Here is a 451,971-nt window from a genome sequence, read left to right on the forward strand (position 1 = left end):
TGCAGCTACAGCGAGGTTTAATTGTACTGGTCCAGTTTTGGCCTTTCAGCAACTGTTATGCAGTGAGGTCGGGTAACTGTATCGCAGTGGCTCAATGGCACTGCCCTGAAACGACAAGACCCGCCGACGCTGAGCGTGGGCGGGTCTTGTCTGCGAGCGCGGTCGGCTTCACGCCGCGGCGCTTAACGCCAGAACGGCTTGCGCAGTTCGGCCTGGCGCTGGCTTTCGCTGATGCCGGCGTCAGCCAGCAGGCGAGCATCCAGGCGGGCCAGCTGGCGGCGGCTGACGATGCGGCGCTGCCAAAGCATTGCAGCGGCGAGCAGGCGCAGCGGAAGGGAACCGTTGTTGGAGGTGCTGTTGTCGTAGAACAGGTCGGAACTGAGTGTACGTTCCATGGTGACATCCTTCCGCTTGTGGCGGGACTAGAGAGTGTTTTGACTGGAGCCCATTTTCCTCGCCTGGCCAAGGATTCAGTAGTCACAGCTGAGGCTAATTGCGGAGCTATTAGATAGTTTGCTTTGTAACTGTGTTGCCGATTTTAGTGAGAACTGTACCTGCCATCAGTGAGGTCTCGTGCAAATTGAATATTTCCAGTAAAAAATCCTGTCTTATGTATTCAGACCAGCAATTAGCTATAGGTACAGTTTCAAATTGACTGGTCAGGGTGCTTGACCTGGCGTTCAGCTTATTCACGAAGCTGCGCACCGATTTCGCTGCGTCTGTACCTCTGGCGGCCGGCCTCAAAACACTCGGGCAGAAAAAAGCCCGGCGCAGGGCCGGGCTTCTTATCGAGGGCTCAGGGCGGTCAGTCGACGGCCTTGACCATGTCCTCGATCACCTTCTTGGCGTCGCCGAAGACCATCATGGTCTTGTCCAGATAGAACAGTTCGTTGTCCAGGCCGGCATAGCCGCTGGCCATCGAGCGCTTGTTGACGATTACCGTCTTGGCCTTGTAGGCCTCGAGGATCGGCATGCCGGCGATCGGCGACTTCGGATCGTTCTTCGCCGCCGGGTTGACCACGTCGTTGGCGCCGAGCACCAGCACCACGTCGGCCTGGCCGAACTCGGAGTTGATGTCTTCCATCTCGAACACCTGCTCGTAAGGCACCTCGGCCTCGGCCAGCAGTACGTTCATGTGCCCGGGCATACGACCGGCAACGGGGTGGATGGCGTACTTCACGTTGACCCCGCGATGGGTCAGCTTCTCGGCCAGCTCCATCAGTGCGTGCTGGGCGCGGGCCACCGCCAGGCCGTAGCCGGGAACGATGATCACGCTGTCGGCGTTGGTCAGCAGGAAGGCCGCGTCGTCGCTCGAGCCGGATTTCACCGGACGCTGCTCGCCGCTGCCCGCTGCCGGACCGGCATCCGTCGCGCCGCCGAAGCCGCCGAGGATGACGTTGAAGAACGAGCGGTTCATCGCCTTGCACATGATGTACGAGAGGATCGCACCGGAGGAGCCGACCAGGGAGCCGGCGATGATCAGCATCGAGTTGTTCAGCGAGAAGCCGATACCGGCCGCTGCCCAGCCCGAGTAGCTGTTGAGCATCGACACCACCACCGGCATGTCGGCGCCACCGATCGGGATGATGATCAGCACGCCAATGACGAAGGCCAGGGCCACCAGAATGGCGAACGAGGTGATGTCGCCGGTGAAGGTGTACACCAGGCCCAGGCCGATGATCGCCAGGCCGACCGCCAGGTTGAGCATGTGCTGGCCGGCGAACTGTACCGGTGCGCCCTGGAACAGGCGGAACTTGTACTTGCCCGACAGCTTGCCGAAGGCGATCACCGAACCGGAGAAGGTGATGGCGCCGATGGCTGCGCCGAGGAACAGCTCCAGACGGTTGCCGGACGGAATCGCGTCACCCAGGGATGCAACGATGCCCAGGGACTGGGGCTCGACCACCGCGGCGATGGCGATGAACACCGCGGCCAGACCGATCATGCTGTGCATGAAGGCTACCAGCTCGGGCATCTTGGTCATCTCGACGCGCTTGGCCATGACGGTGCCGACGCTGCCGCCGACCAGCAGGCCGACGATCACGTAGCCGATGCCGGCGGTGGCCATCTCGGCGCCCAGCTTGTAGATCAGGCCGACGGTGGTGACGATGGCGATGGCCATGCCGATCATGCCGAACAGGTTGCCGCGCCGCGAGCTGGTCGGGTGCGACAGGCCCTTGAGCGCCTGGATAAAGCAGATCGAGGCGACGAGGTAGAGAACAGTGATCAGGTTCATGCTCATGGTCAGTGCTTCTCCGCAGCCGCTTTCGGCGCTTTCTTCTTGAACATTTCCAGCATGCGTCGGGTGACCAGGAAGCCACCGAACACGTTGACCGCGGCCAGGGCCACGGCCAGGGTGCCCATGGTCTTGCCCAGCGGGGTGACGGTCAGTGCGGCAGCCAGCATGGCGCCGACGATGACGATCGCCGAGATCGCGTTGGTCACCGCCATCAGCGGGGTGTGCAGGGCCGGGGTGACGTTCCACACCACGTGGTAGCCGACGTAGATCGCCAGGGCGAAGATGATCAGGTTGTAGATGCCATCGGAAATCATATCCATGTGCGCGTCTCCCCTTAGCCGTTGTTGCGGACGACTTGGCCGTCGCGGCACATCAGGCACGCGGCGACGATGTCGTCTTCGAGGTTGAGGTGGAACTGGCCGTCCTTGTCGATGACCAGCTTGAGGAAGTCCAGCAGGTTGCGCGCATACAGCGCCGAGGCATCGGCCGGCACCATGGCGGCCAGGTTGCTGTGGCCGACGATGGTCACGCCGTGCTGGATGACCACCTGCTCGGCGACGGTCAGCGGGCAGTTGCCGCCCTGGGCAGCTGCCAGGTCGATGACCACCGAGCCGGGCTTCATCTGCTCAACGGTTTCTTGCTTGAGCAGCACCGGGGCTTTGCGGCCCGGGATCAGTGCGGTGGTGATGACGATGTCGGCCTGCTTGGCGCGCTCGTGCACCGCCTTGGCCTGGCGCTCCATCCACGACTGCGGCATCGGCCGCGCGTAGCCGCCGACGCCCTGGGCGCACTCGCGCTCCTCATCGGTCTCGAAGGGCACGTCGACGAACTTGGCGCCGAGGGACTCGATCTGCTCCTTCACTGCCGGGCGTACGTCCGAGGCTTCGATCACCGCACCCAGGCGCTTGGCCGTGGCGATGGCCTGCAGGCCGGCGACACCGGCACCGAGGACCAGCACGCGGGCGGCCTTCACGGTACCGGCGGCGGTCATCAGCATCGGCATGAAGCGCGGGTAGTGGTTGGCGGCGAGCATCACGGCCTTGTAGCCGGCGATGTTGGCTTGCGACGAAAGCACATCCAGGCTCTGCGCGCGGGATGTGCGCGGCGCCGCTTCCAGGGCGAAGGCGGTGATGCCGCGGGCGTTCATGCGGGCGATGGTTTCGTTGCTGAACGGATTGAGCATGCCGACCAGCACCGCGCCGACCTTCATGTGTGCCAGCTCGCCGTCGCTCGGCGCCACCACCTTCAGCACCAGGTCGGCGCCGAAGGCCGCTGCGTCGCTGCCGATGGAGGCGCCAACCGCCGCGTAGGCGCTGTCCGGAATGCTGGCGCTGACCCCCGCGCCGCTCTGTACGGTTACCTGATGGCCTTGGCCGATCAGCTTCTTGATGGTCTCCGGCGTCGCGGCCACCCGCGTTTCACCAGCCTGGGTTTCGAGAGGAACACCGATGTGCACTTCTTTTCTCCTGCGTGATCTTTTTAGTGGACCGGCGCACTGCGGGTGGCACGCTGGCGAGGGGGTGATCAGCACAAATCCGCCCGAGCAGTCGCTTCTCAAGGGGCGGGCGCGGCATTTTGCAGGCGAAGCTCCAGGCCTTCAAGAAGTTCTGGAGCAAAACCTTGCGATAACTACAGGTCACGCCGTGACTGTGTGTTCTGCATTTTCGAGCCCGCGCTGCTAGGGCGGGGCTTTCAGGCTTTACAGAAGGTTTATTTCAAATAATGGCGACATTGTTATGGGCGCAGCTGCCTGAGCGCGACATTTTCCTGTCCGTTTATCGTCAACCCAGCACTGCCGGGCCCTGGCCGAGCCTGACTGTGCAAGAAATCAAACATCGGCAGGGGCTGTAACGGGGTGAAGTGTAGCGCCGCCAGTTATTGACTACGGGGTCAGCTATGCCACAGGTCCGATCCTAGCGCCCCTGCGTCATCGGCGATGGCGCGATTGGCAAAAGCGATGTCGCCAGGCGAGGCCCCGACTACATGCCAGGCCCGGGCGCAACGCCCTGCTGAAGGCCGCTGGCCGCGGCATAATGCCGCGCCTCGACCACCAGCCAGTCGCGAAAGCTCTGCAGCGCGGCGGACTCCACCTTGCGCTCGGGGATCATCAGGTAGTAGGCCTTGTCGCTGCGGCAGGCATGCTCAAGGGCCAGCACCAGACGGCCCTCGGCCAGCTCGCGCTGGATCAGGAAGGGCGGGATCAGGGCCACGCCCATCTCGTGCATGGCCGCCTGGGCCAGCATGGAGAACAGCTCGTAGCGCGGTCCGCTGAGGTCGCGCGGCACGTTCATCCCCAGCGAGTCGAACCACTGGCGCCAGGCGTAAGGGCGGGTGGTCTGCTGCAGCAGCGGCAGCGCGGCGATCTGTTCGGCGCTGAGCTGTTGATGGCCATCCAGCAGGCCTGGGCTGCACACCGGCATGGGGTTTTCCCGCATGAGCAGGTGCGAGGCGGTGCCGGACCAGTCGGCGTCGCCGAAGTAGATGGCCGCGTCGAAGTCGGTATCGGCGAACAGGAAGGGTCGGGTGCGATTGGTCAGGTTGACCGTGACCTGGGGGTGCAGGCGCTGGAACTCCTTCAGCCGTGGCAGCAGCCACTGGGTGCCGAAGGTCGGCACCACTGCCAGCTCGATGGTCATGGCGCCCTGCTGGCCCATCACCGCCAGGGTGTCGCGCTCCACTGCATCCAGCTGGGCGGCGACGCGGCGGGCGTAGGACAGCCCGGCCTCGGTCAGCTTGACCCCGCGCCGCGAGCGGCGGAACAGCTCGACGTTGAGGAACTCCTCGAGGCTGGCGACCTGGCGGCAGATGGCGCTCTGGGTCAGCGCCAGCTCACCGGCGGCCTTGGTGAAGCTCTGGTGGCGGGCGGCCGACTCGAAGGCGACCAATGCCGCGGTGCTGGGAATCTTTCGGCGCATCTGTGCGGCACTCTCACAGTATTTCGGCAATATTAACGACTAAAGCCGGATCGAAGTGAGTAAAACGCACAATAGCGTGCGGATAACTCGTTTGCCCGACGCGCTCAGGACGCCTAGGATCAAGCCAATCCCCGCTGTGGGGGTGCCCTCTTGCGCGTGTGCCCCACAGCCTTCTCCGTTCGACTCGAGGTGCTCACCATGGCCAAGGCAAGCTTCAACTGGATCGACCCGCTGCTGCTCGATCAGCAACTGACCGAAGAAGAGCGCATGGTGCGCGACAGCGCTCAGCAGTTCGCCGCCGACAAGCTGGCCCCGCGAGTGCTGGAGGCCTTCCGCAACGAGCAGACCGACCCGGCGATCTTCCGCGAGATGGGCGACACCGGCCTGCTCGGCGCCACCATTCCCGAGGCCTACGGCGGCAGCGGCCTGAACTACGTGAGCTACGGTCTGATCGCCCGTGAAGTGGAGCGGGTCGATTCCGGTTACCGCTCGATGATGAGCGTGCAGTCGTCCCTGGTGATGGTGCCGATCTACGAGTTCGGCAACGAGGCCACCCGGCAGAAGTACCTGCCCAAGCTGGCCAGCGGCGAGTACATCGGCTGCTTCGGCCTGACCGAGCCTAACCACGGCTCCGACCCGGGCGCGATGGTCACCCGGGCGAAGAAGGTCGACGGCGGCTATCGCCTGTCCGGCAGCAAGATGTGGATCACCAACAGCCCGATCGCCGATGTCTTCGTGGTCTGGGCCAAGGACGACGCCGGCGAGATCCGTGGCTTCGTCCTGGAGAAGGGCTGGCAGGGCCTCTCGGCGCCGGTGATCCACGGCAAGGTCGGCCTGCGCGCCTCGATCACCGGCGAGATCGTCATGGACAACGTGTTCTGCCCGGAAGAGAACGCCTTCCCCGACGTGCGCGGCCTCAAGGGTCCCTTCACCTGCCTCAACTCCGCCCGCTACGGCATCAGCTGGGGCGCCCTGGGCGCCGCCGAGTTCTGCTGGCACACCGCGCGCCAGTACTGCCTGGATCGCCAGCAGTTCGGCCGCCCGCTGGCCGCCAACCAGCTGATCCAGAAGAAGCTGGCCGACATGCAGACCGAGATCACCCTGGCCCTGCAGGGCTGCCTGCGCCTGGGGCAGATGAAGGACCAGGGCACCGCCGCGGTGGAGATCACCTCGATCATGAAGCGCAACAGCTGCGGCAAGGCCCTGGACATCGCCCGCATGGCCCGCGACATGCTCGGCGGCAACGGCATCAGCGACGAGTTCGGCGTGGCCCGGCACCTGGTCAACCTGGAGGTGGTCAACACCTACGAGGGCACCCACGACGTCCATGCGCTGATCCTCGGCCGTGCGCAGACCGGCATCCAGGCGTTCTTCTGAGTCCGGGTGGGGCGGCGAACCTCTCGGGCGCCGCCTCTGCCCCGGCCGATCCAGGGTGCGCCGCGCGCACCACCACCCGCCAACGGTGCGCATGGCGCACCCTACGGAGAGCCAGATGACCGGCGCCCTGTCCCATATTCGTGTGCTCGACCTGTCCCGCGTGCTCGCCGGACCCTGGGCCGGGCAGATCCTCGCCGACCTCGGCGCCGAGGTAATCAAGGTCGAGCGCCCCGGCACCGGTGACGACACCCGCCATTGGGGGCCGCCCTTCGTCAAGGACGCCGAGGGCGAGGATTCGCGCGAGGCGGCCTACTTCCAGAGTGCCAACCGCAACAAGCAGTCGCTCACCCTGGACTTCACCCAGCCCGAGGGGCAGCGCCTGGTTCGCGAGCTGGTGAGCCAGTGCGACGTGCTGCTGGAGAACTTCAAGGTCGGTGGCCTGGCCGCCTACGGCCTGGATTACGCCTCACTGAAGACGATCAATCCGCGCCTGGTCTATTGCTCGATCACCGGCTTCGGCCAGACCGGACCTTACGCCAAGCGCGCCGGCTACGACTTCCTGGTTCAGGGCCTCGGCGGCCTGATGAGCCTGACCGGGCGCCCCGAAGGCGAGGAGGGCGCCGGGCCGGTGAAGGTGGGCGTCGCCTTGACCGACATTCTCACCGGTCTGTACGCCACGGTCGGCGTGCTCGCCGCGCTGAACCAGCGCGAACAGTCGGGCATCGGCCAGCATATCGATGTGGCCCTGCTCGACGTGCAGATCGCCTGCCTGGCCAACCAGGCGATGAACTACCTGAACACCGGTGTTGCGCCCAAGCGCCTGGGCAATGCCCACCCGAATATCGTGCCCTACCAGGACTTTCCTTCGGCCGATGGCGATTTCATCATCGCCGTGGGCAACGACGGGCAGTTCCGCAAGCTCTGCGAGGTCGCCGGGCTGCCGCAGCTGGCCGACGACCCACGCTTCGCCAGCAACAAGGCGCGGGTCGCCCACCGTGGCGAACTCATCCCGTTGTTGCGTCAGGCCACCGTGTTCAAGACCACCGCCGAGTGGATCGCCCTTCTGGAGCGGGCCGGGGTGCCCTGCGGGCCGATCAACGACCTGGCCCAGGTCTTCGCCGACCCCCAGGTACAGGCCCGTGGCCTGCGCATCGAGCTGGCCAACGGCCTGGGCAGTCGCACGCCGCTGGTGGCCAGCCCGTTGCGCCTGTCGGAGACGCCGGTGCAGTACCGCAATGCCCCGCCGCTGCTCGGTGAGCACAGCGAGCAGGTATTGCAGCAGCATCTGGGCCTGAGTGCCGAGCAGATCGCCGCGTTGCGCCAGGCCGGTGTGGTCTGAGGCTTCAGTCCGGCTGACCATCGCCCCGCGGCTGGCAGAACGGGCCGGCGAGGTGGCGCAGGAACAGGGCGCCGAACAGCCCGGCCAGCAGCAGCGCCAGTCCGCCGCCGAGCAGGTGGTTGGCCAGGCGCAGCGCCCGCTCGGGGCAGTCGAACAGAAGCATCATGCTTGCCTCCCGGGCCCAGGGCCCCTTGGGTTAACTGTCCAGCGCACTGGCCGGGCCGAAGAACTCGTAGCGGCTCTGGCTCGCCGGCACGCCCAGCTCGCTCAGGTGGCGCTTGACCATCGCCATGAACGGCTTGGGCCCGAGGAAGTAGGCGTCCAGGTCGCGTTCGGCCGGCAGCCACTGGTCCAGCTGCTCGCGGCTGAGCAGGCCCTGGGCGTCTGCCGCGTCGCCCTCGCGCGGCTCGCTGTAGCACACGTAATGACGCAGCTGCGGGTGCTCGATGGCCTGGCCGGCGACCCAGTCGCGGAAGGCATGCACCCCACCATGACGGGCGCAGTGGATAAAGTGGATCGGCCGGCCGCTGCCGCGCGCGGCCTCGAGCATGCTCAGCGCCGGGGTGATGCCGACGCCGGCGCTGATCAGCACCAGCGGCTTGCTCGACGGCCGCAGGACAAAGTCGCCGGCCGGGGCGAACAGCTCCAGGCGCTCGCCAACCTGCAACTGGTCGTGCAGGTAGTTGGACACCCGCCCGTCGACCTCGCGCTTGACGCTGATGCGGTACTCGCGGCCGTTGCCCAGGGCCGACAGCGAATAGTTGCGGCGCAGTTCCTCGCCGTCCAGCAGCAGGCGCAGGCCGATGTACTGCCCCGGCTGGAAGTCCAGCAGCGTGCCGCCGTCCTCGGGGGCCAGGTACAGCGAGACGATCTCCTCGCTCTCCACCACCCTGCGCGCCAGGCGGAAGCCGCGGGCGCCGCGCCAGCCGCCGGGCGCCTCGGCATTGGCGGCGTAGGCCTGCTCCTCGGCGCCGATCAGCAGCTCGGCCAGCTGGCCGTAGGCGGCGGCCCAGGCGTCGATCACCGCGTCGGTGGCGATCTCGGCGCCGAGCACCTCGCGGATCGCCCGCAGCAGGCAGCTGCCGACAATCGGGTAGTGCTCGGGGAGGATCTGCAGCGACACGTGCTTGTTGACGATCTGCCCGACCAGCGGGCCGAGGGCCTCGAGCTTGTCGATATGCCGGGCGTACATCAGCACCGCGTTGGCCAGGGCCCGCTGCTGCTGGCCGCTGGCCTGGTGGGCCTGGTTGAACAGCGCGCGCACCTGCGGGTAGTCGGTGAACATCAGCTGGTAGAAGTGCCGGGTCAGTGCCTCGCCGCCGCTTTCCAGCAGCGGTACCGTGGCTTTGATCAGGGTGCGGTGGTGGGTGGTGAGCATCGGTGGTTTTCCTCTGGGTTGGGGCGGCGCCTGGCGCAGTGGGCCGGGGCGTGTGCTGCGTGATAACGTGATTGCACCCTGGCTATCGCAGAACGCGTGCCAGTTTTAATTTCCTTATATTTCAATTACTTAATTATTTGGCTGTCATAATGACAGCGAGTCGTTGCGAGTCTTAATGACTCGATGTGGTCCTTATGACAGCAAACTCCCTGCTCACCGCGCTGATCCCACTGGTCGCCGACCTGTCCCGCGAGCTGCCCGAGGCCGAGCGCTACCGGCGCCTGCTCGAGGCCCTGCGCCAGTTGTTGCCCTGCGACGCGGTGGCCCTGCTCAAGCTCGACGGCGAGGTACTGGTGCCGCTGGCGGTCGAGGGCCTCAGCGCCGACACCCTCGGTCGGCGCTTCAAACTGGCCGAGCATCCGCGCCTCAAAGCCCTGCTGGAACGCCGCGGGCCGACCCGTTTCGCCGCCGACTGCGGCCTGCCCGACCCCTACGACGGCCTGGTGGAAGGCCACCGCGGGCACCTGGAAGTGCACGATTGCCTGGGTTGTCCGCTGTACCTGCAGGATCGCCCTTGGGGCCTGCTGACCCTCGATGCCCTGGACCCGGCGCGTTTCGGCAGCGCCGACCTCGACACCCTGGAGGCCTTTGCCGGGCTGGCCGCCGCCACCGTGATGGCGGGCGAGCGGATCAGCCTGCTGCTGCGTCGGGTCGAGGACGAGCATCAACTGGCGGAGGTCTATAAGCAGGCCGCCGGGCGTCAGCGGGCACGCGAGCTGATCGGCCAGAGCGCCAGTCACAAGCGCCTGCTGGACGAGATCGCCCTGGTCGGCGGCAGCGAACTGACGGTGCTCATCAGTGGCGAGACGGGGGTTGGCAAGGAGTTGGTCGCCGAGGCGCTGCACGCGGCGTCGCCGCGGGCCACGCGGCCGCTGATCAGCATCAACTGCGCCGCCCTGCCGGAAAACCTGGTGGAGAGCGAGTTGTTCGGCCATGTACGCGGGGCCTTCTCCGGTGCGCTCAGCGGGCGCAGTGGCAAGTTCGAACTGGCCGATGGCGGCACCCTGTTTCTCGACGAGGTCGGCGAGCTGCCGCTGACGGTGCAGGCCAAGCTGCTGCGCGTGCTGCAGAGCGGGCAGCTGCAGCGGCTCGGCTCGGACCGCGAGCACCGGGTCAATGTGCGGGTGCTGGCTGCCAGCAACCGCGACCTGGCCGAGGAGGTGCGCGCCGGGCGCTTTCGCGCCGACCTCTACCATCGTCTGAGCGTCTACCCGCTGCGGGTGCCGGCGTTGCGCGAGCGCGGCCGTGACGTGCTGCTGCTGGCCGGCTATTTCCTCGAGGAAAACCGCGCGCGCCTGGGCCTGCGTAGCTTGCGCCTGAGCGGCGACGCGCAGAAGGCCCTGCTGGGCCACGACTGGCCGGGCAATGTGCGCGAGCTGGAGCACCTGATCGGCCGCGCCGCGCTCAAGGCCCTGTCGGCCTGCGCCGAGCGTCCGCGCCTGCTCAGCATCGACGCCGCGGCGCTGGACCTGGCGGACGCCCAGTGCCCCGCCGAAGCCAGCCCGCCGCCGCCCGCACAGGCGCCTGCCGGGCTGCCGCTGCGTACGGCGCTGGACGCCTATCAAAAACAGCTGATCGAGGCGGCACTGAGCCGCCATCAGCACAGCTGGGCCGCCGCCGCCCGCGAGCTGGGGCTGGACCGCGCCAACCTGATGCGCCTGGCCAAGCGTCTGGGGCTGAAATAGGCGGCTGCGGCTCTACCTGGGCTGCCCGATGCGCCGCAGTGGCTAGCGCGCCGAGGTGCCTGTCGGCAGCCGGCAGCTGAGCAAGAGGCTCAAGGTCGCCAGGCCGCACAGCAGCAGCAGAAGCGTCTGCGCGCCGAAGCGGGTCAGCAGGGTGGCGGCGGCCACGGGCCCCAGGGCCTGGGCGATGAGCATGGGCCTGGCCAGCAGCCCCATGCGCGCGCCGAATCCGTCGGCCCCGAACAGCTCCAGGGGGAGTGCGCCCCGGGCGATGGTGAGGATTCCGTTTCCCGCGCCATAGAGCGCCATGGCCGCGAATGCCAGCCATGGCTGGGCTGGAATCAGAAACGCGACGCCCAGCCCGCACAGGAGTACGCCGAGCCGGGTCGACCAGGCCGGATGCAGGCGGCCGGCCGCGGTGAAGTTCGCGAGGCGCGCCGCCACCTGTGAGGGGCCGATGAGCATGCCGATCGCCAGGGCCGTCGCCGTAGCGATGCCGAGCTGCTTGAGCAGGGTCAGCAGGTGCACCGAGATGGTCGAAAGCACGAGTGACTGGACGGTGAGCAGGGCGGCGACCGTCAGGAACAACCGGTTCAGGGCCGCCGACTGCTGCACGGGGCCTGCAAGCTTGGCGGCGCCCGCGCCGGTGCCGGGCAAAACTTCGGCTTCACGGGGGACGAGCAAGGCATGGATCGGCAGGCCGATCATCAGGTGGCCGGCGGCCAGCGTGAAGCAGGCGTGGCGCCATCCCATCTCGTGTTCCAGGCCGGCGATCAGCGGCCAGCCGAGGGTGCTGGCGAAGCCGCCGAGCAGGGTCAGTCCGGTCATCGACGCGCGGGCGTTGTCCCCGAGCAGGCGGCCGAGCGTCGCGAAGGCGGCGTCGTACAAGCCCGCCGCCATGGCCATCCCGATGCAGACCCAGGCCAGGTAGTAGATGGCCAGGTGTTCGGCCAGGCCCATGCACGACAGCCCCACAGCCATCAGCACGGAACTGCCTGCCAGGATGGGGCGCCCACCGCGACGGTCGATCTGTCGGCCGACCAGCGGCGAACAGACGCCCGCCACCAGCAAGCCACAGGAGAGGCCGGCGACCACGCCAGCCACCGACCAGCCGGTGTCGCGGGCGATTGGTCTGGCCAGCACGGCGGGCAGGTAATAGGTTGTGCTCCACGCCAGGATCTGCCCGATCCCCATGGCCCCGATCAGCTTGCAGCGGTCGATGGGCGAGGCGTACCTATCCTGTCGGTGCACTGCGGTTCTGGCCTTCTCTGGCTGTTGGTGGGGGATGGGACGGTTGACCGTCCGCATTGCCTGGGCGTATTGTTGCACATGACAACTAATTAGCAGTGACCATGGCCAATAGCAAGAAAGATCAGCTCACGCAGGATTCCGAGGACCTCTACGAGGCGTTGAACCAGCTCGTACGGGTCTACCAGTTCCGCGACCGCGATCGCATCTGCTGCCACGACGTGTCCGTCTCGCAGTGCTATGCGCTGGAAACCCTGGTGAAGCGCGGCGCCGTGCGGCTGCAGGCGCTGGCCGAGGAGATGTTCATCGACAAGAGCACCGCGAGCCGGGTGGTGGATACCCTGGAGCGCAAGGGCTATGTCTCGCGGATCGAGGATGCCGAGGATCGGCGCGCGGTGCAGGTCCAGGCCACGCCAGCCGGTCATGCGCTGTACCAGAAGATCCGCGCCGACCTGATCGCCGAGGAGCGGGCGATGATCGAGGCCCTCTCGCCCGAAGCGAGGCAGGGGGCGCTGAGCCTGCTGCGGCAGATCACCCGGGCGACGGAAATTCGCTGTGGCCTGGCGAGCGCCTGCTGCCCGGCGGCGCCGGCCGGCGGTTGAGGGAAAAAATTTTGGACAAATTGTTGGTACTAACAACCTAATGGGTGCCGCTATGTACATTCGAATGGCAGAGCCGAAGGACGCCGACGCGATCGCCAGGATCTACAACCAGGGGATCGAGGGGCGCAGCGCGACGTTCGAGACGACCCTGCGCGCGGCGGACGACATGCGCGGGCGTATCGAGGCGGCCGAGCGCTACCCCTTGCTGGTCATGCTCGACGACGCCGACCAGGTGGTGGCCTGGGCCGGGCTGAGCAGCTATCGCCCACGTGCCTGTTACGACGGCGTCGCCGATTTCTCGATCTACCTGGAACGGAGCGCGCGCGGCCGCGGACTCGGCAGGCCGCTGCTCAATGCGCTGCTGGCCGAGGCCGAGGCGCGCGGCTTCTGGAAGGTGCTGTCGCGCATTTTCACCTTCAACGAGGCCAGCCTGGCGCTGTGCCGCGCGTGTGGCTTTCGCCAGGTGGGCGTGTACGAGAAGCACGCCTGCCTCGAGGGGCAATGGCTCGACTGCGCCATCGTCGAACGCCTGTTCCCCAGCAATCAACCGACCTGAAACAAGGAGTCAGCCATGGACACCAAGCTCCCTATTGCCGTGATCGGTGCGGGCCCCGTTGGCCTGGCCGCCGCCGCCCACCTGCTCGCCAGAGGGCTGAGACCTCTGGTCCTGGAGGCCGGAGCCGGGCCGGGCGCCAGCATCGAGCGCCGGGCCCACGTGCGCATGTTCTCGCCCTGGCAGTTCAACGTGGACAGCGAGGCGGTCAGGTTGTTGGCCGCCGAGGGTTGGCGCTTGCCGCCTGCAGAGGCCTATCCGAGCGGCCGTGAGCTGCTGGATCACTATCTGCGTCCACTCGCCGAAGTGCCTGGGCTCAAGCCCCATGTGCATTTCAATACGCGGGTCGTCGCGGTGAGTCGCGCCGGTCGCGACGTGATGAAGACCCAGGGGCGCGAAGCCGCGCCGTTCCTGCTGCGCGTGGTCGGGCCGGAAGGCGAGCGGGACGTGCTGGCCAGTGCGCTGATCGATGCATCCGGCACCTACCGAACGCCGAACTGCCTGGGTGGCCACGGCATTCCCGCCCTGGGTGAGAACGCGCTGGCCGAGCGAATTGCCTACGGCATCCCCGCGGTGCTGCACGAGGCCAGGCAGCGCTACGCCAATCGACGCGTGCTGGTGGTGGGCAGCGGCCATTCCGCGTTCAATGTCCTGCAGGACCTGGTGCAGCTGGCGCAGCAGGCGCCATCCACGCGGATCTTCTGGGCCATTCGCGGGACATCGCTGGCGCGCATCCTCGGCGGCGGCGCGAACGACCAGCTGCAGGCACGCGGACAGCTGGGGCAGCGGATCGGCGAGTTGCTGCGCGAGGGGGCCATCGAACTGCTGCAGAACGTGGCCGTCGATCGCATTGTCGAATCCGCTGAGGGCCTGCGGCTCGGCTCGGGGGAGCAGGTTCTGCCGAGCGTGGACGAGGTCATCGTGGCGACCGGTTTCCGGCCCGACCTCTCCCTGCTGGGCGAATTGCGCCTGGCGCTCGACCCCGCGACCCAGAGCCCCGTGCAACTGGCGCCCCTGATCGATCCCAACGAGCACAGCTGCGGCACCGTCCGCCCCCACGGTGCGCTGCAGCTCGCACATCCCGAAGGCAATGTGTACGTGGTGGGCATGAAGAGCTATGGCCGCGCACCGACCTTCCTGCTGATGACCGGCTACGAGCAGGTGCGCTCCGTGGCGGCGGCCCTGGCCGGCGACTGGGAGGCCGCTGGCCGGGTCGAGCTGGTCCTGCCGGAGACCGGCGTATGCAGCACCCAGCTGCGCGAGGCCGACTGCTGCGACCGCGTCGCCAACCCTCGGTGTTGCGCGCCGAGCTGTTGCACTGAGCCGGCTACGACAGCTGACGCGGGGGCGGAGGTCCGGCGCTCAGGCTGCCAGTGAGCCATGGAGCGTGGCGACGGGACGGCTAGGTAGCCCCCGTTGCCGGCAAGGCCGGCCGCGGTTATATGCCGAATTCCATATATTCGGAAAATCATATATGCTGCCGCTTAACTTACGCCCGACCCGTGCGAGCCCGCCATGGCCGAACCGCTGACCCCGACCGCCGTATTCAAAAGCCTGGCCGACGACACCCGCGTCCGCCTGATGCTGCTGATCGCCCGCGAGCAGGAGCTGTGCGTCTGCGAGCTGACCTGCGCCCTGGACGAGAGCCAGCCGAAGATCTCCCGTCACCTGGCGCAGCTGCGCACCGGCGGGCTGCTGGCCGACCGACGCCAGGGCCAGTGGGTGTACTACCGGCTGCACCCTGACCTGCCGGACTGGGTGCTGACCGTGCTGCGCAGCACCCTGGCGTCCAGCCAGCAGTGGCTGGACGCCCCCACGCAACGCCTTGCATGTATGGGTGAGCGTCCTCAGCGCCTCGCCGCATGCTGCTAGATCCCTAGGCATACCATTCAGGAGCACCCCCATGAGCATCAAAGTAGGCATCAACGGCTTCGGCCGCATCGGCCGTTTGGCCCTGCGCGCCGCCTGGGACTGGCCGGAGCTGGAGTTCGTGCAGATCAACGACCCGGCCGGCGACGCCGCCACCCATGCGCACCTGCTGAACTTCGACTCGGTGCATGGCCGCTGGCAGCACGAGGCGAGCAGCGACGGCGACGCCATCCTGATCGGCGGCAAGCGCATCGCGGTCAGCGCCAACAAGGCCATCGCCGACACCGACTGGTCGGGCTGCGACCTGGTGATCGAGGCCAGCGGCAAGATGAAGACGGTCGCCGTACTCCAGGCCTACCTGGATCAAGGCGTAAAGCGCGTGGTGGTCAGCGCGCCGGTGAAGGAAGCCGGCGCGCTGAACGTGGTCATGGGGGTCAACCAGGACCTGTTCGACCCGGCCGTGCACCGCATCGTCACCGCCGCCTCCTGCACCACCAACTGCCTGGCCCCGGTGGTCAAGGTGATCCACCAGCACCTGGGCATCCGCCACGGCTCGATCACCACCATCCACGACCTGACCAATACCCAGAGCATCCTCGATCAGCCGCACAAGGACCTGCGCCGCGCCCGCGCCAGCGGCATGAGCCTGATCCCCACCAGCACCGGTTCGGCCACCGCCATCGCCGAGATCTTCCCGGAGCTGCGCGGCAAGCTCAACGGCCACGCCGTGCGCGTGCCCCTGGCCAACGCCTCGCTGACCGACTGCGTGTTCGAGGTCGAGCGCGCCACCACGGTGGAGGAGGTCAACCAGCTGCTCAAGGCGGCTGCCGACAACGAGATGAAGGGCATCCTCGGTTATGAGGAGCGGCCCCTGGTGTCCATCGACTACCGCACCGATCCGCGCTCCTCGATCATCGACGCCCTGTCGACCCTGGTGGTCAACGGCACCCAGGTGAAGCTCTACGCCTGGTACGACAACGAGTGGGGCTACGCCAACCGCACCGCCGAGCTGGCGCGGCTGGTCGGCCTGGCCGGTTGACCCCTCGGGGCGGGAAATGGCCCCGGGCCTTTCCCGCCCTGACTCGCGTGGAAAGTCGTTGCGCGAGTTCCCCCACTACCTCTGATTCCTGGGTTCATCCATGCATGCCTTGTCCCGCCTGGCCCCCGAGCTTCGCCAGTACCTGCTGGTGACCGGTAACTACTGGGCCTTCACCCTCACCGACGGCGCCCTGCGCATGCTGGTGGTGCTGCACTTCCATGCCTTGGGCTACACGCCGCTGCAGATCGCCGCGCTGTTCCTGTTCTACGAGATCTTCGGCGTCGTCACCAATCTGGTGGGCGGATACCTGGGCGCGCGCCTGGGCCTGAATCGCACCATGAACATCGGCCTCGGGATACAGGTTGTCGCGCTGCTCATGCTCACCGTGCCGGCCGCCTGGCTGACCCTTCCCTGGGTGATGGGCGCCCAGGCGCTGTCGGGCATCGCCAAGGACCTCAACAAGATGAGCGCCAAGAGTTCGATCAAACTCCTGGTGCCCGACAGCCAGCAGGGCACCCTGTACCGCTGGGTGGCGATCCTCACCGGCTCGAAGAATGCGCTGAAGGGCGTGGGCTTCTTTCTCGGCGGCGCCTTGCTGGCCCTATTGGGCTTCACCGGCGCGGTGCTCGCCATGGCGGCGATGCTGGCCGTGATCTGGCTCGGCAGTCTCATGCTGCTGAAGAAGGACCTGGGCAAGGCCAAGGCCAAGCCGAAATTCCGCGACATCCTCTCCAAGAGTCGGGCGATCAACAGCCTCTCGGCGGCGCGGCTGTTCCTCTTTGGCGCCCGCGACGTGTGGTTCGTGGTGGCCCTGCCGGTGTACCTGGCGACCACCTTCGGTTGGGACTTCTGGCAGGTCGGCGGTTTTCTCGCCCTGTGGATCATCGGCTATGGGCTGATCCAGTCGCTGGCCCCGGCCATCACCGGCAAGCGCCGCGGGCAGGTTCCGGACGGCCGCGCTGCCTTCTCCTGGGCCCTGGCCCTGGCCGGGCTGCCGGCCGCCATCGCCTTGGGCCTGGGCAGCGGCTGGCCGGCGCAGACGGTCCTGCTCGGCGGCCTGCTGCTGTTCGGCGCGCTGTTCGCGGTCAACTCCTCGCTGCACAGCTACCTGATCGTCTGCTACGCGCGCGAGGACGGGGTGTCGCTGGACGTCGGCTTCTACTACATGTCCAACGCCCTCGGCCGCCTGCTCGGCACCCTGCTCTCCGGCTGGGTCTACCAGGCCCATGGCCTGCCGGCCTGCCTGTGGGTCTCTTCTGCCTTCGTACTGTTGGCGGCACTGATCTCCATAGGGTTGCCACGTCACGCCGCGGATGCCTAGGGCGCTCCGCTGACCCTGCCGCTGAATGAGCAAAGGCCCAGGTTTTTACCTGGGCCTTTTGCTTTATGACGCCCTCGGCGATGGACCGCCTGCGCCTCTGGACTCCGGCGCGAGTAAGCCGGCCAGCCTCCGCCAGGAACAGGATTTTCCTATCTCCCGCGTTTGTTTTTATTAGTTGGACGCGCCAAGTCCTCGGCACAAGAATGCACAAAAGCCAGCTGCACGGGCATCTCCGAGCAGCGAGATGGGCAGGTGTCGTCCCAGGCCGACCCACTAACCCGGGTAAGCCAGAGCAAGGTTCGAACGACATCGGCGCAGGGCTTTTTATAGACAGCGATGCCGCTGCAAGCCTGAACCTGCGGATGCTCGAAGTATTCGCCAGGCACTGCAGAGGGTTTATCCGGATTCAGACTCAGAGCATGCCGTTGTTATCGAGAAGGTTTGATTACCACCAGAGCTAAACAGATGGGCGCTTCGAGGGAGGTGGGACTCGCTGCGCTGGCCTGACCCCTACTCACCGGATAGGACTGAATATGAAAACAATAATTGCTGCACTCGTCAGTACAATGATCATCGGTTCTGCAAGTGCAGAGGACCTTCCCAAAACCAAGTTGCAGGTGGTCGGCGGCGTGAGCAGCCTCACCGCCTACGCCGACTTCGAGAAGCCGTTCTGGAGCAACGAAATTCCAGCGGTCTCCAATGGCCAGATCAGCGCCGACATCAAGGGCTATAACGAGATGGGCCTGAAAGGTCCGGAAATGATGCGCCTGATGTCGCAAGGCGTGATCGAGTTCGGTACGGCCACGCTCGCCTACTTCGCCAGTGACAACCCGATCAACGAAGCCATCGACCTGGCTGGCTTGTCACCGGATGCCGATACCGCTCGCGCCGTGACGGATGCCTTTGCCCCCGTCTACGCCAAGCACTACAGCGGCGATTCCGGCATCAAGTTGCTGGGCATCTCGACCTACCCGGGCCAGGTGCTGTTCTGTAATGCCGATATTCAGGGACTGGCCGATATCAAGGGCAAGCGGGTGCGCACCAGCAGTCGCACTCAGGCGGACTTCATCGAGGCGCTGGGTGGCACCAGCGTAACCATGTCCTTTGGTGAAGTGGTGCCGGCCCTGCAGAACAACCTTGTCGATTGCGCCATCACCGGTTCGCTGTCGGGCTACTCGGCGAAGTGGTACGAAGTATCCACCCACCTGTATGCCCTGCCGATCAACTGGAACCAGCAGATCCACGCGGTCAACCAGAAGGCCTGGGACAAGCTCGATCCAAAGGTTCAAACCTTCCTGGAAGGCCGCATCACCAACCTGGTCGACAACATCTGGAGTGCCGCCGCACGTCAGACTCAAGAAGGCTACGACTGCAATACCGGCGCCGCGAGCTGCCCGTACCCGGACAAGGGCACCATGACCCTGGTACAGCCAAGCGAGGCGGACCGCCAGTTGCTGCTGGATATTCGTGAAGGTGTATTGAGCAAGTGGGCAGCGCGCTGCTCTGACCAGTGCGTGGCCGACTTCAATGCCACCGTGGGTAAGACGCTGAATCTCGCTGCCAACAAGTAAGTCCCAGTAAAGCCGTGCCGCGAGGCTTCCTCAGTGAAGCCTCGCTCAACTAAATACGGGGCGTTCAGCCCTCGGATACTGCCATGCTCTCCCGTAATTTAGCCTTTATCTCGCTCCTGATATCGAAGGCAACCATGCTGTCGCGTGCCGCCGTGTACTTTGGCGGCGGCTTGACGATCGCCAGCGTATTTCTGATTACCTACGATGTCAGTCTGCGCCGACTGTTCAGTATTACCGTCGGTGGCGCCGACGAATTGTCAGGCTATGCGTTCGCCATCAGCAGCAGCTGGGCCCTGGCGTTTACCGCATTGGAGCGTGCCAACGTTCGCGTGGACGTGCTCTATCAATACTTGCCGGTGCGTATCAGCGCACTGGTGGACTGGCTGGCGCTGGTCGCGCTCGGCGTATTTTCCGTCTTCCTCACCTACTACGCCTACGACGTCGTCATGAGTTCCTGGGTGCAGAGCTCCGCGGCCAATACCCCGTTGGCGACGCCGTTGTGGCTGCCCCAGGGTCTCTGGTTGGCGGGCCTGGTCTGGTTTTCGGTGGTCCTGGCCCTGATGCTCTTGCGGGCATCGATTGCACTGATCACCGGTGACGTCGAAGCCGTCAAACAGTTGTGCGGAGTCAAGTCGGCGAAGGAAGAGGCGGCGACTGAAGTTGCCATGGGCGAGCGCAATGTTCGGGGAGTAACCGTATGATTTCTGTCGCACTGATTGTTCTGCTCACGCTGATCGGTCTGAGCATTCCCATTGCCGCCGCCCTGGGCGTGCTGGGCCTGATTCTCGACCCGCTCTACTCCATGCTGCCGCTCACTCGGGCCATCGGCGAGCTGACCTGGAGTTCCAGCACCGAATTTCTGCTGGTGGCCATTCCACTGTTCATCATGCTCGGCGAAATCCTGTTGCGTGCCGGCTTTGCCGAGCGCATGTACAGCGCCATGAGCCTGTGGCTGTCCTGGCTGCCGGGTGGCTTGATGCACGCCAATATCGGCGCCTCGACGCTGTTTTCCGCCACGTCCGGTTCCAGCGTGGCGACGGCCGCCACCGTGGGCACGGTCGCGTTGCCGCAGATCAAGCGCTATGGCTACAACGAGCCGCTGTTTCTCGGCAGCATCGCCGCCGGCGGCACCCTGGGCATTCTGATTCCGCCGTCCATCAATCTGGTGATCTATGGCGTGCTGACCAACACCTCGGTGCCCAAACTGTATCTGGCGGGCATCGTGCCGGGCCTGTTGATGGCCGCAATGTTCATGCTGATGATCATCGTGTGCTGCATCGTCAAACCGAAATGGGGCGGGCAACGGATCCAGGCGAGCTGGTCGGAGCGCCTCGCCAAGTTGGTTGATCTGGCGCCGCCGCTGGGTATCTTCCTGCTGGTCGTGGGCTCGATCTACGCCGGCATCGCCACGCCAACCGAAGCCGCCGCCCTGGGCGTGGTCGGCGCCCTGGTACTGGCCGCCTGCTTCCGGACCCTGAGCATCAAGATGCTGCGTGAGGTGGTGGAGGGCACGATGCGGGCCAGTGCGATGATCATGATCATCGTCATCGGCGCGGCGTTTCTGAACTTCGTCATGTCGGCGACCGGGCTGACCAATGCCATAACCGATAGTATCGTCGGGCTCAACCTGTCGCCCATGCTGATGTTGCTGGTGGTGGTGGTCTTCTATGTCGTCCTGGGCTGCTTCATGGAAACCCTGTCGATGATGATCACCACCATTCCGATCGTCGCGCCGATCATGATCGCACTTGGCTTCGACCCGATCTGGCTGGGTGTGGTGATCATCGTCCTGGTCGAAACCGCACTGATCACCCCGCCGGTGGGGCTCAACTTGTTCGTCGTGCAAAGTCTGCGCAAAAGCGGCTCGATGCAGGCGGTATTTCTCGGCGGCATGCCCTTTGTCGTCGCGCTCTTCCTGATGGTGGCCTTGCTCGCGGCATTCCCGGGCCTGGCCCTGTGGATGCCATCGGCATTTTCCAACTAGCGCGCCTTGGGTGCCGAGCGGTGGCCCGTGTGCCACTGCTCGGCCAAGTGTCGGCAGGCGGTGCGCTGTGCGTGAGAACAGAGGGCGGCGATGGCGGGCAGGTGCCGGATAAGGACGGCACGGGTGGCGATCACCGAGGGTGGGTCATACAGGCGTTGTTGGCTGGATCGTCAGCGCGCGAGTAGGTGGCTATTGGCACTACTTGACCTTACCGCGGTGGCAAGCTTTATCGTGATGCGGTGCACAGTCCATGAGGAGTTGCGATGCTCGAGCTGACAACTCCAGCGAAAACCGGCAGCCACTTTGTCAGCGCTGCCTTATCGCCTGCAACGTTATCCGATCAACCTAGCCAGCAGCCGAAGAGTCGGTGGCGCGTGGCGTTACTGGCTCCATATAGCTCAGCTTCTATTGTCGATGCGGAGGGTCTAGCGGCCTTGGCGCCGTTCGGGAACTTATTGTTGCCATGACGAAGTTGCCATGTTCATGGAGCGTTCTGTCCGCTTTATTCCCTTGCCGGAACAGTGAATCGGCTGCTTGTGCGGGAGGGGCAAGCCCCTGTTCGACAGGGGCTGTTCTAACCCGGGTTAATGGGTTAATAGGGAGAAGGAAATATGGGTGCGCCCGAATATCTCCAGCCTCTCGCTGATACGGGCTTTTATCTGCGCCATCAGTTAATCCTGACGCGCGACGGCCAGCCGTTCGGCAGCGAGATCAGGATCGTCATGGAGCCTGGCGTTGGTCGGCTGTCCCCGAGCAAGTTAGCCTGCATCTATAGCGAGATGCAGATGCATATCCAGTTGACGGCCTTCTTGCGAAACGACCCTGTGCTGCAGTCACAGAGTGACGTCACGCGGCGATTCGTCTGTATTGCCCAGGCCGATTTGGCGGACCAGGCGTTGCACGAAGAGTTGATTCAGGGGGGCGAAACCCTGAGTCAGTATGGGCAGAGGCTGGTGGTCACCATGGATGACCCGCCGGATCCAGACGCCAGCCCGGAATGCAGAATTAAGATAATCAAGCATATCTATGCAATGAAAGAGCATGGAGTCGAACTGGCGCTGGATAACTACAATCCGCTCCAGGGTGGCGTTGACATCAATATAGATCCGGATTTATTTGATTATATAAGGGTGCCTGTTTGCCGGCTTGAACGGCTCTATGGTCTAAGTCGCCAGGTGGAACTATTGGCCCTGGTTCATGAGCGGATAACTGTGCTCAAGCAGTGTGGTCAGACTTCGATTATTGCCGACAATATAACGCATGCTGAAAACCAACTACTGGCCCGCTCCCTGCCCTTTGATTACTTTCAAGGCGACGGTCTTGTGCCCGGCGGAAATGGTTAACGCCGTGCTATTTAAAGGTGACTACGGTGGATGTTGCTGACCCTTGGTGGTTTGTGGCTGGCCAAGGTAAACATGGCCTCCACGACACCGTCCGACTCACAGAACAGATGACAGTATCGAAAGCGGAGTGATCGTGATAAATCTAAGTGTGCATACAGTGCTGCATGTTCTCCTGGCCCTGTTTCTCGCTGTCGTCACTCAGGTCTCGATCGCCCGGGACAATATCGTGCTGACGGTAACCGACCCCGGCGGAACCTCGGTCGACTACGACCTGGCCGCGCTCGAGGCCATGGACAGTAGGTATCTGCTCACCCACACCTCCTGGACCGACGGGCTGCAGCGCTTCACCGGCGTGCGCGCCAGTCAGTTGCTGGCGGCGCTCGAGAAGTCGGGTTCGACCGTGCGGGCGCGGGCGCTCAACGATTACGAAGTCCGCATGAGCGTGAAGGACCTGACCGACTATCCGGTAATCATCGCCTACAAACGCAATGGCGAGTACATGACCATCCGCGACAAGGGACCGCTGTGGATCATCTTCCCCCAGGATGACCACCCCGAGCTGATAGGCCTGGAAACCGACCAGAAGATGGTCTGGCAACTGCGCCGGTTGGTCGTCGAATAGTGGCCGGCGAACGGCGCCCCATGCTCAGGCACTGGTGGCAGCAAAGCGGGATGTGGCGTCTGGTGCTGGCCCTGGTGGTCTTCCTGACGTCGCTCTACCTCTCCTATCGCGACCTGGGCCAGGCCAACAACCTCGCCGGCTTGCGCATTGCTCACCATACGCACACCCTGTTCAAGACCTACGAGGACGTCGAGCGGCTGATGCGCAGCCTGCGCCACTACGCGATGGATGATCCGATCTATGGGGTCAACCTGGAGAGCGTGCAGTTGGACTATGAACTGCTGGTCAGCCGCCTGCCGGTGTTCTATGACGGCGAGGCGAATCGCGAGTTGTCGGAGTCTGCCGAGGTGCGGGCAGCGGTCGACAGTCTCGCGGTCATGCTCGACTCGATCGAGCCGCTGATCGCCAACCTCAAGCCCGACCGGTATGACCCCGCCTATGCCTACGTCCAGTCATTGCTGCGCACGCCGCGGGTCCGGTTCCTGGAGTTGACCAAGCAGTACATGATGAACGCGCAATTGCGCAACGAGCAGATTATCAAGCACCTTGACCACACCCGAAACGACTGGGTGATCGCCGCGCCGGCGGTCAGCGGCGTGATCCTGCTGCTGATGTTCTTCCTGCAGTTGCGACGGTCGAGGATCCTCGCCAAGACCCTCGAGGCGGAGTCGCACAAGCTCGCACACCTGGCCGCCCATGACCCTCTGACCGCATTGCCCAACCGGGCGCTGCTGCAGGACCGGCTGTCCCAGGCTATCCGCCGTGCCCGTCGCGCAGGCGGGCGTTTCGCCGTGATGTTCCTCGACCTGGACCGCTTCAAGGCGGTGAACGACAGCCTCGGTCATGCTGCCGGCGACGAACTGCTGAAAACGTTGGCCGAGCGACTCGGCGCCTGCGTGCGGGAGGACGACACCGTGGCGCGCATCAGCGGTGACGAGTTCGTCCTGTTGATCGAGAACATCGGCGACGACAACGATGTGCTCGACGGCGTCGCCAACCGGGTCGCGACGCAACTGCGCACGCCTTTCCTGCTCGCCGGGCAGGAGCTGCTGGTCACCGGCAGTATCGGCATCAGCCTGTATCCCGAGCATGGCGAGGAGGCGGAACTGCTGCTGCTCAATGCCGATGCCGCCATGTACAGCTCCAAGGCGAATGGGCGCAACAGCATCCACGCCTACCAGGCAGAGATGAACGTTGGCAGCGTGGCGCGGCTGGAGTTGAGCCGCGACCTGCACTTTGCCCTCGAGCGCGGGCAGCTGGTCCTGCATTACCAGCCCCTGGTTCGCCTCGCCACGGGCCAGATCTTCGGCGTCGAAGCCCTGCTGCGCTGGCAGCACCCGACCCGTGGCCTGCTGGGCCCCGACGAGTTCATTCCCCTGGCCGAAGAGAGCGGGCTGATCCTGCCTATCGGCGAGTGGGTGATCCGGGCCGCGTGCGCCCAGGCTATCGCCTGGCACCAGCAGGGCCTGCCGCTGCTGAAGATGGCGGTGAACCTGTCCGCGCTGCAGTTCCAGCAAGCGGACCTCGCCCAGCGGGTCGGCGCGACGCTGGAGGCCTCAGGCTTTCCGGCCGAGCTGCTGGAGCTGGAGCTGACCGAAACCCAGCTGATGCGCAACGTGGACCTGGCGATTGCCGCGACCCAGGCATTGCGCGAACTGGGTGTCGGCCTGGCGGTCGACGACTTCGGCACGGGCTATTGCTCGCTGATCTACCTGCAGCGCTTCCCGGTCAGCAAGCTCAAGCTCGATCGCAGTTTCGTCCAGGATGCGCTCAGCAAGCCGCGCTCCGCGGCCATTGCCCGCAGTGTCATCAGCCTGGGCCGGAGTCTGGGTCTCGAGGTGCTGGCCGAGGGCATAGAAACGCCGGAGCAGCTGGTGTTCCTGCGCGCTCATGGCTGTGGCTACGGCCAGGGCTATCTTTTCAGTCGACCGCTGGCGACCGACCAGATCGCCCAGTTGATCCAGGCAAACCTAGCCGCCGAGGCTGAGGTCGGTGAGATGCGCCGCTTCGCTCCCGGGGCGCTGTTACTGGGCGGCTGACCTAAGACTTCTTTGCTTGTCCAGGTGCTAGGAGGGGGAGGCGTTCGACTGGCATCTAGCGGGCTGGTAGATCACCGCGAAGCGATGCCGATTGCCCGGCTTGCGCCAAAGGGTGGTCTGAAAAAGCCCGTCCTTGAAGAGTGCAGTACAGGTCGGTGATTCTGTGGAGAACAGAGGTTTCAGCGTTCTCCCAAGGCCTGACTCGCCGCGCGGTACGGCAAGTCAGGTCTTGGGCAGAAGCTACTGTTTGGCGGGGAGGCGTTGCCCGGCTCTGGGGCGAACGATGCAGGCGCCGTACCTACGGCTGAGGCGCTCAGAGGCCGATGCCATGAGCGCCGGCTGAGCTCAGACGATGCGGAATTGCCGCGCGCTGCGGCTCAAGGCTTCCACCTGTGCCGACAGGCCCTGGGTGTGCTGGTCCAGTGTCAGGCGCAGGTCCTTGGTCCCACCTACGTGCATGTTGATTTCCTCCATCTTGTCGGCAATCTCCTCGGTGGTGCAGGAGATTTCCTCGATGGCGACCACCACCTGGTTCATTTCGGCGGTGAGCTGTTCCATCGAGCCGGAGATCTCCCCTATGGACTCGGCGACCTGGCCGGCGTGCTGTTCACTCTCCGCCGCCAGGGCCAGACCATCGGTCATCAGCTCGTCCATGCTCCTGGTCTGCTGTTTGAAGTCGGCGACGATACGAGCGATATCGGTGGTGGCCGAAACGGTCTTCTGGGCAAGCGTGCGCACCTCGTCGGCCACCACCGAGAAGCCGCGGCCGGCGTCCCCCGCGCGGGCCGCCTCGATCGCCGCATTCAGCGCGAGCAGGTTGGTCTGGTCGGCCAGGCTGTTGATCACATCGATGATGCCCGCCACCTTGCCACTGGAGTGATTGAGCTGTTCGACCTGTGCGTGGGTCGCCTGGATCAGCTTCGACAGACGGCCCATGTTTTCGACGCTGGCGCCGATGATCGCGGTGCCCTTGCGCGCGGAATCGTAAGCCGAATGAGTGGCCGTGCCGACGTCCGAGGTGCGCTGCGCCATCTCATTGATGGTCGCCGAGATTTGCTGGGACGCCGAGGCGGTCTGCTCGGTCTGCATTTCCACCTGGGTACTGTTCTCGCCGAGATGGCGCATGGCGTCGTTCAGGTAGCTGTGCAATTGACCCAGTTGCTGATTGGTGTCGACGACGTGGCCGACGATCTGGCCAATGCCGTGGATCATCCGGTTGGTCGCCTCGCCCAGCTGGTTGAACTCATCCTTCGGGTTGCGGCCTACCGGCATGCGACCGGTGAGGTCGCCGGAGGCGACCCGGGTAAGCAGCTGGGTCACCGTGCTCAGCTGGCTCAGCAGGGTCCGCGAGGCCTGGCTCAGGGTGATCAGCAGGAACAGGGCTACGCCGGTGAAGGTGATGCCCATCATCAGGCTGGAAGAGCTGCGCGCTTCCTGTGCCTGTCTTGCCGTACTGGCCAGCAGTCCATCCTTGAGCATGCTGTTCTGCTCATCGATATGCTGTTCAATCTGCTGTCCCAGCTGGTCGAGCTGCGCTTCGAGTTCGCCAATCTGCTGGATGAGGCTGCGGGCCTGGGCAAACGTCTGGGCGAATCGGCTGACCGCCTGACCGATCTGGTTGTCCTGCCAGTTCAGCTCCTGGATCTTGGCCTGCATTTTTTCAATGGCCGCCTCGGTCTTGCCTGCGTAGGTGCGGTCCGATGTCGCGAGGTAGTTGCGCTGGCCGCTCGAGGCTGAAGCGACGAAGGACTGGATCAGACCGATGCTGACCTCCTCCAGCGTCTCGGTGCTGGCTGACAGCTCCTGACGCAGACCGTCCGCAGGACTCAGTCCCAGTTGCTGGCGCAACGCCAACCAGTTTTTGTGCAGGCCGGTTTCCCTGTTGATGAGCTCCCGGACTTCCTGGGCGCTCCGGGTAATGCTGGTCTGCCCCAGGCCTTGGGCCTGAACCAGCAGCTGCTCCGCCAGTTGCTCCAGGCCGGCCAGTCGCTGCTCGAAGTCGGTGGCGCTGTCAGCCGTAAGCGCTTTGCGCATGGCGCTCTGCCTGAGCCAGCTGTTCATCAGGGCGAAAGAAGCACTGGCATAGCTGGTGGCCGTTTCTCGAGCGCGAAACGAGTCGCTCAATTGCTGGCTGGCCCAGAATGACGAGGCGGCCATCAGGGCCAGGCTCGCCAGGGCGATGGCGATCAGGATGTGGAACTTCTGTTTCCAGGATAGGAAGAGGTGCATGCTAACTCCTCACCGCACGAGTACGGGCGCCTGGGGCTGAAGAGTCGGCGGGCTTTAGGGGAGAGCGAGCGCCGAATCTTCAGTTCCATTGGCTGTCGGCAGAATGATTGGAAGGACCGGCGGCGCAGTCGCCGCCGGTCGTGGTGTGCCTTACCAGAGCGGCAGGGTGTAGCTCATGATCAAACGGGCTTCGTTGATGTCATCGCCAAAGGTGGTGCGCAAGGTCGAGTTGCGCAGCTTGATACCGAGGTTCTTCAGCGGGCCGTCCTGAATCACATAGCCGATGTCGGTGTTGCGCTCCCATTCCTTGCCGCTGTTGCTTGCGCCGACTCGAATATTGTCACCGGACAGGTAGCGGCTCATGAAGGTCAGGCCGGGGATGCCGATCGCGGCGAAGTTGTAGTCATAGCGTGCCTGCCAGGAGCGCTCGTTGGTGTTGCCGAAGTCGCTGATCTGCACGGAGTTGACGAGATAGGCATCGGTGCCGGCGATAGACGGGTAGGGGTCATCACCGTTCATGCGCTGGTAGCCTGCCCCGAAGGAGTGGCCGCCCAGGGTGTAGGTGAACATGGCGCCGAAGGCCCGGTTGTCGAGGTCGCGGAAGTTGCCGTCGTCCTGGCTCTTGGCGTAACGCAAGTCGGCCTTTAAGGATTGCCCTTCACCCAGGGGGCGTAGGTAGGTCAGGCCTGCGACGTACTGCGAATAGATATCTTCCAGTTGCCCGTAGTGGAGGCTGGCGGTGAGTTCAGGGGTCAGCTTGTAATCCGCGCCGGCGAAGGTGAAGGATTCACTGCTGCCGCCAATGCGCCTTACGCTCATCTCCGTGTAGTCGCTGGAGTTGAGTGCCTTGATACGGTTGAGTTGGCCGCCCTGCAGGGACAGATTCTCGATTTCCTGGACATTCAGCAGGCCGCCCTGGAACAAGCCTGGCAGCAGCCGCGCATCGGAGGCCTGGACTACCGGGTTGCGTACATGCAGGTCACCCAGCTTCAGCGTGCTGTTGGAGTACTTGATCTTGCCGGTCAGGCCCAGCTTTGAATATTCATCCTGCGAGCCGCCTGAGCCATCGGCCGGCAGCAGTCCGCTGCCGGCGGTGCCATCGCCGGAATCGAGCTTAAGCCCGAGCATGCCGATGGCATCGATACCGAAACCAACCGTGCCTTCGGTATAGCCGGACTCCATGCGCAGGATAAAACCTTGCGCCCATTCCTCGGCCTTGTCGCGGGAGTTGTCCTGGCGGAAGTCGCGATTGAAATAGAAATTGCGCAGCTCGAGGCTGCCTTTGCTGTCGCTGATGAAGTCGGCGTTGGCCAGTCCGGGAAGGCCGCTGCTGAGGATCAGCAGTGCAGCCATGCGATTGCGAGGTGTCATGCGGGGTACTCCTGGAAGCAAAAACGCGCGGCGGTGGTTCACCACTGTTTGGCAAGGCGCATTTTCTATGCCTGTTGTTTTTGTGGGCTTGCCCGTTCCCTCGCGCATTCTTGGAAGGGGACGGCGCGATCGTCTAACGATAAAAAACAGCCCCCCCCGATAAGAAAACGCTATGGCCCACGCCCCGGCACAGGCGCGTAGGTCTGTCTACTTCCCCGGTGTATGATCGGCTAGCCCTGCATTTTCGACTGGCCTGAATCACTGAGAGGTTCGATACGGCTGTGAACCTGAAATTTCTCGAAACCCTGGTGTGGGTGGCTCGCCTGAAGAGCTTTCGCCTGACCGCAGAAAAGATGTTCACCACCCAGGCATCTGTTTCCAGTCGAATCGCCGCGCTGGAAGACGAGCTGGGTACCCGGTTGTTTCTGCGGGATTCCAAGGGCGTATCGCTGACGCCGGCCGGACAGAAGGTGCTCGAATACGCCGAACACATGATCAACACCACGCAGGAGCTCAAGCAGTCGATCGGCGACAGTGGCAACGTCCAGCGCAGCATCCGCATCGGCGCCATCGATGTGGTCATCAACAGCTGGCTGAGTTCGTTTATCGCCAAGGTCATGGAGCGCTATCCGACACTGGAGATCGAACTGACGGTCGACACCACGCGCAACCTCAGCGATCAGCTGCAGAAGGGCTATCTGGATGTCAGCTTCCAGATCGACATGGTCCGCAGCGACAGCGTGCGCAACCTGGAGCTGGCGAACTTTCCCGTGCACTGGATAGTGCCGGCCGATTCGCTGTATCACCGCGGCTATGCATCGATCGCCGAACTGAGCAAGGAGCGCATCATCACCTTCTCGAAGAACTCCCGGCCGCACCTCGATACGCTCAGCCTGCTGCATGCGGCGAACGTCAGCGCGCCGCGGGTCAGTTGCGTGAGTTCCGTGGCGGCCATCACCCACCTGATTCGCACCGGCTTCGGCGTCGGCCTGCTGCCGGGTGCGGTGGTCTGCGAGGATTTGCGCCGCGGCGTGCTGGCGACCCTCGACGACCTGCCGCAGCCGCCGCCGCTTGGCCTGGTGGCGACCTGGCACACCGGGCCGGGCCTCGAGCTGAACGAGGACATGGTCGCGCTCGCCTGTGAGGCGCTCTGCGAATACGGTGCGCAGATGGGCGAAGGGATGATTTCCATCCTGGTGCCAGACCCGGATCAGGAGACCCCCTGAGTTCCGGCCTGCTCCAGGCCCTGTCGCGCGTACCCCTCTGACACCGGCGCAAGGCCGGTGCGTCCTGCTCCCGCTGGCGTCGCCCCTTGCGACCTGAGGCCCCGGGCAGCGACGCCTTCCCCCGTGCAACCTGAACCCTCACCCGCGCTTCTTCCCATGCCTCGAGAGTCGGAAGTCGGTCCATCGCCTGGGCCGCCAGCGGTGCCCAGCGCCTGTCGTCCGCATAGCCCTTTCCGCTGCGCCAGGCCCGTGGCGACGCGGCCTGGCGTCGGGGCCACAGGATTTTTCTATCTCCGGCGTACGCATTTATTAGTTGGACGGGCTCGCCGAGGCCACACAAAAATGTTGCCAAGTTAAGGGCATAGGCTTGATCGGCGCGGTGCGCACGACAGCCTGCACATCAGCATGTGATCGGAACCTAACGCCATGAGTGACCCCGCTTTCTCCGCCTGGATCGGCCGCGCCGAAGAGGCCCACGATCAACTCAGCCTCAACCTGGTCAAGCGCCTCGCCGCGACCCTCAGCGAGCCGGCGCCCGCGCTTGGCGAACCGCTGCCGCCGCTGTGGCACTGGGCGTTCTTTCAGGAGCCGGTCGAAGAGGCCGGCCTCGGCGAGGATGGCCATCCGGCACGTGGTGGCTTCCTGCCGCCGGCGGACAACCGCAATCGCATGTGGGCCGGCAGCCGGGTCGAGTTCATCGCCCCGCTCAGGGTCGGCCTCGAGGCGAGAAAAGTCTCGACCATCATCCACATCGACGAGAAGCGCGGGCGCACCGGCGCCCTGCTGTTCGTCACGCTGCGCCACGACTACCTGCAGGACGGCCATCTGGCGATTCGCGAGGAGCAGGATATCGTCTACCGCGAGCCGACGCCGCCGAAGCGCGGCAGCGGCGAGCCGCTGATGCCAGGTGACTGGCAGGAGGCGGTGACGCCCAGTGCGACCCTGCTGTTCCGCTACTCCGCGGTCACCTTCAACGCTCATCGCATCCACTACGACTGGCCCTACGCCACCGAGGCCGAAGGTTACCCCGGGCTGGTGGTTCAGGGGCCGCTGACCGCCACCCTGAACCTGCGTGCCTTCTGTCGCGCCAATCCCGAGGCGCGCCTGCGTCGCTTCGCCTTTCGCGGTCTGCGGCCTCTGATTGCGCCGCAGCCGTTCGAGGTCGGCGGACGCCGGGTGGACACCAACAGTGCCGAACTGTGGGCCGGCGACCAGGACGGCCTGGCCCAGCGCGGCGAGGTGCACTTCGACTGATTTCCGGTAGGCGCGGCATCCGTCCGCGCAACATCCATCGCAGGCAGGAGCCACTCCTGCACCGACTTGAGAGCCACGTGATGAACCCCAACCAAAACGAAGAACTGAATGCGATCCGCGAGGGCGTGCGTGCCCTCTGTGCCGAATTCGATGCGGCCTACTGGCGCAAGGTCGACGAGGAGAAGGGCTTTCCCGAAGCCTTCGTCGACGCGCTGACCCAGGCGGGCTGGCTGGCGGCGATGATTCCTACCGAGTACGGCGGCTCGGGCCTGGGCCTGGCGGAGGCTTCGGTGATTCTCGAGGAGGTCAACCGCTGCGGCGGCAACTCCGGCACCGTGCACGGGCAGATGTACAACATGTTCACCCTGCTGCGTCACGGCAGTGAAGCGCAGAAGCGTTACTACCTGCCGAAGATCGCCGCCGGCGAGTTGCGCCTGCAGTCCATGGGCGTGACGGAGCCGACCACCGGCACCGACACCACCAAGATCAAGACCACCGCGGTGAAGCGCGGCGACAAGTACGTGATCAACGGGCAGAAGGTGTGGATCTCGCGCATCCAGCATTCCGACCTGATGATCCTGCTGGCGCGTACCACGCCGCTGGCCGAGGTGAAGCGCAAGTCCGAGGGCATGTCGATCTTTCTGGTCGACCTGCGCGAGGCCATCGGCAACGGCATGACCGTGCAGCCGATTGCCAACATGGTCAACCACGAGACCAACGAGCTGTTCTTCGACAACCTGGAACTGCCGGCCGACAGCCTGATCGGCGAGGAGGGCAAGGGTTTCCGCTACATCCTCGACGGCCTCAATGCCGAGCGCACTTTGATCGCCGCCGAATGCATCGGCGATGGCCGCTGGTTCATCGACAAGGCCAGCCAGTATGCCCGCGACCGGGTGGTGTTCGGTCGGCCGATCGGTCAGAACCAGGGCGTGCAGTTTCCCATCGCCGAGGCGCATATCGAGATCGAGGCGGCCGACCTGATGCGCTGGCGTGCCTGCGAGGAATACGACGCCGGGCTTAACGCGGGGGCCAGTGCCAACATGGCCAAGTACCTAGCGGCCAAGGCCTCCTGGGAGGCCGCCAATGCCTGCCTGCAGACCCACGGTGGCTTCGGCTTTGCCTGCGAATACGATGTCGAGCGCAAGTTCCGCGAGACCCGCCTGTACCAGGTGGCGCCGATCTCCACCAACCTGATCCTGTCCTACGTGGCCGAGCACCTGCTCGAGCTGCCGCGTTCGTTCTGAGGCGCCGGGCATGAGCCACAACACCCGTACCCTGGCCGGCTTCCTCTCGGCCCTGCGTTACGACGACCTGCCTGAAGCGGTGATCTCGCGCTGCGAGGCGTTGTTCCTCGATTGGCTCGGTTGCGCCCTGGCCAGCAAGGGCATGCACCCGATTCCGCTGTTCGAGCGCTATGCCCGGCTCATGGGGCCAGCCGATGGGCGAAGCCAGATCCTGGCCAACGGCGAGCGCAGTTCGGCGTACTTCGCGGCCCTGGTCAACGGCGCCAGTTCGCACATGCTCGAGCAGGACGATGTGCACAACGGCGCGGTGCTGCATGCCGGTGCTGTGGTGTTTCCGGCCGTGGTCGCGGCGGCGCAGGACCTCGGCAAGTCGGGCAAGGAGCTGATTCTCGCCGCGGTCGCCGGCTACGAAGCGGGCATCCGTATTGGCGAGTTCCTCGGCCGTTCGCACTACCGCATCTACAACACCACGGCCACCGTCGGTACCCTGGCCGCCGCGGTGGCGGTCGGCAAGCTGCTGGGGTTCAACCAGGGGCAGTTCATTCACCTGCTCGGTAGCGCCGGCACTCAGGCCTCCGGTCTCTGGCAGTTCCTGCGTGACGCCGCCGACACCAAGCAGTTGCACATTGCCAAGGCGGCTGCCGATGGTCTGCTCGCCGCCTACCTGACCGCAGAAGGCCTGACGGCTGCGCAGAATATTCTCGAGGGCGAGCAGGGCATGGCCGTCGCCATGTCCCGGGACGCCGACCCGGATTGCCTGGTCGATGGTCTGGGCAGTCGCTGGACCCTGGCCGAGACCTCGTTCAAGTTCCACGCCTCCTGCCGGCATACCCATCCGGCGGCCGACGCCCTGCTGAGCCTGATGCAGCGCGAGGGGCTGAGCCATGAGCAGATAGCCGCCGTCACAGCCCGCGTCCATCAAGGCGCTATCGACCTGCTCAAGTGGGAGGCGCCGCAGAACCCCTACCAGGCCAAGTTCTCCATGGGCGCGGTGCTGGGACTCGTCGCCGTGCACGGTCAGGCCGGCGTCGCCGAGTTCGCGCAGCAGGCCTACAGCGACCCGCGGGTGGTGGACTTCGGGCGCAAGGTGCGCATGCGGCTGGATGCCGAGGTGGACGGCGCCTATCCCAAGCGCTGGCTGGGCAGGGTCGAGGTCGTCACGGTCGACGGTCGCCACTTGCTGGGCGCTATCGACGACGCCAAGGGCGACCCGGGAAACAGCCTCAGTCGCCAAGAGCTGGAGGACAAGTTCCGCCGCCTGGTGGCGTTCTCCGGGGCCGTCGGCGCCGACCAGGCCGGTGCGCTGATCGAGCGCGCCTGGCGACTGCGGGAGGCGCTCGCGGTCGACCCGTTGGTCTAAGCGGCTGGGCGGGTTGGTCGGCTATTGCGGTTGATCCCCCGAGGCGCTTGTGCACCACGTTTTCCGCGACAGCCCTGCCCCGCTCCAGGGGCGCTCCCGGAGCGGGGCGCCAAACCGAGCGGCCTGCCCTGTGTGGCCCCTAGGCAACGGGCGCTGAACGGTTAGGTCGCTGTTCAAGAGTTTGGTCGAGTGGATGGGTTGTTCTCTGCAACGCGTGTTCGACGGTGCCACGCCGCCGCCACGCGCAGGGACCGCCCACTCGACCATCAACCCACGGGCTTCGCGGTGGCTGCGAGCCTCGATCGGACGCAGGCGTTCGGCGAGTCACGGCGGTGGTGCGGCGCCCAACCCGCGCCTGACGGCAAATTCGCGAACCGACTCGCGCCCTTTTAACCGAACACATTGCTGCGGCAACGGGATCACACCATGGATATGCATAAATCAATGATTCGCTCCGCCCTGTTCGTACCGGCCACCCGGCCGGAGCGAATTCCCAAGGCGCTGGCCAGCGGCGCCGACGTGGTCATCGTCGACCTCGAAGATGCGGTACACGAAAGCTTGAAGTCCGAGGCGCGCGCGAGCCTCGATGCCTTTCTGGCGAGCCGTCCGGATGCCCGGCTGCTGGTGCGTATCAATGCCCCCGGCCATGCCGAGCAGGCGGCGGACATCGCCCTGTGCAAGCGCCATCCGGGGGTGATCGGCCTGTTGCTGCCCAAGGTGGAAAACGCCGAGCAGGTCGCCCAGGCCGCGGCCAGCGACAAGTCGATCTGGCCGATCATCGAGAGCGCCGAGGGTCTGCTGCAGTTGGCCGAGATCGCGCGCGCCGCGCGTGTCGAACGCTTGTCGTTCGGCGCCCTGGACCTGGGCCTCGACCTGGGGCTGGCCAGCGGCACGGCCGCTGCCGAGCGAATCCTCGACCAGGCACGCTATTCGATCCTGCTGCATTCGCGTACAGCCAACCTGGCCCCACCGCTGGACAGCGTATTCCCGGCGATCCAGGATCAGGCCGGGCTCGAGCGGGCGACACGAGATGCCCGCGACATGGGCTTCGGCGGCCTGCTGTGCATTCACCCGAGCCAGGTTGCGGTCGTCCACCAGGCGCTGATGCCCAGCAACGAGGAGCTGGACTGGGCGCAGCGCGTGATGGCGGCGGACAGCGGCGGCGAGGGGGTGTTCGTGGTCGACGGCCAGATGGTCGATGCGCCGGTCCTGGGGCGTGCCCGCAGGGTGTTGCAGCGGGCAGGCGGCAAGGCGTCGTGAGGGCGAGGTGAACGCGCCCTTCGATGGTCGAGGTGCCGGCCGTCCGGATGACGCTTCGAGGCCATTAGGGTTCTCGGCAAGCGACTGGGGCCGCAGTTGCGCCGGATCAGATTCGCCGGTCGCGGCGGCGATGGCGGGGCATGACAGTCAGGGATACTGTGGTATATATAAAGGCTATGTAAATATACGTAGCTGTATTGATCTCTTGAATAAATAGTTCCGAGGCTGCCAATGAGCGCAATAACCGAGCTGCTGGACCATGTGAGTGAGACTGGCTATGACGACCTGCCAGAAGCCGCGATCGCGGCGGCCAAGGTGTTCATCTTGGACAGCATCGCCGTGGGCATTTCGGGCTCCCGTCATCCTTGCAACCCGATGGTCAAGCAAGTGGCCATGGCCTGGGGCGGTGCGGCCGATGCCCGGGTGTTCGGCACAGGGGAGCGACTGCCGGTTCCTTCTGCCGTCATGCTCAATGCCTATCAGATCCACAATCAGGAGTTCGATTGCGTTCATGACCGCGCCGTGGTGCATACCCTGGCGTCGATCCTGCCCGCGCTGCTGGCTGAAGCCGAGCGCAGGGGTGGGGCGAGCGGCAAGGAGCTGATCCTGGCCTTGGTGCTGGGGGTGGATGTCGCGGCCTCTATCGGCATGGCCCAGGGGGCGCCGATGCGCTTCTTCCGACCGGCGATGTGCGGCGCACTGGGCGCGACTGCGGCCCTGAGCAAGCTGGCCAACTTCGACCGGGCCACCCTCCACAATGCCCTGGGCATCATGTACAGCCATCTTTCCGGAACCATGCAAGCCCATATCGAAGGCACGCCCACCGTCGCCTTGCAGGTCGGGTTGAATGCCCGCGCGGCGGCTACCGCATTCGATCTCGCCCGGGCAGGCTTCGTCGGGCCGAAGGATATTCTCGAAGGGCCATACGGCTACTTTGCCCTGTTCGACGGCCAGCCGAACTGGGCCAGGGTGAGTGGGAGTCTGGGGCGTGAGTTTCAGATCGCCCGAATGAGTCACAAGCCGTTTCCAACCGGGCGTGCCTGTCATGGCGGCATCGACGGGGTCATGACGCTGCTGGCGCAGCATCGCTTCAGCGCGGCGGATGTCGAAAGGGTTCGGGTGCTGGTACCGCCTCTGGTCGTGCGTTTGGTCGGGCGCCCGGCGGTTCAGGGGATGAATGTCGGCTATGCGAAGCTCTGCATGGGCTACAGCGTTGCCACGGCCTTGATCACCGGCCACGTGGGGATCGAAGACTTCGACGCGGACAACCTTGCCGACCCCGCGCGATTGGCCCTGGCCCAGCGCGTCGAGGTTCTGGACAACGGCATACCCGACGAGAACGCGTTGGGCCCGCAGTCCGTCGAGGTCGATCTGAGGGATGGTCGTACCCTGCGAATCGAGGTTCCGGCTGTCCTCGGGCATCCGGATCGCCCGTTCGTTCGTGAGCGACAGGTTGAAAAGTTCGACGCCTGCCTGCGTTCGGCGCCGTTTCACATCGGGGCGGCGCAACGGGACGAGCTTCTGGCGACGCTCGATGATCTTGAAAACGTCCCTGACGTCCGGCGCATTCTCGATCTGACCACGGCGCAGGTCTAACTGGTTCAGCTGCTGCCGTTGTTGGTATATTTATAAGCCGACCAGATATCCTTGGTCCGCCACGAGTCCAGGAGAGACACCCAAGTGAAGGCAGCTGAACGCATCAGGCTCGCGATCGAAGATGGCATTCGTACCGGAGATCTGCCTCCGGGAACGGCCATCGATGAGGCCGAGTTCATGCGCAGGTACAAGATCTCGCGGACGCCGCTGCGCGAGGCCATGCTTCAGCTGCAGGCGCAGGGGCTGCTCACCAGTCAGCCGCGTGGCGGAATGATAGTGACCAAGATGAACCTGCAGCAGTTGCTGGCCCTTTGGGAGCTGCTGGCGGAGCTGGAAGGCTTGAGCGCTCGGCTCGCCTGTGAACGCATGACCGAGGATGAACGGATCAAGCTTTCCGAAGTGCTGGACGCCGCTATACCGGTGGTGGAAGCCAGCGATGTCGAGGCCTGGAAGGCGGCGAACCAGGAGTTTCACGAGCTTATCTACCGCGGCTCTCGAAACCCCTACCTGCGCGAGCACATCTTCCAGATTCGCGCGCGTACCGGCGCCTATCGACAGCATGCCTTTGGCGCCATCGGTCACCTTCAGGCCTCCTGGGCGCAGCACATGGACGTCGTCAAGGCGATCTTGAACCATGATGGCCCCGCCGCCTATGCCGCCATGGCCCGCCACCTGAGCCCCGGTCTGGGCGTGCAGGGATTCGCTTCGTTCGTCGCTACGCTTCCCCAGGAGCTGCTGGCCTGACGGGCCTGTGCCGGACCTCGCAGCTGCTGGGATCGACACATAGCGGCTTGGCAGCAATTCATGTGCGTTTGTGCAGACCTGGGGCGCGCCCCTGGCCGACGCCTGCCGGTGAGATTGCGCCGCTCTTGGCGGAGCCGGCCTCCCGCTCAGTCGGCTCCGCCATTCTTCTCCAGCTTTCTGGATTCGCTCGCGGGTGGGCAACGGCAGCCTCGGCGCCGCTCCGACATTAGATTGCGCGCCTGTCGATCGACGTGACTAAGCGTTACGCCGAATCGCTGCGCGCGTTCTCCCGGCGTGCGTTGCCTTGTGCGGCCTCCCCCTCCGTGTTGGCTTCTTGCTTTCGATTCGACCTCCCGGAGCGCTGGGCGAACGTGCAGGCGCGTGATCGCGGATCCATGCTGAGGAGGGGCGAGCTACAGAAGCGATGCTCGGCGAGGCAAAAAAGCTAGTAAATGTAAAATAAGAGTTTATAAATATATTTATAGGTGTATTCTTATCCCACTCCATGACCGCCGGCGACGCCTCAGGTTCATGGTTTGATGCATTCCGCTACAGGAGGCAGCCATGGCTATGGCGACTACCATGGGTTCAGATCCGTCCGCGAGTACCGTCGAACCAGCCGTTTCGATGGAGGCGACCTACCGCAAGATTGCCCTGCGGCTCATTCCATTCCTGGCGCTCTTGTTCCTGCTTGCGTGGATCGACCGCGTAAACGTCGGTTTCGCCAAACTGCAGATGCTCGATGACCTGCAGTTCAGCGAAGCGGTCTACGGCCTTGGGGCGGGTATCTTCTTTATCGGTTATTTCCTCTTCGAGGTGCCCAGCAACCTGCTGCTGGAGAAGATCGGCGCACGCCGGACCCTGGCGCGCATCGCCATTCTCTGGGGGCTCACCTCCATGGCGATGGCCTATGTGACAACGCCCGGGCAGTTTTACCTGGCGCGGTTCTTTCTGGGCGTATTCGAGGCCGGTTTCTTCCCCGGCGTGATCCTCTACCTCACCTACTGGTTCCCGGCGCGTCGGCGGGCCTCGATCAATGGCCTGTTCATGACGTCCTTTGCCGTGGCCGGGGTGATCGGCGGGCCCCTGGCCGGGCTGATCATGAGTGGCATGGAGGGGGTGGGGCGCTTCACCAGTTGGCAGTGGCTGTTCCTGATCGAGGGAGCCCCCTCGGTTCTTGCCGGCATTGCCGCCCTGTACTACCTGCCGGAAAAGCCTGCGAACGCCAAATGGCTGAGCGAGGCGCAGAAGCGCGCGGTGGCGGCTGCCCTCGAGGAGGAAAACCAGGCGGCGGGCAAGCATTCGTCGCTGAAGGCGGCCTTTGCCAACCCGCGGGTGTGGCTGTGCGCGGCCATCTATTTCTGCATCGTCAGCGGCAATGCCACCATCGCATTCTGGTCAACCTCGATCATCAAGGAGTTCGGGATCGACAGTACGCTGCAAATCGGCCTGCTGTCCTCGATCCCGTTCATTCTCGGTACCGGCGCGATGCTCTGGAGTGGCTTTCACTCCGACAGAACCGGTGAGCGCCGAATGCATTGCGCGTGCGCGACTGCTCTTGCGGGTCTCGGTCTGTTTCTTACGGGTGTCTGCTTGGGCAGCTCGCTGGCCGCGCTGTGTGCGCTGTCGCTTTCAGCCATCGGCATTCTTGCGGCGTTTCCGGTGTTCTGGTCGTTGCCCGCGGCATTCCTGACCGGTACCGCCGCGGCCGGCGGGATCGCCCTGGTCAACTCCGTCGGCAACCTGGCGGGGTTTGCCGCGCCCTATCTGATGGGTTCTCTCAAGACTGCCAGCGGCAGCTTTGCCTCCGGACTGTATGCGGTGGCGACGCTTCAGATCATCGCGACCGTGCTGGTCCTGGTTTTCGTACGGAGGGAAAAATGAAAGCGCCCATAACCGCAGACGTACCGATGACCGAACAGGAGCGGACTTTCCTCGGCCAGCACTTCAAGAGCCTGTCACGGGCGCTGGCGGACGGCGTTGAGCAGCTGCAGGAGGCCGCCAGCAGGGCCGATCGGCTGGTTCCCGCGGAGCCCCCTGTCGAGCGGGCGTTCGCCACCTTGGATGTGCCCCTGTCTCCCCAGGAGCTGGAGGTGGTCGGCAAGGTCATCGCCAGGCTGTCGCGGATATTCGACTCCGGCGGCTCGCCGGGCGCGGATGAGCTGATCGGCCATGCGAGTTCAGGGCGGGCGGGCTTATGAGCAGCGACGTACTGCCGGTGACCCTGACCGGCCTGCGCAAGGCGCTGGCGGCCGGGCAGTTCACCGTGGACGAAGCGCTGCAGGCGCAGGTGGCGCACCTGCGCCTGAATGCAGCGAAGTTCAGGTGTGTCACCACCATTCATGACCGACCCGACCCGGGGCGTAGGCGAGCCACCGACTCTGCCGGTCATGGCGCCGGGCCCCAGCGGCTTCTGGAGGGCGTCGGCCTGGCTCACAAGGACATCTTCCACCGCGTCGACAGACCGGCAACCTGTGGCCACAAGCAGCCTCCGCCGGTGAGCCGGCGTGCCTTGAGCGCAGCGGCCTTGACCCGACTGGATGCCGCCGGCGCCAGCGAACTGGCCTCCCTGTGCATGGCGGAGTACGCCTGTGGTGCCACGGGGCAGAGCGAGCAGGCCGATGAACCGGTCAATCCGCTCGACCAGGCCGCCGCGGTCGGCGGCTCGTCCAGCGGCTCTGCGGTCGCCGTCGCGGCGGGGCTGTGTTACGCCTCGCTCGGCACCGATACCGCCGGCTCGGTGCGTATCCCCGCGGCGACCTGCGGTGTGCTGGGGCTCAAGCCCACTCGGGGACTGATTCCGAGCAGTGGCGTCTTTCCCCTGGCGCCCAGCCTGGATACGGTCGGGGTGATTGCGCGCTCGGCCGCGGATGCTGCCCACCTGCTCGCCGTCACCGCGACGCGGGGGCTGCGGGGGCTGCGCGATGCGCTGGGCAGCCCCGAGCGGCTCGAGGACGCCTTGCTGGCGAGTCCATCCCCGCGGCTTCGCTACTGCTTCGATGCCACACCGGTGCGCGAGGATGTGCTGGGGGTGCTCCACGAGTTCATCCAGCACCTGCCCGCGACGTGGCAGGCCACCCCGCGTGCCGCGCCGTGGCTCAAGGAGCTGACCGGGTACGCCGAGACCCTGCTGCATGTGGAGGCCGCACAGGTGCACCTGCCACGGCTGAAACAGCCGCCGGCAGATCTTGGCCCCATGGTGCGCGCGATTGCCCTGCCCGGCATCGCGATGCCGGCGGTCTGGTATGCCGAAGCGCTGGCGAGCCGCGCGCAGTGGGCGAAGCGGCTTGTGGCCGAGTACTTCCAGGCGGCCGACATCCTGCTCATGCCGGCACTGCCCGACGGCGTGCCCAACTGGGACGAGGTGCACACCCAGTCGCCGCGCTTCAACGGCCGCGCGCTGGCTTCGCTGTACCGCCTGATGCCATTCGTCAACTACCTCGGCTTCCCCTCAATCGTGTTTCCGGTCGGTACCGATGCGTTCGGCCGGCCAGTTTCGGTGCAAGCGATCGGTCGTCCGTTTAGCGAGACCAGCCTGCTGGCATTTGCCTATCGGGTCGAACGAGACCTGTTCGGTGCAAATGGATTTGCCCCGCTGCCGCTGACCCACGACGGCAGTTCCACTCGGATAAGTATCAAGAGGTAATCATGGCCAAGATCAGCTCTTCCAACGCCCTCTCCAGGTTTCGTGTCCTCGATCTTTCGCGCGTCAGAGCCGGCCCGACCTGCGTGCGCATGCTGGCGGACTTCGGCGCGGATGTGATCCGCATCGAGCCGCCCAAGGGGGTCGACCCGAACGAGGGCATGTTCGCGGCCGATCGACTCGGCGGCGACTTCCAGAACCTCAACCGCAACAAGCGCTCGCTGACGCTGAACCTGAAGAAGCCGGAAGGCCTCGAGGTATTCCGGCGTCTGGTGAAGGACGCGGATGTCGTGGTGGAAAACTGGCGCCCGGACGTGAAGGCGCGCCTCGGTGTCGACTACGAGTCGCTGCGTGCGATCAACCCACGGATCATCCTGGCGAGCATTTCCGGCTTTGGCCAGAGTGGCCCGTATGCGCGGCGCCCGGGGTTCGACCAGATCGTCCAGGGCATGGGCGGGATCATGTCCGTCACCGGCTTCCCCGAGCAGGGGCCGGTCCGCGCCGGCCTGGCCGTGGCCGATTCCGCCGCCGGTCTCTACTCGGCGCTGGGCATCTTCATCGCGCTGCTCGAGCGGGAAGTCTCCGGCGAGGGGCAGTGGGTCCATACCTCCCTGCTGCACACCATGATTGCGATGATGGACTTCCAGGCGGCGCGCTTCTTGAACGAGGGCGACATCCCCCGGCAGGTCGGCAACGATCACCCGACGAGCAGTCCCATGGGGCTGTTCGCGGCCACCGACGGCTCCTTCAACCTGGGCGCTTCGGGGGAGGGTAGCTGGCAACGGCTGTGCGCTGCGCTGTCCCTGCCGGGCTGGTTGGAAGACCCGGACTATGCCAATGAAAAGCTCAGGGTCAAGAACCGCGCGAAGCTCAATGGGCAGCTCCAGCAGGTGTTCGCCGAACACTCGGTAGCGCACTGGGTCGACCTGCTGAACAAGGCGGGTGTGCCGGCCGGGCCGGTTTATACGGTTCCGGAGATGTTCGAAGATCCTCAGGTTCAACACCTGGGCGTGGTCAAAGAGGTGATCGCGGAAACCGGGGAGCCGCGCCGCGTGGTGACTCAGCCGGTTCGTCTGGAGCGCACGGAAAGTGCGATCGCCTCTGCGGCGCCGGGCTGGGGCGAGCATACCGACGAGATTCTGACCGAGCTCGGCTACGGCCATGAGCATCGGCTTGAGCTGCGCGAGCTGGGAGTCGTATAGATGGAACCGGGAACGATCAACCTGAACCTGGACGGCAGGATCGCGCGGGTCGACATCTGCAATCCGCTGCGGCACAACGCCATGTCGTTGGCGATGTGGCGCAGACTCGGCGATATCGTCACGGAGCTGAACGAGCGAACCGATGTCCACCTGATCGTCTTGCGCGGGGAGGGCGGCCGGGCCTTCGTCTCCGGCGCTGACATCAGCGAGTTCGCGACGCTGCGCTCCAGCGACGAGGCGGTAAAGGCCTATGACGAGGCGGTCGATCGTGCGCAGACCGCCCTGCAGGACTGTGTGCATCCGGTCATCGCCGTGATCGAGGGGTACTGCTTCGGCGGCGGTATCGGTCTGGCGCTGTCATGTGACCTGCGCTACGCGACGACGACCGCGAAATTCCGCATGCCGGCTGCGCGCCTGGGGCTCGGCTACGCACTGCGCGGCATGCAGCGTGCCGTCAGCATTCTCGGTCCGGCGCAGGCCACGGAGCTGTTCTTCTCCGCCCGGGATTACAGCGCGGCAGAGGCCCAAGAGAGTGGTCTGGTGCATCGGGCCCTGGACACCGAGGGGTTCGATGAGGCCGTCGAGGCCCTGATTGGCCGGGTCGCGGCCAACGCGCCCCTGTCCTTGCGCGCGGCGAAACTGGCGATTCGCAGTGCCGCGCATGTCGAGGTGCCAGCCGTTGCCGCGGACGCCATTGCCCGGCAGGTGGAGCTGTGCTTTCGCAGCGAGGACTACGCTGAAGGGCGCCAGGCCTTTGCCGAGCGCCGGGAACCCAGATTTGCAGGGCGCTGAAGGCTGCCCTAACGCTAACCGGGACCGTCACGGTCCAGCATTCTAGAGACTTAAGCTCGTGGCCAATCCAAGAGTTCCCTACGCAATGCCCCTCGACCGGCCAGCGCTCTGCGCGCCGGCCTCGGGCTCCATCATGGTGCACGTTGTGGTCAACGTTGAGCACTGGTGCTTCGACCAGGCCATGCCGCGCACACTCCTCACCCCGCCCCATGGGCGGCAGTCGGTTCCGGACATTCCGAACTTCTCCTGGGTCGAGTACGGCATGCGTTGTGGGCTTCCACGCATGATCGAGGCCCTTCAGAGCCGAGGGATTCGGGCCTCGACCAGCTTCAATGCCAGCGTCATAGACGCCTATCCCCGGGCGGCGGAAGCCTTGCTGAACGCGGGTTGGGAGTTTATCGGGCATGGTATTCATCAGCGTGGGGTTCAGGACGAACAGAACGAGGCGGGGATCATCCAGGGCGCGCTGGACAAGATCGAGGCCTTTACCGGCACCCGTCCGCGTGGCTGGCTGAGCCCCGGCCTGCGTGAAACGGAGGAGACGCCGGAGCTGCTGAAGCAGGCCGGCATCGATCACGTCTTCGATTGGGTGCTCGATGACCTGCCGGCATGGATGTCCACTCGCCAGGGACCGTTGCTCTCGGTTCCGTACAACCTCGAGTTGAACGACTCGGTTATCTACGCCGTGGAGAAGCACTCGTCGCCGGAGTTTTTCGAGCGTCTCGCCACTACCCTGGCGCTGTTTGAGCACGAGTCGCTGACCCAGCCCCGTGTCCTCGCCCTGGGGCTGCATCCGCATCTGATGGGGGTGCCCCACCGCTTCGCCTACTTCGAACGGATGCTCGACCTGCTGCAGCGGTCCCCGCAAGTCTGTTTCATGACCGGGACCCAAATCGCCGACTGGTATACCGCGCAGGTGCCTGCCGAGCCGCTCCAGGGAAAGTAGAGCGTGTTGCCGTCTCGTCGCCCTTACCGGGGCAATCGCATGAACCAAGCTGGTGTCGGGCAGCGCATTGGCCCGTCGGACGCCCAAGTGCCTGTCGCCGGGAGGGCGACATCTAGAGACGACGAAAAGAACCGGTCTATCGCGCGGGGTACCAATGGCGCCCCGGCGATTCGGCGGGTGATAGCGTACAGAGGTAAAGCCCATGCAACAGTTAGATCGAGTGTCCTCCGCGAGCCTCAGTTATCAACCGGTATCGTCGGTTACACCCGCCAGTGAACAGCTGCGCTTGATAGCCCTGGAGCTTTTTGTAACTCAGGGCTTTAGCGGCGTCAGCGTGCGCAAGTTGGCGAGCGCGATCGGCCTGCAGGCCGGCTCACTTTATAACCATATAGACAGTAAACAAGCCCTGCTCTATGAGTTGATCGAAGACCATGAGGAGGAGTTGCTGTATGTGCTGCGCAGGCGCACGGGGCAGGGCGACGACCCGCGCCAGGCTGTGCGCGATTACGTCGAGTGCTACATCCGCTTTCTCCTGGCCAACCGTTTGGGCGCGGCGCTAAGCCAGTTTGAGTTTCGCAGTCTGAGTCTTGCCCAGCAGCAACATATCAGTGCCGTGCGTGAGCGATATCACGACTTGCTGGCTGAAATGATCCGCGAGGGTATGCGCCGAAGGCTGTTCGCCGTGTGCAATGAATTGGCCGTGGTTCATGCACTGATTGCCATGCTCGATGGTGCGCCGGACTGCCCGCCGTCAAATGGACCGTCATCTGTCGAGTGGTTGATTGAGCACTTCCAGTCGCTGGTGTTGCGGGCTTTGACAGCCGAGGGCCTCGCACCGTCTTGAGTCCCGATCTTTTCGTAAGAACTGGCGCGAATGCATTCATCCGTACCCGGATGCGTCTGGCATCGACCTGGGTCGAGCGCGCCTGCCCCTTTTAGCGAAACCTCAAAGTAATCCGCTGAAATGCCAGCCCAAGGCGTATGGCGTCGAGGGCTGTGTGCTCGGCAATCCGCCGCGGAAATCGGCGTGCTTTCGGTGGTACTCATTTATTGGCTGAAGCCAAGCACATAAGGGCGTTACAGATGAGGCAAGGAAACATTTTCAACCGGTCGTTAGGCTTGTGTCAGGCCGCGGCTATTACCCGCGCGGAATCCGCTCCATGTTGAACGCCCATCTCAGCATGTTGCTCTGGGCGTTGCTGGTGGCGTTGTCATTCTTCGCGGTCGCCGAGCTCGGATCGGATCTGGATGCACTGCCCCTGATTGCCTTGCGTCTTTTACTGTCGGGCCTGCTGTTCCTGCCCCTGCTGTGGCGGCGACGGCGCCGAATAGGCGCGCGGGCCTTGGCGGTTCACGCATTGCTCGGCGGATTGCTGGCGGCCCATTTCGCCAGCATGTTTGAAGCGCTCAAACATACCGGGACACTGGATATCGCCATGCTGTTTGTCACGGTGCCGCTGCTCACGCTTGGCTGCGAGCGCCTTCTGCTGGGCATCCCGGTGCTGGGGCGACTCTGGCCAAACCTGCTGGCCGCAAGCGGCGCGCTGGCGCTGTTGGCGCTCGACCAGGCCCGCTTCGACGCCTACGCCTACGGCCTTTATGGGCTCGGTTGCCTGGCGCTGGCGCTTTACGCGCCGCTTACCCTGCGTCTGAAACCCTGGTTGGGCGAGCAGCGCAGCGCCGCCTCGCTTGCCTGCGGCAACCTGCTGGGCGGCGGTGTGCTGCTGGCGCTGCTGAGCCTGCCTGGACAACGCTGGCAGAGCCTGCAATGGATGACTGCGGCCGATCTCGGCTGGATCGTCTATCTGGCGATCAGCGCCACCCTGGTGACGTTCTGGCTGTTGCATCGCGCCATCCACAGCCTGCCACCTGCCACGGTAGTCGCCTACAGCTACATGGGCAGCTTGTTCGCCTTGCTGCTGCAAGCACTGTGGTTTCAGCAGGCGCCATCTGCCATGGCCTGCGCCGGGGCCGCGCTGATACTGCTTGGCATGGCCTGGCAGGCCTACCCCGCTAGTGGGGTGCCGGTTCAGGAGCAAGGCTGAGCGGGCGCGCGCGCCGCCCAGGCCACCGCCGGCAGTCCGTTCGCAACCAGCGCGCGGGCCTGGCGTCGTTCTTCCCGGCATGCGGGGCTGCCCAATGCTCAAGCGCCCGGGATCTGCTTGGCAGGCCACGCCCTAGGGCTGCGCATTCGGCGGGGCGTGTTCCTGGCAGCGATACGCCGCCATTATCTGAAGGCAAAAAAAGGGCCCAGGTTTTCACCTGAGCCCTTGTTTTATATGGCGCACCCGGCGGGATTCGAACCCACGACCCCTGCCTTCGGAGGGCAGTACTCTATCCAGCTGAGCTACGGATGCAATGCGGGCGCAATCATACGCATCTCGCCGGCGGGCGTCCATGCCGGCGCGATGTTCGCGATTCTGCACGAGCGTCCTGGACTGAAGCTGGCCTCAGGAGCCGTTGCCAGCTGGTGCTATGCCTCGTTAATTTTTTCGAACAGGCTATTGCCCTTTACCCCTGACCTGCCTAGGATTCGTTTGAGATTTCAAACGCCGAGATCGAAACTGTGCGGAACTCTGCGCACCGCCTGTCGTTCGAACTCTGCATGGGCCGCTGGTGCCGACAGCACGCGGCCGCGCGAGCACTTAATCATTCGACGGGCACTGCCCCGTGACGCCTGCAACGACCGTCCGACGCCCGGGTGTCGGGACTTGAAGGAGACTGCCATGCAACTGAAAGACACCCAACTGTTCCGCCAGCAAGCCTATATCGATGGCCAGTGGCTCGACGCGGACAGCGGCCAGACCATCAAGGTCAACAACCCCGCCACCGGCGAGATACTCGGCAGCGTGCCGAAGATGGGCGCCGCCGAAACCCGCCGCGCCATCGAGGCCGCCGACCGTGCGCTGCCGGCCTGGCGCGCGCTGACTGCCAAGGAGCGGGCCAACAAGCTGCGCCGCTGGTTCGAGCTGCTGATGGAGAACCAGGACGACCTCGGCCGCCTGATGACCCTGGAGCAGGGCAAGCCGCTGGCCGAGGCCAAGGGCGAGATCGCCTATGCCGCCTCCTTTATCGAGTGGTTCGCCGAGGAGGCCAAGCGCGTCTACGGCGACGTGATTCCCGGCCACCAGCCGGACAAGCGCCTGATCGTGCTCAAGCAGCCGATCGGCGTCACTGCCGCCATCACCCCGTGGAACTTCCCGGCGGCGATGATCACCCGCAAGGCCGGCCCGGCCCTGGCCGCCGGCTGCACCATGGTCATCAAGCCGGCCTCGCAGACCCCGTTCTCCGCCCTGGCCCTGGTCGCCCTGGCCGAGCGCGCCGGCATCCCCAAGGGTGTGCTCAGTGTTGTCACCGGCAGCGCCGGCGAAGTCGGCGGCGAGCTGACCAGCAACCCCATCGTGCGCAAGCTGAGCTTCACCGGCTCTACCGAGATCGGCCGCCAGCTGATGGCCGAGTGCGCCAAGGACATCAAGAAGGTGTCGCTGGAGCTGGGCGGCAACGCGCCCTTCATCGTCTTCGACGATGCCGACCTGGATAAAGCAGTGGAAGGCGCGCTGATCTCCAAGTACCGCAACAACGGCCAGACCTGCGTCTGCGCCAACCGCATCTATGTGCAGGACGCGGTCTACGATGCCTTCGCCGAGAAACTGGCCGCCGCGGTGGCCAAGCTGCAGATCGGCAACGGCCTGGAAGAGGGCGTCACCACCGGCCCGCTGATCGACGACAAGGCCGTGGCCAAGGTCCAGGAGCACATCGCCGATGCCCTGGGCAAGGGCGCCAAGCTGCTCACCGGCGGCAAGCCGCACAGCCTGGGCGGCAGCTTCTTCGAGCCGACCATCCTCACCGACGTGCCGATGAATGCCGCGGTGGCCAAGGAGGAGACCTTCGGTCCGCTGGCGCCGCTGTTCCGCTTCAAGGACGAGGCCGATGTGATCGCCATGTCCAACGACACCGAGTTCGGCCTGGCCTCCTACTTCTACGCCCGCGACCTGGGTCGGGTGTTCCGCGTGGCCGAGGCCCTGGAGTACGGCATGGTCGGCATCAACACCGGGCTGATCTCCAACGAGGTGGCGCCGTTCGGCGGGGTCAAGGCCTCCGGCCTGGGCCGCGAAGGCTCGAAGTACGGCATCGAGGACTACCTGGAGATCAAGTACCTCTGCCTGGGTATCTGATCGCCGAAACGCGGGCGGCACCCGAGGCGCTGCACAGCGGCCACGGCCGACTATGCTGTTCCCCGGCCCGCCCGCGGGCCGCCGTGCGGCAGGTGCCCACGTTGGCGTTGCCGGTACCCGGCCCCTGACGGGGTCAGGTGCCGGTCTGGTAAACCACTAACCCCGGTGGCCGAGAGCGCCGCGGCAGTCGATCATCGTATGCTGCCGCGCCTGTAACCCGGCTGCCCCATCCTTGGACCACGCCGCACGATGAGCGGTGAATGAGGACCTTATGAGCAAGACCAACGAATCGCTGATGCAACGCCGTACTGCCGCCGTTCCCCGGGGCGTGGGCCAGATCCACCCGATCTTCGCCGACCGCGCGGAGAACGCCACGGTCACCGACGTCGAGGGCCGCGAGTTCATCGACTTCGCCGGCGGCATCGCGGTGCTCAACACCGGCCACCTGCATCCGAAGATCATCGCCGCGGTGCAGGAGCAGCTGACCAAGCTCAGCCACACCTGCTTCCAGGTGCTGGCCTACGAGCCCTACGTCGAGGTCTGCGAGCAGGTCGCCGCGCGGGTGCCGGGCGATTTCGCCAAGAAGACCCTGCTGGTCACCACCGGCTCCGAGGCGGTGGAGAACGCGGTGAAGATCGCCCGCGCCGCCACCGGCCGCGCCGGGGTGATCGCCTTCACCGGCGGCTACCACGGCCGCACCATGATGACCCTGTCGCTGACCGGCAAGGTGGCACCCTACTCGGCCGGCATGGGCCTGATGCCCGGCGGCGTGTACCGCGCCCAGTACCCCTGCGCGCTGCACGGGGTCAGCAGCGATGACGCCATGGCCAGCATCGAGCGCATCTTCAAGAACGACGCCGAGCCCCGCGACATCGCCGCCATCATCATCGAGCCGGTGCAGGGCGAGGGCGGTTTCTACGTCGCACCCAAGGATTTCATGCAGCGCCTGCGCGCGCTGTGCGAGCAGCACGGCATCCTGCTGATCGCCGACGAGGTGCAGACCGGCGCCGGGCGTACCGGTACCTTCTTCGCCATGGAGCAGATGGGCGTGGCCGCCGACCTGACCACCTTCGCCAAGTCCATCGCCGGCGGCTTCCCCCTGGCCGGGGTGTGCGGCAAGGCCGAGTACATGGATGCCATCGCCCCGGGCGGCCTGGGCGGCACCTATGCCGGCAGCCCGATCGCCTGCGCCGCGGCCCTGGCGGTGATGCAGGTGTTCGACGAGGAACACCTGCTGGAGCGCTCCAAGGCGGTCGGCGAGCGCCTGGTCGGCGGCCTGAAGGCCATCCAGGCCAAGCACAAGTCGATCGGCGACGTGCGCGCCCTGGGCTCGATGATCGCCGTGGAGGTGTTCGAGGACGGCGACCTGCACAAGCCCAATGCCGCCCTGGTCGGACAGGTCGTCGCCAAGGCGCGGGACAAGGGCCTGATCCTGCTGTCCTGCGGCACCTACGGCAACGTGCTGCGCGTGCTGGTACCGGTCACCGCGCCGGATGCCCAGCTGGACAAGGGGCTGGCGATCATCAAGGAGTGCTTCGACGAACTGGCCTGAACCCGCCGGTGAGTAAAGACCCGCTGCGGCGGGTCTTTTTTTGTCCGCCGTTCGCCTAGCGCAGCAGGCTGCGGGCGAACACCGGGGTGCCCAGGCCCCAGGCGCCGTTGAGCAGGAAGCCGATGAAGAAGCGCCCTGGCAGCTGGCGCAGGTCGAAGCCCAGGCCCTTGAGCGGAAACACCAGCGCCAGGGCCACTGTGGTCAGGGCGATGCCGCCGAACAGCAGTGCCTTGAGCCAGGGCTGCGGCTGGTCGCTGCGCCAGCCCAGCAGGGCCAGCATCAGCGTGCCCCAGAGCCCGCCCCAGAAGGCCGCGGACAGCCACGCCGGCAGGCCGAGCGGCCAGGTGGGCGCGCGGTTGAAGGGTGCGAACGGCACGACCTCGTAGCTGTGCAGCAGGCCGAGCAGCGGCTGGTGAAAGCAGATGACGGCCAGAAATCCGGCGAGAAAGAACAGGCTCAGGCGTGCCATGGAGGGCCTCACGGGTGGGTTGGCTGGTGCATCCTGGCATGCGTGTTGAAGATTCGTATAACAAAGCTCAACAGAACCCGGCCAATCTGTAACAAATCCGCGGGCTGCTCCTCTATATTCCACATTTGCCTTGGAGTTTCCCGTGCGCGCCATGCTCCCTTTGCTCGACCAGCTGGCCTTTCCGGCGATCCGCCGCGGCCATCTGGAAGCCCTGCAGATCAACCTGACCTACCGCTGCAACCAGCGCTGCCTGCACTGCCACGTCAACGCCGGGCCGACCCGCACCGAGGCCATGACCGACGAGAGCCTGGCCCTGCTGCATCGGGTCATCGACGCCCATCCGGTGCACACCCTCGACCTCACCGGCGGCGCCCCGGAGATGCATCCGCGCTTTCGCGAGATCGTCGTCCATGCGCGCCGCGAAGGCCTGCGGGTGATCGACCGCTGCAACCTGACCATCCTCGGCGAGCCCGGCTACGAGGACCTGGCCGAGTTTCTCGCCGAGCAGGGCGTCGAAGTCACCGCCTCCTTGCCGTGCTACTCGCGAGACAACGTCGACAAGCAGCGTGGCGACGGCGTGTTCGACGCCAGCATCAAGGGCCTGCAGCGGCTCAATGCCCTGGGCTATGGCCAGGATGGCAGCGAGTTGATCCTCAACCTGGTGTACAACCCCCAGGGACCGCGGCTACCGCCACCCCAGGCGGCGCTGGAGGCCGACTACAAGCGTCACCTGCTCGAGGATTTCGGCATCCACTTCAACCACCTGCTGACCATCACCAACCAGCCGATCGCCCGCTTCGGCAGCACCCTGGTCAGCAAGGGGCAATTCAACGACTACATGCAGCTGCTGCGCGACAGCTATCGCCCCGAGAACCTCGAGGGCCTGATGTGCCGCAGCCTGGTCAGCGTCGACTGGCAGGGCTACCTGTACGACTGCGACTTCAACCAGATGCTCGAGTTGCCGCTGCAGTTGCAGGGCCAGCTGATCGGCCGCGAGCGGGCGCACCTGCGTGACCTGCTCGACGGCCAGCTGGACGGCAACCCGATCGTCACCCGCGACCACTGTTTCGCCTGCACCGCCGGCCAGGGCTCGAGCTGCGGCGGTGCCCTCAATGATTAGCCCCGTTCGAGCAGGGTGCGTCGTGGGCACCCGTACAGGTCACGGTAGATGGGCACAGCGCACCCTAGGGTCTAAGGAGTAAGCAATGGAAGGAAGCAGCGTGATCGGGCTGTTTTTCTGGGGATTTCTGCTGGTCTATGGTGCGCTGATGGTGGCCCTGTCGCCCCGCGCGGTGACCCTCGGCGGCTTCTTCAATGGCGAGGACAGCCAGGGCCGCAGCGCCGCGCCCTGGCTGCTGACCTCGAGCATCTTCATCAGCTGGATCTTCGCCAAGTCGGTGACCAACGCCGCCAACCTGGGGGCCAGCTACGGCCTGGTCGGCGGCCTGGCGTACGCCACCTACTGGCTGTCGATTCCCCTCACCGGCCTGGTCATCTACCGCCTGCGCCGGCGCTTCGCGGCCACCAGCCTGGTCGGCTTCTTGCGCAGTCACTACGGCCGCGGCGCGGCCCTGGCGTTCTCGGCAGCGATCCTGATCCGACTGTTCAACGAGGTGTGGAGCAACACCGCGGTGGTCGGCGGCTACTACGGCGACTCGGGCAGCGCCGAGTTCATCGGCGCCGCCCTGCTGTTCACCGCCGTGACCCTGGCCTACAGCCTGCGCGGCGGCCTGCGCAGCTCCATCCTCACCGACGCGGCCCAGGCGGCGATCTTCGTCGTGGCCCTGGTCTGGGTGCTCGGCCTGGTGCTGCCGCAGCATTCCCCGGCGGAACTGGCCAGTACCAGTCACTGGGCCCTGGACGCCGGGGTCGATCTGCTGCTGGTCGCCGGCCTGCAGATCTTCAGCTACGGCTTCCACGACCCGGTGCTGACCGATCGCGGCTTCATCAGCGAAGAACGCACCATGCGCCGTTCGTTCATCCTCGCCGGGGTGCTGGGCTTCGTCGCCATCCTCGCCTTCAGCCTGATCGGCGTGCACGCCCAGCTGAGCGGCCTGGCCGCCTCGGACAACGTGCCGGCGGCGCTGGCCAAGAGCCTGGGCATCGGCGCCCTGCTGGTGATGACCGTGGTGATGGTCTCGGCCGCCGGCTCGACCCTCGACTCGACCTTTTCCAGCCTGGCCAAGCTGGCCGGGCGCGAGCTGCCGCTGCTGGCCGGCCGCGACCTGGGACAGAAGGCCATCGGCGTGGGCATGGCGGTGATGGTGCTGTTCGCCCTGCTCGGCAACCTGCCGATGATCGCCGGCACCGACATACTCAAGGCCACCACCATCAGCGGCACCATGGTCATCGGCATGGCCCCGGTGTTCATCCTGCACGGCCTGGTGCGCCCGACCCGGCTCGGTTTTCACCTGAGCTTCTGGTGCGGCATCGCCCTGGGCCTGGCCCTGACCCTCGGCTGGATTCCCCAGGCCTGGGCAATAGGCGAGGGCAAGTACGCCCTGTTGCTGGGCACCAACCTCTACGGCCTGGGGCTGTGCGTGCTGGGCTATCTGCTGCCCGGCTGGTGGCGGGGGCGCGGTTGATGCGCGCCGGGCGCGACTGCCCGCTGGACTACCGCCTGCCGCGCGATGCCTTCGCCGGCGAGGCGCTGTTCGACTGCGACAGCCTCTACGTGGTCGGCGGCCTGTACGGCAACCGCCAGGCCCTGGCTGCCGTGCAGCGCCTGCTGCGCGCCGAGCCGCAGGCCCGGCTGGCGTTCAACGGCGACGCCCACTGGTTCGACCGCGATCCGGCGGTTTTCCAGGCGGTCGAGCAGGGCCTGCAGGGGCACCTGGTGCTGCGCGGCAACGTCGAGACCGAGCTGGGGCGCGGCGCCGACAGCGGTGCCGGTTGCGGCTGCGCCTACCCGATGAGCGTCGACGACGCCGTGGTCGAGCGCTCCAACGCCATCCAGGCCGAACTCGGTCGCACCGTGCAGCGCCTGCCCGGCCTGGCTGCGCAACTGGCCGCGCGGCCAGCCTGCGCGCTGGTGAGTGTCGGCGGCCGGCGCGTGGCGATCAGCCATGGCGACGAGCGTTCCCTGGCCGGTTGGGACTGCGCCCGCGAGGCCCTGGCCGAGCCTGCGCGGCAACGCCAGCTGGACGACTGGTTCGCCGCCACCGGGGTGCAGGCGCTGGCCACCAGTCACACCTGCGCCGCCGCCGCGTTGAACCTGGGCAGCGGCGCGCTGATCAACAACGGCGCGGCCGGCCTGTCGAACTTCGCCGGTGGTCGCTACGGCCTGCTCAGCCGCATCGCCACTACCCCCCATCCCGACGCCCTGTACCGCTGTGAGCGCGCGGGCCTGTATATCGAGGCGCTGGCGCTGCACTACGACCACCACGCCTTTCTCGCCGAGTTCGACCGCCAGTGGCCCGCGGGCAGCCCGGCGGCCTCGTCCTATCGTTCACGCATACTGGCGGCCGGCCTGGAGCCGCCGCAGGCGGCCCTGCTGGGCGGCTTCACCCTCAACCCGCACAGTGGCTGTGCACCGGAGACACGCATCGGATGAACCTTCGCAAACTGCTGCTGGTGGCGCTGATCGGCGCCCTGATCGCCGCCTTCTTCTTCTTCGATCTCGGCCAGTACCTCAACCTGGAGGCAATCAAGGCCCAGCAGGCGGTCCTCAACGCTCAGGTCGCGGCCCACCCCTGGCAGGCCGCGGGGCTCTACTTCCTCGCCTATGTGGCGGTGACCGCCTTGTCGCTGCCGGGCGCGGCGCTGATGACCCTGCTGGCCGGTGCGCTGTTCGGCCTGCTCGAGGGCTTCGTCCTGGTGTCCTTCGCCTCCACCCTGGGCGCCAGCCTGGCCATGCTCAGCAGCCGCTTCGTGCTGCGCGACTGGGTGCAGAGCCGCTTCGGCAAGCGCCTGGCGAGCATCGACGCGGGCATCGAGCGCGAGGGCGCCTTCTACCTGTTCGCCCTGCGCCTGGTGCCGATCTTTCCGTTCTTCGTGATCAACCTGGCCATGGGCCTGACCCGCCTGCCGCTGCGCACCTTCTGGTGGGTCAGCCAGGTCGGCATGCTGCCCGGCACCCTGGTCTACGTGAACGCCGGCCGCGAGCTGGGCCAGCTCGAGGGCCTGGGCGGCATCCTCTCGCCGGGCCTGCTCGGCGCCTTCGTCCTGCTCGGCCTGTTCCCGCTGCTGGCGCGCAAGCTGCTGGACCTGCTCAAGGCGCGCCGGGTCTACGCCGGCTGGCACAAGCCCAAGCATTTTGAGCGCAACCTGCTGGTGATCGGCGCCGGCGCCGGTGGCCTGGTCAGCGCCTATATCGCCGCGGCGGTGAAGGCCAGGGTCAGCCTGGTGGAGAAGCACCAGATGGGCGGCGACTGCCTGAATACCGGCTGCGTGCCGTCCAAGGCGCTGTTGCGCTCGGCCAAGCTGGCCCACGAGCTGCGCAAGGGCGAGGCCCTGGGCCTGCGCGGGGTGAGCGGGGAGGTGGACTTCGCCGCGGTGATGCAGCGCGTGCAGCGGGTCATCGGCGACATCGCCCCCCACGACTCGGTGGAGCGCTACACCGAACTGGGCGTCGAGGTGATCCAGGGCGCGGCGCGCATCACCTCGCCCTGGACGGTCGAGGTGGGCGGCGAAACCCTGAGCAGCCGAAACCTGATCATCGCCGCCGGCGCCCGTCCCCTGGTGCCGAAGATTCCCGGCATGGAGCAGGTGCAGGCCTACACCTCGGACAATATCTGGACCCTGCGCGAACAGCCGCGCTGGCTGCTGGTGCTGGGCGGCGGGCCGATCGGCTGCGAGCTGGCCCAGGCCTTCCAGCGCCTGGGCAGCCAGGTGATCCAGGTGGAAATGGCCGAGCGCCTGCTGCCGCGCGAGGACAGCGACGCCAGCGCTGCGCTGCTGGCCAGCCTGCGGGCCGACGGCGTCGACGTGCGCCTGCAGCACCAGGCCGAGCGCTTCGAGCTGGTCGACGGCGAGCAGCGCATGGTCGCCCGTCGCCTCGACACCGGCGAGCAGGTGACCATCGCCTTCGACTGCCTGCTGCTGGCCCTCGGCCGGGTGGCCAACGTCAGCGGCTACGGGGTCGAGGAACTGGACCTCAGGCTGCGCGCCAACGGCACCCTGGAAACCGACGAGTACCTGGCCACGCGCTTCCCCAACATCTACGCGGTGGGCGACGTCACCGGCCCCTATCAGTTCACCCATGTCGCCGCGCACCAGGCCTGGTACGCCGCGGTCAACGCGTTGTTCGCTCCCTTCAAGCGCTTCAAGGCCGACTACCGGGTGATTCCCTACTGCACCTTCACCGCGCCGGAAGTGGCGCGGGTCGGCCTGTCGGAGGGCGAGGCGCGGCAGCAGGGGGTGGCCTACGAGGTCACCCGCTACGGCATCGACGACCTCGACCGGGCCATCGCCGACGAGGCCGCCCATGGCTTCGTCAAGGTGCTCACCGAGCCGGGCAAGGACCGCATCCTCGGCGTCAGCATCGTCGGCGAGCAGGCCGGCGAGCTGCTGGCCGAATACGTGCTGGCGATGAAGCACAACCTCGGCCTGAACAAGATCCTCGGCACCATCCACAGCTACCCGACCCTTGCCGAGGCCAACAAGTACGCCGCCGGCGAGTGGAAGCGCGCCCACGCGCCCCAGGCCCTGCTGCGCTGGGTCGAGCGTTTCCACGGCTGGCGGCGCGGATGAGCCGGGCGCTGCTGGCCCTGGCCCTGCTGCCGGCCCTGGCCGTTGCCGACGCAGCGGACAACCGCCTGACCCCCTGGACGGCCGGGCCGCCCGGCGGCGAGTGGTCGGCGCCCTGGCGGGTGGCCGACATTCCCAAGCTCGAGGCGCCGCAGCGCAGCCTGGTCGAGCGGGACGGCCGCCTGGCGCTGCACATCCGGGCCGACGCCGCGGCCGGCGGCCTGCTGCACCCTTTGGACCTGCCCGGCGACCGCCCCTGGCAGCTGAGCTGGCAGTGGCGCAGCGAGGGGCGCCTGGAGCAGGCGCGCTTCGCCACCCGCGAGGGCGACGACTACGCCGCGCGGGTCTACGTGCTGCTCGACTACCCGCTGGACGAGCTGCCGTTCCTGACCCGGCAGAAGCTGCGCCTGGCCCGCACCTTCTACGACCCCAGCCTGCCGGCGGCGACCCTGAGCTACGTCTGGGACAACCGCCGGGCGCCGGGCAGTCATGCCCGCAGCGCCTACACCGAACAGGTCGAGATGCGCGTGCTGCGCGGCCCCGAGGCGCCGCTGGGGCAGTGGCTGGAGGAGCGCCGCGACCTGCGCGCCGATGCCATCGCCGCCTTCGGCAGTGCGCCTTCGCGCATCCTCGGCGTGGTCTTCGCCGCCGACAGCGACAACACCGGCGAGCGGGTGGAGAGCTTCTTCGCCGCGCCCCACCTGCAACCCGCCGCCCCCTGAATACGCCTTGCACGACGGCCGCTGCTGCCGCCATCCTCTGCGTCTGCCCCGCCGTGAAGAGCCGTTAGCCGATGAACCACTACGACCTGATCCTGCTTGGCGCCGGCCACGCCCACCTCGGCGTGCTGCGCCGCTGGGCCCTGGTCGAGCGGCCGCCGGGACGCATCGCCCTGCTCAGCGCCGGCCCCCAGGCCTGGTACTCGGGCATGCTGCCGGGCCTGCTGGCGCAGCGCTTCGGCCCGGAGGAGTGCCGCATCGAGCTGGACCCGCTGTGCCGCGCGGCCAAGGTCGAGCTGATCGTCGCTCAGGCCGAGGGCCTGGACCCACAGCAGCGCCAGGTTCGCCTCGACGATGGCCGGCACCTGGCGACCCGCTGGCTGTCGCTGAACGTTGGCGCCGAGGTGGCTGCCCCGCCACAGCGCGGCGCGGCCATGCAGGCCCTGGCGGTCAAGCCCTTCGCCGACTTTCTCGCCGGCTGGCGCGCCTGGCAGGCCGATCCGCAGCCGTTGGCGATCCTCGGGGGCGGCGCGGCCGGGGTGGAACTGGCCCTGGCCCTGGCCGGCCAGGTGCCCGAGCTGTCGCTGTTCTGCTCCGCTCAGTTGCTCGAGGGCCACAACCCCGGCCTGCACATGCGCGCCTGGGGACACCTGCGCCAGCGCGGGGTGCGGGTGCGCGAGCATTGCCCGATCGACCTGATCGACGGCGACCGCCTGGTCAGCGGCGAGGATCCGGTCTGGCGCGGCGGCCGCCTGCTCCTGGCCAGCGGCGCCCGGGCGCTGCCCTGGCTGGGGCACAGCGATCTGGCCTGCGACGCGGGCGGCTTCGTGCAGATCGGCGCCACCCTGCAGAGCCACTCCCACCCCTGGGTCTTCGCCGTCGGCGACTGCGCCAGCCTGCCGGGGGCGCGCAAGAGCGGGGTCTACTCGGTGCGCCAGGGCCCGGTGCTGGCGGCCAACCTCGCCGCCGTGCTGCGCGGTCAGCCACTGCGCCGCTACCGGCCGCAGCGCCACAGCCTGGCGCTGCTGGCCACCGGTGACGGCGGCGCGCTGATGGGCTGGCAGCAGTGGAGCGCCGGCGGCCAGCTGTTCGGGCGCTGGAAGGACCATCTGGACCAGGGCTTTATCCGCCGACACAGCATCTCCGGTTAGCCTCGTTCGACCAAAGTGCGATGGCCGGGGCGCCCCCGGCATGCTCGAATCGACCGCACGCGAGGCCCGCCGGGAAGAGTCCCGAGGCGCCCCACGAGGCCGGTCGATTCGGCCTGGCATCGCCAGAACAACAACAACGAGGTCTGCCATGAATTCTGCCGCCACCCGCCATCCGCGGGCCTGCCTGCTGCATGCCCTGGGCCTGGTCACGCTGCTGCTGGTCGTACAGCACCTGCAGTTGTCGCCCTACGTCGCCGTGCCGCTGCTCCTGTTGCTCGGCCTGTGGCCCTGGCTCGGCGCCTGGCGCGGCGGGGCGCAGGCCGCGCCAGGGGAGGCTGTTGCCGCCGGCGGCTTCTTCGCGCTGAGCCAGAACCTGTCCCGCCACACCTGTCACAACGCCCTGTCCGCCGCCCAGGTGGCCCACGCCGTGCAGCAACTGGCGGGCAAGCTGCAGTCCCAGCTCGGCGCCATCGACCAGGTGAGCCAGGGCGCCGAAGCCATCACCGGCACCGAGCAGGACAGCGCCCAGCGTGCCCAGCAGACCCTGGCGGCCGCGCAGACCGTGCGCCAGAGCAGCGCCAGCGGTCAGCAGGAGGTGCAGCAGGCGATAGCGCGCATGCAGCAGCTCAGCGCCCAGACCGCCGCCAGCCGCGAGTTGATCGACGGCCTCGGCCGGCGCACCGAGCAGATCGAGCAGGTCACCCAGGTGATCCAGTCGATCGCCAGCCAGACCAACCTGCTGGCGCTCAACGCGGCCATCGAGGCGGCCCGCGCCGGTGAGCAGGGCCGCGGCTTCGCAGTGGTCGCCGACGAGGTGCGCAACCTCGCCGCCCGCACCGCCAGCGCCACCGAGGAGGTCGGCCAGATGGTCGCCGATATCCGCCAGCAGAGCGCCGCGGTGGTCAGCCATATCCAGCGTCAGGCCGATGAGCTGGAGCAGGCCGCGCGCCAGGTGGAACAGACCGGCGCGCAGCTGCACGGCATCGCCGAGCTGGCGGTGGACGTCGAGCGCCAGGTGGAGCAGATCAGCGCCGGCACGGCGAACAACCACGAACGCCTGGCCAGCCTGTTCGTCGCGGTGGAGCAGCTGCGCGGCGACGTGCGCGCCAGCGAGGGCCAGACCCGTCAGCTCGGCGGCGCCGCCGAGCAGCTGGTCGGCCAGGCCGAGGCGGTCAGCGAGCAACTCGCCGAGGTCGGCCTGGACGCCTACCACCAGCGCATCTACGACCTCGCCCGCGAGGGCGCGGCGGCCATCGCCGCGCGCTTCGAGGCGGACGTCCAGGCCGGACGCATCGCCCTGGCCGACCTGTTCGACCGCCAGTACCAGGCGATCGCCGGCAGTTTTCCGGCCAAGTTCAAGACCCGTTTCGACGGCTACGCCGACCAGGTCCTGCCGGCCATCCAGGAGCCCCTGCTGGCCCGCCATGAAGGCCTGGTGTTCGCCATCGCCAGTACCCCGGAAGGCTACGTGCCGACCCACAACAACGCCTTCAATCATCCGCCGACCGGCGACCGCGCCGTGGACACCGCGCGCAGTCGCAGCAAGCGCCTGTTCAACGACCGCACCGGCATCCGCTGTGGCAGTCACCAGCAGGCGCTGCTGCTGCAGACCTACATGCGTGACACCGGCGAGCTGATGCACGACCTGTCGGTGCCGATCCGCGTCCAGGGCCGCCACTGGGGCGGTCTGCGCCTGGGCTACAAACCGGAACCCTAGGATCTGCTGGCGGCGGGTCAATGTTTAGTGCGAACGAAACCGAGCATGCGAACAATCGAATTTAACCGGCGCTGAGCGCCGTGCGAGCCTTTGGTCATGTCTTCGCCAGCCCGTCGCTCCGCCCCGTCCGCCCATTGCCCGCGCCAGCGGGTAGGCGGCGTGCTCGGGGTAGACGGCAGCAACTCCCGCCTGCCTGAAATCCTCGCCTTCTGGGCGCTGTGGCATTGCCGCCACGCGCGCCCACCGGATGCACCTCTCGGCTATATCTGAATAGACCAGTCGCAACCCCTTGCGACCCTTTCCATCAGTGTCGTGCCGCCTGCTGCCGCGTCCGCGCCGCAGCTTCGCCGGCACAGTGCGCCGAGTCGGCGCTAACGAGAGCCCCATGTCATTCGCATCCGTGCAGGACGCCCAGGATTTCCTGGCGCACAACCCCGATATCGAACTGTTCGAACTGTTCATCCTCGACGCCAACGGCGTGCCGCGCGGCAAGCTGTTGCACCGCGACGAGCTGCTCGCCGTGTACCAGAGCGGCCGGCCGCTGCCCAGCACCATCCTCGGCCTGAGCATCAATGGCGACGATGTGGAGGACACCGGGCTGGTCTGGGAGGTCGGCGACATCGACTGCCGCGCCTACCCGCTGCCCGGCAGCCTGGTGCGCCTGCCTTGGCGGCGCATCCCCACCGCCGCGCTGCAGGTCAGCATGCACCCGCAGCAGGGCCTGCCGGCCACCGTCGCCGACCCCCGGCATGTGCTGGTGCGGATGATCGAGGGCCTCAAGGCCGAGGGCTTTCACCCGGTGATGGCCTGCGAGCTGGAGTTCTACCTGCTCGACCAGCGCCGCGATGGCGAGGGCCGGCCACAGCCGGCGCGGGATGCCGACGGCGGCCGCCCGCGCAGCACCCAGGTCTACGGCCTGCGCGAGCTGGAGCAGCTCGAACCCTTCCTCAAGGACCTCTACGCCGCCTGCAAGGCCCAGGGCATCCCGGCCCGCACGGCGATTTCCGAGTACGCCCCGGGCCAGGTGGAAATCACCCTGGAGCACGGCGACGCGCTGGCGGCCATGGACCAGGCCGTGCGCTACAAGCGCCTGGTCAAGGGCGTGGCCAACAGCCATGGGATGCAGGCCTGCTTCATGGCCAAGCCCTTCGACCACCTGGCCGGCACCGGCATGCACATGCATGTCAGCCTGGCCGACGCGGCCGGACGCAACCTGCTGGCCGGTGAGCCGAATGACCTCGACGGGCCGGCCGGCAGCCTGCTCAAGCAGGCCCTGGGCGGCATGCTCGCCAGCCTGCTCGATTCCCTGCTGCTGTTCTGCCCCAACGCCAACTCCTACCGGCGCTTCCAGGCCAACAGCTACGCGCCGCTGGCGCCGACCTGGGGCGTCGACAACCGCACCGTCAGCCTGCGCGTGCCGGGAGGGCCGGCCGTCAGCCGGCATATCGAGCACCGCATCTGTGGCGCCGACGCCAACCCCTACCTGGCCGCGGCGGCCATCCTCGCCGCCATCCACCGCGGCATTCGCGAGCGCCTCGACCCGGGCGCGCCCATCGAGGGCAATGGCTATGCCCAGGCCAAGACGCTGCTGCCGACCGAGTGGCTGACCTCGATCCAGGCCCTGCAAGGCTCCGCCTGGGCCCGCGAGGCCCTGGGCGCGGACTTCCTCAAGGTCTACCTGGCGGTCAAGCGCGCCGAGTACCGCCAGTTCATGGCCGAGGTTGGCGAACAGGACTGGCGCTGGTACCTGACCCAGGCCTGAGCCCGGTATCTATGGGTAGGGTGCGCGGGGGCGCCCAGCCTGTGCGCACCGATATATCTGTGTGCGCAGGGGCCAGGCGTCTCCGCGCGCCCTAAGACCTGCGGTGCGCACGGCGCACCCTACGCTAACGAGGATTACTCCATGAATGCTGTCACCCAGGCCGCACTTCCGGCCGCCGAGCGCTGTCCGTCCTACTACAGCGCCACCCTCAATGAGGAAACCCGCTACCCGACCCTGAAGGGCCACCACAGCGTCGACGTGGTGATCATCGGTGGTGGCTTCACCGGCGTGGCCAGCGCCGTGGAGCTGGCCGAGCGCGGCCTCAAGGTGGCCGTGTTCGAGGCGAAGAAGATCGGCTGGGGCGCCACCGGGCGCAACGGTGGCCAGGTCACCGGCAGCCTGTCGGGCGACGCCGCCATGCGCAAACAGATGGGCAAGCGCCTGGGCCGCGAGGTGGACGACTTCATCTGGCAGCTGCGCTGGCGTGGCCACGACATCATCGAGCAGCGGGTGGCCAGGTACGGCATCGCCTGCGACCTCAAGCACGGCCACCTGCACGCGGCGATGAAGCCCAGCCACATGGCCGAACTCGAGGCCGCCTATGAAGAGGCCGTGCGCCGCGGCATGGGCGCGGACGTCAGCCTGCTCGATGGCGCCGGGGTGCGCGAGCAGCTGGGCAGCGAGCTGTACTGCGGGGCGATCAAGAACAACCGCAACCTTCACCTGCACCCGCTCAACCTGTGCCTCGGCGAGGCCCGCGCGGCCGAGGGCCTCGGCGCGCTGATCTTCGAGCATTCCGAGGTGCTGCAGATCGTCCATGGCGCCAGGCCGGCGGTGATCACCGCCGAGGGGCGGATCGACGCCCGCCAGGTGCTGCTGGCCGGCGACGTCTACCACAAGCTGGAACCCAAGCAGCTCAAGGGCATGATCTTCCCGGCCATGGGCGGCATCGTCACCACCGCGCCGCTGGGCGAGCTGGCGCAGCAGATCAACCCCCAGGACCTGGCCGTCTACGACTGCCGCTTCGTCCTCGACTACCATCGCCTGACCGCCGACGGCCGCCTGCTGTTCGGCGGCGGCGCCAACTACTCCGGGCGCGATTCGCGGGACATCGCCGCCGAGCTGCGCCCGGCCATCGAGCGCACCTTCCCCCAGCTCAAGGGTGTGGCCATCGATTTTCAGTGGAGCTGCGCCATGGGCATCGTGATGAACCGCATTCCCCAGCTCGGCAAGCTGTCGGACCACGTCTGGTACTGCCAGGGCTACTCCGGCCACGGCATCGCCACCAGCCACATCATGGGCGAGATCATGGCCGAGGCGCTGACCGGCAGCCTGGGGCGCTTCGACACCTTCGCCGCCTGCAAGCACATCAAGGTGCCCCTGGGCGAGCAGCTGGGCAACCCGATGCTGGCGGTCGGCATGTGGTACTACCAGTTGCTGGAGAAGCTGCGCTGAGTGCGGGTAGCGCGCTACATGGTGCTGGCGCGGAGAAGGGGTCGTTTAGATTGGGCCGGTTTCAGCACATAAATAGGATGGGTTGAGTGAAACGCTACCCATCAGATACCCAGACAAACCAAAGTGCTGAGCCGGCGGCAGCATGGGTATCGCTGTGCTTAACCCATCCTACGAACTCTCAGGAGTGATGCTTGAATCCGGGCTGGCTTCAGCGGCCAGTTTTAACCGATCGGCTTTGCTTATGTACGTGGATTTTTTCTTGGGTGCCTTTTTGGCATTGGCCTTTTTGGCGTGCGCCTCGAGTAGCTGTTTGATTTTCTTGCGGCGATTCATGGGTTTAAGCCGTGTTAGTTAATAAGGGCATGCAAATAAAACGGGTTGCGTGAGTTGTCTAGCGGCTCGATGTCTCTGAGCTGATCATAAGTAGATCACTCCGCCCCTCCCTTTAGTTGATCATGGTTTGCTCCGGCTAGGACGGTAGTCGCTTGGAAGCGAATGGCGACTATCGGCCAATAGCGGTCATCGTTAGCCTACGTATACTGGCCAGATTGAAGGTACCGCTGTCGTGATCTAGGAGCAGCTGCCAAGAAAGCTCCAGCAGCAACCCCATTTACACAGGACTTAGTACACCCTTTTACACGATAATGCCAATCGCTCAGTGTGTAACCAGAGCTGTCTTGTTCGCCTCTAACGTATAACCGAGCGCAGTAGCTTTCACCCAGTCTGCAGAGCAATAGAGGAGAGACCACAGATATCAGCCTACCCAATCGAACAAAACTAAAATTAATCGTGGTCTGTCCCTTGTTATCACGTGGCCTGCCCCCTGTTATCATATTCGCTGCATCTTAATTAGAGGTATTACTATGCCAAAAGGCAAGAAACCAAACTGCCGCCGTGCTCCTGTGATGGTCGGCACTTTGCTTGTCGCACTCAGCTCGTCAGTGTTTGCGGCTGAATTAACGACCACATTCGCTGGTGGAAACGGCCAAAATGGGAATATGTTCGATATTTCGGCCACTGGCAGTAGCGGTTTCACTATTACTGGCATTGCTCAAAACTTTGATAGCGCACAACCGATTTCGGGGTACCAAATATGGGTCGCTACAGGAGGGGTTACAGGTAATACGCAAAATGCGTCTGCTTGGACTTTGCTCGCCAGCACGGGAAGTTTTGTTAGTAACGCGTTCGGGACCCCCACCTTATTGCCTTTTACGACTCCGCTTTCGATTGCCTTGACCCCGGGGCAAACAATCGGTCTTTACTTGACAAATACGGATGGCTCGTCGGTTGCGTATACGAACGGGTCAGGGGTTGGGAGCGTCGCAGCAAGCGATGAGCTGCTCACCATCTATGAAGGCTACGGGAAAGCGTATTCTGTTGATTTCCTCGGAAGTACCTTTTCTCCAAGAATTTGGAACGGGACGCTTTACTATTTCTCGGGCCCAGATGCTGCCAGTACTCTAGCTTCAATGCAGCAAAACGCTTCGGGTTTACGTAATATTTTCTCGTTACAAAGCTCTTACGTAAACCCTGGGTTAAGTTACGACTGCTCGATTTTTGATAAGAATGGTATCTGTGTTGCCGTCTCAGGTCGGAACACTGACACCAGCGGCGATGGCCCCGAGGCTACCTCGGGAGTTCTGACGGTTGCCTATGAACTCAATCCGAATATCAGGATTGGTGGCTTCCTTGAGCAATATGTTTCCGACTATTCAAGCGGTGGAGTCAACGTTAAAAACAACAACCCCGACTTCGGTATCTTTGGGGTCTGGTCTCAAACGGGTACTGACGAAGGGATCAAGGTTCGTGCCGCGTATCGATATGGCAAGCGAGACCTTAGCATCACGCGCGATGCGATAGATACCGCCGAGGCCGGTAGCGGGAGCTCCAAACTTGTTACTGAAGGTACGCAACTCACTACCAGTTATGGGTACACCCTCAGCAGCACCGTGCTGGCCAGCCCGTACCTAGGTGTTCGTTACACGAACATTGCCCGTAACGGCTACACGGAATCCGCTTCCGACACCGTGTCTGCACCGCTGCACTTCGATACCTTGCGTCAAGAATCGACGTCGTTGCTGGCTGGTGTGGATCTGTCGGCATTGGTTGCCCCTTCCGTGACGATCAATGGTTCTGTCGGCGTTGAAACTGATACGCAGCGTAGGGTTGGCGAATACTCTGCGACTGGCGTGGCCGATCTTGCCGCGATTGAATTCAACGGTGATACCCGCAAAACTCGCATGGTTGGCTCGGCAGGTGTGACTTACAAGATCGACCGCGCCCAGCAAATTAGTGCCCAGACCTGGTACCGCGAAGAGGCTTACGGCTCGACGGCAACGACAACCGGAATGGTCACTTATACTGTTGGTTTCTGAAACTCTGAACCGCCACGAAGAACCCGTCGGGAAATCTGCGGGTTTTTTATTTCTTCAACTGGCACATGGTGGAGTCAAACAATAACAAAGGGGTCGGGGTGATTTATTCTTATTCACTCCGGCCCCTTTATCATGTCATTCGAATTTGGTTGTTTTTTAGATTCTCAATATCCCAGCATGACCCGAACTCGTTATACCTACCGAGCCGATATTTATAGATTGATTTAGGCATGACCCTTTGCTTTAACTGCTGTGCGGCTTTTACGTTTACCGACCCCAAATCATCTACCGTGACAATTAACTTCACAAGCTCATCGTAAATGCTCTCAGCATCCATTGCGACTCTCCTAGTAACGGCGTTGCGCCATGAGTAAATCAGAGATTAATCACTCCAGTATATTTTTTGTGGACCGCTAACTGCCTGAGCCTGAGCATCCACCACCGGACGAAAGCCGGGGGCTATGGCTGCAACATCTGGCACAGGAGTCGGCGCTCATACAGGCACGTTGAGTGGGTCGCCGTCGCCATTGCGCATTGGAATGGGAGGGCTAACCTAAGCTAGATGCTTGGTAGCTGAACATGGGGATTGAAATGGACCTATTCCTTGCAGGGCTGAAGGAGATCGCCGGCGCTTCGTCGCAGCTCACTACATGGGCGCTGGCCATGCTCGGCGGCTCGGTAGCCGTCGTTATTGGATCTTCGCATTACAGTCCTGCTGGCCGGAGATGGCGTAGCTTCTATTTTCTCCTAGCTCCAGTCTGGATCTTTCTGCTGGTATCCGTTCGGGCGGGCAATGAGCTCTCGCGTAGCTACCTAGCTGCGTTGTTTACCAAGGGTGCCGCCCAGGATGAGGCGTTCAATCAGATCAACGCCGACTTCCAGGCCCAACTGGATTACCTATTCTACGGAGTCATCGCGTTTGCAGTTTGGCTCACAGCCTATCTTCTTTGGTGGGTGCTATTGCGCGACGTTGACTGTGGGGAGGGCGACGCATGAAGCCGAACTTCGGTGTCGGAATGCTGATCTGGATGGTTGCGACGAACGTTTCGGCGGACGTCACATGCAAGTGCGAGTCCTTCCCATTTTTGCCTTCGCCTCCTTGTCCAAAGGTATGCAGGGCTCTTTTGATAGAGAAAGCCGACATTGGCGCGCTTACGACAAGCCTAAAACTGTCGAACGACGAAGCCCTAGCAGTTGAGCGATATCGCCAGCGCTTTGGCTTCGCCAATACGCCAAACCCGCCGACTCATTGGGATGTAGAGCTTACGCCTGAAGAAATTGCCGATGTTGCGAAGGTAAAGCAGAAGGTTGTCGACCTCGAAAGCCAGCAGATCAAGCCTCTGATCAGGACAATCAAATCACCTGATCGGACAGTTCCCTACTCTGAGTGGGTCGAGCACAGGCAGGAATTTCAGCTACCGATTGAGCTAAAGGATAGTCTTCAATAGTCCGATGTTTTTGACTTACCAGTTCTGGCTGCGGCTGCCGAACCTGACAGGCAGCTTCTGGCCGGTTTCTGCCGGTTGCCACAGGCCGCTTCGGGTCGATCTCTGCCTTGCACTTCTTGGGCGCGCTAAATTCCATGCCCCTCAAGAGGCGTGCCACTTCGCACCTGTAAATAGGTGGGCTAGCGCGCGGACTTGTCGCCGGCCGCCAGGGCGCGGCCGGCCGGTGCCTGCTGCGCCGCGCGCTGGGCGGCCTCGCGGTCTTCGACGAAGCTGACGGCGGCCGAGCCGTCGGCGTTGTGCTGGAGGATCTCGCGCGGTTGGCCCTGCTCGTCGAAGAACACCTGGCCGAGACCGGCGCCGTTCCACAACCGTTCGCCGGCCTGGCTGCGGCTGGGGATGCGCGGCACCACCTGCAGGCGTCGGCGCTTGGTCAGCCAGTTGAGCGGCGAGCGCGGCGAGTAGAGCCAGCGGTTGAGGCGGTCGAACCAGTCGAGCAGGCGCCTCGGGAACTCGTTCTTCAGGCCGCTGCTGGTGATCTGCCAGATATGCGGGGCGCTCTTGCGATGGCGGATCAGCACCTGGTAGACGAAGGAGTAGTGCACGTCGCCGGACAGCACCACGTAGCAGCCCGGGGTGCGCGAGTGGCGGAAGATGTTGAGAATCACCTGGGCGGCGCCGCGATGGGCCATCCAGTTTTCCGCATCGACCATCAGCGGGTGGCCGATCCAGGTGAACAGCCGCTGCACCGCCTCGATCAGCTTGACCCCGAAGATCGGCGCCGGCGAGACGACGATCGCCGCCCGGTGGTCGAGCAGCGCCTGCTGCAGCTCGCACAGGCCTTCCCAGTCGAGCAGGCCGGACGGCCGCTGCGGATTGCGCTCGCTGCGCCAGCGCCGGGTGCGGGTGTCGAGCACCAGCAGCGCCGGCTCGGTCGGCAGCACGTAGTGCCAGTGGTGGAAGTGCAGCAGCCGATCGATCAGGGCGTCCTGGGCGCCGCTGTCCAGGTGGTTGCGCCCGTCGCGCCCGGCGTTCATGGCCTGCAGCTGCTCCACGGCCTCGCCGAACACCTCCGGGTCGTTGCCCCAGCCCTGGCACAGCAGGTAGGCGATCAGCGCATTGCCGATGATGCGCTTGGAGAAGGGGTGACCGTAGGCCGTTTCCTCCCACTGCGCCGACAGGTTCCAGTCGTCGGTGACGTCGTGGTCGTCGAAGATCATCAGGCTCGGCAGGTGGGCCAGGGCGCGGGCGACCCGGTCGAGACCGTCGCGGAAGTCGTCGATGTGCTGGCGTTCGCGCTCGTAGCGCTCGGCCCGTTCGGTATTCAGGGGCGGGCGCCGGGTACCGAGCAGGGTCCAGGGCGTCGGTGACCACACCAGCAGGTACATGGCCAGCATCTCGGCCAGGGTGACCAGGTGGTTGTCGGCGCTGCTTGTGGTGAAGATCGGTTTCTTCACCCCGCCGAAGAAGCGCTCGCGCAGGCTGTCGTTGTCGTCGTCCAGCGCCGGCAGCAGGTCGGCGCGCTGGTAGTAGCCGACCTCGTGGGCATAGAGGGCGTCGCTGTCCTCGACCAGGGCGCCCTCGAGGCGTTCGCCGAACAGGCCGAGGCGCTCGATCAGCTGGTGGATCGCCCGCAGCATGGGCCCGGCGACGTCGTCGGCGTACACCTGGTCGCCACTCATCAGCAGCAGCGCCGGGCGCTCTTGAGGCCCATGGGCTTCGCCCAGCAGGCGGTCGGCGCAGAGCAGGCCGTCGGCGGCGGGGTGGTGCGGCTTGCGGCAGGAGCCGTGGAGCAGCTGTTCGAGGCGCGCGCGCAGGACGAAATTCGGCCGCTCGGCACCGTCGTACAGCAGGTGCGGCGCCCAGTCGGCGATACCCTGGGTCTGACCGTCGTCGCCGGCGATCAGCAGGTCGTAGTCGATCTGCAGGTCGCTGGGCAGCGGCGTATCCAGATGCAGGTCGATCAGGTGGATGAAGGCGTGTTCGCCCACCTGCAGCACCTGGCAGTGCGCCTCGTCCAGCGGGTAGTCGCGCGGGCCAGTCGGCTCGCTGTCGAGGCGCAGGGTCAGCGACAGCGCCCGCGAGCCGACCAGCCAGAGCACCAGACGGTCCGGCTGCAGGCGCCGCAGCAGGGGGCCGGCGAGGACGGCTGGCAGGGCATCGGTGGCGGGCTGCTGCTGGGTCATCGGCACATCGGGCTCCGGCTGGCAGGTGGGCGGCGCACCGGGGGAGGATACACCCTCATGCCGCTGTCGGCCGCCAGGCTGGCCGCTACTGAGCCGCCTGGCGCAGGCGCGGCAGGTCGAGCAGCTCGATCTCGCCGTAGCTCAGGCGCACGATGCCCCGGGTCTCCAGCTCCTTGAGGATCTGGTTGGTGGTCTGGCGGGACAGGGCCAGCATCAGCGCCAGTTGCTCCTGGGCCAGGTGCAGCACCCGGCGCGGTTCGCCCTCGCCGTAGTTCTCGGCGATCAGCAGCAGGCGCCGGGCCAGGCGCGGCGCCGCCGGCAGCAGGCTCATCTCCTCCAGGGCGGTGAAGGTCAGGCGCAGCTTCTGGCTCATCAGCAGGGCGAAGTCGCGCCAGTGCCGGGGTTCGTCCCGCAGCAGCGCCAGCAGCTCGGCCTGGGGCACCAGCAGCAGGGTGCTGGCGCCCTCGGCGACGGCGTCGTGGGTGCGTGGCTGGCCGTCGAACAGGGCGATTTCGCCGAACCAGGCCGGCGCCTCGACCAGGCTCAGCAAGGCCTCCTTGCCGGCGCGGTTGACCGCGCCGATGCGCACGGCGCCCTCGAGGACCGCATACAGTCCGCTGGGCGCGTCGCCGCGGCGGAACAGGCGCTGGCCGGGCTCCAGCCGCTGCACCCGGGCCAGCGCCAGCAGGCTGTCCTGCAGGGCGGCCGGCAAGGCGGCGAACCAGTGGCCTTCGAGCAGGCGCGCGCGCTGGGCATCGTTCATCGGGCGTCTCCGGGGTTTGTCGGCTGGCTGACAGAGTGGCGCGGCGCGCCGGGCGCAAGATGGGCCGGACTGTCCAGCCCGAGGATCACCCGAATGAAAGGCCTAGTCGAGCACCTGGCGCAATACGCCGCCTACCACCGCGACCGGCGCAACATCGCCAGCCACTTCATCGGCATCCCGATGATCGTCCTCTCCGTGGCCGTGTTGCTGTCGCGCCCGGGCCTGGAGCTGGCCGGCCTGTGGCTGTCGCCGGCAACCCTGGCGGTGCTGGCGGCGGGGCTGTTCTACCTGCGCCTGGACCTGCGCTTCGGCCTGCTGATGGCGGTGCTGCTGGGGCTGTGCCTGTGGCTCGGTGCGGCGCTGGCGGTTCGGAGCACCGGCCTGTGGCTGGGCAGCGGGCTGGCGCTGTTCGTCATCGGCTGGGCCATCCAGTTCGTCGGCCACCATTACGAGGGGCGCAAGCCGGCCTTCGTCGACGACATCATGGGGCTGCTGATCGGCCCGCTGTTCGTCGCCGCCGAGGCCGCCTTCCTGCTCGGCCTGCGCCGCGAGGTGGAGCGGGCGGTGGTCGAGCGGGCCGGGCCGACCCGCATCCGCGGTGCCTGACCCGGCGCCGCCGAGCCGACTCAGGGGTTGAGGGCCATCCACTGCTGGGTCAGGGCGCGGCTGTGGCGATCCACGGTGATGGGGGCGAAGGGCCGGCCGGAGATGCTTTCCAGGGTATTGCTCTGGCTGTTCATGTCGCTCAGGGCGGCCTTCAGGTATTCCCAGCGCACCTTGAGCTTGTCGGCCTTGCCGCCCTGCGCCGCCAGTTCCTGGTCGATGGCCGGCATCAGCAGGCGCTCGTCCTGGCCCAGGTAGGTGTCGGGCTGTTCGCGGGCGATCTCGAAGCTGCCCATGTAGGCGCGGCTGAGGTACTGCACGGCGAGGTACTCGATCTTCGCGGACAGCTCGCTGGCGCCGCTGGCGGGCAATTGCCGGGCGGCATGCAGGAAGTCCCGCAGGGCCTTGCTCAGCTCCTTGGGGTAGCCCCAGGGCAGGTTGTCTTCGCCGGGGCCGAAGGACACCCCGCGGCGCAGCTGGGTGACCAGCTCCAGGTGGCTGGCGCTCAGCGTATCGCTGGACTGCGGCAGGCTCTGCACCGCGGCGGCGAGGGTCTGGATATCGCTTTCCAGGCGCTGCAGGTGGGCCTTCTGGAAACCTTCGCCGCGCACCAGCAGCAGGCTGCTGGTGGCGCGGCTGGCGTGCATCTGCACCTGCACCTGGGGGCTGGTGAACTCGGCAAAGACCAGTGGCGGGAGGCTGGCGAGGACGCCAAGCGTCCAGAGGAGTAACGGTCGAAACAACGACTGAATGCGCATCCGGGGTGCTCCTTGTTGTTTTTGTGAGCAGTGCGGAACAAGAGTGGCGCAGCGGGGCGCCGCACGGAAGAGTACTGCGAGTGCCGGCCCGAGGCATGCCCCAAAAGAGTGATTTCGTCGGAAACAGTCGGCCTGCCCTCGAGCACTCGGACGTCGCCGGGGAGCACAGGGCTGGTCGGTTTTTTCGCACAAGTGAATAAGCAAAGAAGTTTTTATTCTTTTTTATCTATGGGCGCTGCTGCCTACACTCGCCGCCGGAGCACGCCGCCGGAGGCCTTCTGCATGAGCAATGAACACATCCGCTACCTGATAGTACCGGGCTGGCAGGGTTCGCCCGCCGGGCACTGGCAGAGCCACTGGCAGCGCAGCCTGGCGGGCAGCGCCCGGGTGGAGCAGGCCGACTGGCTGGCGCCGCGTCGCGAGGATTGGGTCGCCGAGTTGCAGCGCTGCATCGCCGCCGATCCGCGGCCGACCCTGCTGATCGCCCACAGCCTGGGCTGCATCACCGTGGCGCACTGGGCGGCGCAGGCGCCGGCCGCGCTGCTGCAGCGGGTGAGGGGTGCGCTGCTGGTGGCGCCGGCGGACGTCGAACGGGACAACTGCCCGGCGGCCCTGCGCAACTTCGCGGCCATTCCGCGTCGGCCCCTGCCGTTCGCCAGCCTGCTGGTCGGCTCGGACAGCGACGCCGCCGCCAGTGCCGCGCGGGCCCTGGAGATGGCGGCTCACTGGGGCAGCGAGGCCCACGTGCTGGCCGGTGTCGGGCACATCAACGTGGCCTCCGGGCACCGGCGCTGGGAGCAGGGCTTCGAGTACCTCTATCGGCTGCAGGGAATGGTGGCCGCGCGGGACCGTCTGCGCGCCTAGTCGGAGGCCAGCAGCGACACCGACTTGATCTGCAGCCAGAGGGCCTGCTGCGGGTGGATGCCCAGCTTGTCGAAGGAGAAGCGGGTGATGCGGGCGATCAGCCGCTCGTCGCCGACCCGCAGGTTGACCAGCATCTGCCCCTGATCCTCCAGCGCCAGCCAGTGTTCGACCCGCGCCGGCAGCAGGTTGAGCAGGCTGGTGCCCTCGGCCCGGTGCAGGCTCAGGCTGACATCCCGCGCCTTGACCTTGATGCGCACCGCCTTGCCGGTCGGCAGCGGGCCGTGGGTCAGCTGCAGGCGGGCGTCGCCGCCACCGAGGCGGATGCTCAGCAGCTGGTAGGCCGGGTCATAGTCGCTGACCCGCCCCTCGACCACCGCCTCGGCATCGTCTTCCAGGATGAACGGCAGGTCGTGGCGCAGCAGGGTCTCCTTCAGCGGCCCGCTGGCCAGCACCCGACCCTGCTCCAGCACCACCAGGTGATCGGCCAGGCGCGCGACTTCGTCCGGGGCGTGGCTGACGTAGAGGATCGGGATCTCCAGTTCCTGGTGCAGGCGCTCCAGGTAGGGCAGCACCTCCTGCTTGCGCTTGTGGTCCAGGGAGGCAAGCGGCTCGTCCATCAGCAGCAGGCGCGGGCTGGTCAGCAGGGCGCGGGCGATGCCGACGCGCTGGCGTTCACCGCCGGACAGCCGCTCGGGCATGCGCTGCAGCAGCGCGGCGATGCCGAGCAGCTCGGCGGCCTGCTCCAGTTGCACCCGGCGCTGCGCGGCGGGAATGCGCTTGAGGCCGAACTCCAGGTTGCCGCGCACCGACAGGTGGGGAAACAGGTTGGCGTCCTGGAACACGTAGCCCAGGGCCCGCCGATGCGGGGCGAGGAAGTGCCCGCGGGCGCTGTCCTGCCACAGCTCGCCATTGACCCGCAGGTAGCCTTCGCGCGGCTGCTCCAGGCCGGCGAAGCAACGCAGGCAGCTGGTCTTGCCCGAGCCGGAGGGGCCGAACAGGGCGGTGATGCCGCGTCCCGGCAGACGCAGGTCGAGGTCCAGGGCGAAGTCGGGGTGTTCGATGCGAAAGCGCGCCTCGATCAGCCGCTCGGCGTCTGCGCTGGCGGCGTCGTGGCGTCCGCTCATCGCCAGGCCTGCCGGGCATGGCCGCTGGAGTAGAGCGCCAGCAGCACGATGAAGGAGAAGGCCAGCATGCCGCCGGCCAGCCAGTGGGCCTGGGCGTACTCCAGGGCCTCGACATGGTTGTAGATCTGCACCGAGGCCACCTGGGTCTTGCCGGGGATATTGCCGCCGATCATCAGCACCACGCCGAACTCGCCGACCGTGTGGGCGAAGCCGAGGATGGCGGCCGTGACGAAGCCGGGCCTGGCCAGCGGCAGGGCCACGCTGAAGAAGCTGTCCCAGGGCCCGGCGCGCAGCGTCGCGGCCGCCTCCAGCGGCGCCCGGCCGATGGCCTCGAAGGCGTTCTGCAGCGGCTGCACGACGAAGGGCAGCGAGTAGATCACCGAGCCGATCAGCAACCCGCTGAAGCTGAAGGTCAGGGTGCCGAGGCCCAGGCTCTGGGTCAGCTGGCCGATGAACCCGTGGGGGCCCATGCTCACCAGCAGGTAGAAGCCGATCACCGTGGGGGGCAGCACCAGCGGCAGGGCGACGATGGCGCCGACCGGGCGCTTCAGCCAGGAGCCGGTGCGCGCCAGCCACCAGGCGATGGGCGTGCCGAGCAGCAGCAACAGCACGGTGGTCAGCGACGCCAGCTGCAGGGTCAGGAGGATGGCGTCGAGGTCGGCTTGGCTCAGGGGCATCTGGGGGGCAGGACTCAGTGCTGGTAACCGTAACGGCGAATGATAGCGGTTGCCGCCGGACTCTTCAGATATGCCAGCAGCGCGGCGGCCACCGGGTTGTCCGCGCCGCGGCTGAGCAGCACCGCATCCTGGTGCAGCGGCTCATGCAGCGCGGCAGGCACCACCCAGGCCGAGCCCTCGGCGATCTCGCCGTCCCGGTAGACCTGGGACAGGGCGACGAAGCCCAGCTCGGCATTGCCGCTGGCGACGAACTGCAGGGTCTGGCTGATGCTCTGGCCCTCGACCCGCTTGCCCGCCACGGCTTGGCTGAGGCCGAGCTTGTCCAGCACCTGGCTCGCCGCCAGGCCATAGGGCGCGGCTTTCGGATTGGCCATGGCCAGGTGCCGGTACTGACCGGTCTTCAGCACCTGTCCCTCGGCATCGACGAAGCCCGGCTGCGCCGACCACAGCACCAGGGCGCCGGTGGCGTAGGTGAAGGCTGAGCCGGCGACGGCCAGGCCGTCGCGCTCCAGCCGCGCCGGCGTGGTCTGGTCGGCGGCCAGCAGCAGCTCGAAGGGCGCGCCGTTGCTGATCTGCGCATAGAGCTGGCCGGTCGCGCCATAGGCGACAAGTACCCGGTGGCCGCTGTCCTGTTCGAACTGGCGGGCGATGGCCTGCATCGGCGCGGTGAAGTTGGCGGCCACGGCCACCTGCACCTCGGCGGCCAGGACACTGCCGATGCACAAGGCGCTGGCGCAGAGGGCAAGCAGGGGACGGGCGAAATGTCGCATCGGTGAGCTCCTGGGGCGGCGAGGCGGGTAATGCCTACTCGCTGTTTGCTTCTGTACGGAGCGCTGGCGCCGTTGTCGCCGCAGAAGGCTGTGTGGCGGTTCAAGGGGCGTGATCGGCGGTTCCCGATGCCTGGTGCCAGGACCGATCGGCGGCCAGGCATCAGGGCAGACGGCATCTTGGAAATATCTGACTGCAAAATCAAGTGACGTTGGCAGCCGTTGCGGCACGCGTCGAATGCCCTGCGCTGCGCCCAGGTGGCCGCAGCGCAGGGCTTTTTCAGGCCGCCCGCTGCTCCGCTGCGCGCTCGGTCAGGCGGCGACTCAGCGGGCTCTCGGGGCGCACCGCCAGCCGCTCGTGGCACAGCGCCGTGGCCAGGCACTGCTGCCCGGCGCGGAAGGCCGCCTCGATCAGGGTCAGGTCGAGCAGGTCGCGCTGTGCGTGGCTGCCGCCGAAGCGCTGGGCGATGGCCCGCACCGGCCGCAGCAGGCGCACGGCCTGGGCATAGTGGCCGTCGCCGAAGGCCAAGATGGCCTGGGCCACCGGCTCGCCGACCTCGGCGGTGAAGCGCGCATTGTCGGTGTTGCCGCGCAGCATTTGCTGCTGCGCCTCGAGCAGTGCGCAGGCGGCCTCCGCTCGACCGGCGCCGACGAACGCGAGAATCGCGTGGACATCGTTGAAGGCGTAGTGGCCGGCTACGGCCAGGGACTGCCAGCGCTCGGCGAGGTCCTGCCAGCGCTGGCCGAGCTCCACGCCCAGCAGCTGCAGGCGCCAGAGCAGCGCCGAGGCGTCGACCAGGTCCAGCACTGCGCTGGAACCGGCGCCGTTGATCGGGCCGTCGAACAGCGCCAGCACCTCGTCGATCTCGCCCAGCTCCAGGTGGAACAGCGCCAGGTGCCACCAGTTGTGCACCTGAAAGAAGCTGTCCTGCGCCCAGGCCTGCGGGCCGGTGCGCATCCAGGCGATGCCTTCGCGCTGCCGGCACTGCATCTCCAGCACGTGGGCCACCGCATGCTGCGCCCAGCCATCGCGGGGCTCGAGCTCCACGGCGCGGCGCCCGGCGGCCTCGGCGGCGGCATAGTCGCCGGTTTCCTCGAGGCCGAAGGCATGCATGCCGAGCACCGCGTGATAAGCGGGCATGCCTGGCTGCCAGGCCGGCAGCGCGCGAGCGATGCGGTCGCGGAGCATGCGCGAGCGGCCGGTGAAGAAGTCCACCTGGTGCCCGGCCTGCAGGGCCAGGATATCGCGGGGTTGTTCGATCGACAGGTCCTCCAGGGTCTGCCCCGCCAGATGCCAATGGCCCGCGAGCAGCCGGCCGACGACCGCGACGTGACCGTGCTCCTGTGGGGTGGCCGGCAAGCGTGCGGCGCTGGCGTAGCAGGCCCGGGCGACCGCCAGGCCCGCGGGCTCGGTACCGAGCAGGTGCAGGTAGGCCTTGAGCACATGGGCCATGACGAACGCGGGACTGGCCGCCAGGGCCGCGTCGACGGCGGCCAGCGGGTCGCCGCGGTAGCACTGGAACTGGCGCAGGGCGTTCTCGTAGTGCGCCAAGCTGGTCGAGTCGGCCCCGGACAGTGTCAGGCCGAGCATGTCTCTGGTGGTCATCCGCATTACTCCTCTGCTGACGGCGAGGTGCCCCGGTGGGAGCCGCGAGGCGCCGGCTGGCACGTCGTGCGTGCCTGGCCAGTGCTAAGGTAAAGAGGTGGGTGCCCGGCGACTATGTCCAAGCCGCCTGCTCTGTTGACGCAGCCGCCGCCCGCGCTGCGAGGCGAAGCCTGATGGATACCCTGTCCGATGTGCTTGCCGCCGTGCGCCTGTGTGCGGTGTCCTTCCTGCATGCCGAGTTCACCGCCCCCTGGTGCATCGCCGCCCAGGTCGTTCCGGAGGACTGCCGCCCGCTCGGCGCCGTGCCGGCCCATATCATCGCCTACCACTACGTGGTTGACGGCCAGCTGTACCTGGAATTGCCCGGCGAGCCGGCTCTGCCCCTGCAGGCAGGCGACATGGTGCTGTTGCCGCGCAACGATGCGCACCGCCTGACGAGCGCCCTGGGCCTGCGCGCGGCGCCAGTGGACGAACTGATCCAGACGGTCGACAGCCCCGGCCTGGCCCGCCTGCGCTACGGTGGCGGCGGGGCCGCGACCCATGTCATCTGCGGTTTTCTCGGTTGCGAGGTGGCGGACAATCCGCTGCTGGCGACGTTGCCGGCGATGCTGCGCGTGCGGGTCGACGACGGCCCGACCGGGGTTTGGGTCGAGCAGTCGTTCCACCTGGCGGCGGCGGAGTTCGCCGCCGCCAGCCTGGGCTCGAGCACCGTGCTCAACAAGCTCGCCGAGCTGCTGTTCGTCGAGGCGGTCCGCCATCACCTGGCCAGCCTGCCGGCGGAGCAGACCGGCTGGCTGGCCGGGCTGCGCGACCCTTTCGTCGGCAAGGGCCTGGCCCTGCTGCACGGCCGTCTGGCCGCGCCCTGGACCACCGCGGCGCTGGCCCGCGAGGTCGGCCTGTCACGCTCGGCCTTCGCCGAGCGCTTCAGCAAGCTGATCGGCCAGCCGCCGATGAGCTACCTGGCGCACTGGCGTTTGCAACTGGCCGCCGCGCGCCTGCGCGACAGCGGCGACTCGCTGGCGCAGATCGCCTATGGCATCGGCTACGAGTCGGAGGCCGCGTTCAACCGTGCCTTCAAGCGCGAGTTCGGCCTGCCACCGGCCACCTGGCGCAAGCGCCACGCGACCGCCGGCCGGGCCTAGCCGGCCGCGCCTAGCCGGCTAAGCGCGGCGCCACACGCTGGCCAGCCAGGGTTGCTGGGCGCGCGGCAGGCCGGCGGGCCGGTAGTAGTGCTCGAGCTCGACGAAACCGGCGGCGCCGAGCAGCCTGCGCCAGTTGGCCAGGTCATGGTAGGCGCCATAGCGATCGCCGTTGAAGCCTTCCTGATTGTCGCCGCGCGGGTTGGAGCTCAGCAGCACGCCGCCGGGCTTGAGGGTGGCGTGCAGCTGGCGCAGCACCCGCGGCAGCTCCTGGCTGGGGATATGGAACAGCACGGCGTTGGCGAAGATGCCGTCGAAGTGGCCGCTCGGCAGCTCGAGGGCGAGGAAGTCCTGCAGCCAGACCTCGCAGCCGCTATCGGCGCGGGCCATCTCGACGAAGCGCGGGCAACCGTCCAGGCCGATGGCGGTGTGACCCAGGGCCTTGAAGGTGCGCAGGTCGCGCCCCGGGCCGCAGCCGAAATCGAGAATCCGCCAGGGCGCCGGCGCCTCGATGTGCTGCAGCAGGGCGGCGACGTTCTGGCTGACGTCGTGGTCGCGGGTGCCGTCGCGAAAATCCTCGGCGTGGTCCTGGTAGTGGCCCAGGGTCAGGGCGCTGATCTGCTGCAGTTGCTCGGGTGTCAGGGGCATGGGGCGGGTCTGCTGGTCGGGGTGGGCGGCGCGGGAGTGCCTATTTAACCCTATCGCGCGGCGCAGGTTATAGTGCGGCCGCCCTCCCGCCACAGTGGACGTACTGGTCATGGCCGCGCCCCAGCCCGAACTCGATTCCCCGCAACCGGTCAGCCTGCTGCAGGCCCTGGCCTTCTGGCTCAAGCTGGGCCTGATCAGTTTCGGCGGCCCGGCCGGGCAGATTTCCATCATGCACCAGGAGCTGGTCGAGCGGCGCCGCTGGATCTCCGAGCGGCGCTTCCTGCATGCCCTGAATTACTGCATGTTGCTGCCGGGGCCGGAGGCCCAGCAGCTGGCCACCTACCTTGGCTGGCTGATGCACCGCACCTGGGGCGGTCTGATCGCCGGGGCGCTGTTCGTGCTGCCCTCGCTGCTGCTGCTGATCGGCCTGTCCTGGGTCTATATCGCCTTCGGTGATGTGGCGCTGGTGGCCGGAGTCTTCTACGGCATCAAGCCGGCGGTCACCGCCATCGTCGTCCAGGCGGCCCAGCGCATCGGCTCGCGGGCGCTGAAGAACAACTGGCTGTGGGCGATCGCCGCGGCGGCCTTCGTCGCCATCTTCGCCCTCAACCTGCCGTTCCCGTTGATCGTCCTCGGCGCCGCGCTGCTGGGCTACCTGGGCGGGCGCCTGCTGCCGGATCAGTTCAGCGTCGGCGGTGGCCATGCTGCGGCGAACAAGTCCTACGGCCCGGCGCTGATCGACGACGACACGCCGACCCCGGCCCATGCACGTTTCCGCGCCTCGCGTCTGGCGCTGATCGTTCTGGTCGGCGCGCTGCTGTGGTTGTTGCCGATGGCCCTGCTCTGCGCGCTGTACGGCTGGCAGGGCACCCTGACCCAGATGGCCTGGTTCTTCACCAAGGCCGCGCTCTTGACCTTCGGCGGCGCCTACGCGGTGCTGCCCTACGTCTACCAGGGCGCCATCGGCCACTACGGCTGGCTGAGTCCGACGCAGATGATCGACGGCCTGGCCCTGGGCGAGACCACGCCGGGGCCACTGATCATGGTGGTGGCCTTCGTCGCCTTCGTCGGCGCCTACCTGCAGCCGATGCTGGCCGGCGACTCGGCCTTCGTCAGCGGCGCCGTGGCGGCCTGCCTGGTCACCTGGTTCACCTTCCTGCCGTCGTTCCTGTTCATCCTCGCCGGCGGCCCGCTGGTGGAGTCGACCCACAACCAGCTGCGCTTCACCGCGCCGCTGACCGGGATCACCGCCGCGGTGGTCGGGGTGATCCTCAACCTGGCGCTGTTCTTCGCCTACCACGTGCTCTGGCCCGAGGGCTTCGCCGGCCGCTTCGACTGGATATCGGCACTGATTGCCCTGGCCGCGGCCGTGGCGCTGCTGCGCTACAAGCGCGGGGTCATGGAGGTGCTGGGCGCCTGCGCCCTGGCCGGGCTGCTGATCCAGCTGGCGCAGGGCTGAACCGCCCACCGCCAGCCGGCAGGGTCCGTCGCCGCCTCAGAGAAACCAGCGGTACTCCCGCGCGCTCAGGTGGTGCATGAAGTCCAGGTGGTCGTGGCGCTTGTTCTCGCAGTAGACCATGACGAACTCGCTGCCCAGGCCCTGCTTGACCAGTGGGTGATCCTGCATGGCCGCCACCGCGCCGAGCATGTCCTGGGGGAAGTCGATGCCGCTGGCGCGGTCCTGGTTGAGCGGGGCGATCGGCTCCTTGGCCGCGTCCAGGCCGTGCTCCATGCCCACCAGGATGGCCGCCAGGACCAGGTAGGGGTTGGCGTCGGCACCCGCCAGGCGGTGCTCGATACGCAGGTTGCGGCCGTCCGACTCGGGGATGCGGATGCACGCATCGCGATCCTCGAAGCCCCAGCTGGCGCGACTGGCGGCATTGACCATGGCGCCGTAGCGGCGGAAGGCATTGTGGTTGGCGGCGAAGATCGGCATGCAGTGCGGCAGCAGCTCCAGGCAGCCGGCCACCGCGTGGCGCAGCGGCCGCTGGCCGTCCTGGTCGAGCAGGTTGCGGCCCTGCTCGTCATACAGGCTGACGTGCACGTGCATGCCGCTGCCCGGCGCCTGCAGGTAGGGCTTGCTCATGAAGCTGGCGCGGTAGCCGTGCTTGAGCGCCACGCCGCGGCTGCTGCGGCAGAACAGCGCGGCCCAGTCGGCGGCGCGCAGGCCGTCGTCGCAGTGGCCGAAGTTGATCTCGAACTGGCCGGGGCCGAGCTCGGCGGTGATCACGTTGGCGTCGACGCCCTGCTCGTTGGCCGCCTCGACCATCTCCAGGAGCACGTCGGAGAAGCGCGACAGGCGCTCGATGTGCATGTTCGGCTGGTCGTCGGTGTCGCCGGTCAGCACGTCGCGGGGAAACTGCGGCAGGCCGTCCTTGAGGGCGCGGTCGAACAGGTAGAACTCCAGCTCGAAGGCCACCACCGGACGGATGCCGCGCGCGGCCAGGCGCGCCAGTACCCGCGCAAGCACCTCGCGCGGCTCGAACTCGATGGGCGCCTCGGTGCCGTCCGAGCTGATCAGCATCTGCGCCAGCGGCTGTTTCTCCCAGCGCACCGGCTTGAGGGTGCCGGGGATCAGGCGGCGCGGTGCGTCCGGATCGCCGTCGTTGAAGCAGTAGTCGCCGATCGGGTGCAGGCCGCCCTGGGCGCCGAGCAGCACGCAGTTCTGCGGCAGCTTCAGCGGGCTGCCGGCGGCGACCTTCTCGAGCATGTCGATGGGGTAGCGCTTGCCGTAGAAGTGGCCGGGGATGTCCAGGCAGATCAGGTCGACGTAGCGCACCTCGGGGTGCCGGGTGCGGAAGGCGCGTACTTCGTCGAGCAGGTCGGTGCAGGCTTTTGCGGTTGTCATGTTGGGCTGTCCTGTGGGCCGGGTTCAGCGAAACACCCAGAGCACCCGGGTCGGCTGGTCGGAGAGGTTGGCGTAGCGGAACTGGCTGTGGGGCGGCAGCTGGAAGGCATCGTTGGGGCCGAGGATCACCGGCTCCGGGGCGTCGCCCAGCCAGATCGCCAGCTCGCCCTCGAGGACGAAAGCGCCCTGCTCGTCGCTGTCGTTGAGGTGGCCCTCGCCGCTGCTGGCGCCGGGCTCCAGGTAACTGTCGAGCATGGAGAAGCCGGCCGCCATGTTCGGCGACAGCAGCACGTCGGTGATGCCGCCGCCGTAGTACAGGGTGCGGCGCTCGCCGGGGCGGGTCACCCAGGGCAGCGCGCGGGGTTTGCTCAGGCTGTAGAAGTAGGTGGTCGGTACGCCCAGGGTTTCGCTGATCGCGGTCAGGTCGGCCACCGTCGGCCGCGACAGGCCGCGTTCGACCTGGGACAGGAAGCCCACCGAGCGACCGATGCGCTCGGCCAGTTCACCGAGGGTCAGGTTCTTGTGCTTGCGCAGGTCGCGAATCAGGATCGCCAGGCCTTCGACTTCTTCTTGCATGTCCATGGTGGGGTCCTCTGTCTCAGATCAGGTCGCGCAGCCGGTACCAGGCCTTGCCGGCGGCCTCCAGGGGCGCGGCGAGCCAGGCCCCGCCGGGGAAGCGCGGGTTGTGCAGGCCCTGGTACAGCGCCAGCAGTTCGGCGTCGCCGAGGATGGCGTCGGCTACCGCGCGGGCGCCGGCCAGGGTCGGCAGCACGCCGTGGCCGGAGAAGCCCTGCAGCCAGTAGCGCTGGCCCTGGCGGCCGATGTCCGGGGTGCGCTTCAGGCTCACGTCGATGTGCCCGCCCCAGGCGAACTCCAGCTCGACCCCGCGCAGTTGCGGAAAGGCACGCTCCAGGTAGGGGCGGGTGGCCGCCGCGACGTCCTCGGGGATGCCGCCCAGGTAGGTGCAGCCGCCGCCGAACAGCAGGCGCTGGTCCGGGGTCAGGCGGAAGTAGTCGGGAACGAACTGGTTGTCGATCACGCAGCTATTGCGCGGCAGCAGCGAGCGGGCCAGTTCGGGCGCCAGCGGCGCGGTGGCCACCTGGTAGGAGCCGACCGGCAGCAGGCGCCTGGCCAGGTCGCGATCGAGGCGGTCGATATAGGCGTTGCAGGCCAGCACCAGCACATCGCCGCGCACTTCGCCCTGGGCGGTGCGCGCCACAAAACCATCGGGGCCTTCCCGGTAGTCGAGCACCTGGCTCTGCTCGAAGATGCATCCGCCGGCCTGCTCGATGGCGGCGGACAGGCCCAGGGCCAGCTTGAGCGGGTTGAGGTGGGCGCCTTCGGGGTCGTACAGGGCGGCGAGGTAGCGGGGGCTGTCGATCCATTCGCCCAGCTCGCCGGCGCCGATCAGGCGCAGCGCGTCATAGCCCCACTTGCTTGCCGCCTCCTCCTGGGCCTGCTGCAACTGGCCGACGCGGCGTTGCTGCACCGCGGTCCACAGGCTGCCGCGGCGATAGTCCATGTCGAAGCCGTGGCGCTCGGGCAGCGCGCGCAGCTCGGCGGCGGCCCAGCGCATGCTGTCCCACAGCCGGCGGGCACGCTCCAGGCCCAGGGCCTTCTCCAGGGGCGCCATGTCGCAGGACCAGCCGAGCAACGCCTGGCCGCCATTGCGCCCGGAGGCCGCCCAGGCCACCCGGCTGGCCTCCAACAGGCACACCCGCTTGCCGGCCAGGGTCAGGCGCAGGGCGGTGTGCAGGCCGCTGAAGCCCGCGCCGATGATCAGCACCTCGCAGTCCTGGCGGCCCTCCAGGGTCGGGCGCAGCGGGATGGCGGCGGGGAAGGTGCCGGCGTAGTAGCTGGCTACATGCTGGGCGGAGTGCTTGAACACGGCGGGCTCATGAAATAACTAGTAGTTAATTTCATGAAAATATACGCCTATAAATTCATAAGGCCAAGCCGGCCATCGCTCGATGGCGCCGAGGCGGGTACGGTCTCGGGGTCCGCCGGCACGCCGGCGGATCCTTCAGTCGGCCAGGCGCACCAGGTTGCGGCCGTCGTGCTTGGCCGCGTACAGGGCCCGGTCGGCGCGCTCCAGCAGTTCGCCGGGACCGCTGTTGACGTCGGTGCTGGCGATGCCGGCGCTGAGGGTCACGGAGAACTCGGCGCCGTCGGCCATGAAACACAGGTCGGCGAAACGCTCGCGGATCTCATCGACAATCCGTCGGGCCTGTTCCGGCTGGCAATCCGGCAGCACCGCGAGGAACTCCTCGCCGCCATAGCGGCCGAGGCTGTCGATGCGCCGCAGGCGCTGGCGCAGCAGGTTGGCCAGGGCGCGGATGACGCTGTCGCCGGCGCTGTGGCCATGGTTGTCGTTGACCTTCTTGAAGTGGTCGATGTCCAGCATCACCACGCTGGCGCGGCTGCCGCTGCGCAGTGCGCGCTCCAGCTCGAGGGCGACCTGCTCCTTGATGTCGGCATGCTTGAGCAGCCCGGTCAGGCTGTCGCGCGCCAGGGCGTTGCTCAGCAGGCGAGCGCGCTGGGCGCGGGCGAACACCGTGGAAACCAGGGCGTTGTCGGACAGCGGCTTGCTGACGAAATCGTCGCCGGCCATGGTCAGCGCGCTCATCTGCCGGGCGACGTCGGTCTCCGCCGACAGGTAGATGATCGGCACTCGCAGCCAGTCGTCGTTGAAGCGGATGATCTGCGCCAGTTCGGGGCCGGTGCAGCCGGGCATGTTGACATCGAGCAGCACCACTTCCGGGTTGAACGCCTCCATGCGCCGGAAGATATCCGCCGGCTCGTGGATGATTTCCACCAGCATGTTGGCGGCGCGCAGCACCAGGCTGTAGCGGGCGGCCAGCTCCTGGTCATCGTCGATGATCAGCACCCGGTAGGGTTCGCCCTGCTGCTGGGCGAAGCAGCGCTCCAGGCGGTTCTCCAGCTGCGGGATGTCCACCGGCTTGGTGAAGAAGCCCTGGGCGCCTACGCGTACCGCCTCCAGCTGGGTGGCGAAGTCGTCGCAGGTGCTGATCACCAGCAGGGGCAGGGGCGCCTCGAGGCGCTGTTGCAGGGCCGCCGCGTAGTTCAGTCCGCTCTGTTGCGGGTCCTGCAGGTTGACATCGACGATCAGCGCATCGGGCAAGCGCCGGCCGATGGCGGCGTCGAGCGCCTCGCAGTGGGTGAAGTGCTCGGCGTGGTAGCCGAAGTTGCTCAGGGTCAGGCGCATGTTCTCGCCAACGCTGGCCTCGTCCTCGAGGATATAGATGCAGTACTCCTCGCGATCGGCCTTGGTGCTTCTGAGCGTCGAAGCCTGGCTTTCAGGTGCCGGCTCGGGCCGATGCTGCTGGCGGGCCAGCTGTTGCAGGCTGTCGATATAGGCCTGCAAGCCTTGTTGTTCCTGCTGCAGGGTGGCCAGCCACTGCTCGGCCTGCAGCTCCAGCTGGCGAGCGCGCTCGCCGAGGCTGACGAAGCCGAAGGTGCCGGCGGTTCCCGCCAACCGGTGCAGGCGGTTGCGCAGGCTGTTCAGGCAGCGCTGCTGTTCGGCCGGGGTGCAGGCGCGCAACAACTGCTGGGCGAGGTCGTCCAGTTGCTGCAGCTCCTCCTGCAGGCGCTCGGCGAACTGCTCGCCGAGCTGCTGCAGGTGGCGCTGCAAGTTGTCGCTCAGTGGGGTCTCTTCAGCCATCGGCCTGGTTCCAGATCTGTCGCACCTGGGCGGCCAGCTGCATCGGGTCGAAGGGTTTGATGATCACGTCGCGCGCCCCCAGGCTGCGGTAATGCTGGATCTCCGCCGGCTGCACCTTGGCGGTCATGAAGGCCACCGGGATCTGCCCGATATCCACCAGCTGGCGCAGTTTCTTCAGGGTCTGCGGGCCGTCCATGCCGGGCATCATCACGTCCAGCAGGATGAAGTCCGGGGCGAAGCCGAGGATCTGGTCCAGCGCCTCCTGGCCGGACGAGCAGCTGAGCACCTTGAAGCCCCCCACGGCCTCCAGGGCGACCTTGGCCACGGCCTGGATCGAGGGGTCGTCTTCCACATGCAGGATGCGGGTCAGTTCAGGCATGCCGATTCTCCTTGGCGGGTAGCAGGCGGCCGAGCAGTTGCAGGAAGTGTTGCCCATTGGTGCGCGATTTGGCTAGGACGGCCGCGACCCGATCGCGCTGATCGGCGGGCAGCTCTTGGGCCGAAAGTACCACGACCGGCAGGCCGGGGTGGTGCCGATTCAGCTCTTCGAGTAGCTCCAGGCCGCTGCCATCGGGCAGGCCAAGGTCGAGCAGGACCAGGTCGTAGTGGCCCTCGGCGAGGCGCTGGCGGGCCTGAACGAGGCTGCCGGCTGAAATGAACTCGGCCAGGGCTCGCGCCTGTTCGGCGATCACCTGGCGCAGGTCGGCATCGTCCTCGACATGCAGCACGCGCGAGCGGGCGGGCAGGCCCTGCAACAGCGGGGCGACCTGCGCCCGATCCTCGACCAGCAGCATCCAGGGGCCCTCATCCGCTCCGGCGGGCGCGGGCAGCGCCAGCTCGAACCAGAAGGTCGCGCCCTGGCCTGCGGTCGAGTCGAAACCAATGCGCCCACCCATGCGCTCGATCAGCTCCTTGCTGATCGCCAGGCCCAGGCCGGTGCCGCCCTTCTGCCGGCTGTCGGCGGCGTCGGCCTGGGCGAACTTCTGGAAGATCCGCTCGCGGAACGCCTCCGGGACGCCGGCGCCCTGATCCGCCACGCTGACCCGGATGCGCGCGCCATGCAGGGCGGCGGTCAGCTGTACCACGGCGCCCCGGGGGGAAAACTTGATGGCATTGGACAGGAAGTTGGCCAGCACCTGCTGCAGGCGCATGGCGTCGGCGCGCACCTCGATCGGCGGGCAGGGCCCTGCTGCCAGGAGCACCCCGTGCTGGTCGGCGAAGGCCTGGTTGCTGACCAGGCTGTCGGCGAGCAGGGCGGGCAGGTCGAGGCATTGCAGGTCCAGGGTCATCTTGCCGGCGACCAGCTTGTCCATGTCCAGCAGGTCATTGATCAGCTGGGTCAGACGCAGGCTGTTGTGGTGGGCGATCTCGAGCATCTGCTGCATTTCCGCCGGCAGTTCGCCCAGTGCGCCGCCCTGGATCAGTCCGAGGGAGCCGGCGATCGAGGTCAGCGGGGTGCGCAGCTCGTGGCTGACCGCGGAGACGAATTCGCGTTGCAGGCGCTCGATGCGCTTGTGCTCGGTGATGTCGTGCATCACCGCGACTGCGCCCAGCTGGCGGCCATCCGGGGCATACAGCGGATCGGCGTTGACGCTGACCAGGCGCGGTGCCTGACCCTTGGCGACAATGCTGATCGGCGCCGCACGCACCCGCTCGCCGCGCAAGGCGCACAGCAGGGGGATGTTGTCGCTCGACAACGGGGTCTGGCCGTCGGCCTGGAACAGGTCGTAGTGCTCGCTCCACTGCTCGGACGGCAACTGACTGATATCGGTGCCGTGCCATTGCCGCGCGGTGTCGTTGAACAGGGTCAGGCGCCCCTGGGCGTCGCAGGCGACCACCCCCACGGCGAGCGCCTCGAGCAGGCGCCGGTTCATTTCCTGCTGCTGCTCCAGCTCCGCCTGCTGCTGCTTGCGCGCGCTGATGTCGCTGATCACCCCGTGCCAGATCACCGAGCCATCGGCCTGGCGCTGCGGGGTGGCGGTGCCCTCGACCCAGATCAGGCCCTTGCGCGGATGGCGCACCCGGTACTCCTGGTGCCACTGGTGCAACTGCCGGGCCGAGTCGAGTACGGAGGCGCTGACCGCGGCGCGGTCGTCCTCGTGGATCACCGCGAATACCGCCTTGCTCTGCTCGAGCACATCGGCGGGGCTCAGCCCGTAGATATCGGCGATGCCCTCGCTGGCGTAGGGAAAGCGCACCGTTCCCTGCGCCGGCAGCTGCGCCTGGAACACCATGCCGGGCAGTTGTGCGGCGATCTGCTGCAGGCGCTGTTGGGCCTGCACGCGCTGGCTCAGGTCCTGGGCGATGGTGACATGGCCCAGCAGCGCGCCGGCCTCGTCACGGATCGCCGAGACCGTCAGCAGCACCGGCAGACGGCTGCCGTCGCGCCGCAGGTAGGTCCACTCGCCCGGTGCGCCACCGTGTTCTTCGGCCTCGCTGATCAGCAGGGAAAAGTCGGCCGGGCCGCCCCGGCCCAGTCTCTGACCCAGGGCCTGGGCGCGGCTGGCCAGTTCCTGCGGATCGAGCAGGGTGGCGGCCAGGGAGCGGTCGAGTAACTGCTGGCGGTTGTAGCCGAGCAGCTGCTCGGCCGCTGGGTTGATGCTGGTGATGCGCCCGGCCGGGCAGGTGGTGATCATGGCGCTGCCGGCGCTGTCGAGGATGGCCCGCTGCAGGGCCGCCTGCTCGGCATGCTGGCGCGCGCTCAGGCGCAACTCGAACTGGCGCTGGACCTGACGGGCCAGGCGTTGCAGGCCTTCGCGCTGCCCTGGGTTGAGCTGCCGGGGCCGCTGGTCGATCACGCAGAGCGTGCCGAGCCGGTGTCCGCTGCGGGTGGTCAGCGGCATGCCGGCGTAGAAGCGGATATGGGGTGGCCCGGTGACCAGTGGGTTGTCGCGAAAGCGTGGGTCCGCCAGGGCGTCGGGGACCTCCATCAGTGTCGGGGAGAGGATGGCATGGGCGCAGAAGGCGGATTCGCGGGGCGTCTCGCAGGCGTCCAGGCCGACCCGGCTCTTGAACCACTGGCGCTCGGCATCGACCAGCGAGATCAGCGCGATGGGCACTTCGCAAAGTTGCGCGGCGAGCAGGGTAAGGTCGTCGAACGCCTCCTCCGCCGGGCTATCGAGCAGGGCATAGCGTTCCAGTTCGGCGAGTCGTGCGGCCTCGTCGAGCGGCAAGGGGGCGCCGGGAAGGAATGGGCTCATGCCGGCTGCTCCTGTAAGGCGGGTTCGGCCAGCGGCAACTCGACCCAGAAGGTCGCGCCCAGGCCTTCTATCGAGTCGAAGCCGATCTGTCCGCCCATGCGTTCGATGAGTTCCTTGCTGATGGCCAGGCCCAGGCCGGTGCCACCTTTTTTGCGGGTGTCGGAGGCGTCGGCCTGGGCGAACTTCTGGAAGATGCGCGGGTGAAAGGCCAGGGCGATCCCGGGGCCTCGATCGCGCACGCTGACGCGCATGTATTGTCCGCGGCGTTCGCCGCGCAGCTCCACGTCCTGGTCCGGCGGCGAGAACTTGGCGGCGTTGGCCAGCAGGTTGCTCAGCACCTGATGCAGGCGCTGGCCGTCGACCCTGACCCAGTCCGCGCAGACGCCGATCTGCCGCAGGCGCACCCCGTGTCCCGCGGCGTAGGCCTCATTGCTCTGCAGCACCTGGTCGAGCAACGGCTGCAGGGCCATGGGCTCGCAGGCGATGGGCATGCGCTCGGCCTCGAGCTTGCCGATGTCCAGCAGGTCGTTGATCAGCAGACCCAGGCGCCGGCTGTTGTGCCGGGCTATCTGCAGCATTTGCCGCAGGTGTTCCGGGACTTCGCCGAGGGCGCCGGAGTCGATCAGCTCCAGCGGCCCGCTGATGGCGGTCAGCGGGGTGCGCAGCTCATGGCTGACGGTGGAGACGAACTCGTTCTGCAGACGCTGCAGGCGCTTGCTTTCGCGGATGTCCTGAACGTGCAGGATCCAGCCGTCGCCGCCGCTCGTGCGGCTGTTCAGGCGGGCGGCGCTGAGCGCTGCATCGATGGACTCGCCATGGGCGTCGATCAGGCACGCGTGCCCGCTGCCTGCGGAGCGCCCGTCGCGGGCGCCCAGCAGGCCGTCCAGATAGGCGCTCAGCGTCGGATCGCCGAAGCGCGCCAGGGGCTGGTCGAGCAGGTCCTCCGGCGCGCGCTGCAAGAGCTCGCACAGCGCCTGGTTGACGCTCAGCAGCCGCCCCTGGGGGTCGAGCAGGGCGAGGCCCTGGGGGGCCATCTCGAAGGCCAGGCGGAATTGCCGCTGGCTGTGATTGAGGGCCAGCAGCAGCGCGGCCTGGCGGTGCTGGCCGTGCAGGGTCAGGCCGATCAGGCTGCTGATCGCCAGGGCCAGGCTCCAGCCGAGCAGACGCAGCCAGCCGAGCGGCGGTGTCTCGGCGTGGGCCTCGCGGGCTTCGAGCCGCCAGTGGGCCCCGGCCAGTTGCACCTGCAGCGCCACCGTCGGGCTGCCGTCCGCGTCGTGGCCCTTGACCAGGCTGGCCGCGGCGCCATCGAGGCGTTCGAGGTGGATGGCCAGGTTGAGTTCGTCGGCTACCCGCTCGACCTCGGCATACAGCGGGTCGAAGTCGATCACCGTGCTGATCAGGCCCCAGTAGCCCTGGTCGTCGAGAAACACCGGCACCCTGTAGATCAGCCCGCTGCCGCCCTGGACCAGCTGCAGCGGGCCGACCAGGCCGGGTTTGCCGTCGGCGATGATGCGCTGCACGGCCGGCCACTGTTCTGGTCGATCCGGAAAGTAGAGGCCGAGCGCGGCTTCGTTGCCGGCCAGTGGGTAGATGAAGCTGATGCGGTTATCCGGCGCCAGGCCGATGTTGCGGATGTAGGGGCTGCGGCGTAGCAGGCCATCCAGCCAGGGTTGCAGCTCGGGCGAGTGCACCTGGCCATGGCGGGCGCTGATATAGGAGGCCAGGCCGGTTGCCAGGTGCAGGGTGGCGTTGAGCTCGCTGAGCAGCATCGCGCGCACCTCGCCGGCACGGGCGGTGAGGCGCTGTTGGGCCGCTTCGAACTGGCGCAGGGCGTACTGCTGCAGCAGCAGCTCGACGCCCAGGCCGAGCACCAGCAGCAGGGCCAGGCTGATCGTCCAGTTCAGGCGCCTACGGCGCCGCGAGCGGGCCTGCTGACGGGTCAATGAGGTCATGCCGGTGTCGCCTCGCTTAGCTCGATCCAGAAAGTGGCGCCCTGGCCTTCGGCCGAGTCGAAGCCGATGTTGCCGCCCATCTGTTCGATGAATTCCTTGCTGATGGCCAGGCCGAGGCCGGTGCCGCCCTTGTTGCGGGTATCGCTGGCGTCGGCCTGGGAGAATTTGGCGAAAATGTGCTCGCGGAAGCGCTCCGGCACCCCGGGGCCGTAGTCGCGCACGCTGACCCGCAGCAGCCCTGCGCGCTGCTGCACGCGCAGCTCCACGGCCTGGCCGGGGGGGGAGAACTTCGCCGCATTGGACAGCAGATTGGCCAGCACCTGCAGCAGGCGCTGCGGGTCGACCCGCACCCGGGCCGCGTCCGCGCGTTCGAGCAGCTCGAGGCGCACGTCGAACCGCTGGGCATAGGGTTGATTCTGTTCCAGGGCTTGCCCGATCAGCGGCATCAGTGGCTGTTCGCTCAGCTCGAGGTGCATCTTGCCGGCCACCAGCTTTTCCATGTCGAGCAGGTCGTTGATCAACTCGCTGAGGCGCTGGCTGTTGCCTTCTGCGATCTTCAACATCTGGCCCATGGCAGCGGGCACCTCGCCGAGCACGCCGCCGTTGATCAGGCCGAGGGAGCCGGCGATGGCGGTCAGCGGGGTGCGCAGCTCGTGGCTGACGGTGGAGACGAAGTCGTTCTTCAGCTTTTCGATGCGCTTGCGTTCGCTGATGTCGCGAATCACCGCGATGAAACGCGGCTCGCCCTGGTGGCTGATCTGCGAGACGGCCAGCTCGATGGCGAACTGTTCGCCATTGCTACGCAGGCCGGTCAGCTCGCGCACGCTGCCGACCAGCCGTGCCTCGCCGTTGTGGCGAGAACGCGTCAGGTAACCATCATCGGCCGCGTGGTCGGCCTCCGGCATCAGCAGCTTGACGTCGCGTCCGGCCACCTGCTCCAGGCTGTAGCCGAACAGCTGCTCGGCGGCGCGGTTGAAGGTCTCGATCCGGCCGAACTGGTCGATGGTGACGATGGCGTCGAGGACGTTCTCCAGCAGGGTGCGCAGGTAGTCCTCGCGCTCGCGCAGCGCCCGCTCGGCGGCGATCCGTTCGCTGAAATCCTGGATCTGCGAGACGAAGTGCACCGGCCGGCCCTGAGCGTCGCGCACCAGCGAGACGCTCAGCAAGGCCCAGACCGTGCCGCCGCGCTTGTTCAGGTAGCGCTTCTCCATCTGGTAGGCGTTGATCCGTCCGAGCAGCAGGTCCTCGACATTCTGCAGGTCCAGTTGCAGGTCGTCGGGGTGGGTGATGTGCTGGAAGTCGGTGCGCAGCAGTTCCTCTCGGCTGTAGCCGAGCATGTGGCAGAGCTGGTCGTTGACCTCCAGCCAGTGGCCCTGCGGGGAAACCAGGGCCATGCCCTGGGGCGCGGTGCTGAAGGCGCTGCTGAAACGCTGTTGGCTCAGTTTCAGCTGGTCCTCGACCGCCTTGCGCTCGCTGATGTCCCAGATGAACCCGGAGATCCACAGCAGCTTGCCCTGGCTGTCGTACTCGCCGCGGCCCTTCTCGCGCACCCAGACGCTGTGGCCGTCGGCATGCAGCAGGCGGTAGGTGCGCTCGAAGGCTTCCTGGCGGGTCACTGCCTCGATGATGCGGTAGGTGCTCGGCAGGTCGTCTGGGTGAATCACGCTGGTGTAGCTGCGCAGATGGTTGTCGACGAAGTCGCTGGCCGGATAGCCGCACAGGGCGACCACTTCCTCGCTCATGTAGCGCATGGTCCACTCGGCGTCCGTGTCGCAGCGGTAGACCACCCCCGGCAGGCTGCTGACCAGGCCGCGGAAACGGCTCTCGCTCTTTTGCAGGGCGCGGGTAACCTGCTGCAGGTCGCTGATGTCGCTGGCGATGCCGAGAAACCCGCTGATCCCCCCGCGGCCATCGCGGATGGCGCTGACGGTGAGATTGACCGTGCGGGTCTGACCGTCCTTGCGCACATAGGTCCATTGGCGGGTCTCGGCGGCACCCCGGCGGGGATTGTGGACGAAGACTTCGAAGCCCTCGACCGGCTGGCCGGCGATTTTGCTGAGCGTCTCGCCGCGCTGGCGCACCTCGTCGGCCCGGTGGAACACCGTCGGGCTGCTGCGTCCGATCATCTCGGCGGCGCGGTAGCCCAGCAGGCGCTCGGCGCCGGAGTTGAACAGGGTGATCAGGCCGTCGGGGTCGGTGGCGATGACGGAGACCCCGGTGGCCGAGTCAAGCAGCGCCTGGAGAAAGCTGCGCGCCTGGTGGATTTCCAGGTCGCGCTGTTTGCTGTCGCTGATGTCCTGCACGGTGCCGACCAGGCGCAGCAGCTGACCCTGCTCGTTCGGCTGCAGACGGCCCAGCTCATGGACCCAGCGGATCTCGCCGTCGGGGCGGATGACGCGGTGCACCACGTCATGGGCGCCGCCGGCCTCAGCCGCACGCTGGCTGGCTTCGACCAAGGCCCGATCTTCGGGGTGCACGCTCTGGTAGAAGGCCGCCAGGCTGGGCGTGAAGTGCCGCGGGTCGCGGCCGAAGATGTCGAAGATGACCCCGGACCAGCGCAGTTCGCTGTTGCGCAGGTCGAGTTCCCAATGGCCCAGGCGGGCGATCTGCTGGGACTCGTCCAGGCGCTCCAGCAGGGCTTGGCGCGCCTGCTCCTGCTGCTGGCGCTCCAGGGTGGTGTCGACCCAGCGGGCGAACAGCCGGAGGAATTCCAGGTCGGCCTCGTCGAAGGGCTGTTCGCGCGGCTCGGCGGCGGAAAAGTTCAGGGTGCCGAAGCGTCGGCCGCCGACCCAGATGGCGATGCCGATGTAGGTTTCCAGGGCAAATTGCCGATAGCAGGGGTGGCTGGCATGAGTCGACCGCGCCATGTGCTCGATGGCGAGCACCTCGTCGCTGGCCAGGGTGATGCTGCAGTAGGTATCGCCGAGCGGGAAGCATTGGCCGTCGGACAGGCTGCCCGGCGGCGAGACCTGGACCAGTACGCGGTAGTCCTCGCCCTCGACCTGGCTGATGATCGCCAGCGGCAGCTGGTAGAAACTCGCCCCCAGTCGCAGGGCCTCGCGCAATTGCTCCTGGCTGCTGCGTTCAGGCAGGGCGGCGATCTCGTTGAGCGCCCGCAGGGCGTCTTGCTGGCGTTGCAGGCGCTCCTGCTGGTATTCGCGCTGGTTATCGCGGCGCAGGGCATCGAACAGTTGGCCGAGGGTGGCGAGCAGAGGGTGCAGCTGTTCGATCAGTTCACGCGGATAGCCGCCGCCGCGGTTGACCAGGCCGAGCAGGCCGACCAGTTGCCCGCGGCTGAAAATCGGCAGGGCGGCGCAGGCGCGCACCGGCGGATGCGCCAGCGGCAGGCCACTGGGCGCTGAGCCGGGCGGCGCCTGATCGACGATCAATGGCTGGGCACTGCCCAGGACCTGGCCGAACAGGCTGTGCCGGTCGCGAATCTCCAGGCCCTGGCTCGGCTGGCGCTGCGAATCCGGCTCGCCGGCAAGGCCGCTGATGGCGCAGGTGCGCAGGTAGGGCGCGCCGTCGTCATCACCCAGGACTTCGCCGATGAAGGCGAACTGGCTGGCGCTCAGCTCAAGAATCCGTTGCAGCAAGGAGTCGAACACCTGGTACTGGTTCTGCGCATCGATATAGGCGGCCTGGGCCTGGCTGACGATGGTCAGCAGCTGCCGCGACTGCTCGCTCTGCTGGTGCCTTTGCTGCAGCGCCAGCTGGTGGCTGCGCATCAGCGACTGGGTGCTGTTGCGGGTGGCCAGCAGCAATACCAGCAGCAGCGCCTCGGCGCCCAGCCAGGCCAGCAGCCATTTGCCGAACAGCCAGTGTTGTTCGCGCTGGTGCGCGGCGAGCTGCTCGCTGACATCGCGCCAGACCAGGGCCATCGCCAGTGCGGGTGCGTTCGCTCGGTGCTGGTAGCCGGGCAGGACGATCTGGTTGAGCAGGTAGGTACGGCCCTGGTCGCTGATCAGCTTGAGGGTGGTGCCTGCCGCTGGATCCGGTAGCAGCAGGCGCTCCTGCCAGTGCCGCACTTGCGGACGGGAGGTTTCCAGCAGGTGCCAGTGTGCTGTCGGCGGCGTCAGCCCGCGCAGCTGTTCACCGCTGTCCGGCGCCTGCAGCAGACTGCGGTGCGCCAGCAGGGCGACGCCGGCCTGCAGTTCCTGGTCAAGGCGTTGTGGGTCGTCGAGCAGTCCGAGGTTCACCTCGATCGCCCCGACCGTCAGGGGGGCGCCACGGCCTTCCACCTGCAGGGGGGCGACCGCGGCCATGCCGAGCTCTCCGGGCATCAGTAGCAGACCGGCGCGGCTGCGGCCATCGACCAGGGCGTCACGCAGCATCGTCCACGCGGGGGGCTGGCTCTCGCCGAACCGCTCGGGCTCATGGACCCGCAGCAGCACTTCGGCCGCGGGCGCCAGATGGACGGAGAGGCGGAACGGGTGGCCGGCCTGCAGGCGGCGCCAGCGTGGCGCCAGGCGGCTGAACAGCTGGCCGCGGATATAGCCGCGGGCCTCGCCATCGCCAGGCCCCTCCGCCAAGGCGTGGGCCTGGCGGACCAACTCGACCACCCAGGCGTCGGCGGCCATGGCTTCGGCGAGCATCTGCGCCTGCTTGCGCAGGCTGTCCTGGCTGTTCAGCTGCGCCAGGCGCTGCATTTCGCCTTGCCGGGCCATTTGCCGCTGCCACAGGGCGTCGCGTGCCTGCTGCGCCTGCCAGCCGAAGGCGCTGAACAGCAGGGCGAGGATCAGGCTGCCGATGCCGACTATCCAGTAGAGCGCGCGGGCCTTTGGGGCAGGGCTCATTGGCGACATCCGGGTGCGGGCGTTGCACTCACCGTCAGGTCAGTCCGGCCAGGCGCCGCAGGCGTGCCAGGTCGTTGTGGTCCGGTTCGGGGTGCTGCTCGCAGATGGCCAGGCGCATGAGGATGGTTTCTCGTTTGACATTATTGCTGGCCAGACCATAGCAGGCACCGATCAGTTCGCGCAGCGGCGTCGGCAGGCGCCAGTGCGCTTTCAGGCGATAGGCCAGGACGTTGCTCGCCTGGTCCAACCCCTGTTGCAGCTGTTCGCTATCCAGAGGCTGACCGGCATTCTTCCACAGCTGCGCCTGGTGCAGCACGCACAGTTCGCCGATGCGGTGCAGCACCGCGGCGCTGTGCAGCGGCGCGGGGTCGAGATGGCACTGCTCGGCGAGCTGGGCGACCCGTTCGCTCAGGGATTCGGCCTGCTCGATATAGGCCAGGGCCTGCAGCTTCAACTCGCCGTCCTCGAGCTCGGCCGCCGGACGCAGGCCCAGGCCCAGGCCAATGTTCAGGGCGGTGGCCGGCCCCAGGGTATGCAGCGCCTCGGACAGGCTCAGGCAGGCCTGGTTGGCGCGATTGTATTGGCTGCTGTTGGCCGCGGCGATCAGGCGCGCGGTCAACGCCGGATCGCCTTGCCAGCGCTGGTTGAGCAGTTGCGCGCTCGGCGGCTGGTCGGCCGCCTGCTCCAGGCCGTCGAGCATGCCGGCCTGCAGCGGCAGGTCGAGGGCGCCGGCCGGCAGACCGGCCAGGTGATCGACGAAGCTGTCGCCGGCGATGGCGGCGGCGGACGATTCGGCCTCGTCCGGCGGCAGCAACTGTTGCAGGCACTCGAGCACCTTGGGCACCTGGAACGGCTTGGCAATGAAGGCGCTGACCCCCAGGGCCTTGACCTCGAGCACGCTGCTACGATCGGAGCGGCCGGTGACCATCACCAGGGGCACCTGGCTGTTGTCGCGGTGCACCTGCTCGAGCAGTTGGGTGCCCGAGTCATCGGGCAGGTTCCAGTCGGCGATCACCAGGTCGGCGGCGTGCTGCTGCCAGTCCAGCAGCGCCGCTGCCACGCTGTCCAGGCATTTGACCTGGGCGGCCGGCCGCAGGCTGAGGACGATCTGCTTGAGCAGGTCGGCGATCCAGGGGTCGTCTTCAAGAATCATCACGCGCATGACGTTTCCTTCGTATCGGTTGCTCGCCGTTCGTCGCTCGAACAAGGCCACTGGTTGGCCCGTGGGGCTCGGGAGGGCTGTGGCCATTCCAGCGGGGTGCGCAGGCGTCCAGGCGGCAGGTTCAGTTCCATTTGCATGCCCGGCAGTATAGATATCGGCACACTCGCAACATTCTTATCCAAAAGACCGACTGGTTTTCTGTCAGTCTCGGGGGATAATGCCGTGCAGCCTGATACTTTTGGGCAGGCTGCGTCATCCTTTTTCAGAGGCACTCGACTCCATGTGGTACAACGGATTTCTCGACCTGTCGGTCTGGCAACTGATCGCGGTCACCCTGCTGATGACCCACGTGACCATCGTCAGCGTCACCGTCTACCTGCATCGCTACTCGGCGCACCGCGCCCTGGAGCTGCACCCGGCACTGAAACACTTCTTCCGCTTCTGGCTGTGGCTGACCACCGGGCAGAACACCCGCGAGTGGACCGCCATTCACCGCAAGCATCACGCCAAATGCGAAACCGTCGACGACCCGCACAGCCCGGTGGTCAAGGGCCTGGGCACGGTGCTGCGCAAGGGCGCCGAGCTGTACCAGGAAGAGGCGAAGAACCAGGAGACCCTGCGCATCTACGGCAAGAACTGCCCGGATGACTGGATCGAGCGCCACCTCTATTCGCGCTACCCGATCGGCGGCGTGACCCTGATGGCGATCATCGACCTGGCCCTGTTCGGCGTGCTGGGCATGACCGTGTGGGCGATCCAGATGATGTGGATCCCGGTCTGGGCCGCCGGGGTGATCAACGGCCTCGGCCATGCCGTGGGCTACCGCAACTTCGAGTGCCGCGACGCGGCCACCAACCTGCTGCCCTGGGGCATCCTGATCGGCGGTGAGGAACTGCACAACAACCACCACACCTACCCGAACTCGGCCAAGCTGTCGGTGCGCAAGTGGGAGTTCGACATGGGCTGGGCCTGGATCAAGCTGTTCAGCCTGCTGGGCATGGCCAAGGTGCAGCGCGTGGCGCCCATCGCCCACCGGGTCGAGGGCAAGCGCCAGCTGGACATGGACACCGCCATGGCGATCCTCAACAACCGTTTCCAGATCATGGCCCAGTACCGCAAGCTGGTGATCGCACCGCTGGTCAAGCAGGAGCTGCTCAAGGCCGACGCCTCGGTGCGCCACCAGTTCCGCCGCGCCAAGCGCCTGCTGGCCCGCGAGCCGAGCCTGCTGCAGGACACTCAGCAGCTGCATATCGACGCCATGCTGGCGCACAGCCAGGCGCTCAAGGTGATCTACGAAAAGCGCCTGGCGCTGCAGCAGATCTGGGCCAGGACCAGCTCCAACGGCCACGAGATGCTGGAAGCGATCAAGCAGTGGGTGCACGAGGCCGAGGCCAGTGGCATCCAGTCGCTGCGCGACTTCGCCGAACAGCTGCAGAGCTACTCGCTGCGCCCGGCCGGCGCGCACTGACCGCGCCTGCAGTGCCGCCCAAGGCCCGCCGTTCGGCGGGCTTTTTCGTTGCGTGCCGTGGCGAGCCTCTATGCTGAGGGTATCGCCCAGGCATTCATCGGTACGGCGGTTTTATGGACGAGCGCAACCCCACCTCGACCGAGGTGGAAGAACTGACGCTGGCGCTGCTCCACTGTCGTGGTGAGGTAGCCCGGCTGCGTGAGCGGGAGCACCTGTTCAGTACGCTGGTGGACAGTCTCAACGCCGTGCTCTGGGCACTCGACTGGTACAACCATCGGGTGATCTACGTCAGCCCGGCCTACGAGCGGATCTTCGGCCGCTCGGCCGCGCTGCTGCTGGCCGACTACCAGGAGTGGCGCAACAGCATCTACCCGGACGACCTCGACTACGCCGCCGACAGCCTGGCCAAGGTGCTGGAAACCGGCGCCGTGGAGACCCGCGAGTACCGCATCATCCGTGGCGACGGCCAGCTGCGCTGGCTCAACGACAAGTGCTTCATCGGCCGTGAGGGCGAGGCCGGCGATCCGCACATCATCGTCGGCATCGCCGAGGACATCACCGAGAAGAAGCAGCTGGAGGGCGAGCTGCATCGTCTGGCCACCACCGATGTGTTGACCCAGAGCAGCAACCGCCGGCACTTCTTCGAGTGTGCCTTGCGCGAGTTCGAGCACGCCCGCCAGTTCGCCACGCCGCTGGCCTTCCTGCTGCTGGACATCGACGACTTCAAGCAGATCAACGACCGCTACGGTCACCAGATGGGCGACCAGGTGCTGCAGCGCCTGGCCCAGTGCGGGGCCTCCATCCTGCGCCGTGGCGACCTGTTCGGGCGTATCGGCGGGGAAGAGTTCGCCGCGCTGTTCCCCGGCTGCGAGCCGACCCTGGCTCAGCAGATTGCCGAGCGCCTGCAGCGCGAGGTCAAACGTCTGGGCTTCAGTCACCAGGGCAAGGCGTTCGCCATCACCGTCAGCCAGGGGCTGACCAGCCTGGAGCCTGATGACCAGAGCCTGGATGCGCTGTTTGCCCGCGCCGACGCGGCCATGTATGTGGCCAAGCGCCAGGGCAAGAACCAGATAGTCCGCGGCTAGGCTGCGGACGCCCGACCGCTTGTGGCGAAAATCCGCCGATGCCGGATTAAGGCTGGGCGGAAATCCGCCCAGCTGCCGCGGCTCATCGACCCCGCAGGCGCCATGCGGGCCCGCCCGATCCGCGCCCCAGAGCTCCCCCCGGTCACAGTTTCGAAATTGGCACAGTACCTGCGTAGGGCTCTTCAGACCCACGCCGGCCCCTTGGGCAGGCGCAGAATAACAACGAAGAGATCCGCGCCGATGAACCTCACCTGCCGCCGCTCCGTCGCTCCCTGGCCCGCCCCTCAGGCCCAGGCTCCGCGCTTCGTCGTCCGTCCCTGATAGCTACGCGCCCCGCCCCCCTTCGGCGCCCCGGGTAGCCCTGCGGCTGCCGGTCCGGACGGGGGCGGTGGCGACCGAATTCGACCGGCGCCTGTCTCTTCGCCCTGAAGCCTGCGCCGGCCGGTGCGTCACCCCTACCACACTGGAGTAAACCATAATGAATAAGACCTCCCTGGCGCTGGCCATAGCCGCCGGCACCCTGTCCCTGAGCCCCCTGGCCCAGGCCGAGTTCATCAAGGACAGCAAGGCCAGCCTGGAAGCGCGTAACTTCTACTTCAACCGCGACTTCCGCCAGGATTCTCGGCCGACCCCCAGCCAGGCCAAGCAGGAAGAGTGGGCGCAAGGTTTCATCCTGCGCCTGGACTCCGGCTATACCGAAGGCACCGTGGGCTTCGGCCTCGACGCCATCGGCATGCTCGGCTTCAAGCTGGACTCCGGTGACGGCACCGCGGGCAGTGGCCTGCTGGTTCCGGACCGCTCGGGCGGATCCCAGGACTACTCCTCCGACCTGGCCGTCGCCGGCAAGGTCAAGGCGTCCAAGAGCACCCTGCGCGTCGGCAGCATGCAGTTCAAGAACATGGCCATCGCCTCCAGCGACAGCCGCCTGACCCCGCAGGTGTTCCAGGGCGGCCATCTGCTGTCCCAGGAAATCGATGGGCTGACCCTGGACGGCGGCTACCTGCGCGAAGTCAACCATCGCAACTCCGGCGACTTCGAGGACATCGCCATCACCAGCGGCGGCCGGCGCGGCATCACCACCAGCGGTGGCACCACCACCGATTCCTTCCAGTTCCTCGGCGGCAGCTACAAGCTCAGCCAGGACCTGACCGCGGCCTACTACCACTCCGAGCTGGAGGACCTGTACAAGCAGAACTCCTTCAACCTGGTGCACGTGCTGCCGATCGCCGACAAGCAGAGCCTGAAGACCGACCTGCGCTACACCCGCTCCACCGACGACGGATCGCGCAGCAACGTCGACAACAAGGCGCTGAATGCGATGGTCACCTACAGCCTGGCAGGCCACAGCTTCGGCCTGGGCTACCAGAAGATGAGCGGCGACACCGGCTATGCCTACGTCAACGGCACCGACCCGTACCTGGTCAACTATGTGCAGATCAGCGACTTCGCCAACAAGGACGAGAAGTCCTGGCAGGCGCGCTACGACTTCAACTTCGCCTCCATCGGCGTTCCCGGCCTGACCTTCATGACCCGCTACCTGACCGGTGACAACGTCGAGCTGGGTGCCAATCGCTCCGAGGGCAAGGAGTGGGAGCGCGATACCGAGCTGATGTACGTGTTCCAGGCAGGTGCGCTGAAGAACCTCGGCGTGCGCTGGCGCAACGCCGCGGTGCGCTCCAACTTCGCCAACGACATCGACGAGAATCGCCTGATCGTCAGCTACACGCTGCCCTTGCTGTAAGGCTTGTTCCGTGCGTGACGGGATAGAAACATGACCGGTTAGTTGCAGACTGCTCGGTCGTGACGAGGTACGCAGAAGCCCGCCAATTGGCGGGCTTCTGCGTTTCGGCTTGCTTGGTGGGCAGAGTCGCGGACGGATGCTCTGAAGGGGAAGAGTGTTGCTCTTCAATATATAAAAAAATATATTGTTATTGTCTTAAGTGAGAGCGGCCAATGAATCCGTCCGAAACGTCCCTGGATATCCAGCAGCTGCGCGCCAACGCCGATGCCGCCGGACAGCTGCTCAAGGCCCTGGCCAATCCCGATCGCCTGCTGCTGCTCTGTCAGCTTGCCCAGGGCGAGCGCAACGTCAGCGAGCTCGAGGCCCAGCTGGGCATCCAGCAGCCGACCCTGTCGCAACAGTTGGCGGTGCTGCGCCGCGAGGGCCTGGTGGCCACCCGCCGCGAGGGCAAGCAAATCCACTACCGAATCAGCAGCCCGGAGGCCCTGGCGGTGATCGACACCCTGTACCGCCTGTTCTGCGCGGAGCAGCCAACATGAGTCTCGATTGGGCGCACTTCACCCCCTGGACGGCCTTGGCCGGCGGCGCGTTGATAGGCCTGGCGGCCGGTCTGTTCATGCTGCTCAATGGGCGCATCGCCGGCATCAGCGGCATGCTCGGCGCTGCCCTGGAGGGCGGCGAGGGGCGCTCGGAGAAGCTGCTGTTTCTCGCCGGGCTGCTGGCGGCGCCGCTGCTCTGGGGACTGTTCACGACGCTGCCCAGATTGCAGTTCCCCAGCGATGGCCTGGGGCTGGCAATCGCTGGCCTGCTGGTCGGCCTCGGCACTCGCTACGGCTCCGGCTGCACCAGCGGTCATGGCGTGTGCGGCCTGTCCAGACTGTCGCCGCGCTCGCTGGTGGCGACCCTGGCCTTCATGGCCAGCGGCTTCGCCACCGTGTATGTCATCCGTCATCTGCTGGGAGCTTGAGCATGCGCAAACTGACGGCGCTCCTGGCGGGCCTGTTGTTCGGTTTCGGTCTGTTGCTTTCGGGCATGGCCAACCCGGCCAAGGTGCTCGCGTTTCTCGACCTCGCCGGGGCCTGGGACCCGTCCCTGGCCTTGGTCATGGCCGGCGCCATCGGCGTCGCGTATCCGGCTTTTTCCTGGGCCAGGGGGCACCGTGAGTCGCTGCTTGGCGCGGCCATGCAGCTGCCAGGCAAGCGTGAGCTGGATCGCCAGCTGATCGGCGGCAGCCTGCTGTTCGGGGTCGGCTGGGGCATCGCCGGCATTTGCCCGGGGCCGGCGCTGGTCGGCCTGGCGGCTGGCTACTGGCAGATGGCGCTGTTCGTATTTGCCATGCTCGTTGGCATGGCGCTGTTCGCCGTCCTGCAACGCAGCCGCGGCGCCTGATCAGGCCCTGCAGCATGACGCTCGGCCGGTTATGCTGGCCGTCGCCCAAGGAGTGTTTATGTCACCCGAAATAGCCGCCTTCTTCGACCCGGCCACTTCCAGCTACAGCTATGTAGTCAGCGACCCGGCCAGCAAGCGCTGCGCCCTCATCGACGCCGTATGGGACTACGACGCCGCGGCCGGGCGTACCTCCCAGCAGGGCGCCGAGCGCCTGGTCGAACATGTGCGCGAGCAGGGCCTGCGGGTCGAGTGGGTGCTGGAAACCCATGTGCACGCCGATCACCTGAGCGCGGCGGCTGTCCTCAAATCCGAGCTGGGCGGACAGCTCGCCATCGGCGCGCGTATCACCGAGGTGCAGGCGACCTTCGCCAAGCTGTTCAACACCGGCAGCGACTTCGCCGCCGATGGCCGTCAGTTCGACCGGCTGTTCGAGGATGGCGAGCGTTTCAGCGTCGGCACCATTGCCGCGCAGGCGCTGCACACGCCGGGGCATACCCCGGCGTGCATGACCTACCTGATCGGCGATGCCGCCTTCGTCGGCGATACCCTGTTCATGCCGGACTACGGCACCGCCCGCTGTGACTTTCCCGGCGGCGATGCGCGCAGCCTGTACCGTTCGATTCACCGGCTGTTCGCGCTGCCCGACGACACCCGTCTGTTCCTGTGCCACGACTACAAGGCCCCGGGCCGCGACGAGTACCAGTACCAGACGAGCGTGGCCGAGCAGCGCCGGCACAACGTGCATGTGCGCGAAGGCATCGACGAGGACAGCTTCGTCGCCATGCGCCAAGGCCGCGATGCCGAGCTGGCCACGCCCAGGCTGATGTTGCCGGCGGTGCAGGTCAACATGCGCGGCGGCGAGTTGCCACCGGCCGAGGGCAACGGCGTCCGCTACCTGAAAATCCCGCTGAATCTGCTGTCATGAGGTGGCGTCCGGACTGGCTGCGCGGCTACGACCGCCGGGTGGCGGGCCAGGATGGCCTGGCCGCGTTGATCGTCACCCTGATGCTGATCCCCCAGGGCCTGGCCTACGCCATGCTGGCGGGGCTGCCGCCGCAGACCGGGCTCTACGCCAGCATCCTGCCGCTGCTGGCCTACGCCGCCTTTGGCTCCAGTCGCACCCTGGCCGTGGGCCCGGTGGCGGTGGTGTCCTTGATGACCGCCGCGGCCCTTGCCCCGCTGTATGCCCCGGGCAGCGCCGAGTACCTGGGCGCGGCCATGCTGCTGGCCCTGTTGTCGGCTTTGCTGTTGTTCGGCATGGCGCTGCTGCGCCTGGGCTTTCTCGCCAACTTCCTCAGCCACCCGGTGATTTCCGGCTTCATCAGCGCCTCGGGCCTGCTCATCGCGGTGGGCCAGCTCAAGCATATCCTCGGCGTTCCGGCGACGGGCCAGGCCCTGCCCGAGCTGCTTGCGGCGCTGTTCGAGGGTCTGCCGGCGACGCACCTGCCGACCCTGCTGATCGGCGCCGGCAGCCTGCTGTTTCTCTGGTGGGTGCGTGCTCACCTGAAAAGTAGCCTGACCGGCCTCGGCGTCGCGCCGGCGCTGGCGGGTAATCTGGCCAAGGCCGGTCCGGCGCTGGCCATACTGGTTGCGGTGCTGCTGGTGGGTGCCCTGCAGCTGGAGCAGGCCGGCGTTGCCGTGGTCGGCACGATCCCCCAGGGCTTGCCGACGCTGGCGCTGCCGCCCCTGGATTTCACGCTGATGCAGCAACTGCTGCCGGCCGCGGCGTTGATCAGCCTGATCGGCTTCGTCGAGTCGGTCTCGGTGGCGCAGACCCTGGCGGCCAAGCGGCGCCAGCGCATCGCACCGGATCGCGAGCTGCTCGGCCTCGGCGCGGCCAACCTGGCGGCGGCGGTCAGCGCCGGCATGCCGGTGACCGGCGGTTTCGCCCGCTCGGTGGTCAATTTCGAGGCGGGGGCGCAGACGCCCATGGCCGGTGCACTGACCGCCGTGGGCATTGCCCTCGGCGCGCTGCTGCTGACGCCCTGGCTGCATGACTTGCCCCAGGCGGTGCTGGCGGCGGCGATCATCGTGGCGGTGCTGGGCCTGGTCGACCTCGGCGCGCTGCGGCAGACCTGGCGCTACTCCCGCCAGGACGGTGCGGCGCAGGCGGTGACCCTGGCGGGAGTGCTGCTGCTCGGGGTCGAGGTCGGCATTCTGCTTGGCGTCGGCCTGTCGCTGCTGCTGTTCCTCTGGCGCACCAGCCGGCCCCATATGGCGGTGGTCGGTCAGCTGCCGGGCAGCGAGCACTTTCGCAACATCTTGCGGTTCAGCGTGGTACAGAGCGCCAGCGTGCTGTCATTGCGGGTGGATGAGAGCCTGTACTTCCCCAACGCGCGCTTTCTGGAGGAGCGGGTCGGCGAGCTGATCGTTGCGCGACCCGAGGTGCGGCACCTGGTGCTGATGTGTTCGGGGGTCAACCTGATCGATGCGAGCGCTCTGGAGAGCCTGGAGGCCATCGCCGAGCGCCTGCACAGCGCCGGGGTGCAGCTGCACCTGTCGGAAGTGAAGGGGCCGGTGATGGACCAGCTCAAGCGCTCGGATTTTCTCCAGCGCTTCGGCGGCGAAGTGTTCACCAGCCAGTATGAAGCGCTCTGCGCCCTGGACCCGGACAGCACCCGCCGGGCCCTGCAGCAGACGGCCTAGCTCGGGCGGCGGGCTGCCGCCCGACCCGGCGGGGTTCAGAGGGTTTGCGGCGCGGGCTGCTGCTGGGTGATGCAGTGGATATTGCCGCCACCCAGGAGGATTTCCCGACCCGGCACCATCACCACCCGGTGTTCGGGGAACAGCGCCTGCAGGATGGTGCGGGCCTGTTCGTCCAGTGGGTCGTCGAAGCTCGGCGCGATGATGCCGCCATTGACGATCAGGAAGTTGACGTAGGAGCCGGCCAGGCGCACGTCGGGGCTGCGCTCCTGGCTGCCGGCGACCAGGTCGACCCCGGCGCACTCCTCCTCGGTGGCATGCAGCGGCCCGGGAATAGGCATCTTGTGCACGATCAACTGGCGGCCCCTGGCGTCGCGCGCGGCTTCCAGCACCTTCATGGCCGCCTGGCAGCGCGGGTAGTTGGGGTTCTGCGGGTCGTCGGTCCAGGCCAGCAGCACCTCGCCCGGACGCACGTAGCAGCAGAAATTGTCGACGTGGCCGTCGGTTTCGTCGTTGAACAGGCCGTCGGGCAGCCAGATCACGGTGTCGATGGCCAGGTGCTCGCGCAGCACCTGCTCGATCGCCTCGCGGCCCAGGTGCGGGTTGCGGTTGCGGTTGAGCAGGCATTCCTCGGTGGTGATCAGGGTGCCTTCACCGTCGACATGGAAGGAGCCACCCTCGAGGACGAAGCCCTCGGTGCGGTAGCGCGCGCAGCGCTCGATCTCGAGGATCTTGCTGGCCACCTGGTCGTCGCGCACCCAGCTGGCGTACAGGCCGCCGTCCAGGCCGCCCCAGGCATTGAAGGTCCAGTCCACGCCGCGCACCTCGCCCAGGCCGTTGCAGACGAAGGTCGGCCCGGTGTCGCGCACCCAGGCGTCGTCCGTGCTGATCTCGACCACACGGATATTCCCGTGGTCCAGGCGGGCGCGGGCGTTCTCGTACTGCTCGGCGCTGACGCAGACGGTCACCGGCTCGAACTCGGCGATGGCCTTGGCCACCGCGGTGAAGGCAGCCTGGGCCGGCTTGCCGCCCAGGCGCCAGTTGTCCGGACGCTGCGGCCAGACCATCCAGGTCTGGCTGTGGGGTTCCCACTCGGCCGGCATGCGGAAACCGTCGGCGCGTGGGGTGCTGTTCAGGTTGGTCATCGGGGTTACCTGCTCAAGTGCGGCTGGGTTGTGCGTTACGGAAGCCTACCTGCCCCGGCGCCGCTGTGACAGCCGGGGCGTTCGTTTGGCGAGGCGCGATATCAGGACTCCAGCACGCCGTCGAGGGTCTTCACCGGGCCGTAGAGGTTCGGCCGGCGATCGCGGAAGCTGCCCCAGGCGCTGCGGATGTGCTCCAGCTGGTCGAGGTCGAACTGGTGCACCAGCACGCCTTCCTCGGTCTCGTTCAGTTCCTCGACCTTCTGCCCGAACGGGTCGGCGATGAAGGAGGAGCCGTAGAAGGTGATGTGGTAGCCGTCCTGGTCCTCGCGGCCGATGCGGTTGCTCGCCACCAGCGGCATCAGGTTGGCGCCGGCGTGGCCCTGCTGCACGCGCTGCCAGTGGTCGCGCGAGCTGATGCTCGGGTCATGGGGTTCGCTGCCGATGGCGGTCGGGTAGAACAGGACCTCGGCACCGAGCAGGGCCATGCTGCGTGCGCACTCGGGGAACCACTGGTCCCAGCAGATACCCACGCCGATCTTGGCGTAGCGGGTGTTCCACACCTTGAAGCCGGTGTCGCCCGGGTTGAAGTAGTACTTCTCGTGGTAGCCAGGGCCGTCCGGGATATGGCTCTTGCGATAGACGCCGAGGTTCTCGCCGTCGGCGTCGATGATCGCGATGCTGTTGTAGCGGGCGCGCCCGGCCAGCTCGAAGAAGCTGATCGGCAGCACCACCTGCAGTTCCTTGGCGACTTTCTGGAAGTGCGCGATGGCTGCGTTGGCCTCGACCGTGGTGGCCAGCTGCAGGTAGTCCGGGTTGGGCTTCTGGCAGAAGTACGGGGTCTCGAACAATTCCTGGATCAGGATGATCTGCGCGCCCTGGGCGGCGGCCTGGCGCACCAGCTTCTCGGCGTTGGCGATATTGGCGGCGCGATCCCAGGAACAGGCCATCTGGGTGGCGGCGACGGTGACGATGCGGGACATGGAACACCTCTTCAAAACGATAAGCGGCGAACAAACGAATGCGGAGGCCCCTCGGCGGGTCGATGGCGGCCGAGCGGCTGTCGACTTTATAGTCGATAAAAATCGGCTTTAGAAGCTTTTTTTATCTTAATGGAGATATTTATCGACGAAAATGCCGATAGTTATCTGTCTTTATGCGTCGAGAGGCGGGCACCGCTGTGGCTGGAAACCGGGTCGGGCAGGGCGGCCGTCACTCGGGCGACAGCGGCGCGTCCCGTTTCGGCAGGCAGGGCGGCAGGTACAGGCCCAGGTAGGCGTCGAACACGCGCATGCCTTCCTCGGCCAGGCGCGGGCTGATGTGGCCGTGCAGCTGCACCGAGCGGGCATAGACGCGATCGCCCAGCTCCATGGCCAGGGCGAAGACATCGATATCCGTCGGCAATGGCGGCAGGCGGAAGTGCCGGGCGAACAGTGCCTGCATCAGCTGGCCCAGTTCGATGTCGTGCTGGCGGTCGGCCTGGGTCACCTCGGCCAGGCCGTGCTGGGCGAGGATCAGCTGGCGGGCGGCGGCGTCGTTGGCATAGATCGCCAGCATGCGCAGTTCGACGGTGCGCGAGAGGTCGCGCCAGTCGCGCAGCTCGGCGTGCGCCACCGGCTGTTGCAGGCTGGCGCGGAAGGCGGCGTGAATGTCCGCGGTCAGGGCTTCGAGCAACGACGGCACGCTGGCGAAGAAGTGGTACACCGAGGACGGCGGAATCGCCGCGCGCTCGGCCACGCTGTAGATCGACAGGCTGGCCACGCCCTGCTCGGCGAGCAGTTCGCGGGCCGCGGTGAGGATCACGGCGATGCGGGCCTGGCTGCTGGCGCGGGGTTTGCGGGCGGTGCTGGGGCGCGGCATGACGGTCATCTCGGCAGGGGATGGCCTATTGGACGTCAGCCGTCGTCCCGGACGCAAGCCAACCGGGACTTGCGCCCGGCCGGCGAGTCAGTCGCCGCCGCGGAACTGGGCCCAGACCCGGTCGCGGACCACACCGTGCTTCTGCGGCATGGTTTCCAGGGCATACAGGCGACGTTTGGTGTCCCGGTCCGGGTACAGGCCGGGGTGGTTGCGCAGGCTTTCGTCGAGGAACGCCTGCGCGTCGGCGTTGCCGTTGGGGTAGAGGACCTCTTCGGTGATCAGCGCGGCGACCTCGGGACGCATCAGGTAATCGATGAAGCGGTGCGCCAGATCGGGGCGGAGGGCGCTGCGCGGGATCGCCAGGTTGTCGATAAACAGCACCGAGCCTTCGTCGGGCACCAGGAAGCGCACCGGCTGGCCGGCATCGGCGGCGGCGAGGGCGTCGCCCACCCAGGCCATGGCGACGCACAGGTGGCCCTGGTTGAGGTCGTCGATGTAGCGTTCGCTGTCGACGTAGCGCAGGTTGGGGCGCAGGCCATCGAGCACGCTGGCGGCGCGCTCGATGCGGCTCGGTGCGCTGCGGGCCAGGTTGCGGCCCTGGTAATTGAGCAGCAGCGACAGGGTCTCGTCCGGTGCATCCAGCACGCTGATGCCGCAGGTTGCCAGGCGCGCGCTCTGTTCGGCATCGAACAGCAGGCTCCAGCTGTCCGGCAGGGGGCCGCCGAACGCCGCCTCGGCCTGCGGCGTGTTGATCGCCAGGCCGACCGCGCCCCATAGGTAGGGCAGCGCATGGCGGTTGCCGGGATCGACCGCCGCCAGCTTGCTCAGCAGTTCCTTGTCCAGGTGCGTGCGGTTGGGCAGGCGCTGAAAGTCCAAAGGTTGCAGCAGGTTCTGGGCGATCAGCTGGGGCAGGTCGCTGTGGGTCGGCACCAGGACGTCAATGGCTTCGTTGCCAGCGAGGGCCGCGTGCATCTCCTCGGCGGTGCTGAAGGTGCGGTACTCGACGCGGATGCCGGTGTCGGCGCTGAACCGTTCCAGCACCTGGGGGGCGATGTAGTCGTTCCAGTTGTAGACGCGGATGACGTCCTCGGCGCAGGCCAGCAGGGGTGTCAGGCTGAGCAGCAGCGAAGCGAGCAAGCGGGGCATGGGAGTCTCCCTGTCGGCATGGTGGAGCGCGCCATCCGGCGCGGCCGTCGAGTGCTGCAGGCGCAAGTCTGGTGCGCGCTGCCGGTGTTGCGCGCGTACGGCCAGGCTTGGCTGAATAGAGCGACGCCGGCTCAAGGCCGGCGTCGGGGGTGTTGCTTACACGGTGTGCAGGTACCAGTTGTACTCGAGGTCGGAGATGGTGGTCTCGAACTCCTCCAGCTCGGCTTCCTTGCAGGCGACGAAGATGTCGATGTAGTCGGGGCTGATGTACTGGTTGAGCACTTCGCTGTCGTCCAGCTCGCGCAACGCATCGCGCAGGTTGTTCGGCAGGCTCTGTTCCAGCTGCTCGTAGGAGTTGCCCTCGATCGGCTCGCCCGGCTCGATCTTGTTGGTCATGCCGTGGTGAATGCCGGAGAGGATCGCCGCCATCATCAGGTAGGGGTTGGCATCGGCACCGGCGACCCGGTGTTCGATGCGCACCGCATCGGCGCTGCCGGTCGGCACGCGCACCGCCACGGTGCGGTTGTCCAGGCCCCAGCTCGGCGCGTTCGGCACGTAGAACTGCGCGCCGAAGCGGCGGTAGGAGTTGACGTTCGGGCAGAGGAAGGCCATCGACGCCGGCATGGTGTCGAGGATGCCGCCGATGGCGTGACGCAGCACGTCGCTCTGCAGCGGGTCCTCGGAGGTGAAGATGTTCTGGCCGGTCTTCTTGTCGAGGAGCGAGATGTGCACGTGCAGACCGTTGCCGGCCTGGCCCGGGTAGGGCTTGGCCATGAAGGTCGAGTCCATCTCGTGGTCGTAGGCGATGTTCTTGATCAGGCGCTTGAGCAGCAGCGCATAGTCGCAGGCCTTGAGTGCATCGTTGGTGTGATGCAGGTTGACCTCGAACTGCGCCGGGGCGCTTTCCTTGACGATGGCGTCTGCCGGCAGGGCCTGCTCCTTGGCTGCTTCGAGCATGTCCTGCAGACAGTCGACGTATTCGTCGAGGTCGTCGATCAGGTAGACCTGGGTGGAATGCGGGCGCTTGCCGGAGATCGGCGAGCGTGGCGGCTGCGGACGGCCGTTCACGTTCTCCTGATCGATCAGGTAGAACTCCAGTTCGAAGGCGGCGCAGATGGTCAGGCCTAGTTCGTCGAACTTCTGCACCACCTGGCGCAATACCTCCCGCGGGTCGGCGAAGAAGGGGGCGCCGTCCAGCTCGTGCATGGTCATCAGCAGTTGCGCGGTGGGTCGCTTCTGCCAAGGCTCGTTGCACAGGGTATTGGGGATGGGGAAACAGATACGGTCGGCGTCGCCGATATCCAGGCCCAGGCCGGTGCTTTCCACCGTGGAGCCGTTGATATCCAGGGCGAACAGGGAGGCCGGCAGGTTGATGCCTTTCTCGTACACCTTGTGGAGGCTGGCACGTTCGATGCGCTTGCCGCGCACCACGCCATTCATATCTGCAATGAGAAGGTCGACGAACTGGACCTCAGGATGTTCCTTAAGGAACGCGTTCGCTTCATTAAGCTGAACGGCACGCGGGGGTACCGACATGATGCAACACCTTTTTTGTTAAAAATATCAATCATGCGACTGCACGACCGTGAGTCAATCCTAAACACCATTCTCTGTCAAGAGAGGCGCAACGTGCCCCGCAAAAGGGCTCTGTGGCCATTTTCAGGGCGTTTCAGGGCAGCCTGAGCCGGGGCGCGGCCAGCGCAGGCGTGGTGCTCAGCCAGGTGTGTTCAATTTTTTACATGACTATTGTGTAAAAAAATGAACAAGGCTAAGCTCCGCTCAAACCCATAACAGCAATAAGACGGGTGTTCTATGTCGCGCCTGCCGTTGATCGGCGTAACCGCCTGTACCAAGCAGATCGGTCCGCATCCCTACCATATAACCGGCGATAAATATGTTCGCGCCGTGGTTGTCGGAGCCGGTGGTCTGCCACTGATCATTCCGGCGCTGGGCGAGCTGATCGACCAGCCGACCCTGCTCGATAATCTGCACGGTCTGCTGTTCACCGGCTCGCCGTCGAATGTCGAGCCCCATCATTATAGTGGCCCGCCGAGCAGTGTCGGCACTCAGCACGATCCGGCCCGGGATCAGACCACGTTGCCGCTGATCCGCCGGGCCATCGATGCCGGTATTCCGCTGCTGGGCATCTGCCGCGGCTTCCAGGAAATGAACGTGGCCTTTGGCGGCAGCCTGCACCAGAAGGTGCATGAGGTCGCCGGCATGCTGGACCACCGCGAGCCGCAGGAGCAGCCGCTCGAGGTGCAGTATGCGCCAAGCCATGCGCTGCAGGTGCAGCCGGGCGGCGTGCTCGCCGGCCTCGGCTTGCCGCGCGAGATCCAGGTCAACTCCATTCATGGCCAGGGCGTTGAACGTCTGGCGCCCGGCCTTCGCGTAGAGGCACTGGCGCCCGACGGGTTGGTCGAAGCCTTCTCCGTCGAAGGTGCGCCGAGCTTCGCCCTCGGGGTGCAATGGCACCCCGAGTGGCAGGTAGGATCCAACCCGAATTATCTCGCCATCTTCCAGGCCTTTGGTGAGGCTTGCAGGAAGAGGGCGGGGCAACGCTGAGCCGGCTATAAAGGAATCGGCTCTTTTCAACCCTGAGGTCTCTATGAGCACCAAATTGGACCAGCTTTCGAGCTGGCTGAAAGAACGCAAAATCACCGAAGTCGAATGCCTGGTCAGCGATCTTACCGGGATTGCCCGCGGCAAGATCTCGCCGACCAACAAGTTTCTCGACGAGAAGGGCATGCGCTTGCCCGAGAGCGTGTTGCTGCAGACTGTCACCGGCGACTATGTCGAGGACGACGTCTACTACGAGTTGCTCGATCCGGCCGACATCGACATGGTCTGCCGGCCGGACGAGAACGCGGTATTCCTGGTGCCCTGGGCCATCGAGCCGACCGCCCAGGTGATCCACGACACCTACGACAAGCAGGGCAACCCGATCGAGCTGTCGCCGCGCAACCTGCTGAAGAAGGTCCTGAAACTCTACGCCGACCGGGGCTGGAAGCCGATTGTCGCGCCGGAGATGGAGTTCTACCTGACCAAGCGCTGCGAAGACCCGGACTTCCCGCTGCAGGCACCGCTGGGCCGCTCGGGCCGCCCGGAAACCGGGCGCCAGTCGTTCTCCATTGACGCCGCCAACGAATTCGATCCGCTGTTCGAAGACATGTACGACTGGTGCGAGCTGCAGGGCCTGGACCTGGACACCCTGATCCATGAGGAAGGCCCGGCGCAGATGGAGATCAACTTCCGTCACGGCGACGCCCTGCAGCTGGCCGACCAGATCCTGGTGTTCAAGCGCACCATGCGCGAGGCGGCGCTCAAGCACGACGTGGCGGCGACCTTTATGGCCAAGCCGATCACCGATGAGCCCGGCAGCGCCATGCACCTGCACCAGAGCATCGTCGACCTGGAGACCGGGCGGAACATCTTCTCCAACGACGACGGCTCGATGAGTGAACTGTTCCTCCATCACATCGGCGGCCTGCAGAAGTTCATCCCCGAGGTGCTGCCGCTGTTCGCGCCGAACGTCAACTCGTTCCGCCGCTTCCTGCCGGACACCTCGGCGCCGGTGAACGTCGAGTGGGGCGAGGAGAATCGCACCGTCGGCCTGCGCGTGCCGGACTCCAGCCCGCAGAACCGCCGGGTGGAAAACCGCCTGGCCGGCGCCGACGCCAATCCCTATCTGGCCCTGGCCGCCAGTTTGCTGTGCGGCTACATCGGCATGGTCGAGCGCATCGAGCCAAGCGCGCCGGTGGTGGGGCGGGGCTACGAGCGGCGCAACCTGCGCCTGCCGTTGACCCTGGAGGCGGCGCTGGAGCGCATGGAGGTCTGCGAGACCGTGAAGGAGTACCTGGGCGACAAGTTCATCAGCGGCTACGTCGCGGTCAAGCGCGCCGAGCACGAGAACTTCAAGCGGGTGATCAGCTCCTGGGAGCGCGAGTTCCTGCTGCTGTCGGTCTGAGTGAGCGGGGGCCGGCTTCGGCCGGCCCCCAATCAATGCATGCAATTTGAGGTAGCTATGAGCAATCCCGTCAACAACCCGAAAACCCGTGAATGGCAGGCCATGAGCCGCGATCATCACCTGGCCCCCTTCAGCGACTTCAAGCAGCTGGCGGAGGTCGGCCCGCGCATCATCACCAGGGCCGCGGGCGTGTACCTGTGGGACAGCGAGGGCAACAAGATCCTCGACGGCATGGCCGGCCTGTGGTGCGTGGCGGTTGGATACGGGCGCGAGGAGCTGGTCCAGGCGGCGGCTGCGCAAATGCGCGAGCTGCCGTTCTACAACACCTTCTTCATGACGGCCCACCCGCCGGTGCTGGAGCTGGCCAAGGCCATCGCCGAGATCGCCCCCGCAGGCATGAACCATGTGTTCTTCACCGGTTCCGGCTCCGAGGGCAACGACACCATGCTGCGCATGGTCCGCCATTACTGGGCGGTCAAGGGCAAGCCGAGCAAGAAGGTCATCATCGGCCGCATCAACGGCTACCACGGTTCCACCGTCGCCGGCGCCAGCCTGGGCGGCATGAAGTTCATGCACGAGCAGGGCGACCTGCCGATCCCGGGCATCGAGCACATCCCCCAGCCATACTGGTTCGGCGAGGGCGGCGACATGAGCCCTGACGAATTCGGTATCTGGGCCGCCGAGCAGCTGGAGCAGAAAATCCTGGAGGTCGGCGAGGACAACGTCGGCGCCTTCATTGCCGAGCCGATCCAGGGCGCCGGTGGGGTGATCGTGCCGCCGGACAGCTACTGGCCGAAGATTCGCGAGATCCTCGCCAAGTACGACATTCTGTTCGTCGCCGACGAGGTCATCTGCGGTTTCGGTCGCACCGGCGAATGGTTCGGCAGCGACTACTACGGCAACGCCCCGGACATGATGACCATCGCCAAGGGCCTGACCTCCGGCTATGTGCCCATGGGCGGGCTGATCGTGCGCGACGAGATCGTCGAGGTGCTCAACCAGGGCGGCGACTTCAACCACGGCTTCACCTACTCCGGGCATCCGGTGGGCGCCGCGGTGGCCCTGGAGAATATCCGCATCCTGCGCGAGGAGAAGATCGTCGAGCGGGTCAAGGAGGAGACGGCACCCTATTTGCAGAAACGCCTGCGTGAGCTGGCCGACCACCCGCTGGTGGGCGAAGTACGCGGCGTCGGCCTGCTGGGGGCCATCGAACTGGTGCAGGACAAGGCGACCCGCGCGCGCTTCCCGGGCGAGGTGGGCGTGGGCATGATCTGCCGCGGCCATTGCTTCAACAACGGGCTGATCATGCGCGCCGTCGGCGACACCATGATCATTTCGCCGCCCCTGGTGATCAGCAAGGCGGAGATCGACGAGTTGGTGGAGAAGGCCCGTCTGTGCCTCGATTTGACGGCCAAGGCGGTACTGAACTGAGCAGGACGCTGTCAGCGCTTTCGGAGCCTTAGGCCTGAAAGTTGTAAAAAGTGCCAGGACCTTGCCAGACTGCATCCGTGCGTTGGCCAGGCTCACCGGGAGGTGGTGCAGTGAGGCTGCGCCACCTTCCGGAATACTTCTACGACAACAGGAGCTGTACGCATGAAAAGATTCGGCAAAACCCTTCTCGCCCTGTCCCTGGCGGGCGCCGTAGCCGGTGCCGCCCAGGCCGAGGACAAAGTGCTGCACGTCTACAACTGGTCGGACTACATCGCCGAAGACACGCTGGCCAACTTCGAGAAGGAAACCGGCATCAAGGTGGTCTACGACGTTTTCGACAGCAACGAGACCCTGGAAGCCAAGCTGCTTTCCGGCGGTTCGGGCTACGACGTGGTGGTGCCGTCCAACCAGTTCCTCGCCAAGCAGATCAAGGCCGGCGTGTTCCAGCCGCTGGACAGGTCCAAGCTGCCGAACTGGAAGAACCTCAATGGCGACCTGATGAAAGCCCTGGAAGCCGCCGACCCGGGCAACCAGTACGCCTTCCCCTACCTGTGGGGCACTACCGGCATCGGCTACAACCCGGCCAAGGTCAAGGCTGCGCTGGGCGTGGACAAGCTCGATTCCTGGGGCACGGTGTTCAACCCGGAGAACATGGAGAAGCTGCAGTCCTGCGGCGTCGCCATGCTCGATGCGCCGGAAGAGATCTACGCCGCGGCGCTGCACTACCTGGGCAAGGACCCGATCGCCAAGAGCCCGGCCGACGTCAAGGCCGCTGAAGAGTTGCTGCTGAAGGTGCGTCCTTACATCACCTACTTCCACTCCTCCAAGTACATCTCCGACCTGGCCAACGGCAACATCTGCGTGGCCGTCGGCTGGTCCGGCGACGTGTTCCAGGCCCAGGCCCGCGCCGAGGAGGCGAAGAACGACGTGCCGGTCGCCTACGCCATCCCCAAGGAAGGCGCCGCCACCTTCTTCGACATGATGGCCATCCCGGCCGACGCCAAGAACACCGAGCAGGCCTATACCTTCCTCAACTACATCCTCACCCCGGAAGTGATCGCGCCGATCTCCGACTACGTGGCCTACCCGAACGGCAACGCCGCCGCCACGGCGCTGGTCTCCGAGGAGATCCGCAACAACCCGGGCATCTACCCGACCGAGGAAGCCTCGAAGAAGCTCTACACCTTCACCGAACTGAGCCCGAAGGTGCAGCGCGCCATGACCCGCAGCTGGACCAAGGTCAAGTCGGGCCGTTAAGTCACACCAAGCCAACCGGCTACCGGCGGGGCAGCCCGCCGGTGGCACGAACAATAAGAAGGGAGCTTGTATGCGTATTTCCACGCTTCTGGTCGGAGTTCCGGCCGGGCTGATCGTCGGTGCGTGTTCGCGCGTCGAACTGTCTATCGCCTGGCTCCGCCGGCGCTTCAGCGTTGCCTGGTGCTAGGCCGCTCAACAGCCGCGAATTTTTCCGATAGAGTGCCGGCCCTTTTGCGGGCCGGCCGATGAAGAAAGAGGACACACGCATGCGAATTTCCTTCGGCAAGACCCTCGCCGCCGGCGCCCTGATCCTCGGGCTGACGCCCCTGGCCCAGGCCGCCGGAACGGTGCATATCTACAACTGGAGCGACTACATCGGCGAAACCACCCTCGCCGACTTCGAGAAGGCCAGCGGGATCAAACCGGTCTACGACGTCTTCGACTCCAACGAAACCCTCGAAGGCAAGCTGCTGGCCGGTCGCTCCGGTTACGACCTGGTGGTACCGTCCAACCACTTTCTCGGCAAGCAGATCAAGGCCGGCGCCTTCCAGAAGCTCGACCGCAGTCAGCTGCCCAACTGGGACAACCTCGATCCAGCGCTGCTCAAGCAGCTGCAGCACAACGATCCGGGCAACCAGTACTCTGTGCCTTATCTCTGGGGCACCAACGGCATCGGCTACAACGTCGAGAAGGTCAAGGCGGCGCTCGGCGTCGAGCGCATCGACTCCTGGGCGGTGCTGTTCGAGCCGCAGAACATGCAGAAGCTCGCCAAGTGCGGGGTGAGCTTTCTCGACTCGGCCGACGAGATGATTCCGGCGGTGCTCAACTACCTGGGCCTCGACCCCAACAGCACCAACCGCGACGACTATGCCAAGGCCGAGGCCAAGCTGCTGGAAGTGCGCCCCTACATCACCTATTTCCACTCCTCCAAGTACATCGGCGACCTGGCCAACGGCAACATCTGCGTGGCCGCCGGTTTCTCCGGCGACATGCTGCAGGCCGCCGCGCGCGCCGAAGAGGCGGGCAAGGGCGTGCAGATCCGCTACGCGATCCCCAAGGAGGGAGCCAACCTGTGGTTCGACATGCTGGCCATCCCTGCCGATGCGAGCAATGTGCGGGAGGCCCATGCCTTCATCAATTTCCTGCTGGAGCCGGCGGTGATCGCCGGGGTCAGCGACTACGTCGGCTACGCCAACCCCAATCCCAAGGCCGCTGAGCTGATGGATCCGGCGGTGCGCGACGACGAGCGGGTGTACCCGCCGCAAGCGGTTTTGGACAGGTTGTTTATCTCGGCGGAGTTGCCGACCAAGGTGCAAAGGCTGATGACCCGTAGCTGGACCAAGGTCAAATCGGGCCAATAATTTCAAACGTCCGGCCGCAGGGGTTGGACGCTTCTTTCCGGGAGTTTTGGTAATGGCAGTCGCTTCTAGTGCCTACAAGAAGATCCTCGAGGGCGATCAGCAGCCCAAAGAGGTGCTGGTCAAGATCGATCGGGTGACCAAGAAGTTCGACGAGACGGTCGCCGTCGACGACGTCTCGCTGACCATCAACAAGGGCGAGATCTTCGCCCTGCTCGGCGGCTCCGGCTCGGGCAAGTCCACCCTGCTGCGCATGCTCGCCGGCTTCGAGCGGCCCAGCGACGGGCGCATCTTCCTCGACGGCCAGGACATCACCGACATGCCGCCCTACGAGCGGCCGATCAACATGATGTTCCAGTCCTACGCCCTGTTTCCGCACATGAGCGTGGCCGACAACATCGCCTTCGGTCTCAAGCAGGACCGCATGGGCAGGGCCGAGATCGAGGCCCGCGTCGACGAGATGCTCAAGCTGGTGCAGATGACCCAGTACGCCAGGCGCAAGCCGCACCAGCTGTCCGGTGGCCAGCGCCAGCGCGTGGCCCTGGCCCGTTCCCTGGCCAAGAGCCCCAAGGTGCTGTTGCTCGACGAGCCGATGGGCGCCCTCGACAAGAAGCTGCGTTCGCAGATGCAGCTGGAGCTGGTGGAGATCATCGAGCGGGTCGGCGTGACCTGCGTGATGGTCACCCATGACCAGGAAGAAGCCATGACCATGGCCCAGCGCATCGCCATCATGCACCTGGGCTGCATCGAGCAGGTCGGCAGCCCGGTGGATGTCTACGAGACGCCGATCAGCCGCCAGGTCTGCGAGTTCATCGGCAACGTCAACCTGTTCGACGGCCAGGTGGTCGAGGACATGGAGGGGCACGCGCTGATCGACAGCCCGGACCTGGATCGCAACATCTTCGTCGGCCACGGGGTCAGCACCTCGGTGCAGGACAAGAGCATCACCTACGCCATTCGTCCGGAGAAGCTGCTGGTCACCACCGAGCGACCCGAGGGCGAGTACAACTGGTCCCACGGCAGCGTGCACGACATCGCCTACCTGGGCGGTCACTCGGTGTTCCACGTCAAGCTGCCCAGCGGCAAGATCGTCCAGTCCTTCGTCGCCAACGCCGAGCGCCGTAACGCGCGGCCGACCTGGGACGACGAGGTCTTCGTCTGGTGGGAGGACGACAGCGGGGTGGTGTTGCGCTCATGAACATTTCCCGAAGCATCGGTCGCCGGCTGCCCAAGGGCCGGCACTTCGTCATCGGCGTGCCCTTCGTCTGGCTGTTCCTGTTCTTCCTGCTGCCCTTCATCATCGTGCTGAAGATCAGCTTTGCCGAAGCCGACCTGGCCATCCCGCCGTACACGGAGATCTACACCTGGGCCGACGGCCAGCTGTCGCTGGTGCTCAACCTGGGCAACTACATCTTCCTCAGCGAGGACGACCTGTACCTGTCGGCCTACCTCGGTTCGCTGCAGATCGCCTTCTTCAGCACCCTGCTGTGCCTGCTGATCGGCTATCCGATGGCCTACGCCATTGCCCGGGCGCCCAAGGAGATGCAGACGGTTTTCCTGCTGCTGATCATGATGCCGACCTGGACGGCGATCCTGATCCGCGTCTATGCCTGGATGGGCATCCTCAGCAGCAACGGTCTGCTCAACAGCTTCCTGCTGACCCTGGGGGTGATCGACTCGCCGGTGCGCATCCTCAACACCAACGTCGCGGTGTACATCGGTATCGTCTACTCCTACCTGCCGTTCATGATCCTGCCGCTCTACGCCAACCTGGTGAAGCACGACCAGAGCCTGCTGGAGGCGGCGGCCGACCTCGGTTCGAGCAACTTCAACAGCTTCTGGAAGATCACCGTGCCGCTGTCGAAGAACGGCATCATCGCCGGCTGCATGCTGGTGTTCATCCCCTCGGTCGGTGAGTTCGTCATCCCCGAGCTGCTCGGCGGACCGGAGACCCTGATGATCGGCAAGGTGCTGTGGCAGGAGTTCTTCAACAACCGCGACTGGCCGGTGGCAGCCTCCCTGGCGGTGGTGATGCTGGCGGTGCTGATCATTCCGATCATCCTGTTCAACCGTAACCAAGCCAAGGAAATGGAGGGCAGAGCATGACGATCCCTCGCATTGCGCCAAGCAGCCTGTTCAACCGGCTCTCCCGTCAGGGCCGAGCCAAGGAAATGGAGGGTCGCGTATGAAGCGCCTGAGTTTCTCCACCCTCATGCTGTGGGGCGGGCTGCTGTTCATCTACCTGCCGATGCTGATCCTGGTGATCTACTCGTTCAACGCCTCGCGCCTGGTCACGGTGTGGGGCGGCTGGTCGGTGAAGTGGTATGTCGGCCTGCTCGACAACACCCAGCTGATGAACGCCGTGGGGCGTTCCCTGGAGATCGCCTGCTACACGGCGATCGCCGCGGTGGCGCTGGGCACCCTGGCGGCCTTCGTGCTGACCCGGGTGACCCGCTTCAAGGGGCGCACCATGTTCGGTGGCCTGGTCACCGCGCCGCTGGTGATGCCCGAGGTGATCACCGGTCTGTCGCTGCTGCTGCTGTTCGTGGCCATGGCCCAGCTGATCGGCTGGCCGGCCGAGCGCGGCCTGCTGACCATCTGGATCGCCCACACCACCTTCTGCACCGCCTATGTGTCGGTGGTGGTGTCCTCGCGCCTGCGCGAGCTGGACCTGTCCATCGAGGAAGCAGCGATGGACCTGGGCGCGCGGCCGTGGAAGGTGTTCTTCCTGATCACCATCCCGATGATCGCGCCGTCCCTGGCGGCCGGCGGCATGATGTCCTTCGCCCTGTCGCTGGACGACCTGGTGCTGGCCAGCTTCGTCTCCGGCCCCGGTTCCACCACCCTGCCGATGGAGATCTTCTCCGCCGTGCGCCTGGGTGTGAAGCCGGAGATCAACGCCATCGCCAGCCTGATCCTGCTGGCCGTGTCGCTGGTGACCTTCCTGGTCTGGTACTTCGCCCGGCGTGCCGAGGAGCGGCGCAAGAAGGCCATCCAGCAGGCCATGGACGAAACCACCGGCGCCAGCCAGAGGCCCGGCAGCCGCCGCGATTCGTCGCAGCAGGCGGCGGTGGCCTGATCGGTCAGGCGTGCGGGTGAAATGAATAGGGGTCACTTCGGTGGCCCCTTTTTCTTTAGAGCGAACCCCGGGACAGGGTCGCAGCTGCTTCGCTACGATCAGGGCGCCGCGGTTTCGGACCACTCGCAGAAGCAGCCCACCGCCAGGGTGTTGCTGGCATCGACCGCCCGCCCGGCCGCCAGGGCCTCGAGGATCGGCTCGATGAAGCTGTTGCTGGCATTGCAGGTCAGGCCTTCGCTGTAGGGGCCGAAGTAGGCCAGTCGGCCGTTCTTGTCCCAGATGGCCACCGCCGGGCTCGCCGGTATCCGCTCGGCGCCGGGCAGGGTCGGCAGCGCCTGCAGGTCGCCCAGGTTGGCTGGCAGGCGGCCCTGGCTGCCGGGCTTCTGCACGGCGTAGAAGGCCACGCCGCGAGGCCCGAACGCCTCCATCAGCTCGCTCAGGTGTTGCTGGTTGCCGACGTTGCAGGGGCAGGCGGGGTCCCAGAAGTGCACCAGGCGAATGGGCCCCGGGCCGGCCAGGTCCTCGGGCAGGCGCAGCTCGGCGCCGGAGAACAGCGCGGCGCGCTCGTCGAAGGGGCGCAGGTAGCGGCCCTCGAACCAGCGGACGGCGAGGACAAGGGCGGCGATCAGCAGCAGCGTCAACAGGGCGGCGAGCAGGGTCTTGCGGCGGGGCATGGCATGGCGGTCGCGGAAAGGGCGCCTAGCTTGCCACGTTGCACGTTGCGACTGAACATCTGCGCGCGGCTGCGGCACAATGGCGCCCAGCGCGACGTCCTCCCCGCCTATGGAAAGCCTTATGCCAGAGCGTTTCAATCCCGAGCACCTGCGTCCTCTGCTGCGACCCTTGGCCGCGGCGACGCTGGAGCTGCCGGCGGTGCAGGCATACCGGGCCTTCTATGGTCTCGACCTGGCGCAGCAGCACGCCCGCCTGGATTGCCGCCTGGGCGGCTTTCAGGTGGCCGGCTACCAGATCGCCGCGCACCTCTGGGCACCCCCCGAGCCGCGGGCGACCCTGCTGCTGGTGCATGGTTACTACGACCATATGGGGCTGTACCGCCATGTGATCGACTGGGCGCTGCGCATGAACTTCGCGGTGCTGGCCTGCGACCTGCCCGGGCACGGCCTGTCCAGTGGGGCCCGGGCCAGCATCGACGACTTCGCCGAATATCAGCAGGTGCTGACCGCGTTGCTCGACGAGGCGGCGCTGCTGGCGCTGCCGCAGCCCTGGCACCTGTTCGGCCAGAGCACCGGTGGCGCGATCCTGCTGGACTACTTGCTCAATGGCGCGCCACGGCCGGAAGTCGGCCAGAGCATCCTCCTGGCGCCGCTGGTGCGGCCGCGGGCCTGGGCCTGGTCGCAGCTCAGCTATCGGTTGCTCAGTCCGTTCGTCAAGGCGATACCCCGGCGCTTCAGCGAGAACTCCCACGACCCCGAGTTCATCGACTTCGTGCAGAATCGCGACCCCCTGCAGCCGCGCAATCTGCCGACGGCCTGGTTCGCCGCGCTGCGTGACTGGGTGCCGCGCATCGAGGCGGCGCCGCGCAGCGCCGCAAGCCCCTTGGTCGTCCAGGGCGAGGCGGACCTGACGGTGGACTGGCCGCACAACCTCGAGGTATTGCAGGACAAGTTCGCCGCGCCGCAGATCCTGCGCCTGGCGGAGGCGCGCCATCACCTGGCCAACGAGGTGCCGGCGTTGCGTCAACGCTACTTCGATTTCCTCAGCGAGCGCCTGGCCTGAGGCTCAGATCCCCTGGGGCGCGGGCTCCAGCTCGGCGCTGCTCTGGCCCACCGCCAGGCCGGCGCGGATCGCCGCCAGGGCCGCGCGGTAGTAAGCCTGGCCGTCGGCGGACTGGGCGAAGCTGACGAACTCCTCCAGCTCCGGATCGGACAGCTCGCGGTAGACGTGCAGCAGGGTGTTGTCCAGGTCGGCGCCGATCTGCTCGATCAGGTGCTGGCGCTGGGAGTTGAGCAGGGTCTGGGCAGCGCCGCCCCCGAGCAGCCCGGGCAGCATCTGGCTCAGGCTGTCGGCGGCGACCCCGGCCAGCGCCAGGCTGATCTCGGCGCCGGCCTCTTCGGCCGGCAGCGCCTGGGCCAGGTGGCGAATCAGCAGGCGCCGGGTGGCGCTGGCCTCGCCGCGCGGCAGGCCGTTGGCGTGCAGTGCCAGTTGCTCGCGGCTGGTGGCCAGCAGTTCGGCGGCGACTATCTTGCGGCCCAGCGGCGACTGGAAGAACTGCAGTGCTGGCGTCGCGTCGGTCAGCAGCTCGCGCAGGCTGTACTGGGCGCGCTGGTCCATTGCCCGTGGGTCGAAGCGGCGGTTGCTGTTCTCCACCAGGGCCTGGTACACCGCCGGCGGCAAAGTGGGCCGGTAGCGCTCCTGGGCGGCGCGCAGGGCGTCGTTGAAGTTCGCCCGCTGTTGCGGCCAGCCGGCGGCCTGGTACAGCTGGAGGTGGCCGTCGGCCAGGCTCGGCAGGCTGAAGATCAACAACAAGACAACGCAAAGGGCGCGCATACAGACTCCTGTGTAGCGGGCGGCTATTTTCAATGGCCAGTCGCTGCTTGTCGAGGCGCGGCGCCTTGCCACGCGGTAGAATCGCCGGCATGCCTACCGACGCCCCTGACCTGCCGCTTTCGAACATCGTCGACGACCTAGCCGAACACGGCTGGTCGCTGCAGCCGCTGTTCGCGCCTATTGCTCTGACCCTCGAACTGGCCGATGAGTGCCGCAGGCGTGCGGCCCGGGGTGCCCTGACCCCCGCCGGGGTCGGCAAGGCCCAGGAGGTGCGCGAAGGTATCCGCGGTGATCGCATCGAATGGCTGGATGCCGGCCAGTCGGTGGCCTGCGACCACTACCTGGCGCTGCTCGACGAGTTGCGCCTGACGCTCAATCGCGGGCTGTTCCTGGGCCTGGAGGACTACGAGAGTCACTTCGCCCTGTACCTGCCCGGCGCCTTCTACCAGAAGCACCTGGATCGCTTTCGCGATGATGACCGCCGCGCGGTGTCGGTGGTGCTCTACCTCAACCAGGATTGGCAGCCTGAGCACGGCGGCGCCTTGCGGCTTTACCTGGAGGATGGCTCGACCCGCGACATCGCCCCCCAGGCCGGGACGCTGGTGGCCTTTCTCTCGGCCGAGATGCTCCACGAGGTGTTGCCGGCAAACCGCGAGCGCCTGTCGCTCACTGGCTGGTTCCGTCGGCGGGGCGCCGGGCCGCTTTAGTCGCGCGCGGGCGTGACGTCGCAGAGGAGGAATTATGCAGAAGGTGCTGGTCAGTCGCTGTCTACTGGGCCACCCGGTGCGCTACGACGGGGGCGCCCACGGTCCCTACGGGCTACTGGAACGCTGGCAAGCCGAGGGTCGGGTGGTGGCCCTGTGTCCCGAGGTGGCCGGCGGCTTGCCGACGCCGCGGCCGCCTGCGGAAATCCCTGGCGGCCAGGGCGCCCAGGTGCTCGACGGTCTGCTACCGGTGCTCAGCGTGGACGGCGACGACCTCAGCGCCGCCTTCCTCGCCGGAGCACGGCAGGCGCTGGCCCTGGTCGAGCGCCAGCAGATCCGCCTGGCGGTGCTCAAGGCGCGCAGCCCGTCGTGCGGCAACCGCGAGAACTACGACGGTAGCTTCAGCGGGCGCAGGGTTGCCGGTGAGGGCGTCACCGCGGCGTTGCTGCGCCGGGCCGGGGTGCAGGTGTTCAGCGAGGAGCAACTGGCCGAGGCGGAGGCGGCGCTTCAGGCCCTGGAGCGCCGCTGAGGCCTTTCGCAGGCATGAAAAAAGGGAGGCCATCGGCCTCCCTTCCTCATGACGCGACGTGGCTTAGAACAGCACGCGGCTGCGAATGGTGCCGTGCACGTGCTGGAGCTTCTCCAGGGCCAGGTCGGAGTACTCGGCGTCGACGTCGATCACCACGTAGCCGACCTTGTCGTTGGTCTGCAGGAACTGACCGGAGATGTTGATGCCGTTGTCGGCGAACACCTTGTTGATCTCGCTCATCACGCCCGGCACGTTGGCGTGGATGTGCAGCAGACGGTGCTTGCCCGGGTGCGACGGCAGGGCCACCTCGGGGAAGTTGACCGAGGATACCGAGGTGCCGTTGTCGCTGTATTTGACCAGCTTCTCGGCCACTTCCAGGCCGATGTTGGCCTGGGCCTCGGCGGTGGAACCACCGATGTGCGGGGTCAGGATCACCCGGTCCAGGCCGCGCAGCGGGCTCTCGAATTCCTCGTCGTTGGACTTGGGCTCGACCGGGAACACGTCGATGGCGGCGCCGATCAGGTGTTCGTCCTTGATCGCCTCGGCCAGCTTGTCCAGCTCGACCACGGTGCCGCGGGCGGCGTTGATCAGGATGCCGCCCTTCTTCATGGCGCGGATTTCCTTCTCGCCGATCATCCACTGGGTGGAGGCCAGCTCCGGCACATGCAGCGAGACGATGTCGCACATGCCCAGCAGCTCGTAGAGATTGCCGATCTGGGTGGCGTTGCCCAGGGGCAGCTTGGTCACCACGTCGTAGAAGTACACCTGCATGCCCATGGCTTCGGCCAGCACCGAGAGCTGGGTGCCGATCGAGCCGTAGCCGATGATGCCGAGCTTCTTGCCGCGGATCTCGAAGGAGTTGGCCGCGCTCTTGATCCAGCCGCCGCGGTGGCAGGAGGCGTTCTTCTCGGGGATGCCGCGCAGCAGCAGGATGGCTTGCGCCAGCACCAGTTCGGCCACCGAGCGGGTGTTGGAGTAGGGCGCGTTGAACACCGCGATACCGCGCTCGCGGGCGGCGTCCAGGTCGACCTGGTTGGTGCCGATGCAGAAACAGCCGACGGCCACCAGCTTGTTGGCGCAGTCGAAGACCTCGGCGGTCAGCTGGGTGCGCGAGCGGATGCCGATGAAGTGGGCTTCGGCGATCTTCTCTTTCAGCTCGTCGCCTGACAGGGCGCCCTTGAGGTACTCGATGTTGGTGTAGCCGGCTGCCTTGAGGGTGTCCACGGCATTCTGGTGGACGCCTTCGAGGAGAAGGAACTTGATCTTGCTCTTGTCGAGAGAGGTCTTGCTCATCGGAGTACCTGTTGTCCCACAAAATAGTGTCAGGAAAAGCGTCAGCAGCGTTGCTGATCGCGCCCGCGCAGCGGCCCAGGGGGGGCGATTCACGGGGTGCGTATGCTAGCATGATCTCCTTTTTCCATGCTTGGTTGCGACCTGAATGGTTCTCAGGGCGACCATGAATTGTTTGAGAGTTCACTTGATGACCACAGCTGCCCTGATCGAAGAACTGAAGACCCTGGTCGAGCCCGGCAAAGTGCTCACCGATGCCGATTCCCTCGCCACCTACGGCAAGGACTGGACCAAGCACTTCGCCCCGGCGCCCTGCGCCATCGTCTTCCCCAAGAGCACCGAGCAGGTCCAGGCCATCGTGCGCTGGGCCAATCAGCACAGGGTCGCCCTGGTGCCCTCGGGCGGCCGTACCGGCCTGTCCGCCGCCGCGGTGGCGGCCAACGGTGAAGTGGTGGTGTCTTTCGACTACATGAACCAGATTCTCGAGTTCAACGAGTTCGACCGTACCGCGGTCTGCCAGCCGGGGGTGATCACCCAGCAGTTGCAGGATTTCGCCGAAGACAAGGGCCTGTACTACCCGGTGGACTTCGCGTCCGCCGGTTCCAGCCAGATCGGCGGCAATATCGGCACCAATGCCGGCGGCATCAAGGTGATTCGCTACGGCATGACCCGTAACTGGGTGGCCGGTCTGAAGGTGGTCACCGGCACCGGCGAGCTGCTCGAGCTGAACAAGGACCTGATCAAGAACGCCACCGGCTACGACCTGCGCCAGCTGTTTATCGGCGCCGAAGGCACCCTCGGGTTCGTCGTCGAGGCCACCATGCGCCTGGACCGCGCGCCGCGCAACCTCACCGCCATGGTCCTCGGCACTCCGGATTTCGACTCGATCATGCCGGTGCTGCATGCCTTCCAGGGCAAGCTCGACCTGACCGCCTTCGAATTCTTCTCCGACCGCTGCCTGGACAAGATCCTCGACCGCGGCGACGTGCCGGCGCCCTTCGAGACCCGCACGCCCTTCTATGCGTTGCTGGAGTTCGAGGCGACCACCGAGGAAGTGGCCGAGGCCGCCCTGGCCACCTTCGAGCATTGCGTCGAGCAGGGCTGGGTGCTGGACGGGGTGATGAGCCAGAGCGAACAGCAGCTGCAGAACCTGTGGAAGCTGCGCGAGTACATCTCCGAGACCATCTCGCATTTCACCCCGTACAAGAACGACATCTCGGTCACCGTCTCCAAGGTGCCGGCCTTCCTCGCCGATATCGACAGCCTGGTCAACAGCAACTACCCGGACTTCGAGGTGCTCTGGTACGGCCATATCGGCGACGGCAACCTGCACCTGAACATCCTCAAGCCAGACGCGCTGAGCAAGGACGAGTTCTTCGCCAAGTGCGCGACGGTGAACAAGTGGGTGTTCGAGGTGGTGCAGAAGTACAACGGCTCGATCTCCGCCGAGCACGGCGTCGGCATGACCAAGCGCGATTACCTGGGCTACAGCCGCTCCGCGGCGGAAATCGGCTACATGAAGGCGATCAAGGCGGTGTTCGACCCGGCCGGCATCATGAACCCCGGGAAGATCTTTCCGCTTTGATCGGCACCCCTAAGCCTTTGGTAGCAGCGACAGCCCGTGCTGGCTCGGCCAGCATGGGCGATTGAGCAGAGAACAGATCCAGGAGTCGGTGATGAGTTACCAGCACCAGTATGTCGATGGCACCCATATCCATTTTCCCCTGGGCAAGGTCGTGTGCATCGGCCGCAACTATGCCGAGCACGCCAAGGAGCTTAACAATCCGGTGCCCAGCGAGCCGCTGCTGTTCATCAAGCCGGGCAGCTGCGTGGTGCCGCTGGACGACGGCTTCAGCATTCCCGAGGGGCGCGGCGCGGTGCATTACGAGGCGGAAATCGCCGTGCTGATCGGCAAGCCGCTGTCGCGCAGTCCCGATGCCGAGGAGGTGCGCGACGCCATTTCCGGTTTCGCCCCGGCGCTGGACCTGACCCTGCGCGAGGTGCAGGCCCAGCTCAAGGAAAAGGGTTACCCCTGGGAGATCGCCAAGTCCTTCGACGGTGCCTGCGTGCTGGCCCCCTTCGTCCCGGGCGATGCCATCGAGGCGTTGCAGGACATCGGTATCCGCCTGAGCATCAACGGCGAAGTCCGCCAGGACGGCAACAGCTGCGACATGCTTAACCCCATCCTGCCGCTGATCCAGCATATCTGCGGGCACTTCAGCCTGCAGCCGGGCGATGTCATTCTGACCGGCACGCCAGTGGGTGTCGGCCCCCTGTACAAGGGCGACGAACTGGTGCTGGAATTGGTGGGCCACTCGAGTTTCACCAGCCGCACGCTATAAGGCGCACGGCTACCTCGGGCGCCCGTTGGGCGCCTTTCGTCGAGGTAATCGAACCTTAACGACAGGACGTTAGTCTGACTTGGGTCTTCTTTCCGAGTAGTACCCCGATGCCTGCAATCCTGTCCCGCCTGCCACGCCCAGGTGTTTTAGCGCTGCTGGCGCTGGTCGCGCTGGCGGCCCTGTCGATCGACTACCTGCAATGGCACAAGCGCGCCTATTTCTGGTTCAAGGAGCAGGGCCTGAGCCTGGTCGAGCAGCAGGCAAGCATCTGGCTGCCGGGCTACCGGGCGGTGTTGCGGGGCAAACCGCTGGCAGGCCTGGAGGGTGACGAGACTTCCGGTCTGACCTATCACCCCGGCCGCGACACCCTGTTCACCGTCACCGGCAAGCACCCGCAACTGGTCGAGCTGTCGCTCGATGGCGAGGTGTTGCGGCGTATTCGTCTCGAGGGCTTTGCCGATCCAGAGGGCGTCGAGCTGGTGGGTGATGGGCGCCTGGCGATCATCGACGAGCGCCGCCGCACCCTGACCAGCTTCCACCTGGCCGATGATGCCCGGAGCATCGATGCGCGCGATTACCCGGCCTTCGACCTGGGTTTCGCCGATGCCGGCAACAAGGGTTTCGAGGGCATTGCCTGGGATGCGCGCCGCCAGCGTGTGCTGCTCGCCAAGGAGCGCGGCCCGCTGGGGTTGTTCAGCCTGCCGTTTCCCGGTGAGGAGGGAGCGGCCGGCACCCTGCAGGCCATGCCGCATAACCTGTTCGTGCGTGACATTTCCTCCCTGACCCACGACGCGCGTACCGACCACTCCCTGGTGCTCTCCGACGAGTCGAGTCTGCTGCTGGAGCTGGACGAGCGCGGCGAGCCGGTCAGCTTCATCAGCCTGACCAGCGGCCGCAACGGCCTGCTGGAGGGTATCGAGCAGGCGGAGGGGGTGACCATGGACGCGGCCGGCAATATCTACATAGTCGGCGAGCCCAACCTGCTGTACGTGTTCAAGCGTCGGGTGGAAACCTAGTCCGCCGCGCCGCTTGGCTCAACGGGTGAGGCGCTTGACGCCCTCGGCGGTGCCGAGCAATAGCAGGTCGGCCGGGCGCGCGGCGAACAGGCCGTTGGTGACCACGCCGACGATGTTGTTGATCTGCGCTTCCAGTTCGCTCGGGTTGACGATCGACAGGTTGTGCACGTCGAGGATCTGATTGCCGTTGTCGGTGACCACGCCTTCGCGGTACACCGGGTCGCCACCCAGCTTGACCAGTTCGCGGGCCACATGGCTGCGGGCCATGGGGATCACTTCCACCGGCAGCGGGAAGGCGCCGAGCACCGGCACCAGCTTGCTGGCGTCGGCGATGCAGATGAAGGTCTTGGCCACCGCCGCGACGATCTTCTCGCGGGTCAGGGCGGCGCCGCCGCCCTTGATCAGGTTCAGGTGCTCGTCGCTCTCGTCGGCGCCGTCGACATAGAACTCCAGGTCGCTGACGGCGTTCAGTTCGTAGACCGGAATGCCATGGCCCTTGAGGCGGGCGGCGGTGGCTTCGGAGCTGGCCACGGCGCCGTCGAATTCCATCCGGTGCTGGGCCAGGGCATCGATGAAGCAGTTGGCGGTGGAGCCGGTGCCGACGCCGACGACGCTCTTGGCGTCGAGCTTGGGGAGGATGAAGTCGACGGCGGCCTGGGCGACTGCCTGTTTCAGTTGATCCTGGGTCATCGCGGTTTTTGCGCCTGATTGAAGTCGGAAGGCGCGAATTATAGCCCGATGCGCCGGCAAAACCCCGCCGTTCGTATGGTCGCTCGGCGCAGGCCTGGGGTAGACTCCGGGGTTCCCTAGCGCAACCGCCTGCGATATCGCCATGCTCGAACAGTACGTCAAGAAGATCCTCACCTCGCGCGTCTACGACGTCGCGGTGGAAACCCCCCTGCAAGCCGCCAATCAGCTCTCCGAGCGCCTGGGCAACCAGATTCTGCTCAAGCGCGAAGACCTGCAGCCGGTGTTCTCCTTCAAGATTCGCGGCGCCTACAACAAGCTGGCCCAGTTGAGCAGTGAGGAACAGGCGCGTGGGGTGGTGACCGCCTCGGCCGGCAACCACGCCCAGGGCCTGGCCCTGGCGGCCAAGGTGCTGGGGGTCAAGGCGACCATCGTGATGCCCAAGACCACCCCGGAGATCAAGGTCAATGGCGTGCGCTCGCGCGGCGGCAAGGTGGTGCTGCACGGCGACAGCTTCCCCGAGGCCCTGGCCTACTCGCTGAAGCTGGTGGAGGAGAAGGGCTACATCTATATCCACCCCTACGATGACCCGCACACCATCGCCGGCCAGGGCACGGTGGCGATGGAGATCCTCCGCCAGCATCCCGGCCAGCTGGACGCCATCTTCGTCCCGGTGGGCGGCGGCGGGCTGATCGCCGGCATCGCCGCCTACGTCAAGTACCTGCGCCCCGAGGTCAGGATCATCGGCGTCGAGCCGGACGATTCCAACTGCCTGCAGGCCGCCATGGCCGCGGGTGAGCGGGTGGTGCTGCCGAGCGTCGGTCTGTTCGCCGACGGCGTGGCGGTGGCGCAGATCGGCCAGCACACCTTCGACATCTGCAAGGACCACGTCGACGAAGTGATCACCGTCAGCACCGACGAGATCTGCGCGGCGATCAAGGACATCTACGACGACACCCGCTCGATCACCGAGCCGGCCGGCGCCCTGGCGGTGGCCGGGATCAAGCGCTATGTCGAGCGCGAGGGCTGCAGCGCGCAGGTGCTGGTGGGCATCGACTCGGGCGCCAACGTCAACTTCGACCGCCTGCGCCACGTCGCCGAGCGCGCCGAGCTGGGCGAGAAGCGCGAGGCGATCATCGCCGTGACCATTCCCGAGCAGCCGGGCAGCTTCAAGGCCTTCTGCGAGGCGATCGGCAAACGCCAGATCACCGAGTTCAATTACCGCTATCACACCGACAAGGAAGCGCACATCTTCGTCGGCGTGCAGACCCACCCGGAGACCGACCCGCGTGCGGCGCTGGTGGCGAGCCTGGCGGAGCAGGGGTTCCCGGTGGTCGACCTGACCGACAACGAGCTGGCCAAGCTGCATATCCGCCATATGGTCGGTGGCCACGCCGCGCGGGTCAGCGACGAGGTGGTGCTGCGCTTCGAGTTTCCCGAGCGTCCCGGCGCCCTGTTCAACTTCCTGCAGCGCCTGGGCGGGCGCTGGAACATCTCCATGTTCCACTACCGCAACCACGGCGCGGCCGACGGCCGGGTGGTCGCCGGCCTGCAGGTGCCGCCGGCCGAACGTCATCTGGTGCCGGCGGCGCTCGACGAAATCGGTTACCCCTATTGGGACGAGAGCGACAATCCGGCCTACAAGCTGTTTCTGGGATGAGCCGGCTCGCCGGCGAGGTGCATGAATGGAACACTATCAGTTGCTGAAAATTGCCCACAGCCTGCCTGCCGTCCTGCTCGTGCTCGGCGTGCTGGCCCATGTGCTGATGCTCTGGAAGGCGGCGCGTAGCGGCGACGCGGCGGTGCTGCAGCGCAAGCTCGCGCGCACCCGCTCGATCAGCCTGCCGGTGCTGGGCCTGCTGGCGCTGAGTCTGCCGGTGAGTGGCTGGTTGCTGGTGGATGGGGCGGGCTGGTCGCTGGGGCAGACCTGGCTGCTGGCCAGCAGCGTGCTGTTTGGCCTTTTGGTGGTCTGCGGTCTGTTGCTGGGTGGACGCCTGAAGGCCTGGCAGGCGCTGGGTGAGGCGCCGGCTTCGAGCGGGCTGCTGCGGGTTACCGCCGCCTATGCCGGGCTGAGCCTGCTGTTGCTGCTGGTGATTCTGGGGCTGATGGGGGCCAAGCCGGCCTGAGCGCCGAGCCGCCATGCAAAACGCCGCCCATCGAGGCGGCGTTTTGCTGTGCAGCGGGGCGTTCAGCGTAGCGAAATGATCGGCCAGCCGCGCTGCTGCGCTTCGGCGCGCAGCTTCGGGTCGGGGTCGACCGCCACCGGCCGGGTCACCTGTTCCAGCAGCGGCAGGTCGTTCAGCGAGTCGCTGTAGAAGCAGCTGTCGTCCAGGCTCAGACCGGTTTCCGCGAGCCAGCGATTGAGGCGGGTGACCTTGCCTTCCTTGAAGCAGGGCACGTCGGTGGTGCGGCCGGTGTAGCGCCCGCCCGCCATCTCGCACTCGGTGGCCAGCAGGGTGTCGACCCCCAGGCGCGCGGCGATCGGCGCGGTGACGAAGCGGTTGGTGGCGGTGATGATCAGCAGCTTGTCGCCGGCGGCGCGGTGCTCGTCCAGCAGGGCCTCGCCCTTGGCCAGGATGATCGGTTCGATGCAGTCGCGCATGAACTCGCGGTGCCACTGTTCGAGCTGGGCCATTTCGCTGCGTCCGAGGATCTCCAGGCTGAAGTTCAGGTAGTCGCGGATATCCAGGCGGCCGGCCAGGTAATCCTCGTAGAAGGCATCGTTGCGCGCCTTGTAGGCCACGCCGTCGAGGATGCCGCGCTCGCACAGGTAATCGCCCCAGGCGTGGTCGCTGTCGCCGCCGAGCAGGGTGTTATCGAGGTCGAAGAGGGCCAAGCGCACGCGGGTCACCTTTTTATCGCAGAAACCGAGGGGCGCCAGAATAGCGGCTTTTCCAGGCCATTCCTACTTGCCGGACGGCCGCGTTGCCGCTGCCGCGGGCTTTGTGGAACAATGCCGAAACATGCGTTTACGAGGTTGTGCGCCGTGATCGACCCTGATGGTTTTCGCCCGAATGTCGGCATCATCCTGACCAATGATGCCGGTCAGGTGCTCTGGGCGCGTCGGATTAACCAGGACGCCTGGCAGTTCCCGCAAGGCGGGATCAACGACCATGAGTCGCCGGAAGAAGCGCTGTTTCGCGAATTGAACGAGGAGGTCGGCCTGGAGCAGCAGGACGTGAAAATTCTCGCCTGCACCCGTGGCTGGTTGAGGTATCGTCTGCCTCAACGCCTGGTCCGTACCCACAGCCAGCCGCTGTGCATCGGCCAGAAACAGAAGTGGTTCCTGCTGCGTTTGCAGTCGGATGAGAACAAGGTGCGTATGGACCTGACCGGCAAGCCGGAGTTCGATGGCTGGCGCTGGGTCAGTTATTGGTATCCGCTGGGCCAGGTGGTCACATTCAAGCGCGAGGTATACCGTCGCGCCCTCAAGGAACTCGCTCCGCGCCTGTTGGCTCGGGACTGACACTGACTAGAGCCGAGCCATGCTCAATACGCTGCGCAAGATTGTCCAGGAAGTTAATGCCGCCAAGGACCTCAAGGCGGCGTTGGGCATCATCGTACAGCGCGTCAGGGAGGCCATGGGCAGCCAGGTCTGTTCGGTCTACCTGCTCGACCCGGAGACCAACCGTTTCGTCCTGATGGCCACCGAGGGCCTCAACAAACGCTCCATCGGCAAGGTCAGCATGGCCCCCAGCGAAGGTCTGGTCGGCCTGGTCGGCACCCGCGAGGAGCCGCTGAACCTCGAGGACGCCGCCGCCCACCCGCGCTACCGCTACTTCGCCGAGACCGGCGAGGAGCGCTTCGCCTCCTTCCTCGGCTCACCGATCATTCACCACCGGCGGGTGATGGGCGTGCTGGTCGTCCAGCAAAAGGAGCGCCGCCAGTTCGACGAGGGCGAAGAGGCCTTCCTGGTGACCATGAGCGCGCAGCTCGCCGGGGTGATCGCCCATGCCGAGGCGACCGGCTCGATTCGCGGCCTGGGTCGCCAGGGCAAGGGCATCCAGGAAGCCAAGTTCATCGGCGTGCCCGGTTCGCCCGGCGCCGCGGTCGGCACCGCGGTGGTGGTGTTGCCGCCGGCCGACCTGGAAGTGGTGCCCGACAAGGCCATCAACGACATCGACGCCGAGCTGGCGCTGTTCAATACCGCCCTGGAAGGGGTGCGTGCGGACATGCGCAACCTTTCGGCGAAGATGGCCAGCCAGTTGCGCCCGGAAGAGCGCGCGCTGTTCGACGTGTACCTGATGATGCTGGAAGACGCCGCCCTGGGTAACGAGGTGGTCAACGTCATCCGCACCGGCCAGTGGGCCCAGGGCGCCCTGCGCCAGGTGGTCGGTGAGCACGTCAACCGCTTCGAGCTGATGGACGACGCCTACCTGCGTGAGCGCGCCTCCGACGTCAAGGACCTCGGTCGCCGTCTGCTCGCCTATCTGCAGCAGGCGCGCCAGCAGACCCTGGAGTACCCGGACAACTGCATCCTGGTCAGCGAGGAGCTGTCGCCGACCATGCTCGGCGAGGTACCCGAGGGCAAGCTCGCCGCTCTGGTCTCGGTGCTTGGCTCGGGCAACTCCCACGTGGCGATCTTCGCCCGCGCCATGGGTATTCCCACGGTGATGGGCGTGGTGGACCTGCCCTATTCGAAGATCGACGGCATTCAGCTGATCGTCGACGGCTACCACGGCGAGGTGTTCACCAACCCCAGCGAGCTGCTGCGCAAGCAGTACGCGGATGTGGTCGAAGAGGAACGCCAGCTGACCCAGGGCCTCGATGCCCTGCGCGGTTTGCCCTGCGAGACCCTGGATGGTCACCGCATGCCGCTGTGGGTCAACACCGGCCTGCTCGCCGACGTGGCCAGGGCCCAGGAGCGTGGCGCCGAGGGCGTTGGCCTGTACCGCACCGAGGTGCCGTTCATGATGAACGAGCGCTTTCCCAGCGAGAAGGAGCAGTTGATCATCTACCGTGAGCAGCTGGCCGCCTTCCATCCGCTGCCGGTGACCATGCGCAGCCTGGATATCGGCGGTGACAAGGCGCTGTCCTACTTCCCGATCAAGGAAGAGAACCCCTTCCTCGGCTGGCGCGGTATCCGCGTCACCCTCGACCACCCGGAAATCTTCCTGGTGCAGACCCGCGCCATGCTCAAGGCCAGCGAGGGCCTGAATAACCTGCGCATCCTGTTACCGATGATTTCCGGCACCCAGGAGCTGGAAGAGGCGCTGCACCTGATCCACCGCGCCTGGGGCGAGGTGCGCGACGAGGGCACCGATGTGCCGCTGCCGCCGATCGGGGTGATGATCGAGATTCCCGCCGCGGTCTACCAGACCCGCGAACTGGCGCGCCAGGTCGACTTCCTCTCGGTGGGCTCCAACGACCTGACCCAGTACCTGCTGGCGGTGGACCGCAACAACCCGCGGGTCGCCGACCTCTACGACTTCCTCCACCCGGCCGTGTTGCAGGCGCTGCGCAAGGTCATCAGCGACGCCCACGCCGAGGGCAAGCCGGTAAGCATCTGCGGCGAGATGGCCGGCGATCCGGCGGCGGCGGTGCTGCTGATGGCCATGGGTTTCGACAGCCTGTCGATGAACGCCACCAACCTGCCTAAGGTCAAGTGGCTGCTGCGCCAGATCAGCCTGGGCAAGGCTCAGGAGCTGCTGGCGCAGGTGATGAATATCGACAACCCGCACCTGGTCCACAGCACCCTGCAGCTGGCGCTGCGTAACCTCGGCCTGGGGCGCATGATCAATCCGGCGTCGGACATCCAGGCCTGATCGGTCGCGCGGCGCTTCGCCTTGCGGCGAGGGCGCCAGCGCGTTTCGCTCTGCTCAGACCTCCAGCTCGATTTCGCCCAGTGGCTCGCCAAAGGGGCCGTAGCGTCGCTCGACCAGCTGCCGGGTGCCGTCGGCGCGCATCAGCAACGCCGTGCTGGCGAGGGTGCCGTAGCTGCGGGTGGCGATGAATATCCCAGAGAGCAGACGTTCGGTGTTCAGGCCGACGCCGGTGTCGGGCAGCGCCTCATCCGCGGGCTGCTGGGCGTCGTGCAGCAGGTCCAGCAGGGCTGGCGCCTGGGGGGTGATCAGGCACTCGCTGAGCAGCGCCCTGCCCTTTTCCACCTTGGGCCAAGGGGTGTTCAGGGCGGCATTGGACAGGCCATAGATGCCTTCCGACAGTTGCTGGGGGGCGTTCTCGCGGGAGTTCAGCAGCCACAGCTGGCGGGCGTCGCCGGCCAGCAGATTGAAGGCCGAATACTCTCCGGCACGGCCGGCCAGCTCCGCGAGGAACGCCTCCGGGCCCAGCTCGCCGCTGAGGAACTGCACGGGCAGCTCGCCGCGGGAGCGGCCGAACGGCGGCTGGCGCGGGTCGCGGATATTGGTCAGCGCGGCGAAGCGCCCCTCGGGGCCCACCGCGAGCCAGGTGCCGCCGGCCTGCAGGTCGCGACCACCATAGATGCCTGGAAAGTCCTCCCAGGCCGCCAGTGGCTGGCTCGGGCGGTCATAGAACTCATCGCGGTTCGCGGCCAGCACCAGCGGCAGGGGGTGGGAGGGGCGCCAGGCGAATACGATCAGGCACATAGAAACTCCTTGAGTGGCGGACTCCAAAGATGCGTCTCGGCGGCCGACCGTGACCTCACCACGGCCCAGGCAGGCCAGAGTCCAGTTCCAGCAGATGTGTTTTCTTGTTGTGACAGTTCGCTGTTGAAGCGCCCAACATTTGCCCGACAGCTTAGGCGTTTGCGACCTGCGAGGGAAAGGGGCAATCGGCAAATTGGGATGCTGTAGCGGAACGCCCCCACGGCAATCGGTGCGCTGCCGTCTGGGTGGCACCGAAGGGACGTGCCCGCGGTCGTCGGCGGTGGAGTGCGCAGGCCCGCATCCGGTACCATGCCGCTTTGGTATCGGGGGCGTCGATGGAGCTGGGGCTGTATTTGCTGCTGGGAGCGGCGGCGGGGGTGCTGGCGGGCCTGTTCGGGGTCGGTGGCGGGATGATCATCGTCCCGGTGCTGGTGCTGAGCTTCACCGCCCAGGGGTTCGATCCGCTGGTGCTGACCCACCTGGCGGTAGGCACCTCGCTGGCCACGATCATCTTCACCTCGATCAACTCGGTCGTCGAGCATCACCACCGCGGGGCGGTGCGCTGGCCGGTATTCGCCTGGATGACCCTTGGCATCATCTTCGGCGCCGGACTGGGTTCGCTGACCGCCGCGGCGATTCAGGGGCCGTTGCTGCTGAGGATCATCGGCGTGTTCGCGATCCTGGTCTCGCTGCAGATGGCCCTGGATATCAGGCCCAAGGCCTCCAGCGCGGTGCCGGGGCGGCTCGGTCTGGGCGCCGCCGGCGGGCTGATCGGCTGGGCCTCGGCGATCTTCGGCATTGGTGGCGGTTCGCTCAGCGTGCCCTTCCTGGTCTGGCGCAGCCTGTCGATGCAGCAGGCGGTGGCCACCTCGGCGGCCTGTGGCCTGCCGATCGCCGCAGCCGGCGCCCTGAGCTTCATCTGGCTGGGCTGGGACAACCCCCAGCTGCCGGAGTGGAGTCTGGGGTTCGTGTATTTGCCGGCGCTGGCCGGGGTGGCCTGCACCAGCATGTTTTTCGCGCGCCTCGGCGCGCGCCTGGCCCACCGCTTGTCGCCATTGTTGCTCAAGCGCCTGTTCGCCCTGCTGTTGTTCGGTGTGGGCCTGAATTTTCTGATTTGAGGAGTGTTGCATGCTGCCTTTCCCGCAGATTGACCCGGTGGCCATCGCCCTGGGGCCGCTGAAGATCCACTGGTACGGGTTGATGTACCTGATCGGCATCGGCGGCGCCTGGTGGCTGGCTTCGCGCCGCCTGCACGCGTTTGAGCCGAACTGGAACAAGGAGAAGCTCTCCGACCTGGTGTTCTGGGTGGCCATGGGGGTGATCCTCGGCGGCCGCCTGGGCTATGTGCTGTTCTATGACCTGGCCGCCTACCTCGAGCAACCGAGCCTGATCCTCCAGGTGTGGAAGGGCGGCATGTCGTTCCACGGCGGCTTTATCGGGGTGCTGCTGGCCACCTGGTGGTTCGGCAGTCGCAACGACAAGGGCTTCTTCCAGCTGATGGACTTCATCGCCCCCCTGGTGCCGATAGGCCTGGGCGCAGGGCGCATCGGCAACTTCATCAACGCCGAGTTGTGGGGCAAGGCCACCGACCTGCCCTGGGCCATGGTCTTTCCCACCGACCCGCAGCAGCTGGCGCGCCATCCCTCGCAGCTGTACCAGTTCGCCCTGGAGGGGGTGGCGCTGTTCGCCATCCTCTGGTTCTACTCGCGCAAGCCGCGACCGACCATGGCGGTGTCGGGCATGTTCGCCCTGTGCTACGGCCTCTTCCGCTTCATCGTCGAGTTCGTCCGGGTGCCGGACGCCCAGCTCGGCTACCTGGCCTGGGGCTGGCTGACCATGGGCCAGGTGCTGAGCCTGCCGATGATCCTAGGCGGCCTCGGCCTGATCGCCTTCGCCTACCACCGTCAGGGAGCCTCCCGATGAAACAGTACCTCGAGCTGATGCGCCGGGTGCGCGAGACCGGCACCTTCAAGAGCGACCGTACCGGCACCGGCACCTACAGCTTGTTCGCCCAGCAGATGCGCTTCGACCTGGCCGAGGGCTTTCCCCTGGTCACCACCAAGAAATGCCACGTCAAATCCATCATCCACGAGCTGTTGTGGTTCCTTCAGGGCGACACCAACATCAAGTACCTGAAGGACCACGGCGTCAGCATCTGGGACGAGTGGGCCGACGAGAACGGCGACCTGGGCCCGGTGTACGGCTACCAGTGGCGCAACTGGCCGGCGCCGAACGGTGAGTCGATCGACCAGATCAGCCAGCTGATCGCCACCCTCAAGAGCAACCCGGACTCGCGCCGGCTGATCGTCTCGGCCTGGAACCCGGCGCTGGTCGAGCAGATGGCCCTGCCGCCCTGTCACGCCCTGTTCCAGTTCTATGTCGCCGAAGGCCGACTCAGCTGTCAGCTGTACCAGCGCTCGGCGGACATCTTCCTCGGCGTGCCCTTCAACATCGCCAGCTACGCCCTGCTGACCCTGATGGTCGCCCAGGTCTGCGACCTGCAGCCCGGCGAGTTCATCTGGACCGGTGGCGACTGCCACCTGTACGCAAACCATCTGGAGCAGGCCGACCTGCAGCTGACCCGCGAGCCGCTGCCGTTGCCGACCATGCGCCTGAACCCCGCGGTGAAGGACCTGCTCGCCTTCCGCTACGAGGATTTCGAGCTGATCGGCTACCAGGCCCACCCGCATATCAAGGCGCCGGTGGCCGTATGACCGCGCAGGCGGCCTGAGGCCCTCGGTAGGCGGCCGCTCAGCCCAGGGACTGGGCATGCTTTGCTGGGAAGCCGCCGCGCATTTGTTACCCTGACCGCTTTCGTGTGTTGGGGAGGAACCTGTTTATGCCGAGGATTCTGAGCGTCGTACTGCTGCTCTTGCTGGCCCTGCCGGGGTGGGCTGCCGAACCGTCGGGGCCGTTGTTGCGCGTTGGCATCAGCGAAGTGCCGCCTTTCGTCATTCGGGAGGAGAGCGGCGAGTGGCGCGGCATCAGCATCGACCTGTGGAAGGACATCGCCACCCAGGCGGGCTACCGCTTCGAGTTGCAGCCGATGCCGTTCAAGGAGCTGCTGCCCAGTCTCGAGGCCGACAAGCTGGACGTGGTGGTCGGCGCCCTGACCATGACCGCCGAGCGCGAGGCGCGCTTCGACTTCACCCACCCCTTCTACCAGACCGGCCTGGCCATCGCCGTGCCGCGCGAGGGCGAGGGCGGCGGCTGGCATGCGCTGCGGGCGCTGCTGTCCTGGCAGTTCCTCAGCCTGGTGCTAGGGCTGGCGGCCTTGCTGCTGCTGGTCGGCGCGCTGGTCTGGCTGTTCGAGCGGCGGCGCAACCAGGAGCAGTTCGGCGGCAGTCCGGCCCAGGGCCTGGGCTCCAGTTTCTGGTGGGCGGCCGTGACCATGACCACGGTCGGCTATGGCGACAAGGCCCCGGTCACCCTGGGCGGGCGCCTGATCGGCCTGGTCTGGATGTTCGCCGGCCTGATCATGGTGTCGACCTTCACCGCGGCGGTGACCAGCACCCTGACCGTGGGCAACCTGCAGGGCGGCATCCAGGGCACCGAGGACCTGCGCCGGGCCCATGTCGCCACCATCGACAAGACCGTCAGCGCCCGCTACCTGGAGAACCAGCGCATTCGCCACAGCGACTACCCGAACCTGCTCGGCGCCATGGCCGCAGTGCAGCAGGGCGAGGCGGATGCGGTGGTGTATGACCTGCCGATCCTGCAGTACCGCAATGGTGAGCTCGGCCAGGGCGGCCTGCGGGTGCTGCCCGGCACCTTCGAGAACCAGTCCTATGCCTTCGCCCTGGCCAGCGGCAGCCCCTACCGTGAACAGCTCAGCCAGGCGATCCTGCGGGTCACCGGCAGCGACGACTGGCGCAAGCTGAAGGAACTCTACCTGGGCGCGCCCTGAGGCCGGGCCAGGCGCGCCAGCAGCTGGCTGGCCAATTGCTCCAGCGCGTCCTGGCGCTCGGCGCCGTCGCGAAAGCTGCCCTGTGCCAGGCTCGACCACTGCGGGTGGGCACGGGCCTTGCGCAGGGGCTCGGGCAGCGGCTCATCGCGCCATTGGGCGTCGCTGGGCGCGTCCAGGCGCAGCGTGGCGGTCGCCGCGTGGCCGCGGGAGGCCAGGGCGTCGAGCAGTTGGCCCTGGCGCAGGGCGAGCAGGCGCAGCACGGCGTCGTCCACCGTCAGTTCATGCTCGCCGCGGAATTTGCCGAGCAGGCGCGTGCCGTAGTTGCGCGCGGTCTGCAGGCCGCCGCCGGCCAGGGCGCCGATCAGCGCAGCGGCGCCGAGGGTGATGCCGCCCACCAGCAGGTCAATGCCGGCGCCGGTGGCCGCCCCCGCGGCCATGCCGCCGCCAACCTTGACGCCGAGCTGCTTGAGGGTCTCCGGATTGAACAGGTCGTCGCCCCAGCGGCCGTCGAGCAGCGGCAGATCGCCGGCCTGGGCGTCTTCCGGGCCAAAGGCATGCAGGCGCAGCAGGGCCTCGACACAGCGCTGCTCGCGCTGGCGGATGGCCGCGCGCAGCTGCTGGATCGCCTCCTGCTCAATTGATGGCTGGGCCGCGACGCTGCGGCGGCAGGCGGCGCAGTCGAGCAGCAGCTCGGCGATCAGCCGGGCGCCGGCCTGGCGGCGCTTCTGCCGCTGCGCCTCGTGGTCGTCGATCAGCCGCTGCAGCGGCGCCTGGGCCTTGTCCAGCAGCAGCGCCAGGCTCTGGTACAGGCGCCGCTCGCCATCCAGTGGCGGCGCCACGCTGTCGAAGGCAACCCGCGCATGCAGGCCGAGGCGTGACAGGGCGGTGTTCCAGTCGTCTTCGCGGTGCTGGCGACCGGCGACGAAGTTGAGCACCGGCAACAGGGGGCGGCCGCTCAGGCTCAGCACCGCCAGTTCGTCACGGTACTTGGCCAGCACAGGTTCGCGGGCGTCGATCACATAGAGTCCGGCGTCCGAGGCCAGCAGCTGGCGCAGCACCTTGGCCTCCTGCTCGAAGCGCTGGCGCGCCTCGCTGCCGTCGAGGAAGCGGCTCAGGCGGGCCGGGCCGTCGAGGCGCTCGCCGGGCCGTTCCTGGCGTTCCAGGTAGTCGAGCAGGGCGATGGCGTCTTCCAGCCCCGGGGTGTCGTACAGCTCCAGCAGCGCCTCGCCGTCCACCGACAGCCGCGCGCCTTCGACGTGGCGGGTGGTGCTGGCCCGTGGCGACACTTCGCCGAAGCCGACATCGCGGGTCAGGGTGCGCAGCAGCGAGGTCTTGCCGACATTGGTGTGGCCAACCACGGCCAGCTTCAGGGGGCTAGTCATGGCCCGTCTCCAGCCAGGTCAACGGCGCGCCCGCGCCATGGGGCAGTTGCAGTTGCTCCAGGGCACAGTGCCAGTCGGCCAGGCGCGCGTCGTCCAGGGCCTCGCCGGGCGGCGCCGGCAGCAGCCAGATGCGCGTGCTGGCGGCGCTGCGCGCCAGTTCGCCGAGCAGCGCCAGGCTGCCCCGATCCGGCGAGCGGCGTGGGTCGCAGGCCACCAGCAGGCGCGCCGGCGGAAAGCGGCTGAGTTGTTCCAGCAGGCGCTGGCGCTGTTCGCGGCTGTCGACCACGCCGGCATCACTGATGCCCTTGGGCAGGGCGGGCGGCCAGGGGCGGCGCTCGTCCAGTTCGATCGCCACCAGCAGCGCGCCCTGGCTGTCCTGGGCGGTGGGTGCAGTCGGCAGGTGGGGCAAGGGGGGCGGCGCCGCATCGCAGACACCGAGGCGCTCGCTGCCCGGCATTAATCGCTCGCGCAGCAGGTCGTAATCGGGAAGCCTGGTGTCCAGTTCCAGTCGTGCGCAGCCGCGGCGCCAGCGCCACAGGCACAGCAGCATCAGCAGCAGGCGCGGCAGCAGGCCGTAGACCAGCAGCACGCCGAGCAGCCAGGCGGCCCAGGCCTGTCGGGCCGCCTCGCTGGTCAGGGCGCTGGCGCCGCTGGCGCGGATCTGCTCGGCATCCGGCTGGGCGAAGCCGAGCAGCGCCGGCAAGGCGCCGAGGGCCTGGGTCAGGGCGATAAATATGTCACCGCCGAGAATGGTGCTTTCCCAGACGAAGCCGTAGCGGCGAGTCGAGAGCAGGGCCAGCAGGCCGAGCAACGCGGCGAGCAGGGCCAGCAGCCACAGGCCGTGGACCAGCACGCCCAGGCCCCAGCGGCCAAGTCGCGCGCGCTGCAGCAGCAGGAGCAGGGCCGGGGCCAGTTGCGCGGCCCGGGCATCGCGGGCCAGCCGATCGCTGAGCCACAGCCACAGGCGACCCAGGGCGCTGGCGTCACCGCCACTCAGCAGCAGGCCCAGGGCCCAGCCGAGCAGCAGCAACAGGTTGAGGCCGAGCAGGCTGCCCAGGGCCCAGAACACGTTGACCGGGCGCTGGCCATCGCCCAGGGCGGCCAGCGCCAGGCCGGCGCCGCTGAGCAGGGCCAGCAGCAGCAGGGCGGCCAGGGCCAGGCGAGCCCCCTGCAACCAATGCTCCAGGGCCTGCAGCTGACCATCGCGTTCGGCGAGCAGCCGGGCACGGGTCTGGATGCGCGTCGCCAGGTCGCCGCCGGCGGCCCGGGCCCGGCGGTTGGCCTCGGCGTCTTCCAGGGGGCCGGCCTGTTCCTCGCGCAGGCGAATCGCTTCGCTCAGCCACAGGCGCTGCAGGCGATCGAGGGTCGGTCGTTCGGATGGGCTCACGCGGCGTTCCAATGGCGGGTGGAAGACAGAGCATAACCGCAGCGTCACGGCCATGGCACAGCCGCGCGGGTATACTCAGCCGCTCCGGTTGGCGCGCCCGGTTGCGCGTGCCAGCGGATCAGCCCGGGCCGACCGCTCAAGTGAAGGACACGAATGCGAGTGCCGTCTTGAAGTTTCCGCACCTGGACTGGGTCAATCAGGATTCACCCTACCTGCGCCAGCATCATCAGGGCTTCAGCGCCCTGAGTTTCGACGCCGAGTTGGAGGCGGCGTTCCGGCGCTATCACGCCGATGTCTTTCTGCGGCGCATGCGCTGGGCGTTGCTGGTGGCCATGTTGCTGGCGCTGCTGTTCGTCGTGCTGGATTTCATCAACCTGCCGGAGCCGTTGCGCGGGCAGATCCTCAGCCTGCGCCTGGGGGTGATCCAGCCGGCGCTGATCCTCGCCTGGCTGGCGACCTATCGCCGTGGGCTGCGCGATTACCTGCAGTTGATCGGCGGCGCCGTGGCCTTGCTGTGCGGGCTGGCGGTGGCGGGGGTCATCGGCATCGCCCGTTACCATGCATTCCCCTTGCCCTACGAGGGCATCATCCTGGTCACGGTGTTCTTCTACTTCCTCGCCGGTCTGCGCTTCGCCACCGCCGTGCTGTGCGGTTGGCTGACCCTTGTCGCCTACCTGGCGGTGGAAATGAGCATCGGCTCGGCGGGCGAAGCGCTGATCAGCAACGCCCTGTTTCTGGCGTTGGCCAATGTCATTGGCTCGGTGGGCTGCTACTCCCAGGAGTACGCCACCCGGCTGAATTTCCTCGCCCATGGGCTGCTGCAGGATCTGGCCGACAAGGACTTTCTAACCGGTCTGCTGAACCGTCGTGCCTTCACCGAGCGGGCTGCGCGCAGCTGGCGCCAGGCCCAGCGCGAACAGCGCGCCCTGGGGGTGGTGATGATGGATGTGGATTTTTTCAAGCGCTACAACGACCACTATGGCCACGCCGCCGGTGACGAGGCGCTGCGCCAGGTGGCCAGGGTGATAGGCGAACACGCCAGGCGTCCGCTGGACTGCACGGCCCGTTATGGCGGCGAAGAGTTCGTCGGCTGCTGGTACGACCTGAATGAAGGGCAGATGCTGGCGATTCTGCAGGACATCCGCAGCCGCATCGAGGCCCTGGGCCTGGCCCATGTGCAGTCGGATGCGGCCGCCGTGGTGACGCTCAGCATCGGCCTCGCCTACCTGACGCCGCAACCGCACCAGAGCCTGGAAGACGCCCTGCGTCTGGCCGATGTGGCCCTGTACCTGGCCAAGGAGCAGGGGCGCAACCGGGTGGTGAGCAAGAAACCCTGACGGCGCGAGGCTTCAATCATCGGCGCCGAGTGGTTATCCTCGCGCCATGAAAACGACCCTACCGCTCTGCCTGATCGCCGCCCTCGCCGACAACCGCGTGATCGGCCGCGACAACCAACTGCCCTGGCACCTGCCGGCCGACCTCAAGCACTTCAAGGCGCTGACCCTGGGCAAGCCGATCATCATGGGCCGCAAGACCTGGGACTCCCTGGGGCGGCCGCTGCCCGGCCGCCTCAACCTGGTGGTCAGCCGCCAGCCGGGGCTGCAGCTCGATGGCGCGGAAGTCTTCCCCTCCCTCGACGCCGCGCTGCAGCGGGCCGAGGCCTGGGCGCGGGAGACCGGCGCCGAGGAGCTGATGCTGATCGGCGGTGCGCAGCTCTATGCCCAGGGCCTGGAGCGGGCCGATCGCCTGTACCTGACCCGCGTGCGCCTCAGCCCCGAGGGCGACGCCCATTTCCCCGAGTTCGGCGGCGCCGATTGGCAGCTGAGCGAGCGCCGGGAGCAGGCGGCGCTGGACGGGGCGCCGGCCCACGCCTTCGAGACCTGGGAGCGGCGCGCCTGAGCGGTGGGCCCTGCGCCCGATGAATGCGGGCTAGAGCGTCAGTTCGATCAGCTCGCCGCGCACCCCCTTGGCGTCGATATGCAGCAGGCCCAGGCTCACCGGTAGCTTGAAGCGCCGCGGCCCGGCGCTGCCGGGGTTGAGGTAGAGCACGCCCTGGCGCGTCTCCAGCAGCGGTTTGTGCGAATGGCCGGCGATCACCACGCCGATCCCCTCGGCGCCTGGGTCGATGTCCAGTTGCTTGAGGTCATGCAGCAGGTAGACGCCGATTTCGCCGAACCTGAGGCGCAGCCGCTCCGGCAACTGCTGGGCCCAGTCGGCCCGGTCGTTGTTGCCGCGCACCACCGTCAGCGGCGCGATGGCTTCGAGGCGGGCGAGAATCTCCGGGTTGCCGATGTCGCCGGCATGGATCAGCCGGTCGCAACCCTGCAGCTGGGCCAGCGCCTCTTCGCGGAGCAGGCCGTGGGTGTCGGCGATGACGCCGATGCGCAGGCCTGGCGTTGACGATTGCGGCATTTTCCCTCCTCCTGAAACGGCGAAGCCCGGCCAGGGCCGGGCTTCGCGCGACTGCGGCTTGGCTCAGTCCTCGAGCAGGCTCTTGTCGCGCACGGCGCCCTTGTCGGCGCTGGTGGCGAGCAGGGCGTAGGCCTTGAGCGCGGTGGTCACCTTGCGTGCGCGTGGGAGCGCCGGTTTCCAGCCCTTCTTGTCCTGGGCGATGCGGCGGTGGGCCAGTTCTTCATCGCTGACCAGCAGCCTGATGCTGCGGTTGGGGATGTCGATCAGCACCTTGTCGCCATCCTGCACCAGGCCGATGGCGCCGCCGGCGGCGGCCTCGGGCGAGGCGTGGCCGATCGACAGGCCGGAGGTGCCGCCGGAGAAGCGGCCGTCGGTGAGCAGGGCGCAGGCCTTGCCCAGGCCCTTGGACTTCAGGTAGCTGGTGGGGTAGAGCATTTCCTGCATGCCCGGGCCACCCTTCGGCCCTTCGTAGCGGATGATCACGATGTCGCCGGCCTTGACCTCGTCGTTGAGGATGCCCTTCACGGCGCTGTCCTGGCTCTCGAAGATCTTCGCGTTGCCCTCGAACACCAGGATCGACTCGTCGACCCCGGCGGTCTTCACCACGCAGCCGCCCTCGGCGATGTTGCCGTAGAGCACGGCCAGGCCGCCCTCCTGGGAATAGGCATGCTCGACCGAGCGGATGCAGCCGTTTTCGCGGTCGTCATCCAGGCTGTCCCAGCGGGTGCTCTGGCTGAACGCGGTCTGGGTCGGGATGCCGGCGGGGCCAGCCTTGAAGAAGGTGTGCACGGCCTCGTCCCGGGTCTGGGTGATGTCCCACTCGGCGATGGCGTCGGCCATGCTCGGGCTGTGCACGGTGGCCACGTCGGTGTGCAGCAGGCCGCCGCGGGCCAGCTCGCCGAGGATGCTGAAGACGCCGCCGGCGCGGTGCACGTCTTCCATGTGGTACTTCTGGATGTTCGGCGCCACCTTGCACAGTTGCGGGACCTGGCGCGACAGGCGATCGATGTCGCGCAGGTCGAATTCCACCTCGCCTTCCTGGGCGGCGGCCAGCAGGTGCAGGATGGTGTTGGTCGAGCCGCCCATGGCGATGTCCAGCATCATGGCGTTCTCGAACGCCTTGAAGTTGGCGACGTTGCGCGGCAGTACCGATTCATCGTTCTCGCCGTAGTAGCGCTGGCACAGTTCGACGATCAGGCGGCCGGCGCGCAGGAACAGCTGCTCGCGGTCGGCGTGGGTGGCCAGGGTCGAGCCGTTGCCCGGCAGGGACAGGCCCAGGGCTTCGGTCAGGCAGTTCATCGAGTTGGCGGTGAACATGCCGGAGCAGCTGCCGCAGGTCGGGCAGGCGCTGCGCTCGTACTCGGCGACCTTCTCGTCGCTGGCGCTTTCATCGGCGGCCACCACCATGGCGTCGACCAGGTCGAGGCCGTGGCTGGCCAGCTTGGTCTTGCCGGCTTCCATCGGCCCGCCGGAGACGAATACCACCGGGATGTTCAGGCGCAGAGCGGCCATCAGCATGCCGGGGGTGATCTTGTCGCAGTTGGAGATGCAGACGATGGCGTCGGCGCAGTGGGCGTTGACCATGTATTCCACGGAGTCGGCGATGATCTCGCGGCTCGGCAGGGAATAGAGCATGCCGTCGTGGCCCATGGCGATGCCGTCGTCGACGGCGATGGTGTTGAATTCCTTGGCCACGCCACCGGCCCGCTCGATCTCGCGGGCAACCAGCTGGCCCATGTCCTTGAGGTGCACGTGGCCGGGCACGAACTGGGTGAAGGAGTTGGCGACGGCGATGATGGGCTTCTTGAAGTCGTCGTCCTTCATCCCGGTGGCGCGCCACAGGGCGCGGGCGCCGGCCATGTTGCGGCCGTGGGTGGAGGTTTTCGAGCGGTAATCGGGCATGGCGGTCAATCCTGCGAAGGCTGGTCAGGTCACGGGTACGGGGCCCGCTGATAGTACGTATGTTGAGCGCGATGCGCGCCGCTGGCAAACGCCAGTGAGCGTCTGCCAGTGAGCGGGGCCGAATGGCAGGGCGGGATCACCGCTCGCTCGGCCTGGGCTCAGGAGTCCGCCTGGGTTGGGGCAGGGAATGGGGGATTCTAATCCCAGGCGGCGCGTGGGCGAAAGCGTGGGCCGACGTCGGGCGCCCTATTCGATCAGCTCGATGCCGCGCAGGCGTTCGGCGCGGCGGCGCAGCAGCTCGATGGTCACCAGCAGGGCGATGGACACCAGGATCAGCAGGGTGGCAATGGCCAGGATGCTCGGGTTGATCTGCTCGCGCAGGCCCGAGAACATCTGCCGGGGAATGGTGCGCTGCTGGGGACCGGCCATGAACAGGATCACCACCACCTCGTCGAAGGAGGTGATGAAGGCGAACAGCGCGCCGGAGATCACCCCCGGACGGATCAGCGGCATGATGATGTCGAAGAACACCCGCAGCGGCGTGGCGCCCAGATTGATCGCCGCGCGCACCAGGGAGTAGTCGAAGCCGGTGAGGGTCGCGGTCACGGTGATGATCACGAAGGGTGTGCCCAGCGCCGCGTGGGCCAGGATCACCCCCAGGTAGCTGCCGGCCAGGCCCAGGTCGGCGTAGAAGAAGAACATCCCGGCGGCGGTGATGATCAGCGGCACGATCATCGGTGACAGCAGCAGGGCGGTGATCAGCCGGCGCTGGGGCATGTCGTCGCGCGATAGCCCGACCGCCGCGCAGGTGCCCAGGGCGGTGGCGATCAGGGTGGCGAAGAAGCCGATGAAGAAGCTGTTCTGGATCGCCAGGATCCACTTCGGGTCGTCGAATATCTGCGCATACCAGCGCAGCGAGTAGGCCTCGGGGTCCAGGCGCAGCATGCCCTCGGTGAAGCTGAAGAAGGGTTCGACGTTGAACGACAGCGGCACTATCACCAGGATCGGCAGGATCAGGAACAGCAGCACCAGCCAGGAGCTGGTCTGCAGCAGCCAGGCGCCGAAGCGGTGCCAGAAGCCGAAGTAGGCGGGAATCTTGCTCATCGGTTTTCTGCTCCTAGCCCAGCTTGATATTGCTGGCGCCGACGAATCGGTCGTACAGCCAGTACAGCACCAGGATCAGCCCCAGCAGCAGCGAGCCGAGGGCGGCGGCCAGCTCCCAGTTGTTCGAGCGCTGCATGTGGAAGGCGATGATGTTGCTGATCATCTGGCCATCGGTACCGCCGACCAGGGCCGGGGTGATGTAGTAACCGACCGAGATGATGAACACCAGCAGCGCCCCGGCGCTCAGGCCCGGCAGGGTCATCGGGAAGTAGATGCGCAGGAAGGCCGGAATCGGCCGGGCACCGAGCGACATGGCCGCGCGCAGGTAGCTGGGGTCGATGCCGCGCATCACGCTGTACAGCGGCAGGATCATGAACGGCAGGAGAATATGGGTCATGGCCACCACGGTGGCGAACGAGGTGTAGAGCATCTCGAAGGGCGTGCCGATCAGGCCCGTGCCGAGCAGGAAGGAGTTGATCACCCCGTTGGTCTGCAGCAGCGCGATCCAGGCCGTGGTGCGCACCAGCAGCGAGGTCCAGAACGGCAGCAGCACCAGCACCAGCAGCAGGTTGGCGCGGTTCTCCGGCAGGCCGGCCAGGTAGTAGGCCAGCGGGTAGCCGAGCACGGCGCAGAGCAGGGTGATGACCAGCGCCATGTTCAGGGTCTTGGTGTACAACTGCAGGTAGATCTGCGTGTCCTCGCGCACCTGGATGCCCTGCTCCTGGTCGATCTCCAGGTCCATGGCGGTCAGGTAGTAGTCGTAGGTGTAGGGCTGGCCGGCGCGCTGGATGGCGAACCACAGCTCCGGTTTCTCCCAGTTGCGGTGGGCCTTGAGCACCGTCCCGGCGCCCTGGCTTTGCAGCTGTTCGGCATCGAGCCGGCGAACCTTGCGGGCGGTGGACTTGACCACGCTGGACATGCCGGCATAGGCGCGGTTGATCTCCTCGGCCAGCTTGCCGGACAGGCGCTGCTTGGCCAGCCCGTGCAGTTCGGTGGCGAACACGCCGAAGGTCTGTTGATCGGGGGTGGTCTTGCCGTCCCAGCGCTCGAGTTCGGCCAGGGTCAGCGGAATCAGTTCGGCCACGGTCGGGTGGTGCACGCTGCGCCACAGCATGGTGCCGATCGGGGCGACGAAGGTCAGCAGGATGAAGGCCAGCAGCGGCACGACGAAGAGGAAGGCGGTGATGCGCTTCTTGCGACGGGCGCTGGCGGCTTGGCCGGCTTCTGTATGGGTCAGGGAAGACAAGCGGCGACTCCTAAACGACGCGGTGGCGGCGCTCATCCCGCAACGCAGGATGAGCGCCTGGGGGCGTTACTTAAGCAGCCATTCGTTGAATTTTTCGCCGAGGGACTCGCCATAGTCGGCCCAGAACTCCGAACCGGCCTGGAGACCGACGTCCAGGTGCGCAGTCGGCAGGTGCGGGGCGGCGGCCGGGTCCATCATCGGCGCGGAGGACTTGCGGGTCGGGCCGTAGGCCACGTCCGACATGCCCGCCAGCGGCTTGGACTGGGTCGCATAGGCGATGAACTTGAAGGCCAGGTCCTTCTTCGGCGAGCCCTTGAGCACCGACCAGGCGTCGAGGTCATAGACGTGGCCGTCCCAGACGATCTCGAAGGGCTTGCCTTCCTGACGGATGGCGTCGTAGAAGCGCCCGTTGGCCGACTGCACCAGCACCGCGCCGCCGTCGTTGAGCAGTTGCGGGGCCTGCGACCAGGAGTCGAACCAGACGATGTCGTTCTTGATGGTGGCCAGCTTGTCCAGGGCGCGCTGCTGGCCTTCCGGGGTGGCCAGCACCTCGTAGACTTCTTTCGGATCTACGCCATCGGCGAGCAGGGCCCACTCCATGTTGACCTGGGGACGCTTGCGCATGGCGCGCTTGCCGGGAATCTTCTTGGTGTCGAAGAAGTCTTCGATGGAGGCGGCGGGGGTGCCACCGATGGTGTCCTTGTTGTAGGCGAAGACCACCGACCAGACGATGTTGCCGATGGCGCACTCACTGGCCAGGGCCTCGGGAATGAAGTCCTTCTCCGCCGGGGTGCCGTCGGCGCCGGCCGGCAGGATGTCCCGTGGAATGGTTTCAAGCAGGCCTTCGGAGCAGGCGCGCTCGAGGTCGATCACCTCGACGTCGACCACGTCCCACTGGATGTTGCCGGACTCGACCTGGGCCTTCATTTCCGCCACGCCGCCGGAGTAATCCTCGAACAGCACCTTGATCCCGGTGTCCTTCTGGAACGGATCGATCATGTGGTTCTTCTGCGCCGCGCCGTAGGCGCCACCCCAGGACACCACGGTCAGGCTGTCCTCGGCGCTGGCGGCGAAGGACGCCGTGCCCAACGCCGCAGCCAGGGCGAATACGGAAAAGCTGGTAGTCAGTGATCTAGCCATTGCTGTGCTCCATTGCCTGTTGTTGTGTTTTCAAGACGCCGCCGGAACGGCGGGGCGATCCAGGGCCTGGCTGTCCTGGGGCAGCCAGGCCAGGGCGACCTCGTCCTTGGCGCTGAGTTGCGGGGCTGAACTGTCGTTCAGGTTTTTCACCACCAGCTCGGTGCCGTCGGCGGTCTCGAAGTGGTAGCGGATGTATTCGCCGACGTAGTGGCGGGTGACGAAGCGCGCCTTGACCTGATTGCCGGCTGTGCCGAGGCGGTCGGTGAAGGTGAGCTTTTCCGGGCGCACCGATACGGTGGTCGGCAGGCCGACCTCGGTGCAGTTGGCCTTCAGCGTGTCGACCTTGGAGCCGTCCTCCAGGCGCACGCCGACGGTGTCGTCACCGACGTTTTCGATCACGCCCTTGAGCTTGTTGCTCTCGCCGATGAAGTCGGCGACGAACAGGTTGGCCGGGCGCTCGTAGAGCACGTCAGGGCGCGCGCACTGCTGGACGATGCCGTTGTTGAACACGGCGATGCGGTCGCTCATGGTCAGGGCTTCGGTCTGGTCGTGGGTGACGTAGATCACGGTGAAACCGAGCTGCTCGTGCAGGCGCTTGATCTCGAACTGCATCTGCTCGCGCAGCTTCTTGTCCAGAGCGCCGAGGGGCTCGTCCATCAGCACGATGTCGGGGGCGAAGATCAGCGCCCGGGCCAGGGCCACCCGCTGGCGCTGGCCGCCGGACAACTGGCCCGGGTAACGGCCGCCGAAGTCCAGCAGCTCGACCAGGGACAGGTACTCGTCGACCTTGGCGCGGATCTCCTCCTTGGGGCGCTTGCGGATCTTCAGCGGGTAGGCGAGGTTTTCCCGCAGGGTCATGTGCGGGAACAGCGCGTACTGCTGAAAGACCATGCCGATATTGCGTTGGTAGGGCGCGATGCTGGTGACCGAGCGGCCGTTGATCAGGATCTCGCCGCTGGTCACGTCCTCGAAGCCGGCGAGCATCATCAGGCAGGTGGTCTTGCCCGAGCCGGAGGGGCCGAGCAGGGTGATGAATTCGCCCTTGGCCACATCCAGGTTGAAGTCCTTGACCACCAAGGTCTTGTGGTCATAGGTCTTCTTCACATTGGTGAATTGCAGGAACGGTTTGCCCCCAGCCTGATCCGCCATATCCCTCCCCAGCCTCCGATCTAAACAGGCACCGGCTCGTGGCCTTCGCCTGACTGCGTGAGTCGACCTTTGCGTTCGCCAATGTTACGAACGGTCGTTATATCCATAACTAAAAGCAATAAGCACGCCAGTCTCAAGTGAGCCCTGGCGACCCGCGAGTTGCTGCAGCTAAGGCTAGTTCAGCTTTGCGTTTGCGCGAGGCGGATGTGCAAAGCGGTAACAGTACGGAGGGGGAAGGCACCTGCCGACACGCACTCGGCAGGTGCGGCGTGCTCAACTGTTGGGCAGCAGGCGGCAGGTCAGGCTCTTGATGTAGCGGGTCTCGGCGATGGCCGGGTGCACCGGGTGGTCCGGGCCCTGGGCGCCGCGTTCGAGCAGCTGGATGTTGCGGTCCAGGTGGCGGGCGCTGGTCAGCAGGATGTTCTGCAGGTCGTCTTCGGGCAGGTGCATGGAGCAGGAGGCGCTGACCAGGATGCCGTCCTTGCCCAGCAGGCGCATGGCCTGTTCGTTGAGGCGGCGATAGGCGGCTTCGCCGTTCTTCAGGTCCTTCTTGCGCTTGATGAAGGCGGGTGGGTCGGCGATCACCACGTCGAAGCGTTCCTCGGCAGCCTTCAGCTCCTTGAGCGCGGCGAACACGTCGCCTTCCACGCAGGTGACCCGTTCGGCGGCGCCGTTGAGCGTGGCATTGCGCTCCACGCCGTCCAGGGCGAAGCCGGAGGCGTCGACGCAGAACACTTCAGTGGCGCCGAAGGCCGCGGCCTGCACGCCCCAGCCGCCGATGTAGCTGAACAGGTCGAGCACTCGCTTGCCCTTGACATAGGGGGCCAGGCGCGCGCGGTTCATGCGGTGGTCGTAGAACCAGCCGGTCTTCTGTCCCTCGATCACCGGCGCCTCGAACTTGACCCCGTTCTCCTCCAGGGCGACCCACTCCGGCACCACGCCAAAGGCGGTGTCGACGTAACGCTCCAGGCCTTCGGCGTCGCGCGCCGAGGAGTCGTTCTTGAGCAGGATGCCGCTGGGCTTGAGCACCTGGACCAGGGCCGCGAGCACCTCGTCCTTGTGCTGCTCCATGGTTGCCGAGGCCAGCTGCACCACCAGGATGTCGAAGAAACGGTCGACCACCAGGCCCGGCAGCAGGTCGGAGTCGCCATACACCAGGCGGTAGCAGGGCGTGTCGAACAGCCGCTCGCGCAGGCTCAGGGCGACATTGAGGCGGTGCACCAGCAGGGACTTGTCCAGCACATGCTTGACGTCGCGCGACAGCAGGCGCGCGCAGATCAGGTTGTTCGGGCTGAGCGCGACGATGCCCAGGGGCTTGCCGCCGGCGGCCTCGAGCACCGCCTGGGCGCCGGGGCCGAAGCCGTTGAGCGGGGTGGCGGCGACGTCGATCTCGTTGCTATACACCCACAGGTGGCCGGCGCGCAGGCGTCGATCGGCGTTGGCTTTCAGGCGCAGGCTGGGCAGGGTCATGGGGTGCTCTCCGGAAAAAAGAGCGGAATTATAACCCAGGCCAAGGGGGCAACGGTGCTGCCCGGGGACGGCTGCACAGCACCCGCGACTATCGCTAAACTGTGCGCCCCTCACCGTCCAGTAGTCGCCCGCATGGCCCACGAAATCAGCGCAGAACAGATCCAGAAGGCCCTGCAGGGCATCAGTGTGCCGCCGCAGCCGCAGATCATGGTCGACCTGCAGATGGAGCAGGTCATGCCCCACCCGGATCTGCGCGTGATCGCCCGCCTCATCAGTCAGGACCCAGGCCTGTCCGGCGCCCTGCTGAAGATCGTCAATTCGCCCTTCTTCGGCCTGGCCAATCGCATCGCCTCGATCCAGCAGGCGGTCAACCTGCTCGGCTGCGACTCGGTGATCAACCTGATCAATGCCCAGTCGATCAAGGGCGAACTGACCGACGAGGCGATCGTCACCCTCAACCGCTTCTGGGACACTGCCCAGGACGTGGCCATGACCTGCCTGACCCTGGCCAAGCGCATCGGCTATCAGGCGCCCGACGAGGCCTATACCCTGGGGCTGTTCCACAATTGCGGCATTCCGCTGATGGTCAAACGCTTCCCCGACTACATGACGGTGCTGGAGGAGGCCTATTACAGCGCCGGCGGCGAGCGCCGCGTGGTGGATACCGAGAACCGCCTGCTCAACACCAACCATGCGGTGGTCGGCTACTTCACCGCCAAGTCCTGGAACCTGCCGCTGCACCTGTGCGAGGCCATCGCCAGTCACCACAACGCGCTGTCGATCTTCAGCGACGATTCCGGGCGCGACGCCCAGTTGAAGACCCTGCTGGCGATCCTGAAGATGGCCGAGCACATCTGCCAGACCCACTGGATCCTCGGCAACCAGAGCGAGGACCACGAATGGCAGAGCATCGAGCAGCTGGTATTGGAATACGTCGGCCTGTCCGAATACGACTTCGAGAACCTGCGCGAGAGCATCCGCGAGCTGGGTACCGTCTGACGCCCGCGTGGGTCGTGACTTGAACCGCCTGATAAGCTAAGGGCCCTTTTCCCGCCACTGTGTCGACCGATAGCCCATGCCCGAATTGCCCGAAGTCGAAACCACCCGCCGCGGCATCGCGCCCTACCTGGAAGGGCAGCGCGTCAGTCGGGTGATCGTGCGCGAGCGCCGCCTGCGCTGGCCGATCCCGGAGGACCTGGATGTGCGCCTGTCCGGCCAGCGCATCGAATGCGTCGAGCGGCGCGCCAAGTACCTGTTGATCAAGGCCGAGAGTGGCAGCCTTATCAGTCACCTGGGCATGTCCGGCAGCCTGCGCCTGGTCGAGTGCGGCCTGCCGGCGGCCAAGCACGAGCATGTGGACATCGAACTGGAGTCCGGGCTGGCGTTGCGCTACACCGACCCGCGGCGCTTCGGCGCACTGCTCTGGAGCAGCGACCCGCTGCAGCATGAATTGCTCAGCAAGCTCGGCCCCGAACCGCTGACCGAACTGTTCGATGGCGAGCGCCTGTATCAGCAGTCCCGCGGTCGGGCGATGGCGGTCAAGCCCTTCATCATGGACAACGCGGTGGTGGTCGGGGTCGGCAATATCTACGCGGCCGAGGCGCTGTTCGCCGCCGGTATCGATCCGCGCCGTGAGGCCGGTACGATCTCGCGGGCGCGCTACCTGAAGCTGGCAGAGGCGATAAAGCGCATCCTCGCCCACGCCATCGAGCGTGGTGGCACCACCCTGCGTGACTTCGTCGGCGGCGACGGCCAGCCGGGCTACTTCCAGCAGGAGCTGTTCGTCTACGGCCGCGGCGGCGAGTTCTGCAAGCAATGCGGCGGCACCCTGCGCGAGGTGAAGCTGGGTCAGCGTGCCAGTGTGTTCTGCCCGCGCTGCCAGCGGTAGGCGAGACGCAGGGCGCTGGGAGTGGCCTGATCGGCCCCTCGTTGGAAAGCCCAGGTAACGGCTTTTGCGGCGATTGACGGCCGTCACGCTGACAATTGCCGGCGCGCTGTTATAGTTACTGCCACTGCCTCCTAATAGCTGAAGGATCGCCCCATGAATCTGTTTCGCTCGACCGCTGTTGTCCTGGCGCTGACCACTGGCCTGCTGGCGCTGCCGGCCCAGGCGGAAGTGATGCAGCAGAATACCAGTGGAGACCCGATCTATACCGCGGAGGCCCCCAGGGCGTTCTCCATGATCGGCGACCTGGTGATTGCCCGTCCGTTGCTGATCGGCGCCACCGCCATCGGCGCGGTGGCCTTCGTTGTCAGCCTGCCGTTCACGGCGTTGGGTGGCAATGTCGCCGAGGCGGGGGAGGCCCTGGTGCTCGAGCCGGGCCGGTCGGCTTTCGTGCGCTGCCTGGGCTGTACCACCACGGGCTACAAGCGCGACTGATCCAGCGTTCGAACAAGAAAAGCCGGCTGAGAGGCCGGCTTTTTTGTGCGTGAAGGATCCAGAAACGAACGCTACTCGGCTAATACCACCGCGGTGCCGATGCCGCGTGGATCGCTGGCCGCCTCGACACGGGCCCCCGGCTTGTCCCAGAGCAGCACCTGCTGATTGCCGTACTTCCGATTCACGCTCTTGAGCTGATGGCCGCGGGCCTCGAGCGCGGCCATCTGCGCGGGGCTGAAGGCGTCGGGCTCGTGTTCGATCAGGTCCGGCAGGAACTGGTGATGATAGCGGGGCACGCTTGGCCAGCGCGCGATCGGCTGGCCGTCCAGGTATTCGAGGATGGCCAGCAGCACCATGCTCGGGATGCGGCTGCCGCCGGGCGTGCCGAAGCTGGCGAATGCCTGCGGGCTCTCGATGAAGGTCGGGCTCATGCTCGACAGGGGCCGCTTGCCGGCGGCGATGGCGTTGGCCTGGCTGCCGGCCAGGCCATAGGCATTGGCGCCGCCCACATCCGCGGCGAAGTCGTCCATCTCGTCGTTGAGCAATACCCCGGTGCCCGGCACGGTGAAGGCGGCGCCGAACGGCAAGTTGATCGACAGAGTGGCGGCCACCGCATTGCCCTCGGCGTCCAGCACCGAGAAGTGGGTGGTGTGGTTGCCCTCGTGCCAGCCACCGGCCGGCGGCAGGCTGGCACTGGGCGTGGCGCGCTGGGGGTCGATGCTGGCGCTCAGGCGGTCCAGGTAATCGTCGGCCAGCAGTTGGTGCGTCGGGTTGGCGACGAAGTCCGGATCGCCCAGCAGGCCGCGGTCGCGGTAGGCGCGGCGCAGGGCTTCGACGACATAGTGGACGCGCTGCTCTGGCTCGGCCTGGCGCCAGGGCAGGTCCTGCAGCATGAGCAGGCTCTGTCCCAGGGCCAGGCCGCCGGCCGAAGGGGGCGGTGCGCTGATCAGCTCGCGCCCCTCGGCGAGTTTCACGCGCAGGGGCTGACGCTCCACCGTGCGGTACTCGCGCAGGTCCTCTAGCGACCAGATGCCGCCGGCCGCGCGTACGCCGGCGACCAGGCGCTCGGCCGTCTCGCCGGCGTAGAAGCCGTCGCGGCCGTCACGGGCCAGGCGCTCCAGGGTGCGGGCCAGCTCGGGCTGGCGCAGCAGGCTCAGCTCTACGGGAATTTCACCATCGGCGAGAAAGATTCGCGCGCTCTCGGGGTCGTCGCGCAGGGCTGCCAGGCGCCAGGCGGCACGCTCGCGGTAGACCCGGTCGATGCCCACGCCGTCGCGGGCCAGGCGAATGGCCGGCGCCAGGCTGTCGCGCAGCGGCAGTCGGCCGAAGCGCTGCGCCAGCTCCACCAGGGCTGCCGGCAGGCCGGGGATCGCGGCCGCCAACGGACCGTTCAGGGACAGCGCCGGCTGGACTTCGCCGTCGCGGCGGTAGAGGTCGGCATGGGCGGCCAATGGTGCCCGCTCGCGGGCGTCGAGAAAGCGATAGGTCGGGCTCTCGCTCGCTTCGCGCAGCAGGAAGAAGCCGCCGCCGCCGAGGCCCGAGCTGTAGGGCTCGACCACCGCCAGGGCGGCGCTGATGGCCACGGCCGCATCGAAGGCGTTACCGCCCAGGGCCAGGGTCTCCTGGCCGGCAACGGTGGCGGCGGGGTGGGCGCTGGCGATGGCCGCGCGCCCAGGGGACTCGGTCGCTTGCGCGGCCAATGCGAGCAGCAGGAACAGGGCGCTGGCGAGCGCTCGCCAGCCGAGGTGACCGCGGTTCGGGCGGCGCACCGGTCAGGCCTTGCCGGTGATGATCAGGTACTTTTCCATCAGCTCGTCCTTGCTTTCGACATGGTTCTCATCGAGGGGAATGCAGTCCACCGGGCAGACCTGCTGGCACTGCGGTTCGTCGTAGTGGCCGACGCACTCGGTGCACAGGTTGGGGTCGATCACGTAGATCTCCTCACCCTGGGAGATCGCGCCATTCGGGCACTCGGGCTCGCAGACGTCGCAGTTGATGCAGTCGTCGGTGATGATCAGGGACATTGGATAAGCGCTCCAGCCGGGGCCTGCGGCCGCGGCACTGTCAGACAACGATGGGCGAATTGTGCCGGATTGTCGGGACAGGCGCCATGTGTCGACGGATTCGGCCGACGACACATGGATGCGCGGGGCTCAGCGCTTGAAGCGTTGGGCCAGGGCGTCGGCGACGGCCGGGTGAACGAACTTGGAGATGTCGCCCCCCAGGGCGGCGATTTCCCGCACCAGGGTCGAGGAAATGTAGGAGTACTTCTCCGACGGGGTGAGGAACAGGCTCTCGACGTTCGGTGCCAGTTGACGGTTCATGTTGGCCAGCTGGAATTCGTACTCGAAGTCGGAGACCGCGCGCAGGCCGCGCAGGAAGACGTTGGCACCCTGTTCCCCGGCGAAGTTCGCCAGCAAGCCGGAAAAGCCCATGACTTCGACGTTCGGCAGGTGCTGGGTGACTTCGCGGGCCAGCTCCACGCGCTGGTCCAGGGGAAACAGCGGGTTCTTCTTCGGGCTGGCCGCCACGGCGATGATCACGGTGTCGAACAATCGCGATGCACGCTCGACCAGGTCACCATGACCCTTGGTGATGGGGTCGAAGGTGCCTGGGTATAACACTCGATTCATCGTGACATCCTGGCGCGATCCGTTCGGGACTCGGATGGTAGCGCAGCAGTCGGTGACGGCCAAGTCACGCTGGCCGGGCGCCAGCAGGGCGCGACACGCTTGAGCCTAGCCGAGAGGCCTAGGCGCGCCTGGGCCGGCAGTCGGCATCAGGCGCTCTTCAGGCGCTCGGCCAGGCCCGTCGCCAGCTTGGCTGTCAGGCCGAAGATCGACAGCTGGGGGTTCGCGCCGATGCTGGTGGGGAACAGCGAACCGTCATGGATCGACAGATTGGCCAGCTGGTGATGGCGGCCGAGGCTGTCGGTGACCGCCTGGCGCGGGTCTTCGCCCATGGCGCAGCCGCCCATCACGTGGGCGCTGCTCAGGCGCGTGCGGTACAGCTCCAGAGCCAGTTGGTCGATCAGCCGGCGGGCTTCGTCCAGGGTGGTGGCGTAGCCGGCATCGGCATGCAGGGGCAGCACGGCCTTGGCTCCGGCGGCGAACTGGATTTCCGCCATGCTGTGGAAGGCGCGGCGCACGCCGTCCCAGCTGTAGTCGGTCATCCGGTAGTCGAGCACCGGGCTGCCGTCGCCGCGCAGCTCCACCCGGCCCTCGGCACTGTCGGGGTGGAAGCCGTCACGCATCAGCGCGAGCATCACGTTGGTGTGGGGCAGTTGCGCCATGCGCAGGGCGTTGTCGATGCCGAAGCGGCCGAGCAGGGTGGCGGACAGCGCGGGGTGCAGGGGCGGCACTTCCAGTTTGTAGGAGAGGCGCCCGGTGGGGCCGTCCTGCCATTGGAAATGGTCGGAATAGATCGACTGCGGAGCCCCATAGAAGGGGTTGATCACCTGCTCGAACTGGGCGGCGGAGAAGTTGACCAGATGCAGGAAGGTGCGCCTGCCGGCGCGCTGGTGCGGGTCGGGGGCGCCCGAGCGCAGCAGCAGGCCCGGGGTGTTGATGCCGCCGCCGGCGAGAATGTAGTGCTTGGCCTTGACCCGGATCCTGCGACCCGTCGGCTCTACGCCGCGGGCGTCCAGGCCCAGACACTCGATGCCGGTGACCCGCTCGCCGTCGATCAGCAGGCGTTCGGCGCGGGCCAGGTAGAGCAGCTCGCCGCCCTGCTCCAGGGTGGCCGGAATGGTGGTGACCAGCATGGATTGTTTGGCGTTGGTCGGGCAGCCCATGCCGCAGTAGCCCAGGTTCCAGCAGCCGCGCACGTTGCGCGGAATCACCTGCCAGCTGTAGCCGAGTCGTTCGCAGCCGCTGCGGATGACCTGGTTGTTGGCGTTCGGCGGCACGGCCCAGGGGGCGACGCCCAGGCGCTGCTCCATGCGTTCGAACCAGGGCGCCATCGCCTCGGGGTCGTGACCTTTGACGTCGTGCTCGCGGGCCCAGTGTTGCAGGGTCTGTTCCGGGGTGCGAAAGCTCGAGGTCCAGTTGACCAGGGTGGTTCCACCGACGGCGCGGCCCTGGAGGATGGTGATGGCGCCGTCCTTGCTCATCCGCCCGATGCCTTCCTGGTAGAGGCTGGCGTAGGCCTCGGCCTCCTGCATCTTGAAGTCGCCGCTGGTCTTCAGCGGGCCTTCCTCGATCAGCAGTACCTTGAACCCGGCGGCGCTGAGGATTTCCGCGCTGGTGCCGCCGCCGGCGCCGCTGCCGACGATGGCGACATCGGCCTCCAGGGTCAGGTCCTGCTCCAGGCGTGAGCCATTGTGGGTTTTCCAGCCGCGGGCCAGGCCTTCGGCGAACAGATCGGGTACGGGCATGTCGGCAACTCTCGGAAAATTCTGTGGGATCAGGCCTGTATCAGGGCAGGGATCAAACCGTTGGCGGCCCGGGGTAGCCGCACTGGCTCCAGGACTCGGCGCGGCTGTACCAGGCCATCAGCACCAGTTGCAGCAGGGAGGCGTGGCCCATGCGCAGCAGGTCAAACGAGCTGTTCTGCCAGCGCTCGAGAAAGGTGCGTAACTGGGCCGTCGAGGCGCCTTGCCAGCCACCCCAGACCCCGGTCAGCGGGCCGCGGGTGATGGGCAGGGCGAGTACATCGAAGAGCTGCAGGGTGAGCCCGCGCATCTCCGGCGACAGGTGGGCGAGGCTGTAGTCGAGGCTTTCCAGGGTGCCGTCGACCGCCTGGGGCATCTGCGCCGGCTTCACCGCACCCTCCAGCAACACCGGAATCAGCGCCCGCAGAAAGGGCAGGTCGGCGGCGCGGAGCACCGCGAAGCCGTTCGGCGGGGTGCTGCGCGAACAACCGCCGAGCGTGGCGGTCAGGCCAGCGCCGGCCAGCAACATCGAGCCTGCCAGGCCGACCTTCAGCAGACTGCGACGTGACAGCTCTGGTGCTTCGGTAGGGGGCGCGATCATGGGTGTCCTCATCCGTGGGGGCTCCAAGGCGGCGCGGTCAGCGCACGAACAGGCGGTAGACGAGTTTCTGCAACGCCTTGCCATAGGGCGGATAGATCAGCCGGGCGGCGTTGAAGCGCTGTTTGATCAGCACCCCCTTGGCCTTGCTGAAGGTCAGGAAGCCCTCGTGGCCGTGGTAGTGGCCCATGCCGGACGGGCCGATGCCGCCGAAGGGCAGGTCGTCCTGGGCGACGTGCAGCAAGGTGTCGTTGAGGCAAACGCCGCCGGAGTGGGTCTCGTGCAGCACCCGCTGCTGCTCGCCTTTGTCGTAACCGAAGTAGTAGAGCGCCAGCGGACGGTCGCGCTGGTTGACGTAGGCGAGGGCATCGTCCAGGCGCTCATAGGGGATCACCGGTAGCAGGGGGCCGAAGATTTCCTCCTGCATCACCCGCATCTCGTCGGTTACGTTCAGCAGCAGGCAATGGGGCATGCGCCGCCCCTGAGGCTCGGGGTGCAGGGGAATGACCGTGGCGCCCTGGCTTCGGGCATCCTCGAGGTAGCCGTTCAGGCGCTGCTGCTGACGCTCGTTGACGATCGCGGTGTAGTCCGGGTTGTCCTTCAGCTGCGGGTAGAAACCGGTGACAGCGCTGCGGTAGGCCTCGACGAAGCCCTCGACGCGATCCCTGGGCACCAGCACGTAGTCCGGCGCCACGCAGGTCTGCCCGGCGTTCAGGGTCTTGCCGAAGGCGATGCGCTCGGCGGCGTCGCGCAGCGGCACGTCGGCCGAGACGATGGCGGGCGATTTTCCGCCCAGCTCCAGGGTCACCGGGGTCAGGTTGTCGGCGGCGGCGCGCATCACGTGGCGGCCGACGCTGGTGGCGCCGGTGAACAGCAGGTGATCGAACGGCAGCCTGGAGAAGGCCATGCCGACCTCCGCCTCACCCAGGACTACGCTGACCAGATCCTCGGGGAAGACTTCGGCCAGCAGCTCCTTGAGCAGTTGCGAGGTGCTCGGGGTCGACTCGCTCATCTTGATCATCACCCGGTTGCCGGCGGCAAGCGCGCCGACCAAGGGACCGATGGCGAGAAACAGCGGGTAGTTCCACGGCGCTATGACCCCCACCACGCCCAGCGGCTGGTAGACCACCTGGGCCGAGGCCGGCATGAACTGCAGGCCGACGCGGCGCCGCGAGGGCTTCATCCATTTCTTGAGGCGTTTGGCTGCGTAGTGGATGCCGTGCAGGCTGGGCATCAGTTCGGCGAGCAAGGTTTCATCGGCGGAGCGATTGCCGAAATCTTCGGAGATCGCCTGGATCAGCGCGTCCTGGTGAGCGACCAGCGCTTCGCGCAGGGCCTTCAGCCACTGGGTGCGCTGTTCGGCGGAAGGCATAGGGTGCTCCTGGAACGCCTGGCGCTGGCGGGCGAAGGTCGTCTGCAGGGCGCTGATCTGCTGTTGGCTTTTCTCGAGGTAGGCGACGTCGGCGACCATGTGCGGCTCCTGGGTGATCCAGCGGTAAATCCCGGGCGCGACCGCGCAGCTGCTGGGCGCTCCCGTCAGGGTGAACTGGATTTTTAGAGCAATTACTCTAAAGTGTCAAATGGCGGGTCGCGGTTAGTTGCGATCGGACGCTAGACCGTGCGGAGCGTCGCTGTGCCACGCGCCCCGCTGTACCCTTGCTGTATCGAGTGAGCCCAAGTCGAGTTGTCCATGCCACCTGCCCTGAAGACCCGCGAGCGCATCGTCCTAGCCAGCCTGGAGCTGTTCAACGACCAGGGTGAGCGGGCTGTCACCACCAACCATATCGCCGCCCACCTGGGGATTTCACCGGGCAACCTCTACTACCACTTCCGCAACAAGCAGGCGATCATCGCCGAGCTGTTCGAGCAGTACGAACGCCAGGTGGACGCCTTCCTGCGCTTGCCGGAAGGCCGGGCGCTGACCCTCGCCGACAAGCCCCGCTACCTGGAGGCGCTGCTGGCGGCGATGTGGCAGTTCCGCTTCCTGCATCGCGACCTGGAGCACCTGCTCGACAGCGACGCTGGCCTGGCCGTGCGCTACCGGTCGTTCGCCCAGCGCTGCCTGCACAACGCCCAGGCCATCTACCAGGGCTTCGTCGACGCCGGCATCCTGTTGATGGGCCCGGCGCAGATCGAGGCCCTGGCACTCAACGCCTGGATCATCATGAGCTCCTGGGTGCGCTTTCTCGGTACCGCCGGCAACCCTGCCGGCGACCTCAGCGAAGACATGTTGCGCCGCGGCATCTACCAGGTGCTGGCTTTGGAGGACGGCTATATTGCCCCTTCGGCCCGGTCGGCCGTCGAGGAGTTGCACCGCAAGCTGTTCGTGCCCTTGGTACAGGTGTTCTAATAGCCGCCGCATGCCGACCCGGGGTCGTGCATGGGGGCGCCGGACCGCGACGATTGTGGCCGGGATGCGGGCTGGTCGAGGATGGCTGGCGCAGAAGCAGGTTCAAGGTCGGGAGTTTTCGGCCGATATGCCCTGACTGAATGGCAGCAACTTGGGTCATGAGCGACTGTCGGCGCTCATGCTGCCGTATGTCGGATGGGCACAGACTGTCATTGGGGGCAGCTTGGTGGCGAGTGATGGCCCCGCGCTAGCATTCGCCGTTCGTTGCGTTGACTAACCAAAAATTACCTGCGGGTGCCCATCGAGGCGCCTCGAGCAATCTATGCCTCTCTTCACTGGCTATGGAAGCGGCCTAAGCACTCTCGTCACTACAAGTTGGCTGGCCTGGCGCTCGCGGGTGTCGCTCGCCGGCAAGCTGGTGGTGTTATGTGCTCTGTCGCCGCTGGGCCTGTCCGAGGCGCTGGCCGCTGCGCCGGCAACACCCAGCAGTCCGCAGAGCGTGGCGCTCTGGTACGCCGACAACCCGCCGCTGGCGGAACTCAGCCAGTTTCACTGGAGCGTGCTCGAGCCGGCCCATGTGGATCGCAAGGCCGTGGCGTTCCTTCGCGCTCAGGGCAGTCAGCCCTTTGCCTACCTGTCGGTCGGGGAATTCGCTGGCGATACCGCAGCCTTGGAGCAAGGTGCGCTCGATGGCGCCGCCAGCCCGGTGCGCAACCAGGCCTGGAACAGCCAGGTCATGCGCCTCACTTCGCCGCTCTGGCGTCAGCACCTGCTGCGCCGCGCCGCCGAGTTGCGCGAGCAGGGCTTCAGCGGCCTGTTTCTCGACACGCTGGACAGCTTTCAGTTGCTCCCCGGGCCCGAGCGGGAGGCTGAACGCATTGCGCTGCGGGACTTTCTCGCCGAGTTGAAACGCAAGGAATCTGGGCTACAGCTGTTCTTCAACCGGGGCTTCGAGGTCCTGCCGGAGTTGCCTGGGGTTGCGGCTGCGGTGGCCGTCGAGTCGATCCATGCCGGCTGGGATGCCGCCAATCGAGCCTATCGCTCAGTGCCTCAAGGCGACCGGGACTGGCTGGAGGCCCATCTGGCGCCCTTGCGTGCCCAGGGCGTGCCGCTGGTGGCCATCGACTACTTGCCTCCCGAGCGCCGTGAAGAAGCGCGAAAGCTGGCCACTCGCCTGCGCGCTGAGGGCTTCGTGCCATTCGTCACGGTGCCTGATCTGGATTACCTCGGGGTCAGCAGCATCGAGGTGCAGCCGCGGCGCATTGCCCTGATCCATGACCCGCGTGAAGGTCCTTTCGAACAGGGGGGTGGGCACCGATATCTGGGCGGTCTGCTCGAGTACCTCGGCTTTCGCGTGGACTACCTGGCAGTCGATCAGTTGCCTGCCCGTCCGGCCAGCGGCCTCTATGCCGGCGCCGTCCTCTGGATGACCGGCGGCCCTCCGGCGAATTCGGCGGCGTTCAATCAGTGGTTGACGGCGCGACTGGACGAGCAGGTGCCCCTGGCGATATTCGCCGGACTACCGATCGACAACGACGGCCTGCTCAAGCGCATGGGCCTGCGCCGAGTGGCGCAACCCATGCGCGGCAAAGCCGAACTGGTGGGCTACGACGCCGAAACCCTGGGGCATTTCGAGGCGCCGCTGCGCCTGCGCACGCGGGCCCTTCCGGCGTTGACCGTCCTGGAGGAGGGCGCCGAGGCGCTGCTGACCCTCGCCGATGGCGAGGGCCGTCAGTACGTGCCGGTGGCGGTCGGCGCCTGGGGGGGCATGGCGCTGTCGCCCTACCTGCTCGAGGACGGACTGGAGCGTAGTCGCTGGATTCTCGATCCCTTCGCCTTCCTTCAGCGCGCCTTGCGCCTGCCGGTGTTCCCGCGCCCGGATGGCACCACCGAGAACGGCCGGCGCATTGCCACTGTGCACATCGACGGCGACGGTTTCGTCTCGCGGGCGGAGGTGGTGGGAACCCCCTACGCGGGCACGCAGGTGCTGGATGACTTCATCAAGCCCTACCCGTACCTGACTTCGGTGTCGGTAATCGAGGGCGAGGTCGGGCCCCGGGGCATGTACCCTCACCTGGCCCGGGAGCTGGAACCGATCGCCCGGGAGATATTCGCCGAGCCCAAGGTGGAGGTGGCCACCCACACCTACAGTCACCCATTCTTCTGGCAGCCGAAGCGGGCCGCGCAGCGCGAGGGGCTCGAGGCGCAGTACGGTTTCAAGATGGCCATTCCCGGCTACGACAAGATCGACTTCGCGCGCGAGGTCGCCGGCTCCGCGGCCTATATCAACGAGCGCCTGACCACGCCGGACAAGCCGGTGAAAATGATCTTCTGGTCGGGCGATGCGATGCCGGACGAGGCGACCATCAAGCTGGCCTACGCCAACGGCCTGGCCAACGTCAATGGCGGTAATACCATTCTGACCAAGGCCTACCCCTCGGTGAGCGGTCTCTATCCCTTGTTTCGCCCGACCGCCGGCGGATTGCATTACTACGCGCCGGTGATCAACGAAAACCTCTACACCAATCTGTGGGAGGGCCCCTATTACGGCTTTCGCGATGTCATCGACACCTTCGAGCTGACCGATGCGCCGCGACGTTTGCGCGGCCTGCACCTCTATTACCACTTCTATTCAGGCACCAAGCAGGCTTCGATTCGGGTGATGCACCAGATCTACAGCTTTCTGGACCAGCAGCAGCCGCTGTCGCTCTGGATGAGCGACTACATCACCCGCCTGCACGGCCTCTATCAGGCCAGCCTGGCCCGCCGCAGCGATGGCAGCTGGCAGGTTCGCGGACTCGATGGCTTGCGCACGCTGCGCCTGGACCCTGCCCAGGGCTGGCCGGACCTGTTGCGTTCCAGCGGCGTGGCCGGGGTGCGCGACCTGCCCCAGGGACGCTACCTGCACCTGAGCGACGACCGGGCTCATCTGGTCCTGCGCGATAGCCGTGATCCGCGCCCGGCGCTGGAGGAGGCGAACACGCCGCTGACCGCCTGGCGCTATGACAGCGCTGAGCGGGTGCGTTTTTCCTTCGCCGGACAGCTACCCCTGGACTTCAGCGTTCGCGCAACCGGCAGCTGCCGGGTCGAGATCGGCGGCAAGGTTTTCCCGGGGACTCGGCAGCAACAGCTCTGGCGCTTCAAGCTGCCAATGACTCGGGTGCGGGATGCGCAACTCGTCTGCCGCTAAACCCACCCGCCTGCTCAGTCCCTGGGCCTTGCTGCTGCTGGCGCTGGTGGTGGGGGGGCTGCTGTACCTGACCCATAGGAGTGAGGAGGTCTTCCTGCCGGCGGGCAAGCAGCCCGACGCCGTGTGGGTCAGCTACGCCGAGCTGCTGCTGGAGGCCCACCCCGAGAACCATGAGCTGCGCCTGAACCTGATCGAGCAGTTGGTCAAACTCGGCGACTATCCCCGAGCGCGCCGCCACTTGAGCGAGCTGCGGGTGGATGAAACGGACAGCTTGCGCTTCTACCGGGTCGAGCTGGATGTGCTCGAGGCCCTGGCCAATCGCAAGGGCATCGAGCGTCCCGAGCGCCTGGAGCTGGTCGAGCGCCTGAGCCGCCTCAGTCGTGCGCAGCTGCCGACCGAGCTGCTGCTGCGTCAGGCTCGCTACGCCCTGTCGTTGTCGGCGCCGGGCCTGGCCGCCGAGGTCTATGCCGATCTGGCCGGGCGCGAACCGCAAAAGTCGGCCGAGTGGCTGGGGGAAGCGGCCAGGTGGTTTGTCGCCGGCGGTCAGCCACAGCGTGCGGCGCAGCTCTATATCGATCTGCTGGAGCAGGCCGACTCTGCCGAGATGCGATCACAATGGTTGGCCCAGGCATTCGCCGCCCTGCGTGCGGGCGACCGGGGCGAAGCGGCGGTGGAGTTGATGAGTCGCCACCTGGCCGAACTGCGCGACGCCGACCCGAGCCTTTTGGCCGGGGCCGTCGACGCGGCTATCGGCAGTCGTCGCCTGGACCTGGCCACAGTGTTCCTCCGCAGCTGGCGTGCCTGGCGTCCCGATGACCTGCAGGCGATGGCCCTGGAGTTGCGCGTGCGCCTGGCCGAGGGTGATCTGGAGCAGGCCTGGGCGGTGGGTCGGGTACTAGTCGAGTCGCGCAGCGATGACCCTGACCTGCTGCGGCAGATGGCCCTGCTGGGCGAGTGGGTCGGTGATCCGCAAGCCGCCCTGGGCTACTGGATCCGCCTGCTGCAGGTGCGTGAGGATGAAGAGACCCGTGAGCATGCCTGGCGTCTGGCGGCCCAGATGTTCGATTTCGCGCGGGCCATTCCGCTGCTGGAGGCCCTCAGCGAGCGGCGCCGGCTGAGCGACGTCGAGCTCGATGCCCTGGTCTACAGCCAGCGTTCGCGCGGTACGCCGGAAGCCCTGGAGCGTTGGTTGCGTGCCTACCTGCAGCATCACCCGGAGCACCGTAGGGCCTGGTCCGCCTTGCAGCTGCTGCTCGATCACAATCAGCGGTTCGAGGCCGAGACCGAGGTCTGGGCGGCGATGGACAAGCGCTTCAACCTGACTGTCGCCGAGCGCCTGAATTGGGCCGAGGCGCATTGGCGCCGGTTCGATGCGGCCGCCGCCTGGCGGGTGCTCGACGCCATCGACTCTGCTGCTATCGATCACAAGGGCTACTGGCGCTTGCGCGCGGCCCTGGCCTGGGAACTTGAGCAGGATGCCGATGCGCGTCAGGCCTACGAGCGCCTGCTGGCGCTGCAGGTGACCTTGGACAATGGCGATGAGCAGCAACTGATCACCCTGTACCGTGAATCGGCGCCGGAGAAGGCGCTGGCGCTGTTGATCCAGCGCTGGCAGCGTACCCGAGACCCGTCCAGCCTGACCGAAGCCTTGCAGCTGGCCGAGGAACTGGCGGCCTGGGCGCAGCTGCAGGCCCTGGTCGATGAGGCCATGGTGATGCCAAGCAGTCGCCAGGTGCCGGCGCTCTGGCAGGCCCGTGCGCGCCTGGCCGAGCGGGGCGGGCGCGCTCAGGAGGCCGAGCGCCTGTATCGCCAGGCCTTGAGCTTGTTCCCCGGACAGAGCCTGTTCCGCGAGCGACTGCTCTGGCTCTATATCGACCAGGGGCGCCGCGCCGAGCTACCGGCCTTGCTCCAGCAGTGGCGCGGCCTGGCGCGGCAAGACAGCGTGCTGTGGCTGCCGTTCGCCAGCGCCAGCCTGCTGCTCAATCGCACCGAGCAGGCTCTGGCCTGGTACCGGCTCTACCTGCGGACCAATCCCGACGATTGGTTGGTGCAGGCGGCCTACGCCGATGCCCTGGACAGCGGCGGGTACGCCGATGCCGCCCAGCGCGTGCGCCGGGGTCTGCTGGTAAAGGTCGATCAGCGCCAGCTCGCCGGCGCCATCGCGCCTTACCGGGTCTACCTGCGCCTGGTCAGCAGCAGCCGTTCCGCGCGCAGCGCCCTGAACCAGGCCTGGCGCTGGCAGGACGGCACCCAGATGATGCTGCAGCTGTGGTTCGAGCAGTTCATGGCGCGCCTCGACGGTACCAGGCAGGAGTCCCTGAAGGACGAGTGGCTGGCCTGGGCCCGCAGTCAAGGCCTGGAGGTCGACCGCTACGAGCTGTTCCAGGAGGCCATGCGTGGCCAGGATCGTGATGCGCTGGTCCGGCTGCTGGCCGGCGGCGGCCTGGATCAGGCCCAGCGGGTCGAGGCCCTGACGCGCCTGGGTCGCGGTGGCGAGGCCCTGGGCGAAGGCCTGAGCGGTCTGTCGGACGAGCAGCCTGGCAGCATCCGTGGCCAGTTGTTGCGTCAGACCGTCGAGCTGCATCAACGCACCCCCCAGGGCGCGCAACTGGGCTGGCAGAATCGCGATTTTGGCGAGCTCGACCTGCGCGGGCCGAGTGCCACGCTGGCCCGCCATCTGGGTAATGACTGGTATGGCGAGCTGCGGCTCGACCAGGGCAGCTACGATGCATCGACCCTGGATGAGCGGGTCTTGGGCGACGAGCGCAACGCGCGGCTGAGTCTGCAGCGTGAACTCAGTGATGGCGTGCTCGACCTGGTAGTCGATGGCAGCTGGCGCAACGATGAGGATCGCCTGGGATTGGGCGTGGCACGACGGCTGCTGCTGTCGTCTCGCGACGAGCTGGAAGTCAGCCTGGACTGGCAGCGCGAGGCCGACGAGAGTGGCCTGCTGCGCGCCCTGGGCATGCGCGATGGTCTCGGCATCGCCGGTCGACACAGTTTGAGCGCCCGCGACCAGCTGAGCTGGTCGCTGGCCCATCAGCGTTACAGCACCCGTCAGGGCGACGCCCTGGGCAGTGGTCAGCAGTTCAATCTCGAAGCCACTCACGCGCTGTTCTTCGAGGGGCCGACCTGGTTGTTGCGCAGCGGTATCAGCTATCAGCGCAACGCGCTGGAGAGCGAGCTGCCGGACAGTCTGTTTGCTTCGATCGAGGTCGATGGTCTGCCACAGCCCCAGGGCGGCGCTCTGATCCTGGATGGCGCGACCCCGGAAGATCTGCTGCAGGAACGCTTCGGTCAGCTGTATCTGGGCAGCACCTGGCGCCGCGGCTTTCCCGGCACGCTCAACCGCGAGCGGGCGCAGTACACCTGGCTGGTCGATGTGCTGGCCGGCTGGCAGTGGACCGAGCAGGAATTCAGTTACGCCATCAACACCGGGGTCGGCCTGGAGCTGCTCGGCGATGACGAATTGGCCTTCACCTTCGGCTACCAGTCCGCACCGCGCAGCGGTGGCGGCGAGCCGGGTGGAACCATGGGTATCAGCTACAGCGCCCGCTTCGGGCGCTGAGCACGGATTCAACAGGAGGATCGAATCATGCAATCCATACGCAGTCTGGCCCTGGTGGCCATCGCCCTGCTTGTCGCGGGCTGTTCCAGCTTCACGCGGGAAAGCGGTCCCGCTTTCCCGCAAGGCGCGCAGTGGGGCCTGCTGCCACTGGTCAACTTCTCCCAAACGCCCCAGGCGGGTGAGCGCGCCGAGCAGATCCTGCTCAGCGTGCTGGCCGAGGAAGGCCTGCGCCCGCGCCTCTACCCGGCGGTCAGTCAGGCCGACCTGCCACTGCTGGACGATCGCGAGCGCCTGACCCAGGCCCTGGCCTGGGCGCGCCAGCAAGGCCTGGCCTACGTGGTCAGCGGCAGCGTCGAGGAGTGGCAGTACAAGAGCGGCCTGGACGGCGAGCCCGCCGTGGGCATCAGCCTGCAGGTGATCGAGCCCGCCAGTGGCCGCGTACTGTGGAGCAACAGCGGCGCCCGCGCCGGCTGGTCGCGGGAAAGCCTGGCGGGTACCGCGCAGAAGGTGCTGCGCGAGCTGGTTGGCGACCTGCAGTTCGAGTAATGGCGATGGAATCCGCGCACAAGGACTTCACCCTGGCGCCACGGGCCAGCAGCAAGGTGTCCTGGCTGGAGACGCTGCTGCTCAGCGCGCTGGCCATCGGCCTGGGTTTCTGGCTGTCGCCGGCCGACCCGCTGATGGTCGAGGCGGCCTTTCCCTGGGTGATCATGGCGCCGTTGTTGCTGGGCATGCGCTACGGCTTCATGAACGGCCTGGCCAGCGCCGCCATGCTGGTGCTGGCGCTGTTCCTCTGCCGTGCCTACGGCGATGGGCTGTACCAGGAGATGCCGGCCTCCTTCATCGTCGGCGTGTTGATCAGCGGCATGCTGGTCGGCGAGTTTCGCGACATCTGGGAGCGCCGTCTGGAGCGCCTGGACCTGGCCAACGACTACCGTCAGTTGCGTCTGGATGAGTTCACCCGGGCCCACTACATCCTGCGCATTTCCCATGACCGTCTGGAGCAACGGGTGGCCAGCACCGACCAGAGTCTGCGCAGTTCGTTGCTGGGGTTGCGCAGCCAGTTGCGCGCGCTGCCGCGCGGCGATGACGCCCTGGCTACGCTCGCGGCGTCCATTCTGAATCTGCTGGCGATGTACGGCTCGTTCCGCGTCGCCGGCCTCTATCGCGTCGACGCCCAGGGGCGGATCGACGCCGAGGCGCTGAGCCGCATCGGCGAGGTTTCGCCGCTGCGCACAGATGACCTGCTGGTGCGTCAGTGCCTCAAGCGCGGCGAGCTGGTCAGCGTGCGCGAGGCCCTGCTGGAGAGCGGCGAGCATCGCCAGCACTCGATCTATCAGGTGTGCGTCCCGCTGGTGGACACCGAGGGGCGAGTGTTGGCGATGCTCGCCGTCGAGCAGATGCCCTTCTTCGCGTTCAACGAGCGCACCCTGAGCCTGCTGATGATTCTCGCCGGACACATCGCCGACCTGCTGCTCAGCGACCCTTTGGCCCTGCAGCTGCCCGACAGCGACGCCCAGGGGTTCAGCCAGAACCTCAAACGTTCGCTGATCGATGCGCAGACGCATGCGCTGGAGGCCTATCTTTATGCTTTCGAACTCGAGCCCAGGGCGCACAGTGACGAGCTGCTGCGCCTGATCGAGGGCAGTCAACGCGGCCTCGACCTGCAGCTCAGGTTGTCCAATCAGCGGGGCCATGCCTGTGTTCTGGTGCTGTTGCCATTGACCTCGGCAGAGGGCGCCCAGGGCTATCTCCTGCGCCTGAGCAAGCTGCTGCACGAGCGCTTCGGCCTCGACCAGGGACTCGACAGCCTGGGCGTCATAACCCATGCCTACGACCTGGACGCGCGCAACGAGCGCGAGGCGCTGCGACATTTTCTTTATAACGAGTGCGCCTTCAGTGACCAGCAAGTGGCTATTTAGCGGCGCCTTCCTGTTCGAACTGAGCAGCTGGGCGGCCCTGTCCGCGCAGCTGCCGGTCGGCCAGGCGGCCCTGCTCTACGCATCGGCCCACGCGCTGGGCAGCCTGCTGCTCAGCGCCGGGATCTGGCTGCTGCTGCCGCGGCGCTACAAGTTCCCCTTGCCCTGGAGTCCGCTGTTCATCTTCGCCCTGGCGTTCTTCGTGCCGTTGCTCGGCGCCGTCGGTGTCATCCTGGCGGTCTTTCCCGCCCTCTACTTGCCCCGCAAGCAGCAGGAACAGGCGTGGGATTCGATGAGTGTGCCGGAGCTGCCGTTTCGCCCCCAGGATCAGCGCCGCGACCTGATGTTCAGCGATGGTGGTCTGCGCGACGTGGTGCGGCATGCGCCCAGTACCGAAAAGCGCCTGAACGCGCTGTTCGCGACCCGGCGCATGGAGGGACGCGACTCGATCCCTATCCTCAAGCTGGCGCTGCGCGATCCGGCGGACGATGTGCGCCTGCTCGCCTATTCCATGCTCGACCAGCAGGAAAGCGGGATCAACCAGCGTATCGAGACGGCGCTCGGCCAGCTGGCCGCGGCGGCCGAGGAGCAGCGGCCGGCGCTGCATGCCACCCTGGCGCGCTGGTACTGGGAACTGGCCTACCTGGGCCTGGCCCAGGGCAGCGTGCTCGAGCACGTGCTCAATCAGGCCCGCGAGCACGTCGAGCAGTCCCTGGCCGGGGTGAGCAACGGCGAGTCGCACCTGCTCGCCGGCCGTATCGCCCTGCAGCAGGGGTTGCTGGAGCAGGCCGAAACGCATTTCCAGCAAGCCGAACTGGCGGGCGTCAGCCCGCAGAAGCTGGTGCCGTTTCGCGCCGAAATGGCCTTCATTCAGCGCCGCTACGAGGAGATTCCCGCGCAGCTGGCGACCTTGCCCGAGCCCTTGTTGCAGCGGCCACCCTTCGCAGAGTTGGCGAGATACTGGTTATGAAGAAGTCCACCGAACCGCTGCCGAGCGCCGACATCTGCCTGCTGCTGGAGGGCACTTGGCCCTACGTCCGCGGCGGCGTCTCGAGCTGGGTCAACCAGTTGATCCTGGGCCTGCCGGAGTTGACCTTCTCGGTGTTCTTCATCGGTGGCCAGCGCGAAGCCTACGGCAAGCGCCAGTACGCGATTCCGACCAACGTCCTGCACATCGAGGAGCACTTCCTCGAGAGCGCCTGGCAGCCCGGCGCCGCAGTGACGGCGGCGCGCCGCGAAGGGCCGCGAGAGGTGCTGGGCGACCTGCATCATTTCCTCCACCATCCCGACGAGCCGACCCCTGAGCAGGGGCAGGCGGTCCTGGCAATGCTCGCCAAGGGTTCCCTGAGCCTGGACGACGTGCTGCACAGCAAGGCCAGCTGGGAGGCCATCACCGATGGCTACGCGCGGCACTGCAGCGATCCTTCGTTCGTCAACTACTTCTGGACCCTGCGCACCATGCAGGCGCCCCTGCTGATGCTCGCCGAGGCGGCGCAGCGTCTGCCGCCGGCCCGGGTCTTGCACTCGATCTCCACCGGCTATGCCGGCCTGCTCGGCAGCATCCTGCAGCAGCGCTGGCAGTGCAGCTACCTGCTCAGCGAGCACGGGATCTACACCAAGGAGCGCAAGATCGACCTGGCCCAGGCCAGCTGGATCTCGGAAAACCCCGACGAAGCACTGAGCACCGGCCTGGATACCGAGGTCAGCTATATCCGCCGCCTGTGGATTCGCTTCTTCGAGCGCATCGGCCTGCTGGCCTACCACTCGGCCGAACCGATCATTGCCCTCTACGAAGGCAATCGCCAGCGGCAGATCGCCGATGGCGCCGAAGCGGCGCGCACCAAAGTCATCCCCAACGGCATCGCCATGGGCGGCTGGGACGGCGTCCTGGCGCGACGGCCGGAAGGCATTCCGCCGGTGGTGGGGCTGATCGGCCGGGTGGTGCCGATCAAGGACCTGAAGACCTTTATCCGGGCGATGCGTTCGGTGGTCAGCGCCATCCCCGAGGCCGAGGGCTGGATAGTCGGGCCGCAGGAGGAGGACCCCGACTATGCCCAGGAGTGCCATAGCCTGGTGACCAGCCTGGGCCTGGAAGGCAAGGTCAAATTCCTCGGCTTCCAGAAGATCCATGAGGTGATGCCCAAGCTCGGCCTGATGGTGCTGACCTCGATCAGCGAGGCGCAGCCGCTGGTGATTCTCGAAGCCTGGGCCGCGGGCACGCCTGTGGTCAGCACCGATGTGGGTTCCTGCCGCGAGCTGATCGAGGGCGCCGACGAAGAGGACCGCGCCCTCGGCAGTGCGGGTGAGGTGGTGGCCATTGCCGATCCACAGGCGACCGCGCGGGCGATCCTCGACCTGCTGAGCAACCCACAGCGCTGGCAGGCCGCCCAGGCCGTCGGCCTGACCCGGGTCAACCGCTACTACACCGAGGACCTCATGCTCGAGCGCTATCGCAACCTCTACCAACAGGCCATGGGGGCCGTCTGAAATGGCCGGTATCGGTTTCGAACTGCGCAAGATCCTCGCCCGCGACTCCTACTCGGCAACCCTGCGGGCCTACGTTTACGCCGGCCTGATCAGTTCGGGTCCCTGGGTGCTGTCGATCATCAGCGTGATGCTGATCGGCGTGCTGAGCCTGGGCGTGGTGGTGCCGGAGCTGCTGATTCGCCAGTTCCTGGTCACCGTGACCTACCTGATGGCCGGCTCGCTGATCTTCACCGGTGGCGCCCAGCTGTTCTTCACCCGTTTCATTTCCGACCGTTTGTTCGAGAAGCGCAGCGACCTGATCCTGCCCAATCTGGTCGGCATCCTGCTGCTGGTGACCCTGTCGTCGGGCGTGCTGGCGGTGCTTACGCTGGCGCTGCTGTTCGACCAGCCGTTGCTCTACCGCCTGCTGGTACTGGCCAACTTCGTGGTGCTGTGCAACCTGTGGCTGGTGATCATCTTCCTATCCGGGATGAAGGCCTATAACCGCATCCTGCTGGTGATGCTGGCCGGCTATACCCTGATGGTGATCTGCGCCCTGCTGCTGCGTTTCATGAAGATGGAGGGCCTGTTGCTGGCGCTGCTGATCGGGCATGCCAGCCTGCTGTTCATGTACCTCTACGACATCCTGCGCGAGTACCCGGCGCCGCGCCTGGTGGCCTTCGACTTCCTCGACCGGCGCCAGGTGTTTGTCAGCCTGGTGGTCACGGGCCTGTGCTACAACCTCGGCATCTGGATCGACAAATTCATCTTCTGGTTCAACCCCAACACCTCGGACCAGGTCATCGGCCCGCTGCGCGCGTCGATTCTCTACGACTTGCCGATCTTTCTCGCCTACCTGGCGATCATTCCCGGCATGGCGGTGTTCCTGGTGCGCATCGAAACCGACTTCGCGGAATGGTACGAGCGGGTCTATGCGGCGATTCGCGGCGGCGAAACCCTGCAGCACATCGGCCAGTTGAAGGAGCAGATGATCCTCGCCATCCGTCAGGGGCTGCTGGAAATCTGCAAGGTCCAGGGGCTGACCGTGGTCCTGCTGTTCCTGCTCGGGCCGCAACTGCTGGAGTGGCTGGGGATTTCCTCCTACTACCTGCCGCTGTTCTACGTCGACCTGATAGGGGTGAGCGTGCAGGTGGTGTTCATGGCCCTGCTCAACGTGTTCTTCTACCTCGACAAGCGCGTCATCGTCATGCAGTTGTGCCTGCTGTTCGTGGGGCTCAATGGTGTCTTGACCCTGCTCAGCCAGTATCTGGGGCCGAGCTTCTTCGGTTACGGCTTCACACTGTCGCTGCTGATCTGCGTGCTGATCGGCCTGGCGCGCCTGACCCGCTCCCTGGACGATCTCGAGTACGAGACCTTCATGCTCAGTCGCTAGGGCGCGCGCTATTGGCCGGCGGCTCTGGCCGCCAGCCACTGCGGGATGCGCCGCTCCAGGTAATAGCCCGGGCGCCGTGGCGAACCGTCGACGAAGCCGACGTGACCGCCGTGGGCGTGCAGTTCGAACTGGATGCTCGGCGCCAGCTCCCCCGGCTCCGGCAGGCTGTGGCGGAACACGAAGGGGTCGTCGGCGGCCTGGATGATCAGCGTCGGGGTGTGGATGCGGCCGAGGAAGTAGCGGCTCGAGGCGCGCCTGTAATAGTCCTGGGCATCGCTGAATCCGTGCAGCGGCGCGGTGATTCGCCCGTCGAAGTCCCAGAAGGTGCGCATGCCGTCCAGTGGGCCGAGGCGTTCCAGGGTCGACAGGCGATCGGCCTGGCCCAGGTCGGCGAACAGCCGCTGCTTGCTGCGCACGTAGGCGACCATCTCGCGCATGAAGTGCGCCTGGTAGACCCGGGAGAAGCCCTGGCCGATGCGGTCGGCACACTGGTCCAGGCGAAACGGCACGGACACCGCCACCGCGCCGCGCAACTGACTGGCGTTGCCGGCTTCGCCGAGGTGTTTGAGCAACACGTTGCCGCCCAGGGAGTAGCCGACCGCGTACAGCGGCGCCAGGGGCCGTTGCGCGCAGAGGTGGGCGATGGTTTCCGCCAGGTCCTCGCTGGCGCCGGAGTGGTAGCCGCGCGCCAGCAGGTTGGGCTCCCCGGAGCAGCCGCGCCAGTTCAATGCCACGCTCGCCCAGCCCCGGGCGGCCAGGGCCAGTTGCAGCCCCACCACATAGCGCGAGTCGGACGAGCCGGTCAGTCCGTGCAACACCAGCACCAGGGGCGCGGTGGCACTGTGCGGGCCATGCCAGTCGAGGTCGAGGAAATCGCCGTCCGCCAGCCACAGGCGCTCGCGCCGGCGCCTCAGCGCCGCCGGCTTGCGGCACAGCGGGTTCCACAGCGTCTGCAGGTGCGGGCCGGGCAGCCACCAGGCGGGTTTGAAGGTTATGGGCATGGACCGTGTCTGCATGCTGAAATCAGGCCGCTGCTTGATCCGAGGCGAGTGTGTCCGGATTGTCCGCGCCGCTTCGGGCTTGCGGCAATGCCGGCTTTTTCAGTGCCGACGCTTGCGCAGTATGCGCCAGGCACACCAGGCAAGTACCAGCAGGGCGGCAATGCGCTGGTTGGCCAGGCCGATGGTGATACCGAGGTTCGGGTTGTGCGGTATCGAACGTGCCAGGTGGAGCGCAATTTCCTGCTGACTGAACAGCACCGGCAACGCCAGTGCGATCAGCAGCAGGTAGGGCAGGTGGGTGTAGATGAAATCCTTCATCCGCGCTGCCACAAGGCGTAGTACACCTGACCGGCCTGTTTCTCCCGGTGCAGCCGCCAGTTGCCGGGCAGGCCCAGGTTAGAGGGCGGCGTTTCGCTCTCGCTGTAGATCCAGGCGTGGGGGCTGAGCCAGCCGCGACTTTCCAGCAGGTTGCAGATCGGCGGCAGCAGGCCCTGGTGGAACGGCGGATCGAGGAACACCAGGTCGAAGGCCGTGGTCGGCTGCTGCTGCAGGTAGGCGAGGGCGTCGGCCTGCAGCAGCTGGCCGTGCTCGCAGCGCAGGGTCTGCAGGTGGCCGCGCAGGGCGGCCACCGAGTCCGGGTTGAGGTCCAGGGCCAGGGCGCTGCTGGCGCCACGGGACAGCGCCTCCAGATAGAGGGCGCCGCTGCCGGCGAAGGGGTCGAGCACCCGTGCGCCCTCGACATAGGGCGCCAGCCAGTTGAACAGGGTCTCACGCACGCGGTCGGGCGTGGGGCGCAGACTCGGGCCATCGGGGAAGGCGAAGCGGCGCGAGCGCCACTCGCCGCCGATGATCCGTAACTGGCCCTGGCCGCCATGGGCCTTGGCGGGTTTGACGGGGGATCTGGGCATCAGTGCTCCGGAACGCCGGTGGGTTGCTCGGCGGGCTTGTCGCTCGGTGGTGGCAGCGGTTGCTGCGCCACGTCCGGACCGGCGGTGACGATCACCAGGGAATCGGGGTCGAGGTGCCTGGCCATCGCCGCCTTGACCTGCTCGACGTCGAGGGCCTGGACCTGGGCCATGAAGGTCTCCAGGTAGTCCAGCGGCAGGTCGTAGAAGCCGATGGTGCCGAGCTGGCCGACGATCGCCGCGTTGCTCGCGGTGGAAAGCGGAAAGCTGCCCGCCAGCTCGCGCTTGGTGTCGTCCAGTTCCTTCTGTGTCGGGCCTTCTTCCAGGTAGTCGCGCAGCAGGTCCTTGACCAGCTGCAGGGTGCCAGCGCTGAGTTCGGCGCGGGTCTGCAGGTTGATCATGAAGGGGCCGCGCGCCTGCATGGCGCTGAAGCCGGAGTAGACGCCGTAGGTCAGACCGCGTTTCTCCCGCACCTCCTCCATCAGCCGGGTGCCGAAGCCGCCGCCGCCGAAGATCTGGTTGCCCAGGTAGAGGGCGGCGTAGTCCGGATCGCGGCGGTCGATGCCGAGCTGGGCGAGCATCAGGTGGGTCTGCTCGGACGGGAAGTCGATGTGACTGGCGCCGGCCTGCGGAGGCTCCGGCTGGGCGATGCGTGGCAATGCCGGGCCTTTCGGCAGGGCCGCCGATACCTGGGCGACGAGGGCCTCGGCCTCGCTGCGCGAGAGGTCGCCGACCAGGGCGATCACCGCATTGCCGGCGGCGTAGGCTTTGGCGTGAAAGGCCTGCAGCTGCTCGCGACCGATCGCCGGGATCGACGTTTCGTTGCCGTCGCTGGGATGGGCGTAGGGATGCTCGCCGTACAGGCGCTGGAACAGCTCCAGGCTGGCCAACTTGCCGGGGTCCTGCTTCTGGTACTCGAAGCCGGCCATCACCTGGTTCTTGATCCGCCCCAGGGCGTCCTCGGGGAAGGTCGGCTGGCCGACCACCGTGGCGAACAGCTTCAGCGCCGGCTCGCGGATCTCGGGCGCGCTGAGGGCGCGCAGGCTGGCCACCGCCATGTCGCGATAGGCGCCGTTGCTGAACTGGGCGCCGAGGTTCTCGAAGCCGGCGGCGATGGCGCCGACGTCCTTGCCCGGCACGCCCTCGTTGAGCATGGCGTTGGTCAGCATGGCCAGGCCCGGCACGCCGTCATCCTGGCTGCTGCCGGCGGCGAAGGTCAGGCGCAGGTCGAACATCGGCAGCTGGGGGGCGGCGACGAACAGCACCTTGGCGCCCTCGGCGGTTTGCCAGGTCTGAATCTGCAGGTCGCGGCGCGTCGGTGCCTGGCCGTTCAGTTCGGTGAGGGATTCCAGCTTGCCGGCCTCGGCCGGCTTGGCGGGCGGCGCGGCGGCGTCCTCGCGGGTGACCGTCAGCAGCACCAACAGCGCCAGGCCCAGGAGGCCATAGCGCAGAGCGTTGCGTTCATTCATCACGCGCCTCCTCGGGCAGGACATGGGCGACGCTGAGGCGGTCGCGGGTGAAGAAGGTGCGGGCGGCGCTCTGGATGTCGGCCGGGGTGACCGCTTCCAGCTCGGCCAGCTCCTGATCGATCAGTTGCCAGGACAGGCCGACGGTTTCCAGCTGGCCGATGGTGGTGGCCTGGCTGGTGATCGAGTCGCGGTCGTAGACCAGCTCGGCGATGACCTGGGCGCGCACCCGCGCCAGCTCCTCGGCCGAAGGCGGGCTCTGCTGCAGGTCCTGCAGCTCGCGCCACAGGCCGGCTTCCGCCTGTTCCAGGCTCTTGCCGGTCTGCACGTTGGGGGTGGCGGACAGCACGAACAGGCTGTCGCCGCGGGCGTAGGCGTTGTACCAGGCGGATGCGCCGGAAACCAGTTCCTGGCCGCGCTCCAGACGAGACGGCAGGCGCGCGCTGTAGCCGCCGTCGAGCAGGGTGGCGATCAGGCGCAGGGCATGCACCTGGCGCGGCTGCTCGGCGGTGGCCAGGCCGGGCACGTTGAAACCCATCAGCAGGCTGGGCAGCTGGGTCTTCAGGTGCAGGGTGAGGCGCCGCTCTCCAGGGGCCGGCAGTTCGCGCGGGGGCTTGGCGCTCGGCACGGGGCGACGGGGAATGGGGCCGAAGTAGCGCTCGGCGAGCTTATGCACCTCGTCGGCCGTTACGTCGCCGACCACCACCAGGGTGGCGTTGTTCGGCGCATACCAGGCCTGATACCAGGCGCGCAGCTCCTCGACGCTCATGCGTTCGAGGTCGGCCATCCAGCCGATGGTCGGGGTGTGGTAGCCGCTGGCCGGGTAAGCCATGGCCTTGAAGCGTTCGTAGGCCTTGCCCGAGGGTTTGTCTTCGGTGCGCAGGCGGCGCTCTTCCTTGATCACTTCGATTTCGCGCTGGAACTCGTCGGCCGGCAGGCGCAGGCTGGCCAGGCGGTCGGCTTCCAGCTCCAGGGCCACCGCCAGGCGGTCGCGGGCCAGCACCTGGTAGTAGGCGGTGTAGTCGTCGCTGGTGAAGGCGTTCTCCTCGGCGCCCAGCTCGCGCAGGATGCGCGAGGCCTCGCCGGGGGCGATCTTGTCGCTGCCCTTGAACATCATGTGCTCCAGGGCGTGGGACAAACCGGTCTGGCCGGGCGTCTCGTAGCTGGAGCCGACCTTGTACCAGATCTGCGACACCACCACGGGGGCGCGATGGTCCTCGCGGACGATGACCTTGAGGCCATTGTCCAGGCTGAATTCGTGGGTCGGTTGGGGGGCGGCGGCGAGCGCCATCAGCGGCATGCAGAGTGCGCCGAGGACTGCGGCGACGGCGCGGCGGGCAATCATATTCATTAACTGTCGACCTGTCGGGCGGCCCGCTTGGACTTAGCGTCGGCGGGCGCGGAGGTGCTAGGATACTCATCCGTTTTACCGGCGGCCATGCCTGTTAAGCCAGCTGAAAACTGTTGCGCAACTTCTCTCGAGGTTATCTGCGCGGCTTTTGCGATGTTTTCAGACCAGCCTAGCGGCGCGTCGCTCCTTTGAGATAGCCGTCCTCCATGTTTGGTTCCAACGACGACAAGAAGACTCCCGCCACACCTGCGGCCGAGCAACCTGCCGAGAAAGGCGCGGACAAGACTGCGGAAAAGAAGGGCCTGTTCGGCTGGCTGCGCAAGAAGCCGCAGGCGCCTGCCGACAACGCCGCGCCTAACGCTCCCGAGCCATCTCCTGCTGCCGACGTGGCGCAGGTGCCGGCAGCAGAGCAACCGGTACCTGCGCCGCTTGCTCCGCCTGCCGATAGCGCCGTGTCCGCGGCCGCTGAACCGTCTCCCCAGGCCGCTTCCGCAGAGGCACCGCCAGCCACCGAACCGCCTGCGGCGCCGTCCGCCGGCTACCTGCCAGAGGCGCCGGCCGCCCCGCAATCTGCGCCGGGGTCGACGCCAGCCGCAGCGCCCAGCGCCTCGCGCTTTCGCATCAACGCCGGTAGCGAGGTGCTGCACACGCCGCTGCCGACCCCTGCGCCCGAGCCCGCCGAGCCGCCTCCGCCAGTGGTCGTGGCGCCGGTCGAGCAGGCCAAGCCCGGCGACAACCAGGGCGGCTGGTTCGCCCGTCTCAAGCAGGGCCTGTCGAAGACCAGCGCCAGCCTCGGCGAGGGCATGGCCAGCCTGTTTCTCGGCAAGAAGGCGATCGACGACGACCTGCTCGACGAGATCGAGACCCGCCTGTTGATGGCCGACGTCGGCGTCGAGGCCACGACGGCGATCATCCAGAGCCTGACCCAGAAGGTCGCGCGCAAGCAGCTGACCGACAGCGGCGCGCTCTACCAGGCGCTGCAGGGGGAGCTGACCGCGCTGCTCAAGCCGGTCGAACAGCCGTTGCGCATCGACCACGCCAAGCGTCCCTACGTGATCCTGGTGGTCGGGGTGAATGGCGTCGGCAAGACCACCACCATCGGCAAGCTGGCGAAGAAGCTGCAACTGGAAGGCAACAAGGTGATGCTGGCCGCCGGCGACACCTTCCGCGCCGCGGCGGTGGAGCAGCTGCAGGTGTGGGGCGAGCGCAACCAGATCGCGGTGATCGCCCAGCACACCGGCGCCGACTCCGCCTCGGTGATCTTCGATGCGGTGCAGGCCGCCAAGGCCCGCGGCATGGACGTGCTGATCGCCGATACGGCCGGGCGCCTGCACACCAAAGACAACCTGATGGAAGAGCTGAAGAAGGTGCGCCGGGTGATCGGTAAGCTGGACGACAGCGCGCCCCATGAAGTGCTGCTGGTGCTGGATGCCGGCACCGGGCAGAACGCCATCAACCAGACCAAGCAGTTCAATCAGACGGTCAGCCTCAGCGGTCTGGTGCTGACCAAGCTGGACGGCACCGCCAAGGGCGGGGTGATTTTCGCCCTGGCCAAGCAGTTCGGTTTGCCGATCCGCTATATCGGCGTCGGTGAAGGCATCGACGACCTGCGCACCTTCGAGGCCGAAGCCTTCGTCCAGGCGCTGTTCGCGGAGAAATAGGGATGATTCGATTCGAGCAGGTCGGCAAGCGTTACCCCAACGGTCACGTCGGGCTGCACGAGCTGAGTTTCCGCGTGCGCCGCGGCGAGTTCCTGTTCGTCACCGGCCACTCCGGTGCCGGCAAGAGCACCCTGCTGCGGCTGATCCTGGCGATGGAGCGGCCGACCAGCGGCAAGCTGCTGCTGGCCGGGCAGGACCTGGCGCAGATCACCAGCGCGCAGATTCCCTACCTGCGGCGGCAGATCGGCGTGGTGTTCCAGAATCACCAGCTGCTGTTCGACCGCAGCGTGTTCGACAACGTCGCCCTGCCCTTGCAGATTCTCGGACTGGGCAAGGCCGAGATCGGCCAGCGGGTCGGCGCCGCGCTCGAGCGGGTGGCCCTGTCGGACAAGGTCGAGCTGTTTCCCGGCGACCTATCCACCGGTCAGCAGCAGCGCGTCGGCATCGCCCGCGCCATCGTCCATCGTCCCGCCCTGCTGCTGGCCGACGAGCCGACCGGCAACCTCGATCCGCGCCTGGCGGCGGAGATCATGGGCGTGTTCGAGGACATCAACCGTCTGGGCACCAGCGTGTTGATCGCCAGCCACGACCTGGCGCTGATCGCGCGCATGCGCCACCGCATGCTGACCCTGCAGCGCGGCCGCCTGATCGGCGACGGGGAGGCGGTCTGATGAGCGCCACCCGCATTCCGCCACCGCAGCCGGCCCAGCGCGTCGGCGCCGCGCCGAAGAAGGCCGAGCAGAAGACCCCGGACGACGGCCCGGACTTTCGCAGCCAGTTGCACGCCTGGCTGGAAAGCCACCGCGCCAGCCTGGTCGACAGCCTGCGCCGGCTGGCCAAGCAGCCGGTCGGCAGCTTCTTCACCTGCCTGGTGATGGCGGTCGCCCTGAGCCTGCCCATGGGCCTGGCCCTGCTGCTGGATAACGTCGAGCGCCTCGGCGGCTCCTGGCAGCGCGCGGCGCAGATCTCCCTGTTCCTGCAGATCGACGCCAGCGATGCCGAGGGTGAGGGGCTGCGCGAGCTGATCGCGGCGATGGAGGATGTCGCCGAGGCCGAGTGGATCAGTCGCGAACGGGCGCTGGACGAGTTCCAGCAGCAGTCCGGCCTGGGCGAGGCGCTCAAGGAGCTGCCGGAAAACCCCCTGCCCGGCGTGGTGCTGGTCACCCCCAGGGAAATCGACAAGGCCACCCTGGAGGCCCTGCGCCTGCGCCTGGCCGAGCTGCCCAAGGTGCAGCAGGCCCAGCTCGATCTGCTCTGGGTCGAGCGCCTGACGGCGATCCTCAATCTGGGCGACCGCTTCGTCTTCGGCCTGACCCTGCTGCTGGTGCTGGCCCTGCTGCTGGTGATCGGCAACACCATTCGCCTGCACATCGAGAACCGCCGCACCGAGATCGAGGTGATCAAGCTGGTCGGCGGCACCGACAGCTACGTGCGTCGGCCCTTCCTCTATATGGGCGCGCTGTACGGCTTCGGTGCCGGCCTGCTGGCCTGGTTGGTGCTGGCCTATGGCCTGGGCTGGCTCAATGGCGCGGTGGTGCGCCTGGCCGGTCTGTACGGCAGCAACTTCGCCCTGGCCGGGGTGCCGGTGGCCGACGGTCTGTCGCTGCTGCTCGGTGCGGTGCTGCTGGGTTACATTGGCGCCTGGCTGGCCGTCGCGCGCCATTTGAGCGAGCTGGCGCCCAGGTAGTAACTGATTGATTTGCTTAATATTGACTATCTGTAACGGAACTTGTATACGCTTATTCAGTCGTATTCGGCAGTGCTAAACTGCACGCGTTTTGTGAGTCGGAGGGTTCGAATGTCAACGTCCTTGCAACCTGTTCATGCCCTAGTCCCAGGCGCCAACCTGGAGGCTTACGTGCACGCGGTCAACAGCATCCCGCTGCTGAGCCCGGAGCAGGAGCGCGAGCTGGCCGAGAGTCTGTACTACAAGCAGGATCTCGAGGCCGCGCGGCAAATGGTCCTGGCCCACCTGCGCTTCGTCGTGCACATCGCCCGCAGCTATTCCGGTTACGGGCTGGCCCAGGCCGATCTGATCCAGGAAGGCAACGTCGGCCTGATGAAGGCGGTCAAGCGCTTCAACCCGGAAATGGGTGTGCGCCTGGTATCCTTCGCCGTGCACTGGATCCGTGCCGAGATTCACGAGTTCATCCTGCGCAACTGGCGCATCGTCAAGGTCGCCACCACCAAGGCCCAGCGCAAGCTGTTCTTCAACCTGCGCAGCCAGAAGAAGCGCCTGGCCTGGTTGAACAACGACGAAGTGCATGCGGTGGCGGAAAGCCTGGGCGTCGAGCCCCACGAAGTGCGCGAGATGGAGAGCCGTCTGACCGGTCACGACATGGCCTTCGACCCGGCCAGTGACGCCGACGACGACAGCGCCTTCCAGTCGCCGGCCCAGTACCTGGAAGACCACCGTTACGACCCGGCCCGCCAGCTGGAGGATGCCGACTGGAGCGACAGCGCCACGGCCAACCTGCATGAAGCCCTGGAAGGGCTCGACGAGCGCAGTCGCGACATCCTCTACCAGCGCTGGCTGGCCGAAGAGAAGGCCACGCTGCACGACCTGGCCGCCAAGTACAATGTCTCCGCCGAGCGCATCCGCCAGCTGGAGAAGAACGCGATGAACAAGCTCAAGGGCTCGATCGCCGCGTAAGCCGCCCAATCGAACAAGCCGCACCCGGGTGCGGCTTTTTTCTGCCTGGAGATCACCCGTGAAGCTGCCTCCCCTGGGTCCCTGGCACTGGCTGGTATTCGTCGCCGTCGCCTCGTTGTTCTTCGCCTGGGGCGCCTGGCTGGTGCGCGCGGCCCAGCCGGCTGCGCCGCTGCCTTGGCTGGCCGAGTGGCAAACCGAGGTACTGGCACCGCTGGCCGACGAGCGCCTGCGTCTGGCGGAGCTGGGCGCCCAGGTTGGGGGCGAGCTGTGGCTGCAGCCACGTCCGGATGGGGCGCGCCTGCTCTATCGCGGCGACTGGCGGACCGACGGCGAGACATGGCGGCTGGAGGCCGAGATCGCCTTGACTGAGGCTGAGCGCGAAAGCCTGATGGCGGCGGCCGGACTGGGGGGCGACGACGCCGAGCAGCCGTTGGCCGCGGCCTTGCTGGCGCAGCTGGGCCATCACGGGATCATCAGTCTGACGCTCGAACCAGTGGCCGATGTGCCCGTCGAGCGCGTGGGGGCCAGTCTCGGCCAGCCGCGCCTGCGCCTGCAGCTGGCCGAGGGCGAGGCCTGGGTCTACCCGGACCTAGGGCTGACCGCCCACGCCGCAGGCGAGCAGCTGCGGCTGCTGCAGGTCGTGCCGCGCCGGGCCTTGAGAGCGCGCTGAGTCGACTGGCAACGTGCGGCGGCCGCTACAGCCAGTCCGGCCACCATTGCGGGCGAGCGCCCCGCAGCCGGTTCAGGTAGTGGCTGCCGCCCAGCTGCCACATCTGCTGGCGAATCCAGGCCGCGCGGCGACCGACATGGCTGTTCGGCCGGCTGGCGCTCCAGTTCCGCGGGTTCGGCAGCACGGCTGCCAGCAGGCTGGCGCGCTGGCGCGACAGGTAAGGTGCTGCGGTGCCGAAATGATGACGCGCGGCGGCCTCCGCGCCGAACACCCCTTCACCCCACTCGGCGCTGTTGAGGTAGACCTCGAGAATCCGTTGCTTCGGCCAGAGCAGCTCGATCAGCGCGGTGAACCAGACCTCCACGCCCTTGCGCAGCCAGCTGCGGCCGGACCAGAGGAACAGGTTCTTGGCCACCTGCTGGCTCAGCGTGCTGGCGCCGCGCACCGAGCCGCCCTGGCGGTTGTGGCTGAGTGCCGCGCGGATCGCCGCGATATCGAAGCCCCAGTGTTCGGCGAACTTCTGGTCCTCGGCGGCGATCACCGCCAGCTTGAGGTCGTCGGGCAATTCGCTCCAGGGGCGCCAGCTCCGTTGCAGGTCGATCGGCTGGCCATCGATCCAGGATTCAACCTTGCGCTCGACCATCAGCGCCGTACCGGGCGGTGGCACCCAGCGCAGCAGCAATACCAGCAGGGCCGTGGCGGCCATGAAGTAGAGCAGCAGTTTCAACAGTTGGCGGCGGATGGAGCGGAACATGCGAGCTTGGCCGGCGGGGGAATGGCGGCCATTATACTGGTCGCCTTCGAATTGTCTGGAGTGACCCATGGCTCGTCTGTGGTTGTTGTTGGCCGCCTTGGCCGGATTCACCGGGGTCGCCTTCGGCGCCTTCGCCGCCCATGGTCTGAAGAGCCGGCTCAGCGTCGACCATCTGGCGGTATTCCAGACCGCCAGCCACTATCAGCTGATTCACGGCCTTGCCCTGTTCGGCGTCGCCCTGCTGGCGCGCCAGGTCCCCGGGCGTCTGATGAACCTGGCCGGGGCGCTGTTCGCCCTGGGCATCCTGCTGTTCTCCGGCAGCCTGTACCTGCTGGCGCTGAGCGGCTACAGCAGATTCGGTATCATCACCCCGTTCGGTGGTCTGGCCTTTCTCGGCGGCTGGCTGTGCCTGGGGTTGGCGGCCTGGCGACGGACCTGACCCGTGCGTCAGGAAGGCTGGACGAATGGCGCCCTTTAGCCTTGGTCGGCGCCGATGATCGGGCTAGAATGCCGTCCCCCTCTCAAGATGTGACCGCTCCGTCATGCACATTCAGTTGAACGGTGAAGCATTCGAGCTGCCCGATGGCCAGACCGTCGCCGACCTGCTCGGCCGCCTGGACCTGGCCGGCCGGCGCATTGCGGTGGAACTCAATCTGGACATAGTGCCACGCAGCCTGCACGCCAGCACCGCGCTTCGCGACGGTGACCGGGTCGAAGTGGTGCATGCCATCGGCGGCGGCTGAGGCCGCCGCCAACCACGTCCCCGTCATCAGCCCCGAGGAGTCTTTCATGAGCCACGTTCGCAGCGACAAGCCCTTCACCCTGGCCGGCCGTACCTACCAGTCCCGCCTGCTGGTCGGCACCGGCAAGTATAAGGACCTCGAGGAGACCCGCGCGGCCATCGAGGCCTCGGGTGCGGAGATCGTCACGGTCGCGGTGCGCCGCACCAATATCGGTCAGAACCCCGGCGAGCCGAACCTGCTCGAGGTGATCTCGCCGGAGCGCTACACCATCCTGCCGAACACCGCCGGTTGCTACGACGCCGAGGAAGCCGTGCGCACCTGCCGCCTGGCCCGCGAGCTGCTGGACGGGCACAAGCTGGTCAAGCTGGAGGTGCTGGCCGACCAGAAGACCCTGTTCCCCAACGTGATCGAGACCCTCAAGGCCGCCGAAGTGCTGGTCAAGGACGGCTTCGACGTGATGGTCTACACCAGCGACGACCCGATCATCGCCCGCCAGCTGGCCGAGATGGGCTGCATCGCGGTGATGCCGCTGGCCGGCCTGATCGGCACCGGCCTGGGCATCTGCAACCCCTACAACCTGCGCATCATCCTCGAAGAGGCGACGGTGCCGGTGCTGGTCGATGCCGGGGTCGGTACGGCCTCCGACGCCACCATCGCCATGGAGCTGGGCTGCGAGGCGGTGCTGATGAACAGCGCCATCGCCCATGCACAGAACCCGGTGCTGATGGCCGAGGCGATGAAGTACGCCATCGAGGCCGGACGCCTGGCCTACCTGGCCGGGCGCATGCCGAAGAAGCTCTACGCCAGCGCGTCCTCGCCGCTGGACGGCCTGATCCGCTGAGTGCTGGCCGACTCTCGACCTATCGATTCCAAGAGTGCCCCATGACTGAATCCCACGACCCCTCGGCTGAGGCCGAGGCCACGCGCCCATTGCGCACCATCAAGAGCTTCGTCATGCGCGCCGGGCGCATGACCGAAGGCCAGCAGCGCGGCCTCGACCAGGGCTGGCCGCGATTCGGTCTGCGCCTGGAGGACGCTGCCCAGGACTTCGACCAGGTGTTCGGCCGCAGTGCGCCGCGCACCTTCGAGATCGGCTTCGGCATGGGCCACTCCCTGCTGGAAATGGCGGCGGCCGCTCCGGAGCAGGACTTTATCGGCGTCGAGGTGCACCGACCGGGCGTCGGCGCGCTGCTCAACGGCCTGATGACGCAGAATCTGAGCAACGTGCGCGTCTACAGCTGCGATGCCCTGGAGGTGCTGCGCCAGTGCGTGGCCGACGCCAGCCTCGACCGCCTGCTGCTGTTCTTCCCGGACCCCTGGCACAAGGCCCGTCACCACAAGCGGCGGATCGTCCAGCCGGCCTTCGCCGAGCTGGTGCGGCAGAAGCTCAAGATCGGTGGCGTGCTGCATATGGCGACCGACTGGCAGCCCTACGCCGAGCATATGCTCGAAGTGCTGAGCGCGGCGCCGGGCTACAGCAACCAGGCGGTGGACGGGCAGTACGTGCCGCGCCCGGCGGAACGGCCGATCACCAAGTTCGAGCGCCGCGGCGAACGCCTCGGCCATGGCGTGTGGGACCTCAAATTCCAGCGCACTACCTGAGCCGAACCCGTAGACTCCCGGCGCTGCTCGAGCAGCGCCGCCATCGGGATGATGGCAGAAGATCGGGACCACCCGACGCCAGGACGGCACCCCACCTCGACGACTCCGATAAAGCGCGGTCACTAACGCGCGAAATAAGAAAAGGCGGCGCACGCTCGGCTGCGCCGTGAGGAGAATGCTGTGTTGCGAACACTTCCACTGCTGTTGTTGGCGGCCCTGGCGCTGCCCGCGCAGGCCAAGATCGACGCCGTCCAGGCTGCGCGCCTGGGCCAGGACCTGACGCCCCTGGGCGGTGAGCGGGCCGCCAGTGCCGACGGCACCATCCCCAGCTGGCAGGGTGGCCTGGCCCAGCCGCCGGCCGGCTACCGGGCGGGTGCGCACCATCCCGATCCCTATGCCGCCGACACCCCGCTGCACCAGGTCGACGCCGGCAATCTCGAGCAGTTCCGTTCCCGCCTGTCGGCCGGTCACCAGGCACTGCTGGCGCGGCACCCCGACTACTTCCTGCGCGTCTACCCGACCCGGCGCAGCGCCGCGGCGCCGCAGCGGATCTACGACGCCACCCGCTTCAACGCCCTCAACGCCGAGCTGATCTCCGGCGGTAACGGCGTCGCCGGAGTCGCCGCGGGGGTGCCCTTCCCGGTGCCGGAGAACGGTCAGCAGGCGATCTGGAACCACATCATGCGCTACCGGGGCGAGCAGATTCGCATGGTCACCAACCAGGCGGCGGTGCTGGCCAATGGCGCCTATACCCTGCTCAAGCTGGAGCGCGACATCTACTTCCGCTATGGCCGCGAAGACGTCAGCCCGCAGGACCTGGACAACACCCTGTTCCATTACCGCTACAAGGTGGTCGCCCCGGCCAAGCTTGCCGGCTCGGCGCTGCTGGTGCAGGAGACCCTCGATCAGGTGCTGGCGATCCGCAAGGCCTGGCGCTTCAGTCGCGGCGAACGCCGGGTGCGGCGCCTGCCGATGCTGGCCTACGACAGCCCCCAGCCGGACACCAACGGCATGGCCACCGCCGACATGGTCGACACCTACAACGGCGCCCCGGATCGCTATACCTGGCAGCTGCTGGGCAAGCAGGCGCTGCTGGTGCCCTATAACAGCTACGCGGTGCACCAGCGCGGCATCCCCTACGACAGCATCCTGCAACGCAACACGGTCAACCCGGGGCTGCTGCGCTATGAACTGCACCGTGTCTGGCTGGTCGAGGCCGAGCTGCGCAAGGGCTTCCGCCATCCCTATGCCAAGCGCCGCTTCTACCTGGACGAGGACAGCTGGCAGATCCTCGCGGTGGACCTGTACGACGACGAGGGGGAGCTGGTCGGCCTGCAGGAGAGCCACCCGATCAGCTACTACGAGGTGCCGATGTTCGGCAGCACCCTGGAGACGCTCTACGACTTGAAGGGGGGACGCTACTTCGTCGACGGCCTGGACAACAACGAGCCGATGTACGATTTCGCCGCCGACCTTGGCCCGCGTGACTTCACCCCGCAGGCGCTGCGCCGCGTCGGCAACTGAGAACGGGCTAGTTATCGTGGAAAAGCCGCCGCATCAGGCGGCTTTTTCGTGTCTGGGGCTGGCGCTAGCCGCGATCGGCCAGCACGCCGATGAGGAAGAACACCAGCAGCAGCACCGGGGCCAGGGTGTAGTTGTTGAAGTGCCCCAGACCCTGGGACAGCCAGGGGGTCAGGAAGACGATCGCCAGGCCGTAGCCCAGGGCGCAGACCAGCACGAAGATCAGGGTGCGCAGGAAGAAGTTGAGGCTGCCGATGCTGCGCTGCACCCAGGCGTTGATCCCCGGGCCGAACAGCACGAACAGGGTGGCCATGATCGCCAGGGAGATGTCGTACAGGTGGCCGCGGCTCCAGCGCGACAGGGTGGCGATCAGCTCGAGTAGCAGGTCCATGCGGGGTCCTTAGCGCCGCGGGCGCACGAAGAGTCGGTCAGGGTAGGAAGTGTTGCAGCAGGTCGTTGAGAAACAGCTGACCCTCGCGGGTCGCGCTCAGCCGTGCCGGATCGCGGTGCAGCAGGCCGCGGCGCTCGGCCTCGGCGCGGGCGCCGGCGAGCAGCGCCAGCGGCAGGCCGGTGCGCTCGCTGAACAGCTCGCTGGCCACGCCGTCGGTGAGGCGCAGCACGTTCATCAGGAATTCGAAGGGCAGTTCGTCCGTGCCCAGCAGGCGTTCGCCGGCGCTGAAGCGCTTGTCGGGGTCCAGGTAATCCTTGGGCAGGCGGGTCTTCCAGTTGCGCTTGATCACGCCCTGCGGGCTGCTCAGCTTGGCGTGGGCGCCGGCGCCGATCCCGAGGAAGTCGCCGAAGGTCCAGTAGTTGAGGTTGTGCCGCGCCGCCTTGCCCGCTTGGGCGTAGGCCGACACCTCGTACTGGGCGTAGCCGTGCTCGGCGAGCAGGGCCTGGCCGGCCTCCTGGATGTCCCAGAGGATGTCGTCTTCCGGCAGCGTCGGCGGCTGGCTCCAGAACACCGTGTTCGGCTCCAGGGTCAGCTGGTACCAGGACAGGTGCGTCGGCGCCTGGCTGATGGCGATGCGCAGATCGCCCAGGGCGTCGTCGAGCGACTGGTCCGGCAGGCCGTGCATCAGGTCCAGGTTGAAGTTGTCGAAGCCGGCGGCGCGCGCCATGTCGGCGGCGCGGATCGCCTCGTCGCCGTCGTGGATGCGTCCCAGGGCCTGGAGTTTCTGCGCCTGGAAGCTCTGCACGCCGATCGACAGGCGGTTGATGCCGAGGGTCCGGTAGGCGGCGAACTTGGCCTGCTCGAAGGTGCCGGGGTTGGCTTCCAGGGTGATCTCGATGTCGGCGGCGAACGGCACGCGGTGCTCGACGCCTTCCAGCAGTCGGCCGAGGGCCTGGGCGGAGAACAGGCTGGGGGTGCCGCCGCCGAAGAAGATCGAGGTCAGCGGGCGGCCATGGACCTGGGGCAGCTCTTCATCGAGATCGGCCAGCAGGGCGTCGACGTACTCCTGTTCCGGCAGCGTCGGGCCGGCGGCGTGGGAGTTGAAGTCGCAGTAGGGGCACTTCTTCACGCACCAGGGAATGTGGATATAGAGCGCCAGCGGCGGCAGCTGGAAGCCTGCGCCCGCAGAGTGGCTCATGGGAGCCCCAGGCGCTGCTTGAGCAGGGCCATGGCGCGGGCGCGGTGGCTCAGCTGGTTCTTCTCCGCCGGTGCCAGTTCGGCACTGGCGCACTGGCGCTCCTCGACCCAGAACAGCGGGTCGTAGCCGAAGCCCTGGTCGCCGCGCGCCTGGTGCAGGATGCGTCCGTGCCACAGGCCTTCGCAGAGGATCGGCAGCGGGTCTTCGGCGTGTCGCAGCAGGGCCAGGGCGCAGACGAACTGGGCGCCGCGCTGTTCATCGGGGACGTCCTTCAGCGCTTCGAGCAGCTTGGCGTTGTTGGCGGCATCGCCCTGGCGGTCAGCGAAGCGTGCCGAGTAGATGCCCGGGGCACCGCCGAGGGCATCGACCGCCAGGCCGGAATCGTCGGCCAGGGCCGGTAGTCCCGACACCCGGGCGGCGTGGCGCGCCTTGAGTATGGCGTTTTCGACGAAGCTCAGGCCGGTCTCTTCCGGTTCGACGCTGCTGAACTCGCCGACCGAGCGCACCCGCACGGCATCGCCGAGCATGGCCTGGAGTTCCTTGAGTTTGCCGGCGTTGTGGCTGGCGAGTACGAGTTCGGTGATGGGCATCATTCGTCGGGGAAGAATTCCTGGCTGAAGTCGAAGCTGTGGGCGACGGCGTCGCCGGCCTTGACGTTGATGGTGAAACGCAGCACCTCGCGGCTCTCGAAGGGGAACTGCGCCAGGTAGTAGATCGCCGTGCCCTCGTTGACCTGCTTGAACTGAAGGGGATAGTTCTGCCCGAGCAGGTTCTTCACCGTGCCCTCGACACTGGCGGTCATGGGTTTGCCGGCCTTGAGCACGGAGATGTTGACCACGCCCTGGGTCTTGCTGCGCACCAGGCCGGCGGCTGCGGCGACATCCGGCTGGAGAAACCCGGAGTTGAAGGCGATGTAGTGCACGTCCAGCTCGCCGAAGCTCTGCTTGCGCTCGGCAAGCGCCGGCAGGCTCAGGCACAGGGCGATAAAGAATAAGGCGATGCGGCGCATGGTGGCTCTCCTGCAAGGTTGGGCCTGGAGGGGCGGACGGCTCAGCTGGCGGTCTGCGTGTCCAGGGCGGTGGGCCCGCTGATTCGGTAGATGCCGATCTCACCTAACAGATTAGGCCAAATACGACTGGCCCAGCCGTGGCGGTGGTCGCGGTCGACCGCCAGGCGCTCCTGGATGCTGGCCTGCTGCGCGTGGCACAGACGCTCGAAGTCCTCGAAGGTGCAGAAGTGGATGTTCGGCGTGTTGTACCAGGTGTAAGGCAGGAAGTCGGAGACCGGCATGCGCCCCTTGCTGGTCAGGTACCAGCGGCAACGCCAGTGGCCGAAGTTGGGGAAGGTGATGATGCAGGTGCGACCGACCCGCAGCATTTCCGCCAGGACCTTGTCGGGGAAGTGCAGGGCTTGCAGCGACTGGGTCATCACCACCACGTCGAAGCTGGCGCTGGCGAAGTTGCCGAGGCCCTGGTCGAGGTTCTGCTCCACCACATTGACGCCGCGCTCGATGCAGCGGGCGATCTTGTCCGGGTCGATTTCCAGGCCGTAGCCACTGACCGCCTTGTGCTCGGCCAGCCAGGCCAGCAGTTCACCGTCGCCGCAGCCGAGGTCGAGCACGCGGCTGCCGGCGGGAATCCATTCCTGGATGATGTCGAGATCTGCACGCATGGCGGGGTTACACCTGGATTCGGTTCATGTAGCTGGAAAAGGCCTGCAGGTAGCGCGGGATCGGCATGAGGAAGGCGTCGTGGCCCTGGGGCGCGTCGATCTCCAGGTAGCAGACGTTCTTGCGGGCGGCCATCAGCGCGTCGACGATTTCCCGCGAGCGCAGCGGGGAGAAGCGCCAGTCGGTGGTGAAGGACATCACGCAGAAGTCGGCGCTGGCCGTGGCCAGGGTCTTGGCCAGGTTGCCATCGTGGTCGGCGGCCGGGTCGAAGTAGTCCAGGGCCTTGGTCATCAGCAGGTAGGTGTTGGCGTCGAAGCGCCCGGAAAACTCCTCGCCCTGGTAGCGCAGGTAGCTCTCGACCTGGAACTCGACGCTGTGAAAGTCGTAGTTGAGCTTCTCGCTCTTCAGGCCGCGGCCGAACTTCTCGCCCATGGCGTCATCCGACAGGTAGGTGATATGCCCGACCATGCGCGCCAGCATCAGCCCGCGCTTGGGAATCACCCCCTGTTCCTGGAAGTGCCCGCCGTGGAACTCCGGGTCGGTGAGGATGGCCTGGCGCGCCACCTCGTTGAAGGCGATGTTCTGCGCTGACAGCTTGGGCGCCGAGGCGATGGCCAGGCAGTGACGCACGCGCTCGGGGTAGCTGATGGTCCATTGCATGGCCTGCATGCCGCCGAGGCTGCCGCCGACCACCGCGGCCCATTGCGCGATGCCCAGGGCATCGGCCAGGCGCGCCTGGCTGTGCACCCAGTCTTCCACGGTCATCACCGGAAAGTCCGCGCCATAGGGCTTGCCCGTGGACGGGTTGAGGCTTGAGGGGCCGGTCGAACCGTTGCAACCGCCGAGGTTGTTCAGGCTGACGACGAAGAACTTGTCGGTGTCGATCGGCTTGCCCGGGCCGATGCAGCTGTCCCACCAGCCCGGCTTGCGATCCTCCGGGCTGTGATAGCCGGCGGCATGGTGGTGGCCGGAGAGGGCATGGCAGATCAGCACCGCGTTGCTGCGCGCCTCGTTCAGCCGGCCATAGGTCTCGAAGATCAACTGGTAGTCGGCCAGGCTGCGCCCGCAGGCCAGCGCCAGGGGCGCGGCAAACTGCAACACCTCGGGCGTTACCAGGCCAACGGAATCGGGGGGGAAGGCAGTCGGCATCGACCCTGCTCGCGAAAAAGGAAGGAAAAACGAAGTGCAGCAGTCTAAAGAGCGCTGCCCCCCGCGGCAAGCGCAGGGGGCGCGGCACCTGGCGTCGTCTTGCGGCTATTCGGCGGCGCTGAGCAGGCGGTTGGCGCCCGGCAGGCTGACCACCTTGCCCTGGCGCTGAATCGGCGCCGGTCGACGCAGGGTGCGCAGCATCTCGCCGGCCTGGGCCAGTTGCTGCTCGAGCTCGCTGCAGTAGCGCGCCAGTTGCTGGCTGCGCTGGCGGCTCTGCTGGGTTTCCTGGGCCAGGGCCTTGAGTCGCAGCATGTGGGTTTCCAGCAGCTGCTTGTGTTCCAGGGTGTGCTGCATCAGCGGCATCAGGGCGTCGGCGGCCCACTGTTCGGCCTCCTGGCGCAGGCGCTGGTGCAGGCCGATGACTTCCTGCACCAGGGTGGCGAAAAAGCGCCGGGTCAGGCTGCGTTGTTCGGTGAGCAAGGTCTTGAGGTGCAGGCGGAACTGATCGGCCTTGGCCTGCTGCTGGTTGAGCTCGGTCAGGTAACGGGTGACGTCGAACTGCGGCGCGTCGACGCCGTGCAGCGGGTTCTCCTCGTTGTGCCGGCGGTAGATGGCGGCCACCATCTTGTTGGCCATCTCGGCCTCGTGGGCCAGGCTGTGCAGGTCGTTTTCCACCGAGTGGAAGAAGTGCAGGATGGCCTGGTTGATGCCCAGGGTGGTCCAGCTGCCGGTGAGGTTGCGGCGCACCTTGTTCAGGTGCTCGTCGAGGCGTTCCGCTCGGGCCGCGGCGCAGAGCAACTCGCCCTGGCGCTTGAGCAGGCGCTGATTGGTCTTGAGTCCGAGCAGGCGGCGATGGTGGCGGCCATGGTCCTCCTTGGTCTTGGCCGTCAATTCGAACAGCAGCTGACCGTTGTCCTGCTGGTGGTTGCTGAGCAGGGCCTGCTGCTCGTTGACCTTCTCCAGGCGCAGGTTGAGCACATGCTGGCTGTTCTGCAGCAGTGCCAGCACCTGGCTGACCACGCGGTTCTCGATCAGGCGTTCCTTCTGGCTGACGATGCGCTCGCACAGCAGGGTTTCCAGGCCGCCCATCTGGCTGCGGGCGAGCAGCGCCTGATCCTTGCGCACCTTGGCCAGCAGGGCCTGTTTGGCCGAGAGTGGCAGCACGTCCTCGGTCTTGATGCCGAGCTGCTTGGCGGTGGTGGTCTGGATGCGGGCGATGGCGTTCTGCACGAAGGCCTCGCCGGCCAGGTCGTCCCACAGCACGTCGATCTTGTTGAGCACGGCGAACAGGCTGGTCTGGGTGTCGTCGTCGAGCTGGCGGATGTGCTGCTGCCAGATGTCCATGTCGCTGGCGGTGACGCCGCTGTCGGCCGAAAGCAGGAAGAGGATCGCCTGTGCGTTGGGCAGCATCGACAGGGTCAGTTCCGGTTCGCTGCCCAGCGCGTTGAGGCCCGGCGTGTCGAGGATGCGCAGGCCCTGGCGCAGCAGGGGGTGGTCGAAATTGACCAGGGCGTGGCGCCAGGCCGGCACCAGCACCTGGCCGGGCTTGCCGGTGCGCTCCAGCATGTCCGGGTGGAAGCCCAGCTGGATCGCCTGTTCCACCGGCATCGGTTTGGTTCGCGCGACCTGGGTGAAGGCCTGGATCATGTTGTTCGGATCGCTGGGGTCCAGCGGAATGTTCACCCAGTGCCCTGGAATGCGCTTGAACTGCGACACGTTGGCTTCGGACAGGCGCGTCTCGATCGGTAGCAGGCGAATATAGGAGCGTTCCGAGCGGGGGTCGAAGAACAGCTCGGTGGGGCACATGGTGGTGCGACCGGCCTGGGAAGGCAGCATGCGCTGGCCGTATTCGGAGAAGAACAGGCTGTTGATCAGCTCGGTCTTGCCGCGGGAGAACTCGCCGACAAAGGCCAGGGTGATGTGGTCGGTGCGCAGCAGGCGCAAGGCGCGCTCGAGTTTGGCTTCCACTGCGTCGGAGGTCAGGCGATTGGTCGCCAGCCAGCTGCGATAGCGGGTGATTTCGCGCATCAGCTCGCGCTTCCAGGCGACGAAGGCATCGACCTGTTGACTGAGACGTTCCATGCTCATCCGGGCGTTCCTCTCGGTAGCGCATCCGTGGGACGCGGCCGCGGTGCAGGTCTCATCCGGGCCAGCGGGGTATCCGCTGCGGCGCCCCGCCTGTGCCGCAAGCGACTGCGCGTGACGCCTGCCGAGGCGCCCCGCGACCCGCACCTTCGCGTGCGAGCCTGGCAGGCATTATGCGCAGCGGGCCCCGTGCGTCAATTGGACAGCGTCACAGTCCCGCCTTGTGGTCGCCCGGGCGGAGCGAACGGTCAGCGCCGCTGGTCGGGCGCGCGCCGCGGCGCCTGGTCTGGACTCACCAGGGCCGCCGCGGCGAACCCTTTAGATCGCCAGGCTGAGCCCGCGAAACATGCCGGTCATCATCGCCAGGTTGCGAATCACCAGCATGTCGACCAGGTTGAGCGCCAGAAAGGCGACGATAGGCGAGAGGTCCAGGCCGCCCAGGTTGGGCATGAAGCGGCGGATCGGCGCCAGCAGCGGCTCGCACATCTGGTTGATCAGCTCCACCGCCGGGTTGTGGCTGCCCTGGGCGACCCAGGAGAGGATCACGCTGATGATCAGGGCGAAGAAGAACACCTTGAGGAACAGGGCGGTGACGCCGATGATCGACCAGACCAGCAGTTGCAACGGGTTGCCGACGCCGTAGCCCATCAACATCATGGTCAGGGTCATCAGCAGCAGCTGCACCAGAATGGCCAGCACCAGCGAGGCCAGGTCGAGGCCGGCAAAGCCGGGGATGACCTTGCGCAGCGGCTTGAGCAGCGGCTGGGTGGCGCGCACGATGAACTGGCTGAGCGGGTTGTAGAAGTCCGCGCGTACCAGTTGCAGGATGAAGCGCAGCAGCACCACCAGCAGGTACAGGCTGCCGAGGGTTTGCAGGATATACACGGCAGCGGTATCGAGTCCGATCATCATTAGCTCCTTATTGACCCAGCTGTTCGGCCAGTTCCGCCGAGCGGCGGGCGGCGGCGTTGAGCGCCTGTTCGACCAGGGCTTCGAAACCGCCGGCCTGGAAAGTCTTGATCGCCGCCTCGGTGGTGCCGGCGGGCGAGGTCACCCGGCGGCGCAGTTCCGCGGCGTCGACATCACTGGCCACGGCCATCTGCGCCGCACCGAGGGCGGTGTACTGGGTCAGCTGGGCGGCGGTCTCGCGCGGCAGGCCGAGTTTTTCGCCGGCGGCGGTCATCGCCTCGATCAGCAGGAAGAAGTACGCCGGACCGCTGCCGGATACCGCGGTGACCGCATCGATCAGCCGCTCCTCGTCCAGCCACAGGGCCAGACCGACGGCGCCGAGCAGTTGCTCGGCCTGCTGACGCTGGGTGGCCGACACCCGGGCGTTGGCGTACAGGCCGCTGACGCCCTGGCGCAGCAGGGCCGGGGTATTGGGCATGCAGCGCACGATGGCGCGCGGGCCCAGCCAGCCTTCCAGGCTGGCGCTGGTGATGCCGGCGGCGACCGAGACGATCAGCTGACCCTCGCCCAGGTGCGCGGCCAGGTCCAGGCAGACGTCCTTCATCACCTGCGGCTTCACCGCCAAGACGATGACCTCGGCGCCGGCGACCGCCTCGGCGTTGGCGGCGAAGGTCTCGATGCCATGTTCGGCGGTGATCTTGGCGCGCTGCTCGGCGCCGTGGTCGCTGGCGCGAATCGCGCCGGCCTCGACGCCTTGGGCGCGCAGGCCGCCGATCAGGCTGGCGGCCATGTTGCCGGCGCCGATGAAGGCAATGCGGGGAGTGGTCATATCGAGTTTCCTATAGTAGTCGGTGGGGGCAGCGGCTAAGGCTGCCCATAGTCGCGGGCGCCGAACAGGGCGGTGCCGATGCGCACCCAGGTCGCGCCCTCGGTGATGGCCGCCTCCAGATCATGGCTCATGCCCATGGACAGGGTGTCGAGATCGAGCCCCAGGCCTTCCTGCAGCTGGCGCACGCGGGCGAACGCCGCGCGCTGGGCGGTCGGGTCGTCGGTGGGTTCGGGGATGCACATCAAGCCGCGCAAGCGCAGATGGGGCAGCCGTGCGACCGCCTCGGCCAGGGCCGGCAGCTGCTCGGGGGCGCAGCCGGATTTGCTGGCCTCGCCGCTGACGTTGACCTGCAGGCAGACGTTCAGGGGCGGCAGCTGGGGCGGGCGCTGGGCCGAGAGGCGCTCGGCGATCTTCAGGCGATCGACCGAGTGGACCCAGGCGAAATGCTCGGCGATGGCGCGGGTCTTGTTCGACTGGATGGGGCCGATGAAGTGCCAGGTCAGCTCCAGATCGCCGAGCTCGGCCTGCTTCTCCAGGGCCTCCTGCAGGTAGTTCTCGCCGAAGTCGCGCAGCCCGGCGGCATGGGCCTGGCGCAGCGCGCCGGCGGGCTTGGTCTTGCTCACCGCGAGCAGGCCGATCGACGCACAATCGCGCTGCGAGGCTTGCGCCGCCTCACGGATGCGCGCTCCGACCTTTGCAATATTCTCTGCTATCGTGGACATTACTCGCGCTCTGCAGCCCCGGTCGTTAAGCGTTCGCGGCATTCTACCTGCTTGCTTGTCATTAGGGAGTCCCATGGATATCACTGAGCTGCTTGCCTTCAGCGCCAAGCAAGGCGCGTCGGACCTGCATCTCTCTGCTGGTCTGCCGCCGATGATTCGGGTCGACGGCGATGTGCGCCGGATCAACCTGCCGGCCCTGGATCACAAGCAGGTGCACGCGCTGATGTACGACATCATGAACGACAAGCAGCGCAAGGACTTCGAAGAATTCCTCGAGACCGACTTCTCGTTCGAGGTGCCCGGGGTCGCGCGTTTCCGGGTCAACGCCTTCAACCAGAACCGCGGTGCCGGCGCGGTGTTCCGGACCATTCCGTCCAAAGTGCTGACCATGGAAGACCTCGGCATGGGCGATGTGTTCCGCAAGATCACCGACGTGCCGCGCGGCCTGGTGCTGGTCACCGGACCCACCGGTTCGGGCAAGTCGACCACCCTGGCGGCGATGCTCGACTACCTCAACAGCACCAAGTACCACCATATCCTGACCATCGAGGACCCGATCGAATTCGTCCACGAGTCGAAGAAGTGCCTGGTCAACCAGCGCGAGGTGCACCGCGACACCCTGGGCTTCTCCGAGGCCCTGCGCTCTGCGCTGCGGGAAGACCCGGACATCATTCTGGTCGGCGAAATGCGGGACCTGGAGACCATCCGCCTGGCGCTGACCGCCGCGGAAACCGGTCACCTGGTGTTCGGCACCCTGCACACCACCTCGGCGGCCAAGACCATCGACCGGGTGGTCGACGTGTTCCCCGCCGAAGAGAAATCCATGGTCCGCTCGATGCTCTCCGAGTCCCTGCAGGCGGTGATTTCCCAGACCCTGCTGAAGAAGATCGGCGGCGGTCGGGTGGCGGCCCACGAGATCATGATCGGCACCCCGGCGATCCGTAACCTGATCCGCGAGGACAAGGTGGCGCAGATGTATTCGGCGATCCAGACCGGCGGCTCGCTCGGCATGCAGACCCTGGACGCCTGCCTCAAGGGGCTGGTGGCCAAGGGGCTGGTCAGTCGCGAGAGCGCCCGGGAGAAGTCGAAGAACCCGGAAAACTTCTGATTCAGCATTTCCCGTGCGCCATCGGGGTGTGCGGGGTTCGGGCCAGTGGCGAGTCACGCGCCTCGGCAGCTGGTCCTCGTGTAGGCGCGTGATGCAGATGGGCGAGACAACGCATGGAATTCGATAAACTGCTGCGCCTGATGGTGGAAAAAGGCGGCTCGGACCTGTTCATCACCGCCGGCGTGCCGCCTTCGATGAAGGTCAACGGCAGGATCATGCCGGTCACCAAGAATCCGATGTCGCCGGAGCAGACCCGGGAAACCGTGTATGCGGTGATGAACGAGCAGCAGCGTCGGGAGTTCGCCGAGAACCACGAGTGCAACTTCGCCATCAGCGCCCGTGGCGTCGGCCGCTTCCGTGTCAGCGCCTTCTACCAGCGCAACCTGGCGGGCATGGTGCTGCGCCGCATCGAGACCAACATCCCGACCCTGGATGACCTCAAGCTGCCGGAAATCCTCAAGAAGCTGGCGCTGACCAAGCGTGGCCTGGTGCTGTTCGTCGGCGCCACCGGTACCGGCAAGTCGACCTCGCTGGCGGCGATGATCGGCTTTCGCAACAAGAACAGCAGCGGCCACATCATCTCCATCGAGGACCCGATCGAGTACATCCACCAGCACCAGAACTGCATCGTCACCCAGCGTGAGGTGGGCATCGACACCGAGTCTTACGAGGTGGCGCTGAAGAACACCCTGCGCCAGGCGCCGGACGTGATCCTCATCGGTGAGGTGCGCACCCGCGAGACCATGGACCACGCGGTGGCCTTCGCCGAGACCGGCCACCTGTGCCTGGCCACCTTGCACGCCAACAACGCCAACCAGGCCCTCGACCGGATTATCAACTTCTTCCCGGCCGATCGGCAGAACCAGGTGTGGATGGACCTGTCGCTCAACCTCAAGGCCATCGTCGCCCAGCAGCTGGTGCCGACGCCGGATGGCAAGGGACGCCGCGCGGTGATCGAGGTGCTGATCAACACCCCTCTGGCCGCCGACCTGATCCGCAAGGGCGAGGTACATGAGCTCAAGAGCCTGATGAAGCGCTCCACCGAACTGGGCATGCAGACCTTCGACCAGGCGCTGTACAACCTATACAGCCAGGGCGAGATCACCTACGAGGATGCGCTGTTGTATGCCGACTCGGCCAACGACCTGCGCCTGATGATCAAACTCGGCTCTGAGACCGATGGCGATCACCTGTCCCAAATGAGTGAAGGCCTGTCCCTGGAGACCGCATCGGAGGATCCGGGGCGGCGCTACCGCTGAGCCTGAGCGCTTCTATCAGCCCGCGTTCGCGGGCTTTTTTATCGGCTGGCGAGGCTCCGCGCCCAGCCAGCCTTTCCGTCGCAGTCTGCAGTGCAGGAGCAAGATATGGATGCGAAGCAGGACACCCACAGCAAGCTCATCGGCTATCTCTTGTGGATATTCGGCTTCCTCGGTGCTCACCGCTTCTACTACGGCAAGCCGGTGACGGGGACGATCTGGTTCTTCACCCTCGGCCTGCTGTTCATCGGCTGGATCATCGACCTGTTCCTGATCCCCGCCATGGACCGCGAGGCCGACCTGCGTTTCACCGCCGGCGAGACCGACTACAACGTCGCCTGGATCCTGCTGACCTTCCTTGGCGTCTTCGGCGTGCATCGCATGTATCAGGGCAAGTGGCTCACCGGGATCATATACCTGTGCACCGGCGGCCTGTTCCTGGTCGGTGTGCTCTACGACTTCTGGACCCTGAATACCCAGGTTTCGCTGAAGAACGCCGAGGGTGGCTGAAGCGACTGGATAGAAAAGCCCGCCATTTGGCGGGCTTCTTTATGGCTATGTACCAATAGCGTGTTGCAGGGTTCTGCCTACCGCCTCCTGAATGCAGTGAGCCGGCCGAATATTCCGCTGATAGCGCTCTAGCATGCGGCGCCAGCCCAGGTAATTCGGGAGGTAGCGGGTGGCCACGCCATGAAAGCGGGTCATCCAGCTCTTCAAGCGGCTGTGGTAGGCGTTGACGTTCTGAATATGGAAAGCGCCTTGGCGCACGCGCTGGCCGGGGCGGGCATGCACGACCTGATGGGTGATGCCCTGTGTCCGGGCAAAGCTGGCGTAGACCGCTGCCCCGTCACTGCAGAGCACGGCCTCCCGGTCGATCAGCGGCATCAACGCCTCTCGCACATGATTGGCATCGAGCTTGGCCAACTTGAAGTCAGCGGTGTGGCCCTCCCGGTCGCGCACCACCATCACCGGGATCTGGTCTTTACCCGTGCCGCGGGTCACGCTCACCCCACCTCGTTTACGGGGCGGCCGAGGCAACTGCCTCTGGCCCTTGAAGGACTCCAGAAAGAACGTCTCATCCACTTCGACAATCCCTGCCTCATGCGTGGCGTGATGCTCAGCCGCTGCAGCCAGGAAGCGGTGCCTCCAGAGGAAAGCGGTGTTTTTGCTGATGCCGCATGCCTGGGCCGCCTTGCGCACGCTAAGCCCGTCAATCAGTGCCTGGGCGTAGTCTTTCCAGCGTTCGGGGTAGTGCAGGCGGGCAAGGCCTGTTGCTGAGCGCGCGGTGCAAGTCCGTCGACAACTACGGCAACGATAGCGGCGCAGACTGCGCGACCAACCCCAGGGCGCAAGCTGATTCGCATTGGTCTGGCAATGCGGGCAACGCTGCAGCGCCGGCAGGCAATCGAGCACTTCTGTCGCCGGCGGGTTCTGCAGTGCTCGGTGAAGGGTGGAATGCTGCTGGGTGCTGAGCTGGCTCAATTGAGCCAGCCAGTGGTGAAAGGCTTGAGTATCCATGATCGACGGACCTCCTGACTGGATGCCTGCCGTTTAGATTAGTACTCGCAACACATCGTTGGTACATAGCCTTCTTTATGGGGCGATCATCCGGCCTGGTAGCTGAGGTGGCCGTCGACCAGGGTGTAGCGCACCGTGCCCGGCAGGCAGTGGCCGATGAAGGGGCAGTTGCTGCCTTTCGAATACCAGGTCTCGCCCGCCAGGGTCGAGCCGTTCGGGTCGAACAGCAGCAGGTCGGCCGGGGCGCCCACGCTGAGGCGGCCGGCCGGCAGGCGCAGGGCGTCGGCCGGGCCGGCGCCGAGGCGGGCGAGCAGCTGCGGCAAGTCCAGCAGGCCGTCCTGGACCAGGGTCAGGGCCAGGGGCAGCAGCAGTTGCGCGCTGCTGATGCCGGGCTCGGTGGCGCCGAAGGGGGCCAGCTTGGCATCCCGTTCGTGGGGCTGGTGATGGCTGGCGATCGCCTGGATCACCCCGGCCTTGACCGCCTCGCGCAGACCATCGCGGTCGCTGCGGGTGCGCAGCGGCGGCTGCACGTGGTAGAGGCTGGAGAAACCGGTCAGGGCCTCGTCGGTGAGGATCAGCTGGTACAGGGCGACGTCGGCGCTCACCGGCAGGCCGCGGGCCTGGGCATTGGCGATCAGCTCGGCGCCGCGGGCGCTGGTCAGTTGGCTGAAGTGGGCGCGCACGCCGGTCTGCTCGACCAGCAGCAGGTCGCGGGCCAGGGCCACGGTCTCGGCCGTCTCGGGAATGCCGGGCAGGCCGAGGAAACTGGCGGTGGGGCCTTCGTGGGCCAGGCCGCCCTCGGCCAGGTCGTGGTCCTGGGAGTGGAAGATCACCGTCAGGTCGAAGGTCGCCGCGTATTCCAGAGCGCGGCGCAGGGTGCGGCTGTTGCGAAAGTTGTCCAGGCCGTTGCCGAACGCCACGCAGCCGGCGTCGCGCAGGGCCACCAGCTCGGCCAGCTGCTCGCCGGCCAGGTTCTTGCTCAGGGCGCCGATGGGGAAGACCTTGGTGTGGCCGGCCTCGCGGGCGCGGTCGAGCACCAGTTCGGCCACCGCCGGGGTGTCCAGGATCGGCTTGGTCAGCGGCGGGCAGCACAGGCTGGTGACGCCGCCGGCGGCGGCCGCCAGGGTCTCGCTGGCGATGCTGCCCTTGCGGCTGTAGCCCGGCTCGCGCAGGGCGACGGACAGGTCGACCAGGCCGGGGGCGGCCACCAGGCCCTGGGCGTCGAGGGTCTGGTCGGCGTCGAAGGCGGCCGGCGCCTGGCCGATGGCGGCCAGCTTGCCGTCGGCGATGTACAGGTCGGCGAGCTGGTCGAGGCCACTGCTGGGGTCGATGACGCGGGCGCCGAGGATACGGGTGCGCATCAGTTCTGCTCCTCGGAGTTGAGTTGACGTTGGGCGGTCTGGCCGCTCATGGCCATCGACAGCACGGCCATGCGCACGGCGATGCCGTAGGTGACCTGGTTGAGGATCACCGACTGGGGGCCGTCGGCCACCGCCGACTCGATCTCGACGCCGCGGTTGATCGGGCCGGGGTGCATCACCAGGGCATCCGGCTTGGCCAGTTTGAGACGCTGCTCGGTGAGGCCGAAGAGGCGGTAGAACTCGCCCTCGCTTGGCAGCAGGCCGCCCTGCATGCGCTCGCGTTGCAGGCGCAGCATGATCACCACGTCGACATCCTTGAGGCCGGCGGTCATGTCGCTATGAACGCTGACGCCGTACTGCTCGATGCCGACCGGCAGCAGGGTCTTCGGCGCGATCACGCGGATGTCCTGGCAGCCCAGGGTCCGCAGCGCGAGCATGTTGGAGCGCGCTACCCGCGAGTGCAGGATGTCGCCGACTATGGCCACCGAGAGGTTCTCGAAACCGCCCTTGTGCCGGCGGATGGTCAGCATGTCGAGCATGCCCTGGGTGGGGTGGGCATGGCGGCCATCGCCACCGTTGATGATCGCCACATCCGGGCAGACGTGCTCGGCAATGAAGTGGGCGGCGCCGGAGTCGCCGTGCCTGACCACGAACATGTCGGCGGCCATGGCCTCGAGGTTGCGCAAGGTGTCGAACAGGGTCTCGCCCTTGCTGGTCGAGGAGGTCGACACATTCAGGGTGATCACGTCGGCCGACAGGCGCTGGGCGGCCAGCTCGAAGGTGGTGCGGGTGCGCGTGGAGTTCTCGAAGAACACATTGCACACGGTCTTGCCGCGCAGCAGCGGGACCTTCTTCACCGCCCGCGCGCCGACTTCGAGAAAGGAGTCGGCGGTGTCGAGCAGCTCCGTCAGCAGCTCGCGGGGCAGGCCGTCGAGCGAGAGAAAATGGCGCAGCTGGCCTTGGTCGTTCAGCTGCAGCGGGCGCTGGGCGTCAATCGGCGTCATCGCGAGGGTCTCAGTTGGCGAGCGTCTGGAGTTCGAGGGTGAGGGGCGTGGGGCCGGACAATTTTATCCGCTGATTCGCCGGCAGCGACAGGGTGGCGCCCACCACATCGGGGCGGATCGGCAGGTCGCGGGCGTTGAGGTCGAACAGGCAGACCAGGGTCACGCTGGCGGGCCGGCCGTAGTCGAACAGTTCGTTGAGGGCGGCGCGGATGGTTCTGCCGCTCATCAGCACGTCATCGATCAGCACCAGGTGCTGGCCCTCGATCTCGAACGGCAGCTCGGAGGGCTGCACCTGGGGGTGCAGGCCGCTCTGGGTGAAGTCGTCGCGGTAGAACGAGACGTCCAGCACGCCCAGTGGCGCCGCGTTGCCGAGGGCTTCCAACAGGGCCTGGGCCACCCACACGCCGCCGGTGCGAATGCCGATGAAGCGCGGCTCGGCGATCTGTCGCTGGTTGAGGTGGCCGATCAACGCGCCGGCCATTTTGGGCAGCAGTTCGGCGGGGGACGGTAAGGTCATCGAAAACTCCTTGTGGGCCAGGCCCGGGCTCAGCTCGGGGCGTGTTCGGCCAGCCAGCCTTCGAGCAGCAACGCGGCGGCCAGGGCGTCGACCGGGCGCTCGCGGTAACCGCCGTTCTGCCCCTGCTGCAGGCGCTCGCCCTTGGCGGCATAGGTGGTCAGGCGTTCATCGTGGGTGTGCACGGGCAGGTTGAAGCGGCCGTTGAGGCGTCGGGCGAACTTCTCCGCGCGGGCGCTCATCTCGCTGGGCGTGCCGTCCATGTTCAGCGGCAGGCCGACCACGATGGCGTCCGGTTGCCACTCGCGCAGCAGGGCCTCGACCTTCTGCCAGTCCGGTACGCCGTTCTGCGCCTTGAGCACGCACAGCTCGCGGGCCTGGCCCGTGATCGCCTGGCCGACGGCCACACCGATCTGTTTGCTGCCGTAGTCGAAGCCGAGCAGCAGGCGCAGCGGTTTGGCGCTGGCGTCGGCCATCAGGCGTGACCGGCTTGCGAGGTGAGCAGGCTGAGGTCGACGCCCAGGCGCGCCGCCGCCGCATTCAGGCGCTGGTCGAAGGGCAGGTCGAAGAGGATGGCGGTGTCGGCCGGACAGGTCAGCCAGGCGTTGTCGGTCAGCTCGGTCTCCAGCTGCCCGGCCTCCCAGCCGGCGTAGCCGAGGGCGATCAGGTACTTGTCCGGGCCGCTGCCGTCGGCGATCGCGAACAGCACGTCCTGGGAGGTGGACAGGCCCAGCTCGCCGAGTTCGAGGGTGGCCTGGAACTGCAGGCCGGCCGGGTGCAGGACGAAGCCGCGGTCGGTCTGCACCGGGCCGCCGGAGAAGATCGGCAGCGCCTGGCAGACGGCCGGCGCCTCGTCGTCCGGGCGCAGCTGCTCGAGGACGTCGGCCAGGTTGAGGCCATTCGGGCGGTTGATCACCAGGCCCATCGCGCCCTGCTCGTTGTGCTCGATCAGGTAGATAAGCGTGTGCGCGAAATGCGGATCGGCCATGTGCGGCATGGCGATCAGGAAGTGGTGCTTGAGGAAGCTTGGGCTGGCGTCTTTCATGCGCGTTAGCTTAAAGCCTGCGGCCGGAGCCTGGAAGCTAAAACGCGAATCCGGAGTGTCGCGCCGGTTCAGTTGCTCGACAGTCGGTCGCCGCGCTCGAAGCGCCAGGTGCGGATGATCTCCAGGCGATCGACATCGGCCAGGTCGCCGGTGAAGGGCGCGAAGGGCGCGGCCAGGCGGACGATGCGCAGGGCGGCCTGGTCCAGTAGGCGCTGGCCGGAGGACTCCAGCACCTGCACTTCGTAGAGGGTGCCGTCGCGGTTGATCGACACCAGCAGGCGCAGGCTGCCGTAGATCCGCTGGCGACGCGCGTCGTCCGGGTAGTTGAGGTTGCCGATGCGCTCGACCTTCTTGCGCCATTCGTCCTTGTACCAGGCACCCTTGTCGCGCATGGTCGAGGCGGCGTTGAGGCGGTGGATCTTCGGGCGCTTGGCGTACTGCTGGATGTCCTGGGCCAGCTCGGCTTCCAGGCTGGCGATCTCCGCCGACAGCTGCGCGCTGTCGAACACCGGCGCCGGCTGGACCTGGGGCGCGGGTTTGCTCTCTTCGCGTTTGACCGGGGCCTTCTGCGGCTGCGGCGTGCGGGTGGCGATCGCGGCTTTCGGCGCCTCCTGACGGGCCACCGGCGGTTGCGGTGCGGCCGGCGGCGTCACGCGCTTGACCTGGGTGTCCTGAAACAGCGCCTGCTCGGTGGTCTTGGGCTTGGCCTTGTGCTCCAGGGTGCCGCTGCCCTGCTGGTTGTCCTGGGCGAGGAAGTCGGCCTCCTTGGGCTTTTCCTCGCTCTTGAAGGTCGACAGGGTGATTTCCAGGGTCTTGCTGATCTGACTCGGCTCGGCCAGGGAGAAGCCCAGGCCGAGGATCAGCGCGGCATGCAGCGCGGCGGCGAGGAACAGGGTAAACCCCAGGCGGTCCGCCGGGCGGACGCCGGCGGACGGGGGTGCAGTGGGCTTGGCGGCGGCGGTCATCGCGATACGGGTCGGTTCAGGTTGCCGCGCAGTCTGCCGAGGGCTCGGGCAAAAGTCTATGAAGCACTGCGCGCATTGAGCTTCTCGGCGATCTTGTCCATCAGGCGCTCGCCGATGCGGGTGTCGAAGGCCGCGTCGATCTCGCGGATGCAGGTGGGGCTGGTCACGTTGATCTCGGTCAGGTAGTCGCCGATCACGTCCAGGCCGACGAACAGCAGGCCTTTCTCGCGCAGGGTCGGGCCGACACCGGCGGCGATCTCGCGGTCGCGTTCGCTCAGCGGCCGCGCCTCGCCGCGACCGCCGGCGGCCAGGTTGCCACGGGTCTCGCCGGCGGACGGGATGCGTGCCAGGCAGTAGGGCACGGCTTCGCCGTCGATCATCAGGATGCGCTTGTCGCCCTCGCTGATGGCCGGCAGGTAGCGCTGCGCCATGATCTGTTGCTGGCCGTGGGCGGTGAGGGTCTCGAGTATCACCGAGAGGTTGGGGTCGCCTTCGCGGTGGCGAAAGATCGAAGTTCCGCCCATGCCATCGAGGGGTTTGAGAATGATGTCACGCTGCTCTTTGGCAAACTCGCGCAGAATGTCGGGTCTGCGGCTGACCAGGGTCGGTGGCGTGTATTGGGGGAACAGGGTGGCGAACAGCTTCTCGTTGCAGTCGCGCAGGCTCTGCGGGCGGTTGACCACCAGCGCGCCTTCCCGTTCGGCCTGCTCCAGCAGGTGGGTGGAGTAGAGGAACTCGTTGTCGAAGGGTGGATCCTTGCGCATCAGGATCACGTCCAGCTCGCTCAGCGCCAGGTCCTGCTCATCGCCCAGTTCGAACCAGCGCTGGGGGTCGTTGAACACCTTGAGCGCGCGAGTGCGGGTGCGGGCCTGGCCCTTGGCCTGGTAGAGGTCGCGCTGCTCCATATAGAAGAGAGACCAGCCGCGTGTTTGCGCGGCCAGCAGCATGGCCAGCGAGCTGTCCTTTTTGAAGGCGATTTGCGTGATAGGGTCCATGACTATGCCGAGGCGAACGCTCATGGGGGGTCTCCGTGAAGGGCGGTAGCTGAGAGGCGCGTAGACTTGCGTGTGGCGCCAGGGTGGCGCCGACTGGACGGGCGGTCAAGGGGAAAACCCCGGCCTTCCGTGGCTTGTGGCTTGCATTGGGAGAGTGTGCTAAAAAGGCCCGACGATCGGGTTGCGGCCCGTCGGCGGCAGGGCCTCAGGCGCACTGGTTCAACGCGAAAATAACGACTCACCGAGGCGATGGTAGGGCAAACATGGAACAGCATTCCGAGGGTTTGAGGGTGATGGTGATCGACGATTCGAAGACGATTCGTCGTACCGCGGAAACCCTGCTGAAGAAGGTGGGTTGCGAGGTGATCACCGCAGTAGACGGCTTCGATGCCCTGGCAAAGATCGCCGACAGTCATCCGAATATCATTTTTGTCGACATCATGATGCCGCGGCTCGATGGCTATCAGACCTGTGCCCTGATCAAGAACAACAGTGCGTTCAAGGCCACGCCGGTGATCATGCTGTCCTCCAAGGATGGCCTGTTCGACAAAGCCAAGGGACGTATCGTCGGTTCCGATCAGTACCTGACCAAGCCTTTCAGCAAGGAAGAGTTGCTCGGCGCGATCAAGGCCCACGTACCCGACTTCACTCCTGTGGACCAGGCCTCCTGACGTCCAGTCGCAAAGTCCTAGACGCCTATTCATGTATTGGGAAACACCATGGCTCGAATTCTGATTGTTGATGACTCGCCGACCGAGATGTACAAGCTGACCACCATGCTGGAGAAGCACGGGCATCAGGTGCTCAAGGCGGAAAATGGCGCCGATGGCGTCGCCCTGGCGCGCCAGGAGAAGCCGGATGCGGTGCTGATGGATATCGTCATGCCGGGCCTCAATGGCTTCCAGGCGACTCGCCAGCTGACCAAGGACGCCGATACCAGTCACATTCCGGTGATCATCGTCACCACCAAGGATCAGGAGACCGACAAGGTCTGGGGCAAGCGCCAGGGCGCCAAGGACTACCTGACCAAGCCGATCGATGAAGACACCTTGCTCAAAACCATTAATGCCGTATTGGCCGGCTGATGCCGGGCCAGTCCGCAATTAGATAAGAAGAAGGCCAAGGTTGGCATGTCGGACGCGCAGACACCGTTTCAACTCCTACTCGAAATCGACCAGCGTTGTCGGCAGCTGGCGGCTGGCCTGCCGTTGCAGCAGACTGCCGTGCAGACCTGGAGCGGTATCGGCTTTCGCATGGGCGAGCGGTTCTTCGTGGCGCCCATGGGCGAGGTCGGTGAGGTTTTGCACGAGCCGCGCTACACCCTGCTGCCCGGGGTCAAGAGCTGGGTAAAGGGAGTTGCCAACGTGCGCGGCCGACTGCTTCCGGTGATGGACCTGTGCGGTTTCTTCGGCAACGAGCTGTCGCCGCTGCGCAAACAGCGGCGGGTGTTGGTGGTCGATCATCAAGACGTGTTCGCCGGCCTGACGGTCGATGAAGTGTTCGGCATGCAGCATTTTCCGGTGGATGCCTTCTCCGAGCAGCTGCCGCCGCTCGAGGCGTCCATCAAACCCTTTATTCACGGTGTTTTTCAACGCGAGCAACCCTGGTTGGTGTTTAGCCCTCATGCGCTGGCCCAGCATCAGGGGTTTCTCGACGTGGCGTATTAACAGCTTTTCGGTGGGGTCGGCGTTGCCGGCCTTTTGGCGTTACATGGGAACCGTAGTGCGGTCGGTCCAGGCGGGGGCCAGATAATGAAAAAACTCAACACAGGCAACTTATTCGCGGGTACGCGCAGCAGCACGCTGATCGCCGGACTGTTCATCGTCCTGATCGTCTCCATCGTGCTGTTGTTCGCGAACTTCGCCTACCTCAACACCCAGTCCAACTACGATACGGAATACATCAGCCACTCCGGTGAGCTGCGCGTATTGTCCCAGCGTATCGCCAAGAACGCCTCCGAAGCGGCGGCGGGTACCGCCGAGGCGTTCGGCCTGTTGCGCGAGGCGCGCAACGACTTCCAGACCCGCTGGGGGTATCTGACCGACGGCAACAGCGCCAGCGGCGTGCCCGCGGCGCCGAGCGCCGTGCAGGCGCAGATGGCGGCCGTGCAGCAGGACTGGGACAGCCTGCGGCAGAACACCGACGCCATTCTGGCCAGCGAGCAGACGGTACTTTCCCTGCATGAGGTAGCCGCCACCCTGGCCGAGACCATTCCGCAGCTGCAGGTCGAGTACGAGGAAGTGGTCGACATCCTGCTGGAGAGCGATGCGCCGGCAGCCCAGGTGTCGGTAGCCCAGCGCCAGTCGCTGCTGGCCGAACGTATTCTCGGCTCGGTGAACAAGGTGCTGGCCGGTGACGAGGACTCGGTGCAGGCTGCCGACATGTTCGGCCGTGACGCCAGTCTGTTCGGCCGTGTCCTGAGTGCGATGCTCGAAGGCAACGCGGCGATGGAAATCTCCAAGGTGACCGACGAAGAGGCCCTCGAGCGTCTGGCGGAGATTTCCGAGCTGTTCGAGTTTGTTTCCGGCTCGGTGGACGAGATTCTCGAGACTTCGCCTGAGCTGTTTCAGGTGCGTGAGTCGGCCAACACCATCTTCAGCGTGTCGCAGACCCTGCTGGACAAGGCCTCCGAACTGGCCGCCGGCTTCGAGCAACTGGCCAACGGCCGGGCCCTGAACACCCTCGCCGGATATGTGCTGGGCGGGTTGGCCTTGGCTTCGATCATCCTCATTGGCCTGGTCATGGTGCGCGAAACCAACCGCCAGCTGCACGAGACCGCGGAAAAGAACGAACGCAACCAGACCGCGATTTTGCGTCTGCTCGATGAGATCGCCGACCTCGCCGACGGTGACCTGACCGTGGCCGCAACCGTAACCGAAGACTTCACCGGCGCCATCGCCGACTCGATCAACTACTCCATCGACCAGCTGCGCGACCTGGTAGCGACCATCAACCTGACCGCCGTACAGGTTGCCGGCGCCGCCCAGGAAACCCAGGCCACGGCGATGCACCTGGCCGAGGCCTCGGAGCATCAGGCCCAGGAGATTGCCGGTGCGTCCGCGGCGATCAACGAAATGGCGGTGTCAATCGACCAGGTATCGGCCAACGCCTCGGAGTCCTCCGCGGTAGCGGAGCGCTCCGTAGCCATCGCCAACAAGGGCAACGAAGTCGTACACAACACCATCACCGGCATGGATAACATCCGTGAGCAGATCCAGGACACCTCGAAGCGGATCAAGCGCCTCGGCGAATCGTCCCAGGAGATCGGTGACATCGTCAGCCTGATTAACGACATTGCCGACCAGACCAACATCCTCGCCCTGAACGCCGCGATCCAGGCCTCCATGGCCGGTGACGCGGGCCGTGGCTTCGCCGTGGTAGCGGACGAAGTACAGCGTCTGGCGGAACGGTCCTCGGCGGCGACCAAGCAGATCGAGGCGCTGGTCAAGACCATTCAGACCGACACCAACGAGGCGGTGATCTCGATGGAACAGACCACCTCCGAGGTGGTGCGTGGGGCCCGTCTGGCGCAGGACGCCGGGGTGGCCCTGGAGGAGATCGAAAAGGTATCCAAGACCCTCGCGGCCTTGATCCAGAACATCTCCAACGCGGCGCGCCAGCAGGCCTCTTCGGCCGGTCACATCTCCAACACCATGAACGTGATCCAGGAGATCACCTCGCAGACCTCATCGGGCACCACGGCCACGGCGAAGAGCATCGGCACCCTGGCCAAGATGGCCAGTGAGATGCGCAAGTCGGTGTCCGGCTTTACCCTGCCGGAAGCCGGGGAGCAGGCATAAGCGAATGCGCGGCGGCGACCGGAGGCGGTCGCCGTACCCGGCCGATGGCCATGAGCGAGGGGCACGACATGCAGTCAGGCGTCTGGGCCTTGCAACCCGTGGTGGACATGTCCGCCGCGGAGTTTCGTGATTGGCAGACCCTGCTGGAAGAGCGTACCGGCGTGGTGATCAGCGAACAGCGTCGGGCATTTCTGCAGACCAACCTGAGTGCGCGGATGCGTGAGTTGGGCGTGCCGGACTACGCCAGCTACTACCGCCAGGTCACGGATGGACCACGCGGCGCGGTGGAGTGGTCGACCCTGCTGGATCGTCTGACCGTGCAGGAAACCCGCTTCTTCCGTCATCCCGCGTCATTCGAGGTGCTCGAGCGGCATCTGGCCGCGCGGTTGCAACAAGGCCTCGCACGTCCCTGGGAACTCTGGAGCGTGGGCTGCTCCAGCGGCGAGGAACCCTATTCGTTGGCCATCAGCGCCGCCCAGGTTCTGCGCGACAGCGAATGGCCCGAGCACTTCGGCGTGACCGGTACGGACATCAGCCTGAACGCCCTGAGCAAGGCGCGGGAGGCCGTGTACGGGCCACGCCGGCTCGAACAGATGGCAGAAGACCTGCGTCAGCGCTATTTCGCGACCCAGGCCGATGGCCGCTTCAAGGTAATACCGGGTCTGGCGGCGCGCGTCTGCTGCGCCAGGCTCAATGTGCTGGAACTGGCGAAGGCGCCAATGTCCGGTATGGACGTCATTTTTTGTCAGAACTTGCTGATCTATTTTCGCCGCTGGCGTCGCCGTGAAATCCTCAATCGCCTGGCTGAGCGCCTGGCACCAGGAGGGCTGCTGGTGGTGGGGGTGGGTGAAGTGGTCGGTTGGCAGCATCCGGAGCTGATACCGGTGGCCGACGAGCGAGTACTGGCGTTTACCCGCAAGGGATAGAGCTTTATGAGTGGAGTGACTATGGGTGATCGGCACGACTATGTCGCCCTGGAGTGGGTCAAGGGCGAAATCGCGGAAACGCTGAAGCAGGCCCGTCAGGCCCTGGAGGCGTTCGTCGAGAATCCCCAGGACTCGACGCGCATGCGTTTCTGCCTGACCTATGTGCACCAGGTGCATGGCACCCTGCAGATGGTCGAATTCTACGGTGCGGCCCTGCTCGCCGAGGAAATGGAGCACCTGGCCCAGGCCCTGATGGAGGGCCGCGTGGCCAACCAGGGGGAGGCGCTGGAGGTGCTGATGCAGGCGATCCTGCAGCTGCCGGTGTACCTCGACCGGATCCAGACCGCCCGCCGCGACCTGCCGATGGTCGTGCTGCCACTGCTCAACGACCTGCGCGCCGCGCGCGGCGAGAAACTGCTCTCGGAAACCAGCCTGTTTTCCCCGGACATGTCCGCGCGGGCGCCGATCCTGTCGGTCGAGTCCCTGGCCCGCTTGCGCACCGCCGAATTGCCGGTGCTGCTGCGCAAGTTGCGGCAGATGTTGCAGATGGCCCTGGTCGGGGTGATCCGCAACCAGGACATGGGCACCAACCTGGGCTACATGGCACGGGTCTTCGCCCGCCTGGAAACCCTGTGCAAGGACGCCCCGCTCGGTCCGCTTTGGCAGATCGCCTCGGGCCTGGTCGAAGGCCTGGCCAACGGCGGGGTGGTCAACGGCACCTCGGTACGCACCCTGCTGCGCCAGGTGGACAAGGAACTCAAGCGCCTGCTGGAACAGGGCGCCGAGGGCATCAACCAGCCGGCCTCCGATGAGCTGACCAAGAACCTGTTGTTCTACATCGCCAAGGCGCCGGCGCAGTCGCCGCGTATCAGCCGCCTCAAGGAGCAGTACCGTCTCGACGACGCGCTGCCCAACAGCGAGGTGGTGGACGAGGAACGGGCCCGCCTGGCCGGGCCGGATCGCGACGCCATGCGTTCGGTGGTCGCAGCCCTGTGCGAGGAGTTGGTGCGGGTCAAGGACAGCCTCGATCTGTTCGTGCGCGGCGATCGCCGCCAGGTCGCCGAGCTCGACGCCCTGCTGGCCCCGCTCAAGCAGATCGCCGATACCCTGGCGGTGTTGGGCTTTGCCCAGCCGCGCAAGGTCATAGTCGACCAGATCGACGTGGTCCACGGTCTGTCCCTGGGCCAGCGTGCGCCCGACGACGCGGTGTTGATGGATGTCGCCGGAGCCTTGCTGTACGTCGAGGCGACGCTGGCCGGCATGGTCGGTCCGGTGGAAGAGTCCGGCCGCGAGGAGAGCCATCTGCCGACCACCGACGTGGCGCAGATCCATCAGCTGGTGATCAAGGAAGCGCGCAACGGCCTGGAGCAGGCGAAGGACGCGATCATCGAGTTCATCGCCTCGCAATGGAACCACGAACACCTGGCCCGAGTGCCCGAGCTGCTCACCCAGGTGCGCGGCGGCCTCGGCATGATCCCGCTGACCCGTGCGGCGGAGCTGCTGAAGGCGTGCAATCGCTACATCCAGGAGCAGCTGCTGGCGCGCAAGGCCGTGCCCAACTGGCAGCATCTGGACACCCTGGCCGACGCGATTACCAGCGTCGAGTACTACCTGGAACGCCTGGCCGAAGACCACGCCACCCAGGGCGACCTGATTCTCGATGTGGCCGAAGAAAGCCTCGAGAGCCTCGGCTACCCGCTGAAGGAGAAACCCTCGATTCTCGACCGCGTCGAGCCGCCAGAGGCGCCAACCGCCCCCTTGGCCGATCCGCTGGATGAAATCGAAGTGCTCGCCGAAGAACCGGCTCCGACCTTAGATCTCGACCTCGCGGAGCCCGCGCCCGATGGCGCGACTGCTGCACTCGAGTCGGCCGACGACGAGTTGAGTGCGGAGTTTGCCGAGCTTGATGTCCAGACCGACCTGGGCGAGTCGCCGCTGGACGAGGCGGGCCCGGTCGTCGAGCCGGTCGAGGCAGAACCGGCAGATTTCCTCGACTCAGCGCTCGAGGGCTGGGCAGATGGCGAATCGGCTGCGGACAGCGAGACCACAGCCGACGACGCGACCTTGCAGCTGGAAGAGCTGAGCCTCGACGAACCGGCCAGTCCTTTGCAGTGGGATGAAGCCGAACTGGCCGCCCTGGATATTCCTGAGGTCGAGCTGCCTGGCGCGGCACTGCCGGCCGAGGGCGCCGACGAGCAGCAGGCGGCTGAGGACAAGCCGTTGTCGCTGGCCGATGTCATGGCCGCGCCGCAGCAGGCGATCAATCCGCCGGCCAGCGACGTGCCGCCAAGCCTGCTGCCGCCACCGGCGGACGAGGAGCCGATCGACGAGGAGCTGGCGGAGGTCTTTATCGAAGAGGCCGGCGAAGTGCTCGAGACCATCGGCCAGTACCTGCCGCAGTGGTGCGCCGATACGGGCAACAAGGACGCGTTGATCGAGGTGCGCCGCGCCTTCCACACCCTAAAGGGCAGCGGCCGCATGGTCCGCGCCCTGGTCATCGGCGAGCTGGGCTGGTCGATCGAGAACCTGCTCAATCGTGTGCTCGACCGCAGCATTCAGCCCGATGCGGATGTCCAGCGGGTGGTTGGCGATGTGGTGGCCCTGATGCCGGAGCTGGTCGAGGAGTTCGCCGCCAAGGCCCAGCGCCAGCGTGACGATGTCGACCTGCTCGCCGCCAGCGCCCACGCCTTGGCGAAGGGCGAAAGCCTCCCAAAGTCTGACGCCCCGGTTGCACAGGTAGCCGCGCCAGAGGGCGAAAGCGAGGCTGCCGCCGCGGTAGACGAGCACCACGAAGCGCTCGATCCGCAGCTGTTGGATATCTTCCGCAACGAAGCGGAAACCCACCTGGATACCCTGGTCAGCTTCCTCGGCGATTGCGCCCAGGAGCTGCCGCAGCCGGTCACCGACGACCTGCAGCGTGCCCTGCACACCCTCAAGGGCAGTGCCTACATGGCGGGCATTCTGCCGGTGGCGGAGATCGCCGCACCGTTGGAAAAGATGGTCAAGGAGTTCAAGGCCAACCTCATCCCCATGGACATGGCCGAGGCGGAACTGCTCGGCGCCGCGGAAAAGTTGTTCCGTGCGGGCCTGGAGCAACTGGAAAGCCAGCCCCTGGCGCCGTTGCCTGGTGCCGTCGAATTCCTCGAGCGCACCCATAAACTGCACCAGGAGCGCCTGGCTGCTGCCGAAGATGGGCGCAAGAGCGAGCAGGGCGAGACGCGGGATCCGCAGCTGATCAGCATCTTCCTCGCCGAGGGCATGGATATCCTGCTGGACGCCGAAGACCTGCTGCGCCGCTGGCACGAGCATCCGTCCGAGCGCCAGGAACTCAGCGCCCTGCTGGAGGAGTTGACCACCCTGGGGCGCGGTGCCGATATGGCCGAGTTGCCGCAGATCGAGGAGCTCTGTGAAGCCCTGCTCGATCTCTATGGCGCGGTGGAAGAGGGCAGCCTGGCGGTCAGTGAACGGTTCTTCAGCGAAGCCGAACTGGCCCACGAAGCCCTGATCGGCATGATGGATCAGGTTGCCGCGGGCCTGCAGGTCAGCGCCCAGCCGGCGCGCGTGGAGGCCTTGCGCAGTCTGCTGGCCGAGGCCCTGGACCCGAGTGCCTTGGCGCTGCTGTCCGGCGATGGTCACGCCGGCCTGGAGATCGTCGAGCTGGACGAGGCCACCGCGACTGCCCAGCGTGAACGCTGGGGAAGCGATGGCGATGACGAGGTCGCCACGGAAGTCGAACTGGAGCTGGAGCAGGCAGCGGAGCCCGAGGCTGCACCGTCCGAACCGGCCGTCGCCTACGATGTGCTGGACGAGGAAATGGTGGCGATCTTCCTCGAAGAAGCGGTCGACATCCTGGAAAGCGCCGGCAAGGCCCTCGAGCGCTGGCTGGCCGATCCAGAGCAGAAGGCGGCACTGTCTGCCCTGCAGCGCGACCTGCACACCCTCAAGGGTGGCGCGCGGATGGCACAGATCGATCCGATTGGCGACCTCGCCCATGAGCTGGAGTCACTTTACGAAGGGCTGCTGGATCGGCGCTACAGTCACGGCACGCCGTTGGCCGGCCTGTTGCAGCAAAGCCATGACCGCTTGGCGGTGCTGCTCGAGCAGCTGCTGCGGCGCGCCGAACTGCCGGAGCCCACTGATTTGATCGAGGCGATTCGGGCGTTTCGTCAGGGGCGCATCGCGGACTTGACCCCGGCGCCACGCAGCGACGAGGCTCCTTGCGAAGCCGAAGCCGAAGCCGAAGCCGAAGCCGAAGCCGAAGCCGAAGCCGAAGCCGAAGCCGAAGCCGAAGTGCCGGAGTTGGACGAAATCCTCGCGTCCGAGTCCGAGTCCGAGTCCGAGTCCGCGCCGTGGTCGCCGCAGGCCGCCGCGGAGCCGGACGTCTTGGACGGTCAGGAGGCGGTGGAGCATCAGCTGCCCCCGGTGGCCGCATCCAGCGAAGGCAGTTCGGCCGGCGAGGTCGAGCGCGATTCGGAGCTGGTGGAAATCTTCCTCGAGGAAGGCTTCGATATCATCGACAGCGCCGGCTCGGCCTTGCAGCGCTGGATCGAAGACGTCGACAACAGTCTCGAGCTGGAGGCCCTGCAGCGTGATCTGCACACCCTCAAGGGTGGGGCGCGAATGGCGGAGATCCGTGAAATCGGCGACCTCGCCCATGAACTGGAGTTTCTCTACGAAGGCCTGTGCGGCGGCCGCCTGCGTGCCAGCCCGGCGCTCTTCGTGCTGCTGCAGACCTGTCACGACAACCTTGCCGAAATGCTCGACGCGGTGCGCGAGCAGCGGGCCGTGCCCAATGGCCAGGCGCTGATCGAGACCATCAAGGGTTTCCGCGCCAATCCAGACGAACAATTGAGCATGCCGTCGGCGGTGCAGCTCAAGGCCGTGGACAGCGTAGATGACGAACCCGCAGCCGAGTCGGACATCCTCGACATCTTCATGGAAGAGGCCGATGACCTGCTGGAGTCCATGGAGCTGGCCATCGGTCGCTGGGACGAGCGCCGTGACGATGGCGCCGCTATCGACGACATGCTGCGCGTGTTGCACACCCTCAAGGGCGGCGCCCGACTGGCCGGTCAGAAACGGCTGGGCGACCTGACCCACGACCTCGAGCAACACCTGACCGAGGCTCAGCAGCAGGGCGCGCCCTGGCCGGAAAGCCTGTTCCTCGACGTCCAGTCGGGTTTCGAGGGGCTGCAGGCCGAGCTCGATCAGCTGCGCCAGCACTTGCACGACAGCCTTCCGGCTGACTCAGTGCCGGTCAGGGAGGCCCAGCCTTCGGCGGAAGCCGCGCCGTCGCGCCTGCCGGCGCTGGCGACGCCGATCGTCGCGGCCAGTGAGCTGCCGGCCGAGGAGCTGGTGGCCAAGGTGTTGCCGTTCATGCAACGCGCCGAACAGGCCGCCCAGGACGCGGCCGCCCGTCGCGCGCCGCAGGAACTGGTGAAGGTGCCGGCGGAACTGCTCGAGGGACTGGTCAACCTGGCCGGTGAAACCTCGATCTTCCGCGGCCGGGTCGAGCAGCAGGTCAGCGACTTCGGCTTCACCCTGAGCGAGATGGAAGCGACCATCGACCGGGTCCGTGATCAGCTGCGGCGCCTGGATACCGAGACCCAGGCGCAGATCCTCAGCCGCTATCAGGCCGAGGCCGAGCGCGCCGGCTATGAAGACTTCGACCCGCTGGAGATGGACCGCCACTCCCAGTTGCAGCAGCTTTCGCGCGCATTGTTCGAGTCGGCGTCCGACCTGCTCGACCTGAAGGAGACCCTGGCAGCGCGCAACCGCGATGCGGAAACCCTGCTGTTGCAACAGGCACGGGTCAACACCGAACTGCAGGAAGGGCTGATGCGCACCCGCATGGTGCCGTTCGATCGCCTGGTGCCGCGCCTGCGGCGGATCGTCCGTCAGGTCGCCGGTGAGCTGGGCAAGCAGGTCGAGTTCGTCGTCGGCAACGCCGACGGGGAAATGGACCGCACCGTGCTGGAGCGCATCGTCGCGCCGCTGGAGCACATGCTGCGCAACGCGGTCGACCACGGCATCGAGCCGGCCGAGGTGCGCCGCGCCGCCGGCAAGCCGGAGCAGGGCAATATCCGCCTGAGCCTGGGCCGCGAGGGCGGCGACATCGTCCTGACCCTGGCCGACGACGGTGGCGGCATCCGCCTCGAAGCGGTGCGCCGTAAGGCCATCGAGCGCGGCCTGATGGACGAGGATTCGGATCTTACCGATCACGAGATCCTGCAGTTCATTCTCGAAGCCGGCTTCTCCACCGCGGAGAAGGTCACGCAGATTTCCGGGCGTGGCGTTGGCATGGACGTGGTGCATTCGGAGGTCAAGCAGCTCGGTGGCTCGATGAGCATCGACTCGACGCCCGGCGAAGGTACCCGCTTCAGCATTCGCCTGCCGTTCACCGTGTCGGTCAACCGCGCGCTGATGGTGCTGTCCGGCGAGGATCTATACGCCATCCCGCTGAACACCATCGAGGGTATCGTGCGGGTTTCGCCCTACGAGCTGGAGGCCTACTACCAGCCCGATGCCCCGCGTTTCGAGTATGCCGGTCAGGCCTACGAGCTGCGTTACCTGGGCGACCTGCTGAACAACGGACAGCAGCCGAAGCTGGTCGGCCAGAGCCTGCCGCTGCCGGTGATCCTGGTGCGCTCCAGCGAGCACGCCGTGGCGGTCCAGGTCGACAGCCTGGCGGGCTCTCGCGAAATCGTGGTGAAGAGCCTCGGCCCGCAGTTCGCCGGGGTGCATGGCATCTCCGGGGCGACCATCCTCGGTGATGGCCGGGTGGTGGTGATTCTCGACCTGCTGGCGACCATCCGGGTGCTCCATGCCCATCTGGTCAGCCAGGCCCAGCCGCGACTGGCGGCCAGGGTCGCGAGCGCCGAAGAGGTCGAGGCCGATCGGCCGACCCTGGTCATGGTGGTGGACGACTCGGTGACCGTGCGCAAGGTCACCAGCCGCCTGCTCGAGCGCAACGGCATGAACGTGCTGACGGCCAAGGACGGGGTGGACGCCATCGCCCAGCTGCAGGAACGCCGTCCCGACATCATGTTGCTGGATATCGAGATGCCGCGCATGGACGGTTTCGAGGTGGCGACCCTGGTGCGCCACGACGAGCGCCTGCAGGATCTGCCGATCATCATGATCACCTCGCGCACCGGCGAGAAGCACCGCGAGCGAGCCATGGCCATCGGCGTTAACGAGTACCTCGGTAAGCCCTACCAAGAGTCCCTGCTGCTCGACAGCATCCTACAACTGGTCAAACGGAAATGACTGAGAAAAGCGCGGCACGTATTGCGGTCATCGCCGACACCTCGCTGCAGCGCCATGTGCTGCAGCAGGCTCTTAGCGGCAGCGGCTACCAGGTGGTGCTCAACAGCGACCCGGCGCGTCTCGATGAAGAAGCCCTGGGCGCCTGCGAGACCGATCTGTGGCTGGTCGATCTGGCTCAGTCGGAGGACTCGCCACTGGTCGACAGCCTGCTCGAGCGTGTTACCGCACCGGTGCTGTTCGGTGAGGGCCATGCCCCGGAGCGCCATTCGGAAAACTATCCACGCTGGGAGCGGCGCCTGTTCGGCAAGCTGAAGAAGCTGGTCGGCGATCCGTCCCAGGCCGTCGGCCCGAGCCTGGCGGCGCTGCTCGCCGAGGCGCAGCGGCCAACGCGCCTGGAGCTGCCGCACTCCTTGGCGGCCACGCCGCTGGCCGCCGGCGCGCCGGCGCGCCAAGTCTGGTTGTTGGCCGCCTCGCTGGGTGGTCCGGCGGCCGTCAAGGCCTTTCTCGATGCCCTGCCCGGCGGATTGCCGGTGGGCTTCGTCTATGCCCAGCATATCGATCCGAGTTTCGAGGCGGCGCTGCCCCAGGCCGTCGGCCGCCACAGCCAGTGGCACGTCACCGCGGCACGCCACGGCGAGCCGATTCGCTGCGGCGAAGTGGTGGTGGCGCCCATCAGTCGCGAGCTGGGATTCAGCGACGAGCGCCTCATGCAGGTCGCCGAGCGGGGTTGGCCGGAGCCCTACAGCCCGTCGATCGACCAGATGATGCTCAACCTCGCCCAGCATTTCGGTGCCCAGTGCGGGGTCATCAGCTTCAGCGGCATGGGTAGCGACGGCAGCGCCGCGGCGGCCTACGTGCGCCGCCAGGGCGGGGCGATCTGGACCCAGCGGGGCGACAGCTGCGTCTGCCCCAGCATGCCGGACAGCCTGCGCGAGGGCGGCTACAGCAGTTTCAGCGGCGACCCGCGTGAGCTTGCAACGGCACTGGTCAGCCAGCTGGCCGAGCAATGCACTTAACCCGGGCAGCCGCCCAGCACAGGACCTATCCATGAGCCAAGCCCTTGCCACCCAGAACAGTGTCAGCAGCCTGACCGCCTTGCAGGTGCCGTTGGCCGACCGCACCCTGTTGCTGCCCAACGTGGCGGTCGCCGAGCTGATTCCCTACCGGGCGCCGCAGGTCAGCGCCAGCATGCCGGCCTGGTTTCTCGGCCAGATCGCCTGGCGCGACCTGCGCCTGCCGCTGCTGTCGTTCGAGGCGGCCTCGGATGGTCAGGCGCAGGTCGGCCCCGGCTCACGGGTGGCGGTGATCAACGCCCTCGGCGGACGGCCCAGGGTCAAGTTCATCGCGCTGCTGGTGCAGGGGATCCCCCGTTCGATCAAGGTCGATGGCGAGCTGCCGCGCGCCGACGAGCCTCTGGCGCCGCTGGAGCTCGATGCCGTGACTTGGGGCGAAGACACGTTGAAGATTCCTGACTTGGTCGGTCTGGAGCAGAAGCTGGCCGACGCGGGTCTAATCTAGTGCTCACTGGCCTTCGGGCCGTCATGCCGCTCTAACTCCCCCCAGATTGCGCGGTCGTGTTCCACGGCCAGCGAGCCTGCTTGGCGCTGTGCGCTCGTCGTCTTGCGCCGGCCTATGCCGCGCTGCGGCGCAGTGCGCAGTGCGCAGTGCATAAGGCGCTGGACACGCAGCCACAAAAAAGCCCCGCGGGCCAGGCTCCAGATCTGTGGAGCATGGCGCGCGGGGCCTTTCAGTCGCCGTTAGCGGGCGCTTTCGGGGCTCGGCACTGCGGCGGGCTCTTCGGCGTCGTCAGTGGCGGCGGAGCCTTTCTTGCCGGTCCAGTAGTCGGCGTTCTTGATGCCGAGCTTCTCCGGGTCGAAGACCGGGTCGAGGCCCTGCTTCTTCTGCGCTTCATAGTCCTTCAGGCAGGTGTAGGCGACCTTGTGCATCAGCAGGATGGCGCCGATGTTCAGCCAGGCCATCAGGCCTACGCCCAGATCACCCAGGCCCCAGGCCAGGTCGGCGGTCTTCACGGTGCCGTAGACGGTGGCCGCGATGATGCCGAACTTCAGCGCCAGGGTCAGCCAGGGGCGGTGAATCTTGCGGTTGATGAAGGCGATGTTGGTTTCAGCGATGTAGTAGTAGGCGATGATGGTGGTGAAGGCGAAGAAGAACAGGGCGATGGCCACGAAGTAGGAGCCGAAGCCCGGCAGGATGTTCTCCATGGCGGTCTGCACGTAGCCCGGGCCGGCCGCGATGCCGGCGATGCCGGTGTGCAACGCCTCGCCGTCAGGGCCCTGGACGTTGTACTGGCCGGTGATCAGCAGCATGAAGGCGGTGGCCGAGCAGACGAACAGGGTGTCGACGTACACGGAGAAGGCCTGCACCAGGCCCTGCTTGGCCGGGTGGGTGACCGCCGCGGCGCTGGACGCGTGCGGGCCGGTGCCCTGGCCAGCCTCGTTGGAGTACACGCCGCGCTTCACGCCCCACATGATGGCTAGACCGAGGATGGCGCCGAAGCCGGCTTCCATGCCGAAGGCACTCTTCAGGATCAGCGCGACCACGCCGGGCAGCTGGTCGATGTTCAGGCCGATGATCACGCAGGCGACGATGATGTAGCTCAGCGCCATGAACGGCACCACGACTTCGGCGAAGGTGGCGATGCGCTTGATGCCGCCGAAGATGATCAGGCCCAGCATGACGGCCAGCACTGCCGCGGTGGTGCTCGGGTCGATGCCCATGGCGTTTTGCAGGCCGGCGCCGATGGAGTTGGCCTGTACGCCCGGCAGCAGCATGCCGCAGGCGATCACGGTGACCAGGGCGAAGACCCAGGCGTACCACTTCATGCCCAGGCCCTTCTCGATATAGAAGGCCGGACCGCCGCGGTGCTGGCCGTCGATATCTTCTTTGTACACCTGACCCAGGGTCGACTCGATAAAGGCCGAGCTGGCGCCGAGGAAGGCAACCATCCACATCCAGAACACCGCGCCCGGACCGCCGAAGGTGATGGCCGTGGCCACACCGGCGATGTTGCCGGTACCGACGCGACCGGCGAGGGTCATGGTCAGGGCCTGGAAGGAGGAAATGCCGTGGCTGCTGGTGCGCTTGGCGAAGATCAGGCGAATCATTTCCTTGAAGTGGCGCACCTGGAGGAAACGACCTCGCAGGGTGAAATACAGGCCCACGCCGAGGCACAGATAGATCAGTGCCGGGCTCCAGACGAGACCGTTGAGGCTATTGACTAGATCATTCATCGCGGAACGCTCCGTGCCATCTCAAGCTGCGGCGCTCTTGTGAAGTCGCAGTCCTGTTATGGCTTTTGTAGTTGTAGGGGAGACTCGTTCGGCCAGGAAAAATGCTCGCCTGACCAGCGCCCGCGTCGTGCCTGGATAGAGGCAGGTCGCGAGCGGCGCACAAGATAGCCAGATTGAGACGAGAGTTCCAGTCCTAAAAGTCGCCCCACAGCTGCTGGGCGACCGAGAGCGCCACCACCGGCGCGGTCTCGGTGCGCAGCACGCGCGGGCCGAGGCGAGCGGCGTGGAAGCCGGCGCCCTTCGCCTGAGCTACCTCGGCGTCAGACAGCCCGCCCTCCGGGCCGATGAGGAAGGCCAGGGACTGCGGGCGGGCATGGCTGGCCAGGGCCTCGGCCACCGGGTGCAGCACCAGCTTGAGTTGCGCCTCGACCTGCTGCAGCCACTCGGCCAGGGCGATCGGCGGGTGGATGACCGGCAGCACCGAGCGACCGCACTGTTCGCAGGCGCTGATCGCCACCTGGCGCCAGTGGGCCATGCGCTTGTCGGCCCGCTCGTCTTTCAGGCGCACCTCGCAGCGCTCACTGACGATCGGGCTGATCGCGTTGGCACCCAGCTCGGTGGTCTTCTGGATCGCCCAGTCCATTCGCTCGCCGCGCGACAGGCCCTGGCCCAGGTGGATGTTCAGGGGGGATTCGGCCAGGCCGGCAAAGGCTTCTCGCAGTTCGACCCGCACGCTCTTCTTGCCGACCTCGACCAGTTCACCGAGGTACTCCTGGCCGCTGCCGTCGAACAGCTGCACGGCGTCGCCAGGGGCGTGTCGCAGCACGCGGCCTATGTAGTGGGCCTGGGTTTCCGGCAGCTGATGCTCGCCGAGGGACAGGGGGGCGTCGATAAAGAAGCGGGAAAGGCGCATGGGTCTGCAGGGTAAGCCTTGGGCGGAAAGCGCCAAGCTTACCCTGATCGGTGACGGGCTTGTAGCGTGGGGGCGGACTCAGCCCGGGTCGCGGAAGTCGACGCGGGCGCCGCTCGGCACCGCCACGCTGACCGACTCGCGGGTGGCGATATCGATGCCCTCGCTGGCGACTTCGGCGAGAAAGTCGATCTGCTCCGGGGTGATCACGTAAGGCGGCAGGAAGTACACCACACTGCCCAGGGGGCGCAGCAGGGCGCCGCGCGTGAGGGCGTGCTGGTAGACCTTGAGGCCGCGCCGCTCCTGCCAGGGATAGGCGGCCTTGCTCGCTTTGTCCTGCACCATCTCCACGGCCAGGGCCATGCCGGTCTGGCGCACCTCGGCGACATGGGCGTGATCGGCCAGGTGCGCGGTGGCGCTGGCCATGCGCGCAGCCAGGGCCTTGTTGGCCTCGATCACGTCGTCCTGCTCGAAAATGTCCAGGGTCGCCAAGGCGGCCGCGCAGGCCAGCGGATTGCCGGTGTAGCTGTGCGAATGGAGGAAGGCGCGCAGGGTCGAGTAGTCGTCGTAGAACGCCTGGTAGATGGTGTCGGTGGTCAGGCAGGCGGCCAGGGGCAGGTAGCCACCGGTCAGGGCCTTGGACAGGCAGAGGAAGTCCGGGCGGATGCCGGCCTGCTCGCAGGCGAACATCGTGCCGGTGCGGCCGAAGCCGACGGCGATCTCGTCGTGGATCAGGTGCACGCCGTAGCGGTCGCAGGCCTCGCGCAGCAGCTTGAGGTAGATCGGGTGGTACATGCGCATGCCGCCGGCGCCCTGGATCAGCGGCTCGACTATCACCGCGGCGACTTCCTGGTGGTGCTCGGCCAGGCACTGTTCCATGTGGGCGAACATGGTCCGCGAATGTTCCTCCCAGCTCATCCCATCGGGGCGATAGAAGCAGTCGGGGCTGGGCACCTTGAGGGTGTCGAGCAGCAGCGCCTTGTAGGTGTCGGTAAACAGCGACACATCGCCCACCGACATCGCCGCCACGGTTTCGCCGTGGTAGCTGTTGCTCAGGGTGACGAAGCGCTTCTTCTGCGGCTGGCCGACGTTGAGCCAGTAGTGGAAGCTCATCTTCAGCGCCACTTCGATGCACGACGAACCGTTGTCGGCGTAGAACACCCGGTCCAGGCCGGCCGGGGTAAGCTTGACCAGGCGCTCGGACAGCTCGACCACCGGCGCATGGCTGAAGCCGGCGAGAATCACGTGTTCCAGCTGGTCGACCTGATCCTTGATGCGCTGGTTGATGCGCGGGTTGGCATGGCCGAACACGTTGACCCACCAGGAACTGACCGCGTCGATATAGCGCTTGCCGTCGAAGTCTTCCAGCCACACCCCCTCGCCTCGTTTGATCGGCACCAGCGGTAGCTGTTCGTGGTCTTTCATCTGGGTGCAGGGGTGCCAGAGCACCGCCAGGTCGCGTTGCATCCAGTGGTCATTCAGGCTCATCGAAACGCTCTCCCATTCATCTACGGCAAGCCTATCAGATGTGTCCGCGGCGATGGGGCGCGCAGCCCGCCGGCCCTGCTTCAGGGGCAGCGGCCGTCTATCCGCCGGAGGATACCGTTGAGGGCTCCGCGGTGAACCCTTGGACCCAGCGCGACCCTAATTCGCAGGGGCGGCTTGGCGGCAACCAAAGGATCGTATTTCTCGATATTTCAGAGCGAATCTTTTCGCTTTTTCTCGATGGTTTTGTTGATAGGCTTTCTCAATATGTTTCTGAACGGCTCTAGAAGGGCCTTCTGCGTGGAGTTATCCCTGGATGCAGTGGCGCAATTCGGCCGATCGGTACGGCCTGGTCAGTATTCTTCTGCACTGGCTGGTGGCCTTGGCGGTGTTCGGCCTGTTCGGCCTGGGCTACTGGATGGTCGGTCTGGACTACTACAGCGCCTGGTACAAGACCGCGCCGGAGCTGCACAAGAGCTTCGGCCTGCTGCTGTTCGCGGTGATGCTCGGGCGCATGCTCTGGCGTCGCCTCAGTCCGCCGCCCGCGAGCCTGCCCAGCCACGGTCGGCTGACCCGACTGGGCAGCAAGTTCGGGCATGCATTGCTCTACCTGGGGCTGTTCGTGCTGATGATCTCCGGTTACCTGATCTCCACCGCCGAAGGGCGTGGTATCGAGGTGTTCGGGCTGTTCGAGGTGCCGGCCACTGCCAGCAGCATTCCCAATCAGACGGATGTCGCCGGTCTGGTGCATGAGTACCTGGCCTGGGCCCTGGTGGTCTTCGCCGGCATCCACGCGCTGGCGGCACTCAAGCACCACTTCATCGACCACGACGCCACGCTGCTGCGCATGCTTGGGCGCTGATGGCTTTGACCTACGTTCAACGGTGTCATGCAGTGCACCGCACTCAATCAGAAGGAGATTCGCTATGTTGAAAAAGACCCTCGCCGCGTTGGCTATCGGCTCGGCCCTGTTCGGCGCCGGCCAGGCGTTGGCCGCCGACTATGTGATCGACACGGAAGGCCAGCACGCCTTCGTCAATTTCAAGATCAATCACCTGGGCTACAGCTGGATGTACGGCACTTTCAAGGACTTCGAAGGCCAGTTCAGCTACGACGCAAAGAATCCGGAGGCGAGCAAGGTCAAGGTGACACTCGATACCAGCAGCGTCTTCACCAACAATGCCGAACGCGACAAGCACCTGCGCAGCGATGACTTCCTTAGCGTCAGCAAGCATCCGCAGGCCACCTTCGAGTCCACCGCGGTGAAGGCGACGGGTGAAGGCAGTGCCGATATCACCGGCAACCTGACCCTCAACGGCGTGACCAAGCCGGTGGTAATCGCCGCCACTTTCGTCGGCGAGGGCGAGGACCCGTGGGGCGGCTACCGCGCCGGCTTCTCCGGCTCGACCACGCTGAAGCTCAAGGACTTCGATATCCAGATGGATCTCGGCCCGGCCTCCCAAGAGGTCGAGCTGATCATCTCGGTGGAAGGCGTACGCCAGTAAGCGAACGCGCAGCAAAGAAAACGCCGGCCCTAGGGCCGGCGTTTTCGTAAGCGCTGTCCATGCAGCCTCGGCCTGGGCCGAGGCTGTCTGGAGGCGGCTCAGCTTTCGCGGTTACGCGTCAGCAGGGCCGGCTTCTCGCCGCGCGGGCGGCTGCTCGGCAACTGGTCGAGTTGTTCCGGGGTCGGGAAGCGGTCGCTGCGCGAGCCCTTGTGCATGATCACCGGTTGCTTGTCGGAGGCGCTTTTCACAGCTGCCTCCTGGCGTGGCAGCTCGTCGCCGCGGCCGAGCGAGGTGCCGGCGTCACGCTGTGGCCGCGAACGACCGGCGCCGTTGCGGCCCTGGCCGCCCTGGCGCTTGCCTTGGCCGGCGCCGGCGCCGGCTCCCGCACCACTGCTGCGAGGCCCCTTGCCCTGGCCGCGTGGGCTCTGGGCGGGGGCGCCAGCGGCGGCAGCTGCGCCCGGACGACGGCCGCGGTTCTGCTGCTTGTTCTGGTGCGGGCTGACGTAGTCCACCCGGTTGCCGAAGTTGTCGATCTCGTCATCGCGGAACTCGTCCGGCGCACGGTCGGGAGGCAAGGCAGGAATGGCCGCCGCGACCGGGCGCGCCGCGCGCGGTTGTTGCTGCTGGCTGCGCCCCGGCTGGGACTTGGCCTTGCCGGTGTCCTTGCCCTTGTCCTTGCGACCGCTGCCGTGGCGCTCGCCACCACCACCGCCACGCGGCGGACGGGGCTTCTGCGGCTCGCGGACTTCCGGGCGCTCGGCCTCGACCTTGCTGGCATCGAAGCCCATCAGGTCGCCGTCGGGGATCCTCTGCTTGGTCATCCGCTCGATGCCCTTGAGCAGCTTCTCTTCGTCAGGGGCGACCAGCGAGATCGCCTCGCCGCTGCGACCGGCACGGCCGGTACGGCCGATGCGGTGCACGTAGTCTTCCTCGACGTTGGGCAGCTCGAAGTTGACCACGTGGGGCAGCTGGTCGATGTCCAGGCCGCGGGCCGCGATGTCGGTGGCGACCAGGATCCGCACCTGGTTCGCCTTGAAGTCGGCCAGGGCCTTGGTGCGGGCGTTCTGGCTCTTGTTGCCGTGAATCGCCACGGCCGGCAGGCCATGCTTGTCGAGGTATTCGGCCAGGCGGTTGGCGCCGTGCTTGGTGCGGGTGAAGACCAGCACCTGCTCCCAGGCACCGGCGGTGACCAGGTGGGCCAGCAGGGCGCGCTTGTGGCTGGCCTGCAGGCGGAACACGCGCTGCTCGATGCGCTCGACCGTGGTGTTCGGCGGCGTCACCTCGATGCGCTCGGGGTTGTGCAGCAGCTTGCCGGCCAGGTCGGTGATGTCCTTGGAGAAGGTCGCCGAGAACAGCAGGTTCTGACGCTTGGTCGGCAGCTTGGCGAGGACCTTCTTGACGTCATGGATGAAGCCCATGTCGAGCATGCGGTCGGCTTCGTCGAGCACCAGGATCTCCACGTGGGAGAGGTCGATGGCCTTCTGGTTGGTCAAGTCGAGCAGGCGACCGGGGCAGGCCACCAGGACATCGACACCCTTGGCCAGGGCTTGTACCTGGGGGTTCATGCCAACGCCGCCAAAGATGCAGGCGCTGACGAATTTCAAATCGCGGGCGTAGGCCTTGAAGCTGTCATGCACCTGGGCGGCCAGTTCGCGGGTGGGGGTCAACACCAGCACGCGCGGCTGCTTGGGGCCGTGGCGGTGTTCGCGATCCGGGTGACCGTTGGGGAACAGTCGCTCGAGGATCGGCAGGGCAAAACCGCCTGTCTTACCTGTACCCGTCTGGGCCGCTACCATCAGGTCGCGACCTTGCAACACGGCGGGGATGGCCCGCTGTTGCACCGGAGTGGGCTGGGTGTAGCCGACGGATTCGACCGCACGGACTAAAGCCTCGGAGAGACCGAGGGAGGCAAAGGACATGTGCAATCCTGTCTAGTGAGGGCGAGGCCCTATGGGGTGTATTGCCTGGCTTGAATCGCGGCGTGGGGCGCGCAATCCCGACCGGTACTGCTGGCCAACTGGGGGCTAGCATCCGGGCGCAAGCCTGGCGGGGAGGCCCGAGTATAACAGAACAGCAGGGCGATGGGGCGGTTCGCGCGTTCGGCTTGTCGAAACGTCCTGCGGCCGGCCATTTGCAGTGTCCCTGAGCCTTGGCTTCATTGGCGCGCTCTGCCCTCCCGGCCTGAGCGCTAAAGCCCTGCGTGCAAAGTTGCGCTGCCTCGGGGATCATGGGACTCAGTAGTCAACGCATGTCGGCCGGTCGCTTTGGCGCCCGTGCTTGCCGGACACCTCCGCTCGATCCAGATGCCTGTGACGAATCATTGCCAGTGCCCGGGCTCGCTCATGATCAATGCCCGGCCCGAGTGAGCGCTGGTCTATAACTTGACGGAACGATCAAGCCTTGCGGGCTTGCTCGGTCTTACCACGATGGAGCGCCTGCATGGCCACGAGAAATACCACCAACGCCTCGGTTTCCCCCAAGGGCAGCCTGGAAACCCTGTCCCAGCGAGAAGTGCAGCAGTTGCGCGAGACCGGTTGCGGCAGCGTCTACGCGCTGTTCCGCCAGTGCGCCCTGGCGATACTCAATACCGGCTCGGGCAGCGATAACGCCAAGACCATCCTCGAGGCCTATCCGGACTTCGAGGTGCGCATCCACCAGCAGGATCGCGGCATCCGTCTGGAGCTGCTGAATGCGCCGGCCGACGCCTTCGTCGACGGCGAAATGATCGCCAGCACCCGGGAAATGCTGTTCAGCGCCTTGCGCGATATCGTCTATACCCAGAGCGAACTGGAGAGCAAGCGGGTCGATTTCAGCAGCTCCCAGGGCATCACCGATTACGTCTTTCACCTGCTGCGCAACGCCGGCACCCTGCGCGCCGGCGTGGAACCGAAGATCGTGGTGTGCTGGGGCGGGCACTCGATCAATCGCGAGGAATACAAGTACACCAAGATCGTCGGTCACGAGCTGGGTCTGCGCGGCCTCGACGTGTGCACGGGCTGCGGCCCCGGGGTGATGAAGGGACCGATGAAGGGAGCGACCATCGCCCATGCCAAGCAGCGCAACGTCACCGGGCGTTATCTGGGCCTGACCGAGCCGGGCATCATCGCCGCCGAGGCGCCCAATCCGATCGTCAATGAACTGGTGATCCTGCCCGATATCGAGAAGCGTCTGGAGGCCTTCGTCCGCGTGGGCCACGGCATCATCATCTTCCCCGGAGGCGCCGGTACCGCCGAGGAATTTCTCTACCTGCTCGGCATCCTCATGCACCCGGATAACCGGGAGCTGCCCTTCCCGCTGATCCTCACCGGCCCACGCAGCGCCGAGCCGTACCTGCAGCAGCTGCACGCGTTCATCGGCGCCACGATGGGCGAGGAAGCCCAGCAGCGTTATCGGATCATCGTCGACGACCCCGCCGAGGTGGCGCGGGAGATGGCTCAGGGCATCCAGGCGGTCACCCAGTTCCGCCGCGAGCGCAACGATGCCTTCCATTTCAACTGGCTGCTGAAGATCGACGAGAGCTTCCAGCGTCCCTTCGAGCCGACCCATGAAAACATGGCCAGTCTCAACCTGACCCGCGACCAGCCGGTGCACGAGCTGGCTGCGCAGCTGCGCCGCGCCTTCTCGGGCATCGTCGCCGGCAACGTGAAGGTCCAGGGGATTCGCCTGATCGAGGAGCATGGGCCGTACCAGATCACGGGCGACCAGGGCATCATGCGGCCGCTGGATCGCCTGTTGCAGGCATTCGTCGACCAGCAGCGCATGAAGCTGCCGGGAGGCAGCGCCTATGTGCCGAGCTACAAGGTGGTGGCTTAAGCGCGAGCGCAGGCGCCGGCGGGCTCGTCAGGGGATCTGCGCGGCGTCCGTCGTGGCGGCTTGTGCGTCATGGGGCGGTGCGTAACGGGCGAGCAGGTCGGCATAGGCCGGCTCGGCCTTGAAGCGCCGCAGCTCCTCGGCGAAGCGTTCGGCCAGTTCTTCCAGCCCGGCATCGCGCCTCAGGCCCAGGTAGAGCCGGTCGCGGCTGACCACCTTGGGGTGGTGGGTGATCGTCTTGTTCAGGCCCATCCGGGTCAGCAGGTAATGGCCGGCGCGATGATCGTTGATCACCAGGTCGACGCGGTTGCGCTGCAGTTTGCCGAAATTGGCCGCGTGGTCGGGCCCGGGCTCCCGGGTGAAACGCTCGGATTCGCGGAACGCTCGGTTGGCATACCAGTAACCGGGCGATACGCCAACCTTCAGGCCGTCGAGGTCGCTCAGGTCCTGAAAGCGGTGCGGGCGCGCCGTGCTGTGAAACAGCACGAACTCGATTTCCGACAGTGGCTCGCTGGGAAACAGCATGGTGGGGCGTCGCGCGGCAGTCTGGAAGATGTCGAAGATGCCATCCGCCCGGCCCTGGCTGAAGGCCGTCAGGCAACGCTTCCAGGGCATCAGTTGCCACTCCACGTCGACGCCCAGGCGCCGCAGGACGATGTGTGCCGCCTCGTAATCCAGGCCGCGTAACTGGCCCTGTTCCTCATAGATGTAGGGCGGCCAGGCTTCGCTGACCAGGCGCAGCGTCTGGCCCTGGGCGCTCAGGCTCAAGCTGGCAAGGAAGAGGATGACGAGGAGTTGTCGTTGGAGTGCCGTCATCGGGCCAGCGTACGCTGGTCGCCGGGCGTGGGGAAGTCAGGTTGCGCGGGAAATCGGCAGGCGGTCACAACCCTGAAGGCCGGGCTGGGTCTCCGGCTTCAGGGTTGCGTCTGGACTCAGCGGGACAGCTTGAGGTTGTTCCAGATCGCCAGGCTGGGGCCGGCCAGGTTCATGGTGTAGAAGTGCAGGCCCGGGGCGCCGCCTTGCAGCAGGCGCTCGCACATCTCGCTGACCACCTGTTCGCCGTAGGCGCGAATGCTGTCGCTGTCGTCGCCGTAGGCTTCCAGCTGCTTGCGCACCCAGCGCGGAATCTCGGCGCCGCAGGCGTCGGAGAAGCGCGCCAGCTTGCTGTAGTTGGTGATCGGCATGATGCCGGGCACCACCGGGATGTCCACGCCCATCTTGCGCACGCGGTCGACGAAGTAGAAGTAGCTGTCGACGTTGAAGAAGTACTGGGTGATCGCGCTGCTGGCGCCGGACTTGGCCTTGCGCACGAAGTTGGCGATATCGGCTTCGAAATTGCGCGCCTGCGGATGCATCTCCGGGTAGGCGGCGATTTCGATGTGGAAGTGCGCGCCGGTCTCCTCGCGGATGAAGCTGACCAGCTCGTTGGCGTAGCGCAGCTCGCCGCTGGCCATGCCCATGCCGGAGGGCAGGTCGCCGCGCAGGGCGACGATGCGCGTGATGCCGGCGTCCTTGTAAAGGTTAAGCAACTGGCGCAGTTCGGCCTTGCTGTCGCCGACACAGGACAGGTGCGGCGCGGTGGAGACCTGCACTTCGTCGTTCAGCTGCAGGACCGTGGTGACGGTGCGGTCGCGGGTGGAGCCGCCGGCGCCGTAGGTGCAGGAGAAGAAGTCCGGCTTGTAGGCGGCCAGTTCGCGCGCGGTGGTCAACAGTTTTTCATGCCCGGCCTCGGTCTTCGCGGGGAAGAACTCGAAGCTGTAGCTACGTTCTTGGCTCATAGAAAATTCCAGGCGTGAGGCTGATCAGGCAAGGCGACCCGCGCGGCTGGGGAGCTGCGCGGATCGCCTGTGGCCGATGGCTTAGTAGCGGTAGCTGTCCGGCTTGTACGGGCCTTCCACGGTCACGCCGATGTATTCGGCCTGCTTCGGCGTCAGCTGGGTGACCACGCCGCCGAAGCCCTTGACCATTTCCAGGGCCACTTCTTCGTCGAGCTTCTTCGGCAGCACTTCGACGCACAGGCGCGCGGCCTTGTCGGCGGCCGGCAGGTCGGCGAACTTCTGGCCGAACAGGAAGATCTGCGCCAGCACCTGGTTGGCGAAGGAGCCGTCCATGATCCGGCTCGGGTGGCCGGTGGCGTTGCCCAGGTTGACCAGGCGGCCTTCGGCCAGAAGGATCAGGTAGTCGTCGTTGAGCGGGTCGAGGTCCAGGCCGGTGCGGTGGATCTTGTGCACCTGCGGCTTGACCTCTTCCCAGGCCCAGTGCTTGCGCATGAAGGCGGTGTCGATTTCGTTGTCGAAGTGACCGATGTTGCACACCACGGCGCGCTTCTTCAGGGTCTTGAGCATGCCGGCGTCACACACGTTGACGTTGCCGGTGGTGGTGACGATCAGGTCGATCTTGCCCAGCAGGGCGGCGTCGACACTGGCTTCGCTGCCGTCGTTGATGCCGTCTTTGTAGGGGGAAACCAGCTCGAAGCCGTCCATGCAGGCCTGCATGGCGCAGATCGGGTCGACTTCGCTGACCTTGACGATCATGCCTTCCTGGCGCAGCGACTGGGCCGAGCCCTTGCCCACGTCGCCGTAGCCGATCACCAGGGCCTGCTTGCCGGACAGCAGGTGGTCGGTGCCGCGCTTGATGGCGTCGTTCAGGCTATGACGGCAGCCGTACTTGTTGTCGTTCTTGCTCTTGGTCACCGAGTCGTTGACGTTGATCGCCGGGACTTTCAGGGTGCCGGCCTTGAGCATGTCGAGCAGGCGGTGCACGCCGGTGGTGGTTTCCTCGGTGATGCCGTGGATCCTGTCGAGCATCGCCGGGTATTTCTTGTGCAGGATTTCGGTCAGGTCGCCGCCGTCGTCGAGGATCATGTTGGCGTCCCACGGCTGGCCGTCCTTGAGGATGGTCTGCTCGATGCACCACTCGTACTCTTCTTCGGTCTCGCCCTTCCAGGCGAACACCGGGATGCCGGCGGCGGCGATGGCGGCGGCGGCCTGGTCCTGGGTGGAGAAGATGTTGCAGCTCGACCAGCGCACTTCGGCGCCCAGGGCGATCAGGGTCTCGATCAGCACGCCGGTCTGGATGGTCATGTGGATGCAGCCGAGAATCTTGGCGCCCTTGAGCGGCTGTTCGGCGGCGTACTTGCGGCGAAGGCCCATCAGGGCGGGCATCTCGGATTCGGCGATGATCAGTTCGCGACGGCCCCAGGCGGCCAGGGAAATGTCGGCGACCTTGTAGTCGTTGAAACCGGCAGGCGTCATTACAGCGCTCATAAATGAGTTCTCCATTCGTTGTCTGCGAATGGGCGCCGTTGATGCGTATGGATAACGCCCCATCCGAGCCTGACAGATCCCTGCTGGGCAGGGTCTGCTGCAGCGCCCCTCGGACGGGTGGCGGGCGCGCCCGGAGCGGTGCCGGGAGCGTGAAGCCTGCGGATTATAGCGGCGGGCGGCGCGAAGCCCAAGGCTTTCCGTCGCCCGAATGCCTGTCCTGGCGCCGGCGCGTTCGGCATCTGCGGCAAAACGCCGCGCTTGGCCGGTGCGCCCGGAGTGGGGATACTGTGGCCCGCTTTCACTGCCGAACCCGTTGCCCATGAAACTGAAAATCGCCTTACCCGTGCTGTTCATCTGTCTGGCCCTGAGCGCCTGCGGCGGAGTCGACCCGAATTCGCCCCTGGGCAAGCGCCAGGCCATCTTCAAGCAGATGCTCAAGACCAGCGAAGACCTCGGCGGCATGCTGCGCGGACGCATCGCCTTCGACGAGCAGCGTTTCATCAGTGGTGCGGCCGAGCTGGATCAGCTGGCCCGCAAGCCCTGGGAGCATTTTCCCCAGGTCAAGGAAGAGGACGACACTCGCGCCAAGGACGAGGTGTGGCAGCGCCAGGCGCGTTTCCAGGAACTGGCCCGGGAGCTGGAGGGCGCCACCGCCGCACTGGTCGCCGCCACCGCCGCCAAACCGCTACGCCAGGGTGGCCTGGCGCCGGCCGTGCAGCGGGTCGAGGACAGTTGCGAGGCCTGTCACAAGGAGTTCCGCGCGTTCTGAGCCTAGGGGTGTATTGCAGAAGCGTTACTGGCAAGATGCCTTCCCGTTTTGGGGTGGCTCAGCGCAAACGAATTCAATCAAAGGGAGTTGATGATGAGTACGGCCGGATTTCTCTTGGCGTTGGTGGGTTTTATCTGGTCGGTGGCCAGAGGCATTCAGGTATCGGTCCTTTGCGCCGTGCTCAATTTTATTCTTCCGCCAATCTCTCAGCTGATCTTCGCAGCTCAGGAACCGACGATGCGGTCGCCGTTTCTGGTGATCGTCATTGGTCTGGGGCTGATGTATTTGGGGGGTGGATTGCAACTGTCGTTCTGACCGCTACGGCGGTCCAAAAAAAGCCCCGCATCTGCGGGGCTTTTTCGTTGCCGGGGAGCTTACAGGCCGGCGGCGGCGCGCAGTTCGGCGGCCTTGTCGGTCTTCTCCCAGGTGAAGGCGGTGAAGGTATCGTCGCCGTAGCTCATCTCCACCGGCTCGCGGCCGAAGTGGCCGTAGGCCGCAGTCGGCTGGTACATCGGGTGCAGCAGGTCGAGCATCTTGGTGATGGCGTACGGACGCAGGTCGAAGACCTCGCGCACCAGCTTGATGATGCTGTCTTCGCTGACCTTGTTGGTGCCGAAGGTGTTGACCGAGATGGAGGTCGGCTGGGCCACGCCGATGGCGTAGGACACCTGGATCTCGCAACGCTCGGCGAGGCCGGCGGCGACGATGTTCTTGGCCACGTAGCGGCCGGCATAGGCGGCGCTGCGGTCGACCTTGGACGGATCCTTGCCGGAGAAGGCGCCGCCGCCGTGGCGGGCCATGCCGCCGTAGGAGTCGACGATGATCTTGCGCCCGGTCAGGCCGCAGTCACCCACCGGGCCGCCGATGATGAACTGGCCGGTCGGGTTGATGTGGAACTGGGTGTCCTTGTGCAGCAGCTCGGCCGGCAGCACGTGCTTGACGATCAGCTCCATCACGCCTTCGCGCAGGTCGTTGTAGGACACGTCCGGGTTGTGCTGGGTGGACAGCACCACGGCGTCGATACCTGCGACCTTGCCGTTCTCGTAGCGGCAGGTGACCTGGCTCTTGGCGTCCGGGCGCAGCCACGGCAGCAGGCCGGACTTGCGTGCCTCGGCCTGGCGCTCGACCAGGCGGTGGCTGAAGCAGATCGGGGCCGGCATCAGCACGTCGGTCTCGTTGCTGGCGTAGCCGAACATCAGGCCCTGGTCGCCGGCGCCCTGGTCTTCCGGCTTGCTGCGGTCGACACCCTGGTTGATGTCCGGGGACTGCTTGCCGATGATGTTGATGATGCCGCAGGTGGCGCCGTCGAAGCCGACGTCGGAGCTGTCGTAGCCGATGTCGATGATGACCTTGCGCACCAGCTCTTCCAGGTCGACCCAGGCCGAGGTGGTGACTTCGCCGGCGATGATCGCCACGCCGGTCTTGACCAGGGTCTCGCAGGCCACGCGGGCATGCTTGTCCTGGGCAATGATGGCGTCGAGGATCGCGTCGGAAATCTGGTCGGCGATCTTGTCCGGATGGCCTTCGGACACGGACTCGGAGGTAAACAGGGAGTATTCGCTCATCTATCGGTCTTCCTAAATTAATTACCGGTGGGTGAGGGTGGCCCGTGGGCCGGTGTGTTCATCCGGTTTGGCGAAGTGCCGCACCTGAATCTGGAAACCATTGCGTAAGCCCAGGTACTGGCTTTCGCCAGGCGTGAGCCCTGCGGCGATGGCCCAACGGGCCAGGTCGTCCTGTTCGAAGCCCAGCCAGAGATCGCCGCAGGCCTGCCTGGCCCAACTCTGGTTGTGGCTGCACAACTCGCTGATCAGCAGGCTGCCGCCGCTGTTCACCCGCAGCGCCAGCTGCTTCAGCGCTTCGGCGGGGGCGGCGAAATGGTGCAGGACCATGTTCAGCACCACGCAGTCGGCGCTCGGGTACTCGTCATTCAGTGCGTCGGCCAGTAGCAGCTCGACGTTGTCCAATCCGTCCTCGATGCAGCGCTGGCGCGCCAGCTCGAGCATCGCCGGGCTGTTGTCCAGGGCGGTGACCCGGGCAAAGCGCCGCGCCAGCTCCGGCAGGAAACCGCCGTCGCCGGGGCCTACTTCCAGGGCCGTGGCGTCGGCCGCCAGGCTCAGGGCGTCGAGCAGGGCCAGCACGCTGTCGCGGTACTGCGGCAGGCCGGCGATCAGGTCCTGCTGGGCCTGAAAGCTGGCCGCCATGCGCGCGAAAAAATCCTGGCTGGCCGCGGCCCGCTGCGCGTGCACCTCGGCGATCCTGGCCTGGGCGTCGGCCGGCAACGCCAGGCCGTCGACCTCGTCCAGCAGCGCGGCGTGCAGCGTGCCACCCAGCGAATCGCCCTGGGCCAGGGCGCGGCGATAGAAGATCGCGTTGCCCTCGCGGCGCGTGGCCACCAGCCCGGCCTGGGCCAGCACCTTCAGATGGTGGCTCATGCCCGACTGGCCGATGGCGAAGATCTGCGCCAGCTCCAGCACGCCGAACGAGTCGTTGGCCAGGGCGCGCAGCACGTTCAGGCGCAACGGGTCGCCGCCGGCCTTGCATAGGGCGGCGAGCTCGTCGGCAGGCTCGAAGCTCAGCTGGGGCACGCGGATATTCATAGGGCGCGAAGTCTAGTCGGTCATTTTTCATACAGCAACAGCAATATCAAAAAGTTTTGATATTGCCGGCGTGGCGCGATTTGCTCGGTGGACGCCGCCTCTGAGCCGAGAAAACCGCGAGCTGCGACCATCTGTCATTGCCCCGCACCGCCTGGGTGGGCGAAAATGCCTGCCTTTTTCGTGTTCAGCCCCCGCAGGAGATTCAGCGATGCCCAGCCGTCGTGAGCGTGCCAATGCCATTCGTGCCCTCAGCATGGATGCCGTGCAGAAAGCCAACAGCGGCCACCCCGGTGCCCCGATGGGCATGGCGGATATCGCCGAAGTGCTGTGGCGTGACTACCTCAAGCACAACCCGAGCAACCCCGAGTTCGCCGACCGCGACCGCTTCGTGCTGTCCAACGGCCATGGCTCGATGCTGATCTATTCGCTGCTGCACCTGACCGGCTATGACCTGGGCATCGAAGACCTCAAGCAGTTCCGCCAGATGGGCAGCCGCACCCCGGGTCACCCGGAGTACGGCTACACCCCGGGCGTCGAGACCACCACCGGCCCGCTCGGCCAGGGCCTGGCCAATGCCGTGGGCTTCGCCATCGCCGAGAAGGTCCTGGCGGCGCAGTTCAACCGCGAAGGCCACAGCGTCGTCGACCACAACACCTACGTGTTCCTCGGCGACGGCTGCATGATGGAGGGCATCAGCCACGAGGTCTGTTCGTTGGCCGGCACCCTGGGCCTGGGCAAGCTGATCGCCTTCTATGACGACAACGGCATCTCCATCGACGGCGAAGTCGAGGGCTGGTTCACCGACGACACGCCGAACCGCTTCGAGGCCTACGGCTGGCAGGTGATTCGCAACGTCGACGGCCACGATGCCGAAGAAATCAAGATCGCCATCGACACCGCGCGCAAGAGCGCGCAGCCGACCCTGATCTGCTGCAAGACCACCATCGGCTTCGGCTCGCCGAACAAGCAGGGCAAGGAAGACTGCCACGGCGCGCCGCTGGGCGTCGACGAGATCGCCCTGACCCGCGCCGCCCTCGGCTGGGAGCATGGTCCGTTCGAGATTCCCGCAGAGATCTACGCCGAGTGGGACGCCAAGCAGGCCGGCGCCGCCGTCGAGGCCGAGTGGGACGAGCGTTTCGCCGCCTACGCCGCCGCCTACCCGGAGCTGGCGGCCGAATTCCAGCGACGCGTCAAGGGCGAGCTGCCGGCCGATTTCGCCGAGAAGGCCGCCGCTTATATCCAGGACGTGGCGGCCAAGGGCGAGACCATCGCCAGCCGCAAGGCCAGCCAGAACGCGCTGAATGCCTTCGGCCCGCTGCTGCCGGAGTTCCTCGGCGGCTCCGCCGACCTGGCCGGTTCCAACCTGACCCTGTGGAAGGGCTGTCAGGGTGTCTCGGCGGCGGACGCGTCGGGCAACTACATGTTCTACGGTGTGCGCGAGTTCGGCATGAGCGCGATCATGAACGGTATCGCCCTGCATGGCGGCTTCATCCCCTACGGCGCCACCTTCCTGGTGTTCATGGAGTACGCCTGCAACGCCGTGCGCATGTCGGCGCTGATGAAGAAGCGTGTGCTGTTCGTCTACACCCACGACTCTATCGGTCTGGGCGAAGACGGCCCGACCCACCAGCCGATCGAGCAGCTGGCCAGCCTGCGCTGCACGCCGAACCTCGACACCTGGCGTCCGGCCGACGCGGTGGAGTCGGCGGTGGCCTGGAAGTGCGCGATCGAGCGCAATGACGGCCCCAGCGCGCTGATCTTCAGCCGCCAGAACCTGCCGCACCAGAACCGCGATGCCGCCCAGCTGGGCGACATCGCCCGTGGCGGCTACGTGCTCAAGGACTGCGCCGGCGAGCCGGAACTGATCCTCATCGCCACCGGCTCGGAAGTCGGCCTGGCGGTGCAGGCCTTCGAGGCGCTCAGCGAGCAGGGCCGCAAGGTGCGCGTGGTGTCGATGCCCTCGACCTCGGTATTCGATCAGCAGGACGCCGGCTACAAGCAGGCCGTGCTGCCGCTGCAGGTCGGTGCGCGGATCGCCATCGAGGCCGCCCATAGCGACTTCTGGTACAAGTACGTCGGCCTCGAAGGTCGCGTCATCGGCATGACCACCTTCGGCGAATCGGCGCCGGCGGCGGCGCTGTTCGAACACTTCGGCTTCACCCTGGAAAACGTCCTGGAAACCGCGGCCGAACTGCTGGAAGGCTGATCAGCAGGTAGGATGGGCCGGGCTGCGTGCGGCGCGGCTCATCCTACGGTCGTTTATCCATCGAGATCGCCATGCCCAATCGTCCCTACAGAGTTGCCCTCAACGGCTACGGCCGCATCGGTCGCTGCGTGCTGCGCGCGCTGCACGAGCGCGGCGCTGGCGCGCGGCTGGAGATCGTCGCCCTCAATGACCTGGCCGATCAGGCCAGTCTCGAGTACCTGACCCGTTTCGACTCGACCCATGGCCGCTTCCCCGGCGAGGTGCGGGTCGAGGGCGATTGCCTGCATATCAATGGCGACTGCGTGCGGGTGCTGCGCGAGGAAGAGCCGGAAGGCATCGACTGGGCGGCGCTGGATATCGACCTGCTGCTGGAGTGCTCGGGGCAGTACACCACCCGCGCCGATGCCGAGCGTTTCCTCAAGGCCGGTGCGCCGCGGGTGCTGTTCTCCCAGCCGATGGCCGGCGAGGCGGATATCGATGCGACCATCGTCTTCGGGGTCAATCAGCAACGCCTGAGCGGCGCCGAGCGCCTGGTGTCCAACGCCAGTTGCACCACCAACTGCGGGGTGCCGCTGCTCAAGCTGCTCAACGACGCCGTGGGCCTGGAGTACGTCTCCATCACCACCATCCACTCGGCGATGAACGACCAGCCGGTGATCGACGCCTACCACCACGAAGACCTGCGCCGCACGCGCTCGGCCTTCCAGTCGGTGATCCCGGTGTCCACCGGCCTGGCCAAGGGCATCGAGCGTCTGCTGCCGGAACTGACCGGACGCATCCAGGCCAAGGCCATCCGGGTGCCGACGGTCAACGTCTCCTGCCTGGACATCACCCTGCAGACCGCCCGCGACACCTCGGCCGCCGAGATCAACCGGGTGCTGCGCGAGGCCGCCGAAGCCGGGCCGCTCAAGGGCCTGATCGCCTACACCGAACTGCCCCATGCCAGCTGCGACTTCAACCACGACCCCCATTCGGCGGTGGTCGATGGCAGCCAGACGCGGGTCTCCGGCCCGCGCCTGGTCAACCTGCTGGCCTGGTTCGACAACGAGTGGGGTTTCGCCAACCGCATGCTCGATGTCGCCCAGCATTTCCTCGAAGTCTCCACTGCCACCGTTCAACCAGCCCCCGTGAAGGACTGATTCCATGACCGTTTTGAAGATGACCGACCTCGACCTCCAGGGTAAGCGCGTGCTGATCCGCGAAGACCTCAACGTGCCGGTGAAGGACGGCGTGGTGAAGAGCGATGCGCGCATCCTCGCCGCCCTGCCGACCATCAAGCTGGCGCTGGAGAAGGGCGCGGCGGTGATGGTCTGCTCGCACCTGGGCCGCCCCAGCGAGGGTGAGTTCTCCCAGGAGAACAGCCTCAAGCCGGTCGCCGACTACCTGTCCAAGGCCCTGGGCCGGGACGTGCCGCTGCTGGCCGACTACCTCGGCGGTGTCGAGCTCGCCGCCGGCGAGCTGGTGCTGTTCGAGAACGTGCGCTTCAACAAGGGCGAGAAGAAGAACAGCGACGAGCTGGCCCAGCAGTACGCCGCGCTGTGCGACGTGTTCGTCATGGATGCCTTCGGCACCGCCCACCGCGCCGAGGGTTCGACCCATGGCGTGGCCAAGTTCGCCCCGGTCGCCTGCGCCGGCCCCCTGCTGGCCGCCGAGCTGGACGCTCTGGGCAAGGCCCTGGGCAACCCGGCCAAACCGATGGCGGCGATCGTCGCCGGCTCCAAGGTGTCGACCAAGCTGGACGTGCTCAACAGCCTCAGCCAGGTCTGCGACCAGCTGATCGTCGGCGGCGGCATCGCCAACACCTTCCTCGCCGCCGCCGGTTTCCCGGTCGGCAAGTCGCTGTACGAGGCCGACCTGGTGGACACCGCCAAGGCCATCGCGGCCAAGGTCAGCGTGCCGCTGCCGGTCGACGTGGTGGTGGCCAAGGCCTTCGCCGAGGACGCCGAGGCGACCGTCAAGCCGGTGGCCGAGGTGGCCGAGGACGACATGATTCTCGACATCGGCCCGCAGACCGCGGCGCAGTTCGCCGAGCTGCTCAAATCCAGCCGGACCATCCTGTGGAACGGCCCGGTCGGGGTGTTCGAGTTCGATCAGTTCGGCAACGGCACCCGGGTGCTGGCCGAAGCCATCGCCGAGAGCCCGGCGTTCTCCATCGCCGGCGGTGGCGACACCCTGGCGGCGATCGACAAATACGGCGTGGCCGAGCGCATCAGCTATATCTCCACCGGCGGTGGCGCCTTCCTCGAGTTCGTCGAGGGCAAGCTGCTGCCGGCCGTGGCCGTGCTCGAAGATCGCGCCCGGGGCTGAGTCGCCCGGGGCGCGCCTTGGGCCGGGCGTTGAAGCCTGAACCGCGGCGCGCGCCGGCGACCCCTTATCCCCGAATACTTGAATAGCGCCTGCCCCTGCGGCAGGCTTGCACGATTAACGACCTCCAAACCGGGAGACAGGAAACCATGGCACTTATCAGCATGCGCCAGATGCTCGACCACGCCGCCGAATACGGCTACGGCGTGCCGGCCTTCAACGTGAACAATCTCGAGCAGATGCGCGCGATCATGGAAGCGGCCGACAAGACCGACTCGCCGGTGATCGTCCAGGCTTCCGCCGGTGCCCGCAAGTACGCCGGCGCGCCCTTCCTGCGCCACCTGATCCTGGCCGCCATCGAAGAGTTCCCGCATATCCCGGTGTGCATGCATCAGGACCACGGCACCAGCCCGGATGTCTGCCAGCGCTCGATCCAGCTGGGTTTCAGCTCGGTGATGATGGATGGCTCGCTGAAGGAAGACGGCAAGACCCCGGCCGACTACGACTACAACGTGCGCGTGACCCAGCAAGCCGTGGCCATGGCCCACGCCTGTGGCGTCTCGGTGGAAGGTGAGCTGGGTTGCCTGGGCAGCCTGGAAACCGGCATGGCCGGTGAAGAGGACGGCGTCGGCGCCGAGGGTGTGCTCGATCACAGCCAGATGCTCACCGATCCGGAGGAGGCCGCCGACTTCGTCAAGCGCACCCAGGTCGACGCCCTGGCCATCGCCATCGGCACCAGCCACGGCGCCTACAAATTCACCAAGCCGCCGACCGGCGATATCCTCGCCATCGACCGGATCAAGGCGATCCACGCGCGCATCCCCGACACCCACCTGGTGATGCACGGCTCCAGCAGCGTGCCGCAGGAGTGGCTGGCGGTGATCAACCAGTACGGCGGCGACATCAAGGAGACCTACGGCGTGCCGGTCGAGGAGATCGTCGAGGGCATCAAGCACGGCGTGCGCAAGGTCAACATCGACACCGACCTGCGCCTGGCCTCCACCGGCGCCATGCGCCGCATGATGGCCGAGCACCCGAGTGAGTTCGACCCGCGCAAGTTCTTCGCCGCCACCGTCACCGCCATGCGTGACATCTGCATCGCCCGCTACGAGGCCTTCGGTACCGCCGGCAACGCCTCGAAGATCAAGCCGATCTCCCTGGACGCCATGTACCTGCGCTACGCCAAGGGCGAGCTGGCCGCCAAGGTCAACTGAGCCGCGCTGCAGAAAAAAAGCCCGCTCTAGAGCGGGCTTTTTCGTTTCCCGGGGTCAGCAGAACCCCGGCACCGGCTTACTTGATCCAGTGTTTGCCCCAGTGGGTGATGTCGTAGGCGGTGGATTTCTGCTGGCTGAAGGCGCGGGCGCTCGGTTGCTGCGCCGCGGCGATCTCGTCGTCGATGATCTTGGTCGACAACGACAGCCAGCTGGTGGCGAACGCCGCGGCGTCGCCGTTGATCTCCAGGGCCTGCTGGTTGATGTTGCTGATGTTGTCGCAGGCCTGGTGATAGCAGGGGTCGAAGGCGATGCCGGCGTCGCCGCCGTACTTCGCCGCCTGCTCGTCGCTCTTCAGCACTTCGGCGCCGGTGAACAGCCCGCCGAAGGCAATGCCGTCGAGGAAGAACTGCGCGTAGTCGGAGCGGAAGCTGATCTCGTCGCCTTCGGACGGCAGGGCACGCAGGCGGTAGTAGGTCTCGAACAGCTTCTCCACCGCCGCCGAGCCGGGCGGGCCCTGCAGGCCGAAATCGGAGCCGTCGCCGTCATAGATGAAGTAGGCGAAGTTCGGCGAGGCGATCATGTCGAAGTTCAAGTAGACCTTGATCTTCGCCTTCTCTTCGGCGCTGAGGTTCTGCACGTAATGCGTCGAGCCGACCAGGCCGGACTCTTCCGCGCCCCACCAGGCGAAACGCACCTTGTTGCGCGGCCGGGCCTTGCGCATCTGCAGGGCCATCTCGAGGATCGCCGCGCTGCCCGAGCCGTTGTCCTGGATGCCGCCGCCCTCGAACACCGAGTCCAAGTGGGCGCCGACCATCACCACGTTGTCCGGGTTGCCGCGACGGGTCTCGGCGATGATGTTGAAGGTCTCGGTCTTCTCGCGCACCACGTCGACCATCAGGCGCAGTTGCAGGCCCGCGGTGGCCGCCCAGGTCGCGCCCTTGTCGTAGGTCGCGAACAGCACCGGTATGCCACCGGAGTAGCCGTCGCCGAGGGTGGCATTGAGCAGGCCCTTGCGGTCCTCGGTGTTGCCCTGGTTGAAGATGATGGCGCCGACCGCGCCCGCCGCCGCGGCGTTCTCCGCCTTCTGCTGGAAGCTGCAGGCGCCGCGCTGGATCAGGGCGATGGCGCCGGCGGGGAAGCCGACGAAGTCTTCGGCCTCGCAACCGCTGGTCGAGCCGTTGTCCGGGCCCAGGGCCAGGTCTACGGGGGCCACGCTGGCGCTGAGGTTGCCGGCCTCGGTCTGCGACAGGTAGGTGAAATCGCTCTCCCATTCATAGGTGGCCGGCGTGGGCGCCAGGGCCGCCAGCTCGCCCGGGCCCTGGGGGTAGAACGCGGTGAACGGGAAGGCTTGCAGGCTGACCTGGTAGCCGGCTCCTTCAAGGGTCTGCTTCACGTAGTCCACCGAGGCCTGATAGCCCGGCAGGCCGGCGGCGCGGGTGCCGCCGTTGGCGGCGGCGATGTCCTGCAGCATCTGCAGGTGGTACAGGGTCTTTCTGGCCTGCATGCAGCGGGGCAGCCCCAGGGGGCTGTTGTTCAGCAGCACCGAATTGCAGCCGGCCGAGGTCGGTCGGGCCGGGCTCCAGAATTCGTTGAGCAGGTCGCTGGTAGCCGGTGGGGCGGCTTGCAGGCTGGTGGAGAGGGAGAGAGCGAGAGAACAACTGAGAAGATGCCAGCGGGTAACTGTCTTAGACATGGTTCCTCCAATCCTTAGGGAGAGCGCGCTGCCAGGTCGGCTTGTGGCCTCTGGCGACTGGTCCTTAACTGCATCGATCCGGACGCGAACCGGAAGCCTAGCCCGGCTTTTCTATTTTTGGAGCGTGCGTACCATCTCTGTGAATTGGCGCACCCTTTGGCGAGCGCCGGCCGGCCAAGGGAGCCCGTGGCAGCGCGTCATAGGGGCACAGCCCCGGCTGGATTCGCCGACGAACGGTAGGTCGATGGCTCGGTGCTGCGGCATACTCCGCGGCCTTATCGACACTACTGGCAAGAAGTCGCGGCCATGACGCCCCTGAAATATCTGCAAGGCTACCCCGCCCAGGTGCTCGACCAGGTGCGCCGACTGATCGCCGAAGAGCGCCTGGGCGACTACCTGAGCCGGCGCTATGGTGGTCATCACGCGGTGCAGAGCGACAAGGCGCTGTATGCCTACGCCGTGGCGCTGAAGCAGGAGCACCTGCGCAATGCGCCGGCGCTGGACAAGGTGCTGTATGACAATCGCCTGGACCTGACCCACCGCGCCCTGGGCCTGCACACGGCGATCTCGCGGGTGCAGGGCGGCAAGCTCAAGGCCAAGAAGGAGATTCGCGTCGCCTCCCTGTTCAAGGAGGCGGCGCCGGAGTTTCTGCAGATGATCGTGGTGCACGAGCTGGCGCACCTGAAGGAGTCCGCGCACAACAAGGCCTTCTACCAGCTGTGCGAGCACATGCTGCCCGGCTACGGGCAGCTGGAGTTCGATCTGCGCCTGTACCTGACCTGGCGTGACCTGGCCGCGGCCAAGCCCGACTGAGCAACCCGTTGTTGGCGGCGCTCAGCCGCGCAGCATCACGTTGAGCTGATCGACCACCTCGGCCCAGTCGGCGTCCTCGAGGATTTCCTCGCGCAGAAAGGCGGCCTGGGACGGACTCCAGAACGGCGCTTCGGCGAGTTTGCAGGTCGGCGCCAGGGGCGAGTGACTGCGGATGAAGCGCTCGATGCTGGCCTGGTCGGCGGGCAAGCCGAGCTGTTTGAACAAGGCCGGGAGATTGTGGATGGGGCTTTCCATGACGCGTTCCTCTGCTCGGTGGATAGGGCGCCGGGGCTGCGCCGGCCAGCCGGCGACCGTGCTTCTTTCAGCCTAGCGCAGATCGAGCAGGGGTTGATGCGGGGCGCCCCCTCGAGGCTCAGGCGACGCGCAGGATCTCGAACTGCTGCAGGCCCCCGCCGACGCGGATTTCCACCTCATCGCCGGTGCCGCAGCCGAGCAGGCGCTGACCCAGTGGCGCACGCGGGCTGACCACCAACACCTCCTGGCCCTGCCACTGCACCTTCAGCCCGGCACCGTCCGGGCCGAGCAGCAGGCACTGTTCGCGGTCCCCGGTGTCGGCCAGCCATACCAGGGCGCCGAGCTGGATGCCCTGGCGCGGGTCGAAGGGGCGCAGGGTCAGTTGTTGCCAGGCCGCGAGGCTGTGGCGGATCTCCTCCACGCGGCGCGCCTGGCCTGCGGCGAGGTAGGAGGCCTCGAGGCCGAGGGTGTCGTACTTGTTCTCGGCGATGTTCTCTTCGTCGGTGGCCGCCTCGTAGGCGCTCTGGGCGGCGCGCCGGGCCAGCTCCAGATCGGCCTGCAGTCGCTCGACAATCAACTGGTGCAGCGGGTTCTTGTCCATCGACGGCTCACAAGGCGCAGCGGGAAAGGGCGGATTATCCGCGTGCCGGTGGTCGCTGGCAAAACACGGGCGCGGCTCGGACTAAGGAAAGGCGCGCAATAGAGAGGCCGCTTGGCTACACTCCGGGCGATACCGGGGGGAAGTCACAATGGAAACCAAGCAGTCGGACTATTCGGTCTACCGTGACCTGATCGCGCAACTGATGAGCGATCAGGAGCAGTTGCCGAGCCTGCCGACCCTGACCTGGAAGATTCGCCGCGCGCTGGCCGCACCTGAGGTCAGCATCAGCCAGTTGGTCGAGCTGATCGGTCAGGACCCGGCGCTCAGCGCCCTGTTGATGAAGTATGCGTCCAGCGCCTTGTTGCGCTCGCGCATGGCGCCGAAAACCCTGCAGGACGTGCTGCGGGTGCTCGGTTTGCAGCAGGTGGACCGGGTGGTGATGGTGCATAGCGTCAAGAGCCTGTTTACCCTGCACAGCGCCGAACACAAGCAGCTGTTCATGGAGGCCTGGCACCGCTTGACCCTCAAGGCCAGCGTCTGCGCTTTCCTGGCGCGCATGGTCGGGCGCATCCCGGCGGATCATGCGGTGCTGGCCTGCCTGCTCAGCGAGGTCGGTTCGCTGGCCGTGCTGTCGGCATTCAAGAGCAAGGAACTGGTGCCCACCCAGACGCGCTACTACAAGCTGTGCCGGGCCTACAGCAAGTCGCTGGGCGTCATGCTGCTGAAGAAATGGGCAGTGGACGATGCCTATGTGCAGATCATCCGCGACGTGGGCAACTGGACCCTGCAGCGGCAGCGGCAGATCGAACTGATCGATCTGGTCAATCTGGGCTTGTACCACACGGTCAAGGACACCGACCCCGCCGCCGACCTGCCGCGGCTCAGCGAGCTGGCGGGCTTCGGCAAACTGACGCCGCCCGATGATGAGATGGATGAGGATGGCTGCCTCTTACTGGTCAGCCAGCACTGGGACGAAATCCACAGCATCGCCGCAGCCCTGCGCTAGGCATTCACTCACGCCTTTGAGGGCGCGCCGCTGCCCTTGAGCAGGTGCGCGGCGAGGGTGCGCAGCGGGCCGAGTTGTCGACAGATCAGCGCCAGCTGGGTCTGTACCAGACGCAGCTGGTCATCCATCTCCTCCGGTAAGCGCTCCAGCTCGGCCGCGAGTTGCTCTTCGGCGTCGCTGTGGATCGCCACCGCGCGACCTTCGCCGAGATTGCCGGCGATCTCGTCGAGGCTGCTGGCCAGGCGCTCGGCACTCTCCAGCAGATGGCTCTGGCCCGCGTCCAGGAGCACCTCGCCGCGGTGCGCGCCGAGCCCGGAGAGGTAGCTCAGCAGGGTGTGCGAGAGCACCAGGAAGCGAAAGCCGATGTCCGCCTCCTTACGGAAGTGCCCGGGCTCCATGAGCATATTGCCCAGGGTGGTGGACAGCGCCGCGTCGGCGTTGTGGGCGTTGCGCCGGGCCAGGCGATAGGCCAGGTCGTCGCGCTTGCCGGTGGTGTACTGGCGAATGATCTGGCGCAGGTAGGTGCCGTTGCAGCCGAGCGTATTGGCCACCATGCGGTCCAGTCGCCGGCCCTGCCAGTCCGGCAGGATGAGGAACACCGCCAGGCCGGCGATCAGGCTGCCGAGCAGGGTGTCGACCAGGCGCGGGATGATCAGCCCGTAGCCGTCGCCGACCTGGTTGAAGCAGAACAGCACCATCAGGGTGATCGCCGCCGTGGCCAGGGTGTAGCGGCTGCTGCGGGTGGCGAAGAACACGACCCCGGCGGCCACCGCGAAGAATGCCTGCACCAGGGTGTTGGGGAACAGGTCGAACAGGGCCCAGCCGAGCACCAGGCCCAGCACCGTGCCGGCGATGCGCTGCACCAGCTTGCGCCGGGTGGCGCCGTAATTGGGTTGGCAGACGAATACCGTGGTCAGCAGGATCCAGAAGCCCTGGGCCGGGTCGATCCAGTGCAGCAGGCCATAGCCGGCGGCCAGGGCGACGGCCAGGCGCAGGGCGTGACGGAACAGCAGGGAGGTGGGCGTCAGTTGCAGGCGCAGACGCTCGGCCACATCCTTCAGCGACTGGGGCTCGCGGTCCAGCAGGCTGCTGTCCTGCTCCTCGGCCAGGGCGTCGGGATTGCTGGCGTTGCCCAGCAGCTGATCGAGGGTGGCGAGGTTGCCGGCCAGGGCGTGCAGCGAGCGCAGCAAGTGGCGCCAGGCCGGGTTGCTCTGCAGGTGCAGGTGGTCGAGGGAGGCATGCAGGTCTTCCAGAGCCTGGGAGCACAGCTCGCGGTACTCGAAAGGCTGACGCAGTTCGATGGCCTGTGCCAGCCGTTCACAGGCCTCGCCGTGCAGGCGCAGCAGGCGCTGGCAGCGGAACAGCACGTCGCTGTGGAAGAAGGCCTCGGCCAGTTCGTTATAAGGGTAGTGGGAGGAGCTGGCGCGCTCGTGGATGTCCTGGGCGAGGAAGTACAGCTTGAGGTAGCGCCCGACCTTGGGGCTCGGCCGGTCGTTGCCGACCCGGTGCAGGATGATCTCCTTGGCCGCGTTCAGGGCGGCGACCACCTTGCCGTTCTGCCTGGCCAGGTCCAGGCGGCGCCGCTCCACGTCGAGCTGGCGCAGCGGCTCGAACAGGGCGGCCTTGAGCTTGAGGTAGCGGCCCAGCTCGCGGAACAGCCGGGCCAGGCTGTGCTGCAGCGGCTGGTGGGCGAACAGGGCATTCCAGATCACCGAGAGCAGGCCGTACCAGGCGGCGCCGGCCACCAGCAGCAGCGGTTCCGGCCCGAGGCCGGCGCTGCCGCCGCGCTGCTCCACGCCGATCATGCTGTAGATCGCCAGAATCAGGGTCGCCCAGCCCAGGGTGGCGAAGCGCTCGCCGAGGGCGCCGAGCATGGTCAGGGCGAAGCTCGACAGTGCCAGGGCGGCGACGAACAGCCAGGGGTAGGGGAACAGCAGCTCCACCGTGTAGGCGGCGGCGCTGAAGCAGCCGAGGGTCACCAGCAGGGCGGTTAGCCGCCCCTGCCAGCTGTCGTCGGTTTCGGCCAGGGCGCTGGCGATCACCCCGAGAAACAGCGGGATCAGGGCGTGCATCCAGCCCTGGGACCAGCACAGCAGCAGGGCGCCGCCCAGGGCGATGAACACCCGCAGGCTGTAGCTGAACTTGTCCAGTGCCCAGAGTCGGCGCAGGGAGTGGCGGAGCGAGGGGGACGACATCGATGAACGGCCTTGTCCGTGAGACTTGCCAAGCAGACTAATGGAATCGTCCGACCGGCGGCACTCCCCAGCGCCACATTCGCTGCCAGCTGCGTACGCCTGGAGCGCGCGGCGGTCTGTGAAAAACCATGGACTATCCTGTAGACAGGCAGCCGCGCCCCGCGCCTGGGGCATCAACCATGACGGCTGTCATGGAGAGGAACGTGAAGCTTTCCGCGACCCTGGCGTCGGCTCGCCGCCTGTGTCTGGCCTTGGCCCTGCTGCTGGTGCCCACGTGGCTGGCGGCGGCACCCGCGCTGGTGGTGGAGCTGCGCGTCGACGGCGCGATCGGCCCGGCCAGCGCCGACTACCTGGTGCGCGGGCTGGCGCGGGCGGTGGACGAGGGCGCGCAGCTGGTGGTGATCAGCATCGACACCCCCGGTGGCCTGGATACCTCGATGCGCGACATCATCAAGGCGATTCTCGCCAGCCCGATTCCGGTGGCCAGCTACGTCGCGCCAAGCGGCGCGCGGGCCGCCAGTGCCGGCACCTACATCCTCTACGCCAGCCATGTGGCCGCCATGGCGCCCGGGACCAACCTGGGGGCGGCGACGCCGGTGCAGATCGGCGGCATGCCGGGCTCGCCTTCGCCGAAGCCGGATGAGCCGGAGGCGACGCAAGGAGGCGAAAAGGCGGACCCGGCGCAGAAGAAGGACAAGGCGCAGAAGGCTGCCGCACCGACCGATACCCTGAGCAAGAAGCAGATCAACGATGCCTCGGCCTATATCCGCGGCCTGGCGCAGCTGCGCGGACGCAATGCCGAGTGGGCCGAGCAGGCGGTGCGCGAGGCAGTCAGCCTGTCCGCCGCCGAGGCGCTGCAGCTCAAGGTCATCGACTACCTGGCCAACGACCTGCCGCACCTGCTCAAGCAGCTGCACGGCAAGTCCTTTACCGCCGCGGGCGTCGAGGTCACCCTGGACACCGAGGGCGCGCTGCTGGTCAGCCATGGGCCGGACTGGCGCACCCAGCTGCTGGCGGTGATCACCAACCCCAGCGTGGCGCTGCTGCTGATGATGATCGGCGTCTACGGCCTGTTCTTCGAGTTCTCCAACCCGGGCACCGGGGTCGGCGGCGTGCTGGGCGGCATCTGCCTGATCCTGGCGCTGTATTCGCTGCAACTGCTGCCGGTGAACTACGCTGGGGTGGCGTTGATCCTGCTCGGGATCGCCTTTATCGCCGCCGAGGCCTTCATGCCGAGTTTCGGCGTGCTGGGCATCGGCGGGGTGGTGGCGTTCTGCTTCGGCGCCTTGATCCTGATCGACACCGACGTACCGGGCTTCGGCATCCCGCTGGCGCTGATCGTCACCCTGGGGCTCACCAGTGGCCTGGTGATCTTCGTCATCCTCAGCATGGCCCTGCGTGCCCGACATCGTGCCCTGGTCGGCGGGGACACCGAGCTGGTCGGCAGTCTGGTGCGGGTCAACAGCGTGGCGCCGGACAATCCGCGGGGCGGCTGGGTACAGCTGCAGGGTGAGCAGTGGCAGGTGGTCAGCCAGACGCCCCTGCAGCGGGGCCAGCCGGTGCGGGTGCTGGCGCGCAAAGGTTTGCTGCTGGACGTGACCGCGGCCGAAGACGCGCCGCCTGAAGGAGACTAGTGATGGGATTCGAACTGAGCTTTTCCGCCCTGGCGGTGCTGCTGATTGCCTTGCTGGTCTCGGCGTTCCGTATCCTGCGCGAGTACGAGCGCGGCGTGGTGTTCCAGCTGGGACGCTTCTGGCGGGTCAAGGGCCCCGGCCTGATCATCATCATTCCCGGCATCCAGCAGATGGTGCGGGTGGACCTGCGGACCATCGTCCTGGACGTGCCGACCCAGGACGTGATCTCCCGGGACAACGTGTCGGTCAAGGTCAACGCGGTGGTGTATTTCCGCGTGCTGGATCCGCAGAAGGCGATCATTCAGGTCGAGGACTTTCTGAAAGCCACCAGCCAGCTGGCGCAGACCACCCTGCGCGCGGTGCTCGGCAAGCATGAGCTGGACGAAATGCTGGCCGAACGCGAGCGCCTGAACATCGATATCCAGCATGTGCTCGATGTGCAGACCGATGCCTGGGGCATCAAGGTGGCCAATGTCGAGATCAAGCACGTCGACCTCGACGAGTCGATGATCCGCGCCATCGCCAAGCAGGCCGAGGCCGAGCGCGAGCGGCGGGCCAAGGTGATCCATGCCGAGGGTGAGTTGCAGGCCTCGGAAAAGCTGATGCAGGCGGCCGAGATGCTCGGCCGGCAATCGGGCGCCATGCAGTTGCGCTACATGCAGACCCTGAGCAATATCGCCGGGGACAAGAGTTCCACCATTGTCTTCCCGCTGCCGATCGAGCTGTTGCAGGCCGTCAAGACGTCCAAGTCCTAGGACGTACATCGACTTTCGTCTGGGTTGTATTTTAGGACCGATCGGTCCTTAATGACTCCATGAACCCTGGACGTCCCAAATCCTTCTGCCCCGAGCAGGCCCTGGAGTGCGCGATGCAGCTGTTCTGGCGGCGTGGCTACGAGGCTGCCTCGCTGCAGGAGTTGCAGCAGGCGACCGGCCTGTCGAAGAGCAGCCTGTACCAGACCTACCCGAGCAAGCAGGCCTGGTTCGAGGCGGCGTTCAGCCATTATTGCCGGCAGCGCCAGGCCGAGCTGCTCGAGTTGCTCGAGCGCAGCCCCTCGCCCCTGGGCTATATCCGCCAGCGGCTGCTCGGTGTGCTCGACGATCAGGGTGTGGACGGGGTGCCGCGCGGCTGCATGCTGGTCAACGTGGCCAACGAGTTCTCCCGGCGCGATCCCGGCGTGGCCCAGGTCGTGCAGCGGGCTACCGAGGGGTTCTGCCAGGTCTTCCATGAGGCCCTGCGGCGCGCCCAGGCCAGTGGCGAGCTCGGCGCCGAGGCCGATGTCGAGGCCCTGGGCGACTACCTGCAGTGCGTGATGAGCGGCCTGCGCACCCAGGTCAAGTCCGGGCTGTCGGCGGCCAGTATCGAGGCCACGGTGCGGGTGGTGATGCGCAGCCTGGCCTGAATATTCGTTCTACTTAGGAGCCGTTCGGCTCCGATTCAAAGGAGATGAACATGCGTGAACTCTTCGAGCTGCGCGGGGCTGACCCCGAGCTGCTGTTTTCCCCCTACTGCTGGCGCGTGCGCCTGGCCCTGCTGCACAAGGGCCTGGAGTTCCACAGCCGGCCGCTGTGCTTCACCGACAAGACGCCCCTGGCCTGTTCCGGGCAGCAGCTGGTGCCGGTGCTGCGCGATGGCGACAGCGTGGTGCACGACAGCGTGGCGATCTTCCAGTACCTGGACCGTACCTATCCCGAGCGCCCCCTGCTGGGCGCCGGCGAGGCGGCCAATCGGGCGCGACTGCTCGAGCGGGTGATCTTCCAGGCGCTGCGCATGCCCCTGCTGAAGATTCTCGTGCCGCGGGTCCACGCGGTGATCGCGCCGGCTGATCAGGATTACTTCCGCACCACCCGCGAAAAGGCCCTGGGCAGCACCCTCGAAGCCTTCGCCGATCCCGAGGCGGGTGCCGTGCAGCTGCGCCAGGCCCTGGCGCCCCTGGAGGCCTGGCTGGCCGATCAGCCCTATCTGGACGGCGACAGCGCCGGCGGTACTGACTATCTGGTCGGCGGCCTGTTCTTCTGGGCCTGGTGCCTGGGCACCCAGCCCTGGGCCACGGATTCCAAGGTAGGGGCCTGGTTCCAGCGCCTGTTGAATCACTATGAGGCCGCGTGCGGGCCGGTGAAGCGTGCCGAGACGAGCGGGCAGGAGGCGGCATGATCGACCTCTACTACTGGACCACGCCGAACGGCCACAAGGTCAGCATCTTTCTCGAGGAAGCCGGCCTGGAGTACCGGGTGATACCGGTGCACATCGGCAAGGGCGAGCAGTTCGACCCGGCCTTCCTCAAGATCGCGCCGAACAACCGCATTCCGGCCATCGTCGACCACGACCCGCGTGACGGCGGCGAGCCCATCGCCCTGTTCGAGTCGGGGGCGATCCTCGAGTACCTGGCGGACAAGGCCGGGCAGTTCCTGCCGAGCGAGGCGCGGGCACGTTATCAAGTGCTGCAGTGGCTGCACTGGCAGATGGGCGGAGTCGGGCCCATGGCCGGGCAGAACCACCATTTCGTGCGCTACGCGCCGGAACCTATCCCCTATGCCATCGAGCGCTACGTCAAGGAAACCGCGCGGCTGTATGGCGTGCTCGACCGCCAGCTGGCGGGGCGCGACTACGTGGCCGGCGCCTATTCGATCGCCGACATGGCCATCTACCCCTGGACCAAGGGCTGGGAGGCGCAGCGACAGCGCCTGGAGGACTTCCCGCACATGGCCGCCTGGCTCGCGCGCATGGCGGCGCGGCCGGCGGTGCAGCGCGCCTATGCCCTGGTCGATGAGGTCAACCGCGACCCCGACGCCTTGCTCACCGCCGAGGCGCGCAAGCTGCTGTTCGGCCAGGGCGCCTGAGTCGTCAGCAGGACCGCCCGGCACCGGGCGGTCTCGTCGGTGTGCCGCAAGATTGGATAATTCAGGGAATATCCCTGAAAAGTGCGGCCAATTCAGGTCGGCTCCTGGCAGGCGTTGCCTAGACTTTTCCTATGGTCATCCGGTTTTCGCCTGGAGGTAGCTATGCGCATCGGTGTTCCCAAGGAAATCAAGAATCACGAGTACCGCGTCGGCCTGACGCCGCAGTCGGTGGCCGAGCTGACCGTGCTCGGTCACGAGGTGCTGGTCGAGACCCACGCCGGCAGCGCCATCGGCTTCAGCGATGCCGACTACCTGGCCGTTGGCGCGCAGATCGCCAAGGACGCCGGCCAGGTGTTCGGCGAGGCGGAGCTGATCGTCAAGGTCAAGGAGCCCCTGGCGGTGGAACGCGCCCGCCTGCGTCCGCACCATACCCTGTTCACCTACCTGCACCTGGCGCCGGATCGGCCGCAGACCGACGAGCTGATGGCCGGCGGCGCCACCTGCATCGCCTACGAAACCGTCACCGACAACCATGGCCGCCTGCCGTTGCTGGCGCCGATGTCGGAGGTGGCCGGACGCATGTCGATCCAGGCCGGCGCCAATTGTCTGGAGAAGGCCCGTGGCGGTCGTGGCGTGCTGCTTGGCGGGGTGCCGGGTGTGGCCCCGGGCAAGGTGGTGATACTCGGTGGTGGCGTGGTCGGCAGTCATGCCCTGGCCATGGCCGTGGGCCTGGGCGCGGACGTCACCGTGCTGGACAAGAGCGTCGATGCCCTGCGCCGCCTGGATGCCCAGTACGGCAGTCGCATCACCACCCTCTACTCGACCCGCACCGCCGTGCGCGAGCAGGTGCTGGCGGCGGACCTGGTGATCGGCGGCGTGCTGATTCCCGGTGCGGCGGCGCCCAAGCTGATCAGCGCCGAAATGGTCAGCAAGATGCAGCCCGGCGCGGTACTGGTCGACGTGGCCATCGACCAGGGCGGCTGTGCGGAGACCTCCAAGGCCACCACCCATGCCGAGCCGACCTATGTGGTCGACGAGGTGGTGCATTACTGCGTGGCCAACATGCCCGGTGCGGTGGCACGCACCTCGACCCTGGCGCTGAACAACGCGACCCTGCCGTTCGTCATCGCCCTGGCCGAGAAGGGCACGCGCCGCGCCCTGGAAGAAGACCCGCACCTGTGCAACGGTCTCAACGTGGCCAAGGGCCTGATCACCTGCGGCAGCGTCGCCGAGGCCCACGGCCTGCCGTATCACTCGGCCACCAGCGTGCTGGAGCATCTCTAGCCCGGCCTGTGCCATCGCGGCGTGGCTCCGGGCGTTAGCCCTGGGCCTGACGTCGTGGTGGCCGGTCGCTTCCATCGGACTTGCCGGTGCGGCTAGTCTCTAGCTGGACAGAAGTCGATCAGGGGAGCTGTGCATGGCCACTTCAATTATCAGTCGTCGCCGCGTGCTCGCCGGTCTGGGCGGCGGCGCCTTGCTGCTCAGCGCGCCAGGCGCCTTCGCCGAGCGGTTGCTGACCCCGGCGCAGACGGTCGGGCCCTTCTACCCCGACCTGCTGCCCCTGGATCGGGACAACGACCTGGTGCAGGTCGACGATGGCCTGACCCCGGCCAGCGGCACTGTCGTGCACTTGCACGGGCGGATTCGCGACGCCCGGGGACGGCCCTTGGAGAATGCGCTGGTGGAGATCTGGCAGGTCGATGCCCATGGCGTCTACCTGCACAGCCGGGGCGGGGATCGCGAGCGGCGCGACCCGAACTTCCAGGGCTATGGCCGCTTCCTCACCGCCGCCGACGGACGCTACCGCTTCCGCACCATTCGCCCGGTGCCCTACCCGGGGCGCACGCCGCATATCCATTTCGCCGTGACCCTGCCTGGCCAGGCGCGGTTCGCCACCCAGTGTTATATCCGCGGCGAACGGCTGAACGCCCGCGACGGCATCCTCAACGCGATCGCCGATCCCAAGCTGCGCGATTTGCTGATCGTGCCCTTCGTGCCGGTGGCCGGCTCGGTGGCGCGTGAACAGGTGGCGCGCTTCGATATCGTCCTAGGGCTGACGCCGGCCTCCTGAGCCGGCGCGCGCCGCGCGTCAGAGCGGCCAGACCAGCAGCAGCAGCGGTACGCTGACCAGCACCACGAGAATCTCCATCGGCAGGCCGAGGCGCCAGTAGTCGCCAAAACGGAAGCCGCCGGGGCTGAGGATCAGCGTGTTGTTCTGGTGGCCGATGGGGGTGAGGAACGAACAGGACGCGCCGATCGCCACGGCCATCAGCAGGGAATCGGGATTGACCCCCAGCTGGTTTGCCGCGCTAAGGGCGATCTGGCACATGACGGCGGCGGTGGCGGCGTTGTTCATGAAGTCCGAGAGGGTCATGGTCACCACCAGCAGCAGGGTCACCACCACCACCGGGTTGCCCTGGGCGACGTGCTCCATCAGCAGGCGCGCCAGCAGGTCGGCCGCGCCGCTGGCGGACATGGCCCCGGCCACCGGGATCAGGGCGCCGAGCAGCACGATCACCGGCCAGTCGATGGACTGGTAGAGCAGGCGCAGCGGAACAATCCGAGCCACCATGAACACCAGCACGCCGGCGGCGAAGGCCACCGCCGCCGACAGCACGCCGAACGCGGCGAGCAGCACGGCCAGCAGCATCACGCCCGCGGCCAGGCTCGCCTGGCCCGGGTTGGGAATGCTGATGGCGCGCTCGGCCAGGGGCACGCAGGCGTAGTCGCCGGCGAATTCGTTGATGTCACTGGGCTCGCCCTGCATCAGCAGCACGTCGCCGCGCTCGATCAGGGTCGAACGCAGGCGCTTGATCGAACGGTGGCTCTGCCGCGAGATCGCCAGCAAGTTGATGCTGTAGCGGCTGCGCAGGCGCGTGCTGCTGGCCGACAGGCCGATCAGCTGGGAGTCCGGCCGCACCAGCAGTTCCTGCAGCACGCTGTCGTCGCCGCCGCTTTCCTTCTTGTCGCTGACCTTGCTCTTGATCTTCTTCGCATCGGCCACGGCGCGGAGCGCCTCGTCCTCGGCCTGTTTCTCCTCCTTGGCAACCTTGGCGGCCTCCAGTTGCAGGCCGAGCTTGCCGAGCACATCGCCGAGGGCTTCCGGTTCGGCCTCGATCATCAGCACGTCGTCGACCTGGAGGATGCGCCGTGGGTTGGGCGCCGATAGGCGCAGCTTGTTGCGCACCATGCCGACCACCTGGGCGTCGGCCTCGTCGAGCAGCTTTTCCACTTCTCGCAGGCTCTTGCCCGCCGCCTTGGCGCCTTCCTTGACCCGCGCCTCGGTGATGTAGGTGCCGGTGTCGAAGCTGGCGGCGCCCTCCACTTCCCGGCGGGGCACCAGGCGCCAGCCGAGCAGGGAAATGAACAGCACACCGGTCAGCGCGACGGCGACCCCCACCGGGCTGAAGTCGAACATGGCGAAGGGGCCGGCGCCGCTCTGGGCGCGGAAGCTGGAGACGATCAGGTTGGGCGGTGTGCCGATCAGCGTGGTCATGCCGCCGAGGATGGTGCCGAAGGCCAGCGGCATCAGCGCGCGCCCCGGGGTGATCTGCTGCTTGGCGGCGAGCTTCAGGGCGATCGGCATCAACAGGGCGAGGGCGCCGACGTTGTTCATGAAGGCCGACAGCAGGGCGCCGAGGCCGGTCAGGGCGGCGATCGACAGCATCGGCCCGGCATTGGCCGGGAGCACCCGGTGGGCCAGGGCGTCGACCGCGCCGGTGCTCTGCAGGCCGTAGCTGAGCACCAGCACGCAGGCCACGGTGATCACCGCCGGATGGCCGAAGCCGGCGAAGGCCTGCTGGTCCGGCACCAGGCCGGTGACCACGCAGGCCAGCAGGGCGCCGAGGGCGACAATGTCGTGGCGCCAGCGGCCCCAGAGAAAGAGCCCCACGGTCGCGGCGAGGATGGCGAAGATCAGGCCTTGGTCTTGGGTCATGCGGCGAACGATCCTTGAACGATGCGATGGGCGGACGAGGGGCAGCGAAACGATGGCGGGCGTTCGCTGATACCACCTGGGGGCGTGGGCCTAGACATACTGCGCCGCCGCGTAGCCCGAGGCCCAGGCCCACTGGAAGTTGAAACCGCCGAGGTGGCCGGTGACGTCGAGTACCTCGCCGATGAAATACAGCCCCGGACTCTTCAGCGACTCCAGGGTCTTGGACGACACCTCGCGGGTGTCGATGCCGCCCAGGGTCACCTCGGCCGTGCGGTAACCCTCGGTGCCCGCCGGCACCAGCCGCCAGTCGCCGAGCTTCTCGGCGATGGCCTTGAGTTCGCCGGCGCTGTACTGCTTCATCGGCTTGGAGACGAACCAGCCATCGGCCAGCAGGCCGGCCATCTTCTTGGTGAACAGTTCGGCCAGCAGGGTCTTCAGCTCGCTGTTCGGCCGCGCCGCCTGCTGGGTGGCCAGCCAGTCCGGCAGGTCGATATGCGGCAGCAGGTCGATGCTGACACTGTCCCCCGGCTGCCAGTAGGAGGAAATCTGCAGGATCGCCGGACCGGACAGGCCGCGGTGGGTGAACAGGATGTTCTCGCGAAAGCTCTGGCCGTTGCAGCTGACCAGGCAATCTTCCACCGAGGTGCCGGACAGCTCGCTGCACAGGGTCTTCAGCTGCGGGTCGGTGAGGGTGAAGGGCACCAGGCCGGCGCGGGTCGGCAGCACCTGGTGACCGAACTGCTTGGCCACCTGATAGCCGAAGCCGCTGGCGCCGAGGGTGGGGATCGAAAGGCCGCCGGTGGCGATCACCAGCGACTGGCAGCAGACTTGGCCGGCGCTGGTCTGCAGCTGGTAGCCGGCGTCCAGCCGGGCGATCTCGCTGACCGAGGTCTGCAGGCGCAGCTCGACCCCGGCGTCCTCGCACTCGGCCAGCAGCAGGCCGAGGATGTCGCTGGACTTGTTGTCGCAGAACAGCTGGCCGAGTTTCTTCTCGTGGTAGGGCACGCCGTGCTTGGCCACCAGGGCGATGAAGTCCCACTGGCTGTAACGGGCCAGGGCGGACTTGCAGAAGTGCGGGTTCTCGGAGAGGAAGTTGCCCGGCTCGCAGTACATATTGGTGAAGTTGCAGCGGCCGCCGCCGGACATCAGGATCTTCTTCCCGGCCTTGTTGGCGTGGTCCAGCAGCAGCACCTGGCGTCCGCGCCCGGCGGCGGTCAGCGCGCACATCAACCCGGCGGCGCCGGCGCCGACAATCACCACATCAGTTACTTGCACAACCACTTCCCCACAACCCGACGGGCGCCGCCAGCGCGGCAACGAATAGCGCGCATCTTACCCGATGGCTGCGGATCAGGGCGCGACCACCGTCGAGGCGATTTCCGTCAAAGCCTGCTGCAGTTTGGCGACCACCGGGCACTGGGCGACTGCGTGCCGTGCGGCCAGGTAGGCGGGATCGTTGTAGCCGAGCCAGACCTGGGCCGACGCATCCTCCCAGACCAGCGCCTTCAGTGGCAGGTCGATGCCGGCGGTCTGGGCGCACTCCAGTAGGGGCGTGCCCCCCTGGGGGTTGCCGAAGATCAGCAGTTCGGTGGGACGCAGCTGCTTGCCCACCTTGGCGGCGCCGGCGGCGTGGTCGATGCGGGCGAATATGCTCAGACCGCGCTGCTCGACCTGTTGCGCCAGTCGGTTCATTGTCTGCGCTGCACTGTGGGGGCTCTTCAGCGCCACCAGCCCTTCCGCGGCCTGGGCGAGCGTGGCGACGGTCAGCAGGCTGAGGACTAGCAGCATTCGTAGGGTGTTCATGGACGGTTCCTCGAATCGGTGGGGGGCACTTGGCAGAAGGGAGGTCGTTGGCGACTCGGTATTCGACTTCCCCGAGATAGGCGCGATGGTGAACGCCGACTAGTATTGATCAATCCTTTGTTCTGAGCAGGTTGTCATGACCGGGTTGCGGGTCTGGTGTTTGTCGTTGGCTTTGCTGTGCGGGCCGGTTAGCGCTGCGGAGGCGCTTAAGCTGGTCGCCAGCCCCTGGCCGCCGTTCAACGACCACAAACTGCTCAACAATGGCCTGGCTTCGGATCTGGTCGGTACGGCGCTACAGCGAGCCGGCTATGCCTCTCACTACTCCGAGGTGCCCTGGGCCAGGGCGGTGAAGGGCCTGCGCCAGGGGCGTTACGATGTGCTGATCAATGCCTGGTACAGCGAGGCGCGCAGCCACTTCGGCTATTTTTCCAGCCCCTACCTGGTAAATCGCATCAGTTTTCTGCGGCGCAAGGGCGAGGCGGTGGAATTTCGCCAGCTTGCCGACCTCTATCCTTATCGCATCGCGGTGATGCGCGACTATGCCTACTCCCCCGAGTTCGATCACGATCGGCAGCTGACCAAGGTTATCGTCAGCGGTTTCCAGAGCGGCGCCCGCATGGTTTACGCCGGGCGGGTGGACATGATGGTGGAGGACGAGTTCGTCGCGCGCTATCACCTCGGGCGCACGCTGCGCGGCATCCGCGATGAACTGGAGTTCGTGCCGAAGCCGCTCAGTGAGAACGGCTTGCATATCCTGGTCAGCCTCGGTCGTCCCGATCACCGGCGCATCGCCGAGGCGTTCAACCACGCCATCGAGGCGATGCGCGCCGATGGCAGCTACGCTGCCATTCTCCGGCGCCATGGCCTCTAGCGCTATTGCCAGATGGTCAGGCCGCGGCCCTGGTGCTTGGCGCGATAGAGGCGCTGATCGGCCTCGTGCAGCAGGTGCTCCAGGCTGTTCCCGGAAGCCTCGCAGACCCCGGCGCTGAATGACAGCGGCGGTGCGCCGGCGCTGTAGTCGAGCCTGGCGCAGCGCTCGCGCAGGCGGTCCAGGGTCTGGGCCAGGCCAGGCGCGTCCTGCCGGCTGAGCAGGGCGAACTCTTCGCCGCCGAGGCGACCGAGCAGGGCCTCGGGCAGGGCCTCGGCGAAGAGGCCGGCGAAGGCGACCAGGGCGGCATCGCCGCTGGCGTGGCCGTGCTGGTCGTTGATCCGTTTGAAATGGTCCAGGTCGATCATCGCCACGCTGACGGGCTGGTCGCGGGCATGGGCCCGTTGCAGCTGGGCCAGGCCCTGTTCGTAGAAGGCCCGGCGATTGTTCAGGCCGGTCAGCGCATCGTACTGCGCGGCCTGCTTCAGGGCGCGCAGCAGGTCGCGGCGCTCAAGCGTCGAGATCACCCGGCAGTTGAGCTCTTCCGGGCAGAACGGCTTGCGCAGGAAGTCATCGGCACCGTGCTTGATGAACTTGGCGCTGAGCGAGCCCTTGGCGTCGGCGGACAGGCCGATGATGATCAGCTCGTGGCGCTTCATCTTCTGGCGCAGCAATTTGACCAGCTCGAAGCCGCTGAGACCCGGCATGCTGTGGTCGACCACCAGCAGGTCGATGTCCGGCTGCGCCTCGAGAATGCGCAGGGTCTCGTCGCCGTCGCGGGCCTCGAGCAGCTGGAAACGGTGCGGCGCCAGCACGTGGCGGATGTACTGGCGGGTGGCGTCGGAGTCCTCGGCGACGAGGATCTTCACCTGGCCGTTGCTTTCCAGGCGATGCAGCAGACGGAAGGCGTATTCGTAGGAGTGCTGGCTCTCCTTGAGCACATAGTCGACCACCCCCTTGAGCAGCAGCTGGTCACGCCGCTGTTCGTCGTAGGAGCCGCTGAGCACGATGCAGGGCAGGCCGTAGTGCATCACCAGGTCGACGCTTTCGCCGTGTGGCGCGTCCGGCAGGTGCAGGTCGACGATGGCGGCGAAGAACAGCTCGGCGGAGCTCTCCAGCATGACCTGGGCCTCGGCCAGGGAGGCGCAGAACAGCGGCTGCAGTTCGGCCTCCTGGCGGAACAGATGCTCGAGGATCTTCAGCACCAGCGGGCTGTCTTCGATGACCAGAATGTTGCGCACGGGAACTCCTGTAGCGGGTGCGGCCGCGGTTTTCGGCGGGCTGGCCCTCAGAGCGTGCGTACGCGCAGCGAGCGGCCCTTGATCTTGCCGTCGGTGAGGCGCTTGAGCGCCTGTTTGGCGATGCCGCGCTCGACGGCGACCAGCGCCTGGTAGTCGAAGATGGCGATCTTGCCGACCTGGGCGCCGGGTATTCCCGCCTCGCCGGTGAGGGCGCCGAGGATGTCACCGGGGCGCAGCTTGTCCTTGCGCCCGGCACCGATGCACAGGGTGGTCATCGGCGGCTGCAGCGGCTCGCCGGACTGCTTCTTCAGGCTGTCCAGCGGGTGCCAGGTCAGCGCACCCTTCTGCAGGGTTTCCACGGCCTGGGCGCGGTGCGCCTCGGCCGGCGCCACCAGGCTCACCGCCAGGCCCTTGGCGCCGGCGCGGCCGGTGCGGCCGACGCGGTGGATGTGGGTCTCCGAGTCGCGGGCCAGTTCGACGTTGATCACCATGTCCAGGGCGTCGATGTCCAGGCCGCGGGCGGCCACGTCGGTGGCCACCAGGACCGACAGGCTGCGGTTGGCGAACATCGCCAGCACCTGGTCGCGGTCGCGTTGTTCCAGGTCGCCGTGCAGCGCCGCGGCGGAAATGCCCTGGCTGCTGAGGTGGTCGACCACTTCCTGGCACTGCTGCTTGGTGAAGCAGAAGGCCACGCTGGACTGCGGACGGAAACTGGTGAGCAGCTTGACCACCGCGTCCAGGCGCTCTTCGGGGGCGATCTCGTAGAAGCGCTGCTCGATCTGGGTGTCGTCGTGCAGGGCCTCGGCCTTGACCTGCTGCGGGTCGCGCATGAAGGCGGCGGACAACTGCTTGATGGCCGCCGGGTAGGTGGCGGAGAACAGCAGGGTCTGGCGCCGGCTCGGGGTCTGGCCGATGATCGCGGCGATGCTGTCGTAGAAGCCCATGTCGAGCATGCGGTCGGCCTCGTCGAGCACCAGGGTGTTGAGCCCGTCGAGCTTCAGGGTGCCCTTGTCCAGGTGCTGCTGCACCCGCCCCGGGGTGCCGACGATGATCTGCGCGCCGTGCTCCAGGGAGCCGATCTGCGGGCCGAAGGGCACGCCACCGCAGAGGGTCAGCACCTTGATGTTGTCGGCGCCACGCGCCAGTCGGCGGATTTCCTTGGCCACCTGGTCGGCCAACTCGCGGGTCGGGCACAGCACCAGGGCCTGGCAACCGAAGAAGCGCGGGTTGAGCGGATGCAGCAGGCCGATGCCGAAGGCCGCGGTCTTGCCGCTGCCGGTCTTGGCCTGGGCGATCAGGTCAAGGCCCTTGAGCATCACCGGCAGGCTCTGCGCCTGGATCGGGGTCATCTGCGCATAGCCGAGGGACTCGAGGTTGGCCAGCATGGCGGCGGACAGCGGCAGAGCGTTGAAGGCGGTGGATGTCACGGTGAGGACCTGCGAAGAAACGAAATGGCGCGCAGTGTAACAGGCCCGGCGCCGCCGGCCGCGCCGGAGCGACGGCGCGTGCCGTCACAGGGTCAGGGTCAGGCCGCCGAGCAGGGCACCGGGCAGCAGGGTCGAGCCGTTGTGGCGCTGGTGGTAGGTGCTGGTGGACAGGCTCAGTTCGCGCTCGCGGGTCAGCGCCTCGAGGCGGCTGCCGAGCAAGGCGTAGAGGCTGTCGTCGAAGCGCATGCTGGCGAGCGGTGCCTGGATGCGGCCGTCCTCGACCCAGAAACTGGCGAAGCGGGTCATGCCGGTGATGCGCGCGGCGGGCCGGTCCGAGTAGTTGAGGTACCACAGGTTGCCGATATACAGGCCGGTGCCCAGGCGCTCGAGCAGGTCCTCTTGCGCCAGCTCGCCGGCGGTCATGGCCAGGGCGCTGGGCGCCTCCCAGGGACTGGCGCCATTGGCCGGCAAGCCGTATTCGGCGGCGCTGCGGGCGCTGACCAGCTGCGCCCCGGGCTGGCCGGCGCGGATCAGCTGAAGGTCCTGGCGCGGATAGCCCTCGCTGGAGAAACCGGGCAGCAGCGAGCCGCTGACCTGCTCGTGCAGGTGCACCAGGGGGCTGAGAGCGGCCTCGCCGCTGTGCAGGCGCTGCAGGGGGCTGTCCTTTTCGGCCAGGGCCTGGGCTGAGAAACCGCCCCAGCCGAGCAGTTCGAGGACTTCCTGGAGTGCCGCGGGGGCCAGGTAGGCGCGGTATTCGCCGGGCGCCAGGCTGCGCGTGGGCAAGCCCAGGTAGGTCAGCTGCTCGCGCGCCTGCCGCAGGCGCGTGGCGAAGCCCTCTGCCTGCCACTGCTGGCCGGCGTACTGCGCCTTGAGCGCCTGGCCGTTGCCGTGGAACAGGCTCCAGTCGAGGTTGAAACTGCTCGCCTGGTGCCAGCCGAAGGCCCCGCTGGAGCTGGCGAAGCCTCGGCTGACGGGGCCGGCGGCATAGAAGCCGACCAGGTCCAGGTCGCCGGCCTCGCGGGCGACCTGCTCGACCACCGTGGCGCTGTCCGGCAGGGGCTCGAGCTGCAGGCTGTGGCTCTGCCAGGGCTCGCGGTTGAACTGCAGGTAGGGGTCGGGCGGCAGCAGCGGCAGGATCGCGCGCAGCTGCTGCAGGGCCTCCTCCAGGCGCAGGCGATCGACCTGCGGCTCGCCGCTCAAGCTCAGCTGCTGCTCGGCATGGCGGCCGTCGCGGATCAGCTGCAGGTCCAGGCTCGCCTGCTGCACCCGGCCGGCCTGGCGCACCCGGGCCCGGTTGAAGCGCACGAAGTCGGAGCGCTCGGCGCTGTAGCCGAGGCTGAAGTCCTCGCCGGCGACCAGGGCATGGCGCAGCCACTGGCAGAGGGTCTCGAACTGGTTGAGGGCGTCGTGGCTCATCAACTGGCTCCCCCGAAGACGTCGACCGCGGCGAACACACAGGCCGGTGTGGCATGGCCGACCCGCACCACCTGGTTGGGTTCGCCCTTGCCGCAGTGCGGGGTGCCCAGCACCTCCACGGTGCTGGCGTCGCCGACGGCGCTGAGGGCGCCCCAGAATTGGCTGGAAACGCCGCGGTAGTTGGGGTTCTTGACCACCCCGCGCAGCTCGCCGTGCTCGATCAACTGGCCCCATTCGCAGCCGAACTGGAACTTGTTGCGGGCGTCGTCGATGGACCAGGAACGGTTGCTGGCCATCAGGATGCCGTGCTCGATGCCGCCAATCAGCTGATCCAGGCTGTGGCCGCCCGGCTCGATATTGAGGTTGGCCATGCGGTCGATGGGGGGGCGGTTCCAGCTGCTGGCGCGGCTGTTGGCCACCCCCGGCAGGCCGCTGCGCAACTGCGACAGGGCGCCACCGAGGGGCCGCAGCAGCAGGCCGTCACGGATCAGGTAGTGCTTGCTGGCCGGCTGGCCGTCGTCGTCGAAGGCGTAGCTGGCCAGCTCCTCGGGCACCTGCGGGTCGAAGGTCACGTTGAGCAAGGTCGAGCCGTACTGCAGGCGGCCGAAGTCCTCGGTCTTGACGAAGCTGGTGCCGGCGAAATTGCGCTCGTCGCCGAGGATGCGGTCCAGCTCCAGGGGATGGCCGATGGACTCGTGCAGCTGCAGGATCATCTGGTCGGGCATCAGCAGCAGGTCGCGCGGCCCGCTCGGCGTGTTGGGCGCCAGCAGCAGCTGCAGGGCCTGGTCGGCGACCTGGGGCGCGGCGCCGATCAGGCCCAGGCGGCTGATCAGCTCGGCACCCCCCTGCTGGCCCAGGTGGGCGCCGCCGAGGTTGCGGGTCTGGCTGTCGTGGCCGTCGTAGGCGGTGACGCTGAGGTGCGGGTAGACGAAGCGCTGGGCCGAGTGCAGCTCGGCGCCGGCGGTGTTCAGGTAGAGCTGCTCGACTTCGCTGATATGCAGGCCGACCCGCCAGTTGACCAGGCGCGGATCTGCCGGTACCGCCGCCGACTCGGCGGCCAGCAGCTGGTAACACTCGGCGAGCGCGGGAAAGGGCTGGTCGAAGCCGGGGGAGCGGTAGTCGCCGCGGGCGCTGGACGGCTCGAGCGCGCCCTGGTCGAGCAGCGCCTGGGCGGCGATGCGCCGGGCCAGCTGGGCGGCCCCGTCGAGTGCGGCCTGCAGGCCCTGGCGGGACAGGTCGCTGGTGGCCGCATAGGCTTCGACGCCGGCAATGCGTACGCTGAGCATCGCGCCTTCGTCGCGGGCAAAGCGCGGCGGCTCGGCAATGTGCTTGCGCACCGCCAGCTGCCGGTCGTCCTGGCGCACGTAGCGCAGCGACCAGTGCTCGGCCGCGCAATGCAGGCCGGCGAAATGGCGTTTGAGGGTGGCGAAGGCTTCGGACATGGGGCGACTCCTGGCCAGCGTGCCGGCCCAGGACCGGCACGCTGGTGGCGGACAGTTGGCCAATGATTGCCCAGCTGTCCGCCCATCACAAGGCGTCAGGGTCGCCGACCCGCGCGTGGCAGGCCGGCGCAGGCGACCCCTAGCGGCGCTGGAAGGTCGCGCCCACCCAGCTGATCAGGCTGTTGCGTGGCGCGGTCTGCTTGGTGCCGAAACTCTCGGTGATGCGGTCGAGGATGATCGCCAGCAATACCACGGCCATGCCGCTTTCGAAGCCTAGACCGATATCCAGGCGCTGGATGCTTGCCAGCACGTCGTTGCCCAGGCCGCCGGCGCCGACCATCGAGGCGATGATCACCATCGACAGGGCCATCATGATGGTCTGGTTGACCCCGGCCATGATCGACGGCATGGCGTTGGGCAGCTGCACCTTGAACAGCAGCTGGCGACCGGTGCAGCCGAACGACTGGCCGGCCTCGACGATTTCCTTGTTGACCTGGCGGATGCCCAGGTTGGTCAGGCGCACGGCCGGCGGCATGGCGAAGATCACCGTGGCGATGATCCCCGGCACGCGGCCGAGGCCGAACAGCATGGCCGCCGGGATCAGGTAGACGAAGGCCGGCATGGTCTGCATGAAGTCCAGCACCGGGCGGATGGTGGTGGCCACCCGCTCGCTGCGCGCCGCCCAGATGCCCAGGGGGATGCCCAGCAGCAGGCTGATCAGGGTCGAGGAGAAGGTCAGGCCGAGGGTGACCACGGTCTGCTCCCAGAAGCCGGTCATGACGATCAGGATGAAGGACACGGCGGTGAAGGCGGCGAAGCGGGCGCCGATGCGCCACAGGCCGAGGCCGACGAAGAGGGCGATCAGCAGCCAGGCCGGCGGCAGCATCAGCAGGGCCTCGACGCCCTCGGAGAAGCCGGCGACCACGCTGCCGATGCTGTCGAAAGCGCCACTGTAGTTGTCCAGCAGGTGCTGGACCACGTCGTTGACCCAGCTGCCCAGGTCGAGTTTCTTGTCGCTCATGTCATTCTCCCTGCATACGGTTGAGCAGGCGACCCTTGCTGATGGCGCCGCTGTAGAGGCCGTTGGCGTCGATCACCGGGATCGGCCCTTCGTTGATCACCAGGCGTTCGATCACCTGTTCCAGGGGCATGTCCTCGGGCACCGGCTCGATCTGCTTGAGCACGTCCTTGTCGAGCTTGATCGGCTTGCCGCCTTCGGTCATCAGGGCGATCTTCTCCAGGCTGATGGAGCCGCAGAAGCGCTTGTGCTCGTCGACGACGAAGGCGTAGTGCTTGTCTTGCGCCTGCAGCTCACGACACACGGTCAGGGCGCAGGGCGCCACGCCGTTGTGCACGTAGGTCGGCACGCTGTCGGCCTTGAGCTGGCTGGCGGTGAGGTAGCGGTTGGTGTCGACGGTGTCGAAGAAGTTGCGTACGTAGTCGTTGGCCGGGCTGTCGACCAGCTCCTGGGGGGTGCCGACCTGGATCAGCTTGCCGCCTTCCATGATGCCGATGCGGCTGCCGATGCGCATGGCTTCCTCGATGTCGTGGGAGACGAAGATGATGGTGCGGCGGTGTTCCTTCTGCAGCTCCAGCAGCAGGTCCTGCATCTCGCGGCGCTTGAGCGGGTCGAGGGCGGAAAACGCCTCGTCCATGATCATGATCGAGGGGTCCACCGCCAGGGCGCGGGCCAGGCCGACGCGCTGCTGCATGCCGCCGGACAGCTCGTGGGGGTGCTTGTGGGCGAAGGTGTCCAGGCCGACCTGGGCGAGCACCTCCATGGCGCGCTGCTCGCGTTCCTTGCGGCCGACGCCGGCGACCTCGAGGCCGAAGGCGGCGTTGTCCAGCACGCTGCGCGAGGGCATCAGGGCGAAGGACTGGAAGACCATGCTCATGTCGCGGCGGCGCAGGTCGACCAGTTCGGACTTGGTCATCTTGGCGACGTTCTGGCCGTCGATGTAGACGTTGCCGGCACTGGGGTCGATGAGGCGGTTGATCAGGCGGATCAGGGTCGATTTGCCCGAGCCGGAGAGGCCCATGAGGACGAAGATCTCGCCCTCCTCGACGCTGAAGGAGACATCGCTGACACCGATGACGGCGCCCTTCTCGGCGAGGATCTTGTCCTTGCTCCAGCCCTGCTTGAGCAGGTCGATGGCTTCTTGTGGGTTCTGGCCGAAGACCTTGAACAGGTTCTCGACGACGATCTTTCCAGACTGCATTGGGTGGGACCCTCTCTTATTAGAATTCAGTGCTGATGAGTGAAACCCGGCGCGCAAGGCACGGCGGCCGCTGATAGTGCTTGCCTGTGTGAATGGGGGAGCGTTGCTCGGCCGGGCCAGCGCCGTCAGGCGATGGCCGGCCTCGCGAGTCGGCGCCGCTAGCGCTGTGCGGTACGGCGTGCCGGCGCGCCGCCAGCCACGTAGTAGGGCGCAGTGCTGCGCGGCAGCGGGGTGCGGCCGCGGATTTTGTCGGCGATCTTCTCGGCCATCATGATGGTCGGTGCGTTGAGGTTGCCGGTGGTGATGATCGGCATGATCGAAGCGTCGACCACCCGCAGGCCTTCCATGCCGTGCACCCGGCCCTGGCCGTCGACCACCGCCATGTCGTCTTCACCCATCTTGCAGGAGCAGGACGGGTGGAAGGCGGTTTCCGCATGATCGCGGACGAAGGCGTCCAGCTCGGCATCGCTCTTCACGTCGACGCCGGGGCTCAGTTCGCGGCCGCGGTAGGGGTCGAGGGCGGACTGCGCCATGATCTCGCGGGTGATGCGGATGCCGTCACGGAACTCCTGCCAGTCCTGTTCGGTGGCCATGTAGTTGAACAGGATGCTGGGGTGCTGGCGCGGGTCCTTGGACTTGAGGTGCACGCGGCCGCGGCTGGGCGAGCGCATGGAACCGACGTGGGCCTGGAAACCGTGCTCCTTGACCGCATTGCTGCCGTTGTAATTGATCGCCACCGGCAGGAAGTGGTACTGGAGGTTCGGCCACTCGAATTCTTCGCGGCTGCGGATGAAGCCGCCGGCCTCGAACTGGTTGCTGGCGCCGACGCCCTTGCCGAGAAACATCCACTGGGCACCGATCTTCGGCTGGTTCCACCACTGCAGCGCCGGGTACAGCGACACCGGCTCCTTGCAGGCGTACTGCAGGTACATTTCCAGGTGATCCTGAAGGTTCTGGCCGACGCCGGGCAGGTCATGCACCACGGGAATGTCGAGGTCGCGCAACAGGGTGCCGGGGCCGACCCCGGAACGCTGGAGGATCTGCGGCGAGGCGATGGCGCCGCTGCACAGCAGCACTTCGCGGCGGGCATGCACGGTCACTGGGGTGTCGCTGTCGCCCTGCAGGTAGGCGACGCCGATGGCGCGCTTGCCGCTGAACAGGATGCGGTCGGTCAGGGCGTGGGTGACGATCTTCAGGTTGGGCCGGCCGCGGGCCTGGTCCAGATATCCGCGGGCAGTGCTGGCACGCCGGCCCTGGGGGGTCACGGTGCGGTCCATCGGGCCGAAGCCTTCCTGCTGGTAGCCGTTGAGGTCGTCGGTGCGCGGGTAACCGGCCTGCACGCCGGCCTCGATCATGGCCTGGAACAGCGGGTTGTTGCCGGTCTTCGGCGTGGTCACGCTGACCGGACCGTCGCCGCCGTGGTAGGCGTTGGGGCCGATGTCGCGGGTCTCGGCCTTGCGGAAGTAGGGCAGGCAGTCCAGGTAGCTCCAGTCCTCCAGGCCTTTCTCCTTGGCCCAGCCGTCGTAGTCCATGGCGTTGCCACGGATGTAGCACATGCCGTTGATCAGGGAAGAGCCGCCCAGACCCTTGCCGCGACCGCACTCCATGCGCCGGTTGTTCATGTGCGGCTCGGGATCGGTCTCGTAGGCCCAGTTGTAACGGCGGCCCTGCAGCGGAAACGCCAGGGCCGCGGGCATCTGGGTGCGGAAGTCGAGACGGTAGTCGGGGCCGCCCGCTTCCAGCAGCAGCACGCTGACGTCGGCATCCTCGGTCAGGCGAGTGGCCAGCACGTTACCGGCTGAACCGGCGCCGACGATGATGTAGTCGAATTCTTCACGCATAGACTCTACCTGCTGTGTAGCCCGGTATTGCTCCGGGGTTTGTCGCCAGTTTCCCGGAGCGGATCCGGGTCGTGGTGGCGCGGGCCGCTGGGCGGCTCCGCCACTGCAACACGCCGATCAGAACACCGAGGCGTAGTCGCCCATTTCCACCTGCACCGATTTGGTCTGGGTGTAGTGCTCGAGGGTGGCCACGCCGTTTTCGCGGCCGACGCCCGACTGCTTGTAGCCACCCACCGGCATTTCCGCCGGCGACTCGCCCCAGGCGTTGATCCAGCAGATGCCGGCTTCGAGCTGGTGGATGACCCGGTGGGCGCGGGCCAGGTCGCGGGTCACCAGACCGGCGGCGAGGCCGTAGTCGGTGTCGTTGGCGCGGCGGATCACTTCCTCCTCGCTGTCATAGGCGAGGATGCTCATGACCGGGCCGAAGATTTCCTCGCGCACGATGGTCATCTCGTCACGGCAGTCGGTGAACACGGTCGGGGCGACATAGGCGCCATTGGCGAATTCGCCGTCGGTCACGCGCTGGCCGCCGCAGAGCAGGCGGGCGCCTTCCTTGCGGCCGGTCTCGATGTACTCGAGCACGCTTTCCATATGGGACAGGCTGACCAGCGGGCCGAAGTTGGTCTCGGCGTCTTGCGGATTGCCCAGGCGGATGCGCTTGACCCGCTCGAGCACCTTGGCCTCGAAGCGAGCCTGCAGGGCGCGGGGGATGAACACCCGGGTGCCGTTGGTGCAGACCTGACCGGAGCTGTAGAAGTTGGCCATCATGGCAATGTCGGCCGCGCGGTTGAGGTCGGCGTCCTCGAAGATGATCAGCGGCGACTTGCCGCCCAGCTCCATGGTCACGTCCTTGAGGGTCGAGCTGGATGCGCTGGCCATGACCTTCTTGCCGGTGCTGGTGCCGCCGGTGAAGGAAATCTTGGCGATGCCCGGGTGGTCGGTCAGCCACTGGCCGACTTCGCGGCCGCTGCCGGTGAGGACGTTGAACACGCCGTCCGGCAGGCCGGCTTCGGTGTAGATCTCGGCCAGCTTGAGCGTGGTCAGCGAGGTCACTTCGCTGGGCTTGAAGATCATCGCGTTGCCGGCGGCCAGGGCCGGGGCCGACTTCCACAGGGCGATCTGGATCGGGTAGTTCCAGGCGCCGATGCCGGCGACCACGCCCAGGGGCTCGCGGCGGGTGTAGACAAAGGAGGTTTCGCGCAGCGGGATCTGCTGGCCCTCGAGGGCCGGAATCAGGCCGGCGTAGTACTCCAGCACGTCGGTGCCGGTGACGATGTCCACCGCCTGGGTCTCGGACAGCGGCTTGCCGGTGTCGAGGGTCTCCAGCAGGGCCAGCTCGTCGTTGCGCGCGCGCAGGATGTCGACGGCCTTGCGCAGGATGCGCGAGCGCTGCATGGCGGTCATCGCCGCCCAGACCTTCTGCCCTTCGGCGGCGCAGGCGACGGCGCGGTCGACGTCTTCCTTGCTGGCGCGCTGCACCTTGGCGAGCACTTCGCCGTTGGCCGGGTTGGTGGCCTCGAAGCTTGCGCCGCTCGTCGAGTCGACGTAGCGGCCATTGATGTAGAGCTTCTGTTCCTCGAAACGAGCCATCTGCAAATCCTCTTGGTTCTTATTCGGGCTTGAGAGCCGCGTATCGGGGCGCTCTCGAGCGGGGTTGGCTGGCTCTGCGCATGCACGCTGGCCGGTAGAAGTGGTAGTCAGCCTACGGTATTTTTATTGAACGCTCAATCAACAAAGCTATTCGGGAGCGACAGGGCCTGCTCCGAAAGCGACGGCGCAGAGGGTCTCGATAGCGGCAAAAAAAAGATGCAACTCGGCGGTCCGCCCCCAAGGAAAACGGGACGGAATTCGTCTCAGAGGGCTGTGCTGCTGACGCGTTGGCGGCTGGTGCGTGCGCTGGGGGCGGCTTTCCCGGCTGCGGCCTTGGCCAGTTGCAGGTCGAGGTAGTCGTAGGCGATCTGCGCGGCCTGGCGGGTGTCGAAGGCCTCGCCGGACAGCGCGCCGCGCAGCCACAGGCCGTCGATCAGTGCGGCCAGGCCTCGGGCGGCGGCGCGTGCCTGATCCTGCGGTAGCGCGCGGTGGAATTGGCCGCAGAGGTTGGAGTACAGGCGGTGGTCGTTGATCCGCTGCAGGCGGCGCAGGGCGGGGTGGTGCATGCTCGAGGCCCAGAACGCCAGCCAGGTCTTCATGGCCGGGCCGTTGACCTGGCTGTCGTCGAAGTTGCTGTCGATGATCGCCCGCAGTTGCGCGCGCGGCGTATCGTCCTGCAAGGCCGCACGGCGCTGGCGTACCGCGTTGCTCAGCGCCTGCATGAGGTGACGCATGGTGGCTTCGAGCAGGCCGTTCTTGTCCTGGAAGTAATGGCTGATGATGCCGTTCGACACGCCGGCCAGGCGGGCGATATAGGCGATGCTGGCATCGCCCATGCCGACCTGGTCGACGGCTTCGAGGGTGGCGGCGATCAGCTGCGAGCGGCGAATCGGCTGCATTCCGACCTTGGGCATCGGTTTCTCCAGCAACAAGGCTTTTCGGGGATGGCGGCAGTCTAGGGCGTTCTTTATTGAGTGATCAATAAAGAACGCGCTTTTGGTGACGGGTTGTCGGTTCGGGATATGTGCGCGCGTGGCGGTGGGCGTCAGGCCTTGGCGACGATGTACTTGAGCAGTTCGACGACCTGCTCCGGGCTTTGCGCCCAGGCCATGGCCGCGGCATCCACTTCCTTGAGCGGGTGGACGATGTCCTCGCCATGCAGGGTGATGTAGGGCTTGCCCAGGGCGGCGCAGTAGCCGGCATCGAAGGCAGCATTCCACTGCTTGTACTGGTCGCCGAAGCGGATCACGGCGATGTCGCATTTCTCCAGCAGGGTCTTGGTGCGGATCGCGTTGACCTTGGACGATTTGTGATCCCGCCAGAACGCCTGGCTCTCGGCGCCCAGCACATCGCCGGCGGCGTCGCTGGACTCATGGTCGGTCACCGCCGAGCTGAACTCGATGGCCAGCCCCTGCTCCTTGGCGCCCTGCATGATCTGCTGACGCCAGTCGGTATGAATTTCACCGGATAGATACACGGTCCAAGTCATGGGTACTCCTGGTCTTCTTGAGCTAATCGTGGGTCGCTGTCGGGAGCGACGAGTGCCGACAGTCTGCCACGTAGGGGCGGTGCTTTCATGGCGGATGCTGCCGACATGACCGCTGGCGGGGGAGGGGACAAGTGCCGGCGCTGGCGGCCCCCCGCCGGCGGCGGCCCGTTGCGCCGCGCGGGGCGGGCGACTTGAAAGCACCGGGCTGCAAAATAGAAAAAGCGGGCCAAGGCCCGCTTTTTCATGTCGCTGAGGTGGCTTATTTCAGCCAGGAATCGACACGCTCGGGGTTATTGGCGACCCAGTCCTTGGCGGCCTGCTCCGGCTTGGCGCCGTCGCGAATGGCCAGCATCACCGCACCGATTTCCTCGCTGGTCCAGTTGAACTTCTTGAGGAAAGCGACCGCTTCCGGAGCCTTCTCCTTGAAGCTCGGGTTGACTACCGAGTCGACGTGTTCGGATTCACCGTAGACGCCCATCGGGTCTTCGAGGAAGCGCAGCTTCCACTTGGCGAACATCCAGTGCGGCACCCAGCCCGGTACCACGATGGCTTCGTTCTTCTTGATGGCACGCGCCAAAGCGGTGGCCATGGCCGGGCCGGAGCTCGGCATCAGCTTGTAGTCGAGCTGGTACTTCTCGAGGGCTTCCTCGGTGCGGCGCATGATGCCGGCGCCGGCATCGATGCCGGTGATCTTGCCGTCGTAGGCTGCCTTGGTGGCGTTCAGGTCGGCGATGCTCTTGGCTTCGACGTAGTCCGGCACGACCAGGCCGATCTTGGCGTCGTTGTAGTTGGTGCCGAGCACTTCCAGCTGGTCCTTGAACTTGGCGTAGTACTCGCCGTGGGTCACCGGCAGCCAGGCGGAGAGCAGGCCGTCGATGTCGCCACGGGCCACGCCCTGCCACATGATGGCCGGCTCGAGGGGCTTGAGCTCGACGTCGTAGCCGAGCTTGCTTTCCATGATCTCGGCGGCGAGGTAGCTGGTGGCGACGCTGTCGTCCCAGCCGTTGACGAAGCCGAAGGTCAGGGTGGGCTTGTCGGCAGCCATGGCGGTGGACATGCCCACCGCCAGGGCGGCAACGCCGAGGCCTTGGATGAGGGATTTCAGTTTGCGCATAGGTGTAACTCCGTCAGGGTGAGTTTCAGTTCTTGTTGGTGTTACTGGCTCGTTCTGATTGCGGGTACTGCGCCGGTCGCGACTCGAGCGCTCAGCGCCTGGGTCGCGACTGGTGTTCGAGCCGCGAGGTGAGTCGCGGCTCTGTGGGTGTTACGGACGGGTTCTTAGAGGCCGACGTGCTTCTTCACCGCGGCCACGCCATCCTTGCCGTCATAGGTGGTGACGCCGGCCAGCCACTTGTCCAGAATCTCCGGGTTGGCCTTGATCCAGTTCTTCGCCACCTCGACCGGATCTTCCTTCTCCAGCACCTTCTCCATCAGCTGGCTTTCGATGGCGACGTTGAACTGCAGGTTGTTCAGCAGTTTGCCGACGTTGGCGCAACGTGCCTCGTAGTCCGGGGTGACCACGGTGTAGACCTTGGCCGCGCCGTAGTCCGGGCCGAATACGTCATCGCCGCCATCCAGGTAGGTGATGTCGTACTGGGTGTTCATCGGGTGCGGGGCCCAGCCAAGGAACACCACCGGCTCATTCTTGCGCACTGCGCGCTGCACCTGGACCAGCATGCCGGCTTCGCTGGACTCGACCATGCGGAAGCCGCCGAGGCCGAACTGGTCGCCCTTGATCATCTTCTCGATCAGCAGGTTGCCGTCGTTACCCGGCTCGATGCCGTAGATCCTGCCGCCCAGCTGATCCTTGAACTTGGCGATGTCCTGGAAGCTCTTCAGGCCCGCCTCGGCGGTATAGGTCGGCACTGCCAGGGTGTACTTGGCGCCTTCCAGGTTCGGTGCCGGCAGCACCTTGACGCCGCCGTCCTTGGTGAAGGGCTCGATCACCGCGTCCATCGACGGGGCCCAGTAGCCGAGGAATACATCGATCTGGCCTTTCTGCACGCCGGTGAAGGCGATGGGTACCGAGGCCATGATCTTGCGCGGCTGGTAGCCCAGGCCTTCGGTCAGGGTCATGGCCACGCCGGTGGTGGCGGCGATATCGGCCCAGCCGATCTCGGCGAAACGCACCTGCTTGCAGCTTTCCGGTTCCTGGGCCCAGGCCGCCTGGGCCATGGCGCAGGTCAGCAGGCCTAGGCCGGCGATGGTCTTGAACTTTTTCATTTATGACTCCCTGTATGAATGGAAAAAGGTGAGGAGGTCACTGGCGCTGCAGTTTTGCATGCAACCAGCTGATCAGGCCGCTGCGGATCTCCGTCTGCTTGGTGCCGAAACTCTCGGTGATGCGGTCGAGGATGATCGCCAGCAATACCACGGCCATGCCGCTCTCGAAGCCTAGACCGATATCCAGGCGCTGGATGCTCGCCAGCACGTCGTTGCCCAGGCCGCCGGCGCCGACCATCGAGGCGATGATCACCATCGACAGGGCCATCATGATGGTCTGGTTGACCCCGGCCATGATCGACGGCATGGCGTTGGGCAGCTGCACCTTGAACAGCAGCTGGCGACCGGTGCAGCCGAACGACTGGCCGGCCTCGACGATTTCCTTGTTGACCTGGCGGATACCCAGGTTGGTCAGGCGCACGGCCGGCGGCATGGCGAAGATCACCGTGGCGATGATCCCCGGCACGCGGCCGAGGCCGAACAGCATGGCCGCCGGAATCAGGTAGACGAAGGCCGGCATGGTCTGCATGAAGTCCAGCACCGGACGGATGGTGGTCGCCACCCGCTCGCTGCGCGCCGCCCAGATGCCCAGGGGGATGCCCAGCAGCAGGCTGATCAGGGTCGAGGAGAAGGTCAGGCCGAGGGTGACCACGGTCTGCTCCCAGAAGCCGGTCATGACGATCAGGATGAAGGACACGGCGGTGAAGACGGCGAAGCGCGAGCCGATGCGCCACAGACCGAGGCCGACGAAGATGGCGATCAGCAGCCAGGCCGGCGGCAGCATCAGCAGGGCCTCGACGCCCTCGGAGAAGCCGGCGACCACGCTGCCGATGCTGTCGAAGGCGCCACTGTAGTTGTCCAGCAGGTGCTGGACCACGTCGTTGACCCAGCTGCCCAGGTCGAGTTTCTTGTCGCTCATGTCATTCTCCCTGCATACGGTTGAGCAGGCGACCCTTGCTGATGGCGCCGCTGTAGAGGCCGTTGGCGTCGACTACCGGGATGGGGCCCTCGTTGTCCACCAGGCGCTCGATCACCTGATCCAGAGGCATGTCTTCAGGCACTGGATCGATGCGCTTGAGCACGTCCAGCTCCAGGCCGCACTGGGTTTTACCGTCGACCATCAGGGCGATCTTCTCCAGGCTGATGGAGCCGCAGAAGCGCTTCTCGCCGTCGACGATGAAGGCGTAGTGCTTGTCCAGCGCCTGCAGTTCCTGGCACACCTTGTTGGCGTCGGGGGCCACGCCGTTGTGCACGTAGGTCGGCACGCTGTCGGCCTTGAGCTGGCCGGCGGTGAGGTAGCGGTTGGTGTCGACGGTGTCGAAGAAGTTGCGCACGTAGTCGTTGGCCGGGCTGTCGACCAGCTCCTGGGGGGTGCCGACCTGGATCAGCTTGCCGCCTTCCATGATGCCGATGCGGCTGCCGATGCGCATGGCTTCCTCGATGTCGTGGGAGACGAAGATGATGGTGCGCCGGTGGGTCTTCTGCAGCTCCAGCAGCAGGTCCTGCATCTCGCGGCGCTTGAGCGGGTCAAGGGCGGAGAAGGCCTCGTCCATGATCATCATCGAGGGGTCCACCGCCAGGGCGCGGGCCAGGCCGACGCGCTGCTGCATGCCGCCGGACAGCTCGTGGGGGTGCTTGTGGGCGAAGGTGTCCAGGCCGACCTGGGCGAGCACGTCCATGGCGCGCTTCTCGCGCTCCTTGCGGCCGACGCCTGCCACTTCCAGGCCGAAGGCGGCGTTGTCCAGCACGCTGCGCGAGGGCATCAGGGCGAAGGACTGGAAGACCATGCTCATGTCGCGACGGCGCAGGTCGACCAGTTCGGCGTTGGCCATCTTGGCGACGTTCTGGCCGTCGATGTAGACGTCGCCGGCGCTGGGCTCGATGAGGCGGTTGATCAGGCGGATCAGGGTCGATTTGCCCGAGCCGGAGAGGCCCATGAGGACGAAGATCTCGCCCTCCTCGACGCTGAAGGACACATCGCTGACACCGATGACGGCGCCTTTCTCGGCGAGGATCTTGTCCTTGCTCCAGCCCTGCTTGAGCAGGTCGATGGCTTCTTGTGGGTTCTGGCCGAAAACCTTGTACAGGTTCTCGACGACGATCTTTCCAGACTTCATGGGAGGTTTCCCCTTCAGTAGACATCCAGACCAGCTACATGGAACCTGATGAACGCCCTCGGGCCATTCGTCAGGTGATGCCGACTGTTCTTGCCTGTGTGGGTGGTCATGATTTCCGGGTTTGGGCAACACTCTGCAGTGCGGTGGGGCAGGGGGCTCGGACGCGATCGGGGTGACGCTCCAGCTGCCAGGGCAGTCGCGGGCGCAAATCGAGTGCGTGGGTGAGTGAACCTTGCTGTGCCGTGCTGCAAACTGCTTTCCAAACCCTCTGGCAGTGTTACGAAGCCCAATCCTTTGGGAAATCACATCTCTGCATCGAGATGCACGTACATCCGAATTTTCTTGTTGGACCAGCGCCTAAAAGCAGGGGCGCCAGCACTTATCTTTTTCGGTCCAGAGCTGGGGGGCTCCGGTCTGCCAACTTCCTGGGGAGAGGGCAGCGACGAGATCGGCTGACTCAACGATATAGGCTTCAAGACGTCGCAATTATCAGTTTGCGACGTTGACGTGTTGGGCGACGACATGGCGCCTGCCTAAAAAAACCTTAACAGACTTCCTGACCCTTTGGCCAAGGCGCCCGACCGTGCTCGGCACGGTCGAGAGGCCCTATCGCGGGGTGTAGGCGGCGTATGGCGGGGCCTGGAGGTGAACCTGGAGTGTTTGAAATAAACTACGACTAGTTGCCGTCGATTGGGCTGCCGTCGCGTTTGGTAACGCCCTGCAGCCACTGCGCGCGGACCTGCGGGTTGGCTTTCAGCCAGGCCTTGGCCTCGCGCCGGGGGGTGGTGTTCTGGTTGAGGATGGCCTCCATCAGGTCATTCTCCATCTGCAGGCTGAAGCGCAGGTTGGCGAACAGTCGGCCGAGGTTCGGGCACTGGCTGGCGTAGCCCTTGCGCACCACGGTATAGACGGTGGCACCGCCCAGGTTGGGGCCGAAGTAGTCGTCACCGCCCGGCAGATAGTTCACGTTCAGCTGGTTGTTCATCGGGTGGGGTTCCCAGCCGAGGAATACCGCGGGTTTTTTCAGGTGCTCGGCGCGTTTTACGTGCAGGATCATCTCCGACTCGCTCGACTCCAGCAGTTTGAAGCCGCCGAGGCCGAAGGCTTCCTTTTCGATCATCTGCTGGATCGTTTGATTGGCGCTGTTGCCCGGCTCGATGCCGTGGATCATGCCGCCCAGCGCCTTCTTGAACTTGGCGATGTCCTGGAAGCTCTTGATCCCGGCGTCGTAGCCCGCCTGGTTGACGGCCAGGGTGTACTTGGCGCCCTCCAGGTTGACCGCATGCAACTCGATCGAGCCGTCGTCCAGGTAGGGGCGCACCCCCTTCTCCGAACTGGGCAGCCACAGGTCGAGGAACACATCGAGGTCGTTGTTGCGCAGGGCGTCGTAGGTCTCCGGCACGGACAGGCGCTTGATCTGGGTGCGGTAGCCGAGCTCGCTGAGCAGCAGGCGGGTGGCGGCGTTGGTCACGATCAGGTCGGTCCAGCCGACGTCGGCCAGGCGCACCCGGTCGCAGGCGGCGGGGTCTGCCGCCTGGGCCAGCAGGGGAAGGCTCAGTGCAGCTGCCAGGAGGTAGTTCTTGTGCAGGTTCATGGGCGTATCCAGGTCACCGTTGACGGACTTCCTGCCGCGGCGAGGCAGGCGGGGTATGTGGCCCTGAGCGAGGTGCGGCGACTCGCTGCGGGCCGCCCATGGGCGCCTGGATCATGGCGCCGTAATTTGATTGCTGCCTATGCGCTGGGTCGCATACGGAACGCTTCTGTCGCGGATTGCGTCGTTCTTGCGGCGAAATGTGCACTGGGTCACGCTCGCCTGGTGCGTCCGTTGGGCGGTACCGCGAACGGCTGACGGATTTGGATACGGGTGAGTCGGTGTGGGACCTCGCGGTCCTGGCGAAATCTCGATGATGGCGTCGTTGCAGGACCCAGCTCAGGAGATTGTCGTGGCTATTAGTGTGTTCGACCTGTTCAAGATCGGTATCGGGCCTTCCAGCTCCCATACTGTTGGCCCCATGCGTGCCGCGGCATTGTTCGTCGGTGCCCTGCGCGAGCGGCGCATGCTCGAGCGCGTGGGGCGCGTCGAGGTGCGCCTGTACGGCTCGCTGTCGGCCACCGGGGTCGGCCACGGCAGCGACAACGCGGTGATCATGGGGCTGATGGGCGAGTGGCCGGACAGCATCGACCCGAGCCAGATCGGCGCGCGCATCGAGGCACTGCGTTCGAGCGGCCAGCTGCAGCTGGACGGCCGCCTGCCGGTGGCATTCGACTGGCAGCGCGACATGCTGCTGCTGGACGAGAACCTGCCCTATCACCCCAACGCCATGACCCTGACCGCGTTCTGCGGCGAAGGCGGCGAGCTGCACAGCGACACCTACTATTCGATCGGTGGCGGCTTCGTGGTCGACGCCGAGCAGGCCAGCGCCGGGCAGCTCGACCAGGACAGCGCCCAGCTGCCCTACGACTTCTCCAGCGGTGACGAGCTGCTGCGCCTGTGCAAGCAGCACGGCCTGCGCGTGTCGCAGCTGATGATGGAAAACGAGAAGGCCTGGCGCAGCGAGGCGGAGATCCGTGCCGGTCTGATGCGCCTGTGGCAGGCCATGCGCGACTGCGTGGACAACGGCCTGAAGCACGAAGGCATCCTGCCCGGCGGCCTCAACGTCAAGCGCCGCGCGGCCAAGCTGCACCGCAGTCTGCAGGAAATGAGCAAACCCAACGTGATCGGCTCGACCCTGAGCGGCATGGAGTGGGTCAACCTGTTCGCCCTGGCGGTGAACGAGGAAAACGCCGCCGGCGGGCGCATGGTCACCGCGCCGACCAACGGCGCGGCCGGCATCATCCCGGCGGTGCTGCACTACTACGTGCGCTTCAGTCCGGCGGTGAGCGAGGCCGACGTGGTCGACTACCTGCTGGCGGCCGCGGCCGTGGGCATCCTGTGCAAGAAGAACGCCTCGATCTCCGGCGCCGAAGTGGGCTGCCAGGGCGAGGTCGGGTCGGCCTGTGCGATGGCCGCTGCGGGCCTGGCCGAGATCCTCGGCGCCACCCCGGAGCAGCTGGAGAACGCCGCCGAGATCGGCCTGGAGCACAACCTCGGGCTGACCTGCGACCCGGTCGGTGGCCTGGTCCAGGTGCCGTGCATCGAGCGCAACGCGATCGCCGCGGTGAAGGCGATCAACGCGGCGCAGATGGCCCTGCGCGGCGATGGCGAGCACTTCATCTCCCTCGACCGGGTGATCCGCACCATGCGCGATACCGGTGCCGACATGCACGACAAGTACAAGGAAACCTCGCGCGGTGGCCTGGCGGTCAGCGCGGTCGAGTGCTGACGACCTGCTAGGCTCCAAGTGGAACGAATCGGGGGCGGCACACTGAGTGTTCGCCCCCGATTGGTGCATCGGTAAGGGTTGCGCTCTTGCTCGATGGCACAACCGGCGGTCGGAATCTGGCCCGCGCCGACTGACCGAGGGGTCGTTTTTTCGACCGTTGGTCCGTTACCGGTGTTACCCACGTGTTGGGTAGAGTGACAATCCGTCGCACCCATGGTGCTACTGAAATGCTCAGTCGACCCACAGATCGGGTGGAAAACCGTCGCAAGCAGGACGCTTCTGTCGCTCCTGAGAAGGCTGAATGGCACGTGGATTGGATGTTGTTCATTTTTTATTGAACAGCCAATTAACTTAGGCACGGCGTTTGCCTTGTGATTCATACCGGTCTGGGTATGTCACATACCAGAACAACAAGACTAATGAAGAGCCTCGCTATGAAGGCTCGAATTCGTGCTAAGCGTGAGGGTTTCTCTGATGTCGCAGTCCAACCAAGGGGCGCAGCCCCAGAACCGTGCTCCCCAGTCCATTGGTTTCCTGCTGCTGGACAACTTCACCCTGATTTCCCTGGCCTCTGCCGTGGAACCCCTGCGCATGGCCAACCAGCTCTCCGGCAACGAGCTGTACCGCTGGTACACCCTGACCCAGAGCGGCCTGCCGGTAAGCGCCAGCGACGGCCTGCAGATCACCCCGGACGCCAGCCTGGAAAGCGCCCCGGCGCTGGACACGATCATCGTCTGCGGCGGTGTCGACATCCAGCACAGCGTCACCCGCGAGCACCTGCACTGGCTGCAGGTCCAGGCCCGTCACGGTCGCCAGCTGGGCGGCGTGTGCACCGGCAGCTGGGCGCTGGCCAAGGCCGGCCTGCTCGATGGCTTCGATTGCAGCGTGCACTGGGAGTTTCTCGCGGCGATGCAGGAAGCTTTTCCGCGCGCCGCCATCAGCACCCGCCTGTTCTCCATCGACCGTACCCGCTATACCTCGTCCGGCGGCACCGCGCCGATGGACATGATGCTGCACCTGATCGGCCGTGAGCACGGCCGTGAACTGGCCGCGGCAATCTCCGAGATGTTCATCTACGAACGCATCCGCAACGAGCAGGATCACCAGCGCGTGCCCCTCAAGCACATGCTCGGCACCAACCAGCCGAAGCTGCAGGAGATCGTCGCGCTGATGGAGGCCAACCTCGAGGAGCCGATCGACCTCGACGAACTGGCTTGCTACGTCGACGTGTCACGCCGCCAGCTCGAGCGCCTGTTCCAGAAATACCTGCACTGCTCGCCGTCGCGCTATTACCTGAAGCTGCGGCTGATTCGCGCGCGCCAGCTGCTCAAGCAGACCTCGATGTCGATCATCGAAGTGGCCTCGGTCTGCGGCTTCGTCTCCACCCCGCACTTCTCCAAGTGCTACCGCGAGTACTTCGGCATTCCGCCGCGCGACGAGCGCGCCGGCCAGACCTCGGCCAGCGTGGTGGCCCTGGTGCCGATGCCGGAAGACCTGATGCGGCCGTCCTCGTCCACCGCCATGACCGCACTGACCCGTGCCCAGGGCGAGTCGACCTTCGCCAGCGTCAAACTCTACCCGCATCGCCAGCAATAGCTGGCGACCGAGCAATGAAAAAGGGGCGCACCATGCGCCCCTTTTTCATGTCCGACTGCCGAGACTCAGCGCGGTGCCAGGGCCGGCAGCAGGTGCCGGGAAATGGCCTCGCGCACGGTCGGCAGCAGGGTGGCATTGCCACCCAGCAGCTCCTCGACCAGCCGGCGCAGGGCCTGCGCACGGTCCGGGCTGAGGCCCTGTACCGCGTATTCGCAGGCCTGCTCGGCGCTGACGCCGGGCGGTATGGAGAGGCCGATCGCCACCAGGCGGTCGCGGAAGTCCTCTTGGTCGATCAGGTCGGCATGCATCATGGTCCGGGGTCTCCTTCGTCGGCTGCGCTCAGCGCAGCACACCTTCTTCGATCAGCAGGTTGAAGATAGCCTCGGCGCCTTCCTGTGGCGAGACATCCTTGAGCACCTTGCCACCGCCGCCGGAGGCCTTGGCGGTGGCCGCCTTCATCCGCTCGGCGCCGGTCTTGGCCTTGATCACCTTGAGCCGCTTGGGCCGTGGGCGCGCCGGTTGCAGCTTGGCTTCGGCCAGCAGCTCGTCTTCGACGATGGCCACGTCCTCGGCGCGCAGCTGGCCGCGACGGGCCGGGCCGAAGGCGCTCTGGCGGGCGGTCGGGGCGGCGTTGTCGACGCTGGCGAGGAACGGCAGGCGCACCCGCAGGCGGCGGCGCTGACCGCGGGGCAGGGCCTGCAGCACCTGAGCCACGCCGTTCTCCACCTTCTCCACCTCGGCCAGGCCGACCACCAGGGGCCAGCCCAGGCGTTCGGCCAGGAGGAAGGGCAGCATGCCGGAACCTTCGCCGGTTTCCGCCTGGCTGCCGGTCAGCACCAGTTGCGCGCCGGCTTCCTCCAGGTAGTGGGCCAGGGCTGGCAGGGCATCGGCCTGCTTGGGTTGTTCGAGGACGGCCATCTCCGCCAGGCCCATGCCCAGGTAGGCGCGCAGGGCCTCCTCCTGGGGATCGCCGGCGTGCAGCACCTGCAGCTTGTCGCCGGCTAGGCGCAGGCCCAGCTCGACGGCGCGGGAATCCTGTTCGGCGCGACGGGCGCGGCCCGAAGTCGGGTGGGCGCCGACCGAAACCAGGGTGATGATGTTCAAGTCAGTCATGGCTCACCCGTAGCCCGGAGTCGATCCGGGAAAAAGTTGCGAACGGCCCGGAGCTGATCCGGGCACCGAGTGCGTCAGGCCGCATCACGGGCACCTCCCTGGCGATAGGCGTTGACCTTCTCCATCAGCGCCGCAAGGATCGCCGCGGAGTCGCCGATCACCGACAGGTCGGCGCGCTTGATCATGTCGCAGCCCGGGTCCATGTTCACCGCCACCACCTTGTCGCAGGCGCCGATGCCCTGCAGGTGCTGGATGGCGCCGGAGATGCCCACCGCCATATAGACCCGTGCGGTGACCCAGGTGCCGGTGGCGCCGACCTGGCGGTTGCGCGGCATGAAGCCGTCATCCACCGCCACGCGCGAGGCGCCTTCGGTGGCGCCGAGAATTTCGGCGGCCTTGTGGAACTGCGTCCAGTCCTTGACCCCGTTGCCGCCGGAGAGGATGAACTCGGCCTCGGCCATGGGGATCAGCGCCGGGTCCACGGCGACGGCACCGAGGTCCTCGATGCGCGGCAGGCTGTGGGCGACCTTGCCCTCCAGTTCCAGTGTGCGCACCTCGTGGCGGGTGTCGCTGACCGGCTCGGCGCACTCGGCGGCGGCCAGGATCAGCCGTGGCGCCTGGCGCGCCAGGTCCTGCTGGCCGGCACCGGCGCGGCCGATGCACTGGCCGTCGGCGACCTGCCAGACCCGCGTAGCCGGGCGCTCGCCCAGCTTGGCGCCGAGGCGGCGACCCAGCTCGCCGCCGCCGGTGCGGCTGTCGGGCAGCAGCCAGTGGCGCGGCGACAGCTGGCTTTCCACCGCGCTGAGGGCCAGCACGCGCTGTTCCGGGGCGTAGCCGTCGAAGGCTTCACCGTCGATCTGCAGCAGGCGGTCGACGCCGGCGGTGTCGAAGGCGCTCTCCTTATGCTCGCCGAACACCACGGCGACCACGGCGCCGTCGGCGCCAGCGAGCTTGTTGGCCAGGCCGAGCAGGTCCTTGTCGTGGGCCGACAGGCGACCGCCGATCATGTCCGGGACCACGGCGATGTAGAACGCCGGCTGCTCGACCGCGTGCAGCGGCAGCTGCACCGCGGCGGTGGCCGCTGCGCGCTTCTGGCTGCCGCCCTGCTGGGCGCCGGAGCGGTCGATGCGCTTGATGCCGTTGGGGCCGATGAAGCCGACCGCGTGGGGGTTCTTGCGGATGACGCCGTTGGGGCCCATCCAGCTGGTCTGCGCCACCTGCATGGCCGCGTGCAGCGGGTGCAGGCGGTTGCGGGCGATCCATTCGGCGCGGGGGTCGCGGCGGATAATGTCGCTCATCAATGCACCTCCAGGGCTTCAGGCTTGACGGGCGCCGGCTGCTTGGTCGGCGCGGGCGCTTCCAGCAGCACGTCGGCGACCAACTCGGCGATGTCCTTGATCTGCGGCCGCGGCTCGACCACGCCCTCGAGCATGGCGGTGCACTGCGGGCAGCCAACGGCCACCAGTTCGGCGCCGGTCTCCTTGATGTCGACCATGCGCATGTCGGGAATCCGCTGCTTGCCGGGGATGTCGGTGATAGGGGCGCCGCCGCCACCGCCGCAGCAGCGCGAGCGGAAGCCGGAGCGTTCCATTTCCTTCACTTCGATGCCGATGGCCTTGAGCACGCTGCGCGGCGCTTCGTACTCGCCGTTGTAGCGGCCCAGGTAGCACGGGTCGTGATAGGTGACGCTGCCGCCCTTGTGCTGGCCGAGGCTGAGCTTCTGGCCGCTGATCAGCTCTTCCATGTAGGTGCTGTGGTGCAGCACTTCGTAGTGGCCGCCGAGGGCGCCGTACTCGTTCTTCAGCACGTGGAAGCTGTGCGGGTCGCAGGTGACGATCTTCTTGAAGCGGTACTGGCTCATGGTCGCGATATTGCGCTTGGCCAGCTGCTGGAAGGTCGCCTCGTCGCCCAGGCGGCGAGCCACGTCACCGCTGTCGCGCTCTTCCAGGCCGAGCACGGCGAAGTCCACGTTGGCTGCCTTGAGGACCTTGACGAAGGCGCGCAGGGTGCGCTGGTTGCGCATGTCGAAGGCACCGTCGCCGACCCAGAACAGCACCTCGGCTTCCTGCTTGTCGCTGAGCAGGGCCAGGTTGAGGTCCGCCGCCCAGTTCAGGCGACCGCCCGGGGCGAAACCGCCGGGGTTGTCGGTGGCGATCAGGTTGTCCAGCACCTCGGCACCCTTGTTCGGGGTGGCGCCCTTTTCCAGGGTCAGGTGGCGGCGCATGTCGACGATGGCGTCGACGTGCTCGATCATCATCGGGCACTCCTCGACGCAGGCGCGGCAGGTGGTGCAGGACCACAGGGTGTCGGCCTCGACCAGGCCCTTGCCGCCCTGGACCACGATCGGCTGGTGCGGGCCGCCGCCGTGTTCACCCAGGGGGATGCCCGGGTAGGGGCTGCCGGCGAACTTGGCGTCGGTGCCACCGGCCAGGCCGATGACCATGTCCTGGATCAGCTTCTTCGGGTTCAGCGGCTGGCCGGCGGCGAAGGCCGGGCACACCGCCTCGCACTTGCCGCACTGCACGCAGGCGTCGAAGCCCAGCAGCTGGTTCCAGGTGAAATCGGTGGGCTTTGCCACGCCCAGGGAGGCGTTGACATCGTCCAGGTTCAGCGCCTTGAGGCCGGTGGAGCGACCGCCACCGAAGCGCTCGGCGCGGCGGTGCCAGGCCAGGTGCAGGGCACCGGCGAAGGCGTGCTTCATCGGCCCGCCCCAGGTCATGCCGAAGAACAGCTCGGACACACCCCAGGCCACGCCGACGGCGAGGATCAGGGCGAGGATCCAGCCGCCGAAGTCGGCCGGCAGGATGCCGGCCACCGGCAGGGTGGCAATGAAGAAGCTCACCGAGAACATCAGCAGGCTCTTGGGCAGGCGATTCCACGGACCCTTCGACAGGCGCTCCGGCGGGTTGCGGCGGCGCTTGGCGACGAACAGGGCGCCGACGAACATCAGCACGGTGGCCGCCAGCAGGGCATAGCCGAGCAGCTTGCTGTGCAGGCCGAAACCGTGCACCAGGATCGCCAGCACGGCCGCCAGGACGAAACCGCCGGCGGTGGCCACGTGGGTCTTGGACATGTACTTGTCGCGCTCGACCACGTGGTGCAGGTCGACCAGGTAGCGGCGCGGCATGGCCATCAGGCCGCCGATCCAGTCGACCTGGGCCGGCTTGCCGCGGCGCCACATCAGGAAGCGCTTGGCTGCGCCGAGCACGGCCAGGGCCAGTGCGGCAAACAGCAGAATGGGGAGAATGGTGTTCAACATCGTTTGGTCTCCTTGCCGGGACCTGAGAGCGGCGTCAATCCAGTCACCTCGCCCCGGCGGGGAGAGGGATAGGGCGAAGGGTTCTGGCAATGCCTGCCAGAACCCTCGACCCCCGCCCTCTCCCCGGGGGAGAGGGAGTCATGCGTGCAGGTTTAGAAGTCCTTGCACAGGCGCAGTGCGTCGTAGATCGCCGCGTGGGTGTTGCGCTGAGCCACGCAGTCACCGATGCGGAACAGCAGGTAGCCGTCGCCGGCTTCGCTGAGGCACGGCTGCGGCTTGATCGCGAACAGTGCTTCGACGTCGATCTGGCCCTTGTTGCGCGAACCTTCCTTGAGTGCGTAGTAGAGGCTTTCGTCCGGACGCACGCCGTTCTCCACCACCACCTGGTCGACCACACGCTCTTCCTTGGCGCCGGTGTATTCGTTCTCCAGCACTGCCACCAGCTTGTCGCCCTCGCGATAGACCTTTTCCAGCATCATGTCGCCGGTCATGATCACTTCTTTCGGGTACATGCTGCGGTAGAAAGTCGGGAACGAGGTGCCGCCCATGGCCACGCCCGGTTTGATGTCGTCGGTGACGATCTCGACCTGGGCGCCCTTGTCGGCGAGGAAGTCCGCCACCGACATGCCGGTGAACTCGCAGATGGTGTCGTACACCAGCACGTTCTTGCCCGGTGCGACCTTGCCGTCCAGCACGTCCCAGGCGCTCACCACCAGGCCTTCTTCCGAGCCCCAGTGTTCGTTCTGCTCGAGGAACGGATGACCGCCGTTGGCCAGCACGATGATGTCCGCGCGCAGGTCCTGGATGGTCGCCACGTCCGCGGCAGTGCCCAGGCGCAGGTCGACGTTCAGGCGGGCCAGTTCCAGCTGGTACCAGCGGGTGATGCCGGCGATCTGGTCGCGCTGCGGTGCCTTGGAGGCCGTGGTGATCTGCCCGCCCAGCGCATCCTTCTTCTCGAACAGGGTCACGTCGTGGCCACGCTCGGCCGCCACGCGGGCCGCTTCCATACCGGCCGGGCCGCCACCGACGACGACGACCTTGCGCTTGGCGCCGGTGGTCTTCTCGATGATGTGCGGCAACCCCATGTACTCACGGCTGGTCGCGGCGTTCTGGATGCACAGCACGTCCAGACCCTGGTACTGGCGGTCGATGCAGTAGTTGGCGCCGACGCACTGCTTGATCTGGTCGATCTGGCCCATCTTGATCTTGGCGATCAGGTGCGGGTCGGCGATGTGCGCGCGGGTCATGCCGACCATGTCGACGTAGCCGCCTTCCAGGATACGGGTGGCCTGGTTCGGGTCCTTGATGTTCTGCGCGTGCAGCACCGGGACCTTGACCACTTCCTTGATGCCGGCCGCCAGGTGCAGGAAGGGCTCCGGCGGGTAGCTCATGTTCGGGATGACGTTGGCCAGGGTGTTGTGGGTATCGGCGCCAGAACCCACCACGCCGATGAAGTCGAGCAGGCCGGTGTCATCGTAGTACTTGGCGATCTGCTTCATGTCCTCGTGGGACAGGCCGTCCGGGTGGAACTCGTCGCCGGAGATACGCAGGCCCACGCAGAAGTCGTCGCCGACTTCCTTGCGCACGGCCTTGAGCACTTCCAGGCCGAACTTCATGCGGCCCTCGAAGGTGCCGCCCCATTCGTCGGTACGCTTGTTCACGCGCGGCGACCAGAACTGGTCGATCATGTGCTGGTGCACGGCGGACAGCTCGACGCCGTCCAGGCCGCCGGCCTTGGCCCGTCCTGCAGCTTTGGCGAAGTCGCCGATAATGCGCCACATCTCCTCGACCTCGATGGTCTTGCAGGTGGCGCGGTGCACGGGCTCGCGGATGCCGGACGGCGACATCAGGGTCGGCCAGTCGAAACCATCCCAACGCGTGCGACGGCCCATGTGGGTGATCTGGATCATGATCTTGGCACCATGCTTGTGCATGGCGTCGGCCAGATTCTGGAAGTGCGGGATGATCCGGTCGGTGGACAGGTTCACCGAGCTCCACCAGGAATGCGGGCTGTCGATGGAAACCACCGAGGAGCCGCCGCAGATGGCCAGGCCGATGCCGCCCTTGGCCTTCTCTTCGTAATACTTGACGTAGCGCTCGGTGGTCATGCCGCCATCGGTGGCCATGACTTCGGCGTGGGCGGTGGAAACGATACGGTTACGGATGGTCAGTTTGCCGATCTGGATCGGCTGGAACATTGCTTCGAAGGCCATGACTCGTTCCTCGATTTAGAGCGGCTTGACGACGAAAAGACCGTGGTCGTGGCCTTCTTCCGAAGCGCCGTAGACCTGCTCGGCGACGGTGCGGATGCTGCTGCCCTGGGCCTGCAGAATCTGATCCATGGCGCCGGCGAACCAGCCGGTGAACATGTAGTCGACCTTGCGGCCGCACTGGCCGTAGACGTAGACGAAGGCGGAGTGATCCAGGCGCACTTCGCAGGTGCCCTTGTCGAGGTCGATCGACTGGATCTTGAACAGGCCCCAGCCGCGCTGCGACAGGCGCTTCATGTAGTGCTCGAACACCGCAACGCCGGACAGGCCATGGCATTCGGCTTCTTTCTCGCACCAGTGCCAGGCGGACTTGTAGCCGGCCTTGTAGAGGATCTCGGCGTAGGCGTCGGCGCCCAGCACTTCCTCGATGCCGATGTGGTTGTTGACGAAGAAGTGCCGCGGTACGTAGAGCATCGGCAGGGCGTCGGTGGTCCAGACGCCGGTTTCGCTGTCGACTTCGATGGGCATTTCAGGGGCGTGTTTTGCCATGATCTTCAAACTCCAGAATTCGGTGGTCTAGCCCCCTCTCCCGTTGTGGGAGAGGGTCGCGGTAAGTAGAAAGGAGGGCTTATTCGCCCCAGACGTCCTTGAGGACGCGCACCCAGTTTTCGCCCATGACCTTGCGCACGGTGCGCTCCGACATGCCGCGCTTGAGCAGGGTCTCGGTCAGGTTCGGGAACTCGCCGACGGTGCGGATGCCCAGCGGATTGACGATCTTGCCGAAGTTGGTCAGGCGGCGGGCGTAGCCCTTGTCGTGGGTCAGGTATTCGAAGAATTCCTTGCCGTGCCCCTGGGTGAAGTCGGTGCCGATGCCGATGGCGTCTTCGCCGACGATGTTCATCACGTACTCGATGGCTTCGGCGTAGTCGTCGATGGTCGAGTCGATGCCCTTGGCCAGGAAGGGCGCGAACATGGTCACGCCGACGAAGCCGCCGTGGTCGGCGATGAACTTCAGTTCCTCGTCGGACTTGTTGCGTGGGTGCTCCTTCAGGCCGGACGGCAGGCAGTGCGAGTAGCACACCGGCTTCTTCGACTCGAGGATGACTTCCTCGCTGGTCTTGCTGCCGACGTGGGACAGGTCGCACATGATGCCGACACGGTTCATCTCGGCGACGATCTCGCGGCCGAAGCCGGACAGGCCGCCGTCGCGCTCGTAGCAACCGGTGCCGATCAGGTTCTGGGTGTTGTAGCACATCTGCACGATGCCTACGCCGAGCTGCTTGAACACCTCGACATAGCCGATCTGGTCTTCGAACGCGTGGGCGTTCTGGAAGCCGTAGAGGATGCCGGTCTTGCCCTGGGCCTTGGCCGCATGGATGTCGGCGGTGGTGCGCACCGGGATCACCAGGTCGCTGTTCTCGCGAATCAGCTTGTTGCTGGCGGTGATGCTGTTGACGGTGGCCTGGAAGCCCTCCCAGACCGAAACGGTGCAGTTGGCCGCAGTCAGGCCGCCCTTGCGCATGTCTTCGAAGAGTTCACGGTTCCACTTGGCAATAATCAGGCCGTCGATGACGATGCTGTCGGCGTGTACTTCGGCTGGGCTCATCAGGCTGTCCCCTCTTGGTTTAGTGGCGCCTAACCCGCTGTTGGCGCGTTGGGGGCAGCATATTCCTTGGGGGCGGGGGGACCCGATGCAAAAACGACTGGGGTATTGCCGAAAGCGTCAATGCCGTGTCGCGTTCGGATAAGGCGTCGCCAGCGAACAAGGCGGGATCCGCCCGCAGCCGGCGTATTTACTGGCGTCCGCTCGCCGCGGGGCCTATCGCTCGGCGGTCGGTTGCTCGTGGCGGTCCTGGCTGGGGCAGCTGGCGAAGCGCGTGCGGTAGCAACGGGAGAAATAGGACGAGGATTCGAAGCCGCAGGCCAGGCCGACTTCCAGCACGCTGAGGTCGGTCTGGCGCAGCAGCTGGCGGGCCTTGTCCAGGCGCAGGTTGAGGTAGAAGTTCGACGGCGTCTCGTTCAGGTGCTTGCGGAACAGGCGCTCCAGTTGGCGCGGGGTGATCTTCACCAGTTCGGCCAGGGCCTGGGAGCTGAGGGGCTCTTCGCTGTTGCGTTCCATCTCGCCGATCACCTGCACCAGCTTCTTGTTGTGCAGGTCGTAGCGACTGGCGATCTGCATGCGCTGGTGGTCCTGGCGGGTGCGGATGCGGCCCAGGACGAACTGCTCGGATACGTTCAGTGCCAGCTCGGGGCCGTGGTCGCGGCCGATCAGGGTCAGCATCAGGTCCAGGCTCGAGGTGCCGCCGGCGCTGGTGATGCGCCTGCCGTCGATCTCGAACAGCTCCTGGGTCACCTGCAGCAGGGGGTAGCGTTCCTTGAAGGCGTTGATGGCCTCCCAGTGCAGGGTCAGGCGCTCGGTGCCGAACAACCCCGCTTCGGCGAGGACGAAACTGCCGGTGTCGATGCCGCCCAGCACCGCCACCTCGCGCTCGGCGCGGCGCAGCCAGGCGCCCAGCCGGCTGTTGAAGTGCTCAAGGGGGTCGTAGCCGGCGACCACGAACAGGCTGTCGGCGCTGGCCGGCATCTCCAGCGCGCCGTCGACGTTGAGCGACATGCCGCCGCTGCTCTGCACCGCCTCGCCGTCCTGGCTGAGCAGGCGCCAGCGGAACAGCTCGCGGCTGAAGCGGTTGGCCGCGCGCAGCGGTTCGACGGCGGACATCAGGCCCATCATCGAGAAGCCGGGCATCAGCAGGAACTGGAAGGTCTGGGGCATGGGGCGGTTTCGGCGGTTGTCGCCATCAACTAAACGGCAGATCCGGCGCAAGTGCAACTGGCAAAGTCGCTTTGGTTCAACAGCTGGTCGTTCTAGTGCGAATGAGCGGGGGCTTTGCTGGGTAATGATGCGTGCAGCGGCTGATTGCCGCAGGCCGGGGACGCGAAGCCCGGCTTGCAGAACAAGAACGCGGAAGAACCGCAAAGCTCAAAAGAGGGCGCCACCATGAAAAGTCTCAAGCTCGTCGCCGGCTGCTGCCTGGCCACCCTGTTCAGTTCCTCGCTGATGGCCGCCGAGGACGCCAGTTGCCAGACCGTGCGCCTCGGCGCCGTCGGCTGGACCGATGTGGTGGCCACCACCGCCGTCGCCACCGAGCTGCTGCAGAGCCTCGGCTACAAGACCACCGAGACCCAGGCCTCCCAGCAGATCATCTTCTCCGGCATCCAGAAGAAGCAGATCGACGCCTTCCTCGGCTACTGGAAGCCGCTGATGGATGACAACATCCAGCCCTTCCTCGACAAGAACGCGGTCAAGGTCAAGGAGCAGCCGAGCCTGGCCGACGGCATCTCCAGCCTGGCGGTGCCGAGCTACACCGCCGAAGCCGGCCTGAAAACCTACGCCGACATCGCCAAGTTCAAGGACCAGCTGGACGGCAAGATCTACGGCATCGACCCGGGCACCGGCGCCAATACCACCATCCAGAAGATGATCGACAGCAACCAGTTCGGCCTCGGCGGCTTCGAGCTGATCGAGTCGAGCGAGGCGGCCATGCTCGCCGCGGTCGGGCGTGCGGTGAGGAACAACAAGCCGGTGGTGTTCTTCGGCTGGAAGCCGCACCCGATGAACATCAAGATGGACCTGACCTACCTGACGGGTAGCGAGGATGTGTTCGGCGCCGACGAGGGCCTGGCCACCGTGTGGACCGTCACCGCCCCGGACTACGCCCAGCGTTGCCCGAACGTCGACCGCCTGCTGACCAACCTCAAGTTCACCGCGGCCCAGGAAAGCCAACTGATGGAACCGATCATGGCCCGCGAGTCGCCGGACAAGGTCGCCCGCGAGTGGCTCAAGGCCAATCCGCAGGTGGTTGAAACCTTCCTCGAAGGTGTGACCACCCTCGATGGGCAGCCGGCCCTGGCCGCTGTCACCACCAAATTGCAGTAACCCCCTAAAACCAGACTTTCCGTGCGCGCATCGCCGCGCACGGTCCCCTCACGCCCGAATGAAAGGACCAAGAACATGAACTACGAAGTAATCGTGACCTGTGCAGTGACCGGCGCCGGCGACACCGTTGGCAGGAACCCGGCCGTCCCGGTCACCCCGAAGCAGATCGCCGATGCCGCCATCGAGGCGGCCAAGGCCGGCGCCACCGTGGCCCACTGCCACGTCCGTGACCCCAAGACCGGCAAGGGCAGCCGCGATATCGAGCTGTACCGCGAGGTGGTCGAGCGCATCCGCGAAAGCGACACCGACGTGATCATCAACCTCACCGCCGGCATGGGTGGCGACCTGGAAATCGGTCCGGGCGAGCAGCCGATGGAATTCGGCCTCGGCTCCGACCTGGTCGGCCCGCTGACCCGCCTGGCCCACATCGAGGAGCTGCGTCCGGAGATCTGCACCCTTGACTGCGGCACCCTGAACTTCGGCGACGGCGACTACATCTATGTCGCCACCCCGGCGCAGCTGCGGGCCGGCGCCAAGCGCATCACCGAGCTGGGCGTGAAGGCCGAGCTGGAGATCTTCGACACCGGCCACCTGTGGTTCGCCAAGCAGATGATGAAGGAAGGCCTGCTGGACGACCCGATCTTCCAGATCTGCCTGGGCATCCCGTGGGGCGCGCCGGCCGACACCACCACCATGAAGGCCATGGCCGACAACCTGCCGGCGGGCGCCAAGTGGGCCGGCTTCGGCATCGGCCGCATGCAGATGCCGATGGTGGCCCAGGCCATGCTGCTGGGCGGCCACGTGCGGGTCGGCCTGGAAGACAACATCTGGCTGGACAAGGGCGTGTACGCCACCAACGGCACCCTGGTCGAACGCGCCATCGAGATCATCCAGCGCATGGGCGGCCGTGCTCTGACTCCGGCCGAGGGCCGCGCCAAGATGGGCCTCAAGCCGCGCGGCTGAGGCGCCGTCACCCACTCGCGGCCCGGAACGTCACCGGGCCCGATCGAATCCCCACCCCGGACGCTGTCCGGGTAACCCTGCAGGTACCATCATGGGCTTTGTCACCGAACTGAAAACCTTCGCCGCCCTCGGCACCGGCGTCATCGGCGCCGGCTGGATCGCCCGCGCCCTGGCCCACGGCCTCGACGTGGTCGCCTGGGACCCGGCACCGGGCGCCGAAGAGGCCCTGCGCGGGCGCATCGCCAACGCCTGGCCGGCCCTGGAGCAGAAGGGCCTGGCGCCCGGCGCCTCGCCCGAGCGCCTGCGCTTCGTCGCCACCATCGAAGAGTGCGTGAAGGACGCCGACTTCATCCAGGAAAGCGCCCCCGAGCGCCTCGAGCTCAAGTGTGAGCTGCACGCCAAGATCAGCGCCGCCGCGCGCCCGGACGTGATCATCGGCTCGAGCACTTCTGGGCTGCTGCCCAGCGAGTTCTACGCCGACGCCAGCCATCCCGAGCGCTGCGTGGTCGGCCACCCCTTCAACCCGGTCTACCTGTTGCCGCTGGTGGAAGTGGTCGGTGGCCAGCACACCGCGCCCGAGGCCGTGCAGGCGGCCATCCAGATCTACACCGCGCTGGGCATGCGCCCGCTGCACGTGCGCAAGGAAGTCCCCGGCTTCATCGCCGACCGCCTGCTCGAGGCGCTGTGGCGCGAGTCGCTGCACCTGGTCAATGACGGCGTGGCCACCACCGGCGAGATCGACGACGCCATCCGTTTCGGCGCCGGCCTGCGCTGGTCGTTCATGGGCAGCTTCCTGACCTACACCCTGGCCGGCGGCAACGCCGGCATGCGCCACTTCATGTCGCAGTTCGGCCCGGCTCTGAAGCTGCCCTGGACCTACCTGGAGGCCCCGGAGCTGACCGACGAGCTGATCGACAGCGTGGTGGACGGCACCGCGGTGCAGCAGGGCGAGCGCAGCATCGCCGAGCTGGAGCGCTATCGTGACGACTGCCTGATGGCGGTGATGGACGCGATCAAGGCCACCAAGGCCAAGCACGGCTTCGACTTCGCCGACTGAGGTACTGGTCCCTGGCCCTGGCCGGGGACCATCCGCCCGGCGGCAGACCACCACAACAATAATTCGAGGAAGAGCGCGCCATGTTCGACGATCTACAACAGCAGCGAGTGATGATCAGTGCCGGTGCTTCGGGCATCGGCCGGGCCACGGCCCTGGCATTTCTGGCCGCCGGCGCCCGCGTGCACGTTTGCGACGTCAATGCCGAGGCGCTCGAGGCCCTGCTCGGCGAGCACCCGGCGCTCTGTGGCTCGCTCGTCGATATTGGCGACGAGGCCGAGGTCCACCGCTGGTTCGCCGAGGCCCAGGCCGTGCTCGGCGGTCTCGACGTGCTGGTCAACAATGCCGGCATCGCCGGTCCGGCCGGACATCTCGAGGGCCTGGAAAGCGAGGCCTGGCGCGCCACCTTCGACGTCAACCTGCACTCCACCTTCTACTGCTGCAAGCAGGCCCTGCCGCTGATGAAGGCGGCGGGCAGTGGTTCGATCATCAATATTTCCTCCACCGCCGGAATCATGGGCTATCCCCTGCGCACGCCCTATGCGGCGGCCAAGTGGGCGGTGACCGGCCTGTCCAAGTCGCTGGCCATGGAAGTCGGCGACCATGGCATCCGGGTCAACGCCATCTGCCCGGGATCGATCAGCGGCGCGCGCATGGACGGCGTCATCGCGCGCGAAGCCAAGGCCAGCGGCAAGAGCGAAGAAGCGGTGCGCGCGGCCTACGTCAGCCAGTGCTCGCTGAAGACCTTTATCGACCCCGAGGATATCGCCGCCATGATCCTGTTCCTCAGCTCCAAAGCCGGCGCCAAGATCACCGGCCAGGCCCTGAGCGTCGACGGCGATACCCATACCCTGGCCAACGCCTGACCCAGGCGCCGGCAATGACCCACTAATCACGGGGCGGGAGCAGAACAGGCGCCCGCCCGAGGAAGCAAACCGATGTCCAGTGCGCAACCCCTGACCGCCTACCAGACCGCGATCCTCCCCGAGTGGGTGGACTACAACGGTCACCTGCGCGACGCCTTCTACCTGCTGATCTTCAGCTACGCCACCGACGCCCTGATGGATCACCTGGGCCTCGACGAGGCCGGGCGGGCGCGCACCGGCCACACCCTGTACACCCTGGAGTGCCACCTGAACTTCCTCGACGAGGTCAAGCTGGGTGAGCAGGTCGAGGTGCGCACCCAGTTGCTCGCCCAGGACCGCAAGCGCCTGCACATCCATCACAGCCTGCACCGTCCGGGCGTCGCGGCCTCGCTGGCGGAAAGCGAGCAGATGCTGATGAACATCGACACCGTCAGCGGCCGTTCGGCGCCTTTCGACGATCAGGTGATGCAGCAGGTGCTGGCGCTGGCCGAGGCCCATCGCGGCCTGGCGCAGCCGGCCTGCGTCGGCAGCGCCATCGGCCTGCCGCCCGTGCGGGCCCAGGCCTAGCCCGTCGGCGTCCGCTAACCATCACAACGCTTGTCCGCATCCCGCAAGGAGATCGCAATGAACGCTGTAGATACTGCCCTGGAAAACCCGCCGATCGCCGATTGGCGCAGCTACCCGGTCAGCGCCGATCTGGTCGAGGTGAAAGCCGCGGCGGACGCGCTGGAGACGGTCTGGAGCGACGGTCGCGTCAGTCCCTTCCACCATCAGTGGCTGCGCGACAACTGCTCCTGCAGCAAGTGCGTATACAGCGTGACCCGCGAGCAGCTGTTCGAGATCGTCGATGTGCCGGAGCAGCTGCACCCGCAGCGCACCCGCATCGACGAGCAGGGCCACCTGCTGATCGACTGGCAGGATGGCCATCACAGCCGCTTTCACCCCGGCTGGTTGCGGGCCCACGCCTATGACGAGGCCTCGCGCGCCGAGCGTCGCGCCCAGCGCCCGCACAGCCGCCTGTGGGGCGCCGAGATGAACGAGCAGCTGCCGCAGTTCGACTACCAGGCGGTAATGACGGATGACAGTGCGTTGCTGCACTGGCTGGTGGCGGTGCGCGACATCGGCCTGACCCAGCTGCTCGGCGTGCCGACCAGCGAGGACGTGCTGCCGACCCTGGCCAAGCGCATCTCCTTCATTCGCGAGAGCAACTTCGGGGTGCTGTTCGACGTGCAGTCCAAGGCCGATGCCGACAGCAACGCCTACACCTCCTTCAACCTGCCGCTGCACACCGACCTGCCGACCCGCGAGCTGGAGCCCGGGCTGCAGTTCCTGCATTGCCTGGTCAACGACGCCACGGGCGGGGAGAGCGTGTTCGTCGACGGCTTCGCCGTTGCCGAAGCGCTGCACCAGGAGGCGCCCGAACTGTTCCGCACCCTGTGCGACACCCCGATCGAATTCCGTAACAAGAGCCGCACCAGCGACTACCGCTGCCTGGCGCCGATCATCGCCCTGGACGCCCATGGGGCGGTCAGCGAGATTCGCATGGGCAACTTCCTCAAGGGCCCGTTCGATGCGCCGGTCGAGCGCATGGCGGCGCTGTACAGCGCCTACCGGCGCTTCATCGAGATGACCCGCGAACCGCGCTTCCGTGTGCAGCGCCGGCTGGAGGCCGGGCAGCTGTGGTGTTTCGACAACCGCCGCACCCTGCATGCCCGCACCGAGTTCGATCCGACCAGCGGCGCCCGGCACTTCAAGGGCTGCTACGTCGACCGCGACGAACTGCTGTCACGCATTCATGTACTGCAGCGCTGATTACGGCGTCGGGAGAGCTGATTACGACCTGTTTCCGGGCGGTTGGAAAATACGGCGTATCCTCCTGGCGCAGTCATAAATTTAATGGGGGCATAGGCGGTTTTTTTATTGCTTCCTGTGGCGTTGCATCTTCATAACAATCCAGTTCGTATCGTTTTGTGTGTTATCCGTCTGCCGCCCTGCGCGACCTCGCAAGCGGGGCAGGTTGAGCAAGACCCGCCAGGACAGGCAGACGCTGTAAAGAATCAATGCCGCTCAGGCGTCAGTCGCAGGGTAAACAGCCTTGCACGACAGGCCAGGGCGGCAGACGAATACCGCAGGAGTCGAACGACTGCTGGGGTGCAAGGCCCGGCGCCAGGAAGCGCCACCGCTATACGCAGGTTTTCTTCGGTACGCCGAGGAAGTGGCGACAGGCACGACAACTACAACAATGAGCTACGACTCCACCCGGGAGATCAAGAAAATGTCGAGAGTCAAAGAGCAGTTCGGTGGCGCCCCTGGCACCACCGTGTTCAAAGAAGAGTTGCTGGCCCAGTCGGGGCTCTTCAAAGGTATGCACAAGGGCATGACCATCGTGTCGGCGGTGCTGGTACTGGCCTTCGTGCTGTTCTCCGGCTTCAACACCGAGTTGGCCGGCAAGTTGTTCGGCGCCACCCGCAGCTGGATCGAAGGCATCTTCGGCTGGTACTACCTGGTGGCCATGGTGTTCTTCATCGCGGTCTGTTTCACGCTGGTGTTCACCCGTTTTGGCAGCGTGCGCCTGGGTGACGACAACAGCCGCCCGGACTTCAGCAATTTCGCCTGGTTCTCCATGCTGTTCTCCGCCGGTATCGGCATCGGCATCCTGTTCTTCGGCGTGGCCGAGCCGATCTTCTACCTGGACAACAGCGGCGCCTTCGGCTACCCGAACAACCCCTACGCCGACATGGCCGGCGCCACTGCGGTGGGCCATGAGCGTGCCGTGGACGCCCTGCGGGTGACCTACTTCCACTGGGGCTTCCATGGCTGGGCGGTGTACGCCATCGTCGGCCTGTCGCTGGCCTACTTCGCCTACCGCAAGAAGCTGCCGCTGGCCCTGCGCTCGGCGCTGCATCCCTTCATCGGCGACCGCATCTACGGCCCGATCGGCCACATCGTCGACATGTTCGGCGTGCTGGGCTGCGTCTTCGGCATCGCCACCTCCCTGGGCCTGGGCGTCAGCCAGATGGCCGTGGGCATGGAGCGTCTGATCGGCGTGGACCCGGGTACCACCACCCAACTGGTGCTGATCGCCCTGATCTCCGTGGTCTCGATCCTTTCGGCGCTGTCCGGTGTGGGCCGCGGCATCAAGATCCTCTCCGAGTGGAACATCATCATCTCCGCCCTGGTCGTCGCCTTCTTCCTGTTCGGCGGGCCGACCGCCTGGCTGGTGAGCATGTTCGGTGAGTCGTTCGGCAGCTACCTGATCAACTTCCTGCCGATGGGCCTGTGGTTCCCCGAGGAAGAAGGCCCGGCAGCCTGGCAGAATGGCTGGACCGTGTTCTACTGGGGCTGGTGGCTGGCGTGGGCTCCGTTCGTGGGCCTGTTCATCGCCCGCATCTCCCGTGGCCGTACCCTGCGTGAGTTCGTCATTGGCGTGCTCTGCGTACCGACCTTCATCATCTTCATCTGGCTGGGCATCTTCGGTGGTTCGGCGCTGTATCAGGAGCTGAACGCCGCAGGCGGCGCCGGCACCGGCGAGCTGGTCAAGCTGGTCACCGAGTGGAATCTGCCGGCCGCGCTGTTCACCGCCGCCGACGGCATCGCCGGCTCCGGCGTGATGGGCTGGATCCTGTCGGCCATGCTGGTGTTCCTGCTGCTCAGCTGGTTCGTCACCTCCTCCGACTCCGGCACCCTGGTGCTGACCACCATCCTGTCCCTGGGTAACGAGGAGCCGCCGAAGATCTTCCGCATCTTCTGGGGCGTGGTGATCGGCTTCGTCGCCGCGGTACTGCTGGTCGCCGGTGGCCTCAGTGCGCTGCAGACGGCCAACATCGCCGCCGCCCTGCCGCTCAGCGTGGTCATCCTGCTGATGACCCTGGGTGTGCTCAAGTCGCTGATCATGGACTCGAGCGAAGTGTCCGAGACGCCAAGCTCGGTGCAGGCGGACAACGCCTAAGCGCTGCGGGCTGTACGCTGTATGACAAGGGCTGCCTCAGGGCGGCCCTTGTCGTTTCGGCACTTCCCCTGTTTCTCGCGCGAGCTGCTCAGGGCCACCCGCAGCCGGTCTATCTCCTCCCCTCGTTGGCCGGAACAACCTCGGCGTACCGTCCAGGGACAGCGCCTAAAACGGCGCTTAAAGCCCGGCAGGCCGTTGCACCTCGGCTGGGCATGCAGCTGTGGTGCACCGATAGCCGCCACAGCCTGAAGTCGGGCACCGCAGTGGTGCGCGGTACTGCAAGCACGGCTATTTCGATGGCGGCGAGGCGCTGTCGTGCGTTGAAGTTTTGCTGTTCCTGTTGCGCTGTCCGAGGTTCTGATGACGACTTCTTTTGTGCATAGAGCTTTCGGCATCCTGTGTTTCAGGGAAACCGCGTACAGACCAAGCAGGATCAGGGGTCGATTTTATTCTGTGCGGCGGTTTTCTAACCTCTCAACGTGCCTGTCTTGTTCTTTCTCCAGCGAAACTTCGTCTGGCCCAAAAGTTGCTAAAACCCTAAGCCTTTCAGGCGTTTATCGCACGATAAACAGCCGCGCGATGCCCGTGGATAATGGCTTGTTGCCGCAGATATTGAATGACTTGTGCGGCAACAGGCCTGAGGCCAGGAGGTTGCACCGTGGCATGAAAGGTTGCTTCGTTTCGCGCAAGCAACCGCGGCATGAATGGCAATTACCGCAACTAGCTACGGCCCCTCCTGGGAGAGTGAGTCAATGTCGAGAGTCAAAGAGCAGTTCGGTGGCGCCCCTGGCACTACCGTGTTCAAAGAGGAGTTGCTGAGTCAATCAGGGCTCTTCAAAGGCATGCACAAGGGCATGACCATCGCTTCGGCGGCCATGATACTGGCCTTCGTGTTGTTTGCTGGAACCACGTCCGAGCTGGCCGGCTCGCTGTTCGGCGCCATGCGCAGCTGGATTGAAAGTGTCTTCGGCTGGTACTACCTGGTGGTGATGGGGTTCTTCATCGCAGTCTGCGTCGTGCTGGTGTTCACCCGCTACGGCAGCGTGCGCCTGGGTGACGACGACAGTCGGCCGGACTTCAGCAACCTGGCCTGGTTCGCCATGCTGTTTTCCGCCGGAATCGGCATCGGCATCCTGTTCTTCGGCGTGGCCGAGCCGATCTTCTACCTGGATAACAGCGGCGCCTTCGGCTATCCGAACAACCCCTACGCCGACATGGCCGGGGCCTCCGCCGTGGGCCATGCCCGGGCGGTGGAAGCGCTGCGGGTCACCTACTTCCACTGGGGCTTCCACGGCTGGGCGGGGTACGCCATCGTCGGCCTGTCGCTGGCCTATTTCGCCTACCGCAAAAAGCTGCCGCTGGCCCTGCGCTCGGCGCTGCATCCGTTCATCGGCGACCGCATCTATGGCCCGATCGGCCACATCGTCGACATGATCGGCGTGCTGGGCTGCGTCTTCGGTGTCGCCACCTCCCTGGGCCTGGGCGTCAACCAGATGGCTGTGGGGCTGGAACGCCTGGTCGGCGTCGATCCGGGTACCACTACCCAACTGGTGCTGATCGGCCTGATCTCCATCGTCTCGATCCTGTCGGCGCTTTCCGGCGTGGGGCGTGGCATCAAGATCATCTCCGAGTGGAACATCATCATCTCCGCCTTGGTCGTGGCCTTCTTCCTCTTCGGCGGGCCGACCGCCTGGCTGCTGAGCATGTTCGGCGAGTCGCTGGGGAGCTACCTGGTCAACTTCCTGCCGATGGGCCTGTGGTTCCCCGAGGAAGAGGGCCCCGCGGCCTGGCAGAACGGCTGGACCGTGTTCTACTGGGGCTGGTGGCTGTCGTGGGCGCCGTTCGTGGGTCTGTTCATCGCCCGTATCTCCCGCGGCCGTACCCTGCGTGAGTTCGTCATCGGCGTGCTCTGCGTGCCGACCTTCATCATCTTCGTCTGGATGGGCATCTTCGGCGGCTCGGCGCTGTATCAGGAGCTGAACGCCGCCGGCGGAGCCGGCACCGGGGAACTGGTCAGGCTGGTCACCGAGTGGAACCTGCCGGCCGCGCTGTTCACCGCCGCCGACGGCGTCGCCGGTACCGGCGTGGTGGGCTGGTTGCTCTCGGCCATGCTGGTGTTCCTGCTGCTCAGCTGGTTCGTCACCTCGTCCGACTCCGGCACCCTCGTGCTGACCACCATCCTGTCCCTGGGTAACGAGGAACCGCCGAAGCTGTTCCGCATTTTCTGGGGCAGCGTGATCGGTAGCGTCGCCGCAGTTCTGCTGGTTGCCGGTGGCCTCAACGCGCTGCAGACGGTCAATATCGCCGCCGCGCTGCCGGTCAGTGTGGTGATCCTGCTGATGACCCTGGGTGTGCTCAAATCGCTGATCATGGACTCGAGCGAAGTCAGCGAATCCCCGGCGCTGCCTCAGTTGGATAACGGCTAAGCGCGGGCTAGTTGACTGATCGTTCCGCCGCAGGGGCCGCCTCAGGGCGGCCCTTGTCCTTTCAGTGCGGCGGATGGGCGGAGTCGATGACCTCGGCCAGGGTGTCGAGGGCCAGTTGCAGCAGGGCGGCGTCCAGGGCATCGCGGGCGTAGGTCACGAAGATCGGGCGCTTGAACTCCGGTGCGTCCTCCACCCGGGTCAGGGTTCCGCTTTTCAGCAGGGCGCTCACCTGACGCTCCGGCAGATAGGCGGCGCCGCCGTTTTCCAGTAGCCAGGGCAGGCCGGGCCCGGCGAAGCCGCAGCTCAGCCGGCCGCTCTGCAGCTGCGGCAGGCGCTCGGAATGGGCGGCGTTGTAACCCCAGCCCCAGTCGATGTACAGGTAGTTGTCCGCAGACACCTGGGCCAGCGCCGTGGCGCCGTTGGCGACCATCAGCAGGCGGTCCTCGCCGGCCTGCTCGACCACCAGGCCGGCGGTGGTGTCGGCGACGAAGATCAGGCCGATATCCACCGCCCCGGCCGACACCTGGCGGACGATCTCGCTGGAGTAGTCCGCCTCCAGATGGAGGATCAGCCCGGGGTCCTGGCGGTTCAGCGCGCTGCCCCACTTGAACAGCAGGTCCGTGGCCAGGCTCGGGTGGGCGCCGAGACGCAGCCAGCGGGCATTGCCTTCGCGCGGCACCAGTTCGCGCTTGGCCCGTTGCCAGCGCTGCTGCAGGGCCATCGCGTGCTGATAGAACTGGCGCCCGGCGGGGGTCAGGTCCATGCCTTCGTTGCTGCGCCGGAACAGTTGCTGGTTCAGCTGCTCCTCGAGCTGCTTGATGCGCGCGCTGACCGCCGACTTGGTCAGGCACAGCTGCTCGGCGCACAGGCTCAAGCGCTTGAGGTCGGCCAGGGTGAGGAAGGTCTTGATTGCTTGCAGGTCCATCGCGGTCCCCGGCGTTGATTAGCAGAGGGCCGTGACTGGGGCGCGGGTGCCCCGTACAAAAAAATCGAACGGCCAGTGCGAAACTATCCGATATGCGCCGGGGCGGCAATTTCCTAGGCTCGCTGCTGATTCCATTTCGATCCCAAGGCGGCAGGTACCATGCAAACCAACAGACAGCGTCCATTGAGCGGATACCGGGTAGTCGATTTCGGCCAGTACATTGCCGGCCCGGCGGTGGCGATGATGCTGGCCGACCAGGGTGCCGCAGTGATCCATATCGACCCGCCCCAGGGGCCGCGCTGGGACAACCCCGCCGACGCCATCCTCAACCGCGGCAAGCAGCGCATCAGCCTCGATCTGCACAGTGAGGCGGACCTGCAGCTGGCGATCGACCTGGTCCGGCATGCCGACGTGCTGGTGGAGAACTTCCGCCCCGGTGTGATGGAGCGCCTGGGCCTGGGCGCCGAGGCGATGCGCGCGCTGAACCCGGCGCTGGTCTACCTGTCCCTGCCGGGCTTCTCCGAGAAGGATGAGGACTATGCGCACCTGCCGGCCTGGGAAGGCATCATCGCCGCGGCGGTGGGGCAGTTCACCGACATGGGCCTGAGCCGGGTGCTGATGGGCATCACCCCGTCGTTTTCGCCCTTGCCCCTGGCCTCGGCCTACGCCTCGGTGCTGGGCGCCACCTCGGTGACCCTGGCGCTTTTCGCGCGGGTCAAGAGCGGGCAGGGCGAGCGCATCGAGGTGCCCATCGCCGCGGCGCTGATGGAGGGCCTGGCCTACAACTCCATGCACATCGAGGGGCTGTCGGAGCGCTACAAGTCGCTGCGCGAGCGCGAGATCGAGCGCCGGCGCACCAACGGCCTGCCGCTGAATCTGCAGTATGCCGACCTGCAGGAGTTTCTCGATCCCTTCTATCGCACCTACGTCTGCCAGGACGGCCGGCCCTTCTATGCGGTCAACTGCTCCCATACCCGCCACCCCATCGCCTGCCTGAAGGTGCTGGGCCTGTGGGACGAGCTCGCTGGTCTGGGGATTCCGACCCACAGTCCCTACCTGGACGTGGCGGACTGGCCCGAGGGCGCCGAGTGCACCCTGCTGTCCTACCCGCTGTCGCGGGCGTGGGCGGACCTGGTTTCCGAGAAGATGAAGGCGGCGTTCCTGAGCAAGCCGGCCTACGAATGGCAGCGCCTGTTCGGCGAGGCCGGGGTGCCGGGCTGTGCTCACCAGCTGAGCGCTGAGTGGCTGGCCAGCGAGCACGCCTTGCAGTCGAGCAGCGTGCTCGAGGTTGACGACCCGCGTTATGGCCTCATGCGCCAGCTGGGCAACATCTGCTGGCTGCAGGGTGACGACGCGGTGGTCGACAAGCAGCCGGCCCAGGTGCCGCATCAGGATCGCACGACGGTGCTGCAGCTGTTGGAGAGCTGGCGCGATCGCCCGGCCTGCCTGCCGCAGATCGACCCCGAAGCCCCGGCCAAGGGCTGGCTGGACGGCGTCAGGATACTCGACCTGACCAATGTCATCGCCGGACCCACCATCGCCTGCACCCTGGCCCGCTTCGGCGCCGAGGTGATCAGCATCGACCCGCCGCAGCCGGCACTGGACCCCTGGAACACCACGGTGTTCGGCATGCAGGCCAACCAGGGCAAGCGCAGTGTGCTGCTCGACCTGAAGAGTGCCCAGGGCCAGGCATTGCTGGACAAGCTGCTGCCGCAGGTGGATGTGATCACCATCAATGCCAGCGATGCCCAGTTGGATCGCCTGGGACTGTCCGCCGAGCGCCTGCAGCGCCTCAACCCCGAGCTGATCCTCTGTCAGTTCGACGCCTTCGGTGGGCCCACGGCGGGGCCGCGCAGCAACTACCCGGGCTACGACGACCTGGTGCAGGCGACCACCGGCATCATGGCGCGCTTCGGCGGCGGCCTGGAGACCCCGGAGGAACATGCCCATTTCGGCACCATCGACGTGCTGGGCGGCTATTGCGCCGCCCAGGCCATCGGCGTCGCGCTCGTCAGGCGCGCCCATGGCCACGGTGGCGCAGTGGCGCGCAGCTCGCTGGTGGCGGCGGGGCAACTGATTCAGGTGCCGTTCATGTACGACTACGCCGGACGGGGGGCCTTCGATGAACCGAGCGGCCGCGAGGTGAAGGGCGCCCACGCCTTCTACCGCTGCTACCAGGCGCTGGACGGCTGGCTGTTCCTGGCGCTGGATCGCCAGCGTCAGATGGCCGACCTGGGGCGCGTGTTGCAGCTGCCCGAGCTGGAAAGCGCCGACGACAAGGCGGCCGAGCAGTGCCTCGAGACGCTGTTCAGGAGCCAGACGATGGGCCATTGGCAGACCCTGCTGGCGCCGGTGGATATCGGTTGTCAGCCCCTGGGGCGCATGAGCCAGTTGCGCGAGTCGTCGTTGATGAACGAGGCCACCGGCATCGATCTGAATGGGCCGAAGACCGTGGCCTTTATCGAATACCCCGATCATCCCTGTGGCCACCGGGTGGAGCTGATCGCGCCCAACTCGATTCGCCTGCAACGGGCGTCGGTACGGTTGCCCGGCAAGATGGTGAAATACGGCCACGATACCCGCGCCGTGCTGGGGCAGCTGGGCTGCACGCCGAATCAGATCGAGCAGATGATCGAACAGGGTGTGGCCGCGCACCAGTGGGCGGAGCGCTACCTGCCGAGCTGATCGCGCCGCGGCGTGTGGCCAGGTCGAGGTCTCATTGCGCGCAGCACTTCGGTGCCTGCGGGCAATGGGCCTGCTGACGGGGTCGGGGAGGGGAAGTGCGCTGCGCTGTGGCAGAGGGGCATGCACAAAGCACGAAGGGGAGCCTAGGCTCCCCTTCAAACTATTGCGGTGTGCTTTGTTTTTCTTGTTGAACGGTTGTTGTTCTTGTTCTCGTTCCAAGCCGTCTTGTCCGATCCCATAGGGGGGATCAAGGGCAAACGTATTTTTTTGGATGCTGGCAGCGTCTTGTCACCAGGTGATCCGACCCGAGCGGCGGGCTACCTTGAGGTAGTTTTATTCTTATCGCCTAGGTCGCGGGGCTGACCCCGAAACGCACACCCTTTCCAAAAAAATCTGTTTGCGACTCTTCTGTCCTGTTGTTTTTGTTGTCGCAGAGCCGAGACGTTTTTCTTTTTGCTTTATTGTTTTTGTGCGACTAGAGAAAGCATTTGCCGTGCCAGTATTTTTTTATCGTTATAAAACAGTAACTTGATGATTTGCTGCGGCGCGATGGGCAAAGTCCTGGGCTCGATTTTGTGGTGCTACTACCCGGTTCTGTTACCCAGGCAGGCCTGGGGTAACACATGGACGGACGAGATTGTTCGCCTGCCTGCAGCCAGAGCGGTCGGCTCGGGGGCTAGCAGAGCATGGAGAAAACGGAACCATTACCATTCGTCGCGAGCTGGTTAAATTTTGTTCAATTCGTGGGCTTTATCCGCATAATGCGCGGCAAGTGAGCGCGGCGACCCGCTGATTTCACTATTACCCAACGCAGGAGAATTCCCCGCATGCGTCAGCCATGTGCCGAGAGTTTTTGCTTCGAAAGCGGTAAGCGAATGCGCCCGCATTCATCCGTCGGTCCAGCCGTCCGGTCTGCCGATCCCCTCTTCCATGGCGCGGCCGCCGCTCGGTAGCTGCCTCGTCGCCCCTCGTTCATTGAGCTAACCCGCTCGAATCCACCAGCTTGTGCTGGGGCTTCGCTTCGACTCTATTTCTCAAATGAGGCATCTGCATCTATGGAACCAAGCTTCCTCCTTTCGCTTTTCGGTCAGTCAGCGGCAATGGAGTTCCTGCGTATGGGCACGGTATACGGCCATCTGATCGCCTGCTGCGTGGCCATCGGCCTGGTGCTGACCAGCGATGTGGCCATGGTCCGCGAGCTCATAAAGGGTGATAAGGCCCACCTGCAAGATGCCCGGCATATGGAGAGCCTGCAGAGGTCGGTGTCCTGGGCGCTCGGGGTGCTGTGGGTAACCGGGTTGGCGATCATCTGGATCGATGTCACCGAGAAGGGCCTGTCCTACCTGCTGAATCCGAAGCTGCAGGCCAAGGTCGCCATTGTCACCCTGCTGACCTTCAACGGCGTCCTGCTCCATCGCCTGGTGCTGCCGGCGCTGCAGAAGGCCGGTTCGCTGCTGGCGCTGCGATTCAACATGCGCATGTTCGCGCTGTTTGCCGGCGCCTTGTCGGGGGTCTCCTGGTTCTATGCCGCCATGCTCGGGGTCGGCCGGCCGCTGTCCTGGAAGTATTCGTTGGCGGAGATCCTGGCCGCCTATCCGGTGCTGATCGTCGGCGGCTTCGCGATGATGGTGGCGCTGACCTGCTGGGCCAAGGCGCGCGAGGAAAAGACCGAGGCCGACGTGTTCGTTCCGCTGGTGCGAAACCCGGCGCTTGCCGCCTGGTAAGGGATCGGGTACGGCCCCGGACCATCAGGCGATGGCGCCAAGCAAGACCCCGCCTGATGGTGGGGTCTTTGCGTTTGGGCGGATGGCAGCGTTTGCCGGCGTATCGCCGGGCGGCGGCAGGCGGCCGGGCGAGCGGGATAGAAAAGGCTATGTACAAATAGCCTGCTGCAGGGTTTTGCCAACCGCCTCCTGAATGCAGTGAGCCGGCCGAATATTTCGCTGATAGCGCGCTAGCATGCGGCGCCAGCCCAGGTAATTCGGGAGTTGGCGGGTGGCCACGCCATGAAAGCGAGCCATCCAGCTCGTCAGGCGGCAGTGGTAGGCGTTGACGTCCTGGATATGGAAAGCGCCTTGGCGTACGCGCTGACCGGGCGGGCATGCACGACCTGATGGGTGGTGCCCTGTGTCCGGGCAAAACGGGCATAGACCGCCGCCCCGTCACTGCAGAGCACGGCCTCCCGGTCGATCAGCGGCATCAACGCCTCTCGCACATGATTGGCATCGAGCCTGGCCGACTTGAAGTCAGCGGTGTGGCCCTTGCGGTCGCGTACCACCATTATCGGTGTTTGGTCTTTCCCCGTGCCGCGGGTCAGGCTGGCCCGGCCTTGTCTACGGGCAGGCCGCGACTAACGTAGCTGATCGTTCAAGGGTTCCAGAAAGAACGTCTCATCCGCTTCAACACCCCCTGCCTCATGCGTGACGTGATGTTCAGCGGCTGCCGCCAGGAAACGGTGCCTCCAGAGCAGAGCAGTGTTCTTGCTGATGCCGCATGCCTGGGCCGCCTTGCGCACGCTAAGGCCATCGATCAGTGCTTGGGTAAAGTCTTTCCAGCGTTCGGGGTAGTGCAGGCGGGCAAGGCCTGTGGCCGACAGCGCGGTGCATGTCCGTCGACAGCTGCGGCAGCGATAGCGGCGCAGGCCTCTTGACCAGCCCCAGGGCGAAAGCTGCTTCGCGCTGGTCTGGCAATGCGGACAACGCTGCAGTGCCGGCAGGCAATCGAGCACTTCTGTCGCCGGCGGGTTCTGCAGTGCTCGATGAAGGGTGGAATGCTGCTGGGTGCTGAGCTGGCTCAATTGAGCCAGCCAGTGGTGAAAGGCTTGAGTATCCATGATCGACGGACCTCCTGACTGGATGCCTGCCGTTTAGATTAGTACTCGCAACACATCGTTGGTACATAGCCATAAAAAAACCCTCCAAGGCCTGGGGCCCGGAGGGTTGGGAAGTGCCCGTCAGGGCCTCAGTGTGCAGCCAGTTGCGGCGGGCGACCAACCCGCCGGTGAAGCTCGGTTACTCGGCAGGGACGCCCTTCAGGTAGGGGGCTGGCTCTGCGCCGAGGTTGTTCAGCATGCGCTCGCTGTACCAGTCGAGGAAGTTGACCACGCCAAACTCGTAAGTCTTGGAGTAGGGGCCCGGCTGGTAGGCGGTGGAGTTGATGCCGCGCTGGTTCTCTTCGCCCAGGCGACGGTCCTGGTCGTTGGTGGCGTCCCAGACCTGGCGCAGGCGCTCGACGTCGTAGTCGACACCTTCCACAGCGTCCTTGTGCACCAGCCACTTGGTGACGACGATCGTCTCCTGGGCGCTGACCGGCCACACGGTGAAGTTGATGATGTGGTCACCCATGCAGTGGTTCCACGAGTGCGGCAGGTGCAGGATGCGCATGGAGCCCAGGTCCGGGTTCTGGATGCGGCCCATCAGTTTTTTGCTGCCCTGCTTGCCGTCCATGGTCATGGACACGGTGCCCTTGAGCAGCGGCATGCGCACGATGCGGTTGCGCAGGCCGTAACCGGCGTGCAGATAAGGGATCTTCTCGGCTTCCCACTTGGCGGCGGAATCGGCCACGTGGTCCTTGAAGGCCTGGTCGGCGCGCGGGTCGTTGGTGTCGTCCCACTCCAGCAGGCTGTTGAGCAGTTCCGGGTGCGAACCGCTGCAGTGGTAGCACTCGCGGTTGTTTTCCAGCACCAGCTTCCAGTTGGCCTTCTCGTGCATGGTGCTCTGCACCGCGACCTTGGCGTTCTCCATGTCGTAGGGCTCCATGTAGTGGGCCAGACCGGAGAGGAACTCGTCGATAGCGGGCGGGTTCTCCGCCAGGGAGATGAAGATGAAGCCGCCGGCGGTCTTGCAGTGCACCGGCTTGAGGCCGTACTGCTTCATGTCGAAGTCGGCGCCCATCTCGGTGCCGGCGAACAGCAGACGGCCGTCCAGCTCGTAGGTCCACTGGTGGTAAGGGCAGACCAGTTTGGCGACCTTGCCCTTGTCGCTGGTGCACAGGCGCGAGCCGCGGTGGCGGCAGACGTTGTGGAAAGCGTGCACGACGCCTTCGGCGCCACGGATGACGAGGATCGGGTTATCGCCCAGCTGCAGGGTCAGGAAGTTGCCCTTGGCCGGGATCTCGCAGGTCATGCCGGCGATCAGCCATTCCTTGTGGAAGATCTCCTGCATGTCGACCTTGAACAGGCGCTCGTCGTTGTAGAACGGTTGCGGCAGCGAGAAGGTGCGCTCGCGGCTGTGCAGCATCTCGGCGGTGGCCTTGCGTGCGGGCTCTAGTGGATCGCCCAGGCTCAGAGTGGAAGTGACGTCCATCGGTAACTCCTCAGTGGCGGAAGCATTCGCTGCCTGCGCCGGAAAAAGTGGCTGTTTCGGTTGCTACGCAAGGCGGCGTGGCACCCCTCAATTATCGCCTGCCGAGTGGCGTTTTGCTGCGCGCAAATAAAGGGGGCGTGCGCTCTTATCCATTTGCTTCGGCTGGAATTGAGTTTGGATGGCGGCGCTAAGCTAACCTTATCCATGGGCGACATGGCGGCATCCGTTTCCGACGCTGCAAACCGCGTGTTCTGCGGCAGGTCGCGATAAGTATGTGAGTGTCGCTGACAGGTAAGTGGCGGGGGCGGTCGTTACGCACAATCCGCCGCATATTAGGCCGATGTCCGGCCGTGCGCGGAGAGACGTCCATGACGACGAACGACTTCCTCAATCCGGTTACCACCCAGACCTGGAGCAACGGCCGCCATCTGGTGCGCTGCGTCAAGATCATCCAGGAAACCTGGGATGTGCGCACCTTCTGCTTCATGGCCGAACAGCCGGTGCTGTTCTTCTTCAAGCCCGGGCAATTCGTGACCCTGGAGCTGGAGATCGAAGGCCAGCCGATCATGCGCTCCTACACCATTTCCAGCTCGCCCTCGGTGCCGTACAGCTTCTCGGTGACCATCAAGCGGGTGCCGGGCGGCAAGGTGTCCAACTGGCTGCACGACAACCTCAAGGAAGGCGATGAGTTGCCGGTGCACGGTCCGGTCGGCCTGTTCAACGCCATGGACTTCCCGTCGGACAAGGTCCTGTACCTGAGTGGCGGCGTCGGCATCACCCCGGTGATGTCCATGGCCCGTTGGTTCTACGACACCAACGCCAATGTCGACATGGTCTTCGTGCACAGCGCACGCACGCCCAAGGACATCATCTACCACCGCGAGCTGGAGCACATGGCGGCGCGGATCAACAACTTCGCCCTGCACGTGATCTGCGAGAAGCACGGTCTGGGTGAGGCCTGGGCCGGCTACCGTGGTTACCTCAACCAGAAGATGCTGGAACTGATCGCCCCGGACTTCATGGATCGGGAAATCTTCTGCTGCGGTCCGACCCCCTACATGACCGCGGTCAAGCGCCTGCTCGAGAGCAATGGCTTCGACATGAAGCGCTATCACGAAGAGTCGTTCGGCGCCACGCCGGCCGATGTCCGTGAAGAGGTCAAGGAGCTGGCTGCCGAGGCCGCCGAGGCGCCGCCGGTGCCGCTGGCGGACCAGCACCAGGTGGAGTTCGTGGCCACCGGCAAGAGCATCCGCATCGATCCGGGCGAGACCGTGCACGCGGCCGCCTCCAAGCTCGGCCTGCATATTCCCAAGGCTTGCGGTATGGGCATCTGCGGCACCTGCAAGGTGATGAAGACCTCGGGTGAGGTGACCATGGAGCACAACGGCGGTATCACCGACGAAGACGTCGCCGAAGGCTTCATCCTGTCCTGCTGCAGCGTGCCCCAGGGCGACGTGGTCATCGACTACTAAGGCGCTCGCCAGCGCTTTGCCGGACTCCCGGCAAAGCGCGCCCTGCCTGCGCCACATCGGTCCCGATGTGGCGCTCAAAACCTCCTGCTCTCTCAGCACCCGCCGGGCCGTTCGCGTGCCTGGCCGGCGTGCTTGTGCGGCCTTGGCTGGCCTTGCCGTCTCGGCCTACTCATCGTCCCGGGCGCCCAGCCAGAAGCACTATGCTTGTCGGTGACGGCCTGCCGGTCGTGCGCGGCCGGCAGTTTCCGCCCGTCTGACTTCGCCGCCCAAGACGATCATGCGCCGTCGCGCTGTTCGCCTCGCCACCGCCACTCAGGAGCGTGCGCCATGAAACTCTACTACTACCCGGGAGCCTGTTCGCTCGCCGTGCATATCATCCTGCAGGAGACCGGCCTGCCCTTCGTGCTCGAACGGGTCGACCTGGCTAACCATGAGACCGAGCAGGGCGGTGACTACTACCGGATCAACCCCAAGGGCTCGGTGCCCACGCTGGAACTGGACGACGGCACCCTGCTGACCGAAGGGCCGGTGATCAACCAGTACCTGTGCGACCTGGCCGGGCGCATCGACCTGATGCCGGAGGCCGGCAGCATGCCGCGCTACCGCGTCATGGAGTGGCAGAACTACATCACCTCCGAGCTGCACAAGACCGCCGGGGCGCTGTTCAACCCTGAGCTGGTCGCCGAGGCGCGCGACCAGTTCGCCGGCGCGGTGACGCAGAAGTTCGGCTGGGTCTCGCAACAGCTCAAGGATCGGCCTTACCTGACCGGCACCGGATTCACGGCCGCCGATGCCTACCTGTTCGTGATTGCCGGCTGGGCCCCGCATCTGGGCCTGGACCTGTCGGCCTGCGTGGAACTGCGGGATTTCCTCAAGCGCGTCGCCGCGCGACCGGCGGTGCAGGCGGCGCTGAAGGCCGAAGGCCTGGCGAGCTGAGGAGCCGCGGGCGGCCTATATGGACCACGGCTATTTGCCGGTAGGGGGGTTAACGCCAATCGGTCTTTTGCGGCCCGGTCACTGATCTACCCTTGAGCCCTGTTGAAGGAACACACCCGCAACACCCTCAAGGAGGACCGCACCATGCTCTCGCTCGCCCGCGCCATTGGTGCCAACGCCAGTTCCCTGGCCCAGGCCCAGACCAGCTACAAACAGAACGTGGTGGAGGTCAACACGCTGATGACCAGCGTGCTGACCTCCTGCCTGCCCACCCTCAACCAGAATCCGCCCGACTGGAACGAATTCATCAGTGCCTACGAACAGGCCAACGGCGAGGCCCTGAACTGGGTCAACTCGGTGATGGCCAGGTTGCTCGATGTGCCCCAGGAGGTGCTCGGCTACAACGCCATCATCAGCCAGGTGCTGCAGGACGCCAAGGTCCAGGCGCAGACCCTGATCGCGCAGCCGTCCAATCCGACCGCGCTGGCCATGCTCAACCAGGATCTGAACGCCCTGACCAGCCAGCTGGCCCTGGTCACCAGCTTTATCGCCGGGGCCGTCGCCGCCCTGCAGCAGAGTCGGGACAGCTTGCCGGACATGGCCGCCCAGCTGCAGACCATCGCCGACAGGTCGACCCAGGACGCCAGCGCCGATCAGGCGCAGATCGACCAGCTCAACAGCGATATCGCCGCGCTCAAGGCCGACATCAAGAGTCTCACTGCCGCCATAGTCGCACTCGGCATCGCCGACGGCGTGGCCCTCACCCTCGGGGTGGCGGCGACCATCGCGCTCTGGCCGGCAGGCGCCCTGACCTGGTTCGTGCTCGGCCCGATAGTGGCGGTGGCCACCACCTACATCGCCCTCGATGCCGAGAAGATCAAGGCCGACCAGGCGAGTATCCAGGCCAAGCTCGGGCAGATCACCGGGATTACCGCCGACGTCGCCACCCTGCATGTGCTGGCCGGCAACTTCGCCGACCTGGCCAGCCAGAGTGAAGCGGTCCAGACCAGCCTGCAGGCGATTCTCGCCGAGTGGCAAACCCTGGAAAGCGAGGTCGGCATGGCGGTCAGCGATATTCGCAGCGCCCTGGCAGACGCCAGCGGCAGCAATTTCAATGCGGTGCTCGCCGACCTGAACGACGCCATCGATGAGTGGAATGCCGCCTACGCCCAGGCCGGTTCGCTGCAGCTCGACCTGCAGGTCAACGACGCGCAGCTGGAGTACGGCATGTCCTCCGCCCAGGTGCAGACGGCCCTGGCCGCGGGGCAGACCTTTGGCCTGATCGAGTACTACAACAACGTCTCCACCCAGGCCCGCAAGGTGGCCTGAGGCGCTCCGCGAGCCGCGCCCCCGGGCGCGGCTTTTCTTTGTCCGGTCTCGGTCGACCCTTGGGCGGCTCGCCGCAGCGGCGCGCTCGCGCGCTGCTAGATTAGGGGCAGGTACCCGGCGGGGGCGCGGTCGCCACGGGCTATCCCCTGGCCCGCGCGCCGGCATGGCGGGGTACGAGGAGGCAGGGTTGAAAACATCCGTTTATATCGCCACCAGTCTCGACGGCTTCATCGCCCGCACCGACGGCGCGCTCGACTGGCTGCCGGCCGAGGGCGCCGAGGAGGGCGGCGAGGACTACGGCTACGCGGCGTTCATGGATAGCGTCGACATACTGGTGATGGGCCGCTGTACCTACCAGTAGGTGCTGACCTTCGGCGACTGGCCCTATGGCGACACCCCGGTGGTGGTGCTCAGTCGCCGCACCCTGGAGGTCCCCGCGGTGCTGGCTGCCACTGTCGAGGTCATGGCCTGTCCGCCCGTGGAATTGATCGAGCGCCTGGCGCAGCGAGGCGCCAAGCACCTGTATATCGATGGTGGGCAGACTATCCAGGGCTTCCTGCGCGCCGGGCTGATACAGCAGTTGATCATCACCCGGGTACCGATCCTCATCGGTAGCGGCATTCCGCTGTTCGGCGCGCTGTTGCACGACATCCGCTGGCGCCACATGGCCACCCAAACCTTTGCCAATGGCCTGGTGCAGAGTCGCTATGAACGGATCGGCTGACCCGATGGGCGCAGCCCGCCGCTGAGCGATAAACGTACAAGGGCTGGCAACCTGCGCCGTACCTGGCGTAGCGCGCCATGGGCACAGTTTATCCACAGCCCTGCCCACAGATACTGTGCCTAAGTAATAGGTTATCTAGTTGAAATTGCACGAAAAATAGCCTTTCGCCGGGAGGCCTCTGGGCGCCGGGGCTGGCGCCACATCTGCACAGCTTATCCACAGCGCCATCCACCAGAAACTGGGATAGCCGGGCCGTTCCGCTCAGCGTCGATCGAGGACTGCGGCAACCTGCTGGATCTGCTGGCGCAACCAGCTGCGCAGGCGGTCGGCGTCCGTGCGCGCATGCCAGATCTGCATCACCTCGATCCGGGGTACCTCGAGGGGCAGGGGATGGATCACCAGGTCCGGGTCCAGGCGAGCCGCCTCTTCGGCGATCGAGCGCAGGCAGGTCAGCAGCATGTCGGTGCAGCGGATCAGGCGGCTGGGGGCGATGAAGCTGGACAGGCCGGCGGCGATTCGGCGCTGCAGGCCGCGGGCTTCCAGGGCGCGGTCGACCAGGCCATTGAGGTCGCCGGTCAGGGTGGTCAGCAGGTGCTCGCAGCGGAGGAAGGCGTCCAGGGTCAGGCTCGAGCCGATGTGGCGGTTCTGCCGCGAGGCCAACACCACGAAGTCCTCACTGAGCAGGCGCTGCTGCTTGAAGGTGTCCGGCAGGTTGGCGAAGAAGCCGGCGATGGCGATATCGCAGGTGCCTTTCTCCAGCTCATCGCGCGGCAGCAGGCCGCGGGTGTTGTGGGTCACCAGCACCAGTTCCGGTGCCTGGGCACGCAGGTGCGGCAACAGTGTTGGTAGCAGGGTCTGTTCGATGTAGTCGGTGGTGTACAGGTGAATGTGCTCGGCGCGGCTGAGGAAGTCGCGGCCTTCGCAATGGTCATAGAAGGCCTCCAGCCCGCCAACCAGGCGCTGGACCCACGGCGCCAGCTCGTGGGCCCTGGGAGTCGGCGTGAGCCCGCGCGGGGCGCGCACGAACAGCGGGTCGCCGAATTCATGGCGCAACTTGTTCAGCTTGTGGCTGAGCGCCGGCTGGCTGAGGGCCATGCGGGCGGCGGCCAGCGTGGCATTGCCCTCCTGGTAGACCACATGAAAGACCAGCAGCAGGTTGAGATCCTTGTTGACGATATTCATATTTTCGATACCAGAAATAAAACCTTTTGAATTATCGAATCATATCCCTGTCCTTAAGCTGCAGGTCTTTCGTCGCGTCGAGCGCTCATGCGCGCGACTGCGTTTTGCCCTCCAGCGGAGATGCCCATGAAGATTCTGATGATCCTGACCTCCCACGACCAGCTTGGCGACACCGGCCACAAGACCGGCTTCTGGCTGGAAGAATTCGCCGCGCCTTACTACGTGTTCAAGGACGCGGGCGCCGCGATCACCCTGGCCTCGCCCAAGGGCGGTCAGCCGCCCCTGGACCCGAACAGCAACACTTCCGACGCGCAGACACCGGCAACCGAGCGCTTCAAGCAGGACGAGGCCGCGCAGCAGGCATTGGCTAATACCCGGGTGCTCGGCAGCGTCAAGGCCGAGGACTTCGACGCGGTGTTCTACCCGGGTGGCCACGGCCCGCTCTGGGACCTGGCCGAAGACGCCACCTCGATCGGCCTGATCGAGCGGTTCCACGGCGCCGGCAAGCCGGTGGCCGCGGTCTGCCATGCGCCTGCGGTGTTCCGGCACACCAAGGGTGGTGACGGCAAACCGCTGATCAGCGGGCGTCGGGTCACGGGCTTCAGCAACAGCGAAGAGGAAGCGGTGGAGTTGACCGAAGTGGTGCCGTTCCTGCTCGAGGACATGCTCAAGCAGCAGGGCGGCGACTACTCGCGGGGCGCGGACTGGGAGAGTTATGTGGTCGAGGACGGTCTGTTGATTACCGGGCAGAACCCGGCCTCCTCGGAGGCGGCCGCCGAGGCCCTGCTCAAGCGGTTGTGATGCGTCACGCCCGCAGCGCTGGCGCGTGACCCGCGCCTGAGTTGGCCGGACAGCCTGCAGTTCGGCGAGAATGGCCGTCTGCACACATCGGCGAACCCTCGCACAAGACCGTCGCCTTGACTGGTGGCGTGCGCCGCTGATCATTTATGGAGCTTAAGATGAAATACCTGCACACCATGGTGCGCGTCACCGACCTCGAGGCGTCCCTGCGTTTCTACTGCGACGGCCTGGGCCTGCAACGGGTGCGCCAGCGCGAGTCCGAGCAGGGGCGGTTCACCCTGGTCTACCTGGCGGCCCCGGGCGACCCGAGCGCCGAGCTGGAGCTGACCTACAACTGGGATACTGAGGAGTATGGCGGCGGGCGCAACTTCGGCCACCTGGCCTACCGGGTGGACGACATCTACGCCCTGTGCCAGCACCTGATGGACCAGGGCGTGACCATCAACCGCCCGCCGCGCGACGGCTACATGGCCTTCGTGCGCTCGCCGGACAACATCTCCATCGAGCTGCTGCAGGCCGGCGATCCGCTGCCGCCGGCCGAGCCCTGGGCATCGATGGCCAACACCGGCAGCTGGTAAGCGGCGACCGTTCAGTGGCGCCAGCCGGGACCTGACCCAAGACTGGTGCCGAGCCGCACTGGCCCGGCGCTAGGGCCTTTGCGACAATCGCTGGCGGGGCTTGCCGCGGCCTCCGCCGCGGCTGGGCGAAGGCCACGTGACACAGGTGCAACGGAGGGCACGGCATGGCGCGTTTCGAGAAGTTCGACCAGGAGTTGGCCCAGGGCAGGGTATTCGCCCTGCGCCTGCTGCGATTCTTCCTCTACGCCAGCTCGGTCCTGGTGCTGGCGTTACTGCCCGGTATCGCCGGTTTCTACCTGCTCGCCGGCCTGCCGCTGGAGGTCGCCTGTCTCAGCGCGCTGTCGATTCTCGGTGGGTTGGGGCCGGTCGCCGAGGGCGGGGGCGCGGCGCTGGCCTGGTTTTCCGCTTTCTATGGGTTGTTTGCCGATACCCTGTTCCTGCTGGCGGTGGGCATCCTCCTCAGCCCGCTGATTCATCGGGTCCTGCACCGCTGGCACCTGACCGAGTGAGGGCGGCAGCAGAAAGGCCCGCTGGCTGACGATGAGCAGAAAGCGTACAGCCACCGTCAGCGCCCATTCCTGGCGGCCTGCGCGCCTTCCGACACAGCTTGTCCACAGCCCGGCCCACAGATTCTGTGCCTAAGTCACTTAGGCTAACGTGTTGAAATAGTTCAAAAAGTAATCACTTGACGGGAGGCCGCGCGGCGTCTGGGCTAGGCGCCCGTCTGCACAGTTTATCCACAGAGTCGTCCCGGCGATCTGGGGATAGGTCGGCAGATACCGACCGGCTGGCCTGTAGCCAACCTGTTCAAGGCAAGGTCATTCATCGCCTGGGCCGTTCCTCGTCGGTGCGCCCCGCCCGAATGGCGCCGGGGCAGGGCTCAGTCGTCCTCCTGCTCGGCCTTGTAGCCGGCCGCCAGGCGCTGCTGGACCTCCTGGGGCACCTGGCTGTAGTGGCTCAGCTCCAGGCTGTAGGCGCCCTGGCCGGCGGTGATCGATTTGAGCCGGCCGCCGTAGCCGTCCAGTTCGGCCAGCGGCACCTGGCCGCGAACCAGCGCCAGGCCCTGGGCCAGGGCCTCGCTGCCGAGCACCTGGCCGCGGCGGCCGACCAGGTCGGTGGTGATGTCGCCGAGCTTGGCCTCCGGGGTGGTGATCTCGATGCTGGCGACGGGCTCCAGGGCGATGCAGCGGGCCGCCCGCAGGGCGTCGAGCATGGCCTTGCGCCCGGCGGCCTGGAAGGCGATGTCCTTGGAGTCGACGGCGTGGCTCTTGCCGTCGTAGACCGTGACTCTGAGGTCGTCGACCGGGTAGCCGGCCAGCGGGCCGGCCTCCAGCACCGAACGCACGCCTTTTTCCACCGAGGGAATGAACTGCGAGGGAATCACCCCGCCTTTCACCGCGTCGACGAACTCGAAACCGGCGCCGCGGGCCAGTGGCTCGACGCGCAGAAACACCTCGCCGAACTGCCCGGCGCCGCCGGTCTGCTTCTTGTGCCGGCTGTGGCCCTCGGCCGCGCGGGTGATGGTCTCGCGGTAGGGTACGCGCGGCGGCTGGGTCTGCACCTCGACCTTGTAGCTGCTGGCCAGGCGGTCGAGCAGGTAGCGCAGGTGCAGCTCACCCATGCCGCGCAGCACCGTTTCCTGGGTGGTGGGGTGGTAGTCGAGCTTGACGCAGGGGTCTTCGGCCAGCAGGCGGTGCAGCACCTCGGCGATGCGCTGTTCGTCGCCGCGGCGCTTGGCCTCGATGGCCAGGCCCTGCATGGGCGCGGGAAAGTCCAGCGGCTTGAGGTGGATGCTGTCCTCGTCGTGAGAGTCGTGCAGCACCGCATCGTACTCCAGCTCGTCGACCTTGCTCACCGCGCCGAAATCGCCGGGCACCAGTTGGGTCACCTCGTCGTAGCGCTTGCCCTGCAGGCGCAGCAGGTGGCCGACCTTGAAGGGTTTCTTGGCCTCGCCGATGTACAGCTGCATATCGCGCTGGATCGTGCCCTGGTGCACGCGGAAGATCCCGAGCTTGCCGACGAAGGGGTCCATCACCACCTTGAATACGTGGGCCAGCACGTGGCGCTGCGGATCGGGCTTCGCGCAAAAGGGCTTGGCGGCTTCGCCTTCGCCCTTGAGGAACAGCGGCGGATTGCCTTCGGTGGGGTTGGGGGCCAGGCGCACGAGGATGTCCAGCAGGGCCTCGACCCCGGCGCCGCTGCGCGAGGAGACGAAACACAGGGGAATCAGGTGGCCCTCGCGCAGGGCCTGCTCGAACGGTGCGTGCAGCTCCTCGGGGCTGATCTCGCCTTGCTCCAGGTAGCGCGCCATCAGCGTCTCGTCGACCTCGACCACCTGGTCGATCAACGCCTGGTGGGCCTCGGCCACCGAGGAGAAGTCGGCCTCGCCATCGGGGTTGAAGAAGCAGTCGACCACCCGGCTGGCGCCGTCTGCCGGCAGGTTGAGCGGCAGCACTTCCTTGCCGAAGGCCTCGCGCAGTTCGTCGAGCAGGATCGGCAGGTCGACCCGCTCGGCATCGATCTTGTTCACCACCAGCATGCGGCACAGGCCCCGCTCGCCGGCCAGGGCCATCATCCTGCGGGTGTTCAGCTCGATACCGCTCTGTGCGTTGACCACCACCAGGGCGGTGTCGACGGCGGCCAGGGCGGCGATGGCCTGGCCGATGAAATCGGGATAGCCAGGCGTGTCGATCAGGTTGATCTCGACATCCTGGTAGCTGCAGTGGGCCAGGGCCGAGGCCAGGGAATGACGGTACTCGCGCTCCAGCGGGTCGAAGTCGCAGACCGTGTCGCCGCGCTCCAGGGTGCCCATGTTGGCGATGGTGCCGCTGCGCTGCAGCAGGGCCTCGACCAGACTGGTCTTGCCGCTGTCGGCGTGGCCGATGAGCGCAACCGTTCGAATGGCCTCTACCGGATAGTTCGCCATGAGTTCCTCCCGCGCCTGATTTGAGCAGTATAGGCAGGGCGGCGCTTGGCCGGCGCCGCGTGGGTGCCGATCTCAGGGGTTGAGGACGGCGCGGACCCACTGGCCGTTGGCCTCCTTCTGGTAGCGCAGGCGCTCGCGCAAGCGCTGCCAGCCGGTGGGCCAGAACTCGATGCGCTCGGGAAGCACGCGAAAGGCGCACCAGCTGGCCGGTCGCGGTATCGCCTCGAAGCCGGCCGCCTGTTCCAGCTGCCGCGCCTGCTGGTGCACCCTGGGCTTTCCCTTTGCCGGTTGGCCCTGGTCCGAGGCCCAGGCGCCCAGCTGGATCATCCGCGAGCACTTGCGCCAGTACTGGTCGGAAAGGTCGTCGTCCTGGGCCACCGCGCTGCCCTCGACCTGCACCTGCTCCTGCAACACCGGCCAGTAGAAGCACAGCGCCGCCTGGGGGTTGTCGCGCAGCTGCTGACCCTTGCCGCTCTCGCGGTTGGCGAAGAACAGCAGGCCGGCCTCGTCCACCGCGACTATGTAGACCGTGCGCACCGACGGCCGGGCCTGGCGGTCGGCGGTGGCGAGGGCGGCGGTGTGCGGCTCTTCCACGCCGCGGGCGGCGGCCTCATCGATCAGCCGTTGCAGGCGCTCCAGCGCCTGTGGATAGAGCTCGGTGTGGACTTTCATCTTCGGGTGTCCTGGGGAGGCAGGTCGTCACCGGTTGCGCGGGCGTACCTTGAAAGTATAGGCGGACGCCCCCGGGGCTTCGGTCGGCTCTGGTTCGTGCTCTGTAAGTGATTGAAAGTGAACAGAAACTGAACATGTAGCGGGAGGCCGCGGACGGCCTGGGTCACGGCGACTTCTGTACAGCGTCTGGACAGCTTGTGCACAGATCGATCCACCGGCTCTGTGGGTAAGGTCCCGGTGCGGCAAGGGTTCGCCGGCTGCGCCCGGCGCGACGAGGCGCCGACTGTGGGGTTGGCTAAAGGCTGAACAGCCTGCTGCAGAGCGCGCGGTGACTGGCGTCGGGGCGGCGGTCTACAGCTTATCCACAGCGCCGCGCACAGTTTCTGTGCCTAAGTCGTCGCAAAGCACTGCGACTGCGGCGAAAAAGTGTTCGAACGGCGCCGGCCCTAGTGCCTGGAGGGCCGCGAGCCGTGCTGTACAGCTTGCCCACAACTTGATCCACCGCCATTGTGGAAAAGGCCCTGGGGGGGCGCAGGCGTCACGTGCGGCAGGTCGCAGGCCACGACCTTGCAGGCCGCTCGCGTACGCCTGGGCAGAAAGTGAGCAACCTGCTGGAGCCCCGGATAAACGGTGCCTGCAGCTATCTGTCCACAGCTTGCCAACGCATCATTACACAGTATCTGTGCGTAAGCATTGTTATAAGTGCATGAAATTGCTCATAAAGTGAGCGGATGGCGGGGGCGCGCGGGGCGTCTGCCATTCAGTCGTTGCTGTACAGCTTATCCACAGCTTGATCCACTGGTGTCGTGGGTAAGTGCCCCGTTCGTTGGTGGCGCGCGCAATCAGGTCGCTTCCAGGCTCATTTTCCGGCGACCTGCGACACGTAGTGCGCCAGCAGGGCGATCTGCTCGTCGTCGAGGGAATCGGCGTAACTGGGCATCACGCCGAGGCCGCCGCGCAACGCCGCTTCAACCTGTTCGGCGCTCGGCATTAGCTGGTCCAGGTCGGGGCCGATGTTGCCGCTGGCCGCCGCCGCCCGCAGGCTGTGGCAGAGCGCGCAGGGCGGCTGGGCCTGCTGCTGGAACAGGAGGCGGGCCTCGTCCGGCGCGGCTTCCTGGGCGAGCGCCGCCGGCGCCCCGAGGAGTCCGGCCAGGACCAGGCGCCGGACGGCGCGGCTACACCACCTGGACGGCGACAGCATGGTCGAGCCAGGCGTTGTTGCCGTAGCCCCGTTCGTTCTCCACCCGCTCGCGGGGCTGCATGTCGCCCTCGAAGTCGATCGCGCGACTGGCCAGGTTGTAGCTTCCAGGGGCCAGGTCGGCGACGAACAGGAAGGGCCGCCAGGCGTGCAGGCCCAGGTCCGGGCCGATGAAGCGCGCCATGTGCCAGTGATCGCCGCCGTTGGTCGACACCTCCACGCGCAGCAGCGGCTTGGCGCCGCCGAAGGCCACGCCCTGGATCATCACCCGTCCCGCCTTGACCTGTTGCAGTGGCCGGGTGATCCACGACTTCACGTTCATTTCCCACATCGACGGCTGATCCGGCGCGCCTGACTGGCCGATCGGACGGATGCGATAGCCGGAGACCTGGATCTTCGCGTCGCTCTGCTCGGGGCTGAAGGCCACCTGCTTGACGTACTTGACGTTGTTCACCCCGTAGAACCCCGGCAGCACCATGCGCAGCGGGCCGCCATGGGCCAGGGGCAGCGGCTCGCCGTTCAGCTCCCAGGCCAGCAGGGCCTGTTCCACGGCGCGCAGCGGCACCGAGCGCTCGACCACCAGGCTCTTGGGGTCCAGGCCATCGGGCAGCGCTTCGCCGCCGTTGCTGGTCATGTAGCGGCTGCCATCGGCAATGCCGCCCAGGGCCTCGATCACCAGGCGCATCGGCACGCCGGTCCACAACACGCAGCCAGCGGCGCCCACCGACCATTGGGTGCCGCTGGCCCCGTGGGGGAAGAAGGCGCGGCCATTGCCCGAGCATTGCAGCACGCTGGCGACGGTTTCCACGCCGAGCTGCTTGAGCTCGCCCAGGGTCATGCTGCGGGGGTTCTTCACGCCCTGGAAGGTGACGCTCCAGGCATCGGGGTCGGCGACGATGGCCGGGTCGGGCGTCGGCAGGTTGTTGCGGATGAACAGCCGCTCATTGGAGGTCACCAGGCCAGTGCCCTGGGCCTCGCGGCGGGTTTCCAGGGTCTTGTCGCTGTGCACGATCAGGGCCCCGGGCGTCTTCCAGTTGACGTAGTCCGGCAGCGGTGTCTGCGCCGCCCAGGCATGCGGGGTGACGCTGAGCAGGCCGGCGGAGGCCAGGGCACCGGCGCTGCCGAGCAGCAGGTGGCGGCGATGCAGGTCGATGGAGTCGTTCATGGCGATTGTCCCTCCTTCGCTCACGTGCACCACTCGAGGGGAGGCCCGCCAGCTGGCGAGTGGCGCGCAGGCGTGATGTCAGGGGTGATGGCGAGCCGCGTCGGGCCGGATCGGTGTCGCGATGCCAGCCGGTGCGCACGGTCGTGCTTGCTTTGGTCTAGGCCGCGGGCGCTGGCCTGTCAAGGTTAGCGGTCGCCAACGGGGGGGGCTGGCCCCGCGGGCGCGGTGCCGAGCGTTTTCTGCGCAGTGCCGGCCCGGGCTGGTGGCGCTAGGCCATGGACCCGCGGTGAACAACCTTGTCCACAGGCCCATGCACCGCTTCTGGCGTGACCGGTTTCAGGCGGCCATGGCGCTGCGGATATCCGCGGCCAGCTGACGAACCCGCTGCTCGTCGGTGTCCCAGGAACACATGAAGCGCGCGCCGCCGGCGCCGATGAAGGTGTAGAAGCGCCAGCCCTGGCCGCGCAGGGTTTCCAGGGCCGCCTCGGAGATCTGCAGGAACACCCCGTTGGCCTCCACCGGGAACATCAGGCTGACGCCCGGCACGTCGCTGACCAGCTCGGCGAGCAGGCGTGCGCAGCGGTTGGCATGATTGGCGTAGTGCATCCAGGCGCCGCTCTGCAGCAGGCCGACCCAGGGCGCCGACAGGTAGCGCATCTTCGAGGCCAGTTGGCCGGCCTGCTTGCAGCGGTAGTCGAAGTCTTCGGCCAGCGCCTTGTTGAAGAACAGGATCGCCTCGCCCACGGCCATGCCGTTCTTGGTGCCGCCGAAGCACAGCACATCGACCCCGGATTTCCAGGTCAGCTCGGCCGGCGAGCGGTCGAGGAAGGCGCAGGCATTGGAGAAGCGCGCGCCGTCCATGTGCAGCTTGAGGCCCAGCTCGCGACAGGTCTCGCTGATCGCACGGATCTCCTCGGGGCGGTAGGCGGTGCCGACCTCGGTGGCCTGGGTCAGGCTGACCACCCTGGGCTTGGGGTAGTGGATGTCCTGGCGTTTGAGGGCGATGTCGCGAATCGCGGCCGGGGTCAGCTTGCCGTTCTCGGTCCTGGCCAGCAGCAGCTTGGAACCGTTGGAGAAGAATTCCGGGGCGCCGCACTCGTCCGTCTCGACGTGGGCGGTCTCCGAGCAGATCACGCTGTGATAGCTCTGGCACAGCGCCGCCAGGGCCAGGGAGTTGGCCGCGGTGCCGTTGAAGGCGAAGAACACCTCGCAGTCGGTTTCGAACAGCTGGCGGAAGTGATCGGCGGCGCGGGCGGTCCACTGGTCGTCGCCATAGGCGCGGTCGTGGCCGTGGTTGGCCTCGGCCATGGCGGCCCAGGCTTCGGGGCAGATGCCGGAGTAGTTGTCGCTGGCGAACTGTTGGGCTGAATCGGACATTGCAGTTCCTTCTTGTCGAGGCGCCGGGGCGAGGGGGCCGGCGGATGCCGCTACTGTACCTCCGTCACGGGGCGGAGCGGCAGCGGGCGCCGGGTTTTCGGGGGCGGGGGGCGGCGGCACGCGCGGCGCAGATGAGCTAAGGTCGTGCCAGACCCGTCGCGCGAACGCTGCCCATGCCGCTGCCGTCCACCATCCCTCGGGACACGGCTCTCGACCTGCTCAAGTGGCTGGCGCTGCTGAGCATGCTGCTGGACCACCTGCGCTACGTCTGGCCATCGCTGTACTGGCTGTACGTGCCGGGGCGCCTGGCTTTCCCGCTGTTCTGTCTGGTTATCGCCGCCAACCTGCGCCGGCAAGCACCTGGCCAGCCGCTGCCGCTGCGCTACCTGGGGTGGCTGCTGGGCTTCGCCCTGCTGTCCGAGTGGCCCTACCGACTGCTGGTGCCGGCGCCCCAGGTGCTGAATATCCTGCCGACCCTGGCCCTGGGCCTGTTGCTCGCCCAGGCCCTGGAGCGGCCCCGAAACGACCAGCGCTGGCTGGCTCCGGGGGCGCTGTCGCTGGCGCTGCTGGCGCACCCCTGGCTGATGTTCGGCGCAGCGGGGGTGCTGTTGCCGGCGGCGTTCGCCCGGGCGCTGGATCAGCCGCGGCGCGCCTGGCCCTGGCCGGTGTTGTTGTGCCTGTTGGCCAACTACTGGGCGCCGCTGTACGCCGATGCCCTGGAAGGCGATGGCTTCGCCCTGGCGGTCGTTTTCAGTTGCGCCCTGGCACCGCTGGTCGGAATTGGCCTGTTGCGCGCCCCCGGTCGCTGGCCGGTGGCGCCGGTGGGCAGGTGGGCCTATGGTTTCTATCCCGGCCACTTCCTGGCCCTGGCCGCGCTGCGTGAAGGCCTGGGTTAGGGCCTGCGACGGGGTGTCGCAGTTTTCCGCTCCGAACGCCCCTAGCGCGGTGCATGCGCAAGACCGACAGGTGCATGTCGCAAACGCAATCCCCTGTGGCGTGCATAGGCATCTGGGGGTTCGGGGTGAGTCATACCATCCGCTCCACAGGGGTTCCCCCCTCCCGATTCCACACCGATGCGCTACAGCGTGGCGCCGCAGGAGATCAGCGATGTTCAGCAAACAAGATCAAATCCAAGGCTACGACGACGAACTGCTGGCGGCGATGGACGCCGAAGAAGCGCGTCAGGAGCACCACATCGAGCTGATCGCCTCGGAAAACTACACCAGCAAGCGCGTCATGCAGGCCCAGGGCAGCGGCCTGACCAACAAGTACGCCGAAGGCTACCCGGGCAAGCGTTACTACGGTGGTTGCGAGCACGTCGACGTGGTCGAGCAGCTGGCCATCGACCGCGCCAAGCAGCTGTTCGGCGCCGATTTCGCCAACGTCCAGCCGCACTCCGGCTCCTCGGCCAACAGCGCCGTCTACCTGGCCCTGCTGCAGGCCGGCGATACCATCCTGGGCATGAGCCTGGCCCACGGCGGCCACCTGACCCACGGTTCCAAGGTCAGCTCCTCCGGCAAGCTGTACAACGCCGTGCAGTACGGCCTGGACACCGCCACCGGCCTGATCGATTACGACGAAGTCGAGCGTCTGGCCGTCGAGCACAAGCCGAAGATGATCGTCGCCGGCTTCAGCGCCTACTCCAAGACCCTGGACTTCCCGCGTTTCCGCGCCATCGCCGACAAGGTCGGGGCCCTGCTGTTCGTCGACATGGCCCACGTCGCCGGCCTGGTCGCCGCCGGTCTGTACCCGAACCCGCTGCCCTACGCCGACGTGGTCACCACCACCACCCACAAGACCCTGCGCGGTCCCCGTGGCGGTCTGATCCTGGCCAAGGCCAACCCGGAAATCGAGAAGAAGCTCAACGCCGCGGTATTCCCCGGCGCCCAGGGCGGCCCGCTGATGCACGTGATCGCCGCCAAGGCCGTGTGCTTCAAGGAAGCGCTGGAGCCTGGCTTCAAGGAATACCAGGCCCAGGTGATCAAGAACGCCCAGGCCATGGCCCAGGTGTTCATCGACCGCGGTTTCGACGTGGTCTCCGGCGGCACCGACAACCACCTGTTCCTGCTCAGCCTGATCAAGCAGGGCCTGACCGGTAAGGACGCCGACGCCGCCCTCGGCCGTGCCGGCATCACCGTGAACAAGAACTCCGTACCGAACGACCCGCAGTCGCCGTTCGTCACTTCGGGCCTGCGCATCGGCACCCCGGCGGTGACCAGTCGCGGCTTCAAGGAAGCCCAGTGCGTCGCCCTGGCCGGCTGGATCTGCGACATCCTCGATCACCTCGGCGACGCCGACGTCGAGGCCCAGGTGGCCAAGCTGGCCGCTGGCCTGTGCGCGGACTACCCGGTCTATCGCTGAGTTTTCCTTTTCCCTCCGGGAGCAGTGCCCGCAGGGCGGATGAGGGAAGCGGCGGATTTTAGGTACGCCAGAGTCCCCCCGGTTTCCCTCACCCCCCAACGCCTCTTGCGAGGCTTGGGGGGAACAGATTTCAGGAGCATACCCATGCAACGTTATTCCGGCTTCGGCCTGCTCAAGCATTCCTTCAGCCACCACGAGAACTGGCAGCGCATGTGGCGCAACCCCACGCCCAAGCCGGTTTACGACGTGATCATCGTCGGCGGTGGCGGCCACGGTCTGGCGACTGCCTACTACCTGGCCAAAGAGTTCGGCGTGAAGAACGTCGCGGTCATTGAAAAAGGCTATCTGGGCGGCGGCAACACCGCGCGCAACACCACCATCGTGCGTTCCAACTACCTGTGGGACGAGTCGGCGCAGCTCTACGAGCACGCCATGAAGCTGTGGGAAGGCCTGTCCCAGGACATCAACTACAACGTCATGTTCTCCCAGCGCGGCGTGTTCAACCTGGGCCACACCCTGCAGGACATGCGCGACATCGAGCGCCGGGTCAGCGCCAACCGCCTCAACGGCGTCGACGGCGAAGTACTCAACACCCAGCAGGTCGCGGACATGATCCCCTACCTGGACTGCTCGAAGAACACCCGCTATCCGATCCTCGGCGCCTCCCTGCAGCGCCGCGGCGGCGTGGCCCGTCACGATGCCGTGGCCTGGGGCTATGCCCGTGCCGCCGACGCCCTGGGCGTGGACCTGATCCAGCAGACCGAAGTGATCGGTTTCCGCAAGGAAAACGGTGCCTGCATCGGCGTCGAGACCACTCGCGGTTTCATCGGTGGCAAGCGCGTCGGCGTGGTCACCGCCGGTAACTCCGGGCACATGGCCAAGCAGGCCGGCTTCCGCCTGCCGCTCGAATCCCACCCGCTGCAGGCGCTGGTGTCCGAGCCGATCAAGCCGATCATCGACACGGTGATCATGTCCAACGCCGTACACGGCTACATCAGCCAGTCGGACAAGGGCGACCTGGTCATCGGCGCCGGCATCGACGGCTACAACGGCTACGGTCAGCGCGGTTCCTACCCGACCATCGAACACACCCTGCAGGCCATCGTCGAGATGTTCCCGGTGCTCTCGCGGGTGCGCATGAACCGCCAGTGGGGCGGCATCGTCGACACCTGCCCGGATGCCTGTCCGATCATCAGCAAGACCCCGGTGAAGAACCTGTTCTTCAACTGCGGTTGGGGGACCGGCGGCTTCAAGGCGACTCCGGGCTCCGGCCACGTGTTCGCCGCGAGCCTGGCCAAGGGCGAGATGCACCCGCTGGCCAAGCCGTTCTCCATGGACCGCTTCTACAGCGGCGCCCTGATCGACGAACACGGCGCGGCCGGGGTCGCACACTGATATTGGCCCCCTCTCCCGACGGGAGAGGGAGGAAGGTTTTCTGGAGGTACCGATCATGTTGCATATCTTCTGCCCTCACTGCGGCGAGCTGCGCTCCGAAGAAGAGTTTCACGCCAAAGGCCAGGCGCACATCGCGCGCCCGCTGGACCCGAACGCCTGCACCGACGAGGAGTGGGGCGATTACCTGTTCTTCCGTGACAACCCCCGTGGCATCCACCACGAGCTGTGGGTTCACGCCGCCGGCTGCCGCCATTTCTTCAACGTCACCCGGCACACGGTGAGCTACGAAATCCTCGAAACCTACAAGATCGGCGAGCGTCCCAGCGTGACTGAGGCCAGCGTTGCCGCGAAGAAGACTGCCGGCCAAGGAGTAACCGCATGAGCCAGGTCAATCGTCTTTCCCAGGGCGGGCGCATCGATCGCAGCCAGCCCCTGAGCTTCAAGTTCAACGGCGAGACCTACCAGGGCTTTGCCGGCGACACCCTGGCCGCCGCACTGCTGGCCAACGGCATCGACGTCGTCGGCCGCAGCTTCAAGTACTCGCGTCCGCGCGGCATCGTCGCCGCCGGCGCCGAAGAGCCGAACGCCGTGCTGCAGATCGGTTCCACCGAAGCGGCGCAGATCCCCAACGTGCGCGCCACCCAGCAGGCCCTGTACAGCGGCCTGGTCGCCAGCAGCGTGAACGGCTGGCCGAACGTCAACACCGACCTCATGGGTATCCTCGGCAAGGTCGGCGGCAAGATGATGCCGCCGGGGTTCTACTACAAGACCTTCATGTACCCGCAGAACCTCTGGCTGACCTACGAGAAGTACATCCGCAAGGCAGCCGGCCTGGGCCGTGCGCCGCGTGAGAACGATCCGGACAGCTACGACTACATGAACCAGCACTGCGACGTGCTGGTGGTCGGCTCCGGCCCTGCCGGCCTGGCCGCGGCACTGGCCGCCGGCCGCAGCGGCGCCCGGGTGATCCTCGCCGACGAGCAGGAAGAATTCGGTGGCAGCCTGCTGTCCACCCGCGAGACCCTCGACGGCAAGCCTGCCGCCGAGTGGGCCGCGACTGTCCTCGCCGAGCTGGAGAAGATGCCGGAAGTGACCCTGTTGCCGCGCTCCACGGTCAACGGCTACCACGACCACAACTTCCTCACCATCCACCAGCGCCTGACCGACCACCTCGGTGAAGTCGCGCCGATGGGCCAGGTGCGTCAGCGCATGCACCGCGTGCGTGCCAAGCGCGTGGTCCTGGCCACCGGCGCCCACGAGCGTCCGCAGGTCTATGCCAACAACGACGTGCCCGGCAACATGCTGGCCGACGCGGTCTCCACCTATGTGCGCCGCTACGGCGTCGCGCCGGGCCGCAAGCTGGTGCTGTCGACCAACAACGACTACGCCTACCGCGTGGTCCTGGACTGGCTGGACGCCGGCCAGCAGGTGGTCGCAGTCGCCGATGCGCGCAGCAACCCGCGCGGCACCTGGGTCGAGGAAGCGCGCAAGCGTGGCGTGCGCGTGCTCACCGGCAGCGCCGTGGTCGAAGCCCGTGGCAGCAAGCGGGTTTCCGGTGCGCGCATCTGCGCCATCGACCTGAACAAGCACAAGGTCACCAGCCCGGGCGAGATGCTCGACTGCGACCTGATCGTCAGCTCCGGCGGCTACAGCCCGGTGGTGCACCTGGCTTCGCACCTGGGCGGTCGTCCGGTGTGGCGCGAAGACATCCTCGCGTTCGTCCCGGGTGAGGGCTTCCAGAAGCGCCTGTGCGCTGGCGCGGTCAACGGTGTGTTCGCCCTCGGCGACGCCCTGGCCGATGGTTTCGAGGCAGGCGCCTCGGCGGCCGCCGAAACCGGCTTCAAGGCCGTCACCGGCAGCCTGCCGAAGGTCGAAAAGCGCACCGAGGAAGCGGCTGTCGCGCTGTTCCAGGTGCCCCACGACAAATCCACCGCACGGGCGCCGAAGCAGTTCGTCGACCTGCAGAACGACGTCACCGCGGCCGGCATCGAACTGGCCACCCGCGAGGGCTTCGAGTCGGTCGAGCACGTCAAGCGCTACACCGCGCTGGGCTTCGGCACCGACCAGGGCAAGCTGGGCAACATCAACGGTCTGGCCATCGCCGCCCGTTCGCTGGGGGTGAGCATCCCCGAGATGGGCACCACCATGTTCCGCCCGAACTACACCCCGGTGACCTTCGGCGCCCTGGCCGGGCGCAACTGTGGCGAGCTGTTCGACGCCAAGCGTTACACCGCGTTGCACGCCTGGCACCTGAAGCACGGCGCCGAGTTCGAAGACGTCGGCCAGTGGAAGCGTCCGTGGTACTTCCCGAAGAACGGTGAAGACCTGCACGCCGCCGTGGCTCGCGAGTGCCTGGCCGTGCGCAACTCGGTCGGTCTGCTCGATGCCTCGACCCTGGGCAAGATCGACATCCAGGGCCCGGATGCGCGCGAGTTCCTCAACCGCATCTACAGCAACGCCTGGACCAAGCTGGACGTGGGCAAGGCCCGCTACGGCCTGATGTGCAAGGAAGACGGCATGGTCACCGACGACGGTGTCACCGCCTGCCTGGCCGACAACCACTTCCTGATGACCACCACCACCGGCGGCGCGGCGCGCATCATGGAGTGGCTGGAAATCTACCACCAGACCGAATGGCCGGAGCTGAAGGTGTACTTCACCTCGGTCACCGATCACTGGGCCACCCTGACCCTGTCCGGCCCCAACAGCCGCAAGCTGCTGGCCGAGGTCACCGACATCGACCTGGACAAGGACGGCTTCCCGTTCATGACCTGGAAGGAAGGCAACGTCGGCGGCGTACCGGCCCGTGTGTTCCGCATCTCCTTCACCGGTGAGCTGAGCTACGAAGTCAACATCCAGGCCGACTACGCCATGGGTGTGCTGGAGAAGATCGCCGAGGCGGGCAAGAAGTACGACCTGACCCCCTACGGCACCGAGACCATGCACGTGCTGCGGGCCGAGAAGGGCTTCATCATCGTCGGTCAGGACACCGATGGCTCGGTCACCCCGGACGACCTGGGCATGGGCTGGTGCGTCGGTCGCAACAAGCCGTTCTCCTGGATCGGCTGGCGCGGCATGAACCGCGAGGACTGCCTGCGTGAAGACCGCAAGCAGCTGGTCGGCCTCAAGCCGGTCGACCCGAACAAGGTGCTGCCGGAAGGCGCGCAGCTGGTGTTCGATCCGAAGCAGTCGATCCCGATGACCATGGTCGGTCACGTGACCTCCAGCTACATGAGCGCGGCGTTGGGCTACTCCTTCGCCATGGCCCTGGTCAAGGGCGGCCTCAAGCGCATGGGCGAGAAAGTCTACGCGCCGCTGGTCGATGGCAGCGTGATCGAAGCGGAGATCTGCAGCCCGGTGTTCTACGACCCGAAAGGCGATCGTCAGAACATCTGAGCCCTCTGCACCCAACCCGAGGAGCCGGCGCGCCGGCTCCTCCAGGTCAACAGACATTAGCGACAGGTTAACAACATGACCGCGATCAACGTCTACAAGCAGCGTCCCGATGCCGGCCAGGCCGAATCCCCGCTGTTCCACGCCGGTCTCGACGAGGCGGCACGCAAGGGCAAGAGCGGCGCGGGGGTGACCCTGCGCGAGAAGAAACTGCTCGGCCACCTGATCCTGCGCGGCGACGCCAGCGACAGCAACTTCTCCGGCGCCGTGCACAAGGCCCTGGGCCTGGAACTGCCGGTGGCCCTGACCCTGGTTGCCAGCGGCGAGACCTCGCTGCAATGGCTGTCCCCGGACGAGTGGCTGCTGATCGTGCCGAGCGGCGAAGAGTTCGCCACCGAGCAGAAGCTGCGTGCGGCCCTTGAAGGTCAGCACTTCGCCATCGTCAACGTCAGCGGCGGCCAGACCATCGTCGAGCTGAGCGGGCCCAAGGTCCGCGAGCTGCTGATGAAGTCGACGTCCTACGACGTGCACCCGAGCAACTTCCCGGTGGGCAAGGCCGTGGGCACCGTCTTCGCCAAGTCCCAGCTGGTGATCCGCCACACCGGCGAAGACACCTGGGAGCTGCTGGTGCGCCGCAGCTTCGCCGACTACATCTGGCTGTGGCTGCAGGATGCCAGCGCCGAGTACGGCCTGGCGATCAAGGCCTGAGCCGGGTCTAGCTTTCCTGCGGGGCGGCTGCGGCCGTCCTCGTGGGTCATTTGAAGGGAAGGATCACTATGAGCCGCGCCCCCGACACCTGGATTCTCACCGCCCACTGCCCGAGCGTGCTCGGTACCGTGGATGCGGTGACGCGCCTGCTCTACGAGCAGCAGTGCTATGTCACCGAGCACCATTCGTTCGATGACCGGTTGTCCGCACGCTTCTTCATTCGCGTCGAGTTCCGCGCCCCGGCCGGTTTCGACGAGACCAACTTCCGTGCGATTCTCGACGAGCGCCTGTCGCCCTTCGACATGCAGACCGAGCTGACCCCGCCGGGCTACCGGGCCAAGGTGGTGCTGATGGTCTCCAAGGCCGACCACTGCCTCAATGACCTGCTGTACCGGCAGCGCATTGGCCACCTGGCCATGGACGTGGTCGCGGTGGTGTCCAACCACCCCGATCTGGAGCCGTTGGCGCGCTGGCACGACATCCCGTACCACTATTTCCCCCTCGACCCCAATGACAAGCCGGCGCAGGAGCGCAAGGTCTGGCAGGTGATCGAGGAGACCGGTGCCGAACTGGTGGTGCTCGCCCGCTACATGCAGGTGCTGTCGCCGGAGCTGTGCCGCAAGCTGGATGGCTGGGCGATCAACATCCACCACTCGTTGCTGCCCGGCTTCAAGGGTGCCAAGCCCTACCACCAGGCGTACCAGAAGGGCGTGAAGATGGTCGGGGCCACCGCCCACTACATCAACAACGACCTCGACGAGGGCCCGATCATCGCCCAGGGCGTCGAGGCGGTGGACCATGCCCACTACCCCGAAGACCTGATCGCCAAGGGCCGCGACATCGAGTGCCTGACCCTGGCCAAGGCCATCGGCTTCCATATCGAGCGGCGGGTGTTCGTCAACGCCAACCGCACGGTGGTGCTCAACGCGTAGCGCTACATCAGGTGGGCGGGTGCGCTTCGCCGCCGCCCACCGCAGCATAGATTTGACTCGGTCTTGCGCCGGGTCGGAGGAGGGTCAGCCGAGTGCGACACGTTCGGCGTCCATTGCGCAACACATGCACATTGCTCCAATGCAAGGCCGCGCGGCCGCTGGCTGCGCCTTTGTATCCATTACAACAAAGGAGAACTACCAATGTCTGGTAATCGTGGTGTTGTCTATCTCGGCGCAGGTAAGGTCGAGGTACAGAAAATTGACTATCCGAAAATGCAGGATCCGCGCGGCAAGAAGATCGATCACGCCGTAATCCTGCGCGTGGTCTCGACCAACATCTGTGGCTCCGACCAGCACATGGTGCGCGGCCGTACCACCGCACAGACCGGCCTGGTGCTGGGTCACGAGATCACCGGCGAGGTGATCGAGAAGGGGCGCGACGTCGAGAACCTGCAGATCGGCGACCTGGTTTCGGTGCCGTTCAACGTCGCCTGCGGCCGTTGCCGCAGCTGCAAGGAACAGCACACCGGCGTCTGCCTGTCGGTCAACCCGGCCCGCCCGGGTGGCGCCTACGGTTACGTCGACATGGGCGACTGGACTGGGGGCCAGGCCGAGTACGCCATGGTGCCGTACGCCGACTTCAACCTGCTGAAGCTGCCGAATCGCGACAAGGCCATGGAGAAGATCCGTGACCTGACCTGCCTGTCCGACATCCTGCCGACCGGTTACCACGGCGCCGTCACTGCCGGCGTTGGCCCGGGCAGCACCGTCTACATCGCCGGTGCCGGCCCGGTTGGCCTGGCTGCCGCTGCCTCGGCTCGCCTGCTCGGCGCCGCCGTGGTCATCGTTGGTGACGTCAACCCGGTGCGTCTGGTGCATGCCAAGGCCCAGGGCTTCGAGATCGCCGACCTGTCCCAGGACACCCCGCTGCACGAGCAGATCGCCAACCTGCTGGGTGAGCCGGAAGTGGATTGCGCCATCGACGCCGTAGGCTTCGAGGCCCGCGGTCATGGCCACGAAGGCGTGCAGCACGAGGCTCCGGCCACCGTGCTCAACTCGCTGATGGGCGTGGTCCGGGTTGCCGGCAAGATCGGTATCCCGGGTCTGTACGTCACCGACGATCCGGGTGCGGTCGACGCGGCAGCCAAGAAGGGTGCCCTGAGCATCCGCTTCGGCCTGGGCTGGGCCAAGTCGCACAGCTTCCACACCGGTCAGACCCCGGTGATGAAGTACAACCGCCAGCTGATGCAGGCGATCATGTGGGACCGCATCAACATCGCCGAAGTGGTTGGTGTGCAGGTGATCAGCCTGGACCAGGCACCGAATGGCTACCACGAGTTCGATGCCGGCGTGCCGAAGAAATTCGTCATCGACCCGCACAAGCTGTTCAGCGCCGCCTGAGTCTAGGGCGACACGAAAAAGGGCGGCCTCAGGGCCGCCCTTTTTTATGGCTGCCGATCGCAGCGGGCTATTTGCCGGCGAGTCCCTGGGCTTCGACCGGTTCTCTTGCCTCGACCCGGGCCTCGTCGCGCAGCTGCGCGATGCGCGCATCCTTCTCGCGCCACAGCTGGCTCACCCAGTCCTGCACCTGCTGGCGAAACTCGCCGTCGTTCTCGTAATCGCCCTGCCACAGCGCCGGGTCGAGGGGGCGCGTGCGGATGTCCACGATGACCCTGGGCACCTGGCCGCTGATCAGAGCCCAGAACCCGGGAATCTGCCGGCCCGGGTAGACCAGGGTGACGTCCAGCACCGCGTCCAGCTGCTCGCCCAGGGCCGCCAGGACGAACGCCACGCCGCCGGCCTTGGGTTTGAGCAGGTAGCGGTAGGGGGATTGTTGCTGGGCGTGCTTGACCGGGGTGAAGCGGGTGCCCTCCAGGTAGTTGACCACGGTCACCGGCAGCTCGCGGAACTTCTCGCAGGCGCGTTTGGTGATGGCCAGGTCCTGGCCCTTGAGCTCCGGGTGCTTGGCCAACAGGGCTTTGGAGTAGCGCTTCATGAACGGGTAGTCGAGGGCCCAGAAGGCCAGTCCGAGCAGGGGCACCCAGATCAGCTGCTGCTTGAGGAAGAACTTGAAATAGGGCGTCTTGCGGTTGAAGGCCTGCACCAGCGCCGGAATGTCGACCCAGGACTGGTGGTTGCTGATCACCAGGTAGGAGGTGTCCCGGCGCAGCTCGCCGCCGCCGCGGATGTCCCAGGCGGTGGGCAGCAGGCAGGCGAAGATCAGTTTGTTGAGCTCGGCCCAGGTCTCGGCGACCCACATCACCCCACGCGAACTGGCGGCCTTGAGCGCCCGCCCGGGCAGGGCGAATTTGCCCAGGGCGATCAGCAGCAGCGGGCCGATCAGGATCAGGGTGTTGAGCACCAGCAGCAGGGTGACGCTCAGGGCGGTCAGCAGGCGGCGCATGGCTACTCCTTGTGTCGTGCGGACGGGGCGCAGCCATGATAAGCAGGGCCTGTGCCGACCTCCAAGTCACGGCCCTCGGGAGAGGGCTGAAAGTTGCGCGATTGCACTCTGCCAGCGCTGTGAATGGCTTATGCTTAGCCCGTCCCCACCAACCCCACAGTGGCTGTCGCCGTGCTCAAACGTATTTCCGTCAACGAGCTGCTGCCAGGCATGTACATCCACGAACTGTGCGGCTCATGGATGGAGCACCCGTTCTGGAAGACCAAGTTCCTGCTCAATAGCGGCAAAGACCTGCAGCGTATTCTCGAAAGCGGCATCCGCGAGGTGTGGATCGACACCAGCAAGGGCCTGGATCTGCCCAGCGGCCAGACGGCCGAACAGGTCGAGGTGGAGACCGAGGCGGTGTTGCTGGCCGCCGCGCCCGTGCAGTCGCCCGAGACCTTCACTCCGGTTGCCGAGACGGTCCAGAAGCGCGCCCTGGAGGAGGAGGTCGAGCGAGCGGCCAAGCTCTGCGACAGCTCCAAGGCGGCGGTCATGAAGATGTTCGGCGATGCGCGCATGGGCCGGGCGATCGAGGTTGGTCAGGTGGGGGAGATGGTCGACGAGATCTCCGCCTCGATCATGCGTCAGCCCAACGCACTGATCAGCCTGGCACGGCTCAAGCACGCCGATGAATACACCTACATGCACTCGGTGGCGGTCTGCGCGCTGATGATCGCCCTGGCCCGCCAGCTCGGCCTGGCCGAGGAGCAGGTGCGCGAGGCGGGCATGGCCGGTTTGCTTCACGACATCGGCAAGATGTGCATGCCCCTGGCCGTGCTGAACAAGCCCGGCAAGCTGACCGACAGCGAATTCGCCACCATGCGCGGCCACCCCGAGGCTGGCGCGCGCCTGTTGATCGACAGCAAGCAGGTCAGCGCGCTGGTGCTGGATGTCTGCCTGCACCACCACGAGAAGATCGACGGCACCGGCTACCCCCATCGCCTGGCCGGCGAGCAGATCAGCCTGTTCGCGCGCATGGGCGCGGTGTGCGACGTGTACGACGCCATCACCTCCAATCGCCCCTACAAGGCCGGCTGGGAGCCCGCGGAGTCGATCCACAAGATGGCCGAGTGGAGCAAGGGCCACTTCGACGAGCGGGTGTTCCAGGCCTTCGTCAAGACGGTCGGCATCTACCCCACCGGCTCGCTGGTGCGCCTGCAGAGCGGCCGCCTCGGGGTGGTGCTGGAGCAGCATGGCAAGTCGCTGCTGACCCCGCAGGTCAAGGTGTTCTTCTCGGCCAAGAGCAAACTGCCGATTCCCCAGGAAGTCATCGACCTGAGCAAGCTAAATGGGCAGGATCGCATCGTCGGCCGCGAGTCGCCCGCCGAATGGGGTTTTCGCAATCTAAGCGAGCTGTGGACGGGCCTGCCGAGCCGCGAGTCTGTGGCATTGAGCTGAAGCGTGGATCTGATAAGGCCCGGCTCGTCGGCTTTCTGGCGCAAAGCCCGGACCTAAGGCTGCAGTTGGTCGGCCTGGGCTTGCTGCCCTTGCTAAGCGCGAGGCTCTGAAGTGGGGTTCTGCAGATGACCCGTGGGTCGCGGCCCGACCGCGGCGCAGTTCTTGCTTGCATGTCCGCCATTGCATTCGCCGTCGCCATTGCCGGCGGCGGCCTTGAACCATTGAGAGGTCGCCATGACTGGAGTACTCAAGCCGGGCGTTCGCCTGTTGGAGCGATTCAGCTTCGCGCGCAAGTTCCAGCTGTTGTTCATCCTGTTCGTTCTACCGCTGGCCTACGCCCTGTGGGTTATCAGCAGCGATCACCTCGCGCGCCTGAGCCTGATGGATCGCGAGCTGGAGGGCATGCAGGGTGTCGAGGCCCTCGGTGGCGTGCAGCAGGCGTTGCTCGAGCAGCGCACCTTGCTGGCGCGCTGGAAGGGCACCGACAAACCGGCCGAGGCGCTGTTGCAGCAGCGTGCCGGCGCCCTGGACGAAGCCCTGCAACTCGCCCAGACCCGGCTCAGTAGCGAAGCCACCAGTGCCCAGGCGCTTGAACAGTTGGCGGAGCTGCAGCGCTTGCGCGGCGAGCTGAGTGTGGCGGCGCTGGGCAAGCTGGCGCTACCGGATGCCCTGGAGCGTTACCAAAGCACCCTGTTGCAGCTGCTGACCCTGCGCGAGCAGGTGGCCACCGACAGCGGCCTGATTCTCGACCCCAATCTCGACACCTACCTGATGATGGAGCAGCTGACCTTCACCCTGCCGCGCCTGTTGGAGAACCTCGGCGGTTTCGCCAGCCAGGGCTTTGGCTCGGTGATATCGCAGCATTTCACCCTGCAGAGCCGGGTGCTGCTGCGTGACCTGCGCCGCTCCCTGGATGAGTCCCTTGGCCAGCTGGTCAAGGCGCGCACCTCCCTGAGCCAGAAGGCCCCGGGGGCCATGGCGAATCTGCAGGGCGCTTTCGCCCAGGCCGAACAGGGTCTGCAACGCTTCAACGGCGAGATCGACCGCGACATGTTCGACAGCAATCCCATCGCCGTGACGCCGGCGCAGTTCATCCAGCGCATCGACAGCGTGCAGGGCCAGCTGCACGCGCTGCAACAGGCCCTGTATCAGCAGTTCGCTGCGAGCCTGGGGGATTACCGCCAGCAGGCGCAGCTCGCCATGGCCCGGGTGATCGGCCTGTTCGGCGTGCTGACCCTGCTGGCGCTCTATGTGCTGTTTTGTCTCAACGCCTCGATCCGCCGCAGCACCGCGGGCATCATCGAGGCCGCCCAGGGTTTGCGTGATGGCGACCTGCGGGTGCACATGCAGGTGCACGGCGCCGATGAGCTGGCCAGCATTGCGGCGGCCCTGAATACCTCGGTGGAGCAGTTGCGCGACTCGCTGCAGGGGGTCAACCAGGAGAGTCAGCAGCTCGGCGGCACGGTACAGGTCCTCAGCGGCCAGGCGCAGAGCGCGCTGGTGGCGGTGGAGCAGCAGCAGGGACAGATGAGCCAGATCGCCACCGCGGCCACGCAGATGGCGGCCACGGCGCAGAGCGTGGCGCAGAGCTGCGAGGAGGCCGCCGCCGAGGCTGGCCACACCCGCGAGATCGCCAACCAGAGCAACCAGCGCAGTGCGCGGACCAGCGCCAGCATGCGCCAGCTGAGCAGTCGCCTGGGTGACAGCGCGATCGCCTTGCAGCAATTGCGCGAGCAGACCGAGCAGATCACCCGGGTGGTCGATGTGATCAAGGGCATCGCCGAACAGACCAACCTGCTGGCGCTCAACGCGGCCATCGAGGCGGCGCGGGCCGGCGACCAGGGCCGCGGATTCGCCGTGGTGGCCGACGAGGTGCGCTCGCTGTCGCAGCGTACACAGAACTCCACGGCGGAAATCGCCCAGACCGTCGCCGACCTGCACAAGGTGGTCGGTCAGTCGGTGGGGCTGATGGAGGAGGCGGTGCGCCAGGCCGAGGGCGACGTCGGCAGCGTGCTGTCCATGGGCGAGGACCTCGACGGCATCGTCCAGTCGGTGCAGCGGGTCAGCGACCGCCTGGCGCAGATCGCCACCGCCGCCGAGCAGCAGGCGGCCACGGCCGACGAGGTCAGCGGCAATATCCAGCAGGTCGACCAGGCGGCCAGCGCCCTGCTCGACGGCGCCCAGGCGGTGAGCAGCGCCGCCGAGCAGCTGCGCCGCGGCAGTCAGGGCCTGGCGCAGAACACCGGGCGCTTCCGCCTGGATTGAGTGGACGGCGCCGCGGCTTGACGCTCGCTGCGCCCCTGGCGCAGTCTGCCGGCCCAGACCGCCGCGCCGCAGGACGCCCATGCCGCACATTCTGATCGTCGAAGATGAAGCCGCAATCGCCGACACCCTGATCTACGCCCTGCAGGACGAGGGCTTCGCCACCACCTGGCTGAGCCTGGCCGGCGAGGCCCTGGAGCGCCTGGCCCGCGAGCCGTTCGACCTGGTGGTGCTCGATGTCGGCCTGCCGGACATCAGCGGCTTCGAGGCGTGCAAGCGCCTGCGCCGCTTCTCCGAGGTGCCGGTGATTTTCCTCACCGCCCGCGACGCCGAGATCGACCGGGTGGTGGGCCTGGAGATCGGCGCCGACGACTACGTGGTCAAGCCCTTCAGTCCGCGCGAGGTGGCCGCAAGGGTCAAGGCCATCCTCAAGCGGGTCGGGCCGCGTTCGGCGCCGCCGCGACCCCTCGAGGCGCCGGCGAGCGGCGCTGGCGCCTTCGCCGTCGACCCGCTGCGCTACCAGATTCATTTTCACGGCCAGTTGCTGGGCCTTACCCGCCACGAGTTCCGCCTGCTGCAGACCCTGCTGGCCCAGCCCGAGCGGGTGTTCAGCCGCGAGCAGCTGCTCGATGCCCTGGGGGTGGCCAGCGAGGCGGGTTACGAGCGGACCATCGACAGCCATATCAAGAGCCTGCGCGCCAAGCTGCGCCAGGTCGCCCCCGACCGCGAACCGATCCAGACCCACCGCGGCCTGGGTTACAGCTGCAGCCCGGAGCGCTGAGATGCCGCTGGGCGCGCGCATCTTCCTGGTCTACTTCCTGTTCGTCGGCCTGGCCGGCTGGTTCGTGCTGAGCACGGTGATGGACGAGATCCGTCCCGGGGTGCGCCAGTCCACCGAGGAAACCCTGGTGGATACCGCCAACCTGCTGGCGGAAATCCTCCGTGACGAGGTCAAGGCCGGCGGCCTGGCCCAGAGTCGCCTGCCCGCACTGCTGGAAGCCTACGGCCGGCGCCAGCCGCAGGCGCAGATCTGGGGTGTGGAGAAGACGCAGGTCAACCACCGCATCTATGTCACCGACGCCCATGGTATCGTCCTGCTCGACTCCAGCGGCGCCGCGGTGGGCGAGGACTACTCGCGCTGGAACGACGTGCTCCTCACCTTGCGCGGCCAGTACGGCGCCCGCTCCAGCCGCGAGGACCCGAGCGACCCGGACTCCTCGGTGATGTACGTGGCGGCGCCGATCAAGGACGGCGAACGGATCATCGGCGTGGTCTCGGTGGCCAAGCCGAACCGCACCCTGCAGCCCTATATCGAGCGCTCGCAGCGGCGCCTGGGCTGGCTCGGCGCCGGGCTGATCGGTCTCGGCCTGCTGATCGGCGCACTGCTGTCCTGGTGGCTTAGCGCCTCGTTGCGCAAGCTCACCCGCTACGCCCAGGCGGTCAGCGCCGGTCAGCGTGCCGAGCTGCCAAGCCTGCGCGGCGGCGAGCTGACGCAGCTGGCCCAGGCCCTGGAGCGGATGCGCACCGAGCTGGAGGGCAAGGCCTACGTCGAGCGCTACGTGCATACCCTGACCCACGAACTGAAGAGCCCTTTGGCGGCCATTCGCGGCGCCGCCGAACTGCTGGGCGGCGAGATGCCGGCGGCGCAGCGCCAGCGCTTCGTCGGCAATATCGACCAGGAAGCCGGGCGCATGCAGCAGTTGATCGAGCGCCTGCTGCACCTGGCCCAGGTTGAGCAACGCCAGGGGCTGGAGGAGCGGGTCCGGGTGCCGCTGCGGGGGCTGCTCGAGGCCTTGCTGGAGCAGCAGATGGCACGCATCGCGCGTGCAAGCCTGCGCGTCGACAACCAGCTTCCCGCCGGGCTGGACGTGTGGGGCGAGCGCTTCCTGCTGCGCCAGGCCCTGGCCAATCTGCTGGACAATGCCCTGGACTTCACACCGCCGGGGGGATGGCTTCGCTGCAGCGCCGAGGCCCGCGACGGGCGCGTCGAGCTGCGCCTGTTCAACCAGGCCGAGGCCATTCCCGACTATGCCCTGGCGCGTCTGTGCGAGCGCTTCTACTCGCTGCCGCGGCCGGGCGGCGGGCGCAAGAGCAGCGGCCTGGGCCTGAACTTCGTCAGCGAAGTGGCGCAGCTGCATGGCGGCGCCCTGCGCATCGGCAATGTCGAGGGCGGCGTCGAGGTCGTTCTGAGCCTGCCGCGCGCCTGAGCGCCGACCTCACAGCAGCAACAGGCTGGCCAGGCCGAGGAAGGCGAAGAAACCGACGATATCGGTCACCGTGGTGAGGATCACGCTGCCGGCCAGGGCCGGATCGATGCCCATGCGCTCGAGCAGCAGGGGGATGCCCCAGCCCGCCAGCGCCGCGCACAGCAGGTTGATCAGGATGGCGCTGCCGAGCACCGCGCCCAGCCCCCAGTGGCCGAACCAGGCGACCGCCAGCAGGGCGATGACCACGGCCCAGAGCACGCCGTTGAGGATGGAGATGCCCAGCTCGCGGTTGAGCAGGATGCGAAAGTTGCCTTTCTGCACCTGGCCCAGGGCCAGGCCGCGAATCACCAGGGTCAGGGTCTGGCTGCCGGCGATGCCGCCCATGCTCGCCACGATCGGCATGAGCACGGCCAGGGCCACCAGTTGCTCGAGGGTGGCCTGGAACAGGCCGATGACCCAGGCGGCGCTGAATGCGGTGATCAGGTTGATGCCGAGCCAGACTGCACGGCGGCGCGAGCTGACCAGGACCGGGGCGAAGATGTCGGCTTCATCGTCCAGGCCGGCCATCTGCATCAGGGTGCGCTCGGAGTCTTCGCGCATCAGGTCGGCGACGTCGTCCAGGGTGATCCGGCCGATCACCCGGTTGTCCTCGTCGACCACCGGGGCCGACAGCAGGTCGAGTTCCTTGAAGCGCTGGTCCACCTCGCTGCCGCTGGCGCTGGCGGCGATGCCGACGATGGCGCTGTCCAGCAACTCGGCCACGGGCCGCTCCAGGTCGGCGGTGACCAGCACGCTGAGGCGCAGTCCGCCCTGGTAGTGGCCCTTGCGGTCGACCACCATCAGCAGGTCGGTCTGCGGTGGCAGGGTCTCCAGCAGGCGCAGGTAGCGCAGCACGGTGCTGACCTTGACGTCGGCGCGCACCTGGATCACGTCGGCGTTCATCAGGCCGCCGGCCGAGTCCTCGGGGTAGGCCAGCATCGACTCGAGCTGGCTGCGCTGGCTGGCGCTGCTGGCGCGCAGCAACTTGGCGCCCAGTTCGCTGGGCAGGCTCTGGATCAGGTCGACGCGGTCGTCGAGCTCGAGCTGACTGGCCGAGGCGATCAGGTCCTCGAGGTCGAGCTCCAGCGCCAGGGCGACCCGGATTTCATCGTGCAGGTAGATCAGCACCTTACCGGCCCGCTCGGTCTCGACCATGCTCCAGACGCTGAGGCGCTCCTCGGGCGGCAAGGCCTCGAGCAGGCCGGCGACCTTGGCCGGATGCATGCGGTGGAGAATCTTGCCGACCCGCTTGAGCTTCTTCAGGCCCAGGGCCTCGCGGATGGCCTCCAGGTGGTTGACCTCGCCCTTGCTCGAGTCCAGTTGCGCTTCCTGCCTGGCGTGCTGCGCATCGGCGGAGTCGCCGGCCAGCTCCCGGCGCAGGGTGATGTTCAGGTGCGGCAGGATGCGCCCTTCGCGGTGCGGGTCGATCTGTTGCCAGAGGGCGAGGCGCTTGTCGTTTTCGAGCAGCTCAAGCAAGGCGGCGACCTTGGCCGGGTGCATGCGGCTGAGCAGCTTGCGCACGCGCTTGTTCTTCCCGGCGTCGAGCGCCTGGACGATCTGGTCGCTATCGCTGCGGTTGGAAGCGTCTTTGCTGTGGCGAGCGTCAGGGTCGTTCGACTTCATAGTGATCTGGGCCGCGCAGGAAACGGGGAGGGGCCAGGCCCTCAGAAACAGCAACTGGCCGTCGCAGCAGGTTTCTGCGGTCGGTTGTGCCGTTGGCAGTATGGCTCAGCTAGAGCGTTTGATCGGCGGGTAACCCGGCGGCACTGGGCCATAACCGCCGAGGGAGACTACAAAGTTTTACGCGCAGGCTACAAGCGCGGGATTCCGGGTCGAAAGCCCTCGCTTGCCTGGGTCACGGCCAATTTGGCTATCATGCATAGCTGCGCCGCCGCTCAGTCGGTGCGAAACCACTCAACCCTGGGAAACCTTGTATGAAGTCAGTCGCCGAGATTCTCCGCAGCAAACCGCATGCCCTGGTCTATAGCGTCAGCCCCGACACCACGGTGCTGGACGCCATCAAGCTGATGGCCGAGAAGGGCATCGGCGCCCTGGTGGTGCTGCATAACGGGCGCCTGGCGGGCATCGTCAGCGAGCGCGATTACGCGCGCAAGGTGGCCCTGCTGGAGCGCTCGGCCTTCTCCGCCCAGGTCAGCGAGATCATGACCGCCGAGGTGATCACCGTCGGCCCGAGCCAGACGGCCCAGGAGTGCATGCAGCTGATGACCGACCGTCACCTGCGCCACCTGCCGGTGATGGCCGAGGGCGAGCTGATCGGCCTGCTGTCGATCGGCGACCTGGTCAAGGAAACCATCGCCGAGCAGGCCAGCCTGATTCGGCAGCTGGAACAGTACATTCGCGGCGAGTGATCCCCGCCTCGCCGAGCGGCGTCAGCGCACCTGGCGGCGCTGCGGTTCGGCCAGGTGCAGGTAACGGGTGTAGATATCCCGTGGTGGCGCGAAGTCGAGCTGCGCCATGATCCGTCCTACCGCCCCCCGGTGGTAGCCGCCGTGGGTGATGATGTGCGCCAGCATCTCCTCGCGGCTCATGCGTCCAGCGTCGCCATCGACAAAGGTGAATGTCAGCGGTTGCCTGAGCTGCTCGGCACTCAGCTCCGCCACATAGTCCAGGTACCAGGCATCGGTATCCGCCACGCTTTGCCGCAGCTGCTCGAGGCTCGGCGTTTCCACGCTGTTGGTGGCGTCGTAGGCGTGCGCCCGGCTTTGTAGGTTGGCGACGAAGATGCGGTCGACCACATGGATATGGTTGAGCACGCGCAGGGCGGCGTGCAGCTCGGCCCCATGTCGCTGCGGATCGAGGCGCTGCAGTTCGGCAAACAGCGCTTGGTTGGCCCAGGCTTTGTACTGGAACAGTGAAGCCAGAAGGTTGCGGGTGCTCATGTTGGCGTCCTTGCGCATGGGGTGTTCGGTGGGGGGCTGCTAGTCCGGAAAACGTGGCTCGCAGCGCAGCTCGGATTTCACCGAGTTGGCGATAAAGCATTCCTCGTGGGCCAGGTGGTGCATCTGTTCGATCTGTTCGCGGCTCGGCAGGCGCTCGCCGGAGAAGGTCACGGCGGGCCGCAGGGTGACCAGGGCGATGTAGTGCTTGCCGGCGCTGTTGGCGCGCATCAGCCCGCTGGCGTTGTCGTGGTAGCTGTCGACACAGAAGCGCTTTTTCGCCGCGATGGAAAGAAACCAGAGCATGTGGCAACTGGCGAGCGAGGCAACGAAGGCTTCCTCGGGGTCGACCGCGGTGGCGTCCGACATCGGCAGGGGCACCACCTGGGGCGAGGAGGAGCCGGGAACTTCCAGGCCGCCATCGAAGCGCCACAGGTGCCGGCGGCTGTAGGTGTTGCCGAGAAAGTCCTGGTCGCCGCGCTGCCAGAAGACGTGTGCGCCATGTTCGCTCATTGTGCCGTCCCTATCCTTGTGGGTCGAAGAAAGGCCTGTGTTCGCCAAGCGCCCTCCAGGCCAGCGGGGGGCCTGCCTGGTTAAGGCTTCCGACAGGCCGCGTTGCCGTTTATACCCGAAGTCGGCGCGCTGTTTAAGTCAGGTCACAGGCCCCGTCGCGCGCCTGCCGACACCAGAACTCCATCGACTCTCCACTCTCCCTCCACAGTGCCTCCATCGGCCCCGCGCAGACTGAGCTCACCTTATCTGCATCGGAGCGCTGCGCCATGAATCGAATCCTCGCCTTCAAATTGGGGGCCATCGCCCTGCTGATCGTGCTGTTGCTGATCCCCCTGTCGATGATCGACGGCCTGGTAGCGGAGCGGCAGTACCTGCGCGCCGGCGTGCTGCAGGACATCGCCCGCAGCTCCAGTTATCGCCAGCGGATCACCGGGCCGATCCTGGTGCTGCCCTACACCAAGGTGTGGCAGGAGTGGAAAACCCACGCCAAGACCGGCGAGCGCTATCAGGAGCAGCGCCAGGCCAGCGGGCGCCTGTACTTCCTCCCCGAGCGTTTCGTGCTCAACGGCGAGGTCGCCACCGAACTGCGGGCGCGGGGTATCTACGAGGCGTTGCTGTACCGCAGCGACAACCGGATCAGCGGCGCCTTCAAGCTGCCGGCGCGCCTGGGTCTGGGCGATGAGCTGGGCCTCTACCGTTTCGATCGGCCCTTTCTGGCGGTGGGCATCAGCGATATTCGCGGCATCAGCAACGACCTGCAGCTGCGTCTGAACGGTCAGCGCCTGAGCTTTGCCCCGGGTAGTGGCGATGAGCGCTTCGGCCCCGGCGTCCATGCGCCGCTGCCGGCCCTGGACAGCCAGGGCGGCCAGCTGCTGGAGTTCGCCTTCGACCTCAAGCTGCAGGGCACCGAACAGCTGGACATCACCCCGGTGGGGCGCGACAGCCGGGTCGAGTTGCGCTCGGACTGGCCCCATCCGAGCTTCGTCGGCGAGTACCTGCCGAGCACGCGGGAGGTGACCGCCGAGGGGTTCCAGGCGCAGTGGCAGACCAGCTTCTTCGCCACCAATCTGGAACAGGGGCTGCAGCACTGCGTGCGCAAGGGTGAGTGCCAGGCGCTGTTCGGCCGCAGCTTCGGCGTCAGTTTCGTCGACCCGGTGGACCAGTACCTGAAGACCGATCGGGCGATCAAATACGCGCTGCTGTTCGTCGCCCTGACCTTCGCCGTGTTCTTCCTGTTCGAAGTGCTCAAGCGCCTGGCCGTGCATCCGGTGCAGTACGCCCTGGTCGGCCTGTCCCTGGCGCTGTTCTACCTGCTGCTGCTGTCGCTGTCCGAGCACCTGGGCTTCGCCCTGGCCTACGGCCTGTCGGCCCTGGCCTGCGTGGCGTTGAACGCCTTCTACGTCAGTCACGTGCTGCGCAGCCGACTGCGCGGGGGCGGCTTCGGCGGGCTGCTGGCGGCGCTCTACGCCCTGCTCTACGGGCTGCTCAGCAGCGAGGATTACGCCCTGTTGATGGGCTCGTTGCTGGTCTTCGGCGTGCTCGGTGGCGTCATGGTGCTGACCCGTAATCTCGATTGGTACGGCGTCGGCAAGAGCGCCGCCGCGCCGTCCGCGTCCTGATCGATTCGGGCACGGCCGAGGCCGTGCCCAGTTCCGGAGAATCCGACCATGCGTCCAGTCCTGCAATTCTGTGCCTGCTTTGCCCTCGGCCTGGTGGTGGCCGCGCTGCTGCTGATCGGGCTGATGTTCTGCGGTCAGTTCGACCTGATCGACGGCCTGCTGCTGAGCGGCAAACCGCTGGCCGGCCTGGTGCTGTGGGCCTTGCCGGAGCCCTTGTGGAACAGCCTGACGGGACTGGCCGAGGCGCGCCGGAGTGACTCGCTGCGCTCCTTCCTGGCCCTGTGCGCGGCACTCGGCCAGTGCAGCCTGGTGATGGCCCTGGGCTTCTTTCGCCTGTGGCATCGGCCATGAGCGGGCATGTCGGCTTGCGCGAGGAGGCGCGGCTGGGGCGCCTGCTGGCGCGCCGCATCGCCCGGCTGTTTGCGCAGCCGGGCCGCGACGTCGGACTCAGGCCGGCGGTTGCGTCGCCTGCATCGAAGGACGCTGGCTGACCTCGGCGTACCAGGCGGCCAGCTGCGGGAAGCGCTGGCGCCAGGCCCGCTCCGGCTGGCGGAAGTCCAGATAGCCGAGGGCGCAGGCCAGGCCGATGGCGGCGATGTCGAAGCGGCAGGTCAGTTCGGCGATGGCCTGCTCCTCGAGCTGCTGCAGCGCCCGCTCGATCTTCTCGCCCTGGGCCTCCAGCCATTGCGGCCAGCGCTTGTCCTCCGGGCGCAGGAAGCTTTCGTAGCGCATGCCCACGGCGGCATCGAGGATGGCATCGGCCAGCGCCGCCAGGGTCAGGCGGCGCCAGCGCGGGGCGCCGCACTGGGGAATCAGCGGCTCGCCGACGTGCTGCTGGTCGAGGTACTCGAGGATCACCCGGCTGTCGTACAGCACGTTGCCGTCGGCCAGGCGCAGGGCGGGAATCTTGCCGGCCGGGTTGTGGGCGTTGAGCGTCCTGTCCGGGTTGACCGGGGTCAGTTTCACCTCCTCCAGTGTCACCCGCTCGCGTTGGCCGGTCTCGTGCAGCAGGACCAGGACCTTGCGCGCAAAGGGCGAGGCGGGGGAGTGGAACAGGGTCATGCTGGGCGTGGCCATAGGGGCTCCTCGGGTCGCTGGGAGCACCAGACTAGCAGTCCAGGGCGCGTCGGCCCAGGCTGGCACAAGCCGGTCAGTCCCCGGGACAGGCACCCTGGCAGGCGTCACGGCAATCGTTTGTCTGGGAAGTGACCCGCGGCTCGAAAACGGGTCTGACCTTCGACCAAAGTCGCGTTAGCAGTCATCGGATGGGCTGCTATGTTGAAGTGGCGATAACAACAAAAACTATTGAGGAGCACCTCATGTCCGCTAACAAAGAAGAGGCCGCCAAGGCCTATTGGAAAGACAACCTGCGGCTGATGCTGATACTGCTGGCCATCTGGTTCGCGGTGTCGTTCGGCTGCGGCATCCTGTTCGTCGAACAGCTCAACGCCATCCAGTTCTTCGGCTTCCCCCTGGGCTTCTGGTTTGCCCAGCAGGGTTCCATCTACGTGTTCGTGGTGATGATCTTCTTCTACGTGTGGAAGATGAATCAGTACGACCGCAAACACGACGTCCACGAAGACTAAAGGCGGCGAGCATGGATACCCAAACCCTGATCTACCTGTTCGTCGGCGCGACCTTCGCGCTCTATATCGGCATCGCGCTGTGGACCCGTGCCGGCTCCACCAGCGAGTACTACGTCGCCAGCAAGGGCGTACACCCGGTGCTCAACGGCATGGCCACCGGCGCCGACTGGATGAGCGCGGCGTCGTTCATTTCCATGGCAGGGATCATCTCCTTCGTCGGCCTCGACGGCAGCGTCTACCTGATGGGCTGGACCGGCGGCTACGTGCTCCTGGCCATGTGCCTGGCGCCCTACCTGCGCAAGTTCGGCAAGTTCACCGTGCCGGACTTCATCGGTGAGCGTTACTACTCGCAGACCGCCCGCCTGGTGGCGGTGGTGTGCGTGATCTTCATTTCCTTCACCTATGTGGCCGGGCAGATGCGCGGCGTCGGCATCGTCTTCTCCCGCTACCTGGAAGTGGACATCAACACCGGCGTGATGATCGGCATGGCGATCGTGTTCTTCTACTCGGTGCTGGGCGGCATGAAGGGCATCACCTACACCCAGGTGGCGCAGTACTGCGTGATGATCTTCGCCTACATGGTGCCGGCGATTTACATCTCGATGCTGATCACCGGCAACCCGATCCCGCAGCTGGGCTTCGGCAGCGAGGTCATCGGCACCGGCCAGTCGGTGCTCGAACGCCTCAACGGACTGGGCACGGAGCTGGGCTTCGCCACCTACACCGATGGCAGCAAGTCGACCATCGACGTGTTCTTCATCACCATGGCGCTGATGGTCGGTACCGCCGGTCTGCCCCACGTGATCGTGCGCTTCTTCACCACCCCGACCGTGCGTGCGGCGCGTCAGTCCGCCGGCTACGCCCTGCTGTTCATCGCCATCCTCTACACCACCGCGCCGGCCGTGGCGGCGTTCGCCCGCACCAACCTGCTGACCACCATTCCGGGGATCAGCTACGAAGAGGCGCCGCAGTGGATCAGCAACTGGGAGAAGTCCGGTCTGATCGCCTGGCTGGACAAGAACGGCGACGGCAAGATCCAGTACGGCCCGGGCGCGCCCTTCGTGGGCAACCCGACCTTCGCCGCCGAGCGGGGCGAGCACGGCCAGCGCCTGGTGACCAACGCGCCGACCGATGCCGCCACCGAGCTGTACGTGGACCGCGACATCATGGTGCTGGCCAACCCGGAGATCGCCAACCTGCCGGGCTGGGTGATCGCCCTGATCGCCGCCGGTGGTCTGGCGGCGGCGTTGTCGACCGCGGCCGGCCTGCTGCTGGTGATCTCCACCTCGATCTCCCACGATCTGCTCAAGAGCGCGATCAAGCCCAACATCAGCGAGAAGGGTGAACTGCTGGCCGCGCGTATCGCCGCCGGTGTGGCGGTGGTGGTGGCCGGTCTGTTCGGCATCTACCCGCCGGCCTTCGTGGCGCAGGTGGTGGCGTTCGCCTTCGGCCTGGCGGCGGCCTCGTTCTTCCCTGCCATCGTCATGGGCATCTTCTCCAAGAAGATGAACAAGGAAGGGGCGATTGCCGGCATGGTGGTGGGCCTGGCCTTCACCTTCAGCTATATCGTCTACTACAAGTTCATCAACCCGACCGCGGGCCCGAACGAGTGGTGGTTCGGTATCTCCCCCGAAGGCATCGGTACCCTGGGCATGCTGTTCAACTTCGTGGTATCGCTGGCGGTGTCCAAGGTCACCGCCGCGCCGCCGGAGCACATCCAGCACATCATCGAGGACATCCGCATCCCCCGTGGTGCCGGTGCCGCCATCGATCACTAACCCCTAGCGCGCACCAACCAACGCCCCGGAAACGGGGCGTTGTCGTTTCCGCGCGCCGGCTTCAACGGGCGCGCGGTTCAGCGATCTGGGATTGAACGAAAAACATACAGCACCGGCAATGCCCCGTGGCCGCTGGGGCCTGGCGCTCGGGGCACAGCTTATCCACAGGCCGATGCACAGATACTGTGCCTAAGTGCCTGTCTATCTTGTTGAAATGGCTCAATAAATAACCAGACAGCGGGAGGCGTTGCGGGTCCTGGCCTGCGGCCCTGTTCCGACAGCTTATCCACAGCGCTATCCACCGGCTCTGTGGGTAATGGCGACGGCGCCCGGCTTGTACCGGGCGCCGGTACTCAGGCCTGCGCTGGGCTAGATGTCGACATGGTCGATGGTGCCCATGATCTGCCGCGGCGAAGCCAGGGCGGGGGCCATGGTCCAGCGTCGGTAGGCGTCGTTGCCGATGCGCAGCATGCCGGTATGGCTGTTCTTGTCGGCATCGACCGCGGGATCGGTATCGAAGAAGCCGAGCCGGTAACGCAGCTGCTCGACCGCCTCGGGCGCGCCGGTGAGGAACAGCCAGCCGGGGCCGATGCGCTGCTGCCTGGCGTATTCCCTGAGCACCTGCGGGCTGTCCAGTTGCGGCTGCAGGCTCAGCGAATAGAGGAACACGTCGCGGCCGGCGCGGCCGCCCAGCAGCTGCTGCACCTTGCGCAGGTTGGCGGTGGCGGTCGGGCAGATGCCGGTGCAGGCGGCATACATCATGTTGATGACCACCAGCTTGCCGCGCACCAGGTCGTCGTAGAAGCGCACCGTGCGGCCTTCGTGGGTCTGCAGCAGGCTATTGGGCAGGCGCGTGTCGGCGGCGCGGGCGTCCCGTGCGCCGTACAGGCCCAGCGCGCCGATGCCCAGGGCGCCCAGGCCCAGCAACAGTTCTCTGCGTGTGTTCATCTGCCGTTCACCTCGTGAGTGAGGGTGGTGGTCAGGCGCCGGTCAGGCGTCGTTCTTGTCCTCGACGTCCCAGCGCACCATCATCGCGTGGTCCTCGTGGATCACGTTGTGGCAGTGCATGACGTACTTGCCGGTGAAGTCGCGAAAGCGCACCAGTACCTTGATGGTCATGGTCTGGTCGAGCTCGAACACGTCCTTGCGCCCGCGCTCGTGGGGCGGAATCGGCACCGTCACACCATCGACACTCTTGCTGAGGATGCGGCCTTCCTCCAGGTGCAGGTGGATGGGGTGGGACCAGCCTCCGGACTTGCCCACCAGCTCCCAGATCTCCATGGCGCCCTTGTCGATCCGGGCCCTGGGGTTGTGCCTGTCGAACAGCCGGCCGTTGACCGTCCACAGACCGCCCTTGCGGTCGAACTCCCAGCGCCGCACCTTGAGCGTGGCGAGCTCCTCGGCCTTCGGCAGCGGCGGCAGTTCGCGCAGCGCATTGGGTACCTGGCTGAGGTCCTGCTGTGGCGGGGGGCGGTCGACGACGAACTTCAGCACCCGGGTGCCGGGTTTCTTGACGTCCTTGGGCTTGCGCGTGCTGTCCTGGCGCAGGCGGTTGACCAGGTACAGTGCGGTACCGATCGGGTAGCGGGAGAAGTCCACCACGATGTCGGCGCGCTCGGCCACGGCAATACGCACCTTGCGCTGGTTGAACAGGGGCGCCGGCAGCAGGTTGCCGTCGTTGGCGATATAGGTGAAGGTCTGCTCGCGGTCTCTGCCGTCGACCAGGTAGAACTCGTAGAAGCGGCTGGGGCCGGTGTTGAGCAGGCGCAGCCGGTACTTGCGCGCATCCACGGGCAGCACCGGCTCGATCTTGCCGTTGACCGTGACCTTGTCGCCCAGCACCCCCTCGACATGAAACTCGTCCCAGAACAGGTAGCCCTGCGGGTCGAAGCGTTTGTCGCCGAAGGCCAGGGGATAGTCGTAGGGACCGCTTGGTAGGCGCAGGGCAGTCGAGCTGGGGTCGGCTTCGTCGCCCGAGTCGATAGGGTCGAACAACAGATAGAACCCGGCCAGGCCGCGGTAGACGTTCGGTGCGGTGAAGTCCTCGGTGTGGTCGTGGAACCACAGGGTGCCCAGGGCCTCGTTGGGGTCGCCGATGCCGACGCCGTACTTGGCTCGCCAGTCGTCATAGCCGGCATAGACGTTGGGGTAGAAGTGATCCTTGAAGGTGCCTTTGCCGCCGTTCGGGCCTATGTCCTTTAGCGTCGGCCCGGCCTTGCCCTCGCGGTAATAGTCGCTGGGATAGCCATCGCAGCCGGAGGACATGTGCAGGTTGTGCAGGTGGGTGGAAATCTCCGGGCTGCCGAAGCCCTGATGATTCTTGGGCAGTTCATTGTGGAAGCGGCAGACCACTGGCTTGCCGTAGCGGGCGACAATGGTCGATGGAAAGGTCGGGGCGGGATCCTGGCGGGTCTCCGGCACGGTCGGGTCACCGTGTTTGTGGACGTAGGTCCAGACGGTCTGCCGGGGCAGATCCGGGTGAATGGGCAGATCCGGGTGAAAGCTCCAGGGGATCTCCTTGGCCGTCAGCTCATAGAGCGTCGGCCCACCCAGGGCAGTGACGATCTCGTCGAAGCGCTGGTGGGGTTCGCGCCCAGCCTCCTTGTCGTCGAACTTCGGCGCGGCCTCGGCGGGCGGCGTCAGAGCGGGCTCCTGCGGGATCGGGACGATCTCCCTGGGCAGTTCTTCCATCCAGGGGCGGGTCGGCGGGCTGGGCGGGAACACCGGTTGAGGCGTGGTGATCCACACGGGCCCTTCGCTATCGCTGGCGCCCAGCAACAGCGGGCTGGCCATCGCCGCCGCGGACAGCTTGAGGAACGAGCGCCTGTCCGGGCCCTCAGGGGTGTCTTGCGAGCGCGCCCGAGTCGATTGCTTGCCATTCTTTTTCATGAATAAAGCCTCTGTATCCCGGTTACCGAAGCGGCGGAACATTGGGCGAGTGGGTCGTTGGAGAATGGCTGTGAAACGAAACGGCGCAGCGGCCCCTCCAGCATGGCGCGTGGGGACAACTAACACGTGCTCGCTATTCAAATAAAGCCGGTTGGTGGCAGTGTGTCAATTTAACGGCATATTGCCATTTATTGGCTTTCGAGCAGTACAAAATACTGATTTATAAGGTATTAATCGTTTTTAATAGTTATTGATTGGGCGCGATAGACCGAATATTTCGAAATATTTTGAGCCCGGCGTACTGGGGAATCAGCTGTGCGCGCTGGCGGCTGACGATGAGTCAGAACGCCTGCACCCGCTGGCGCCGCCGCCAGCCGTTCAGGCGCTGCTGCAGGGCCTGCAGGCTGTCCAGGCGCTGGCGCCGGGCGCGGCTGAACAGGATCAGCGCCAGCTCGGCGGTGACCAGGGCGTCGGCGCTGGCGTGGTGGCGCTGCTGCACCTGCAGGCCGAAATACCGGGCCCAGTCGTCCAGATCGCCGCGGGGGATATTGGCCTGGGGGCAGAGCATGGGGGCCAGTTCGGCGACGTCGAAGAAGGGGTGGCGCAGGCGATGACCCAGGCTCTGTTTCAGGGCGCGGGCGAGCATGCGCTGGTCGAAGCCGGCGTGGAACGCCAGCAGCGGGCTGTTGCCGAGAAATTCCATGAAATCCAGCAGCGCCTCGACCCGTTCGCTGCCGGCGGCGATGGCGCTGGGAGCCAGGCCATGGATCAGCACGCTGGTGCCCAGGCGCTGGTCGGGACACTGCAGGGTGCACTCGAACTGCCGGCCCAGGTCGATGGCGCCGCCCTCGATCACCACGGCGCCGATCGACAGCACCTGGTCGCGGCGCAGGTCCAGGCCACTGGTTTCCAGGTCGAGGACCACCAGGCGCTGCTGCTGCAGCGGGCTGTCGCACAGCGGCGCCGGCGACGCCAGGCGGGCGCGGCGATCCAGTTGGCTGGCGAGCAGGGCGGGGCCGCGGGCGCTGAACCAGGTGAACTGACTCATAGCTGATAGCGCAGCGCCAGGCTGCTCTGCAGGCGCTTGGCCTGGCGGAAGGACTCGCGCAGGATGCGTCGATCCAGATGGTTGAGAATGTCCGGGTCGAGCCGGTTGGTGTACGGCTGGTGCTGCCGGGCCTGCAACTGGTGCTGCTGCATGCGGGTCTGCTGGATGAAGTGGTAGGCCTCCTCGTAGGCGGCGCCATCGAGGGGCTCGATGACCTTCCTGGCGATCAGTTCGCGCAGGCGCTCCAGAGTGTTGCAGCTGCCGATGCCGTGGGCCAGGGCCAGCAGGCGGGCGCCGTCGACGAAGGGCGTGAGGCCTTGCACCTTGAGGTCCAGGGTGTCCTTCTCGGCGCCCTTGCGGGCCACCACGAAGTCGCGGAAGCGTCCGACCGGCGGGCGCTGGCGCAGCGCGTTCTCGGCCATCATGCGCTGGAACAGGCTGTTGTCGGCGATGCGCCGCAGCAGCTGTTCGCGCAGTTGCTCGCAGCCCTCGTCCGGCCCCCAGACCACCCGCAGGTCGAAGTAGATGCTCGAGGCCAGCAGGTTCTCCGGGGTCGCCTCATCGACGAAGCTGTTGAAGCGCCGCAGCCACTCCTGGCGTGACAGGCACAGCTCGGGGTTGCCGGCCATGATGTTGCCCTTGCACAGGGTGAAGCCGCACTGCGCCAGGCGCTGGTTGATCTCGCCGGCCAGCGGCAGCAGGCGCCGGCGCAAATCCGCGGCCTCGACCTTGTCCTTGGCCTCGAACAGGATGCCGTTGTCCTGGTCGGTGTGCAGGGTCTGTTCACGCCGGCCCTCGCTGCCGAAACACAGCCAGGTGAAGGGCACGCCGGGATCGCCCAGGTCCTCCAGGGTCAGCTCGATCACCCGGCAGACCGTGTGGTCGTTGAGCAGGGTGATGATGTGGGTGATCTGGGTCGAGCTGGCGCCGTGGGCGAGCATGCGGTCGACCAGCTGGCGGATGTCGTCGCGCAGCGCCGTGAGCGTCTCGACTCTTCCCGCGTGGCGGATGGTGCGGGCCAGGTGCACCAGGTCGACCCGTTGCAGGGAGAACAGGTCGCGTTCGGAGACCACGCCGCACAGGCGCTCGTGCTCGACCAGGCAGACGTGGGCGATGTGCCGCTCGGTCATGGCGATCGCCGCGTCGAAGGCGCTGGCGTCCGGCGGCAGGTGGAAAGGCTCGCGGGTCATCAGGCCGGCGATCGGCTGCTCCAGCGACTCGCCGTCGGCGATCACCCGGCGCAGGTCGCGCAAGGTGAAGATGCCCAGCGGCTTGAGTGCCGGATCGACGATGACGATGCTGCCGACGTGCTGCTCGTGCATCAGCTTGACCGCCTCGCGCAGCGCGGTGTCCGGTGCGCAGCTGATCGGCTGGCGCATCGCCAGTTCGCCCAGGCGGGTGTCCAGCGAGTATTGCGCGCCGAGGGTCTCCACCGCGCGCAGCTGCACCTGCTGGTTGACCTGGTCGAGCAGGCTGCTGACCCCGCGCAGGGCGAAGTCGCGCAGCGGGTTGGACACCCCGAAGAGCTTGATGAAGGCCGCCTTGCCCAGCAGCAGGCAGAAGGTGTCCTCGGCGGCCAGGTGTTCGGTGCGGGTGGCGCGTTCGCCGATCAGGGCCGCCAGGGGAAAGCATTCACCGCTGGTGATTTCGAAGGTGGTTTCCGTGCCGCGTCGCGCCGAGTGTGGCCGTTCGCCGTGCACCCGGCCCTGCTTGACGATGTAGAAGTGTTCGACCGGGCCGTCGGCCGGCTTGATGATGGTCTCGCCCTCGCCGTAGAAGCGCAGCTGGCAGTGCTCCACCAGGTAGGCCAGGTGGGCCGTGTCCATCTGATTGAAGGGCGGGAACTTCTGCAGGAACTCCATGGTGCCGTGGATGTTCTGCATCACCGCGGTCTTGCCCGCCTCGGCGAAGGCATCCGCTTTGCTCATGGCCGGTCTCGACGATTTCTTATGGGAGCAATGGTCGTCCGCGGACGGCCGCCTGCACATTGGACGTAAGTCTAGAGCATAGAAAAACCGCCCCGGAGGGCGGTTCTTGCAACGCTGCGACGAGGAGTCAGAGGCCGTGCTAGGCCTTGCTCTGTTCCTTGAATTCGCGGCGGCGACGGTGCAGCACCGGCTCGGTGTAGCCGTTGGGCTGCTTGGCGCCTTCGACCACCAGTTCCAGGGCGGCCTGGAAGGCGATGTTGCTGTCGAAGTCCGGCGCCATCGGCCGGTACAGCGGGTCGCCCGCGTTCTGCCGGTCGACCACCGGCGCCATGCGCTTGAGGCTGGCGACGATCTGCTCCTCGCTGGCGATGCCGTGGCGCAGCCAGTTGGCCAGCAGCTGGCTGGAGATGCGCAGGGTGGCGCGGTCTTCCATCAGGCCGACATCGTTGATGTCCGGCACCTTGGAGCAGCCGACGCCCTGGTCGATCCAGCGCACCACGTAGCCGAGGATGCCCTGGGCGTTGTTATCCAGTTCGTTCTGGATTTCCTCAGGCGTCCAGTTGGTATCGCTCGCCAGCGGGATGTTCAGGATGTCGTCGACCGAGGCCGCGGTGCGCTCGGCCAGTTCGGCCTGGCGGGCGAACACGTCGACCTGATGGTAGTGCAGGGCGTGCAGGGTGGCGGCGGTCGGCGAGGGCACCCAGGCGGTGTTGGCGCCGGACAGCGGATGGGCCACCTTCTGCTCGAGCATGGCGCCCATCAGGTCGGGCATGGCCCACATGCCCTTGCCGATCTGCGCGCGGCCCTGCAGGCCGCAGGCCAGGCCGACGTCGACGTTGTTGTTCTCGTAGGCGCCGATCCACTTCTCGGCCTTCATGGCAGCCTTGCGCACCACGGCGCCGGCTTCCATGGAGGTATGGATCTCGTCGCCGGTGCGATCGAGGAAGCCGGTGTTGATGAACACCACGCGCTCGCTGGCGGCCTGGATGCAGGCCTTGAGGTTGACGGTGGTGCGGCGCTCCTCGTCCATGATGCCGACCTTCAGGGTGTGGCGCGGCAGACCGAGGACGTCCTCGACGCGGCCGAACAGCTCGTTGGTGAAGGCGACTTCTTCCGGGCCGTGCATCTTCGGCTTGACGATGTACACGCTGCCGGTGCGGGTGTTGTGGCGGCTGGTGTTGCCATTGAGGTTGTGGACGGCGATCAGGCTGGTAAGCAGGCCGTCCATGATGCCTTCCGGCACCTCGAGGCCCTGGCCGTCGACGATGGCATCGATGGTCATCAGGTGGCCGACGTTGCGCACGAACAGCAGGGAGCGGCCGTGCAGGGTCAGTTCGCTGCCGTCCGGCTGGGTGTAGACGCGGTCCGGGTTCATGGTGCGGGTGAAGCTCTGGCCACCCTTGGACACCTGCTCGGCCAGGTCGCCCTTCATCAGGCCCAGCCAGTTGCGGTAGACCACCACCTTGTCGTCGGCGTCGACCGCGGCCACGGAATCTTCGCAGTCCATGATGGTGGTCAGCGCCGCTTCCATCAGCACGTCCTTGACCCCGGCGGCATCGGTGCTGCCGATCGGGCTGTTGGCGTCGATCTGGATCTCGAAGTGCAGGCCGTGGTGCTTGAGCAGGATGGCGAAGGGCGCATGGGCGTCGCCCTGGAAGCCGACCAGCTGGGCGTCGTCGTGCAGGCCGGTGTTGCTGCCGCCCTTGAGGCTGACCAGCAGGCGGGCGCCTTCGATACGGTAGCCGATGGCATCGGCATGGGAGCCGGCAGCCAGCGGTGCGGCCTGGTCGAGGAAGGCGCGGGCGAAGGCGATGACCTTGTCGCCGCGCACCTTGTTGTAGCCCTTGCCCTTCTCGGCGCCACCTTCTTCGCTGATCACGTCGGTGCCGTACAGGGCATCGTACAGCGAGCCCCAGCGGGCATTGGAGGCGTTCAGGGCGAAGCGCGCGTTCATCACCGGCACCACCAGCTGCGGGCCGGCCAGGTGGGCGATTTCGTCGTCGACGTTCTGGGTGCTGATCCTGAAGTCGGCCGGCTGCGGCAGCAGGTAGCCGATGTCCTCGAGGAAGGCCTTGTAGGCGGCGGCATCGTGGGCCTGGCCGGCGCGGGCCTGGTGCCAGGCGTCGATCTGCGCCTGCAGCTGGTCGCGCTTGGCCAGCAGGGCGCGGTTCTTCGGCGCCAGTTCGTTGATCACGGCCTCGACACCGGTCCAGAACCTGTCGGCAGCGATGCCGGTCCCGGGGATGGCTTCGTTGTTCACGAAGTCGAACAGCACTTTGGCGACCTGCAGGCCACCGACTTGAACGCGTTCAGTCATCACTTGCCTCACTCTGCTCAGCTCTTCAGCTCTACTCAATAGCCGCTTGGAACCTGGGGTTTACGTCGTGTAGTCCGAGGCGCGGCATACTACATCAAGATTCTCGGAAAATCAGCGGGTGCGCGTCGCTCTGCGACCGGAAAGTGCTTTGCAGTCACGGCATGGGCACTTTGTTACAAAGTGCTGTAATTATTGTTTCATAAAAACGATTAAACGGTATACGAATTATTGCCTTGAGCCTTCGGCTGACGCCTTCACGACCGGCCTATACTGCGACCATCCCCAGACGGAGCGGATCGATGCCCATAGCCACGGCCACCCCGGACGATCTCGAAGAGCTGACCGAGCTGTTCGCCGCCTACCTGCGCTTCTACCAGGTGGACAAGTCTGTGTCGGCGATCCGGGCCTTTCTCGCCGAGCGCCTGAGGCACAGGGATTCGACTGTGCTGGTCGGGCGCGACGAGGCGGGGGCCGCACTGGGGTTCGTACAGCTCTACCCGTTTTTCGCCTCCCTGGCCTTGCGCCCGGCCTGGCTGCTGAGTGATCTCTACGTGGTGGAGACGGCGCGACGGCGGGGCCTCGGTGCCGCGCTGATGAACGCAGCGCGCGCCCATGCCGAGGCGAGCGGTGCCTGCGGTTTGCAGCTTGAGACCGGGAAGGGCAATCTGGTCGGGCAGGCGCTGTATGAGCGCCTCGGTTATGTGCGTGATGAAGTGTTCTATACCTACTGGCTGGAGCTGCCCCGCGTCGGCGCCTGATGCCAGCGGGGTGAATGCAGTCGGCGCGGTCTTCACCTGAAAACGATGAGAGGCTTTCCATGGAGCATCTGGTACTTACGGTTATCGCCCAGGATCAGCCAGGGCTGGTCGAGCGCGTCGCCCAATGCGTGGCCAATCACGGCGGCAACTGGCTGGAGAGTCGCATGTCGCGCATGGCCGGGCAGTTTGCCGGGATACTGCGCATCGCCGTTCCGGCCGATGCCCGCGCCGAGCTGGTCAACGAGCTGCAGGGCCTGGGCGCCCAGGGCATCCGCGTGTTGCTGGCCGACAGCGGCAGCGAGCCGCTGTGCAGCTGGAAGCCCATCCTGCTCGATCTGGTCGGCAATGACCGGCCGGGCATCGTCCGCGACATCACCAGCCTGCTCACCGAGAACGGGGTCAATCTTGAGAGCCTGGTCACCGAGGTGATGCCGGCGCCCATGAGCAGCGAGCCGCTGTTCCACGCCGAAGCCCTGCTGGCGGTGCCGCTGGATCTGTCCCTGGACGCCTTGCAGGCCAAGCTGGAAACCCTCGCCGACGACCTGATGGTCGAGCTCAACCTGCGCACCGAGAACTAGGCGGCGCCGCGCAACGGGATATCCACGGCTGGGGTGCGTATCGCTGTGGATAACCTGGGGAATGACGGCGGCCGCGCTAGTGCCGTGCGGTCTGCTGACTTTTGATTAAAAAATCAGCAATTTCAACGGCTTGTGCACAAAGTCCGGGGATCGTTCTGTGGATAAGGTCGGGATGACCGGCTGCGGGGCAGGCGCCTAGCGGGCTGCGCCTGGCTGGCTGTTTTTTGCGCAGTGCCGCGATCGTCGAGCGCTCAGGCCCGGCCCCGGCGCCGCAGGGTCAGCCAGGCATCCAGGCTGTACAGCGCCAGACCGGCCCAGATGCAGATGAAGGCCAGCAGTTTGGCCGGGTCGAAGTGTTCGCCGTACACCAGCACCGCCAGCAGCAGCACCAGGGTCGGCGCGATGTATTGCAGGAATCCCAGGCTGGTGTAGGGCAGATGGCGCGCGGCGGCATTGAAGCACACCAGCGGCACCAGGGTGATGGGGCCGGCGGCGACCAACCAGAGCGCCTCGGAGGTGCTCCAGAAGGGCGCCTGGCTGCTCATCGCGGCGGGGTGCAGCAGCAGCCAGGCCAGGGCCACGGGCAGCAGCATCCAGGTTTCCACCACCAGGCCGGGCAGCGCGGCGACCGGCGCCTGCTTGCGGATCAGGCCGTAGAAGCCGAATGTCAGCGCCAGCACCAGGGACACCCAGGGCAGGCTGCCCAGTTGCCAGACCTGCTGCGCCACGCCCAGGGCGGCCAAGCCGACGGCCAGCCACTGCAGGCGACGCAGGCGTTCGCCGAGCAGCAGCAGGCCGAGCAAGACGTTGATCAGCGGGTTGATGTAGTAGCCCAGGCTGGCCTCGAGCATGCGTTCGTTGTTCACCGCCCACACATAGACCAGCCAGTTGCAGGCGATCAGCGAACCGCAGGCCGCCAGCACGGCGAGCCGCTTGGGGTGCTCGCGCAGCTCCCGAAGCCAGCCCGGGTGCTTCCAGGCGAGCAGCAGGGCGGCGCCGAACAGCGCGGACCAGAGCACCCGGTGCACCACGATCTCCAGTGCCGGGACACTCTGTATGGCCTTGAAGTAGAGGGGGAACAGGCCCCAGATGATGTAGGCGGTAAGCCCGAGAATATATCCGCGGCGGGGGGCGACGGTGGCCATGCAGAATCCTTGCTTAGGCAGCTAACTAACGGCTCGAATTCTAGCCGGGTGGCTTCTCGCGTGTCTGCGGTTTGCGCGCTTTTCTACCGAGGCGATTCCTGCCTGGCGTAACGCTATCTTTACATCGCCCGGTGGCGCCTCAAAACAACCGCAGTGGCTCCTCGTTCAGCGCCGCCAGCTGCTCACGCAGCACCAGCACCTGCTCGCCCCAATAGCGTTCGCTGCCGAACCAGGGAAAGCTGGGTGGAAAGGCCGGGTCGTCCCAGCGCCGCGCCAGCCAGGCGCTGTAGTGCATCAGGCGCAAGGCGCGCAGGCCCTCGATCAGCGGCAGTTCGCGGGGATTGAAGTCGTGGAACTCCTGGTAGCCGTCCATCAGCTCGGACAGTTGGCCGAGGCGCTCGTGGCGCTCTCCGGCCAGCATCATCCACAGGTCCTGCACGGCCGGCCCCATGCGGCAGTCGTCGAGATCGACCATATGGAAGGTGTCGTCGCGGCACAGCAGGTTGCCGGGGTGGCAGTCGCCGTGCAGGCGAATCGCCTGGACCGGGGTGCTGGCGAACAGGCTGTCGAGGCGATCCAGCAGGTCCCGGGCCACCGACTCGTAGGCCGGCAGCAGGCTGCGCGGAATGAAGCCACCGTCGAGCAGGGTGGCCAGCGAGGCATGGCCGTAGTTGTCCACCCCCAGGTGCTCACGGTGGGCGAACGGACGGGTCGCGCCCACCGCGTGCAGGCGACCGAGCAGCTGGCCGAGACGGTACAGCTGATCCAGGTTGCCCGGCTCGGGGGCACGGCCGCCGCGGCGTGGGAACAGGGCGAAGCGGAAGCCGCCGTGTTCGAACAGGGTTTCACCGTCGCGGGCCATCGGCGCCACCACCGGCACGTCGCACTCGGCCAGTTCGAAAGTGAAGCTGTGCTCCTCGCGGATGGCCGCATCGCTCCAGCGCTGCGGGCGGTAGAACTTGGCGATCAGCGGCGTCTGGTCCTCGATGCCCACCTGGTAGACGCGGTTTTCATAACTGTTCAGCGCCAGCACCCGGGCGTCGCTGAGGTAGCCGAGGCTTTCCACGGCATCCAGGACCAGGTCGGGGGTGAGTGCGGCGAAGGGATGGGACATGGGCGACTCCGGTGCGGTGATCGCCCAGTGTACCCCCTGTGGACGTCGAGGCGGCGCGCGTTCAGCGTTCCCCGGGTTTGGGTGTGCGGGCCAGGCAGTAGACATCGACCCGCGCCGCGCCTGCGCGCTTGAGCAGGCGCGCCAGGCTTTCGGCGGTGGCGCCGGTGGTCAGCACGTCATCGATCAGGGCCAGGTGCAGGCCGTCCACCCGGCTTTCCGGCGCCAGGGCAAAGGCCCGGCGCAGGTTGCGCCGCCGTGCCGCGGCAGCCAGTTGCTGCTGGGCCTGGGTATCGTTGATGCGTTGCAGCCAAAGCGCGTGTTGCGGCAGTTGCAGGCCCTGGCTCAGCCACTGGGCGAGCAGTTGTGCCTGATTGAAGCCGCGTCGGCGCTGGCGACGGGCGGCCAGGGGCACCGCCAGCAGCAGGTCCGGGCGGGGCAGGCCCTCGTCGAAGGCGTGGCGCAGGTGATGTGACAAAAGCTCGCCGAGCAGACGTCCCAAGGGCCACTGGGCCTGGTGCTTGAAACGGGTGATCAGGCTGTCCACCGGGAAGGCGTAGCGCCATGGCGCCGTCACCCGGTCGAACGCCGGCGGCCGCCGCAGGCAATCGCCGCAGGTCAGTCCGCTCGCCGGCAGTGGCAGGGCGCAGACCTGGCAGTGCGGGCCCAGCCAGGGCAGTTCGCCCTCGCAGTGGCTGCACAGGGCGTGAGCCAGGTCCGCCGGCTCATCGCAGAGCGTGCAGGCCTGTTTGTTTTTTAACCAGTGGTAAACCGGTGGCTCGTTGCCAGGTTGACAGCGCATGGGCCTTCCATAAATATGCCGGACATCCGTGTCGTGCCTGCTGACTCTAGCAGGCCGTTGCCGCCTACAAGGAATCACTCATGAGCGCTACTACAGCCGCCCACCTGCGTCACGACTGGACCCTCGCCGAGGTCAAGGCGCTCTTCCAGCAACCCTTCAACGACCTGCTTTTCCAGGCGCAGACCGTGCACCGCGCGCATTTCGACGCCAACCGCGTGCAGGTCTCGACCCTGCTGTCGATCAAGACCGGCGCCTGCCCCGAGGACTGCAAGTACTGCCCGCAGTCCGGCCACTACAACACCGGGCTGGACAAGGAAAAGCTGATGGAGGTGCAGAAGGTGCTGGAGGCGGCGGCCGAGGCCAAGGCCATCGGCTCCACCCGCTTCTGCATGGGCGCGGCCTGGAAGCACCCGTCAGCCAAGGACATGCCCTACGTGCTGAAGATGGTCGAAGGGGTCAAGGCCCTGGGCCTGGAAACCTGCATGACCCTGGGCAAGCTGAGCAAGGAGCAGACCCAGGCCCTGGCCGAGGCGGGCCTCGATTACTACAACCACAACCTGGATACCTCGCCGGAGTTCTACGGCAACATCATCACCACCCGCACCTATTCCGAGCGCCTGGAGACCCTGGCCCACGTGCGCGAGTCGGGAATGAAGATCTGCTCCGGCGGCATCCTCGGCATGGGCGAGTCGCTGGACGACCGCGCCGGCCTGCTGATCCAGCTGGCCAACCTGCCGGAACACCCGGAGTCGGTGCCGATCAACATGCTGGTCAAGGTCCAGGGCACGCCCCTGGCGGACGAGCAGGACGTCGACCCCTTCGACTTCATCCGCATGCTCGCCGTGGCGCGGATCATGATGCCGCAATCCCATGTGCGCCTGTCCGCCGGCCGCGAGGCGATGAACGAGCAGATGCAGGCCCTGGCCTTCTTCGCTGGCGCCAACTCGATCTTCTACGGCGAGAAGCTGCTGACCACCGCCAACCCCCAGGCGGACAAGGACATGCAGCTGTTCGCCCGCCTCGGCATCAAGCCGGAGGAGCGCGAGGAGCACGCCGACGAGGTGCACCAGGCCGCCATCGAGCAGGCGTTGACCGAGCAGCGCGACTCCCGGCAGTTCTATAACGCCGCAGTCTGAAATCCAGGGGTGGTCGGATGACGCGCCAGCTACGCGCTCCGATCCACCCTACGTAGTCCTTTGAAAGGCTGGATAGCCCGCTTGCGGTTATCCACCGGGTCTTGCCATGAGCTTCGATCTCGCCTCCCGCCTCGCCGAGCGTCGCGCCGCCCAGCTGTATCGTCAGCGCCCCCTGCTCGAATCACCGCAAGGCCCGCTGGTGCGGGTCGATGGCCGTGAGCTGCTGGCCTTCTGCTCCAACGATTACCTCGGTCTGGCCAATCATCCCCAGGTGATCGAAGCCTGGCGCGCGGGCGCGGCCAAATGGGGCGTCGGCGGCGGCGCCTCGCACCTGGTGATCGGCCACAGCACGCCGCACCACGAGCTGGAGGAGGCCCTGGCCGCCTTCACCGGGCGGCCGCGGGCCCTGCTGTTTTCCACCGGCTACATGGCCAACCTCGGCGCCGTGACCGCGTTGCTCGGCCAGGGCGACACGGTGCTGGAGGACCGCCTCAACCATGCCTCCCTGCTGGATGCCGGCCTGCTCAGCGGCGCGCGTTTTTCCCGTTACCTGCACAACGATGCCGGCAGCCTCGCCGTTCGCCTGGCCAAGGCCGCCGGTAACACCCTGGTGGTGACCGACGGGGTGTTCAGCATGGACGGCGACTTGGCCGACCTGCCGGCGCTCTGTGCGGCGGCGAAGGCCAAGGGCGCCTGGGTGATGGTCGATGACGCCCACGGCTTCGGCCCGCTCGGCGCCACGGGCGCTGGCATCGTCGAGCACTTCGGCCTCGGCACGGACGATGTGCAGGTGCTGGTGGGCACCCTGGGCAAGGCCTTCGGCACCGCCGGCGCCTTCGTCGCCGGCAGCGAAGCGCTGATCGAGACCCTGGTGCAGTTCGCTCGCCCCTACATCTACACCACCAGCCAGCCACCGGCGCTGGCCTGTGCCACGCTCAAGAGCCTGGAGCTGCTGCGCAGCGAAGGCTGGCGCCGCGAGCATCTGAACGCACTGATCAAGCGCTTCCGCGAAGGGGCGAAGCGCATCGGTTTGCAGCTGATGGACAGCGCCACGCCGATCCAGCCGATTCTGGTCGGAGACAGCGGCCGTGCCCTACGCCTGTCCCAGCTGCTGCGTGAGCGCGGCCTGCTGGTCACCGCGATCCGCCCGCCGACCGTGCCGGCCGGCAGTGCGCGACTGCGCGTGACCCTGTCCGCGGCCCACAGCACCGAACAGCTGGAGTTGCTGCTCGAGGCCCTGGCCGAATGCTGGCCGCAATTGGTGACCTGTGAAGAGGAGCGCGGCCATGCGTGATCGCCTCATTCTGTTGCCGGGCTGGGGCCTGGGCACCGCGCCCCTGGAGCCCCTGGCCGAGGCCCTGCGCGGTCTGGATCAGCGCTTGCGGGTGCAGATCGAGCCGCTGCCGCCGCTGGACAGCCGCGACCCCGAGGCTTGGCTCGACGAGCTCGACGCCAACCTGCCCGAGGACGCCTGGCTGGGCGGCTGGTCGCTCGGCGGCATGCTGGCGACGGAGCTGGCCGCACGCCGCGGCGAGCGCTGCAGCGGGCTGTTGACCCTGGCCAGCAATCCGCGCTTCGTCGCCGAGGCGCAGTGGCCCGCGGCGATGCCGGCGGAGACCTTCGCGGCGTTTCGCCAAGGCTGCGCCCTGGACGCGCGCGCCACCCTGAAGCGCTTTGCCCTGCTCTGCGCCCAGGGCGCGGGCGAGGCGCGCGGGCTGTCCCGCCAGCTGCTCGGTGCGGCGCCCCATGAGCAACCAGAAACCTTGTTGATGGGGCTCGATCTGCTGGCGGCGCTGGACACCCGCGCGGCGCTGCAACGCTTCGTCGGGCCGCAATTGCACCTGTTCGCCGGCGGCGATGCACTGGTGCCGGCCGAGGCAGCAGGAGCTCTGCTCAACCTGCTGCCGGACGTCGAGATCGGTCTGCTCGAAACCGCCAGCCACGCCTTCGTCCTCGAGCGGCCCCATGAGGTGGCGGCGGCGATCCAGGCCTTCCTGCACGAGGCAGGTGATGACTGAGTCGCCGTCCCAGTCCGCCGCCGGCCTGCCGGACAAGCGCCAGGTCGCCGCGTCGTTCTCCCGCGCGGCCGACAGCTACGACAGCGTCGCGGCGCTGCAGCGCAGTGTCGGCAACCAGTTGCTGGCGCGCCTGCCGGCCCCGCTCGAGCCGCAGCGCTGGCTCGACCTGGGCTGCGGCACCGGGCATTTCAGCCGCGCCCTCGGCGAGCGTTTCGCCGCGGCCGAGGGCGTCGCCCTGGACATCGCCGAGGGCATGCTGCGCCACGCCCGGCCGCTGGGCGGTGCGCAGCAGTTCATCGCCGGCGACGCCGAGCGCCTGCCGCTGCGCGACGGCTGCTGCGACCTGCTGTTCTCCAGCCTGGCGCTGCAGTGGTGCGCGGACTTCCCGGCGGTGCTCGGCGAGGCCCAGCGAGTCCTGCGCCCCGGCGGCGTGCTGGCGTTCACCAGCCTGTGCGTCGGCACCCTGCAGGAACTGCGCGACAGCTGGCAGGCGGTGGACGGCTTTGTCCACGTCAACCGCTTCCGCCGCTTCGCCGACTATCAGCAGTTGTGCGGCGCCAGTGGCCTGCGCGTACTGGACCTGGAAACCCGGGCCGAGGCGCTGCACTACGCCGACCTGCGCAGCCTCACCCATGAACTGAAAGCCCTGGGCGCGCACAACCTCAATCCGGGCCGACCCGGCGGCCTGACCGGGCGTGCGCGCATCCTCGCGCTGGTCGAGGCCTACGAGCGCTTCCGCCAGCCCCAGGGCCTGCCGGCGACCTACCAGGTGGTCTATGGCGTGCTGCAGAAACAGCCTTGAAATGAACGCTGTCGTCGGACGACTTGCCAGGAAGGAACAATCGACATGACCTACGCCTACTTTGTCACCGGCACCGATACCGAGATCGGCAAGACCACCATCGCCGCCGGCCTGCTGCATGCGGCGCGCGGCGCCGGCTTGAGCACTGCCGCGGCCAAGCCGGTGGCCTCGGGCTGTGAGCGCACCGTTGACGGCCTGCGCAACGAGGACGCCCTGGCCCTGCTGGGCGAGTGCAGCCTGGCCTTGCGCTACGAGGAGGTCAACCCGCTGGCCTTCGAGCCGGCCATCGCCCCCCATCTGGCGGCCCGCGAGGCCGGCGTGGTGCTGGACGTGGCGACGCTGCGCCGGCCGGTGCAGCGGATGCTCGATAAGGGCGCCGACTTCACCCTGGTCGAGGGCGCCGGTGGCTGGCGCGTGCCCCTGGATGGTCAGGCGTCCCTGTCGGATCTGGTGGTCAGCCTGCGCCTGCCGGTGATTCTGGTGGTGGGGGTGCGCCTGGGCTGCATTAACCAGGCGGTGCTGACGGCCGAGGCGATTGCCCGCGATGGCCTGGAGCTGGCGGGCTGGGTGGCCAATGTGGTCGACCCGCAGACCTCGCGCCTGGCGGAGAACCTGGCGACCCTGGCCGAGCGCCTGCCGGCGCCCTGCCTGGGCCATGTGCCGCGCCTGGCCAAGCCGCTGCCGGCGGCGGTGGCCGAACACCTCGACCTGACGCTACTCGGCATCCCGTTATAAGGCGGCTATTTGCCATCGCCATTTGCCTGTAGGTCGAGTGGCTTTTTTCTGCTTCAATACGGTGCAACAGCGTCTTTCCCCAGGGGGAGCTCATTCATGGAAATTTCCGGCAGCGCCTTCAGTGCAGGCATCGGCACCATCCAGTCCGGGCAGCGGCGTGTCGAACAGGCTGCGGCGGAAATTGCCGGTGCGGCATTGCCGGCGCCGCAACAGCAGCCGGTGGATGGTGTGTCCGCGGCGGGTGCCAGCGCGCCTGCCGACTTGAGCGAAAGCCTGGTGGCCCTGCGCGTCGGGCAGCACGAGGCGCAGGTCGGCGCGCGGCTGGTGAAGACCGCCGATGAAGTGCTGGGTACCCTGATCGATACCAAGGCCTGATTGTCCCGAGGCGGAACGGCCCCGTTCCGCGCTGGATAGGTCCTGGCGTACTGTCCAAGCGCCGGCAGGCGTCGAGGAGGGACTGATGCAGATTGGCGGCGCATCTTCGTCATTCTCGCCGGCAGCGTCCGCGCTGCCGTCCCGCCCGTTTTCGCCCGCTAACGCCCCCGACCCGCACAACCAACGCGATGGCCAGCAGTCTGCCCGCGCCGACAGTCGGTCGGCGATTCAGGAGCAGCAGCTGATCGCCGAACTGGTCAGTCGTGACCGGGAAGTGCGGGCCCATGAGCAGGCGCACGCCGCGGCCGGCGGCCCCTATGCCGGTGCCCCCAGCTACAGCTACGCCCGCGGCCCGGATGGTCGGCGCTATGCGGTCGCCGGTGAGGTGGCCATCGATCTCGGCCCCGTCCCCAATGACCCGCAAGCCACCCTGCATAAGATGGAGGTGGTCCTCGGCGCCGCCCTGGCGCCTGCCGAACCCTCCGCCCAGGACCGTCGCGTGGCCGCCGAGGCTCAGGCGCAGATGGTCCAGGCCCGGGTCGAACTGGCCGAGCTGCAGCGAGACGAGCGCACGTCGCAGCCCCAGGAGGGGGCGTCTCAGGCGCAGCGGGATTCATCGCCAGAACCGACCCTGCCGGGTGCGCAGTCTTCCGCCAATCTGCATTTCTATCACCCACAGGAGCAGCCGCCACTTCCGGGACGGCTTGTCGACTTCCGGGTCTAGCCTGAAGTCCGGCGACGCTTGACAAGGGTGGGGCGTAAACGTATGTTTCAAACATGCGTTTGATTGCTTGCGGGTCAATAGCCGTTCAAGCAGTCGGGAATGACCCCGCAAACGACCGTCTTTTCGGTCGCCCACACACTCAGAGTCCACCGCAGAGGTTAACCGCTATGCCTGATTACAAGGCCCCCTTGCGTGATATTCGTTTCGTTCGCGACGAACTGCTCGGCTACGAAGCGCACTATCAGAGCCTGCCTGGCTGCCAAGACGCTACTCCGGACATGGTCGACGCCATCCTTGAAGAAGGCGCCAAGTTCTGTGAGCAGGTGCTGTCGCCGCTGAACCGTGTGGGTGATACCGAAGGCTGCACCTGGAGCGAGGCGGGCGTTAAGACGCCGACCGGCTTCAAGGAAGCCTACAAGCAGTACGTCGAAGGTGGCTGGCCGAGCCTGGCCCATGACGTCAACCATGGTGGCCAGGGCCTGCCTGAGTCGCTCGGCCTGGTACTGAGCGAGATGGTCGGCACCGCCAACTGGTCCTGGGGCATGTACCCGGGCCTGTCCCACGGTGCGATGAACACCCTGGACGCCCATGGCACCGACGAGCAGAAGCACACCTACCTGACCAAGCTGGTGTCCGGTGAGTGGACCGGCACCATGTGCCTGACCGAGCCGCATTGCGGCACCGACCTGGGCATGCTGCGCACCAAGGCCGAGCCCCAGGCCGACGGCAGCTACAAGGTCAGCGGCACCAAGATCTTCATCTCCGCGGGTGAGCACGACATGGCCGACAACATCGTCCATATCGTTCTGGCCCGCCTGCCCGATGCGCCGGCTGGTACCAAGGGTATTTCCCTGTTCATCGTGCCGAAGTTCATGCCGACAGCCGACGGCGCTGTTGGCGAGCGCAATGCCGTGACCTGCGGCTCGATCGAGCACAAGATGGGCATCCACGGTAACGCCACCTGCGTGATGAACTTCGACGGCGCCACCGGCTACCTGATCGGCCCGGCCAACAAGGGCCTGAACTGCATGTTCACCTTCATGAACACCGCCCGACTGGGTACCGCGCTGCAGGGCGTGGCCCACGCCGAGCTGGCCTTCCAGGGTGGCCTGAAGTACGCCCGCGAGCGTCTGCAGATGCGTTCCCTGACCGGCCCGAAGGCGCCGGACAAGGCCGCCGACCCGATCATCGTGCACCCGGACGTGCGCCGCATGCTGCTGACCATGAAGGCCTTCGCCGAAGGCAACCGCGCCATGGTCTACTTCACCGCCAAGCAGGTCGACATCGTCAAGTACAGCCAGGACGAAGCCGAGAAGAAGCAGGCCGACGCGCTGCTGGCCTTCCTCACCCCGATCGCCAAGGCCTTCATGACCGAAGTGGGCTTCGAGGCCGCTTCCCATGGCATGCAGATCTACGGTGGCCACGGCTTCATCAGCGAGTGGGGCATGGAGCAGAACCTGCGCGACTGCCGCATCTCCATGATGTACGAAGGCACCACCGGTGTTCAGGCCCTCGACCTGCTGGGTCGCAAGATCCTCATGACCCAGGGCGAAGCACTGAAGGGCTTCACCAAGATCGTCCACAAGTTCTGTCAGAGCAACGAAGGCAACGAGGCGGTCAAGGAGTTCGTCGAGCCGCTGGCCAAGCTGAACAAGGAGTGGGGCGATCTGACCATGAAGGTCGGCATGGCCGCCATGAAGGACCGCGAGGAAGTCGGCGCCGCCTCGGTGGACTACCTGATGTACTCCGGTTACGCCTGCCTGGCCTACTTCTGGGCCGACATGGCGCGCCTGGCTGCCGAGAAGCTGGCTGCCGGCACCGAGGATGCGGCGTTCTACAAGGCCAAGCTGCAGACCGCGCGCTTCTACTTCGCGCGCATCCTGCCGCGGACTCGCACTCACGTCGAAGCCATGCTGTCCGGTGCCAGCAACCTGATGGACATGAGCGAAGAGGATTTCGCCCTGGGCTACTGAGCCTAGTTGCGGGGTCACTCGAAACCGCTGCCCCAGGGCAGCGGTTTTTTTATGGGCGATGACTGTTCGGCGACAGGCGGGGACGCAGATATCGCGCAGTCAGTTTTTCGTTCTGTGGACCAGGTCAGGTATTTGGTTCTTCACTGTCTGGCAAAATCCCAGCACCTCAGCGCTTTCGGTGTTGCCTTTGGAGCCTGCCTTGTCGCGCCTTGCCGCCGTGCGCCTCAGCCACTTTTTGCCCTCGTTGCTGTTGCTCAGTGGCGGGATGCTGGCTGGCGGTCTGCCAAGCCTGAGCGAGTTCTTCACCTCCCTGTTCAATGTACTGCCGACCCTGTTGCTCCTGCTCGGCGGCACCTTCTGCCTGGTGTACGGCCGTCAGCGCGAGCTGTTTCTGCTGCTGGTGCTCTATCTCGGCTATTTCCTTCTAGACATCCAGCTCGACCATTACCGCGCCGAGGGCCGGGTGCGGGATGATGCGGCGCTGGTCTTTCATCTGTGCAGTGTGCTGCTGCCGCTGCTCTATGGCCTCTACGCCGCGTGGCGCGAGCGCACCCATCTGCTGCAGGACCTGGTGGCCCGGGCCGCGGTGCTGCTGGCGGTGGGCGGCGTGGCCTTGGCGCTGGCGCAGCGCTATCCGCAGGCCTTGCTGCAGTGGCTGGCGGTGATCCGCTGGCCGTCCCTGCATGGCGAGTGGATGAGTCTGGTGCAGCTGGCGTACCCGCTGTTCCTGCTCGGATTCATTGTGTTGCTGGTGCAGTACCTGCGGGCGCCGCGGCCGCTGCATGCGGCGCAGTTGCTGGGCCTGGGCGGGCTGTTGTGGATGCTGCCGAATATCTTCACCCAGGCCCACGCGCTGAACGTGATGAGCAGCCTGGTGATGCTGATGCTGGTGGCGGCGGTGGCCCACGAGGCCTACCAGATGGCCTTTCGCGATGAGCTGACCGGCTTGCCGGGCCGGCGGGCGCTCAACGAGCGGCTGCAGCGCCTGGGCCGCTGCTATGTGATCGCCATGGCCGACGTCGATCATTTCAAGAAGTTCAACGACAGCCATGGCCATGATGTCGGCGATCAGGTGCTGCGCCTGGTCGCCAGCCAGCTGCGCAAGATTGGCGGCGGCGGCAAGGCCTACCGCTATGGCGGCGAGGAGTTCACCCTGGTGTTTCCCGGGCGGACCCTGGAGGAGTGCCTGCCTCATCTGGAGGCAGTGCGCCAGGCGGTGGAAACCTACCGGCTGCAGCTGCGCGACAAGGAGAGTCGTCCGGGGGATGACCAGCAGGGGCGGCGCCGCCGCGGCCGCGCTGGCGCCGGCGAGGTATCGGTGACGGTGAGCATGGGCGTGGCCGAGCGCGGCGCCCAGCAGGGCAACCCGGAGGAGGTGATCAAGGCGGCCGACCAGGCGCTGTACAGTGCCAAGAGCGCCGGGCGCAACTGCATTCGCAGCCACGGCCAGCGGCGCGGTGCGATCAGGTTGAACGGGGTGCGGGCTTGAATCGACTAGCCATTGAGGGCGCTACCGGTTGAGTCGGTGAGCGCGCCCGCTCTCAGGCGACAGCGTGCTGGGCCCAAAAAAAGACCCGCCGATTGGCGGGTCTTTTTTGCCTGAGTGAGGCAACGGTCAGGCGCTGTGAGGGTATTCGCCTTCTGCTGCGCAGCCCTTGCGGGCGGTGACGCGCAAGGCAGACTCGACCATGTCGTAGTCGACGTAGCAGCCCTGCAGGTGGCGATGGCCGGTCTGCGGGTCGAAGCTCTTGCGACCGTGCATCACTCGGCGGTTGTCGAAGGCGACCATCTCGCCGGCGGCCAGGCGCAGGTCGAGGCGATAGCGCGGCGAGCGCAGGATCTTCCAGAAGGCCAGGTAGGCGCGGTACCAGGGCATGATCTGCTCCGGCGGCAGGCGCAGGCTGTCGCGCAACCAGTTGTTGAAGCGCACCTCGATGACCTGATCGTTTTCGTCCAGGTGGATGACCGTGGCGCGGGTGACGATGTCGGTCTCCTCGTCGGCGAAGCGGCAGTCGATCGCCGTCTCGGCCAGCAGGCGGAAGGCCTCCGGGTCCTGGGCGCGCAGCGCCTCGGCCACGGCCACGCCGTCGGCGAAGATCGACTCGCCGCCCTGGGCGCTGTTGGCCAGGCAATAGAGCATCTGGATGTCCGGCGGATTCTTCCAGTTGGTCAGGTCGGTGTGCAGTTCCAGGCCGAGCGCGGTGTAGGCCGCGTTGTTGGGCTTGGGCTTGCTGAATACCTCGAAGCGGCCGCCGAAGTTGGTGGCGCGAATCGGGCCGATGGTGGCAGCCACCTGATCGATTTCGCCGCCCTCGTGCGGGCCGTTCTGCAGGATTGCAAAGCCGTCGCGGCACAGGGCATGCAGCCACTCCAGGCGCGCACTGCCGCCGGCCATATAGTCGCTGAAGTTGGTACGGTGGGGGGCGAAGTCTTCGGCCCAGGCGACGTTGGCCGGCACGATGCAGGGCTGCCAGGCCTGCTGGTGCGGGCGCAGCTGGTACAGCCAGCCGGCGTCGAAGCGGCTCAGGTGACCGTCGGCCCAGGTCAGGCTCAGGTGACCGTCCTCGACGCTGATGGCCGGAGCGGTTTCCAGAACCGCCGGGTCGAGGTCGAGGATGAACTGGGTGCGCTCGTAGGTCTGCGGATGGCGGCAGGCGTCGCAGGCGCAGTGATCGAGCAGCCACAGCAGGGGGAATTCCGCGCTTTCGAGCGTATCGAGGACCTGCCAGTCGACCTGAACGGCGGCGTCCTGGTAGCGCGCCGCGACGATCGGCAGCGAGTTGGCATAGTGGCCATACTCCTTCATGTCGATCGATCCGCTCAGTGGAGCGGTGGCAGCGGCTGGGGTGGTTTGGCTGGCAGTCATCGGGTGGTCTCCGCAAAGCGCATCACAGGTAAAGGGGACGAGGCCGGCCGTGTAGTAGCGAGTGCGGCTCATGCCAGGTGCGACGCTAGGATGGGGGCTGCGGGGCGGGCTGACAAACGATCAATTCGTGCTCTAAGGCCAAGCTGTGCTAATGCCTGCCTTTGCCTTGAGGCGCTATGCTATGCCGTACCCTACGCCTTCACGGAGTCAGCCCGTATGACGGATTCCCCACACCCCGACCTGCCGTCGCTCGCCGTTGCGACTGGGCTGCCTCCTACATTGTCATTGTCTGGGGCGAGCCAGGATTTGCCGCCCCTGCTCTGGCTGGAGGCGTTCGAGGTGGCCGCGCGCACCCTGAGCTTCACCGCGGCCGGCCGGGAGCTGAACATCACCCAGTCGGCGGTCAGCCAGCGCATCCGCCTATTGGAGGATCGCCTCGGCCAGCCGCTGTTCGTCCGCCATCCGCGCAGCCTCAGCCTGACGCTGGCCGGCCAGGCCTGGTTGCCGTCGATCCAGGCCGCCTTCGTCCGCCTGCGCGACAGCACGACGGAGGTGTTCGGGCTGTCGCGGGATGCGCCGGTCACCCTGCGCGCCACGCCCCTGGCCCAGCAGGCCTGGCTCGCGCCGCGGCTGGTCGCCTTCCACAAGGCTCACCCGGATGTCTCGCTGCACCTGGCCAGCGGTTTCTGGAGCAACGACTTCGGCAGCGAAGGCGCCGACATGGAGGTCCGATACGGTCGCGGCGACTGGGAGGAGCTGGAGAGCATCCCGCTGGGCAAGGGCGAGGAACAGATGGTGGCACTGGCTGCGCCGGAACTGGCGTCCCGGTTGCGGCAGCCCCAGGACCTGGCCGGCGAGACTCTGCTGCATTCGGTGGGATTTGCCGTCGGCTGGCGCGCCTGGCTGCAGGCCGCCGGGGTGGCCGACCTGGAGCGCCGCACCCGGCGGGTGAGCTGCGACACCCAGGTGATGGCGCTGGAGCTGGCGCGCCAGGGCATGGGCATCGCCCTGGCCCATCGCAACCTGTTCATGCGCTGGCAACGGGAGGTGCGTCTCGGCCTGGTGCCGGTGTTCGAACTCTATGTGCCGACCCCGGAGCGCTTCTGGCTGGTGCGCCCGCTTAGGCGCCAGCTGCGCGAGCCGGCTCAGAAGCTGTGGGACTGGCTCGCCGGCCACAGCGCCGACTGAATCGAGCGAATTTCAAGGCTGTGATTCGTCGACCGATGTTGTCAGCGCAGAAACACAGCTCGTGACCTATTGATTACGAATGGTCACAAAAAGACCTTATGCGTACTGATTGTATCCTTGATAGGCTCTCAATCCTGTTGTAAGTCCGTTGCTTTGTTCGAGGATCTCCCATGGCTGATTACCAAGCTCCCCTGCGCGACATGCGCTTCGTGCTCAACGAAGTGTTCGAAGTATCCAAGCTGTGGGCCGAACTGCCGGCCCTGGCCGAGGTGGTGGATGAAGAAACCGCCAGTGCGATCCTCGAGGAGGCCGGCAAGGTCACGGCTGGGTTGATCGCGCCATTGAACCGCAGCGGCGACGAGGAAGGCTGCAGCTGGGACAACGGCGCCGTGCGCACCCCGGCCGGTTTTCCCGCCGCCTATCGCGCCTATGCCGAAGGCGGCTGGGTCGGCGTCGGCGGTGACCCGGTATTCGGCGGCATGGGCATGCCCAAGGTGATCTCGGCCCAGGTCGAGGAGATGGTCAACTCGGCCAACCTGTCCTTCGGCCTCTACCCCATGCTGACGGCGGGCGCCTGCCTGTCGATCCACGCCCACGCCAGCGAGGAACTCAAGCAGCAGTACCTGCCGAAGATGTACGAAGGCACCTGGGCCGGTTCCATGTGCCTGACCGAGCCGCACGCCGGCACCGACTTAGGGATAATCCGCACCAAGGCCGAGCCCCAGGCCGACGGCAGCTACAAGATCAGTGGCACCAAGATCTTCATCACCGGCGGCGAGCACGACCTCACCGAGAACATCATCCACCTGGTGCTGGCCAAGCTGCCGGACGCCCCGGCCGGGCCCAAGGGCATCTCGCTGTTCCTGGTGCCGAAGTTCATGGTGGGCGCCGACGGCTCCCTGGGCGAGCCCAACAGCCTGTCCTGCGGCTCCATCGAGCACAAGATGGGCATCAAGGCCTCGGCCACCTGCGTGATGAACTTCGACGGCGCCACCGGCTGGATCATCGATGCGCCGAACAAGGGCCTGGCAGCCATGTTCACCATGATGAACTACGAGCGTCTGGGCGTCGGCATCCAGGGCCTGGCCACCGGCGAGCGCTCCTACCAGAGCGCCATCGAGTACGCCCGCGAGCGCATCCAGAGCCGGGCGCCGACCGGTCCGCAGGAAAAGGACAAGGCCGCCGATCCGATCATCGTCCACCCCGACGTGCGCCGCATGCTGCTGACCATGAAGGCGCTGAACGAGGGCGGCCGTGCCTTCTCCAGCTATGTGGCCATGCAGCTGGACACCGCCAAGTTCAGCGAAGATGCCGCCACGCGCAAGCGCGCCGAAGAGCTGGTGGCGCTGCTGACCCCGGTGGCCAAGGCCTTCCTCACCGACGTGGGCCTGGAGACCACCATCCACGGCCAGCAGGTGTTCGGCGGCCACGGCTTCATCCGCGAGTGGGGCCAGGAGCAGCTGGTGCGCGACTGCCGCATCACCCAGATCTACGAAGGCACCAACGGCATCCAGGCCCTCGACCTGGTCGGGCGCAAGGTGATCGGCAGCGGCGGCGCCTTCTACAAGCACTTCGCCGAGGAGATCAAGGCCTTCACCGATTCGGCCGACAGCAGCCTGGCGGAGTTCACCGAGCCGCTGAAGGGTGCCATCGCCAACCTCGAACAGATGACCGCCGACCTGCTGGAGCGGGCCAAGGTCAACCCGAACGAGATCGGCGCCGCCTCGGTCGAGTACCTGCACGTGTTCGGCTACACCGCCTACGCCTACATGTGGGCATTGATGGCACGGGCCGCCCTGGGCAAGGCAGGCCAGGACGATTTCTACGCCGCCAAGCTCGGCACTGCGCGCTTCTACTTCGCCCGCATTCTGCCGCGCATCCATTCGCTCAGCGCCTCGGTCAAGGCCGGCAGCGAGAGCCTGTACCTGCTGGACGCCGCGCAGTTCTAGAACCGCGCCTTCAACGCCAAAGCCCCGGCCAGTGCCGGGGCTTTTTGCTTTTCATTGGCCAGCACTGGGCGGGCACCGTGCGTCTGACCAACCAGTGAGGCTCAGACCTTGAACCTGTGCACCAAGGTTCCGAGGCGCCCGCCCAGGGCGTTCAAGGCTTCAATCGTCTGGGTGCTGCGCAGCGTTTCGTCGGCGACTTGATCGACGGACTGGGCGATCTGTTGAACGCTGCGATTGATCTGTTCGGCGACCGAGGTCTGCTCTTCGGCTGCGCAGGCAATCTGGGCGTTCATCGCATTGATGGTGGCAATCAGGTCGGCGATGGTGACCAGGGCGCGTTCGGCCTGGTTGGCATGCTCGCTGGCACGACTGCCGGCTTCGCTGGACTGACCCATCGCCGCGACGGCGTTTCGGGTACCGCCCTGCAGTCGGTCGATCATGGCCTGGATTTCCTGGGTGCTCTGCTGGGTCCTGCCCGCCAACGCCCGGACTTCGTCGGCGACGACCGCAAAGCCGCGGCCGGCATCGCCGGCGCGGGCGGCCTCGATCGCGGCGTTGAGCGCCAGCAGATTGGTCTGTTCGGCGATCGAGCGAATCACATCCAGCACATTGGAGATGGATGATACGTCCTCCTGCAAGCTGTCCAGCGACCCGCTGCTGGTCTGGATGTCGGTCACCAGGCCGTGAATGTGCTCGATGCTGGCATCGACCACATGCCTGGCGTCCCTGCCTTGCCTGTCGGCCTCCTGGGCCGCATTGGCCGCGCGCTGGGCGCTGGCCGAAACCTCCAGTGCCGACGTCGACATCTCATTGATCGCGGTGGCGACCTGATCGGTTTCCTGCCGCTGTTGCTGCATCGCTTGCTCGGCGCGCCGAGCCTGGGTCGTTACCTGGGCGCCCCGGGTGGTCAGCTCTGCCGTGATATCGGTGATCTGCCGTACCAGCCCATGAATGCTGTCGAGGAAGCGATTGAACGAGCCGGCCAACTGGCCGATCTCATCCCGGCTGGTGACTGGCAGACGCTGGGTGAGGTCCCCTTCGCCGGAGGCGATTTCGTCGAGGCTGGCGCTGATTCTACCCAGTGGCCGTAGGCTGGCTTTGACCATGAACGGAGCGAGGGCGCCCAGCACCAGGATCGCAGCCAGCGCGACCGCCACGATGATGCCGACGATGCCTTCGGTGCGCGCCTCAATTCGCTGGCGTATCTGCGCCACCTGGGCGTCTATGCCATCGAGATTGACCGCGGTGAGCACCACGAGGTCCCACTTGGGCAGGTAGAAGCCGTAGGCCAGCTTGGGGACGACCTGATCGGTGCCGACCACTGCGCCGGTGTAGTGGATGAAATGCGTGCCGTCCTTGGCCGCAGCGACCATGTCGCGGTTGAGGTAGACCCCGTTCTTGTCCTTGCGATCGCGCATGTTGGTGCCTACGCCTTCGCTGCTGTCGCCGCGAAAGATGCGCACCACATCGCTGTCGTAGCCGAAGAAATAACCGTCCTTGCCGTACTTGATCGCGGACAGCAGGCGCACGGCCTGCGCCCGACTCCGCATATCGCCCTCTGCGGTCTCCTGGTAGAGGGGCGCGAGCATGCTCTGGGCGATGCTGGCGTAGTCAATGAGGCGGGAGCGGCTTTCCTCCAGCAGACGCTCCCGCGCCTCGGTCACTTCGGATTCCGCCAGGCCGATCAGCACCCGGCTGGCAGTGCCGCTCAAGACGGCGGCGAATAGCAGTAGCGGAACCAAGGTAAGCAGCAGGATCTTCTTCTTCAGTGAAAGGTGCACGCTGAGGCTCTCCCGGCTGGGATGACTTTCAGGCCCAGGCCGCAGTTGATTGATGTCTTCGCTGAGTGATCAGCTGTCGCCTTGCCCGCCCTATAGGCCGGCTGTGCTCGGCCGTTCGGGCGGGCACCGTGGCCGCACCCTGGGGTTGGCCAGCTGGCAAGGCTGGCCGCGAAAGTACGCCTGCACATTGGCGAAGGCATCGCCGAAATACAGCTCATAGCTGTGCTTCTCGACGTAGCCCAGATGCGGCGTGCACAGCACCCGCGGGTGGTTGAGCAGCGGGTGCGCATCGTCCAGTAGCGGCTCGTCGTCCAGCACGTCCAGTGCCGCATACCCGGGGCGGCCGGCGCTCAACGCCTCGAGCAGGGCGCCGGGGGCGAGCAGCTCGGCGCGGCTGGTGTTGACCAACAGGGCGCCGGGTTTCATCAGCAGCAGGTCATCGCGGGTCACGCAATGGCGGGTGCTGTCGCTCAGGCGCAGGTGCAGGCTCAACACGTCGGCCGCGGCGAAGAACGCCTGCCTGGATGGGGCGGCGCGATGGCCGTCGCCCATGGCCGCTGCCCGCGAGGTCTCGCTGCCCCAGACCAGCACGTTCATCTCGAAGGCCTGGGCGTAGCGCGCCAGACGCTGGCCGATGCGCCCGTAGCCCCAGATGCCCAGGGTCTGGCCATACAGGCGCTCGCCGAGATTGGTCTGCCAGTGGCCGGCGTACAGGCCCTGGATAGCCGCCAGCAGCTGGCGCCGGGCGTTGAGGATCAGCGCCCAGGTCAGCTCCGCCGGGGCGATGGGCGAGCCGCGGCCCTCCATCACGGCGATGCCTCGGGCCGTGCAGGCGTCGAGGTCGAGATGGGCGCCGACCCTGCCGGTCTGGCTGATCAACCTGAGCCGCGGCAGGCGGTCCAGCAGCTCGGCATCGATGCGGGTCCGTTCGCGGGTCAGCACCAGGGCGTCGGCCTCGGCGAAACGTCGGGCCAGCTCGTCCACATCCCGTTGCGCGTCGTGGAACAGGCTGACCCGATGGCCGTCGAGCAGGGAGAAGCAGTCGAGCGAGCGGACCACCTGCTGGTAGTCGTCGGGAATGGCGATATGCATGGGCTGTGCTTCAAGGGCGAGGAACTCGCCCTTGAACTCCTTCTGAATGGGGCGGGGGTCAGCTGGCAGTCTGCAATGCCACGCGTTTGCGACTCCGCCAGGCGCGCAGTACCGGCAGGGCGACCATCAGCGCCACCAGCGCCCATACCGCCAGGGTGATGGGGCTGTTCCAGAGGATGCTCAGCTCGCCGTTGGACAGCGACAAGGCACGGCGCAGGTTGTCTTCCATGACCCCGCCAAGGATGAAGCCCAGCAGGACTGCCGACAGCGAGTAGTCGAGCTTGCGCAGGATGTAGCCGCACACGCCGATGCCGATCATCAGGAACAGGTCGAAGGTGGTGGAGTGCACCGCGTACACGCCGATCGAGGTGATGATGGCGATGGCCGGCACCAGCGCCCAGGTCGGCACCGCGAGGATGCGGGTGAACAGGCGCACCATGGGCACGTTCATGATCAGCAGCATGACGTTGGCCACGAACAGCGAGGCGATCAGCCCCCAGACCACGTCGGGCTGGTTCTGGAACAGCATCGGCCCGGGGGTGATGTTGTACAGGGTCAGGGCGCCAAGCATCACGGCGGTGGTGCCGGAGCCGGGCACGCCGAGGGTCAGCATCGGCACCATGGAGCCGCAGGCCGCGCCGCTGTTGGCGGTTTCCGGCGCTGCCAGGCCGCGCAGGTCGCCTTTGCCGAACTGGTTGTCGCGGGTCGCCAGGCGCTTCTCGGACATATAGGCCACGGCGCTGGCCAGGGTCGCGCCGGCGCCGGGCAGCACGCCGAGGACGAAGCCGACCACGCCACTGCGCAAGTTGGTGGCCAGCACCGAGGCGCCTTCCTTGAGGTTGAACAGCATGCGCCCGGTGGCCGAGACGGCCTGATGGCCATGGTGGGTGCGTTCCAGCAGCACCAGGATCTCGCTGACGCTGAACAGGCCGAGCACCAGGACGATGAACTGGATGCCGTCGGCCAGGCCCAGGCTGCCGAAGGTGAAGCGGTACACGCCGCTGTTGGCATCGATGCCGACGCACGACAGGGCCAGGCCGATCAGCGCGGCGATGGCGGTCTTCAGCGGCTTGTTGTCGGCCATGCCGGCCAGGCAGGTCACCGCGAAGACCATCAGTACGAAGTACTCCGCCGGGCCGAAGGCCACCGCCCACTTGGCCAGCAGCGGGGCGAACAGGACCACGCCGATGGTGGCGATGGTGCCGCCGATGAAGGAGCTCCAGGCCGACAGCGACAGGGCGATGCCGGCCTTGCCCTGCTGCGCCAGGGGGTAGCCGTCGAGGGTGGTCATCACCGCCGAGGCTTCGCCGGGGATGTTCAGCAGGATCGAGGAGATCCGCCCGCCGTACTCGCAGCCCAGGTACACCGCCGCCAGCAGGATCAGCGCGGTTTCCGGCGGCAGGCCGAGGGCGAAGGCGATCGGGATCAGCAGGGCCACGCCATTGACCGGGCCCAGGCCCGGCAGCAGGCCGACCACGGTGCCGATCAGGGTGCCGCACAGGGCGGTCAACAGGTTGTAGGGGGACAGGGCGACGCCGAAGCCGAGGCCGAGGTAGTGAAGGGTGTCCATGGGTCAGCTCCCCAGTTTCGCGAGCATGCCGAGGGGCAGAGGCACGTCGAGGCCATAGTCGAACAGCAGATAGAGCCCTACGGCGATCAACACGCCGCCCAGGCCGCTCTGCAACCAGGTCGCGCCATACAGGTAGGCCATGGCGGCCGCGAACAGCACGCTGCCGAGGATGAAGCCGAGCACCTCGAACAGGGCCGCGTAGACCAGCATGGCGGCGATGCACAGGGCGATCTTGCCGATGACGTGCCGATCCAGTGGCGGTTCTGCGCTCTCCTGGGAGGGCTGGGCCGGCTTGAGCAGCTGGTACAGCGCGCCCAGACCCAGCAGCACCAGCAACAGCAGGGGGTAGGCTCTGGGGCCGACCGGCTCATAGGCGAAAGGGGCGTGATAGCCCCAGGCCAGAAGGGCCAGGACGGCGCAGATCAGCAGGTTGCAGCCTGCGAACAGACGATCGTGCATATCAACTCTCCTGGCTGAGCCACCCGCCGGGGTGGCTCAGCCTTCACGGAATTACTCGCCGACCAGGCCGAACTCTTGACCCAGCTTGCGGTAGTTATCCAGCTGCACCTTGACCAGCTCGTTCAGGGCCGGGCCGCTGACGGCCAGCGGAATCACGTCGCGGTCCTGCAGGTACTGCTGGAATTCCGGGGACTCCTGCAGCTTGGCGAATGCCGCCTTCCACCAGTCGAAGTCTTCCTGCTTCACGTCCGGGCCCATGTAGTAGCCGCGGATCAGCGGCCACTGGATGTCGTAGCCCTGCTCCTTGGCAGTGGGGATGGCGCTCAGTTCGCCGGGCAGGCGCTCCTCGCTGTAGACCACCAGGGCGCGAATCTTGTTGGCCTTCTGCGCGCGGATCTCGCTGGCGCTGCCGGTCACCAGGTCGACATGCTTGCCCATCAGCGCCATGTAGTGCTCGGCGCCACCTTCGAAGGCGGCGTAGCGCAGTTCACGGGGATCGACGCCGGCGGCCTTGGCCAGCAGGGCGATCTTCGCCCAGCCCTGGCCGCCGATGCTGCCGCCGCCACCGACGGTGACGCTCTTGGGATCTTTTTTCAGCGCCTGGACCACATCGTCGAGGGTCTTGAAGGGCGAGTCCTCGCGCACCGCCAGGGTGCCGTAGTCGGTGCCGATGGTGGTCAGCCACTGCACGGCGTTCTCGTCGTAGCGGCCGTACTTGCCCAGCGCCAGGTTGAGCAGCGAGGCGCCGGAGAAGGCGATCAGGGTGCCTGACTCGTCGCGACGATTGGCGGCGATGGAGTTGTAGGCCACCGCGCCGATGCCGCCGGGCATGTAGGTGACACGCATGGGCGACTCGAGCAGGCCATGGTCCTTGAGGCCGGCCTGGGCCAGCTTGCAGGTCATGTCGAAGCCGCCGCCGGGCTTGCTCGGGGCAATGCACTCGGGACGCGAAGGCTCGTTGGCCTGGGCCTGGAAGCTGCTCAGCAGCACGGCGCAGGCGAGGGGCAGGAGTTTGCTGAGGGTTGCAGTTTTCATCTGGTTAGTCCTGTTCTTGGATTTGTATGCAGGAGTTGCGTGCCGTGTTACCAGCACGACAGGATTTGGCCGGGAGTCAAGGGTCTTTCGTCAGCACCCGGCCGGGGACCTGTTTGCCGCCGGTCTCGAATCAGAAGAAGCGATAGCTGTAGTCCACGTAGAAGCGGTGGTCGGTATCGTCTTCCTTCACGCCATCCAGGCGGCCGGTCTTGTCCGAGTGGTAATCGAGGTAGGTGTAGCGCACGGCCAGGCCCTTGATCGCCGCGACCTGGTAGGTCAGGTCGAAGGCCCATTCGTTCTCGTCCGCTTCGCCGAGGGCCGCGTTGGCGCTGTTCCTGGCGTCGCTGCCATCCTTGTAGCTGACGAGGGTCTTGAGGCCGGCGACATGGTCTTTCCAGTCGTAGCCGGCCGACAGCATCCAGACCTTTTCGTCGTTGTTGCTGAAGTCGGCCAGCACCCCGCCGGTGGGGAAGGGGTTGCTGCCGTGGTCGCCGGCGAAGTTGTCCTCGATCCAGGCACCGTCGAACTTGGCCGCTGCCGCGCCGAGCTCGACGTTGCCGATCTTCCAGTTGGCGGCCAGATAGACGCCCTGGCCGTCGTTTTCGCTGGAGCTCACGCCATTTATCGCCCCTGCCAGGTCCTCGTCGTCCAGCTCGGCGCTTTCGGCGCCGGTGACGAAGAGCTTGCCGTCATCGCTGGAGGTGTGGAGGCCCGCGGTCAGCTTGAGGCTGGACTGCTCGGCCAGCTTGAAGTCGTAGGCGGCGACCAGGCCGGTCTTCTTCAGGAAGTCCCGGGCCCGCAGGTGCTCGAGGTTGAGGCTGAAGGGGCCGGCAACATAGCTGGCACCCAGGGTGTCCAGGTAATCGATGGCGCCATCGACGGATCCGTCGGTCTTGAACGCCTCGAAGGCGCTGTCCGAGCGCGACGACCATTCGTCATAGCGTGCTCCGTAGACGCTCAGGCCCTTGAGCGGCATGAGCTGGAAGCTGGCGCCCGAGAAGGTGTTCGGCACGGCGCGGCTGCCCGAGCTGGAGAGCAGCAGGGTCTTGTGCAGCTGGCGGCCGAGCTTGGCGCTGGCCAGGTCCTGGTACTTGAGCTTGACGAACGCCTGGGCGATCTGGCCGAAGGAGTCATGCAGCTCGCCGTTATTGTCGACCGAAAGCACGTCGGAGGTATTCTTGCCGCTGTTGTCGAGCTTGTTGACGCTGTAACCGGAGACGCCGACACCGACGATATCGGCGAAATAGGGCGATTCGTAGTTGAGCTGCAGGCCCAGGGCCGACTGGGTGCGGTCGTTGCTGTCGGTCTCGAAGTCGCGATCGAAATGCACGCCGCGCGCCTTCAGCTCCAGGGAATGGCCGGTGGTGTCCAGGGCCATGGCGCTGAGGGGCAGGGTCAGGCTGGCAGTCAGCACTGCACTCAGTCCGAGGGTGATCTTATTCTTATGGAAACACATCGATGTTCTCCGTTGCGGGTAGTGACCCTGCCGGGGGCGGGGTCGATTCTGGGTCGCCAGGGCAGGCGGCAGGCAGCGCCCGGCCCCTGACTCGCGCTCAGCGGCGCGTGCTGGGTACGTAGACGTCGCCGGTGAACAGGCGCCGAGCGGTGCGGATTAGCGAGGCGCGCATGGCGTGCGGCGCCTCGCCTGCGGCCGGCTCCAGGGAGACCTCGATCTGCCCGCCGGCATGCTCCAGCCTGACCAGACCGGCGCCGCTGACCGGTGCCAGGTCGTGGGCGATGCTGCCCGGCAGCGCGCAGGCGCTGGCCAGGCCGATGGCGCCGGTGGCGGCCAGGGAGCGGTGGCAGTTGTGCGGCATGAAGTAGCGGGTGTTGAGGGCCCCGCCCTGGCGCGGCGGAGACAGCAACACCGGCTTGGGAATGACCATCTTCGACACGTCGCCCAGGCCCATGGCGCGGCCGGCCTGCAGGCGGATGCTCTCCAGGCGCGCCAGCAGCTCGCGGTCGCCATCCAGTTCGGCGGGGCTTTCGTAGCCGGTCTTGCCCAGCGCGTCGGCGTGCATCATCACCATCGGCATGGCCATGTCGATGCAGGTCACCTCGACCCCGTCGAAGCAGTCGCGTACCTGGCCGGTGGGCAGCAGTCGGCCGGTCTTGGCCCCGGCGGCATCGAGAAAGGTCAGCTTGATCGGCGCCGCGCTGCCGGGCACACCATCGATGCAGGTGTCACCGTCGTAGCGCACGCGGCCGTTGGGCGTGAGCACTTCCGAGTCGATCAGGGTGTTGGTGTTGACGTTGCGGATGCGCACCCGGGTGACCGGCGCGGCGGCGTTGACCAGGCCATGCTCGATGGCGAACGGACCGATGGCGCAGAGCATGTTGCCGCAGTTCGGCGCCGTGTCGACGCGGCGCTCGTTGACCATCACCTGGACGAACAGGTAGTCGACATCCGCTTGCGGGTGACTGGAGGTGCTGACGATCGCCACCTTGCTGGTCTGGGCACTGCCACCGCCGATACCGTCGATCTCCAGCTCGTGGCCCGAGCCCATGATCTTCAGCAGCAGCTCATCGCGTTGTGCGGTATCGCTCGGCAGGTGGTTGGCGAGAAACACGGGGCCCCGGGAGGTGCCGCCGCGCATAAGAACGCAAGGAATGGCTTGCATGATGTCTCCGCTGCAATAAAGCTGTCTTTTGTTGCGTGAGACAAATATTGATCGGCGGATTGTGATTTGTATATTGCATAGATCGTTGCGTTTATTGCGATATGCGCATTAATGTTGCCTGTGTTCCGGGTGAATCGTGACGACCCAGCAGATTCAGGGTCTGGCTTCGATCACGCGATAAGTATCAGGCAATAAACGGCGCTAATTAATAAAGGTGGTGCATGAATTACGAGCTGCAGGACCTGCGCGCCTTTGTGAAGATCGCCGAGCTGGGCAGTTTTCACGAGGCGGCCAATGCCATTCACCTGTCCCAGCCGGCACTGACCCGGCGCATGCAGAAGCTGGAGGAGGGGCTGGGCACCCAGCTGCTCGACCGCACCACCAGGCGGGTCAGCCTGACCGCGGTGGGGCGTGACTTCCTGCCCAAGGCGCAGCGCCTGCTGGATGATTTCGAGCGCTCGATCCTGGGCATCCAGGAGCTGGCCGAGCGGCAGTCGGGGCAGGTCACGCTCGCCTGCATCCCCACCGCGGCGTTCTACTTCCTGCCGACGGTGATCCGCGAGTTCAACCGCCAGTACCCGAAGATCCGCATCCGCATTCTCGACCTCAGTGCCCACGAGGGCCTGGAGGCCGTGCTGCGCGGCGAGGCGGACTTCGGCATCAACATGCTCAGCGGCCAGAGCGCCGAGATCGACTTCACCCCCCTGGTGAACGAGCCCTTCGTGCTGGCCTGCCGCCGTGACCACCCCCTGGCCAATCAGCCGCAGGTGGCCTGGCGCGAGCTCAGCGACTACCGCCTGATCGGCGTCGGACGCCTGAGCGGCAACCGCGTGCTGCTGGATCACGGCCTGGCCAACCTGGACTGGCGCCCCAGCTGGTTCTACGAGGTGCAGCACCTGTCGACTTCCCTGGGCATGGTCGAGGCCGGCCTGGGCGTCGCGGCGCTGCCCAGCCTGGCCATGCCCGCCGAGGATCACCCGATCCTGGTCCAGCTGCCGCTGGTGGACCCGGTCATCAGCCGAACCCTCGGCCTGGTCAGGCGCCACGGCTCCTCGCTGTCGCCCGCGGCGGAGAAGTTCGTCGACACCCTGCTGCGCCAGTGGCCCGGCTACACCTCATTGGGCGATCGTGCGAAGTAGGGATGGGCGCCAGGCGGGTTCGAGGGGCTTGCCTGCTCAAGCCTCGGCGCCCGAGGGCCGCCTGTAAGCCTTGGCTTACGCCGCGTGCTGCAGATAGCCACTACTGCAGCGGTTCGGGCGCGAGTAGTCTGCAAGCCATGGACGTCGCGCAGGAAGCGCAGATCAACTTACAGGGACACGCAGGAGTGCCACCAGGACGGTGTGCGGATCACGGATGTCAGGTCTCAGTCTGCAAAGGCCCCGCTTAGGCGGGGTTTTCTTTTTTCGGCATTCGCAAAACCACTCTCAAGTGGGCGAGCCGGTGCGACCTGGGCTGCACCGCAGGCTAGCGGGTCATCTTCTTCACGAACACCACCACGAACAGGGCCATGGTGAAGCTGCCGACGAAGGCTTCGAACGCGGCGAGTGGCCGCGCCAGGCCATGGGGGCTGATGTCGCCGTAGCCCAGGGTGGTGAAGGTGACCACGCTGAAATAGAGGCAGTCGAGCAGGTCGCCGAGGTTGTCCAGCAGGCCCTGGTCGAGGTCAAGACCCAGCCGGTGGTCGCCCTGGTTGACCCCCACCAGGAAGTACAGCAGCCCGCAGAGTCCGATCAGCCCGAGGGAGAACAGCACCACGTTGAGCGGTTTCTCGCCGTAGCCGCTGAACAGGTCGACCAGCCAGGACAACAGGCGTTGCCACGAATAGCGGGGCATCTGCAGGCGCCGCACCACCATCTCGCGGTGGAAGAACATCCCGGCCTGCTCGAACAACCCGGCCCGCTCCAGGTGCAGGCGCAGGTTGCGGTAGGTTTCCTCGGCTTCCTGAAACAGCTCCAGGGCGGCTGCCACGTTGCCGCGGTGGTACAGCTCGCGCCCCTTGCGCTCCTGCAGCAATTGCCGGTCCCAGATGACGTTGTCCAGGCGCGCGCCATCCAGGCGTATGCCCAGCAGGTTGCAGTCGCGCAGGTCGGCGCAGTGCAGGTTGGCGTGGCGCAGGTCGGCCTTCATCAGCGAACTGCCGCGCAGGTCGAGGGCGAACAGGTGGGCGTTCTGCAGGTCGGCGCGGTACAGGTCGGCCTCGCGCAGGATGAAGCCGTGATGGCTGCCGTGGTTGACCAGGTCGATGCCGGCCAGGCCGGCGCCCTTGAGCTGAAAGCCGGTCATCGGTTGGCCGCTGCGGGCCCGCTGCTCAAGGGCCGCACGGAGTTCCTTGACCTGGCGCTTGTCCGCGCCAGGCGCCCGCCAGTAGTCGTCATCCTGTGCAGCTGATGTCATGGGGCAAGGCTCCTCGGCCGCGAGGGCCGACAGCAGGGGCTGGCGTTCACCCCTTCAGGTGCAGGTCCACCCAGTCGGCATAGGCCCGGATGAACTTTTGCAGGAACGCCTCGACGTCGCCGTCGAGCCTGTCATCTTCGTCGAAGAAGCCGCCAGCGCCGCCGAGATAGGCTTCCGGTACCTGCATCAGGGGCACGTCGAGCGACACCATCGACTGGCGCAGGTGCTGGTTGGCGCCGAAGCCGCCGACCTTGCCGGGCGACGCGCTGAGCACGGCGCCGGGTTTGCCGCTGAATGCGCACTGGCCGTGCGGGCGCGAGGCGACGTCGATGGCGTTCTTCATCGGCGCGGGTATGGAGCGGTTGTATTCAGGGGTGACGAACAGCAGGGCCTCGGCCTGCTTGAGGTGGTTGCGGAAGGCGGTGTAGGCCTGGGGCGGCCGCTCGCCGTCGATGTCTTCGTTGTACAGCGGCAGTTCGCCGATCTCGACGATCTCCAGCTTCAGCGATGCCGGCGCCAGCCTGGCCAGCGCCAGGGCCAGTTTGCGGTTGATCGAGGCCTTGCGCAGGCTGCCGACCAGCACGGCGACTTGGTGGACCTTGCTCATGCGGACTCCCGGACAGGCATCCAGAAAGGGCTGAGCAGGAAACTATAGTGCAGTGGCCCTGGGGGTGCCCAGGCTGGCCCCGCGCCGAGGCCGCCCGAGCCCGGCTCTCAGCGCAGAATCATGCAGGTGGCGGTGCCATAGGCGTAGAGCGTGCCCTCGTCGTCGCGGATGCTGCCTTCGGAGATGACCAGCCGCGAGCTGACGTTGATCACCTTGCCTTCGGCGCGCAGCGTGCGATTGAACGGGATGGCCTTGCTCATCTTCACGTTCAGCTCGATGGTGCCATAGCCCACGCCGGCCTCCAGGGCGGTATGGGTGGCGCAGCCGGTCACCGAGTCCAGTACGGTGGCGGCGAATCCGCCGTGCACGCCGCCCAGGGGGTTGGTGTGGCGTTCGTCGGCGGTGACCGCGAACACCACACGGTTGGCCTCCACCGACTCCACGGCCATGGGCATGGTCTTGGCGATATTGGGCATGGGGATGTGGCCGGCCGCGAAGGCCTGCATGATCTCGAGCCCGGTCATCTGTTGTGGGTTCATCGATATCTCCTAAGCGCTCAGGCGGCGCGACGGGTGGTTTGAAGTTGCTCGAACCAATCGAGGGCCTCGTCCCACAGCGCGGTGGCGCTGCTGCGGAAGTAGCCCATGTGGCCGATGGCGCCCAGGCCCTCGGCCTGGGAGTCGATGGTGCGGGCCTGGTAGGGCGCCGCGCTGTAGGCGGCCATGAAGGCATCGCGCGAAGCGGGCGGCGCCCACAGGTCGTCCAGGGCGTTGGCGGCGACGATCGGCGTGCGCACGCTGGCGAAGCAGGCGGCCAGGTGGCGTTGTTCCGGGTCGTCGAAGAAGTAGCGCGGGTAGTGGCACCAGCGCTTCCACTGGCGGTACACGCCCAGCGGCAGGTCCTCGCCCATGCCCAGCTTGCTCCAGGCCAGGTAGCCCTTGCTGCGCACGATCAGCGGGCCGATCAGGTTCCACATCAGTTGCACGCGCAGCCGCTCCAGCGGCGGCATCCAGCCGTGCCAGCCGGCGCCGGTGCCGTAGGTGTAGAAACCGGCGACCCGCTCGTGCCCTGGCAGCAGGGCGAAGGCATGGCCGCCGAAGGAATGGCCGACCATGAAGGTAGGCAGGTCGTCGCCGTGCAGCCGGTCGAGGGCGGCAGCCAGGTCGTAGTTGGCCCAGTCCAGGTAGTTCATGGTGAAGCCGCGCAACTGGGCGGGCTTGGACTGGCCGATGCCGCGGTAGTCGAGGCTCAGGGTGGTGTAGCCGCGCCGCGCGGCATGCTCGGCGAAGCGCCGGTAGAAACCCTGGGGCACGCCCGTGGCGCCGCCGATCAGCAGGCGCGCGCGGGGGGCCGGCGCGTGGTACAGGGTGGCGCGCAAGGGGTAGCCGTCGAGGGCGCTGAGCGGCAGCTCTTGGCGACGGATGATCGGGGCTTCACTGGTCATTCTGGGCCTCCCGTGGGTAGTGCCGGATCAGCTGGAAAAGCGCCTGGCTGGCGCGTTGCAACGGCTGGCAGTTGCCGGCCACTCTGGCCTGCAGCAGGCCGCCTTCGTAGAGCGAGACGAACAGGTCGGCGAAGCCTTCGGCGCTGTCGCCGGCGAAGCCGACGCCCTGCAGCTGCGCGGTCAGGGCCTGGCGCAGGCGAGCGAAGCAGTCGGCCAGGGCGGCGCGGATCTCGACGTCTTCCGGGCCGCTTTCCAGGGCCACGGTGGCCAGCGGGCAGCCGCGCTCGAAGCGGCTGCCCTCCAGCTGCTGCAGGGTGTTGTCCAGCCAGCGCTGCATGGCTTGCAGGGGATCCGGGTGCTCGCGGAACAGCTGGGCGAAGAAGCCGTCGATACGCCGACCGATGTGCTCGATGGCCGCCACCGCCAGCTCGGTCTTGCCGCCGGGGAAGTGGTGATAGAGGCTGCCCTTGGGCGCCTGCGCCTGGGCCAGGAGTTCATTCAGACCGGCGCCATGCAGGCCCTTGCGCTGCAAGGTGTCGGCCATGGCGGCGACCAGTCTGTCGCGGGTGGTGCGGGTCTGGGTAGTCATGGGGCTATATTTAGACCGGTCGGTTTAATCTGCGGAAGAGGCAGATGTGCCGAATCGGCGGCTGAATCGGTCGCTGGCGGCAGATGCCAGGGTTGGCGTGCAGCTACGACTCAGGCGAAGGCGGCCAGCAGGTCTGTCACGAACGCCTGCTGGGCTTCGCTCGGCTGGCGTCCTCGGTGGCTGGCCAAGTGGAACTGCACGGTGAAGCCGTAGACCTCCGGCAGCAGTGCCCGCAAAAGGCCCCGGGCCTTCCAGGGGGCGGCGATATGCCGGGGCAGATAGCCGATATGGGCGCCGGACAGGATGAAGGCCAGGGTGCCTTCGACCTGTTCGCTGCGCGCGCTGCTGGCGACGGCTTGCCAGGGCTCGTCGGCGCCAATGAAGCGATAGGGATGATGCACGCCGTCCTGCTGCTGCAGCAGTTCGCCGTCGAGTTCGGTGCGGCCGAACAGCGGATGGTCGCGGCCGCAGAACAGCGCCTGCTGCTCCTCGAACAGCAGCTGGTAGTTCAGAGCGGTCTGGACCCCGGAAAAATAGCCGATGGCCAGGTGCAGCTGATCCTGCAGCAGGCGCCGCTCCAGCTCGGCTGGCATGGCGCTGAGCAGATCGATGTGCACGTCCTGGTTGCGCTGGCGGAAGGCGCCAATGGCGACGCCGACCCGCGCCAGCACGTCGTCGTCCAGGGACTCGGACAGGCCGATGCTGAGGGAACCGAGCAGCTTGTCGGCCATGCCCTGGGCCTCGCCCTTGAAGGTGTCGATGGCGGCGAACAGCTTGCGGGTGGCCGCCAGCACCTGTTCGCCCTTGGGCGTCAGGCGAAAGCCGGCCTTGCCCCGTTCGCACAGGCGAAAGCCCAGGCGAGTTTCCAGCTTGGCCATCTGCGTGCTGATGGTCGACTGACCGATCCCCAGTTCGCCCTGGGCGGCACTGAAGCCGCCGTTCTCCACCACGCAGACGAACAGGCGCAGCAGCTGCAGATCGAGGTCGCGTACCTGGCTGAGCATGGCGGCTCCAAACATTGATAGGCAGCAATCCCAGAGTAGATCACTTCGTATTTATCGGAAGCAAGCGCCAGCGCAGGATGCGCCTACCGAGCCAATCCGAACGAGGTGATCGTCATGCGTCTTGCTGCGAGCGTGCTGCTCCTGGCCTGTGCCCTGCCGCTGCAGGCCGAGGAACAGGTGCTGAATATCTACAACTGGGCCGACTACGTGGCGCCCGAGGCGCTCGAGCGCTTTCAGCGCGAGAGCGGCATCCGGGTCAAATACGACACCTTCGACAGCACCGAGGTACTCGACAGCAAGCTGCTGACCGGCGGCAGCGGCTACGACCTGGTCTTTCCGCCGGGCAGCGGGCTGGCGCGGGCGATCAAGGCCCAGGCGTTGCAGCCGATCGGCGCGCTGCGCAACGCCGGCAACCTCGACGCGGAAATGCTGGCCAAGCTGGCGCAGCTCGACCCCGGCAACCGCTATGGCGTGCCCTACACCTGGGGCACCGTGGGGCTGGGCATCAACCGCCAGGCGGTCGAGCGGCGCCTGCCCGGTGTGGTGCTGGACAGTCTGGATCTGCTGTTCAAGCCCGAGTACGCCAGTCGCCTGAAGGACTGCGGCGTGGCGGTGCTGGACTCGCCCCAGGAGGTGATCGCCATCGCCCTCAACTACCTGGGCAAGGACCCCTACGGCAACGCCGCCGCCGACCTGGAGGCGGTCAGGGCGCTGCTCGCCGAGTTGCAGCCCAACTTGCGCTACGTCGGCAGCGGGCGGCATATCGACGACCTGGCCAAGGGCGAAGTCTGCCTGGCGCTGACCTACACCGGCGACGCTGGCATGGCCGCGGCACGGGCCGCCGAGGCCGGGCAGCCGTTCGAGGTGCTGTTCCGTATTCCCCGGGAGGGCACGCTGATCTGGTTCGACACCATGGCGATTCCGGTGGACGCGCCGCATCCCCAGGCCGCCCGCGCCTTCATCGACTTCATGCTGCAGCCGGAGGCCATCGCCGAGCTGACCAACGCGCTGTATTTCGCCAACGCCAATGCCGCCGCCACGTCCCTGCTCGATGAGGCGGTGAGCGGCGACCCGAACATCTATCCCCCGGCCGAGGTGCGCGCCCGGTTGTTTGCCGAGCAGCTTCTGCCACTGCGCCAGCAGCGCCTGCGCACGCGCCTGTGGACCGCATTCCGTAGCCAATACTGAGGAGCCGCACCATGGATCAGAGTATCGACAATGACCAGGCCATCACCCGCGACAGCCTCTACGGCACCGCGGCCGAGCCGACCTACGCCGGCATCACCAGTTTTATGCGCCGGCGCTATTCGCGGGATCTGAGCGGGGTCGACCTGGTCATCAGCGGCGTGCCCTTCGACACCGCCACCACCAACCGGCCGGGCAGCCGCTTCGGCCCGCGGGCGATTCGCGCGGCCTCGATCCAGTCGGCCTGGGCCCGGCATTTTCCCTGGGAATTCGATCCATTCGATGTGCTGGCCTGCATCGACTACGGCGACTGCTACTTCGACCACGGCCGTCCCGAGGCCGTGCCGGCGGCCATCGAGCGCCACGCCGAGACCATCCTCGAGGCCGGCTGTGCCATGCTGACCCTGGGCGGCGACCACTTCATCAGCTACCCGCTGCTCAAGGCCCACGCCAGAAAGCACGGGCCGTTGTCGCTGATCCACTTCGATGCCCACAGCGACACCTGGCCGGACGCAGAGGGCCAGCGCATCGACCACGGCACCATGTTCTATCACGCCGCCCGCGAGGGCCTGGTGGACCCGGCGCGCTCGGTGCAGGTGGGCCTGCGCACGACCAACGACGATGTCATGGGCTTCCAGGTGCTGGACGCCCGCGAGGTGCACCGGCAGACCCCGGAGCAGATCGCCGAGCGCATCCGCGCGCGGGTCGGCGACCACCCGGTGTACCTGACCTTCGACATCGATTGTCTGGACCCGGCCTTCGCTCCCGGCACCGGCACCCCGGTGTGCGGCGGCCTGTCCAGCCACCAGGCCCTGGAGATCCTGCGGGGTCTGCGTGGCATCAACCTGGTCGGCATGGATGTGGTCGAGGTGGCGCCGCCCTACGACAACGCCGAAGTCACCGCCCTGGCGGGGGCGACCCTGGCGATGGAGATGATCTGTTTGTATGCGGCCAGACGCCTGTAGGGCAGACGTCGGTCCATAGGGTGGAGATCGCTTGTCATTGCCAGCGCTTGGCCAGCAAGCCTTCTGCCATGAAAAAAGCGCGAGCCCAAGGGTGGGCCCGCGTTTTCGCTCAAGGGGTGAGGGCCTGCGCCAGGCCCATTGCCGCGGGCTGAAACAGTCGCGCGTCCATCAGCCGGGGCTGGCGGACGATGGGGCGGAAATCCATGCGCGCCAGGATGTCGCGCTCAAGGTCCACGCCGGGGGCGATCTCGATCAGCTCCAGGCCCTCGAGGGTCAGGGCGAACACGCAGCGCTCGGTGACGTACAGCACCGGCTGGCCCCGCTCGGCCGCCAGGCGTCCGGCGAAGGTGCGGTGCTCCACCTCGGCGACGAACTTGCGCAGCTCGCCGTCGCGGACGATGCGCAGCTCGCCGTTCTCGATGCGGATATCCTGCTGGCCGGCGCTGAAGGTGCCGACGAACACCACCTGCTTGGCGTTCTGGCTGATGTTGATGAAGCCGCCGGCACCCGACAGCCGCGAGCCGAAGCGCGACACGTTGAGGTTGCCCGCGGCATCCGCCTGGGCCAGGCCGAGGAAGGCCAGGTCGAGGCCGCCGCCGTCGTAGAAGTCGAACTGGTAGGGCTGGTCGATCAGTGCGCTGTGGTTGCTGGCCGCGCCGAAGTCCAGGCCCGAGGCGGGCACCCCGCCGATCACCCCGGGTTCGGCGGTGAGGGTCAGCCGGTCGATCACCCCTTCCTCGGCGGCCACCGCGGCGACCCCTTCCGGCATGCCGATGCCGAGGTTGACCACGGCGCCGGCGCGCAGCTCCAGGGCGGCGCGGCGGGCGATCAGCTTGCGCACCTCCAGCGGCATCGGCGCCAGGCTGTCCATCGGCACCCGGGTCTCGGCGGCGAAGGCCGGGTTGTAGGCGGTGGCGAAGGTCTGCTGATGGTGCTCCGGCGCGGCGACCACCACGCAGTCCACCAGGATGCCCGGGACCTTCACCTCGCGGGCCCGGAGCGAGCCGCGCTCGACGATGCGCTCGACCTGGGCGATCACCAGACCGCCGGAGTTGCGGGCGGCCATGGCGATGGCCAGGCTCTCGATGGTCAGCGCCTCGCGCTCGAACGACAGGTTGCCGTCCGGGTCGCTGCTGGTGGCGCGGATCACCCCGACGTGGATCGGAAAGGTCGGGTAGAACAGGTAGTCCTCGCCGTCGATCGGCAGGCGTCGCACCAGCTCGGCGGTGGTGCGGGCGTTGAGCTTGCCGCCGCCGAATTCGGGATCGACGAAGGTGCCGAGGCCAATCCTCGACAGCTGCCCCGGCTTGCCCGCGGCGATATCCCGGAACAGCTGGGAGATCACCCCCTGGGGCAGGTTGTAGGCCTCGATGCGGTTGTCCACCGCCAGCTTCTGCAGGCCTGGCACCAGGCCCCAGTGGCCGCCGATCACCCGCCTTACCAGGCCCTCGTGGGCCAGGTGGTTGAGGCCGCGGCCCTTGCCGTCGCCCTGTCCGGCGGCATACACCAGGGTCAGGTCGCGGGGCGCCTGCTCGGCCTGAAAACGCTGCTCCAGGGCGATGGCGATGGCCTCGGCGAAGCCGATGCCGACGAAGCCGCCGGTGGCCAGGTTGGCGTTGTCGCCGATGCGTGCCACGGCGGCGGCGGCGGTCATGATCTTGCTCATGGCAGGTACTCGTGTGCGAGGTGGGGCTGCCGGAAGGGCCCGGTGACCTTCGGTGATCGCCGAAGCGGCCAGCCATCCTCTTGTTGTTGTTCTGGTCCCTGCCCGGCGCGCCTGGAGCGCGGCGAAGCAGGCCTGCGGGTGGTAGAGCGAAAGCCGTGCCAGAACAGCGGATGGGCGAGTATTTATCGTCGGGGACGGCGAGGAGGGCTCCAGGCCCGGCGCAGCGCCGGATGCCGCGGCACGGGCGGGCCGAGCAGCAGGCACTGCCACGGGAGCGTGGGAGGAGCCTGCCGTCTGGAATACTGGACATGTGCAGGCCTGTGGCACGCGCGGCGGCGAGCTGTCCAGGGCGCTGGACGCCGCGGCGGGGATTCAGCGCTGGGACAGGCCGTGCTGCTGCAGCTTGCTGTACAGGCTGGCGCGGGAGATGCCCAGCTCGACGGCGGCGCGCCGGCGATTGCCGGCGCAGGCCTCCAGGGCCCTCAGCAGGGCGTCGCGCTCGGCGCGGGCGAGGCTCTGCGCCAGTGGTTGCACGGGGGCGTCTGTAGCGGGTGCCAGGTCCGGCGCCGGGCTGCTGGCTGGAGTCGGCGCTGGGGGTGTGGGCGGGAGGGCGGGCGCGGCCGTCGGGCTGCCCAGTAGCGGGCCAATCTGCGCAGCCTCCAGCAGGGCGGTGTCGGCTGCCAATTGCGCCCGCTCCAGCAGGTTGCGCAACTCGCGCACGTTGCCCCGCCATGGCTGCCCGGCGAGCAGGGCCAGGGCCTGGGGGCTCAGTTCCATGGGCGGCTGGGCGGAGCGGTTGGCGATGTCGTCGAGCAGGTATTCGACCAGCGCCGGAATGTCTTCGCGGCGCTCGCGCAGCGGCGGGACGTGCAGGCTCAGCACGTTGAGGCGGTAGTAGAGGTCGTCGCGGAACTGGCCGGCGGCGACCATGGCTTCCAGGTCGATATGGGTGGCGGCGATCACCCGCACGTTGAGCGGCTTGACCTGGTTGGCGCCGAGCGGTTCGACCTCCTGCTCCTGCAGCACGCGCAGCAGCTTGGCCTGCAGGGGCAGGGGCAGGTCGCCGATCTCGTCGAGGAACAGGGTGCCGCCGTTGGCGGCCTCGAACTTGCCGATGCGCGCCTTGCGGTCGGCGCCGGTGAAGGCGCCGGGGGCGGTGCCGAACAGTTCGGCCTCGACCAGGGACTCGGGAATGGCCGCGACGTTGACCGCGACGAAGGGGCCGTTGGCGCGCGGCGACAGGTTGTGGATGCCCTGGGCCAGCAGCTCCTTGCCGGTGCCGGTCTCGCCGCGCAGCAGCACCGTGGCGTCCAGTTGCGCGGCCCGTCGGGCCTGGCGCTTGATCTCGCTGGCGGCGGCGCTGCTGCCGATGAAGCCGGCGATGGTGTAGCGGGCGCGGCGCGCCTTGGCCAGCTCGTTCTGGGTCGCCAGCAGCTGGTTCTGCAGGCTGCCGTACTTGGCCATCAAGGGCTTGAGGTGGCGCGCCCGGTCGAACAGCACGAAGCCGAGGGCGCCGACCAGGGTGCCATCCTCGTCGCGCAGGGGGATGCGGGTGACCACGAAGTGCTCTTCGCCGAAGGCCATCAGGTCGAGCACGCTCGGCTGGCCGCTCTCTACCACTTCGCGCAGGCGGCTGGCCGGCAGCACCTGCTCGATATCCTGGCCGAGCACGCTGCGCGGGTCGCTGATGCCGATCTTCTCGGCGTACTTGTCGTTGATCCAGACGATCCGGGCCTGGCGGTTGACCGCGATGGTGCCTTCGCTCTGGGCGTTGAGGTGGTCGAACAGCAGGGGCATGGCCACCGCGCGAAAGCGCTCCGGGGATACGCCGACTTTCAGCCCGTGTTGGTCGAGGTCGCCGCGGGAAATGGCCATGGCAGCAGGGTGTCCAGAGAATGATGGGGCCGATTATGGGAGCCGGCGCGCCGCCGAGGCAAGGCGTGCCAGCCTGCCGGCAGCCCGGCTCGGCAGTCGCCGGCCGGGGCGCTGGCGATGCGCCCGGCCGGCATGGCAGGGGGGTTACGGACCGCCATAGACCTCGTTGGGCAGCCAGGTGGCCAGCGGCTGGAACCAGAACACCAGGGCCAGGGCGAGCAGCTGCAGGGCGATGTAGGGCATGACGCCCAGGTAGATGTCGCGGGTGGTGATGCCCGGCGGGCACACGCCCTTGATGTAGAACAGGGCAAAGCCCACCGGCGGGGTGAGGAACGAGGTCTGCAGGCACATGGCGAACATGATGGCGAACCACAGTGGGTCCACGCCCATGGCGAACAGCACCGGCGCCACCAGCGGCAGGATGATCAGGGTGATCTCCACCCAGTCGAGGAAGAAGCCCAGCAGGAAGGTGATGAACAGCACCGTCAGCAACACCCCGGTCTGGCCGAACGGCAGCCCGGTCAGTGCCGCGCGCACCACATCGTCGCCGCCCAGGCCGCGCAGCACCGCGGCGAACACCGTGGCACCGATGAAGATGCCGAAGATGAAGGCGGTGGTGCGGCTGGTCTGGTACAGCGCCTCCTTGAGCACGGCCAGGTCCAGGCGGCGGCTGACCAGGGCCATCAGCAGCGCGCCGGCGGCGCCCACGGCCGAGGCCTCGGTGGTGGTGGCGATGCCAAAGAAGATCGAGCCGAGCACGGCCAGAATCAGCCCCAGTGGCGGCACCACTGCCCAGAACACATCGAGCAGGGCGCGCATGTCCAGCGGCTGGCGGTCCTTCGGTGCCGGGGCGAAGTCCTTCTTCAGCCAGGCGGCGATCACGATATACAGGATGTACAACGCGCCGAGCATCATCCCGGGAATCAGTGCGCCCATGAACAGCTTGCCGACCGAGGCCTCGGGCGTGCCCAGGCGATCGGCCATCAGCACCAGCATGATGCTCGGCGGCACCAGGATGCCCAGGGTGCCCACGGAACAGGCGGTGCCGACCGCCAGCGACTTGTTGTAGTTGGCCTGCAGCATCGGCCCCAGCGACAGCATGCCGAGCAGCACCACCGAGGCGCCGACGATGCCGGTGGAGGCGGCCAGCAGCACGCCGACGATGACCACGGTGATGGCGTAGCCGCCGCGCAGCGGCCCCAGTACCCGTACCAGGCTGTGCATCAGGCGCTCGGCGATGCCGGAGCGATCGAGCATGATGCCCATGAAGATGAACAGCGGCAGCGCCACCATCAGCTCGTTGGCGACGATGCCGTAGATGCGCGCATCCAGCACGCCGATGGTGCCGCCCCAGGTGAACCAGAGATCGGCGTCGAAATATTCGATCAGCACATGGCCGGTGATGGCGAACACCAGGCCGATGCCGGCCAGCGACCAGGCCACGGGGAAGCCGAGCAGCAGCAGCCCCATGAAGCTGGCGAACATGGCAATAACAAGAATTTCTTCCAGACCCATTACTTCAGCCTCGTGATCAGGGATTCGGATGGCCGCCGTTGCGGTCATCGGCAGGCGTTTGAATGGCCCGGGGGAATTGGAACAGCAGGGTGCTGCAGCGCGAGGCCCGGGAGACCAGGGCGATGGCCACGAGGATCAGGCCCAGGGGCAGCACGCTCTTGAAGATGAAGCGGTAGGGCAGGCCGCTGGGTGCCTGGGAGTGCTCCTGGTAGATGAACGCGGTGTAGGCGTAGGGCACCAGGGTATGGATCATCAGGGAGACCACCGGTAGTGCCAGCAGGGCGATGCCCAGCAGCTCGATGCGGGCCTGGGTGCGCAGGGAGAGCTTCTCCCGCAGCACATCGACGCGCACGTGATCGTCGCGCACCACGGCGTAGCCCAGCGACAGCATCATGGCGGCGCCGAACAGGTGCCAGGACAGCTCTTCCAGGCCGATCGAACCGCGGGCCATGACGAAACGGCTGAACACGTTGCTGAGCACCACCAGCAGCACCAGCAGCCACAGCCAGGCGCTGGCCCGGCCGATGGCGACGATCAGGCGATCGAGGTACCAGGACAGACGGTTGCTCGGCAGCGGCTGCGGGGCAGTGGCAGGCAGGTCGGGAGAAGCGGAGGGCTGAGACACAAATACCTCGGGCTTGGCAGGCAAAGGCAATCGACGGGCACCGGCATGGCCGGGCCCGTCGAGGTTCGGGGTGGTGCGATCAGTCCTGCTGGTAGAAGTCGCGCGGCAGGTAGCCCATGCGGTGCCAGGTGGCGTGGTGCTGCATGAAGTCGCGCTGGCTGGTCAGCACGCGCTTGAACATGGCGTCCTGGCCGGCGATTTCGTCCAGCACCTCGTTGGTCACCCGCTGCAGCTCGCGCAGCACCGGCTCCGGCAGGTTCTGCGCCTGCACGCCTTCCTTCTGGTACTCGGCCAGGGCGGTTGGCTGGGCCCACTCGCTCTCGGCGAAGCCCTTGAGGGTGGCCGACTCGCAGCCCATCTCGATCAGCGCGCGGCTTTGCGGCTGGAGCTTGTCCCACACACCCTGGTTGACCAGCAGGTGCGAGGTGGTCAGGGTCTGGTGCCAGCCCGGCATGATGTAGTTCTTGATGATCTGGTCCAGCCCCAGCATCTTGTCGATGGCCGGCTGGGAGAACTCGGTGGCGTCGATGGTCTTGCGCTCCAGCGCCTGGTAGATCTCGCCGCCGGGGATCATGGTGACCGAGGCGCCGAGCTTCTCCAGCACCTTGCCGCCGATGCCGGCGAAGCGAATGCGCAGGCCGTCGAAGTCCTTCAGGTCGTTGATCGGCTTGGCGAACCAGCCGGCGCCCTCCGGGCCGATGACGCTGCACAGCATCGGGTGGATGTTGTGCTCGGCGTAGATCTCCTCCAGCAGCTTCTTGCCGTCGCCCTGGTAGTACCAGGCCAGGTAGGCCGGTGGCTCCAGGTTGAAGGGTGCGCCGGAATAGAGCGGCAGGGCGGGGATGGTGCCCTGGTCGTAGCCGACCCAGGTGAAGCCGGCCGGGTACTTGCCGGTGCTCACCGCATTCATGATCTCGAACGGCGGGACCAGCTCGCCCGGCTCGTAGTAGCGCAACTGCATGTCGCCACCGGAAATCGCCTTGAGCTGGTCGGCCAGGTGCTTGACCGGGGTAACCAGGCCGACCAGGTGCGAAGGGAAGGCCAGCGGCACCTGCCAGCGGACCTTCTCGGTGGCGACCGCCGGGGTGGCCAGCAGGCTGGCGGAGAGCAGCGTGGCGGCACTGATGCCGCAGGTGAGGCGGGAAAGCTGTTGCTTGATCGACATACGGAGTTCCTTCTTGTTGTTGTGCCTGCCGGTGGGCAGGTGCCCTGGCGCCGTCCTGTCGGACAGTCGGCGAAACTGGCCAGATAACGAACATAGCTCAGCCGAGTGCGAAGGGGCAGCGCCAGTGTTGTGCTTGAGGTTGTTCTGGCGTCTAGCGCATCCAACCAAGCAGGTTCTGTGCCTGAGCCCGTGGCGTCGGCACAGTCCGCGTCTGTCTGGGGTTGTGGACGAACAGCCTGGCCGGGCCTGTCCAGATGGCCAGACATCTTTGGTCGGATAGTGGTGGCTCGGTCCAGAGTATTGGACGGACATCCAGAAAAATGGACTTGTAATGGCACCAGGCAATGCCGGCCTGCATCGTTGCGAGTGCTGAGCCCTGGCGCAAAACGATGGGCCGTTGTCGGGGTTGAACATCGCCCTGTCGCCGCTATATGGCTAACCTATATAGTGGGATTGGATGCTCCATTGTTCGGCGGATTGGCCGGGGACAAATATAAAAATCAGTTGGGCTGCCACATAAATGATTCTTCTATATAACTGTATTTCGGGACTAGAACATGCCTGCCAGTACGCGGTTCGCAGTAGCGGTACATATACTCACTGGCCTAGCCATCCATGAAAACGAACCGCTGCCGTCGGAGATCATTGCGAAGAGCGCCAATACCAATGCCTCGGTAATCCGCCGGATCATGTCGATGCTCAATACGGCAGGTTTCTCCAGATCGCAGCTGGGGCAGGGCGGAGGTGCGCTGCTGGCCAGGCCGGCCAGCAGCATCACCCTGCTCGACGTGTTCAGGGCCGTGGAGACGGCGCCGCTGTTTACCTTGCATCACGCGGTGCCTGATTCAGGCTGCGCAGTGGGCGAATATATAGCGCCGGTGCTGCAGGAAAAGATTAATAGCGCCGTGGCCGCGCTGGAAGCGGAACTCAATGGCGTAACTATCGCCGATATTGCCTGCCGTATTTCCGAGTGCGAGCGGGGGTGTCCCGAACTCGATAAATATCACGGGCGAGTCTAAAAGTTGCTCACGCTATCTGGCCGGTTAAATGTAGTCCGTTTAATCGCGGCCAAGTGGCGGCAATTGGCGCACCTCCAGATGCTGATCCAATAGTGCGCCTATGGTGTCGCGCGCCTGGTCCGTGGCCGCGCTTGTCCAGACCGAATCGATGCCCAGTTCGACTCGACGCCTGAGCAGTCCTTGTTCATGCAATCGTCTCCTGACTTCGGCGGCGACTGCTGGCGAGGGGTCGACGATCCGCACGCCGGCACCGGCCACCCGGGCGATGCTGTCGATCAGGAAGGGGTAGTGGGTGCAGCCCAGCACCAGGGTGTCGGCACCCTTGCGCAGTGCCGGGGAGAGCAGAGTGTGCAGCTGCGCATGCAGCTCCGCCGAGTCCAGGTCGATGGCCTCGACCCGGTCGGCAAGGCCCGGGCAGGGGACGAAGAGTACCTCCACGCCAGCCCCGTGACGGCGGCGCAGCCGGTGCAGGCTATCGCTCTGCAGGGTGCGGCTGGTGGCCATGACGGCGATTACCCCGCTGCGGGTCAGGGCGACCGCCGGTTTGATCGCCGGCTCGATGGCTATGATCGGAATATCGAAGGCCTCGCGCAGGGCACCGACCGCCACCGCGGTAATGGTGTTGCAGGCGATGACCACGGCTTTGCAACCTTGTGCGACGAGGAACTCGATGATGCGTGCCGAGCGTCTGGCGATCCAGGCGGTGCTGCGGTCGCCATAGGGGGCACAGGCGGAATCCGCGACATAGAGCAGGTCTTCATGGGGCAGCTCGCGGCGGATGTCGCGTAGCAGCGACAAGCCGCCGACTCCCGAGTCGAGTACGCCAACCGGCCTGGATGCAGACATCTGGCGCTACTCCAGATTCTTGTCGAGCTTGTCGCTGCGAGGACTGCGCAGGCGCGCCAGTAAGCCCTGCAGATCGGGCGAGGCCTGCAGCACCAGCATCGCCAGCGCGCCCGCCAGCATGCCCCAGAACGCCGAACCGATGCCCAGCAGGGAGACCCCGGAGGCGGTGACCAGAAAGGTGATCAGCGCCGCCTCGCGGTGCTGTTCCTCCAGCAGGGCGCTGGCCAGCCCATTGCCGATGGTGCCGAGCAGGGCCAGGCCGGCGATCGCCAGGATCAGCTCGTTGGGAAAGGCCAGGAACAGCGCGCCGACCGTGGCGCCAAAGATGCCCACCAGCAGGTAGAAGAACCCCGCGGCCACGGCGGCGCTGTAGCGCTTGGCCGGGTCCTCGTGGGCCTCCTTGCCGGTGCAGATGGCCGCGGTGATGGTGGCCAGGTTCAGCGCATAGCCGCCGAACGGCGCCAGCAGCAGGGTGGCCACGCCGGTCCAGCCGATCAGTGGCGAACTCGGCGTCTGGTAGCCCGAGGCGCGCAGCACGGTGAGCCCCGGCAGGTTCTGCGAGGCCATGGTCACCGCGAACAGCGGCAGGGCTACGCCGATCATCGCTTGCAGGGAAAAGCTCGGGGCGACGAACTGCGGGGTGGCCAGGGCCAGTTCGACGCCGTCGAAGTTCAGCATGCCGCGGCTGGCGGCAATGGCCACGCCGACCGCCAGGGGGGCGACCACCGCGTAGCGGGGCAGCAGACGGCGCGCCAGCAGGTAGCAGGCGAACATCGGGAATACCAGGCCGAACTGGCTATTCATCGCGGCGAATGCATCCAGGCCGAAACGCAGCAGAATGCCGGCGAGCATGCCGGCGGCGATCGCCATGGGGATGTGCTTGACGATGCGCTCGAACCAGCCGCTGAAACCGCAGAGGGTGATCAACAAGCCGCAGGCGATGAAGGCTCCGGTCGCTTCGGCCAGGTCGACCCCGGAGGCGCTGGTGATCAGCATGGCGGCCCCGGACGTGGACCAGGCGATGGCGATGGGCGCGCGGTAACGCAGAGACAGGGCGATCCCGCTCACGCCCATGCCGATGCACAGCGCCAGCATCCAGGAGCCGATCTGCGCCGGGTTCGCCCCCAGTGCCTGGGCCGCCTGGAACACCAGCACGGCCGAGCTGGTAAAGCCGACCAGCACAGTGACGAAGCCGGCGTTGATGGCGGAAAGGGAAAGGTCTTTGAATAGGGTCATGGCACTACATCCTGTAGCCTGTTTGCTTCGTCATGGGCCGCGCAGAGGTCCTGCTGGAGCACTCTGCGCGGCGTGTACGCAGCCGCTTACTGCGAGGCGCTCTGCTCGTCTTCGATCGCCTTGAGGAAGGACGGATGGGCTTTCACCGCATCGATCATGCGCTGCACCTTGTCGCTCATGATGATGTCGACCGGGAAGTACTGACCCCAGCTGGCGTAGACGGCCAGCATCATGTCGACCACGGTGATCTGCTCGCCGAAGATGAAGGTCGACTGTTGCAGCTGCTTGTCCACCGCGCTCCACAAGGCATTGATGCTGTTGCTCGCTGCAGTCAGCGCCTGCTCCTTGGCCGGGCCGTCGTCGAGGGCCTTGCCGAGGAAGAACAGGCGACCGTAGGCAGGGTGCATGGTGGCGTTGGCGAACATCACCCACTCGATGAAGCGGGCCTTTTCCAGGCCGCTTTCCGGCAGCATCTGGTTCTTGTGCTTGTCCAGCAGGTAAAGAATGATCGCCGCGCCTTCGCGGATGACCTGGCCGTTGTCGACCAGCACCGGCACCATGCCGCGCGATTCGAGTTTGTCGAAGTCGGTTGTCTTGTTGCGGTCGATTGCCTCGACCGGCTGGTTGAGCTCGTTGAGCAGCGCGTGAATGGCCAGCGAGCAAGCACCCGGCAGATAGTACAGCTTGTACATGTGGTTCTCCTTTACATGGTTTCGAGCTGACGCTCGTCGAAATAGCGGGGCCGGGCTAGGCCCCGCGGTCTACCTCTATTGCTGATGCCCCGTGCGCCGTTTTGGCCTGGCGCAAGGGGTGGCGATGGGGCGAGTCTAGGCAACCTGAGTTACTTTTGTATACCTGCATTCCTTTAGTTGCTACATTTACTGGTAACCATCCGGTAACCAGCTTTCCAAGGAGTCGACCATGCTGCCCAGACGCCGCAACCGCGTATCCAGCCCCCCGGGAAACTGCCCGCTGAGCGAATGCCTGAGCATCATCGGCGGCGCCTGGACGCCCAATATCATCTGGTACCTGAGTCAGCAGCCGCGCCGCTTCAGCGAGCTGAAGGCGGATATCCCAGGCATCTCGGCCAAGGTGCTCACCGCCCGCTTGAAGAAGCTCGAGAGCGAGGGGGTCGTGCTGCGTCGGGTCCTGCCGACCTCGCCGCCCAGCGTCGAGTACAGCCTGTCGGAGCTCGGGCAGGAGCTGAAGCCGGCGATCGAGGCCATAGTCGCGGTCGGTCACCGCCTCAAGGACCTGGAGCAGCAGGCCGGGTGAGGCCGCCGGCGTCGCGGCCAGTCGCTCAGAACCAGGCATTGGCCAGTTTCCACAGTGTCGCGCCGCACAGCAGCACCAGCATGACCAGCAGCATGCTGCGGATGTAGGCCGCGCCACGGCGGATCGCCGCCCGACTGCCCAGCCAGCCTCCGAGTGCATTGGCCAGGATCATTGGCACGGCCACTGCCCAGACCACCTTGCCAGCCCAGATGAAGGCGGCCACGCCACCGACATTGGTCAACAGGTTGATCGGCTTGGTGGTCGCGGTGGCGGCCAGCATCTCCAGCTTCAGCCGCGCGTGTTTGACCAGCACCAGGAAGACCCCGGTTCCGGGCCCGGAAAAACCGTCGTAAAGCCCGACCGGCATCAGGTTGCAGATGATGCGCGCGGATGAGGGTGGCGGCCCCCCGCCGACTTTGTCGGCCCTGACCAGCAGCGCCGCCAGCAGGGCGGCGATCAGGCAGCCGAGAATGCACAGTTCCAGCAGCCAGTCCGGGGTGAGCATGGCCAGGCGGCTGCCCAGATAGGCGGCCAGCAGGCAAGGCAACGCGGCCACCCGGACGATACGCCAGACCACCTGGCCGCCGAGCATGTAGCGCACGGCGGCGCTGGCGGTGCCCATCAGGGCCACCGCCTTGTTGGTCGCCAGGACGTTCACCGGCGACATGCCGGAAAGCAGCAGGATGGGCACCTGGATGATGCCGCCGCCGCCGGCGATGGCGTCCAGGTAGCCGGCAAGCAAGGCGCCGAGCACCAGAACGGCCAGCCATCCGAGGGCCATGTCCGGCAGCATCAGCTCCATTCGGGGCCGCCTTCAACGGGCAGGGACAATGGGTTCACAGTCCGAGTCGCTTGCGCCGTTCGCTGACCTGTTCGCCGCCGCTGCCCCAGTTGTCGGTGTTGACCTCGTCGATCACCACGAAGGTGGAGGCCGGGTCCTTGTCGAGCACATCCTGCAGGGCCTGGGTCACGCGGGCGATCAGTTCGGCCTTCTGCTGCCGGGTTACGCCGAGGTCGGTCACTTTGATATTCACGTAAGGCATTGTCTTCTCCTGATTGCGCAATTCCGGGGGCGGTTATCGTGCGCTGGGGGGCGTCAGTTGCAGCCGCAGCTTTCGGTTTCCAGTGCGACGCTGTCGAGGGCGCCCTGGGTGGGGAAGCCGCTGCGCTTCCACCACTCCAGGCCGCCGATCAGTTCCTTCACCCGGAAGCCGAGCCGGGCCATCTTCAGCGCCCCGGCGGTCGAGGCGTTGCAGCCGATACCGTCGCAGTAGACGACGTAGAGCACGTCACGGCGCAGGCCGGCGGTGTGCTCGGCCGTCATCTGCTGGTGCGGGAAGCTGATCGCCTCGGCGATGTGTTCACGGCAATAGGCCGGCGCCGTGCGGGCGTCGAGCACGACGACGTCATCGTCGTTCTTCCGCGCCTGGGCCAGGTCCCAGGCATCGATTTCGTAGGCCAGCTTGCTGGCGTAGTGGTCAATCTGCGGCTGCATAGGTGTCATCCTTGGTTGCGGTCGGTGGACCCGGCAGGCCATGGGCGCTGCCGGGTCGGGCGGCACTCAGGCGAAGATGTAGCGGCGCTCGCGGTCGGCGTCGAAGTAGGGGCTGTCGACGATCAGGCTGCCGTCCTCCTTGCAGATCTCCAGGTGGAACTTGGTCGGCCCGGCGTAGCCGTAGTGATCGCGGGGAATCTCGATGCTCTTGGCGCGCGCCAGGTCGTAGCGCGAGTCGTCGGCGATGAAGCGCAGGGAGAAGGCGTCGCGGGTCTGCAACTCGCCCTCGCCGAGCGGCACGCTGCGGTGGATCACGTACTTGTCGAACAGCAGCGCGTCGCCCAGTTCGTAGTCGTCCTCGACCGCGAAGTACTCGAGCAGGCGGCCGATGCCGGAGGAGTTGAGCGGCTCGTCGCGCAGCGCGACATAGTCGTCGAAGGCGATGCCGCCGGCCTTGATGCGCTCGTCCAGGCAGCGGAAGACCGCCGGGTCGATGAAGTCGTACATGAACTCGCCGGAGATCACGTCGCGCGGCACGTAGCGCATGCCGCCGGCCTGGCCCTTGGTGTCGATCCGGTGCAGCGGCGCCCAGAGGGTGGTGGCGTAGTCCTCGGAGCGGTTGAAGCCGAAGCTCTGCGACTCGATGTGCCAGCTGAATCCCTTGCTCACGCCCTGCTTCAGGCCGAAGCCGACGCCCTGGGTGAAGAACAGGGTGCGCTGGTTGAGGTCGCGCATGATCTGCTGGAACTGCGGATTGCCGAGCAGCTCGAAGATCACCTCGTCATCGTTGCACAGGTCATAGCGCAGCTTGTCGAAACCCTTCTGGTAGTGATCGGTCGGGGTTTCCAGTTCCTCGTTCACCCGCTTGCGCAGGTACTCGACCATCTCGGCAGAGAACAGCTGCTTGAGCAGGACGAAACCGGTTCGCTGGTAGTCGGCGACATGCGCCTCGGTCAGGCGAAAGTTCTGATTGAGCGTTTCCACAAAACACCTCTCCATTGATCATTTGTTGGAACGTTTTATCCCTGCGGCAAGCCTGCCGCAGAACGAGGCGACAGGCTCGCGGTACGGCGCTAGACCTGCCGTTGCAGAGCCCTCGGCGTTTCGACTGGGGTGTGGCTGCGGCTCCCCTGGGCGAATACGTTTTCTTGCTTCAGCAGGCCGACGAAGGCGTCGAGCCAGTCGTCGCTGGGCGCGGTGAAATCATGGCCCAGGCGTGCCAGGGTGCGCAGGGTGCGGTCGTTGCAGTACTTGATGTTGCGCGGCTTGCGGCTCGCCCAGAACTTGCCGAGCAGCACGTCCGGGTCGTCGACGCTACCGAGCGCTCGGAACAAGCTGGCGAAGTCGTCGTGGGCGCCGCGCTGGAAGTCGAAGCCGGCCCGCTCCAGGGCGGCGAACAGGCGCTCCATGGTGACCTCGTGGACGCTGTCGACGTGATAGGTGGCCGGCGCCGACCGTGCATCCAGGGAGATGGCGACGATGCCGGCGGCCACCTCGTCGACCGGCGAGAGAGTCACCGGCTCGCCGAGACAGGTCGGCAGCTGGCCGACTTTGACGCACGCGGCGAGGAACTGCACCAGGCGGTTGTCCTTGGCATTGATCTGGAAGCGCGCGCTGCGCGACTCGCCGGACACGTTGCCGGAGCGGTAGATGAAGCCGTTGTTGCCCTGCAGGCGAAAGGCGTTGAGCAGGCGCTCGGCGCTGTACTTGCTCTGTTCGTAGTTGTTCTGGAACTCCTGGGCGATATCCAGCGAGTCCTCGGAGAAGAACGCCGGCTCGTCCTTGGCGTTGACTCCGCTGACCGCCAGGGTCGACATGTAGTGCAGGTCCTTGGAGCGCTGCAGCAGGGCAAACTCGATGCAGGCCCTGACCGACTGCACGTTGCTCCTGGCGAACTCGTCGGCGGTGCCGAACAGGCGGGTGTCGGCGGCGAAGTGGTAGATCGCGTCGACCTGCTGGCCGAGTTGCTGGTAGAGGCTTTCCGGCAACCCCAGGCGGTCGGCGCAGACATCGCCCTCGTGCACGCTGAAGCGCTCGCGGAATCCCTCCAGGCGAATGCCGGGGAAGTACCAGGCAAAGAGTGCTTCCAGTCGCGCCTGCGCACTGACGCCCTGCCTGGGGCGGACCAGGCAATGGATGTGCGCCTCGGATTGGAAGATCAGCTCCTTCAGCGCGTAGATGCCGATAAAGCCGCTGGCACCGGTCAGCAGCACCTGGCGGTACTCGCGGTGCTTGTGCCGAAGGGGCTGGGCGATCAGCTGGCGCGGGGCATAGGTGATCATGCCGGTGCGCGTGCCGGGTTCCAGCACCAGTTGCGCGGCCCGTGGCGAAAGTCCGGCCAGGGCCGACAGCTCCGAGCCGATGCCGCGCACCAGCTCGTGCATAGCCGCGGCCTCGACCGAGCGGGGAAAGGACAGGTCGAGCAGCAGGTGCCCGGCGATCACCCGCGCCGTCAGCTTCAGCTCGTGGCAGCGATTGTTCTGCGGATGCCGCGTGCGGCCGAAGGAGTAGGGCGCCGGGGTGAGGGCGAAGCGCTCGTCGTGGGCGAAATCGACATCGCCCAGGTAGTTGAAGCACACCGCAGCAGATGGCCGGTAGCGCTCGTCGCTCGGCGCCAGGTGCAGGCCGTAGCCGACGCCCAGGTCCTCCACCTCGGTGAACGCCTGGGACACCGCGTGCATGGCGTCCGCCAGTTCCAGGGCTGGCAGCTCCAGCAGCAGCGGAAAGGTCGAGGTGTGCCAGCCGACGACCCGGCTGACGTCGGTGCTGTCGTCGAAGGTCACGCGACCATGGCTCTCCACGTCGATGGCCATTTCGACTTCGCCGCGCATGCGGCCCAGGCCGAGGCTGAAGGCCGCCAGCAGGATCAGGTGGAAAGGGGTGCCGGTGCTGTTCACTAGGTCGCGCAGCAGGCGCTGGCTGTCCTCGGCGGAGAAGCCCAGCCACAGGGTCGAGGCTTCGCCCTCGGTGTTGTTCGGGTCGTAGTAGCGGGGCAGCTTCGCCATCCGCGCCTGGGTGCGTTGCAACCAGGCACCCTGAAGCTGCGCCTTGTGCCGCTCGAGGTGCTCGATCCAATCCCAGAAGGTGGTCGGGTTGGGTGAGCGCGGTGTCGGCGAGTCGAAGTAGCGGTCGCTGTAGTTGCGCGTCAGTTCGGCGACGATGATCCGCCACGAAATCACGTCGACGGCCTGGTGGTGGGCGACCAGCAGGAGCAGGTCGTCGCCGTTCTTCACCTTGAACAGGTGCACCCGCAGTACTCTGCCTTCTGCCAGGGACAGCGACTGCTGCACCCGCTCGGCGATCCGCTCGACGTGGGCCTGGACTTCCGCCTCCCTGGTGCCGTCGATGAACGACAGGCTGAGCACGTCGTTGCCATCCTGCGCGACATGCCGGGCATAGGGGCCGGCGCCATCCTGGGCATAGGCCACGGCCAGCGCCGGGTGCTGTGCCAGCAGTTGGCCGAGGGCGGCGTTGAGTACGGCCGTATCGATCTTGTCGACACTCTTGAGCAGCAGCGCCTGGTTGTAGTGATCGGGGTGTTGCAGGTGCTGTTCGAGCAGTTCGCGCTGGGCCGGGGAGAACTGCTCCAGGCGTTCCAGGTTGCGCGGTTGCAGAGCGTGCGCGGCCGTCTGCTCATGGTTTTCCAGGGTGCGCTGCAGGCCGCGAATGCTGGGGTTCTTGAGAAAACCATGGGCGGTGACCGGTAGGCCGAGCTCCTGCAGTTCGGCGATCAACTGGATTGCATCGAGGGAGTCGCCGCCCAGCTCGAAGAAGCTCTCCTCAAGTCCCGCCGCTTTGCTGCGCAGGTGCTTGCAGAACACCGCGTGCAACGTCTTCAGGCGCTCTTCGACGTCCTCGTCCGGCGCCGGCGCGTCATGGGCGTGGGAGTGCAGAGTCGTCAGCAGCTGCTCACGCAGCTGGGCCAGACTGGTCTTGCCGTTGGCGTTGCGGGGGAAACTCGGCAGCCGCAGCATTTGGCTGGGTACCATGTGCGCCGGCATCAGGGCCAGCAGTGGCGCCTTCAACCAGGCCTCCGGCGGTTCTTCGCGGCTGCTCAGCAGCGCGGCGACCAGGCGTTCGCGGCCGCGTACCTCGAGGAGAAAGACGGCGGCGTCCTCGACCTCGGGCACACTGCGTAGCACGCTTTCCACATGTTCCAGTTCGACCCGGTAGCCGTTGACCTTGACCTGCCGGTCGACTCGCCCGAGAAACTGCACCAGACCGCTTTCATCCAGCGACACCAGATCGCCGGTCTTGTACAGGCGCAGCGTGCCCTCCGGCCGCTCCAGATGGATGAAGCTGTTCGCGGTGGCCTGGGGGTTGCCGCGATAGCCCTGGGCCACCGAGGGCCCGCCGACGTACAGCTCGCCCTTCGCCGAGTGGCTGCGGAAGCTGCCCTGCTCATCGCGCACGCACAGCACGGTCTGACCGAACGGCCGTCCCACGGGAATGGAGTCGGCGGCGAGGGCGTCGAGTTGAGCCAGGTCGGTGACCGCCTGGACGGTGACGCCCACCGTGGTTTCGGTCGGGCCGTAGTGGTTGAACAAACGCTGTACCTGCCCGGATTCCACTACTCGCCGGGCCACTGCCTTGGCCAGTGCCTCGCCGCCGAACACCAGGTACTGCAAGCGCGGCAGGGCGACTCCGACCGGGAACATGGCGTTCCAGTGCGAAGGGGTGATCTTGAGGAAGTCGATGCGCTGCTGCTTAAGGTACGCGCGAAAGGCCTGCGGGTCCTTGCGTTGCGCCACGCTCAGCAGGTGCAGGCAGCCACCGCTGGCCAGGGCGAGAAACAGCGAGGTATTGCCGAGGTCGGCTGCCAGGGTGCTGACGTGGGCGAAATTCAGGCGCTCCTCGACCCCCAGCCGGCGCTTGACCGACTGGGTGTAGTGCGCGACGTTGCCGTGGCTGACGCAGACGCCCTTGGGTCGGCCGGTGGAGCCTGAGGTGAACAGCACGTAGGCGGTCGACTCGGCGTCCGTGGCGGCCACCTTGCCGGGCTCGGCCGCCAGCAGCGCCAGGCGCAGGTCCAGGGCCGGCAGGCCCATGTCGCGCAGGGGCTGGAGGTGGGCGCTGTCGCACAGCACTGCGTCCGCCTCGATGGCGGCCAGGCGCTGGTAGTTCTCCTCGGCGACCCCGTCCTCTTCCACGAAGGTATAGGCCGCGCCCGCCTTGAGCACGCCGAACAGCGCGACGATGGCGTTGATGTCGCGGTTGGTGTAGATCGCCACCAGCGCCTTGGCGGGCAGGCCCGCCTGCGTCAGGTGTCCGGCCAGCCGCGCGGATTGGCGCTCCAGCTCGAAATACGACAGCGACCTGCCCCCGGCCACGACCGCCGGCTGGAGGGGGGACGACTTGCTTAGCTCACGCAGTTTATCTAGCAGCATTTCATCAGCTTCCTGTCGAAATCTGGCTATCGAATGGCACTGGGCCTAGAGGGCGACGCCATGCTGAATGAAGGCTGCCCGGGTCGGCTGGTGATCGAGCACGCCGCAGCGCTGTAGCAGCTTGACCAGATTGGCCTTGGTGGTGCCGATGTAGCCGTTGAGGTTGTCGAGGTACTGCGCCTGGGTGTCGGCGATGATGCTGTCCGCCTCGACCGCGCTGAAACCGCAGCCCTGCAGGATCTTGCCGTCGAAGGCGCGTGTTTCGTCGCCGGCCAGGTAGTCGTCCAGGTAGGCCGGCAGCATCGCGCCGATGACGCAGCGGGTCTGCTCGGGAAGGCGCGCCCAGTGGGCCTTCATCAGGTTGGCGAAGTAGCTGGCGTGGCGGCCCTCGTCGGATACGTGATCGGTCATCACCTTGGTGAAGGCCTGGGAGGCTTCCTTCTCGCGGCCGATGCTGATCAGGTCCTTGGTCAGGGTATGTTCGGCCAGGGTCACCGAGATCAGCTGGAAGTCGCTGTGGACCTCTCGAGGGAGCTGGTCGAAGGCCCGCCGTACCGCGCTCAGGTTGCCGTTGGTCTGTGGCACCTCGAGGGGCTCGATGCCGGTCAGGTTCTTCATCTGGATGATGTAGTCCAGGGCGACATGGGCGTGGTAGCCCTCATCGATGACCACGGTCAGGGCATTGAGCTTCTCTTCCTCGCTGGCGCCGGCGATCACGTTGTTGACGATGTTGAGGCTGCAGTCGATGACGAAGCGGGTTTCCAGCAGGCCGATCTCGTACATGTACTGATAGGCGGACTGGGCCAGCACGTAGCCGACGCCGGCGCGGCCGAGAGCCTGGACCTTCGGATGGTCGCCGAGGATCTGCCGCGACTTCGGGTAGGTGAAGTCGTCCTTGGCGGCCTCGGCGATGACGATGCGCGGGCTGTTCTTCACGGTGGCCGTGGCGTACCACTTGTTGACCGACTCGAAGAATTGGCTGCTGCTGAGTTCGACGACTGCGTTCATGGGGATCCCTCCTTGAATGATGGTTGAGTGGTGGCGCGGTTTCAGAACGGCATCAGCACCGGAAAGGCCAGACGGTGGGCGGCGAGCGCCGCGCTGACGGACTCGCCGAGGGCCACGGCGAAGTCCTCGAGGTCGCCGGCGCTGTGGGCGGCGGAGATGAAGATCGGCTCTTCGAGCGAGGGCGCCATGAGGAAACCCCTGTCGAGCATCTGCCGGTGAACCTGGGTGTAGATCTCGTAATGCTGGGTCTTGACGTCCTGATACGACTGCATCGGTCGATGGCTGTCACGGAAGGCGACGCCGCCCAGCGCGCCGAAGCGGGTGAACAGGAAGGGGATGTTGTGGGCATTGAACTGGGCCCGGATGGCGGCGTCGAGCACCTGGCCCTTGCGCTCCAGTTCCGTGTAGAAGCCCGGTTGCTCCAGCACGTCCAGCGCGGCGTTGGCGGCCGCCATGGTCAGCGGGTTGGCGGCGAAGGTGCCAGACTGGAACACGCTACTGCCGATAGCCACATGCTGCATGAAGCGCGCCTTGCCGGCATAGGCGCCGATCGGAGTGCCACCGCCGATGATCTTGCCGAAGGTGATCAGGTCCGGGTCGATGTCCATCAGGGTGCAGATGCCGCCGAAGGTGAAGCGAAAGCCCGTGACCACTTCGTCGAAGATGAACAGCGAACCGTGCTGGTCGCACAGCTGGCGGATCAGCCCCATGAAGCCTTCCTGGGGACGGACGAAGCCCATGTTGGTCGCGTAGGGCTCGACGATCACCGCGGCGATGGCGTCGCCATGGGCCTTGAACAGGCTCTTGAGCTGGGCCTCGTCGTTGTACTGGCACAGCAGCACTTCGCGGTTGAGGTTTTCCGGAATGCCCTGGGTCACGCCCTTGACCTTGACCCCCGAATCGCTCGGGCTGGCCAGCAGGACGTCCGAGTGGCCATGGTAGGAACCGACGAACTTGACCAGCAGGTTGCGCCCGGTATGGGCGCGGGCGATGCGCGTGGCGGTCATCACCGCCTCGGTACCGCTGCAGACGAAGCGGATCTGCTCGATCGCCGGTGTGCTGTCGACGATGCGTTGGGCCAGGCGATGCTCCAGCGGCGAGGTCAGCCCCACCACGCTGCCCAGGGCGGCCTGGCGGGCGATCGCTTCGACTACTTCGTCGCGGGCATGGCCCAGCAGCAGGGCGCCGAAGGCGTTGAGAAAATCCGTGTAGACGTTGCCGTCGACATCGGTGATTTTCGCGCCCTTGGCCGAGGCCACGCAGATCGGCTCGCCGCCGACCTGGCGAAAGGCCCGCATGGGGGAGCTGACGCCGTCGGGAACTACCGTGCGGCCAAGTTCGAAGAGCTGAGCGGAGGTCTTTGTGGAGCGCATGCTGGTTAACTTCCCTATTGGTTCCTAGCGGTTCGGTTGCTCCCTCGGTACTTCGCGCCTCCAAGGGGGTGATGCATTTGCAACGCCGATTAAAATGTATCTGTGTTGCAAACACATGAACAATTAAAGGCCATAAAAAAACGCCAGCGCCATTCGAAAATTACAGAAATGTGACAACGCTCACGGTCGATTTTTGCGGGGCGTTCGCGCGACAGGCGCCAGGCCCGGCGCCAGAGCGGCTGGAGAATATTCCGCACGAATCGGCGCTGCCTTCCTGGCGGATGGACTACTTGTGCATGGGGAGAGCGCATGAATGGCTGGAGGCTATCGTGCGAGGCGCTGGCACGAGCGTTTGCCCAGGGGGGCGTATGCGAAACGGGGAGCGAACGGGGGAGGATATGGAGGCAAAAACAAAAGGGGCGACTCACCTAGCTTAGGCGCGGAGGCCTTTCAGGTAGGCTGCGGGCTATTGATTGTGGCTGTAGTTCTGCTCAGGTACAGACAGTTCGTTAGCCGGCTGCAGTCTCAGCCAACCCAGTACCCGTGACTGCTCGATATACCATCGGCCCTCTCGCTGGGTGAGCTCCAGGTCTTCTCTGGAGCTGCCAAAGGGGCCCGGGTTTTGTTGGGCAATTTGCAGGGTGCCGGTGCCGGTGCCGACGCTGGCGATAATCGCGACGTGGCCGTAGCGATTGAGCAACGAGGGAGCGAACACCAGGAGGTCTTCTGCTTGTGGTTGCTCGCTGCTGCCGTTAGTGAACTGCAGCATCGCGCGTTTGGCGTTCAAGCTGCCGTCGCTTAGGGTTGGGTCGAAGAAGTCCTTGGCGTGCCCGTAGGTGTCGGGCATGCGGTGGCCATGGCGTTCGAAATAGTAGCGTTTGACGAACTCCACGCACTGGTAGTGCAGGCCCAGGTTGTAGCCGTGCTGGCTCAGGTTGCGACCCTGCACCGTATTGACCCCGCTGTTGTAGTAGATCGCCACGCCGTTGAGGACATCGAGCTGTTCGCCTACGGCATGTTGGCTGTTGGGGTTGATACGGGTGACGGCGGCGTAGATCGCCAAGGCGGTCAGCGGCAGCAGCACACTGATCGCGAGCAGGGTGAATCGGCGTTTGTTCATGGCAGGTCCTTTGCCGTGGTGCAGCTGACAGCGTACTGGCGGAGGCGCTAGGTGCGGCTGTCAGAGCGCCTTGCGTTCGTTTTCTGCTATTTCGGCAAAGGCCTTTCGATGTTCGGCCTGGGAGGCGTAGTCGCCGCTTATTTCTTTGACGTATTTGCCAGTGAGGTTGGCGCCGGTCTGGGCATCGCGGGAAAAGGTGATCACGAAACGTCTGCCGGCTAGTTCCAGATAGAGGTAGTAGTAGTCCTCGGGTTTGTTGGGCTCGGCGAAGGCGCTGTAGGCATAGCGGATGCGCCGGCTTAGGTCCGGTGGGTTGTCGATCAGCATCGACCTATCAAATTCCGGGTATTCATCCCGCAGCTCACTACTGGCGATCAGGGGCAGCTCAGCGTATTGAGCCGCGGTAAAGGGCAGCGGCCTGCTGCGCAGCATGGTGACATTGCTGGCCCCACCATCGGCTTCGATACTGCGCGGTTTGTACATGCCTTCGGCAAACCAACGGCTGGCATCGAACATCTCTTCGATTTCGAAGCCGCCGTAATACATCATGACTTTCTTGGGCATCTCGCCCTCCTTGGCATTCAGATAGAGCCCCATTGCCAAGCTGGCGGCCAGGACAATGCTCAATAGCAGTGGCGTGTTCAAACGCCTCATAGCGGTTTGTATTCCCGCAGGGTGGCAGGCACCCCGGTGGGCGAGTCTCCGGCACGTACGGGGCGAACCGCGCCTTCTGCGTCCAATGGGTAGCCTATGGATTGAGCATACTCATCGCGACAATTGGCATGTCGTACCAGCGCCTCATCCTCCGCCTTGGCGTTTTTGATTGGAGGCGTCGGCGGGGGTTCGTTAGGCAGTTGGGCGTTGGCGTCATTGCTCGCCTTTCGGTGTGCGACTAGGCGCCTCTGATAGTCGCTGAGCCGGCGTCTGTATGCCTTCATTGCTTGTGCGTCGGCGCTGACTTTGTCACGGGCGCTAGCAAGCCCTTCCCGGTCGCTGTCATTACCGTAGGTCTGGTCATAATTGCTGCGCCGTGGGAACGCCCAAACAGAGGTCCGCGCGGTGTTGGCGATCAGCTGCGCCAGACTCTTCTCGTACGGCGGGTCTTCGTCCTCGCTGACGTGAACGTCGGCATGAATGCCCAGGCCGGTACGGCAGGCGTAGGAGTAGATCTTGCCGCTCAGGTCGAAGGCTTCTGGTTTGAGCATCAGGGCTTGGGCATCGCGCATGCGGTAGTGGTCGGCCTTGTCGAGTTCGTAACCAAACTTGACGGTGCCGAACAGGTCGAGCTGCTTGATCTCGCGCTTCTTGCTGATGCGCAGGTTGATGAAGTCGAGCAGATGGGCGATGGAGTCCAGTTCTCGGTACTTGGCGCCATAGCGGGTTTCGACCACTTCCTTCACAGCATCGAGCAGGGGCGCTCGTAGTCTTCGGTGAAGATCAAAAAAATGCGCTGGGTGGCATCGTTGGCGCTTGCGGGCGGGTAAAGGCGAACTTGCCGGATGCCCTGGTTGATAAAGCGCATCGTGTTGCCTTTCTGCCCCCGCAGCCTTTCCACCAGGGTCATATGCGATGCACCGACCACGGTGATGAAGTCGCGCTGAAGCGAAATAGGGATCTGTTGAATGGCGTGCTGGGCGCTGGTTCTGCCCTGGTGAGGTGCTGTCATCGCATCCGTCCTTAGAAGCTAATGCCCTTTTGCTTGAGGTAATTGGCCGCATCCCGGCCCCAGCGAACGACCACGGATTGAGGGTCTTTGGTGAATACCCGCTCGGTATTGGCGTAGCCATTGGTGCAACCGACAAAGCGCTGGCCATCGGCGCACTCCACGCAATACAGCGCGTCTTCGACGGGCTGGCCACTGCTGCTGTCTATCAGCTGGTACTGCTCACTGTGCCTGGGCAGGATCTGCGGCGCGGAGAATGGCGCGCTGCCCGATTGGGTGCCGACCAGTACATCGCCCGAGCCGGTGACGATGACCCCGCCATGGGAGGTGGCGCTACCCAGAAAGGCGATGGGTTTGCCATTGACCAGAATGCTGCCGATGCCCTCGGCGACGGCATCGCCACAGGCCGTGCTATCACCGACCCGCAGGGTGGGCAGGGTGGGCAGGGTGTTGATCAGTACGTCCGGTGAACCGCTGGTGGTGGGATTGGTGCCATGCCCGGGAATGGGGCAGGCATTTAGATCGCTTAGACGGGAAGCGGGTTTTGCCATGGCTGACGTCCTTGTGCCTGGAAACTGCTCATTCTGAACGGCATGGGAGCTTGGCGATGTGGCCAAGTTCACTTCTTCGCGCAGCTTGGAAGCATTCAGCCCCACCGGAGCGTCCTGGGCTGGCATGTTTTGTTGCGGGCATGAAAAAACCGCGCATTGCGCGGCTTTAAAGGTGGTGGGCCCACACGGACTCGAACCGTGGACCAAAGGATTATGAGTCCTCTGCTCTAACCAACTGAGCTATAGGCCCCCAGAAGGCCGGCGGATTATACCGGGGCCTTTACGGCAGCGCCAACCGAATGACTCTGCAGGAGAAATCGCCAGGAGCAGCTATCTCTCAGAAAGGCTTGGTGACTTGCTGGTGATATGTGGCGCAAAGCAAAACCCCCGGTTTGGGCCGGGGGTTTTGCTGTTACTCGTCGAGGAAGGAGCGCAGGTGCTCGCTTCTCGTCGGGTGGCGCAGTTTGCGCAACGCCTTGGCTTCGATCTGGCGGATCCGCTCGCGGGTGACATCGAACTGCTTGCCGACTTCCTCGAGGGTGTGGTCGGTGTTCATGTCGATGCCGAAACGCATGCGCAATACCTTGGCTTCGCGAGCGGTGAGCCCGGCCAGTACTTCGCGGGTGGCTTCCTTGAGGCTTTCCACGGTCGCCACGTCGATCGGCGATTGCATGGTCGAGTCCTCGATGAAGTCGCCCAGGTGCGAGTCTTCGTCGTCGCCGATCGGCGTCTCCATGGAGATCGGCTCTTTGGCGATCTTCAATACCTTGCGGATCTTGTCCTCGGGCATTTCCATGCGCTCGCCCAGCTCTTCCGGGGTCGGCTCGCGACCCATCTCCTGCAACATCTGCCGGGAGATGCGGTTGAGCTTGTTGATCGTCTCGATCATGTGCACCGGGATACGGATGGTGCGCGCCTGGTCGGCGATCGAGCGGGTGATCGCCTGGCGGATCCACCAGGTGGCGTAGGTCGAGAACTTGTAGCCGCGGCGGTACTCGAACTTGTCCACCGCCTTCATCAGGCCGATGTTGCCTTCCTGAATCAGGTCGAGGAACTGCAGGCCGCGGTTGGTGTACTTCTTGGCGATGGAGATCACCAGGCGCAGGTTGGCCTCGACCATCTCCTTCTTCGCTCGGCGGGCTTTCGCTTCGCCGATCGACATGCGCCGGTTGATGTCCTTGATCTCGGCCAGGGTCAGGTCGCACTCGGCTTCCAGGGCAACCAGCTTCTGCTGGCAACGCTGGATGTCGGCCTGCAGGTTGCCGATGGCTTCGGCGTACTTGCCCTTGCCCTTGGCCAGTTGCTCGGCCCAGGTCGGATCGACTTCGTTGCCCGGGAACAGGCGCAGGAAGTCGGCGCGCGGCATGCGAGCGTCACGTACGCACAGCTGCATGATGGCGCGTTCCTGGGCGCGCAGGCGCTCCAGTGCGCTGCGCACACGCACGACCAGGGCGTCGTACTGCTTGGGCACCAGCTTGATCGGCATGAACAGATCGGCCAGCTCGCGCAGCTCGGCGATCGCCTGCTTGCTGCTGCGGCCGTGCTTTTTCAGGGCCTTGTTGGCCTTGTCCAGCTGCTCGGTCACTGCGGTGAAGCGGCGCAGGGCCTCTTCCGGGTCCGGTCCGCCGTCGCCTTCGTCTTCGTCGTCGCTGCTGTCGTCGTCATTCTCGTCGTCGTCATCGCTGTCGGCGGCGGCTGCTCCGTCCTTGGCCGGTACAGGTGCGGCGGCTTCGGCAGGCACGCTGCCGTCGTCCGGATCGATGTAGCCGTTGAGTACTTCAACCAGGCGGCCACCCTCGGTGGTCACCCGGTTGTACTCGGCGAGAATGCTGTCGACGGTGCCGGGGAAGTGAGCGATGGCGCTCATCACCTCGCGGATGCCTTCCTCGATGCGCTTGGCGATTTCGATCTCGCCTTCGCGGGTCAGCAGCTCCACGGTACCCATTTCACGCATGTACATGCGCACCGGGTCGGTGGTGCGGCCAATGTCGGTCTCAACGGCGGCGAGTGCGGCGGCAGCCTCCTCGGCGGCGGCTTCGTCGGTGTCGGCCTCGGCCAACAACAGGGCGTCCGCATCCGGAGCACTCTCGAATACGTTGATCCCCATGTCGTTGATCATGCGGATGATGTCTTCCACCTGTTCCGGATCGGAAATATCCTCCGGCAGGTGGTCGTTGACCTCCGCGTACGTCAGGTAACCCTGCTCGCGACCGCGGCTGATCAATTCTTTCAAACGAGATTGCTGTTGCGCTTTTACGGACATAACACCCTATCCACTGAAGGTCTTGGCGGGCTAAAAACAAGCCGCGGATTATACCCGAATAAGACCCTTACGCGCCAGTTGGGCTCGGGACTACTGGTGATGTATTACGGCTCAGCAGTTTGCGCAGCAGGTCTTTCTCCTCTGCGCTCAATTCACTTTGACGGGCTTTGCGCAGCAAATGTTCCAAGCTGCGCTCGCGTTGGCGGGCTACTAGGGTAGTTATAGTGTCGAAAAACTGTTGTTCAAGGTTGTCCGCGGAAATCAGCCACTCTTTTTCCGCCAGGGCCCGCAGTAGACGGCCCTGTTCGGTGCCGTGCCAGCGTGCGATCAGCTGCAGCGAGCGCAGTTTCGGGTTCTTCTGCAGGGCGCCGAGCAGGGCCACCAGCAGCTGCGCGTAGGTGTCGTCTTCCGCGGCGAAGTGGCTGACATCCTCGACTTTCTGCGCCAGCTCGGGATGGTGCAGCAGGGTGCGCAGGGCGCTCAGGTGCGGCGATTCGACGCTGACGGCGGTGCGTGGCGCCCGTGGCTGGTCGTCGCCGCGGCCGTACTTGTTCCATTTCTTGCCGTCCTTCTTCCACTCACCCTTGCCCTTCTTGCCGCGCTCGAAGCCTGGTGCCGGGCTGGGCTGGGCGTACTCCTCGTAGCTGGGCGGGACGTCGTGATAGGCGCTATCGGGAATGTCCGGGTAGTCCGGGTAGTGGCTTGGCGCTGCGCTCGGGCCGGCGGCTGGCGTCATCTGCTGCATGGCTTCGCCACTGAGGCCGGTGATCTCGGTGAGGCGCTGGCGCATCAGGGTGCGCAGGTTGTTGCCGGGAATCTTGTCGATCAGCGGGGCGGCCAGGGTCACCAGGTGCGCCTTGCCTTCCAGTGAGCGCGGGTCGGCTTCTTCGCTGAGCTGCTGGAAGAAATAGTCGGCCAGGGGCTGGGCGTGCTGGTTGATGCGGGCGCGGAAGGCGTCGGTGCCTTCGCTGCGTACCAGGGTGTCCGGGTCTTCGCCGTCCGGCAGGAACAGGAAGCGCGCGCGCCGTCCGTCCTGCAGGTTGGGCAGGGTGGCTTCCAGGGCGCGCCAGGCGGCGTTGCGGCCGGCCTGGTCGCCGTCGAAGCAGAACAGCACGCTGGGCACCAGGCGGAACAGGCGCTTGAGGTGCTCTTCGCTGGTGGCGGTGCCGAGGGTGGCGACGGCATTGCGCAGGCCCTGCTGGGCCAGGGCGATGACATCCATGTAGCCCTCGACCACCATGATCTCCTCGAGGTCGCGGTTGCTCTTGCGCGCCTCGAACAGGCCGTAGAGCTCCTGACCCTTGTGGAATACCGGGGTTTCCGGCGAGTTCAGGTACTTGGGCTTGTCGTCGACGAGCACCCGGCCGCCGAAGGCGATGACCCGGCCGCGGCTGTCGCGGATCGGGAAGATCACCCGATCGCGGAAGCGGTCGTAACGCTTGCCGCTGTCGGTGTTCTCCACCAGCAGGCCGGCGTCGATCATCGCCTTCTGCTGCAGGCTGTCGCTGGCCAGGTGCTTGAGCAGGTTGTCCCAGCCCGGCGGGGCGAAGCCCAGGCCGAAGTCGCGGGCGATCTCGCCGGACAGGCCGCGGCCTTTCAGGTAATCCACGGCCGCTCGGCGCTGCGGGTGGCTTTTCAGGGCCTGGCGGTAGAAATCGGCTGCTGCCGTCAGCAGCGGGTAGAGCGGCGAGTCGGTCGGTTGCCGGGGTTTGCTGCTGCGTCCGCCTTCCTCGCGCGGGACTTCCATGCCGGCGCGCTTGGCCAGGTCCTCGACCGCCTGGGGAAATTCCAGCTGGTCGTGATCCATGACGAAGCCCAGGGCATTGCCGCCGGCGCCGCAGCCGAAGCAATAGTAGAACTGCTTATCCGGGCTGACGCTGAAGGACGGGGTCTTCTCTTTATGGAAGGGGCAGCAGGCGGTGTAGTTCTTGCCGGCTTTTTTCAGCTGAATGCGCGCACCGACCACCTCGACGATGTCGGTGCGGTTGAGCAGGTCATCGATAAAAGACTGTGGGATCAGGCCGGCCATAGGCGCTCAGGGTACTGCCGTGTGGGGCGGCTGGACAGGTTTTGACAGTAACGAAAAAACTCCGGCCATTCGCCGGAAGGCGAAGCGGAGTGCTGGGCTATAAATGCAAAGCCCGGCAAAAGCCGGGCGCTGCTGACTGCTGCGAGGCGGTCCGTACTGATTAGTACAGGCGCACGCTGCGGCGCTGCTCGCGCTGCACTTTCTTGGCGTGACGCTTAACAGCGGCAGCGGCCTTGCGCTTACGCTCTGCGGTCGGCTTCTCGTAGAATTCGCGGCTACGAACTTCGGCCAGAATGCCGGCTTTTTCGCAGGAGCGCTTGAAACGACGCAGAGCTACGTCGAAGGGTTCGTTCTCTTTAACTTTGACGGCTGGCATCCAGGGCGTACCTTCTTTATTACCGGTTTGGGTAACGTACTCCTGGCAGATGGCGCGGGAGGACGTAGGTTTTTAAGGGTTGCGGATGTTACCGCCTCATCGCCCTGAATGCAAAGCCTCTGATCGAAAAGCGCTGGTCGGCCTCCGCAGCTGCCTATTATTATGCGCGGCTTCGAGATCATGACCCCACAAATCAAGGCGCTGCCCATGCTGGTACTGGGATTGGAAACCTCCTGCGACGAGACCGGTGTCGCGCTCTACGACAGCGAGCGCGGCCTGCTGGCCGATGCGCTGTTCAGTCAGATCGACCTGCACCGCATCTATGGCGGGGTGGTGCCCGAGCTGGCCTCGCGCGATCACGTCAAACGCATGCTGCCGTTGATCCGCGAGGTCATGGCCGAGGCCGGCTGTACCTCCGGCGACATCGACGCGATTGCCTACACCGCCGGCCCCGGCCTGGTTGGCGCCCTGCTGGTTGGTGCCTCCTGCGCCCAGGCCCTGGCCTATGCCTGGGACATCCCGGCCCTTGGCGTGCACCACATGGAGGGGCACCTGCTGGCGCCGATGCTGGAGGCGCAGCCGCCGAGCTTTCCGTTCGTCGCCTTGCTGGTGTCCGGCGGCCACACCCAGCTGGTGCGGGTCGACGGCATCGGTGAATACCAGCTGTTGGGCGAGTCGCTCGACGATGCGGCCGGCGAAGCCTTCGACAAGACCGCCAAGCTGATGGGCTTGCGCTACCCGGGCGGGCCGGAGATCGCCCGCCTGGCCGAGCACGGCACGCCGGGGCGCTTTACCTTCCCCCGGCCCATGACCGATCGGCCGGGCCTGGACTTCAGTTTCAGCGGACTCAAGACCTTCACCCTGAATACCTGGCAGCAGTGCCGCGATGCTGGGGATGACGGCGAGCAGACCCGTTGTGACATCGCCTTGGCATTCCAGCAGGCGGTGGTCGACACCCTCACCATCAAATGTCGCCGGGCGCTCAAGCAAACGGGCCTGAGCAGCCTGGTGATCGCCGGCGGCGTCAGTGCCAACAAGGCCCTGCGTGAATCCCTGGAGAGCATGCTCGGAGCGCTCAACGGGCAGGTGTTCTACGCGCGCCCGGCCTTCTGCACCGATAACGGCGCGATGATCGCCTATGCGGGCTGTCAGCGACTCAAGGCCGGTCAGCGCGAGGGGTTGAGCATCTCGGTGCACGCGCGCTGGCCGATGGAGCGTTTGCCCGCGCTCTAGCGTCCGGACTGGGATGGGATGGCCGTGCGGTTGAGTTGGCGCGTCAGAAGTGCCGCTCGCGACCGGCGAACAGGTCGCGCAGGTTGCCGCGATGACGCCAGACCACCAGGGCGGTCAGTACGCTGACCGGCAGCAGCGCCGCCGGTTGCTGCCAGGCGAGCAGCGGCAGGGTCAGCGGGGTGGCGATGAGCGCCGCCAGGGAGCTGGTGCGGGTCAGGACGAAGGTCAGCAGCCAGGCTGCGATCGCCAGGACGGCGGCGGGCACATAGAGGCCCAGCAGCATGCCGGCAGAGGTGGCGACGCCCTTGCCGCCGCTGAAGCGAAAATAAAGGGGGTAGAGGTGGCCGATCACCGCGGCGAGACCGACCCAGGCCTGCTGTTGCAGGCCGAGGCCCAGCAGCTTGGCGAGCAGCACCGGTAGCAGGCCCTTGAGCAGGTCGCCGAGGAGGGTCAGCACTGCCAGGCGCTTGCCCGCGACGCGCAACATGTTGGTGGCGCCGGGGTTGCCGGAGCCACTGGCGCGCGGGTCCGGTCCCCCTGCCACGCGGCTGAGCACGATGGCGAAGGACAGCGAGCCCAGCAGGTAGGCGAGGACCGCCAGCAGCCAAAACATGGTATCCATTCCGCGGCGAGGGAAGGGGTGATTCTACAGGCCGCTGCCGCCGGTAGCGAGCGAGGGCTTTGGGGCTGGGCGGTGCGCCGCTGCAGTGTGCGTCGTAAATGGACATTCGAGTCCGTTATCAATGCCGTATAGTCCTGCGCAACGACCGTGCGCGGGGCGTCGGCCCGGTGTCGCGGCCATGCCGCGCTGTGGAGAAAGTGCTTGGACATAGTGTTTATCGAGGGGCTGGAAGTCGACACGGTGATCGGTGCCTACGACTGGGAGCGCACCATTCGCCAATGCTTGCGCCTGGACCTGTACCTGGGCTGGGACAATCGCCCCGCCGCGGCAGGCGATGACCTGAACAAGGCGCTGGACTACGCGGCGGTGTCGGCCCGGGTCCAGGCCTATGTGGGCGAGGCGCAGTTCATTCTGGTGGAAACCCTGGCCGAGCGCGTGGCCGAGCTGCTGATGGCCGAGTTCCAGATACCCTGGTTGCGCATCAAGCTGACCAAGCCCGGCGCGGTGCCTGCGGCGGCGGGCGGGGTCGGCGTGGAGATCGAGCGCGGATGTCGCTGACCCCGGTATTTCTCGGTCTCGGTAGCAATATCGAGCGTGAAGCCCATCTGTGCGCAGGTCTCGACGCGTTGGCTGCTGTGCTTCGCGATATGCGTTGCTCGCCGGTGTTCGAGAGTCATGCGGTGGGGATCAAAAGCGGCCCCTTCTTCAATCTGGTGGTCACTGGTTTCAGCGAGCTGCCGCTGGGCGAGCTGGATCGGCGCTTGAAATTCATCGAGGCGGACAACGGTCGTTATGCGCCAGAGCGCAAGGGCCTGCCCCTGGATATCGATGTGCTTCTCTACGGCGATCAGGTCGGCAACTTCGACGGGCTGATCCTGCCGCGCGCGGAAATCCTCAAGAACGCCTTTGTGCTCTGGCCGCTGGCGCTGCTCGCGCCCGAGCTTCGGCACCCCGGCGAACAGCGCTGTATTGCCGATTTGTGGCAGGCGGCGAGCATCGACCAGCAATTGTGGCCGGTCGCCTTCCAATGGCACGGCCGTGAGCTGACCCCGCCCTCTCTGCTCAATACCTCCCTGCCGAGGGCATAGCGGGCGCAGATTGCGCTGGTTCAGGCGGCCGTGCGCGCCTTGTATGCCTTGAGTGCCTGCAGGCGCTGTCGCTGCAGCGCCTCGCCCAGCTCGGCGCCCTTGAACCCCTGCTCCAGCAACGGCTGCACAGCGACCTCGCGGGCCACCTGCATGGCGCCGCGCAGGTAGTCCGCTTGCGGGTAAGTGCGCTGTTCCAGGCCGTCGCGGCCGCGGGCATCCATCTCGCAGGCGGCGATGAATTCCTCGAAACGCTGCGGACGCCTGTACACGTCGAAGCTGTGCAGCAGCTCGAGCAGAGTCGAGGCCTTGAGTTCCAATGCTCGATGGCCGTGGGTGTGGTATTCGCCCACCAATAGGGCCAGTTCCTGACAGTCCTTCGGCGCTTTGCAACGCTGGTTGATCGAGCGGATCGACGGCAGGCCGCGTTGCTCGTGGGCGATATGCCGTGGCCACTGATCGGGTGGCGTCAGGCCTTTGCCGACGTCATGCAGCAGGCAGGCCCAGCGTACCGTCAGTGGCTGCTGATGCTCGGCGCACTGGCGCAGTACGCTGAGCACATGCACGCCGGTATCGATCTCCGGATGATGGGCTTCCGGCTGGGGGACGCCGAACAGGGCATTCACTTCCGGCAGCAGTGCTGCGAGTGCGCCACAGTCGCGCAACACCTGGATAAAGACATCGGGCCTTGGCTCGAGCAGGGCGCGGGAAATTTCCTTCCAGCTGCGCTCGGGGGTCAGGGCGGACAGCTCGCCGGACTCGCTGAGCCTGCGCATCAGCTCGAGGGTTTCCTCGGCTACGGAGAAGCCGTCAGGGGCGTAGCGGGCCGCGAATCGCGCCACCCGCAGCACCCGCAAGGGGTCTTCGGCAAAGGCCGGGGAGACATGGCGCAACAGGCGCGCGGCGAGATCGCGCTGGCCACCGTGGGGGTCGATCAGGCGGCCCTGGTCGTCCTCGGCCATGGCATTGACCGTCAGGTCGCGGCGGATCAGGTCTTCTTCGAGGGTCACGTCCGGGCTGGCATAGAAGGTAAAGCCGCCATAGCCGCGACCGCTCTTGCGTTCGGTGCGAGCCAGGGCGTACTCCTCGCCGGTCTGCGGGTGCAGGAACACCGGGAAGTCCGCCCCCACCGGGCGAAACCCCTGATCCAGCATTTGTTCGGCCGTGGCGCCTACCACCACCCAGTCGATTTCCTCGACCTTACGCCCCAACAGGCGGTCGCGTACCGCGCCGCCCACTTTGTAGATCTGCATGCCTACCTCCGTTGCCGCAGAGGATAGCGGCTGGGATGGCAGATGGGGAAAGGCTTATTGTCGAGCACTCGGTGCGGGTGCGCTATGGCCACTCAGGGCGGACGGCCGGATAGCACCAGCCGCCCGGGGGCGGCTGAACGCCGTTCAGATCGGCGGGATGACCAGGTCGAGGCGCGGGTAGTCGCCTTCCTGCTCGGACTCGCCCTTGGGCGGCACGTGATGGGTTTCGATCAACTGGTCGCCCTGGAAACTCTCCAGGTGGATGTCGAAGCCCCACAGGCGGTGCAGGTGCTTCATCACCTCCTCGGTGGAGCTGCCCAGCGGTTTGCGATCATGCTGCTGGTGGCGCAGGGTCAGGGAGCGGTCGCCGCGGCGGTCGATGCTCCAGATCTGCACGTTGGGCTCGCGGTTGCCGAGGTTGTACTGGGCGGCCAGGGTCTCGCGGATGATGTTGTAGCCGGATTCGTCATGGATGGCCGGCACCACCAGTTCGTCCTTCTGGTCATCGTCGAGGACGCTGAACAGCTTGAGGTCGCGAATCACCTTGGGCGACAGGTACTGCAGGATGAAGCTTTCGTCCTTGAAGCTCTTCATGGCAAATTTCAGGGTACTCAGCCAATCGCTGCCGGCGATGTCGGGAAACCAGCGGCGGTCCTCCTCGGTCGGCTCCTCGCAGATCCGGCGGATATCGCGATACATGGCGAAGCCCAGGGTGTAGGGGTTGATGCCGCTGTAGTAGGGGCTGTCGAAGGGCGGCTGGTAGATCACGCTGGTATGCGACTGCAGGAACTCCAGCACAAAGCCTTCGGTAATCAGGCCTTCGTCATACAGGTCGTTCATCAGGGTGTAATGCCAGAAGCTCGCCCAGCCCTCGTTCATCACCTGGGTCTGGCGCTGCGGATAAAAATACTGGGCGATCTTGCGCACGATGCGGATCACCTCGCGCTGCCAGGGCTCCAGCAGCGGCGCATGCTTTTCCAGGAAGTACAGGATGTTTTCCTGGGGCTCGGCGGGAAAGCGTTTGTTGTCCTGTTCGCTGTCCTTGCTGGCGCCCTTGGGAATGGTGCGCCACAGGTCATTGATCTGCTTCTGCAGGTGCTCTTCGCGCTCCTTCTGGCGGCGCCGCTCTTCTTCGGCGGAGATCGGGTAGGGGCGCTTGTAACGATCGACACCGTAGTTCATCAGGGCGTGGCAGGAGTCGAGCAGGTCCTCCACCGCGTCGATACCGTGGCGCTCCTCGCACTGGGTGATGTACTGCTTGGCAAACACCAGGTAGTCGATGATCGAGCTGGCGTCGGTCCAGGTGCGGAACAGGTAGTTGCCCTTGAAGAAGCTGTTGTGTCCGTAGCAGGCGTGCGCGATCACCAGCGCCTGCATGCACAGGGTGTTCTCTTCCATCAGGTAGGCGATGCAGGGGTCGGAGTTGATCACGATCTCGTAGGCCAGGCCCATCTGCCCGCGCTTGTAGTTCTTCTCGGTGCTTAGGAAGTGTTTGCCGTAGGACCAGTGGTGATAGCCCAGTGGCATGCCCACCGAGGCGTAGGCGTCCATCATCTGCTCGGCGGTGATCACTTCGATCTGGTTGGGGTAGGTGTCCAGCGCATAGCGTTCGGCCAGGCGGCCGATCTCTCGGTCGAAGGCGCGGATCAACTCGAAGGTCCACTCGGAGCCTTTGGCGATCGGTTCTCGGCGCTTCGCGCTGGTGCGGGCTGCATCGTCATAACTGGTCATGTCACGAGCCTCCGCTGGAACAGTTCGCGGAATACCGGGTAGATATCCCCTGCCGAAACCAGCTGTTGCTGGGCAAAGCTTTCCTCGAAGCTTTCGCAGACCTGCTCGTATTCGAACCACAGCGCTTGGTGCTCGCGCGGGGTGATCTCCACGTAAGTGAAGTACTGCACGAATGGCATGATCTGCTTCATCAGGATATCGCGACAGATCGGCGAATCGTCATTCCAGTTGTCGCCGTCCGACGCCTGGGCCCCGTAGATGTTCCACTCGTTGATCGGATAGCGCTCGGCCATGATCTCCTGCATCAGCTTGAGGGCGCTGGAGACGATGGTGCCGCCGGTTTCGCGGGAGTAGAAGAACTCCTCCTCGTCGACCTCCTTGGCGCTGGTGTGATGGCGGATGAACACCACGTCGATCTTGTCGTAGCTGCGCTTGAGAAACAGGTAGAGCAGGATGAAGAAGCGCTTGGCGATATCCTTGGTCGCCTGGGTCATGGAGCCGGAGACGTCCATCAGGCAGAACATCACCGCCTTGGAACTGGGATTCGGTTGCTTGACCAGCAAGTTGTACTTGAGGTCGAAGGTGTCGAGGAACGGCAGGCGGGCGATGTGCGCGCGCAGGCGGGCGATCTCCGTTTCCATGTCCTGGATGTCGCCCAGGTTGTCGGGTTCCTCGAGCTTCAGCCGTTCCAGTTCGGCCAGGGCTTGGCGCAACTTGTTACGGCTGCTGCCCGAAAGGGCGATGCGCCGCGCATGCGCCGAGCGCAAGGTGCGGACGATATTGATCCGCGACGGATTGCCGACATTGCTGATGCCGGCGCGGACGGTTTTGAAGGTGTCGGCGCCGGTTAGGTGACGCTTGACCAGATTGGGCAATTCCAGGTCCTCGAACATGAAGTCGAGGAACTCTTCCTGGGTGATCTGGAAGACGAATTCGTCCATCCCCTCGCCGGTGTTGCTGGCCTTGCCACCCCCCTTGCCGCCGCCACCGCCAGGCGGGCGAGGGATGTGTTCGCCGGCGATGAATTCCTTGTTGCCAGGGTGGACGTTGGTCTGCCGCCCGCCGCGGCCATGGTGCAGCACCGGCTCGTCGATGTCGCGGCCGGGAATGCTGATCTGTTCGCCGTGTTCCATGTCGGTGATGGAGCGGCGGCTGACCGCCTCCTCCACCGCCTTCTTGATGTGGTCACGGTAACGCCGCAGAAAGCGCTGGCGATTCACCGTGCTCTTGTTCTTGCCGCTCAGGCGCCGGTCTATCACATAGCTCATAGGCCCCTCCGGGGAGCTTTGCGCTTCAAGCCAAAAGCTGCAGACGATCCAGGTTGCAGCTTAAGGCTAATGGCTTGAGGCTGCTTTACTGCGATTTGCGAACCCGCAGGTACCACTCGGAGAGCAGGCGTACCTGCTTGTCGGTGTAACCGCGCTCGACCATGCGCTTGACGAAGTCGTTGTGCTTCTGTTGGTCCTCCTTGCTGGCCTTGGCGTTGAAGCTGATGACCGGCAACAGGTCTTCGGTATTGGAGAACATCTTCTTCTCGATCACCACGCGCAGCTTCTCGTAGCTGAGCCAGGTCGGGTTCTTGCCATTGTTGTTGGCGCGGGCGCGCAGCACGAAGTTGACGATCTCGTTGCGGAAGTCCTTCGGATTGCTGATGCCGGCCGGCTTCTCGATCTTCTCCAGCTCCTCGTTGAGGGCCACACGATTGAGAATTTCGCCGGTTTCCGGGTCGCGGTACTCCTGGTCCTGGATCCAGAAGTCTGCGTACAGCACGTAGCGGTCGAAGATGTTCTGGCCATACTCGCTGTAGGACTCGAGGTAGGCGGTCTGGATTTCCTTGCCGATGAACTCGATGTAGCGCGGTGCCAGGTATTCCTTGATGAAGCGCAGGTAGCGCTCGCGCACCTCGGCGGGGAATTGCTCCTGGTCGATCTGCTGTTCCAGCACGTACAGCAGGTGCACGGGGTTGGCTGCGATCTCGTGGGAATCGAAGTTGAACACCTTGGACAGAATCTTGAAGGCGAAGCGGGTCGACAGGCCGTTCATGCCCTCGTCGACGCCGGCGTTGTCACGGTACTCCTGGATCGACTTGGCCTTGGGGTCGGTGTCCTTGAGGTTCTCGCCGTCATACACGCGCATCTTCGAGTAGATGTTGGAGTTTTCCGGCTCCTTCAGGCGCGACAGCACGGAGAACTGCGCCAGCATCTTCAGCGTGTCGGGTGCGCAGTGGGCGTTGGCCAGGGAGCTGTTGGCCAGCAGCTTGTCGTAGATCTTGATCTCATCGGTGACGCGCAGGCAGTAGGGCACCTTGACGATGTAGATACGGTCGATGAACGCTTCGTTGTTCTTGTTGTTGCGGAAGCTGTGCCACTCGGACTCGTTGGAGTGGGCCAGCAGGATGCCGTTGAAAGGCAGGCCGCCGAGGCCTTCGGTGCTGTTGTAGTTGCCCTCCTGGGTGGCGGTCAGCAGCGGGTGCAGCACCTTGATCGGCGCCTTGAACATCTCGACGAATTCCATCAGGCCCTGGTTGGCGCGGCACAGGGCGCCCGAGTAGCTGTAGGCGTCGGCGTCGTTCTGCGGGAACTCCTCGAGCTTGCGAATATCCACCTTGCCGACCAGGGCGGAGATGTCCTGGTTGTTCTCATCGCCCGGCTCGGTCTTGGCCACGGCGATCTGGTTGAGGATCGAAGGGTAGAGCTTGACCACGCGGAACTGGCTAATATCGCCGCCGAACTCGGACAGGCGCTTGGTGGCCCAGGGCGACATCACGGTGGTCAGGTAGCGGCGAGGGATGCCGAAGTCCTCTTCGAGGATGGTGGCATCTTCGGCGGCGTTGAACAGCCCCAGGGGCGATTCGAATACCGGCGAGCCCTTGATCGCATAGAAGGGGACTTTCTCGATCAGCTGCTTGAGCTTCTCCGCCAGGGACGACTTGCCGCCGCCGACCGGGCCGAGCAGGTAGAGAATCTGCTTCTTCTCTTCCAGACCCTGGGCCGAGTGGCGGAAGAAGGAGACGATCTGGTCGATGCACTCCTCCATGCCGTGGAAGTCGGCAAAGGCCGGGTAGCGGCGAATCATCTTGTTGGAGAAGATGCGCGACAGCCGGGCAGTGCTCGAGGTGTCGACCAGCTCGGGCTCGCCGATGGCCATAAGCATACGCTCGGCGGCCGTGGCATAGGCGCTGGGGTCTTGTTTACACAGCTCGAGATACTCTTGGAGGCTGTATTCCTCCTGGCGAGTTGCTTCGAAGCGTTGTTGGAAGTGGCTGAAGATACTCATGACGTCACCTCGGTCGATGCTCGGAGCCGGGCGAGGGATCGGTCGTTCGGGTGCTAAGGCGCAGCCGATGAGAGTGCCGACGAAGATCCCCCAGGATACAAAAGGTCGTTACCGTTGGCCCGAAGCCGGTCAGCCGGCTTTCCCTGATTTTTGGATGGCCTGAGGTAAGGATAGTTCGGAATCTGGAAGATCAAGCGCGGCGCAACGATAACAAGATATTGCCGCGCCCGAGGCGCGGCGCGAAAGCAGGAGCCGCGCGGGGTTGCCCGCAGGGGGGCGGGCAATATTTTTTTTTACTCGGCGGCGTCCTGGGCGACGTCGGCCGGGTAGCTGGCGCGCCACAGTTCGAAGCCACCGTCCAGGCTGTACACCTCTGAGAAGCCCTGGCCGACCAGGTAGGCGGCGGCGCTCTGGCTGGAGTTGCCGTGGTAGCAGGTGACGATCAGGGGCGCGTCGAGATCGGCCCGGGCGATGAAGTCGGCCAGCGAGTAGTTGTCCAGGTGCTGGGAGCCGCTGATGTGGCCGAGGGCGTAGCTCTGTGGGTCGCGGATGTCGACGACCGCGGCGCCTTGCTGGCGCAGGGCGTGTGCCTGTTGGGGGGAGATGCGCTTGAACTCGCTCACGGTGTTTCCTCGTTGCAGTCGCAGCGGTGGCGTTCGCCGCTGTCGATATTCAATAGGGTCATGGCGCCGCCCCAGACACAGCCGGTATCCAGGGCGAACAGGCCGGGCTCGTCGCAGCGGCCTTCCAGTGCCGCCCAGTGGCCGAAGACGATCTTCTGGCCGCGGGTCTTGCGCCCGGCATGGCTGAACCAGGGGGCGTAGCCACGCGGGGCGCTGCCGACGCCTTCCTTGCTCTTCAGGTCCAGGATGCCGTCGGCGGTGCAGAAGCGCATGCGGGTGAAGTAGTTGGTGATCACCCGCAGGCGGGTAATGCCGTGCAGGTCGCTGCTCCACTGGGCCGGTTCGTTACCGTACATGCCGTCGAGGAACAGCGGCAAGCGACTGTCGTCGCGCAGCGCCTCCTCGACCTCGGCGGCCCGCGTCAGCGCCTTGTGCAGTGACCACTGCGGCGGGATGCCGGCATGCACCAAGGCGATGTCGCGGTCGACGTCGTAGTGCAGCAACTTCTGCCGGCGCAGCCAGTCGAGCAGCTCGTCGCGATCCGGTGCGACGAGAATCTCCCGCAGCGTGTCGGCTTTCTTCAGGCGCTCGATATTGTGGGCGGCCGCCAGCAGGTGCAGGTCGTGGTTGCCCAGCACGCAGGTCACGGCGTCGCGTAGCGAGTAGACGAAGCGCAGGGTGGCGAGGGACTCGGGCCCGCGATTGACCAGGTCGCCGACCAGCCACAGGCGGTCCGTGCTGGGATCGAAGGCCACGCGCTGCAACAGGCAGCGCAGCGGTTGCAGGCAGCCTTGCAGGTCGCCGACGGCGTAGGTCGCCATCAGTGCAGCGAGCCCGGCACGGCAAGGCGGAACGGCGCGATTGGCGCCTCGAAGCGGGTGCCGTCCTCGGCGAGCATCTGGTAGCTGCCCTGCATGGCGCCGACCCGCGTCGCCATCACGGTGCCGCTGCTGTAGGTGTGGCTTTCGCCGGGGGCGATCAGCGGCTGCTGGCCGACCACGCCGGCGCCGCGCACCTCCTGCACGCGGCCATCGCCATCGGTGATCAGCCAGTGGCGCGACAGCAGCTTGGCGGGTTGCTGGCCGTTATTGGCGATGGTCACGGTGTAGGCGAAGGCGTAGCGGTTCTGCTCCGGCTGTGATTGCTCCGGCAGGTAACGGGTGGCGACTTCGACGTCGACCAGGTAGCGGGGATCGGGCATGGGTTGAGACTCGCTGAGCTGGAAGACCAGTCTAGTTGCTGTCGGCCGGTGTCGGATGATCGGCCAGCTGGTCGGCCAGGCGCACGAAGGCGGCCAGGTCGAGTTGTTCCGGGCGCAGGCTGCCATCCACCCCGGCGGCTTCGATGGCGCTGGCCGGCATTAGGGCTTTGAGGGTGTTGCGCAGGGTCTTGCGGCGCTGGTTGAACGCCTCGCGCACGATACGCTCGAGCAGTTGGTGATCCTTGGCAGGATGGGGTAGCACCTCGTGGGGCACCAGGCGGACGATGGCCGAGTCGACCTTCGGTGGCGGGTTGAACGCCCCCGGACCCACATCAAACAGGTGCTCGACCCGGCAATGGTACTGCACCATGATCGACAGTCGTCCCCAGTCGCCGCCGCCGGGGCCGGCTGCGAGGCGCTTGACCACTTCCTTCTGCAGCATGAAGTGCATGTCGCGGATCAGTGCGGCGTTTTCCAGCAGGTGGAAGATCAGCGGGGTGGAGATGTTGTACGGCAGGTTGCCGACTACACGCAGGCTGTGAGGGGCCGGCTCGAGGCGCTGGAAGTCGAACTTCAAGGCGTCGCCCTGATGCAGGTGAAAGCGCGGTTCTGCGGCGAATTTGCCGTTGAGGATCGGAATCAGGTCGCGATCGAGCTCGATCACATCGAGCTGGGCGCCGCTGCTGAGCAGACCCTCGGTCAATGCGCCCTGGCCCGGTCCGATTTCCAGCAGGCGCTCGCCTTCGCGGGGATGGATGGCGCGCAGGATGCGGTGGATGACGCCGGCGTCATGCAGGAAGTTCTGGCCAAAGCGCTTGCGCGCGCGGTGGTGTTGGTGGGTGTCGGACATGGCAGCGGCTCCAGGCTTCAAGCCGCGAGCTTAAAGCGAATGCAAAAAGCGGCAGTTTAACAGCAAAGGGCCGGCATGCCGTAGGCCGGTGTACGCCGGCCTACGGTGGCGCGAGCGTCGCGCCTAGGCGCGGCTGGCGGCCATCTGATAGGCATGCTCCAGGGCAACTTGCAGGCTGCCGCTGTCGATCCGGCCGCTGCCGGCCAGGTCCAGGGCTGTGCCATGGTCGACCGAGGTGCGAATGATCGGCAGACCTAGGGTAATGTTCACCGCGGCGCCGAAGCCCTTGTACTTGAGTACGGGCAGGCCTTGGTCGTGGTACATCGCCAGCACCGCATCGCACCGCTCGAGGTGCTTCGGGGTGAACAGGGTGTCGGCCGGAAGCGGCCCTACCAGGTCCAGGCCTTCGCCGCGCAGCCGCTCGAGCGTCGGCTCGATCACCTCGATCTCCTCGCGGCCGAGGTGACCGCCTTCGCCGGCGTGGGGGTTGAGGCCGCAGACCAGGATGCGCGGTCGCGCGATGCCGAACTTGCTGCGCAGGTCCTGATCGAGGATGCGTGTGACCCGCGTCAGGCGCTCGGCAGTGACGGCGGCGGCCACATCCTTGAGTGGCAGGTGGGTGGTCACCAGGGCCACGCGCAGGCCGCGGGTGGCGAGCATCATCACCACCTGCTCGGTGTGGGTGAGTTCGGCGAGAAACTCGGTGTGTCCGGAGAAGGGAATGCCGGCCTGGTTGATCACGGCCTTGTGCACCGGGGCGGTGATCATCGCGGCGAACTGCCTGTCGAGGCAGCCCCGGCCGGCGCGGGTCAGGGTTTCCAGGACATAGGGGGCATTGGCCGGATCCAGCTGGCCAGGTTGCACCGGCGCGGCCAGCGGGGTGTCCCAGACGTACAGGCTGCCGGCCGCGCTAGGCGTGTCTGGCCAGGCGTCCGGGCCGACGGCGATCAGCTCGACGGCGACGCCCAGTTGACCGGCGCGCTGGGCCAGCAGCTCACGGCTGGCGATGGCGATCAGGGGCTTTGGCTGCGCCTGTTGGGCGAGCAGCAGGCAGAGATCGGGGCCGATGCCGGCCGGCTCGCCGGGGGTCAATGCGAAAAGCTGCGGTGCGGTCATGGACGAGTGCTCGGTTGGGCCGCCTAGGCGGGCGTCGGGTTGGGCGTGCTGGCTATCTTAAGCCGCTCCGGCCCGGAAACAAAAAAGCCCGGCGCTGAAGGCCGGGCTCTGATCGGTGCGCTGCGCTTACAGCTTGGTTTCGACGTAGGCCTCGTCGCGGATCTGGCGCAGCCAGGCTTGCAGTTCCTCATCGTACTTGCGGTTGCGCAGCAGGTTCAGCGCCTGTTGCTCGCGGAACTCTTCGCTGCTGTCGGTGGCGCGCCGGCCCATGACCTGCAGGATGTGCCAGCCGTAGGTGGTCTTGAAGGGTTTGGACAGCTCGCCGCTGGCGGTGTTGGCCATCACTTCGCGGAACTCCGGCACCAGCGCGCTCGGGTCGATCCAGCTCAGGCTGCCTCCGTTGAGCGCCGACCCCGGGTCCTCGGAGAAGCTCTTGGCCAGCTCGGCGAAATCTTCGCCGGCCTGGATGCGCTGGTGCAGGCGCTCGACCAGGCGCTTGCTTTCCGCGCTGCTGCGGATCTCGCTGGGCTTGATCAGGATATGGCGGACGTTGACTTCGTCGCGCACCTGGGCGCCGCCGCCGCGCTTTTCCAGCAGCTTGAGCAGGATGAATCCGCCTGGGGTGCGCACCGGATCGGTGACTTCGCCGACCGACAGCGCGCCGATCATGGCGTCGAAGGGCGGCGGCAGCTGGGCCGCCTTGCGCCAGCCCATCTCGCCACCTTCCAGAGCGGTTTCACTGGCCGAGCGGGCAATGGCCAGCTGAGCGAAGTCGGCCCCCTTCTGCAGCAGCTGATAGACCTCGCCGGCCTGGCGCTCGGCGGTCTGGATGGTTTCCGGAGAAGCGGCTTCGGGGACCGGGATCAGGATGTTGGCCAGGCGAAACTCTTCCGACAGCTGCAGCTTGCCGAGGTCGGAGGCCAGGAAGTTCTGCACTTCCTGGTCGGTCACCTGGATGCGCTCGGCCACGCGGCGCTGGCGCACACGGCTGATGATCATCTCGCGGCGCACCTGGTCGCGGGCGTCGGCGTAGGACAGGCCGTCCTTCGCCAGGGCGGCGCGGAACTGCTCGAGGCTCATGCCGTTGCGCTGGGCAATGGTGCCGATGGCCTGGTTGAGCTCCTCGTCGGTGATGCGAATGCCGGAGCGATCGCCGATCTGCAGCTGGATATTCTCGATGATCAGGCGTTCGAGCACCTGGTCATCCAGCACGTCCCCCGGCGGCACTTCGGCGCCGCGCTTGGCGATGGTCTGCTGGACTTCGCGCACCCGGGCGTCGAGCTGGCTGTGCATGATCACGTCGTTGTCGACGATCGCCACCACACGGTCCAGGACTTTTACTTCGGCCTGCGCCGCAGCGCCGAGAAACAGCGCGCCCAGCAGCAGCGGGCGCATGCAATCAGAAAGCTTGGTCTTCACGTTCACGATAACCTTGAATGCCTTGGTCGAGGAAAGTCTCCACCTTGTTGCCAGTCACACCGCCCAGGCCCTTGAGCACGATCTGCAGGAAGATCCCGGTATCGGCCTCGTCGTTCAGCGAGGGGTTGAGGCTGACTTCGTCGTAGTCGATCCAGTAGCGGTTGATCAGGCGCAGTTTCCAGCAGCAGCTGTCGTACTCGAAGCCGCCGAAGGCCTCGAGGGTACGGTTGCGGTTGTAGTCGTACTGCCAGCGGGAAATCACGCTCCATTGCGGGACGATCGGCCAGATCACCGAGAAGTCGTGCTGGCTGATCTTGTAGTAGTCCTCGATGAAGTTGGCGCTGCCCGGAGTGCCGTAATCACCGCCGCCTACGACCCAGTTGCCGCTGTCCTGATCGTAACGCACGGTGTCGTTGCGGTAGCGGTAGCCGGCATTGATCACCTTGTTCGGGTTGTCTTCGGGCTGGTAGTGGAACATCGCGCTGCCCGAGCGGGTGCGGTGGGTGTCCGGGTCCCAGTTGAAGTCCGAGGAGAGGCGCCAGTCGCGGTTGAAGCGATACAGGTATTCCAGCGCGTAGGGCGACTGCGAGGCCTGGGCGTCGGCGCGGGTGCGGTAGTCGATGCCCGGCAGCTGCACCTTGCGGTCGGCCAGGTAGAGGGCCTGGCCGACGCTGACGCGCTGGCGCTCGAAGCCGTTGGGCTCGATCCAGCGGCTGGTGACGCCCAGCGATACCTTGTTTTCGTCGCCGATGCGGTCCTTGCCGGAGAAGCGGTTCTCGCGCCACAGCGAGGAGTAGCTGAAGGTGCTTTCGCCGGTGTCGAACACCGGGATATCGGTCTGGTCTTCCTCGGGCACATAGAGGTAGTACAGGCGCGGCTCCAGGGTCTGGCGGAAGGCTTTGCCGAACCACTGGGTGTCGCGGTCGAAGTACAGGCCGCTGTCCACGCTGAGCAGGCCAAGGCCGCGGTTCTGGCTGCCGCTGAACTCCTGCTCGGCGAGCAGGCTGTTCTTGCCTTGCTGGTCGAGGCTGAGGTCGTAGTTGGTCTGCAGGTACTTGACCTGGGGTTTGAGGAAGCCCCAGCTCCAGTTCAGCGGCAGGCTCACGCCTGGCTCGAGGTGCAGGCGGTCGCCATTGGCTCGCGCCAGGCCGCGCAGGCGCTCGTCATACCAGAGCTGCTCGGTGACGCCATCCTCGTTGATAAAGCTGCCCGAGCGAAGATCGCGGTCGAAGCGCACCAGTTCGCTGCCGTAGCTGAAGTCCAGGCCGCCCGGGTGGAAGGGCAGGGTGCCGTCCAGGGTGATCTGCGGCAGGCGGTTGTAGGGGGTGATGTCGGTGATATTGGCCAGTTCGTAGGCGTGGGCGTTCAGCCGCGCGGTGTAGCTGTCGCCGCGATAGGTCAGGGTGCCGCGCTGGTTGACATAGGCGGTGGTCTCGATGCCCAGGTCGGTGTCGAGGTCCTGGAAATAGTACGGGTCGCTGATGTCGGTGTAGTCGACCTCGGCCAGCAGGCGCGAGTCGAGCCCGCCGCGGTGCTGCCAGCTGTACAGCCAGCGCTGGTCCTCGTACTCGGACTGCAGCTTGCGATCGTCGTTGCTGTCGTCGAGGTAGGCCGCGCCGACTTGCCCTTCGCTGCTCTTGGTCAGGTAGCGGAACTCGCCTTCCATGAGCAGGCCGCGATCGCTCATGTAGGTGGGGTACAGCGTGGCGTCGTAGTTCGGCGCCAGGTTGAAGTAGTAGGGCGTCTGCAGGGTCACGCCGCTGTCGCTGTCGCTGCCGATGCTGGGCGGCAGGAAGCCCGACTGACGGCGATCGTCGATCGGGAAGTAGATGTAGGGCGTGTAGAAGACCGGAATGTCCTTCACTCGCAGGGTCACGTTGGTCGCGGTGCCGAAACCGGTGGCCGGGTTGAGGGTGATGTTGTTGCCCCTCAGGTGCCAGGCGTTGCTGCCCGGTTCGCAGCTGGTATAGGTGCCGTCCTTCAGGCGAATGATCGCCGTTTCTTCGCGCTTGGCGTAGAGCGCGCTGCCGCGCACATGGCTTTTGTGCAGCACGTACTCGGCGTTGTCGACCTTGGCTTCGCCGTTGTCCAGTTGCAGCTCGGCGCGGTCGCCGACTACCAGCATGCCCTGGTCGCGCAGGCGCACATTACCGACCAGCTCGCCGCGGCTCTCGGCCTGATGCAGGCTGGCCTCGTCGGCCTCGACCTGCATGCCGGACTGGCGAATCACCACGTCGCCGGCGAGGGTCGCGACTTGTTCTTGCTGTTCAAAGCGCGAGGCCTTGGCGGAGACGAACAGCGGCGCTTCGTCCATCGGCGTCTGGTCATTCATGCCCGGCCGGATCGGCTCGACATAGGCGCCGGCGCAGTAGGGGGCGACCTCGGCCAGTTGTGCCGGGTTGAGCTGCTCGCGCGGCACCCAGTCCAGATGACTGTAGTCGGCGCTGCGTGAGGCCAGGGCCTTGCCGCCGCTCTCCGTCACCAGCGTGGTGCGCGCAGTGCTGTCGTCGCGGCCAGCCGTGGTGCCGGAGCTGACCGCCGAGCCGCTGTGCACCGGGCGTGCCGGCAGCGCAGCCTCGCTGGCCTTGGGCGCGCACGCCCAGCCGCCGCTGGCGGATGCCCGACAGTCGTACTGTTCGGCAGCAAATGCGAATTGACCAGCGACGGGCTGAAGGGCTAGAAGACCGCCTGTGACCAGAAGTGGGAATTTTTTACGAACAGCGGGGAATTTTACTGCCATCTTATTTTTCCGGGCTTCCTGCGCGCCATCGGCCCAGGGGCCGCACGCCTCTCGATGGGCTTAAAAAGATGCTGGATAATAAAGCATGACCCGCGCAACGGCTAGCGCCGTCGGAGACCCTTGTAATGCCTGAACAAGATGTACGCCTGCAACTCCTCAATCAGTGGCTCGACCAGCAACTGCCCGTGGTATTCGCCGAGCGGGGCTGGGGGGAGGTGCCGGCCGCCACGCTGACCGCTGCCAGCAGCGACGCCAGTTTTCGCCGCTATTTTCGCTGGCAGGCCGCTGATCGAAGCCTGATCGTGATGGACGCGCCGCCGCCCCAGGAGGACTGCCGGCCCTTCGTCAAGGTTGCTGGGCTGCTGGCCGGCGCCGGGGTCAATGTGCCGCAGATTCTCGCCGAGGACCTCGAGCGCGGCTTTCTGCTGCTCAACGATCTGGGCCGGCAGACCTATCTGGAGGTGATCGAGGAGGCGAATGCCGATCGCCTGATGGGCGACGCATTGCAGGCCCTGCTGGCGTTCCAGCGCCTGCCGATGGATGCCGGGTTGCCGAGTTACGATGAGGCCCTGCTGCTGCGCGAGCTGCAGCTGTTTCCCGAGTGGTACCTGCGCCGCCACCTGGGCGTCGCGTTGAGTGAGGCCCAGCAGGCCGCCTGGCAGCGCATCTGCGCCCTGCTGATCGACAGCGCCCTGGCCCAGCCCAAAGTGCTGGTGCACCGGGACTACATGCCGCGCAACCTGATGCTCAGTGAGCCGAATCCCGGTGTGCTGGACTTCCAGGACGCGGTATACGGACCGGTGACCTATGACGTCACCTGCCTGTTCAAGGACGCTTTCCTCAGCTGGCCGGAAGCGCGGGTGCGTGACTGGCTGCAGGACTACTGGCGGCAGGCCCGGGAGGTGGGCATTCCGGTGCAGGACGGCTTCGAGGACTTTCTGCGGGCCAGCGATCTGATGGGCGTGCAGCGTCACCTCAAGGTCGTCGGCATCTTCGCGCGCATCTGCCACCGAGACGGCAAACCCCGCTACCTGGAGGACGTGCCGCGGTTCTTCGCCTATATCCAGGTGGTGCTGGCGCGGCGTCCCGAGCTGGCCGAGCTGGGTGAGCTGCTTGCCGGTCTGCCTCAGTCCCAAGGGGTGCCGGCATGAAGGCGATGATCCTCGCCGCCGGCAAGGGCGAGCGCCTGCGACCCTTGACCCTGCATACCCCCAAGCCGCTGGTGCAGGTGGCAGGCGTACCCTTGATCGAATATCACCTCAGGGCGCTGGTTGCCGCGGGCTTTGCCGAGGTGGTGGTCAATCACGCCTGGCTGGGCCAGCAGATCGAGGATCACCTCGGCGACGGCGCGCAGTTCGGTCTTAGCCTGCGTTATTCGGCCGAAGGCGAACCCCTGGAGACCGGCGGCGGCATCTTCCAGGCGCTGCCCCTGCTCGGCGACGAACCCTTCCTGGTGGTCAACGGCGATATTTGTACCGACTACCCCTTCGCCGAACTCCGGCGGCCGCTGGCCGGGTTGGCCCATCTGGTGCTGGTGGACAACCCGGCGCATCACCCGGTGGGCGACTTCTATCTGGAGGGCGAGCAGGTGGGCGATGCCCAGGCCGAGCAGCCGAGCCTGACCTACAGCGGCATCGCCGTGCTGTCGCCGGCGCTGTTCGCCGGCTGTCAGCCGGGCAGCTTCAAGCTGGCACCGCTGCTGCGCGCCGCCATGGCTAAGGGGCTGGTGAGCGGCGAGCATTATGCCGGCCGCTGGGTCGACGTCGGCAGCCATGAGCGACTGGCCGAAGCCGAGCGCTTGCTCGCGCCGAGTCGCTGAAATGCTCTGGCCCCTGACGCTGCTGGGTGCCTTTGCCGGCTGGGCCGTGGCCAGCATTCCCGGTGCGCTGCTGGGGGGGCTGCTCGGCCAGGTCGCGGATCGGCGCTTGCGCCTGCGCGGTTGGGCGGAGTTGCGCGAGCGGCTCGGCGCGGCGCCGCCTCCGGGGGACGAGGTGCTGCTGTTCATCCTGCTCGGTCGTCTGGCCAAGTGCGACGGGCAGGTGCTGCAGACCCATATTCGCCAGGCGCGTGCGGAGATGCAGCGCCTGGGCCTGGATCAGGACGCCCAGCGCCGGGCGATCGAGGCCTTCGCCCGCGGCAAGACCGGACGCGACAGCCTGCGCGCACCGTTGCGGCGCTATCGCGGGCGCGGCGAAGCGTTGCTGCGGGCCTGCTGGCGCATGGCCTGGGTGGATGGGCGGGTCAGTCGCACCGAGCGCGAGCTGATACTGCTGTGGGGCAAGTGGCTGGAGGTCTCGGCCGCGACACAGGAGGCGTTGAGCGCCGCCTATGCGCCCCGTCAGGGGCCGATGCCGTCGACCGTGGGCGGCAGCTATCAGGCGGCCTTGCGCCTGCTGGGTGTGACTGCCGACAGCGAGCCGGCGCAGATCAAGCAGGCCTATCGACGTCTGCTCAGCCGTCACCACCCCGACAAGCTGGCCGGCAGTGGCGCCAGCGCCGAGCTGGTCCGCGAGGCCACCGAAAGGACCCGCGAGCTGCGCCAGGCCTATGGACTGATCCGTCAGCGCCACGGCTTTCGCTGAGTCTCCTCTACTGGGCTGTACCCATAGGCGCTGCGCCTGCCGGCAGGTGCTGCTCTAGCCAGCCGCGGATGCGGCGGAACACTTGCTTCTGCTCGGTAGCCGGGTTGCCGGGCAGCGCGTAAAGCGCGATCTGGGTGTAGGCCGGATGGCTCAGGCGCTTGGACGCCTGCAGGCGTTCATGGGCCGCCTCGCGATCGTTCGCCTGGTTGCGGTAAAAGAAGTCGCCGGTCGCCAGTTGCAGGCCTGGCACCAGCTCGTCCAGTTTCGGCAGAAAGCCCTCGGGACGCGTGGGGGCAAGCAGCAGCAGGTGCTGAATGTTCGCCGGCTTGCGCTCGGCCAGGTAGCGCGCGGCCCAATAGGCGCCGCTGCCATGGCCGAGCAGGACGATGGTGTCGGCCTGGCGCTCCTGGGCGAAGGCCACGGCCGCGTCGATACGCAGCAGGACGCGCGCGCTGTGGGCCTGGCTCGATGTTTCTGCGAGGCTGACCGTTTCGCTGCCGGTAGGCGTGGGCTCCCTGGGCGGTTCGGCACTGCCCAGTGCCTCGGTCGTCACGGCCTCCACGGGTGCTGGCGAGGCGGGCGCGGTGCGGGCGGCGTCCGTGGCCGCCGAGGGCTGGGTCGGCGGGCTGGTGGCCGGGTCCGGCAGGGTCAGGCTCAGGCTGTGCCAGCCAGTGTCCGGCAGCTCGCGGCGCAACGGGCCCACGCTGCGTGGCCAGTCGGCACTCTCCTGGTCGCCCGGCAGAAGGATGACCGCGCCGTGCGGTTTGCCGGCATTGGCCGGCAACCAGAGGGCGAGAAACGCCTCGCTGTCGGTCTGCAGGCGCTGCTGCTCCTCGTTATTCAGCTGGCGCTCCAGGGCGCGGGCGTCGACTTCGCTGCGTTCGGGTAGCGCCGTGCGCTGTCCTGTCTGTTCGACACCTGTCGCTGCCGTCTCGGCCCGCACGGGGGCGCCGAGCAGGAGCAGGCAGAGCGCGAGGCTGACGGGGCGTGGGGGCATGGGGCTTCTCCGGGGCAGACTAGGCGGCCAGACTAGCGTTTTGTGGGGGCGCTTGTCAGCGCCGAGCGCGGCTTCCGGCGACAGTCCGGGCTGCTACAATGCGCGCCTTTCGTGTCTGCCCTGAGGTGCGCCATGCAACCCTTCGCCATCGCCCCGTCGATTCTCTCCGCCGACTTCGCCCGCCTGGGCGAGGAAGTGGACAACGTGCTCGCTGCCGGTGCCGACATCGTCCACTTCGACGTGATGGACAACCACTACGTGCCAAACCTGACCATCGGCCCCATGGTCTGCGCGGCGCTGCGCAAGTACGGCATCACGGCGCCGATCGATGCTCATCTGATGGTCAAACCGGTGGACCGCATCATCGGCGACTTCATCGAGGCCGGCGCCAGCTATATCACCTTCCACCCGGAAGCGAGCGAGCATATCGACCGCTCCCTGCAGTTGATCCGCGACGGTGGCTGCAAGGCCGGCCTGGTGTTCAACCCGGCCACGCCGCTGGACGTGCTCAAGCACGTGATGGACAGGGTCGACATGATCCTGCTGATGAGCGTCAATCCAGGCTTTGGCGGCCAGAAGTTCATTCCCGGAACCCTCGACAAGCTGCGCGAGGCGCGCGCCCTGATCGACGCCAGCGGTCGCGATATCCGCCTGGAGATCGACGGCGGGGTCAACATCAAGAACATCCGCGAGATCGCCGAGGCCGGGGCCGATACCTTCGTCGCCGGCTCGGCGATCTTCAATCAGCCGAACTACCGCGAGGTGATCGATGCCATGCGCGCCGAGCTCGCCCAGGTGCGCGCGTGACGCCATTGCACGAGCTGTTCGCCGGGCGCCTGCCGGGCCTGGTGATGTTCGACCTGGATGGCACCCTGGTGGACTCGGTGCCGGATCTCGCCGCCGCGGTGGATCGGGTCCTGCTGGCGCTGGGGCGGGCGCCCGCCGGCGTGGCCCGGGTGCGCGACTGGGTCGGCAATGGCGCCCGGGTGCTGGTGCGGCGTGCCTTGGCCGGCGGACTGGAGCACGGCCGGGTCGACGAGGCGGAGGCCGAGCAGGCCCTGCAGTTGTTTATGGAGGCCTACGCCGAGAATCATGCACTGACCCGGGTCTATCCCGGCGTGATTCGTGCGCTCGACTGGTTGCATGAGCAAGGCGTGCCCCTGGCCATCGTCACCAACAAGCCCGAGCGGTTCGTCGCCCCCCTGCTGGATGAGAAGGGGCTGGGCAGTTATTTCCGCTGGATAGTCGGCGGCGATACCCTGCCGCAGCAGAAACCCGATCCGGCCGCTCTGTTGCATGTGCTGCGCATGGCGCGGGTCGAGGCGACCCAGGCGCTGTTCGTCGGCGACTCGCGCAACGACGTGCTGGCGGCCAGAGCGGCCGGTGTGCCCTGCGTGGCCCTGAGCTACGGCTACAACCATGGCCGGCCGATCGCCGAGGAAGGGCCGCTGCGGGTGCTGGACGACCTGCGCCAGCTGCTGGCCTGGCCTTGAGTACTGCGCCAGGCGCCGGCTCAGGCGCCGCCGGCCGGGTTGATTCGGCCTGGCGCCTGCGCTAGTGTGGCCGGACTTCAATCCCCGCCCAAGAGATCCCCGTGGTGGTTACCTGCAGACTCTGGCTCGCGCGAGCCGGAATGAAAATCATCAAGGCCCTGGCCCGTTGGCGCTGGCGCCTCTGACTCGATCTTGGCCGCTCCGGCGGCGCGTTTGCACACGACCGTTTTACCTCAAGCCACGAGGCTGATCATGACCCGCGAAGAATTCCTGCGTTTGGCCGCTGCCGGCTATAACCGCATTCCGCTTGCCTGCGAAACCCTGGTGGACTTCGACACGCCGCTGTCGATCTACCTGAAACTGGCCGACCAGGCCAACACCTACCTGCTGGAGTCCGTCCAGGGCGGCGAGAAATGGGGGCGTTACTCGATCATCGGCCTGCCGGCGCGCACCGTGCTGCGTGTCCATGGCCACGACGTGCGGGTGAGTGTCGACGGCGTCGAAACCGAACGCCACGAATGTCCCGACCCGCTGGCCTTCGTCGAGGCGTTCCAGGGGCGTTACCGGGTGCCGACCCTGCCGGGGCTGCCGCGCTTCAACGGCGGTCTGGTGGGCTACTTCGGCTACGACAGCGTGCGTTACGTCGAGGCCAAGCTGGCCAATGGGGTGAATCCCGACCCGCTGGGGACGCCGGACATCCTGTTGATGGTCTCCGACGCGGTGGTGGTGTTCGACAACCTGGCGGGCAAGATGCACGCCATCGTCCTCGCCGACCCGCAGCAGGAGGGCGCCTACGAGCAGGCCCAGGCGCACCTGCAGGAGATCCTGCACAAGCTGCGTCAGCCGATCACCCCGCGCCTGGGGGTCGACCTGAACGCGGCGGTCGGCGCCGAGCCGGCCTTCCGCTCCAGCTACAGCCGTGACGACTATGAGCGCGCGGTCGCCACGATCAAGGATTACATCCTGGCCGGCGACTGCATGCAGGTGGTGATTTCCCAGCGCATGTCGATCCCCTTCAAGGCTGCGCCGATCGACCTGTACCGGGCGCTGCGCTGCATCAACCCGACGCCCTACATGTACTTCTTCAACTTCGGCGACTTCCACGTGGTCGGCTCCTCGCCCGAGGTGCTGGTGCGGGTCGAGGACAATCTGGTGACGGTGCGGCCGATCGCCGGCACCCGCCCGCGCGGGGCGAGCGACGAGGCCGACCTGGCGCTGGAGCAGGACCTGCTGTCGGACGCCAAGGAACTGGCCGAGCACCTGATGCTGATCGACCTGGGGCGCAACGACGTCGGCCGCGTCTCCAGCACCGGCAGCGTCAAGCTCACCGAGAAGATGATCATCGAGCGCTACTCCAACGTCATGCACATCGTCTCCAACGTCACCGGGCAGCTGAAGGACGGCATGAGCGCCATGGATGCCCTGCGCGCCATCCTGCCGGCCGGCACCCTGTCGGGGGCGCCGAAGATTCGCGCGATGGAAATCATCGACGAGCTGGAGCCGGTCAAGCGCGGGGTGTACGGCGGCGCGGTCGGGTACCTGGCGTGGAACGGCAACATGGACACCGCCATCGCCATCCGCACCGCGGTGATCAAGGACGGTGAGCTGCATGTGCAGGCCGGCGCCGGCATCGTCGCCGACTCGGTACCGGCGCTGGAGTGGGAGGAGACGCTGAACAAGCGTCGCGCCATGTTCCGAGCCGTCGCCCTCGCCGAACAGACAAGTGAATAAAGGAGTCCTGCCATGCTGCTGATGATCGACAACTACGACTCCTTTACCTACAACGTGGTGCAGTACCTCGGCGAGCTGGGGGCGGACGTCCACGTCATCCGAAACGACGAACTCGGCGTCGCCGAGATCGAGGCGCTGCAGCCCGAGCGCATCGTCGTGTCGCCGGGGCCCTGCACGCCGACCGAGGCCGGCGTGTCGCTGGCGGTGATCGAGCATTTCGCCGGCAAGCTGCCGATCCTCGGCGTCTGCCTGGGCCACCAGAGCATCGGCCAGGCCTTCGGCGGCGAGGTGGTGCGCGCCCGCCAGGTGATGCACGGCAAGACCAGCCCGGTGTTCCACCGCGACCAGGGCGTGTTCGCCGGACTCAACATGCCGCTGACGGTGACCCGCTACCACTCCCTGGTGGTCAGGCACGCCAGCCTGCCGGACTGCCTGGAAGTCACTGCCTGGACCCAGCTGGAGGACGGCTCGCTCGACGAAATCATGGGCCTGCGGCACAAGACCCTGAACATCGAGGGCGTGCAGTTCCACCCCGAATCCATCCTCACCGAGCAAGGCCACGAGCTCCTGGCCAATTTCCTCACACAACAAGGAGGCGTGCGCCGATGAACATCAAGGAAGCCCTCAACCGGGTGGTGGGTCAGCTCGACCTGTCCACCGAGGAAATGCAGGACGTGATGCGCGAGATCATGACCGGGCAGTGCAGCGACGCGCAGATCGGCGCTTTCCTCATGGGCCTGCGCATGAAGAGCGAAACCATCGACGAGATAGTCGGTGCGGTTTCGGTGATGCGCGAGCTGGCCAGTCACGTGCACCTGCCCAGCCTGGACCATGTGGTCGATGTGGTCGGCACCGGTGGCGATGGCGCGAATATCTTCAACGTGTCGACGGCGGCCAGTTTCGTCGTCGCCGCCGCCGGCGGCAAGGTGGCCAAGCACGGCAACCGCGCGGTGTCCGGCAAGAGCGGCAGCGCCGATCTGCTGGAAGCCGCCGGCATCTACCTCAGTCTGACGCCCGAGCAGGTGGCGCGCTGCATCGACAGCGTCGGCGTCGGCTTCATGTTCGCCCAGGTGCACCACGCGGCGATGAAGCACGCCGCGGCGCCGCGCCGTGAGCTGGGCCTGCGCACCATCTTCAACATGCTCGGCCCGCTGACCAATCCGGCGGGGGTCAAGCATCAGGTGGTCGGGGTGTTCAGTCAGGCGCTGTGCCGGCCCCTGGCCGAGGTGCTCAAGCGCCTGGGCAGCCGGCACATCCTGGTGGTGCACTCGCGCGACGGCCTGGACGAGTTCAGCCTGGCCGCGGCGACCCATGTCGCCGAGCTGAAGGACGGCGTGATCAGCGAGTACGAAGTGCAACCCGAAGACTTCGGCCTCAAGAGCCAGAGCCTGATCGGCCTGGGCGTGGAAGGGCCGAAGGCCTCCCTGGCGCTGATCCGTGATGCCCTGAGCAAGCGCAAGAGCGAAGCCGGACAGAAGGCCGCCGACATGATCGCGCTGAATGCCGGTGCGGCGCTCTATGCCGCGGACCTGGCCGGCAATCTCAAGGACGGCGTGCGCCTGGCTCACGATGCCCTGCACACTGGCCTGGCCTGGGAAAAGCTGCAGGAGCTGGTGTCCTTCACCGCGGTGTTCAAACAGGAGAATCAAGGATGAGCATCCCCACCGTTCTGGAAAAGATTCTGGCGCGCAAGGCCGAGGAAGTGGCCGCGCGCCGCGCCCTGGTCAGCCTTGCCGAGGTCGAGGGGCAGGCGCGTGGCGCCGATGCGCCCCGCGGCTTTGCTCGGGCCCTGCTGGAGCAGGCCAAGCGCAAGCAGCCGGCGGTGATCGCCGAGATCAAGAAGGCCTCGCCGAGCAAGGGCGTGCTGCGCGAGCACTTCGTCCCGGCGGAGATCGCCCAGAGCTATCAGGCTGGCGGCGCCACCTGCCTGTCGGTGCTGACCGATGTGGATTACTTCCAGGGCGCCGACCGCTACCTGCAGGAGGCGCGCAGCGCCTGCGGCCTGCCGGTGATCCGCAAGGATTTCATGATCGATCCCTACCAGGTCGTCGAGGCCCGCGCCCTGGGCGCCGACTGCGTGCTGCTGATCGTCTCGGCCCTGGCCGACAGCCAGATGGCCGAGCTGGCGGCGACCGCCAAGGACTTCGGTCTCGATGTGCTGGTCGAGGTGCACGACGGCGCCGAGCTGGAGCGGGCGTTGAAGACCCTGGATACGCCGCTGGTGGGTATCAACAACCGCAACCTGCACAGCTTCGAGGTCAGCCTGGAGACCACCCTCGACCTGCTGCCGCGTATTCCCCGCGACCGCCTGGTGATCACCGAGAGTGGCATCCTCAATCGCGCCGACGTCGAACTGATGGAAATCAATGACGTCCATGCCTTCCTGGTCGGCGAGGCGTTCATGCGCGCGGAGAGCCCGGGTGCGGAGCTGGAGCGGCTGTTCTTTCCCGAGCGCAAGCGGCCCGTCAGCCGCCCGGATGTGGACTGACAGGCAATAAAAAGCCGGCGCAAGCGCCGGCTTTTTTCTGCCTGCTGCCTTCAGCGGGTGCCGAAGACCACCATGGTCTTGCCCTTGACGTGGACCAGGCCCTGTTCCTCCAGGGACTTGAGCACGCGACCGACCATCTCCCGTGAGCAGCCGACGATGCGGCCGATTTCCTGGCGGGTGATCTTGATCTGCATGCCGTCCGGATGGGTCATGGCGTCCGGCTGCTTGCACAGGTCCAGCAGGGTGCGGGCGACGCGCCCGGTGACATCGAGGAAGGCCAGGTCGCCGACCTTGCGCGTGGTGTTGCGCAGGCGTTCGGCCATCTGGCTGCCGAGGGCGTAGAGGATGTCCGGGTCCTGTTGCGTCAGTTCACGGAACTTGGCGTAGCTGAGTTCCGCCACCTCGCATTCGGTCTTGGCCCGAACCCAGGCGCTGCGCTCCTTCTCGGTGCCGTCCTTTTCGAACAGCCCCATCTCGCCGAAGAAATCACCGGCGTTGAGGTAGGCGATGATCATCTCGCGGCCATCGTCGTCCTCGATCAGGATGGTGACCGAGCCTTTGACGATGAAGAACAGGGTCTCGCAACGATCGCCCGCATAGATGATGGTGCTCTTCGCCGTGTAGCGACGGCGGTGGCAGTGCGCGAGGAGTTTGTCGAGATTCTTTATTTTAGGTGTGAGGGTAATAGCGACCATTCGCGAGTCCCGAGTGAAGCCAAAAGGGTAAGCCTTGTTCCAGCAGGCGATTTCTTATTCAGTTGTCTGGCCTCATGTGCCAGTAATCCGGCGCCAGCTTACCAGACACTTTTGCGTCAGTGGGCATTTTGCCTGGTGGTCGGCCGCGTGCCCTGGCTCATTGACGCATTGATGACATGTCGGGTCGCTAATTAGGCCTGTGATAAGCTGCGTCCCTTTTTAGCAGCGGAGACTCGGTAATGAAAGCGCGCATTCAGTGGGCCGGAGACGCCCTGTTTCTCGGTGAGTCGGGCAGCGGCCACGCGGTGGTGATGGATGGCCCGCCGGAGAGCGGCGGACGCAACCTGGGCATACGGCCGATGGAGATGCTGCTGATCGGCCTGGGCGGCTGCAGCAATTTCGATGTGGTGAGCATCCTGAAGAAATCCCGACAGGCGGTCGAGAGCTGTGAAGCCTTCGTCGAAGCCGAGCGTGCCGGCGAGGAGCCCAAGGTCTTCACCAAGATCCACCTGCGCTTCGTGGTCAAGGGGCGCGGGCTGAAGGAGGCGCAGGTCAAGCGTGCGGTCGAGCTGTCGGCGGAGAAGTACTGCTCGGCCTCGATCATGCTGGGTCGCGCCGGCGTCGAGATCACCCATGCCTACGAAATCGTCGAGCTGGGTTGAGCCTTTCATCATTTGCCTTGCGTGGATGCTGGCGGTCGGCCTGCGTCATCTGCATAATGTCGCCCCATTTTTCGGGGCGTCATACGTTTCGAACGGACAACCAAACTCGCCAGTGCGAAGAGGTGTTAATCGTCCTACGCAGCTGCGTCTTTTGCAGCTGACGGGCATGCTCGATCACGCGGCCTTGCCGCATCCACCATAGAGAGTTCCAACGGTGATGAAAAGCAAACTCAGGCTCCACGGGTTCAACAACCTGACGAAGACCTTGAGCTTCAACATCTATGACATCTGCTACGCGGAAACCGCGGAAGACCAGCAGGCCTACGTCCAGTACATCGACGAAGAGTACGACGCCGAGCGCCTGACCCAGATTCTCACCGATGTTGTCGACATTATCGGCGCCAATATCCTCAATATCGCTCGCCAGGACTACGATCCCCAGGGCGCCAGCGTGACCATCCTGATTTCCGAGCAGCCGGTGGAGCCGACGGAGAGTCAGATCGAGGAGTCGCCCGGTCCGCTGCCCGAGACCATTCTCGCGCACCTGGACAAGAGCCATATCACCGTGCACACCTACCCGGAGATCCATCCGGTAGACGGCATCGCCACCTTCCGCGTGGACATCGATGTGTCGACCTGTGGTCTGATCTCGCCGCTCAAGGCGCTGAACTACCTGATCCACCAGTTCGACTCGGACATCGTCACGGTCGACTACCGGGTGCGCGGCTTCACCCGTGACGTGGAAGGCAAGAAGCACTTCATCGACCACGAGATCAACTCGATCCAGAACTACCTCTCCGACGACACCCAGGCGGCGTATCAGATGACCGACGTCAACGTGTACCAGGAGAACCTGTTCCACACCAAGATGCTGCTCAAGGACTTCGAGCTGGACAACTACCTGTTCGGTGACGCCACCCGCAACCTGACCCCGGAGCAGCGGCAGCAGGTCGAAGACCGCGTGCGTCACGAGATGCTGGAGATCTTCTACGCGCGCAACATGCCGCACTGATCGAGCACCGCATAGAAAAGGGCGCCAGTGGCGCCCTTTTTTGTGGTCTGCCGTCTAGCTAGATGCGGTAGGTGCTCTTGGTCATCACCTTGGACAGCAGGGTCATGCCGAACTTGACCGGTGCCGGGAAGCGCAGGCCGCCGGCCTCCAGTGCGCTGGTGGCGTGTTCGGCCTCGTCCTCGCGCATCTGCTCGAGGATTGCCCGGGACTTTTCGTCGTCGGGCGGCAGCTGCTGCAGGTGGTCGTCGAGGTGCTTGACCACCTGGTCTTCGGTGGCGGCGACGAAGCCCAGGCTGACCCGGTCGCTGATCAGGCCGGCGACCGCGCCGACACCGAAGGACAGGCCGTAGAACAGGGGGTTGAGCACGCTGGGCTGGCTGCCGAGCTGGCGAATACGCTGCTCGCACCAGGCCAGGTGGTCGATCTCCTCGTCGGCGGCATGCTCCATGGCGGCGCGCACCTCCGGCAGCTTGGCGGTCAGGGCCTGGCCCTGATACAGCGCCTGGGCGCAGACCTCGCCGGTGTGGTTGATGCGCATCAGGCCGGCGATATGCCGGGCCTGGTCGGCGTCCAGCTCCGCGTCATTGCGTACGATCGCCGGCGAAGGACGGCTGGGCTGGCCGCTGAAGGGCAGCAGGGTGCGCAGCGCCATGTCCGCTTGCAGCAACAGGCGGTCGACGGGCGAGTAGTGACGATCGTTGGTCATGGGGACCTCCGGCATGGGCAACGCGGGGCAGTTTACCCCAATGCTCGGCCATGGGCTGCTGCCGGATGGTCGCAGCAGCCTTGGCCGGGTTGGCGGGGAGTCAGCCCGGCGGCCAGTGCATCGGCCGCTGGCCGAGCACGTGCAGGTGGATGTGGAACACGCTCTGTCCGGCCAGGGCCTCGCAATTCATCACCAGGCGGAAGCCCTCTTCGCAGCCCTGTTCGCGCGCCAGCTGCTGGGCGGTGTAGACCATGTGGCCGGCGAGCGCCTTGTCGCCTTCCTCGAGGTCCTTGAGGGTGCGGATGTGTTTCTTCGGGATCACCAGAAAATGCACCGGCGCCTGCGGGCCGACATCGTGAAAGGCGACCACCTGGTCGTCTTCATAAAGCTTGCGCGCGGGTATTTCCCCGGCGACGATCTTGCAGAACAGACAGTCCATGGGCAGTCTCCCGGCCTGTTGGATGAGGTCCGAGTTTAACCAGACCGCTATTTCGCGACCAGTGCACAAGGAGCCTGTGTGAAGAACGATATCCACGACCTGGGGTTGGTGCTCGACTCCAAGGTCAAGCTGATCCTCATCGAATCCTGGGACGAGCCGCGGGTGCTGGAGACCCTCACCGGGCTGGCCGTCAAGCGCGGCCTCGGTCTGCACACCTGGACGGTGACCGAGGGTTTGCAGCGCCTGGGCTTCGGCGCCGACCCGCTGGGCGAGGGCGCTACCCAGGAGCCGGAGGCCGCCCTGCGCCTGATCAAGGCCGACCTGCAGCCGAACCTGTACGTGATGTGCGACCTGCACCCGTTCCTCACCGATGACCCCAAGCTGGTGCGCCTGCTCAAGGACATTGCCTTGAGCAACGGCCCGGGCAAGCCGACCCTGGTGCTGGTCTCCCATGCCTGCAAATTGCCGCCGGAGGTGCAGCGCCACGCTGCACGCTTCAGTCTGGCGCTGCCGTCCGAAGATGAGCTGCTGAGCATCGTTCGTGAGGAGGCGGCGCGCTGGAGCGAGCAGAACCGCAACGCCCGGGTGCGCACCGACAACCGCACCCTGCAGCAGGTGGTGAAGAACCTGCGCGGCCTCAGTCACGGCGAGGCCCGCAACCTGGCGCGCAACCTGATCTGCGACGACGGCGCCATCACCCAGGAGGACTTGCCCGAGCTCAACAAGGCCAAGTTCCAACTGCTCGACCTGGAAGGGGTGTTGAGCTTCGAGTACGACACCGCGCGCTTCGCCGAAGTCGGCGGCTTGGGCAATCTCAAGCGCTGGCTGGGCCAGCGTCAGGGCATCTTTCTCGAGGGCAAGGGTGTCGACCTGCCCAAGGGCGTGCTGCTGGTCGGTGTGCAGGGCGGCGGCAAGAGCCTGGCGGCGAAGGCGGTAGCGGGTATGTGGGGGCTGCCGCTGCTGCGCCTGGACTTCGGCTGCCTGTACAACAAGTTCTTCGGCGAGACCGAGCGCAACCTGCGCGAGGCGCTCAAGTTGGCCGAGCAGATGGCCC

General features: G+C 66.3%; 393 protein-coding genes, 2 tRNA genes, 3 pseudogenes and 1 riboswitch (1 of these 399 only partly in view). Of the genes and pseudogenes, 201 read left to right on the forward strand and 197 right to left on the reverse strand.

All coding sequences use genetic code 11. The features are described from left to right. Positions 1–182: 182 nt before the first annotated feature. From KDW96_RS12760 to KDW96_RS12780, 5 genes are all read right to left on the reverse strand, one after another. On the reverse strand, positions 183–395 hold the full coding sequence (locus tag KDW96_RS12760) for a DUF1127 domain-containing protein (RefSeq protein WP_255836630.1): 213 nt from the start codon (positions 393–395) through the stop codon (positions 183–185). 410 nt (positions 396–805) lie between these two features. Next, a complete protein-coding gene (locus KDW96_RS12765) occupies positions 806–2,242 on the reverse strand; it encodes an NAD(P)(+) transhydrogenase (Re/Si-specific) subunit beta (protein ID WP_255836631.1) in 1,437 nt (478 codons plus the stop codon). Positions 2,243–2,244: 2 nt separating this feature from the next. After that, positions 2,245–2,559: an NAD(P) transhydrogenase subunit alpha part 2 gene (locus KDW96_RS12770; RefSeq protein ID WP_213641751.1), complete on the reverse strand. Its 315-nt coding sequence runs from the start codon at positions 2,557–2,559 to the stop codon at positions 2,245–2,247. 14 nt (positions 2,560–2,573) lie between these two features. Continuing rightward, entirely contained in the window at positions 2,574–3,695 is a 1,122-nt protein-coding gene (locus KDW96_RS12775; protein WP_255836632.1) for a Re/Si-specific NAD(P)(+) transhydrogenase subunit alpha, read from the reverse strand. 523 nt (positions 3,696–4,218) lie between these two features. After that, a complete protein-coding gene (locus KDW96_RS12780; protein WP_255836633.1) occupies positions 4,219–5,154 on the reverse strand; it encodes a LysR family transcriptional regulator in 936 nt (311 codons plus the stop codon). 198 nt (positions 5,155–5,352) lie between these two features. On the opposite strand from KDW96_RS12780, the gene KDW96_RS12785 reads away from it, so the two are divergent. Both KDW96_RS12785 and KDW96_RS12790 read left to right on the forward strand, forming a co-directional pair. Continuing rightward, a complete protein-coding gene (locus KDW96_RS12785; RefSeq protein WP_255836634.1) occupies positions 5,353–6,531 on the forward strand; it encodes an acyl-CoA dehydrogenase in 1,179 nt (392 codons plus the stop codon). 115 nt (positions 6,532–6,646) lie between these two features. Then, positions 6,647–7,870 (forward strand): CaiB/BaiF CoA transferase family protein, encoded by a 1,224-nt coding sequence (locus KDW96_RS12790; protein ID WP_255836635.1) that lies wholly within the window; start codon positions 6,647–6,649, stop codon positions 7,868–7,870. 4 nt (positions 7,871–7,874) lie between these two features. Here KDW96_RS12790 and KDW96_RS12795 read toward each other — a convergent pair whose 3' ends face one another. Together KDW96_RS12795 and hmpA are read right to left on the reverse strand one after the other, a co-directional pair. Continuing rightward, a complete protein-coding gene (locus tag KDW96_RS12795; protein ID WP_255836636.1) occupies positions 7,875–8,036 on the reverse strand; it encodes a hypothetical protein in 162 nt (53 codons plus the stop codon). 30 nt (positions 8,037–8,066) lie between these two features. Continuing rightward, a complete protein-coding gene (gene hmpA / locus KDW96_RS12800; RefSeq protein WP_255836637.1) occupies positions 8,067–9,248 on the reverse strand; it encodes an NO-inducible flavohemoprotein in 1,182 nt (393 codons plus the stop codon). Between the two features lie 194 nt (positions 9,249–9,442). On the opposite strand from hmpA, the gene norR reads away from it, so the two are divergent. After that, on the forward strand, positions 9,443–10,993 hold the full coding sequence (norR, locus tag KDW96_RS12805; protein ID WP_255836638.1) for a nitric oxide reductase transcriptional regulator NorR: 1,551 nt from the start codon (positions 9,443–9,445) through the stop codon (positions 10,991–10,993). 42 nt (positions 10,994–11,035) lie between these two features. Here the strand turns inward: norR and KDW96_RS12810 are convergent, their stop codons facing one another. Next, positions 11,036–12,184, reverse strand: coding sequence for an MFS transporter (locus tag KDW96_RS12810; RefSeq protein WP_370295453.1), 1,149 nt, complete (start codon positions 12,182–12,184; stop codon positions 11,036–11,038). A 158-nt stretch (positions 12,185–12,342) separates the two neighbouring features. On the opposite strand from KDW96_RS12810, the gene KDW96_RS12815 reads away from it, so the two are divergent. From KDW96_RS12815 to KDW96_RS12870, 12 genes are all read left to right on the forward strand, one after another. Further along, complete coding sequence (locus KDW96_RS12815; RefSeq protein WP_255836640.1) at positions 12,343–12,840, forward strand: MarR family winged helix-turn-helix transcriptional regulator; 498 nt, start codon at positions 12,343–12,345, stop codon at positions 12,838–12,840. 52 nt (positions 12,841–12,892) lie between these two features. Further along, positions 12,893–13,396, forward strand: a complete 504-nt coding sequence (locus KDW96_RS12820; RefSeq protein WP_255836641.1) for an arsinothricin resistance N-acetyltransferase ArsN1 family A — start codon at positions 12,893–12,895, stop codon at positions 13,394–13,396. Between the two features lie 15 nt (positions 13,397–13,411). Beyond that, a complete protein-coding gene (locus KDW96_RS12825) occupies positions 13,412–14,770 on the forward strand; it encodes an NAD(P)-binding domain-containing protein (RefSeq protein ID WP_255836642.1) in 1,359 nt (452 codons plus the stop codon). Positions 14,771–14,908: 138 nt separating this feature from the next. Continuing rightward, entirely contained in the window at positions 14,909–15,265 is a 357-nt protein-coding gene (locus tag KDW96_RS12830) for a metalloregulator ArsR/SmtB family transcription factor (protein ID WP_255836643.1), read from the forward strand. Positions 15,266–15,296: 31 nt separating this feature from the next. Further along, entirely contained in the window at positions 15,297–16,301 is a 1,005-nt protein-coding gene (locus tag KDW96_RS12835) for an ArsJ-associated glyceraldehyde-3-phosphate dehydrogenase (RefSeq protein ID WP_255836644.1), read from the forward strand. A 100-nt stretch (positions 16,302–16,401) separates the two neighbouring features. Next, a complete protein-coding gene (gene arsJ, locus KDW96_RS12840) occupies positions 16,402–17,622 on the forward strand; it encodes an organoarsenical effux MFS transporter ArsJ (RefSeq protein WP_255836645.1) in 1,221 nt (406 codons plus the stop codon). Between the two features lie 629 nt (positions 17,623–18,251). Then, a complete protein-coding gene (locus tag KDW96_RS12845; RefSeq protein ID WP_255836646.1) occupies positions 18,252–19,193 on the forward strand; it encodes a TRAP transporter substrate-binding protein in 942 nt (313 codons plus the stop codon). Positions 19,194–19,276: 83 nt separating this feature from the next. Beyond that, the gene (locus KDW96_RS12850; protein WP_255836647.1) at positions 19,277–19,894 is read left to right on the forward strand and encodes a TRAP transporter small permease subunit; all 618 of its coding nucleotides are present in this window, start codon (positions 19,277–19,279) and stop codon (positions 19,892–19,894) included. Then, a complete protein-coding gene (locus tag KDW96_RS12855) occupies positions 19,891–21,177 on the forward strand; it encodes a TRAP transporter large permease (protein ID WP_255836648.1) in 1,287 nt (428 codons plus the stop codon). The genes KDW96_RS12850 and KDW96_RS12855 overlap by 4 nt, the downstream gene beginning before the upstream one ends. A 611-nt stretch (positions 21,178–21,788) precedes the next feature. Beyond that, a complete protein-coding gene (locus tag KDW96_RS12860; protein ID WP_255836649.1) occupies positions 21,789–22,520 on the forward strand; it encodes a hypothetical protein in 732 nt (243 codons plus the stop codon). Positions 22,521–22,677: 157 nt separating this feature from the next. Continuing rightward, the gene (locus tag KDW96_RS12865; protein ID WP_255836650.1) at positions 22,678–23,142 is read left to right on the forward strand and encodes a putative pterin-binding protein; all 465 of its coding nucleotides are present in this window, start codon (positions 22,678–22,680) and stop codon (positions 23,140–23,142) included. Positions 23,143–23,192: 50 nt separating this feature from the next. Further along, complete coding sequence (locus KDW96_RS12870) at positions 23,193–25,181, forward strand: putative bifunctional diguanylate cyclase/phosphodiesterase (RefSeq protein WP_255836651.1); 1,989 nt, start codon at positions 23,193–23,195, stop codon at positions 25,179–25,181. Positions 25,182–25,526: 345 nt separating this feature from the next. On the opposite strand, the gene KDW96_RS12875 is transcribed toward KDW96_RS12870, so the two are convergent. Both KDW96_RS12875 and KDW96_RS12880 read right to left on the reverse strand, forming a co-directional pair. After that, a complete protein-coding gene (locus KDW96_RS12875) occupies positions 25,527–27,410 on the reverse strand; it encodes a methyl-accepting chemotaxis protein (RefSeq protein ID WP_255836652.1) in 1,884 nt (627 codons plus the stop codon). 150 nt (positions 27,411–27,560) lie between these two features. Continuing rightward, the gene (locus tag KDW96_RS12880; RefSeq protein WP_255836653.1) at positions 27,561–28,781 is read right to left on the reverse strand and encodes an OprD family porin; all 1,221 of its coding nucleotides are present in this window, start codon (positions 28,779–28,781) and stop codon (positions 27,561–27,563) included. Between the two features lie 281 nt (positions 28,782–29,062). On the opposite strand from KDW96_RS12880, the gene KDW96_RS12885 reads away from it, so the two are divergent. From KDW96_RS12885 to KDW96_RS12955, 15 genes are all read left to right on the forward strand, one after another. Next, positions 29,063–30,007, forward strand: a complete 945-nt coding sequence (locus tag KDW96_RS12885) for a LysR family transcriptional regulator (RefSeq protein ID WP_255836654.1) — start codon at positions 29,063–29,065, stop codon at positions 30,005–30,007. A 426-nt stretch (positions 30,008–30,433) separates the two neighbouring features. Next, a complete protein-coding gene (locus KDW96_RS12890; RefSeq protein ID WP_255836655.1) occupies positions 30,434–31,261 on the forward strand; it encodes an HTD2 family dehydratase in 828 nt (275 codons plus the stop codon). Between the two features lie 80 nt (positions 31,262–31,341). Then, positions 31,342–32,505: an acyl-CoA dehydrogenase family protein gene (locus KDW96_RS12895; RefSeq protein WP_255836656.1), complete on the forward strand. Its 1,164-nt coding sequence runs from the start codon at positions 31,342–31,344 to the stop codon at positions 32,503–32,505. A gap of 10 nt (positions 32,506–32,515) precedes the next feature. Continuing rightward, positions 32,516–33,865 (forward strand): MmgE/PrpD family protein, encoded by a 1,350-nt coding sequence (locus tag KDW96_RS12900; RefSeq protein ID WP_255836657.1) that lies wholly within the window; start codon positions 32,516–32,518, stop codon positions 33,863–33,865. Between the two features lie 432 nt (positions 33,866–34,297). Beyond that, complete coding sequence (locus KDW96_RS12905; RefSeq protein WP_255840521.1) at positions 34,298–35,125, forward strand: HpcH/HpaI aldolase/citrate lyase family protein; 828 nt, start codon at positions 34,298–34,300, stop codon at positions 35,123–35,125. A 231-nt stretch (positions 35,126–35,356) separates the two neighbouring features. Then, entirely contained in the window at positions 35,357–36,721 is a 1,365-nt protein-coding gene (locus tag KDW96_RS12910; RefSeq protein ID WP_255836658.1) for an MmgE/PrpD family protein, read from the forward strand. Positions 36,722–36,772: 51 nt separating this feature from the next. After that, positions 36,773–37,465 carry a GntR family transcriptional regulator gene (locus tag KDW96_RS12915; RefSeq protein ID WP_255836659.1) on the forward strand — a complete coding sequence of 231 codons (693 nt, stop codon included), beginning with the start codon at positions 36,773–36,775 and terminating at the stop codon, positions 37,463–37,465. Positions 37,466–38,029: 564 nt separating this feature from the next. Then, positions 38,030–39,349 carry an MFS transporter gene (locus KDW96_RS12920; RefSeq protein WP_255836660.1) on the forward strand — a complete coding sequence of 440 codons (1,320 nt, stop codon included), beginning with the start codon at positions 38,030–38,032 and terminating at the stop codon, positions 39,347–39,349. After that, positions 39,346–39,666, forward strand: a complete 321-nt coding sequence (locus KDW96_RS12925) for a hypothetical protein (RefSeq protein ID WP_255836661.1) — start codon at positions 39,346–39,348, stop codon at positions 39,664–39,666. The genes KDW96_RS12920 and KDW96_RS12925 overlap by 4 nt, the downstream gene beginning before the upstream one ends. Further along, a complete protein-coding gene (locus KDW96_RS12930; protein ID WP_255836662.1) occupies positions 39,663–41,111 on the forward strand; it encodes an amidase in 1,449 nt (482 codons plus the stop codon). Before KDW96_RS12925 ends, KDW96_RS12930 begins: the two co-directional genes overlap by 4 nt. A gap of 2 nt (positions 41,112–41,113) precedes the next feature. Continuing rightward, the gene (locus tag KDW96_RS12935) at positions 41,114–42,310 is read left to right on the forward strand and encodes a CaiB/BaiF CoA transferase family protein (RefSeq protein ID WP_255836663.1); all 1,197 of its coding nucleotides are present in this window, start codon (positions 41,114–41,116) and stop codon (positions 42,308–42,310) included. Beyond that, the gene (locus tag KDW96_RS12940) at positions 42,311–43,102 is read left to right on the forward strand and encodes an enoyl-CoA hydratase (protein ID WP_255836664.1); all 792 of its coding nucleotides are present in this window, start codon (positions 42,311–42,313) and stop codon (positions 43,100–43,102) included. It abuts the gene before it with no gap. A gap of 85 nt (positions 43,103–43,187) precedes the next feature. Then, the gene (locus tag KDW96_RS12945; RefSeq protein ID WP_255836665.1) at positions 43,188–44,048 is read left to right on the forward strand and encodes a polysaccharide deacetylase family protein; all 861 of its coding nucleotides are present in this window, start codon (positions 43,188–43,190) and stop codon (positions 44,046–44,048) included. Between the two features lie 202 nt (positions 44,049–44,250). Beyond that, on the forward strand, positions 44,251–44,892 hold the full coding sequence (locus KDW96_RS12950; RefSeq protein ID WP_255836666.1) for a TetR/AcrR family transcriptional regulator: 642 nt from the start codon (positions 44,251–44,253) through the stop codon (positions 44,890–44,892). Between the two features lie 316 nt (positions 44,893–45,208). Beyond that, positions 45,209–46,093, forward strand: a complete 885-nt coding sequence (locus tag KDW96_RS12955) for an EamA family transporter (RefSeq protein WP_255836667.1) — start codon at positions 45,209–45,211, stop codon at positions 46,091–46,093. 235 nt (positions 46,094–46,328) lie between these two features. Here KDW96_RS12955 and KDW96_RS12960 read toward each other — a convergent pair. Further along, positions 46,329–46,405 (reverse strand) — tRNA-Arg (locus KDW96_RS12960). Between the two features lie 369 nt (positions 46,406–46,774). Between KDW96_RS12960 and gabD the strand changes: the two genes are divergently transcribed. Both gabD and gabT read left to right on the forward strand, forming a co-directional pair. Continuing rightward, positions 46,775–48,223 carry an NADP-dependent succinate-semialdehyde dehydrogenase gene (gene gabD / locus KDW96_RS12965; protein WP_255836668.1) on the forward strand — a complete coding sequence of 483 codons (1,449 nt, stop codon included), beginning with the start codon at positions 46,775–46,777 and terminating at the stop codon, positions 48,221–48,223. A 271-nt stretch (positions 48,224–48,494) separates the two neighbouring features. Then, on the forward strand, positions 48,495–49,775 hold the full coding sequence (gene gabT, locus KDW96_RS12970) for a 4-aminobutyrate--2-oxoglutarate transaminase (RefSeq protein ID WP_255836669.1): 1,281 nt from the start codon (positions 48,495–48,497) through the stop codon (positions 49,773–49,775). A 55-nt stretch (positions 49,776–49,830) separates the two neighbouring features. On the opposite strand, the gene KDW96_RS12975 is transcribed toward gabT, so the two are convergent. Continuing rightward, positions 49,831–50,244 (reverse strand): hypothetical protein, encoded by a 414-nt coding sequence (locus tag KDW96_RS12975; RefSeq protein WP_255836670.1) that lies wholly within the window; start codon positions 50,242–50,244, stop codon positions 49,831–49,833. A gap of 151 nt (positions 50,245–50,395) precedes the next feature. On the opposite strand from KDW96_RS12975, the gene arsS reads away from it, so the two are divergent. From arsS to KDW96_RS13020, 9 genes are all read left to right on the forward strand, one after another. Beyond that, entirely contained in the window at positions 50,396–51,364 is a 969-nt protein-coding gene (arsS, locus tag KDW96_RS12980; RefSeq protein WP_255840522.1) for an arsenosugar biosynthesis radical SAM (seleno)protein ArsS, read from the forward strand. Positions 51,365–51,449: 85 nt separating this feature from the next. After that, positions 51,450–52,829 (forward strand): SLC5/6 family protein, encoded by a 1,380-nt coding sequence (locus tag KDW96_RS12985; protein ID WP_255836671.1) that lies wholly within the window; start codon positions 51,450–51,452, stop codon positions 52,827–52,829. Then, a complete protein-coding gene (locus KDW96_RS12990; RefSeq protein ID WP_255836672.1) occupies positions 52,829–53,797 on the forward strand; it encodes a hypothetical protein in 969 nt (322 codons plus the stop codon). Before KDW96_RS12985 ends, KDW96_RS12990 begins: the two co-directional genes overlap by 1 nt. Next, positions 53,794–55,935, forward strand: a complete 2,142-nt coding sequence (locus tag KDW96_RS12995) for a dihydrolipoyl dehydrogenase family protein (protein ID WP_255836673.1) — start codon at positions 53,794–53,796, stop codon at positions 55,933–55,935. Before KDW96_RS12990 ends, KDW96_RS12995 begins: the two co-directional genes overlap by 4 nt. Further along, complete coding sequence (locus KDW96_RS13000) at positions 55,932–56,654, forward strand: DUF3047 domain-containing protein (protein ID WP_255836674.1); 723 nt, start codon at positions 55,932–55,934, stop codon at positions 56,652–56,654. The genes KDW96_RS12995 and KDW96_RS13000 overlap by 4 nt, the downstream gene beginning before the upstream one ends. A 71-nt stretch (positions 56,655–56,725) precedes the next feature. Then, positions 56,726–57,802: an FAD-dependent oxidoreductase gene (locus KDW96_RS13005; protein WP_255836675.1), complete on the forward strand. Its 1,077-nt coding sequence runs from the start codon at positions 56,726–56,728 to the stop codon at positions 57,800–57,802. Positions 57,803–57,950: 148 nt separating this feature from the next. Then, positions 57,951–59,519 carry a methyl-accepting chemotaxis protein gene (locus KDW96_RS13010; RefSeq protein WP_255836676.1) on the forward strand — a complete coding sequence of 523 codons (1,569 nt, stop codon included), beginning with the start codon at positions 57,951–57,953 and terminating at the stop codon, positions 59,517–59,519. 385 nt (positions 59,520–59,904) lie between these two features. Then, on the forward strand, positions 59,905–61,281 hold the full coding sequence (locus KDW96_RS13015; protein WP_255836677.1) for a glutamine synthetase family protein: 1,377 nt from the start codon (positions 59,905–59,907) through the stop codon (positions 61,279–61,281). 141 nt (positions 61,282–61,422) lie between these two features. Next, positions 61,423–62,736 carry an NAD(P)/FAD-dependent oxidoreductase gene (locus KDW96_RS13020; RefSeq protein WP_255836678.1) on the forward strand — a complete coding sequence of 438 codons (1,314 nt, stop codon included), beginning with the start codon at positions 61,423–61,425 and terminating at the stop codon, positions 62,734–62,736. A 168-nt stretch (positions 62,737–62,904) separates the two neighbouring features. Here KDW96_RS13020 and KDW96_RS13025 read toward each other — a convergent pair whose 3' ends face one another. Beyond that, positions 62,905–63,069 carry a DUF2986 domain-containing protein gene (locus KDW96_RS13025; protein WP_208707429.1) on the reverse strand — a complete coding sequence of 55 codons (165 nt, stop codon included), beginning with the start codon at positions 63,067–63,069 and terminating at the stop codon, positions 62,905–62,907. 530 nt (positions 63,070–63,599) lie between these two features. On the opposite strand from KDW96_RS13025, the gene KDW96_RS13030 reads away from it, so the two are divergent. After that, the gene (locus KDW96_RS13030; RefSeq protein ID WP_255836679.1) at positions 63,600–65,111 is read left to right on the forward strand and encodes an autotransporter outer membrane beta-barrel domain-containing protein; all 1,512 of its coding nucleotides are present in this window, start codon (positions 63,600–63,602) and stop codon (positions 65,109–65,111) included. 130 nt (positions 65,112–65,241) lie between these two features. On the opposite strand, the gene KDW96_RS13035 is transcribed toward KDW96_RS13030, so the two are convergent. Next, positions 65,242–65,448 (reverse strand): hypothetical protein, encoded by a 207-nt coding sequence (locus KDW96_RS13035; RefSeq protein ID WP_255836680.1) that lies wholly within the window; start codon positions 65,446–65,448, stop codon positions 65,242–65,244. Between the two features lie 242 nt (positions 65,449–65,690). On the opposite strand from KDW96_RS13035, the gene KDW96_RS13040 reads away from it, so the two are divergent. Both KDW96_RS13040 and KDW96_RS13045 read left to right on the forward strand, forming a co-directional pair. Next, positions 65,691–66,107, forward strand: a complete 417-nt coding sequence (locus KDW96_RS13040; protein ID WP_255836681.1) for a hypothetical protein — start codon at positions 65,691–65,693, stop codon at positions 66,105–66,107. Continuing rightward, on the forward strand, positions 66,104–66,559 hold the full coding sequence (locus tag KDW96_RS13045) for a hypothetical protein (RefSeq protein ID WP_255836682.1): 456 nt from the start codon (positions 66,104–66,106) through the stop codon (positions 66,557–66,559). The genes KDW96_RS13040 and KDW96_RS13045 overlap by 4 nt, the downstream gene beginning before the upstream one ends. Before the next feature lie 179 nt (positions 66,560–66,738). Here the strand turns inward: KDW96_RS13045 and KDW96_RS13050 are convergent, their stop codons facing one another. Both KDW96_RS13050 and KDW96_RS13055 read right to left on the reverse strand, forming a co-directional pair. After that, positions 66,739–68,742, reverse strand: a complete 2,004-nt coding sequence (locus KDW96_RS13050) for a metallophosphoesterase family protein (protein WP_255840523.1) — start codon at positions 68,740–68,742, stop codon at positions 66,739–66,741. Positions 68,743–68,827: 85 nt separating this feature from the next. Further along, complete coding sequence (locus KDW96_RS13055; RefSeq protein ID WP_255836683.1) at positions 68,828–69,505, reverse strand: Crp/Fnr family transcriptional regulator; 678 nt, start codon at positions 69,503–69,505, stop codon at positions 68,828–68,830. Positions 69,506–69,598: 93 nt separating this feature from the next. Here KDW96_RS13055 and KDW96_RS13060 point away from each other — a divergent pair, with 93 nt between their 5' ends. Continuing rightward, positions 69,599–70,111 (forward strand): Mpo1 family 2-hydroxy fatty acid dioxygenase, encoded by a 513-nt coding sequence (locus KDW96_RS13060; RefSeq protein WP_255836684.1) that lies wholly within the window; start codon positions 69,599–69,601, stop codon positions 70,109–70,111. Positions 70,112–70,131: 20 nt separating this feature from the next. On the opposite strand, the gene KDW96_RS13065 is transcribed toward KDW96_RS13060, so the two are convergent. Beyond that, a complete protein-coding gene (locus KDW96_RS13065; protein WP_255836685.1) occupies positions 70,132–70,866 on the reverse strand; it encodes a hypothetical protein in 735 nt (244 codons plus the stop codon). A 282-nt stretch (positions 70,867–71,148) separates the two neighbouring features. On the opposite strand from KDW96_RS13065, the gene KDW96_RS13070 reads away from it, so the two are divergent. Continuing rightward, on the forward strand, positions 71,149–71,730 hold the full coding sequence (locus tag KDW96_RS13070) for an alpha/beta hydrolase (RefSeq protein ID WP_255836686.1): 582 nt from the start codon (positions 71,149–71,151) through the stop codon (positions 71,728–71,730). Here the strand turns inward: KDW96_RS13070 and modC are convergent. The 4 genes from modC to KDW96_RS13090 all read right to left on the reverse strand — a co-directional run bounded on the left by modC (position 71,727) and on the right by KDW96_RS13090 (position 75,904). Continuing rightward, positions 71,727–72,854 carry a molybdenum ABC transporter ATP-binding protein gene (modC, locus tag KDW96_RS13075; protein WP_255836687.1) on the reverse strand — a complete coding sequence of 376 codons (1,128 nt, stop codon included), beginning with the start codon at positions 72,852–72,854 and terminating at the stop codon, positions 71,727–71,729. The two genes, KDW96_RS13070 and modC, sit on opposite strands and share 4 nt — an antisense overlap. Beyond that, positions 72,851–73,531, reverse strand: a complete 681-nt coding sequence (modB, locus tag KDW96_RS13080; RefSeq protein ID WP_255836688.1) for a molybdate ABC transporter permease subunit — start codon at positions 73,529–73,531, stop codon at positions 72,851–72,853. The genes modC and modB overlap by 4 nt, the downstream gene beginning before the upstream one ends. 14 nt (positions 73,532–73,545) lie before the next feature. Continuing rightward, positions 73,546–74,301: a molybdate ABC transporter substrate-binding protein gene (gene modA, locus KDW96_RS13085; RefSeq protein WP_255836689.1), complete on the reverse strand. Its 756-nt coding sequence runs from the start codon at positions 74,299–74,301 to the stop codon at positions 73,546–73,548. Positions 74,302–74,578: 277 nt separating this feature from the next. Next, the gene (locus tag KDW96_RS13090) at positions 74,579–75,904 is read right to left on the reverse strand and encodes a tetratricopeptide repeat protein (RefSeq protein WP_255836690.1); all 1,326 of its coding nucleotides are present in this window, start codon (positions 75,902–75,904) and stop codon (positions 74,579–74,581) included. 173 nt (positions 75,905–76,077) lie between these two features. On the opposite strand from KDW96_RS13090, the gene KDW96_RS13095 reads away from it, so the two are divergent. Continuing rightward, a complete protein-coding gene (locus KDW96_RS13095) occupies positions 76,078–77,046 on the forward strand; it encodes an AraC family transcriptional regulator (protein ID WP_255836691.1) in 969 nt (322 codons plus the stop codon). Between the two features lie 18 nt (positions 77,047–77,064). Here KDW96_RS13095 and KDW96_RS13100 read toward each other — a convergent pair whose 3' ends face one another. After that, complete coding sequence (locus KDW96_RS13100) at positions 77,065–77,691, reverse strand: class I SAM-dependent methyltransferase (RefSeq protein ID WP_255836692.1); 627 nt, start codon at positions 77,689–77,691, stop codon at positions 77,065–77,067. Positions 77,692–77,800: 109 nt separating this feature from the next. Between KDW96_RS13100 and chrA the strand changes: the two genes are divergently transcribed. Then, entirely contained in the window at positions 77,801–79,150 is a 1,350-nt protein-coding gene (gene chrA / locus KDW96_RS13105) for a chromate efflux transporter (protein ID WP_255836693.1), read from the forward strand. Positions 79,151–79,186: 36 nt separating this feature from the next. On the opposite strand, the gene KDW96_RS13110 is transcribed toward chrA, so the two are convergent. The 9 genes from KDW96_RS13110 to KDW96_RS13150 all read right to left on the reverse strand — a co-directional run bounded on the left by KDW96_RS13110 (position 79,187) and on the right by KDW96_RS13150 (position 95,331). Then, the gene (locus KDW96_RS13110; RefSeq protein ID WP_255836694.1) at positions 79,187–80,539 is read right to left on the reverse strand and encodes a glutamine synthetase family protein; all 1,353 of its coding nucleotides are present in this window, start codon (positions 80,537–80,539) and stop codon (positions 79,187–79,189) included. A 24-nt stretch (positions 80,540–80,563) separates the two neighbouring features. Beyond that, positions 80,564–81,121, reverse strand: coding sequence for a helix-turn-helix domain-containing protein (locus tag KDW96_RS13115; protein ID WP_255836695.1), 558 nt, complete (start codon positions 81,119–81,121; stop codon positions 80,564–80,566). 16 nt (positions 81,122–81,137) lie between these two features. Then, on the reverse strand, positions 81,138–82,427 hold the full coding sequence (locus KDW96_RS13120; protein ID WP_255836696.1) for an NAD(P)/FAD-dependent oxidoreductase: 1,290 nt from the start codon (positions 82,425–82,427) through the stop codon (positions 81,138–81,140). Positions 82,428–82,562: 135 nt separating this feature from the next. Next, on the reverse strand, positions 82,563–84,221 hold the full coding sequence (locus KDW96_RS13125) for a diguanylate cyclase (protein ID WP_255836697.1): 1,659 nt from the start codon (positions 84,219–84,221) through the stop codon (positions 82,563–82,565). Then, positions 84,214–84,600 (reverse strand): response regulator, encoded by a 387-nt coding sequence (locus KDW96_RS13130; protein WP_255836698.1) that lies wholly within the window; start codon positions 84,598–84,600, stop codon positions 84,214–84,216. The genes KDW96_RS13125 and KDW96_RS13130 overlap by 8 nt, the downstream gene beginning before the upstream one ends. Next, positions 84,593–87,421, reverse strand: coding sequence for a PAS domain S-box protein (locus KDW96_RS13135; protein ID WP_255836699.1), 2,829 nt, complete (start codon positions 87,419–87,421; stop codon positions 84,593–84,595). The genes KDW96_RS13130 and KDW96_RS13135 overlap by 8 nt, the downstream gene beginning before the upstream one ends. Then, the gene (locus KDW96_RS22390; protein ID WP_255836700.1) at positions 87,418–89,373 is read right to left on the reverse strand and encodes an ATP-binding protein; all 1,956 of its coding nucleotides are present in this window, start codon (positions 89,371–89,373) and stop codon (positions 87,418–87,420) included. The genes KDW96_RS13135 and KDW96_RS22390 overlap by 4 nt, the downstream gene beginning before the upstream one ends. Further along, positions 89,370–94,169, reverse strand: coding sequence for a PAS domain S-box protein (locus tag KDW96_RS13145; RefSeq protein WP_255836701.1), 4,800 nt, complete (start codon positions 94,167–94,169; stop codon positions 89,370–89,372). The genes KDW96_RS22390 and KDW96_RS13145 overlap by 4 nt, the downstream gene beginning before the upstream one ends. Positions 94,170–94,203: 34 nt before the next feature. Continuing rightward, positions 94,204–95,331, reverse strand: coding sequence for a response regulator (locus tag KDW96_RS13150; RefSeq protein WP_255836702.1), 1,128 nt, complete (start codon positions 95,329–95,331; stop codon positions 94,204–94,206). A 280-nt stretch (positions 95,332–95,611) separates the two neighbouring features. Between KDW96_RS13150 and desA the strand changes: the two genes are divergently transcribed. The 8 genes from desA to KDW96_RS13190 all read left to right on the forward strand — a co-directional run bounded on the left by desA (position 95,612) and on the right by KDW96_RS13190 (position 103,660). Continuing rightward, positions 95,612–96,799 (forward strand): delta-9 fatty acid desaturase DesA, encoded by a 1,188-nt coding sequence (gene desA, locus KDW96_RS13155; protein ID WP_255836703.1) that lies wholly within the window; start codon positions 95,612–95,614, stop codon positions 96,797–96,799. A 113-nt stretch (positions 96,800–96,912) separates the two neighbouring features. After that, positions 96,913–97,884 carry a GGDEF domain-containing protein gene (locus KDW96_RS13160; protein WP_255836704.1) on the forward strand — a complete coding sequence of 324 codons (972 nt, stop codon included), beginning with the start codon at positions 96,913–96,915 and terminating at the stop codon, positions 97,882–97,884. A gap of 478 nt (positions 97,885–98,362) precedes the next feature. Next, complete coding sequence (locus KDW96_RS13165) at positions 98,363–99,625, forward strand: OprD family porin (RefSeq protein WP_255836705.1); 1,263 nt, start codon at positions 98,363–98,365, stop codon at positions 99,623–99,625. Positions 99,626–99,837: 212 nt separating this feature from the next. After that, positions 99,838–100,164 carry an ArsR/SmtB family transcription factor gene (locus tag KDW96_RS13170; RefSeq protein WP_255836707.1) on the forward strand — a complete coding sequence of 109 codons (327 nt, stop codon included), beginning with the start codon at positions 99,838–99,840 and terminating at the stop codon, positions 100,162–100,164. Beyond that, complete coding sequence (locus KDW96_RS13175; RefSeq protein ID WP_255836708.1) at positions 100,161–100,592, forward strand: YeeE/YedE family protein; 432 nt, start codon at positions 100,161–100,163, stop codon at positions 100,590–100,592. Before KDW96_RS13170 ends, KDW96_RS13175 begins: the two co-directional genes overlap by 4 nt. Positions 100,593–100,594: 2 nt before the next feature. Continuing rightward, complete coding sequence (locus tag KDW96_RS13180) at positions 100,595–101,014, forward strand: DUF6691 family protein (protein WP_255836709.1); 420 nt, start codon at positions 100,595–100,597, stop codon at positions 101,012–101,014. Between the two features lie 58 nt (positions 101,015–101,072). Next, on the forward strand, positions 101,073–101,939 hold the full coding sequence (locus KDW96_RS13185; protein WP_255836710.1) for an MBL fold metallo-hydrolase: 867 nt from the start codon (positions 101,073–101,075) through the stop codon (positions 101,937–101,939). Continuing rightward, a complete protein-coding gene (locus KDW96_RS13190; protein WP_255836711.1) occupies positions 101,936–103,660 on the forward strand; it encodes a SulP family inorganic anion transporter in 1,725 nt (574 codons plus the stop codon). Before KDW96_RS13185 ends, KDW96_RS13190 begins: the two co-directional genes overlap by 4 nt. A 35-nt stretch (positions 103,661–103,695) precedes the next feature. Here KDW96_RS13190 and aguA read toward each other — a convergent pair whose 3' ends face one another. The 5 genes from aguA to KDW96_RS13215 all read right to left on the reverse strand — a co-directional run bounded on the left by aguA (position 103,696) and on the right by KDW96_RS13215 (position 109,341). Beyond that, a complete protein-coding gene (gene aguA, locus KDW96_RS13195) occupies positions 103,696–104,802 on the reverse strand; it encodes an agmatine deiminase (protein WP_255836712.1) in 1,107 nt (368 codons plus the stop codon). Positions 104,803–104,903: 101 nt separating this feature from the next. Further along, complete coding sequence (gene aguB, locus KDW96_RS13200) at positions 104,904–105,782, reverse strand: N-carbamoylputrescine amidase (RefSeq protein ID WP_255836713.1); 879 nt, start codon at positions 105,780–105,782, stop codon at positions 104,904–104,906. 229 nt (positions 105,783–106,011) lie between these two features. Continuing rightward, a complete protein-coding gene (locus tag KDW96_RS13205) occupies positions 106,012–106,659 on the reverse strand; it encodes a TetR/AcrR family transcriptional regulator (protein ID WP_255836714.1) in 648 nt (215 codons plus the stop codon). An 87-nt stretch (positions 106,660–106,746) separates the two neighbouring features. After that, positions 106,747–107,805, reverse strand: coding sequence for a polyamine ABC transporter substrate-binding protein (locus tag KDW96_RS13210; RefSeq protein WP_255836715.1), 1,059 nt, complete (start codon positions 107,803–107,805; stop codon positions 106,747–106,749). 156 nt (positions 107,806–107,961) lie between these two features. After that, complete coding sequence (locus KDW96_RS13215) at positions 107,962–109,341, reverse strand: glutamine synthetase family protein (RefSeq protein WP_255836716.1); 1,380 nt, start codon at positions 109,339–109,341, stop codon at positions 107,962–107,964. Between the two features lie 276 nt (positions 109,342–109,617). Here KDW96_RS13215 and KDW96_RS13220 point away from each other — a divergent pair, with 276 nt between their 5' ends. The 8 genes from KDW96_RS13220 to KDW96_RS13255 all read left to right on the forward strand — a co-directional run bounded on the left by KDW96_RS13220 (position 109,618) and on the right by KDW96_RS13255 (position 118,897). Then, a complete protein-coding gene (locus KDW96_RS13220; RefSeq protein WP_255836717.1) occupies positions 109,618–110,370 on the forward strand; it encodes a gamma-glutamyl-gamma-aminobutyrate hydrolase family protein in 753 nt (250 codons plus the stop codon). Positions 110,371–110,413: 43 nt separating this feature from the next. Next, entirely contained in the window at positions 110,414–111,772 is a 1,359-nt protein-coding gene (locus tag KDW96_RS13225; RefSeq protein WP_255836718.1) for a glutamine synthetase family protein, read from the forward strand. 57 nt (positions 111,773–111,829) lie between these two features. After that, positions 111,830–113,203 carry an aspartate aminotransferase family protein gene (locus tag KDW96_RS13230; RefSeq protein WP_255836719.1) on the forward strand — a complete coding sequence of 458 codons (1,374 nt, stop codon included), beginning with the start codon at positions 111,830–111,832 and terminating at the stop codon, positions 113,201–113,203. Positions 113,204–113,365: 162 nt separating this feature from the next. Continuing rightward, positions 113,366–114,460, forward strand: a complete 1,095-nt coding sequence (locus KDW96_RS13235) for a polyamine ABC transporter substrate-binding protein (RefSeq protein WP_255836720.1) — start codon at positions 113,366–113,368, stop codon at positions 114,458–114,460. A 266-nt stretch (positions 114,461–114,726) separates the two neighbouring features. Beyond that, the gene (locus KDW96_RS13240; RefSeq protein WP_255836721.1) at positions 114,727–115,821 is read left to right on the forward strand and encodes a polyamine ABC transporter substrate-binding protein; all 1,095 of its coding nucleotides are present in this window, start codon (positions 114,727–114,729) and stop codon (positions 115,819–115,821) included. A 52-nt stretch (positions 115,822–115,873) separates the two neighbouring features. After that, the gene (locus KDW96_RS13245; RefSeq protein ID WP_255836722.1) at positions 115,874–117,016 is read left to right on the forward strand and encodes an ABC transporter ATP-binding protein; all 1,143 of its coding nucleotides are present in this window, start codon (positions 115,874–115,876) and stop codon (positions 117,014–117,016) included. Positions 117,017–117,042: 26 nt separating this feature from the next. Further along, complete coding sequence (locus tag KDW96_RS13250) at positions 117,043–117,924, forward strand: ABC transporter permease subunit (protein ID WP_255840524.1); 882 nt, start codon at positions 117,043–117,045, stop codon at positions 117,922–117,924. Between the two features lie 79 nt (positions 117,925–118,003). After that, positions 118,004–118,897 carry an ABC transporter permease subunit gene (locus tag KDW96_RS13255; protein WP_255836723.1) on the forward strand — a complete coding sequence of 298 codons (894 nt, stop codon included), beginning with the start codon at positions 118,004–118,006 and terminating at the stop codon, positions 118,895–118,897. A gap of 98 nt (positions 118,898–118,995) precedes the next feature. On the opposite strand, the gene KDW96_RS13260 is transcribed toward KDW96_RS13255, so the two are convergent. Next, positions 118,996–119,571 carry a DUF6436 domain-containing protein gene (locus KDW96_RS13260; protein WP_255836724.1) on the reverse strand — a complete coding sequence of 192 codons (576 nt, stop codon included), beginning with the start codon at positions 119,569–119,571 and terminating at the stop codon, positions 118,996–118,998. A 121-nt stretch (positions 119,572–119,692) separates the two neighbouring features. Here KDW96_RS13260 and bipL point away from each other — a divergent pair, with 121 nt between their 5' ends. Next, a complete protein-coding gene (gene bipL / locus KDW96_RS13265; protein ID WP_255836725.1) occupies positions 119,693–120,634 on the forward strand; it encodes a phospholipase BipL in 942 nt (313 codons plus the stop codon). A 3-nt stretch (positions 120,635–120,637) separates the two neighbouring features. Here the strand turns inward: bipL and KDW96_RS13270 are convergent, their stop codons facing one another. Further along, on the reverse strand, positions 120,638–121,405 hold the full coding sequence (locus KDW96_RS13270) for a hypothetical protein (RefSeq protein ID WP_255836726.1): 768 nt from the start codon (positions 121,403–121,405) through the stop codon (positions 120,638–120,640). 89 nt (positions 121,406–121,494) lie between these two features. Between KDW96_RS13270 and KDW96_RS13275 the strand changes: the two genes are divergently transcribed. Together KDW96_RS13275 and KDW96_RS13280 are read left to right on the forward strand one after the other, a co-directional pair. After that, positions 121,495–122,112, forward strand: a complete 618-nt coding sequence (locus KDW96_RS13275; RefSeq protein ID WP_255836727.1) for a 2OG-Fe(II) oxygenase — start codon at positions 121,495–121,497, stop codon at positions 122,110–122,112. A gap of 34 nt (positions 122,113–122,146) precedes the next feature. Further along, positions 122,147–122,638, forward strand: coding sequence for a 2-thiouracil desulfurase family protein (locus tag KDW96_RS13280; RefSeq protein WP_255836728.1), 492 nt, complete (start codon positions 122,147–122,149; stop codon positions 122,636–122,638). A 63-nt stretch (positions 122,639–122,701) separates the two neighbouring features. On the opposite strand, the gene serA is transcribed toward KDW96_RS13280, so the two are convergent. After that, complete coding sequence (serA, locus tag KDW96_RS13285) at positions 122,702–123,931, reverse strand: phosphoglycerate dehydrogenase (protein ID WP_255836729.1); 1,230 nt, start codon at positions 123,929–123,931, stop codon at positions 122,702–122,704. Positions 123,932–124,118: 187 nt separating this feature from the next. Here serA and KDW96_RS13290 point away from each other — a divergent pair, with 187 nt between their 5' ends. The 3 genes from KDW96_RS13290 to KDW96_RS13300 all read left to right on the forward strand — a co-directional run bounded on the left by KDW96_RS13290 (position 124,119) and on the right by KDW96_RS13300 (position 127,286). Next, a complete protein-coding gene (locus KDW96_RS13290; RefSeq protein ID WP_255836730.1) occupies positions 124,119–125,513 on the forward strand; it encodes a D-2-hydroxyglutarate dehydrogenase in 1,395 nt (464 codons plus the stop codon). Positions 125,514–125,604: 91 nt separating this feature from the next. Then, positions 125,605–126,270, forward strand: a complete 666-nt coding sequence (locus KDW96_RS13295; protein ID WP_255836731.1) for a fumarylacetoacetate hydrolase family protein — start codon at positions 125,605–125,607, stop codon at positions 126,268–126,270. Between the two features lie 107 nt (positions 126,271–126,377). Next, complete coding sequence (locus KDW96_RS13300) at positions 126,378–127,286, forward strand: SdiA-regulated domain-containing protein (protein ID WP_255836732.1); 909 nt, start codon at positions 126,378–126,380, stop codon at positions 127,284–127,286. An 18-nt stretch (positions 127,287–127,304) separates the two neighbouring features. On the opposite strand, the gene rpiA is transcribed toward KDW96_RS13300, so the two are convergent. Next, positions 127,305–127,976, reverse strand: coding sequence for a ribose-5-phosphate isomerase RpiA (gene rpiA / locus KDW96_RS13305; protein ID WP_255836733.1), 672 nt, complete (start codon positions 127,974–127,976; stop codon positions 127,305–127,307). A gap of 142 nt (positions 127,977–128,118) precedes the next feature. Between rpiA and ilvA the strand changes: the two genes are divergently transcribed. Together ilvA and KDW96_RS13315 are read left to right on the forward strand one after the other, a co-directional pair. Further along, positions 128,119–129,633, forward strand: coding sequence for a threonine ammonia-lyase, biosynthetic (ilvA, locus tag KDW96_RS13310; protein WP_255836734.1), 1,515 nt, complete (start codon positions 128,119–128,121; stop codon positions 129,631–129,633). A gap of 25 nt (positions 129,634–129,658) precedes the next feature. Beyond that, positions 129,659–130,099, forward strand: coding sequence for a DUF2269 family protein (locus tag KDW96_RS13315; protein ID WP_255836735.1), 441 nt, complete (start codon positions 129,659–129,661; stop codon positions 130,097–130,099). A 62-nt stretch (positions 130,100–130,161) separates the two neighbouring features. Here the strand turns inward: KDW96_RS13315 and KDW96_RS13320 are convergent, their stop codons facing one another. Then, complete coding sequence (locus KDW96_RS13320; RefSeq protein WP_255836736.1) at positions 130,162–130,815, reverse strand: histidinol-phosphatase; 654 nt, start codon at positions 130,813–130,815, stop codon at positions 130,162–130,164. A gap of 144 nt (positions 130,816–130,959) precedes the next feature. Between KDW96_RS13320 and KDW96_RS13325 the strand changes: the two genes are divergently transcribed. Next, the gene (locus KDW96_RS13325; RefSeq protein WP_255836737.1) at positions 130,960–131,439 is read left to right on the forward strand and encodes an RNA pyrophosphohydrolase; all 480 of its coding nucleotides are present in this window, start codon (positions 130,960–130,962) and stop codon (positions 131,437–131,439) included. 19 nt (positions 131,440–131,458) lie between these two features. Then, entirely contained in the window at positions 131,459–133,738 is a 2,280-nt protein-coding gene (gene ptsP / locus KDW96_RS13330) for a phosphoenolpyruvate--protein phosphotransferase (protein ID WP_255836738.1), read from the forward strand. Between the two features lie 54 nt (positions 133,739–133,792). On the opposite strand, the gene KDW96_RS13335 is transcribed toward ptsP, so the two are convergent. Further along, positions 133,793–134,539 (reverse strand): NRDE family protein, encoded by a 747-nt coding sequence (locus tag KDW96_RS13335; protein WP_255836739.1) that lies wholly within the window; start codon positions 134,537–134,539, stop codon positions 133,793–133,795. A gap of 335 nt (positions 134,540–134,874) precedes the next feature. Between KDW96_RS13335 and KDW96_RS13340 the strand changes: the two genes are divergently transcribed. From KDW96_RS13340 to KDW96_RS13355, 4 genes are all read left to right on the forward strand, one after another. Further along, complete coding sequence (locus tag KDW96_RS13340; protein WP_255836740.1) at positions 134,875–135,657, forward strand: sulfite exporter TauE/SafE family protein; 783 nt, start codon at positions 134,875–134,877, stop codon at positions 135,655–135,657. 10 nt (positions 135,658–135,667) lie between these two features. After that, a complete protein-coding gene (lgt, locus tag KDW96_RS13345) occupies positions 135,668–136,462 on the forward strand; it encodes a prolipoprotein diacylglyceryl transferase (protein WP_255836741.1) in 795 nt (264 codons plus the stop codon). Then, positions 136,459–137,253, forward strand: coding sequence for a thymidylate synthase (locus KDW96_RS13350; RefSeq protein ID WP_255836742.1), 795 nt, complete (start codon positions 136,459–136,461; stop codon positions 137,251–137,253). Before lgt ends, KDW96_RS13350 begins: the two co-directional genes overlap by 4 nt. 125 nt (positions 137,254–137,378) lie before the next feature. Further along, on the forward strand, positions 137,379–138,446 hold the full coding sequence (locus tag KDW96_RS13355; RefSeq protein ID WP_255836743.1) for a transporter substrate-binding domain-containing protein: 1,068 nt from the start codon (positions 137,379–137,381) through the stop codon (positions 138,444–138,446). On the opposite strand, the gene KDW96_RS13360 is transcribed toward KDW96_RS13355, so the two are convergent. Next, positions 138,428–139,828, reverse strand: coding sequence for a GTPase/DUF3482 domain-containing protein (locus KDW96_RS13360; protein ID WP_255836744.1), 1,401 nt, complete (start codon positions 139,826–139,828; stop codon positions 138,428–138,430). The two genes, KDW96_RS13355 and KDW96_RS13360, sit on opposite strands and share 19 nt — an antisense overlap. After that, entirely contained in the window at positions 139,821–141,215 is a 1,395-nt protein-coding gene (locus KDW96_RS13365) for a DUF2868 domain-containing protein (RefSeq protein WP_255836745.1), read from the reverse strand. The genes KDW96_RS13360 and KDW96_RS13365 overlap by 8 nt, the downstream gene beginning before the upstream one ends. A 167-nt stretch (positions 141,216–141,382) precedes the next feature. On the opposite strand from KDW96_RS13365, the gene KDW96_RS13370 reads away from it, so the two are divergent. Then, positions 141,383–142,552 carry a GGDEF domain-containing protein gene (locus tag KDW96_RS13370; RefSeq protein WP_255836746.1) on the forward strand — a complete coding sequence of 390 codons (1,170 nt, stop codon included), beginning with the start codon at positions 141,383–141,385 and terminating at the stop codon, positions 142,550–142,552. A 46-nt stretch (positions 142,553–142,598) separates the two neighbouring features. Next, the gene (locus KDW96_RS13375; RefSeq protein ID WP_255836747.1) at positions 142,599–143,114 is read left to right on the forward strand and encodes a dihydrofolate reductase; all 516 of its coding nucleotides are present in this window, start codon (positions 142,599–142,601) and stop codon (positions 143,112–143,114) included. Positions 143,115–143,144: 30 nt separating this feature from the next. Here the strand turns inward: KDW96_RS13375 and KDW96_RS13380 are convergent, their stop codons facing one another. The 7 genes from KDW96_RS13380 to KDW96_RS13410 all read right to left on the reverse strand — a co-directional run bounded on the left by KDW96_RS13380 (position 143,145) and on the right by KDW96_RS13410 (position 151,638). Continuing rightward, complete coding sequence (locus KDW96_RS13380) at positions 143,145–143,627, reverse strand: metallophosphoesterase family protein (RefSeq protein WP_255836748.1); 483 nt, start codon at positions 143,625–143,627, stop codon at positions 143,145–143,147. A 63-nt stretch (positions 143,628–143,690) separates the two neighbouring features. Further along, positions 143,691–145,529 (reverse strand): dihydroxy-acid dehydratase, encoded by a 1,839-nt coding sequence (gene ilvD, locus KDW96_RS13385; protein WP_255836749.1) that lies wholly within the window; start codon positions 145,527–145,529, stop codon positions 143,691–143,693. Between the two features lie 246 nt (positions 145,530–145,775). Continuing rightward, positions 145,776–146,633: an ABC transporter permease gene (locus tag KDW96_RS13390; protein WP_255836750.1), complete on the reverse strand. Its 858-nt coding sequence runs from the start codon at positions 146,631–146,633 to the stop codon at positions 145,776–145,778. 13 nt (positions 146,634–146,646) lie between these two features. Further along, positions 146,647–147,879: an ABC transporter permease gene (locus KDW96_RS13395; RefSeq protein WP_255836751.1), complete on the reverse strand. Its 1,233-nt coding sequence runs from the start codon at positions 147,877–147,879 to the stop codon at positions 146,647–146,649. A 66-nt stretch (positions 147,880–147,945) separates the two neighbouring features. Then, positions 147,946–149,019, reverse strand: coding sequence for an ABC transporter substrate-binding protein (locus tag KDW96_RS13400; protein WP_255836752.1), 1,074 nt, complete (start codon positions 149,017–149,019; stop codon positions 147,946–147,948). A gap of 30 nt (positions 149,020–149,049) precedes the next feature. Next, positions 149,050–150,168: an ABC transporter ATP-binding protein gene (locus KDW96_RS13405; protein ID WP_255836753.1), complete on the reverse strand. Its 1,119-nt coding sequence runs from the start codon at positions 150,166–150,168 to the stop codon at positions 149,050–149,052. Positions 150,169–150,441: 273 nt separating this feature from the next. Then, on the reverse strand, positions 150,442–151,638 hold the full coding sequence (locus KDW96_RS13410; RefSeq protein WP_255836754.1) for a class I SAM-dependent rRNA methyltransferase: 1,197 nt from the start codon (positions 151,636–151,638) through the stop codon (positions 150,442–150,444). Between the two features lie 186 nt (positions 151,639–151,824). Here KDW96_RS13410 and KDW96_RS13415 point away from each other — a divergent pair, with 186 nt between their 5' ends. The 3 genes from KDW96_RS13415 (at position 151,825) to KDW96_RS13425 (ending at position 154,018) form a co-directional block, all read left to right on the forward strand. Next, positions 151,825–152,637: an HDOD domain-containing protein gene (locus KDW96_RS13415; RefSeq protein WP_255840525.1), complete on the forward strand. Its 813-nt coding sequence runs from the start codon at positions 151,825–151,827 to the stop codon at positions 152,635–152,637. Positions 152,638–152,713: 76 nt separating this feature from the next. Continuing rightward, a complete protein-coding gene (mutM, locus tag KDW96_RS13420; protein WP_255836755.1) occupies positions 152,714–153,526 on the forward strand; it encodes a bifunctional DNA-formamidopyrimidine glycosylase/DNA-(apurinic or apyrimidinic site) lyase in 813 nt (270 codons plus the stop codon). A 153-nt stretch (positions 153,527–153,679) separates the two neighbouring features. Further along, positions 153,680–154,018 carry a multidrug transporter gene (locus tag KDW96_RS13425; RefSeq protein ID WP_255836756.1) on the forward strand — a complete coding sequence of 113 codons (339 nt, stop codon included), beginning with the start codon at positions 153,680–153,682 and terminating at the stop codon, positions 154,016–154,018. 71 nt (positions 154,019–154,089) lie between these two features. Here the strand turns inward: KDW96_RS13425 and ggt are convergent, their stop codons facing one another. From ggt to KDW96_RS13455, 6 genes are all read right to left on the reverse strand, one after another. Beyond that, a complete protein-coding gene (ggt, locus tag KDW96_RS13430; RefSeq protein WP_370295058.1) occupies positions 154,090–155,787 on the reverse strand; it encodes a gamma-glutamyltransferase in 1,698 nt (565 codons plus the stop codon). Between the two features lie 3 nt (positions 155,788–155,790). After that, positions 155,791–156,042, reverse strand: coding sequence for a YfhL family 4Fe-4S dicluster ferredoxin (locus KDW96_RS13435; protein ID WP_025163485.1), 252 nt, complete (start codon positions 156,040–156,042; stop codon positions 155,791–155,793). 129 nt (positions 156,043–156,171) lie between these two features. Then, positions 156,172–156,651 carry a pantetheine-phosphate adenylyltransferase gene (gene coaD / locus KDW96_RS13440; protein WP_255836758.1) on the reverse strand — a complete coding sequence of 160 codons (480 nt, stop codon included), beginning with the start codon at positions 156,649–156,651 and terminating at the stop codon, positions 156,172–156,174. 146 nt (positions 156,652–156,797) lie between these two features. Next, entirely contained in the window at positions 156,798–158,393 is a 1,596-nt protein-coding gene (locus KDW96_RS13445; protein WP_255836759.1) for a GMC family oxidoreductase, read from the reverse strand. Positions 158,394–158,445: 52 nt separating this feature from the next. Beyond that, entirely contained in the window at positions 158,446–158,991 is a 546-nt protein-coding gene (locus KDW96_RS13450) for a twin-arginine translocation pathway signal protein (protein ID WP_255836760.1), read from the reverse strand. 37 nt (positions 158,992–159,028) lie between these two features. Next, positions 159,029–160,459 carry a coniferyl aldehyde dehydrogenase gene (locus KDW96_RS13455; protein ID WP_255836761.1) on the reverse strand — a complete coding sequence of 477 codons (1,431 nt, stop codon included), beginning with the start codon at positions 160,457–160,459 and terminating at the stop codon, positions 159,029–159,031. Between the two features lie 219 nt (positions 160,460–160,678). On the opposite strand from KDW96_RS13455, the gene KDW96_RS13460 reads away from it, so the two are divergent. From KDW96_RS13460 to pelG, 8 genes are all read left to right on the forward strand, one after another. Next, positions 160,679–161,338 (forward strand): TetR/AcrR family transcriptional regulator, encoded by a 660-nt coding sequence (locus KDW96_RS13460; RefSeq protein WP_255836762.1) that lies wholly within the window; start codon positions 160,679–160,681, stop codon positions 161,336–161,338. A 322-nt stretch (positions 161,339–161,660) separates the two neighbouring features. Beyond that, on the forward strand, positions 161,661–164,528 hold the full coding sequence (locus KDW96_RS13465; RefSeq protein WP_255836763.1) for a bifunctional glycoside hydrolase/polysaccharide deacetylase family protein: 2,868 nt from the start codon (positions 161,661–161,663) through the stop codon (positions 164,526–164,528). Next, a complete protein-coding gene (locus KDW96_RS13470) occupies positions 164,506–168,096 on the forward strand; it encodes a tetratricopeptide repeat protein (RefSeq protein ID WP_255836764.1) in 3,591 nt (1,196 codons plus the stop codon). The genes KDW96_RS13465 and KDW96_RS13470 overlap by 23 nt, the downstream gene beginning before the upstream one ends. A gap of 27 nt (positions 168,097–168,123) precedes the next feature. Beyond that, complete coding sequence (locus tag KDW96_RS13475; protein ID WP_255836765.1) at positions 168,124–168,642, forward strand: penicillin-binding protein activator LpoB; 519 nt, start codon at positions 168,124–168,126, stop codon at positions 168,640–168,642. Between the two features lie 5 nt (positions 168,643–168,647). Beyond that, entirely contained in the window at positions 168,648–170,018 is a 1,371-nt protein-coding gene (locus KDW96_RS13480; RefSeq protein ID WP_255840527.1) for a PelD GGDEF domain-containing protein, read from the forward strand. Beyond that, positions 169,996–170,985, forward strand: a complete 990-nt coding sequence (locus KDW96_RS13485; RefSeq protein ID WP_255836766.1) for a HEAT repeat domain-containing protein — start codon at positions 169,996–169,998, stop codon at positions 170,983–170,985. The genes KDW96_RS13480 and KDW96_RS13485 overlap by 23 nt, the downstream gene beginning before the upstream one ends. Beyond that, positions 170,982–172,502 (forward strand): GT4 family glycosyltransferase PelF, encoded by a 1,521-nt coding sequence (gene pelF, locus KDW96_RS13490; protein ID WP_255836767.1) that lies wholly within the window; start codon positions 170,982–170,984, stop codon positions 172,500–172,502. The genes KDW96_RS13485 and pelF overlap by 4 nt, the downstream gene beginning before the upstream one ends. A 1-nt stretch (position 172,503) precedes the next feature. Beyond that, on the forward strand, positions 172,504–173,874 hold the full coding sequence (gene pelG / locus KDW96_RS13495) for an exopolysaccharide Pel transporter PelG (protein WP_255836768.1): 1,371 nt from the start codon (positions 172,504–172,506) through the stop codon (positions 173,872–173,874). An 8-nt stretch (positions 173,875–173,882) separates the two neighbouring features. Here pelG and KDW96_RS13500 read toward each other — a convergent pair whose 3' ends face one another. The 5 genes from KDW96_RS13500 to KDW96_RS13520 form a co-directional block, all read right to left on the reverse strand. Further along, a complete protein-coding gene (locus KDW96_RS13500; protein ID WP_255836769.1) occupies positions 173,883–174,875 on the reverse strand; it encodes a hydrolase in 993 nt (330 codons plus the stop codon). A gap of 99 nt (positions 174,876–174,974) precedes the next feature. Beyond that, entirely contained in the window at positions 174,975–175,193 is a 219-nt protein-coding gene (locus KDW96_RS13505; protein WP_255836770.1) for a hypothetical protein, read from the reverse strand. After that, on the reverse strand, positions 175,190–175,783 hold the full coding sequence (gene rsmD, locus KDW96_RS13510; RefSeq protein WP_255836771.1) for a 16S rRNA (guanine(966)-N(2))-methyltransferase RsmD: 594 nt from the start codon (positions 175,781–175,783) through the stop codon (positions 175,190–175,192). Before rsmD ends, KDW96_RS13505 begins: the two co-directional genes overlap by 4 nt. Continuing rightward, positions 175,783–177,249 carry a M16 family metallopeptidase gene (locus KDW96_RS13515; RefSeq protein ID WP_255836772.1) on the reverse strand — a complete coding sequence of 489 codons (1,467 nt, stop codon included), beginning with the start codon at positions 177,247–177,249 and terminating at the stop codon, positions 175,783–175,785. The genes rsmD and KDW96_RS13515 overlap by 1 nt, the downstream gene beginning before the upstream one ends. Then, positions 177,242–178,597 (reverse strand): M16 family metallopeptidase, encoded by a 1,356-nt coding sequence (locus tag KDW96_RS13520; RefSeq protein WP_255836773.1) that lies wholly within the window; start codon positions 178,595–178,597, stop codon positions 177,242–177,244. The genes KDW96_RS13515 and KDW96_RS13520 overlap by 8 nt, the downstream gene beginning before the upstream one ends. 206 nt (positions 178,598–178,803) lie before the next feature. Between KDW96_RS13520 and ftsY the strand changes: the two genes are divergently transcribed. The 5 genes from ftsY (at position 178,804) to KDW96_RS13545 (ending at position 183,581) form a co-directional block, all read left to right on the forward strand. Next, positions 178,804–180,258 carry a signal recognition particle-docking protein FtsY gene (gene ftsY / locus KDW96_RS13525; RefSeq protein WP_255836774.1) on the forward strand — a complete coding sequence of 485 codons (1,455 nt, stop codon included), beginning with the start codon at positions 178,804–178,806 and terminating at the stop codon, positions 180,256–180,258. Between the two features lie 2 nt (positions 180,259–180,260). After that, positions 180,261–180,929: a cell division ATP-binding protein FtsE gene (gene ftsE / locus KDW96_RS13530; RefSeq protein ID WP_255836775.1), complete on the forward strand. Its 669-nt coding sequence runs from the start codon at positions 180,261–180,263 to the stop codon at positions 180,927–180,929. Then, entirely contained in the window at positions 180,929–181,945 is a 1,017-nt protein-coding gene (gene ftsX, locus KDW96_RS13535) for a permease-like cell division protein FtsX (protein WP_255836776.1), read from the forward strand. Before ftsE ends, ftsX begins: the two co-directional genes overlap by 1 nt. 111 nt (positions 181,946–182,056) lie before the next feature. Next, positions 182,057–182,911, forward strand: a complete 855-nt coding sequence (gene rpoH / locus KDW96_RS13540; protein WP_255836777.1) for an RNA polymerase sigma factor RpoH — start codon at positions 182,057–182,059, stop codon at positions 182,909–182,911. A gap of 58 nt (positions 182,912–182,969) precedes the next feature. Further along, complete coding sequence (locus tag KDW96_RS13545) at positions 182,970–183,581, forward strand: hypothetical protein (protein ID WP_255836778.1); 612 nt, start codon at positions 182,970–182,972, stop codon at positions 183,579–183,581. A gap of 25 nt (positions 183,582–183,606) precedes the next feature. Here KDW96_RS13545 and mtgA read toward each other — a convergent pair whose 3' ends face one another. Beyond that, on the reverse strand, positions 183,607–184,335 hold the full coding sequence (mtgA, locus tag KDW96_RS13550; protein ID WP_255836779.1) for a monofunctional biosynthetic peptidoglycan transglycosylase: 729 nt from the start codon (positions 184,333–184,335) through the stop codon (positions 183,607–183,609). A 67-nt stretch (positions 184,336–184,402) separates the two neighbouring features. Between mtgA and KDW96_RS13555 the strand changes: the two genes are divergently transcribed. From KDW96_RS13555 to KDW96_RS13575, 5 genes are all read left to right on the forward strand, one after another. Beyond that, on the forward strand, positions 184,403–184,774 hold the full coding sequence (locus KDW96_RS13555) for a DUF423 domain-containing protein (RefSeq protein ID WP_255836780.1): 372 nt from the start codon (positions 184,403–184,405) through the stop codon (positions 184,772–184,774). Positions 184,775–184,877: 103 nt separating this feature from the next. Then, positions 184,878–185,078: a sulfur carrier protein ThiS gene (gene thiS, locus KDW96_RS13560; RefSeq protein ID WP_255836781.1), complete on the forward strand. Its 201-nt coding sequence runs from the start codon at positions 184,878–184,880 to the stop codon at positions 185,076–185,078. A gap of 46 nt (positions 185,079–185,124) precedes the next feature. Further along, positions 185,125–185,919: a thiazole synthase gene (locus KDW96_RS13565; RefSeq protein WP_255836782.1), complete on the forward strand. Its 795-nt coding sequence runs from the start codon at positions 185,125–185,127 to the stop codon at positions 185,917–185,919. 89 nt (positions 185,920–186,008) lie between these two features. Then, on the forward strand, positions 186,009–186,680 hold the full coding sequence (gene trmB, locus KDW96_RS13570; RefSeq protein WP_255840528.1) for a tRNA (guanosine(46)-N7)-methyltransferase TrmB: 672 nt from the start codon (positions 186,009–186,011) through the stop codon (positions 186,678–186,680). A 180-nt stretch (positions 186,681–186,860) separates the two neighbouring features. Then, entirely contained in the window at positions 186,861–188,204 is a 1,344-nt protein-coding gene (locus tag KDW96_RS13575; RefSeq protein WP_255836783.1) for a DUF1329 domain-containing protein, read from the forward strand. 64 nt (positions 188,205–188,268) lie between these two features. Here the strand turns inward: KDW96_RS13575 and KDW96_RS13580 are convergent, their stop codons facing one another. From KDW96_RS13580 to KDW96_RS13625, 10 genes are all read right to left on the reverse strand, one after another. Further along, entirely contained in the window at positions 188,269–188,592 is a 324-nt protein-coding gene (locus KDW96_RS13580; RefSeq protein ID WP_255836784.1) for a DUF3392 domain-containing protein, read from the reverse strand. A gap of 37 nt (positions 188,593–188,629) precedes the next feature. Next, complete coding sequence (hemW, locus tag KDW96_RS13585; RefSeq protein WP_255836785.1) at positions 188,630–189,790, reverse strand: radical SAM family heme chaperone HemW; 1,161 nt, start codon at positions 189,788–189,790, stop codon at positions 188,630–188,632. Beyond that, entirely contained in the window at positions 189,787–190,383 is a 597-nt protein-coding gene (gene rdgB, locus KDW96_RS13590) for an RdgB/HAM1 family non-canonical purine NTP pyrophosphatase (RefSeq protein ID WP_255836786.1), read from the reverse strand. Before rdgB ends, hemW begins: the two co-directional genes overlap by 4 nt. Next, on the reverse strand, positions 190,380–190,799 hold the full coding sequence (locus KDW96_RS13595; RefSeq protein ID WP_255836787.1) for a DUF4426 domain-containing protein: 420 nt from the start codon (positions 190,797–190,799) through the stop codon (positions 190,380–190,382). Before KDW96_RS13595 ends, rdgB begins: the two co-directional genes overlap by 4 nt. Before the next feature lie 41 nt (positions 190,800–190,840). Then, positions 190,841–191,461 carry a methionine biosynthesis protein MetW gene (gene metW, locus KDW96_RS13600; protein WP_255836788.1) on the reverse strand — a complete coding sequence of 207 codons (621 nt, stop codon included), beginning with the start codon at positions 191,459–191,461 and terminating at the stop codon, positions 190,841–190,843. A 7-nt stretch (positions 191,462–191,468) separates the two neighbouring features. Then, on the reverse strand, positions 191,469–192,608 hold the full coding sequence (gene metX / locus KDW96_RS13605; protein WP_255836789.1) for a homoserine O-succinyltransferase MetX: 1,140 nt from the start codon (positions 192,606–192,608) through the stop codon (positions 191,469–191,471). A gap of 105 nt (positions 192,609–192,713) precedes the next feature. Further along, positions 192,714–194,696 (reverse strand): dynamin family protein, encoded by a 1,983-nt coding sequence (locus tag KDW96_RS13610; protein ID WP_255836790.1) that lies wholly within the window; start codon positions 194,694–194,696, stop codon positions 192,714–192,716. Positions 194,697–195,011: 315 nt separating this feature from the next. After that, entirely contained in the window at positions 195,012–195,602 is a 591-nt protein-coding gene (locus KDW96_RS13615) for a YggT family protein (RefSeq protein ID WP_255836791.1), read from the reverse strand. Positions 195,603–195,612: 10 nt separating this feature from the next. Continuing rightward, the gene (gene proC / locus KDW96_RS13620; protein WP_255836792.1) at positions 195,613–196,431 is read right to left on the reverse strand and encodes a pyrroline-5-carboxylate reductase; all 819 of its coding nucleotides are present in this window, start codon (positions 196,429–196,431) and stop codon (positions 195,613–195,615) included. Positions 196,432–196,466: 35 nt separating this feature from the next. Continuing rightward, a complete protein-coding gene (locus KDW96_RS13625) occupies positions 196,467–197,153 on the reverse strand; it encodes a YggS family pyridoxal phosphate-dependent enzyme (RefSeq protein ID WP_255836793.1) in 687 nt (228 codons plus the stop codon). 73 nt (positions 197,154–197,226) lie between these two features. Here KDW96_RS13625 and pilT point away from each other — a divergent pair, with 73 nt between their 5' ends. The 3 genes from pilT (at position 197,227) to KDW96_RS13640 (ending at position 200,027) form a co-directional block, all read left to right on the forward strand. Continuing rightward, the gene (gene pilT / locus KDW96_RS13630) at positions 197,227–198,261 is read left to right on the forward strand and encodes a type IV pilus twitching motility protein PilT (protein WP_208707319.1); all 1,035 of its coding nucleotides are present in this window, start codon (positions 197,227–197,229) and stop codon (positions 198,259–198,261) included. A 113-nt stretch (positions 198,262–198,374) separates the two neighbouring features. Next, positions 198,375–199,520: a PilT/PilU family type 4a pilus ATPase gene (locus tag KDW96_RS13635; protein WP_255836795.1), complete on the forward strand. Its 1,146-nt coding sequence runs from the start codon at positions 198,375–198,377 to the stop codon at positions 199,518–199,520. A 105-nt stretch (positions 199,521–199,625) separates the two neighbouring features. Then, complete coding sequence (locus KDW96_RS13640; RefSeq protein ID WP_255836796.1) at positions 199,626–200,027, forward strand: NINE protein; 402 nt, start codon at positions 199,626–199,628, stop codon at positions 200,025–200,027. 45 nt (positions 200,028–200,072) lie between these two features. Here the strand turns inward: KDW96_RS13640 and KDW96_RS13645 are convergent, their stop codons facing one another. The 8 genes from KDW96_RS13645 to gshB form a co-directional block, all read right to left on the reverse strand. Then, on the reverse strand, positions 200,073–201,035 hold the full coding sequence (locus KDW96_RS13645; protein WP_255836797.1) for an IS1595 family transposase: 963 nt from the start codon (positions 201,033–201,035) through the stop codon (positions 200,073–200,075). An 86-nt stretch (positions 201,036–201,121) separates the two neighbouring features. Next, complete coding sequence (locus tag KDW96_RS13650) at positions 201,122–202,396, reverse strand: dihydroorotase (protein WP_255836798.1); 1,275 nt, start codon at positions 202,394–202,396, stop codon at positions 201,122–201,124. Beyond that, complete coding sequence (locus tag KDW96_RS13655) at positions 202,396–203,400, reverse strand: aspartate carbamoyltransferase catalytic subunit (protein ID WP_255836799.1); 1,005 nt, start codon at positions 203,398–203,400, stop codon at positions 202,396–202,398. The genes KDW96_RS13650 and KDW96_RS13655 overlap by 1 nt, the downstream gene beginning before the upstream one ends. Positions 203,401–203,410: 10 nt before the next feature. After that, a complete protein-coding gene (gene pyrR / locus KDW96_RS13660; RefSeq protein WP_255836800.1) occupies positions 203,411–203,917 on the reverse strand; it encodes a bifunctional pyr operon transcriptional regulator/uracil phosphoribosyltransferase PyrR in 507 nt (168 codons plus the stop codon). A 29-nt stretch (positions 203,918–203,946) separates the two neighbouring features. Continuing rightward, positions 203,947–204,390: a Holliday junction resolvase RuvX gene (ruvX, locus tag KDW96_RS13665; RefSeq protein ID WP_255836801.1), complete on the reverse strand. Its 444-nt coding sequence runs from the start codon at positions 204,388–204,390 to the stop codon at positions 203,947–203,949. Next, positions 204,390–204,959 (reverse strand): YqgE/AlgH family protein, encoded by a 570-nt coding sequence (locus KDW96_RS13670; RefSeq protein ID WP_255836802.1) that lies wholly within the window; start codon positions 204,957–204,959, stop codon positions 204,390–204,392. The genes ruvX and KDW96_RS13670 overlap by 1 nt, the downstream gene beginning before the upstream one ends. A gap of 68 nt (positions 204,960–205,027) precedes the next feature. Beyond that, positions 205,028–205,924 (reverse strand): energy transducer TonB, encoded by an 897-nt coding sequence (locus tag KDW96_RS13675; protein WP_255836803.1) that lies wholly within the window; start codon positions 205,922–205,924, stop codon positions 205,028–205,030. Between the two features lie 56 nt (positions 205,925–205,980). After that, positions 205,981–206,943: a glutathione synthase gene (gene gshB / locus KDW96_RS13680; RefSeq protein ID WP_255836804.1), complete on the reverse strand. Its 963-nt coding sequence runs from the start codon at positions 206,941–206,943 to the stop codon at positions 205,981–205,983. A 239-nt stretch (positions 206,944–207,182) separates the two neighbouring features. Between gshB and pilG the strand changes: the two genes are divergently transcribed. The 8 genes from pilG (at position 207,183) to KDW96_RS13720 (ending at position 220,432) form a co-directional block, all read left to right on the forward strand. Next, positions 207,183–207,590, forward strand: a complete 408-nt coding sequence (gene pilG / locus KDW96_RS13685; protein ID WP_255836805.1) for a twitching motility response regulator PilG — start codon at positions 207,183–207,185, stop codon at positions 207,588–207,590. Positions 207,591–207,638: 48 nt separating this feature from the next. Then, entirely contained in the window at positions 207,639–208,004 is a 366-nt protein-coding gene (gene pilH / locus KDW96_RS13690) for a twitching motility response regulator PilH (RefSeq protein WP_255836806.1), read from the forward strand. A gap of 45 nt (positions 208,005–208,049) precedes the next feature. Then, positions 208,050–208,586 (forward strand): chemotaxis protein CheW, encoded by a 537-nt coding sequence (locus KDW96_RS13695; RefSeq protein ID WP_255836807.1) that lies wholly within the window; start codon positions 208,050–208,052, stop codon positions 208,584–208,586. Positions 208,587–208,670: 84 nt separating this feature from the next. Continuing rightward, positions 208,671–210,719 carry a methyl-accepting chemotaxis protein gene (locus tag KDW96_RS13700; RefSeq protein WP_255836808.1) on the forward strand — a complete coding sequence of 683 codons (2,049 nt, stop codon included), beginning with the start codon at positions 208,671–208,673 and terminating at the stop codon, positions 210,717–210,719. Between the two features lie 68 nt (positions 210,720–210,787). Beyond that, on the forward strand, positions 210,788–211,645 hold the full coding sequence (locus KDW96_RS13705; protein ID WP_255836809.1) for a CheR family methyltransferase: 858 nt from the start codon (positions 210,788–210,790) through the stop codon (positions 211,643–211,645). A 21-nt stretch (positions 211,646–211,666) separates the two neighbouring features. Further along, positions 211,667–218,914, forward strand: coding sequence for an Hpt domain-containing protein (locus KDW96_RS13710; RefSeq protein ID WP_255840529.1), 7,248 nt, complete (start codon positions 211,667–211,669; stop codon positions 218,912–218,914). Continuing rightward, positions 218,911–219,930: a chemotaxis protein CheB gene (locus tag KDW96_RS13715; protein ID WP_255836811.1), complete on the forward strand. Its 1,020-nt coding sequence runs from the start codon at positions 218,911–218,913 to the stop codon at positions 219,928–219,930. Before KDW96_RS13710 ends, KDW96_RS13715 begins: the two co-directional genes overlap by 4 nt. A gap of 31 nt (positions 219,931–219,961) precedes the next feature. Next, complete coding sequence (locus KDW96_RS13720) at positions 219,962–220,432, forward strand: chemotaxis protein CheW (protein WP_255836812.1); 471 nt, start codon at positions 219,962–219,964, stop codon at positions 220,430–220,432. Between the two features lie 239 nt (positions 220,433–220,671). Here the strand turns inward: KDW96_RS13720 and KDW96_RS13725 are convergent, their stop codons facing one another. From KDW96_RS13725 to KDW96_RS13735, 3 genes are all read right to left on the reverse strand, one after another. Further along, on the reverse strand, positions 220,672–222,165 hold the full coding sequence (locus KDW96_RS13725; protein ID WP_255836813.1) for an alanine/glycine:cation symporter family protein: 1,494 nt from the start codon (positions 222,163–222,165) through the stop codon (positions 220,672–220,674). A gap of 193 nt (positions 222,166–222,358) precedes the next feature. Further along, positions 222,359–223,078, reverse strand: a complete 720-nt coding sequence (locus KDW96_RS13730; RefSeq protein ID WP_255836814.1) for a 16S rRNA (uracil(1498)-N(3))-methyltransferase — start codon at positions 223,076–223,078, stop codon at positions 222,359–222,361. 78 nt (positions 223,079–223,156) lie between these two features. After that, complete coding sequence (locus tag KDW96_RS13735; protein WP_255836815.1) at positions 223,157–224,563, reverse strand: adenosylmethionine--8-amino-7-oxononanoate transaminase; 1,407 nt, start codon at positions 224,561–224,563, stop codon at positions 223,157–223,159. Between the two features lie 313 nt (positions 224,564–224,876). On the opposite strand from KDW96_RS13735, the gene KDW96_RS13740 reads away from it, so the two are divergent. Next, positions 224,877–225,422: a cytochrome b gene (locus KDW96_RS13740; protein ID WP_255836816.1), complete on the forward strand. Its 546-nt coding sequence runs from the start codon at positions 224,877–224,879 to the stop codon at positions 225,420–225,422. A gap of 64 nt (positions 225,423–225,486) precedes the next feature. After that, a complete protein-coding gene (locus tag KDW96_RS13745) occupies positions 225,487–226,065 on the forward strand; it encodes a YceI family protein (RefSeq protein ID WP_255836817.1) in 579 nt (192 codons plus the stop codon). A gap of 98 nt (positions 226,066–226,163) precedes the next feature. Here the strand turns inward: KDW96_RS13745 and rhlE2 are convergent, their stop codons facing one another. Continuing rightward, positions 226,164–227,984 (reverse strand): RNA helicase RhlE2, encoded by a 1,821-nt coding sequence (gene rhlE2 / locus KDW96_RS13750; RefSeq protein ID WP_255836818.1) that lies wholly within the window; start codon positions 227,982–227,984, stop codon positions 226,164–226,166. Positions 227,985–228,504: 520 nt separating this feature from the next. On the opposite strand from rhlE2, the gene ppnN reads away from it, so the two are divergent. Further along, positions 228,505–229,878 carry a nucleotide 5'-monophosphate nucleosidase PpnN gene (gene ppnN / locus KDW96_RS13755; RefSeq protein ID WP_255836819.1) on the forward strand — a complete coding sequence of 458 codons (1,374 nt, stop codon included), beginning with the start codon at positions 228,505–228,507 and terminating at the stop codon, positions 229,876–229,878. Between the two features lie 27 nt (positions 229,879–229,905). Here the strand turns inward: ppnN and KDW96_RS13760 are convergent, their stop codons facing one another. The 3 genes from KDW96_RS13760 to ahcY form a co-directional block, all read right to left on the reverse strand. Beyond that, positions 229,906–230,691: a substrate-binding periplasmic protein gene (locus tag KDW96_RS13760; protein WP_255836820.1), complete on the reverse strand. Its 786-nt coding sequence runs from the start codon at positions 230,689–230,691 to the stop codon at positions 229,906–229,908. A 116-nt stretch (positions 230,692–230,807) separates the two neighbouring features. Beyond that, positions 230,808–231,653, reverse strand: a complete 846-nt coding sequence (gene metF / locus KDW96_RS13765; RefSeq protein WP_255836821.1) for a methylenetetrahydrofolate reductase [NAD(P)H] — start codon at positions 231,651–231,653, stop codon at positions 230,808–230,810. 81 nt (positions 231,654–231,734) lie between these two features. Then, the gene (ahcY, locus tag KDW96_RS13770; RefSeq protein ID WP_255836822.1) at positions 231,735–233,141 is read right to left on the reverse strand and encodes an adenosylhomocysteinase; all 1,407 of its coding nucleotides are present in this window, start codon (positions 233,139–233,141) and stop codon (positions 231,735–231,737) included. Between the two features lie 23 nt (positions 233,142–233,164). Beyond that, positions 233,165–233,258: riboswitch (S-adenosyl-L-homocysteine riboswitch) on the reverse strand. 202 nt (positions 233,259–233,460) lie between these two features. Here ahcY and KDW96_RS13775 point away from each other — a divergent pair. Together KDW96_RS13775 and KDW96_RS13780 are read left to right on the forward strand one after the other, a co-directional pair. Further along, positions 233,461–233,910, forward strand: a complete 450-nt coding sequence (locus tag KDW96_RS13775; RefSeq protein ID WP_255836823.1) for a c-type cytochrome — start codon at positions 233,461–233,463, stop codon at positions 233,908–233,910. A 93-nt stretch (positions 233,911–234,003) separates the two neighbouring features. Beyond that, complete coding sequence (locus KDW96_RS13780) at positions 234,004–234,225, forward strand: hypothetical protein (RefSeq protein WP_255836824.1); 222 nt, start codon at positions 234,004–234,006, stop codon at positions 234,223–234,225. A 59-nt stretch (positions 234,226–234,284) separates the two neighbouring features. On the opposite strand, the gene metK is transcribed toward KDW96_RS13780, so the two are convergent. Then, positions 234,285–235,475, reverse strand: coding sequence for a methionine adenosyltransferase (gene metK / locus KDW96_RS13785; protein ID WP_255836825.1), 1,191 nt, complete (start codon positions 235,473–235,475; stop codon positions 234,285–234,287). Between the two features lie 21 nt (positions 235,476–235,496). Next, a complete protein-coding gene (locus tag KDW96_RS13790) occupies positions 235,497–236,510 on the reverse strand; it encodes an ArsR/SmtB family transcription factor (protein ID WP_255836826.1) in 1,014 nt (337 codons plus the stop codon). Between the two features lie 208 nt (positions 236,511–236,718). On the opposite strand from KDW96_RS13790, the gene tkt reads away from it, so the two are divergent. The 4 genes from tkt (at position 236,719) to fba (ending at position 242,234) form a co-directional block, all read left to right on the forward strand. After that, entirely contained in the window at positions 236,719–238,716 is a 1,998-nt protein-coding gene (tkt, locus tag KDW96_RS13795; RefSeq protein WP_255836827.1) for a transketolase, read from the forward strand. Positions 238,717–238,787: 71 nt separating this feature from the next. Further along, positions 238,788–239,855 carry an erythrose-4-phosphate dehydrogenase gene (gene epd / locus KDW96_RS13800; RefSeq protein WP_255836828.1) on the forward strand — a complete coding sequence of 356 codons (1,068 nt, stop codon included), beginning with the start codon at positions 238,788–238,790 and terminating at the stop codon, positions 239,853–239,855. 4 nt (positions 239,856–239,859) lie between these two features. Continuing rightward, on the forward strand, positions 239,860–241,023 hold the full coding sequence (locus KDW96_RS13805; RefSeq protein ID WP_255836829.1) for a phosphoglycerate kinase: 1,164 nt from the start codon (positions 239,860–239,862) through the stop codon (positions 241,021–241,023). A 146-nt stretch (positions 241,024–241,169) separates the two neighbouring features. Then, a complete protein-coding gene (fba, locus tag KDW96_RS13810; protein WP_255836830.1) occupies positions 241,170–242,234 on the forward strand; it encodes a class II fructose-bisphosphate aldolase in 1,065 nt (354 codons plus the stop codon). A gap of 76 nt (positions 242,235–242,310) precedes the next feature. Here the strand turns inward: fba and KDW96_RS13815 are convergent, their stop codons facing one another. Beyond that, positions 242,311–243,927: a M28 family metallopeptidase gene (locus KDW96_RS13815; protein ID WP_255836831.1), complete on the reverse strand. Its 1,617-nt coding sequence runs from the start codon at positions 243,925–243,927 to the stop codon at positions 242,311–242,313. Positions 243,928–244,233: 306 nt separating this feature from the next. Here KDW96_RS13815 and KDW96_RS13820 point away from each other — a divergent pair, with 306 nt between their 5' ends. Further along, positions 244,234–244,740 (forward strand): YgjP-like metallopeptidase domain-containing protein, encoded by a 507-nt coding sequence (locus KDW96_RS13820; RefSeq protein WP_255836832.1) that lies wholly within the window; start codon positions 244,234–244,236, stop codon positions 244,738–244,740. 21 nt (positions 244,741–244,761) lie between these two features. Here KDW96_RS13820 and KDW96_RS13825 read toward each other — a convergent pair whose 3' ends face one another. Together KDW96_RS13825 and KDW96_RS13830 are read right to left on the reverse strand one after the other, a co-directional pair. Continuing rightward, positions 244,762–244,995, reverse strand: a complete 234-nt coding sequence (locus tag KDW96_RS13825) for a DUF2789 domain-containing protein (RefSeq protein ID WP_255836833.1) — start codon at positions 244,993–244,995, stop codon at positions 244,762–244,764. A 118-nt stretch (positions 244,996–245,113) separates the two neighbouring features. Further along, positions 245,114–245,596 (reverse strand): GreA/GreB family elongation factor, encoded by a 483-nt coding sequence (locus KDW96_RS13830; RefSeq protein WP_255836834.1) that lies wholly within the window; start codon positions 245,594–245,596, stop codon positions 245,114–245,116. 148 nt (positions 245,597–245,744) lie between these two features. On the opposite strand from KDW96_RS13830, the gene KDW96_RS13835 reads away from it, so the two are divergent. After that, entirely contained in the window at positions 245,745–246,602 is an 858-nt protein-coding gene (locus tag KDW96_RS13835) for an HDOD domain-containing protein (protein WP_255836835.1), read from the forward strand. An 8-nt stretch (positions 246,603–246,610) separates the two neighbouring features. Here KDW96_RS13835 and yccS read toward each other — a convergent pair whose 3' ends face one another. Next, a complete protein-coding gene (yccS, locus tag KDW96_RS13840) occupies positions 246,611–248,797 on the reverse strand; it encodes a YccS family putative transporter (protein ID WP_255836836.1) in 2,187 nt (728 codons plus the stop codon). A 203-nt stretch (positions 248,798–249,000) separates the two neighbouring features. On the opposite strand from yccS, the gene KDW96_RS13845 reads away from it, so the two are divergent. The 7 genes from KDW96_RS13845 to KDW96_RS13875 all read left to right on the forward strand — a co-directional run bounded on the left by KDW96_RS13845 (position 249,001) and on the right by KDW96_RS13875 (position 255,342). Then, a complete protein-coding gene (locus tag KDW96_RS13845; protein ID WP_370295072.1) occupies positions 249,001–250,431 on the forward strand; it encodes an NfeD family protein in 1,431 nt (476 codons plus the stop codon). A gap of 2 nt (positions 250,432–250,433) precedes the next feature. After that, entirely contained in the window at positions 250,434–251,186 is a 753-nt protein-coding gene (locus tag KDW96_RS13850) for a slipin family protein (protein WP_255836837.1), read from the forward strand. 59 nt (positions 251,187–251,245) lie between these two features. Beyond that, positions 251,246–251,833, forward strand: coding sequence for a TetR/AcrR family transcriptional regulator (locus tag KDW96_RS13855; protein WP_255836838.1), 588 nt, complete (start codon positions 251,246–251,248; stop codon positions 251,831–251,833). Positions 251,834–251,883: 50 nt separating this feature from the next. After that, positions 251,884–252,585 carry a glutathione S-transferase N-terminal domain-containing protein gene (locus KDW96_RS13860; RefSeq protein WP_255836839.1) on the forward strand — a complete coding sequence of 234 codons (702 nt, stop codon included), beginning with the start codon at positions 251,884–251,886 and terminating at the stop codon, positions 252,583–252,585. Continuing rightward, complete coding sequence (locus tag KDW96_RS13865) at positions 252,582–253,271, forward strand: glutathione S-transferase N-terminal domain-containing protein (RefSeq protein WP_255836840.1); 690 nt, start codon at positions 252,582–252,584, stop codon at positions 253,269–253,271. The genes KDW96_RS13860 and KDW96_RS13865 overlap by 4 nt, the downstream gene beginning before the upstream one ends. 162 nt (positions 253,272–253,433) lie before the next feature. Further along, entirely contained in the window at positions 253,434–254,555 is a 1,122-nt protein-coding gene (gene ald, locus KDW96_RS13870) for an alanine dehydrogenase (protein WP_255836841.1), read from the forward strand. Positions 254,556–254,688: 133 nt separating this feature from the next. Continuing rightward, on the forward strand, positions 254,689–255,342 hold the full coding sequence (locus tag KDW96_RS13875; protein WP_255836842.1) for a dioxygenase family protein: 654 nt from the start codon (positions 254,689–254,691) through the stop codon (positions 255,340–255,342). 18 nt (positions 255,343–255,360) lie between these two features. On the opposite strand, the gene KDW96_RS13880 is transcribed toward KDW96_RS13875, so the two are convergent. From KDW96_RS13880 to KDW96_RS13890, 3 genes are all read right to left on the reverse strand, one after another. After that, positions 255,361–257,208: an SLC13 family permease gene (locus KDW96_RS13880; RefSeq protein ID WP_255836843.1), complete on the reverse strand. Its 1,848-nt coding sequence runs from the start codon at positions 257,206–257,208 to the stop codon at positions 255,361–255,363. A gap of 90 nt (positions 257,209–257,298) precedes the next feature. Beyond that, a complete protein-coding gene (locus KDW96_RS13885) occupies positions 257,299–258,483 on the reverse strand; it encodes a BaiN/RdsA family NAD(P)/FAD-dependent oxidoreductase (protein ID WP_255836844.1) in 1,185 nt (394 codons plus the stop codon). Between the two features lie 75 nt (positions 258,484–258,558). Beyond that, positions 258,559–259,011: a DUF302 domain-containing protein gene (locus tag KDW96_RS13890; RefSeq protein ID WP_255836845.1), complete on the reverse strand. Its 453-nt coding sequence runs from the start codon at positions 259,009–259,011 to the stop codon at positions 258,559–258,561. Between the two features lie 136 nt (positions 259,012–259,147). Here KDW96_RS13890 and KDW96_RS13895 point away from each other — a divergent pair, with 136 nt between their 5' ends. Then, the gene (locus tag KDW96_RS13895) at positions 259,148–259,882 is read left to right on the forward strand and encodes a substrate-binding periplasmic protein (protein ID WP_255836846.1); all 735 of its coding nucleotides are present in this window, start codon (positions 259,148–259,150) and stop codon (positions 259,880–259,882) included. A 2-nt stretch (positions 259,883–259,884) separates the two neighbouring features. Here the strand turns inward: KDW96_RS13895 and KDW96_RS13900 are convergent, their stop codons facing one another. The 15 genes from KDW96_RS13900 to choX (KDW96_RS13970) form a co-directional block, all read right to left on the reverse strand. Beyond that, positions 259,885–261,120: a diguanylate cyclase domain-containing protein gene (locus tag KDW96_RS13900; RefSeq protein WP_255836847.1), complete on the reverse strand. Its 1,236-nt coding sequence runs from the start codon at positions 261,118–261,120 to the stop codon at positions 259,885–259,887. A 47-nt stretch (positions 261,121–261,167) separates the two neighbouring features. Then, positions 261,168–262,547: an ATP-dependent RNA helicase DbpA gene (dbpA, locus tag KDW96_RS13905; protein WP_255836848.1), complete on the reverse strand. Its 1,380-nt coding sequence runs from the start codon at positions 262,545–262,547 to the stop codon at positions 261,168–261,170. An 84-nt stretch (positions 262,548–262,631) separates the two neighbouring features. Then, the gene (locus KDW96_RS13910) at positions 262,632–263,963 is read right to left on the reverse strand and encodes a TldD/PmbA family protein (protein WP_255836849.1); all 1,332 of its coding nucleotides are present in this window, start codon (positions 263,961–263,963) and stop codon (positions 262,632–262,634) included. Next, a complete protein-coding gene (locus tag KDW96_RS13915; RefSeq protein ID WP_255836850.1) occupies positions 263,963–265,405 on the reverse strand; it encodes a TldD/PmbA family protein in 1,443 nt (480 codons plus the stop codon). Before KDW96_RS13915 ends, KDW96_RS13910 begins: the two co-directional genes overlap by 1 nt. A 139-nt stretch (positions 265,406–265,544) precedes the next feature. After that, a complete protein-coding gene (locus KDW96_RS13920; RefSeq protein WP_255836851.1) occupies positions 265,545–266,426 on the reverse strand; it encodes an ABC transporter permease in 882 nt (293 codons plus the stop codon). Between the two features lies 1 nt (position 266,427). Beyond that, positions 266,428–267,624 (reverse strand): quaternary amine ABC transporter ATP-binding protein, encoded by a 1,197-nt coding sequence (locus KDW96_RS13925; protein WP_255836852.1) that lies wholly within the window; start codon positions 267,622–267,624, stop codon positions 266,428–266,430. Positions 267,625–267,782: 158 nt separating this feature from the next. After that, complete coding sequence (gene betA / locus KDW96_RS13930; protein ID WP_255836853.1) at positions 267,783–269,465, reverse strand: choline dehydrogenase; 1,683 nt, start codon at positions 269,463–269,465, stop codon at positions 267,783–267,785. 117 nt (positions 269,466–269,582) lie between these two features. Beyond that, entirely contained in the window at positions 269,583–271,055 is a 1,473-nt protein-coding gene (gene betB, locus KDW96_RS13935) for a betaine-aldehyde dehydrogenase (protein ID WP_255836854.1), read from the reverse strand. A 263-nt stretch (positions 271,056–271,318) separates the two neighbouring features. Beyond that, positions 271,319–271,969 carry a transcriptional regulator BetI gene (gene betI, locus KDW96_RS13940; protein WP_255836855.1) on the reverse strand — a complete coding sequence of 217 codons (651 nt, stop codon included), beginning with the start codon at positions 271,967–271,969 and terminating at the stop codon, positions 271,319–271,321. 131 nt (positions 271,970–272,100) lie between these two features. Next, positions 272,101–272,544 carry a YtoQ family protein gene (locus KDW96_RS13945; protein WP_255836856.1) on the reverse strand — a complete coding sequence of 148 codons (444 nt, stop codon included), beginning with the start codon at positions 272,542–272,544 and terminating at the stop codon, positions 272,101–272,103. 259 nt (positions 272,545–272,803) lie between these two features. After that, entirely contained in the window at positions 272,804–273,658 is an 855-nt protein-coding gene (locus KDW96_RS13950) for a glycine betaine ABC transporter substrate-binding protein (RefSeq protein WP_255836857.1), read from the reverse strand. Between the two features lie 164 nt (positions 273,659–273,822). Continuing rightward, complete coding sequence (locus KDW96_RS13955) at positions 273,823–274,767, reverse strand: choline ABC transporter substrate-binding protein (RefSeq protein ID WP_255836858.1); 945 nt, start codon at positions 274,765–274,767, stop codon at positions 273,823–273,825. A gap of 37 nt (positions 274,768–274,804) precedes the next feature. After that, on the reverse strand, positions 274,805–275,686 hold the full coding sequence (locus tag KDW96_RS13960) for an ABC transporter permease (RefSeq protein WP_255836859.1): 882 nt from the start codon (positions 275,684–275,686) through the stop codon (positions 274,805–274,807). 1 nt (position 275,687) lies between these two features. Then, the gene (locus tag KDW96_RS13965) at positions 275,688–276,884 is read right to left on the reverse strand and encodes a quaternary amine ABC transporter ATP-binding protein (RefSeq protein ID WP_255836860.1); all 1,197 of its coding nucleotides are present in this window, start codon (positions 276,882–276,884) and stop codon (positions 275,688–275,690) included. Positions 276,885–277,560: 676 nt separating this feature from the next. Next, positions 277,561–278,478, reverse strand: coding sequence for a choline ABC transporter substrate-binding protein (gene choX / locus KDW96_RS13970; RefSeq protein WP_255836861.1), 918 nt, complete (start codon positions 278,476–278,478; stop codon positions 277,561–277,563). Between the two features lie 349 nt (positions 278,479–278,827). Between choX (KDW96_RS13970) and KDW96_RS13975 the strand changes: the two genes are divergently transcribed. Both KDW96_RS13975 and gbdR read left to right on the forward strand, forming a co-directional pair. Further along, positions 278,828–280,207 carry an L-serine ammonia-lyase gene (locus tag KDW96_RS13975; RefSeq protein WP_255836862.1) on the forward strand — a complete coding sequence of 460 codons (1,380 nt, stop codon included), beginning with the start codon at positions 278,828–278,830 and terminating at the stop codon, positions 280,205–280,207. A gap of 474 nt (positions 280,208–280,681) precedes the next feature. Further along, positions 280,682–281,803 carry a choline metabolism transcriptional regulator GbdR gene (gene gbdR, locus KDW96_RS13980; protein WP_255836863.1) on the forward strand — a complete coding sequence of 374 codons (1,122 nt, stop codon included), beginning with the start codon at positions 280,682–280,684 and terminating at the stop codon, positions 281,801–281,803. A gap of 65 nt (positions 281,804–281,868) precedes the next feature. Here the strand turns inward: gbdR and KDW96_RS13985 are convergent, their stop codons facing one another. From KDW96_RS13985 to KDW96_RS14020, 8 genes are all read right to left on the reverse strand, one after another. Next, positions 281,869–282,114 carry a hypothetical protein gene (locus tag KDW96_RS13985; protein WP_255836864.1) on the reverse strand — a complete coding sequence of 82 codons (246 nt, stop codon included), beginning with the start codon at positions 282,112–282,114 and terminating at the stop codon, positions 281,869–281,871. A 28-nt stretch (positions 282,115–282,142) separates the two neighbouring features. Next, complete coding sequence (gene etfB / locus KDW96_RS13990; RefSeq protein WP_255836865.1) at positions 282,143–282,916, reverse strand: electron transfer flavoprotein subunit beta; 774 nt, start codon at positions 282,914–282,916, stop codon at positions 282,143–282,145. Positions 282,917–282,990: 74 nt separating this feature from the next. Then, positions 282,991–284,214 (reverse strand): electron transfer flavoprotein subunit alpha, encoded by a 1,224-nt coding sequence (gene etfA, locus KDW96_RS13995; protein WP_255836866.1) that lies wholly within the window; start codon positions 284,212–284,214, stop codon positions 282,991–282,993. Then, positions 284,214–286,175 (reverse strand): dimethylglycine demethylation protein DgcB, encoded by a 1,962-nt coding sequence (gene dgcB, locus KDW96_RS14000; protein ID WP_255836867.1) that lies wholly within the window; start codon positions 286,173–286,175, stop codon positions 284,214–284,216. Before dgcB ends, etfA begins: the two co-directional genes overlap by 1 nt. 152 nt (positions 286,176–286,327) lie before the next feature. Continuing rightward, positions 286,328–288,388: a dimethylglycine demethylation protein DgcA gene (dgcA, locus tag KDW96_RS14005; protein WP_255836868.1), complete on the reverse strand. Its 2,061-nt coding sequence runs from the start codon at positions 288,386–288,388 to the stop codon at positions 286,328–286,330. Between the two features lie 15 nt (positions 288,389–288,403). Further along, the gene (locus tag KDW96_RS14010; protein WP_255836869.1) at positions 288,404–288,934 is read right to left on the reverse strand and encodes a 4-vinyl reductase; all 531 of its coding nucleotides are present in this window, start codon (positions 288,932–288,934) and stop codon (positions 288,404–288,406) included. 79 nt (positions 288,935–289,013) lie between these two features. Further along, positions 289,014–289,991 carry a dipeptidase gene (locus KDW96_RS14015; protein WP_208707246.1) on the reverse strand — a complete coding sequence of 326 codons (978 nt, stop codon included), beginning with the start codon at positions 289,989–289,991 and terminating at the stop codon, positions 289,014–289,016. A 213-nt stretch (positions 289,992–290,204) separates the two neighbouring features. Beyond that, a complete protein-coding gene (locus KDW96_RS14020; protein WP_255836870.1) occupies positions 290,205–291,158 on the reverse strand; it encodes a GlxA family transcriptional regulator in 954 nt (317 codons plus the stop codon). A gap of 225 nt (positions 291,159–291,383) precedes the next feature. Here KDW96_RS14020 and choX (KDW96_RS14025) point away from each other — a divergent pair, with 225 nt between their 5' ends. The 8 genes from choX (KDW96_RS14025) (at position 291,384) to KDW96_RS14060 (ending at position 301,580) form a co-directional block, all read left to right on the forward strand. Beyond that, positions 291,384–292,322, forward strand: coding sequence for a choline ABC transporter substrate-binding protein (choX, locus tag KDW96_RS14025; RefSeq protein WP_255836871.1), 939 nt, complete (start codon positions 291,384–291,386; stop codon positions 292,320–292,322). A gap of 75 nt (positions 292,323–292,397) precedes the next feature. Continuing rightward, on the forward strand, positions 292,398–293,285 hold the full coding sequence (gene cdhC, locus KDW96_RS14030; RefSeq protein ID WP_255836872.1) for a 3-dehydrocarnitine:acetyl-CoA trimethylamine transferase CdhC: 888 nt from the start codon (positions 292,398–292,400) through the stop codon (positions 293,283–293,285). 91 nt (positions 293,286–293,376) lie between these two features. Beyond that, positions 293,377–294,342, forward strand: a complete 966-nt coding sequence (locus tag KDW96_RS14035; protein ID WP_255836874.1) for an L-carnitine dehydrogenase — start codon at positions 293,377–293,379, stop codon at positions 294,340–294,342. A gap of 80 nt (positions 294,343–294,422) precedes the next feature. Beyond that, complete coding sequence (locus tag KDW96_RS14040) at positions 294,423–295,205, forward strand: SDR family oxidoreductase (RefSeq protein WP_255836875.1); 783 nt, start codon at positions 294,423–294,425, stop codon at positions 295,203–295,205. A 72-nt stretch (positions 295,206–295,277) separates the two neighbouring features. After that, positions 295,278–295,772 carry a thioesterase family protein gene (locus KDW96_RS14045; protein WP_255836876.1) on the forward strand — a complete coding sequence of 165 codons (495 nt, stop codon included), beginning with the start codon at positions 295,278–295,280 and terminating at the stop codon, positions 295,770–295,772. A 57-nt stretch (positions 295,773–295,829) separates the two neighbouring features. Further along, positions 295,830–297,017: a gamma-butyrobetaine dioxygenase gene (locus KDW96_RS14050; protein WP_255836877.1), complete on the forward strand. Its 1,188-nt coding sequence runs from the start codon at positions 295,830–295,832 to the stop codon at positions 297,015–297,017. A gap of 463 nt (positions 297,018–297,480) precedes the next feature. After that, positions 297,481–299,154, forward strand: coding sequence for a BCCT family transporter (locus KDW96_RS14055; protein WP_255836878.1), 1,674 nt, complete (start codon positions 297,481–297,483; stop codon positions 299,152–299,154). Positions 299,155–299,906: 752 nt separating this feature from the next. Further along, a complete protein-coding gene (locus tag KDW96_RS14060; RefSeq protein WP_255836879.1) occupies positions 299,907–301,580 on the forward strand; it encodes a BCCT family transporter in 1,674 nt (557 codons plus the stop codon). 61 nt (positions 301,581–301,641) lie between these two features. Here KDW96_RS14060 and KDW96_RS14065 read toward each other — a convergent pair whose 3' ends face one another. Continuing rightward, entirely contained in the window at positions 301,642–302,505 is an 864-nt protein-coding gene (locus KDW96_RS14065; protein ID WP_255836880.1) for a LysR family transcriptional regulator, read from the reverse strand. 159 nt (positions 302,506–302,664) lie between these two features. On the opposite strand from KDW96_RS14065, the gene KDW96_RS14070 reads away from it, so the two are divergent. Continuing rightward, positions 302,665–305,190, forward strand: a complete 2,526-nt coding sequence (locus tag KDW96_RS14070; protein ID WP_255836881.1) for a CoA transferase — start codon at positions 302,665–302,667, stop codon at positions 305,188–305,190. 1,115 nt (positions 305,191–306,305) lie between these two features. Then, positions 306,306–306,914, forward strand: a complete 609-nt coding sequence (locus KDW96_RS14075; protein ID WP_255836882.1) for a hypothetical protein — start codon at positions 306,306–306,308, stop codon at positions 306,912–306,914. A 147-nt stretch (positions 306,915–307,061) separates the two neighbouring features. Here the strand turns inward: KDW96_RS14075 and KDW96_RS14080 are convergent. Together KDW96_RS14080 and gbca are read right to left on the reverse strand one after the other, a co-directional pair. After that, positions 307,062–308,023, reverse strand: a pseudogene (locus tag KDW96_RS14080) (IS1595 family transposase). A gap of 178 nt (positions 308,024–308,201) precedes the next feature. After that, positions 308,202–309,494, reverse strand: coding sequence for a glycine betaine monooxygenase oxygenase subunit (gbca, locus tag KDW96_RS14085; RefSeq protein WP_255836883.1), 1,293 nt, complete (start codon positions 309,492–309,494; stop codon positions 308,202–308,204). A 368-nt stretch (positions 309,495–309,862) separates the two neighbouring features. Between gbca and gbcB the strand changes: the two genes are divergently transcribed. The 5 genes from gbcB (at position 309,863) to KDW96_RS22275 (ending at position 313,955) form a co-directional block, all read left to right on the forward strand. After that, a complete protein-coding gene (gene gbcB / locus KDW96_RS14090) occupies positions 309,863–310,966 on the forward strand; it encodes a glycine betaine monooxygenase reductase subunit (RefSeq protein WP_255836884.1) in 1,104 nt (367 codons plus the stop codon). A 327-nt stretch (positions 310,967–311,293) separates the two neighbouring features. Further along, complete coding sequence (gene gstA / locus KDW96_RS14095) at positions 311,294–311,902, forward strand: glutathione transferase GstA (RefSeq protein ID WP_255836885.1); 609 nt, start codon at positions 311,294–311,296, stop codon at positions 311,900–311,902. Between the two features lie 102 nt (positions 311,903–312,004). Then, positions 312,005–313,231, forward strand: a complete 1,227-nt coding sequence (locus tag KDW96_RS14100; protein ID WP_255836886.1) for a hypothetical protein — start codon at positions 312,005–312,007, stop codon at positions 313,229–313,231. A gap of 187 nt (positions 313,232–313,418) precedes the next feature. Then, positions 313,419–313,592: a dihydrofolate reductase family protein gene (locus KDW96_RS22270; RefSeq protein ID WP_370295076.1), complete on the forward strand. Its 174-nt coding sequence runs from the start codon at positions 313,419–313,421 to the stop codon at positions 313,590–313,592. Beyond that, positions 313,593–313,955, forward strand: coding sequence for a dihydrofolate reductase family protein (locus KDW96_RS22275; RefSeq protein ID WP_370295078.1), 363 nt, complete (start codon positions 313,593–313,595; stop codon positions 313,953–313,955). Positions 313,956–314,216: 261 nt separating this feature from the next. On the opposite strand, the gene KDW96_RS14110 is transcribed toward KDW96_RS22275, so the two are convergent. Beyond that, positions 314,217–315,137: a LysR family transcriptional regulator gene (locus KDW96_RS14110; RefSeq protein ID WP_255836887.1), complete on the reverse strand. Its 921-nt coding sequence runs from the start codon at positions 315,135–315,137 to the stop codon at positions 314,217–314,219. Positions 315,138–315,263: 126 nt separating this feature from the next. On the opposite strand from KDW96_RS14110, the gene KDW96_RS14115 reads away from it, so the two are divergent. From KDW96_RS14115 to KDW96_RS14125, 3 genes are all read left to right on the forward strand, one after another. Beyond that, positions 315,264–315,938 (forward strand): type 1 glutamine amidotransferase domain-containing protein, encoded by a 675-nt coding sequence (locus KDW96_RS14115; RefSeq protein WP_255836888.1) that lies wholly within the window; start codon positions 315,264–315,266, stop codon positions 315,936–315,938. 158 nt (positions 315,939–316,096) lie between these two features. After that, positions 316,097–316,516 carry a VOC family protein gene (locus KDW96_RS14120; protein WP_255836889.1) on the forward strand — a complete coding sequence of 140 codons (420 nt, stop codon included), beginning with the start codon at positions 316,097–316,099 and terminating at the stop codon, positions 316,514–316,516. Between the two features lie 164 nt (positions 316,517–316,680). Beyond that, positions 316,681–317,025: a hypothetical protein gene (locus tag KDW96_RS14125; RefSeq protein WP_255836890.1), complete on the forward strand. Its 345-nt coding sequence runs from the start codon at positions 316,681–316,683 to the stop codon at positions 317,023–317,025. 371 nt (positions 317,026–317,396) lie between these two features. On the opposite strand, the gene fusA is transcribed toward KDW96_RS14125, so the two are convergent. The 5 genes from fusA to KDW96_RS14150 form a co-directional block, all read right to left on the reverse strand. Beyond that, entirely contained in the window at positions 317,397–319,442 is a 2,046-nt protein-coding gene (gene fusA, locus KDW96_RS14130; protein WP_255836891.1) for an elongation factor G, read from the reverse strand. A gap of 72 nt (positions 319,443–319,514) precedes the next feature. After that, positions 319,515–320,114, reverse strand: a complete 600-nt coding sequence (locus KDW96_RS14135; RefSeq protein ID WP_255836892.1) for a pyridoxine/pyridoxamine 5'-phosphate oxidase — start codon at positions 320,112–320,114, stop codon at positions 319,515–319,517. Positions 320,115–320,973: 859 nt separating this feature from the next. After that, positions 320,974–321,315, reverse strand: coding sequence for a SorU family sulfite dehydrogenase c-type cytochrome subunit (gene sorU / locus KDW96_RS14140; protein ID WP_255836893.1), 342 nt, complete (start codon positions 321,313–321,315; stop codon positions 320,974–320,976). Next, positions 321,290–322,477, reverse strand: a complete 1,188-nt coding sequence (gene sorT / locus KDW96_RS14145; protein WP_255836894.1) for a SorT family sulfite dehydrogenase catalytic subunit — start codon at positions 322,475–322,477, stop codon at positions 321,290–321,292. The genes sorU and sorT overlap by 26 nt, the downstream gene beginning before the upstream one ends. A gap of 336 nt (positions 322,478–322,813) precedes the next feature. Continuing rightward, positions 322,814–323,854 carry a threonine aldolase family protein gene (locus KDW96_RS14150; RefSeq protein ID WP_255836895.1) on the reverse strand — a complete coding sequence of 347 codons (1,041 nt, stop codon included), beginning with the start codon at positions 323,852–323,854 and terminating at the stop codon, positions 322,814–322,816. A 173-nt stretch (positions 323,855–324,027) separates the two neighbouring features. On the opposite strand from KDW96_RS14150, the gene KDW96_RS14155 reads away from it, so the two are divergent. The 8 genes from KDW96_RS14155 to fdhA all read left to right on the forward strand — a co-directional run bounded on the left by KDW96_RS14155 (position 324,028) and on the right by fdhA (position 334,044). Next, positions 324,028–324,750: a TraX family protein gene (locus KDW96_RS14155; RefSeq protein ID WP_255836896.1), complete on the forward strand. Its 723-nt coding sequence runs from the start codon at positions 324,028–324,030 to the stop codon at positions 324,748–324,750. A gap of 211 nt (positions 324,751–324,961) precedes the next feature. Beyond that, the gene (glyA, locus tag KDW96_RS14160; RefSeq protein WP_255836897.1) at positions 324,962–326,215 is read left to right on the forward strand and encodes a serine hydroxymethyltransferase; all 1,254 of its coding nucleotides are present in this window, start codon (positions 324,962–324,964) and stop codon (positions 326,213–326,215) included. A 144-nt stretch (positions 326,216–326,359) separates the two neighbouring features. Beyond that, the gene (locus KDW96_RS14165; RefSeq protein ID WP_255836898.1) at positions 326,360–327,610 is read left to right on the forward strand and encodes a sarcosine oxidase subunit beta family protein; all 1,251 of its coding nucleotides are present in this window, start codon (positions 326,360–326,362) and stop codon (positions 327,608–327,610) included. Positions 327,611–327,665: 55 nt separating this feature from the next. Further along, on the forward strand, positions 327,666–327,992 hold the full coding sequence (locus tag KDW96_RS14170; protein WP_255836899.1) for a sarcosine oxidase subunit delta: 327 nt from the start codon (positions 327,666–327,668) through the stop codon (positions 327,990–327,992). Next, a complete protein-coding gene (locus KDW96_RS14175) occupies positions 327,989–331,006 on the forward strand; it encodes a sarcosine oxidase subunit alpha (RefSeq protein ID WP_255836900.1) in 3,018 nt (1,005 codons plus the stop codon). The genes KDW96_RS14170 and KDW96_RS14175 overlap by 4 nt, the downstream gene beginning before the upstream one ends. 75 nt (positions 331,007–331,081) lie before the next feature. Further along, positions 331,082–331,711, forward strand: a complete 630-nt coding sequence (locus KDW96_RS14180) for a sarcosine oxidase subunit gamma (RefSeq protein WP_255836901.1) — start codon at positions 331,082–331,084, stop codon at positions 331,709–331,711. Between the two features lie 68 nt (positions 331,712–331,779). Next, positions 331,780–332,643, forward strand: coding sequence for a formyltetrahydrofolate deformylase (gene purU, locus KDW96_RS14185; RefSeq protein WP_255836902.1), 864 nt, complete (start codon positions 331,780–331,782; stop codon positions 332,641–332,643). A gap of 201 nt (positions 332,644–332,844) precedes the next feature. Beyond that, positions 332,845–334,044, forward strand: a complete 1,200-nt coding sequence (gene fdhA, locus KDW96_RS14190; protein ID WP_255836903.1) for a formaldehyde dehydrogenase, glutathione-independent — start codon at positions 332,845–332,847, stop codon at positions 334,042–334,044. Between the two features lie 67 nt (positions 334,045–334,111). Here fdhA and yihG read toward each other — a convergent pair whose 3' ends face one another. Further along, on the reverse strand, positions 334,112–335,047 hold the full coding sequence (gene yihG / locus KDW96_RS14195; RefSeq protein ID WP_255836904.1) for a 1-acylglycerol-3-phosphate O-acyltransferase, YihG family: 936 nt from the start codon (positions 335,045–335,047) through the stop codon (positions 334,112–334,114). Between the two features lie 171 nt (positions 335,048–335,218). Between yihG and KDW96_RS14200 the strand changes: the two genes are divergently transcribed. The 4 genes from KDW96_RS14200 (at position 335,219) to creC (ending at position 340,956) form a co-directional block, all read left to right on the forward strand. After that, on the forward strand, positions 335,219–336,487 hold the full coding sequence (locus KDW96_RS14200) for a cyclic di-GMP phosphodiesterase (protein WP_255836905.1): 1,269 nt from the start codon (positions 335,219–335,221) through the stop codon (positions 336,485–336,487). A 234-nt stretch (positions 336,488–336,721) separates the two neighbouring features. Beyond that, on the forward strand, positions 336,722–338,752 hold the full coding sequence (locus KDW96_RS14205) for a methyl-accepting chemotaxis protein (RefSeq protein WP_255836906.1): 2,031 nt from the start codon (positions 336,722–336,724) through the stop codon (positions 338,750–338,752). A gap of 79 nt (positions 338,753–338,831) precedes the next feature. Beyond that, positions 338,832–339,530: a two-component system response regulator CreB gene (creB, locus tag KDW96_RS14210; protein ID WP_255836907.1), complete on the forward strand. Its 699-nt coding sequence runs from the start codon at positions 338,832–338,834 to the stop codon at positions 339,528–339,530. Position 339,531: 1 nt separating this feature from the next. Further along, complete coding sequence (creC, locus tag KDW96_RS14215) at positions 339,532–340,956, forward strand: two-component system sensor histidine kinase CreC (RefSeq protein ID WP_255836908.1); 1,425 nt, start codon at positions 339,532–339,534, stop codon at positions 340,954–340,956. Positions 340,957–340,965: 9 nt separating this feature from the next. Here creC and mgtE read toward each other — a convergent pair whose 3' ends face one another. Continuing rightward, positions 340,966–342,618, reverse strand: a complete 1,653-nt coding sequence (mgtE, locus tag KDW96_RS14220; RefSeq protein ID WP_255836909.1) for a magnesium transporter — start codon at positions 342,616–342,618, stop codon at positions 340,966–340,968. Positions 342,619–342,929: 311 nt separating this feature from the next. Between mgtE and KDW96_RS14225 the strand changes: the two genes are divergently transcribed. Then, positions 342,930–343,364 carry a CBS domain-containing protein gene (locus KDW96_RS14225; protein WP_255836910.1) on the forward strand — a complete coding sequence of 145 codons (435 nt, stop codon included), beginning with the start codon at positions 342,930–342,932 and terminating at the stop codon, positions 343,362–343,364. Between the two features lie 21 nt (positions 343,365–343,385). Here KDW96_RS14225 and KDW96_RS14230 read toward each other — a convergent pair whose 3' ends face one another. Together KDW96_RS14230 and KDW96_RS14235 are read right to left on the reverse strand one after the other, a co-directional pair. Continuing rightward, positions 343,386–343,895 (reverse strand): DinB family protein, encoded by a 510-nt coding sequence (locus tag KDW96_RS14230; RefSeq protein ID WP_255836911.1) that lies wholly within the window; start codon positions 343,893–343,895, stop codon positions 343,386–343,388. A gap of 39 nt (positions 343,896–343,934) precedes the next feature. Further along, positions 343,935–344,405, reverse strand: coding sequence for an OsmC family protein (locus KDW96_RS14235; protein WP_255836912.1), 471 nt, complete (start codon positions 344,403–344,405; stop codon positions 343,935–343,937). Positions 344,406–344,671: 266 nt separating this feature from the next. Here KDW96_RS14235 and creD point away from each other — a divergent pair, with 266 nt between their 5' ends. Beyond that, a complete protein-coding gene (creD, locus tag KDW96_RS14240; RefSeq protein WP_255836913.1) occupies positions 344,672–346,024 on the forward strand; it encodes a cell envelope integrity protein CreD in 1,353 nt (450 codons plus the stop codon). A 48-nt stretch (positions 346,025–346,072) separates the two neighbouring features. Next, complete coding sequence (locus tag KDW96_RS14245) at positions 346,073–346,375, forward strand: hypothetical protein (protein WP_255836914.1); 303 nt, start codon at positions 346,073–346,075, stop codon at positions 346,373–346,375. A 96-nt stretch (positions 346,376–346,471) separates the two neighbouring features. On the opposite strand, the gene KDW96_RS14250 is transcribed toward KDW96_RS14245, so the two are convergent. Continuing rightward, positions 346,472–347,101 carry a glutathione S-transferase gene (locus KDW96_RS14250; protein WP_255836915.1) on the reverse strand — a complete coding sequence of 210 codons (630 nt, stop codon included), beginning with the start codon at positions 347,099–347,101 and terminating at the stop codon, positions 346,472–346,474. Positions 347,102–347,343: 242 nt separating this feature from the next. Between KDW96_RS14250 and KDW96_RS14255 the strand changes: the two genes are divergently transcribed. Both KDW96_RS14255 and KDW96_RS14260 read left to right on the forward strand, forming a co-directional pair. Then, positions 347,344–347,610, forward strand: coding sequence for a DUF4212 domain-containing protein (locus KDW96_RS14255; protein WP_255836916.1), 267 nt, complete (start codon positions 347,344–347,346; stop codon positions 347,608–347,610). Positions 347,611–347,621: 11 nt separating this feature from the next. Then, on the forward strand, positions 347,622–349,388 hold the full coding sequence (locus tag KDW96_RS14260) for a sodium:solute symporter family protein (RefSeq protein WP_255836917.1): 1,767 nt from the start codon (positions 347,622–347,624) through the stop codon (positions 349,386–349,388). A gap of 369 nt (positions 349,389–349,757) precedes the next feature. Here the strand turns inward: KDW96_RS14260 and KDW96_RS14265 are convergent, their stop codons facing one another. From KDW96_RS14265 to KDW96_RS14285, 5 genes are all read right to left on the reverse strand, one after another. Then, positions 349,758–350,336, reverse strand: a complete 579-nt coding sequence (locus tag KDW96_RS14265) for an SCO family protein (protein ID WP_255836918.1) — start codon at positions 350,334–350,336, stop codon at positions 349,758–349,760. Between the two features lie 42 nt (positions 350,337–350,378). After that, a complete protein-coding gene (locus KDW96_RS14270) occupies positions 350,379–352,277 on the reverse strand; it encodes a multicopper oxidase family protein (protein WP_255836919.1) in 1,899 nt (632 codons plus the stop codon). A 340-nt stretch (positions 352,278–352,617) separates the two neighbouring features. Continuing rightward, positions 352,618–353,325, reverse strand: coding sequence for a 3'-5' exonuclease (locus KDW96_RS14275; RefSeq protein WP_255836920.1), 708 nt, complete (start codon positions 353,323–353,325; stop codon positions 352,618–352,620). Further along, on the reverse strand, positions 353,322–355,253 hold the full coding sequence (locus tag KDW96_RS14280; RefSeq protein WP_255836921.1) for a putative nucleotidyltransferase substrate binding domain-containing protein: 1,932 nt from the start codon (positions 355,251–355,253) through the stop codon (positions 353,322–353,324). The genes KDW96_RS14275 and KDW96_RS14280 overlap by 4 nt, the downstream gene beginning before the upstream one ends. A 139-nt stretch (positions 355,254–355,392) precedes the next feature. Next, positions 355,393–357,570, reverse strand: coding sequence for a malate synthase G (locus KDW96_RS14285; RefSeq protein ID WP_255836922.1), 2,178 nt, complete (start codon positions 357,568–357,570; stop codon positions 355,393–355,395). 299 nt (positions 357,571–357,869) lie between these two features. On the opposite strand from KDW96_RS14285, the gene KDW96_RS14290 reads away from it, so the two are divergent. Beyond that, entirely contained in the window at positions 357,870–358,328 is a 459-nt protein-coding gene (locus tag KDW96_RS14290; protein WP_255836923.1) for a GNAT family N-acetyltransferase, read from the forward strand. Positions 358,329–358,387: 59 nt separating this feature from the next. Next, on the forward strand, positions 358,388–358,906 hold the full coding sequence (locus KDW96_RS14295) for a glycine cleavage system transcriptional repressor (protein WP_255836924.1): 519 nt from the start codon (positions 358,388–358,390) through the stop codon (positions 358,904–358,906). Positions 358,907–359,157: 251 nt separating this feature from the next. Here the strand turns inward: KDW96_RS14295 and rarD are convergent, their stop codons facing one another. From rarD to KDW96_RS14310, 3 genes are all read right to left on the reverse strand, one after another. After that, positions 359,158–360,051, reverse strand: a complete 894-nt coding sequence (gene rarD, locus KDW96_RS14300; protein ID WP_255836925.1) for an EamA family transporter RarD — start codon at positions 360,049–360,051, stop codon at positions 359,158–359,160. Positions 360,052–360,190: 139 nt separating this feature from the next. After that, positions 360,191–361,165, reverse strand: a complete 975-nt coding sequence (locus tag KDW96_RS14305) for a serine/threonine protein kinase (protein ID WP_255836926.1) — start codon at positions 361,163–361,165, stop codon at positions 360,191–360,193. A 61-nt stretch (positions 361,166–361,226) separates the two neighbouring features. After that, entirely contained in the window at positions 361,227–361,964 is a 738-nt protein-coding gene (locus tag KDW96_RS14310; protein WP_255836927.1) for a ComFC family protein, read from the reverse strand. A gap of 80 nt (positions 361,965–362,044) precedes the next feature. Here KDW96_RS14310 and bioB point away from each other — a divergent pair, with 80 nt between their 5' ends. The 9 genes from bioB (at position 362,045) to KDW96_RS14355 (ending at position 371,216) form a co-directional block, all read left to right on the forward strand. Next, complete coding sequence (bioB, locus tag KDW96_RS14315) at positions 362,045–363,100, forward strand: biotin synthase BioB (RefSeq protein ID WP_255836928.1); 1,056 nt, start codon at positions 362,045–362,047, stop codon at positions 363,098–363,100. A 106-nt stretch (positions 363,101–363,206) separates the two neighbouring features. Continuing rightward, the gene (gene bioF, locus KDW96_RS14320) at positions 363,207–364,394 is read left to right on the forward strand and encodes an 8-amino-7-oxononanoate synthase (RefSeq protein WP_255836929.1); all 1,188 of its coding nucleotides are present in this window, start codon (positions 363,207–363,209) and stop codon (positions 364,392–364,394) included. Continuing rightward, positions 364,387–365,118 (forward strand): alpha/beta fold hydrolase, encoded by a 732-nt coding sequence (locus tag KDW96_RS14325; RefSeq protein ID WP_255836930.1) that lies wholly within the window; start codon positions 364,387–364,389, stop codon positions 365,116–365,118. The genes bioF and KDW96_RS14325 overlap by 8 nt, the downstream gene beginning before the upstream one ends. Then, positions 365,111–365,920, forward strand: a complete 810-nt coding sequence (gene bioC / locus KDW96_RS14330) for a malonyl-ACP O-methyltransferase BioC (protein ID WP_255836931.1) — start codon at positions 365,111–365,113, stop codon at positions 365,918–365,920. Before KDW96_RS14325 ends, bioC begins: the two co-directional genes overlap by 8 nt. Before the next feature lie 45 nt (positions 365,921–365,965). Further along, entirely contained in the window at positions 365,966–366,655 is a 690-nt protein-coding gene (gene bioD, locus KDW96_RS14335; RefSeq protein ID WP_255836932.1) for a dethiobiotin synthase, read from the forward strand. Between the two features lie 96 nt (positions 366,656–366,751). After that, positions 366,752–367,030, forward strand: a complete 279-nt coding sequence (locus tag KDW96_RS14340) for a hypothetical protein (RefSeq protein WP_255836933.1) — start codon at positions 366,752–366,754, stop codon at positions 367,028–367,030. A gap of 85 nt (positions 367,031–367,115) precedes the next feature. Next, positions 367,116–367,754 carry a putative metalloprotease CJM1_0395 family protein gene (locus KDW96_RS14345; protein ID WP_255836934.1) on the forward strand — a complete coding sequence of 213 codons (639 nt, stop codon included), beginning with the start codon at positions 367,116–367,118 and terminating at the stop codon, positions 367,752–367,754. Between the two features lie 167 nt (positions 367,755–367,921). After that, on the forward strand, positions 367,922–369,727 hold the full coding sequence (locus KDW96_RS14350; protein WP_255836935.1) for a phenylacyl-CoA dehydrogenase: 1,806 nt from the start codon (positions 367,922–367,924) through the stop codon (positions 369,725–369,727). 199 nt (positions 369,728–369,926) lie between these two features. Then, on the forward strand, positions 369,927–371,216 hold the full coding sequence (locus KDW96_RS14355; RefSeq protein ID WP_255836936.1) for a GGDEF domain-containing protein: 1,290 nt from the start codon (positions 369,927–369,929) through the stop codon (positions 371,214–371,216). Positions 371,217–371,342: 126 nt separating this feature from the next. Here the strand turns inward: KDW96_RS14355 and KDW96_RS14360 are convergent, their stop codons facing one another. Beyond that, entirely contained in the window at positions 371,343–372,593 is a 1,251-nt protein-coding gene (locus tag KDW96_RS14360; protein ID WP_255836937.1) for a TauD/TfdA family dioxygenase, read from the reverse strand. A gap of 306 nt (positions 372,594–372,899) precedes the next feature. On the opposite strand from KDW96_RS14360, the gene KDW96_RS14365 reads away from it, so the two are divergent. Both KDW96_RS14365 and KDW96_RS14370 read left to right on the forward strand, forming a co-directional pair. Further along, on the forward strand, positions 372,900–373,781 hold the full coding sequence (locus tag KDW96_RS14365; protein WP_255836938.1) for a LysR substrate-binding domain-containing protein: 882 nt from the start codon (positions 372,900–372,902) through the stop codon (positions 373,779–373,781). Between the two features lie 170 nt (positions 373,782–373,951). Beyond that, complete coding sequence (locus KDW96_RS14370) at positions 373,952–375,730, forward strand: acyl-CoA dehydrogenase C-terminal domain-containing protein (RefSeq protein ID WP_255836939.1); 1,779 nt, start codon at positions 373,952–373,954, stop codon at positions 375,728–375,730. A 101-nt stretch (positions 375,731–375,831) separates the two neighbouring features. On the opposite strand, the gene KDW96_RS22280 is transcribed toward KDW96_RS14370, so the two are convergent. The 8 genes and pseudogenes from KDW96_RS22280 to KDW96_RS14405 all read right to left on the reverse strand — a co-directional run bounded on the left by KDW96_RS22280 (position 375,832) and on the right by KDW96_RS14405 (position 384,288). After that, positions 375,832–376,587, reverse strand: a complete 756-nt coding sequence (locus tag KDW96_RS22280) for a methyl-accepting chemotaxis protein (protein WP_370295457.1) — start codon at positions 376,585–376,587, stop codon at positions 375,832–375,834. Between the two features lie 150 nt (positions 376,588–376,737). After that, positions 376,738–377,319: pseudogene (locus KDW96_RS22285) on the reverse strand (cache domain-containing protein); the annotation flags it as partial. A 282-nt stretch (positions 377,320–377,601) separates the two neighbouring features. Then, the gene (locus KDW96_RS14380) at positions 377,602–378,603 is read right to left on the reverse strand and encodes a D-2-hydroxyacid dehydrogenase family protein (RefSeq protein WP_255836941.1); all 1,002 of its coding nucleotides are present in this window, start codon (positions 378,601–378,603) and stop codon (positions 377,602–377,604) included. Between the two features lie 58 nt (positions 378,604–378,661). Beyond that, positions 378,662–380,173, reverse strand: coding sequence for a tripartite tricarboxylate transporter permease (locus tag KDW96_RS14385; RefSeq protein WP_255836942.1), 1,512 nt, complete (start codon positions 380,171–380,173; stop codon positions 378,662–378,664). Positions 380,174–380,176: 3 nt separating this feature from the next. Next, positions 380,177–380,632, reverse strand: coding sequence for a tripartite tricarboxylate transporter TctB family protein (locus KDW96_RS14390; RefSeq protein WP_255836943.1), 456 nt, complete (start codon positions 380,630–380,632; stop codon positions 380,177–380,179). Between the two features lie 51 nt (positions 380,633–380,683). Then, positions 380,684–381,667 (reverse strand): Bug family tripartite tricarboxylate transporter substrate binding protein, encoded by a 984-nt coding sequence (locus KDW96_RS14395; protein WP_255836944.1) that lies wholly within the window; start codon positions 381,665–381,667, stop codon positions 380,684–380,686. A 130-nt stretch (positions 381,668–381,797) separates the two neighbouring features. Then, positions 381,798–383,123: an OprD family outer membrane porin gene (locus KDW96_RS14400; protein ID WP_255836945.1), complete on the reverse strand. Its 1,326-nt coding sequence runs from the start codon at positions 383,121–383,123 to the stop codon at positions 381,798–381,800. Positions 383,124–383,220: 97 nt separating this feature from the next. Beyond that, a complete protein-coding gene (locus KDW96_RS14405) occupies positions 383,221–384,288 on the reverse strand; it encodes a 4-oxalomesaconate tautomerase (protein ID WP_255836946.1) in 1,068 nt (355 codons plus the stop codon). Between the two features lie 221 nt (positions 384,289–384,509). Here KDW96_RS14405 and KDW96_RS14410 point away from each other — a divergent pair, with 221 nt between their 5' ends. Then, the gene (locus KDW96_RS14410) at positions 384,510–385,427 is read left to right on the forward strand and encodes a LysR family transcriptional regulator (RefSeq protein WP_255836947.1); all 918 of its coding nucleotides are present in this window, start codon (positions 384,510–384,512) and stop codon (positions 385,425–385,427) included. Positions 385,428–385,752: 325 nt separating this feature from the next. On the opposite strand, the gene KDW96_RS14415 is transcribed toward KDW96_RS14410, so the two are convergent. From KDW96_RS14415 to KDW96_RS14440, 6 genes are all read right to left on the reverse strand, one after another. Then, the gene (locus tag KDW96_RS14415; RefSeq protein WP_370295089.1) at positions 385,753–386,682 is read right to left on the reverse strand and encodes an ion channel; all 930 of its coding nucleotides are present in this window, start codon (positions 386,680–386,682) and stop codon (positions 385,753–385,755) included. Positions 386,683–386,728: 46 nt separating this feature from the next. Then, the gene (locus tag KDW96_RS14420) at positions 386,729–387,289 is read right to left on the reverse strand and encodes an NADPH-dependent FMN reductase (RefSeq protein ID WP_255836948.1); all 561 of its coding nucleotides are present in this window, start codon (positions 387,287–387,289) and stop codon (positions 386,729–386,731) included. Between the two features lie 107 nt (positions 387,290–387,396). Then, on the reverse strand, positions 387,397–387,828 hold the full coding sequence (locus KDW96_RS14425; RefSeq protein ID WP_255836949.1) for a PaaI family thioesterase: 432 nt from the start codon (positions 387,826–387,828) through the stop codon (positions 387,397–387,399). Between the two features lie 17 nt (positions 387,829–387,845). Further along, complete coding sequence (locus KDW96_RS14430; protein ID WP_255836950.1) at positions 387,846–388,733, reverse strand: alpha/beta hydrolase family protein; 888 nt, start codon at positions 388,731–388,733, stop codon at positions 387,846–387,848. Then, complete coding sequence (locus KDW96_RS14435) at positions 388,723–389,322, reverse strand: TetR/AcrR family transcriptional regulator (RefSeq protein ID WP_255836951.1); 600 nt, start codon at positions 389,320–389,322, stop codon at positions 388,723–388,725. The genes KDW96_RS14430 and KDW96_RS14435 overlap by 11 nt, the downstream gene beginning before the upstream one ends. Before the next feature lie 110 nt (positions 389,323–389,432). Beyond that, complete coding sequence (locus KDW96_RS14440) at positions 389,433–390,326, reverse strand: LysR family transcriptional regulator (RefSeq protein ID WP_255836952.1); 894 nt, start codon at positions 390,324–390,326, stop codon at positions 389,433–389,435. Positions 390,327–390,440: 114 nt separating this feature from the next. Here KDW96_RS14440 and KDW96_RS14445 point away from each other — a divergent pair, with 114 nt between their 5' ends. Next, the gene (locus tag KDW96_RS14445; protein ID WP_255836953.1) at positions 390,441–391,514 is read left to right on the forward strand and encodes a polyamine ABC transporter substrate-binding protein; all 1,074 of its coding nucleotides are present in this window, start codon (positions 390,441–390,443) and stop codon (positions 391,512–391,514) included. Positions 391,515–391,525: 11 nt separating this feature from the next. Beyond that, positions 391,526–392,476, forward strand: a complete 951-nt coding sequence (speB, locus tag KDW96_RS14450) for an agmatinase (protein ID WP_255836954.1) — start codon at positions 391,526–391,528, stop codon at positions 392,474–392,476. A gap of 109 nt (positions 392,477–392,585) precedes the next feature. On the opposite strand, the gene KDW96_RS14455 is transcribed toward speB, so the two are convergent. The 5 genes from KDW96_RS14455 to KDW96_RS14475 all read right to left on the reverse strand — a co-directional run bounded on the left by KDW96_RS14455 (position 392,586) and on the right by KDW96_RS14475 (position 399,322). Next, positions 392,586–394,142 carry an acyl CoA:acetate/3-ketoacid CoA transferase gene (locus KDW96_RS14455; RefSeq protein WP_255836955.1) on the reverse strand — a complete coding sequence of 519 codons (1,557 nt, stop codon included), beginning with the start codon at positions 394,140–394,142 and terminating at the stop codon, positions 392,586–392,588. 372 nt (positions 394,143–394,514) lie between these two features. Then, complete coding sequence (locus KDW96_RS14460) at positions 394,515–396,017, reverse strand: sigma-54 interaction domain-containing protein (RefSeq protein WP_255836956.1); 1,503 nt, start codon at positions 396,015–396,017, stop codon at positions 394,515–394,517. Between the two features lie 144 nt (positions 396,018–396,161). Then, on the reverse strand, positions 396,162–397,532 hold the full coding sequence (locus tag KDW96_RS14465; protein WP_255836485.1) for a TRAP transporter large permease: 1,371 nt from the start codon (positions 397,530–397,532) through the stop codon (positions 396,162–396,164). 16 nt (positions 397,533–397,548) lie between these two features. Continuing rightward, the gene (locus tag KDW96_RS14470) at positions 397,549–398,157 is read right to left on the reverse strand and encodes a TRAP transporter small permease subunit (RefSeq protein WP_255836484.1); all 609 of its coding nucleotides are present in this window, start codon (positions 398,155–398,157) and stop codon (positions 397,549–397,551) included. Positions 398,158–398,236: 79 nt separating this feature from the next. Next, a complete protein-coding gene (locus KDW96_RS14475) occupies positions 398,237–399,322 on the reverse strand; it encodes a TRAP transporter substrate-binding protein (protein WP_255836957.1) in 1,086 nt (361 codons plus the stop codon). A 557-nt stretch (positions 399,323–399,879) separates the two neighbouring features. Here KDW96_RS14475 and KDW96_RS14480 point away from each other — a divergent pair. Next, a complete protein-coding gene (locus KDW96_RS14480) occupies positions 399,880–400,341 on the forward strand; it encodes an Rrf2 family transcriptional regulator (protein ID WP_255836958.1) in 462 nt (153 codons plus the stop codon). 39 nt (positions 400,342–400,380) lie between these two features. Here KDW96_RS14480 and murI read toward each other — a convergent pair whose 3' ends face one another. The 3 genes from murI to KDW96_RS14495 form a co-directional block, all read right to left on the reverse strand. After that, the gene (gene murI, locus KDW96_RS14485; protein WP_255836959.1) at positions 400,381–401,187 is read right to left on the reverse strand and encodes a glutamate racemase; all 807 of its coding nucleotides are present in this window, start codon (positions 401,185–401,187) and stop codon (positions 400,381–400,383) included. 6 nt (positions 401,188–401,193) lie between these two features. Further along, positions 401,194–402,423 (reverse strand): benzoate/H(+) symporter BenE family transporter, encoded by a 1,230-nt coding sequence (locus KDW96_RS14490; RefSeq protein WP_255836960.1) that lies wholly within the window; start codon positions 402,421–402,423, stop codon positions 401,194–401,196. An 86-nt stretch (positions 402,424–402,509) separates the two neighbouring features. Further along, the gene (locus KDW96_RS14495; protein ID WP_255836961.1) at positions 402,510–403,115 is read right to left on the reverse strand and encodes a glutathione S-transferase family protein; all 606 of its coding nucleotides are present in this window, start codon (positions 403,113–403,115) and stop codon (positions 402,510–402,512) included. 229 nt (positions 403,116–403,344) lie between these two features. On the opposite strand from KDW96_RS14495, the gene KDW96_RS14500 reads away from it, so the two are divergent. Then, on the forward strand, positions 403,345–403,698 hold the full coding sequence (locus tag KDW96_RS14500) for a winged helix-turn-helix transcriptional regulator (protein WP_255836962.1): 354 nt from the start codon (positions 403,345–403,347) through the stop codon (positions 403,696–403,698). A 25-nt stretch (positions 403,699–403,723) separates the two neighbouring features. Here the strand turns inward: KDW96_RS14500 and KDW96_RS14505 are convergent, their stop codons facing one another. From KDW96_RS14505 to rpsU, 16 genes are all read right to left on the reverse strand, one after another. Continuing rightward, complete coding sequence (locus tag KDW96_RS14505; protein WP_255836963.1) at positions 403,724–404,500, reverse strand: sulfite exporter TauE/SafE family protein; 777 nt, start codon at positions 404,498–404,500, stop codon at positions 403,724–403,726. Positions 404,501–404,534: 34 nt separating this feature from the next. After that, positions 404,535–404,741 (reverse strand): tautomerase family protein, encoded by a 207-nt coding sequence (locus KDW96_RS14510; RefSeq protein WP_255836964.1) that lies wholly within the window; start codon positions 404,739–404,741, stop codon positions 404,535–404,537. 53 nt (positions 404,742–404,794) lie between these two features. After that, a complete protein-coding gene (locus KDW96_RS14515; protein ID WP_255836965.1) occupies positions 404,795–405,193 on the reverse strand; it encodes a rhodanese-like domain-containing protein in 399 nt (132 codons plus the stop codon). 66 nt (positions 405,194–405,259) lie between these two features. Beyond that, positions 405,260–406,177, reverse strand: coding sequence for a phytanoyl-CoA dioxygenase family protein (locus tag KDW96_RS14520; RefSeq protein ID WP_255836966.1), 918 nt, complete (start codon positions 406,175–406,177; stop codon positions 405,260–405,262). 89 nt (positions 406,178–406,266) lie between these two features. Next, a complete protein-coding gene (locus tag KDW96_RS14525; protein ID WP_255836967.1) occupies positions 406,267–410,580 on the reverse strand; it encodes a non-ribosomal peptide synthetase in 4,314 nt (1,437 codons plus the stop codon). A gap of 45 nt (positions 410,581–410,625) precedes the next feature. After that, positions 410,626–411,588: a diiron oxygenase gene (locus KDW96_RS14530; protein WP_255836968.1), complete on the reverse strand. Its 963-nt coding sequence runs from the start codon at positions 411,586–411,588 to the stop codon at positions 410,626–410,628. Between the two features lie 41 nt (positions 411,589–411,629). Then, positions 411,630–412,961, reverse strand: coding sequence for an aspartate aminotransferase family protein (locus tag KDW96_RS14535; RefSeq protein WP_255836969.1), 1,332 nt, complete (start codon positions 412,959–412,961; stop codon positions 411,630–411,632). 466 nt (positions 412,962–413,427) lie between these two features. Further along, positions 413,428–414,081 carry a CHAP domain-containing protein gene (locus tag KDW96_RS14540; RefSeq protein WP_255836970.1) on the reverse strand — a complete coding sequence of 218 codons (654 nt, stop codon included), beginning with the start codon at positions 414,079–414,081 and terminating at the stop codon, positions 413,428–413,430. A gap of 60 nt (positions 414,082–414,141) precedes the next feature. Beyond that, positions 414,142–414,735, reverse strand: coding sequence for a hypothetical protein (locus KDW96_RS14545; RefSeq protein ID WP_255836971.1), 594 nt, complete (start codon positions 414,733–414,735; stop codon positions 414,142–414,144). After that, entirely contained in the window at positions 414,732–415,481 is a 750-nt protein-coding gene (locus KDW96_RS14550) for a hypothetical protein (RefSeq protein WP_255836972.1), read from the reverse strand. The genes KDW96_RS14545 and KDW96_RS14550 overlap by 4 nt, the downstream gene beginning before the upstream one ends. Next, a complete protein-coding gene (locus KDW96_RS14555; protein ID WP_255836973.1) occupies positions 415,478–415,747 on the reverse strand; it encodes a hypothetical protein in 270 nt (89 codons plus the stop codon). Before KDW96_RS14555 ends, KDW96_RS14550 begins: the two co-directional genes overlap by 4 nt. 11 nt (positions 415,748–415,758) lie before the next feature. Then, positions 415,759–416,295: a PAAR domain-containing protein gene (locus KDW96_RS14560; protein WP_255836974.1), complete on the reverse strand. Its 537-nt coding sequence runs from the start codon at positions 416,293–416,295 to the stop codon at positions 415,759–415,761. A gap of 173 nt (positions 416,296–416,468) precedes the next feature. Then, positions 416,469–416,545 (reverse strand) — tRNA-Ile (locus tag KDW96_RS14565). A 162-nt stretch (positions 416,546–416,707) separates the two neighbouring features. Continuing rightward, positions 416,708–418,558, reverse strand: coding sequence for an RNA polymerase sigma factor RpoD (rpoD, locus tag KDW96_RS14570; RefSeq protein WP_255836975.1), 1,851 nt, complete (start codon positions 418,556–418,558; stop codon positions 416,708–416,710). A 67-nt stretch (positions 418,559–418,625) separates the two neighbouring features. Further along, positions 418,626–420,587: a DNA primase gene (dnaG, locus tag KDW96_RS14575; RefSeq protein ID WP_255836976.1), complete on the reverse strand. Its 1,962-nt coding sequence runs from the start codon at positions 420,585–420,587 to the stop codon at positions 418,626–418,628. A 160-nt stretch (positions 420,588–420,747) separates the two neighbouring features. Beyond that, on the reverse strand, positions 420,748–420,963 hold the full coding sequence (gene rpsU, locus KDW96_RS14580) for a 30S ribosomal protein S21 (protein ID WP_058068915.1): 216 nt from the start codon (positions 420,961–420,963) through the stop codon (positions 420,748–420,750). Positions 420,964–421,170: 207 nt separating this feature from the next. Between rpsU and tsaD the strand changes: the two genes are divergently transcribed. Beyond that, positions 421,171–422,196 carry a tRNA (adenosine(37)-N6)-threonylcarbamoyltransferase complex transferase subunit TsaD gene (tsaD, locus tag KDW96_RS14585; RefSeq protein WP_255840532.1) on the forward strand — a complete coding sequence of 342 codons (1,026 nt, stop codon included), beginning with the start codon at positions 421,171–421,173 and terminating at the stop codon, positions 422,194–422,196. A 43-nt stretch (positions 422,197–422,239) separates the two neighbouring features. On the opposite strand, the gene plsY is transcribed toward tsaD, so the two are convergent. Then, complete coding sequence (gene plsY / locus KDW96_RS14590; protein ID WP_255836977.1) at positions 422,240–422,809, reverse strand: glycerol-3-phosphate 1-O-acyltransferase PlsY; 570 nt, start codon at positions 422,807–422,809, stop codon at positions 422,240–422,242. Between the two features lie 210 nt (positions 422,810–423,019). Between plsY and folB the strand changes: the two genes are divergently transcribed. Both folB and folK read left to right on the forward strand, forming a co-directional pair. After that, positions 423,020–423,376 (forward strand): dihydroneopterin aldolase, encoded by a 357-nt coding sequence (folB, locus tag KDW96_RS14595; RefSeq protein ID WP_255836978.1) that lies wholly within the window; start codon positions 423,020–423,022, stop codon positions 423,374–423,376. Beyond that, positions 423,367–423,906 carry a 2-amino-4-hydroxy-6-hydroxymethyldihydropteridine diphosphokinase gene (gene folK / locus KDW96_RS14600; protein ID WP_255836979.1) on the forward strand — a complete coding sequence of 180 codons (540 nt, stop codon included), beginning with the start codon at positions 423,367–423,369 and terminating at the stop codon, positions 423,904–423,906. The genes folB and folK overlap by 10 nt, the downstream gene beginning before the upstream one ends. A gap of 20 nt (positions 423,907–423,926) precedes the next feature. Here folK and KDW96_RS14605 read toward each other — a convergent pair whose 3' ends face one another. The 11 genes from KDW96_RS14605 to KDW96_RS14655 form a co-directional block, all read right to left on the reverse strand. After that, positions 423,927–425,156: a multifunctional CCA addition/repair protein gene (locus KDW96_RS14605; RefSeq protein ID WP_255836980.1), complete on the reverse strand. Its 1,230-nt coding sequence runs from the start codon at positions 425,154–425,156 to the stop codon at positions 423,927–423,929. 144 nt (positions 425,157–425,300) lie between these two features. Beyond that, a complete protein-coding gene (locus KDW96_RS14610) occupies positions 425,301–426,887 on the reverse strand; it encodes a SpoVR family protein (RefSeq protein WP_255836981.1) in 1,587 nt (528 codons plus the stop codon). Beyond that, entirely contained in the window at positions 426,884–428,155 is a 1,272-nt protein-coding gene (locus tag KDW96_RS14615) for a YeaH/YhbH family protein (protein WP_255836982.1), read from the reverse strand. The genes KDW96_RS14610 and KDW96_RS14615 overlap by 4 nt, the downstream gene beginning before the upstream one ends. An 85-nt stretch (positions 428,156–428,240) precedes the next feature. Further along, on the reverse strand, positions 428,241–430,163 hold the full coding sequence (locus tag KDW96_RS14620; protein ID WP_255836983.1) for a PrkA family serine protein kinase: 1,923 nt from the start codon (positions 430,161–430,163) through the stop codon (positions 428,241–428,243). Positions 430,164–430,456: 293 nt separating this feature from the next. Next, the gene (gene glpE / locus KDW96_RS14625; RefSeq protein WP_255836984.1) at positions 430,457–430,786 is read right to left on the reverse strand and encodes a thiosulfate sulfurtransferase GlpE; all 330 of its coding nucleotides are present in this window, start codon (positions 430,784–430,786) and stop codon (positions 430,457–430,459) included. Continuing rightward, the gene (locus tag KDW96_RS14630) at positions 430,783–431,607 is read right to left on the reverse strand and encodes a symmetrical bis(5'-nucleosyl)-tetraphosphatase (protein WP_255836985.1); all 825 of its coding nucleotides are present in this window, start codon (positions 431,605–431,607) and stop codon (positions 430,783–430,785) included. The genes glpE and KDW96_RS14630 overlap by 4 nt, the downstream gene beginning before the upstream one ends. Further along, positions 431,607–431,987: a Co2+/Mg2+ efflux facilitator ApaG/CorD gene (gene apaG, locus KDW96_RS14635; RefSeq protein ID WP_255836986.1), complete on the reverse strand. Its 381-nt coding sequence runs from the start codon at positions 431,985–431,987 to the stop codon at positions 431,607–431,609. Before apaG ends, KDW96_RS14630 begins: the two co-directional genes overlap by 1 nt. Before the next feature lie 31 nt (positions 431,988–432,018). Further along, positions 432,019–432,837 carry a 16S rRNA (adenine(1518)-N(6)/adenine(1519)-N(6))-dimethyltransferase RsmA gene (rsmA, locus tag KDW96_RS14640; protein ID WP_255836987.1) on the reverse strand — a complete coding sequence of 273 codons (819 nt, stop codon included), beginning with the start codon at positions 432,835–432,837 and terminating at the stop codon, positions 432,019–432,021. A 123-nt stretch (positions 432,838–432,960) separates the two neighbouring features. Next, positions 432,961–433,953: a 4-hydroxythreonine-4-phosphate dehydrogenase PdxA gene (pdxA, locus tag KDW96_RS14645; RefSeq protein WP_255836988.1), complete on the reverse strand. Its 993-nt coding sequence runs from the start codon at positions 433,951–433,953 to the stop codon at positions 432,961–432,963. Between the two features lie 126 nt (positions 433,954–434,079). Then, the gene (locus KDW96_RS14650; RefSeq protein ID WP_370295459.1) at positions 434,080–435,348 is read right to left on the reverse strand and encodes a peptidylprolyl isomerase; all 1,269 of its coding nucleotides are present in this window, start codon (positions 435,346–435,348) and stop codon (positions 434,080–434,082) included. A gap of 4 nt (positions 435,349–435,352) precedes the next feature. Continuing rightward, positions 435,353–438,112, reverse strand: a complete 2,760-nt coding sequence (locus KDW96_RS14655) for an LPS-assembly protein LptD (protein ID WP_255836990.1) — start codon at positions 438,110–438,112, stop codon at positions 435,353–435,355. A gap of 125 nt (positions 438,113–438,237) precedes the next feature. Here KDW96_RS14655 and KDW96_RS14660 point away from each other — a divergent pair, with 125 nt between their 5' ends. Genes KDW96_RS14660 through KDW96_RS14670 form a run of 3 tightly spaced genes read left to right on the forward strand, consistent with a single transcriptional unit; the run spans position 438,238 to position 440,694 of the window. Then, positions 438,238–439,263 (forward strand): aminoglycoside phosphotransferase family protein, encoded by a 1,026-nt coding sequence (locus KDW96_RS14660; protein WP_255836991.1) that lies wholly within the window; start codon positions 438,238–438,240, stop codon positions 439,261–439,263. Continuing rightward, the gene (murU, locus tag KDW96_RS14665) at positions 439,260–439,931 is read left to right on the forward strand and encodes an N-acetylmuramate alpha-1-phosphate uridylyltransferase MurU (RefSeq protein WP_255836992.1); all 672 of its coding nucleotides are present in this window, start codon (positions 439,260–439,262) and stop codon (positions 439,929–439,931) included. The genes KDW96_RS14660 and murU overlap by 4 nt, the downstream gene beginning before the upstream one ends. A 1-nt stretch (position 439,932) precedes the next feature. Beyond that, entirely contained in the window at positions 439,933–440,694 is a 762-nt protein-coding gene (locus KDW96_RS14670) for a TerB family tellurite resistance protein (RefSeq protein ID WP_255836993.1), read from the forward strand. A gap of 7 nt (positions 440,695–440,701) precedes the next feature. Here KDW96_RS14670 and KDW96_RS14675 read toward each other — a convergent pair whose 3' ends face one another. Next, positions 440,702–441,691, reverse strand: a complete 990-nt coding sequence (locus KDW96_RS14675) for an alpha/beta hydrolase family protein (RefSeq protein ID WP_255836994.1) — start codon at positions 441,689–441,691, stop codon at positions 440,702–440,704. A 132-nt stretch (positions 441,692–441,823) separates the two neighbouring features. Here KDW96_RS14675 and rpe point away from each other — a divergent pair, with 132 nt between their 5' ends. The 6 genes and pseudogenes from rpe (at position 441,824) to trpC (ending at position 447,403) form a co-directional block, all read left to right on the forward strand. Further along, positions 441,824–442,498: a ribulose-phosphate 3-epimerase gene (gene rpe / locus KDW96_RS14680; RefSeq protein ID WP_255836995.1), complete on the forward strand. Its 675-nt coding sequence runs from the start codon at positions 441,824–441,826 to the stop codon at positions 442,496–442,498. Next, positions 442,495–443,369: pseudogene (locus KDW96_RS14685) on the forward strand (phosphoglycolate phosphatase). The gene rpe and the pseudogene KDW96_RS14685 overlap by 4 nt, the downstream one beginning before the upstream one ends. 67 nt (positions 443,370–443,436) lie before the next feature. Next, positions 443,437–444,915 (forward strand): anthranilate synthase component I, encoded by a 1,479-nt coding sequence (gene trpE, locus KDW96_RS14690; RefSeq protein ID WP_255836997.1) that lies wholly within the window; start codon positions 443,437–443,439, stop codon positions 444,913–444,915. Positions 444,916–444,927: 12 nt separating this feature from the next. Beyond that, a complete protein-coding gene (locus KDW96_RS14695) occupies positions 444,928–445,524 on the forward strand; it encodes an aminodeoxychorismate/anthranilate synthase component II (RefSeq protein ID WP_255836998.1) in 597 nt (198 codons plus the stop codon). After that, positions 445,521–446,570 carry an anthranilate phosphoribosyltransferase gene (trpD, locus tag KDW96_RS14700; protein WP_255836999.1) on the forward strand — a complete coding sequence of 350 codons (1,050 nt, stop codon included), beginning with the start codon at positions 445,521–445,523 and terminating at the stop codon, positions 446,568–446,570. Before KDW96_RS14695 ends, trpD begins: the two co-directional genes overlap by 4 nt. Next, positions 446,567–447,403 (forward strand): indole-3-glycerol phosphate synthase TrpC, encoded by an 837-nt coding sequence (gene trpC / locus KDW96_RS14705; protein WP_255837000.1) that lies wholly within the window; start codon positions 446,567–446,569, stop codon positions 447,401–447,403. The genes trpD and trpC overlap by 4 nt, the downstream gene beginning before the upstream one ends. 50 nt (positions 447,404–447,453) lie before the next feature. On the opposite strand, the gene crp is transcribed toward trpC, so the two are convergent. Continuing rightward, positions 447,454–448,098, reverse strand: a complete 645-nt coding sequence (crp, locus tag KDW96_RS14710) for a cAMP-activated global transcriptional regulator CRP (RefSeq protein WP_208707113.1) — start codon at positions 448,096–448,098, stop codon at positions 447,454–447,456. 239 nt (positions 448,099–448,337) lie between these two features. Here crp and KDW96_RS14715 point away from each other — a divergent pair, with 239 nt between their 5' ends. Both KDW96_RS14715 and speD read left to right on the forward strand, forming a co-directional pair. Continuing rightward, entirely contained in the window at positions 448,338–448,760 is a 423-nt protein-coding gene (locus KDW96_RS14715; protein ID WP_255837001.1) for an OsmC family protein, read from the forward strand. 217 nt (positions 448,761–448,977) lie between these two features. Beyond that, positions 448,978–449,772, forward strand: coding sequence for an adenosylmethionine decarboxylase (gene speD / locus KDW96_RS14720; protein ID WP_255837002.1), 795 nt, complete (start codon positions 448,978–448,980; stop codon positions 449,770–449,772). A gap of 58 nt (positions 449,773–449,830) precedes the next feature. Here the strand turns inward: speD and coq7 are convergent, their stop codons facing one another. Then, entirely contained in the window at positions 449,831–450,478 is a 648-nt protein-coding gene (gene coq7 / locus KDW96_RS14725) for a 2-polyprenyl-3-methyl-6-methoxy-1,4-benzoquinone monooxygenase (RefSeq protein WP_255837003.1), read from the reverse strand. A gap of 100 nt (positions 450,479–450,578) precedes the next feature. Continuing rightward, entirely contained in the window at positions 450,579–450,917 is a 339-nt protein-coding gene (locus KDW96_RS14730; protein ID WP_255837004.1) for a histidine triad nucleotide-binding protein, read from the reverse strand. Positions 450,918–450,995: 78 nt separating this feature from the next. Here KDW96_RS14730 and KDW96_RS14735 point away from each other — a divergent pair, with 78 nt between their 5' ends. Further along, positions 450,996–451,971, forward strand: the 5' portion of a protein-coding gene (locus KDW96_RS14735; RefSeq protein ID WP_255837005.1) for an AAA family ATPase. Its footprint extends 509 nt past the window's final position; the window shows 976 of its 1,485 coding nt (coding positions 1–976); it begins with the start codon at positions 450,996–450,998; its stop codon lies beyond the right edge, outside the window.

The sequence above is a fragment of the Pseudomonas benzenivorans genome (genome assembly GCF_024397895.1).
GTDB classification, from domain to species: domain Bacteria; phylum Pseudomonadota; class Gammaproteobacteria; order Pseudomonadales; family Pseudomonadaceae; genus Aquipseudomonas; species Aquipseudomonas benzenivorans_A.

What these genes read in the sequence shown, in the direction of transcription:
- KDW96_RS14630 (WP_255836985.1), bottom strand. Translation starts at nt 431,607, where the DNA reads ATGGCGACCTACGCCGTCGGCGACCTGCAAGGCTGCCTGCAACCGCTG.
- KDW96_RS13410 (WP_255836754.1), bottom strand. Translation starts at nt 151,638, where the DNA reads ATGACCCTGCCCAGCCTGCGCCTGAAAGCCAACGCCGATCGACGCCTG.
- KDW96_RS13820 (WP_255836832.1), top strand. Translation starts at nt 244,234, where the DNA reads ATGACGCCCCTGAAATATCTGCAAGGCTACCCCGCCCAGGTGCTCGAC.
- KDW96_RS14150 (WP_255836895.1), bottom strand. Translation starts at nt 323,854, where the DNA reads ATGTCCGATTCAGCCCAACAGTTCGCCAGCGACAACTACTCCGGCATC.
- KDW96_RS13650 (WP_255836798.1), bottom strand. Translation starts at nt 202,396, where the DNA reads ATGCGCACCCGTATCCTCGGCGCCCGCGTCATCGACCCCAGCAGTGGC.
- KDW96_RS14390 (WP_255836943.1), bottom strand. Translation starts at nt 380,632, where the DNA reads ATGCACGATCGTCTGTTCGCAGGCTGCAACCTGCTGATCTGCGCCGTC.
- KDW96_RS14395 (WP_255836944.1), bottom strand. Translation starts at nt 381,667, where the DNA reads ATGAAAACTGCAACCCTCAGCAAACTCCTGCCCCTCGCCTGCGCCGTG.
- rpoH (WP_255836777.1), top strand. Translation starts at nt 182,057, where the DNA reads ATGTCAACGTCCTTGCAACCTGTTCATGCCCTAGTCCCAGGCGCCAAC.
- KDW96_RS13595 (WP_255836787.1), bottom strand. Translation starts at nt 190,799, where the DNA reads ATGCGCCGCATCGCCTTATTCTTTATCGCCCTGTGCCTGAGCCTGCCG.
- ptsP (WP_255836738.1), top strand. Translation starts at nt 131,459, where the DNA reads ATGCTCAATACGCTGCGCAAGATTGTCCAGGAAGTTAATGCCGCCAAG.
- KDW96_RS13790 (WP_255836826.1), bottom strand. Translation starts at nt 236,510, where the DNA reads ATGAATATCCGCGTGCCCCAGCTGAGCTTCGAGCCTGCCGACGAGCTC.
- rpiA (WP_255836733.1), bottom strand. Translation starts at nt 127,976, where the DNA reads ATGACCCAGGATCAACTGAAACAGGCAGTCGCCCAGGCCGCCGTCGAC.
- KDW96_RS13910 (WP_255836849.1), bottom strand. Translation starts at nt 263,963, where the DNA reads ATGAGCCACGACGCCCTCAACCAGTTCGAGACCCTCTGCCAGTGGCTG.
- KDW96_RS12810 (WP_370295453.1), bottom strand. Translation starts at nt 12,184, where the DNA reads ATGGGGATCGGGCAGATCCTGGCGTGGAGCACAACCTATTACCTGCCC.
- KDW96_RS13390 (WP_255836750.1), bottom strand. Translation starts at nt 146,633, where the DNA reads ATGAGCAAGATTCCCGCCTACTTCGGCTTCTGGCACCGCTTCGGCGCC.
- KDW96_RS13880 (WP_255836843.1), bottom strand. Translation starts at nt 257,208, where the DNA reads ATGACCCAAGACCAAGGCCTGATCTTCGCCATCCTCGCCGCGACCGTG.
- KDW96_RS14605 (WP_255836980.1), bottom strand. Translation starts at nt 425,156, where the DNA reads ATGCAGATCTACAAAGTGGGCGGCGCGGTACGCGACCGCCTGTTGGGG.
- KDW96_RS13010 (WP_255836676.1), top strand. Translation starts at nt 57,951, where the DNA reads ATGAATTCTGCCGCCACCCGCCATCCGCGGGCCTGCCTGCTGCATGCC.
- KDW96_RS14620 (WP_255836983.1), bottom strand. Translation starts at nt 430,163, where the DNA reads ATGAGTATCTTCAGCCACTTCCAACAACGCTTCGAAGCAACTCGCCAG.
- KDW96_RS13235 (WP_255836720.1), top strand. Translation starts at nt 113,366, where the DNA reads ATGAAAAGATTCGGCAAAACCCTTCTCGCCCTGTCCCTGGCGGGCGCC.
- KDW96_RS14230 (WP_255836911.1), bottom strand. Translation starts at nt 343,895, where the DNA reads ATGAGCACCCGCAACCTTCTGGCTTCACTGTTCCAGTACAAAGCCTGG.
- KDW96_RS14350 (WP_255836935.1), top strand. Translation starts at nt 367,922, where the DNA reads ATGCCTGATTACAAGGCCCCCTTGCGTGATATTCGTTTCGTTCGCGAC.
- pdxA (WP_255836988.1), bottom strand. Translation starts at nt 433,953, where the DNA reads ATGACCGCACCGCAGCTTTTCGCATTGACCCCCGGCGAGCCGGCCGGC.
- KDW96_RS13230 (WP_255836719.1), top strand. Translation starts at nt 111,830, where the DNA reads ATGAGCAATCCCGTCAACAACCCGAAAACCCGTGAATGGCAGGCCATG.
- KDW96_RS14255 (WP_255836916.1), top strand. Translation starts at nt 347,344, where the DNA reads ATGTCCGCTAACAAAGAAGAGGCCGCCAAGGCCTATTGGAAAGACAAC.
- KDW96_RS12925 (WP_255836661.1), top strand. Translation starts at nt 39,346, where the DNA reads ATGAAAGCGCCCATAACCGCAGACGTACCGATGACCGAACAGGAGCGG.
- KDW96_RS13210 (WP_255836715.1), bottom strand. Translation starts at nt 107,805, where the DNA reads ATGCCCCGCTTGCTCGCTTCGCTGCTGCTCAGCCTGACACCCCTGCTG.
- KDW96_RS13170 (WP_255836707.1), top strand. Translation starts at nt 99,838, where the DNA reads ATGAATCCGTCCGAAACGTCCCTGGATATCCAGCAGCTGCGCGCCAAC.
- KDW96_RS13060 (WP_255836684.1), top strand. Translation starts at nt 69,599, where the DNA reads ATGAAAGGCCTAGTCGAGCACCTGGCGCAATACGCCGCCTACCACCGC.
- hmpA (WP_255836637.1), bottom strand. Translation starts at nt 9,248, where the DNA reads ATGCTCACCACCCACCACCGCACCCTGATCAAAGCCACGGTACCGCTG.
- KDW96_RS14265 (WP_255836918.1), bottom strand. Translation starts at nt 350,336, where the DNA reads ATGAACACACGCAGAGAACTGTTGCTGGGCCTGGGCGCCCTGGGCATC.
- KDW96_RS14510 (WP_255836964.1), bottom strand. Translation starts at nt 404,741, where the DNA reads ATGCCTTACGTGAATATCAAAGTGACCGACCTCGGCGTAACCCGGCAG.
- KDW96_RS13125 (WP_255836697.1), bottom strand. Translation starts at nt 84,221, where the DNA reads ATGGCTGAAGAGACCCCACTGAGCGACAACTTGCAGCGCCACCTGCAG.
- gabT (WP_255836669.1), top strand. Translation starts at nt 48,495, where the DNA reads ATGAGCAAGACCAACGAATCGCTGATGCAACGCCGTACTGCCGCCGTT.
- KDW96_RS14260 (WP_255836917.1), top strand. Translation starts at nt 347,622, where the DNA reads ATGGATACCCAAACCCTGATCTACCTGTTCGTCGGCGCGACCTTCGCG.
- KDW96_RS14250 (WP_255836915.1), bottom strand. Translation starts at nt 347,101, where the DNA reads ATGGCCACGCCCAGCATGACCCTGTTCCACTCCCCCGCCTCGCCCTTT.
- mutM (WP_255836755.1), top strand. Translation starts at nt 152,714, where the DNA reads ATGCCCGAATTGCCCGAAGTCGAAACCACCCGCCGCGGCATCGCGCCC.
- KDW96_RS13270 (WP_255836726.1), bottom strand. Translation starts at nt 121,405, where the DNA reads ATGCGCGCCCTTTGCGTTGTCTTGTTGTTGATCTTCAGCCTGCCGAGC.
- KDW96_RS13480 (WP_255840527.1), top strand. Translation starts at nt 168,648, where the DNA reads ATGGAATCCGCGCACAAGGACTTCACCCTGGCGCCACGGGCCAGCAGC.
- KDW96_RS13735 (WP_255836815.1), bottom strand. Translation starts at nt 224,563, where the DNA reads ATGAGCCTGAATGACCACTGGATGCAACGCGACCTGGCGGTGCTCTGG.
- KDW96_RS13240 (WP_255836721.1), top strand. Translation starts at nt 114,727, where the DNA reads ATGCGAATTTCCTTCGGCAAGACCCTCGCCGCCGGCGCCCTGATCCTC.
- KDW96_RS12860 (WP_255836649.1), top strand. Translation starts at nt 21,789, where the DNA reads ATGGGTGCGCCCGAATATCTCCAGCCTCTCGCTGATACGGGCTTTTAT.
- KDW96_RS14360 (WP_255836937.1), bottom strand. Translation starts at nt 372,593, where the DNA reads ATGACTGCCAGCCAAACCACCCCAGCCGCTGCCACCGCTCCACTGAGC.
- KDW96_RS13960 (WP_255836859.1), bottom strand. Translation starts at nt 275,686, where the DNA reads ATGAGCGACAAGAAACTCGACCTGGGCAGCTGGGTCAACGACGTGGTC.
- aguB (WP_255836713.1), bottom strand. Translation starts at nt 105,782, where the DNA reads ATGTCCCGCATCGTCACCGTCGCCGCCACCCAGATGGCCTGTTCCTGG.
- KDW96_RS14040 (WP_255836875.1), top strand. Translation starts at nt 294,423, where the DNA reads ATGTTCGACGATCTACAACAGCAGCGAGTGATGATCAGTGCCGGTGCT.
- KDW96_RS22280 (WP_370295457.1), bottom strand. Translation starts at nt 376,587, where the DNA reads ATGCAGCAACAGCGGCAGGAAACCGATCAGGTCGCCACCGCGATCAAT.
- KDW96_RS13225 (WP_255836718.1), top strand. Translation starts at nt 110,414, where the DNA reads ATGAGCACCAAATTGGACCAGCTTTCGAGCTGGCTGAAAGAACGCAAA.
- KDW96_RS14065 (WP_255836880.1), bottom strand. Translation starts at nt 302,505, where the DNA reads ATGGACCTGCAAGCAATCAAGACCTTCCTCACCCTGGCCGACCTCAAG.
- KDW96_RS13100 (WP_255836692.1), bottom strand. Translation starts at nt 77,691, where the DNA reads ATGCCCCTGACACCCGAGCAACTGCAGCAGATCAGCGCCCTGACCCTG.
- choX (WP_255836871.1), top strand. Translation starts at nt 291,384, where the DNA reads ATGAAAAGTCTCAAGCTCGTCGCCGGCTGCTGCCTGGCCACCCTGTTC.
- KDW96_RS13555 (WP_255836780.1), top strand. Translation starts at nt 184,403, where the DNA reads ATGGCTCGTCTGTGGTTGTTGTTGGCCGCCTTGGCCGGATTCACCGGG.
- KDW96_RS13130 (WP_255836698.1), bottom strand. Translation starts at nt 84,600, where the DNA reads ATGCCTGAACTGACCCGCATCCTGCATGTGGAAGACGACCCCTCGATC.
- KDW96_RS13380 (WP_255836748.1), bottom strand. Translation starts at nt 143,627, where the DNA reads ATGCCGCAATCGTCAACGCCAGGCCTGCGCATCGGCGTCATCGCCGAC.
- speB (WP_255836954.1), top strand. Translation starts at nt 391,526, where the DNA reads ATGGATCAGAGTATCGACAATGACCAGGCCATCACCCGCGACAGCCTC.
- KDW96_RS14440 (WP_255836952.1), bottom strand. Translation starts at nt 390,326, where the DNA reads ATGCTCAGCCAGGTACGCGACCTCGATCTGCAGCTGCTGCGCCTGTTC.
- KDW96_RS14370 (WP_255836939.1), top strand. Translation starts at nt 373,952, where the DNA reads ATGGCTGATTACCAAGCTCCCCTGCGCGACATGCGCTTCGTGCTCAAC.
- KDW96_RS13610 (WP_255836790.1), bottom strand. Translation starts at nt 194,696, where the DNA reads ATGAGCATGGAACGTCTCAGTCAACAGGTCGATGCCTTCGTCGCCTGG.
- KDW96_RS14555 (WP_255836973.1), bottom strand. Translation starts at nt 415,747, where the DNA reads ATGACAGCACCTCACCAGGGCAGAACCAGCGCCCAGCACGCCATTCAA.
- KDW96_RS14420 (WP_255836948.1), bottom strand. Translation starts at nt 387,289, where the DNA reads ATGAGCAAGGTCCACCAAGTCGCCGTGCTGGTCGGCAGCCTGCGCAAG.
- metX (WP_255836789.1), bottom strand. Translation starts at nt 192,608, where the DNA reads ATGCCGACTGCCTTCCCCCCCGATTCCGTTGGCCTGGTAACGCCCGAG.
- KDW96_RS13710 (WP_255840529.1), top strand. Translation starts at nt 211,667, where the DNA reads ATGGGTGATCGGCACGACTATGTCGCCCTGGAGTGGGTCAAGGGCGAA.
- KDW96_RS13985 (WP_255836864.1), bottom strand. Translation starts at nt 282,114, where the DNA reads ATGATGCATGCCGACCTGATCGACCAAGAGGACTTCCGCGACCGCCTG.
- serA (WP_255836729.1), bottom strand. Translation starts at nt 123,931, where the DNA reads ATGAGCAAGACCTCTCTCGACAAGAGCAAGATCAAGTTCCTTCTCCTC.
- KDW96_RS14425 (WP_255836949.1), bottom strand. Translation starts at nt 387,828, where the DNA reads ATGAACCCACAACAGATGACCGGGCTCGAGATCATGCAGGCCTTCGCG.
- bioB (WP_255836928.1), top strand. Translation starts at nt 362,045, where the DNA reads ATGAGCGCTACTACAGCCGCCCACCTGCGTCACGACTGGACCCTCGCC.
- KDW96_RS13655 (WP_255836799.1), bottom strand. Translation starts at nt 203,400, where the DNA reads ATGACGCCGATTGACGCCCAGCGCCCGCTGCAGCTGAACGACCAAGGC.
- betI (WP_255836855.1), bottom strand. Translation starts at nt 271,969, where the DNA reads ATGCCCAAGGTCGGAATGCAGCCGATTCGCCGCTCGCAGCTGATCGCC.
- KDW96_RS13945 (WP_255836856.1), bottom strand. Translation starts at nt 272,544, where the DNA reads ATGACTTGGACCGTGTATCTATCCGGTGAAATTCATACCGACTGGCGT.
- KDW96_RS13515 (WP_255836772.1), bottom strand. Translation starts at nt 177,249, where the DNA reads ATGAATGAACGCAACGCTCTGCGCTATGGCCTCCTGGGCCTGGCGCTG.
- tkt (WP_255836827.1), top strand. Translation starts at nt 236,719, where the DNA reads ATGCCCAGCCGTCGTGAGCGTGCCAATGCCATTCGTGCCCTCAGCATG.
- creD (WP_255836913.1), top strand. Translation starts at nt 344,672, where the DNA reads ATGAATCGAATCCTCGCCTTCAAATTGGGGGCCATCGCCCTGCTGATC.
- KDW96_RS13020 (WP_255836678.1), top strand. Translation starts at nt 61,423, where the DNA reads ATGAATGCTGTCACCCAGGCCGCACTTCCGGCCGCCGAGCGCTGTCCG.
- KDW96_RS13615 (WP_255836791.1), bottom strand. Translation starts at nt 195,602, where the DNA reads ATGATCGGACTCGATACCGCTGCCGTGTATATCCTGCAAACCCTCGGC.
- KDW96_RS13425 (WP_255836756.1), top strand. Translation starts at nt 153,680, where the DNA reads ATGAATCTGTTTCGCTCGACCGCTGTTGTCCTGGCGCTGACCACTGGC.
- hemW (WP_255836785.1), bottom strand. Translation starts at nt 189,790, where the DNA reads ATGAGCCACTCTGCGGGCGCAGGCTTCCAGCTGCCGCCGCTGGCGCTC.
- KDW96_RS13890 (WP_255836845.1), bottom strand. Translation starts at nt 259,011, where the DNA reads ATGAACACCCTACGAATGCTGCTAGTCCTCAGCCTGCTGACCGTCGCC.
- bipL (WP_255836725.1), top strand. Translation starts at nt 119,693, where the DNA reads ATGCCAGAGCGTTTCAATCCCGAGCACCTGCGTCCTCTGCTGCGACCC.
- KDW96_RS13055 (WP_255836683.1), bottom strand. Translation starts at nt 69,505, where the DNA reads ATGAACGATGCCCAGCGCGCGCGCCTGCTCGAAGGCCACTGGTTCGCC.
- KDW96_RS13260 (WP_255836724.1), bottom strand. Translation starts at nt 119,571, where the DNA reads ATGCCCCGCCGCAAGACCCTGCTCGCCGCCCTGTTGACGCTGCTGCTG.
- KDW96_RS14205 (WP_255836906.1), top strand. Translation starts at nt 336,722, where the DNA reads ATGACTGGAGTACTCAAGCCGGGCGTTCGCCTGTTGGAGCGATTCAGC.
- KDW96_RS13035 (WP_255836680.1), bottom strand. Translation starts at nt 65,448, where the DNA reads ATGGATGCTGAGAGCATTTACGATGAGCTTGTGAAGTTAATTGTCACG.
- KDW96_RS14695 (WP_255836998.1), top strand. Translation starts at nt 444,928, where the DNA reads ATGCTGCTGATGATCGACAACTACGACTCCTTTACCTACAACGTGGTG.
- KDW96_RS14410 (WP_255836947.1), top strand. Translation starts at nt 384,510, where the DNA reads ATGAATTACGAGCTGCAGGACCTGCGCGCCTTTGTGAAGATCGCCGAG.
- thiS (WP_255836781.1), top strand. Translation starts at nt 184,878, where the DNA reads ATGCACATTCAGTTGAACGGTGAAGCATTCGAGCTGCCCGATGGCCAG.
- KDW96_RS14515 (WP_255836965.1), bottom strand. Translation starts at nt 405,193, where the DNA reads ATGCAGCCGCAGATTGACCACTACGCCAGCAAGCTGGCCTACGAAATC.
- KDW96_RS12815 (WP_255836640.1), top strand. Translation starts at nt 12,343, where the DNA reads ATGGCCAATAGCAAGAAAGATCAGCTCACGCAGGATTCCGAGGACCTC.
- KDW96_RS13465 (WP_255836763.1), top strand. Translation starts at nt 161,661, where the DNA reads ATGCCTCTCTTCACTGGCTATGGAAGCGGCCTAAGCACTCTCGTCACT.
- KDW96_RS13045 (WP_255836682.1), top strand. Translation starts at nt 66,104, where the DNA reads ATGAAGCCGAACTTCGGTGTCGGAATGCTGATCTGGATGGTTGCGACG.
- KDW96_RS14545 (WP_255836971.1), bottom strand. Translation starts at nt 414,735, where the DNA reads ATGAGGCGTTTGAACACGCCACTGCTATTGAGCATTGTCCTGGCCGCC.
- yccS (WP_255836836.1), bottom strand. Translation starts at nt 248,797, where the DNA reads ATGTCGTCCCCCTCGCTCCGCCACTCCCTGCGCCGACTCTGGGCACTG.
- KDW96_RS13335 (WP_255836739.1), bottom strand. Translation starts at nt 134,539, where the DNA reads ATGTGCCTGATCGTATTCGCCTGGCGCCCCTCCCACCCCCTGCCGCTG.
- KDW96_RS14135 (WP_255836892.1), bottom strand. Translation starts at nt 320,114, where the DNA reads ATGAAAGTCCACACCGAGCTCTATCCACAGGCGCTGGAGCGCCTGCAA.
- KDW96_RS13830 (WP_255836834.1), bottom strand. Translation starts at nt 245,596, where the DNA reads ATGGACAAGAACCCGCTGCACCAGTTGATTGTCGAGCGACTGCAGGCC.
- KDW96_RS13950 (WP_255836857.1), bottom strand. Translation starts at nt 273,658, where the DNA reads ATGCGCAAACTGAAATCCCTCATCCAAGGCCTCGGCGTTGCCGCCCTG.
- KDW96_RS13350 (WP_255836742.1), top strand. Translation starts at nt 136,459, where the DNA reads ATGAAACAGTACCTCGAGCTGATGCGCCGGGTGCGCGAGACCGGCACC.
- KDW96_RS12920 (WP_255836660.1), top strand. Translation starts at nt 38,030, where the DNA reads ATGGCTATGGCGACTACCATGGGTTCAGATCCGTCCGCGAGTACCGTC.
- KDW96_RS13145 (WP_255836701.1), bottom strand. Translation starts at nt 94,169, where the DNA reads ATGAGCCCTGCCCCAAAGGCCCGCGCGCTCTACTGGATAGTCGGCATC.
- KDW96_RS13255 (WP_255836723.1), top strand. Translation starts at nt 118,004, where the DNA reads ATGAAGCGCCTGAGTTTCTCCACCCTCATGCTGTGGGGCGGGCTGCTG.
- KDW96_RS13185 (WP_255836710.1), top strand. Translation starts at nt 101,073, where the DNA reads ATGTCACCCGAAATAGCCGCCTTCTTCGACCCGGCCACTTCCAGCTAC.
- KDW96_RS14155 (WP_255836896.1), top strand. Translation starts at nt 324,028, where the DNA reads ATGCCGCTGCCGTCCACCATCCCTCGGGACACGGCTCTCGACCTGCTC.
- norR (WP_255836638.1), top strand. Translation starts at nt 9,443, where the DNA reads ATGACAGCAAACTCCCTGCTCACCGCGCTGATCCCACTGGTCGCCGAC.
- KDW96_RS13670 (WP_255836802.1), bottom strand. Translation starts at nt 204,959, where the DNA reads ATGAAAGACGCCAGCCCAAGCTTCCTCAAGCACCACTTCCTGATCGCC.
- KDW96_RS14035 (WP_255836874.1), top strand. Translation starts at nt 293,377, where the DNA reads ATGGGCTTTGTCACCGAACTGAAAACCTTCGCCGCCCTCGGCACCGGC.
- KDW96_RS14305 (WP_255836926.1), bottom strand. Translation starts at nt 361,165, where the DNA reads ATGTCCCATCCCTTCGCCGCACTCACCCCCGACCTGGTCCTGGATGCC.
- KDW96_RS14270 (WP_255836919.1), bottom strand. Translation starts at nt 352,277, where the DNA reads ATGAAAAAGAATGGCAAGCAATCGACTCGGGCGCGCTCGCAAGACACC.
- KDW96_RS13290 (WP_255836730.1), top strand. Translation starts at nt 124,119, where the DNA reads ATGACCACAGCTGCCCTGATCGAAGAACTGAAGACCCTGGTCGAGCCC.
- aguA (WP_255836712.1), bottom strand. Translation starts at nt 104,802, where the DNA reads ATGACCAACCTGAACAGCACCCCACGCGCCGACGGTTTCCGCATGCCG.
- KDW96_RS13695 (WP_255836807.1), top strand. Translation starts at nt 208,050, where the DNA reads ATGTCGGACGCGCAGACACCGTTTCAACTCCTACTCGAAATCGACCAG.
- KDW96_RS13040 (WP_255836681.1), top strand. Translation starts at nt 65,691, where the DNA reads ATGGGGATTGAAATGGACCTATTCCTTGCAGGGCTGAAGGAGATCGCC.
- KDW96_RS13730 (WP_255836814.1), bottom strand. Translation starts at nt 223,078, where the DNA reads ATGCGCCTTTCCCGCTTCTTTATCGACGCCCCCCTGTCCCTCGGCGAG.
- trpE (WP_255836997.1), top strand. Translation starts at nt 443,437, where the DNA reads ATGACCCGCGAAGAATTCCTGCGTTTGGCCGCTGCCGGCTATAACCGC.
- KDW96_RS13835 (WP_255836835.1), top strand. Translation starts at nt 245,745, where the DNA reads ATGGAAACCAAGCAGTCGGACTATTCGGTCTACCGTGACCTGATCGCG.
- KDW96_RS14165 (WP_255836898.1), top strand. Translation starts at nt 326,360, where the DNA reads ATGCAACGTTATTCCGGCTTCGGCCTGCTCAAGCATTCCTTCAGCCAC.
- KDW96_RS14530 (WP_255836968.1), bottom strand. Translation starts at nt 411,588, where the DNA reads ATGAACGCAGTCGTCGAACTCAGCAGCAGCCAATTCTTCGAGTCGGTC.
- KDW96_RS14110 (WP_255836887.1), bottom strand. Translation starts at nt 315,137, where the DNA reads ATGAATATCGTCAACAAGGATCTCAACCTGCTGCTGGTCTTTCATGTG.
- KDW96_RS13895 (WP_255836846.1), top strand. Translation starts at nt 259,148, where the DNA reads ATGACCGGGTTGCGGGTCTGGTGTTTGTCGTTGGCTTTGCTGTGCGGG.
- ahcY (WP_255836822.1), bottom strand. Translation starts at nt 233,141, where the DNA reads ATGAGCGCTGTAATGACGCCTGCCGGTTTCAACGACTACAAGGTCGCC.
- KDW96_RS14670 (WP_255836993.1), top strand. Translation starts at nt 439,933, where the DNA reads ATGCTCTGGCCCCTGACGCTGCTGGGTGCCTTTGCCGGCTGGGCCGTG.
- KDW96_RS12910 (WP_255836658.1), top strand. Translation starts at nt 35,357, where the DNA reads ATGAGCGCAATAACCGAGCTGCTGGACCATGTGAGTGAGACTGGCTAT.
- KDW96_RS12830 (WP_255836643.1), top strand. Translation starts at nt 14,909, where the DNA reads ATGGCCGAACCGCTGACCCCGACCGCCGTATTCAAAAGCCTGGCCGAC.
- rarD (WP_255836925.1), bottom strand. Translation starts at nt 360,051, where the DNA reads ATGGCCACCGTCGCCCCCCGCCGCGGATATATTCTCGGGCTTACCGCC.
- KDW96_RS14340 (WP_255836933.1), top strand. Translation starts at nt 366,752, where the DNA reads ATGGAAATTTCCGGCAGCGCCTTCAGTGCAGGCATCGGCACCATCCAG.
- KDW96_RS12850 (WP_255836647.1), top strand. Translation starts at nt 19,277, where the DNA reads ATGCTCTCCCGTAATTTAGCCTTTATCTCGCTCCTGATATCGAAGGCA.
- KDW96_RS13500 (WP_255836769.1), bottom strand. Translation starts at nt 174,875, where the DNA reads ATGCCCATAACCTTCAAACCCGCCTGGTGGCTGCCCGGCCCGCACCTG.
- KDW96_RS22390 (WP_255836700.1), bottom strand. Translation starts at nt 89,373, where the DNA reads ATGACCTCATTGACCCGTCAGCAGGCCCGCTCGCGGCGCCGTAGGCGC.
- KDW96_RS12990 (WP_255836672.1), top strand. Translation starts at nt 52,829, where the DNA reads ATGCGCGCCGGGCGCGACTGCCCGCTGGACTACCGCCTGCCGCGCGAT.
- KDW96_RS13450 (WP_255836760.1), bottom strand. Translation starts at nt 158,991, where the DNA reads ATGATCGCGCCCCCTACCGAAGCACCAGAGCTGTCACGTCGCAGTCTG.
- KDW96_RS12955 (WP_255836667.1), top strand. Translation starts at nt 45,209, where the DNA reads ATGTTGAACGCCCATCTCAGCATGTTGCTCTGGGCGTTGCTGGTGGCG.
- KDW96_RS12835 (WP_255836644.1), top strand. Translation starts at nt 15,297, where the DNA reads ATGAGCATCAAAGTAGGCATCAACGGCTTCGGCCGCATCGGCCGTTTG.
- ftsY (WP_255836774.1), top strand. Translation starts at nt 178,804, where the DNA reads ATGTTTGGTTCCAACGACGACAAGAAGACTCCCGCCACACCTGCGGCC.
- KDW96_RS13005 (WP_255836675.1), top strand. Translation starts at nt 56,726, where the DNA reads ATGAACCACTACGACCTGATCCTGCTTGGCGCCGGCCACGCCCACCTC.
- KDW96_RS14070 (WP_255836881.1), top strand. Translation starts at nt 302,665, where the DNA reads ATGCAAACCAACAGACAGCGTCCATTGAGCGGATACCGGGTAGTCGAT.
- bioD (WP_255836932.1), top strand. Translation starts at nt 365,966, where the DNA reads ATGACCTACGCCTACTTTGTCACCGGCACCGATACCGAGATCGGCAAG.
- KDW96_RS12940 (WP_255836664.1), top strand. Translation starts at nt 42,311, where the DNA reads ATGGAACCGGGAACGATCAACCTGAACCTGGACGGCAGGATCGCGCGG.
- KDW96_RS13160 (WP_255836704.1), top strand. Translation starts at nt 96,913, where the DNA reads ATGGACGAGCGCAACCCCACCTCGACCGAGGTGGAAGAACTGACGCTG.
- KDW96_RS12870 (WP_255836651.1), top strand. Translation starts at nt 23,193, where the DNA reads ATGTGGCGTCTGGTGCTGGCCCTGGTGGTCTTCCTGACGTCGCTCTAC.
- KDW96_RS13165 (WP_255836705.1), top strand. Translation starts at nt 98,363, where the DNA reads ATGAATAAGACCTCCCTGGCGCTGGCCATAGCCGCCGGCACCCTGTCC.
- pelF (WP_255836767.1), top strand. Translation starts at nt 170,982, where the DNA reads ATGAAGAAGTCCACCGAACCGCTGCCGAGCGCCGACATCTGCCTGCTG.
- KDW96_RS12760 (WP_255836630.1), bottom strand. Translation starts at nt 395, where the DNA reads ATGGAACGTACACTCAGTTCCGACCTGTTCTACGACAACAGCACCTCC.
- bioC (WP_255836931.1), top strand. Translation starts at nt 365,111, where the DNA reads ATGACTGAGTCGCCGTCCCAGTCCGCCGCCGGCCTGCCGGACAAGCGC.
- KDW96_RS13460 (WP_255836762.1), top strand. Translation starts at nt 160,679, where the DNA reads ATGCCACCTGCCCTGAAGACCCGCGAGCGCATCGTCCTAGCCAGCCTG.
- KDW96_RS14465 (WP_255836485.1), bottom strand. Translation starts at nt 397,532, where the DNA reads ATGGGTCTGGAAGAAATTCTTGTTATTGCCATGTTCGCCAGCTTCATG.
- mtgA (WP_255836779.1), bottom strand. Translation starts at nt 184,335, where the DNA reads ATGTTCCGCTCCATCCGCCGCCAACTGTTGAAACTGCTGCTCTACTTC.
- speD (WP_255837002.1), top strand. Translation starts at nt 448,978, where the DNA reads ATGAAAAGCAAACTCAGGCTCCACGGGTTCAACAACCTGACGAAGACC.
- KDW96_RS13375 (WP_255836747.1), top strand. Translation starts at nt 142,599, where the DNA reads ATGAAAACGACCCTACCGCTCTGCCTGATCGCCGCCCTCGCCGACAAC.
- KDW96_RS13645 (WP_255836797.1), bottom strand. Translation starts at nt 201,035, where the DNA reads ATGGATACTCAAGCCTTTCACCACTGGCTGGCTCAATTGAGCCAGCTC.
- KDW96_RS12880 (WP_255836653.1), bottom strand. Translation starts at nt 28,781, where the DNA reads ATGACACCTCGCAATCGCATGGCTGCACTGCTGATCCTCAGCAGCGGC.
- cdhC (WP_255836872.1), top strand. Translation starts at nt 292,398, where the DNA reads ATGAACTACGAAGTAATCGTGACCTGTGCAGTGACCGGCGCCGGCGAC.
- bioF (WP_255836929.1), top strand. Translation starts at nt 363,207, where the DNA reads ATGAGCTTCGATCTCGCCTCCCGCCTCGCCGAGCGTCGCGCCGCCCAG.
- ald (WP_255836841.1), top strand. Translation starts at nt 253,434, where the DNA reads ATGCGCATCGGTGTTCCCAAGGAAATCAAGAATCACGAGTACCGCGTC.
- KDW96_RS13740 (WP_255836816.1), top strand. Translation starts at nt 224,877, where the DNA reads ATGCAGTGGCGCAATTCGGCCGATCGGTACGGCCTGGTCAGTATTCTT.
- KDW96_RS14505 (WP_255836963.1), bottom strand. Translation starts at nt 404,500, where the DNA reads ATGGAGCTGATGCTGCCGGACATGGCCCTCGGATGGCTGGCCGTTCTG.
- dgcA (WP_255836868.1), bottom strand. Translation starts at nt 288,388, where the DNA reads ATGGCCTTCGAAGCAATGTTCCAGCCGATCCAGATCGGCAAACTGACC.
- KDW96_RS12875 (WP_255836652.1), bottom strand. Translation starts at nt 27,410, where the DNA reads ATGCACCTCTTCCTATCCTGGAAACAGAAGTTCCACATCCTGATCGCC.
- KDW96_RS14115 (WP_255836888.1), top strand. Translation starts at nt 315,264, where the DNA reads ATGAAGATTCTGATGATCCTGACCTCCCACGACCAGCTTGGCGACACC.
- KDW96_RS14275 (WP_255836920.1), bottom strand. Translation starts at nt 353,325, where the DNA reads ATGAGTCAGTTCACCTGGTTCAGCGCCCGCGGCCCCGCCCTGCTCGCC.
- KDW96_RS14385 (WP_255836942.1), bottom strand. Translation starts at nt 380,173, where the DNA reads ATGGACACCCTTCACTACCTCGGCCTCGGCTTCGGCGTCGCCCTGTCC.
- KDW96_RS13805 (WP_255836829.1), top strand. Translation starts at nt 239,860, where the DNA reads ATGACCGTTTTGAAGATGACCGACCTCGACCTCCAGGGTAAGCGCGTG.
- gshB (WP_255836804.1), bottom strand. Translation starts at nt 206,943, where the DNA reads ATGAGCGTTCGCCTCGGCATAGTCATGGACCCTATCACGCAAATCGCC.
- KDW96_RS13965 (WP_255836860.1), bottom strand. Translation starts at nt 276,884, where the DNA reads ATGAAGTCTGGAAAGATCGTCGTCGAGAACCTGTACAAGGTTTTCGGC.
- KDW96_RS13295 (WP_255836731.1), top strand. Translation starts at nt 125,605, where the DNA reads ATGAGTTACCAGCACCAGTATGTCGATGGCACCCATATCCATTTTCCC.
- arsS (WP_255840522.1), top strand. Translation starts at nt 50,396, where the DNA reads ATGCTCCCTTTGCTCGACCAGCTGGCCTTTCCGGCGATCCGCCGCGGC.
- KDW96_RS12890 (WP_255836655.1), top strand. Translation starts at nt 30,434, where the DNA reads ATGAGTGACCCCGCTTTCTCCGCCTGGATCGGCCGCGCCGAAGAGGCC.
- creC (WP_255836908.1), top strand. Translation starts at nt 339,532, where the DNA reads ATGCCGCTGGGCGCGCGCATCTTCCTGGTCTACTTCCTGTTCGTCGGC.
- KDW96_RS13925 (WP_255836852.1), bottom strand. Translation starts at nt 267,624, where the DNA reads ATGCAGTCTGGAAAGATCGTCGTCGAGAACCTGTTCAAGGTCTTCGGC.
- fba (WP_255836830.1), top strand. Translation starts at nt 241,170, where the DNA reads ATGGCACTTATCAGCATGCGCCAGATGCTCGACCACGCCGCCGAATAC.
- KDW96_RS13405 (WP_255836753.1), bottom strand. Translation starts at nt 150,168, where the DNA reads ATGGCGGATCAGGCTGGGGGCAAACCGTTCCTGCAATTCACCAATGTG.
- KDW96_RS14405 (WP_255836946.1), bottom strand. Translation starts at nt 384,288, where the DNA reads ATGCAAGCCATTCCTTGCGTTCTTATGCGCGGCGGCACCTCCCGGGGC.
- KDW96_RS13635 (WP_255836795.1), top strand. Translation starts at nt 198,375, where the DNA reads ATGGAATTCGATAAACTGCTGCGCCTGATGGTGGAAAAAGGCGGCTCG.
- KDW96_RS12780 (WP_255836633.1), bottom strand. Translation starts at nt 5,154, where the DNA reads ATGCGCCGAAAGATTCCCAGCACCGCGGCATTGGTCGCCTTCGAGTCG.
- KDW96_RS14455 (WP_255836955.1), bottom strand. Translation starts at nt 394,142, where the DNA reads ATGAGCAAGATCATGACCGCCGCCGCCGCCGTGGCACGCATCGGCGAC.
- KDW96_RS13400 (WP_255836752.1), bottom strand. Translation starts at nt 149,019, where the DNA reads ATGGCTAGATCACTGACTACCAGCTTTTCCGTATTCGCCCTGGCTGCG.
- plsY (WP_255836977.1), bottom strand. Translation starts at nt 422,809, where the DNA reads ATGTTTTGGCTGCTGGCGGTCCTCGCCTACCTGCTGGGCTCGCTGTCC.
- KDW96_RS12995 (WP_255836673.1), top strand. Translation starts at nt 53,794, where the DNA reads ATGAACCTTCGCAAACTGCTGCTGGTGGCGCTGATCGGCGCCCTGATC.
- KDW96_RS12790 (WP_255836635.1), top strand. Translation starts at nt 6,647, where the DNA reads ATGACCGGCGCCCTGTCCCATATTCGTGTGCTCGACCTGTCCCGCGTG.
- desA (WP_255836703.1), top strand. Translation starts at nt 95,612, where the DNA reads ATGTGGTACAACGGATTTCTCGACCTGTCGGTCTGGCAACTGATCGCG.
- KDW96_RS13015 (WP_255836677.1), top strand. Translation starts at nt 59,905, where the DNA reads ATGTCATTCGCATCCGTGCAGGACGCCCAGGATTTCCTGGCGCACAAC.
- dnaG (WP_255836976.1), bottom strand. Translation starts at nt 420,587, where the DNA reads ATGGCCGGCCTGATCCCACAGTCTTTTATCGATGACCTGCTCAACCGC.
- KDW96_RS13150 (WP_255836702.1), bottom strand. Translation starts at nt 95,331, where the DNA reads ATGCGCGTGATGATTCTTGAAGACGACCCCTGGATCGCCGACCTGCTC.
- KDW96_RS13275 (WP_255836727.1), top strand. Translation starts at nt 121,495, where the DNA reads ATGCCTACCGACGCCCCTGACCTGCCGCTTTCGAACATCGTCGACGAC.
- KDW96_RS14235 (WP_255836912.1), bottom strand. Translation starts at nt 344,405, where the DNA reads ATGAGCGAACATGGCGCACACGTCTTCTGGCAGCGCGGCGACCAGGAC.
- KDW96_RS14475 (WP_255836957.1), bottom strand. Translation starts at nt 399,322, where the DNA reads ATGTCGATCAAGCAACAGCTTTCCCGCCTCACCTGCGGCATCAGTGCC.
- KDW96_RS14225 (WP_255836910.1), top strand. Translation starts at nt 342,930, where the DNA reads ATGAAGTCAGTCGCCGAGATTCTCCGCAGCAAACCGCATGCCCTGGTC.
- KDW96_RS13245 (WP_255836722.1), top strand. Translation starts at nt 115,874, where the DNA reads ATGGCAGTCGCTTCTAGTGCCTACAAGAAGATCCTCGAGGGCGATCAG.
- KDW96_RS12900 (WP_255836657.1), top strand. Translation starts at nt 32,516, where the DNA reads ATGAGCCACAACACCCGTACCCTGGCCGGCTTCCTCTCGGCCCTGCGT.
- glyA (WP_255836897.1), top strand. Translation starts at nt 324,962, where the DNA reads ATGTTCAGCAAACAAGATCAAATCCAAGGCTACGACGACGAACTGCTG.
- ftsE (WP_255836775.1), top strand. Translation starts at nt 180,261, where the DNA reads ATGATTCGATTCGAGCAGGTCGGCAAGCGTTACCCCAACGGTCACGTC.
- KDW96_RS13095 (WP_255836691.1), top strand. Translation starts at nt 76,078, where the DNA reads ATGGATACCCTGTCCGATGTGCTTGCCGCCGTGCGCCTGTGTGCGGTG.
- rsmA (WP_255836987.1), bottom strand. Translation starts at nt 432,837, where the DNA reads ATGTCCGACACCCACCAACACCACCGCGCGCGCAAGCGCTTTGGCCAG.
- KDW96_RS14430 (WP_255836950.1), bottom strand. Translation starts at nt 388,733, where the DNA reads ATGACCAGTGAAGCCCCGATCATCCGTCGCCAAGAGCTGCCGCTCAGC.
- crp (WP_208707113.1), bottom strand. Translation starts at nt 448,098, where the DNA reads ATGGTCGCTATTACCCTCACACCTAAAATAAAGAATCTCGACAAACTC.
- KDW96_RS12950 (WP_255836666.1), top strand. Translation starts at nt 44,251, where the DNA reads ATGCAACAGTTAGATCGAGTGTCCTCCGCGAGCCTCAGTTATCAACCG.
- KDW96_RS13470 (WP_255836764.1), top strand. Translation starts at nt 164,506, where the DNA reads ATGCGCAACTCGTCTGCCGCTAAACCCACCCGCCTGCTCAGTCCCTGG.
- KDW96_RS13220 (WP_255836717.1), top strand. Translation starts at nt 109,618, where the DNA reads ATGTCGCGCCTGCCGTTGATCGGCGTAACCGCCTGTACCAAGCAGATC.
- KDW96_RS12930 (WP_255836662.1), top strand. Translation starts at nt 39,663, where the DNA reads ATGAGCAGCGACGTACTGCCGGTGACCCTGACCGGCCTGCGCAAGGCG.
- KDW96_RS13340 (WP_255836740.1), top strand. Translation starts at nt 134,875, where the DNA reads ATGGAGCTGGGGCTGTATTTGCTGCTGGGAGCGGCGGCGGGGGTGCTG.
- KDW96_RS13315 (WP_255836735.1), top strand. Translation starts at nt 129,659, where the DNA reads ATGGAACACTATCAGTTGCTGAAAATTGCCCACAGCCTGCCTGCCGTC.
- ruvX (WP_255836801.1), bottom strand. Translation starts at nt 204,390, where the DNA reads ATGGCCGACGCCAGCGCCAAACCGCTGCGCCTGCTGCTCGGCTTCGAC.
- etfB (WP_255836865.1), bottom strand. Translation starts at nt 282,916, where the DNA reads ATGACTGACTTGAACATCATCACCCTGGTTTCGGTCGGCGCCCACCCG.
- KDW96_RS14060 (WP_255836879.1), top strand. Translation starts at nt 299,907, where the DNA reads ATGTCGAGAGTCAAAGAGCAGTTCGGTGGCGCCCCTGGCACTACCGTG.
- KDW96_RS13745 (WP_255836817.1), top strand. Translation starts at nt 225,487, where the DNA reads ATGTTGAAAAAGACCCTCGCCGCGTTGGCTATCGGCTCGGCCCTGTTC.
- KDW96_RS13705 (WP_255836809.1), top strand. Translation starts at nt 210,788, where the DNA reads ATGCAGTCAGGCGTCTGGGCCTTGCAACCCGTGGTGGACATGTCCGCC.
- KDW96_RS14660 (WP_255836991.1), top strand. Translation starts at nt 438,238, where the DNA reads ATGCCTGAACAAGATGTACGCCTGCAACTCCTCAATCAGTGGCTCGAC.
- sorT (WP_255836894.1), bottom strand. Translation starts at nt 322,477, where the DNA reads ATGAACGACTCCATCGACCTGCATCGCCGCCACCTGCTGCTCGGCAGC.
- KDW96_RS14015 (WP_208707246.1), bottom strand. Translation starts at nt 289,991, where the DNA reads ATGAGCCCAGCCGAAGTACACGCCGACAGCATCGTCATCGACGGCCTG.
- epd (WP_255836828.1), top strand. Translation starts at nt 238,788, where the DNA reads ATGCCCAATCGTCCCTACAGAGTTGCCCTCAACGGCTACGGCCGCATC.
- KDW96_RS13025 (WP_208707429.1), bottom strand. Translation starts at nt 63,069, where the DNA reads ATGAATCGCCGCAAGAAAATCAAACAGCTACTCGAGGCGCACGCCAAA.
- KDW96_RS13565 (WP_255836782.1), top strand. Translation starts at nt 185,125, where the DNA reads ATGAGCCACGTTCGCAGCGACAAGCCCTTCACCCTGGCCGGCCGTACC.
- KDW96_RS13215 (WP_255836716.1), bottom strand. Translation starts at nt 109,341, where the DNA reads ATGTCGGTACCCCCGCGTGCCGTTCAGCTTAATGAAGCGAACGCGTTC.
- gbcB (WP_255836884.1), top strand. Translation starts at nt 309,863, where the DNA reads ATGACGACGAACGACTTCCTCAATCCGGTTACCACCCAGACCTGGAGC.
- rdgB (WP_255836786.1), bottom strand. Translation starts at nt 190,383, where the DNA reads ATGATGCCCATCACCGAACTCGTACTCGCCAGCCACAACGCCGGCAAA.
- KDW96_RS14380 (WP_255836941.1), bottom strand. Translation starts at nt 378,603, where the DNA reads ATGCATATCGCCATTCCCGACGACTACCAGCAGGTGGTCCGCTCGCTC.
- KDW96_RS14400 (WP_255836945.1), bottom strand. Translation starts at nt 383,123, where the DNA reads ATGTGTTTCCATAAGAATAAGATCACCCTCGGACTGAGTGCAGTGCTG.
- KDW96_RS13865 (WP_255836840.1), top strand. Translation starts at nt 252,582, where the DNA reads ATGATCGACCTCTACTACTGGACCACGCCGAACGGCCACAAGGTCAGC.
- rsmD (WP_255836771.1), bottom strand. Translation starts at nt 175,783, where the DNA reads ATGCCCAGATCCCCCGTCAAACCCGCCAAGGCCCATGGCGGCCAGGGC.
- KDW96_RS14280 (WP_255836921.1), bottom strand. Translation starts at nt 355,253, where the DNA reads ATGAGCAAAGCGGATGCCTTCGCCGAGGCGGGCAAGACCGCGGTGATG.
- KDW96_RS12895 (WP_255836656.1), top strand. Translation starts at nt 31,342, where the DNA reads ATGAACCCCAACCAAAACGAAGAACTGAATGCGATCCGCGAGGGCGTG.
- KDW96_RS13760 (WP_255836820.1), bottom strand. Translation starts at nt 230,691, where the DNA reads ATGACGGCACTCCAACGACAACTCCTCGTCATCCTCTTCCTTGCCAGC.
- KDW96_RS13580 (WP_255836784.1), bottom strand. Translation starts at nt 188,592, where the DNA reads ATGGACCTGCTACTCGAGCTGATCGCCACCCTGTCGCGCTGGAGCCGC.
- murU (WP_255836992.1), top strand. Translation starts at nt 439,260, where the DNA reads ATGAAGGCGATGATCCTCGCCGCCGGCAAGGGCGAGCGCCTGCGACCC.
- folK (WP_255836979.1), top strand. Translation starts at nt 423,367, where the DNA reads ATGTCGCTGACCCCGGTATTTCTCGGTCTCGGTAGCAATATCGAGCGT.
- KDW96_RS14650 (WP_370295459.1), bottom strand. Translation starts at nt 435,348, where the DNA reads ATGCGCCCGCTGCTGCTGGGCGCGCTGTTTCTCGGCGCTGCGGCGCAG.
- KDW96_RS13875 (WP_255836842.1), top strand. Translation starts at nt 254,689, where the DNA reads ATGGCCACTTCAATTATCAGTCGTCGCCGCGTGCTCGCCGGTCTGGGC.
- metF (WP_255836821.1), bottom strand. Translation starts at nt 231,653, where the DNA reads ATGAGCCAAGAACGTAGCTACAGCTTCGAGTTCTTCCCCGCGAAGACC.
- betB (WP_255836854.1), bottom strand. Translation starts at nt 271,055, where the DNA reads ATGGCTCGTTTCGAGGAACAGAAGCTCTACATCAATGGCCGCTACGTC.
- ppnN (WP_255836819.1), top strand. Translation starts at nt 228,505, where the DNA reads ATGGCCACGAGAAATACCACCAACGCCTCGGTTTCCCCCAAGGGCAGC.
- KDW96_RS14715 (WP_255837001.1), top strand. Translation starts at nt 448,338, where the DNA reads ATGAAAGCGCGCATTCAGTGGGCCGGAGACGCCCTGTTTCTCGGTGAG.
- etfA (WP_255836866.1), bottom strand. Translation starts at nt 284,214, where the DNA reads ATGAGCGACATTATCCGCCGCGACCCCCGCGCCGAATGGATCGCCCGC.
- pilG (WP_255836805.1), top strand. Translation starts at nt 207,183, where the DNA reads ATGGAACAGCATTCCGAGGGTTTGAGGGTGATGGTGATCGACGATTCG.
- KDW96_RS13455 (WP_255836761.1), bottom strand. Translation starts at nt 160,459, where the DNA reads ATGGTCGCCGACGTCGCCTACCTCGAGAAAAGCCAACAGCAGATCAGC.
- KDW96_RS13300 (WP_255836732.1), top strand. Translation starts at nt 126,378, where the DNA reads ATGCCTGCAATCCTGTCCCGCCTGCCACGCCCAGGTGTTTTAGCGCTG.
- KDW96_RS13920 (WP_255836851.1), bottom strand. Translation starts at nt 266,426, where the DNA reads ATGAGCGACAAGAAACTCGACCTGGGCAGCTGGGTCAACGACGTGGTC.
- proC (WP_255836792.1), bottom strand. Translation starts at nt 196,431, where the DNA reads ATGACCACTCCCCGCATTGCCTTCATCGGCGCCGGCAACATGGCCGCC.
- KDW96_RS13180 (WP_255836709.1), top strand. Translation starts at nt 100,595, where the DNA reads ATGCGCAAACTGACGGCGCTCCTGGCGGGCCTGTTGTTCGGTTTCGGT.
- fusA (WP_255836891.1), bottom strand. Translation starts at nt 319,442, where the DNA reads ATGGCGAACTATCCGGTAGAGGCCATTCGAACGGTTGCGCTCATCGGC.
- lgt (WP_255836741.1), top strand. Translation starts at nt 135,668, where the DNA reads ATGCTGCCTTTCCCGCAGATTGACCCGGTGGCCATCGCCCTGGGGCCG.
- KDW96_RS12765 (WP_255836631.1), bottom strand. Translation starts at nt 2,242, where the DNA reads ATGAGCATGAACCTGATCACTGTTCTCTACCTCGTCGCCTCGATCTGC.
- KDW96_RS13090 (WP_255836690.1), bottom strand. Translation starts at nt 75,904, where the DNA reads ATGACCACCAGAGACATGCTCGGCCTGACACTGTCCGGGGCCGACTCG.
- KDW96_RS13675 (WP_255836803.1), bottom strand. Translation starts at nt 205,924, where the DNA reads ATGACCGCCGCCGCCAAGCCCACTGCACCCCCGTCCGCCGGCGTCCGC.
- apaG (WP_255836986.1), bottom strand. Translation starts at nt 431,987, where the DNA reads ATGCCCGATCCCCGCTACCTGGTCGACGTCGAAGTCGCCACCCGTTAC.
- rpsU (WP_058068915.1), bottom strand. Translation starts at nt 420,963, where the DNA reads ATGCCAGCCGTCAAAGTTAAAGAGAACGAACCCTTCGACGTAGCTCTG.
- KDW96_RS14055 (WP_255836878.1), top strand. Translation starts at nt 297,481, where the DNA reads ATGTCGAGAGTCAAAGAGCAGTTCGGTGGCGCCCCTGGCACCACCGTG.
- KDW96_RS14345 (WP_255836934.1), top strand. Translation starts at nt 367,116, where the DNA reads ATGCAGATTGGCGGCGCATCTTCGTCATTCTCGCCGGCAGCGTCCGCG.
- KDW96_RS14610 (WP_255836981.1), bottom strand. Translation starts at nt 426,887, where the DNA reads ATGACCAGTTATGACGATGCAGCCCGCACCAGCGCGAAGCGCCGAGAA.
- ftsX (WP_255836776.1), top strand. Translation starts at nt 180,929, where the DNA reads ATGAGCGCCACCCGCATTCCGCCACCGCAGCCGGCCCAGCGCGTCGGC.
- KDW96_RS13720 (WP_255836812.1), top strand. Translation starts at nt 219,962, where the DNA reads ATGAGCCAAGCCCTTGCCACCCAGAACAGTGTCAGCAGCCTGACCGCC.
- KDW96_RS13065 (WP_255836685.1), bottom strand. Translation starts at nt 70,866, where the DNA reads ATGCGCATTCAGTCGTTGTTTCGACCGTTACTCCTCTGGACGCTTGGC.
- pilH (WP_255836806.1), top strand. Translation starts at nt 207,639, where the DNA reads ATGGCTCGAATTCTGATTGTTGATGACTCGCCGACCGAGATGTACAAG.
- metW (WP_255836788.1), bottom strand. Translation starts at nt 191,461, where the DNA reads ATGCGTGCAGATCTCGACATCATCCAGGAATGGATTCCCGCCGGCAGC.
- KDW96_RS13030 (WP_255836679.1), top strand. Translation starts at nt 63,600, where the DNA reads ATGCCAAAAGGCAAGAAACCAAACTGCCGCCGTGCTCCTGTGATGGTC.
- KDW96_RS13050 (WP_255840523.1), bottom strand. Translation starts at nt 68,742, where the DNA reads ATGACCCAGCAGCAGCCCGCCACCGATGCCCTGCCAGCCGTCCTCGCC.
- KDW96_RS14655 (WP_255836990.1), bottom strand. Translation starts at nt 438,112, where the DNA reads ATGGCAGTAAAATTCCCCGCTGTTCGTAAAAAATTCCCACTTCTGGTC.
- rpe (WP_255836995.1), top strand. Translation starts at nt 441,824, where the DNA reads ATGCAACCCTTCGCCATCGCCCCGTCGATTCTCTCCGCCGACTTCGCC.
- creB (WP_255836907.1), top strand. Translation starts at nt 338,832, where the DNA reads ATGCCGCACATTCTGATCGTCGAAGATGAAGCCGCAATCGCCGACACC.
- arsJ (WP_255836645.1), top strand. Translation starts at nt 16,402, where the DNA reads ATGCATGCCTTGTCCCGCCTGGCCCCCGAGCTTCGCCAGTACCTGCTG.
- modA (WP_255836689.1), bottom strand. Translation starts at nt 74,301, where the DNA reads ATGCGACATTTCGCCCGTCCCCTGCTTGCCCTCTGCGCCAGCGCCTTG.
- KDW96_RS14245 (WP_255836914.1), top strand. Translation starts at nt 346,073, where the DNA reads ATGCGTCCAGTCCTGCAATTCTGTGCCTGCTTTGCCCTCGGCCTGGTG.
- KDW96_RS13175 (WP_255836708.1), top strand. Translation starts at nt 100,161, where the DNA reads ATGAGTCTCGATTGGGCGCACTTCACCCCCTGGACGGCCTTGGCCGGC.
- KDW96_RS14285 (WP_255836922.1), bottom strand. Translation starts at nt 357,570, where the DNA reads ATGACTGAACGCGTTCAAGTCGGTGGCCTGCAGGTCGCCAAAGTGCTG.
- KDW96_RS13860 (WP_255836839.1), top strand. Translation starts at nt 251,884, where the DNA reads ATGCGTGAACTCTTCGAGCTGCGCGGGGCTGACCCCGAGCTGCTGTTT.
- mgtE (WP_255836909.1), bottom strand. Translation starts at nt 342,618, where the DNA reads ATGAAGTCGAACGACCCTGACGCTCGCCACAGCAAAGACGCTTCCAAC.
- KDW96_RS13115 (WP_255836695.1), bottom strand. Translation starts at nt 81,121, where the DNA reads ATGGACATGCAAGAAGAAGTCGAAGGCCTGGCGATCCTGATTCGCGAC.
- pilT (WP_208707319.1), top strand. Translation starts at nt 197,227, where the DNA reads ATGGATATCACTGAGCTGCTTGCCTTCAGCGCCAAGCAAGGCGCGTCG.
- choX (WP_255836861.1), bottom strand. Translation starts at nt 278,478, where the DNA reads ATGAACCTGCACAAGAACTACCTCCTGGCAGCTGCACTGAGCCTTCCC.
- KDW96_RS13070 (WP_255836686.1), top strand. Translation starts at nt 71,149, where the DNA reads ATGAGCAATGAACACATCCGCTACCTGATAGTACCGGGCTGGCAGGGT.
- KDW96_RS13190 (WP_255836711.1), top strand. Translation starts at nt 101,936, where the DNA reads ATGAGGTGGCGTCCGGACTGGCTGCGCGGCTACGACCGCCGGGTGGCG.
- KDW96_RS14120 (WP_255836889.1), top strand. Translation starts at nt 316,097, where the DNA reads ATGAAATACCTGCACACCATGGTGCGCGTCACCGACCTCGAGGCGTCC.
- KDW96_RS14535 (WP_255836969.1), bottom strand. Translation starts at nt 412,961, where the DNA reads ATGCGCTCCACAAAGACCTCCGCTCAGCTCTTCGAACTTGGCCGCACG.
- purU (WP_255836902.1), top strand. Translation starts at nt 331,780, where the DNA reads ATGAGCCGCGCCCCCGACACCTGGATTCTCACCGCCCACTGCCCGAGC.
- murI (WP_255836959.1), bottom strand. Translation starts at nt 401,187, where the DNA reads ATGTCTGCATCCAGGCCGGTTGGCGTACTCGACTCGGGAGTCGGCGGC.
- KDW96_RS12820 (WP_255836641.1), top strand. Translation starts at nt 12,893, where the DNA reads ATGTACATTCGAATGGCAGAGCCGAAGGACGCCGACGCGATCGCCAGG.
- tsaD (WP_255840532.1), top strand. Translation starts at nt 421,171, where the DNA reads ATGCTGGTACTGGGATTGGAAACCTCCTGCGACGAGACCGGTGTCGCG.
- KDW96_RS13135 (WP_255836699.1), bottom strand. Translation starts at nt 87,421, where the DNA reads ATGAGCCCATTCCTTCCCGGCGCCCCCTTGCCGCTCGACGAGGCCGCA.
- rpoD (WP_255836975.1), bottom strand. Translation starts at nt 418,558, where the DNA reads ATGTCCGTAAAAGCGCAACAGCAATCTCGTTTGAAAGAATTGATCAGC.
- modB (WP_255836688.1), bottom strand. Translation starts at nt 73,531, where the DNA reads ATGCCCCTGAGCCAAGCCGACCTCGACGCCATCCTCCTGACCCTGCAG.
- KDW96_RS14525 (WP_255836967.1), bottom strand. Translation starts at nt 410,580, where the DNA reads ATGCTGCTAGATAAACTGCGTGAGCTAAGCAAGTCGTCCCCCCTCCAG.
- KDW96_RS13850 (WP_255836837.1), top strand. Translation starts at nt 250,434, where the DNA reads ATGGGATTCGAACTGAGCTTTTCCGCCCTGGCGGTGCTGCTGATTGCC.
- KDW96_RS14075 (WP_255836882.1), top strand. Translation starts at nt 306,306, where the DNA reads ATGGGCACGGTATACGGCCATCTGATCGCCTGCTGCGTGGCCATCGGC.
- KDW96_RS14290 (WP_255836923.1), top strand. Translation starts at nt 357,870, where the DNA reads ATGCCCATAGCCACGGCCACCCCGGACGATCTCGAAGAGCTGACCGAG.
- modC (WP_255836687.1), bottom strand. Translation starts at nt 72,854, where the DNA reads ATGAGCGGACGCCACGACGCCGCCAGCGCAGACGCCGAGCGGCTGATC.
- KDW96_RS13775 (WP_255836823.1), top strand. Translation starts at nt 233,461, where the DNA reads ATGAAACTGAAAATCGCCTTACCCGTGCTGTTCATCTGTCTGGCCCTG.
- KDW96_RS14175 (WP_255836900.1), top strand. Translation starts at nt 327,989, where the DNA reads ATGAGCCAGGTCAATCGTCTTTCCCAGGGCGGGCGCATCGATCGCAGC.
- KDW96_RS13000 (WP_255836674.1), top strand. Translation starts at nt 55,932, where the DNA reads ATGAGCCGGGCGCTGCTGGCCCTGGCCCTGCTGCCGGCCCTGGCCGTT.
- KDW96_RS13205 (WP_255836714.1), bottom strand. Translation starts at nt 106,659, where the DNA reads ATGCCGCGCCCCAGCACCGCCCGCAAACCCCGCGCCAGCAGCCAGGCC.
- KDW96_RS12935 (WP_255836663.1), top strand. Translation starts at nt 41,114, where the DNA reads ATGGCCAAGATCAGCTCTTCCAACGCCCTCTCCAGGTTTCGTGTCCTC.
- KDW96_RS14675 (WP_255836994.1), bottom strand. Translation starts at nt 441,691, where the DNA reads ATGCCCCCACGCCCCGTCAGCCTCGCGCTCTGCCTGCTCCTGCTCGGC.
- KDW96_RS14125 (WP_255836890.1), top strand. Translation starts at nt 316,681, where the DNA reads ATGGCGCGTTTCGAGAAGTTCGACCAGGAGTTGGCCCAGGGCAGGGTA.
- KDW96_RS14540 (WP_255836970.1), bottom strand. Translation starts at nt 414,081, where the DNA reads ATGAACAAACGCCGATTCACCCTGCTCGCGATCAGTGTGCTGCTGCCG.
- KDW96_RS13110 (WP_255836694.1), bottom strand. Translation starts at nt 80,539, where the DNA reads ATGACAACCGCAAAAGCCTGCACCGACCTGCTCGACGAAGTACGCGCC.
- KDW96_RS14310 (WP_255836927.1), bottom strand. Translation starts at nt 361,964, where the DNA reads ATGCGCTGTCAACCTGGCAACGAGCCACCGGTTTACCACTGGTTAAAA.
- KDW96_RS14730 (WP_255837004.1), bottom strand. Translation starts at nt 450,917, where the DNA reads ATGGACTGTCTGTTCTGCAAGATCGTCGCCGGGGAAATACCCGCGCGC.
- ilvA (WP_255836734.1), top strand. Translation starts at nt 128,119, where the DNA reads ATGCTCGAACAGTACGTCAAGAAGATCCTCACCTCGCGCGTCTACGAC.
- KDW96_RS13855 (WP_255836838.1), top strand. Translation starts at nt 251,246, where the DNA reads ATGAACCCTGGACGTCCCAAATCCTTCTGCCCCGAGCAGGCCCTGGAG.
- KDW96_RS13725 (WP_255836813.1), bottom strand. Translation starts at nt 222,165, where the DNA reads ATGAATGATCTAGTCAATAGCCTCAACGGTCTCGTCTGGAGCCCGGCA.
- KDW96_RS13475 (WP_255836765.1), top strand. Translation starts at nt 168,124, where the DNA reads ATGCAATCCATACGCAGTCTGGCCCTGGTGGCCATCGCCCTGCTTGTC.
- KDW96_RS13780 (WP_255836824.1), top strand. Translation starts at nt 234,004, where the DNA reads ATGAGTACGGCCGGATTTCTCTTGGCGTTGGTGGGTTTTATCTGGTCG.
- KDW96_RS13520 (WP_255836773.1), bottom strand. Translation starts at nt 178,597, where the DNA reads ATGAATATGATTGCCCGCCGCGCCGTCGCCGCAGTCCTCGGCGCACTC.
- KDW96_RS13505 (WP_255836770.1), bottom strand. Translation starts at nt 175,193, where the DNA reads ATGAAGGATTTCATCTACACCCACCTGCCCTACCTGCTGCTGATCGCA.
- KDW96_RS14500 (WP_255836962.1), top strand. Translation starts at nt 403,345, where the DNA reads ATGCTGCCCAGACGCCGCAACCGCGTATCCAGCCCCCCGGGAAACTGC.
- KDW96_RS14050 (WP_255836877.1), top strand. Translation starts at nt 295,830, where the DNA reads ATGAACGCTGTAGATACTGCCCTGGAAAACCCGCCGATCGCCGATTGG.
- pelG (WP_255836768.1), top strand. Translation starts at nt 172,504, where the DNA reads ATGGCCGGTATCGGTTTCGAACTGCGCAAGATCCTCGCCCGCGACTCC.
- KDW96_RS12770 (WP_213641751.1), bottom strand. Translation starts at nt 2,559, where the DNA reads ATGGATATGATTTCCGATGGCATCTACAACCTGATCATCTTCGCCCTG.
- gabD (WP_255836668.1), top strand. Translation starts at nt 46,775, where the DNA reads ATGCAACTGAAAGACACCCAACTGTTCCGCCAGCAAGCCTATATCGAT.
- KDW96_RS13915 (WP_255836850.1), bottom strand. Translation starts at nt 265,405, where the DNA reads ATGTCCGAAGCCTTCGCCACCCTCAAACGCCATTTCGCCGGCCTGCAT.
- KDW96_RS14010 (WP_255836869.1), bottom strand. Translation starts at nt 288,934, where the DNA reads ATGGCAAAACACGCCCCTGAAATGCCCATCGAAGTCGACAGCGAAACC.
- gstA (WP_255836885.1), top strand. Translation starts at nt 311,294, where the DNA reads ATGAAACTCTACTACTACCCGGGAGCCTGTTCGCTCGCCGTGCATATC.
- KDW96_RS12945 (WP_255836665.1), top strand. Translation starts at nt 43,188, where the DNA reads ATGCCCCTCGACCGGCCAGCGCTCTGCGCGCCGGCCTCGGGCTCCATC.
- betA (WP_255836853.1), bottom strand. Translation starts at nt 269,465, where the DNA reads ATGCGTGAAGAATTCGACTACATCATCGTCGGCGCCGGTTCAGCCGGT.
- ilvD (WP_255836749.1), bottom strand. Translation starts at nt 145,529, where the DNA reads ATGCCCGATTACCGCTCGAAAACCTCCACCCACGGCCGCAACATGGCC.
- KDW96_RS13280 (WP_255836728.1), top strand. Translation starts at nt 122,147, where the DNA reads ATGCAGAAGGTGCTGGTCAGTCGCTGTCTACTGGGCCACCCGGTGCGC.
- KDW96_RS14295 (WP_255836924.1), top strand. Translation starts at nt 358,388, where the DNA reads ATGGAGCATCTGGTACTTACGGTTATCGCCCAGGATCAGCCAGGGCTG.
- KDW96_RS14560 (WP_255836974.1), bottom strand. Translation starts at nt 416,295, where the DNA reads ATGGCAAAACCCGCTTCCCGTCTAAGCGATCTAAATGCCTGCCCCATT.
- yihG (WP_255836904.1), bottom strand. Translation starts at nt 335,047, where the DNA reads ATGCGCCGCCTGCTGACCGCCCTGAGCGTCACCCTGCTGCTGGTGCTC.
- KDW96_RS14020 (WP_255836870.1), bottom strand. Translation starts at nt 291,158, where the DNA reads ATGCCCCAGACCTTCCAGTTCCTGCTGATGCCCGGCTTCTCGATGATG.
- pyrR (WP_255836800.1), bottom strand. Translation starts at nt 203,917, where the DNA reads ATGACCTTACCGTCCCCCGCCGAACTGCTGCCCAAAATGGCCGGCGCG.
- chrA (WP_255836693.1), top strand. Translation starts at nt 77,801, where the DNA reads ATGGCCGCGCCCCAGCCCGAACTCGATTCCCCGCAACCGGTCAGCCTG.
- KDW96_RS13435 (WP_025163485.1), bottom strand. Translation starts at nt 156,042, where the DNA reads ATGTCCCTGATCATCACCGACGACTGCATCAACTGCGACGTCTGCGAG.
- KDW96_RS14170 (WP_255836899.1), top strand. Translation starts at nt 327,666, where the DNA reads ATGTTGCATATCTTCTGCCCTCACTGCGGCGAGCTGCGCTCCGAAGAA.
- KDW96_RS13700 (WP_255836808.1), top strand. Translation starts at nt 208,671, where the DNA reads ATGAAAAAACTCAACACAGGCAACTTATTCGCGGGTACGCGCAGCAGC.
- KDW96_RS12785 (WP_255836634.1), top strand. Translation starts at nt 5,353, where the DNA reads ATGGCCAAGGCAAGCTTCAACTGGATCGACCCGCTGCTGCTCGATCAG.
- gbca (WP_255836883.1), bottom strand. Translation starts at nt 309,494, where the DNA reads ATGGACGTCACTTCCACTCTGAGCCTGGGCGATCCACTAGAGCCCGCA.
- KDW96_RS14480 (WP_255836958.1), top strand. Translation starts at nt 399,880, where the DNA reads ATGCCTGCCAGTACGCGGTTCGCAGTAGCGGTACATATACTCACTGGC.
- KDW96_RS12825 (WP_255836642.1), top strand. Translation starts at nt 13,412, where the DNA reads ATGGACACCAAGCTCCCTATTGCCGTGATCGGTGCGGGCCCCGTTGGC.
- coq7 (WP_255837003.1), bottom strand. Translation starts at nt 450,478, where the DNA reads ATGACCAACGATCGTCACTACTCGCCCGTCGACCGCCTGTTGCTGCAA.
- KDW96_RS14180 (WP_255836901.1), top strand. Translation starts at nt 331,082, where the DNA reads ATGACCGCGATCAACGTCTACAAGCAGCGTCCCGATGCCGGCCAGGCC.
- KDW96_RS14495 (WP_255836961.1), bottom strand. Translation starts at nt 403,115, where the DNA reads ATGTACAAGCTGTACTATCTGCCGGGTGCTTGCTCGCTGGCCATTCAC.
- KDW96_RS13640 (WP_255836796.1), top strand. Translation starts at nt 199,626, where the DNA reads ATGGATGCGAAGCAGGACACCCACAGCAAGCTCATCGGCTATCTCTTG.
- KDW96_RS13715 (WP_255836811.1), top strand. Translation starts at nt 218,911, where the DNA reads ATGACTGAGAAAAGCGCGGCACGTATTGCGGTCATCGCCGACACCTCG.
- KDW96_RS14415 (WP_370295089.1), bottom strand. Translation starts at nt 386,682, where the DNA reads ATGACATCAGCTGCACAGGATGACGACTACTGGCGGGCGCCTGGCGCG.
- rhlE2 (WP_255836818.1), bottom strand. Translation starts at nt 227,984, where the DNA reads ATGTCCTTTGCCTCCCTCGGTCTCTCCGAGGCTTTAGTCCGTGCGGTC.
- coaD (WP_255836758.1), bottom strand. Translation starts at nt 156,651, where the DNA reads ATGAATCGAGTGTTATACCCAGGCACCTTCGACCCCATCACCAAGGGT.
- KDW96_RS12855 (WP_255836648.1), top strand. Translation starts at nt 19,891, where the DNA reads ATGATTTCTGTCGCACTGATTGTTCTGCTCACGCTGATCGGTCTGAGC.
- metK (WP_255836825.1), bottom strand. Translation starts at nt 235,475, where the DNA reads ATGAGCGAATACTCCCTGTTTACCTCCGAGTCCGTGTCCGAAGGCCAT.
- trpD (WP_255836999.1), top strand. Translation starts at nt 445,521, where the DNA reads ATGAACATCAAGGAAGCCCTCAACCGGGTGGTGGGTCAGCTCGACCTG.
- KDW96_RS12985 (WP_255836671.1), top strand. Translation starts at nt 51,450, where the DNA reads ATGGAAGGAAGCAGCGTGATCGGGCTGTTTTTCTGGGGATTTCTGCTG.
- sorU (WP_255836893.1), bottom strand. Translation starts at nt 321,315, where the DNA reads ATGCTGTCGCCGTCCAGGTGGTGTAGCCGCGCCGTCCGGCGCCTGGTC.
- KDW96_RS12795 (WP_255836636.1), bottom strand. Translation starts at nt 8,036, where the DNA reads ATGATGCTTCTGTTCGACTGCCCCGAGCGGGCGCTGCGCCTGGCCAAC.
- KDW96_RS14615 (WP_255836982.1), bottom strand. Translation starts at nt 428,155, where the DNA reads ATGAGCTATGTGATAGACCGGCGCCTGAGCGGCAAGAACAAGAGCACG.
- KDW96_RS14460 (WP_255836956.1), bottom strand. Translation starts at nt 396,017, where the DNA reads ATGGCCATTTCCCGCGGCGACCTCGACCAACACGGGCTGAAAGTCGGC.
- trpC (WP_255837000.1), top strand. Translation starts at nt 446,567, where the DNA reads ATGAGCATCCCCACCGTTCTGGAAAAGATTCTGGCGCGCAAGGCCGAG.
- KDW96_RS13825 (WP_255836833.1), bottom strand. Translation starts at nt 244,995, where the DNA reads ATGGAAAGCCCCATCCACAATCTCCCGGCCTTGTTCAAACAGCTCGGC.
- KDW96_RS14490 (WP_255836960.1), bottom strand. Translation starts at nt 402,423, where the DNA reads ATGACCCTATTCAAAGACCTTTCCCTTTCCGCCATCAACGCCGGCTTC.
- KDW96_RS12975 (WP_255836670.1), bottom strand. Translation starts at nt 50,244, where the DNA reads ATGGCACGCCTGAGCCTGTTCTTTCTCGCCGGATTTCTGGCCGTCATC.
- KDW96_RS12905 (WP_255840521.1), top strand. Translation starts at nt 34,298, where the DNA reads ATGCATAAATCAATGATTCGCTCCGCCCTGTTCGTACCGGCCACCCGG.
- KDW96_RS14045 (WP_255836876.1), top strand. Translation starts at nt 295,278, where the DNA reads ATGTCCAGTGCGCAACCCCTGACCGCCTACCAGACCGCGATCCTCCCC.
- gbdR (WP_255836863.1), top strand. Translation starts at nt 280,682, where the DNA reads ATGTCGCAGTCCAACCAAGGGGCGCAGCCCCAGAACCGTGCTCCCCAG.
- KDW96_RS13355 (WP_255836743.1), top strand. Translation starts at nt 137,379, where the DNA reads ATGCCGAGGATTCTGAGCGTCGTACTGCTGCTCTTGCTGGCCCTGCCG.
- KDW96_RS13815 (WP_255836831.1), bottom strand. Translation starts at nt 243,927, where the DNA reads ATGTCTAAGACAGTTACCCGCTGGCATCTTCTCAGTTGTTCTCTCGCT.
- KDW96_RS14325 (WP_255836930.1), top strand. Translation starts at nt 364,387, where the DNA reads ATGCGTGATCGCCTCATTCTGTTGCCGGGCTGGGGCCTGGGCACCGCG.
- KDW96_RS14435 (WP_255836951.1), bottom strand. Translation starts at nt 389,322, where the DNA reads ATGACTACCCAGACCCGCACCACCCGCGACAGACTGGTCGCCGCCATG.
- KDW96_RS13360 (WP_255836744.1), bottom strand. Translation starts at nt 139,828, where the DNA reads ATGACTAGCCCCCTGAAGCTGGCCGTGGTTGGCCACACCAATGTCGGC.
- KDW96_RS13955 (WP_255836858.1), bottom strand. Translation starts at nt 274,767, where the DNA reads ATGAAAAAGTTCAAGACCATCGCCGGCCTAGGCCTGCTGACCTGCGCC.
- dgcB (WP_255836867.1), bottom strand. Translation starts at nt 286,175, where the DNA reads ATGTTGAACACCATTCTCCCCATTCTGCTGTTTGCCGCACTGGCCCTG.
- KDW96_RS13445 (WP_255836759.1), bottom strand. Translation starts at nt 158,393, where the DNA reads ATGCCCGTACCCGATCTGTTCGCCGAAGGCCTGGCCCGCGGCTGGAAA.
- fdhA (WP_255836903.1), top strand. Translation starts at nt 332,845, where the DNA reads ATGTCTGGTAATCGTGGTGTTGTCTATCTCGGCGCAGGTAAGGTCGAG.
- KDW96_RS14445 (WP_255836953.1), top strand. Translation starts at nt 390,441, where the DNA reads ATGCGTCTTGCTGCGAGCGTGCTGCTCCTGGCCTGTGCCCTGCCGCTG.
- KDW96_RS13625 (WP_255836793.1), bottom strand. Translation starts at nt 197,153, where the DNA reads ATGTCCACGATAGCAGAGAATATTGCAAAGGTCGGAGCGCGCATCCGT.